Source organism: Aeromicrobium sp. NPDC092404, assembly GCF_040684095.1.
In the GTDB taxonomy this organism is placed as follows: Bacteria; Actinomycetota; Actinomycetes; order Propionibacteriales; family Nocardioidaceae; genus Aeromicrobium.
This window is the reverse complement of the sequence record NZ_JBFBFI010000001.1, coordinates 1,684,811-2,046,829: the sequence shown is the minus strand read 5'-3', so window position 1 is coordinate 2,046,829 and position 362,019 is coordinate 1,684,811. Positions and strand designations below refer to the sequence as shown.

The window sequence follows — 362,019 nt, the reverse complement described above, 5'->3', positions numbered from 1 at the left end:
GCCGTTCAGCCGCCGCCCGCAGGGCGACAGGTTCCAGACCCGACCACCCGTCGATGGTCATGCGGTCCAACGCAGCCTCGATCTGCTCGACAGCACCCACCAACGGGTGCCGGAGCGAAGAAACCGGGGCAACGGACACGACAGACCTCGAGAACGAAACGGTCGCACGCTTGGCCACTCTCGAAGTGCGGCACACCCAAGCTCGATGCACCACGGGCCGGTCTCAGTCGGATCCAGTCAGGTCAAGGGATTGCTGCGAAGACTTCACCCTCAACACGCACCATCCTATCGGAGATCCGAGACAATGTCGAACACCTGTTCGAATACTGAGACGGCGAACAGTCGACCGCCATCTAGCGCCGGCGACGGTCGTAACGCCGCGTGACGCGCACCTGCGCCGCCCACGCAACCCGCTCCGCAAGCCCGAGCGAACGTGCCCCGGGTGCCGTGGGGGCCTGCGCAGCCAGCTCCTCGAACGCCGAGACGATCGCTGCGGCGGAGCGCTCCTGGGCGGGGAGGCGTACGGGGTCGATCTGGTCCGGCGTCGGGACGATGACCGGGTTCGTGTTGATCTCCCACACCTGCAGCCGACCGCGGCTGAAGCCGTAGTCGATCCGCCCGTAGTCGATGCCCGAGACCGCGTAGACCTCGCGCAGCGCGGCCTCGTGCGGGAACGTCTCGACGAACTCGCGCTCCTCCTCGGCGATGGCGGGGGTCACGACCATGGGCTTCTTGACCATCCACCGGCGGCTGACCAGGACGTGCCGGGGGACCAGGCGCTCGCCGATCTTCATGGCCGAGTACTTGCGGAACATGCCGTCCTCGCCGACGGTGTCCGCATGCTCGACGACCAGGAGGTCGCGGTTGAACAGCCGGCGGCGGCGACTGACCCGCTCCCGGATCCGCTGCCTGAGCTCGGCCTCGGAGTGGACGACGGCACCGAGACTGCCGCTGTGCTCGTTGGCCCACCGCAGGAACGCCGGGAAGCGAACCTCGGCGCCGCGATCACGCAGTCGGTACGCCCGGAAGTCGTTGATCCCCATCGCGGCGAGGTCCTGCAGCAGCCCGAGTCGACCGGTCCACGCCGCCGGGTCGTTGAGCGTGACGTAGCTGCCCGGCTGCGCCGCGAGTCGGTCGTGCAGTCGCCGGACGAGAGCCAGCTCGGAGCGGAGCAGACGCTCGAAGTCGGCGAAGACGTGAACGCCCGGCGGGAGGGGGTCGCCGACCCGCACGTCGTCGTACGCCACGGGGTCGATGACCTCGGCCAGGTGCGGCGCCCACCCGTCGATGAACCGTTCCATGCCCCACAGGAACCTGCGCGCGGCATAGAACCGGATCACGCCTGAGTCCCCGGCACCATCGAGAAGTGGGTGTGCACCGCGCGGAGCTCGGGATCGCCGGCCAGGACGATCGTCGCGCGGCCACGGCGTGGCCCGACCACGTCACCCAGCACTCCCTCGGACGACCAGTCGCTGATCGCGACCACGACATCGCCGTCGGCGAACACCGTCGTGCCCTCGAGGTCGAACGCGAAGCCGGTCGTGCGCTCCCACACCCCGTGCCACTGCTCCGCATGCAGCTGGTCGAGCCCGGACCATCGCTCGGCCACCGTGCCGAACCCCTCGGCGTCGGGGTGGAACATCGCCCGCGCTCGTCCGTAGTCCCGTGCGCGTACGGCCGCGGCGAAGTCGCGCAGCCACGCCTCGACCGGCGGCATCGACCCCGCCCTGCTCACCTCGACCACGTGCCCTCGCTTCGTCCAGACCGCCGCGTGTGCGGATCGAGCACAGTATGCCGGTCGCCTCGGGGTGTGGTCGCGGTGTCGTGCGCCACCACGACGGCACGATCTTCCCTAGAGTGTCCCCATGCGCGCCTACCTCGACGACTATGCCGCGGTCGGCGTGATCATCGTGGTCGGCATCGTGCTGGCCGGCGGGATGCTCGGGCTCAACCGCCTCATGCGACCGAGCGTCGCCGCGAGCGAGAAGCTGCTGACGTACGAGTCGGGGGTCGACCCGGTCGGGGCCGGCTGGGCGCAGTCGACGGTCCGCTACTACGTCTATGCGTTCCTCTACGTGATCTTCGCGGTCGACGCGGTGTTCCTGTTCCCGTGGGCCGTGGTGCTCGAGGACATCGGCCGCGCGGCTGCGGTCGAGATGGGCATCTTCATCAGCATCCTCGTCGTCGGGCTCGTGTACGCGTGGCGCAAGGGGGTGCTGTCGTGGACGTCGTAGGCGGTGTGAACCTGCCGATGCCGACCCTCGGTCCGGTCTCTGCGCACGCGCCCAAGCCGGCGCGCTACCTGCTCAACTGGGGCCGCAAGTACTCCTTGTGGGTCTTCAACTTCGGTCTGGCCTGCTGCGCGATCGAGTTCATCGCGACGTCGATGTCGCGGCACGACTTCATCCGCCTCGGCGTCATCCCGTTCGCCCCCGGCCCCCGTCAGGCCGACCTCATGGTGGTCTCGGGCACCGTCACCGACAAGATGGCGCCGGCCATCAAGCGGCTGTACGACCAGATGCCCGAGCCCAAGTACGTCATCAGCTTCGGCTCGTGCGCCAACTCCGGCGGCCCCTACTGGGACTCCTACTGCGTCACCAAGGGCGTCGACCAGATCATCCCCGTCGACGTGTACGTCCCGGGGTGCCCACCGCGGCCCGAGGCGCTGCTCAACGGCATCGTCACGCTGCAGGACAAGATCGGCGGCGAGAACCTCGCGGACCGCTACCAGCGTCCGGCCACCTCCTTGCTGAGCCCGCGGATCACCCCGCCGCAGGCGCAGGAACCGGGGGATCGTGAGTCTTGAGGACAACGGCTTCGGCCCGCGCCACCGCGTCGTCGAGGCCGCCGAGTGGCATGACGCCGTCGCGCAGCTGAAGCGGGACGGCTACACCTACTTCGACTGGCTCTCGGCCGTCGACGAGCACCCCGAGGGCTTCCGGCTCGTGCTGCACGTCGCGCGCGTACGTCCCCTGGACCACCTGCTGCTCGTGACGTACCTCGATCGTGACGCGCCCGCTGTCGCGTCGATCGCGGACGTCTACGGCGGCGCCGCGTGGCACGAGCGGGAGACCCACGAGATGTTCGGGATCGACTTCGGCGTCGCCCTGGAACCGCTCCTGCTGCCCGATGGCTTCGAGGGACATCCGCTGCGCAAGGAGTTCGTGCTGGCGTCGCGGGTCGCGAAGCCGTGGCCCGGCGCCAAGGAGCCCGGCGAGAGCGACGCGGAGTCGACGCACTCGCCCAGCCGGCGACGCATCAAGCCTCCCGGCGTGCCGGAGCCCGAGGAGTGGGGGCCGCAGGCCGGTGGTCGCGATGCCTGAGGTCGTCGACGCGATGCTGCGTTGCCTCGTGGTCGTCGCGGCGTTCATGGTGCTGCCGCTGGTCATCGGCCAGATGGAGCACAAGGCGATGGCGCACATGCAGAGCCGGGTCGGGCCGATGGAGGCCGGTGGCTTCCACGGGTGGGCCCAGCTCGTCGCCGACGGCGTGAAGTTCATCCAGAAGGAGAGCATCACGCCGGCCGCGGCCGATCGCAAGGTCTTCGAGCTCGCCCCTGCGGTGGCGCTGGTGCCCTACCTCGTCGCACTGCTCGCGATCCCGCTCGGGCCGTTCTTCGGGCAGGGCAACCTGATCGGACAGGACCTCGACCTCGGCCTGTTCTTCGTGCTCGCCGCGATGAGCGTGGGTGTGCTGGGCACGCTGATGGGCGGCCTGGGCAGCGGAAACAAGTACTCCTACATCGGCGGCATGCGCGTCGCGGCCCAGCTGATGTCGTACGAGCTGCCGATGGTGCTCGCGGCAGCCAGCGTCGCGATGGCTGCCGGGACGCTCTCGCTCGTCGGCATCGTGCAGCAGTGGGAGCCGTGGTGGCTGCTCACCCAGCTGCCGGGCCTCGTCGTGTTCTTCGTCGCGGGGCTGGCCGAGCTGCAGCGTCCGCCGTTCGACGCCCCGCTCGCCGACGCCGAGCTCGTGATGGGCCCGCTGACGGAGTACGGCGGCATGCGCTTCGCGATGTTCCTGCTCGCCGAGTACGCCGGCATCCTCGTGCTGTCGGCACTGACGACGGTGCTGTTCCTCGGCGGGTGGGCCGGGCCGTTCTCGGACCACGTCGGCTGGCTGTGGACGCTGGTCAAAGTCATGGGGGTGGCCTTCCTGGTGATCTGGGCGCGCGTGGCCTATCCGCGCCTGCGCGAGGACCAGGTCAACGCGTTGGCCTGGAAGGTTCTCGTCCCCGTGGCCCTGGCCCAGGTCACCCTCACGACGGTCTTGGTGGTGGCATGAGCACGTACGGCAAGGGCCTGCTGCAGGGCTTGGCGGTGACGTGGCGCAACCTCACGCGGCGCTCCGTCACGGCGCACTATCCCGACGTCGAGCCCGACCTGCCGCCGCGCAGCCGTGGCGTCATCGCGCTGCAGGAGGAGAACTGCACCTCTTGCATGCTGTGCGCGCGTGAGTGCCCGTCGTGGTGCATCACGATCGACTCGCACAAGGAGACGATCCCCGCGACGACCGAGGGCGGACGCGACCGCAGCCAGAACGTCCTCGACACGTTCGACATCGACTACTCGCTCTGCATGTACTGCAGCATCTGCATCGAGGTCTGTCCCTTCGACGCGCTGCACTGGTCGCCGGAGTTCGCGTACGCCGAGGGCGACATCCTCGACCTGACGCACGACATGAACCGGCTGCGCGAATGGATGTGGACCGTGCCGGCGCCGCAGGCGCTCGATGCCGGCGCCGAGCCGTCCAAGGAGCTTGCCGCGTACGAGGCGAAGAAGGCGCAGGAGGACGCCGGGTGACAGCGACCGAGATCGTCTTCCTGCTTTTCGCCGTGATCGCCGTCGGCTCGGCGCTGCTCGCGATGACGACGACGCAGCTCGTGCACTCCGCGCTGTGGCTCGTCGTGACGTTGGGCGCGGTCGCCGGGTGCTTCGTGCTCATGACTGCCGAGTTCGTCGCGTGGGTCCAGGTCCTGGTCTACGTCGGATCGGTCGTCGTGCTCGTGATCTTCGCGCTCATGCTGACGCGGCAGCAGACGACGGTCTCGGCGGAGGTCACCGGCAACCGATGGACCGCGGCAGTTCTGGGCCTGGTCGCCGCGGCCGGCCTCGGTGCCACTGTCGTGGCCGGCTTCCGCGGCGAGCCCATCGAGGGCAACCGGGTCGGCACGGCCGGCTCCCTCGGCGAGGTGCTGTTCAACGACTGGGTCCTGCCGTTCGAGATCCTCAGCGGTGTGCTGCTCGCCGCCCTCATCGGCGCCATCGTCATCTCCCGGTCGGGAACCGAGCGCTGATGCCCCTGCTCTATCCGCTGGTGCTGTCGGCAGCCCTGTTCGGCATCGGGCTGTACGGGGTGCTCGCCCGCCGCAACGCCGTCATGATGCTGCTCGGCGTCGAGCTCATGCTCAACGCCGTCAACCTCAACCTGGTCGCCTTCGACGCCTGGTTCGCCGACCAGCTGCACACCGGCCAGGTGCTCACGCTGTTCACGATCACGATCGCGGCGGCCGAGATCGGCCTCGGACTGGCGATCGTCCTCGCCCTGTTCCGCGCCGTCCGCACGGTCGACGTCGACGAGGTCGGTGCGAGCTCATGAGGCGCACCTGGTCGTACGTCGTCCTGACCGCCGCGCTCTCCGTGGCGGTCGCTGTGTGGGCCGTCCCGCACCTCGAGGGCGACGCCTCCACGAGGGTGTGGGTCGAGGGCAGCTCGCTGCTGGGGGTCTCGCTCGCGACGCACGTCGACGCGCTCGCCGCGCAGGTGCTGCTGCTCGCCGTCGGGGTCGGGCTGCTGGTGCAGATCTACTCGACGGCCTACCTCGGCCACCACGCGCGCTACCGGTCGTACGCGTTGGTCATCATCTTGTTCCTCTTCGGCATGATCGCGGTCGTCGCGGCCGACGACCTCTTCGTCCTGCTCATCGGGTGGGAGGTCATGGGGCTGTGCTCCTACCTGCTGATCGGGCACGAGTGGCAGACCGCCGCCGCGCGGTCCGGCGCCGCCAAGGCGTTCCTCATGACCCGCGTCGCCGACCTGGGCCTGCTCGTCGGAATCCTGGTGATCGGGCAGACGTACGGGACCTATCGGATCAGCGAGGTCATCACGCAGGAGCCTGACAACGCCACCGCGATCGGCCTGTTGCTGCTGGTCGCCGTCGTCGGCAAGTCCGCGCAGTTCCCGCTCCACACCTGGCTGCCCGACGCGATGCCCGGTCCGACGCCGATCACGGCCCTCATCCACGCGGCCACGATGGTGGCCGCCGGGGTCTACCTCGTCGCCCGGCTCATGCCGATCTTCGAGGCGTCCGAGCTCGTCATGACGCTGCTCGCGATCATCGCCGCGGTCACGATGCTGCTGGGCGCGCTGTTCGCGCTGGCGCAGACCGACCTCAAGCGGGCGCTGGCCTGGTCGACCGTCAGCCAGCTCGCGTTCATGTTCGCGGCGCTCTCGACCGGCGATGCCGACGCCGGCACCGACCACCTGTTGTCGCACGGCGCGTTCAAGGCGCTGCTGTTCCTCGGGTGCGGGTGCCTCATGCATGCCGTCGGCTCGAGCGCCCTGTCGGCGATGGGCGGCCTGCGCCTGCGCATGCCCGTGACCTTCTGGACCATGTCGATCGGTTTCGCCGCCCTCGCGGGAGTCGTCCCGACGGTCGGCTTCTTCACCAAGGACTCGGTGCTGCACGCCCTCGATCACGGTCGTCACGAGGGACCGTTGCCCGAGGGCATCGCTGTGATGCTCCTCGGCGTCGCGCTGCTGACCTCGTTCGTCACCGCGGCCTACGCCACCCGGCTCTGGCTGCTTGCGTTCCTCGCGCCGGCGACGACCGACCGCGCCGGCCTCTCGACAGGCTCGAGGTCCGAGCACCGCGCGATGACGGGGCCGCTCCTGGCCCTGGCGGTTGCGTCGTTCGCCCTGTCGATCGGCCAGCCGTTCCACCTCGGCATGGGGGTGCTCTCGACCCTCGTCGCGGCCGCGGGCGTCGGTGCCGTGCTGATGGTCTGGCGGCGCGGGCACTCGCTCGACCTCGACGCACCGTGGCTGACCTCCGAGCTCGGGCTCGACCGGCCGTACGCCTCATGGATCCCCTCGACCACGCGGTCCTCGGCGCGAGCGGTCGTCGACGTCGATCGAGACGGCATCGATGCGTACTCACACGGCTCCGTCCGCGTCGCCGAGCTGGCGTCGCGGGTGCTGGCGCTGGTGCAGACCGGCAACGTCCAGCGCTATGCGACCGTGATCGCGGCCGGCGTCGTCGTCATCACGGCAGCGGCGGTGATCTGGACGTGATCGCCGCGGCACTCCTCGTCCCGTTCATCGTCGGGCTCGCCCTGCTGTTCCTGCGCAAGCGCGTCTCCGGGCGCACGGCCGCATCGCTCGGTGCAGCCGCGATGGCCGCGTCGCTCGTCCTCTTCGCCCTGGTGTGGGACGGCCGTGACGAGATCGGCGGCGAGATCGACGAGTCCTGGATCGAGCCCCTCGGCGCTCGACTCCACGTCGGCGTCACGGTCGTGTCGTGGCCGTTCCTGCTGATGACCGCCTTCATCGCTCTGCTGTGCTGCGTCTGGCTCATCGCCGAGGACACCGCCCCGGCCCTCGTCGGGCTCGTCCTGATCATCAGTGCCTCGGCGCTCGGCGTGTTCGCCTCGCTCGACCTGCTCCTGTTCTTCGTGTTCTTCGAGCTCGCACTCATCCCGATGTGGTTCGTGATCGCGTGGTGGGGCGACCCGCATGACCCGGTCGGCCGTCGCGTCGCGGCTACCCGGTTCCTCCTGTTCACGGTCACCGGCTCGGCCCTGCTGCTGGTGGGCATCGTGCTCGTCGCGAGCCGCACGGGTTCGCTGAGCATCTTCCAGACCGAGAGCGCCTCGCTGGTCGCCGCGGTCCTGATCGTGCTCGGCTTCGCGGTCAAGACGCCGCTGGTGCCCCTGCACACCTGGCTGCCCGACGCGCACAGCAAGGCGCCGACCGTCGGCTCGGTGCTGCTCGCCGCGGTGTTCCTCAAGCTCGGCACCTACGGGCTGATCATGCTCGGTGCGCTGATGCTCCCTCGCGAGTTCGTCGACGTCGCACCGTACGTCGCGGGTGCCGGCGTCGTCGGCATCGTCTGGTCGGCGCTGGCCTGCTACGCCCAGGACGACCTCAAGCGGATGATCGCCTACTCGAGCATCGGGCACATGGGTTTCGTGGCGCTCGCGATCTCCACGATGACCGACATCGGTCTGGCCGCTGCGGTCTTCGGCTCGATCGCACACGGGCTCGTCACGGGCCTGCTGTTCTTCCTGTCCGGATCGCTGAAGGATCGCTTCGGCACGGCGTCGATGCGAGCGATCGGCCGCGGGCTCTATGCGCGTACGCCGTGGCTCGCCGTCGCGTTCGTGTTCGCCGCTGTCGCGAGCCTCGGACTGCCGGGTCTCGCCGGGTTCTGGGGCGAGCTGTTGTCGCTGCGCGCAGCGTACGAGGTCGGCGTGCTCGACCAGCCCTACGCGTGGACCGCGCTCGGCCTCGCGGTGCTGGGGGTCGCCCTCACCACGGCGTACTTCCTCCGGGCGATCCGCCTGCTCGCCCAGGGCGAGCCGGTGAGCCACGAGGGCGATCGCGACCTCGCGGTGCGGGAGGCGGTCGTCGGCGGCGCGCTGGCGCTGGCGATCGTCGTGCTCGGGCTCGCGCCCGGCCTGATCGTCGGGCTGTACGACGTGCCGGCCACGCTCAACGGTCAGTCGGGGACGACCTACGACGGCACCTACGGGCCGGTGGAGCGATGAACATCCCCGTGGACTGGTCCGTCGTCGGCCCCTCCGTCATCGTCGCGGTCGGGGCGCTGGTCGCGCTGCTCGTGGATGCGTTCTATCCGCGCCGTACGTGGCTGGGATCCGGGCTGCCGGCCAGCGCCGCACTCGTGTGGGCGGGGTTCGAGCTCTTCCGCCTGCACGACGAGATCGTGCCCTTCACGTTCGCGCTGACGTTGATCGTCCTGGCCGGCACGCTGGTCGTCGTGGTGGCCTCGAACGTCATGAACTTCGAGAACGCGATGCCGCCGGGGGAGTACCACTTCCTGCTGCTCAGCGCCGCTGCGGGCGCCGCGATGATGGTGGCCGCCCGTGACCTGGTGACCCTCGTGATCGCCCTCGAGCTGCTGTCGCTGCCGTCGATCGCGCTGGTCGGGCTCCGTCAGGGCGACAGCCGCGCGATCCGTTCGGCGTGGACGTTCTTCCTCGCGTCCGTCGTCTCGACGGCGATCACCTTGATGGGCATCTCGCTGCTCTACGGCGCCGCCGGGACGCTCGACTACGCGGGCCTCGCCGCCGGCCTCGGCGACACCGAGCTGCCCGACGGTGTCGTCGCCGTCGCGGTCGTGCTGACGATCGTGGGCCTGCTGTTCAAGCTGGGCGCCGTGCCGTTCCACGTGTGGATCCCGGACACCTATCTCGGCGCGCCGGTCATGGTCGCCGGCTTCTTGTCGTCGGTGTCCAAGGCCGCCTCGCTCGGTGCGGTCTTGACGCTCCTGCTGGTCGCGCTGCCCACGGCGTACGACACCTGGTCGCCGCTGTTGCTGCTCGTCGCCGCGGTGACGATGACCGTCGGCAACCTCGGCGCGCTGCGGCAGACCAACGCGGTCGCGATGCTGGCGTGGTCCTCGGTCGCCCAGGCGGGGTTCCTGATCGCGCCGGTGGCCGTCGTCACCCGGTCCGGTCCCGATGCACCGGTGCAGTACCTCGCGGTCTACGTGCTGGCCAACCTCGTGGCCTTCGCCGCGCTCGCCGTCGTGCTTCGCCTGCGCGGCAGCACCGAATACAGCGAGCTCAGGGGCCTGGCCCGCACGGACCCGCCGACCGGGGTGCCGCTCGTCATGGCGATGCTGACGCTCGCCGGCTTCCCGCCCGCGGTCATCGGCCTGGTGACGAAGTACGTCGTCATCCGGCCTGTCGTCGAGGCCGACCACGTCTGGCTCGCGGTCGTCATGGCGGTCAACGTGATGCTCGGCCTGGCGTACTACCTGCGGTTCATCGCGGCGCTCGTCGACCGGCCGGCGATCGACGATCCGTACCGGAGCCCGTCACCGCCCGTGTCGATCCGCATCTCGAAGGCGGCCGTGCTGATCGGCACGGCCGGCCTCGTCGCCCTCAGCGCCTGGCCCGACCTGCTGCTCTCGAACCTCCCCTGACCCCGGGCGCGCGGCCCGGTGACGGGGATGGTCAGCGGTAGTTGACGAACTGCACCGCGAAGTCGAGGTCGGCGCCCTTGACCAGCGCGATGACCTCCTGGAGGTCGTCCCGCTTCTTGCTGCTGACGCGGAGCTCGTCGCCCTGGATCTGGACCTTGACGCCCTTGGGGCCCTCGTCGCGGATCAGCTTGGAGACCTTCTTGGCCTGCTCCTGGCTGATGCCCTCGGTGATCGTCGACGTCAGGCGTACCTCCTTGCCCGACTGCCGGGGCTCACCCTCCTCGAGGGTCTTCAGGGAGATGTTGCGCTTGATCAGCTTGTCCTTGAACACGTCAAGCACCGCGAGCGCCCGCTCCTCGGCGTTGGCCTTGATCTCGATGCCGAACTCGCCGCTCCAGTCGATCGAGGCGCCGGTGTTCTTGAAGTCGTAGCGCTGCGAGATCTCCTTGGCCGCCTGGTTGAGCGCGTTGTCGACCTCTTGACGGTCGATCTTGTTGACGATGTCGAAGGACGAGTCGGCCATGAGTGCTCCTGGTGTTGCGCCACGGGGTCTGATTTCTCTCACCCTAATCGGCTGCGATAGTCTTGCTTGTCGTTGCCCCGGCAACACCCCGGCAGGTTGCCCGAGTGGCCAAAGGGATCTGACTGTAAATCAGACGGCTCAGCCTACGCAGGTTCGAACCCTGCACCTGCCACAGCACGACAGCAGCCCCTCATCTGCGAAGGCGCAGGTGAGGGGCTCTTGCATGTCCGGAGCTCCAGTCAGTGAGGATGACGGCGCTGCCTGATCGGTGCGATGACAGGTCACGTTCTCGGGACGGTGGCTCCTGGTGCGATGTCGGCGTCGCGGACGATGCCCTGGATCGTCCCGTTGTTCTCAGTACGACGGTCCAGCAGGGGGTTCAGCAGGCCGCGAAGGACTGAGTAGACGGTCCACCGCTTCGGCGCGATGATCCGCGGTGCGCGTTGCTCGATGCCGTCGGCGACGGCCTTGCCGGCCTGGGCCGGGGTGAGCCTCTGACGCAAGAAGCCAGGGAACGTGCCCTCGAACCGCTGGGCGAGAGAGCTTGCGAATCCCTCCTGCACCATCACGGTGTCGATGAACCCGAAGTAGGCGACGCTCGCGGTGGCGCCGTGCTGGGCCAGCTCTCCCCGCAGGGCCCGGCCGAACTGCTCGACCGCTGCCTTGGTCATCGCGTACGGCGCCAGCAGCACGCCGTTGACGAAGGCGTAGACCGACGCGACAACCACGACCTGCCCTTGGTTCTCGATGATCTGCGGCAGCGCCGCGTGCACGGTGCGGTAGACACCGAGCTGGTTGACGTCGATGACCCTCTCGAAGAGGGCGGGGTCCATCGTGCGAACGGTGGCGAGATCAGGTGCTATACCGGCATTGGCCATCACGATGTCGAGTCGTCCGAACGCGTCGACGGCCTGTCCGACGACGCGCTGCATCGCGGCGCGGTCCGTGACGTCGGCGCCGATCCCGATGGCGCGCTCGCCCAGCTGCTTGGCAGCGAGCACAGTGGCCTCGTGGTCGAGGTCGACCAGCACGACGCTCGCGCCGCGGTCGTGGAGATGCCTGGCTGTGGCGAGACCGATGCCGCGTGCAGCTCCGGTGACCAGGGCGACCTTGTTCTTGACGGAGTACGTGCTCATGAGCTGGCCAGCTTTCTGTGGAGAGATGCGTGACGGGGGCGAGGCCCCGGGTTCAGATGCCTGGCGAGGAACTCGAGCTGGTCGGCAAAGACCTGTTCCTGCCAGGAGCCGTCGTAGACATCGAAGTGGTCGACCGGGTAGTTGCGCACCTCGGTGAAGTGGTCTGCCTTGGCCGCGGCGTCCCACGCGGCCGCGGGAGGTGCGACCGAGTCGTTCTCCCCGACCTGGACGAGCATGGGGGTGCGCAGGCTTGCTGCCTTCCGAGTCGGTCGGTTGAACGCAACCTCCAGTGCAGCCCTCGCGGGACCTCGTTGCGCCAGGTCGGCCCGGCGAGGGCTTGGTAGCCCTCGAGCGCGCCTGGCGCGGTGATCATCGCCGTCGATCCGGGAGCGCCGACGATCGGCACATGGTGGGGCCGGCGACGGAGCAGGACGCGCAAGGCGTCACGCAGCCCGTTGCCGACCAGCGCGAACAGCTTTCCCGGATGTGCACGCCCGATCGCCACGAGCGCCGCAACCCCGTCCATGGCCGGAGTCAGTGACACGATCGCGGCGATGCGACCGTCGGCCACGGCGACGGGGACGACGTGACCGCCCGAGTAGGAGGTGCCCCAGAGCACGATCCGCTCCGGATCGACGCCAGGAAGCCCGCGCGCGGCGGCAATGGCGGCGGTGTAGTCATCACGCTGCCGTCGGAAGGAGACTCTCTGGCGCGGAGTACCCTCCGAAGTGCCGAAGCCTCGGTAGTCGAAGATGAGGACGTCCAGTCCGGCCTCGGCGAATCCCTCGGCGTACGTGAGGAGGCCGGTGTCACGGGTGCCACCGAAGCCGTGGGCCATCACGACGCACGCGCGGGGTGCGTCGGTGCCGGCCTCCGAGGTGGCCGCCAGGTGCCACGTCCCGCAGCGGACACCATGGCTGACGAACGTCATCTCCCGGTAGGGATGCTGTGTGCTCATGGAATGAGCCTGAGGGAGAGGGGCGGGTCACGTCTTGGCCTCCACCGACAGATCTTTGGCCTGCCACGACAACGGCGAGACGCTTGGCGTCACGTACGCGTGAGGTCGGCGCGGTACTGGCGCGGGGTCTTGCCGAACCATCGCAGGCAGGCGCGATTCAGGCTGCTCTGCTCGGCAAAGCCGAGCATCCTGGAGACCTGGCCAAGGTAGAGCCGTGGCTCGGACAGATAGCGCACGGCCTGCCGCTGCCGCTCGACGTCGATGATGTCCTGGCACCGGACGCCTTCGTCGGCCAGCCTGCGTTGGAGAGTCCGCGGATGCATCGCGAGCTGCTCGGCGATCGCCTCGGTGGTGCAGTGGCCGATCGGGAGCAGGGCCCTGGCCAGCGCCGCCACGTTCTCCGACAGTGCCGATTCGACCGGGCGGAGCTCGCTCTCCAGATACTTGGTGGCGATTCGCCGTGTGGTCTCGTCAGCGCTGTCTATCGGCTTGGCGGCCAGGTCTGCGGGCACCTGGAACGCGTACCGCGGCTCGCCGAAACGGATGGGGCAGCCCAGGACGTCAGCGTAGGACTCCGACGGGCCGATCTGGTCGTGCATCAAGGAGACCCGACCGAGGTGGGTGTCCGGGCCGGCCAGAAGTCTCACGATGCGGGCGAAGTTCGCCATGCTCAGCTCGTAGCACTGGCGCAGCCGCGCCAGGCCAGGTTCGATGATCTCGTAGGTGAAGTTGAGGTCTTCGCCCGAGCCGGAAGGCTCGACCTCCAGCTTCAGGGCAGGGGAGTGAATGTGCAGGTAGCGCGCCACTGCGAGGAGGCCGTCGCGGACGGTGCGCTCGTTGCGTGCGATCACCGCTATGGGGCCCAGGACGTCCAGCCCTTGCCAGCGCGAGAGCCGCAGCGCGAAGTCACGGCAGCCCAGCTCCTCGGCGGTCGTCTCCACCAGGTGCGCTGCAGAACGGAAGGAGACGAAGGCATCGGCATCTTGCTCGATGTCGCCCGGCAGGTCGAAACAGGCCAGGAGGATGGCTGGGTCGCCGCCGAGGTTGCGCACCAGGTCGGTGTAGCCCCACAGGTTGGTCGCGCGTATCAAGCTGCTCATGTGCTGTCGCCGCCTTGTCGGGCTAGGCCAAAAACGTGTCGGTCAGGGCCAAGACTACCGACTGTGTGCCGGGTCACGCTCGTTTCATGGACACACACTTCGACGTACTGATCATCGGTGCCGGCCTCTCCGGTGTTGGCACCGCCTGCCAGATCGCGGCCCAGCACCCCGACAGAACCATCGCTGCGTTGGAGCGTCGTGAGCGAATCGGGGGCACCTGGGACCTGTTCCGCTATCCAGGCGTCCGCTCGGACTCCGACATGTTCACCTTCGGCTATGAGTTCCGCCCGTGGACGGGCTACAAGGTCCTCGCCGACGGCGCGTCCATCCGCAGCTACATCGCGGACACGGCGGCCGAGTACGGCGTCGACGAGAAGATCCAGTACGGCCTCAAGATCGTCGGCGCCGACTGGTCGAGCAGCGACAGCCACTGGACCGTCACCGCGCTGCACGAGGCAACCGGTACGACGCGAACCTTCACCTGCGCGTTCATGATCAGCTGCACGGGCTACTACGACTATGACGCCGGCTTCCTGCCCGACTTTCCGGGCGTCGAGAGCTTCCAGGGTGACTACGTCCACCCGCAGCACTGGCCTGAGGATCTCGACTACAGCGGCAAGAAGGTCGTCATCATCGGCAGCGGCGCCACCGCCGTGACCATGGTCCCGACCATGGCCGGCTCCGCGGAGCACGTGACGATGCTGCAGCGCTCCCCGTCGTACGTCTTCTCGCTGCCGTCGCTGGACAAGATCTCGAAGCTTCTCGCCCGGTTCCTGTCCGAGGAGCGCGTGTACAAGCTCGCCCGTTCACGCAATGTCTGGCTGCAGCGAGCGATCTTCGACTCCTGTCGTCGGTGGCCGCGGGCGACGCGGAAGTTCCTGCTGTGGCAGGTCCGCCGCCAGATCGGCCCGCATGTCGACATGGCGCACTTCTCCCCGAAGTACATGCCATGGGACGAGCGTCTGTGCGCCGTACCCGATGGCGACCTGTTCAGATCCCTCGCCGCGGGTGACGCGTCGGTCGTGACCGATCACATCGAGACGTTCACCCCGAAGGGCATCCTGCTGGGGTCCGGTCAGGAGCTGGAGGCGGACGTCGTCGTCACGGCCACCGGCCTGAACGTGCAGATGGTCGGCGGCCTGGAGCTCTCCGTGGACGGGGTGGTCCACAACCTGCGCGACCAGATGACCTACAAGGGCGTGCTGGTCGAGAACCTGCCGAACATGGCGTGGATCTTCGGCTACACCAACGCGCCGTGGACGCTGAAGTCCGACATAGCCGGCAAGTTCTTGGCGCGCCTGCTCCAGCACATGGACGCCAACGGGCACGCCGTGGCCACACCGCGCGACCGTGACGGTGCGGCGCTCGACGAGGGGATCCTCGACCTGTTGCAGTCCGGCTACGTCCAGCGCGCCAAGGACACCTTGCCACGCCAGGGCAGAACGCTTCCGTGGAAGGTCTTGATGGACTACAAGAAGGACTCGAAGGTGTTGCTCGAAGACCCGATCGAAGATCCTGCGTTGGAGTTCGAGACGCCGGCCCGGATCGAGGCCGTCGCTTGAGCGAGCTCGTCCGCGAGCGCTCCCGATCTTGGCCCTGTGGCCCCCTCCCCCTGGTCCCGATGCTCCACGAGGCGAGTGCGACCTCCGACGAAGCCGTCACCGGCTGGGTTCGTGTGGCAGCCTTCGCGGGCGACCAGCAGGTCGCCTGACCTTGTCTCGGCGGGCCGTCGCCCTGCACCGACGGCCCGCCGGCTTCGTCCCCGTGACTCAAGAGCATGACCACGTGCCACCGTCCTCGAGGCCAGACCTGGGCCCGGGGTCCTCACTGCCCGGCCACGTGACGTCCGGACACACCCCGGCGGCCCCGGACAGCCCAATGGGCGCGTCCCCGGAGGAACCGCGCCCACTGCGCTCTCACCCCAAGGGAGAGTCGTGCCCGTCGACTACTTGGTGTTGACGGTGATCTTCGCGATGCCCACCAGGAGCTCCTCGGTGACGGCGTCGGTCTTGAACGTGTCGTTCAGCAGGCCGGCGGCGACCGGGCTGATGAAGACCTTGGTGCCCTCGAGGATGGCCGCGTCGCCCTCGGTCTGCAGCGGCTTCAGGGTCGCGCCGCGGAGCTGGAACAGGAACGCGCTCGTGGCGGCCACCTTGCCGTTGACCGTGACGTCGCCGTAGACCCGCGAGATGCCGGGGTCGACGTTGAAGTTGGTCAGCTCGACCTTGGTGTCGCCCGCGGTCAGGGACAGGCCCGAACCCTCGTGCTGGACCTGGCCGATGACGTACGGCTTGGCGGTTCCGGGCTTGAAGTAGGTGACGTTGCCGCCCGTGATCGGGAAGATCAGCGAGCCGTCCTCGAGCTTCGCACCGTCGACGACGCCGGGCGTGAGCTTGAGCGACGTCAGGGCGTCGGTGAAGCCCTTGTCGAGCAGGATGCCGGTCGTGCCACCCGTGCTGAGGTCGTTGAGGCGGGCGACGGGCTTGGCGATCGACGTCTTGGAGTCCGACGACGAGGAGTCCGAGCTGGTCGATCCGCAAGCCGCGAGCGGCAGGGCAGCGACGGCGACGATGGCGAGGCCGGCGATCTTCTTCTTGCGAGTGCTGATGGTGCTCATGTGATCCACATCCTTGTGTGTATGTATGTATGTTCGTGGGGTCATCTGCTGACACCCGTGGTTCGTCGCGGTGGGGTGCCGATGATTGGTCCAGTCCCGAACCTTCTGTCTGCAGGCGTCGCCACGGGGTGGCCGTTCTCGACTCGTCACCCGTCCTGACCTGCGGGATGACATGCTCGACGGCATGACCCAGACCGAGCGCCCGGACATCGCCGTCATCGGCGGATCCGGGTTCTACACGTTCCTCGACGACCCACGACCGGTCGAGGTCGACACCCCGTACGGCAAGCCGTCCGCCCCGATCTCGATCGGTACGGTCGAGGGTCGGCCGGTCGCGTTCCTCCCACGCCACGGGCCGCACCACGAGTTCCCGGCCCACCGCGTGCCGTACCTCGCCAACATGTGGGCGCTGCGCAGCCTCGGCGTCCGGCAGGTCCTCGCACCGTGCGCCGTCGGGGGGCTCCAGGTCGAGCACGGGCCCGGCACGTTCGTGGTCCCGGACCAGCTCGTCGACCGTACGGTCGGACGGCACCAGACCTATTTCGACTCCGGCGCCTGCCACGTGTCGTTCGCCGACCCGTACTGCCCGAGGTTGCGCACGCATCTGCTCGGCGGTCTCGCCGATCACGATCCGGTGGACGGTGGTGCGATGGTCGTGATCGAGGGGCCGCGGTTCTCGACCCGTGCGGAGTCGAGGTGGTACGCCGAGCAGGGCTGGGCGGTCATCAACATGACCGGTCACCCCGAGGCGGTGCTGGCTCGGGAGATGGCGCTCTGCTACGCCACCGTCGCGCTCGTCACCGATCACGACGCCGGCGTCGACGAGGCGAGCGCGGTCACGATGGAGGACGTGTTCGCGGTGTTCGCCACCCACACCGAGACCCTCAAGGCGGCGCTCACCGAGGTCGTCGCCGGCCTCGGGACGGAGCGGGACTGCGGCTGCTCCCACGCCGTGGACGGCATGGACCTCCCGATCGAGCTCCCATGAGGATCCTGCTCACCGGCGCGGCCGGGTTCATCGGCGGGCACATCAGGAGCCGGGCCGTGGAGCGGGGGCACGAGGTGGTGGCGCTCGACGCCTACCTGCCGCAGGCGCACGGGTCCGGCGGGGCGCACGACTCCACCATCCGTCGCCTCGACCTACGCCACGACCCACTCGACGAGGTGCTCGAGGGGATCGACGCGGTGTGCCACCAGGCCGCGATGGTCGGCAACGGCGTGGACGCCCAGGACCTCCCGGACTATGCCGAGCACAACGACGCCGGCACCGCGAGGTTGCTCGCGGCGATGTCGCGGGCGGGCGTACGGGACCTGGTGCTCGCGTCGTCGATGGTCGTCTACGGGGACGGTCGCTACACCTGTCCGGCTGACGGTGACGTGCCGCCGGCGACGCGCGGGGTCGAGGACCTCGCCTCCGGCCGGTACGATCCGCGCTGCCCGGTCTGCGCCGGCGAGATCGCGTGGCGGGCCATCAGCGAGGACACCCCCTTCCTGCCGCGCACCAGCTATGCCGCGTCCAAGGTCGCGCAGGAGCACTACGCCGGTGCGTGGTGCACGCTCGACGACGCCCGGGCGATCGCGTTGCGCTATCACAACGTCTACGGTCCGGGCATGCCCGCGGACACGCCGTACGCCGGCGTGGCGGCGATCTTTCGCTCGGCGATCGCGCGCGGGGAGGCTCCGAAGGTGTTCGAGGACGGCCTGCAGGTTCGTGACTTCGTGCACGTCAGCGACGTCGCGCGCGTCAACGTGCTCGCGATCGAGCAGGTCGCAATGCACCCGGCCGGTCTGACGCCTTACAACGTCGCGTCGGGCCACCCGTTCACCATCGGCGAGATGGCGGCGACGCTTTCAGCGGCCGCAGGAGGCACGCCGCCAGAGGTGACCGGCGACTATCGCCGGTTCGACGTACGTCACGTGGTGGCCTCGCCGAAGGCGGCGTCCGAGGGACTCGGGTTCACCGCTGAGATCGCCCCCGAGGTCGGGCTCGCCCAGCTGGCGACCGACCCCCTGCGCCCGCGCTGAGCTGATCTGTTCACCACCTCGTCAGCACCAGGTGCTGGACGAGCAAGGCCAGGACGACCTGCGACAACAGGGCCGGGCGATGCCAGCGCTCGGGGAGCAGCGCGGGGATCGCGACGACCCAGATCGTGAATGGCAGCCAGATCCGCTCGACCTCGGCCTTGCTCATGCCGGACAAGGTCGCGACCAAGATCGTCAGGAGAGCCGCGCCGGCAAGCCTGGCCATGACGTCGCCGGCGCGGAAGGCCCGGATCGCCCGCGGGAAGGCGGCCCACACGACCAGCCCCACCGTGAACGTCCACGCGGCCACGTCGGCCCAGACCCAGTAGGAGTAGGCCCGTTCCGAGGCGATCCCGTCGTAGTAGCGGTCGCGCAGGACCGGGTAGGCCTCCCACCACACGAACCCGGCGACCGTGAAGATCGCGGCCACGGCCGCCGAGCCCGCCAACGCCCACGGCAGCGGTCGCCACGTGCCGGCGATGACAAGGACGGCGACGGCGAGGATGCCGAGCAGCACCAGTCCGTACGAGAGGTAGACGCACGTCCCGAGCAGCAGGCCGGCCGCGACGGCGACGGCAGGCCGCCGGTGCACGGCGGCGAGCGCCAGCGCCGCGATCCCCCACGCGGCGACGGCGGCGAAGAGGGCGTCGCCGTTGACGCCCATCCACACGGCCGTCGGGGCGAGCACGAGCCACGGCGTCGCCTGGCGCGCGAGGCGTTCGGAGCCGAGCGTCTTGAGGGTGACCAGCACGGCGACGGCCGCGGTGCTCCCGATCGTGAGGACGATGACGCCGATCCAGAACGGATCGGTGACGCCGAGCCGGTCGAGCAGGACGAAGAACAGGAGAGCGCCGGGCGGGTGTCCGGCCACGTGGGTGTGCCAGTTGTCCGGCGCGTCCATCGGGATGCGGTCGACGAACGTCCGCAACGTCAGGCCGATCGAGTCGACCCGTTGGGCGTCGTAGACGTACTCACCGGGGCGCTCGAAGACCCGGGCGAGCCCGTCAGTCCCCTCGGTCATGGCCAGCGCCATGGTCCAGACCCAGGTGCCGGCGAAGGTGTAGGCCAGCAGGGCTCGCCATGACGCGTGTCCCGCGACTCGAGGCAGGGCGAGCCACAGGGTCAGTCCGACCAGGATCGCGGGCAGGCTCAGCAGGCCGAACCGCGGATCCCAGTCAGCGTGCAACGGCGGCCAGTGCACGCGGACGTCCTCGTCGGTCCAGCGCGGGACGGCCATCGCGGCCGCCACCAGGAGCAGCCCGACGGTCGCGGACGCGACTGCCGCGCGCGTGGACGGCAGGACGGGAGGCACGTCGTCAGCCTAGGTGCGCCCACCGCGGATGTCCGGTCGGAACCTTTCGCAACGATGGCGACCAAGCACGATCGCGCCTAGCGTCGAACCATGGGTATGAGCGTGTGCGAGGTGGTGATCCCCTGCCGGGACGAGGCCGCCGCCCTGCCGATCGTGCTCCGTGACGTTCCGCCGCAGTGGCGGGTCATCGTCGTCGACAACGGCTCGACCGACGGGACCGCGGACGTGGCGCGCTCGCTCGGCGCCGACGTCATCACCGAGACGCGACCCGGATACGGCGCTGCCGTGCACGCGGGGATGCTCGCGGCTGAGGCTGAGTTCGTCGCCGTGATGGACGGCGACGCCTCGATGCGCCTGGCCGACCTCGAACCCATGCTGGACCTCGTACGCTCAGGTGCCGCGACGATGGTCGTCGGCCGGCGGCGCCCCACCGGCCGCGGCGTGTGGCCTTGGCATGCGCGTCTCGGGACGCAGATGCTGGCCACCTGGATCCGCCGCCGCTCCGCGTTCCCGATCCACGACCTCGCGCCCATGCGCGTCTGCCGACGAGCCGACCTGTTGGGGCTCGGCGTCGAGGACCGCCGTTTCGGCTACCCGCTCGAGCTCATGCTGCGCGCCGCCGACGCCGGCTGGACCGTGCAGGAGATCGAGGTCGACTACGACCGCCGGGCCGCCGGGACCAGGTCGAAGGTCTCCGGCTCGGTGCGAGGCACGGCACGCGTCGTGCAGGACTTCGCCAAGGTGCTGCGATGAGCGCCCCGACTGTCCTCGTGGTCGCCAAGGCCCCTGAGCCCGGACTTGTCAAGACGCGCGTCGCCGCCACGGTCGGCGACGAGGCAGCGGCCGAGCTGGCCGCAGCGGCTCTCCTCGACACCCTGGAGACAGTCGCTGCGCTGCGCTGGCCCGTGGTCGTCGCCTTGACCGGTGATCTCGACTCGGCCGTCCGCGCCGACGAGATCACCCGCGCGCTCTCGGGCGTACGGGTGATCCGCCAGCGCGGCAGCGGCCTCGGGGAGCGCTTGGCGCACGCGCACGCCGACGCCGACGACGGGCACGGTGTCGTGCAGGTCGGCATGGACACGCCGCAGCTGAGCGTGCGGGACTACCTCGACGCCGGCGCGGAGGTCCGCCGCGGATCGCGGGTCATGGGCCCGGCGGCTGACGGCGGCTGGTGGCTCCTGGGCCTCCCCGACCCGGCCGAGGCTGCTGTGCTCGCGGACGTCAGCATGTCGGTCGACGACACCGCGGACCAGACCGAGCTGGCCTTGGGTGAGCTCGTGCGGCTCAGAACGACGCGCGACATGGACACGTGGCCCGACGCCGTCGACATCGCCGACGACATACCGCTGTCCCGCGTCGCCACGGCCGTTCGGCAGCTCAGGGCGACAACATGAGCCTCAGCTTCGACGCCGTCTCGGCGTACGACGAGGCGTTCGCCGGCAAGCCGGCTCACGTGGTCGACCACGTCGGCCGCACGCAGCCGTTCGAGGTCGCCCAGTGGTCGTCGGCTCCCGACTGGGTCGACCGCGAGCTGTTCATCGACCCGTGCGATGACGCGACGATCGACATCGGCTGCGGTCCGGGCCGCCTGGTCGCCGAGCTCGCCGCGCGACACGTTCCCGCGATGGGCATCGACGTGTCGAGCGAGGCGATCCGCCAGACTCGCGGTCGCGGTGCACTGGCACTGCGTCGCGACGTCTTCAGCGACATTCCCGGTGAGGGCCGTTGGTCGTACGCCCTGCTGGCGGACGGCAATCTCGGCATCGGCGGTGATCCCGTGCGCCTGCTCCGGCGGCTGCGCGAGGTGCTCAGCCCTGCAGGCACCGTGATCGCCGAGGTGGCTCCCTCGGGCACCGGATTGGTCCGAGAGCATCGCCGGCTGAGGGTCGGCGGTCGGTTGTCGGCCCATTTCGAGTGGGCCGTGGTCGGCCTCGACGCGATCGATGACGTCGCCCGGCGGGCCGGTCTGCGCGTCGTCGCGACCCACGCCGTCGGTGGCAGGCACACTGCACGTATGGAACGTTCATGAGGCTCCCTCGGGTCGAGGACATCGAGAAGCGCCTGCCGCGGCCCGAGGACTTCACTGCCAGGTCACGGGGCCCGGCGACGACGGCCCGCGTGGGCAGCGCGCTGGGCATCGCGTTCGGCATCTGCTTCCTGACCGGCCTGTGGAGCCACGCCCAGTACACGACCCCCGGCTGGCTGCCGATCGGGCCCGATCCGGCCTGGCTCTATCGCGTCACGCAGGGGACCCACGTGGCGACCGGCATCGCCTCCGTCCCGCTGCTGCTGGTCAAGCTGTGGTCGGTCTACCCGCGGTTCTTCATCCGCCCACCCCGAGCGCGCCGCGACCGGCTCGTCGACGTCCTCGAACGTGCCTCGATCGGCGTGCTGGTCGCGGCGGCGATCTTCATGCTCACGAGCGGGCTGCTCAACGTCGTCCAGTGGTATCCGTGGGAGTTCAGCTTCCGGCGGACGCACGAGGCCGTCGCCTGGGTCGCGATCGGGGCGCTCCTCGTGCACATCGCGGTCAAGCTCCCGGTCATCCGCGAGGGTCTGGGCGCCTCGGTCGAGGACGAGGCGACGGTCGACGCCGAGGGGCCGAGCCGCCGCGCTGTGCTGCGCGGCGTGACGGTTGCGTCGGGTGTTGCCCTGGTGCTGACGGTCGGGCAGACCGTGCCGCTGTTGCGCCGGATCTCGGTCTTCGGAGTCCGCGACGGTGACGGGCCCCAGGGCCTGCCGGTCAACCGGACGGCGCGCGCAGCCGGTGCCACCCGGGCTGCCAGCGACCCGGCATTCACCCTCAAACTCAAGGCCGGCGGCCGCATCGTGTCGGTCACCCGCGACGAGCTCGCCAAGCTGCCTCAACGTACGCACAGGCTGCCGATCGCGTGTGTCGAGGGGTGGAGCCGCAATGCGGTGTGGACGGGTGTCTCGGTCCAGGACCTCGTCGCGCTCGTCGGTGCCCCGTCCGGGTCGACGGTCACCGTGCGGTCGATGCAGACCCGCGGTGCGTTCCGCACGTCGGAGCTGCCGGGCAACTTCGTGGACGACCCGCGAACGTTGCTGGCCCTCGAGCTCAACGGCGAACCGCTCAGCCTCGACCACGGCTACCCGTGCCGCATCATCGCGCCCAACCGACCCGGAGTCCTGCAGACGAAATGGGTCCGAGAGCTCGAGGTGCGGACATGAGGGCGGTGCGGCTGCTGCTGGTGCTCGTCGGGGTGGGCTTCGGACTCTGGGGAGTCTGGCTCATGCGGGACTTCACCTCGGATCAGCTGATCTCGATGGGCACCTGGCTCGTCGGCGGCGTGATCCTCCACGACGCCGTCATCGCCCCGGTGACGGTGCTGCTCGGCGTTGTCGCGGCCCGGGTGCTGCCGGGACGGACCTACGCCGTGGCGGCCATCGCGTTCCTCGTCTGGGCGACCCTGACGGTGACGGTCGCCAACGTGCTGTCGGGTCAGGGCGGCAAGCCTGACAACGACACGGTGCTCAACCGGCCGTACGGGCTCAGCTGGCTCATCCTCACGGCCGTCGTCGTGATCGCGGCACTCGGGATGGCCCGCTTCCGGCCCAAGACCCCGCACACGTCGGCTGCCGAGGGCAGCCCGACGAACGGCTGACCAGGATCCCGTCGAGCAGGTGCGCTCGCCACCGGCTGCTAGATTGCGACTGCCAGTCAACTCAGCGATGAGCCAGGGAACCCGGTGTGAATCCGGGACTGACGCGCAGCGGTGAGGGTGACGGGCGGAGCACGAGGCCACTGGACCGAAGGGTCTGGGAAGGCGCGCCGTCCGGTTGATCCCGAGTCCGAAGACCTGCTGGCCGCAGACGTCGCGTCTGTGCCATCCACCCACCAGGCTTCGCGCAAGAGCCTCCGGACTCGGAAGAGAACCCCGTTTGATGTCGACCTCTCGTCGTACGTTCCTGACCCCTGCCCTCGTGTCGCTCGCGGCACTCGTCCTGGCGGCGTGCGGCGGGCCGCCTGAGTCGGACGCGGCTGCCGCGCCCGGCTCAGCCGACTACCCGGTCGAGGCCACGAGCTGCGGGTTCACCTCGACGATCGAGCAGAAGCCGTCTCGGGTCGTCACCATGAACCAGGGCGCGACCGAGCTCGTGCTCGCTCTCGGCGCCGAGGACCAGCTCGTCGGGACGGCCTATCTCGACGACCAGGTGCCCGCGAAGTGGGCGAAGGCGTACGAGTCGGTCCCCGTGCTCTCGAAGGAGTACCCGGACCACGAGACCCTCCTGACGGCGGAGCCCGACTTCGTCTACGGGTCGTACTCGAGCGCGTTCGAGCGGAAGAACGCCGGGACGCCCACCGACCTCCAGGAGCTCGGCATCGGCTCGTACACGTCGCCTTTCGGCTGTGGTGAGAACGAGCCGAGTGTCGACGTGTCGTTCGAGTCCGTGTGGGACGAGGTCGAGGTCGTGGCGGACGTCCTGGGTGTGCCTGACCGAGCAGCGAAGATCCGCTCGGACCAGAGGAGCGCGCTCGCCGCGCTCGCCCAGCAGGACGTGGGCGCCGGCACCACGGTCTTCTGGTTCGACTCCGGCGACAAGGCGGCGTTCGCCGGCACGGGCGAGGGCGGCCCGCAGCTGATCCTCGACGCGGTCGGCGCGACCAACGTCTTCGCCGACGTCGAGGGTGGCTGGGCGGACGTGAGCTGGGAGCGCGTCGTCAAGGCCGACCCCGACGTCATCGTGCTGGCCGACGCCGACTGGTCGTCGGCCGACGACAAGATCGCGCTGCTGAAGAAGGACCCTGCGCTGCGTGACCTGAAGGCGGTACGTGACGAGCAGTTCGTGGTCCTGCCGTTCTCCGAGACGACCCCCGGCGTACGTCTGGCGGACGGCGCGCGTGCCGTCGCTGCCGGGCTCGCCGAGCTCGGGCGCGGCTGATGCACCAGCAGCAGACCGCGGTCGTGAGCCGGGGGACCGCCGGCACCGCGGCTCCGTTCGCGCTCCTGACCCTCCTCCTGCTCGTCACGATGATCGTCGCGCTCGGCATCGGCTCGGTGTCGATCCCGATCAGCACCGTGACCGACGTCGTGCTGCAGCGGCTCGGCGCCGGTGTCGACGCGTCGCTCCTGGACGACCAGATCGTCTGGCAGCTCCGCATGCCCCGGGTCCTCGCCGCCGCGGCCACCGGCGCCGGCCTGGCGATCTGCGGCGCCGTCCTGCAGTCCCTGACCCGCAACGACCTGGCCGACCCCTATCTGCTGGGCATCTCGGGCGGGGCGACGGCGGGTGCGGTCAGCGTCATCGTGCTGGGCGTGAGCGTCGCGGGACTCGTCTCGGCGACGATGATCACCTTGGGTGCGTTCGCCGGAGCGCTCCTGGCGATGGTGCTCGTGCTGGCTCTGGCCACGGGTCGTTCCGGTGCGCTGCCCCCGTCACGCACGGTGCTGGCCGGCGTCGCGATCGGCCAGATCTGCGCCGCGTACACCTCGTTCGTGGTCATCATGAGCGGAGATCACGACGCGGCCCGCCGGGTGCTGAGCTGGACGCTCGGCTCGCTGGCCGGCATCCGGTGGGGATCGTCGCTGTTCCTGTGCTGTGTCGCCGGGCTCGCCGTCGTGCTGATCATGGCGTTCGCATCCGACCTGGATGCCTTCGCGTTCGGCGAGTCCTCGGCCGGATCGCTGGGGGTTTCCATCACGGCAACCCGTTGGACGTTGCTGATCGGCTCGGCACTCCTGACGGCGTCCCTCGTCGCGTTCACCGGCGCGATCGGCTTCGTGGGCCTGGTGGTGCCCCACGTCGTACGGCTGGTGTGGGGTCCGCTCCACCGGCGTCTCCTGCCGCTCAGCGCACTGCTCGGCGCGATCCTGCTCCTCTGGGCCGACACCATCGCCCGGTCGCTGGTGTCCGGCCAGGAGATCCCGATCGGTGTGGTGACCGCGGTGATCGGCGCGCCGGCCTTCGCCTGGCTGCTGCGACGAGAGGGAAGGGACGCATGAGGGTCGTCGTCGAAGGGATCGACTGGGGGGTCGAGGACCTCACGATCCTGCACGACGTGTCCGCGGAGTTCCCTGCCGGCAGCGTCACCGGCTTGATCGGGCCGAACGGGTCGGGCAAGACGTCGTTGCTGCATGTCATGGCCGGCCTCCGCCGGCCCACGCGCGGGCGGGTGGAGGTCGCGGACGAGGCCGTGCACGCCTGGCCGAGCCGCGTACGGGCCAGGCGGATCGCGCTGCTCGAGCAGCATGCCTCGACATCGCTCGACCTGACGGTGCGCCAGGTCGTCGAGCTCGGCCGCATCCCACACCGCGGTCGCTGGCCCGGACGGATCGACGAGGGGAGGTCGCAGATCGAGGCAGCGCTCAAGCAGGGCCGGGTCGACGACCTGGCCGACCGTCGGTGGCAGACCCTCTCGGGGGGCGAGCGCCAGCGGGTGCAGCTGGCCCGGGCCCTGGCTCAAGAGCCCTCGCTGCTGATGCTCGACGAGCCCACCAACCACCTGGACCTGCGGCACCAGATCGACTTCCTCTCGACCGTGCGGGGTCTCGGGATCACCACGATCGCGGCGCTGCACGACCTGGACCTCGCCGCGGCGTTCTGCGACCGGTTGGTCGTCATGCGAGGCGGGCACGTCGTCGGGGCGGGCTCGACCGAGGAGGTGCTCACGAGCGAGCTGGTGCAGGACGTCTACGGCGTACGCACGACGATCGAGCGGCACCCGCGGGCCGATCGGCTGAGCGTGGTGTGGCACGGGTGACCGCCGTCGTTTCGGCTACCGGGCCCGTCCGCGGCGGCGCTACGCGAGCCAGGCCAGCGGTGACGCCGGCATGCCGCTGACCCCGCGGGCGCTCGGCTTGACCCCCAGGATCTGGTCGACACCCATCCGGTTCTCCTCGAACGCCAGCGCACCGCCGGTGAGGTAGAGCCGCCAGACGCGGGCGTTCTCCTCACCGACCAGCTTCACGGCCTTGTCCCAGCCGGCCTCCAGGTTGGCTGCCCAGGCCGCGACGGTCTGCGGGTAGTGCTCGCGCATCGCTTGCACGTCGCGGATCTCGAGGCCGGCGCCGGCGATCAGCCCGAGGGTCTTGGCCAGCGGCTTCATGTGCATGTCGGGCGCGATGTAGGTCTCGATGAAGGGCCCGCCGCCCGGACGGTCGCCCGGTGCGTCGTTGCTCCGTGACATCTGCTGGATCAGGACGCGGCCGCCGGGCTTGAGGTAGCGGTGGATCGAGTCGACGAACACGACGTACTCGGCGTCGCCCACGTGCTCACCCATCTCGATCGAGGCGATGGCGTCGATCTCGTTGTCGCGGACGCCGGACGCCTCGAGGTCGCGGAAGTGGCGAAGGCTCACCTCGACCCGGTCCTGGAGGCCGCGCTCGACCGCCTTGCCCATCACGTAGTCGCGCTGCTCGACCGACAGCGTCACCCCGGTGACGTGGACCCCGTGATGCTCGGCGGCGAACAGCGTCAGCGATCCCCAGCCCGACCCGATGTCGACCATCTTCATGCCGGGCTGCAGCCCGAGCTTGCGGCAGATCAGGTGGAGCTTGGCGACCTGCGCCTCCTCCAGACCCATGTCGGGGGAGCTGTGGAACCCGCTCGAGTACGCCATGTTGGGGTCGAGGATCAGCTCGTAGAACTCGTTCGACAGGTCGTAGTGGTGGGAGATCGCGGCCAGGTCGCGTTCCTTGCTGTGCACCTCACCGGTCAGGTTGGACTCGGCCGCAGGGCGGGGCGGCCGCGGACCGATCGCTCCCAGCCGTACGGCGAGGGCTGCCGCCCGGGCGACCTGCCTGGGCCCGATGCGCGGACGCCCGGCAGCACCGTCGGCCGTACGCGCGTCGCGGACCGCGTCCCACATGGCCCGCAGGGCTTCACCCAGGTCGCCCTCGACGTCGAGGTCGCCCTGGACGTACGCGCGAGCGACGCCGAGCTCACCCGGGCTCCAGAGGACGTGCCGCAGGGCGCGCTTGTTGCGGATGACGACCGTGGGCGCTCCGGGCACGCCGGCCTCGCTGCCGTCCCAGGCGCGCAGCCGGATCGGGAGGGACAGGCCGATGCCGTCCTCGACGAGGCGGAGCAGGGCGGCGGCTTTGGTCATGTGGTCCACATCCTGTGTACGTCGGGTCTTCGGGTGACGTGAATGGTTCGGGGCAGTCGCCGTCGACGATTGGTCCGGTCGAGCACCTGGACGTCACCGTGGGTCGAGCGACTCCTTGGCCTGGTCCAATGTCGCGTGCAGGCGGATGACCTGGTCGAGGCCGGCCATCGTGAACAACCGGTGAACCCGCTCGACCAGCCCGACCAGGTCGAGCGTTCCACCCTGCTTGGCGAGGGCCTTCTGCACGAGGATGAACGCCGACAGGCCCGAGGAGTCGATGAACGAGGTCCGGTGCAGGTCGACGATGAGGTGGTGCTGTCCGGACTCGACCGCCGCCAGCGCTGTCTCGATGAATTCCGGCGCGGTGGAGACGTCGACCTCGCCCGCGACGCCGATGATGCGGTGGGGGCCGTCGTCGACCGACGTCAGCGTCATCGGCGGACGCTCCGGCTCGGCCGGCGCGTCCGAAGGGGTGGGGGCGGGTGGAGGCGGTGCCGACGTCGGCAGCTGTCGCTGGTCGACGACCTGTTGCGCGATGACGGCGAGCTTGACGTTGTGGCTCTGGGAGTGGCGCCGCAGGACGTCGAACGCGCGATCGCTGTCGATGTCGAAGCGCTCCATGAGGATGCCCTGCGCCTGGCCCAGCAGGTTGCGGCTGTCCGCCGCGATCTTGAGGTGGAAGACCTCCTCGCCCGATGCCAGCGCGATGGAGGCGTGGCGGGCGAACGTGGCGGCGACCGCCACGTCGCCGGCCGTGAAGGCCCCGGGCTCACGGCTGTAGAGGTTGAGAGCGCCGTACGTCCGCTCGGCCGTGTGCAGCGGAAGGCTCAGCACCGAGCGGAGGCCCAGCAGCGCGACGCGCTCGGCCCACCGGGGCCAGCGATCATCGGCCAGCGTGTCGTCGATGACGACGTGAGCGGGCTCGTCCCGTCCCCAGAGGGACGGGCCTTCGCGAAGGGACTGCTGGAACTGGTCGGCCCGGCGCACGAGCATCGACGTGGCAGCAGCCGTCTCGACCTTGTTGCGTCTGGTCACCAGGACGCCCGCCTCGTCACACCGGATCGCCGAACGGGCGTAGTCCACGACGAGGTGGACGGTGGCTTCGGGGACCTTCTCCTGGTGGAGCGCGAACGCCATCTGGGCGAACATCTCGGACTTCTCGCTGCTCATGCATCCCCCGCACCGGTCACAGATCGAACGTCGCCACCGTGGGAAGCCCGGACAGAGGGCTCGACACGACGACGACCACCCGTTTGCTCGAGCACGTCGGTCCCATGCTTTCACAACCCACGGACGGTGGCTACGACGACCGCGGGCCCGCAGGGGTTCCGTTACGCTGTGCCGGTGGATCCGATCACCCGGCACAACGTCGTCCTGAGCGGGGTCGAAGGTGGGCCCACCATGCTCTTCGCGCACGGTTTCGGATGTGACCAGAACATGTGGCAGCGGGTCGCGCCGGCCTTCGCGAAGGACTTCCGCGTGGTCACGTTCGACTACGTCGGTGCCGGAGCAGCGGACCTCTCGTCGTACGACCCCGAGCGCTACTCGACGCTGGCCGGGTACGCCGGCGACGTCATCGACATCGTCGAGGCCCTCGGCGTCGGCGACGTGATCTTCGTGGGTCACTCGGTGTCGGCGATGATCGGGGCCCTGGCCTGCATCGAGCGTCCCGACCTGTTCGCGCAGCTGGTCATGGTGGGACCGTCCGCGCGCTACATCGACGACGTCGACTATGTCGGAGGTTTCTCCGAGGCCGACATCGACCAGCTGCTCGAGTCCATGGCGAGCAACTACCTCGGCTGGTCGCGTGCCATGGCCCCCGCGATCGCGGCGAACCCCGACCGTCCGGAGCTCGGTGGCGAGCTGACGGAGAGCTTCTGCCGGACCGACCCCGACATCGCGCGACAGTTCGCCGAGGTGACGTTCCGCTCCGACAACCGCGGCGACCTGCACCGGCTCAAGACGCCGACGCTCGTCATCCAGGTGAGGGACGACATCATCGCTCCGCAGTCCGCCGGCGAGCTGGTGCGCGACGAGGTGCCTGACGTCGCCTACGTCTTGCTGGACACGAGTGGTCACTGTCCTCACCTCACCGCTCCGGACGAGACGATCGCGGCCATCGCGTCGTTCGTGTCCTAGTCGTGCCACGGGACGCGCTGGACCTGTTCGAGAACGCACCCTGCGGCTATGTCGAGCAGGACCCCGACGGCACGATCATCGCCGCGAACGCCCAATTCCTCCGGCTCGTCGCGCGCGGCGCGGACGACGTGGTCGGGAAGTCCCGATTCGCCTCGTTCCTGACCGTGGGCGACCGCATGTTCCACGAGACGCACTTCCGCCCGGCGCTCCAGATGCACGGCGAGGTGCACGAGATCGCCTTCGAGCTCGTTCGCCCCGACGGCAGCACCGTGCCCGTCCTGGTGAGCTCGAACCTCGGTGACTCCGCAGACAGGTCGGTCATCCGCACGATCGTGTTCGAGGCACGCGAGCGCCGTTCGTACGAGCAGGAGCTCCTGGTCGCGCGGCAGGAGGCCGAGCGCGCCGAGGCCAGGTCGAGCGAGCTGGCGCACACGCTGCAACAGACGTTCATCCCGCCCGCCCCGCCGATCATCGACGGTCTCGAGGTCGCGGCCGAGTACCGGCCCGCCGGTGACGGCAGCGAGGTGGGCGGAGACTTCTACGACATCTTCCAGATCGGCGGCAACGAATGGGTCATCGTGTTGGGTGATGTCGTCGGCAAAGGGGTCGAGGCCGCAGCCCTCACGACGTTCGTCACGCACGCGCTCCGTGCGATCGCCATGCAGACCGACGCGCCGTCAGCGATGCTGACCGTGCTCAACCGCGCCCTGACCGGCGCAGGGCGTGACAGGTTCTGCACCGTGGCGGTGCTCCGTCTCCTGCGCGAGGGCGACCGCTGGCTCGGCACCGTGAGTGTCGGCGGGCACCCGCTCCCCATCCTGCGTCACCGTGACGGCTCGGTCCGCGAGGTGGGCACAGCCGGTTCGCTGGTCGGGGCGCTCGACGCGCCGACGTTCGTGGACGACCGGTTCGTGATGGAGCCCGGTGACTCCATCACGATGTTCACCGATGGTGTCACCGAGGCGCGCCACGGGCCCGACTGGTACGGGGACCAGCGCCTGACGCGCATCGTTGCCGAGACGCCCGACAGCCGGGACGTGCCTCGGCGGGTCCTGCTCGACGTCATGCAGTTCCAAGGGCCATCTGCCCGCGACGACATCGCGGTCCTCTCGGCCATCGCCGGGCCGAACGGGCCTGCCCGACGCCTGCGCACCTCCTCCTGAGCAGCTGTCGAGCCGCTACGGTGGTGCCGTGTCAGACCTCGAGCTCGTCCTGGCGGCGTCGACCGGCCTGCTCGCCGTCGCACTGCTCGTGGCGACCTGGAAGCTGGCGCGGTCGCGGGAGCGCATCGCCGAGCTCGAGCGCCGAACCGAGCGGCAGCGCATCGTCCCCACCCCGGCCGACGCCGTCCGCACCGTCGTGGGGACGGCTCTGAAGGTCAAGGATCAAGGCTTCAGCGGGGCGCTGCGCAGCTCGATCGACGACCTCGCCCTGTGGGCCGACGTCGAGCGTCCGGATCTCGTCCGGTTGGCTGCCTCGGACGGCACCGTGACGATCCTGTTCAGCGACATCGAGGGATCCACGGCGCTCAACCACCGGCTCGGAGATCGTGGCTGGGTGCAGCTCCTGTCCAAGCACGACCGGCTCCTCACACGGGCCATCGACGCGCACTCGGGGCACGTCATCAAGACCCAGGGTGACGGGTTCATGGTGGCGTTCGCCGAGGCCTCGGAGGCGGTCGGCGCGGCGTGCGACATCCAGCGCGCCCTCAGCAAGGTCCGGCCCGGGTCACGACTGTCGGGGGTCAAGGTCCGGATCGGGGCGCACCGCGGCTCAGCGGTGCACCGCGACGGCGACCTGTTCGGACGCAACGTGGCGTACGCGGCGCGGGTGGCCGCGCAGGCGGAGGGCGGTGAGGTGCTGGTGAGCGAGGCCGTCCTGGACGCGCTCGACGAGGGCACCATCAGCGTCGCGGAGTCGCGGGAGGCTGACCTCAAGGGCGTTCCGGGGACCCACCAGCTGCACGTGCTCGACTGGCGGTCCCGCGAGCGCGCTTAGGAGGACTCGAGCCGGCTCGCCGCCGTGGAGCGCAGCGTCTCGGCGAATGCGGGATTCATCTGGCTCAGCGTCTCCACAGCTGTCTCCTCCAGCCTCAGGGCGCTGATGTCGGTCGAGGCGACGACCGACGCGCTGCGCAGCCGATGACCGACCAGGGCGATCTCGCCGAAGACGGCTCCGGGTCCGAGGGACCTGAGGACCTCGCCCGACTTGCGGATCTCGACCTCGCCGTCGAGGAGGATGTAGGCGGAGTCGCCGGGCGTGCTCTCCATCATGATCGACCAGCCCTGGGGGACATGGACCTGGACGCCGACGGTGGCGAGCGCCTTGACGAGATCGGCGTCGAAGTCCGTGACGCGGGTCAGGTCCTTCTGGACCTCAGGATCGAGCTTCTGCTTGCGGATCATGGGGCAACCTGTCGGCTGGGGAGTGTGGTCGGACCCACGCTAGCGACAAAACACCGTTCGAGCGCTTCATTTGGTCGTGGAAATCAACGCCCACGTGTGGCGTCAGGATGTCTCCTGGTGCCTAGCCGTGACGTGGCCAGCTGCGGAGCATCGCGTCCAGCGTGCTGAGGATCTTCGTCCAGGACTCCTGCGAGCTGGGCGAGCTGTGGTCGAAGCTCGTGCTGCGCTCGAGGCTGATGAAGCCGTGGAAGATGCTGCCGAGCAGTCGGACTCCGTGCGTCTGGTCGGGCTCGGCCAGGTCGTAGCCGCGCAGGATCGCACGCAGCATGTCGGAGTGTCGCTGTCCGGCCCGGAGACCGGCAGCGTCGCCCGTTACGGGGTGCCGAGCGGCGTCGTAGCGGCCGGGGTGCTCCGTCGCGTAGTCGCGGTAGACGTTGCCCAAGGCCAGCAGCGCATCCCGTCCCGAACGGCCCGCCAGGGCCTCGGCACCCCTGTCACCGAGCTCGTCGAGGGCCACCAACGCGATGCGGGCGCGGAGGTCGTCCGATCCGTTGACGTGCGAGTAGAGGCTGGCGACCTGGACGCCGGCCCTGCGGGCCACCTCCGAGATCGTGACCCGGTCGAAGCCCAGGTCGTCCGCGAGCTGCGCACCGATGAGGGCGACCTTCTCGGTCGTCAGTCCGGCCCGTGGCATCTCGTCAGCTCCTGACTCGGTCGACGAAAGCCGTGACGCGCTCGACCAACGCGGTGACGCGCGTGTCGGGCACCCCGGTCAGCGACTGCTGATGGGGCTTCAAGGGTTGACGGGCGCGCCGGGAGCAGGCGAAGTCGGCGCACATGTAGACGCCGACGGAGTCCCCCGACCTCCCGCGGGAGCCCGCACGGGGCGCCACCATGAGCAGTGACCCGTCGGGAGCGTCCACGGTCTGGCACAGGTCGCACATCGTCTGCCGCTTCGGGGCCGTGGCGACGCTCGGGGCGCGCAGCTCGACGGCGACCAGCTCGTCGAGCGTCGTCGGGCCGATCACGAGATAGGCGCGCCGTGGCGCCTTGGGGTCCACCCAGCCGAGGAAGTCGAGATCATCCGCGTGGGCCGGCGGCCACGCGGCGGGCAAGGACATCGAAGCCGCCTTGCTTCGGGAAGAGTTGATGAACGAGCGCCTCAGCTCGGTCGTGTCGGGGACCTTCATGCTCATCATGTTAGCGACATACCTAAAAGCATTAGGTAGATGGGACCACCTTGCTGCGTCTGGACCCTGCACATGACATGGTGAGGTCGACCCATCCAACGTGGAGGCAGGTTCGAATGACTGGCAAGAAGCCCATTCGATCGGAGAACCTCGTGACACGTGCAGTAGCGCACCTGCGCCTCGCCGACTCCGCATCGGACGAACCCGTGGCCGACGCCGAGCAGCTGCTGACCCGCGTGGGTCGCGGCGACGAGCGGGCCTTCACCGCCGTCTACGACCTCCTCGGAGCGTCGGTCTACGGCCTGGCCCGCCGCGTCGTACGTGATCCGGCCCGGGCGGAGGAGATCACCCAGGAGGTCTTCATCCAGGTCTGGCAGACGGCGCCGCGCTTCGACCACACCCGCGGCAGCGCCAAGGGCTGGGTCCTGACCCTTGCTCACCGGCGGGCTGTCGACGCCGTGCGCCACGACCAGGCCGCGACCAACCGGGAGAACCGGTACGACTGGACCAGCGGACCGGACTTCGACGTCGTCGAGGAGACCGTCAGCACGACGCTCGAGCACGAGCAGGTGCGGCGTTGTCTCGACGGCCTCACCGAGCTGCAGCGCGAGGCCGTCAACCTGGCCTACTACAACGGGCACACGTACGCCGAGGTCGCCGAAGTCCTCGCAACCAACCCGGCCACCATCAAGACCCGCATACGCGACGGGCTCGTCCGCCTGCGTGACTGCATGGGAGTTCCGGCATGACCACCGACCTTCATTCTCTTCTGGCGCCCTACGTGTTGGACGCCCTCGACGCCGAGGAGCGCAACCGGTTCGAGGCGCATCTTTCCCAGTGCCCCGACTGCAGCGCCGAGCTCGGAGGCCTCCAGGCGACCGCGACCCGGCTTGCCGAGGCGCAGAGCCAGACCCCGCCGGCCGAGCTGCGCCAGCGGCTCGTGGCCGCCGTCAGTTCCGTACCCCAGGAAAGGCCCATCGTGACCGCCCTGAGCGGTCGTGGCGGCACGCTGCGGCGGAGGGTCCCGCAGCTCGTCGCCGCGGCCGCCCTCGTGGTGGGTGTCGCGGGGGCCGGCGGGTACCTGGTCGAGCATGACAGGGCCGCGGAGCGTAGTGAGAAGATCGCAGCGATGACCCGAGTCCTCGGAGCTCCGGACGCCGACACGAAGGCGTTGAGCTTCCCCGATGGTGGCACGGTCCGGCTGGTCACGTCCGAGAGCCGCGACGCCGCAGTCGTGGTGGCCGACGAGCTGCCGGACCTCGACGACGGCAAGGTCTACCAGGTGTGGCTGATCGACGGCGCGAAGGCCCAGTCGCAAGGGACGTTCAGCCGATCCGGCGACATGATCATGGAGGACCTGACCAAGGTCGACAAGGTGGCCGTGACGGTCGAGCCCTCCGGAGGATCCGAGAAGCCGACGACAGATCCCATCGTCGACGTGCCGATCTGACCAATCCGGTCACGCCCTGGATGCGAATTCCTCGGCAGGCACAACCGGACCAAGGAGTTGCATGATGGGCAGACGACAGATCGCCGTCATCGGGAGCGGAGTGGCGGGGCTGACCTCCGCCTACCTGCTCCAGCGCGTCGCGGACGTCACGCTGTACGAAGCCGACGACCGGCTCGGTGGCCACGCGCACACGCACGAGGTGCCCGACCCGGACGGCCGCCTGCTCAACGTCGACAGCGGGTTCATCGTGCACAACCGGCAGACGTACCCGAACCTGACCCGCCTGTTCGACGAGCTGGGTGTCGAGACGCAGGAGTCGGAGATGTCGATGTCGATCCGCTGCGACGGCTGCGGGCTCCAGTACGCCGGGGCGCGGAAGCTCGGGGGCCTGTTCCCGACCCCGCGCAACGTGACGAATGGTCGCTATCTCTACCTCCTCAGCGAGGTCGTGCGCTTCCACCGCCGCGCCCGCCGCCACCTGGCCGAGACCGAGTCGAATCAGCTGACCCTGGACGAGTTCTTGGCGGAGGGCCGGTTCAGCGACTACTTCCGCACGCACTTCGTGGTGCCGATGGTGGCCTGCGTGTGGTCCTGCGCCCCGGCCGAGGCCGGTGCCTACCCGGCCCGCTACCTCTTCGAGTTCCTCGCCAACCACGGGATGCTCTCCGTCCGTGGGTCTCACCCGTGGCGCACCGTCACCGGCGGCTCGCACGCGTACGTCCAGAAGGTCGGCAAGCTGCTGACCGCGGTGAACCTCCTGACGCCGGTTCGGTCGGTCACGCGTACGGCCGAGGGGGTCCGCATCATCGACGAGGACGACCAGGCCGCCGACTTCGATGCCGTCGTCATCGCGACGCATCCTGACCAGGCCCTCCGCATGCTGGCCGAGCCCACTCCCGCCGAGTCAGCCATGCTCGGTGCCTGGACGTACTCCAAGAACCCGACGGCGCTGCACACCGATGCGTCGATCCTGCCGTCGGCGCCGCGGGCCCAAGCGGCCTGGAACTACCAGATGCCGGCGTGCGACGCGGCCGGGTCCGAGGTCAACGTCACGTACGACATGACCCGCCTGCAGCGGCTGCCCGGCCGCTCGCGCTACCTCGTCACGCTCAATCGCGACGACTCCGTGGACGCCGATCAGCTGATCGCGGAGATGAGCTACGAGCACCCGATGTTCACCCCCGACTCGGTCGCGACCCGGTCCGAGCTGCCGCGCCTGAACGACGGCGTCGTCGCGTTCGCCGGGGCCTACCACGGCTGGGGATTCCACGAGGACGGCTGCCGCTCGGGCGTCGCCGCAGCCGCGAGCCTGGGCGCCGACTGGTGACGCGGCGCGAGGCACTCGCGAGCTATGACGTCACGATCGGCCACCACCGGCGTGACGGAGTCCCGTACGCGTTCACGAACCGCGCACGGACCTGGCTCGTGGACCTCGACGACGTGCCGGAGCTGCCCAAGGGCCTGAGCCGCCTCTGCTCCTTCGCCGCCCGCGACCACATGGGCGACGGCGCCCGGACCCTCCGCGAGAACATCGACGGCTGGCTGCGCTCCAGCGGGGTCGACCGGCCCGCCTCCGTCCGCATGCTGGCCAGCCCGCGGGTGCTCGGCCAGGTCTTCAACCCCCTCAGCCTGTTCTACTGTCATGACGCGGAGGGGGCTCTGACGCATGTCGTGGCCGAGGTCCGCAACACGTACGGCGGACGGCGCTGCTACCTGCTGGAGCCCTCGGCCGACGGTCGCGCGACGACCGAGAAGACGTTCTACGTCTCGCCGTTCCACGGCGTGGACGGCGACTACGAGCTGCGCGTGCCGGAGCCGGGGGACGAGCTCTCGGTGACCGTCACGCTGCGCCGGCCCGGCCGCCCTGCCTTCGTCGCCACGATGCGGGGCACCCGGAGCGCCGACGCGCGCCTCATAACCGCCCTGCGGCGGCCGTGGGCCAACCTCACGGTCGTCGTCATGATCCGTGTGCACGGGATCCGGCTGTTCCTCAAGGGCCTGCGACCGACTCCGCGACCTGAGCACCAACCTGACGAATCGTTCCACCTCACCCAGTAGGACAACCGGAGGGCACTTCCATGAGCAACATCCCCGCAGACGCCTTCTTCGACACGCTGGCCCTCGCGGCAGCGGCCGTGCTCGTGACCCTCGCGATCACGTACGCGGTGGCCAAGAAGGTCCACCGGCACAACGTCATCGACGTCACGTGGGGGCTGCTGTTCTGCTGCGTCGCCATCGCGAGCTTCATCGTGTCGGCCGGCGAGGGCGACGACACGCGTCGCTGGCTGCTGTTGGCGATGACCCTCGTCTGGGGGTCGCGCCTCGCGTGGCACATGGCGATGCGGAGCCGCGGGCACGGTGAGGATCCCCGGTACGCCCAGCTGCTCGAGGGCCGCGGCGAGCTCGGGGTCGTCATGATGGTCTACGGCCTCCAAGGCGTCATCGCGTTGATCGTTGCGATGCCGCTCGTCGTCGGCTCCCTCACCTCCGAGCCCATGGGTGTGCTCGCGTACGTCGGCGTCCTCGTCTGGCTCGTCGGCATCGTGTTCGAGACCGTGGGCGACCGCCAGATGGCGGCTTACAAGGCCGATCCGGACCGCGGCCCGGTGATGGACTCGGGCCTGTGGCGGTTCACGCGTCATCCCAACTACTTCGGCGACGCGTGCGTCTGGGTCGGCATCTTCCTCATCACCGCGGAGCACTGGCCCGGCGTCCTGACGATCCCCTCCACCGCCCTCATGGTCTACCTGCTGGCGTTCGGCTCGGGCAAGCGCGTCCTGGAGCGTCACATGGCCGAGCGGCCCGGCTACCGCGACTACATGGCGCGTACCTCGGGCTTCTTCCCGCTTCCTCCCCGCCGCTGACCCGTACGCCGTCCAGGGCGGTGCGCGCGCCTCGGGCGGTGACGGTGCGTCGCGTCCCGGGCGGTGGGCTGGCGTCCAGTTCCGGGTGAAAGGTGGACGCTAGGTCACCGCTGGCCGGGCTGGGCCGGTGGAGGGTGTCCCGGGCGGTGACTTGGCGTCCAATTCCGGGCGAGAGGTGGACGCTAGGTCACCGCTGGCCGGGCTGGGTCGGTGCGTCGCGCGCAGGTCACCACACAGTGGAAGGGGCCGCGGACATGCCAATGGGCCGCCTCCCGTGAGGGAGACGGCCCATCGTCAGGCTGCGAGCACTCAGGCAGGCGGCATGAGGACGCTGTCGATCAGGTAGACCGTCGCGTTGGCGGTCTTGACGCCACCACAGATGACGCCGGCCTGGCCGCCAACCTTGATGTTGTCGCCCGAACCGGTGACCTTCAGGTCGGCACCGTTCACCGTCTTGAGGGTTCCGTCGATGTCGTCCGGCGCGATCTGGCCGGGGATGACGTGGTACGTCAGGACGCTCGAGAGGGTCTCGGCACCTTCAGGCGTACCGAGGGTCTTCACGGTCTTGGCGTCCAGCTTGGCGAACGCGGAGTCCACCGGGGCGAAGACCGTGAACTCGTCACCGTTGAGGGTGTCGACCAGGTTGACGTCGGGGTTGAGCTTGCCGGAGACGGCAGCCACGAGCGTCTTGAGCAGCGGGTTGTTGCTCGCTGCGGTGGCGACCGGGTCCTCGGACATGCCGCTGACCGAGCCGGCGCCGTCCGGGACGGCCTTCGCGTAGTCGGCGCAGCCCGGGCCGACCAGGCCGGCTGCGGGATCGTCGGCCGGAGCCGCGGAGGAGCTGGTCTCTTCCTTGGGCTGGTCGCCCGCCGAGTCGTCGCTCGAGCCGCACGCCGCGGTGAACAACGACAACGAGACAGCCGCCGTGACGGCGAGGGTCTTCACAGTTGTACGCATCTTCATCTCTCCTTGTTGGGGTTGGGGTCGTGCTACTCGACGCGGAACTGGACGCTGTGCCAGCCGGTCGTCCCGTTCGGGCGAATGCTCGCCCGCTCGGAGGTCTGGGTGTCGCCGTCCTTGTTGGTCGCGCGGACGGTCAGGGTGTGGTTGCCGGGGGTGGCGTCATCCCACTCCCAGCTCCACTGGCGCCAGGTCTCGATCGTGTCCTCGGTGCCGAGGCTGGCCTGCTGCCACGGACCCTTGTCGACACGGACCTCGACCTTCTCGATGCCGACGGTCTGCGCCCAAGCGACGCCGCCGACCCGGACCTTGTCGGCCGGGAAGGCCTGGAACGAGCGGGGCACGTCGATGCGCGAGGAGAACTTGATCGGTGCCTCGGCGTCGTAGTCCCTGGTCGTCCAGTACGCCTTGAAGTCCGCGAAGCGCGTCACCTCGAGGTCCGTCAGCCACTTGGTCGCCGACACGTATCCGTAGAGGCCTGGCACGACGAGTCGTGCCGGGAAGCCGTGCGCGAGCGGCAAGGGCTCGCCGTTCATCCCGATGGCGACCATCGAGTTGCGGGAGTCGGTGAACGCCTCGAGAGGCGTGCCCGCGGTCCACTGGTCAGCGCTGGTGCTCTTGATGGCGTCGGCGCCGGACTTCACGCCGGCCTGCTCCAGCAGGTCCTTGACCAGGACACCGGTCCAGACGGCGTTGCCGACGTACGGGCCGCCGACCTCGTTGGAGACGCAGGTCAGCGTGATGCGGTGCTCGGTCAGCGGCATGTCGAGCAGGTCGCGGAAGCTGAGGTTGAGCTCCTTGTCGACCATGCCGTGCAGGCGCAGGTTCCAGCCCTCGGCCGGGACGTCGGGGATCCGCAGCGCGGTGTCGACGCGGTAGAAGTCGCGGTTGGGGGTGACGTAGCGGCTGACGCCTTCGACGTCGACCTGCGTGCCGGCAGGCACTGCGGCGACCGGAGTGGTGGCCTTGGGCAGGGTGATGCCGGCGCGGGAGGCGACGGCTGCGGCGGTGCCGTAGATCTTGCCGACGACGCCGCCGATCACGACGAGTGCCGTCACGCCGGCGGCGGCCTTGAGGAAGTCGCGGCGTACGAAGCCGACCGTGCCGGGTCCGGTGGGCCTGGCACGGACCCGTCGGAGGGTGCCCAGCAGGAGGACCAGCGCAGCAAGGCTCACCGCGACGGTCAGGAGCGACGGCACGAGGGTGAGGGCGCGACTGGCGGTCGCGGTCCTGTCGACCGCGGCAGCGGCCACCGCGATGATGCCGATGACAGCGACGCCGGCGATCGCGACCACGGGACGTTTGCGGCCGATGATCCCGGCGACGATCGAGAGAAGGGCGAGCGTGACGACGACGCCGCCGATCAGCACCGGCTTGTCCTTCGTGCCGAACTGGTCGATCGCGAAGTCCTTGAGGGCCGGCGGAGCGAGGTCGACGGCCCGGTTGCCGACCGACTCGATGGGCGACGGCACTCCGTTGAGCAGCGCGGCGGCGGCAGTGCCGACCGCGACACCCGCTGCGGCGGCAAGCCCGCCGGACAGGGCGCCAGCCCACCAGGGGGCTGTGGTGTCGTTCGCTGTCGTGTTCACACCCCTGGTTCGCTGCGCGCGGCGGCCCGGATTGGTCGGGTTCGGACCGAGTCGACGAATATGGCGGAATCGCAGAGCAAACTGCGGCCCCGGAACCACCGTCTCGGTCGGCCGATACGCTGACCAGGTGGTCTATCGCGCCTTCTTCGACGCCGTCTTCAGCTCGATGGATCCCGAGAAGGCCCACGAGCGCGGGTTCGCCGCGATCCGGGCCGGTCGCGCCGGCACCCAGCTGCTCGTCCCCAGGACGTACGCTCCGCGCACCGTGATGGGTATCGAGTTTCCCCACGCGTTCGGGCTCGCGGCCGGCTTCGACAAGAACGCCAAGGGCGTGACCGCCTTGCTGGCGCTGGGGTTCGGCCATGTCGAGATCGGGACCGTGACCGCCCGCGCGCAGCCCGGCAACCCCCGGCCGCGCCTGTTCCGCCTGGTCGAGGACCGCGCGATCATCAACCGGATGGGCTTCAACAACGACGGTGCGGCCGAGGTCGCGTCGCGGCTGCACCGGCTGCGCGGCACCAAGGCCGGCCGCGACGCCGTCATCGGGGTCAACATCGGCAAGACCAAGGCGGTGGCTCCGGAGGACGCCGTCGCCGACTACGTCGAGAGCGCGCGGCTGCTGGCGCCCTACGCGAGCTATCTCGTGGTGAACGTCTCGTCGCCCAACACGCCTGGCCTCCGCGACCTGCAGGCGGTCGACGAGCTCCGCCCCCTGCTGGCCGCGGTCAAGGAGGTCGCCGACCGGGCGCCCAAGGGGTCCGTCCCGCTCCTGGTCAAGATCGCGCCGGACCTGGCGGACGACGACGTCGATGCGGTCGCCGACCTCGCCCTCGAGCTGGGGCTCGCGGGCATCAGCGCGACCAACACGACGATCGCGCGCCCCGAGTCGTTGGCGTCTCCCCGCGAGATGGTCGAGGCGGCGGGAGCCGGCGGCCTGTCCGGTCCCGTCCTGGCTCAGCGCGCCACCGAGGTGCTCGTACGACTGCGGTCGCGGGTGGGTGATCGGCTGGCGATCATCGCCGTCGGGGGAGTCACGACTCCCGACGACGTACGCGCGCGTCTGGCAGCGGGAGCAGACCTCGTCCAGGGCTACACGGGGTTCATCTACGGCGGTCCCACGTGGCCCTCGAAGCTCGCTGCTGCTGCAACCTGAGCACCACCCCGTCCCCGCCGCGAGCGGTGGATCTTCCACCGAATACGCCGCCATTCGGTGGAGAATCAACCGCCCAGTCGGCTACGTGGTCTGAGCCGGGCCCCCGATTTCGTCCCGGGGCGGTTCACCCTGTATCTTTGGCTGTCGGCTTGCCCCTTTAGCTCAGTCGGCAGAGCGTTTCCATGGTAAGGAAAAGGTCTACGGTTCGATTCCGTAAAGGGGCTCTGGACTCGCAGCATCAGGAGTCCTTCGGTCATGAGGCAACTCGTGCCCGGTGCGGCTGGGTAGCTCAGGTGGTCAGAGCACACGACTCATAATCGTGGGGTCGCGGGTTCGAGTCCCGCCCCAGCTACCGCATCACTGCCAGACGTACGACCTTCAGCACCACCGATCAAGAAGAGGCACCCCCGTGGCCAGCAAGAGCTCAGACGTTCGCCCCAAGATCACCTTGGCCTGCACCGAGTGCAAGGAACGCAACTACATCACCAAGAAGAACCGTCGCAACGACCCCGATCGTCTCGACCTCAAAAAGTTCTGCCCGCGCTGCAAGACCCACCAGGTGCACCGCGAGACGCGCTGACCCAGATCATGCGAACGACGGCTCCCCCTGCTCCGGCAGGCGGGAGCCTTCGTCGTGTTGGACGCTGCTAGCGTCGCCGCCATGGACCTCGCCGAGCTGACGACGCTGCGCCTCGGCGGCCCCGCCAAGGCCGTCATCGACGCGACCTCCGAGCAGCAGCTCCTCGACGCCGTGCGCGTGGCGGACGAGGCCGGTGACCCGATCCTGGTCGTGGCCGGCGGGAGCAACCTCGTGGTCGCCGACGAAGGCGTTCCCGGCACGGTCATCCGGGTGTCCACCCGCGGTGTCACGGTCGACTCCGACGCGTGCAGCGGTGCGATGGTGACGGTCGCCGCCGGACAGCCCTGGGACGCGCTCGTCGCCCGCGCCGTCGACGAGGGCTGGGTCGGTATCGAGGCACTCTCGGGCATCCCCGGCTCGACCGGCGCGACGCCCATCCAGAACGTCGGGGCGTACGGCCAGGAGGTCGCCCAGACGATCGCGACCGTCCGTGCCTACGACCGGTTCGAGCGCAAGGTCCGCACGATCCACGCCGTCGACTGCGCCTTCGGCTACCGCACGAGCCGCTTCAAGGCCGAGCCGCAGCGCTGGCTCGTGCTGTCGGTCGCCTTCCAGTTCCGGCTCGGTGAGCTCGGCGCTCCCGTCGCGTACGCCGAGCTCGCCCGTGTCCTCGGCGTCGAGATCGGCCAGCGGGCTCCTGCCGCCGAGGTGCGCGAGGCGGTGCTGGAGCTGCGCCGTGGCAAGGGCATGGTGCTCGACCCCGACGACCACGACACCTGGAGTGCCGGCTCGTTCTTCACCAATCCGCTGCTGACGCCCGACCAGGCTGACTCGCTGCCGGCGGAGGCGCCGCGCTTCGCCCAGCCCGACGGCTCGATCAAGACCAGCGCAGCGTGGCTCATCGACCACGCGGGCTTCGACAAGGGACTGACGCGCGGCCGCGTAAGGCTGTCGTCCAAGCACGTGCTGGCACTGACCAACCGCGGTGGTGCCACCACGGCAGAGCTCCTGGACCTGGCTCGCGAGGTGCGTGACGGCGTGCGCGAGGCGTACGGCATCACGCTCGTCAACGAGCCCGTGCTGGTCGGGTGCGAGCTCTGAGCTAGCGCAGGATCCCGACGATGCTGTCGGAGTAGTAGGGGTCGTCGTAGTACGGATCGTCGTCGAACCCGCCGTTGACACCGATGATGATGATGACCGTCACCACCAGGAGCGCGAGCACCAGCAGGCACGTGCCGACGATGCCCATGATCTTGCCGGCGCTGGCCTCGCCGCGACCGCTGTAGGCGCCGGGGTTGGCGTCGATCTCCTTGACCGCCTTCGCGCCGAGGATCCAGGCGACCGGCGCGAGCAGGATCGGCAGGAAGCAGGTGACGAGCCCCGCGAGGCTCACGATGCCGAAGATCATGGCCGCGGTCGCCTGCCCGTGCTTGGGCGGTGGCGGTGAGAATCCGGGATGGGGCGGGCCGTATCCCGGCGGCGGGTACTGCGGTGGCGGGGGATAGGCACTGCCCCAGTTGGGCGGCTGCTGGCCGTAGGAGCCGGGTGGGGGTTGGTAACCCGGGGGCGGCGGATCGTACGCGTTCCCTGGCTGCTCCTCGGTCATGGGAACACCCTTGCACATCGGACGACCGGCGCCTGAGGCTCTGGCAGGCTCAGAGGAGACCGCCGATGGAGTAGTCCGCATCGGCGTCGAAGACGAAGCCCAGCCCGAGCATCGCGAGGAAGAGCAGAGCCACCGCGCCGATCAGGCACGTGCCGACGATGCCGAGGATCCTGCCGGCGTTGGCCTCGCTGCGTCCCCCGTAGGCACCCTGGCTGGCGTCGATCTCCCTCACGGCCTTGTTGCCGATCGCCCAGGCGACGGGTGCGACGAGCTGGCACGCGGACAGGCCGACGATCCCGAGGACGAGCGCCGTCGTGGACTGCGGATGGGAGGGCTGCGGGACGTAAGGGTAGTGGCGAGGCGGCTGCGGTCCCTGGTCGCTCACGGCCTCACCCTCGCACAGCCGGAGCGCTCAGGTGCCGTATCCCGCGTCGTAGGTGGCGCCGACCACGGTCAGGGTGCCGATCACCACCAGCAGCAGGACGGCGAACCCGAGCAGGGCCGTGCCGATGATGCCGAGGATCATGCCCGCCCTGGCCTCGCCGGCGCGCCGGTAGCGCCCGGGCTCCCGCTCGGCCTCACGCTCCGCCATGGCGCCGTAGTACCAGGCCAGCGGCGAGACGATGACGGGCAGCACCAGGATGAAGAAGCCCGCCACACCGACGATGCCCAGCACCAACGCGGTCGTGGCGCGTGGGTGCGCGGGCAGCCGCGCGGGTCGCGGGGGATACGGGTAGGCGTACGGCTGCTGGTACGTCATGACCCGCACCCTTCCGCTCTCGCCGGACCCGAGGCCCAGTCGTCGATGCTCGTGAGGGTCGCCCTCACGGTGTCTGAAGGAGCGTACGACCTGCGGATCGACATCCGGGCGAGTTCGGCGAGCTCGGCGTCGGTGAAGTTCTGGGCGGCCCGCAGGACGGCGTACTGGCCGGCGAGCCGGGAGCCGAACAACAGGGGGTCGTCGGCGCCGAGCGCCACGTCCACGCCCGCCTCGGTCAACGTCCGGACGGGGACCTCCTCGAGCGTGCTGTAGACCCCGAGCGAGACGTTGGAGGTGGGGCAGACCTCGAGCGCCACGCCGTCGGTGGCGAGTCGGTCGAGCACCGCCGTGCTCTCGGCGGCGCGCACGCCGTGGCCCAGTCGGTCGGGGTGCAGGTGATCGAGGCACTGGGTGATGTGGGCGGGCCCGCGCAGCTCCCCACCGTGCGGGACCAGTGCGAGGCCGGCGCGCTCGGCGATCGCGAACGCCGGGCCGAACGAGGCGGTGTCGCCGCGGCGCTCGTCGTTGGAGAGCCCGAAGCCGATCACCCCGCGGCCGGCGTACTGGGCCGCCAGGCGGGCGAGCGTCCGGGCGTCCATCGGGTGGCGGGTGCGGTTGGCCGCCACGACCAGGCCGAGCCCGATGTCGGCGCGTTCGGAGGCGTCCCGCACCGCGTCGATGACGAGGTCGGTGAACGCCGTGATGCCACCGAACCGGGCACCGTAGCCCGACGGGTCCACCTGGATCTCGGTCCAGACCGATCCGTCGGCCGCGTCGTCCTGAGCCGCCTCGAGGATCAGTCGCCGTACGTCGTCCTCGGTGCGGAGGACGGACCGCGCCACGTCGTAGAGGCGCTGGAAACGGAACCAGCCCTTCTCGTCGGCCGTGCTGAGCTGGGGCGGCCAGTCCTCGCTCAGCGAGGCAGGGAGGCGGATGCCGTCGCGCTCGGCCAGCTCGAGCAGCGTGCCGTGCCGCATCGACCCCGTGAAGTGGAGGTGGAGGTGGGCCTTGGGCAGTGCCGAGATCGGACGACGATCGGTGGGGTCCAAGGGCACAGCAGTCATACTGCCACCGGCGCACCTACTCCCGGTCTGCCGCCTCGGCGGCCTTGCGCACCGCCGCCGCCACCCGCTTGTGGACGTCGGCGTGGAACACGCTCGGCACGATGTAGTTGGCGTTGAGCTCGTCCGCCGAGACGCTGCCGGCGATCGCCTCGGCGGCCGCGAGGAGGATGTCCATCCCGATGCCGTGGCTCTGGGCGTCGAGCAGGCCACGGAAGATGCCGGGGAAGGCCAGCACGTTGTTGATCTGGTTGGGATAGTCCGAGCGTCCCGTGGCGACGACCCGGGCGTGCTCGCGGGCGATCGCCGGGTCGATCTCGGGGTCGGGGTTGGCCAGCGCGAAGACGATCGAGCCGTCCGCCATGGACTCGACGTCCTCAGCCGTCAGGACGTTGGGCGCGCTGACCCCGATGAAGACGTCGGCGCCGGGCAGGACCTCGCGCAGCGTGCCGGTGACCTGATCGGCGTTGGTGTGGTCGGCGATCCACTGCAACGAGTCGTCGAGGCCGTCCCGCCCCTCGTGCACGACGCCGTGCACGTCGCACACCACGACGTGCTCGACGCCGGCGTGCATCAAGACCTTCAGCACCGCCGTCCCGGCTGCGCCGGCGCCGGCCAGCACGACGCGGGCCGAGCCGATGTCCTTGCCCACGACCTGCAGCGCGTTGCGGAGCGCGGCCAGGACGACCACGGCGGTGCCGTGCTGGTCGTCGTGGAAGACCGGGATGTCCAGGCGCTCGCGGAGCCGGGCCTCGATCTCGAAGCAGCGCGGAGCCGAGATGTCCTCGAGGTTGATGCCCGCGAACCCGGGCGAGATCGCGGCGACGGTCTCGACGATCTGGTCGACGTCCTGCGTGTCGAGGCAGATCGGCCACGCGTCGATGTCGGCGAAGCCCTTGAACAGCGCGGCCTTGCCCTCCATGACCGGCATCGCCGCATGGGGGCCGATGTTGCCGAGGCCCAGCACGGCCGACCCGTCGCTCACGACGGCGACACTGTTGCGCTTGACCGTCAGGCGACGGGCGTCCTCCTTGTCGGCCGCGATCGCCATGCAGATGCGAGCGACGCCGGGCGTGTAGATCATCGAGAGGTCGTCGCGGTTGCGCAGCGGGTGCTTGGTCGCGGTCTCGATGACACCGCCGAGGTGCATGAGGAACGTCCGGTCCGAGACCTTCTCGACCTTGACGTCGCTCATGGCCTCCAGCGCCGAGACGATGAGGGCCGCGTGGTCGGTGTCGGACGCCGCGCACGTGAGGTCGATGCGGAGGGCCTCGGCACCCGAGGCGGTGACGTCGAGGGCCGTGACGATGCCACCGGTACGTTCGACCGTCGTCGTCAGCTCACTGACCGCCGATCCGCCTGAGGGCACTTCGAGGCGGATCGTGATCGAGTAGGAGATGCTGGGTGCGGGGGGCATGGACCCATGCTAAAACATGAGGAACCTCTCAGGTTCTCCGCCTATCGGCCTCGGTTCGACGAGGGCAGGCCGCACCACGTACACTTGACGCACCGGTGAGATTTCACCCTAGATCGTCATGCCCGAAGCCGGGTTGGCGTCGAGGCGAAATTGACTGAGGGCACTAGCTCAACTGGCAGAGCATCGGTCTCCAAAACCGAAGGTTGGGGGTTCAAGTCCCTCGTGCCCTGCGAGACATGTCCATGAAGAACAACGAAGGAGTACCGTGAGCGACCGTCACGAGCTGGCCGGCACGTCCGGCAAACGCACGTCGCCGATCACGTTCTACCGTCAGGTGATCGCCGAGCTCCGCAAGGTGGTCTGGCCGACTCGCCCCCAGGTGATCAACTACTTCTGGGTCGTTCTCGTGTTCGTGCTCGTCATGATGGCCATCGTCGCTGGACTCGACTACGGGTTCGGCAAGGCCGCGTTCTGGATCTTCGCGTAGCAACCAAAGGAATTTTGTGACTCAAGGCATCGACCCGCAGACCAGCTCCGAGACCGACGAGGTCGAAGAGCTCGAGCCGTCGACCCCTGCTGCCGAGGACGAGGGCGACACCGCGGAGGCCTCGGCCTCCATCCCGGCGTCCGACGACGACGTCGCGGAAGCGACCGTCCCCGATCCCACGCTGGGCGCCGAGGCCGAGGACGACGTCATGACCGACGACGAGGCTGCGCAGCCCGAGGCGGCCGACGGCGAGGAGCCGGTCGTCGACGCGCTCCAGGAGTTCAAGGACCGCCTGCACAACCAGATCGGCGACTGGTACGTCGTCCACACCTACTCCGGCATGGAGAAGCGGGTGAAGTCCAACCTCGAGAACCGGGTGACGTCGCTCAATGCCGAGGACTACATCTTCGAGGTCGTCGTCCCGACCGAAGAGGTTGCCGAGATCAAGAACGGTCAGCGCAAGCTGGTCAAGCGCACCGTGCTCCCCGGCTACGTCCTGGTTCGCATGGACCTGACCGACGAGTCGTGGGGCGTCGTCCGCCACACTCCCTCCGTCACCGGCTTCGTGGGCAACTCCCACCAGCCCGTGCCCCTCAGTCTTGCCGAGGTCGAGAGCATGCTCGCCCCGGCAGTGGAGGCAGAGGTCGCGACCGCGGCCGACGCCCCCGACCAGCAGCAGGCGAAGGCCTCCAAGGTCGAGTTCACCGACTTCTCGGTCGGCGACTCCGTCATGGTTGTCGACGGCCCGTTCGCCACGCTGCACGCGACGATCACGGAGATCAACGTCGACGCACAGAGGGTCAAGGCCCTCGTGGAGATCTTCGGTCGCGAGACCCCGGTCGAGCTCAGCTTCACGCAGATCCAGAAGGTGTGATCGCGCAGCGATCGCAGAGCCCGAACGAACTACCCGCAACACCCATTTAAAAGGACCCGAGAAATGCCTCCCAAGAAGAAAGTCGCAGCCATCGTCAAGGTGCAGCTGCAGGCCGGTATGGCCAACCCGGCGCCGCCAGTCGGCACCGCGCTCGGCCCCCACGGCGTCAACATCATGGAGTTCTGCAAGGCCTACAACTCGGCCACAGAAGCCATGCGTGGCAACGTCGTCCCGGTCGAGATCACGATCTACGAAGACCGGACGTTCAGCTTCATCACCAAGACGCCGCCCGCGGCCGAGCTGATCAAGAAGGCTGCCGGCCTGCAGAAGGGCTCGCCCGTTCCGCACAAGGACAAGGTCGGCAAGATCTCCAAGGACCAGATCCGCGAGATCGCCACGACCAAGATGCCGGACCTCAACGCGACCGACATCGACGCCGCCATGAAGATCGTCGAGGGCACTGCGCGCTCGATGGGCGTCACGACGGACTGACCGCACCACTCACCCAGCAGTACGTGGCAGGGCCCGCTGGGCCCGTTCAGACCACAACTGGTTCAACAGAAGGAAGACCAGAGATGGCACAGCACAGCAAGGCGTACCGCCAGGTCGCCGAAAAGATCGACAAGGACAACCTCTACACGCCGCTCCAGGCCACGACGCTGGCCAAGGAGTCGGGGAGCAAGAAGTACGACTCGACCGTGGACGTCTCGATCCGTCTCGGCGTCGATCCCCGCAAGGCCGACCAGATGGTGCGCGGCACCGTCAACCTCCCCCACGGCACGGGCAAGACCTCACGGGTCCTGGTCTTCGCCACCGGCGCCAACGCCGAAGCCGCACGTGAGGCCGGAGCCGACTTCGTCGGTGCCGACGAGCTGGTCGACAAGGTCAACGAGGGCTGGCTCGACTTCGACGCCGTCGTCGCGACGCCGGACATGATGGGCAAGGTCGGTCGTCTCGGCCGCGTCCTCGGCCCGCGCAACCTGATGCCCAACCCCAAGACGGGCACCGTCACGACCGACGTGGCCAAGGCCGTGTCGGACATCCAGGGCGGCAAGATCGAGTTCCGCGTCGATCGCCACGCCAACCTGCACTTCGTGATCGGCAAGGCGTCGTTCTCCGCCGAGCAGCTCGCCGAGAACTACGGCGCCGCGCTCGACGAGGTCCTGCGTCTCAAGCCCGCCAGCTCCAAGGGTCGCTACGTCAAGAAGATCACGGTCTCCACGACCAACGGTCCCGGCGTCCCGGTCGACCCGAGCCGCACCAAGTCGTACGCCGTCGACGAGGCCTGAGCCTCCGCACGACTCTCGAGCCGGCCCTATGCTGACGTCACACGTCGGCGTGGGGCCGGTGTCGTTCGTGGGGGTGGGTCCATGGGCGCAGACGTGACGACGAAGAACCCGTTCGCCGCGAGCGCCTGAGCCCGCCCCCGGCTTTCGGACATGCTGTCGGGCTCATATGCTCGTGGCATGACGATCTCACGCAAGCTCTCCTCGATCGCCTCCCTCGTCCTCGTCGCCGGCCTGACGCTGTCGGCCTGCGGCGGCAAGGACGACTCCGGCGACAAGAACGAGTCCACGAACACCGGCGGCGGCGGCAAGACGTCGCTGACCCAGGCCAACTTCTCCCAGGTCCTCGCCCAGTCGCAGGCCAAGGCGAAGTCGGCGCACGTCACCATGACGATCGGTGTCGGCGGCCAGGAGATCGAGGCCGAGGGTGACGTCGCGGTCGGCGAGACCGCCGCCGACAGTGCCCTGTCCATGACGATGGACATGGGCGGCACGCAGCTCGACATGCGCCTGGTCGACGAGATCATGTACATGAACATGGGGGCGATGACCGAGGACAAGTACCTCAAGATCGACCTCAACGACAAGAGCAACCCGTTCGCGAAGCAGTACGGCCAGATCATGGACCAGATGGACCCGGCCAAGCAGATGGACCAGTTCAAGGACGCGGTGACGTCGTTCGAGAAGAAGGGCGAGCCGCAGAAGATCGACGGCGTCGACGCCCAGCCGTACGTCGTCAAGGTCGACACGACCAAGATCAAGGCCTTCAAGGACCTGCCCGCAGCCTCACGGAGCCAGGTCCCGGAGACGATCGTCTACACGATGTACGTCGGCTCGGACGACCTGCTGCGTCGCATGGAGTTCGAGCTCGCGGGCTCGAAGTCGACGATGAACTACTCCAAGTGGGGCGAGCCGGTCGACGTCGAGGCGCCCCCGGCCGACGAGATCTCCGACAAGGACATCAGCCAGCTGGGCCAGGTGCCCACTCCCCAGGCGTGATCGCGGGCCGGCCGGCCGGCGACGATTTGGTCGCCGTCCGGCCGTGCCCTATTCTGGACCTACCGAAGACCGCTGGTCGGTGACTCTCCTGAGTCGCACGAAGCGCCCGGAAGGGCGGCCCGCGCAGGTTGCGAATGTTGGTTCACTCAACGTCCCGTGCCTTGCGCCGGGACGTTTTTTCGTGTCGGGCCCGTGTACGCACATGGGGTCGCAGTCGTCGGATGGACCCATGTGCTGGAAGGAGACCCATGGCAAACCCGGACAAGACAGCCGCCGTTGCCGAGCTCGCAGAAAGCTTCCGCGAGTCGAATGGCGCTGTTCTCACCGAGTACCGCGGTCTCACCGTGAAGCAGCTGCAGGAACTGCGGCGCACTCTCGGTGCGAACGTGAGCTATGCCGTCGCCAAGAACACGCTGACCAAGATCGCCGCCAAGGACGCAGGAGTGGAGATCGACAACGATCTGCTCACCGGTCCGACCGCCATCGCCTTCATCAAGGGCGATGCAGTCGAGGCGGCCAAGGGTCTGCGTGACTTCGCGAAGGCCAACACGCCCCTCATCATCAAGGGAGGCTTCCTCGACGGGAAGATCCTCACCGCTGACGAGATCAACAAGCTGGCCGACCTCGAGTCGCGCGAGGTCCTCCTCGCCAAGCTCGCAGGTGGCATGAAGGCCAGCCTGACGAACGCCGCGTCGCTGTTCAACGCCCCGCTGTCGCAGGCCGCCCGAGTTCTGGGTGCCCTGCAGGCGAAGGCCGAGAGCGACCCGTCGGTTCTGGCAGCCGGCCCCGCGCCTGCCGCCCCTGTCGAGGAGGCCCCCGCGGCCGAGTCGGCGGAAGCAGAAACTCCGGCCGAGGCACCCGCCGACGCCGCCCCTGTCGAAGCGTCTGCCGACGCCGAGACGACCGAGGGCTGAAAGCCCGATTCACATCGGGACCCCCTCGGGGTCTCAATAACGGAAGGACGCCCCCATGGCGAAGCTCAGCACCGGCGATCTGCTGGATGCATTCAAGGAAATGACCCTCATCGAGCTCTCCGAGTTCGTGAAGGAGTTCGAGGACACGTTCGACGTCACCGCGGCCGCTCCGGTTGCCGCGGCTGCCGCTCCTGCTGCCGGTGGCGCTGCCGCCGGTGGTGAGGCTGCTGCTGACCAGGACGAGTTCGACGTCATCCTCGAGGGTGCCGGCGAGAAGAAGATCCAGGTCATCAAGGAAGTCCGTACGATCACGGGCCTCGGTCTCAAGGAGGCCAAGGACCTCGTCGAGGGCGCCCCGAAGCCTGTTCTCGAGAAGGCCAACAAGGAAGCTGCCGACAAGGCCAAGGAGGCCCTCGAGGCCGCCGGCGCCAGCGTCACCGTCAAGTGACTCGTCGCTGACTCCTCGTCAAGAGCGCCCCTCCTTCGGGAGGGGCGCTTTTGTCTGTCCGGCGTGACGTGGCTCACGATTGTCACTCCGAGTTACATGAGGTATGTTTCACCGGATCCTTCCAGTGGTTACTGGCGGGTCACGAAGGGCCACAAGAACGTAACCTCGGATCACATATCTCGTTACACCCTGTGTCCGCGGTCACACCGGCCTAGGATGAGGTAGTTCGGTCGGCAATCGCCGGCAGACCACGGCAAGCAAGGAGGGGCCGACCGTGGGCGTTGAAGTCGTCGTCGAGGGGCTGACCAAGAAGTTCGGCAGCGCACTCATCTGGAAGGACGTCTCGCTGACCCTTCCTGCTGGTGAGATCTCCGTGATGCTCGGCCCGTCCGGAACCGGCAAGTCGGTGTTCCTCAAGACGCTGATCGGTCTGCTCAAGCCCAACGAGGGCCATGTCTTCATCGAGGGCACCGACATCGCGAACTGCTCCGAGAAGGAGCTCTACGAGATCCGCAAGCTGTTCGGTGTGCTGTTCCAGGACGGCGCGATGTTCGGCTCCATGGACCTGTTCGACAACGTGGCGTTCCCGTTGCGCGAGCACACCAAGAAGTCCGAGTCCGAGATCCGCCAGATCGTCATGGACAAGATGGAGCTGACCGGTCTGGTCGGTGCCGAGAACAAGCTGCCCGGTGAGATCTCCGGCGGCATGCGCAAGCGTGCCGGCCTGGCCCGTGCCCTCGTGCTCGATCCCGAGATTCTCCTGATCGACGAGCCCGACTCGGGCCTCGACCCGGTCCGTACGTCCTACATCAACCAGCTGTTCATCGACCTCAACGCGCAGATCGACGCGACGTTCCTGATCGTGACGCACGACGTCAACACGGCGCGCACCGTGCCGGACAACATCGGCCTGCTCTACCACCGGCACCTGGCGATGTTCGGTCCCCGCGAGATGCTGCTGACCTCGTCGGAGCCCGTCGTGGCGCAGTTCCTCAACGCCCAGACCGTCGGTCCCATCGGCATGTCCGAGGAGAAGGACGCCGACGAGCTCGCCGCCGAGCAGGGCATCGAGATGCCGCCGCTGCCGCCCGTCCCCCTGCAGCTCGAGCCGTCCGACGGCCGTCCCCGCCGCGCCCAGCGCGAGCCCGGGGCCTGGTGCCGCGAGAACGGCGTGACCGCCCCTGACGGTTCTTTCGGAGAGAAGATGCCGCTGGCTGCCGGCGGTGCTGCGTGAGCAGTGCCGTTGTTGCCGGCCCCGCGAGGGTTGCCGGCAATCTGTTCGCCTTCATGCTGGACGTCGTGGTGGCGTTGTTCCGCCGCCCGTTCCAGCTCAAGGAGTTCCTCCTGCAGTCGTGGTTCATCGTCAAGGTGACGATCGTCCCGACCGCCTTCGTGTCGATCCCGTTCGGCGCGGTCATCGCCCTCCAGACCGGCGGCCTGATCAAGCAGTTCGGCGCCCAGTCGTTCACGGGTTCGGCCGCGGTCCTGGCCGTGGTGCAGCAGGCCGGCCCCATCGCCACCGCGCTGTTGATCGCCGGCGCAGCCGGCTCGGCGATCGCCGCTGACTTCGGTGCACGTCGCATCCGCGAAGAGCTCGACGCCATGATGGTGCTGGGCATCGACCCGATCCAGCGCCTGGTCGTGCCGCGCGTCCTCGCCTGCATGCTCGTGGCCGTGTTCCTCAACGGTCTGGTCACGGTGGTCGGCGTGGCAGGCGGGTACGTGTTCAACGTCGTGCTCCAGGACGGCACCCCTGGCGCCTACGTGGCGTCCTTCTCTGCCCTGGCGCAGCTCCCGGACCTCTACATCGGCATGGTCAAGGCCGTGATCTTCGGATTCCTCGCAGCCATCGTGGCCACCTACAAGGGCATGAACGCCAAGGGCGGCCCAAAGGGTGTCGGCGACGCCGTCAACGAGGCCGTCGTCATCACCTTCACGTTGCTCTTCATCGTCAACTTCTTCCTGACGGCGATCTACATCCAGCTCGTGCCGCCGAAGGGGATGTGACGATGTCTGACAAGACAGCTCTGTCCACGGTCGCCGCCCTGCCCGGCAAGTTCAACGGCTTCCTCGACGACCTCGGTCGTCAGATGCTCTTCTACGTACGCGTCATCGCCTCGGTCCCGCGCACGATCAAGGACTACGGCAAGGAGATCGTCCGCCTGCTCGCCGAGGTCGCCCTCGGTTCCGGTGCCCTCGCGATCATCGGCGGCACGATCGGCGTGATCTTCGCGATGTGCTTCTTCACGGGCACCGCCGTGGGCATCCAGGGCTATGCCGCGCTCGACCAGCTCGGCACCGCCGCCCTCACCGGATTCATCTCGGCCTACTTCAACACCCGCGAGATCGCGCCCATCGTGGCCGGCATCGCGCTCGCCGCGACCGTCGGCTGCGGCTTCACCGCCCAGCTCGGCGCCATGCGGATCAGCGAAGAGGTCGACGCGCTGGAGGTCATGGCGATCCCCTCGCTGCCGTTCCTGGTCACGACCCGCGTCATCGCCGGACTCGTCGCCGTGGTGCCGCTCTACATCGTGGGTCTGCTGGCCTCCTACTGGGCGACCAGATTGACCGTCACCCAGCTCAACGGGCAAAGTGCGGGCACCTACGACCACTACTTCAACACGTTCTTGCCACCGACTGACGTCTTGTGGTCGTTCGCCAAGGTGTTGATCTTCGCCATCGTGGTGATCCTGATCCACTGCTACTACGGCTACTACGCCAGCGGCGGCCCGGCCGGCGTGGGTGTGGCGGTCGGTCTCGCCGTCCGTACCTCGATCGTCGCGATCAACGTCGTCGACCTGCTCGCCTCCATGGCGATCTGGGGCACCAACGTGACCGTCAGATTGGCGGGCTGACCCATGCCTCGTACTGCTGTGCTCGAACGCTCCAGCTCTCTCAAGATGCTCGGGGCCGCCTTCATCGCCATGATGCTGTTCTTCCTCTGGGTGACGTGGGCGTTCTTCTCCAAGGCGTTCGTCGACTACGACCCCGTGACGCTCAAGACCGACACGACGGGCGTCAACCTGCCGCAGAACGCCGACGTCAAGCTCCGCGGGATGATCGTCGGCGAGGTCCGCAAGGTCGAGCCCGACGGTGACGGGGTCGAGCTGCTGCTGGCGATGAACCCCAAGTTCATCAAGGACGTGCCCAAGGGCGTCACGGCGCAGCTGATCCCCAAGACGCTGTTCGGCGAGAAGTACGTCGCCCTGATCCCGCCCGCCACCGAGAGCGGGGAGTCGCTGCAGGCCGGTGACACGATCTCCAAGGCCGAGGTGCCGATCGAGGTCGAGACACTGCTCAACGACCTCTACCCCTTGCTCGACGCGGTCGATCCGGCCAACCTGTCGTACACCCTCAGCGCGGTCTCGACGGCGCTCGAAGGGCGGGGCAAGCAGCTCGGCGAGACCTTGGTCCAGGCCAACGACTACCTGCAGAAGACCAACCCCGACGTGCCGCAGCTGATCGACGACCTCACCAAGCTGGGCACGGTGTCCGACGGCTACGCCGACGCGATGCCCGAGATCGGCCGCCTGCTGCGCAACACCGTCGTCACCGGCAACACCATCGTCGCCAAGAAGTCGCAGCTGACGGCCTTCTTCGACGAGGCGACAGCCCTGTCCAACACCCTGACCACGTTCACCAAGGACAACGGGGAAAACATCAAGGCCCTCAACCGAGACGGTCGCCCGGTGCTCGAGACCGTCGGCGAGTACTCGACGACGTTCCCGTGCTTCCTGACCGCGCTGCACACGCTCATCCCGCGCCTCGACAACGCCTACCGCGGCGGCCAGCTGCACATCAACCTCGAGATCATCGCGCAGCCGGACGCCTACGCCGCCAACGAGAACCTCTCGGCGACGCAGGAGACGTTCGACGCCGCCACGTCGGGGCCGGCACCCAAGAGCGGCAAGGACATCAGGGCCGACAACGCCGCCGCGCCGAGCTGCCTCGACCTCAACGAGATCAACGCGAGTGCGGCGGGGGAGAAGAAGTTCTCCTCGCAGCAGAACCCGTTCAAGATCCCGGCCGACGTCTACAAGCTGGTCGGCATCAAGAAGCCGCACGCCAAGTTCGGCTCGGCTGCCGACTTCGCCAACCGCCCGGCCGCAGCCGACGTCTCGCTGCAGGACCTCGTCCAGCCGAGCGTCACCGGCGTCGACTCGGCGAGCGAGCGTGCTGAGCTCAACGTCCTGCTCGGCGGCACGCTCGGCATGCAGCCGTCGACCGTCCCCGACATCGGGTCGCTGCTGATCAGCCCCGTGCTCCGTGGAACGGCGGTGGAGCTCCGATGAAGCAGATCGATCGCGAGTCCATGGGCGCGCTGGTCAAGCTCGGGTTCTTCTTCGCCTTTACCGGCATCTCGACCCTGGTCCTCGCGCTGACTCTCGGCAACGGCTCGTTCGGTGACCGCAAGGAGTACAAGGCCGTCTTCAACGACGTGACCGGCATGGCCAAGGGCGACGACGTCCGCATCGCCGGCGTCGCCGTCGGCTCGGTCAAGAAGGTCGAGATCGTCAAGCGCGACAAGGCGCTCGTGACCTTCGGCGTCGACTCCGACGTTCCACTGACCGACAACACCAACGTCACGATCAAGTTCCGCAACCTGGTCGGCCAGCGCTACATGGCGCTGTCGCAGGGTGCCGACGGCGCCAAGACCACCCTCAAGGCCGGCAGCACGATCCCCGAGAGCCGGACCGAGGAGGCGCTCGACCTCAACGTGCTGCTCAACGGCTTCAAGCCGGTCTTCCAGGCGCTGTCGCCGACGGACACCAACAAGTTCGCGTACGAGATCGTCCAGACCCTGCAGGGGGAGAGCGGCAACGTCGAGAACCTGCTGGCCCGGACCTCCTCGTTGACCAACACCCTGGCCGGTCGTGACCAGCTCATCGGAGACGTCGTGACCAACCTGAGCGAGGTGCTCGACACGATCGGCAGCCGCGACCAGGAGCTCACCGAGACGATCGACACCCTGCAGCAGTTCGTGACGGGGCTCAAGGACGATCGCGACGCGATCCTCAACTCGGTCGACTCGATCTCGGACCTGACCGACGAGACCTCGGACCTGCTGGTCCAGGGCCGGCCCGCGCTGACCGAGGACATCAAGCAGCTCAACTCGCTGACCAAGAACCTCAGCTCGAAGAAGAACCTCTCCACGCTCGAGACGTCGATCAAGATCCTGCCCATCAAGCTGCAGAAGATCGGCAACGCGTCGTCCAACGGTGCCGAGTTCAACTTCTACCTGTGCACGGTGCGCGGCAGCGTCACGATTCCTGCGATCCCGGGCATCCTGCCCGAGACCAAGATCAACTTGGCCGGCGAGGAAGGGCTCGCCGCCGGCGGCCCGCGTTGTGAACAGCCGGGGTACCAGCAATGAAGCCATTCCGCGAACGCAATCCGGTCGTCATCGGGGTCATCGGCATCGCCGTCCTCGCCCTCATGATGCTGGGCGCCTTCCGCGCCGATCGCCTGCCGATCATCGGCGGCGGTGACACCTACCACGCCGACTTCGCCGAGATCGGCGCGCTCAAGAAGGGCGACGAGGTGCGGGTCGCCGGCGTCTCGGTGGGCAAGGTCCAGAGCATCGAGCTCAAGGGCAACAAGGCGCGCGTGACGTTCAAGATCGACAAGGGCACCAAGTTCGGCGTCGAGACCGGGGCCGACATCCGGGTCCGTACGCTCCTCGGTGCCGAGTTCCTCGCGCTGACCCCCGAGGGCCCGGGCCAGCTGCCCAAGGGCGCCATCATCCCGGTGTCGCGAACGGTCCCCCCGTACGACGTCGTGCAGGCGTTCTCCGACCTCAGCAGGACGACCGACCAGATCGACGTCCCTGAGCTGTCCAAGGCGCTCGACACCCTCGCCGACATCTCGGCGAGCACGCCGGAGGAGTTCCGCGGCGCGATCAAGGGCGTCTCGAACCTGTCGCGCAACCTCGCGGCCCGCGACGACCAGATCAACACGCTGCTGGTCAACCTCAAGAAGGTCTCCGGTGTCCTCAACTCGCGCAACGACGAGCTCGTCACGCTGTTCAAGGACTCCGACGTGCTGTTCGAGGCCATCAGCTCGCGACGCGACTCGATCCACCGCCTGCTCGTCTCGACGCAGAGCATCTCGACCCAGCTGCGTGGCCTGGTGAAGGACACCCGCTCGAACCTCAAGCCCGCGCTCGACCAGCTCGACGTCGTGACCACGATGCTGCGCAAGAACGAGGCGAGCCTCGACGAGGCCCTGCGGCTCTACCCCGCGTTCCTCCGGGTGTTCTCCAACGCGCTCGGCACCGGTCCTTGGTTCGACACCTACCTCGGTGGCGCCGCCTCGGGCGCCGGCATCCGCAAGCAGATCGAGGACGCACTTCTGGGAGGGGGCAGCTGATGAGTCCATCCGGCATGGCGCAGCGGTTCGCCGGCATCTCCAAGGTGCTCACGGTGTTGGTCGTGCTCGCGCTGCTGGCCGCCGTGGCCCTGGTGCTCAACAACGGCGACGGCAAGCGCTACATCACGATCGACTTCGAGCGGACCAACTCGGTCTACAAGGGTTCGGACGTCAAGGTCCTCGGCGTGCCGGTGGGCAAGGTCGAGGAGCTCACGCCCCGCGGTGACGTGGTGCGGGTCAAGGTCTCCTACTCCGGCGACGTCAAGCTGCCCGACGACGTCAAGGCCGTCGTGGTCTCGCCGTCGATCGTCGGCGACCGGTTCATCCAGCTGGCTCCCGCGTACGACGGCGGCGCCGTCCTGAAGAACAACGCGAGCCTGTCGATCGACCGCACGGCGGTCCCGATCGAGCTCGACCAGGTCTACCAGTCCCTCGACGACCTCTCGGTCGCCCTCGGACCTGAGGGAGCCAACAAGGAGGGCTCGCTCAGCAAGCTGATCGACGGCTCGGCGGACCAGCTCGACGGTCAGGGTCAGCAGCTCAACGAGACGATCAAGAACTTCGGCAAGCTCAGCTCGACGCTGTCCAACAACAAGGACGAGCTGTTCGGCAGCCTCCGCGAGGTCGAGGAGTTCGTCAGCCTGCTCAAGTCCAACGACTCCGTCGTGCGTTCGTTCAACGACAGCACGGCCAAGGTGTCGACCGTCTTGGCCGGTGAGCGCGAGGATCTGGAGGAGACGCTGAAGCAGCTGAGCCTGGCGCTCGTCGAGGTCAACTCGCTGGTCAAGGAGAACCGCGGCAAGCTGCGCAGCAACGTCGACAACATCGCCTCCCTCGCGGCGCTGCTGGCCAAGCACAAGACGGACCTCGAGGAAGTCACCGTCGGTGGTCCGACGGCGCTGACCAACGTCGCACTGGCCTACAACAGCACGGCCGGCTCACTCGACACCCGCGCCGACATCCCCGAGCTGATCGCCGGGACGGTCAAGGATCCTGCGACGTTCGTGTGCAACCTGCTCGGTGAGTCGGTCCAGGACGGGCTCTGCAAGACCCTGAGCGACGTCCTCGGCCAGGTCCCCCTGCCGCGCGCGGCAGTGGCACCTTCGACACCGATGGACACGAGCCGGGTCAACGACTCCGTGGCCGAGATGCTGGCGGTGAAGTGATCATGAATCTCAGACTCCTCCGCGCCGGCGTCATCGGCAGCGCCGCGGCCCTGGTCCTCAGCGGTTGCGGGTTCTCGCCCTACAAGCTCCCGCTGCCCGGCGGCGCCGACGTCGGCGACGACCCCTACACCGTCAAGGTGCACTTCCGTGACGTCCTCGACCTCGTTCCGCAGAGCGCGGTCCGGGTCGACGACATCGCGGTCGGCAAGGTCACCGACATCAAGCTCAACGGCTGGACGGCCGTCGTCACGGTCGAGGTCAACTCCAAGTCCAAGCTGCCCGACAACGCCGAGGCGACGATCCGGCAGACCAGCCTGCTGGGTGAGAAGTTCGTCTCGCTGGCACCGCCCAAGACCGGAGCCCGGGGCCAGCTCGGCAACGGCGACACGATCCCGCTGGAGCGGTCGAGCCGCAACCCCGAGATCGAAGAGGTCCTCGGTGCCGCCTCACTGCTGTTCAACGGCGGCGGGCTCGAGAAGACCAACACGATCGTCAAGGAGCTCAACAACGCCCTAGGCGGCAACGAGCCCGAGGTCAAGGAACTCATCGGCTCGACGACGTCCTTCATCACGCAGCTCGACAACAACAAGGCCGCGTTGCTGACGTCCCTCGAGAAGATCAACCGGCTGGCCATCGCCACGAACGACCAGAAGGCCGCGATCACCGGAGCGCTCGACGACCTGCCCGACGCGTTGCGGGTCGTCAACGGCCAGCGCGACGACCTGGTCAAGCTGCTCGAGTCGCTGTCGCGGCTCAGCGACGTCGCGACCGACGTCATCCGTGACTCGAAGGCCGACACCGTCGCCAACCTGCGCGCCCTGGTGCCGACCCTCACGAACCTCACGAAGGCCGGTGACGACCTCGCGTACGCCGCCAAGGCCTTGCTGACCTACCCGTTCTCCGACGGATTCGTGGGCAATACCTTCGCCAAGGCATCAGGCAAGTGCCAGGACGCGGATCCTGCCAAGGGGCTGCCGGAGATCAAGGAAGGCGTGTGCTTCGGTGACTTCGCCAACCTCGACCTCGGCCTCGACATCAGTGCGACCCAGCTGACCAACCTCCTCGAGGGCTACGCCGCACAGGCCGGGGCCGGGGACATCGTCAAGATCCCCAAGTCCGAGTCCGGCAACGCCGACGTGGCGCAGGGCCTGGTCGACCTGGTCACGGGTCTCGTGCCGGACTCCGGTGCCGAGGGCGAGACCCCGGGCGGGACGGGCGGCGCCGCGACGCCGAAGCCGACCGCGACCCCGACGCCCAGCAGTGGTGGCATCTGCTCGCTGCTCGGCACCTGCCGCACCGCCGTGGCCAACGAGCCGGCCGGCGACCTGGAACGACTTCTCGTGGAATCGGCGGTGGCACGATGATCTCCCGACTCACCAAGATCCAGCTGGTGGTCTTCGCGATCGTCACGGTGCTGGGCGGAGCCTTCGTCGGCGGCCGGTACGCGCAGGTCGACCGACTCGTCGTCGACCGCAGCTTCCCGGTGTCGGCGCAGTTCAAGGACTCCGGCGGCATCTTCGCCGGCGCCCAGGTCACCTACCGTGGCATCCCGGTCGGCAAGGTCGGCAAGCTCGACTTCAAGGACAACGGGGTCGAGGCAACGCTCGACATCGAGAACAGCGCGCCGAAGATCCCGTCCGACGTGCTTGCGGTGGTGGCCAACAAGTCGGCGATCGGCGAGCAGTTCGTCGACCTGCAGCCGCGGACCAACGCGGCGCCCTACCTCCGCAAGGGCTCGGCGATCGCCCTGCGCGACACCCGCATCCCGATCGACACCACGACGCTGCTCGTGGACATCAACAACCTGGTCTCGTCGGTCAACACCGACAGCCTGCGTACCGTCGTCGACGAGCTGGGCCAGGCCTTCGAGGGCACCGGGCAGGACCTGTCCACGATCCTGGACACCTCCTCGGAGTTCATCCAGGCGGCCGACGACAACATCGACGTGACCCGGGCCCTGATCAACAACTCGGCATCGGTTCTGCAGACCCAGATCGACAAGCAGGGCGACCTCAACACGTTCTCCAAGAACCTGGCGCTGCTGTCGGACAGCCTCGTCGATGCCGATCCAGACCTGCGACGCCTGTTCGATCAGGGCAGCAACAGCGCGGCAACGCTCAACGCCGTGGTCGAGGAGAACTCCGCCGACCTCGGCAACGCCATCCGTGACCTCGTCACGGCCAACAAGCCGCTGTCCGAGAACGTCCTGGGGCTCCAGGCGATCCTGATCCTCTACCCGTACCTGATCGAGGGCTCGTTCTCGGTGCTCGACAAGGTGCCGGGCACCGACAACTACAACGCGACATTCGGCGTGGTCGCTCTCGACACGACGGCGACCTGCACCTACGACCAGACGGGCGGCCCGGAGTCGGGCTACCTCGAGCGCCGCGAGGAGGCGATCATCAGCGACCGCTTCCCCGATCCGTTCAACACCGAGGTCGACTGCCTCAAGCGGGACAACCACATCGCTAGGCAGCCGTGCAAGACTGAGTTGAACGGCGAGCGCCCCCTGGAGTGCAAGGCGGATCGCGCGAACCGCGCGGCCGCGGCCTCGAGCTCGTCGGCATCCAACGGAAAGGACTCCTGGAAGTGGCTTCTGCTCGGCCCGGCTCAGAAGTGACCGAAAGGTCCAGCCGCTCCCGAGTCATCGCTCTCCTGGTGGTCGTCACGGCTCTCGGCGTGGTGCTCTCGGTCGTCGGTGGCATCCTGCTCGTCAAGGACCCGTCGGGCGGTGACGGCGACACCAAGGACCGCAACGCGGTCATCTCCCGCGCCAACGACTTCGCGGTGGCGAACAACACCTACGACGTCGTCGAGCTCGAGGACTACCAGCAGCGCCTCAAGGGCCTGTTGACGCCGAAGTACAACGACCAGTTCGTCAAGATCACCGACGCCGTCTTCAAGGCACTCGAGTCCAAGAAGCAGAAGAGCGGGGACGCCAAGGTGCTGGGCACCGCGGTGCAGACCATCGACAAGGACTCCGCCGTGGCGATCGTCGCGGTCGACGCCAAGATCACCAACACCGACGCCGCAGCGGCGGTGCTGCGGCACTTCCGCTGGAAGCTGTCGCTCACCAAGACCAAGGGCGAGTGGCTGGTCGCCGGTTTCGAGAGCGTGGCCGCGTCCGATGCCGTCGCCGAGCCGGTGCCCAGCACGGGCCCGACCGCCACCGAGGGCGGTGCCGAATGAGCGACCCGAACGGCCCCGTCCGCCGCCGTCGCATCGCGGGGGAGAACAAGCCCGCCGCCCCGGCGGCCAAGCCGGTCGTCCCCAAGGTGCCGGCGCGCAAGGCTGCCGCCAAGAAGGCGGCCCTGCAGAAGGCCGCTCCGCCGGCCGCACCTCCCGCCCGGACCGTCGCAAGCCCCAAGACGCGTCCCGCCAAGACGGCCGCGCCCGCGGCTGACGCCGACTCGGGCAGCGGGTCCGACCTCGACCTGCGCCGGCTGCTCCCGGCCATGCTCCTCGCGCTGGTGGCGATCGTCGCCGGCGTGCTGCTGACCGTCATGGGTGTGCAGAACGTACGCGGCGAGGGCGGCAACGAGGCCCTCGAGACCTCGCGCGAGCAGGCGGTGTCGGCAGCGAGCACCGCCGCCACAACGATCTTCTCGTTCAGCTCCGACCAGCTCGACGAGCACGTGTCGGCGTCCAAGGCGCTCATGACCCCTTCGTTCGCCAAGGACTTCGACAAGGTCGCGCCCGCGCTGACCGAGGTGACGGCCAATCGCAGGATCGTGGTCAAGGCCGAGGCCCTCGAGGCCGCGCCGCTGGCCTGCGGCGACGAGTGCTCACCGTCCAAGGTCAACGTGCTGGTGTTCCTCGACCAGGCCCGGCTCGTCGGAGCCGCCAAGCAGCCCACGGTCTTCGCCAACCGCATCTCGGTGTCGATGGTCAAGAGCGACGACGGCTGGCTCGTCGACAACATCAGGGCTCTCTGAGCCTCTCTGGGCGCGCGTCCAGCCGCGGCGAGGCTGCGGACGGCCCGGCGAGTTCGGCTCGAAATGCCGGGAATCGTCCGAAAAGCCAAATAGACTCCCCCAAGCAGCGGGCTTTGTCAAGACCCGCCCTTGCTTCGCTGTGCCCTGCGGGTTACACTGAACTTTCGCGCTCGCTCTGTCTGCCCATGTCCCCTTGACCGGGGTCGATTGGCGTGCGCGCAGCACGATCCACCGAGCCACCCGCCTGCGAGCCCTTGGAAGGACCCCTCTTGGCCGCCTCGCGCACCTCCGCAACTGTTCAGCCCCGCCGCATTTCCTTTGCAAAGATTTCAGAACCGCTCGAGGTCCCAGAGCTGCTTGCTCTGCAGACCGACAGCTTCGCCTGGTTGATCGGCGATGACTCGTGGAAGGCCGGTGTCGAGGAAGCCCTCGCAGGCGGCCGGACCGACGTCTCCACCAAGTCCGGCCTCGAGGAGATCTTCGAGGAGATCTCCCCGATCGAGGACTTCTCCGAGACGATGAGCCTGTCGTTCCGCGATCACCGCTTCGAGCCGCCGAAGTACTCCGTCGAGGACTGCAAGGACCGCGACGTCACCTACGCCGCTCCGCTGTTCGTCACGGCCGAGTTCATGAACAACGAGACCGGCGAGATCAAGAGCCAGACCGTCTTCATGGGCGACTTCCCGCTCATGACGGACAAGGGCACCTTCATCATCAACGGCACCGAGCGTGTCGTCGTGTCGCAGCTGGTCCGCTCGCCGGGTGTCTACTTCGAGCGCGTGCCCGACAAGACGTCCGATAAGGACATCTACACCGCCAAGGTCATCCCGTCGCGTGGCGCATGGCTCGAGTTCGAGATCGACAAGCGCGACCTGGTCGGCGTCCGCCTGGACCGCAAGCGCAAGCAGAGCGTCACGGTCCTGCTCAAGGCGCTCGGCTGGACCGAGGCGCAGATCCTCGAGGAGTTCGGCCAGTACGAGTCGATCCGCCTGACCCTGGAGAAGGACAACACCACGACCCAGGACGAGGCGCTCCTCGACATCTACCGCAAGCTGCGTCCGGGCGAACCGCCCAGCCGCGAGGCCGCGCAGACGTTGCTGGACAACTACTACTTCAACGCCAAGCGCTACGACACGGCCAAGGTCGGTCGCTACAAGATCAACAAGAAGCTCGGCGTCGACGAGGCGTTCGACCAGCAGACGCTGACGATCGACGACATCGTGTCGACGATCAAGTACATCGTCGCGCTGCACGCCGGCGAGACCGAGCTGGCGACGCCGGCCGGCCAGACGATCGTCGAGGCCGACGACATCGACCACTTCGGCAACCGTCGCATGCGCACGGTCGGCGAGCTGATCCAGAACCAGCTGCGCACGGGCCTGGCCCGCATGGAGCGTGTGGTCCGCGAGCGGATGACGACCCAGGACGTCGAGGCCATCACGCCGCAGACCCTGATCAACATCCGCCCGGTCGTCGCGGCGCTGAAGGAGTTCTTCGGCACCTCGCAGCTCAGCCAGTTCATGGACCAGAACAACCCGTTGGCCGGACTGACGCACAAGCGTCGCCTCTCGGCCCTCGGACCTGGCGGCCTGTCCCGTGAGCGCGCCGGCTACGAGGTCCGCGACGTCCACCCGTCGCACTACGGCCGCATGTGCCCGATCGAGACCCCCGAAGGCCCCAACATCGGTCTGATCGGCTCGCTCGCGTCCTACGGACGGATCAACTCGTTCGGCTTCGTCGAGACGCCCTACCGCAAGGTCGTCAAGGGCAAGGTCACCGAGCAGGTCGACTACCTCACCGCGACCGACGAGGACCGCTTCATCATCGCTCAGGCCAACTCGGTCCTGACCGACAAGAGCACGTTCGCCGAGGACATGGTGCTCGTACGTCAGAAGGGTGGCGAGGCCGAGCTGCGTCCCGCCGCCGACGTCGACTACATGGACGTCTCGCCCCGGCAGATGGTGTCGGTCGCCACGGCGCTGATCCCGTTCCTCGAGCACGACGATGCCAACCGCGCCCTCATGGGCTCGAACATGCAGCGTCAGGCCGTCCCGCTGATCCGCAACGACGCCCCGCTCGTCGGCACCGGCATGGAGTTCCGTGCCGCGGTCGACGCCGGTGACGTCACGGTCGCCAAGGTCGCCGGCGTGGTCAACGAGGTGTCCGCGGACGCGATCGAGATCATGCAGGACGACGGCTCGTACTTCACCTACCGTCTGGCGAAGTTCCGCCGCTCCAACCAGGGCACCTGCACCAACCAGCGTCCGCTGGTCGCGCAGGGTCAGCGCGTCGAGGTCGGCACCCCGCTGGCCGACGGCCCGTGCACCGACGAGGGCGAGATGGCCCTCGGGACGAACCTGCTCGTGGCGTTCATGCCGTGGCAGGGTCACAACTACGAGGACGCGATCATCCTCTCGCAGCGAGTCGTCCAGGACGACCTGCTGACCTCGATCCACATCGAGGAGCACGAGGTCGATGCCCGCGACACGAAGCTCGGTCCCGAGGAGATCACCCGCGACATCCCGAACGTCAGCGAAGAGATGCTGGCGGACCTGGACGAGCGCGGCATCATCCGCATCGGTGCCGAGGTCGGCAACGGTGACGTCCTGGTCGGCAAGGTCACGCCCAAGGGCGAGACCGAGCTGACGCCGGAGGAGCGCCTGCTCCGTGCGATCTTCGGTGAGAAGGCGCGCGAAGTGCGCGACACCTCGCTCAAGGTCCCGCACGGCGAGTCGGGCACCGTCATCGGCGTCCGGGTCTTCGACTCGGCCGACGGCGACGAGCTCTCCCCGGGCGTCAACCAGCTCGTCCGTGTCTACGTCGCGCAGAAGCGCAAGATCTCCAACGGCGACAAGCTGGCCGGCCGTCACGGCAACAAGGGCGTCATCTCCAAGATCCTTCCGGTCGAGGACATGCCCTTCCTGGAGGACGGCACGCCCGTCGACATCGTGCTCAACCCGCTCGGTGTCCCCGGTCGTATGAACGTCGGACAGGTGCTGGAGACCCACCTCGGTTGGGTCGCCAAGACCGGCTGGCAGATCCCGGACGACGAGCAGGACGAGTGGGCGCAGACCCTCCGCAAGATCAAGGCGGACAAGGCCGAGCCCTCGACCAACATCGCGACGCCCGTGTTCGACGGTGCCCGCGAGGACGAGATCCAGGGCCTGCTGGCCTCGACGCTCCCCAACCGGGACGGCGAGCGCATGGTCAAGCGCGACGGCAAGGCGGTGCTCTTCGACGGTCGTACCGGCGAGAAGTTCCCCGACCCTGTCTCGGTCGGCTACATGTACCTGCTCAAGCTGCACCACCTCGTCGACGACAAGATCCACGCACGCTCCACGGGTCCCTACTCGATGATCACGCAGCAGCCTCTCGGCGGTAAGGCGCAGTTCGGTGGACAGCGCTTCGGCGAGATGGAGGTGTGGGCCCTCGAGGCCTACGGAGCGGCGTACGCGCTGCAGGAGCTCCTGACCATCAAGTCGGACGACATCCTCGGACGCGTCAAGGTCTACGAAGCGATCGTCAAGGGCGAGAACGTCCCCGAACCCGGCATCCCGGAGTCGTTCAAGGTTCTCGTCAAGGAGATGCAGTCCCTGTGTCTCAACGTTGAGGTGCTCTCCAGTGACGGCTCGGCCGTCGAGATGCGCGACGCGGAAGAGGATCTCTTCCGTGCCGCCGAAGAACTCGGCATCGATCTGTCCCGGCGCGAGCCCTCCAGCGTCGAGGAAGTCTGATCCGCGCGGATCAGACCTCCTCGACCCCAGCAACACTTCTGAAAGGGAAAGAAGACCAACGTGCTTGACGTGAACTTCTTCGATCAAATCCGGATCGGTCTCGCGACCGCCGACGACATCCGCGGATGGTCGTTCGGCGAGGTCAAGAAGCCCGAGACGATCAACTACCGCACGCTCAAGCCCGAGCGTGACGGACTCTTCTGCGAGAAGATCTTCGGTCCCACCCGGGACTGGGAGTGCTACTGCGGCAAGTACAAGCGCGTGCGCTTCAAGGGCATCATCTGTGAGCGCTGCGGCGTCGAGGTGACGCGGTCCAAGGTGCGTCGCGAGCGCATGGGCCACATCGAGCTCGCCGCCCCGGTCACGCACATCTGGTACTTCAAGGGTGTGCCCAGCCGGCTCGGCTACCTGCTCGACCTGGCTCCGAAGGACCTCGAGAAGGTCATCTACTTCGCGGCCTACATGATCACCAAGGTCGACGAGGACGCTCGCCACCAGGACCTGTCGAGCCTCGAGACCAAGATCGACCTCGAGCGCAAGCAGCTCGAGAGCCGTCGTGACAACGAGGTCAACGAGCGCATGCAGAAGCTCGAGGAGGACCTCAAGGCACTCGAGGACGAGGGCGCCAAGGCCGACGCCAAGCGCAAGGTCAAGGACGCCGCCGAGCGTGAGGCCAAGCAGCGTCGCGACCGTACGCAGCGCGAGATCGACCGTCTCGACGAGGTCTGGAACCGGTTCAAGAACCTCAAGGTCCAGGACCTCGAGGGCGACGAGCTGCTCTACCGCGAGATGACGTACCGCTTCGGCAAGTACTTCGAGGGCTACATGGGCGCCTCGGCGATCCAGAAGCGCCTGCAGGACTTCGACCTCGAGGCCGAGGCCGAGTCCCTGCGCGAGATCATCGCGACCGGCAAGGGCCAGAAGAAGACCCGTGCGCTCAAGCGCCTCAAGGTCGTCTCGGCGTTCCTCGGCAGCAGCAACGCGCCCGAGGGCATGGTCCTCGACGCCGTCCCGGTGATCCCGCCGGAGCTGCGCCCGATGGTCCAGCTCGACGGTGGACGCTTCGCGACCAGCGATCTCAACGACCTCTACCGCCGCGTGATCAACCGCAACAACCGGCTCAAGCGACTGCTCGACCTGGGTGCTCCGGAGATCATCGTCAACAACGAGAAGCGCATGCTGCAGGAGGCCGTCGACTCGCTGTTCGACAACGGCCGCCGTGGTCGCCCGGTCACCGGACCGGGCAACCGTCCGCTGAAGTCGATCTCCGACATGCTCAAGGGCAAGCAGGGTCGCTTCCGCCAGAACCTGCTCGGCAAGCGCGTCGACTACTCGGGCCGCTCGGTCATCATCGTGGGCCCGCAGCTCAAGCTGCACCAGTGCGGTCTGCCCAAGCAGATGGCGCTCGAGCTGTTCAAGCCCTTCGTCATGAAGCGGCTCGTCGACCTCAACCACGCGCAGAACATCAAGAGCGCCAAGCGCATGGTCGAGCGGGCTCGCCCGGTCGTGTGGGACGTCCTCGAAGAGGTCATCACCGAGCACCCGGTGCTGCTCAACCGTGCTCCCACGCTGCACCGTCTGGGCATCCAGGCGTTCGAGCCGCAGCTCATCGAGGGCAAGGCCATCCAGATCCACCCGCTCGTCTGCTCGGCCTTCAACGCCGACTTCGACGGTGACCAGATGGCCGTGCACCTGCCGCTGAGCGCGGAGGCGCAGGCCGAGGCTCGCGTCCTGATGCTGTCGACCAACAACATCCTGAAGCCGTCCGACGGCCGGCCGGTCACCATGCCGACCCAGGACATGATCATCGGTCTGTACTTCCTGACGCTCGAGCGCCAGGGGCACATCGGTGAGGGTCGCGCATTCAGCTCGGTCTCCGAGGCGATCATGGCGTTCGAGCGTCACGAGATCACGCTGCAGAGCCACGTCAAGATCCGCATCGGCGGCGAGACCGTCGAGACGACCCTGGGTCGCGCGATCTTCAACGAGGCGCTGCCCGAGGACTACCGCTACGTCAACTACCAGGTGGGCAAGAAGGAGCTCGGAGTGATCGTCAACGATCTCGCCGAGCGCTACTCCAAGGTCGACGTCGCCAACTCCCTCGACAACCTCAAGGACACCGGCTTCCACTGGGGCACCCGCTCCGGCGTGACCATCTCCATCGAGGACGTCGTGACCCCGGGCCGCAAGCCCGAGATCCTCGCGACGTACGAGACGCAGGCCGCCAAGGTCCAGACGCAGTTCGACCGCGGTCTGATCACCGAGGACGAGCGCCGTCAGGAGCTCATCGAGATCTGGACGCAGGCCACTGCCGAGGTCTCGGCCGAGATGGAGAAGGGCTTCCACGAGGACAACCCCATCTACATGATGGTCGACTCCGGTGCCCGCGGAAACATGATGCAGGTCCGTCAGATCGCCGCCATGCGTGGTCTGGTCGCGAACCCGAAGGGCGAGATCATCCCTCGCCCCATCAAGGCCAACTTCCGCGAGGGCCTGTCGGTGGTCGAGTACTTCATCGCCACCCACGGTGCCCGCAAGGGACTTGCCGACACCGCTCTGCGCACGGCCGACTCGGGCTACCTGACGCGTCGACTCGTCGACGTCAGCCAGGACGTCATCATCCGTGAGGACGACTGCGGCACCGAGCGTGGTCTGCCCAAGGTCATCGCGACCAAGCTCGACGACGGCCGCCTGGTCGCCGCCGAGAACGTCGAGACCTCGGCCTACTCGCGCACCGCGGCCACCGACGTGACCGACGCCGAGGGCACGGTCCTCGTGCCGGCCGGCGGCGACCTCGGCGACGTCGAGATCGCGCAGCTCATCGCTGCCGGTGTCGAGCAGATCAAGGTCCGTACGGTCCTGACGTGCGAGGCCAAGGCCGGCACGTGCGCCAAGTGCTACGGCCGATCGCTCGCGACCGGCAAGCTCGTCGACATCGGCGAGGCGGTCGGCACCATCGCCGCCCAGTCGATCGGTGAGCCCGGCACGCAGCTGACGATGCGTACGTTCCACACCGGCGGTGTGGCCGGAGACGACATCACGCACGGCCTGCCGCGCGTCGTGGAGCTCTTCGAGGCGCGTCAGCCCAAGGGTCGTGCGCCGATCACCGAGTCCGCTGGCCGGGTCGAGATCGATGACTCCGACAAGACGCGCAAGCTCGTGGTGACGCCGGACGACGGTTCCGAGGTGCTGGAGTACCCCGTGACCAAGCGTTCGCGCCTGCTCATCGCCGACGGCGACCACGTCGAGGTCGGTCAGCAGCTCACGCACGGCACCCCGGATCCGCAGGAAGTCCTGCGCATCCTCGGTGTCCGCCGGGCGCAGGAGCACCTCGTGGACGAGGTCCAAGAGGTCTACCGCTCGCAGGGCGTGGCGATCCACGACAAGCACATCGAGATCATCGTGCGCCAGATGCTCCGTCGCGTGACGGTCATCGAGCAGGGCGCGTCGAACCTCATCCCGGGTGACCTGGTCGATCGGGCCAAGTTCGAGGAGGAGAACCGTCGCGTGGTCGCCGAGGGTGGCACCCCCGCCTCCGGCCGTCCGGTCCTGATGGGCATCACGAAGGCCTCGCTGGCCGTCGAGTCGTGGCTGTCGGCCGCCTCCTTCCAGGAGACGACCCGCGTCCTGACCGACGCCGCCATCCACGGCAAGTCGGATGCGCTGCGCGGCCTCAAGGAGAACATCATCATCGGCAAGCTCATCCCGGCTGGTACCGGTCTCGACCGTTACAAGAACATCCGGGTCGAGCCGACCGAAGAGGCCCGTCAGGCCGCCTACGCCGTCACCGGCTACGGCGACTACGACTACGGCTTCGGCGCGCCGGACGCAGCTCCGGTGCAGCTCGATGACTTCGACTTCACGTCGTACGAGAAGTAACCCAGCACCACCGACGACAGCCCCCGGCCGACCGGTCGGGGGCTGTCGTGCGTCCTAGACCCCGTTGGCCCGCAGGATCTTCGCGAGCTGTCGACCGGTGGACCTCGCGTGCGCCGGGGTCTCGTAGAAGTGCCGGTGCGTCTCGGACAGCGGACCCTCGTAGCCGCCCTCGGGCCAGTTGCAGATCTCGTCGCGCGCGGCGCAGAACGTGATGGCGCGGTCCCGCCACCGCGCGCCGAGCTCGGGTCCGGCGCCGAACGCGCCGGGACCAGGTGCGGCGTCGCCGTAGCTCCACGCCGTGATCGGGTCGGCGGGGTTGCGGATCGGGTCCGCGATCATCGCGACGAGCGCGACCTGCTTCTCCGGCTCCAGGTCGCTGACCAGCTCGTGCACCACGTGGGCGCCCTGGCTGAACCCGATGATCGCGACACGGCTCTCGGGGCAGCGCTCCGCCAGCTCGTCGAGCCGGGCCCGCGTACGGCCCATGCCGTCCTCGATGTTGCCCCGGTGGAAGTCGCTGGTGGGGGCCACCTCGGCGCGATAGGGGACGCCCTCCAGCCGGACGGTCGCCGGGGACGAACGATGCAGCTCGGCCGACATCGCGCGCACCGAGGCCAAAATCTCGCGTCCGGAGCCTTGGTTGCGGCCCGCGTCCTGGCCGGCGCCCCGCAGGCCCAGCACGACGAGGTCGGCGCACCCCGTGGAGACGAGCACCGGGGGAGTGCCGCGAGAGGGCCGGGGATCGACCGGTCCCGAGCAGGCGGTCAGGGCGAGCACGACAGCCAGTGCCCCGCCAAGAACCGCCCCGCGGCTCACCGGTTGGTGACGCTGTCGTCGCGTCGGCCGGGGGTGGGCTCGCTCGGCGGCTCGGCAGCCGGTTTCGCCGCCTCGACGGGGCGGAAGAGCCAGTTCAGCTTCGGCTCGAAGACCGGCCGGAACGCCGTGGCGACCGGCTTGGTCATGAGGAGGTTGGCGACGACGACGGCGACGAGGGAGCAGCCGACGACGGCCGCTGCCCCGAAGCGGTCGACGCGGTCGAAGACCTCGAACTCGTACTGCAGGTACACGATGATGTAGCCGTGGATCAGGTAGCAGTAGAACGTACGCCCGCCGAGTGCGGTGGTCCACGATCGCCGCCGGGGCACCAGTGACAGCGCTGCGAACGTCAGCACGAACCCGATGACCAGCAGCTCGGCCCGTTGCGTGATGCCCTCCATCGCGGTGGCACTCAGAGGGTTCTCGTCGTAGCGCTGCTTCCAGAGCAGCCAGTCGGTCTCCCAGTTCTTGGAGTAGAGATAGCAGACCGCCAACGCCGAAGCGAGCAGCACCAGGGAGGCCGCGCGCACGCGAGGCGTCGTGAGCCGTTCGAATCGTTCGCGGCTCATGTGCAGGCCGACGACGTAGAACGGCAGGAACCCGAGGATCTTCGGCAGCGCCAGCACGTTGGGGACCTCGATCAGCCCGACGAGGAGCGAGATCACGATCGAGGTCGTGATGGGGTACTTCAGCGCCCGCCAGATCGGCGTGGTGAGCCGCCACACGAACAGGGCTGCCATGAACCAAGCGAGCCACTGCGGCGACAGGATCATGAGGGGATCGGGCTCGCCGGTGTAGTGCCGGCTGATGAGCTGCAGCGTGGTCTCGACGATGAGGTAGGGCACCACGAGGGTGCTGACGATCCGGCGCACCTGGCGCGCGTCACCCATGTAGCGGCGGGCCGTGTAGCCCGAGATCAGGATGAAGAACGGCATGTGGAACGAGTAGATCCACACGTAGACGCCACGGGCCGAGTCCATGTCAGTGAACTGCGTCAGCGAGTGGCCGATCACCACCAGGAGCATGACCCAGTAGCGGGCGTTGTCGAGGTAGGCCACGCGCTCCTTGGCCGGAGACGTGGTGACGGGCAACGGTTCGAGAGCGCTCATTGTGGTTGACTCTATAAGCACCGCCTGAACGTGCACTGTGATCAACCAGGGGAGCTCGAGTGGTCGACCCGTCCCGCACCCAGCGCCTGGGTGCGTACGCCGTCGCGGTCGACGCAGACCGTCTCCTGCTGACCCGGATCTCCCCGATCGGCTACCCCGCCGGCACGTGGACGTTGCCCGGCGGCGGCGTCGACCACGGCGAGTCGCCGCACGACACCGTGCGGCGGGAGCTCTACGAGGAGGCCGGCCTCGAGGCGCTCAGCGCCCGCCTCGTCGACGTCCACCACGTGCACATCGTCGAGGTCGGGCGCGGGGACCAGTACGAGGACTATCACGGCGTTCACCTGCTCTACGCAGTCCAGGTCGACGCCACGATCGAGCCGCACGTCGTGGACGTCGGCGGCACGACGGACGAGGTCCGCTGGGTGCCGATCGACGAGATCGGCTCAGCGACGGGCCCGGTCCTCCCGATGGTCGCCCACGCGCTGGAGCACCTGGATCACTTCGCAGCAGGCGGGTCGTAGAAGAGCACGGTGTAGTTGGCGCGGGCCGACAGCACGTACGTGGCCCGAGCCGTCCCACCGTTCCTGGTCCGCGACGAGTAGGTCGTGCTGACCTGGTTGAGGTCCTCGACGACGTCCTTGGAGATGCGGCCGGTCGGGCTGTTGGTCAGGGCGTACTGCTCCGCCGCCACGTCGGCGTCGACCGCGTGCTTGGCGGTGATCACGACAAAGCTCGGGCGATAGCCGCTGAGCAGGATCGTGGCGCTCGTCGGGGCGGTCCAGCCGTTGAGCAGCTTGCTCGTGGGCGGCGCGTCCTCGTCCATCTTGGGCCAGATGTATCCGGACTTCTCGGGCGAGTCGACGCTCTCGACGTCCTCGAGCGAGTTGGAGTCGCCGGTCAGCTGCCCCTGGCGCGGCTCGCCGATGTAGGACACCGAGAGCATCATCACGGGACGCGTCAGGTCGGACGGGCCGGAGGTCCGGTTGGCGATCTTGCCGGGGTCGACCGTCAGGACGACGCGGAGGTCGCGATCACCGGCGGCCGTGCCGTCGACGGACATGCGGCAGCTCGTGATGCGTCGCTCGAGGGCGCTGCAGTAGGCGCTCAGGTCGTCGGTGACGACGCCGGCGTCGGGCACGAGGGCATCGATCTGCGCGAGCATCCGGCGCACGACCTCGGTCGGCGAGCCGTCGATGCGCATGAGGGAGATCGTGGAGTCCGGCCTGGGCGGGTCCTCGAGGAGCTTGAACGAGTCGTCGCTCGGCCTGGTGTCGGGCGCCGGCGTGGTGGGCGTGGGCGGCGTCTCCTCGCTGGCGTCCTCCTTGGCCTTCGCGCGATCCTCGGCGTCCTTCTGCGCCTGCGCGGCCTTGAGCTCGGGCAGGTAGGCCGCGATCAGCCGGGAGCTGCGGAACCGGATCAGCGGCCCGAGCTGGGTCGCGCCCGGGGGCGCCTGAAGTCCGTACGTGATCGGGCTCTCGGGTCCCGCCTCGTGCTCCTGGACGTCCGGGGCCTGCGTCGTCGTCCGTGTGGTCGTCGGCGTGGGGTCGGCGCCGGATCCCTGGCCGTCGCACGCGGCGAGCAGGCTCACGGCGAGGAGGGGTGCCACCACCCGGAAGCAACGAGACTTCATGCAATCCCCTCGTGGAGGTCCCCGGAGGGACGCGACTGGTCAGGCGTGCCGGGCAATCGCTTGCGACGAGGCCTCGTGCGCCAAGCCCACACGATATCGTTCCCGGCCAAGGGGTCCGACCGTATGGTCCGGGTTCGGAGAGGGGCGCGCGATGGCGGCACGGGTCACGACGACCGATCGCGTGTTCGCCTCCCTCCGCGAGTCGATCCTCGGAGGCGAGTTTCCGGCGGGCTCACTGCACTCCATCTACCGACTGGCCGATCTTCTCGGCGTCTCGCGCACGCCCGTCCGCGAGGCGGTGCTGCGGCTCGCCGACAGCGGGCTGGTCACGATCGAGCGGAACCGCGGCGTGCGCATCCGCGGCGTGTCGGTCGGCGACATCAAGGCGGTGTTCGAGCTGCGGCTCATGATCGAGGTGCCGTCCGCAGCGTACGCCGCGGAGCACGCCGGCGAGGCCGAGCTCGACACGTTGCGGGCCGAGCTCGACTCCATGCGCGCGGCGGCGGAGGGCCTGGACGAGGTGCGGTTCACGGCCCACGACCGTGCCCTGCACCACGCCATCGGCGCGATCCTCGGCAACGCCAAGGCCCTGCAGGAGGTCGCCGCCCTGCGCGACTCGATCCAGACGCGCGGCGCCTCGACGTTGCACCGCTCACGGGGCATGGCGGAGATCCTCGGCGAGCACGTGCCGATCGTCGAGGCCGTCGTGGCCAGGGACCCGGGCGCGGCCGCGGCTCACATGGAGGAGCACCTTGTCAGCACCGCCGCCCTGCTCATGGACCAGGCCGCCTCGTCCGAGGATCCCGCACCCGGCCCCGACTGGGCCGACCACCTGCGCCGGCACCTGTACGCACCGGGTCGCACGGCCGCTCGGAGGGAGTAGCATGCTAGTAGTCCGAGTGCGCCGACCTGCCAGGAGCTGAACCGTGCCGAGCTTCCATCCCACGAATCCCGAGACGGTCTTCACCTACGGTGCGCCGGGCCTGAAGTTCGGCGTGGGCGCCCGGCACGAGCTCAGCCACGACCTCGCGCAGCTCGACGCCGGCCGCGTGCTGATCGTGACGGACCCCGGGGTAGCGGCGACCGGAGCACCTGCCGAGATCGCCGAGTCGCTGCGCGCCGCCTCGATCGAGACCGTGGTGTTCGACCGTTCACGGGTGGAGCCCACGGACGGCAGCCTGGTCGAGGCGATCGACTTCGGCCGCGCGGAGGGTCCGTTCGACGTGATCATCGCCGTCGGCGGCGGCAGCAGCATCGACACCGCCAAGGCGGTCAACCTGCTGCTGACCAACGAGGGCGAGCTGATGGACTACGTCAACGCCCCGGTCGGTCAGGCGCGCCCCCCGAAGAATTCTCTGCTGCCCCTCATCGCCGTCCCCACCACGACCGGCACCGGCAGCGAGAGCACGACCATCTGTGTCCTCGACGTCGTGAGCCAGCACGTGAAGACCGGGATCTCGCACGCCCGGCTCCGCCCGACCCTCGCCGTCGTCGACCCCGAGCTGACGCTGACGCAGCCGGCCGGCGTGACCGCGGCATCCGGTCTCGACATCCTCTGCCACGCCCTCGAGAGCTACACGGCGCGGCCCTACGAGTCGTACGAGCGCAAGCGTGCCGATGAGCGGGTGCCCTACTGCGGGGCGAACCCGATCGCCGACATGTGGTCGGAGAAGGCGTTGACCCTCATGGCCTCGTCGTTCCGCAAGGCCGTGCGCGACGGCGACGACCTCGCGGCGCGGACCGAGGTGGCGATGGCGGCGACGTTCGCGGGGCTCGGTTTCGGCAACGCCGGCGTGCACATCCCGCACGCCAACGCGTACCCGATCGCAGGCCAGGTGCGCGACTTCCAGCCCGAGGGGTACGACGCCGATCACGCCATGGTGCCCCACGGGATGGCGGTGTCGCTGACCGCACCCGCAGCGTTCCGCTACACCTTCGAGGCGTCGCCGGAGCGCCACGTCCGTGCGGCCGAGCTCCTCGCGCCGGGAGCGGATCGGCCCGACGATGCCGCTGAGTTCCTGCCGCAGGTGCTGGCCGGGATCATGCGCGACGTGGGCATCCCGAGCGGCATCGGCGGGGTGGGCTTCGGCGCCGGCGACATCGACGCGCTCGTCGAAGGCACCATGAAGCAGCAGCGCCTGCTGGCGACGGCCCCCCGCGAGGTCACCGAGGACGCTGTCGCGACGATCCTCGACGAGTCGATCGAGCTGTGGTAGCCGTGACGCGCTCCTTCGTCGCGCTCGGGCGCGGCTTCGCCGCTGCACGGCTGTCGGCCTCCGGCCGACCTTTGGTTGCGGGCTTTGGCGCTGCACGGCTGTCGGCCTCCGGCCGATCATGGTGACGTCGGTGGTGACGACCGAGGTCGTCCACGAGCTGCGACGGCTCGGCGTTGCCGACGTCGACGACTCGTCGTTGGCGCGAGCGCTCTACAGCACCGACGCGTCGCTCTACCGGGTCGTCCCGCACGTCGTCGTCCGTCCGCGAAGCGTCGAGGAGGTGCTGGCCACCGTCGAGGCCTGCCGGGTGACCGGGACACCGCTGACGTCGCGGGGTGCCGGCACCTCGATCGCGGGCAATGCCATCGGCACGGGTGTCGTGATCGACTTCACCCGCCACCTCAACCGGGTCCACGACGTCGACGTCGAGGCACGCACGGCCCGGGTCGACCCCGGCACCGTGCACGCCGTCCTGCAGAAGGCCGTCACGCCCTTGGGGCTTCGATTCGGTCCGGACCCGTCGACCCACACGCGGTGCACGATCGGCGGGATGATCGGCAACAACGCGTGCGGCTCGCGTGCCCTGGCGTACGGGCGCACGGCCGACAACGTCGTCGGCCTCGACGTGGTGACGATGTCGGGCGAGCAGCTGACGGTCGGCGCGGGAGCACGTGCCGCGTCACCCACCCTCGACCGGCTCGAGGAGGTCGTGCAGGGCGGGCTGGGCCCGATCAGGACCGAGTTCGGCAGGTTCGGCCGCCAGGTCTCGGGCTACAGCCTGGAGCACCTGCTGCCCGAGCGTGGCTTCGACGTCGCGACCTTCATGGCCGGCACCGAGGGAACGCTGGCGACGATGACCGGGGCGACGGTCCGGCTCGTCGAGGACCCGCCGCACCGGCAGATCCTGGTCCTCGGGTACGCCTCGATGGCCGAGGCCGGCGACGACGTTCCGGCCCTGCTGCCGTTCGGGCCGACGGCGTGCGAGGGCCTCGACTCCCGGATCGTGGACGTCTTCCGGACGCACACCGGCTCGGTGCCGGAGCTGCCGCGCGGCGAGGGATGGCTGTTCGTGGAGATCTCTGGCACCGACCCGGCCGAGGTGGCCGACACCGTGCAGCGCGCGGCGGCCGCCTCCTCGGCAGTGGCCAGCCGGGTCGTGACCGACCCGCGGGAGCAGGCCGTGCTCTGGCGCATCCGCGAGGAGGGGGCGGGGCTCGCGACCCGCACGCTGCCCGGCAAGGCGCTGTCCGGCTGGGAGGACGCTGCGGTGCCGCCCGAGAGGCTCGGCACCTACCTGCGCGAGTTCGACGCGCTGCTGCGCGAGAACGGGCTCGACGGTGTGCCGTACGGCCACTTCGGCGACGGCTGCATCCACGTACGCATCGACTTCCCCCTCGACGCGGTCGGCGGCAAGGAGCTGTTCCGGTCGTTCATGTTCGACGCCGCGACACTCGTCGCCTCGCACGGTGGCTCGTTCTCGGGGGAGCACGGCGACGGCCGGGCCCGCTCGGAGCTGCTGCCGTTGATGTACTCCGCGGACGCCATCGACCTCTTCGCGCAGGTCAAGGCCGTCTTCGACCCCGAGGACCTGCTCAATCCGGGCGTCCTGGTGCGCCCGCGTCCGCTCGACGCCGAGCTCCGGGGCCCCGAGTCGTCGCGAGACCGCCTCGACGGCCGACTGGGGCTGCGGCTCCTGCACGACGACGGCGACTTCGGCAAGGCGGTGCACCGCTGCACGGGCGTCGGCAAGTGCGTCGCCGACAACAGCGGCTCGCACGGGGTCATGTGCCCGTCCTTCCAGGCGACCCGCAACGAGAAGGACTCGACACGCGGTCGCGCGCGGGTGCTGCAGGAGATGATCGACGGCCGGCTCGTGACCGGCGGGTTCCGCTCCTCCGAGGTGCACGAGGCCCTGGACCTCTGCCTGTCCTGCAAGGGCTGCGCCAAGGACTGCCCGACCGGGACCGACATGGCGACCTACAAGTCCGAGGTGCTGCACCAGTCCTACAAGGGCCGGGTGCGGCCTCGCAGCCACTACATCCTCGGCCGGCTGCCGTTCTGGGCCCGCGTGACCTCACCGGTCGCGTGGCTCGCGAACCTCGGCCTGCGCATGCCGGGGATCCGTTCGCTGGCCCGTTGGGCGGCCGGCGTCGACCAGCGCCGCAGCCTCCCCACGTTCGCCCGGGGGACCTTCAGCCGGTGGGCGCGCCGCCGGACGACCGACACCGCCGGCCGGCCGCGCGTGCTGCTGTGGGCCGACTCGTTCACGGACTACTTCTCCACCGACGGCGGCAAGGCGGCCGTGCGGGTCCTGGAGGGTGCCGGCTACCACGTCGAGCTGCTCGACCGGTCGGCGTGCTGCGGCCTGACGTGGATCACGACGGGCCAGCTCGACCGGGCCCGGTCGATCGTCGCGAGCACGGTCGCGCAGCTTCATCCGTACGTCGCCGAGGGCGTGCCGATCGTCGGGCTCGAGCCGTCATGTCTGGCGGTGCTGCGCTCGGACGCCGTGGAGCTTCTCGACGACCCGCGCGCCGTCGACGTGGCGCGAGGGGTCTTCACCCTGTCGGAGCTGTTGCGGCGGACCGACGGCTGGCGTCCGCCTGACCTGACCGGCACGACGCTCGTCGTCCAGCCGCACTGCCACCAGGCGTCGGTCCTGGGGTTCGAGGCGGACCTCGCCGTGATGGAGTCCACCGGGGCCACGATCCAGCGGCTCTCGGGCTGCTGCGGGCTGGCGGGGAACTTCGGCGTCGAGAAGGGCCACTACGAGGTGTCCGTCGCCGTTGCGGAGCAGCAGCTCCTGCCCGCGGTGCGTGACGCCCCGGCCGGTGCGGTCGTTGTCGCTGACGGATTCTCCTGCAGGACCCAGCTGGACGACCTAGCCTCGGTCCAAGCGCTGCACCTCGCCCAACTCCTCACCACCGACGGAAGCTGACGCCATGGACCACATGCTCGAGCTCGGCTCGGCCATGTCGCGGTTCGCGGAGATCGTGGGGAAGGCGTCGGGTGACGAGACGGTGCCGGCCTGCCCGGGCTGGACCGTACGCGACCTGGCCACGCACCTCGGCACGATCCACCGCTGGGCCGCCGCTACGGTCCTGTGCGGGCAGCGCCTGCACGAGCCCGAGGTGCTGGTCACCGAACCCGTCGTCGAGTGGTACGCCGGCACCGCGACGGCCCTGCTCAGCGCCCTCCAGGCCGTCAGCCCCGAGGAGCCCGTCCCCAACTTCTCGTACGTCGGTGAGACCGCGGCGTTCTGGGCCCGCCGGCAGATGCACGAGACGACGGTCCACACGACCGACGCCGCCCAGGCCGTCGGGATCGACGAGGCGGACTGGGGCGTTGCGGCGGCCGTCGCGGCCGACGGCATCGACGAGGTCGTGCAGGTGTTCTTCCCGCGCATGACCGCGCGCAGGCAACGGCCGGACGTCCGCTCGCGGATCCGGCTGATCGCCACTGACGTCCAGCAGTCATGGCTCATCGCCCCGGGAACGGGTGACTTCGGGCCGCCGATCGAGCTGCACCCGTCCCTCGACGCGGACGGCTCGGTGAGCGGCACGGCCGTCGAGCTCTACCTCGGGCTCTGGAAGCGCCTCGGGCCCGAGCGACTCGACTTCGAGGGCGTCGACGGACGCATCCTGTTCGACGGCCCGACCACGCCCTGACCGTCGCTCCGCCCTGACTGGTCGACCGCGGCTCCCACGGTTTGGAAGTTGGTGCAGGCGCCCGGTAGTATTGGCTGCTGTGCCTGAACCATTCAGGCCGATGCACGCATCCTGCCGGATTGCACGGTGGCGAGTGCATCACGACTCATGGCTCACACCAGTCAGAAGAAGGAAGTTTGTAGTGCCCACGATCAACCAGCTGGTCCGCAAGGGCCGCACGCGCAAGGTCGTCAAGACGACGACCCCCGCGCTCAAGGGTTCGCCTCAGCGGCGCGGTGTCTGCACCCGCGTCTACACCACCACTCCGAAGAAGCCGAACTCCGCGCTCCGCAAGGTCGCCCGCGTGAAGCTCTCGAGTGGCACCGAGGTCACTGCATACATCCCGGGCGAGGGTCACAACCTGCAGGAGCACTCGATCGTGCTCGTGCGTGGTGGCCGAGTCAAGGACCTTCCCGGTGTCCGTTACAAGATCGTTCGCGGCGCCCTGGACACGCAGGCCGTCAAGGGCCGCAAGCAGGCCCGCAGCCGCTACGGCGCCAAGAAGGAGAAGAGCTAATGCCTCGTAAGGGTCCGGCAACCAAGCGCCCCGTCGAGACTGACCCCGTCTACGGGAGCCAGCTCGTCACCTCGCTCATCAACAAGGTCCTGGTCGACGGCAAGAAGCAGGTCGCCCAGCGCATCGTCTACACCGCGCTCGAAGGCACCCGCGAGAAGTCCGGCACCGATCCGGTCATCACGCTCAAGCGCGCCCTCGACAACGTCAAGCCGTCGATCGAGGTCAAGAGCCGCCGTGTCGGTGGCGCGACCTACCAGGTCCCGATCGAGGTTCGCGCCTCGCGTCAGAACACCCTGGCCCTGCGCTGGCTCGTGAGCTACGCCGGCGCCCGTCGTGAGAAGACCATGGCCGAGCGCCTCATGAACGAGCTGCTCGACGCCTCGAACGGTCTCGGCGGCGCGGTCAAGAAGCGCGAGGACACGCACAAGATGGCTGAAGCCAACAAGGCCTTCGCCCACTACCGCTGGTAATCCAGCACCACCTTCACCAGTCGCCGTGACCCGGCGACGCTCCGTAACAAAGGGAAAGCGACAAACTCGTGGCAACCGACATCACCACCGACCTCAACCGGGTCCGCAACATCGGCATCATGGCGCACATCGATGCCGGCAAGACCACGACGACCGAACGCATCCTCTTCTACACCGGTATCAACTACAAGATCGGTGAGGTCCACGACGGCGGCGCCACGATGGACTGGATGGAGCAGGAGCAGGAGCGCGGCATCACGATCACGTCGGCCGCGACGACCTGCTGGTGGAAAGACAACCAGATCAACATCATCGACACCCCCGGTCACGTCGACTTCACGGTCGAGGTCGAGCGCAACCTGCGCGTCCTCGACGGTGCGGTCGCGGTGTTCGACGGTGTCGCCGGTGTCGAGCCGCAGTCCGAGACGGTCTGGCGCCAGGCCGACAAGTACGGCGTCCCGCGCATGTGCTTCGTCAACAAGCTCGACCGCACCGGCGCGAGCTTCGACTTCTGCGTCAAGACGATCCGCGAGCGCCTCGGCGCCGTGGCGCTCGTGCTCCAGGTGCCGATCGGCGCCGAGGGCGACTTCATCGGTGTCGTCGACCTGGTCGGCAACCGTGCGCTCGTCTGGCGCGGCGAGACCGCGATCGGCGAGGACTACACCGTCGAGGAGATCCCCGCGGACCTGGTCGACAAGGCCGCCGAGGCCCGCAACGAGATGATCGAGACGCTCGCCGACCACGACGACGAGTTCGCCGAGGCCTACCTCGACGGCGCCGACATCACGCCCGAGCTGCTCAAGCCGGCCATCCGTCGCGCGACGCTGGCCGCCAAGCTCAACCCGGTCCTGTGCGGCACGGCGTTCAAGAACAAGGGCGTCCAGCCCCTGCTCGACGCGGTCATCGACTTCCTGCCGTCGCCGATCGACGTCGGCGCGATCTCCGGTCTCGATCCCCGCGACGAGAGCAAGACCGACACGCGTGAGCCCAACGAGAGCGAGCCGTTCGCGGCGCTGGCGTTCAAGATCGCGTCCGACCCGCACCTCGGCAAGCTGACCTACCTGCGCGTCTACTCCGGTCGCCTCGAGGCCGGCAGCACGGTCATCAACGTGACCAAGGGTCGCAAGGAGCGCATCGGCAAGATCTACCAGATGCACGCCAACAAGCGTGCCGAGATCGCATCCGTGGGCGCCGGCCAGATCGTCGCCGTCATGGGCCTCAAGGACACCACGACCGGTGAGACGCTGGCCGACCCGCAGAAGCAGATCGTCCTCGAGTCGATGACGTTCCCCGCGCCGGTCATCCAGGTCGCGATCGAGCCCAAGACCAAGAGCGACCAGGAGAAGCTCGGCACCGCGATCCAGCGGCTCGCCGAGGAGGACCCGACGTTCCAGGTCCACACCGACGAAGAGACCGGTCAGACGATCATCGCCGGCATGGGCGAGCTGCACCTCGACATCCTCGTCGATCGCATGAAGCGCGAGTTCAACGTCGAGGCCAACGTCGGCAAGCCCCAGGTCGCCTACCGCGAGACCATCAAGCGCAAGGTCGAGAACGTCAGCTACACCCACAAGAAGCAGACGGGTGGCTCCGGCCAGTTCGCCAAGGTCATCATCAGCATCGAGCCCACGGGCCCGATCTCCGGTGGCGAGGGTGGCTACGAGTTCGACAACGCCGTCACGGGTGGTCGTGTCCCGCGCGAGTACATCCCGTCGGTCGACCAAGGTGCGCAGGACGCGATGCAGTTCGGTGTTCTGGCCGGCTACCAGATGGTCGACGTCAAGGTGACCCTCGAGGACGGCGCGTACCACGACGTCGACTCCTCCGAGCTCGCGTTCAAGCTGGCCGGCTCGATGGCTTTCAAGGAAGCCGCGCGCAAGGCCGATCCGGTGATCCTCGAGCCGATGTTCGCGGTCGAGGTCACCACGCCCGAGGACTACATGGGCGATGTGATCGGCGACCTCAACTCTCGCCGTGGCCAGGTTCAGGCCATGGAGGAGGGCATGGGCGGTGTCAAGATCGTCAAGGCACTCGTTCCCCTGTCCGAGATGTTCGGGTACGTCGGCGACCTGAGGTCCAAGACCTCGGGCCGTGCGTCATACTCGATGCAGTTCGACTCCTACGCGGAGGTTCCCAAGAACGTCGCGGAAGAGATCATCAAAAAGGCCCGCGGCGAGTAGCAGCGGTCCATCTCATAAGATGGCCTGAGGCTTCCGTACGGCGGGACCCAACGGCGTTCAACAGCAACCAATTCGAAGAAGGAGCCCCAAGTGGCTAAGGCGAAGTTCGAGCGGACCAAGCCGCACATGAACATCGGCACCATCGGTCACATCGACCACGGCAAGACGACTCTTACCGCGGCGATCACCAAGGTGCTGCACGACAAGTACCCCGATCTGAACGAGGCCTCGGCCTTCGACCAGATCGACAAGGCGCCTGAGGAGAAGCAGCGCGGCATCACGATCTCGATCTCGCACGTCGAGTACCAGACCGAGAACCGTCACTACGCGCACGTCGACTGCCCGGGTCACGCTGACTACGTCAAGAACATGATCACGGGTGCGGCTCAGATGGACGGCGCGATCCTCGTGGTCGCCGCCACCGACGGTCCCATGCCCCAGACGCGCGAGCACGTGCTGCTCGCTCGCCAGGTCGGTGTGCCCGCGATGGTCGTCGCGCTCAACAAGTGCGACATGGTCGACGACGAAGAGATCCTCGAGCTCGTCGAGCTCGAGGTCCGTGAGCTCCTGAGCGATCAGGAGTTCGACGGCGACAACGTCCCCGTCGTCAAGGTCGCCGCTCACCCGGCGCTCCAGGGCGACGCCAAGTGGGGCGAGTCGATCCTCGAGCTCATGCAGGCTGTCGACGACTACATCCCGATGCCCCCGCGCGAGACGGACAAGCCGTTCCTCATGCCCGTCGAGGACGTCTTCACGATCACCGGTCGTGGAACCGTCATCACCGGTCGTATCGAGCGCGGCATCATCAAGGTCAACGAGACCGTCGACATCGTCGGCATCCGTGAGACCAAGCAGACGACGACCGTCACCGGCATCGAGATGTTCCGCAAGCTGCTCGACGAGGGTCAGGCCGGCGAGAACGTCGGACTGCTGCTTCGCGGCACCAAGCGCGAAGACGTCGAGCGCGGCATGGTCATCATCGCGCCCGGTTCCACGACTCCCCACACGGAGTTCGAGGGCCAGGTCTACATCCTGTCCAAGGAGGAGGGTGGCCGTCACACGCCGTTCTTCAACAACTACCGTCCGCAGTTCTACTTCCGCACCACGGACGTCACCGGCGTCGTCACGCTGCCCGAGGGCACCGAGATGGTCATGCCCGGCGACAACACCGAGATGAGCGTTGAGCTGATCCAGCCCATCGCCATGGAGGAAGGCCTCCGCTTCGCCATCCGTGAGGGTGGTCGCACGGTGGGCGCCGGACGCGTCACGAAGATCAACAAGTGAGCTAGCACCACCAGCTCTCTGCGAAGAGCCCCGTCCTGCTTCGGCAGGGCGGGGCTCTTTCGTCGTCCTGGCCGTCCTGACACTGGTTACCGGTGGCGTCCCCTTGGCGGACGTGGCCTCGTTGTTGAGGCAACGTCGCCGTACCCTTATTGGCATGGGACACGACCACGCGCACGGTGCCGGCGCGACGCACCGCGGGCGTCTGGCGCTCGTCCTGGTGCTCTCCGTCGGGGTGATGCTGGTCGAGGCCGTCGTCGCGTGGCTGACCGGCAGCCTCGCGCTGCTGGCGGACGCCGGGCACATGCTGGGCGACTCGTTCGGCATCGTCATGGCCCTGGCGGCGATCACCGTCGCGCAACGCGGCGGGGGACCGGGGTCCCGCCGGACCTTTGGCTACTCACGGACCGAGGTCCTCGCCGCAGGAGTGAACGGACTGGTCCTGCTGGGACTGGCCGGCTGGGTCGCGGTCAGCGCGATCCGGCGCTTCGGTGACAGTCCCGAGCTCGAGGGCGGCCTCATCCTCGTCGCCGGTGCGATCGGCCTCGTCGTCAACCTGCTGGGCCTCCTGCTGCTGCGCGGGGGCGCGCAGGAGAGCATCAACGTCCGCGGTGCCTACCTCGAGGTGCTGGGCGACGCCCTCGGCTCGGTGGCGGTGCTGGTCTCGGCGGGCGTCATCCTGCTGACCGACTGGTATCCGGCCGATGCGATCGCCTCGCTCGTCATCGCGGCGATGATCGTCCCGCGCGCGATCTCCCTGCTCAGGGAGGTGGCCGAGGTACTCCTGGAGTCGACGCCGCGCGGCGTCGACCTGGTCGAGCTGCGGGAGCACATCCTCGCGATGGACGGCGTCGAGGACGTGCACGACCTGCACGTCTGGACCATCACGTCAGGCATGCCGATCATGAGCGCGCACGTCGTGGTCGAGGACTCGGTCACCGGGATGGACGAGGCGCACAGCGTGCTCGACCGGCTGCGCGGCTGCCTGGCGGACCACTTCGACGTCGAGCACTCGACGTTCCAGATCGAGCCTGCCGGTCACCTGGACTCCGAGAGCCACGTGCACCACTAGGGCCTGGCTAGCACCTCGACGGCCTCGATTTGTCTTACGCCCCGCGAGTCTGTCAGAATAGTTCGGTTGCTCCGGCTCGATCGCTGGGGCGCCGACCGTCCGGCCTCTCACGCCGATCATGACGCCGGTGCCGAACCTGAGATCGAGCTTGTCCCGCTGAAGCGGGTCCAACCACCTAACTCGACAAGTGTGTGACGTATGCCCCCATGTGGCCGCGACACGCCCGACCTCGGGGGTCGGCGGGAGGGAGGAGCCTTTCTCCCTCGATCCGGGGTGAGACTGCGAAGCGAACGAACGTAAAGGACAAGCGAGAGCATGGCGGGACAAAAAATCCGTATCCGGCTCAAGGCCTACGACCACGAGGTCATTGACTCGTCGGCGCGCAAGATCGTCGACACGGTGACGCGCACCGGCGCCAAGGTCGCAGGACCGGTGCCGCTGCCCACCGAGAAGAACGTGTTCTGCGTGATCCGTTCGCCGCACAAGTACAAGGACAGCCGCGAGCACTTCGAGATGCGCACGCACAAGCGCCTCATCGACATCATTGACCCGACGCCGAAGACAGTCGACTCGCTCATGCGCCTCGACCTGCCTGCCGGCGTCGACATCGAGATCAAGCTCTGAGGGGGACAGCGACCATGAGCACCAGCAGCACTGCCACCACGCGCGGCCTCCTCGGCCGCAAGCTCGGCATGACCCAGGTCTGGGACGCCGACAACAAGATCGTTCCCGTCACCGTGATCGCCGCCGACACCAACGTCGTCACGCAGATCCGTACGCGTGAGACCGACGGCTACTCCGCCGTCCAGCTCGGCTTCGGCGAGATCGACGGCCGCAAGGTCAACAAGCCGGTCTCCGGCCACTTCGACAAGGCCGGTGTGACTCCTCGCCGCCACCTCGTCGAGATCCGCACCGAGGCCATCTCGGACTTCACGCTGGGCCAGGAGGTCTCCCCGGAGATCTTCGCCGCCGGCGACGTCGTCGACGTCACGGCGACCAGCAAGGGCAAGGGCTTCGCCGGAGTCATGAAGCGTCACGGCTTCCACGGCGTCGGCGCCTCGCACGGTGCGCACCGCAACCACCGCAAGCCCGGCTCGATCGGTGGCTGCGCCACCCCGGGTCGTGTCTTCAAGGGCCTGCGCATGGCCGGCCACATGGGCGCCGAGCAGGTGACGACGCAGAACCTCAAGGTTCACGCCGTCGACGCCGACAAGGGCGTCATCCTCATCAAGGGCGCCGTACCCGGGCCCAAGGGCGCACTCGTCGTCATCCGTTCCGCAGTGAAGGGAGCCTGACCTCATGGCCAAGACCATTGATGCTCAGCTGCCTGTCGACATCTTCGACGTGCAGGTCAACATCCCGCTCATCCACCAGGTCGTCGTGGCGCAGCTCGCCGCGGCTCGCCAGGGCACGCACAGCACCAAGACGCGTGGCGAGGTGTCCGGTGGTGGCAAGAAGCCGTACCGCCAGAAGGGCACCGGTCGCGCTCGTCAGGGCTCGATCCGCGCACCCCAGTACAACGGTGGTGGCACGGTGCACGGCCCGACGCCGCGTTCGTACGACCAGCGCACGCCCAAGAAGATGAAGGCTGCCGCTCTGCGCGGTGCCCTCTCGGACCGGGCTCGTTCGGGTCGTCTGCACGTCGTCGACAGCATCGTCTCCGGCGACACGCCGTCGACCAAGCTGGCCCTGGCCACGCTGCGCGAGCTGACCCCGCGTCCCCGCGTGCTGCTCGTCGTGGACCGTGACGACACGATCACGTCGCTCAGCCTGCGCAACATCGGCGAGACCGTCATCCTGACGTTCGACCAGCTCAACACCTACGACGTCCTGCTCAGCGACGACATCGTGTTCACCCAGGCAGCGTTCGACGCCTTCGTGGCCGCGCGTTCCGCCGAGGGCACCAAGACGATCGCCCTGAGCGCGGCAGCGACCGAGGTCGACGCCCGCGACGCCAAGCCGGCCAAGAAGGCGCCCACCAAGAAGGCCCCGGCCAAGAAGGCAGCAGCCACCGAGGCCGTCGCCGACGAGGACAAGCCGGCCAAGAAGACCGCCGCCAAGAAGGCGCCTGCGAAGGCTGCTGACGAGGCGCCGGCCAAGAAGGCCACCGCCAAGAAGGCGGCCGCCGACGAGGACAAGCCGGCCAAGAAGGCTGCCGCCAAGAAGGCCCCCGCGGCCAAGAAGGCGCCGGCCAAGAAGACCGCTGCCAAGAAGGCTGCACCCGGAGGCGATGACAAGTGAGCACGATCCACAAGGACCACCGCGACATCCTGATCGCGCCGGTCGTCAGCGAGAAGAGCTACGGCCTGCTCGATGACAACAAGTACACCTTCGTGGTGCACCCCGACGCCAACAAGACGGAGATCAAGATCGCCGTCGAGAAGATCTTCGGCGTCAAGGTCACCGCAGTGAACACGCTCAACCGCAAGGGCAAGACCCGCCGCACGCGTTCGGGTCTCGGCAAGCGCAAGGACACGAAGCGAGCCATCGTGAGTGTCGCCGCAGGCCAGAGCATCGACATCTTCGCAGGCCCGAGCGCCTGAGACGAGGACTGAAGACATATGGCAATTCGCAAGTACAAGCCGACAACCCCGGGCCGTCGTGGCTCGAGCGTTGCCGACTTCGCCGAGATCACCCGCACGACGCCTGAGAAGTCGCTGACGGAGCCGCTGCCCAAGAAGGGCGGCCGCAACAACCAGGGACGCATCACGACGCGTCACCAGGGTGGCGGTCACAAGCGCGCCTACCGCATCATCGACTTCCGTCGCTACGACAAGGACGGCGTGCCGGCCAAGGTCGCTCACATCGAGTACGACCCCAACCGCACCGCTCGCATCGCGTTGCTGCACTACGCCGACGGCGAGAAGCGCTACATCATCGCGCCCGAGGGCCTGAAGCAGGGCATGACGGTCGAGTCCGGCGTCGGTTCCGACATCAAGGTCGGCAACAACCTGCCCCTGCGCAACATCCCCGTGGGCACGCTGATCAACGGCATCGAGCTGCGTCCGGGCGGTGGCGCCAAGATGGGCCGCTCCGCCGGCACCAAGGTCCAGCTCGTCGCCAAGGAGGGCAACAAGGCGCAGCTGCGTCTGCCCTCCGGCGAGATGCGCTACGTCGACGTGCGCTGCCGCGCCACGATCGGCGAGGTCGGCAACGCCGAGCAGTCCAACATCAACTGGGGCAAGGCCGGCCGCAACCGCTGGAAGGGCAAGCGCCCGACCGTCCGCGGTGTCGCCATGAACCCGGTCGACCACCCGCACGGTGGTGGTGAGGGCAAGACGTCCGGTGGACGTCACCCGGTCTCCCCGTGGGGCAAGCCGGAAGGCCGTACGCGCAAGCGCAAGGCCAGCGACCAGATGATCGTCCGCCGCCGCAAGTCCGGCCGCTGAGAGGGATTGGTTAACAGATGCCACGCAGTTTGAAGAAGGGCCCGTTCGTTGACGGGCACCTCGAGAAGAAGGTCGACGCGCAGAACGCCGCCGACACTCACACCGTGATCAAGACCTGGTCGCGTCGCTCGATGATCCTGCCGTCCTTCATCGGACACACGATCGCCGTGCACGACGGCCGCAAGCACGTGCCCGTGTTCATCACGGACTCGATGGTGGGTCACAAGCTGGGCGAGTTCGCCCCGACCCGCACGTTCCGCGGTCACGAGAAGGACGACCGGAAGGCGAAGAGGCGATGAGTGCAGCTACCCGTGAGAGCGTCAGCGCTCGACGTGAGCGTCTGCTGGGCGACGAGCCCGGCGCGTTCGCCGTCGCTCGCTTCGTTCGCGTCACCGCGCAGAAGTCGCGCCGCATCGCGGACCTGATCCGCGGCGACTCCGTCGAGAACGCCTTGGCCACCCTGCAGTTCGCGCCGCAGGCCGTCGCCGAGAACTTCTACAAGCTCGTCGACAGCGCCGCGGCCAACGCCGAGACGACTGAAGGCCTCGACCGCGCCGACCTGGTCATCACCACGGTCCTGGTCGACGAGGGCCCGACGATGAAGCGCTGGCGCCCGCGCGCCAAGGGTGCGGCCAACCGCATCCTCAAGCGCAGCAGCCACCTGACCGTGGTCGTGCAGCCCCGCGAGGTCGTCCAGGCCAAGCTGGACGCGGCCAACATCAAGAACTCCAAGAAGAAGGGCGGGAACCGATAGTGGGACAGAAGATCAACCCGCACGGGTTCCGACTGGGCATCTCGACGGATCACAAGAGTCGTTGGTACGCCGACAAGCTCTACAAGAGCTACGTCGGCGAGGACGTCAAGATCCGCAAGATGCTCACCAAGGGCATGGACCGCGCCGGCATCAGCCGTGTCGAGATCGAGCGCACGCGTGACCGCGTACGCGTCGACATCCACACCGCTCGCCCCGGCATCGTCATCGGCCGCCGTGGCGCCGAGGCCGACCGCATCCGCGGCGACCTCGAGAAGCTCACGGGCAAGCAGGTGCAGCTGAACATCCTCGAGGTCAAGAACCCCGAGATGGACGCGCAGCTGGTCGCCCAGGGCGTTGCCGAGCAGCTCTCGGGTCGCGTGCAGTTCCGTCGCGCGATGCGCAAGGCCATGCAGACGACGATGCGCAGCGGTGCCAAGGGCATCCGCATCCAGTGCTCGGGTCGTCTCGGCGGCGCCGAGATGTCCCGCTCGGAGTTCTACCGCGAGGGCCGCGTGCCCCTGCACACGCTCCGCGCTGACGTCGACTACGGCTTCTACGAGGCCAAGACGACCTTCGGCCGCATCGGCGTGAAGGTCTGGATCTACAAGGGCGAGGTCGCGGGCACCCGCGCCGAGCGCGAGGCCGAGGCGGCCAAGCGTGCCGCCGCTCCCGGCAGCCGTCGTCCCGCCCGTGGTGGCGCAGCCGGTGGCGCCCGTCGCCCCGAGCGTCCCGCTCGCGACGACGCCGCTCCGGCGGCCGACGCTGCTGCTGCAGCACCGTCCACCGCCGAAACCGTTGCCGCGCCCGCCGCTGCAGCACCTGAAGGAGGGGAAAGCTGATGTTGATGCCCCGCAGGGTCAAGTACCGCAAGCAGCACCACCCCACGCGCCGCGGCGCGGCCAAGGGTGGCACCGAGCTCGCGTTCGGTGACTATGGCATCCAGTGCGTCACCGCCGCGTACGTGACCAACCGTCAGATCGAGTCCGCTCGTATCGCGATGACGCGTCACATCAAGCGTGGCGGCAAGGTCTGGATCAACATCTACCCGGACCGCCCGCTGACCAAGAAGCCGGCCGAGACCCGCATGGGTTCCGGCAAGGGTTCGCCGGAGTGGTGGGTCGCCAACGTCAAGCCCGGACGCGTCATGTTCGAGCTGTCGGGCGTCTCCGAAGACGTGGCCCGCGAGGCGATGCGCCGCGCGATCCACAAGCTCCCCATGAAGGCCCGATTCATCACCCGAGAGACAGGTGAGCTGTGATGGCGCAGCACACAACCGCAGCAGAGCTGCGCAGCGTCGCTTCCGACGACCTGGCGGCCAAGCTGTCAGAGGCCAAGGAAGAGCTGTTCAACCTGCGCTTCCAGAACGCCACCGGTCAGCTCGACAACACCGCCCGGCTTCGGGCAGTGCGCAAGGACATCGCCCGGATCTACACCGTCATGCGTGAGCGCGAGCTCGGCATCGTCGAGGAGGTCCAGGCATGACCGACAAGAAGACGAAGGACGAGGCAGTGACCGAACGTACAGCGCGCAAGACCTTCGAGGGGCTCGTTGTCAGCGACAAGATGGACAAGACCGTCGTGGTCAACGTCGAAGAGCGCGTCAAGCACGCGCGCTACGGCAAGGTCCTGCGTCGCAACATCAAGTTCAAGGCTCACGACGAGGCGAACGACGCCGGCATCGGTGACCGTGTCCTGATCATGGAGACACGTCCACTGTCCGCCACCAAGCGTTGGCGCATCGTGGAGATCCTCGAGAAGGCCAAGTAGGAGACGACAGATGATTCAGCAGGAGTCGCGACTCAAGGTCGCCGACAACACCGGTGCCAAGGAGATCCTTTGCATCCGTGTCCTCGGTGGCTCAGGTCGGCGCTACGCGGGCATCGGCGACACGATCGTCGCCACTGTCAAGGACGCCATCCCCGGCGGAAACGTCAAGAAGGGTGATGTCGTCAAGGCTGTCGTCGTGCGCACCGTCAAGGAGCGCCGTCGTCCGGATGGTTCGTACATCAAGTTCGACGAGAACGCAGCCGTGATCCTCAAGGCCGATGGCGACCCGCGCGGTACGCGCATCTTCGGTCCCGTAGGCCGTGAACTTCGCGATAAGAAGTTCATGCGCATCATTTCGCTCGCACCGGAGGTGCTCTGAGATGGCCCGCAAAGGCACCATCAGCATTCGCAAGGGTGACCAGGTCAAGGTCATCGCTGGCAAGGACAAGGGCGTGACCGGCTCGGTGATCGAAGTGATCGCCGACCAGAACCGCGTCATCGTCGAGGGCGTCAACCGCGTCAAGCGTCACACCAAGCCTTCGCAGGCCGGTGGCGCAGGCTCGGGCGGCATCATCACCAGCGAGGCTCCGATCCACATCTCCAACGTGATGCTGCTGACCGACAAGACGCCGACTCGCGTCGGCTACCGCCGGGACGACGTCACCAAGAGCCGCCCCGACGGATCCACCTACACCGCGCAGCGCAGCGTGCGCATCGCGAAGAAGACCGGAAAGGAGATCTGAATATGGCCACCACCACCGCACCGCGGCTCAAGACGCGCTACCGCGAAGAGATCCTTCCGGCGCTTCGTGAGCAGTTCGACTACCAGAACGTCATGCAGGTTCCCGGCCTCACCAAGATCGTCGTCAACATGGGCGTCGGCGAGGCTGCCCGCGACGGCAAGCTGATCGAGGGCGCGCTCCGCGACCTCACCGCCATCACGGGACAGAAGCCGCAGGTCACCAAGGCCCGCAAGTCCATCGCGCAGTTCAAGCTGCGTGAGGGCATGCCGATCGGCGCGCACGTCACGCTGCGCGGCGACCGCATGTGGGAGTTCCTCGATCGTCTGCTGACGCTCGCGCTGCCCCGCATCCGTGACTTCCGCGGGCTCTCGCCCCGGCAGTTCGACGGTCGCGGCAACTACACGTTCGGTCTGACCGAGCAGGTCATGTTCCACGAGATCGATCAGGACAAGATCGACCGGTCGCGCGGCATGGACATCACGATCGTCACCACCGCCACCAACGACGACGAGGGTCGCGCGCTGCTCACGCTGCTCGGCTTCCCCTACAAGGAGAACTGACATGGCGAAGACTGGACTCAAGGTCAAGGCCGCCCGCAAGCCCAAGTTCGCGGTACGCGGCTACACCCGTTGCCAGCGCTGTGGCCGACCCCGGTCGGTCTACAAGAAGTTCGGCCTCTGCCGCATCTGCCTTCGCGAGATGGCACACCGCGGCGAGCTGCCGGGCATCACCAAGAGCTCCTGGTAACCACTCACCTCTGACAGCCGCAGGTCCGTCGCTCGACGGAAACCGCGGCAGGAACGGAACACACGAACTATGACAATGACCGATCCGATCGCCGACATGCTGACGCGTGTCCGCAACGGCAATCAGGCGTACCACGACAGCGTGTCGATGCCGTACTCCAAGCTCAAGGCCGGCGTAGCCGAGATCCTGAAGCAGGAGGGCTACATCACCGCGATCGACGTCGCCGACCCCAAGGAGGGCGAGGTGAGCAAGACGCTCACGATCACTCTCAAGTACGGGCCGCACCGCGAGCGTTCCATCGCCGGCATCCGCCGCATCAGCAAGCCGGGTCTGCGCGTCTACGCGAAGTCGACCGGCCTGCCCAAGGTGCTCGGTGGACTCGGCGTCGCGATCATCTCGACGAGCCAGGGTCTGCTCACGGACCGCCAGGCCAACCAGAAGGGCGTAGGCGGAGAAGTCCTCGCCTACGTCTGGTGAGAGGGGTCTGAACACATGTCACGCATTGGCAAGATTCCCGTCACGATCCCGGCCGGTGTCGAGGTCACGATCGAGGGCCAGGACGTCCGCGTCAAGGGCCCCAAGGGCGAGCTGTCGCACACCGTCTCGGAGCCCATCACGGTCACCAAGTCCGACGACGGCAGCCTCGCGGTCGAGCGTCCCAACGACGAGCGACGCAGCAAGGCGCTCCACGGCCTCTCGCGCACCCTGATCGCCAACATGGTCACCGGTGTCACCGAGGGCTACGAGAAGAAGCTCGAGATCGTCGGCGTCGGTTACCGCGTCCAGGCCAAGGGCCCGGCTGCGCTCGAGTTCGCGCTCGGCTTCAGCCACCCCGTCCCGGTCGAGGCTCCCGAGGGCATCACGTTCTCGGTCGAGTCGCCCACCAAGTTCGCCGTGCACGGCATCGACAAGCAGGCCGTCGGTGAGGTCGCAGCGAACATCCGCAAGATCCGCAAGCCCGAGCCCTACAAGGGCAAGGGTGTCCGCTACGCCGGCGAGCACGTCCGTCGCAAGGTCGGAAAGGCTGGTAAGTAGTCATGGCTATCTCGATCAGGCACAACAAGAGCACGAAGGGCCGTACGGCATCACGCCTGCGCCGCCAGATCCGTGGTCGCAAGAAGATCCAGGGATCCGAAGAGCGTCCGCGCCTGGTCATCACGCGCTCGAGCAAGCACATGGTCGCGCAGGTCGTCAACGACCTCGAGGGCCGCACGCTGGTCTCGGCGTCGACGATGGAGGCCGACCTGCGCTCGTCGAGCGACGACAAGACCGCCAAGGCCCGCAAGGTCGGCGCACTCGTCGCCGACCGCGCCAAGGCTGCCGGCATCGAAACCGTCGTGTTCGACCGCGCGGGCAACAAGTACGCAGGACGCGTCGCGGCACTCGCCGACGGCGCCCGTGAAGCAGGACTGGAGTTCTGATGAGCACGCAGCAGCGCCGCGGAGGCGGCGGCGGCCGCGGTCGTGGAAACGACCGTGGAGCCGAGAAGTCCAACTACATCGAGAAGGTCGTCACGATCAACCGTGTCGCCAAGGTCGTCAAGGGTGGTCGTCGCTTCAGCTTCACCGCCCTGGTGATCGTCGGCGACGGTGACGGTCAGGTCGGCATCGGCTACGGCAAGGCCAAGGAAGTCCCGACCGCGATCGCCAAGGGCGTCGAAGAGGCCAAGAAGTCCTTCTTCCGCGTCCCGCGCATCCAGGGCACGATCCCGCACCCGGTGCAGGGCGAGAAGGCGGCCGGTGTCGTCTTCCTGCGTCCCGCATCGCCCGGTACCGGCGTCATCGCCGGTGGCCCGGTGCGCGCCGTGCTCGAGGCTGCGGGCGTCCACGACGTCCTGTCGAAGTCGCTCGGCTCGTCCAACGCGATCAACATCGTCCACGCGACCGTGGCGGCCCTCAAGCTGCTCGAGTCGCCGGAGATGGTGGCCTCGCGTCGCGGCCTGACGGTCGAGGAGGTCGCTCCGGCGGCGCTCCTGCGGGCCGGCAAGGAAGGCATCGCCGAGGCCAAGGCCAAGGCAGACGCCGGAGTTGGTGCATGATGGCGAAGATCCAGGTCACCCAGGTCAAGTCCGGCATCGGCCGCAAGCCCAATCACCGTCAGACCCTGCGCACGCTCGGTCTGAAGCGCATCGGCGACGTCGTCGTCAAGGAAGATCGTCCCGAGATCCGCGGCATGGCTGCGTCCATCTCGCATCTCGTGGACGTCAAGGAGGTTGACTGACATGGCGCTCAAGCTGCATCACCTGCGCCCCGCCCCGGGAGCCAAGACTGCCAAGACCCGCGTGGGTCGCGGTGAGGGCTCGAAGGGCAAGACTGCCGGTCGTGGCACCAAGGGAACCCAGGCTCGTTACCAGGTTCCCGCGGGCTTCGAGGGCGGACAGGTTCCCATCCACATGCGACTGCCCAAGCTGAAGGGGTTCAAGAACCCGTTCCGCGAGGAGTACCAGGTCGTCAACCTCGATCGTCTCGAGGAGCTCTACCCCAAGGGTGGTGACGTCGACGTCGCGTCGCTCGTCGCCAACGGCGCGGTCCGCAAGGGTCGCCCGGTCAAGGTCCTCGGGCAGGGCGAGATCACGGTCAAGCTCCAGGTCACGGCGAACAAGTTCTCCGGGTCTGCCAAGAGCAAGATCGAAGCAGCCGGCGGCAGCGTCACCGTTCTCGGTTGATGCTGTCCGGGGCAGGACGTCACGTCCTGCCCCGGCTGCTGGGGTGACTGTTAGAGTCACTCTGCGGGCGAGAGCCCGCTTTTGTCCGTCATACCGAAGCACTCCGGTGCACGAGGAGGATCTCGGTGCTCAGCGCCTTCGTCCACGCGTTCAGGACGCCCGACCTGCGGAAGAAGATCCTCTTCGTCCTGTTCGTCATCGTGCTGTTCCGGTTGGGCTCGACCATGCCGGCCCCCGGGATCGACGTCGCCAACGTGCGCCAGTGCGTCGACAACGCGGCCACCGGTGAGAACAGCAGCCTGTTCGCCCTCATCAACGTCTTCTCCGGCGGAGCCCTGCTCCAGCTGACGGTCTTCGCGCTGGGCATCATGCCCTACATCACCGCGAGCATCATCCTGCAGCTGCTCGTCGTCGTGATCCCCCGTCTGGAGGCCCTCAAGAAGGAGGGTCAGGCCGGACAGACCAAGATCACGCAGTACACCCGCTACCTGACGCTGGGCCTCGCGATCCTGCAGGCGACCGGCATCGTGGCGCTCGCACGCAGTGGCAACCTCTTCGGCGGCTCCTGCAACCTCGACCTGCTCTACCGCCAGGACAGCATCCTGTCCTTCCTTCTGATCGTCCTCACGATGGTCGCGGGCACTGCGGTCATCATGTGGCTCGGTGAGCTCATCACCGACCGCGGCATCGGCAACGGCATGTCCATCCTGATCTTCACGCAGGTCGTCGCCACGTTCCCCGGCGCGATGTGGCTCATCAAAGAGCAGAAGGGCTGGACGACGTTCAGCATCGTGGTGCTGATCGGCCTCGTGATCGTCGCGGCGGTCATCTTCATCGAGCAGGCGCAGCGCCGCATCCCGGTGCAGTACGCCAAGCGCATGGTCGGCCGACGCATGTTCGGCGGCTCCTCGACGTACATCCCGCTCAAGGTCAACCAAGCCGGTATCATCCCGGTCATCTTCGCCTCGAGCCTCATGTACCTCCCGGCGCTGATGGCGCAGTTCAACTCGAGCGCCTCGTGGGCCGTGTGGGTCAACGACAACTTCGTCCGCGGTGACCACCCGCTCTACATGCTGTCGTTCTTCCTCCTGATCGTGTTCTTCACGTACTTCTACGTGTCGATCACGTTCAACCCCGAAGAGGTCGCCGACAACATGAAGAAGTACGGCGGCTTCATCCCGGGCATCCGCGCGGGCCGACCGACCCAGGACTACCTCGCGTACGTCCTGAGCCGCATCACGGCACCCGGCGCGCTCTACCTCGGCCTGATCGCCCTGATCCCGATGATCGCGATCGCGGTCCTCAACGCGAGCCAGAACTTCCCGTTCGGCGGCACGACGATCCTCATCATCGTGGGCGTCGGGCTCGACACGGTCAAGCAGATCGAGAGCCAGCTGCAGCAGCGCAACTACGAAGGGTTCCTCAAGTAATGCGGCTGCTGATCATGGGTCCCCCCGGCGCCGGCAAGGGAACCCAGGCCGTGGCGCTCGCGAAGCGCATCGGTGGCGCCCACATCTCCACCGGCGACATCTTCCGCGCCAACGTGCAGCAGCAGACCGAGCTCGGCAAGGCCGCGCAGCGCTTCATGGACGCCGGCGAGTACGTCCCCGACGAGGTCACCAACGCGATGGTCGAGGACCGGCTCGCGCAGGACGATGCCCGTGAGGCGTTCATCCTCGACGGCTACCCGCGCACGGTCGACCAGGTCCACACCCTCGATCGCATCCTCGACGGCTTCGGCACGAAGCTCGACGGCGTGCTCGAGCTCGTCGTGGATCCCGAGGAGCTGATCCAGCGGCTGCTCAAGCGCGCCGAGACCAGCGGCCGTGCCGACGACACCGAAGAGGTCATCCGGCACCGCCAGGAGGTCTACACCGCCGAGACGGCTCCGCTGCTCGAGGTCTACGGCTCCCGCGGGCTCGTCATCGAGGTCGACGGCATGGGCGAGGTCGACGAGGTCACCCGAAGGATCGACGCCGCCCTGCCCTCGTGAGGGCGAGCTTCTAGCGATGTTCGAACGCGGCATCGAGATCAAGACGCCGGCTCAGATCGAGTCGATGCGCGAGGCTGGGCTCGTCGTGGCATCGACGCTCGAGCTGCTTCGTCGCTCCGCGGTCGCAGGGATCACCACGGCAGAGCTGGACTCGATCGCCCACGACCACATCCGGTCGCAGGGCGCGACGTCCAACTTCCTCGGCTACCACGGCTTCACCGGAGTGATCTGCACGTCGGTCAACGACCAGGTGGTGCACGGCATCCCGGGCACCCGAGTGCTGCGAGACGGCGACATCATCTCGATCGACTGCGGCGCGATCGTCGACGGCTGGCACGGCGACGCCGCCACGACCGTCGCGATCGGCGACGTGCCCGCTGAGGTCGCCGACCTGATGCGCGTGACGGAGCAGGCGTTGTGGCGCGGCATCGCGGCCGCCCGCCTCGGCGGCCGGGTCTCCGACATCAGCCACGCGGTCGAGGCGACCGTCGATGCTGCCGGCGACTTCGGCATCGTCGAGGGCTACACCGGTCACGGCATCGGCTCCGCGATGCACCAGCCGCCCAACGTCCCGAACTACGGCAAGGCCGGTCGCGGACCCAAGCTCGTCAAGGGACTGGCGCTGGCGGTGGAGCCGATGGTGACCCTCGGCTCGCCCGAGACGCGTACGCTCGCGGACGACTGGACCGTCGTCACGACCGACGGGTCATGGGCCGCGCACTACGAGCACACCTTCACGATCACCGATGCCGGGTTGTGGGTGCTCACCGCGGCCGACGGCGGCCAGTCCCGGCTGGCCGAGCTGGGTGTGCCCTACGGGGGACACTGAACGCATGAGGCTGATGGTCGCGGTGGGCGCCATGCTCCTCGTCGCGGCCTGCGGCACGTCAGAACCGCCGTCTGATCATCCTGCGAGACCGTCGAGCACGCCCGCCACCACCACCCTGGCACCGACCCTCTCGTCTGCGGAGGCTGCGGTCGACGCGCTCATGCGGGCTCTCGACGCCGGCGACTGCGCGGCGGCCAGGCGCCTCGTCCTGTCGCCGGCGGAGCTTACGTGTGACCTCGTGACGCAGTCCGAGGACTCGTTCGCCGCCGAGGGCATCGACCTCGACGAGGTCGTCTATCGGGCCGGCGCGGTGCACGGGTCGAGCAGCACGGTGCGCATCACCTGGGGCAACGGCTACCCGACCGAGTCGTACGACGTGCAGAAGGTCGGCGGCCGCTGGAAGGTCGTGTTCGACTCCGCCGCCTGAGGACAGGGGTCTCGCGGCCGTGCGGTCGGACGCTATGCGAGCCGGGCCGCGCCGCCCACGGCGGCGTTGACGTCCTCCAGCTCGACCCTGATCGCAACGCATGCCCTGCACACGCCCAGATGGGCGCGGACCTGGACCTCACGATGGCCCCGCAGCGTCCGGCGCACGAGAGCGGGGAGGTCGGCCCGGGCCTCGCGGCACGACCGGCTCGGCTGCGCCGTGTCGCTGGCGAGGTGCTGCTTGAGGTAGGCCTCGCGCAGGGCAGCGCGGGCGCGGTAGGCCAACGCCGAGACACCATTGGGTGACAGGTCGAGGGCATCTGCCAGCTCCTGCGGCTTGCGGCGCTCGACCTCGATCTGCCACAGGACGGTCCGCCACCGCTCGGGCAGCGACATGTACGCAGCGCGGACCGCGGCGGTCTCGAACCCGTCGAGCTGTCCTGCACGCGGCCCGATCAACGAGTCGACGGCGGCGTCGTCGGAGGAGGGCACGAGGCGTCGCCGCGCCTTGGATCGACGTGCGGAGTCGTGCCGGATGGTCGTGAAGAGATAGGCCCGGAAGGAGGTCAGGGGTCCCTTGCCCCGCTGCAGGAGCTCGAGCACCTGGGCGAAGGACTCCGAGACGACGTCGTCGGCCTCCTCGTGCATGCCGAGGTGACGCGCCAGGCGATGGGCCGCGAAGGAGTGTCGGTCGTAGAGCGCCGCATAGGCGTCATCGACGCCGCTCCGCGCGAGGTCGACGAGGTCGGCGTCACCGAGCTCCGAGAGGTCTGGCCGATCCCCGTCGTCAGATGGTCGTGCGGTCATGTGCGTCCCCTGGGAGTGAGCAGCAGGAGATCCCTGTCGAGATCGTCCACCCCCCGGTGCGCCGTGTGTCACGGCTTGGAGGTGAGACGGCTCGCGAAGCGGTTCATGACGCGCGACAGTGACACTTTGTTCGGTGTGGCGGCCGACCGGGCTCAGGAAGCGCGTCGAGCGGCTGTCAGGACGACGACCGTGGTGTAGCCGGGTGCCGAGACCGTGACCCGTACCGAGATCAACGATCCGACGTCGCCGCTGCTGATCCGGCGGGTGCTTCCCGTAAACCCCTTGAGCACCTGGCCGTCCCGCAACCACTGGTAGCGACGGGTCGCCGCCGACGGCACGTGCACACCCGGATCCAGGGTCACGACCTGACCGGCCCTCAGGGTCCCCGTGATGCGGGGCTGCGTGGTGAACCGGATACGTCCGTACGCCACCGCTGCCGTGCCGGTCGAGACGGCCGACGCGCTGGTGTAGCCGGCCTGGCGTGCCGTGACCCGGACATAGATCGTCTTGCCTCGTTGGGCAGCCTTCGGGATGAACGTGCGGCCCGTCGCGCCCGCCACGGCGACACCACCGGCGTACCACTGATAGGTGTGCTCGGCGGGCGCCGACCAGGTGCCCGGCGCCGCCACCAGTGCCGAGCCGACCCGCGGGGTGCCGGCGATGGTCGGTCGGGTCTGCACGCTGAGCACGCCTCGGGCCACGGAGGCGCTCGGTGCAGAGGCGGCGCGAGCGGTCTCGTAGCCGGCTCGGCTGGCGACCACCTCGACCGACACCGAGCGGCCGACGTCCTGCCCACGAGGTGTGAACGTACGGTCGTCGGCTCCGGGGACCACCTGTCCGTCGACCGACCAAGCGTACGCATAGCTGAGCCCGGGCTTGGACCACGCGCCGACCCTTGCGGTCAGCGGGGAGCCGACCTGGGGGCTGCCGACGACGTATGGTCGCTCGGTGTTGGCCAGCAGTCCGGGAAGAGTGGCGGGCGCGGGTGCGGAGACGGAGGTCACCGGCTGGTAGCCGCTGCGGCTTGCTGTGACGGCGAAGGCGAGCTGCTGGCCCGCGAGCTCGGGGCCCGGTGAGAACGTGCGACCGGTCGCGCCGGCGATCTTCGCGCCGTCAGCCAGCCACTGGTAGGTGTAGACGTTGCCGGTCGGGCTCCACCGGCCTGCTGTCGTCGCGGTGACGGGCTCGTCCACGCGAGGGGTGCCGCCGACCGCCGGCAGGGACACGCTGCTGATGCTGCCGGGGCCGACCGTGGTCGACGGGGAGGTCGCGGAGACGGTGGGATAGCTCGCACGGGTGGCGGTCACCCTGATCGCCAGCGGCTTGCCGAGCTGGGCGGTGGTGGGGGTGAAGGTGCGGGCGGTCGCGCCGGAGATCTTGGTCCCGTCGGACAGCCACTGGTAGGCGTACGTGTTGCCGGTGGGGCTCCAGGTGCCGCCTGACGCCGTGAGCGGCTCGCCCACCTTGACCGTGCCCTTGATCGCCGGTCGCGTCGTGTTGGTGATCGAGGGGTCCTTGAAGTGGATGAAGCCGTCGGGCCACCCGGAGCCGGACTTGGTGATCTTGCGCCAGTCGAAGGCGCCGCTCCAGTTGGACTCTGACACCCAGATCTCGCTCGACGACACCACCTTCTCGACGTACGCGACGTGGTGGCCGGTCCGGCCCCACCACGCGACTGATCCCACGGTCGGCGTGGAGTTCGTGATCGAGGACATCGCGAAGCCCCAGTCCTCGGCGTTGCCGACACCTGCCTTGGGGCGGACGTTGGGCATCCCGTTCGTGGTGACCAGGCGGTAGGCGACGTAGTTGGTGCAGTTGGTGCCGGTGTACATCCGCCAGTAGCTCGTCGACTTGTGGGTCGCGTAGCCGAAGTGTGAGTAGCCCTTGTCGCTGCAGCCGGAGTAGCCCGTGCAGATCAGCGAGGAGCCCGCCTGGGCGGGGCTGATCGGGGCCAGAACGGCAGCGCAAAATAGCACGGCGAGGAGGACCCGAGAGCGCGACACGCGGTTACCCTACGTGACTGGTGTGACTGGTGGGAATGAATTGAACTGAATTACAACAGTGGTACTTGCTGCGGTCGGGCCTAGCGGTGGAGCTCCATCGTGCAGCACTTCACGCTGCCGCCCGACTTGAGGAACTCGCCGAGATCGACGGGCACGGGTGTGTATCCCCGCGACGTGAGGGTGGCCGCGAGACCCTTGGCCGCCGACGGCAGCACGACGTGGTGCCCGTCGCTCACGGCGTTGAGTCCCAGCACCAAGGCGTCGGCCTCGGAGCAGATGACGGCATCGGGGAACAGCTCGCGCAGCGTGCGCTGGCTGTGCCTGCTGAACGCGCCGGGGTAGTAGGCGATGTCGGCGGGCGCGTCGCCGTTGCCGTCGTCCAGCACCGCGATCGCGACGTCGAGGTGATAGAACCGCGGGTCCACGAGCTCGAGCGAGACCACGGGACGGTCGAGGGCCTCTGCTGCCTCGATGTGTGCCGCGAGGGACGTCCGGAAACCGGTGCCGGCCAGGATCATCGAGCCGAGGGCCAGGAAGTCGCCCTCGCCCTCGTTGGTGTGGCCGGGCTCGGCGACGCTGACACCCGAAAGGCGCAGCCACGTCGCGTACGCGTGGCCCTCGGCGGAGCGCTCGGGGAAGCGGAACCTGGCGCCGTACGCCCGGCCGCCCACCACGAGCCCACCGTTCGCTGCGAACACCATGTCCGGCTGCCCGACCATCGGCTCGATGAGGTCGACCCGGTGTCCCAGGCTGAGGTAGGTGTTGCGCAGGACCTCCCACTGCAGGTGGGCGCGCTTGGCGTTGACCGGGTTGGTCGGGTCCATCCACGGGTTGATCGCGTAGGTGACCTCGAAATGGGTGGGCTCGCACATCAGGTAGTGGCGAGTTCTCGACGCGCGGACGTACGGAGCGGTGGTGCGGACAGCGGTACGGGTGTCGAGAACGGTCAACGTGAGCCTCCAGAGATCTGACCTGCGCAATGAATCAATGCTAGGGCTGGTCGCCGTGGCGCAACGAATCAGAAACCGACGATTCGCCCAGCGATTTCTTGCGCGTATACGCATTTTGCGAAGGATTCTTGCAATACTGGCTCGATGGACGATCTGGACCGCCGGCTCATCGGCTGCCTGCTCGAGGACGGCCGGGCCGGCTATGCCGCGATCGGAGACCGCATCGGTCTGTCGGCGCCCGCCGTCAAGCGCCGGATGGACCGGCTGCTGGCCGATGGGGTCATCAGCGGATTCACCGCGGTGCTCGATCCGGACCTGGTGGGCTGGAGCACCGAGGCCTACGTCGAGGTGCACTGCAAGGGCACGATCTCGCCTGACGAGCTCCGCGCCGCCTTCAGCCGGGTGCCCGAGGTGCATGCCGCGGCAACCGTGACCGGTGCAGCCGACGCGATCCTGCACATCGTGGCCAAGGACGTGCGTGACCTCGAGCGTGCGCTCGAGCGGGTCCGCGTCGAGACCGACAACATCGACCACACCGAGACCGCGATCGTGCTGTCCCGCCTCATCGAGCGGTACGGTCCGGGGCAGAGCGAGTTCAGCCCACCCGGCTGAGCCGGTCGCGGTCCCCGCGATTTGAGTCTGCCGCCTGTGTGAGCGTAGAATCGGGAGTCGGCCTTTTCAGGTCCGCATTCCCATGTCGTGGTCACCGCTCAGGCGGCTGCGCTGAGGTGCGCCGGAACGGGTCGATCGGCCAGACAAGCGACACAAAGAAGAGGTTATGGCGAAAAAAGAAGGCGTCATCGAGATGGAAGGCGCCGTCGTAGAGGCACTTCCCAACGCGATGTTCCGCGTGGAGCTGGCCAACGGCCACAAGGTTCTCGCGCACATCAGCGGCAAGATGCGCCAGCACTACATCCGCATCCTCCCCGAGGACCGCGTTGTGGTGGAGCTCTCGCCGTACGACCTCTCCCGCGGCCGCATCGTCTACCGCTACAAGTAAATCCACCACGTTCAGATCCCAAAGAGAGAATCTCGATGAAGGTCAACCCGAGCGTGAAGAAGATCTGTGACAAGTGCAAGGTGATCCGTCGCCACGGCAACGTCATGGTGATCTGCGAGAACCCGCGTCACAAGCAGCGCCAGGGCTGAGCAGAGTTCTTCACACAGCAACACGAAACATCTGATCGCTCCCGTCACAGCACGATCGTGGCGGGTCACCTCCGGAAGCGAAGGCCGGAGCCCGACTCAGGATCGTCCAAGATCCTGGAGGCAGTCGGGATGCATCAGGTGGCCATACCTCGCCGAATGGAAGGAACTGCCTAGATGGCACGCCTCGTAGGAGTCGACCTCCCGCGCGAAAAGCGCATCGAGATCGCACTCACGTATGTATTCGGGATCGGCCGCACCCGCGCCGCCGAGACCCTCGCAGCAACCGGCATCAGCCCGGACAAGCGCGTCCACGAGCTCGACGACACCGACCTCGTCGCTCTGCGCGATCACATCGAAGCGAACTACCAGACCGAGGGCGACCTGCGTCGTACGGTCACCGGTGACATTCGCCGCAAGATGGAGATCGGCAGCTACCAGGGCCGTCGCCACCGTGCGCACCTGCCCGTTCGTGGCCAGCGCACCAAGACCAACGCGCGTACCCGCAAGGGCCCCAAGCGCACCGTCGCCGGAAAGAAGAAGTGATAGCGCATGCCTCCTAAGACAGCTGGCAAGAAGGTTCGCCGCAAGGAGAAGAAGAACGTCGTTCAGGGCGAAGCCCACATCAAGAGCACGTTCAACAACACCCACGTCACCATCACGGACCCCTCGGGCGCCGTGATCGCATGGGCCTCCGGCGGAACCGTCGGATTCAAGGGCTCGCGCAAGTCGACGCCGTTCGCAGCCGGCATGGCTGCCGAGTCGGCCGGTCGTCAGGCGATGGAGCACGGGATGAAGAAGGTCGACGTCTTCGTGAAGGGCCCCGGTTCGGGCCGCGAGACGGCGATCCGGTCGCTGAGCGGAGTCGGCCTCGAGGTCGGCACCATCTCCGACGTGACCCCCAGCCCGCACAACGGCTGCCGTCCTCCCAAGCACCGTCGTCTCTGACGACTGCCCACGACTTACACAGTTTCCTAGGAGCTATCAACCATGGCCCGTTACACCGGACCTCTCACCAAGAAGTCGCGCCGTCTCGGCATCGACCTCGTCGGTGGTGACGCTGCATTCGAAAAGCGTCCTTACCCCCCCGGCCAGCACGGCCGCGCGCGCGTCAAGGAGTCGGAGTACCGCAACCAGCTGCTCGAGAAGCAGAAGGCGCGCTACACCTACGGCGTGCTCGAGAAGCAGTTCCGCAAGTACTACGAGCTCGCCTCGCGTCGCCCCGGCAAGACCGGCGACAACCTGCTGCAGATCCTCGAGTCGCGCCTCGACAACGTCGTCTACCGTGCCGGCTTCGCCCGCACGCGTCGTCACGCCCGCCAGCTCGTCAACCACGGACACTTCGTGGTCAACGGCGTCAAGACCGACATCCCGTCGTTCCAGGTGAGCAAGCACGACATCATCGACGTCAAGACCAAGTCGCTGGAGACCACGCCGTTCATCGTCGCGCGTGAGACCCACGACCGCGACACCGTCCCGGCCTGGCTCGACGTCGCGCCCGAGCGCGGTCGCATCCTCGTGCACAGCCAGCCGGTGCGCGAGCAGATCACGGTCCCGATCAACGAACAGCTGATCGTGGAGTTCTACTCCAAGATCTGATCTGGCCCACTCTCACCAGAGAAAAACAACCCGGACCTTCAAATAGAGGTTGGTCCGGAAAGGAAGAAACAATGCTCATCGCCCAGCGCCCCGCCCTGTCCGAAGAGGTCGTCGACGAGTTCCGTTCGCGGTTCGTCATCGAGCCCCTCGAGCCTGGCTTCGGCTACACCCTCGGCAACTCGCTGCGTCGTACGCTGCTGTCGTCGATCCCGGGTGCGTCCGTCACCTCGATCAAGATCGACGGTGTCCTGCACGAGTTCTCGACCGTCCCCGGCGTGACCGAGGACGTCACCGAGATCATCCTCAACCTGAAGGAGCTCGTGGTCTCCTCGGAGAACGACGAGCCCGTCGTCATGTACCTCCGCAAGGAGGGTGAGGGCGTCGTGACCGCCGCCGACATCCAGCCCCCGGCCGGTGTCGAGGTCCACAACCCCGACCTGCACATCGCGACGCTCAACGCCAAGGGCAAGATCGAGATCGAGCTCGTCGTCGAGCGTGGCCGCGGGTACGTGTCGGCCGTGCAGAACAAGTCCGGTGACGAAGAGATCGGCCGCATGCCGGTCGACTCGATCTACTCGCCGGTGCTCAAGGTGACCTACAAGGTCGAGGCGACCCGAGTCGAGCAGCGTACGGACTTCGACAAGCTCGTCATCGACGTCGAGACCAAGAAGTCGATCCTGCCGCGTGACGCGATCGCGTCGGCCGGTTCGACCCTGGTGGAGCTGTTCGGTCTGGCTCGTGAGCTCAACGTCGAGGCCGAGGGCATCGACATCGGTCCGTCGCCGGTCGACGAGCAGCTCGCTGCCGACCTGGCTCTGCCGATCGAGGACCTCAACTTCACGGTGCGCTCCTACAACTGCCTCAAGCGTGAGGGCGTCCACACCGTGGGCGAGCTCATCACCCGCTCGGAGCAGGACCTGCTCGACATCCGCAACTTCGGTTCGAAGTCGATCGACGAGGTCAAGGCCAAGCTCACCGAGATGGGTCTCGCGCTCAAGGACAGCCCGGCCGGTTTCGACCCGTCCGCGGCCATCGACGCGTACGACGACGACGCCAGCTTCGCCGAGGACGAGCAGTACTGACGTACTGCTCGATCTCGACGGCTCAGCCCGATTGATTTTGGAGAATAGACAATGCCCACCCCCACGAAGGGTCCCCGCCTCGGCGGTAGCCCGGCCCACCAGCGCCTGATCCTCGCCAACCTCGCTCAGAACCTGTTCGAGCACGGCAAGATCACGACGACGGAGGCCAAGGCCCGCCGCCTGCGCCCCTACGCAGAGGCGCTCATCACGAAGGCCAAGACGGACACGGTGGCCAACCGCCGCCAGGTCGTCAAGGTCATCCGTGACAAGAGCATCCTGCACACGCTGTTCACCGAGATCGGTCCCGCCATGGCGACCCGTCCCGGCGGCTACACGCGCATCACGAAGGTCGCGCCGCGCAAGGGCGACAACGCCCCCATGGCCGTCATCGAGATCGTCGAGGCCAAGCAGTTCGGCGCGCAGAACCAGACGCCCAAGAAGGCCAAGGCCACCGAGGCTGCGCCTGTCGAGGAGCCGGCTGTCGAGGAGACCGAGGTCGTCGAGACCGAGGACCTGGGGACCGACGTGCCGGTCGACGCCACCGACGATGCCGCTGTGGCGGCAGAGACGGTTGCCGAGGCGACCGACACCGAGGCGCCGGCCGCCGAGGAGGCTCCTGCAGAGGAGACCACCGAGGACGACGCCAAGTAGTCATCAGCTCGTCAGGAGACCCGTCACCGCAAGGTGGCGGGTCTTCTGCGTTCTGGCCAATCGTGGGCCCGAGGGCTGATAAATTTGCCTCCGGCGCAGCGACTGGCTGCGCTCTTTTCTTTGCGGGGGAGCACCACGCGTGTCGACGTATCGCCGGTCCTTGACCATCCTTGCCACGGCAGCCCTGACCCTCTCGGGGCTCGCTGTGACAGCCTCGGCCGAGGAGCCGGAGGCTCCTGCCACGAGTGCGGGCAGGACGTCAGCGCCTGAGGCTCAGCCAGACGCAGTCGCGCGCGGACTCATCGTGCAGACCTCGACGCCAGGCGTCTCGGACGGTGTGCTCGAGACGACCGATGATGCCCTCGGTGGCGAAGCCAACGTGGTGGACGATGCGAAGCTCACCGGCAAGATCTCCACGATCCGCTTCGACGAAGAGGTCGGCGCCGAGCTCGCGACGGAAGCGGCGTCCGATCTCGAACGACGGGCGGACGTGGTGTGGGCGGTCCCGGACACCTTGCGGCAGCGTCAGTACAAGCCGCCCGGATACCCGAACTACAACAGTGGTCACCAGTGGAACCTCTGGGACGTGGTGCCGCCCAAGCCGGCCGGCGGCTACACGATCAAGGCGCCTGGGTTGTGGCGCAAGACCTCCGGTTCCAGCGAAGTCCGGGTGGCTGTGCTCGACACCGGAGTCACTGGCCACGCGGCGCTCGCTGGCCAGCAGGTCCCGGGTTACGACATGGTGGGACCGGACGATCCCAAGGCTGCCGTGAAGACCTACTTCACGGCCAACGACGGCGACGGCCGCGACCCGGACCCGGCGGATCCAGGAGACTGGGTGACCAGCGGCCAGTGCTACCGCAACTCCCGTCCCGCGCACAGCTCGTGGCACGGCACGTTCGTTGCCGGCCAGATCGCTTCGAACGGTGAGTACGGGATCCGAGGCATTGCACGTGACTCCAAGGTGCAGGCCGTCCGCGTCCTGGGACGTTGTGGCGGTTGGGACTCCGACATCCTCGCGGGAATCACGTGGTCCAGCGGGGGCAGTGTTGCCGGCGTGCCGGACAACCAGTACCCGTCGCAGATCGTCAACCTTTCGCTCGGCTACACCTACAGCAGGGGCGCTGACCGCGATCGTGCGTGCAAGTCCTATGCGGCAGCGGCGGCCGCAGGCCGGGCGCGAGGCGCGATCTTCGTTGCTGCGGCTGGCAACGACGGTGCGAACGCCAATCTCGCCGTACCGGCCTCCTGCCCGGGTTACATCTCGGTGGGAGCCTTGGGACGCCAAGGGTTCAGCGCGACCTATTCGAACGTGGGGTCGTCCGTCGACCTCTCCGCGCCCGGAGGCGACACGCTCGTTGGTGGAGAGAGAGAACTGATCCCGTCACTCGGCGATCAGCACCGTTCCAAGCCGGGCGTCGATGGCACCCTCGCCTACGAGGGCACGAGCATGGCGGCGCCCCAGGTATCAGCTGGCGCAGCGCTCATCTTGTCCGTGCTCTCGCAACCTGACCCGAACGCCGGCCCCGTGACGGTCTCTCCCGCCAAGCTCGAGGCGGCAGTCCTCGCCTCGACCACTCGTTTCCGGGCCAAGTCGGCCACCTACGCGAAGAAGAAGGTCGTGATCGGCGGGCGGACGTACACGTTCGACCTCAACTGCTCCGGACACACGTGGTGTGGACGTGGGATGTTCGACCTGAGCCGCGTTCACGTGCCGCAGACCGAGGCCCAATGGGGTGTCGCCCGGCACGTCGTCCACGAGCCGTTCAGCGCGTATGCGGGGTCTTGGCAGGGCAACCCGGAACTTCGCTTCCAGTGGTTCCGCATCAGCGCGGACTTCTCCGAGATGCATCCCGTCGGCACAGACTCCCGGTTCTACTACCCGACCCCGGAAGACGCCGGCGCCATGCTCCAGCTGAAGATCACCCCGAAGTCGGGCCTGTACTCGGAAGTCAGCCAGTGGACCGACCGGACAGGCATCATCAGGATGGGGCCGACGGTCTCCATGACGCTCCCGACGGGGCCCGTCGTCTACGGGACGCCGTTCACGACGTCGGTTGTCGTGAGCGGTCTGGAGGGCGGCGGCCCGCTCGCGGATCAGGTCGAGGACGCTCCGGTCGCCGTGCAAGCCGACGACGTGACCCTGACCGAGTGGACCGACCTGGTCGATGGCAAGGCAGAGCTCACGATCCCCGGGGAGGCGTGGAAGGTGGGATCCCACCGCATCCGGACCACCTACGACGGCAAGTACGACTCGGTGAATCACCGCGTGATCACGTTGGCCTCCGCTTCCCCGTTCCAGGTCGTCACGGTCGTCAAGGCCAACGCGACTGTCGGCACGTCCTTGATCTCGGCGATCAAGCGGACGTCGAACGCGAAGCTCTCGCTCACGGTCTCCGTGCCGGGGGTCCCGCAACCCTCGGGCGCGCTCAAGATCTATGACGGCTCGCGGGTGATCGCGAACTCCTACCTGTACGGCAGCAGCAACGGCAAGAAGACCATCACCCTTCCTCGATTGGCGAAGGGCAAGCACCAGATACGGGTCCGGTACGCGGGCAACGCGAACATCAACGCCAAGTACTCCGCGTACGAGACGATCGTCTCTAAGTAGCCCGGCGGACCTCGAGGATCCGGAAGCCCTTCTCGCTCGCGACGCGGTCGGTCGGCCAGCCCTGGTCGATCAGCCAGCGTTGCAGCGAGTCGGCGCCGAGGTTCTTGCCGACCACCAGCCGAGCGACGCCATCGGGAGCGAGGCGGGGGAGCCAGCGCAGGAGGAGGTCGTGGAGGGCCTGCTTGCCGATGCGAATCGGCGGGTTGGACCAGATCTCGTCGAACACGAGCTCGCCTGGCACGTCGTCGGGCAGCGCGGTGTGCACGGTCAGGTCGAGACGGCCGGCGTTGAGCGCTGTGAGCTCCAGGGCGCGCTCGTTGGGGTCGATCGCCCAGACCGTTGCACCAGTGGTGGCCAACGCGCACGCGATCGGCCCCCAGCCGCAGCCGAGGTCGAGCATCGTGCCGCCTTCGGGCGGGGTCGAGCTGCGCAGCAGGACCGCGGTCGCCTTGTCGAGCCCGTCGTGCGAGAAGACGCCGGCGGACGTCGTGAACGTCAGGTCTCGGCCCCAGATCCGTGCGGCGACGTCCTGCCGCCGGTCAGGGGTCGACGGGCTGGCGTCGAAATAGTGGTCCGGCACCGGCCCATTGTCTCAGCAGGTCTCGTGGACGTAGCCCTCAGCGCCGCGCGGGACGACGTCGCGGTCGCGCAGCATGATCGAGATCTCGCCGGACCGCGCAGAGCAGGCCCGGGCGTACGCGCTGCGGCCGTTGTCGGTGTACTCGATCTCGATGACGTTCCGCCCGTACGCCTTGGTGTACGCGCCGCACTCCCGGTAGACCTCGCACTCCTCGACCACGGCGAAGTCGAAACCGAGCTTCCGGCCGGCCAGCTCGGCGGTGTTCTTCTGCGCGATCGCGAGGCCGGCGTAGTGCGCCTGGCTGACGAGCCGCTTCGCGAACGCCTCGGCGTGCGACTGGCGGATGAAGCCGCGCGATCGGGTCCACGAGTCGAGGTTGTCGGGCTCGGTCGCCTGGTAGCCGTCGGCCGCGCAGCGGTTGAACCAGGCACGCACGACCTTGCCGAGCTTCTCCCGCTTGGCCGGTGTCCGGATGTCCAGCAGGATCTCGTCGGGCCAGCCGGTGTCGTGCACGAGCCGGCCCGTCCTCGGGCTGCGCAGGAGCAGGTCGGGGTGGCGCTTGATCCACCAGGCGTACGAGCCGGGCTGGGTCTGGAACGCGTTGACGTAGCAGATCGAGAACGTGCCCTCGGCCGGCGCGGACGTGCGGTCACGCACGACGACCTGGACGTCGGCCGCAGGCGGGTACGCCCCGCCGAGCTGGTAGTCGGCGACACCCGCGACCGGAGGTGCTGACGGCGCCACCGTCGCCAGCACGGTGACGAGAGCTGCGACGAACCCGCTCACGGGCACCGCCTCTGGCCGGTGGGCGAGCTGACGTCGACGTCGTTGTCGGGCACAGACTCATTGTCTCAGCCCGCGAAAGTTCTTCGCCGACGGTTCAACGCAACGGCCGCTTGGCCGGTACTCCCTTTGTCACCGGCACCGGGCCGTGACAGATCACGGAGGAAATCATGCGCCACCGTTTACGTTCACTCGTCGCCGCAGGTGCGGCCGTAGCGCTCGGCCTGGGAGCATCCGTGGGGCTGGCCGGCACGGCTTCTGCCGCCAGCTCCAACCGCGCCCTCGGCCTCTCGAGCAACGGCAAGACCTTGAGTGTCGTCAACCTCGACACCGCCAAGCGCACGGCCGGCCTCGGCAACGTCACCGGGCTCTCCGGCGACGCCAAGCTCGTCGGGATCGACTTCCGCGTGCAGGACCGCCGGTTCTACGGCGTCGGCAACGCGGGCGGCGTCTACGTCATCAACTCCTACACGGGCAAGGCCACCAAGGTCTCCCAGCTGAGCGTCGAGCTGGACTGGAACATGGACTTCGCCGTCGACTTCAACCCGGCAGCCGACCGGCTGCGGGTCATCAGCTCCGGCGGGCAGAACCTCCGGCACGACGTCAACACCGACACCACGACGACCGACACCCCCCTGGCCTACAACCCCGCGGGTGCCACGCCGGCGGTGACGGCCGTGGCGTACACGAACAACGACCTCGACGCGGCGAACACCGCGACGACGTTGTTCGACATCGACACGACGACGGACTTCCTTGCGGTGCAGTCCCCGGCCAACGCCGGGACGCTCGTGAACGAGGGCAAGCTCGGCTTCGACGCAGCCCCCGCCGCGGGGTTCGACATCCGGACGACGGTCGTCAACGGGCGCGCGGTCGCGAACAGCGGCTGGGCGGCGCTGCGACCCGCCGGTGGCGGCGCGTCGGCGCTCTACCGGATCGATCTGTCGAGCGGAAAGGCCACCAAGGTGGGATCGTTCATCTACGACGTCGCCGACCTGGCCGTCACCCAACCCTGAGGCCTGCCGCTCGCGGGCCCGCCACAGGCAAGCCCAGGAGCGACGGTGCCCTTGCGCATGACCCACCGGGCCGGTGGCGACGACGACAACCCCATGTCGCCGGACGCCCTGGCCCGGGCGGGCTATGCGCAGCACGGCGGGGAGCTCTACCGGTTCGCCCTGAGCCGCCTCGCCGACCAGGGTCTTGCCCAGGATGCCGTGCAGGAGACGATCGTCCGCGCGTGGCGGTCCGGCGACCGGTTCGACCCGGCGCGGGGCTCGCTGCGCACCTGGTTGTTCGCGATCCTGCGCAACGTCATCATCGACCAGGCCACGGCACGGACGCGCTCGTCCGAGCCTGCTGCCCTGACCAGCACGGAAGAGGAGCACGCGGTGGATCACTCGTCGGCAGTTGCCGACTCGGACCTCATCACCCGTGCGCTGGGTGTGCTCAGTGACGACCACCGGACCGCGATCGTGGAGACCTACCTGCGCGATCGGCCGTACGACGAGGTGGCGGCCGAGCTGGACGTCTCGGTGAGTACGCTGCGGAGCCGGGTCTTCTACGGGCTCAAGCAACTCAGGCAGACGATGGCGATGATGGTGGTCGAGTCATGACGGACCGGCACGACGAGCTGCGGCACAGCCTGGGCGCCTACGTGCTCGGGCAGCTCGACGTCGACGCGCGCCAGGAGATCGAGGAGCACCTGGCGACGTGCGCTGCCTGCCGCGCCGAGCGGGACGAGCTGGCCCCGCTCGCCGGCCTCCTGCGGACCGTCGACCTCGACGCGCTCGAAGCGGGTCTGGCGCCCCCGCCCGAGCTGGACCGGATGATCGCTGCCGCGCTGCCCGGTCCGACCAGGCGCCGCGCTCGTCGCTGGGCACCCGCGTTGGCCGGGGCGGCTGTCGGTGTCGCAGCGACGGTGGGCGTGATGCTCGTGCTCCCGGAGGACGAGCCCCCGCCGGCACCCCCGGTGATCGCCGTCAAGTCCGTCGAGGCCGTGCAGGGCGTCAGCGCGACCGCGGGCCTCGTCGATCACACCTGGGGAGTGGAGATCAAGCTCGAGGCCGACGGACTGCCCGCGGGCGAGACGTACGAGATGTGGGTCGTCGGCAACGACGGCACGAAGCACCTGGCGGGCGAGTTCGTCGGCGTCGAGGACAAGAAGATCGTCTGCGACATGAGCTCGTCGGTGCTGCTCCGGGACGCCGCTCGGTTCGCGGTGGTCGACACGCAGGGCAAGGAGGTCATCGCCGCCGACCTGGACTCCTGACGGCGCCCGACGGCCCGTCAGATCGCGTGACGCTTGCGCAGGGTCGCGGGGGCAGCGATGTGCCAGGCGTCCCCGACGAGCTCGAACAGCTCGTCGGGCTGGGCCAGCTCGAGGTTCACCAGCACGTAGTTGTAGCCGTCGTAGTGCGGGGTCGTGAAGTACGCCGGGTCGTCCCCGCCGACCAGTGCCACCTTGTCGACGGCGGAGCACTTGATCGCGAGGCCGCCTTCGGCGTCCGAGCGGAGCCGCGCCATGAGCTTGCCGGCGACCTTGAGTGCGGGCGTCCCGTACGACGTGGACTCGGCGACCTCAGGCAGCGTCACGGCGTACGCCACGACGTCGTCCCAGGTCACCACCACCTCAGTGTGCCAGTGGTCGGCGCAGATCGTGGGCTTCGGGTGAACGAGGCCGGGGGCTCACTCGTCCCTGCGGCGGCGCGCCTCCGCTGCGCGCGCGGCCAGCCCGTGCTCGTCCGGGAAGACGACCTCCTCGAGCACGAGGCCGTGCGGTGGCATGACCATGACGCGGGCGTCACGGGTGGCGCTCACCAGCACCTGCTCGGACCACTCGGGCGCGTGGCGCCCTTCGCCGACGGCGACCAATAGACCCATGAGGGACCGCACCATCGAGTGGCAGAACGCGTCCGCACGAACCGTCGTCTCCAGGAGGTCACCCGTACGTGTGGTGCCGAGCTCCAGGAGGGTGCGCGTCGTGGTCGCTCCGTCGCGGCGCTTGCAGAAGGCGGCGAAGTCGTGGAGCCCGAGCAGCCGCTCACCGGCGGCGTTCATGGCCTCGACGTCGAGTCGGCGCTGCCAGCGGACCACCGAGGTCCGGGTGAGCGGGTCGGGACCGGACGGGCCGTCGAACATCCGGTACGCATAGCGGCGCTCGAGTGCGGCGAAGCGCGCGTCGAAGCCCTCGGGTGCGACGCTCAGCGAGCGAAGGGTGATGTCGTCGGGCAGCAACCGTCGCAGGCGTCGCTCGAGGTGGCCCGGGTCGACGTCGTCGAGGTCGACGTGGGCCACCTGCCCGCGGGCGTGCACGCCGGCGTCGGTGCGGCCGGCGCAGGTCAGGGGCGCCGACCGGGGCAGCCGCAGGATCAGCGCGATCGCGGCCTCGATCTCGCCCTGCACCGTGCGCAGTCCGGGCTGGGTCGCCCACCCCCGGAATCCGGTCCCGTCGTAGGACAGGTCGAGTCGCAGTCGCACCCCGTCACGCTACCGGTCTGGTCAGCGCCACGCGTAGAAGGACCAGGCGCCCAACGCCGTGCCGGCCGTGCCCAGCGCCAGGTAGATGCCCCACCACATCGCCGTCTGCGTGGGCCGGCTGTTGGTGCCGTTGCCCGTGGTCCACATCGTGCCGCCGGAGAGGACGATGGCGATCAGTCCGGGCAGCGCCATGAGCTCGAACACGATGCCGCAGACGATCCAGCCCACCACGTTGCCGTCCGGGCCTGCGAATCCGTACTCGAGGAAGTTCCAGCCCAGCGAGCCGAACAAGATGGTCCACATCGGCACCAGCAGGTTGGGCGCCTGGAGGCTGATCGCGACGGCAGAGCCCGCGAACGTCGCCAGGATCATCACCGGGATCGCGACCCCGATGAATCCCGCGCCGCCGGGGCAGGGCTGCGCGCTGACGTACGGCCCGCCGTCGGCACACGAGCCACCCACGTCCATCACGGCCCGCATGCTGAGGAACGCCCAGGTCAGCGTCAGGGCGAGGATCACGACGCAGACCAGCAGCACCGACAACCTCCGCACGGGCAGCGCGGTCTGCGTGTCGCTCATGCGCTCACTCTGGCAGAACCAGACGTCTTCTGACCGCGATATGCAGGGAGCGGCTGAGCGCTACTTCCAGCGCTCCTGCGCCGGGACGAAGTCGAGCCGCCGGTCGCCGGTGTAGATCTGCTTGGGCCGGGCGATCTTCTGCTCCTTGTCGTCGACGAGCTCGAGCCACTGGGCGAGCCATCCCGACGTGCGCGGGATGGCGAACAGGACCGTGAACATCTCGGGCGGGAACTGCAGCGCCTCGTAGATCAGGCCGGAGTAGAAGTCGACGTTGGGGTAGAGCTTGCGCGAGATGAAGTAGTCGTCCTCGAGCGCGATGCGCTCGAGCTCCTGGGCGACCTCGAGCAGCGGGTTGACGCCGGTGACCTCGAAGACGTCGTCGACGGCCTTCTTGATGATCGTGGCGCGCGGGTCGAAGTTCTTGTAGACGCGGTGGCCGAAGCCCATGAGCTTCTCGTCGCCGTTCTTGACGCCCTCGATGAACGCGGGGATCTTGTCGGGCGTGCCGATGCGCTTGAGCATCTTCAGGACCGCCTCGTTGGCGCCGCCGTGCAGTGGTCCGTAGAGGGCCGCGACGCCGGCGCTGACCGCCGAGTAGGGGTCGACCTGGCTCGATCCGACGGACCGGACGGCGTTGGTGGAGCAGTTCTGCTCGTGGTCGGCGTGCAGGATGAACAACACCTCGAGGGCCTTGGCGAGCCGCGGGTCGGGGTCGTACTTCTGCTCGCTCATCTTGAACAGCATCGACAGGAAGTTCTCGGTGTAGGACAGCTCGTTGTCCGGGTAGACGTACGGCTTGCCCTGGGCGTGGCGGAACGACCAGGCGCCGAGCGTCGGCATCTTGGCGATCAGCCGGACGATCTGGTCGTGCCGGATGTCGGGGTCCTTGATGTTGCGGGCCTCGGGATAGAACGTCGACAGTGCGCCGACGCTCGACAGCAGCATGCCCATGGGATGCGCGTCGTAGCGGAAGCCCTGCAGCTGGGACTTGAGGTTCTCGTGCAGGAAGGTGTGGAACGTGATCTCGTGCACCCACTGCTCGTGCTGCTCCTTGGTGGGCAGCTCGCCGTGGATCAGCAGGTAGGCGACCTCGAGGTACGTCGACTTCTCGGCGAGCTGCTCGATGGGGTAGCCGCGGTACTCGAGGATGCCCTTGTCGCCGTCGATGTAGGTGACGGCGCTGCGGGTCGAGGCGGTGTTGGTGAAGCCCGGGTCGTAGACCGCGAGCCCCGGCTCGTCCTCGGACTTGCCGATCTTGCCGAAGTCACTCGCACGGACGGTTCCGTCGGTGATCGGGAGCTCGTACTCCTCGCCCGTCCGGTTGTCGCGGACGGTCAATGTCTGGTTTTCGGTCACGATGGGTCTCCTGTGACGGCGGGGAAATGCCCTGCTGCGAGGTGGTGCAGCCATCGACCAACTTAGTGCGACTCCGGCATTCGCACGATCCGGGGTCTCAGGTGTGAGACGGCACAGCCTCCCGTTTTGACCCGAGTGGCTGCCGCCGGTTAACCTTGTGTGTCGTGTCTCCGTCGGCCTGACCCGCGGAAACGACCACCGAAGTTTCGGATCCACCCGCCACACCACCAAGAACGAGAAGGTCACGCCGTGCGCACGTTCAGCCCCAAGCCGTCTGACATCACCCGTCAGTGGCACGTCATCGACGCCGAGGACATCGTCCTGGGTCGTCTCGCCGTCCAGGCTGCGACGCTGCTCCGCGGCAAGCACAAGCCGACCTACGCACCGCACGTCGACGGCGGCGACTTCGTCATCATCGTCAACGCCGAGAAGGTCGCCCTGTCGGGCAACAAGCGCACCGACAAGCTGGCCTACCGCCACAGCGGCTACCCGGGCGGACTCAAGTCCATCGCCTACGGTGACCTGCTCGACAAGGATGCCCGCAAGGCGATCGAGAAGTCGGTCCGCGGCATGCTCCCCAAGAACCGTCTGGGTGATCAGCTGATCACGAAGCTCAAGGTCTACTCCGGCCCCGAGCACCCGCACCACGCCCAGAAGCCCCAGCCGTTCGAGATCACGCAGATCTCCCAGTAAAGAAGAGAAGCAGGCGCATCGTGGCTGAGACCACCACCGAAGAGACCGAGTTCGAGACCAACGCCGAAGGTGTGGCATACACCTCCGAGACCGCTGGCTCCGCTGTCACCTCCGACAAGCCCGCGACCATCGCTCCGGGTGCCGCGACCGGCCGTCGCAAGGAAGCCATCGCGCGCGTCCGCATCGTCCCGGGCACCGGCGTGTGGACCGTCAACGGCAAGCCGCTCGAGGAGTACCTCCCCAACAAGCTGCACCAGCAGATTGCCAAGGAAGCCTTCGCCGAGACCGGTCTGCAGGACCGCTTCGACGTCATCGCCCGGGTCACCGGCGGCGGCATGACCGGCCAGGCCGGCGCGCTGCGCCTCGGTGTGGCCCGTTCGCTCAACCAGATCGACGAAGAGGTCAACCGCCCGGTCCTGAAGAAGGCCGGACTGCTGACGCGCGACTCGCGCATCAAGGAGCGCAAGAAGGCCGGCCTCAAGAAGGCCCGTAAGGCTCCGCAGTACAGCAAGCGCTGATCCAGCCGTGGGCCGGATCTTTGGCACAGATGGCGTTCGCGGGCTCGCGAACCGCGATCTGACCGCAGAGCTGGCGGTCGACCTCGCGGTCGCCGCAGCCCACATCCTCGGCGAGGTCGGTGCCTTTGCCGACCAGCGTCCGACCGCAGTCGTGGCCCGCGATCCCCGCGCCTCAGGAGAGTTCCTCGAGGCAGCGGTGGTCGCGGGTCTCGCGTCTGCGGGGGTCGACGTGCACCGCCTCGGCGTCGTGCCCACGCCGGGCGCGGCGTTCCTGACGTCCTACCTGCAGGCCGACATGGGCGTCATGATCTCGGCCAGCCACAACCCCATGCCCGACAACGGCATCAAGTTCCTGGCCCGCGGCGGGCTCAAGCTCGACGACGACCTCGAGCTGCAGATCGAGCAGCGGCTCGAGGAGCCGTGGGACCGGCCGACCGGTTCCGGCGTCGGACGCATCGGCGACAGCCGCGCCGGAGTCGCCGCCTACGTCAAGCACCTCGTCGGCTCGGCTCCCGGACCGCTCGACGGCCTGACGATCGTGCTCGACTGCGCCAACGGCGCGGCGTACGAGGTCGGGCCCCAGGTGTTCGAGCAGCTCGGCGCCACGGTCATCTCGATCCATGCCGAGCCCGACGGCCTCAACATCAACCTCGACTGTGGCTCGACGCACCTCGACGACCTGCAGAAGGCCGTGATCCGTCACGGCGCTGACGCCGGCTTCGCCTTCGACGGCGACGCCGACCGTTGCCTCGCCGTCGATCATGCCGGTGCTGTCGTCGACGGCGACCAGATCCTGGCGATCCTCGGGATCGCCGCCCGCGACGCGGGCCGTCTGCGCGACGACACGGTCGTCGCGACCGTCATGAGCAACCTCGGCTTCGTCCAAGCCCTGCAGGCGGCCGGCATCACGGTCATCCAGACCGCCGTCGGGGACCGCTACGTCCTCGAGGCCATGCGATCGGGCGGGTTCAGCCTGGGCGGCGAGCAGTCGGGCCACGTCATCATGGCCGACTACGCCACGACCGGCGACGGCGTGCTGACAGCCGTGCACCTCGCCTCCCGCATCCGCGAGACCGGCACATCGCTCGAAGAGCTCGCGTCGGTCATGACGCGGCTGCCCCAGGTGCTGATCAACGTGCCTGACGTCGACAAGGCCCGTGCGGACTCCGACCCGGTGCTGCAGGGCGAGGTCGCGATCGCCGCCGCGCGACTGGGCTCCAGCGGCCGGGTGCTGCTGCGCCAGTCCGGCACCGAGCCGCTGGTCCGGGTCATGGTCGAGGCAGCGACCCACGACGAGGCCTCCGAGGTCGCCGAGCGCCTCGCCGGCGTCGTGCGCTCCACGCTCGCCCTCTGAGTTTCTCCGATTTGCAGGACGAGCCGCGGGTTGCGCCGGTAGTTTTTCGGACAACCTCTCAAGGAGCATCCATGCGATCCGTGCGTCTCATCTGTGCCGCTGTCATGACCGTTGCCACCCTCGTCGCCGTCGGGGCGACGACGCAGTCGGCGAGTGCGGCCGGTGTGAGCCTGCACTTCTCGCGGCCGAGTGCGATCGCGAACGAGACGATCCAGATGGACGGGACGTTGCCGACAGCCGCCGTACGTACGGTTCGCCTGCAGTACCGGACCGGGACGTCAGGATCGTGGACCACCAGGCTGACGGAGAAGAGCACCTCGAACGGCTTCTTCTTCTTCGTGGTCAAGAACACCAAGACCCGCTACTGGCGGATCAGCGTCCCCGCGGGTGCCGGCCAACCGGCGGTCGTGACCACCCCGAAGCGTCTCGCAGTGGTCCCGCAGAAGGTGGAGTACTTCGAGGCGACGAACGAGTGCGACAGCAACACGAACAGCGTGGTCACGGTGTGGGCCGACTTCTATCCGGCGCGCCCGGGACGGCGCGTCGACTTCGCGACACCGGCGGGTCCCAGGACCGGCTTCCAGGACGCCAAGGGCATCGCGACGGTGCAGGTCTTGACCGGCGCCTCAGGCTTGGTGGGGGTGCAGGCGACCGCGGCGGCGGACGACGGAGCCGCGGCCAAGGCATCAGTCGTCAGACAGCTGTCCCTTCCCCAGTGCGACCCGGTCTGACGAGAGCCGCCTATCGCTCGGACCAGACTCCGAGCTGATTGCCGCTGGGGGTCGCGGAAGTGGAACCGGCGGCCGATAGGTCCAGACTTTTTTGGGCAATCCGGAGACGCCCTGTCTGTTGGTGCAGTAGTTTTTCGAACGCTTCTCAGACACTTCAACAGGGAGAGAGACCCATGCGTTCCATTCGAATGATCGTCGCGGCGATGCTCGCGACGGCCGGCCTGGTCGCGGTCGGCGCCACCACCCAGGCTGGCAGCGCCGCCACCACGACCAAGGACCTCAGCGCCAGCTACGTCAACGTCATGAAGTACGAGACCTTCCGCCTCAAGGGCCGGGTCTCGACCTTCAACGCGCGACCGGTCTGGCTGCAGTACCGCGACGGCAAGACCGGCTCCTGGAAGACCAAGACCAAGGCCACGAGCTCGGCGAACGGCAACTTCTCGTTCTTCCCGTCGACCTACAAGACCCGCTACTTCCGTTACTACGCCCCGCCGAGCGGTGGCAAGAAGTCGATCATCGGCAACGCCAAGAAGATCACGGTGGTCAGCCAGAAGGTCTCGGTCCAGATCATCCGCCAGACCCAGTGCCACTTCGCCGACAACCCGACGTCGGACGTGACGTTCGTATACACGTTCTACCCGGCCCGTGCCGGCCGGAACGTGGACTTCGCCTCGTCGGCGGTCGACCTGAGTGACTTCACCGACTCGCGCGGCCGGGTCGCGTTCCGGTTCAACCCGGGCAAGACCAACGGGACGTACCAGGCCGCCGCCACGGCGAAGGCCTACGAGGGTGCCGCACCGCTGGCGTCCGGCGTGTCGCAGTACTCCATCACGCAGTGCCAGATCATCTTCTTCCCCTGAGCTGAGGAGCCTGCGGCTCGCGCGTCGCTCAGATCTTGCGGAGGCGGACCCACTCGACCGAGTGGTCGGGTCCCTTCCGCAGGACGAGCGACGCGCGTCCGCGGGTGGTCTGGATGTTCTCGCGCAGGTTGGGCTGGTTGATCGTGTCCCACAGCTCACCGGCACGAGCCTCGGCCTCGGCGTCCGTGAGGGCGCTGTAGCGGTGGAAGTACGACGCGGGGTCCGCGAACGCGGTCTTGCGCAGCGTGAGGAACCGGTCGACGTACCAGCGGCGCAGGTCTCGCCCGGACGCGTCGACGTAGATCGAGAAGTCGAAGAAGTCGCTGACGGCGAGGCCCGGGCTGCCGTCGCCTCGTGGCCGTGCGGGCGCCAGAACGTTGAGGCCCTCGACGATCACGATGTCGGGCGCCTTGAGCGTCACGACCTCCTCCGTGCGGTCGTAGGTGAGGTGGGAGTAGACGGGCGCCGACACGACCTCCACGCCGGACTTCACCTCCATGACGAACCGGAGCAGGGCCTTGCGGTCGTACGACTCGGGGAATCCCTTGCGCTCCAGCAGCCCGCGACGTTCGAGCTCGGCGTTGGGGAACAGGAAGCCGTCCGTGGTGACCAGGTCGACGACGGGATGGTCGGGGGAGTGCGACAGCAGCTCCTTGAGCAGGCGTGCCGTGGTCGACTTGCCGACGGCGACCGAGCCGGCGATGCCGATCACGAACGGGGTGCGCTGCGTCTGCGGCGCGTGGAGGAACGCCTCGGTCGCCTGGTAGAGCGCTCCGGCGAGGCGCACGCGCATGCTGATGAGCTGCGTCATCGGGAGGTAGACCTGCCGGACCTCCTCGAGGTCCAGCTCGTCGCCGAGGCCGCGTACGCGCTCGATCTCGGCCGGCTGGAGCGGCTGCGGGGCGTCGCCCGCGAGCTCGGCCCAGGCGGCGCGCTCGAGCTCGACATACGGTGACTGGTCGCGCGTCATGCGGCCATTCTCCTGCCTGCCCCCGATTGCGGCAGCACGCGGTCCCCTCACCGGCTCTCCCGCATGGTCAGAGGGCCGGTCAGCGCCGGTACCCTTGAACCCATGTGTGGAATCGTCGGATATGTCGGACAGCGCTCGGCGCTCGACGTCGTCATGGGTGGCCTCCGCCGCCTCGAGTACCGCGGATACGACTCCGGTGGTGTCGCGCTGGTCCACGAGGACACGATCGTCTCGGCCAAGAAGGCCGGCAAGCTCGTCAACCTCGACGCCGAGCTCGAGGCCAACCCCTTGCCGGTCGCGCACACCGGCATCGGTCACACGCGGTGGGCGACGCACGGCGCGCCCAACGACCGCAACGCGCACCCGCACCTCGACCAGACCGGCCGGATCGCGGTCGTGCACAACGGCATCATCGAGAACTTCGCGGCGCTGCGCGCCGGGCTCGAGGCGGCCGGCCACGAGCTGATCTCCGAGACCGACACCGAGTGCGTCGCGCACCTGCTGCACGACGAGCTGCAGCACACCGACGACCTGTCCGAGGCCGTACGTGCCGTGTGCCGCCGGCTCGAGGGCGCCTTCACCCTCGTGATCTGTGACGCGGCGCAGCCCGACGTCGTCGTCGGCGCCCGCCGCAACTCACCCCTCGTGGTGGGTCGCGGCGAGGGCGAGAACTTCCTCGGCTCGGACGTCGCGGCGTTCATCGAGTTCACGCGGGACGCGATCGAGCTCGGCCAGGACCAGGTCGTGACGATCACGCCCGACGACATCGTCGTGACCGACTTCGACGGCCATCCCGCCGAGACCAAGGAGTACCACGTCGACTGGGACGTGTCGGCTGCCGAAAAGGGCGGCTACGACTGGTTCATGCTCAAGGAGATCGCCGAGCAGCCGCAGGCCGTCGCCGACACCCTGCTCGGCCGCCACTCCGCCGACGGGCGCCTGCAGCTCGACGAGATGCGGCTGTCCGACAGCGAGCTGCGTGACGTCGACCGCATCATCATCGTCGCGTGCGGCACCGCGGCCTACGCCGGGCTCGTCGCGAAGTACGCGATCGAGCACTGGACCCGCATCCCCTGCGAGGTCGAGCTCGCCTCGGAGTTCCGCTACCGCGACCCCATCATCGACCGCTCGACGCTCGTCGTGTCGATCAGCCAGTCCGGCGAGACGATGGACACCTTGATGGCGGTCCGGTACGCCCGTCAGCAGAAGGCCCGCGTCCTGTCGATCTGCAACACCAACGGCTCGACGATCCCGCGTGAGTCCGATGCCGTGATCTACACCCACGCCGGCCCGGAGATCGCGGTCGCCTCGACCAAGGGGTTCTTGGCGCAGATCGTGGCCTGCTACCTCCTCGCGCTCTACCTCGCGCAGGTCAAGGGCACCAAGTTCGGCGACGAGATCAGCGGCATCATCGACGACATCGAGAAGATCCCGGCGGCGATCCAGCGGTTGCTCGACGAGGGCGACCAGATGCGCAAGCTTGCAGCCGATCTCGCGGAGTCCCGCTCGATCCTGTTCCTGGGCCGGCACGCGGGCTATCCCGTCGCGCTCGAGGGCGCGCTCAAGCTCAAGGAGCTTGCCTACATCCACGCCGAGGGCTTCGCCGCCGGTGAGCTCAAGCACGGCCCGATCGCCGTGATCGAGGAGGGCCTGCCGGTGTTCGTCGTCGTGCCGCCCAAGGGTCGCGACCAGCTCCAGGAGAAGACCGTCAGCTCGATCCAGGAGATCCGGGCCCGTGGCGCCCGGACGATCGTCCTGGCCGAGGACGGTGACGAGGACGTCGTCCCCTACGCCGACCACTTGATCCGGTTGCCCAAGGTCCCGACGCTGCTGCAACCGCTCGTCGCGGTCGTGCCGCTGCAGATCTTCGCGTGCGAGTTCGCATCAGTGCTGGGGCACGACGTCGACCAGCCCCGCAACCTGGCCAAGTCCGTCACGGTCGAGTGACGAGATGACGATCGTGGGCATCGGGGTGGACGTGGTGGATCTCGCCCGGTTCGCCGCGACGCTCGAACGTACGCCCACGATGCGCAGCAGGCTGTTCACCGAGGCCGAGGCACACCTGCCGGTGGAGTCCCTCGCCGGCCGGTTCGCTGCCAAGGAGGCGCTCGCCAAGGCGATGGGCGCCCCTTCGGGGCTGTCCTGGCAGGACTTCGAGGTCGTCAACGACGCCCGGGGCGCGCCGAAGTTCGCGCTGCACGGCGCCGCTCCCGAGCGGCTCAAGGCGCTCGGCATCGTGACCGTGCACCTCTCGATCTCGCACGACACCACCGTCGCGACGGCGTTCGTGGTGGCTGAATGCTGAGTGCGCACGCCGTCGGCGACATCCGCGCCGCCGAGGAGGCCCTGGCGGCCACCCTCCCTGACGGTGAGCTCATGCGGCGCGCGGCGCGCGGACTGGCCGACCACCTCGACCTGATCCCGGCCGGCGACGTGGTGCTGTGCCTGATCGGGCCCGGCAACAACGGCGGCGACGCGTTGTACGCCGCCGTGCACCTGCTCGACCGGGGCGTGCGCGTGGACCTCTGCCTGCTCGAGGAGGCCAAGGTCCATGCCGGCGGGCTGGCTGCCGCGACGGCGGCCGGCGCGCAGGTCGTCAGAGCGCCGGGTGCGCAGCGCTGGTGCCTCGACGCGATCTTCGGCATCGGCGCGCGTCCCGGCCTGAGCGGCAAGGCCGCCGAGTGGGCCGGCTGGATCGACGAGCGTCGACCATACGTCTGGGCCGTCGACGTGCCGTCGGGCGTGGACGTAGACGGAGCGACCGTGCCGTCGGCGGCCGTACGCGCTGATGCCACCGTGACCTTCGGGACGCACAAGGCCGCCCTGCTGGCCGATCCGGCCGCTGCCCTGGCCGGGACGGTGACGCTGGTCGACATCGGCCTCGACCCCCATCTGCCGGCACCGTTGATCGAGGTCGTCGAGGCATCGGACGGTCACCTCCTGGACGACGTCCTGCCTGTTGCGACCTCGCACAAGTACGCCCGCGGCGTCCTGGGCATCGCCGCAGGCTCCGAGCAGTACGCCGGCGCGGCACACCTGTGCGTCGCCGGTGCCCAGGCCGGCCTCGCAGGGATGATCCGGTTCGTCGGCAGCGCAGAGCTCAGCCGGCGGGTCGTCGACCGGGCGCCTGAGGTCGTGGCCGGTCGCGGGCGTGTCCAGGCGTGGGTCGTCGGTCCGGGCAGCGGTGACGACGCCGCGTCACAGCTCGCCGTGGCGCTCGAGGACCAGGTGCCGGTCGTGGTCGACGCGAGCGCTCTGCAGCACCTCCCGCAGACGTTCGACGTGCCCGCGCTCCTGACGCCGCACGCCGGTGAGCTCGCCGAGATGCTCGGCACGGGACGCGAGAGCGTCGAGGCCGACCCGTTGGGTCACGCCACCGCGGCGGCGCAGCGCTGGAACGCCACGGTGCTGCTCAAGGGTCGGCGCACCGTCGTGGCCCGGGCCGGCGCCCCCTCGCGGGTCAACCGCAGTGGCTCGGCCTGGTTGGGCACGGCCGGGGCCGGCGACGTGCTGGCGGGCTTCGCCGGGTCGCTGATGGCCGCCGGGCTCGATCCCCTGGACGCCGGCTCAGTCGCGGCCTACCTGCACGGCGTCGCCTCCGTGCGGGCCAACCCGGACGGTCCGGTCGTGGCCACCGACGTGGCGCACGAGCTGCCGGCCACGGTCGCCGCGTTCGTGCAGGGGAGCCTCGCATGACGCCACAGGTCGAGGCGCGCATCGACCTCGAGGCGTTCCGGGCGAACCTCGCGGCTCTGCGGGAGTGCGCCCCGCAGTCGGCGCTCATGACCGTGGTGAAGGCCGACGCCTACGGCCACGGCGCTGCGCGGATGGCGCGGGCCGCACGGCAGTCGGGCTCGGACTGGCTCGGCGTCGCCACCGTGGCGGAGGCCCTGGCCCTGCGGTCGACGGGTGACACGGGCAACCTGCTCTGCTGGCTGGCCGCTCCCGGGGCGGACTTCGCGGCGGCGGTCGATGCCGGTGTCGAGGTCACCGCCTCGTCGGCCGCCCAGCTCGGCGAGATCCTTGCCGCGGCGACGTCGCAGCGCCCCAAGGTGCAGCTCAAGGTCGACACCGGCCTGTCGCGCAACGGCGCCTTCGGCGAGCAGTGGACCGAGCTGGTGGCCGCAGCGGCCGCCGCCCAGAGGGCCGGCACCGTCGAGGTCACCGGGGTGTGGTCGCACTTCGCGTGCGCCGACCAGGTGGAGCACCCGGCCAATGACGCCCAGGAGGCGGCCTTCCTGCAGGCCGTCGAGGAGCTCCGGGCAGCCGGGATCGAGCCGGCGCTGCGGCACCTCAGCAACTCCGCAGCGACGCTCACGCGGCCGTCGGCCCACCTCGACCTCGTCAGGGTCGGCATCGCGGCCTACGGCATCCGCCCCGACCCGCAGATGACCTACCCGACCGCCCTGACCCCGGTCATGACGCTGCGCGGCCGCCTCGCCGCGGTCAAGCGCGTGCCGGCCGGCACCAGCGTCTCGTACGGCCACACCTGGACGACCGACCGCGAGACGACGCTCGGGCTGGTCCCGATCGGCTACGGCGAAGGGATCCTGCGCACCGCGTCCAACCGCGCGGAGCTGGGCTTCGGCGGTCGCCGGGTGCCCCAGGTCGGGGTCGTCTGCATGGACCAGCTCGTCGTCGACCTCGGTGACCTGGCGGCAACGCGCGGTGACGCCGTGACGGTCTTCGGTCCCGGCGGCGACGGGGAGCCGACGGCCGAGGACTGGGGCATCGCGGCCGGGACGATCGCCTACGAGGTCGTGACGCGCCTGGGTGGCCGCATCGAGCGTACGTACGTGGGGGAGAACGCATGAGCCGGACGGCGAAGGTGGCCACGACGGCCGGCGCGTTCGTCGCCGCCGGGGTCGTCGCGTCGGTGCTCAACGGCCGGCAGCGCCACCAGCGTCGGTTGCGGCGGGGCGAGGACGTCGTGTTCGGGTCGGTCCACAGCGATCCCGTGCAGGTCACGGCGAGCGACGGCGTCCAGCTCAACGTGGAGGTCGACGAGGCCGAGTCGAGGACGCCGACGGTGGTGTTCGTGCACGGCTGGGTCGAGTCGATCGACGTGTGGCACTACCAACGGCTCGCGCTGCGCGGCAAGGTCCGCATGGTGTTCGTCGACCTGCGTTCCCACGGCGCGTCGGGCCGCTCGACCCGCACGCGTTCGACGCTGGCGCAGCTCGCCGACGACCTGCGCAGCGTCATCGCGGCCCAGGTGCCGAGAGGCCCGATCGTCCTCGTGGGGCACTCGATGGGCGGCATGGCGATCATGGAGCTCGCCGCGGCAGAGCCCCAGCAGTTCAGCCGTCGGGTCAAGGGTGTCGTGCTGCTCAGCACCAGCTCAGGCAGGCTGATGCGCAGCAGTCCTGCCCTGCGCTACCTGGTCCCGTTGCTGCGCGTGGCGTCGCCCGTGCTGGACTGGGGGCGTACGTTCAACAGCTATTCGATCGTTCGGCGCTGGGGACTCGGCCCGAACGCCCAGGAGCGACACGTCGACATGACCAACGAGCTGATCCTCGCGTCACCGACCCACGTCCTGATGGACTTCTACCCCCTGTTCGTCACGCTCGACACGACGGCCGGTCTCGAGGTCATCGGCCGCAGCCGGACCGTGGTGGTGGGCGGCACAGCAGACCTGATCACGCCGATCAAGCACAGCCGCCGGCTCGCCCAGGCGATCCCGGGCGCCACGCTCGTCGCACTCGAGGACGCCGGGCACATGGTCATGTTCGAGGAGCACCAGCGGGTCACCCGGGTCATCGAGGACGTCCTGGAGGCGACGGCATGACTGAGCGCCAGCGAAGGAATCATGTGGCAGCAGTCATGCCGTCGTCCTCATATCGTGGGCTTCTTGAGGAGGCGACGGCATGACCGCGCTCAACGTCATCCACGCCGGGCCGGAGCACGCGCCGCAGATCGTCGACATCATCCACCGCTCGTTCGGCGCCCGCCCGAGGCTGGACCCCCCGTCGACCGCGTCCGAGGAGACGGTCGAGTCCGTCGCGGAGGTCCTGGCCACGGCAGGAGGGCTGCTGGTCGAGCGTCGCGGCCTGCCGATGGGCGCGATGCTGTTCGACGAGTCGCGGCCGGGGCAGCTGGGTCTCAAGCGGGTCTGCGTCGACCCCGACATCCAGGCGCGCGGTGTGGCGTCGGCGATGGTCGGTGTCGCCGAGGACACGGCCGAGGAGCGCGGCAAGGACGGCATCTGGCTCGACGTGCGCGAGGAGCTGCCCGAGACCGTGCAGTTCTGGTCACGGCGGCTCTACTACCCCGTCGGCCGCGACCGGCAGTTCATCGAGTTCGGCAAGACCCTCTGGCTGGCGCGCGAGGTCCCGACACCCGAGGAGATGCACGCGCTGGCCGCCCGGCTCTCGACCTTGCTGCGCCCCGGCGACCTGCTGGTCCTGTCCGGCGACCTCGGCGCCGGCAAGACGACGTTCACCCAAGGCCTCGGCGAGGCGCTGAGCGTACGCGGTCCGATCACGTCCCCGACGTTCGTCATCGCCCGGACGCATCCCTCGCTCGCAGAGGGCCCGCCACTGGTGCACGTCGACGCCTACCGGCTCGGCAGTGCGGCCGAGCTCGACGACATCGACCTCGACGCCACCACCGAGGAGGCCGTCACGGTCGTCGAGTGGGGCGAGGGCATGGCCGAGCAGCTGGCAGACAGCTGGCTGCACGTACGCATCGAGGTGCGCGGGCCCCGTCCGATCGACCCGCTCGGCACGCCTCACGACGGCGACCCGGTCGACGAGGCCGAGCCGCGCGTCGTCACGGTCAAGCCGCACGGCTCTCGCTGGGTGGGCGTACCGCTCCGCTCGACGCTCCTGTCCTGACCCGTCACCGTTAGGGTTCACTCGTGCTGCTGCTTGCCTTCGACACCGCCACTCCGGCCATCACCGTCGCCGTCCACGACGGCGAGCGCGTCGTCGGCGAGGCCGCCGGAGCCGGTGCCATGGCGCACGGCGAGCTGCTCGCCCCGGCGATCCGCGACGCCGTGGCGCAGGCCGGCGCCACGATGGCCGACCTCACCGACGTCGCCGTAGGCGTGGGTCCCGGACCGTTCACCGGTCTCCGGGTCGGTGTCGTCACCGCGCTGACGCTCGGCGCCACGCTCGGGCTGACGACCCACGGGGTGTGCACGCTCGACATCATCGCTGCCGACACCCAGGTCGAGGGGGAGTTCCTGGTCGCCACGGACGCCCGGCGCAAGGAGGTCTACTGGGCGCGCTACGGCGGGGGACACGTACGCCTCGACGGTCCACATGTCGACTTTCCCGCCGATGTCGCCAACCGGCACGCCGACCTGCCGACGTACGGCCGCGGCGGCGAGCTCTACGACGGTGTCCTGCGCGCGGCGGGGGACGCCAGTGATCCGCGCGCGGCGGCACTCGCCAGGATCGTCGTCGCCGGCACGGCTCAGGTGCTGCCGCTCGAGCCGCTCTACCTCCGGCGACCCGACGCGATCCCCTCAGCGGCCACCAAGCGCGCATGATCCGCGAGGCGCTGCCGACCGAGGTCATGGCGGTCACCGCGATCGACCTCGCGTGCTTCGGCCGCCAGGCCTGGTCCGTGGCCGCGGTCCAGGCCATGCTCGATGACGACCGCCGCACCGTGCTGCACGACGACCTGGAGGCGTACGCCGTGATCGCGGTCGCCGGTGACGTCGCCGACCTCGAACGCATCGCCGTGATGCCGTCGCGGCGTCGCCGGGGGGTGGCTCGCGGGCTGCTGGACGCGCTCACCGTCGCGGCCGGAGCCCAGGGCGCGACCCGCATGCTTCTCGAGGTCGCCGCCGACAACGACGCAGCGCTCGCCTTCTACGAGTCGTACGGGTTCACGACGATCAGCACGCGCGTCGGCTACTACCCCGGCGGCGTCGACGCCGTCGTCATGCAGCTCGACCTCGAGGAGGCCCGATGAGGAAGAACGTCAGCTCACCGTCACCGTTCGAGGACGTCGTGGGCTACTCCCGCGCGGTCCGGGTCGGCAACCACGCGTGGGTCGCCGGCACCACCGCCACCGTCAAGGGCGAGGTGGTCGGTATCGGCGACGCCTACGAGCAGGCGCGGATCGCCTTCGGGATCGCTCTGGCGGCCCTGGCCACGGCGGGCATGGAGACGCAGCACGTCGTCCGGACCCGGATGTACGTGACCGACATCGCCGACTTCGACGCGGTCGGCCGGGCGCACAAGGAGATCTTCGACGTCGTGCGGCCCGTCGCCACGATGGTGCAGGTCGTGGCCCTCGCGCGCCCCGAGCACCTCGTCGAGGTCGAGATCGACGCACACGTTGCGTCCTCCGGCTGGCGTGGAAGGCTGGGAGCATGACCGAGACCCCAGAAGGCTTCGACGCCAACCTCGACGACGGTGACCACGGCCCGGACCAGGAGTCGATCTTCGACGACCCGGACGAGACGCTCGACGCGGGCTACTCCCCGCCGGAGAGCTACCGGGGCGAGGGGTTCGGCACGACAGCCGACGAGGCACTCCAGGGCGAGTCGCTCGACGAGCGCCTGCGCCAGGAGGTCCCCGAGCCGGATCCCTACGCCGACACGGACGAGGTCCTCGACGACGGCGAGGTCGGCACCGAGCGCGCTGGCCGTCTGGTCGACCCGGATGGTGGCATCGGCGAGGACACCGAGAAGGACCTCGTCGGCGACGACGTCGGCATCGACGGCGCCGCTGCGAGCGCCGAGGAGGCTGCCGTCCACATCGTCGAGGACTGAGCGGGCGAGGGCGTGAGCCTGCTCTCGATGATCGCCCCGGTGCACACGTGTCCACTAGGCTGACCCGATGCGCGACTTCACGTACCCTCCGGTGATCCTGACCGCCAAGACGCTGTTCAAGGCCCTCGGCATGAAGTTCCAGACCTCCGGCACGGAGCACATCCCGCGCACCGGCGGCGCCATCTTGGCGGCCAACCACATCGGCTACGTCGACTTCATCTTCGACGGCCTCGCGGCCCAGCCGAGCGGGCGGCTCGTGCGCTTCATGGCCAAGAAGGAAGCGTTCGACCACCGGATCTCCGGGCCGATCATGCGCTCCCTGCACCACATCTCGGTGGACCGCGAGAACGGCCTGGCGTCATACGACGAGGCGGTCGAGCTGGCCCGCAGCGGCGAGATCGTCGGGATCTTCCCCGAGGCCACGATCAGCCGCTCGTTCGAGATCAAGGAGCTCAAGACCGGCGCCGTGCGCATGGCCGCCGAGGCCGGGGTGCCGCTGATCCCGATGGTGACGTGGGGGACCCAGCTGCTCAAGACCAAGGACCACCCGTCGGACCTCACGGGGCGCGGGAAGACCATCGGCCTGCACGTGGGCGAGCCGCTCGAGGTCACGGGCGAGGACCCCGTCGCCGAGACGGCGCTGCTGCGCGAGGCCATGACGGCGCTGCTGGACAAGGCGATCGCCGACTACCCGCTCAGCCCGGAGGGCCAGTGGTGGGCGCCTGCCCGTCACGGCGGCACCGCACCGACGCCGGAGCAGGCCAAGGAGCTGGACGAGGAAGAGCTCCAGGCCCGCGCGGCCCGTCGCGCCGCCAAGCAGGCGGAGTAACAGCTCCGCTGAGCGTGACGATCTGCAGGCCCGCATCGGCGTGTCGCCTGCCAATCGTCACGCTCAGCGGAGGTCAGTCGCCGACGCTGCCGTCGGCCATCTCGCGCAGCAAGTCGAGGTGACCGTTGTGGCGAGCGGTCTCCTCGATCAGGTGCAGCAGGATCCAGCGGGCGGTCAGAGGCGTGCTGCGCCGGTGCTCACCTTTCATCGTCATGTCGAGGTCGACGGACTCGAACGCCGCGCGGGTGCGTGCGGCCTCCTCCTCGTACAGCCGGATGACGTCGTCCAGCGGCAGCTCGAGGCCTTCGCGCAGCTCGGCGTCGGGGTCCTCGTCGGACCACGGCCCGTCGTCCTCCCCACCGAACAGGTCGGCGTTGACCCATGACCGCTCGACCCAGCGCAGGTGGTTGAGCAGCGCCGCCGGGGTCGTCAGCGGAGACGTCTCGATCGGCGCGTGCCGCGCCTTGTCCTCATCGAGCCCCTGCACCTTGAACACCGCGGTCTCCTGGACGTAGCGCAGCATCGTGAGGAGCAGCGTGCGCTCGTCCCACGGTCCGTCGGGTCCCGGGTCGTCAGATCTCGTCATGGCTCCGAGCCTGTCACAATGGATGGCGTGACCGAACCGTTGGTGCTGGGCATCGAGTCGTCCTGCGACGAGACTGGCGTCGGCATCGTGCGAGGCACGGAGCTGCTGGCGCACGCGCTCTCGTCGAGCATGGAGCAGCACGTACGCTTCGGCGGCGTCGTCCCCGAGGTCGCCAGCCGGGCCCACCTCGAGGCCATGGTGCCGACGCTCGAGCAGGCGTACGCCGAGTCGGGCGTTCGCGTGCAGGACGTCGACGCGATCGCGGTCACGAGCGGACCGGGGCTGACCGGGGCGCTGCTGGTCGGCGTGGCGGCCGCCAAGGCGCTGGCCCTGGCCCACGACAAGCCGCTCTACGGGGTCAACCACCTCGCTGCGCACGTGGCGGTCGACCAGCTCGAGCACGGCCGGTTCGACGAGCGCGTCGTCGCCCTGCTGGTCAGCGGGGGGCACACCGAGATCCTGCTCGTCGACGACATCGTCACCGGCATCACCCTGCTCGGTCAGACGATCGACGACGCAGCGGGCGAGGCGTTCGACAAGGTCGCCCGGTTGCTCGGACTGCCCTACCCCGGCGGCCCGCACATCGACCGGGTCGCTCGCGACGGCGATCCGTCGACGATCGCGTTCCCCCGGGCCCTGACCGGCCGCGACCTCGACAAGCACCGCTACGACTTCTCGTTCTCCGGCCTCAAGAGCGCCGTCGCCCGCCACGTGCAGCACGAGGACCGCATGGGCCGTACGTTCGAGGTCGCCGACATCGCCGCGTCGTTCCAGGACTCGGTGTGCGACGTCCTGACCAAGAAGGCCATCGACGCCTGCCTCGACCACGACGTCAGGACCCTGATCATCGGGGGAGGGGTGGCCGCCAACGGCCGGCTCCGCCAGTTCGCCGAGGAGCGCGCCGCCGCGGCGGGCATCCGGATCCGCGTCCCCCGCATGGGTCTGTGCACCGACAACGGTGCCATGGTCGCCGCGCTGGGCGCCGAGGTCGTCCGCCGTGGACTTCCGCCGTCACCGCTCGACCTGCCCGCTGACTCCAGCCTGCCGGTCACCGAGGTCGTGGCTGCATAGGTGGAGGAGCAACGCCACGACCGAGCCGTCCGGGGACGCCGCATCGCTGCGGTCGTCCTCGTGGTCATGGTCGGCCTCTCCGCCGTCGGCTGGACCGTGAGCCGCGACCGGTCCAGCCCTGCTTCGTCGGACGCCCCGACCCCGAAGCCCTCACGCACGCCGACCGCGCCGCCCGAGCCCGCGGGATGGGTACCGACCGCCGACGAGTCGGCGAAGGCGAAGGCTCTCGCCGACGACCTGAGCCTCGCCGAGCTGGCCGGGCAGCTGATCGTCGCGCGCAGCCTCTCCGAGGAGGCGTCGCTGGCGCTGGTCCGCGACAAGCACTTCGCCGGAGTCATGGTGACCAGCCCGCAGATCCTGGACGTGACGACGGACGACCCGTTGAGCCAGGTCAAGGCGTTCAACCGGCGGCTCCACGAGGCCGGTGACGAGCGCGGCGTGCCGGTCATGGTGCCGATCGACCAGGAGGGCGGACTGGTGGCCCGGCTGGCCGAGCCCCTGACCACGTTCCCGACGTTCATGTCGGCCGGCTCCGCGATCGCGGGCGACCCCCGCATCGGGGCGCGCGCCGTGACCGGGGCGGCTCGCGCCTCCGGCGCCGAGCTGCGGGCCGCCGGCTACAACACGGTCTTCGCGCCGTCTGGGGACATCACGGTCGGCCCGGCCGACCCGATCATCGGCAGCCGCTCGGCCGGCGCTGACCCGGAGATCGTCGCCAGGGCCGTCGTCGCCGCGGTCGACGGCTACTCCGAGGCCGGCATCATCTCGGCGGTCAAGCACTTCCCGGGGCACAACGTCGACGAGGACAGCCACCGTGGCCTCCCGGTCCTCGCCAGCGACCGTGATCGCCTGCGCCGCCACGACCTCAGGCCGTTCGAGGCGGCGATCGAGCGGTCGGCGCCGGGCATCATGACGGGGCACCTCGAGGTCCCGGCGATCGACAAGGGCGTGCCGGCCTCGCTCTCGAGCAAGGTCGTGACCAAGGGCCTGCGACGCAACCTCGGGCACGAGGGCCTCATCGTCAGCGACTCGCTCGGCATGGGTCCGATCATGTCGCGCCACCCCGGGGGCGATGCCGCGGTCGAGGCGCTCAAGGCCGGCAGCGACCTGGCGCTGATGCCCGCGGACAACGACAAGGCGTACGACGCCGTCCTCGATGCACTCGAGTCGGGCGAGATCCCTGAGCGGCAGGCTCGCGAGTCCGCCACCCGGGTGATCGCCTACCTGCTGCACAGCGACGGGTCGAAGCGGTTGCCGGGTGCGCCCGGCAGCCACGTCAAGGAGGCCGAGGCCCTGTCCTCCGCGGCGTTGACGGTCGTCGCCGCGCCCTGCCCGGTGCAGAAGGTCCGGGCGGTACGCCCGACAGGGCCCGGCAAGGCGGTCGCGAGCTTCCGCGCCGCTGCCGAGGACGAGGGCCTGTCGCTCGGCTCGGGTCCGTCCCTCGCGTTCACCGGGCCGGGGACCGGCGGAGCCGTGGCCGACATCGTGGTGTCGACCGACACTCCGTACGCACTGGCGCAGAGCACCGCAGCGACCAAGATCGCGCTCTACGGCGACGGCGTCCCCGCGATGCGGGCTCTCGTGAAGCGCCTGATGGGTGAGGGCCGGGCTCCGGGCGACCTGCCGATCAAGGGCACGGGCCTCAAGAAGGTCAAGGCCTGTTGAGCGCGCGGCGCCGGAACCGCACGACCTGACCCGGGCCGGCCTGCGCCAGCCGGTCGGTGTGCCGGTCGAGCACGACCGCGATGACCGGGTATCCACCGGTGACCGGGTGGTCCGGGCCGAAGATGATCGGCTGGCCGTCGGCCGACACCTGGATGCTGCCGCGGATGCACGGCTCGCTCGGCAGCTCGCCGGTGCGGGACCGCTGGAGCACAGGGCCGGTCAGGCGTACGCCGACCCGGTTCGACGCCGGGCTGACCTGCCACGGTGACTCGAGGAGCAGCCGCACCGCGGCAGGGGTGAACCAGTCGTCCCGTGGACCCAGCACCACGTCGAGCGTCAGCTCACCCGTGCGCCCGATCGGTGGGACGTCCTCGAGGTCGGGTGGACGGCTCGCCGGACCGACCTCGAGGCGGTCGCCCTCGTGCAGTGGTGCCGGTCCGAGGCCGGCCAGGGTGTCGGTCGAGCGCGAGCCCAGCTCGGAGCGAGGCGCGAACCCACCGGCCACGCCGACGTACGCCCGCAGGCCCGCCGTCGGGGTTCCCAGCGCGAGGCGCTGGCCGGCGCGCAGCGGGATCGCGCGCCCGTACGCCGCAGGGTCGCCGTCCACCGTGATCGGTCCCGCACCACCGGTCACCGCGATCATGACGGATGACGCGGCGCGCAGGAGCAGCCCGCCACCGAGCACCTCGAGGGCCGCGGCCGCCGGGTCGTTGCCGAGCACGAGGTTGAGCTGCCGCAGCGCGGCCCGGTCGAACGCGCCGGAAGCGCTCACCCCGACGTGCCCGAGTCCCGGCCGGCCGCTGTCCTCGACCAGCGCCAGCAGGCCCGGCGACTCGACGACCAGCGTCATGCGACGACGAACGTGACGGTCGTGCCGGCGGTCAGCAGTGCCGGTGGCTCGCGGGTGCTGTCCCACATCGTGACGTCGGTGCGGCCGATGAGCTGCCACCCACCGGGCGACTCGCGGGGGTAGACCCCGCTGAACTCACCGGCGAGCCCGACGGCACCGGCCGGCACCCGACTCCTCGGCGAGTCCCGTCGCGGCACGCGGAGCCGTGGGTCCCCGCCCACGAGGTAGGAGAACCCCGGGGCGAAGCCGCCGAACGCGACGGTCCACGGCGTCGCGGCATGTGCCTCGACGACCTCGGCAGGACGCAGCCCGGTCAAGCGGGCGACCTCGTCGAGGTCATCCCCGTCGTAGGCGACCGGGATCTCGATCCCCGCGTCCTCGGGGCGGGTGGAGGACTCGGCCGGCGCGCTGCGGCCGACGAGCGAGCGCAGCGCGGCCGGGTCGCCGCGCAGCAGCACGCTCCGGGCCCCCAGCACCGCCTCGGCCTCGTCGTGCAGGGCGGTGAACCACCGCTGCGCCTCGTCGAGGGACTCGCAGTCGAGCAGCAGGGCCGTGTCGCCGTACGGCTTGAGGTTCACGGCCCGACGCTCATCAGCTCGGCGCCGGCGGCCTCGAGGGCGACGCGCACGGCGCGGGCGAGCTCGACCGCCCCGGGGCTGTCGCTGTGGACGCAGACCGACGAGACGCTGTCCATCAGGCGGACGGCCTGCGCCGCGACCGCGACCGGGTCGTCGATGACCGCGCCGGGCTCGCCGCGCGGGACGAGGCGGCCGTCCGAGGTGTACGCGCGATCGGCGAAGCCCTCACGGACGATCGGGATGCCGGACGCCTCGGCGATCGACAACGAGACCGACCCGGGCAGCCCGAGCAGCGGCAGCGGTGCGGCGAGACCCTGCAGGGCGTCGACCACGGCCTGCGCCTGGACGTCGTCGTCGACGATGGCGTTGTAGAGCGCGCCGTGCGGCTTGACGTACGAGACCGTCCCGCCGACGGATCGCGCGATCTCGTCCAGCAGGAGGATCTGGCTCAGCAGCTCGCCGGTGAGCTCGTCGGGCGGCATCTCGAGGTGGAGCCGGCCGAAGTTGTCGCGGTCCGGATAGCCCACCTGTGCGCCGATGGACGTCCCCCTCGAGACGGCCGCCTCGCAGGTCGCACGCATCAGGTCGGCGTCGCCGGCGTACGCGCCGCAGCACACGTTGGCGCTCGTCACGAGGGCGAGGAGCGCGAGGTCCTCGCCGGACTCCCACCGGGGCCACGACTCCCCGAGATCGGCGTTGAGGTCGATCCGCATGCCCTCAGGGTAGGCCCGAGATTCAGATCCCGGTGCACCACGCCGTGGCCGGCGACGATGCGCGGGAATCCAAACTCGGGGGCTAGAGACGCTCGACGAGGAAGGCGCGGCCCTGGCCGAGGACCCGCGTCATGATCATCGTCGCGGTGTTGGGTCCCTTGAGCTTGAGCCGACGGACCAGCTCCTCGGGGACGACGTCCACGCCGCGCTTCTTGACCGTCAACGTCCCGACACGGCGGACCTGCAGCGCGGCCCTGAGCGGCTTCTCGCGGAACGGCAGCTCGTCGACGATCCGGAACCCTCGGGCCAGCGGGGTCGCGTGGACGGCGTCCGAGGAGACGTACGCGATGTGCGGGTCCGGGAGCCAGCCGCCGATCGTCGCGGCGAGCTCGCTGACGAGACCCGAGCGGATGACGGCGTCGTCCGGCTCGTAGAGGTGGGCTCCGACGTCGGCCACCGCCACGGGTGCCCCGGTCGAGACCAGCTGCGCGCCGGACGGCAGGACGGTCGCGCGCCGGACCGCGGTCGCGAACGGCGCACCCCACAGGCACGCCTCGACGAGGTTGCCGCCGTCGCTGACCCACTCGGCCTCGACGCCGGCCGGCACCGCGTCGTGGGCGAGCCCCGGCATCAGCTTGGCGACGGCCCGGCCGGCCAGCAGCTGCCGCACCCAGTCCCATGGCGGTTGGAGGTCGGCGGTCGAGAACGTACGCCCTCGGCCGTCCCGACGCGCAGGATCGACGAAGGCGACCTCGTCGGCCGCGATCTCGACGTCGCGGACGTCGGCGCAGGCGACGTCGCCCTCCAGCCCGAGGGCTCGCAGGTTGGCCGCGGCGATCGCGACGCGCACGGGGTCGAGCTCGACGCCCCGCACCCTCAGGCCGGCGCGGGCCAGGGCGACGAGGTCGCCGCCGATGCCGCAGCCGAGATCCACGACGGCGTCGGCGCCGGTCGCCGCGAGTCGCTCGGCACGGTGCCTGGCGACGGACCCGCGGGTGGACTGCTCGAGCGCGTCGTGGGTGAAGTACATCCGTTCGGCGTCGTCGCCGAACTTGCTCCTCGCCTTGCCCCGGAGGTGGTTCTGCGTCACAGCAGCTGCGACGAGGGCTGGAGCGTACGTCTTGCGCAGCCGGGTGCCCAGGGCCAGGTCGGACTCGACACCGGCTCGATCGGCCACCTCGGCCAGCAGGTGCTGGCCCGCGGGAGCCAGCAGCTGGTCGAAGGTGGCCAGGTCCATGAGGCGACCCTAGCGACGAGCGAAGCGAGAAGAGCACGCCGGACGAGATCTGCGGGCAGACCCGGCCACAGCGACGAGCGAAGCGAGGAGAGCGGCCTCGGGCGGAGCTCTGCGCGCAGACCCGGCCATAGCGAGGGCGAAGCCCGAGAGCGGGCCCCGGCGGAGCTCTGCAAGCACCAGACCACAGCGACGAGCGAAGCGAGGAGAGCGGCCTCGGGCGGAGCTCTGCGCAATCCTGACCACAGCGACGAGCGAAGCGAGGAGAGCGGGCCCCGGACGAAGTCCGGAAGCGAGCACGAAGCGAAGCGAGTGCGGGCCCGCTAGCACTCACTAGACCCGAGTGCTAGATTTCGTATTGGCACTCTCGCCATGAGAGTGCCAAGCATCGGTGAGTACGACCCCCGCGACGGCGTGCCCACCAGCGTCCATGTTCCACCGCCTGAAAGGGGAGGTCGACACGTGTCGGTCACCATCAAGCCGCTCGAGGATCGCCTGGTCATCCAGGCTGTCGAAGCCGAGCAGACCACTGCATCAGGTCTGGTCATCCCGGACACTGCCAAGGAGAAGCCCCAGGAGGGCAACGTCATCGCCGTAGGACCCGGCCGGGTCGACGACAACGGCAACCGCGTTCCTCTTGACGTCGCCGTCGGCGACAAGGTCATCTTCAGCAAGTACGGCGGCACCGAGGTCAAGTACGACGGCCAGGAGTACCTCATCCTGTCCGCGCGCGACGTCCTCGCTGTCGTTTCGTGATCTGACGCCCCGGCGCCCCTCCGCGGGCGCCGGGGCCTCTCACGTCCCTCCTCCGTCGCACCCATAGATCTCGAAAGAAGCTGACAATGCCCAAGATCCTCGAATTCGACGAGAACGCCCGCCGCTCGCTCGAGCGCGGCGTCGACAAGCTCGCCGACACCGTCAAGGTCACCCTCGGCCCCAAGGGCCGCTACGTCGTCCTCGACAAGAAGTGGGGCGCTCCCACGATCACCAACGACGGCGTGACCGTCGCCCGGGAGGTCGAGCTCGACGACCCGTTCGAGAACCTCGGCGCCCAGCTGGCCAAGGAAGTCGCCACCAAGACCAACGACGTCGCCGGTGACGGCACGACCACCGCCACCGTCCTCGCCCAGGCCATGGTCCACGAGGGACTGCGCGCCGTCGCCGCCGGTGCCAACCCGGTCGGCCTCAAGAAGGGCATCGAGGCGGCCGTCGAGGCCGTCGTCGCCCGCCTGCACGAGGTCGCGCGCGATGTCGACGACATCAAGGACATGACCGACGTCGCGACCGTCTCGTCGCGCGACGGCGTCATCGGCCAGCTCATCGCCGAGGCCTTCGACAAGGTCGGCAAGGACGGCGTCATCACGGTCGAGGAGTCCAACACGATGGGCACCGAGCTCGAGTTCACCGAGGGCATGCAGTTCGACAAGGGCTACCTGTCGCCCTACTTCGTGACCGACACCGAGCGCATGGAGACCGTCCTCGACGATCCCTACATCCTCGTCAACCAGGGCAAGATCTCCGCGGTCAGCGACCTCCTGCCCATCCTGGAGAAGGTCGTCCAGGCCGGCAAGCCGCTGTTCATCATCGCCGAGGACGTCGACGGCGAGGCGCTGTCGACGATCGTCGTCAACAAGATCCGCGGCACGTTCACCTCGGCAGCCGTCAAGGCTCCCGCCTTTGGCGACCGCCGCAAGGCCATGCTGCAGGACATCGCGACCCTCACCGGCGCGCAGGTCGTGACGCCCGACGTCGGCCTCAAGCTCGACCAGATCGGGCTCGAGGTCCTCGGCACGGCTCGCCGCGTCGTCATCACCAAGGACGACACGACGATCATCGACGGCGGCGGCGACGCGGCCGAGGTCGACGGCCGGGTCAGCCAGATCAAGGCCGAGATCGAGAACACCGACTCCGACTGGGACCGCGAGAAGCTCCAGGAGCGCCTCGCGAAGCTCGCCGGCGGCGTCTGCGTCATCAAGGTCGGCGCGGCCACCGAGGTCGAGCTCAAGGAGAAGAAGCACCGCATCGAGGACGCCGTCTCGGCGACCCGCGCGGCGATCGAGGAGGGCATCGTCGCCGGTGGCGGCTCCGCTCTCGTCCACGCCGTCTCGGTCCTCGAGGGCAACCTCGGCCTGACCGGTGACGAGGCAGTCGGTGTCCGCATCGTCCGCATCGGCGCCGACGCCCCGCTCGAGTGGATCGCCCGCAACGGCGGCGTCTCCGGCGAGGTCGTCGTCAACAAGGTCCGCGAGAGCGGCGAGGGCTACAACGCGGCGACCGAGGAGTACGGCGACCTGGTCGCGCAGGGCGTCCTCGACCCGGTCAAGGTCACGCGCTCCGCGCTGGCCAACGCCGCGTCGATCACGGCCATGCTCCTCACGACCGAGACCTTGGTCGTCGAGAAGCCGGCCGACGACGAGGCTGACGCCCACGCGGGTCACAACCACTGACCCGTACCCGGCACTGAGAGCGGGTCCCACCTTCGGGTGGGGCCCGCTTTCGCGTTCCGGCTAGGTTCGACCTCGTGAGCACACCGCGGCACGACTTCGACGACGTCCGTTCCGAGCTCGGCCTCCCCCCTGCTGCCGAGACCGACCGCTTCCCTCCTGAGGTCGTCGCCGAGGCCGAGACGATCGCGGCAGCGCGCCGTGGTGACGTCGAGGACGCCACTGCCACCCCGTTCGTGACGATCGACCCGCCCGGGGCCCGTGACCTGGACCAGGCGATGTTCCTCGAGCGTGCGGGCGACGGCTTCAGGGTCCACTACGCGATCGCCGACCTCGGGGTCGCGATCCCACCGAACGGTGCGGTCGACGCCGAGGCGCGGCAACGGGGCCAGACGATCTACCTGCCCGACGGCCGGGTGCCGCTGCACCCGCCGGCCATCTCCGAGGACGCACTGAGCCTGCTCCCAGGGGTCGTGCGCGGGGCGGCACTGTGGACGATCGACGTCGCGGCAGACGGCAGCACGAGCAACGTGTCCGTACGGCGTGCGCTCGTGAAGTCCGTCGAGCAGCTCGACTACGAGGGTGTCCAGGCTTCGTTCGACGCCGGTTCGCCCCACCCGTCGGTCGAGCCCCTGGGTGACCTCGGTCGGCTGCGCCGGCAGGTGCGGGTCGATCGTGGCGCGCTCGAGCTCGCGCTGCCCGAGCAGGAGGTCGAGCGCGTCGAGGATGGCTCGTCGGCCTCAGGACGAGGCTGGCGCGTCGTGATGCGCACCCGCACCGAGGTCGACGGCTGGAACGCCGAGGTGTCGCTGCTGACCGGCATGGCGGCTGCGCAGCTGATGCTCGAGGCGAAGGTCGGCCTCCTGCGTACCCTTCCGGCAGCGGACCGCCGCGCCGAGTCCGAGTTCCTGCGCACGGCGCGGGCGCTGCAGGTGCCGGTTCCCGACGGGGCCACGCCGGCCCAGGTCCTGGTCGGCCTCGACCCGGCACTCCCGGCGTCCATCGCCCTGATGACCGAGGCGACGCGCCTGCTCAGGGGAGCGGGCTACGAGGCGTTCGACGGCGGGGTCCCTGCCCAGGTCGACCATGCGGGGGTGGGTGGCCCCTACGCCCACGTGACGGCCCCGTTGCGGCGGCTGGCCGATCGCTTCGGCACGGAGGTGTGCCTGGCGATCTGCGAGGGCCGCGCCGCGCCGGACTGGGTGCGGGAGGCGTTGCCTTCGCTGCCCGAGATCATGCAGGCCTCGGACCGGCGGGCGTCCAAGGCGGACCGGACGTGCATCGACCAGACCGAGGTCTGGACGTTGGCCGGGCGCATCGGCGAGACCTTCGAGGCGATCGTGATGCATGCCGACCGCGAGGGTGGCGAGATCATGCTGCGCGAGCCGCCGGTCATCGCGCGGTGCCGGGGCGCGGGACTCCGCGAAGGCGCGCGGATCGCGGTGCGCCTGGCGGACGTCGACGAGGCCAAGCGTGAGGTGGAGTTCACACCGACCGCGGTATGAGGGGAGCGAGCGCTTAGGTTAGGCTCCCCTTATGAAACGCTTTCCTCTCGCGGCTGCAGTCGCGACCGCCCTGATCGCCCTCACCGCTTGCGGCTCCTCGTCATCCGACGGTGACGCCGGCAGCGGCCCGTGGACGTTCACCGACGACCGCGGCACGAAGATCTCGGTCGACGGCACGCCCCGGCGCATCGTGGTGCAGTCCTCCATCGCCGCCGCGCTGACCGACCTCGGTCTGGGTGACCAGATCGTCGGCACCTTCGGCCCGCTCAAGCTGTCCGACGGCTCGGTCGATCCGCAGGCAGCCGGGCTCGACCCCGAGGACGTCACCGACGTCACCGGCGGTGGCGAGTACGGGACGCTCGACCTCGAGAAGCTCGCGGCGCTCAAGCCGGACCTCGTCGTGACCAACATGTACGTCAAGCCGGAGCTCTGGTACCTCAACGACGCCACCGCGAAGCAGGTCGAGAAGCTCGCGCCGACCCTCGCGATCAACTTCCAGGGGCTCGACCTGGTCGAGACCCTCGACGCGGTCGAGAAGGTCGCCGCGAGGCTCGGGGCCGATCTGCAGGACGACGACGCCGTCGAGGGACGCAAGGCGTTCGAGGCGGCGAGCAAGCGGCTGTCGGCCGTCGGCGACGAGCTCGAGGGCAAGACCGTCCTGCCGGTGTCCGCGACCGCCGACCTGTTCTATGCGGGAGACCCCAAGCAGTTCCCGGACATCGCGTACTACCAGTCGATCGGCCTGCCCATCGCGCCCGTGAAGCCCAAGAAGGGCTCCTACTGGGACGAGCTGAGCTGGGAGAAGTCGGACAAGTACGACGCCGACATCATCCTGTGGGACGACCGGCTCGGTGCCGGCGGCCTCAAGTCCCTCAAGGCCCAGCCGGTGTTCGGCACGATCACCGGCGCCAAGAACGACGCGTACGTCCCGTGGGCGGCGGTCACCCCGCCCGGCTACGCGGCGTACGCCCGCATCATCGACACCCTCGTCGACAACCTGAAGGAGCAGCTGTGAAGAAGCTCGGGGCGGCCCTGGCCGCCGCATCGATGATCGCGCTCGCTGCGTGCGGCTCATCGGCATCCGACGACGCGGGCTCCGGCCCGTGGAAGTTCAAGGACGACCTCGGTACCGCGATCTCGCTCGACCAGGCACCCGATCGGCTCATCGTGCAGTCGTCGGTCGCTGCGGCGCTGACGGACCTCGGGCTCGGGGACAAGATCGTCGGCACGTTCGGGCCGCTCAAGAACGCCGAGGGCAAGCCGGACTCGCAGGTCGCCGGCCTCGACATCACCAAGGCGACCGATGTCACCGGGGGTGGCGAGTACGGCACGCTCGACCTCGAGAAGGCCGCGAGCCTCAAGCCCGACCTCGTCGTCACGAGCGCCTACCTCGAGAGCGATCTCTGGTACGTCAACGACGCGACCGCCAAGAAGCTCAAGCAGCTCGCCCCGATCATGGTCGTGAGCTTCGACGGCAAGACCCTGCCGGAGATGCTGGACTCGACCGAGCGTGCCGCCACGGCCCTGGGCGCCGACGTCGACTCCGACGCGGTGCAGAACGCGCACGACGAGTTCGCCGCCGCCGCCGACCGCGTCGAGCAGGCCGGCTCGGACCTCGGCAGCAAGAAGATCGTCGTCGGCTCGCCCGCCAAGGACGTCTTCTACGTGTCCAACCCCCAGGTCAGTCCCGACCTGAAGTACTGGCGCGACCAGCTCGGGCTGCCGATCACGGTGCCGAGCAAGCCCGACGAGGGCGGCTACTTCCAGACGCTGAGCTGGGAGAAGGCGGACCTGCATCCCGCCGACGTCTTCCTGTACGACGACCGGGTCGGCAAGGCCGGCCTGGCGATTCTCGACGACCAGCCGGTGTTCCAGACGCTCGCAGCGGCAAAGGACAAGGCCTACATCCCGTGGACGTCGGTCGCGCCGCCGAGCTACCAGGCGTACGCGGACATCATGAACCGTCTGGCCACCGAGCTCGAGAAGTACGCGGGCTGAGGGCTAGGAGGAACGGCGCTGGTCGAGGCCGCTCAGGACGATCTCGAGCTTGCGGTCGTACCAGCCTCGGCCGCGCCAGACCTCTTCGGTGTCGTACGCCTTCAGGACCGGGACGCGGGGTCCGTCGGCATGGCTCTTCTCGATGGCCTTGAGGCGCCGCATCTCGGCAGAGGCCGTGAGAGCGAGGGTGATGATGAACTCCACGGCGACGGCGGCGTCCTCGAGCAGGAAGCCGTTGGCCTGGAGGGACTCGATGTACCTCTCGATGCGGTCCTCGACGGCGCGCGGCGACTTGGGCGCGCCGAGGGCGGCGGTGTCGAGTCCGGGGTGGTCGTCGCACATCTGCCAGATGGTCTCGCCGATGCTCTTGAGGAGCTCGTCCCACGGCAGGTCGGCGGACGGCCACGTCGCAGCGAGGATCGCCTTGTCGAGGGCGCGGAGCAGCAGGTCGTCGCGGTCCTCGACGTAGCGGTAGAGACCGGAGTGAGCCACCCCGAGCCGGCGGGCGACCGAGGGCATGCTGAACGTGGCGATTCCGTCGTCGAGCGCAGCCTGTGCGATGACATCGACGGTGAGCGCCCTCGGGCGTCCTGGCTTGCGGTCCATCGCGCCATCATACTCCGGGTACGGTCCACATGTCGGGTCTTCTGTGATGCCCGTCGCAGCCTCCAACCGGAGGCGCTTCCGGCCTTCACCAGGGCGGTAGGATGGGGCAATGGTGAACACCGGCATTCCTGACAAGTTTGCGCCCCTCGGCCTGACCTACGACGACGTCCTCCTGCTGCCCGGGTTCTCCGACCTCAACCCCAGCGAGATCGACACGACGTCGCGGCTCACCCGCGAGATCAGTCTCAGGATCCCGCTGGTCAGCGCCGCGATGGACACCGTCACGGAGTCGCGGATGGCGATCGCCATGGCGCGTCAGGGCGGCATCGGCGTCCTGCACCGCAACCTCTCCCTGGAGGACCAGGCCTACCAGGTCGACCTGGTCAAGCGCACCCAGACCGGCATCATCTCCAACCCCGTGACGATCGGCCCGGACGCGACGCTCGAGGAGCTCGACCGCATCTGCGGCGAGTACCGCGTCTCCGGCCTCCCGGTCGTCGACACCGACAACCGGCTGCTCGGCATCATCACCAACCGCGACCTGCGCTTCACGCCGGTGGCGGAGTGGGCCTCGACCAAGGTCGACGAGGTCATGACCCCGATGCCGCTGATCACCGGCCCCGAGGGCATCTCCCGCGAGGACGCGACGCTCCTGCTGCGCAAGCACAAGCGGGAGCGTCTGCCGCTGATCGACGACGCGGGACGTCTTGCCGGGCTCATCACGGTCAAGGACTTCGTCAAGTCCGAGCAGTTCCCGCACGCCTCGAAGGATGCCGACGGTCGCCTCATGGTCGGTGCGGCGATCGGCTACTTCGGCGACGCCTGGGAGCGCGCCACGACGTTGATCGACGCGGGTGTCGACGTGCTCGTGGCCGACACGGCCCACGGGCACGTGCGGCTCCTCCTCGACATCGTCAAGCGGCTCAAGACGGACCCGGCGACGCGTCACGTGCAGGTCATCGGCGGCAACGTCGCGACCCGCGAGGGCGCCCAGGCCTTCGTCGACGCCGGCTCCGATGCGGTCAAGGTCGGCTTCGGGCCGGGCTCGATCTGCACGACCCGCGTCGTGACGGGCTGCGGCGTCCCCCAGGTCACCGCTGTCTACGAGGCCTCGCTGGCCGCCAAGCCCGCCGGTGTCCCGGTCATCGCCGACGGCGGCCTGCAGCAGTCGGGCGACATCGCCAAGGCCCTGGTCGCCGGTGCCGAGACCGTCATGATCGGGTCGATGCTCGCCGGCGTCGAGGAGTCACCCGGCGAGGTCGTCTTCGTCAACGGCAAGCAGTTCAAGGCCTACCGCGGGATGGGGTCGCTGGGGGCGATGAGCAGCCGGGGCAAGAAGTCCTACTCCAAGGACCGCTACTTCCAGGCCGAGATCACGAGCGACGACCACATCGTCCCCGAGGGCGTCGAGGGCCAGGTCGCCTATCGCGGCCCGCTGTCGGCCGTCGCGCACCAGCTGGTCGGCGGGCTCAACCAGTCGATGTTCTACGTCGGCGCGCGCACGATCCCGGAGCTGCAGGACAAGGGCCGGTTCGTGCGCATCACGTCGGCCTCCCTCAAGGAGAGCCACCCGCACGACATCCAGATGACCGCAGAGGCACCCAACTACAGCTCCCGCTGACCACCGCTAGCCTCGTGACGTGACCATCCGCAAGAACGTCGCCGTCTTCATCGATGCCGAGAACCTGTTCAAGGGCTACGGCAAGCTCGACATCCCCGACGTGTCGATGGAGGACATCCTCAACCAGATCGACCGGGCCGCCTCGCAGGAGGCCGGCGCCAACGGCATCGCGGTCGCGCGGGCGTACGCGGACTGGAACGCCCTCGGGCTCGAGGACTACCGGCGCGACGTCGAGCGCAGCCGGGTCGAGACCGTCCAGGTGTTCTCGGTCGGCAAGGCCGAGAAGAACGCCGCCGACATCGTGCTCGTCGTCGACTGCCTGCGCGTCGCCGCCGACCTCGACCACATCGAGGTCTTCGTGCTGGTCTCGGCCGACGGTGACTTCGTGCCACTCGTGCGACGCCTCCACGAGCTCGACAAGTACGTCGTCGGCGCGACGCTGTCGAACCACCCGGTCAACTCGGTGCTCGAGAAGGAGGTCGACCAGTACGTCGCCCTCAAGGTCACGCCCGTCCCACCCGCGGCGGCACTGAAGCCCGTGTTCTCCTCGGGGGACCCCGCCACGGGGTCGGCGCCGGCACGCCCGTCGGCGAGGAAGACGACGCAGAAGAAGGCCGAGACCCCCCAGCGCCAGGAACCGGCCGAGAAGCCCGCCAAGGCCGTCGCCGCGAAGGAGCCGGCCAGGGAGCCGGCTGCCGAGCCTGCGAAGAAGACGGCGAAGAAGGCGGCGAAGCGACAGGAGCCGGCGCCCGACAGGTCCGCGGCGCGTACCGGCGGAAAGCCGGAGTGGCACACGATCGCCAAGCAGATCCCGGTCGTCCACAAAGGCCGGGCGTCCTCGCCCGACGACTACAAGGCGATCATGAAGAAGGTGCTGACCGAGCCCAAGGTCCGCAGCTACCTCGACCAGCTCGCCAACCACGGCGGCACGCTGCCGATCCTCGCCATGGCGATCAAGGCGGCGGCGCCCCAGGTCAGCCCATCAGACGCCAAGGTCAGCACGTTGTCGCGCGCGTTGCGGTTCGCGCTCGCCGGTACGCCCTACGCCTTGGCCCGCGAGAGCGACGACGTCCAGCCCGTCCTCGTGCGCCGGGCGACCAAGCCGGCCGGCATGCTCCCTGATCTGTCGCTCGACGACATCCAGCGGGGCGTCCAGTAGCCCGACGAGTCCCCCTCCGGCACTAGGCTGTACCGCATGGCAGACATCGAGATCGGCACGGCCAAGCGCGGCAGGCGTGCGTACTCCTTCGACGACATCGCGATCGTCCCGAGCCGGCGCACCCGTGACCCCGAAGAGGTCTCGACCGCGTGGCAGATCGACGCCTACCGCTTCGAGCTGCCGGTCATCGCGGCGCCGATGGACTCCGTCATGAGCCCGGAGACCGCGATCGCGCTGGGCAAGCACGGCGGGCTCGGCGTGCTGGATCTCGAAGGGCTCTGGACCCGCTACGAGGACCCCGAGAAGCTCCTCGAGGAGGTCGCCGGCATCGACGGCCCCTTGGCGACCAAGCGGCTCCAGGAGATCTACGCCGAGCCGATCAAGGCCGAGCTGATCACGGCCCGCCTCGAGCAGATGCGGTCGTCGGGCGTCACGGTCGCCGGCGCGCTGTCGCCGCAACGGACCAAGCAGTTCGCCGACGCCGTGGTGGATGCCGGCGTCGACCTGTTCGTCATCCGCGGCACGACGGTGTCGGCCGAGCACGTCTCGGGCCAGACCGAGCCGCTCAACCTCAAGGAGTTCATCTACGAGCTCGACGTGCCGGTCATCGTGGGCGGCTGCGCGACCTACCAAGCGGCGCTGCACCTGATGCGCACCGGAGCGGCCGGCGTGCTCGTCGGCTTCGGTGGCGGCGCGGCCCACACGACCCGCTCGGTGCTGGGCATCTCGGTGCCGATGGCCTCGGCCGTCGCCGACGTCGCCGCAGCGCGACGTGACTACCTCGACGAGTCCGGCGGGCGCTACGTCCACGTCATCGCCGACGGCTCGATCGGCCGCAGCGGCGACATCGCCAAGGCCATCGCCTGCGGCTCCGACGCCGTCATGATCGGTTCACCGTTCGCTCGCGCCCTCGAGGCGCCGGGACGTGGCTTCCACTGGGGCGCCGAGGCGTGGCACCCCGACCTCCCGCGCGGCGCCCGCGTCGAGATGGGCACGGTGGGCGACCTCGAGTCGGTGCTGTTCGGCCCGTCGTCGGTGCCCGACGGCACGATGAACCTCATCGGCGCGCTGCGCCGCGCGATGGCGACGACCGGCTACACCGATCTCAAGGAGTTCCAGAGGGTCGAGGTCGTCGTCGGTTGACCCCCACCGACGTCCAGCTCGTACGGGTGCCGTTCGAGCATCCCGATGCCGTGGCGCTGCGCGACGAGCACGTCGCGTGGGGCAACCAGCTCTATGCCTCCGACCCGGCGGCGGTGCACCGGTCGGGATCAGAGGGCATGGACCCGGCGTCCGTGGTCGTCACCGTCGTGGCGTACGACGCCCAGGACCCGGTCGGCCACGCCTGTCTCCGCGAGCTGGACGGCGAGCTCGAGATCAAGCGCATGTACGTCGTGCCGCGCCGCCGTGGCGCCGGCATCGCCGACTCGCTGCTCGCGGCGATGGAGGACGCCGCCCGGGAGCGGGGGGCCCACCGCGTCATCATCCACACCGGCGACCGGCAGCTCGCCGCCCTGAAGTTCTACGAGCGGCACGGCTACACCCCGATCCCGGTCTACCCGCCCTATCAGGACGTGACCTACTCGCTCTGCTTCGAGAAGCTCCTGTGATCCGCGTCCGGTCGATCCACCTCTACCCGGTCAAGGCGACCGGGCCGGTCGACGTCGACTCCGCTCGCGTGGAGCTCGAAGGTCTGCGTCACGACCGCCGCTGGGCGGTGGTCGATCCCGACGGCGTCAGGCTCAGCGCGTCGACCCACGACCGGCTGCTCAGTGCCACCGCGACCCCTGACGCCGGCGGGGCGCTGACCTTGACCGGCCCCGGCCTGGCGCCGCTCCAGGTCGCGGTGCCGGTCAACGGTCCGCACATCGCGGTCGACGTCTCCCGGCTCCCCACGATGGTCGACGCGGGTGACGAGGCGGCCGCCTGGTTCGGTCGCCTGCTGGGCGAACCGGCACGGCTGGTGTGGCAGGACGACCCGACCCGTCGGCCCATCTCGATGGAGCACGGGGGACTGGGTGCCGAGCCACTCAACCTGGCCGACACCGGGCCGCTGCTGCTCACCACCACGTCGTCGCTGTCCCAGCTCGAGGCCTGGATCGCCGAGGACCACGAGCCGCAGACCATGGTCATGCGGCGGTTCCGGCCCAATGTCGTGGTCGACGGCTCCGAGGTCCCGTTCGCCGAGGACGGATGGCGCGGCATCCGCATCGGCGACGTGCCCTACCGGTTCGCCGAGCACTGCGACCGGTGTGTCGTCACCACGATCGACCCCCTGACGCTGGCGCACGGCAAGGAACCGATCCGTACGCTCGCGCGCCACCGCAAGTGGGACGGCAAGACCTGGTTCGGCATTCGCATCGTCCCGCTCGCGACAGGCACGATCGCGGTCGACGACGAGGTCACGGTGGCCTAGGCGCCGATCAGATCACACCGGGTCCGCTGTCCTACCGTTCCAGGGTGATCTAGCATGGTGAGGCTTGCCTTATCAGAAGGCCGGCCCCGATCACCTGAAGGACACCTCAGCCATGAAGACCCTTGCCACGCTCGGCGTGATGACCCTGGCCGCCTTGAGCCTGACCGCCTGCGCGGACGACGCCGCGAGCTCGGACGGTGGCCTCACCGTGAATGCCTCGGACTCGTCGTGCAAGGTCTCGGCGACCAAGCTCAAGGCCGGCCCGTCGACGTTCAAGGTCACCAACACCGGCAGCAAGGTCACCGAGTTCTACGTCTACGCCGAGGGCGACCGCATCATGGGCGAGGTCGAGAACGTCGGCCCCGGACTGTCCCGCAACCTCGTCGTCGACCTGCCCAAGGGCACCTACGAAGGCGCCTGCAAGCCCGGCATGGTCGGCGACGGCATCCGCCAGAAGCTGACTGTCACGGGCGAGGCCGCCAAGAAGCTGTCGGACTCCGAGGAGCTCAAGGCTGCTGCGACCTCGTACGAGCGCTACGTCAACTCGCAGACGGTGGCGCTGATCGCCAAGACCGAGGAGTTCGTCGCCGCGGTCAAGGACGGCGACGTCGAGGAGGCCAAGCGCCTGTTCCCGATCGCCCGTACGTACTGGGAGCGCATCGAGCCCGTCGCCGAGAAGTTCGGCGACCTCGACCCGCTGACCGACGGCCGCGAGCCCGACGCCAAGGCCGAAGGCCGCGACTTCACCGGCTGGCACCGCATCGAGAAGCAGCTGTGGGTCGAGGGCGACACGAAGGGCATGAACCCCTACGCCGACGACCTGCTCGCCAACGTCAAGAAGATCGTGGCGCTGGGCAAGGACGCCCCGCTGACCGCGCTCGAGCTCGCCCAGGGCTCGAAGGCGCTGCTCGACGAGGTCGCGACCGGCAAGATCACCGGCGAGGAGGACATCTTCAGCCACACCGACCTGTGGGACTTCAAGGCCAACATCCAGGGCTCGGAGGCGGCGATCGCCTCCCTGCGACCCGTCCTGGAGAAGCAGGACCCGGCACTCGTCAAGGAGCTCGACACCAAGTTCGACGCGCTCAACACCGAGCTCGACCAGTACCAGGACGAGAACGGCGACTGGACGTTCTACGACAAGCTGACCAGGGACCAGGTCAAGCGCCTGTCCGACCTGGTCGCGTCCGTCAGCGAGCCGATCAGCCGCGTCGCCGCCGTGGTCGCGAAGTCTGCCTGACCTGACCTGATGTCCGACTCGAACGACGCCTCGTCCGGCCTCTCCCGTCGCAAGCTGATCGGGGCGGCCGGGCTGGGCGCGCTCGCAGCCGGCGCCGGAGCCGGTGGCGGCTACGCCGTGGGGCGCCAGGACGAGCCGAGCATCGCCGGTGTCCCGGACCCCGATGCGATGCCGATCCCGTTCGAGGGCGTGCACCAGGCCGGCATCGTCACGCCGGCGCAGGACCGGCTCTACTTCGTGGCCCTCGACCTGACGACCGAGGAACGCGGCGACCTGATCTCGTTGCTCGAGGACTGGACTGCCGCGGCGCGGCAGATGACCCAGGGCAACGACGTCGGTGAGTTCGGCGCGGTGTCGGGCTCGCCGTACGCGCCGCCGGAGGACACCGGCGAGGCCCTGGGCCTGCCGCCGTCCGGGCTGACGATCACGGTCGGGTTCGGCCGAGGCATGTTCGTCGATGCCGAGGGCAAGGCCCGCTTCGGGCTCGACGGCAAGCTGCCGGACCGGCTCAAGGAGCTGCCGGCGTTCTCCGGCGACGAGCTCGACCCGGCGCTGTGCGACGGCGACCTGGCGATCCAGGCCTGCGCCAACGACCCGCAGGTCGCGGTGCACGCGGTCCGCAACCTCGTGCGCATCGCGTTCGGCCGGGCATCGGTCCGCTACTCGCAGATGGGCTTCGGCCGTACGTCCTCGACGTCGACGGCGCAGGTCACGGCGCGCAACCTGTTCGGCTTCAAGGACGGCACGGCCAACATCAAGGTCGAGGACGAGAAGGACGTCGAGAGGTTCGTGTGGGTCCACGAGGACGACGGTCCCGACTGGCTCGTCGGCGGGTCCTACCTCGTCTCCCGCAAGATCAACATGCGGATCGAGATCTGGGACCGCGAGCCGCTCGAGGGCCAGGAGAACATCATCGGCCGCACCAAGGGGTCCGGTGGTCCGCGGTCCGGCGGCGACGAGTTCGAGAAGCTCGACTTCACGCAGAAGGACGATCGCGGTGCTCCGGTCATCGACATGAAGTCCCATGTCCGCCTGGCTCACCCCGACTTCAACAAGGGTGCCAAGCTCCTGCGCCGTGGCTACAACTTCGTCGACGGTTCCGACGGCCTGGGCCAGCTCTCCGCGGGGCTGTTCTTCCTCGCCTACCAACGAGACCCCGAGACGCAGTTCGTCCAGATCCAGCGTTCGCTCGCCGGTCTGCAGAAGGATCTGCTCAACGAGTACATCGTGCACGTCGGCTCCGGGTTGTTCGCGTGCCCGCCCGGCGTCGGCCGCAAGGGGTTCTGGGGCGAGGCCCTGTTCGCCTGAGTCCGTGAGCCGGTGACTCTCGTTACTTGCCGGTAGTCATGTGACACGGCGAATGTCATACTCTGGGTATGACCGCGCTCGACTCACCTGTCACCACCGCGTCGCCCGTGCCTCCGGCACGTGCCGCCGAGCTGACCCGCCTCATCCGGACCACGTCGGACGAGCACCGCACGACCCATTCGCCTCTCACCGGGGACCCGATCGCCGACATCCCGGTGTCGAGCATCGCCGACGTAGACGACGCGTTCGCCGCCGCCCGCACGGCCCAGGAGGCGTGGGCCCGGACCTCGCTGCGCTCCCGCAAGAAGGCCCTGCTCCGCCTCCACGACCTGGTGCTCGAGCACCAGGAGGAGCTCCTCGACCTGATCCAGATCGAGTCGGGCAAGAGCCGCGCGCACGCCTTCGACGAGGTCGCGCACCTCGCGCTGACGGCTCGCTTCTATGCCCGCCGACTGGCCAAGCAGGTCGGGACGCGCCGCCGCAACGGCGCCCTGCCCGGACTGACCTCGATCACGGTCAACCAGGTCCCCAAGGGCGTCGTGGGCATCATCAGCCCGTGGAACTACCCGCTCACGATGGCGATCTCCGACGGCATCCCGGCGATCGCAGCCGGCAACGCCGTGGTGCACAAGCCCGACAGCCAGAGTCCGTTGATCGCTCTCGCGGGCGTCGAGCTCATGCGCAAGGCCGGCATCCCCGACGACGTGTGGCAGGTGGTGAGTGGCGCCGGCTCAGTCGTGGGCACCGCGATCATCGAGCGCGCCGACTACGTCTGCTTCACGGGGTCGACCGCCACCGGCAAGCTCATCGCCCAGCAGGCCGCCGCGCGGCTCATCAGCTGCTCCCTCGAGCTCGGCGGCAAGAACCCGATGATCGTCCTGCCCAGCGCCGACATCGAGAAGGCCGCGGCGGGTGCCGTCCAGGCGTGCTTCTCGTCGGCGGGCCAGCTCTGCGTCTCGATCGAGCGCCTGTACGTCCCGGAGTCGCGCTACGAGGAGTTCAAGGCCGCCTTCGTCTCCCGCGTCGAGCACCTGGCCCTGGGTGCGGCGCTGGACTGGGACGCGGACATCGGCTCGTTGGTCTCGCAGGCACAGCTCGACACGGTGACGGACCACGTCAAGGACGCTGTCGCGCACGGCGCGACGGTCCTGGTCGGCGGCAAGCCGCGACCCGACATCGGCCCCTACTTCTTCGAGCCGACGGTGCTCGAGGGGGTGACCGAGATCGCCGAGTGCTTCGCCGGCGAGACGTTCGGACCGCTCGTGTCGCTGTATCCCTACCGCACGATCGACGAGGCCGTCGCACTCGCCAACCAGGGGGAGTACGGCCTCAACGCCAGCATCTGGGGCAAGCCGCGTGAGGCTCGCGCGATCGCCCCGCGCATCAAGGCCGGCACGATCAACATCAACGAGGGCTTCTCGGCCACGTTCGGCAGCGTCGACGCCCCGATGGGCGGCATGCGCCAGTCGGGCCTCGGTCGGCGGCAGGGCGCAGAAGGCATCCTGCGCTACACCGAGCCCCAGGCCGTCGGCGTGCAGCGCGGTCTCCCGATGGCCGGGCCGGCGTTCCTGCAGGCCCGCACCTACGCCAAGCTGCTCACCGCCGGACTGCGGATCCTGAGGAGGACCCCACGTGCCTGACCACGAGAAGGCGTACGACTACGACGTCATCGTCATCGGATCGGGATTCGGCGGGAGCGTCTCGGCGCTGCGGCTGACCGAGAAGGGCTACAAGGTCGCCGTGCTCGAGGCGGGCAAGCGCTACGAGGACAAGGACTTCGCCAAGAGCTCCTGGCGCCTGCGCAAGTTCCTGTGGATGCCGCAGCTCGGCTGCTACGGCATCCAGCGCATCGACAAGCTCAAGGACGTGCTGATCCTGTCGGGCGCGGGCGTCGGTGGCGGCTCGCTGGTCTACGCCAACACGCTCTACGAGCCGCTCGACCCGTTCTACAAGGACCCCGCGTGGGGGCACATCACGGACTGGAAGTCCGAGCTCGCGCCCTACTACGACCAGGCCAAGCGCATGCTGGGCGTCGAGATCTATCCCATCGAGACCGCCGCGGACCGGATCATCAAGAAGGTCGCCGAGGACATGGGCGTGGGTGGCACGTTCCACCACACCCCGGTCGGCGTCTTCTTCGGCGCCGAGCCGGGCGAGACCGTCGCCGACCCCTACTTCGGGGGCGCCGGCCCGGACCGCGCAGGCTGCCTGCACTGCGGCGAGTGCATGACGGGCTGCCGTCACAACGCCAAGAACACCCTGGTCAAGAACTACCTCTACCTGGCCGAGAAGGGCGGAGCCGAGGTGCACCCGCTCACCACGGTCACGTCGGTCACCCCGTTGGCGGGTGGCGGCTACGAGATCGAGACGCGGCGCACGAACCGGCGCTTCCGACCGCGCAAGAAGATCACCGCCGAGCAGGTCATCTTCTCGGCCAGCACGATGGGCACGCAGAAGCTGCTGCACCGCATGCGCGACCGGGGGGCGCTGCCGGAGGTGTCCCAACGGCTGGGGCTGCTGACGCGTACCAACTCCGAGGCGCTGCTCGGTGCCATCGCCGATCGTCGCGACGTCGACTACAGCCACGGCGCCGCCATCACGTCGTCGTTCCACCCCGACGAGCACACGCACGTCGAGCCGGTGCGCTACGGCAAGGGCTCCAACGCCATGTCGCTGCTGCAGACCGTGCTGACCGACGGCAGCACCAGCACCCCGCGCTGGCGGGTGTGGCTCAAGGAGATGTGGCGGCAGAAGGCCAGCATCTTCAAGCTGTACGACCTGCGGCACTGGTCCGAGCGCGCCGTCATCGCGCTGGTCATGCAGACGCACGACAACTCGATCACGACCTACACCAAGCGCGGCCTCACGGGGCGTCGCAAGCTGTCGTCCAAGCAGGGGCACGGCGCGCCCAACCCGTCGTTCATCCCGCCGGCGCATGAGGCGGTGCAGCTGATGGCCGACCACATGGAGGGCACGCCCGGTGGCACGATCGGCGAGCCGTTCAACGTGCCGCTCACGGCCCACTTCATGGGCGGCTGTGCGATCGGTGACTCGCCCGAGACCGGTGTCATCGACCCCTACCAGCGCCTCTTCGGCCACGAGGGCCTGCACGTCGTCGACGGCTCGGCGATCAGCGCCAATCTCGGCGTCAACCCGTCGCTGACCATCACGGCGCAGGCCGAGCGCGCGTTGTCGTACTGGCCCAACAAGGGTGAGGCGGACGTACGCCCGGCCGTCGGCGAGCCCTATCGCAAGCTCCAGCCCGTCCCGCCGAAGAATCCCGCCGTCCCGGCGGATGCGCCCGCAGCGCTGCGGCTCCCCATCGTCGGAGTCTCGTAACCCCGTCCTCGAGCGGGGCGGTGACCTGGCGTCCACTTCGAGCTGCGCACTGGACGCCAAGTCACCGCTCACAGGCCGGGGAACGACAGAGCCCCCGCCGGGGCGGGGGCTGCGTCGCACTCAGGGTGGGAGCCCCGGAATGCACAGAGCCCGACCGGGAGGGAGCTCACGGGTCGGGCCCTGTTGTGCCACGAGGAGCAGCACATGATCTAACGGGAGGGAGTGTTGTTAGATCCACCCTGTAAAACGACCGTGGTGACAGCGGGTTACGCACGTTCTGAACTTTATTTTTCGGCCGATAGGATGGCACCTGTGACCCCTGATCATGACCTGGTTCTCGTCGTCGATTTCGGGGCGCAATATGCCCAGCTGATTGCCCGCCGGGTGCGTGAGGCGCGGGTCTACTCCGAGATCGTCCCGCACACCATGCCGATCGACGAGATGCTCGCCAAGCAGCCCGCCGCGATCATCCTGTCCGGAGGGCCGTCCTCGGTCTACGAGACCGGCGCTCCGCACCTCGACGCCACCTTGTTCGAGGCGGCAGTCCCGGTGTTCGGCATCTGCTACGGCTTCCAGGCGATGGCGCAGGTCCTGGGCGGCAACGTCGCGCACACCGGGCAGCGGGAGTACGGTCGCACGGCCGTCAGCGTCGTCGAGCCCGGCATCCTGCTCGCGGGCGTCCCGACAGCCCTGACCTCGTGGATGTCGCACGGCGACGAGGTCGTCGCCGCCCCCGACGGATTCCTCGTCAACGCCAACTCGCCGCGCGCCACCGTGGCCGCGTTCGAGCACACCGAGCGCCGCCTCGCCGGCGTCCAGTGGCACCCCGAGGTGCTGCACAGCGAGCACGGGCAGCGCATCCTCGAGGCGTTCCTGGTCGACATCGCGGGCTGCCGCCAGACCTGGACCAGCAGCAACATCGTCGACGAGCAGGTCGAGCTCATCCGCGAGCAGGTCGGCGACGCCAGGGTCATCTCGGCCTTGTCGGGCGGTGTCGACTCCGCCGTGTCGACCGCGCTGGTGCAGCGCGCGATCGGGGACCAGCTGACCGCCGTGTTCGTCGACCACGGCCTGCTTCGCGAGGGCGAGGCCGAGCAGGTCGAGAAGGACTACGTCGAGGCCACGGGTGTCGATCTCAAGGTCGTCGATGCCCGCGAGCAGTTCCTCGGCTTCCTCGCCGGTGTCTCCGACCCCGAGGAGAAGCGCAAGATCATCGGCCGCGAGTTCATCCGCGTCTTCGAGGCGGCCGAGCGCGAGGTGCTCGCGACCCCCGGGACGCCGGTGAAGTTCCTGGTCCAGGGCACGCTCTACCCCGACGTCGTCGAGTCCGGGGGCGGCACGGGTGCCTCCAACATCAAGAGCCACCACAACGTCGGCGGCCTGCCGGACGACCTCGTGTTCAGCCTGATCGAGCCGCTTCGCACCCTGTTCAAGGACGAGGTGCGCGACGTGGGCCGCCAGCTCGGCATCCCCGAGGCGATCGTCGGCCGCCACCCGTTCCCCGGGCCGGGCCTGGCGATCCGCATCGTCGGTGCGGTGGACGCCGACCGCCTGCGCATCCTGCGCCGGGCCGACGCCATCGTGCGCGAGGAGACGACAGCGGCCGGCCTCGACGCCGAGATCTGGCAGTTCCCGGTCGTGCTGCTGGCCGACGTGCGTTCGGTCGGCGTGCAGGGCGACGGTCGTACGTACGGGCACCCGATCGTGCTGCGCCCGGTCTCGAGCGAGGACGCGATGACGGCCGACTGGAGCCGCCTGCCGTACGACGTGCTCGAGCGCATCTCGACCCGCATCACCAACGAGGTCGACGAGGTCAACCGGGTCGTCCTCGACATCACGAGCAAGCCCCCGGGAACGATCGAGTGGGAGTAGCCGGGCTGTCTTGTTAGGGTCGTCTGAGTCGATCGAAGGGGAACACCAGTGAGTCAGACCGCCTCCCAGCGGCCCAAGCAGGTGTTCGTGGTCCTGTTCGTGATCGCCGTTCTCGCCGTGGTGGCGTTCGCCGGCTGGCGGCTGATGGGCGACGACGGTCCCGACGGCTCGCGTGCGTCCGGCACCGACTCGAGCAGCAGCACGGCGCCGACGGGTGCTCCGACGAGCGAGCCGACCACGACCAAGCCGACGCCCAAGGTCTCGTGCGAGGGCCCCGACACCCAGTTCAACATCGAGGGCGTCGAGCAGGACAGCCTGCTGCCCGACTGCGGCACGACCCCGGTCACGCCGCAGGAGCAGAAGAAGTCCGGCCTCGGCCTGGCCTGCGGCGGTTCCTACCCGGTGATCCTCTACAAGACCACGACGACCGACGCCAAGACCTCGATCTGCGGCAAGGACGCCTCAGGGGAGTCGTTCCGGTTCGTCACCCAGCCCGACGGCGGCGAGCCGATCGACCTGCGTGGCACCTACGATCCCGGGCTCGACGCGTTCGTGGCCAAGAAGGACGGCACGCGGTATGCCGTCCAGGGCTACGACGGCACGCTGCTGATCACCAAGGACGGCTCCACCACGCGGCAGAAGTCGTCCGACTGGATCTCGCTCGACAACGAGTCCGACTACGACTGACGTCAGTCGTCGAACGACGCCTGCGTCCGCCGGACGAGGTCGTCGACGACGGCGGTGAGGTCCGGCGACCGACCGGCGACCGCCCGCTGGCGGTCCGCGCCGGTCCCGTCGACCAGCAGGCGGCGGATGCCGTCCTCGACCAGGGAGGTCGTGCCGTGGTCGTCGAGCACGGGGCGCAGGTGCTCCAGCAGGGTCGACAGCGCCTTCTCGGCCGGGACGACGGCCCGCGTGACGGGATCGAGCAGGGAGTCGGCCAGGCCGTGCCGGCGGGCCCGCCACCGGGCCGCACGGAGCAGCTCGACCCGCCAGCCCTCCGCGACGCTCCCGCGGGCACGTTCACGGGCGAGTGTCTCGACGAGCGCTCGCGCGAGCTCGGCGACGAGCACGGTGTCGTCGAGGTTCGTGCAGACGTCGGCCACCCGGATCTCGACGGTGGGATAGCTGCGGGCCACACGAGCGTCGAAGTAGACCATCGCCTCGTCGAGCGCGGCTCCCGACCCGACCAGTTCCCGGACCGCGTCCCGGTATCCCGCGAGGTCGCCGAACGGCTCGACCGGGCCGGCGCTCGGCCAGGCGTCCCACAGCTGTCCGCGCCAGCTGGCGTAGCCGGTGTCGACACCCTCGGCGTACGGGGAGTTGGCCGAGACGGCCATCAGGAGCGGAAGCCACGGGCGTACGTCGTCGATGATCCCGATGACCTCGTGCTGCTCGACGCTGACGTGCACGTGCGTGGCGCACACGAGACCTTGCCGGCGGATCTCGCCGAAGCGGTCCAGCATCGTGTGATACCGCTCCTTCGGCGTGACGATGCCGTGTGGATCGGCGAGCACCGGGGTGGCCACCGCGGCGACGGTCGCGCCGACGGCGTCCGCGGACCCGGCCGCGCGCCGGCGCTGCTCGATCAGGTCAGCCTTGAGGGCTGCGAGGTCGGACTGCGGCCGGCTCGCCGTCTCGATCTGCTGCAGGAACAGCTCCTGGTCGAGCCCTTCCTCGGCCTCTCGGCTCGAGTGGACGACGTCGTCGGAGACGGGAGCGAGCTGCCGGGTCCGAGGATCGATGAGGAACATCTCCTCCTCGACGCCGACCTGGCGCAGCGTCATGCGTCTTCTGAGTCGTCCAGGAGTCCTTCAGCGCGGGCCTCCCGGACGAGACGGCGTACGTTCTCGATCGCGCCGCAGTCGGCATCGATCTGCCGGTTGCGCTCGGCGGCGAACTTCTCGCCGAGCGCCGTCCGCGTCGGCTCACCGACGTCCTCGCGAGCGGGATTGAGGATCGTCAGCTCCTCCTCGGTCAGGTGGTGGTTGACGAGCTCGGCGAGCTTCTCGAGGGCGTCGTCGAACTTCTGGGTGTCGGTGCCCGAGCACTCGAGCAGCGCGAGCAAGGCCTCGTTGCCCTCGGCGTGCTCCTCGGCACCGTGCTCGATCTCCTCGGCATCCGCGGAGGTCTTGCGGCGCAGCTCGGGATAGACGAACCGTTCCTCCGCCTCGGCGTGCGCGACGTGCAGGGCGGAGAACGCCGCCCGTACGCTCTCGCGATCGCTCTCGATGTTGCGGAGGTCGCGGAGAAGCGCCTCGAACCTCCGGTGGTCCTCGATGATGAGGTCGACGACATCGCCCTTCTCGGGCCGGCCCAGGTCAATCGTGGTCATGCCCGGAACCTACCCCTGCGGCGCACGGCCAATCCCCGGGCGGGACTCAGGACGCGCCGGGGTAGTGCGACTCCTTGAGGGCGCGAGCAAGATGTGCGGCGTTGGCCACAGCGGCCTGCATCGCCGACGCGACGGGCTCCGGTGTCTCGTCGAGGTCGCGATAGTCCGTCGTCTGCATGGCCTCGCCGTTCCAGTACGTCCCGCCCTGGGCCGGGATCGTGAAGCCGACGTCGTTCAGACCCTGGTAGAGGTCGGCGGTCACCTTGTGGGCGCCGTCCTCGTTGCCGACCACTCCGACGACCGCGATCTTGCCGTAGAGGACGGGGTTGCCGTCGTCGTCCTCGCTCGACAGCTCGGCATCGAGCCGTTCGAGCACCCGCTGGGCGACGCTCGACATGTGCCCCATCCACGTCGGCGACACGAAGACGAGGATGTCCGCGTCGAGCACCTGGTCCCGCAGGGCGGGCCAGTCGTCGCCGTCACCCATGTCCGCCTCGACGCCCGGCATGATGTTGTGGTCGACCGCCCTGATGACGGTTCCGGTGGCCCCGTGCTCGGCAAGGGCATCGAGGAACTGGTGCGCCATCAGGTCGCCGCTGGACGCGTCGGGACTCGGCTTGAGCGTGCAGTTGATGGCAAGGGCTGTGAGGGGCTCGGACGGCATGGTTCTCCTGGGTCGGCGGGCCGTGTGCGTACCCGCTGCCCGGGCGGCGAAACCGGCGCCCCTGCCTCGTTGTTTGTACGCGGTGGGGCTTGGGTAGGGACACGAAGATGTACCCGACCCCCGAGGAGACCGCTCCGTGAGCGTCAACACGCGCATCGTCAACGCCACCCCCGACGCCGTGTGGGCGGTGCTGGCCGACGGCTGGCTCTACCCGTTGTGGGTCGTCGGCGCCACCCGCATGCGAGACGTCGACGAGAACTGGCCTGAGAAAGGCAGCCGCCTCTACCACTCGGTCGGCGTCTGGCCGCTCGTGATCAACGACCACACCGAGGTCCTCGACGTCGTTCCCGGCCGTTCGATCAAGCTGCGGGCCCGAGGCTGGCCCATCGGCGAGGCTGAGGTCGAGATGCGGCTGAGCGACGTCGGGGCGCAGACGGAGGTCACGATCGTGGAGGACGCGGTCGCTGGTCCCGGCGTGCTCGTGCCCGAGCCGATCAAGGGGCTGTCGCTGAAGTGGCGCAACACCGAGGCGCTGCGCCGCCTCGCATTCCTCGCGGAAGGCCGGCACGAGGCCGGCAGGACCACCCAACGAACGACCAAGGAGAACTGATGCGCGCATTGACCTTCCAGGGACGACGCAAGGTCTCGGTCGAGACCGTGCCCGACCCGGTCATCGAACAGCCCAACGACGCCATCATCAAGGTGACGTCGACCGCGATCTGCGGCTCCGACCTCCACCTCTACGAGGTGCTCGGCCCCTTCCTCGACCCGGGCGACGTGCTGGGTCACGAGACGATGGGTGTCGTCGAGGAGGTCGGCCCGGAGGCGGGCGACCTCAAGGTCGGCGACCGCGTCGTGATCCCGTTCAACATCTCGTGCGGACACTGCTGGATGTGCTCGCGCGGCCTGTTCGCCCAGTGCGAGACCACGCAGAACACCAAGACCGGCAAGGGCGCGTCGTTGTTCGGCTACACCGAGCTCTACGGCTCGGTGCCGGGTGGCCAGGCGGAGTACCTGCGGGTCCCGCAGGCGCAGTTCGGGCCCATCAAGGTCCCCGACGGTGCGCCTGACGAGCGCTACCTCTACCTGTCGGACATCCTGCCGACCGCGTGGCAGGCGTACGAGTTCGCGGACGTCCCCGAAGGCGGCACGTGTGCGGTGTTCGGGCTCGGCCCGGTCGGTCAGCTCACGGCGCGCATCGCCCTCAATGCCGGACGGCGGGTGATCGGCGTCGATCGAGTTCCCGAGCGCCTGGACCTCGCCCGCTCGTACGGGGTGGAGGTCGTCGACATGGGCTCGGTCGACAGCGTGCCCGAGGCGATCCTCGACCTGACCGACGGGCGGGGAGCGGACGGCACGGTCGACGCGGTCGGCATGGAGGCCCACGGCTCCCCGTTCGCCAAGGCCGCGATCACCGCGGTGGGGCTCCTGCCGGACGCCGTCGCCAACCCGCTCGCCGACAAGATGGCGATCGACCGGATGGCGGCCCTGGTCGACTCGATCAAGTCCGTCCGCCGTGGCGGCACGGTCTCGGTCAGCGGCGTCTACGGCGGCGAGATCGACCCGATGCCGATGATGGAGATGTTCGACCGCGGCATCACGATGCGGCTGGGCCAGTGCCACGTCAAGCGCTGGACCGACGACATCCAGAAGCTGTTGGACCAGGACGCCGACGTCCTGGGCGTCGAGTCGCTGGCGACGCACCACGTCCCGCTCGAGGACGCCGCCGGCGCGTACGAGATGTTCCAGAAGAAGCAGGACGGCTGCATCAAGGTGGTGCTCAAGCCGTGACCTCGGACCCCCGGGTCCTCGTCGTCACCGGAGCGTCGAGCGGCATCGGCCGGGCCGTCGCGCTGCAGTCGGCCGAGGCGGGCGATCACGTCGTCCTCGTCGCGCGTGGCGAACCTCCCTTGCAGCAGGTGGCCCGGGAGTGCGAGGCGGCCGGTGCGGCGTCGGCGCTCGTGCTGCCGACGGATGTCGGCGACGACGCCGAGGTCGAGAAGCTCATGACCGCCGTGACCTCGCAGCACGGCCGGATCGACGCGGTCGTGCACTGCGCCGGCGTCGTGGCGTACGGGCGCACCGAGGAGGTCCCGGTCGACGTCTTCGACGGCGTGCTGCGCACCAACCTGACCGGTTCGGTCAACATCGCCCGGCACGCGATCCCCGTCCTGCGACGGCAGCGGGCCGGCTCGCTCGTGCTGTTCGGCTCCGTGATCGGCCACATCGGCGTGCCGGGCATGAGTGCGTACGTCCTGAGCAAGTGGGGGGTCCGGGCGCTGGCGCGGCAGCTGCAGCTGGAGAATCGTGACCTCGACGACGTGACGATCGCCTACGTCGCTCCCGGGGGTGTCGACACCCCGATCTACGAGCAAGCCGCGAACTACGACGGATTCGCCGGCCGCCCTCCGCCGCCCGTCCTGTCGCCTGAGCGGGTCGCCCGCATCACGCTGCGCCGGCTCGACCGGCACCGCGCCCGTACGCAGGTCGGGATCGCCAACGACCTCATGCGGTTCGGGTTCAACGCCGTGCCGTGGGCCTTCGACATGCTGGTCGGGCCGCTGTTCAGGTTCGGGGCCATCGACCGCACGACCCACGTGGAGCCGACGCAGGGCAACGTCCTGGAGTCCAACTTCGCCGGCAACCTGCTGCACGGTGCGCAGGGCAACGCGTTGGTCGGCATCGGCCGCAACGTGATCGCGCGGGTCACCGGCAAGGACAAGACCGGATGAGTCGTGCGTACGACGCGGTGGTCATCGGTGCCGGACCCAACGGGCTCGTCGCGGCGAACCACCTGATCGACGCCGGCTGGTCGGTCCTCGTCCTCGAGGCTCAGCCCGAGGTCGGGGGAGCGGTGCGGAGTGCCGAGGACGTCCAGCCCGGCTTCGTGCACGACACCTTCAGTGCGTTCTACCCCTTGGCCGAAGGATCGCCGACGATCCGGTCGTTCCACCTCGAGGACCACGGACTGACGTGGGAGCACGCGCCGGCGGTCTTCGGGCATCCGACCAAGGACGGCCAGTGGGCGATGCTGCACCGCGACCGCGACCTCACGGCCCGGCAGATGGACGAGCAGCACCCCGGTGACGGTGATGCGTGGCTCGAGCTCTGCGGCCAGTGGGACCGCATCGGCGACCACATGGTCGGCGCGCTGCTGTCGCCGTTTCCTCCGGTCAAGCACGGGATCGGGGCGCTCGCGAAGCTGCGCAGCGTGGGCGGCCTGGACTTCGTGCGCTCGATGCTGACCCCCGCGGCCGAGCTGGGCCGCGTGAGGTTCGGCGGCCGGTCGCCGCGGCTGATCATCGCGGGCAACGCGGCCCACGCCGACATCCCGCTGCATGCCCCCGGCTCGGGCCTGATGGGCCTCCTGCTGGTCATGCTCGGTCAGACCGTGGGGTTCCCGGTGCCGCAGGGCGGCGCCGGCGAGCTCACCAAGGCCCTGGCCCGCCGCTTCCAGTCGTTGGGCGGCGAGATCCAGTGCTCGTCCGAGGTCACCCGCATCGAGGTCGCCGGCCGCCGGGCCGTCGCCGTACGCACGAGGGACGGCGAACGCTTCGGGGCCACCCGGGCCGTGCTCGCCAACGTCGCTGCTCCGCACCTCTACGGCGGACTCGTGTCCGAGGCTGATCTACCGGCCAGCACCACGAAGGCGATGCGGTCGTTCGAGCTCGATCCCGGCACGGTCAAGGTCGACTGGGCCGTCGACGGGGGCGTCCCATGGGCTTCGCCGCCGCCTGCGGCACCCGGCACGTTCCACATCGCCGACTCGGTCGAGCAGATGACCGAGGCGTTGACCCAGGTGTCCAACCACTCGATCCCCGCAGCCCCGTTCATGCTGGCGGGCCAGATGACGACGACGGACCCCACGCGCTCGCCTCCCGGCACCGAAGCGCTGTGGGCCTACACGCACGTCCCGCAGGCCGCGGTCGGCGACGCGGGCGACGGCAGCATCCGCGGTGTGTGGGACCGCGACGACTGCGAGCGGTTCGCCGATCGCATGCAGGCGCGCATCGAGGAGCTGGCGCCCGGGTTCGGGTCGCGGGTCCTGGCCCGGCGGGTGCTGGGGCCGCGCGAGATGGAGGAGCGCGACGCCAACCTGATCGGCGGATCGATCAATGGCGGCACGGCGCAGCTGCACCAGGAGCTGATCTTCCGGCCGGTGCCGGGACTCGGTCGCGCCGAGACCCCCGTCCGCGGCCTCTACCTCGCCTCGGCCTCTGCCCATCCCGGCGGCGGCGTGCACGGTGCGTGCGGCATGAACGCGGCGCGCGCGGCCATCGCCCACACCCGCGTACGGGAGCTGACGCCGGCCGCGCTCAGGCGCTGACGGCAGCGCGGCCCGGAGCGTCGAACGCGACGTCGTCGAGCCGGACGGTCGGCTGACGGTACTGCTGCTCCAGCTGCTCCTGCGTGCGTCGATTGAGGCCGGGATCGATCGACGCGACGGCCTCGTCGACCAGCACGACGCGGAGGTCGCGGGCGTACGCGTCGGCGGCCGTCGTGGCGATGCACGACTCGGTCGAGACGCCGACCAGGGCGATCGACTCGACCCCCCGGCTGCGGAGCAGATCCTCGAGGTCGGTGCGGAAGAACGCGCTGTCCCGGGTCTTGACGACGCGCAGGGCGCCTTCGGTGCGCAGCCCGGGAACGGGATCGACACCGGGCGTCCCCTCGATGACCATGCCGCTGTCGTCCTCGCGCATGTTGAGCGCCCAGGTCGACCGGTCCGGCCGGTGCTCGGTGCGCACCTCGACGACGGGTGCGCCGGCGGCGGTCGCCCGCTCGAACAGCGTGTTGCAGGCGGCGACGAGGTCGTCGCGGCAACGCTCGAGCTCGCCGTCGTTGAAGTAGTCGACCTGCATGTCGACGATCACCAGCGCCTGCGCGGTGTGCTCGGTCATCGCTTCTCCTTCCTCCGAGCGCGAACTACCCGGAGGCGCCAGCATCAACCGTTGCGGAGCCGCTCGAGCTCGGCCTCTGCGTCGTCGAGGGCCTCCTGGGCCGACCGCTCGGCCTCCTCGGCCCGGTCGGCCACGGTGTCGGCCTTGTCGAGGGCGCGCTCCGTGTCGGCGATCTCGCGCTCGATGGCCTTGGCCCGCTTGCGGAGGTCGGCGAGCTCCTCCTGCAGCTCCTCGCGCTCCTCGACGAGCGACTCGAGCTCGTCGGCTGCCGCCTTGGCCTTGCGGCGCGCCTTGGCCACCGTCGCCTCGGCCGCCTCGATGCGCTTGCGCTCGAGCTGTGTCGGACCGGTCTTGGCGGGCTTCTTCCTCGTCCGCGGTCGGGCTCCCTCGGGCGGGATCGCGACGACCTCCGAGAGGTCGACCGGCTCGAACGGGTTGGCGGCGAACGTGGCGACCAGCAGGCCGTCCTGCACGGCGTTCGCTGCGTCCGGGTCGGTCATGGCGGCTCGCAGGGTCTCCTCGACGCCGGCGGCGGCCTGGTCGCTGAAGCTCCCGCCGGAGGCCTCGACCAGCTCGGCGGCCTCGTCGAGCGCCTGCCGGGTCAGGTCGCGTCTCGCCCGGTCGAGCAGGCGGGTGCGCGAGCCGTCGGAGTCCGACTGGGCGTCGCGCAGCTGCTCGCCGAGCTCGACGACCTCCTCGACGAGCTCCGCCCGCTCCCGTGCAAGGGCGTTGACCGCCCAGGCGCCGGCGCTGGGCTTGCGCAGCGTCTTGACCTGTCCGGCCAGCTCCTTGTCGCCCGCGCCGGCGGCCGCCTCCTTGCGTGCGGCGATGAACTCCGACAACGGCCGACCGTAGAGCTCCTGGGCGATCGAGCGCAGTCCGGCCATGCACCCAGCCTAGGACGGCGGCGCGTTTGTCGCCGGGACGTGCGGGTACGCCCGGGTCATGACGTCTTTGTGGCTCGATCGGACCGACCTGCCCGCCAGTGACCCGTTGCCGGTCGATGAGCATCTCGACGACATCGTGGTCGGGGCCGGTCTCACCGGGCTCACCACCGCCCTGCTCCTGGCCCGTGCTGGTCGACGGGTCGCGGTCATCGAGGCTCGCCACGTCGGCGCGGTCACCACCGGCAACACCACGGCCAAGCTCTCGCTGCTGCAGGGCACCAAGCTGTCCACGATCCTGCAGAAGCAGTCGCACAACGTCGCGCAGGCGTACGTCGACGGCAACCTCGAGGGGCAGAAGTGGCTGGTCAGGTTCTGCGCCGACCATGACGTCCCCGTGCAGACGCGAGACGCCATCACGTACGCCGCACAGCCCCAGCAGGTCGCGACCGTGCGCAAGGAGCACGACGCCGCTCGCTCGCTGGGGCTCGACGTGCAGTGGCACGACTCGCTCGACCTGCCGTTCCCCAACCACGGCGGCGTGATGCTGGCCGAGCAGTACCAGTTCGACCCGTTGGACGTGCTGATCGCCTTGGCCCGTCAGGTGCGCGAGCACGGCGGCACGATCCACGAGGGGCACCGCGTCGTGAGTGCCTCGAAGACCGGCCGGCCCACGCTGCACCTCGACGGCGGCGCCCAGGTCAGCGCCGACGAGGTCGTGCTCGCGACCGGCACCCCGATCCTGGACCGCGGGCTCTACTTCGCCAAGCTCGAGCCGATGCGGTCGTACGCCCTCGCGTTCGACTTCGCCACCACGCCCATGCCGATGGCCCTGTCGGCAGGGACGCCCTCCCGCTCGGTGCGCGACATCCCGCGCACGGACGGCGCGACGAAGCTCATGGTGGGCGGCAACGGGCACACCGTCGGGAGAGCCGACTCCGAGGCCCAGCTGGTCGACGAGCTGCGCGAGTGGACGGCGACGTACTACCCCGGTGCCGTGGAGACGCACGTGTGGTCGGCGCAGGACTACCAGTCGCACGACGGCATCCCCTATGTCGGATACCTCCCGCGCGGCGGCGGCAAGTTCCACGTCGCGACCGGCTTCGACAAGTGGGGCATGTCGAACGCTGTCGCGGCGGCGCGCAACCTCACCTCCAGCCTGCTTGGCGAGCCGGTGTCCTGGTCCAAGCCGATGTCACGCAGGATCACCCGACCGGCCGGCGCAGCCAAGATCGCCGAGCTCAACCTCGCGGTGGGCGTGCACCTCGCCAAGGGCCTGGTGTCGGCCGAGCTCAAGGAGGCACCGGACACCCCGCCCGAGGGTGAGGGTCGCGTCGGTCGCGACGGGGTGCTGCCGACCGGAGTCTCGACCGTCGACGGGCGTACCTGCGCCGTCCGCGCCGTGTGCACGCACCTGGGCGGCATCTTGTCGTGGAACGACCAGGAGAAGAGCTGGGACTGCCCGCTGCACGGGTCGAGGTTCTCTCCCGACGGCGAGGTCCTCGAGGGGCCTGCGACGCGGGCGTTGCATCAGGCCGGCGACTAGGGCCGGTCGCGCGGCGGCAGGACCTTGTGGGTGCCGTCGCACCAGGGTTGGTCGGCGGACTTGCCGCACCGGCACACCGCGCTGACGGGTCGCCAGGTCTCGTGGGTGACGCCGTCCGCGTCCTCGACGACGTGCTTGCCGCGCAGCAGCAAGGGGCCTCCGGGGCAGATGACGACGTCCGGATGGTCGAAACCGTGCTCCGTCATTCCTCCACGCCCCACTCGTCGAGCATGCGTCGGGTGTAGCGGTCCTCGAGGTCGAGGCACGTGAAGGCGCCGAGCAGGACGTCGTCGACGAGCTGAGGCTCTTCGGCGACGAGGCTGCCGCAGATCGTCCGCACGGCGAGCTGCTCGTGCACCGCGTCGGCCTCGATGTGCTCCTCGTAGTAGTCGATGATCTCGCGCGGGAACTCGAGCCGTTCCAGGCCTTGCACCATGCGGCGCGACGGCAGCGAGCTCGTGGCCTCGAAGGCCGCGAGATGTCCGAGCGAGGCGGCGCGAAGCCGACGATGCAGCCCGAACAGCGACATCGCGTTGTTGACCTCCAGCACCTCGACCGGCACGTCATCGATGTAGGCATACGGATCCGCGCGCAGGCCCGAGGCCTCGAGTCCCACGGCGAACAGGTGCGCGTGGAGTCGGTTGGGGTCTCCGTCGCCGTACTCGTCGTACTGCAGCTCCATCAGCGCGGCCTTGGGAGCCGTGGGCAGCCGTGGCACGACCCACGCGGTCGGGTCGGACTCCTTGAGGTGGTAGATCGTGCGGTGCCTCAGCAGCTCGAGCACCTGCTCGCGGTCGGCCTTGCGCTGGACGAAGGCAGCCAGCGACGGGCCGTCGTGGTCGGCGATGAACGCGAACAGCGCCTCCGCGAACGGCTCGCCGAGGACGGTCTGCGGCAGGCGTGCCCTGAGCTCGCTCTCGAAGTCGCGCTCGAGGGCGCGGCGCAGCTCGAGGATGCCGGGATGCCACTCCATCTCGTCGTCGACGTCCTCGAAACCCGAGTAATGAAGCTCGTACATCGCCCAGAGCGCGATGTGGATGTCGTCGGCGTCGCTCGCGGGAACCGGCAGCAGGCTGTCGAGGTCGCCGGTGTCGGACCGCAGCGCCTCGAACAGCGCCTCGCTGATCTCGCCGCGTGCCTTAGGAAGCAGCATCTGCGTCCCCCTCCTCGTCAAGTGCCTGCCACTCACCTCGGCAGTCGAGAAATCCTCGCGGCGCGGTGTCGGAGGCCGGCGCGCCGGCATCCGGCCGGCCGGGGCGCTGGGTCACCAGTGATTGAATCGTCATCTCCCGGCCGGGATACCCCCGCGCGGCGGCGGCGAAACCCGGAGTGGTCACGCGGCAGGCGGGGCCATCGCGTCTCGCTCCGGACCGGTGGCAGCTGGGGACTCCGGGGTGGAATCGTCTGCGATGCCGGGAGTACACATGTTCACAGCGTTACCCACAGCATGTGCATATGGTTCTTTGGGACTAGGCGGGTAGCCACTTGTGACCCGGATCACGTCGCGAGATCCGCGGGTGGGAATGCCGTCTCAGGTCTGGAACGCGTCAGGGATGCCGTCGCCGTCCTCGTCGCGGCGCTCGATCTCCTCGATCCGGCAGTAGTGCCGGTTGCGGGCCCGCAGGAGCACCGCCGCCGCGCAGGCTGAGGCCAGTGAGCCCAGCAGGATGCCGACCTTCGCGTGCTCGTCGGCCTGCGACCCGGCGCCGTACGCGAGCTCGGCGATCAGCAGGGAGACCGTGAACCCGACTCCCGCCAGCATCGCCAGGCCCACCACGTCGACCCACGCGAGGTCGTCGTCGAGGTCGGCGCGGGTGAACCTCGCCGCGAGCCAGGTCGCGACGAAGATGCCGATCGTCTTGCCCGCGAAGAGCCCCACGACGATGCCGATGGTGATCCGGTCGGACAGCGCACCGGTGAAGCCGTCCCACCCGCCGATCGCCACCCCGGCCGAGAAGAACGCGAAGACCGGCACCGCGACGGCCGACGAGATCGGGCGGAATCGGTGCTCGAAGTGCTCGGCGAGCCCGGGTCCGTCCTGTCCGTCCCGGCGCAGGACCGGCACGGCGAAGCCCAGGAGGACTCCGGCGACCGTGGCGTGTACGCCCGATGCGTGGACGAGGCCCCAGGTCAGGGCGGCCAAGGGGAGCAGCAGCCACCAGGCGCGAACGCGCCGCTGCACCAGGAGGGTGAACAGCCCGAGCGGCACGAGGGCGGCCAGGAGCCACACCGGGTCGAGGTCGGCGGTGTAGAAAAGCGCAATGATGGTGATCGCCAGCAGGTCGTCCACGATCGCGAGGGTCAGCAGGAACGTCCGCAGGCCGGAGGGCAGGTGCGTGCTGATGACGGCCAGCACCGCGAGGGCGAACGCGATGTCGGTCGCGGTGGGAATCGCCCACCCGCGCAGGGCGCCGCCGGCATTGATCGCGACGAACAGCACGGCCGGGGCGGCCATGCCGCCCACTGCTGCGATGACGGGTATCGCTGCCCGTCTCGGGTCGCGCAGGTCGCCGGCCACGAACTCGCGCTTGAGCTCGAGACCCGCGAGGAAGAAGAAGATCGCCAGCAGGCCGTCGGCTGCCCACGTGCCGAGCGTCAGATCGAGGTGCAGGGCGTGGGGCCCCACGACGGTGTCGCGCAGCTCGGCATAGGCGTCGCCGGCATTGGCTGCCACGAGCGCGACCACGGCGGCGCCGATCAGCAGCACTCCGCCGATCGTCTCCTGCCGGAGGATGTCGGCGATGCGCGAGGCCTCGGGCCACGATCCTCGGCCGAACAGACGAGGCGAACGGGTCGGCATGGGGTGCTCCTCGGGGTCGACGGCAACATGCCGACCAGACTTCCCGGCGCACCTGCCCCCAACCCTACCGGTCGAGGTCCGGGCGACGAGTAGCCTGCGGGCATGCCAGATGTCGCGATCGCCGCGCCCAACGAGGCTGCCGCCGACGCCGGTGAGCAGGTCGCTCGCAGTGGCGGCAACGCCGTCGACGCCGCGCTCGCCGCCGCACTCGTGACGATGGTCAACGAGATCGGCATCGTGTCGCTCAGCTCCGGGGGGTTCATCACGGTCCAGCCGCAGGACGGCAGCGCCCCGCAGACGGTCGACGGCTGGATGGAGATGCCGGGGCGTGGCCGTGACCTCGGCGGTGGGACGTGGGACATCCACACGGACTACGGCGACGGCGTGATCGCGACGATCGGGCCCGGATCGGTCGCGACCCACGGCTCGGTGGCCGCGTTCGGCGCGGCGCACGAACGCTGGGGTCGGGTCCCGTGGCGGGAGATCGTGGCGCCGTCGATCGAGGTCGCTCGTGGCGGGTTCCGGCTCGGCTCCGCGTCGCGCTACTACCTCGAGCACGTCCACGACCTGGTGTTCGGCTGGGACGATCAGAGTCGGTCGGCCGTCCACGACGAGGACGGGCTGGTCACGACGGGGCGCATCGTCGTGCCCGACCTCGCCGGCTCGTTGGAGCTGATCGCCGAGGAGGGCCCGAGCGCACTCCACACGGGTGACCTGGCCAGGCTCATCAGCGACGACGTGCTGGCTCGTGGCGGCATACTCGGTCCCGAGGACCTCGCGGCCTACCGCCCGGTCGTGCGGCCTTCGCTGCTGAGCACGGTCGGCGACTGGACCTTCGGCACCAACCCGCCGCCGTCCGTCGGCGGGGTGTGCGTGACGGCGATGCTGCGCATGCTGGACGGCAGGCCGTACGGGGAGTGGGCCGAGGCGGACGTCGAGCACCTCGTACGCGTGCAGCGAGCCGTGCTGGGCCACCGCCTGCGGGTCCTGGACCACACCGACGACCTCGAGCGAGATGCTGCCGAGTTCCTCGCACTCGTCGACCAGGACCATCTCGCGGTGCTCGAGTCCGGATCGACCGCTCACGTGTCGGCGACCGACAGTGACGGCGGGGCGTGCTCGGTGACGGTGTCATCGGGCTACAGCTCCGGGATGATCGCCAAGGGCACCGGCATCTGGCTCAACAACTGTCTCGGGGAGCAGGAGCTCAACGCCCGGGGACTTCACGGGTTGCCGCCGGGAACCCGCCTGTTGTCGAACATGGCGCCGACGGTCGGGCACCACGTCGACGGCTCCGCGATCGCGATCGGCTCGCCGGGCGCCGACCGCATCACGACGGCGATCGTGCAGGCGCTGGCGGGGTTCGTCAACGGCCGGCTCGGCCTGCAGCAGGCGATCAGCCACCCCCGGGTCCATGTGCACCGCGCCGGTCGGCCGGACGAGGTCGTCAAGACCGAGACCGACCTGACGATGTACTACGGCGGCGTGGCGGCGACGCTGCGCCGGCACGACGGGCACCTCGTGGCGGCCGCTGACCCGCGCCGTGACGGTGCCGTGCGTCTCGTTCGCGCCGACCCACAACACGGGACGGATGCGCTTTGATGGAGAGGTGACCCCGGCGCCCATCGTGATCGCGCACCGCGGTGTCCCCGGCGAGCGGCTCGAGCACACCCGGCCGTCGTACCTGCTGGCGATCGAGCAGGGCGCCGACTACATCGAGCCGGACGTGGTCAGCACCAAGGACGGCGTCCTCGTCGTCCGTCACGAGAACGAGATCGGCGGGACGACCGACGTCGCCGACCGGCGGGAGTTCCTCGACCGCAAGATGACGAAGTTCATCGACGGCGTCCCGCACACGGGCTGGTTCACGGAGGACTTCACGCTCGAGGAGATCAAGACGCTGCGCGTCCGCGAGCGGTTGCCGGCCCTGCGACCGCAGAACATCTCGCTCGAGCACGTCGAGCAGATCCTGACCTTCGTCGAGGTGCTCGACATCGCCGCAGAGGCGAGCGTGGGCCGTGCCGAGCCGATCGGCGTCTACGTCGAGACCAAGCACCCCACGTACTTCGCCGCGATCGGCCTGGACCTCAACGACCTGCTGGTCGCCGACCTCCAGCGGCGAGGCGCCAACCACGAGCGGTCCAAGGTCATGATCCAGTCGATGGAGACCGGCAACCTCCGCCGGCTGCTCGGTCGCACGCCGCTTCCCCTGATCCAGCTGATGGACCGGCGGGGCGCGCCGTACGACCTCATCGAGGCGCGCGACCCTCGGACGTACGCCGACCTGACGGCCCCCCGCGAGCTGGCCACGATCGCGACGTACGCCGACGGCATCGGGCCCAACAAGAGCCAGGTCATCGCCCGCGACAAGAAGTACCGGCTGGCCGGCCAGACCGCGCTGATCCGGAACGCCCACGACGTCGGGCTCCTGGTTCACATCTGGACGATGCGCAACGAGAACAACTTCCTGCCGACGAACCTGCGGACCAGCACCATCAAGGCCGCCCACGGCGATGCCGTGGGCGAGTACCTCGCGTTCTTCGACGCCGGCGTGGACGGCGTCTTCTCCGACTTCACGCAGACGGCTGTGCAGGCTCGCTCGTTGTGGTCGGAGCGTCAGTAGCCTGCGCCCACACGGTCTGCTGTCCGGCGGGTTGACGACGCGGGATCAGGATCCACGCGACGACGTACGCCACGATCAGGGAACCGAATCCGAGGACGGTGCCGACGGCGACGAGGATGCGGATGATGTTGGCGTCGATGCCGGTGTAGTCCGCGACTCCGCCGCACACACCTCCGATCCACTTGTCGTCACGGCTGCGGGTGAGCTTCTTCATCTTCATGTCCTTCCGGGAGATCAGTGAGGGGGTCGAGATCGGAGTCGGTGACGGTCGGCGCCGGCTTGGCCGGCCGGGTCTGCCAGACCGTCGCGGCGACGCCGAGGAGACCGAGGAGGATCAGCACCCCGGACGCGGAGAGGCCGAGCTGACGGGGAGTCAGGAGATCCTGCTTCCACACCGACCAGTTGCCGACGACGGCGAGGAAGAACAGCCCGAAGGCGAGCCCTTCCCAGCGGAAGGAGTGCCTGCTCATCTGCGGATCACCTCGATGTTTCCGAGTCGTTGGTGGAGGTCGAGCCTGAGGGCTGGGCCCGGGGCGGCGGCGCCGTAGGTGAGCTGGGTGTCGGTGCCGTCGGTCTTGCGGTCGAAGACGCGGATCTCGCCGGCGTCGATGTCGGACGTGACCCGGACGTTGAGCCCGTCAGGGACGATGACCCTGGTCTGCCCGATGCCGGTCTCGATCTCGATCGTCCGGCCGAGCAGGGCCTCGGGGTTGGCGACGTCGGTGAGGTCGAGCTCGATCAGGCCGATGCCGTGGCGGTAGTTCGGATCGACCTGGACGGCGGTCGTGGGAGTCGGCGACTGGGTGCCGATCTGGCCGCCGGGGACCAGCGAGCCGATGGTGAGCGTGAGGGCCAGGATGGCGCCGATGCCGATCAGCGGCCCGCCGTTGCCGATCAGCGTGCTGACCAGGAGGCCGACGGCGACGACGCCGAGCGCGACGGCGACGTACGCCGTCCAGTGGGGTCCGTCGTTGTAGGCGTCGTAGATGCCCGTCGCCGCGGCAGCGATGGCGGTCACCGAGAGGGTCAGCAGGGTGAGGGTCCACGAGCGGTCTGGCTGGGACTTGGCGAGCTTGCCCCGCGTCACGAGGCCGGCCTTGGCCGCGGTGAGCTCCGGGCCACGAGCTGACTCGTCAGCCGGGTCCTCAGCGGTAGGCGCGTACTCCGCAGCGAGGGCCGTCTCGGCCTGGCGCCGGCGCCGGGGGCGCACCACGAACAGGTAGTAGGCGAGCCCGAACGGCACCAGGATCCACGGTGCGCCGTCCCAGAACCAGCCACCGTCCCCGACGACGGCCAGAGCTGCCAGCACGATGGCGCCGACGAGGCCCGCGACGCGCACCTGCTCCTCGTTCTTGTCGAGGCGGAACCAGTCGGCCGCGACGCTCTTGGCCTCGCCCTCGGCCGGCAGCAGGAACCAGGCGGCGGCGTAGATGATGACGCCGGCGAAGCCCACGATCGTCAGGACCGCGATGACGACGCGGACGATGACCGGGTCGATGTTGAGGTACTTCGCGGCGCCGGCGCAGACACCGCCGAGCATGCGGTCGTTCCTCGACCGCTTCATGTCGGTGATCGACCGAAGCCGGTGCGGGTCGAACTCGCCCTCCGGTGGGATGGTGCGGGTGTCTTCTGCGTTCATGCCTCCATCGTGTCCGAGGCCGGGCGGCGCGACCATCGGGTACGACCCTGAAAGCCACCCGGGACCGGTCAGGGTGGGGGAGGGGCGTTCCTGATGGCGCGCGCGCACGCGTACGTGTGACGATCATGGGGTGACCGAGTACCGCCGTGCCTACCGACCAGCCGACCGCCGGCTCGTCGGCGGTGTGGCGACCGGTGTGGCCGAGCACTTCGGCGTGCCGGTCCTCTACGTCCGGCTGGCGTTCATCGTGGCGACGTGGTTCCACGGCATGGGGGTCATCGCCTACCTGCTGCTGTGGCGGTTCCTGCCGCTGCGCCAGCCCGACCTGTCGCCGGGGCTCGAGTCGGCGACCCGGCGCGGGCTCCGCACGAGCGGCCGGCCCGGCGCCTTCGAGGTGTTCCAGACCGTCGCGCTCGGCGCGGTCGGCATCGGCGTGATGTTCATGATCCAGGCCAGCGGGCGGGGCATCGCCGGTGGACTGTTCGCCCCGCTGCTGATCGGCGTCATCGGCCTCGCGGTGATCTGGCGCCAGTTCGACGACGCCGCGTGGGGGCGCTGGATGCGCCAGACCCGCGGATTCGGGTTCGCCCTGCGGATCGCGGCGGGTGCCGTGCTCGTCGTGACGGCGGCGATCTACTTCCTCAGCCAGGAGCGGGGCTGGGGCGCGATCGTCGACCTCGCCTCCGCCGTCGCGGTCGCCGCCCTCGGCCTGCTGCTGATCCTCGGTCCGTGGATCACCAAGCTGCTCGGCGACCTCTCAGAGGAGCGGCGCGAGCGCGTACGTTCGCAGGAACGCGCCGACGTCGCCGCGCACCTCCACGACTCCGTCCTCCAGACGCTGGCCCTCCTGCAGAAGAACTCCGGAGACTCCGCCGTCGTGGCGACCCTGGCCCGGCGCCAGGAACGCGAGCTGCGCGCCTGGCTGTACGGCAACGACGAGAAGCCCGGCGACTCGCTCGTCGCGGCGCTCCGGGCCTCGGCCGCCGATGTCGAGGACGCGCACCGGGTCCCGGTCGAGGTCATCGCCGTCGGTGACGCGCCGCTCGATCCGGACGTCGAGGCAGTCGCCAAGGCGGCCCGGGAGGCCATGATCAATGCCGCCAAGCACGCCCGCGTCGACCGGATCGACGTCTACGCCGAGGCCGACGGCCGCACCGTCGAGGTGTTCGTCCGCGATCGTGGCGTGGGGTTCGACACCGAGTCGATCGCCGAGGACCGCATGGGTGTGCGAGGCTCGATCATCGGCCGGGTCGAGCGCCACGGCGGGACCGCGACGATCCGCAGCGGACCTGGGGAGGGCACCGAGGTCGCCCTCAAGGTCCCGGTTCGACGCGGCGACACAAACCAGGCAGAGACCGCGACACCACGAGCTACGACAGAAGAAGTGAGCCCATGACCACACTCCGCGTCGCCATCGTCGACGACCACGCGATGTTCCGCACCGGGGTGCGGGCCGAGATCGACGGGCCCGTCGACATCGTCGCCGAGGCCGAGGACGTCGACAGTGCGGTCAAGGTCATAGCCGAGACCGAGCCCGACGTCGTGCTGCTCGACGTCCACATGCCCGGGGGTGGCGGCCTGGAGGTCATCCGCCGGCTCCACCTGCGCCATCCCGACACCAAGTTCCTGGCGCTGTCGGTCAGCGACGCGGCCGAGGACGTCATCGGCATCATCCGCGCCGGCGCTCGCGGCTACGTCACCAAGAACATCTCGGGCCCCGAGCTGCTCGACGCGATCGGCCGGGTCGCGGCCGGCGACGCGGTGTTCTCGCCGCGGCTCGCGGGCTTCGTGCTGGATGCGTTCGCCGGAACGATCGAGGTCGCCCAGGTGGACGAGGAGATCGACCGGCTGACCGAGCGCGAGCGGGAGGTCATGCGCCTGATCGCCCGCGGGTATGCGTACAAGGAGGTCGCCAAGGAGCTGTTCATCTCGATCAAGACCGTCGAGACCCACGTCTCCAGCGTCCTGCGCAAGCTCCAGCTCTCGAGCCGCCACGAGCTCACCCGCTGGGCCAACGACCGCCGTCTGATCTGACGCGTCAGGGATGCAGGCCGGCACCCTTGAACGTCTTGTCGACGGCGTTCTTGGGACCGTGCACGGCGATGCCGACGAGGTCGAGGTCGTCACGGCGGACCGCGCGGACGGCGGCGCGGTTGTCCCGGTCATTCCCGGTCGCGAACATCTCGCTGGTGTAGACGGCCGTTGGGAGCTCGCGTGCCACGGCCTTGGCGTGTGCAGCGCGCAGCTGCTCCGCGTCGCCGGCGAGCACGACGATCGGCTGGCGGATCATCGGCAGGTACTCCGTGCCGTCGGCGTCCTCGTACGCGTCACCGATGAGGTCCTTGTCGGTCGCGATGCCGCTGACGAGGAACCCTGTGACGTTGAGCGCCTGCCAGCTCGCGAGGTCGTGGCGCAGCAGCACCGCGATCTTGGTGTCGAATCGGATGGGTTCAGGGGTCTCGGCCATGGCCCCAGCGTCGCGGGGACCGCTGGCCGCAGTCTTGTACATTCCTGACATGACTGCCGGTGAGCGCGTCAGCGCCTGGCGCCCGGCCGTGCCCGGCGTCGGCGAGGTGCTGCATGCGCACTTCACCGCACACGCCTACCCCGCGCACACCCACGCCTTCTGGACCGTGCTGCTCGTCGACACCGGCGGTGTCTCGTACGAGCTGGAGCGCATCCCGCACGACGCGCCGCCGCGTTCGCTGACGTTGCTGCCGCCCCACGTGCCGCACGACGGCAGGGCAGCCGTGGCGACCGGCTTCGACAAGCGCGTCGTCTATCTCGACGAGCGCTGGCTGCCGCTCGAGCTCACGGGCGCTGCCGTGCGATCGCCGACGCTGCGTGACGACCAGCTCGTCCGCGCGGTCGGCCGACTCCACCAGGTGCTGGCCTCGCCCGGCGACGAGCTCGAGGCGGAGTCGCAGCTCGCGGTGGTGAGCGAGCGGATGGCGCAGCACCTCGACCGCTCGATGGAGCCTCGGCGTCGCCGCGCGGAGCCCGCTCTGGCCCGCCGCGTGCGGGACCTGCTGGACCATGACCTCACCGACGTCCCGACGCTGGAGTCGCTGGCGGCGGAGCTCGACGCCCATCCGACCCAGCTCATCCGGGCCTTCGGCCGTGAGTACGGCCTGCCGCCGCACCGCTACGTCACCGGCCGGCGGGTCGACCGGGCTCGCGGCCTGCTGCTCGACCGGGTTCCCCCGGCGGAGGTGGCGGCGGTCGTGGGCTTCTACGACCAGGCGCACCTGACGCGGCACTTCCGCGCGACGCTGGGCGTGACTCCGGGCGCCTACGCCCGACAGGCCGCCTAGGCGCCAAGGTGCTGGCCAGCTCGCCGGTCGGCCACACCCTCGCCAACGCGGTGCCACTCAGCGTGGAGCTCGCGCGCTAGCGACGTTCATGCGCCCGTCATCCGGCGGGTCTAGCCTGTGGGAATGAACGAGCCACACCTGATCGTGCTGTTCGGTGCCACCGGCGACCTGGCCCGCCGCAAGCTGCTGCCGGGCATCATGCACCTGCTCGAGTCGGACCTGGTGTCGGAGTCCCGCATCATCGGCGTCTCGCTGGACGAGCTCGACGACGAGGGATTCCGCACGTTCGCGGAGAAGGCGTGCCGGGAGTTCGCGACGCGTCCGCTCAACGACGAGCAGTGGACCGAGTTCGCCGCCAAGCTGTCGTACGTCAACGTCAAGGCAGGTCCCGAGGCGTTGGCGGCGGCAGCCGCCACGCTCGAGGCCGAGCTCGGGGGCACGCCGCGGCGCCTGCACTACCTGAGCGTCCCGCCCAAGGCCGCCCTCGACGTCGTGCACACCCTCGACGCCGCCAACCTGGTCGAGCGCTCCCGCATCATCATGGAGAAGCCGTTCGGCACCGACCTCGCCAGCGCCAGGTCGCTCAACGCCGAGCTGCACGAGGTGTTCGCGGAGGAGCAGATCTTCCGCATCGACCACTTCCTCGGCAAGGAGGCAGCGCTCAACATCCTCGCCTTCCGCTTCGCCAACGGCCTGTTCGAGCCGATCTGGAACCGCAACTTCATCGACCACGTCCAGATCGACGTGCCCGAGACGCTGTCCGTCGAGGGCCGCTCCGCGTTCTACGAGGGCACCGGCGCGTTCAAGGACATGGTCGTGACCCACCTCTTCCAGGTCATGGCGTTCATGGCGATGGAACCGCCGACGTCGCTCGACTCGGACTCGATCGGCGAGGAGAAGAACAAGGTCTTCCGTCAGATGCTGCCGCTCGACCCGCACCACGTCGTGCGCGGGCAGTACCAGGGCTACCGCGACGAGGACGGGGTCGCGGCGGACTCCGAGACCGACACGTTCGTCGCCCTCAAGGCCGAGATCGACAACTGGCGGTGGGCCGGCGTGCCGTTCTACCTGCGTACGGGCAAGAAGCTCGCCGAGGGGGCGCGGATCATCTCGATCGCGTTCCGCGAGCCGCCCAAGTCGATGTTCCCGACGGGATCGGGGGTCGGCCTGGCCGGGCCTGACCACCTGACGTTCGACCTGGCCGACTCGTCCAAGATGTCGCTGTCGTTCTACGGAAAGCGCCCCGGTCCGGGCATGCGGCTCGACAAGCTGAGCATGCAGTTCGCGATGCAGGAGACCGAGCGGGCCGGTGAGGTGCTCGAGGCGTACGAGCGGCTCATCTACGACGCGATGCGGGGCGAGCGCACGCTCTTCACGACCGCCGAGGGCATCGAGCGGCTGTGGGAGATCTCCGAGCCGTTGCTCAACGACCAGCCACCGGTGCGGCCCTATGCGGGCGGCACGTGGGGGCCCAACGCGGTGCACCAGCTCATCGCGCCCCGCGCGTGGCGGCTGCCGTTCGAGCGCACGTGGCGCCGGCCCAACACGATGGCCGAGTGACGTCAGTCCTTCTTGTCGAGCTTGTCCATGGTGTCGTGTCCGGGCAGCCGCGGCGGGGCCTGGCGCGTGCGGTCGCTGCTGCCGTAGCCGCTGAGTGCCAGGACCATCAGGCCGACGCCGGCGATGAACAGCAGGGCGACCAGGATCGCGAACTGGTTGTGTGACATGTCCACACGGCCACGGTAGCCCGGCCGGCTGAGAGCTTGCTCAGTGCGTCCAGCCCTGCTCGAGGAGCCGGGTCGCCTCGTCCAGCGAGAGGCCCTGCGTCCGCGCGAGCCGGGCGTACGTCCGAGCGGCTGCTGCGGCCTCGGCATCGCCGAGGCGCCGGGCGGCGACGAGCGTGCCGCGCCGGCCGTGCGTCTCGATCACGCCGTCGGCCTCCAGCGCCCGGTAGGCCTTGGCGACCGTGTTGGCGGCGAGCCCGAGGTCGGTGGCGAGCTGGCGGACGGTCGGGAGCCGGTGCCCGGGCGCCAGGGTGCCCGCCGCGGCGCCCTCGGCGATCTGGCGGCGCACCTGCTCGTACGGCGGCTCGTGGCCTGCCGGGTCGACCGTCACGATGTCCATGCCGGTCAGCGTTCCAGGTGGACGACCGGGAAGGGCCGGCCGGCGGCGTCGAGGGGGTCGCGGCGGGTCTCGTGGAACCCTTGCGAGAGGTAGAAGCCCAGCCCCACGGTGTTGCCCGCGTAGACCTCGACGCTGTGCGGGCCGGAGCCACCGTCGACGTACGCGAGGAGGGCCGGGCCGAGCCCGCGGCCCTGGGCCTCCGGTGCGACGTAGAGGAGCTCCACGTGCTCGTCGCGGGCGCCGACGAAGCCGTGCAGCTCGTCGCCCGACTCGGCCACCCAGACGTCCATCGAGGGCAGCAGCAGGTCGCGCAGGTGCGGCTTCAGCTCGACGAGCTCGTGGTCCGCCATGAAGGCGTGGCTCGATCGTGCTGACCGCTCCCAGAGGTCGGTGAGCACGTCGAAGTCAGCCTCTCCTGCCGCCCGTATGCTGACCGCGCCGTCCATGGCACGCGAGTCTACGGCCGGTGACCCTCCGGCGCGGGCGATGTCGGCTCCGGCAACTAGGCTGGGAGGCACGATGACCTTGCCGTTCCCTGTGCCCACCGCCGCCCCGGAGGCGTCCGCCGAGAAGCGGCGTCCCCGCTCGGAGACCCTGCTCGAAGGCCTCAACGAGGCTCAGCAGGCCGCCGTGTCCCACCCCGGCGGGCCCTTGCTCGTGGTGGCCGGCGCCGGTTCGGGCAAGACCCGGGTGCTCACCCGGCGCATCGCGTGGCTCATCGCCGCACGTGGGGCCCACCCCGGCTCAATCCTGGCCATCACGTTCACCAACAAGGCCGCCGCCGAGATGCGCGAGCGCGTGGCCGACCTCGTCGGTCCCCGGGCCCGCATGATGTGGGTCTCGACGTTCCACTCGGCGTGCGTACGCATCCTGCGCCGTGAGGCGAGCAAGTTCGGGTTCACCTCGTCGTTCACGATCTACGACGCGGCCGACCAGCGCCGGCTCATGACGCTCGTGTGCCGCGACATGGACCTCGATCCCAAGCGGATCAACCCGCGCGCCGTGCTCAACTGGATCTCCAACCTCAAGAACGAGCTGGTCGACCACGAGTCGGCGGCCGGGCGGGCCGACAATCCCACCGAGGAGATCTACGCCGAGGCCTACAAGACCTACCAGGCGCGTCTCCAGGCCGCCAACGCGATGGACTTCGACGACCTCATCATGAACACGGTCCACCTGTTCCAGGCCTGGCCCGACGTCCGTGAGACGTACCGGCGCCGCTTCCGGCACATCCTGGTCGACGAGTACCAGGACACCAACCACGCCCAGTACCAGCTCATCAAGGAGCTGACCGACGCCGAGTCCGACCTGCTCGTCGTCGGCGACTCGGACCAGTCGATCTACGCGTTCCGCGGTGCCAACATCCGCAACATCCTCGAGTTCGAGGACGACTTCCCCAACGCCGCGACGATCCTCCTGGAGCAGAACTACCGCTCGACCCAGACGATCCTGTCGGCCGCCAACGCCGTCATCAGCCGCAACGAGGGCCGCAAGGACAAGCAGCTGTGGTCCGCCGAGGGCGACGGCGAGAAGATCGTCGGCTATGTCGGCGACGACGAGCGCGACGAGGCGCAGTTCATCGCCGACGAGATCGACCGGCTGACCGACGACGACGCCGCTGCCGCCAAGGACGTCGCGATCTTCTACCGCACCAATGCCCAGAGCCGGGTGTTCGAGGAGGTCTTCATCCGCGTCGGCCTGCCCTATCGCGTGGTCGGCGGCGTACGGTTCTACGAGCGCAAGGAGATCAAGGACGCCCTCGCCTACGTCCGGGTGCTCGTCAACCCGCGCGACGCGGTGTCCCTGCGACGCATCATCAACGAGCCCAAGCGCGGCATCGGTGAGCGCGCCGAGGCGTCGATCCAGCGACTCGCGACCGCCGAGGACATCAGCTTCTGGGAGGCGCTGACCCGCGCCGAGGAGGCGACCGACCTCGCCACCCGCTCCCTCAACGCGATCCAGGCGTTCACGTCGACGATGTCCGAGCTCATGGCCATGGCCGAGTCCGGTGCTCCCGCCGACGCGGTGCTCGAGGCGGCGCTGACCCGCAGCGGCTACCTCTCGACCCTCGAGGCGAGCACCGACCCGCAGGACGAGACGCGCGTCGAGAATCTCGCCGAGCTCGTCGCCGTGGCTCGCGAGTTCGTCGTCGGTGCCAGCACGGTCTCCGACGGACTGCTGCAGGAGCAGGGGGTCGAGGTCGTCGACGAGGAGCCGTCCGAGGCCGTCGACGCGATCTCCGACGAGCCGGACCTGGCGGCCGGGTCGCTGGGGGCGTTCCTCGAGCAGGTGGCACTCGTCGCCGACGCCGATCAGATCCCCGACGAGGGCGACGGCGTCGTGACCTTGATGACGCTGCACACCGCCAAGGGCCTGGAGTTCCCCGTCGTGTTCCTCACGGGGCTCGAGGACGGCGTCTTCCCGCACATGCGGTCCCTGGCCGACACCAAGGAGCTCGAGGAGGAGCGCCGGCTGGCCTACGTCGGCATCACCCGCGCGCGTACCCGCCTCTACGTCACCCGTGCGGCGACCCGGTCGGCGTGGGGTGCGCCGTCCTACAACCCGCCCTCGCGCTTCCTCGACGAGCTGCCTGAGTCGCTGGTCGACTGGCGCCGGCTCGCCTCGCCGCCGACGCAGTGGACCCCGAGCTCGCCCTCGGCCACGGCCCAGTCGTCGTTCCGGTCCTCCAACGTCGCTGCCCGGTCCAAGAGGGCCACGCGTGAGGTCGTGTCGCTCACGGCGGGCGACCGGGTCAGCCACGACAGCTTCGGCCTGGGCACGGTCGTGGCCGTCGAGGGACAGGGCGAGAAGTCCGTCGCCTCGGTCGACTTCGGCTCGCAGGGCGTCAAGCGCCTCCTCCTCCGCTACGCCCCCGTCGAGAAGCTCTAGCCCCCAAGTTTTGTGACCCAACTCGTCACGTTTGTGAGGGAGGTGACGAGTTTCGTCACGATGTGTGGAACCAGCGGCGCCAGGAGTCGCTCATGACGGGACCCGGGCCCACGTAGCCCGCGAGGGTCAGCGCCGCATGCACACGCTGCACGATCATGGACGGCGCCCTCATGTCCTCGATCGTCACCACGATGACCCGCCAGCCGTTCGCCTCGAGGCGTTCTCGTCGGAGGTGGTCCTTCTGGCGCTGCCGCGCATCGCGCTCGTGATGCCATCCGTCGTACTCCACCACGACCCGCCACTGCCTGAACACCAGGTCGCCGCGGGCCAGGAACCCACCGAAGACATCGGTGATGGTGCCGTTGATCTCGGGCTCGGGGAGGCGGGCGAACCTTAGCATCAGGCGGAGATCGGTCTCCATCACCGAGTCGACGCGTTCCCGCACGTGGGAGGCGACCCGGCGAGCGCGCCGGACGCCGTTCAGGTGGGAGCTCATCGCGTACGCCATCAAGGTGTCCGGCGTCGTCAGCCGGAGTCGCACCAGCCAGTCGCCGGCGCGGACGAGGTCGACGTGACCGAGACGCGTCGCGCAGTCCACGAAGGTGCGGTCGGGTCCGAGCACGCGAAGGCCTTGGTCGAGCCGAGGGCGCAGGGGCCCTTGCCGGCGGTGCAGCACGACGCCTTCCAGTCGCGTCTGGGTGACGGAGTTGGTCGAGAAGTGCAGCGGCAGCTCCGGTCCCATCGTCACCCCGAACCAGCGCAGGGCGGTCACGTGACTCAGGCAGGCGTCGGTGGGCAGGACGAGGAGCGCGGCGCGGACGAGCAGGGAGAACGTGACGGTCTGGTCGACGGTGCAGTACGCGCCTCGGAAGAGCCTGCGGAACCGGCCGCCCGCGAGCGCGTCTTTGGAGACTCCCGCCTCCCGGGCCTGAGAGGTCGTGAAGGGGCCGTCGCGCAGGTGCGACGGGACGTCGATGGGCCGTGGCATGCCGACATCGTCGGCCAGGTTCCTGCGGTCACGGACGACGAGGACGCGTCGCTGGGGACAACCCGGGCCGCAACGTCGGCTGTGGATCCCGGATCGTGACGAATCTCGTCACCGACGAGCCAAGCGTGACGACTTCCGTCACAAAACTTGGGGGAGGGTCAGGGGTTGACGCCGTGCTGGCGCAGGACCGGCTCGGGGTCGACCGCGGAGCCGCCACCGGGGTGGATCTCGAGGTGCAGGTGCGGTCCGGTCACGTTGCCGGTGGAGCCGGTGTAGCCGATGACCTCGTTGGGCTGGACGGCCTGGCCGACCTTGACCGAGATGCGGCTCTGGTGGCAGTACCAGATGTCGGTGCCGTCCTGGAGCTGGATGACCGTGCGGTTGCCGTAGGCACCCTCGTAGCCGGCCGACTTCACGACACCGGCGGCGACCGAGACGATGGTCGAGCCCGAGGGGCCGGCGAAGTCGACGCCGGTGTGGACCGTGGACCACAGGCCGCTGCGCTGACCGAAGCGTGCCGTGATGCGGTAGCCGGTGACCGGGACGACCCACTGGTTCTTCTTCAGCAGCGCCGACTGGGCCGAGACCTTCTTCTTGAGGTCTTCCTGGGCGATCAGGGCCTGCTGAGCCTGCAGCTTGATCTGCTTGGTCGTCAGCTCGCGGTCGAAGCTGCGGCTGATGTCGACCTTGCCGTTAGCGGCCGCGTCGTCAGGACCGGTGTAGCTCTGCGAGATGGTCTGGTACTTGTCGGTGGCGAGCGAGTCGCCGTCCGACCGGTTGCCGAGGACCATGGAACCAAAAGCAGCCAGGACCAGGATGAATGCACCGGCCATGGCTGGGGTAGGTCTGAAGCTGCGCTTCCGGGTCTTGCGTCGCTGTGCGGTCCGCTTGCCGGTCGTTCGCTGAGGGGTCTCCTGGCGTACGTCCAGTCGGCGTTTAGGCGCAGACGAAGTCACGCAAAAAACCTCCGGAGAAGTGACGACAGGACTCGGGAAGCCTAGCCGACCCGGCGGGTGGTGTGAAACCGAATTGGCGCCGAGAACAACTAATTGCTCCTATTTCGCCTCAGATGTGGATGAAAATGTGACGACCTTCACGCTTGTGGGACGATCGCTGACATGCTAAGACAGCGTGTCGTTCTCGGGTCCACGAGGGACGCCGAGCCGGCCAAGAACGCTGCCCGGCGACTGCGCGACGAGGGTCAGGAAGTCGTCTACGTCGGCGGGGACCAGACGCCCGAGCAGCTCGTACGGACGACCGTCGCGGAGGACGCGACGGTGCTGGTCGTCGACGGCGACGCCGCCGCGTTGGCCCGCATCGCCGAGCTGTGCGCGCAGCTGGGCGCCGACGACGTCGTCGTCACGCCTCTCGCCGCAGGTCCTGACGAGCCTCGATCTCGGTGACGAACGCGCGCACGGTGTCGGCGACCACCTGAGGCTGCGACTGCACGATCCAGTGTCCCGCCACGACGTCGACCCGGCGCACGTCGGGCGCGAACTCCTCGATGTCGGCGTAGACCGCCGGTGAGAGGAACGAGTCCTTGGTCGGCACGACGAGCTGCACCGGGACAGCCGTCGTGCCACGCCGGAAGCTCAGCCCGTTGGCGCGGTAGAGGTTGACGCCGTTGCGGAAGTCCGCCTCGAACGTGTCGCCCCAGTGCTGGCCGTCGACCTTCTGGCTGCGCGCCAGGGTGGCACGGAGCCGGCGTCCGAAGCGGCGGGCGACGAGCTCGGGCAGGCCGGGGGCCTGGAACGCGACGACGTACCAGGACTGGACGGCCTGTCGGCCGACCGTGGCGAGCCGTCCGCGCGCCAGTCCCGTGCGGAAGAAGTTGCCGAACAGGTCGAGGCCGGGCCCGCTGATCGAGGTGTAGGACGCGATGCGACCGGTGATCCGGGCGTCGGAGGCTTCGCGCATCACGGCGCCCCACCCCTGGATGGAGCCCCAGTCGTGGCCGACGAGGTGCACCGGTCCGCCGTCGGGACGTACGTGGTCGATGACGGCCGCGAGGTCGCCGACCAGCTTGCTCATCCGGTAGCCCGAGCGTGAGGAGGGAGCCGAGGAGTCGCCTGCGCCACGGACGTCGTACGTCACGACGCGATGGTCCGCGGCGAGCAGCGGGACGACCCGGTCCCAGACCCGCTGGGAGTCGGGGAAGCCGTGGACCAGGACCACGACGGGGCCGTCGTCAGCGCCCTCGATGCGGACACTGAGGCGGACGTCGGACGACGTGATGGTCTCGATGGTCATGACATGGTTCTCCCGGGGCACTGTGTGTGACGAAGCCAACGCGCGTGAACGCACGGTTACGGGCTAGAGTCGCAAAGGCTCAATTGGTGTCGGCCACCGGCCGGCTGCTGAGCGTATCGGACGTCAACAGAGGACGGACTCCACCGTGGACTTGATGGAATACCAGGCGAAGGAGCTCTTCGCCAAGCACGATGTACCGGTCACCCTGGGCATCGTCGCCAACACACCGGACGAGGCGAGGGCCGCAGCTGAGCAGCTGGGCGTCGTCGTCGTCAAGGCGCAGGTCAAGGCCGGCGGTCGCGGCAAGGCCGGCGGCGTCAAGCTCGCCAAGACCCCGGACGAGGCCTTCGAGCACGCGTCGAACATCCTGGGGATGGAGATCAAGGGCCTGACGGTCAACCGGGTGCTCATCGCGCCGGCCGCCAGCATCCAGGAGGAGTACTACTTCTCCTTCCTGCTCGATCGCGCCAACCGCAGCTATCTCTGCATCGCGAGCGTCGAGGGTGGTGTCGAGATCGAAGAGGTCGCCAAGACCAACCCTGACGCCGTCCGGCAGATCGCGATCGACGCCGGCACGGGCGTCGACGAGGCCAAGGCCCGCGAGATCGTGGCCGACGCGAAGTTCCCCGCGGAGCTGACCGACCAGGCCGTGCAGATGATCCAGGCGCTGTGGAAGGTGTTCGTCGAGGAGGACGCGACGCTCGTCGAGGTCAACCCGCTCGCCCGCCTCGAGGGCGACATCCTCGAGGCGCTCGACGGCAAGGTGTCGCTGGACGACAACGCCGACTTCCGCCACGAGGACCACGCCGCGTTCGAGGACAAGGCCGCGGCGGACCCGCTCGAGGCGAAGGCCAAGGAGAAGGGCCTCAACTACGTCAAGCTCGACGGCGAGGTCGGCATCATCGGCAACGGCGCCGGGCTCGTCATGAGCACGCTCGACGTCGTCGCGTACGCCGGTGAGAAGCACGGGAACGTCAAGCCGGCGAACTTCCTCGACATCGGCGGCGGCGCCTCGGCGCAGGTCATGGCCGACGGCCTCGACGTGATCCTCAACGACGAGCAGGTCAAGAGCGTGTTCGTCAACGTCTTCGGTGGCATCACGTCGTGCGACGCCGTCGCCAACGGCATCGTCGGCGCGCTGGACATCCTCGGCGACGAGGCCACCAAGCAGATCGTCGTACGCCTCGACGGCAACAACGTCGAAGAGGGTCGCCGAATCCTCGACGAGAAGAACCATCCACTCGTGACGCTCGTCGACACGATGGACGGCGCGGCTGACCGCGCTGCCGAGCTCGCGAACGCAGGAGCCTGACATGTCGATCTTCCTCAACAAGGACTCCAAGGTCATCGTCCAGGGCATCACCGGCGGTGAGGGCACGAAGCACACCGCGCTGATGCTGAAGGCCGGCACGAACGTCGTCGGTGGCGTCAACGCCCGCAAGGCCGGCACCACGGTCGAGCACACGGACGCCGAAGGCAACGCCGTCGAGCTGCCGGTGTTCGGCACGGTCGCCGAGGCCATCGAGAAGACGGGCGCCGACGTGTCGGTCGCCTTCGTCCCGCCGGCGTTCACCAAGGACGCCGTCATCGAGGCCATCGACGCCGAGATCGGCCTGCTGGTGATCATCACCGAGGGTGTCCCGGTGCAGGACAGTGCCGAGTTCTGGGCCTATGCCCAGGGCAAGAAGACGCGCATCATCGGCCCCAACTGCCCCGGCATCATCACGCCGGGCGAGGCGCTCGCCGGCATCACGCCGGCGACGATCTCCGGCTCGGGCCCGATCGGTCTCGTGTCGAAGTCGGGCACGCTGACCTACCAGATGATGTTCGAGCTGCGCGACCACGGTTTCACCACCGCGATCGGCATCGGCGGCGACCCGATCATCGGGACGACGCACATCGACGCGCTCGAGGCGTTCGAGGCCGACCCCGACACCAAGGCGATCGTCATGATCGGCGAGATCGGCGGCGACGCGGAGGAGAAGGCTGCGGCCTACATCCAGGCGCACGTCACCAAGCCCGTCGTCGGCTACGTCGCCGGGTTCACCGCTCCTGAGGGCAAGACGATGGGCCACGCCGGCGCCATCGTCGCCGACGGTGCGGGCACCGCGCAGGGCAAGAAGGAGGCCCTCGAGGCCGCCGGCGTCAAGGTCGGCAAGACGCCGTCCGAGACCGCCGAGCTGATGCGCGAGATCCTGAAGAACCTGTAGCACCGCACGAGTCGAAGCCCCCTTCCGTCATCGACGGGAGGGGGCTTCCTCGTGCCTAGCGCGCGTACTTGAGGCGGGTGGCGGCGCGGAGGGCCATCGCCTCGAACGCCTTCTGCGAGATGTCGTAGCGACCGGCGGGGGTGAACGTCACCTGGGCGACGTAGGCGCCGCGGCGGACCAGGCCCATCCGGTAGTGCGCCCGATCGCCCTTGGTGATCTCGACGCTGACGCGCCAGACGTCGCCGGAGTACTGCGAGTTCTTGAACGACTCGTGCTGGTCGATCTCGGCCGACAGGTTCTTGTCGGAGCAGGCGTCGAGCCGCTTGCTGACCTTCTTGACGTATGCCTTGGCCTTGCCCGCCGACGAGAAGCGGCCCACGGTCTCCGCGACGCCGAACTGCCGGGGCAGCGTCGTGGCCTGGTAGAGCACGTAGATGCGCGAGCCCGCCTGCTTCACGTCCTTGCCGGTGAAGCTCGCGTTGTCGCACTGCGTCGCGGCGGGGTTGGGCTTCGTCGGGACGGGTGCGCCGGCCCAGACCTTGTCGACGTTGCGGATCGGCGGCAGGTCGACGATGCCGAGGAATGAGGGTGCCTCGGACGTGGACGGGGGATCGGTGCGCTTGACCGTGATGCGGTCGGTGCACGCGCCGTTGCTGTCCTTGCAGACCTTCGCGACGGAGTCGTTGAGCGTTCGGGCGAAGACCTGGATCGGCGGACCGGCGGCGCCGTCGGCCTCGTGCACCAGCGTGCTGGTGACCGTGCCGGAGTGGCTGAAGCCGACGGTGAAGGTCCGCTCGGGTGACCGGTGCGACCGCAGGCGCAGGATCTGGAAGTCGCCGAAGTTGCGCTGCACGGTGTAGGCCGCAACGAGCTGCACGCGGGGATGCTCGCAGTCGGAGTACCACTGCACCAACCGCTCGTACGACTTCGAGGCGGTGGTGGCGCTGCGCGACACCTCGATGGCCTGGGCGACGCGCTCGTTGCCGGTGCCGATGCCGGTGCCGCTGAACGTCCGGACGAAGACCTTGAGCGGGTTCTTGTCGGCGTAGCGCTTGGTGGGACAGGTCGCGTAGGGGGTCGTGTTGTCGACGTTCTCGTCGGTGCCGTCGACCTTCCATGTGCTCTCGGGATCGAGGGCGCTGACCTGGTTGGAGGACAGCAGGTTGCCCTTGTCGATCTTCTCGGAGTCGAGGAGCACGTCGGGGCGCTCGGCGCCGATCTTCTGGCGCTGGGGGAGAGCGCTGCTGGTGGCCAGGGCGTCACCCTCGGTGGCGACGAACCCGCCGCCGAGGATCGCGACGACGGCCGCCGCGACGAGCAGCACGGTGTTGCGCTGGCGACCGCGCTTGGCGGCCGTGCGGATCGTTGCCGCGGGCGGCACCTCGAGCGACTCGGTCGCTGCTGCGAGCGCGTGCATCCGTCGCTCGATCGTGTCGATGCCCTGCCGGAGTGCCGCCTCGAGGCTGGCCAGGGCGGTCGTGACGTTCTCGATGCCCTCCTCGGCCGGGACGCCGACCTCGCGGGAGGCCTCCTCGAGGTCGGTGTTGCCGAGCGTCATCAGGACGATCAGGCGGCGGTCGTCGACGCCGAGCTCGGCGAGCGCCTCGAGGAGCTGGGTGTCGCTGTCCTCCTCGTGCCTGCGTCGCAGCGGGTGGGTGGAGCGGCTGAGCGCCGTGAGCTTCCACGCCTCGTTGCGGACCCAGCCGAGAGGGTGGTGGTTGCGGATCTTGGTCCAGTCGCGCCAGGCCCGGCGATAGGCGTCGACGGTGGCCTCGAACGCGACCTGACGGTCGCCACAGACGGCGTACGTGACCTGCACCGCGTCGGAGAACGTCGATGCGTAGAAGCTGTTGAACTCGTCGACGCGAGTCATCCTCAGCCTCCTCCTGACGTTCGGCGTGCCTGGGTGCGACGACGCAACTTTACAGGGAGGATGAACTGGTGCCCGCGCCCGTCGAGACCTCCTACCTGCGGCCGGCCTTCCTCACTGCGTTCCTTGCGGCAATCCTGTCCTTGGCCCTCTCCGGGGCGTTCGTGCTCGTCGCGCAGGGATCAGCCGATCCGCCGCTGGCCTCGTTCGTCCGGGCCACGGTCCGTACGTGGCTCGTGTCCCTCGGGTCGGGCATCGATGCCGGGGCGGTGACGTTCGGCCTCGTGCCGGTCGGAGCCACGCTCGTGTGCGTGGCCCTGGTGGCCCGTACGGCCGCATGGGTCGTGGCGGACCCGGTCGACGAGGTGGCCGCGTTCGTCGCGGCGACGGCCGGGGCGTACGGCGTCATCGCCGGCATCGCGTCCGCCGCCTCGGCCTCCGGCGGGGTGCAGACCTCGGTCGTCCGCGCTGCGTTCGGGGCGTTCGTCGTGGGTGGCATCGGGGCAGCGTGGGGTCTCGCCCGGCGACACGGTCAGGGTGATCGGCTCTGGTTCACGGCCTCCGACGACATCCGCCGGGCGACCCGCGCCGCGGTCCCCGGCGTGCTGACGGTGCTGGGCGCCGCGGGCGTCGTGGTGATCGTCCAGCTGCTGCGTCACCTGGCACGAGCCGGCGACATCTGGGCGCAGCTCGATCCCGGCACCGGTGGCGGTCTCGCCCTCGCCGTCGCCTGCCTGCTCGCGGTGCCCACGCTCGTGCTGTGGGCCGCCTCGGCCCTGATCGGGCCGGGATTCATGCTGGGCACCGACACCTCGGTCGACCTCACCGGATCGCAGCTGGGCAACGTCCCGGGGTTCCCGCTCCTGGCCGCGCTGCCGCCCCCGGGGGAGTTCCCGGGCTGGGTGTTCGTGCTGGCGCTGGTGCCGCTGCTGGCCGGCATGGCCTCGGGCTGGCGCGTCCAGCTCGGCGCCCGCGAAGGCTTGCTGGCGCGAGTGGCGCTCGGCGCCGCCTCGGGTGGCATCGCGGGATTCCTCCTGGGGATCCTGGTCGGCCTCTCCGGCGGGGCGGTCGGCCCCGGGCGGATGGCCGACGCCGGACCCCCGGCGCTCCTGCCCCTGCTGATCGCGGTGCCCGTCATGGCGGTGGGCGGCGCGCTCGGCGCGGTGCTCAAGCACTATCGTGGAGATCGTGCCCCGCAGCCCTCGGACGCCAGCGCGCCTGGTCGTCCTCGTCTCTGGCGGCGGCACCAATCTCCAGGCGCTGATCGACGCGTCGACGAGTCCTGACTACGGCGCCGAGGTCGTGGCTGTCGGCGCCGACCGCGACGGCATCGAGGGCCTGGCCCGCGCCGAGCGGCACGGCATCCCCACGTTCGTGCTGCCCACCTCGGCGTACGCCGATCGGCCCGCCTGGGACGCCGCGCTCGCCGAGGCCGTGGCGGCGTACGAGCCCGACCTCGTGGTGCTCGCAGGTTTCATGAAGCTCACCGGTCCGGCGTTCCTCGCCCGGTTCGGCGGCCGCACCCTCAACACCCACCCTGCGCTGTCGCCGGCCTTCCCCGGCATGCACGGTCCGCGTGACGCCTTGGCGTACGGCGTCAAGGTCACCGGCGCCACGCTGTTCGTCGTCGACGAGGGCGTCGACACCGGGCCCATCGTGGCCCAGGTCGCCGTGCCCGTGCTCGACGGCGACGACGAGGCGACGCTCCACGAACGCATCAAGACCAGCGAGCGCGCGATGCTCGTCGACTGGGTCGGCAGGCTCTCGCGCGAAGACTTCCACCTCGATGACCGGGCCGTCGTGCTCGGAGGAGACTCACATGGCTGACATCCGTCCACTCAAGCGCGCCCTCGTCTCGGTCTACGACAAGACCGGGCTCGAGGAGCTCGCCCGCGACCTGCACGCCGCCGGCGTCTCGATCGTGTCGACCGGCTCGACCGCGAAGACCATCGAGTCCGCGGGCGTCCCGGTGACACCGGTCGAGGAGCTCACAGGCTTCCCGGAGTGCCTCGACGGCCGGGTCAAGACGCTGCACCCGCGCGTCCACGCCGGCATCCTGGCCGACCTGCGGCTCGACGACCACGTGCAGCAGCTCACCGAGCTCGAGATCGAGCCGTTCGACCTGGTCATCGTGAACCTCTACCCCTTCAGCGAGACCGTCGCCTCGGGTGCGACGCCCGACGAGTGCGTCGAGCAGATCGACATCGGCGGGCCCTCGATGGTCCGTGCTGCGGCCAAGAACCATCCCAGTGTCGCGGTCGTCGTGAGCCCCACGGCGTACGAAAGCGTCCGAGCGGCGCTCACTGCGGGCGGGTTCACGTTCGACCAGCGCAAGCAGCTCGCCGCGCAGGCGTTCGCCCACACCGCGGCGTACGACGTCGCGGTGGCGTCGTGGTTCGCCAGCTCCTACGCGGCTCCGGCGGACGCGGTGTTCCCGGACTTCCTCGGTGGCACCTGGGACCGCTCGGCGGTGCTTCGCTACGGCGAGAACCCGCACCAGCCCGCCGCGCTCTACACCTCCGGTCGCGGAGGCCTGGCCAACGCCGAGCAGCTGCACGGCAAGGAGATGTCCTACAACAACTACGTCGACACCGACGCGGCCCGCCGCGCCGCCGGCGACTTCGCCGAGCCCGCCGTGGCCATCATCAAGCACGCCAACCCGTGCGGCATCGCCGTGGGCGGCGACGTCGCCGAGGCGCACGCCCGGGCGCACGCGTGCGATCCCGTCTCGGCCTTCGGCGGCGTCATCGCGGCGAACCGGCCCGTGTCGGTCGCGATGGCCGAGCAGGTCGCCGAGGTCTTCACCGAGGTCATCGTCGCCCCTGACTACGAGCCGGGTGCCCTCGAGGTGCTGCAGGGCAAGAAGAACATCCGCATCCTCAAGGTCGACGCGGACGCCGGTCACTCACCGGTGGAGCTGCGGCCGGTCAGCGGTGGTGTGCTGCTGCAGCAGGTCGACCGGGTCGACGCGGAGGGCGACGACCCGTCGGCCTGGACGCTCGTCGCCGGCGAACCGGCCGACGAGCGAACGCTCGCCGATCTCGCCTTCGCCTGGACTGCGGTGCGCGCCGTGAAATCCAACGCGATCCTGCTGGCCAAGGACGGCGCGTCCGTCGGCGTCGGCATGGGACAGGTCAACCGGGTCGACTCGTGCAAGCTCGCCGTCGAGCGTGCGGGTGCCGAGCGGGCGACCGGTTCGGTCGCCGCGTCCGACGCCTTCTTCCCGTTCCCCGACGGTCCGGAGATCCTCATCGCCGCAGGCGTCCGGGCGATCGTGCAGCCCGGCGGGTCGATCCGCGACGACGCCGTCATCGAGGCCGCTCAGGCCGCCGGCGTCACGATGTACGTCACGGGGACGCGGCACTTCTTCCACTGACCGCGGGGTCAGTGCAGCCCGAGGCCGTCGAGCACCTGCGCGCCCGGCAGCTGGGCGAGCGCTGACCCGGGGAGCGCCAGCTTGGACCGCCGCAGGCCGCTGCCGAGCAGCACCCAGGGCTGCTCGGTGACGGCCCGGTCGACGAGGATCGGCCAGCCGTCGGGGAGGCCGACCGGCGTGATGCCGCCGTGCTCCATGCCGGTCTCGCCGACGGCCCAGTCCTGCGGTGCGAACGAGCACTTGCGGCTGTCGAGGGTGCGACGGACGAGACCGTTCACGTCGGCCCGGGTGCTGGACAGCACCACGCAGGCTGCCGGCCGGTGCTCGCCCCCGCGCTTGCCCAGCACGACGACGCAGTTGGCCGACATCTCCGGCTCGAGATCGAAGCGCTCGGTCAGCGCGGCGGTGTCGGCGAGATCGGGGTCGATCGCCACGGTGTGCGCGTCGGCCGCGACGGACGGCATGGTCGCGAGGGCGGCGGCGACCGCAGGAGCGAGCAGGTCGTCCTGCGCCGGCTCGAGCCGCAGACCTGCGAGTCGCACCGTCACTGCTGTGCCCGGCGGAGGCCGGCGAGCGTACGGTCGACGCTCTCCGGACCCATCGTGTGGGCGGCGACCAGGCCGCGGATCGCCGAGACCAGCAGCTCGGCCTCGGCCTGCTCGGTGTACGCATCCGACTGACGGCGCATGGCGGTGCCGACGATGAGAGCCGCGATCGAGGCGGCCAGAGCTGCCGGCTCCTGCACCCCGATACGCTCGAGCACGGTGCGGGCCAGGGCCTCGAACGCGTGCATCGACCGGGTGGCGTTGTCGCGGAGGCCGGGGTTGCGGGCGGCGGCGAGGAAGATCGCCAGCTCCAGGCCGGCCACCTCCGGTCCGCGCGCGGCGAAGACCCGCGTGATGAACGCCGAGACGTCGTCGATGCTGGCGCCGGCTCCTCCGTCGATCGCGGCGAGCGACTCGATGTCGCGCGACCACTGGTCGATGTGCGTGCCGAGGGCCTCGCGGATCAGCTCGTCGATCGACTCGAAGTAGTAGGTCGTGGTGGCCGGTGGCAGCCCGGCCCGCGCGGCGACCGCGCGATGCGTGATGGCCCGCGAGCCGCCCTCGGCGAACAGCTCGATGGCAGCAGCCAGGAGCTCGTCGCGGCGCAGCCGACTACGCTCCTGCGTGAGCTGGGCACGGGTGGTCATGCTCGAAGTCTAGGTGCCGGTGACCGGTGGGTCCCGGATCGGCGCGGGCGTGCGAGACTCGTGCCGTGAGCGCGCAGATTCTCGACGGCAAGGCGGTTGCGGCCGCGATGAAGGACGAGCTCCGGGTCCGTGTGGACGCGCTCCGTGAGCGTGGCGTCACGGCCGGTCTCGGCACGATCCTCGTCGGCACCGATCCCGGCAGCCAGTGGTACGTCGCGGGCAAGCACCGCGACTGCGCACAGGTCGGGATCGAGTCGTTGCGCATCGACCTGCCCGAGACGGCGACGCAGGCCGAGGTCGAGGCCGCTGTCGACCAGCTCAACGCCGACCCGACCTGCACGGGCTACATCGTGCAGCTGCCCCTGCCCAAGGATCTGGACGAGAACGCCGTCATCGGCCGCATCGACCCGGCCAAGGACGCCGACGGCCTGCACCCCACCAACCTCGGCTGGCTCGTGCTGGGCAAGGAGGCGCCGCTGCCGTGCACGCCCCGCGGCATCATCGAGCTCCTGCGCCGCCACGACGTCCCCATCGCCGGGCAGCACGTCGTCGTGGTGGGCCGCGGCATCACGGTCGGCCGTCCGATGGGCCTGCTGCTGACCCGCCGCAGCGAGAACGCCACCGTGACCCTGTGCCACACCGGCACCCGTGACCTGGCCTCAGAGGTACGTCGCGCGGACATCGTCATCGCCGGAGCCGGCGTCCCGGGCATCATCACGGCCGACATGGTCAAGCCCGGCGCGGCGCTGCTGGACGTGGGGGTGAGCCGCGACGAGAACGGCATCGTCGGCGACGTCGACCCCAAGGCGTACGAGGTGGCCGGCTGGATCTCGCCCAACCCCGGCGGGGTCGGTCCGATGACGCGCGCGATGCTGCTGGCCAACGTCGTGGAGACCGCGGAGCGGCTCAACCCGTGATGGGCCCGCGGAGCCGCGGCTCACAGCTCTACCTGCTGCACCTGCTCGCGGTGCTGGCCGGGCTCGTGCTCGTCGCCGTCGGGTCGTGGCGCATCGGCGTGATCGTGATCGGCGCGGCCTTCGTCGTCGGTGCGCTGGGTCGCCTGGTCGTGCCGATCGACCACACGGGCATGCTCCGGGTGCGCGGCAAGGCCTTCGACGTCTTCTGGATGTCGACCCTGGGGGTCGCCCTCGTCGTCCTCGCCGCCGTCATCCCCGGCCAGCCCGGCTGACCACGCCGAGAATCGGACGAATCCCGCTCATTCTCGTGGTGAGAGTGGGCGGGATTCGTCCGAATCTTGCGGGCTCAGATGAGGCCGAGCTCCTTGACCGCGTCGTGCTCCTCGATGAGCTCGGCGGCGGTGGCGTCCATGCGGCCGCGCGAGAACTCGTCGATCTCGAGGCCCTGGACGATCTCCCAGTCGCCGTCCTTCGTCGTGACGGGGAACGAGTAGATCAGGCCCTCGGGCACGTCGTACGATCCGTCGGACACGACGGCCATCGAGGCCCAGTCGCCCTCGGGCGTGCCGTGCAGCCAGTCGCGGGCGGCATCGATCGTGGCCGACGCCGCGGAGGCCGCCGAGGACGAGCCACGCGCCTCGATGATCGCGGCTCCGCGCTTGGCGACGGTCGGGATGAAGTCGTTCTCGATCCAGCCCTGGTCGTTGACGGTCTCGGCGGCGTTCTTGCCGGCGATCTCGGCGTGGAAGATGTCGGGGTACTGCGTGGCCGAGTGGTTGCCCCAGATCGTCATCTTCTTGATGTCGGTGATCGATGCGCCGGTCTTGGCCGCGAGCTGCGAGATGGCCCGGTTGTGGTCGAGGCGGGTCAGGGCACTGAAGCGCTCCTTGGGGATGTCAGGAGCGTTGGACATCGCGATCAGGGCGTTCGTGTTGGCCGGGTTGCCGGTGACACCGATGCGTACGTCGTCAGCGGCGACGGCGTTGAGCGCCTTGCCCTGGGCCGTGAAGATCGCGCCATTGGCCTCGAGCAGGTCGCCGCGCTCCATGCCGGGGCCGCGGGGGCGGGCGCCGACGAGCAGGGCGAGGTTGACGCCGTCGAAGATCGTCTCGGCGTCGTCGCCGATCTCGACGCCGGCGAGCGTCGGGAAGGCGCAGTCGTCGAGCTCCATGACGACGCCCTCGAGCGCCTTGAGCGCGGGCGTGATCTCGAGCAGCTGGAGCTGGATCGGGGTGTCGGGGCCGAGCAGGGATCCGCTGGCGAGGCGGAAGAGGAGGCTGTAGCCGATCTGGCCGGCGGCGCCGGTGACGGCGACCTTGACGGGGGTAGTGCTCACGAGAGGTGCTCCTTGAGGCTGGGGTTCCGTTCGAAACTAGCGCACGTGTGCCGGAGGCGGCCCACCCGACCCTGCGTTCACGAGACGTTCACAGGCCCTTTCTTGAACCATTCCAGAAAAGGTGGTTGCATGGCTGGGTGCCCACTCTGACCGACCCCGTCGCGCAGCTGCGCGACGCCGGTCTGCGGGTGACCCGGCCGCGCCTGGCCGTCATCGAGGCCCTGGCACACCACCCGCACGCCGACGTCGACGCGATCGCCGACGCGGCCCGGGCCGATCTCGGCACGGTCTCGATCCAGGCGGTGTACGACGTGCTCAAGGCGCTCACCGCTGCCGATCTCGTACGCCGTATCGAGCCGGCCGGCTCGCCCGCGAGGTTCGAGCTGCGGGTCGGCGACAACCACCACCACGTCGTCTGCCGCTCGTGCGGCTCGATCGCCGACGTGGACTGCGCGGTCGGTGCAGCGCCCTGCCTCCACATCCCCGATTCCCACGGCTTCGTCGTCGACGAGGCCGAGGTCACGTTCTGGGGCCTGTGCCCCGAGTGCTCCACCACCCCTGTTCGATAGCTTCCCGGAAGGATGCCCATGACCGAGACCCACAGCCCGCACGCCGACGGCAGCGAGAGCGAGAACCCGGCGATCGACTCGCCGACCCCCAAGGACGGCCGCCCGCGTACCAACCAGGACTGGTGGCCCAACCAGCTCGATCTCAGCCCGCTTCACCAGCACTCCCCGTCGTCGAGCCCGCTGGACGGCGACTTCGACTACGCAGAGGCGCTCAAGACGCTCGACGTCGAGGCGCTCAAGGCCGACGTCACCGAGGTCATGACCAGCTCGCAGGACTGGTGGCCGGCCGACTACGGCCACTACGGCCCGCTGTTCATCCGCTTGAGCTGGCACGCCGCCGGCACCTACCGCATCGCCGACGGCCGTGGCGGAGCCGGCGACGGCAGCCAGCGCTTCGCGCCGCTCAACAGCTGGCCCGACAACGCCAACCTCGACAAGGCCCGCCGACTGTTGTGGCCGGTCAAGAAGAAGTACGGCAACCAGATCTCGTGGGCCGACCTCCTGGTCCTCGCCGGCAACGTCGCCCTGGAGTCGATGGGGTTCAAGACGTTCGGCTTCGCCTTCGGCCGCGAGGACGTCTTCGAGCCCGAGGAGATCATCTGGGGGCCGGAGGACACCTGGCTCGGTGACGAGCGCTACGGCGACGAGCGGGAGCTCAGCGGTCCGCTCGCTGCGGTCCAGATGGGTCTGATCTACGTCAACCCGGAGGGCCCGAACGGCGAGCCCGACCCGATGGCCGCCGCTCGCGACATCCGCCACACGTTCGCCCGCATGGCGATGAACGACGAGGAGACCGTCGCGCTGATCGCCGGAGGTCACTCGTTCGGCAAGACGCACGGCGCCGGTCCCGCTGATCACGTCGGCCCCGAGCCCGAGGCGGCTCCGCTGGAGGACCAGGGTCTCGGCTGGAAGAGCACCTACAAGTCCGGCAAGGGCGAGGACGCGATCACCAGCGGCCTCGAGGTGACCTGGACCAGCACGCCGACGAAGTTCAGCATGGGCTTCTTCCAGAACCTCTTCGGCCACGAGTGGGAGCTCACCAAGAGCCCCGCGGGCGCGCACCAGTGGACCGCCGTCGGCGCCGAGGCAGACCAGCCCGACCCGTTCGATGCGTCCAAGAAGCGCGTGCCCACGATGCTCACGACCGACCTCGCGCTGCGTGAGGACCCGGTCTACGGCGAGATCTCGCGTCGCTTCCTCGACAACCCGGAGCAGTTCGCCGAGGCGTTCGCCAAGGCCTGGTACAAGCTCCTGCACCGTGACATGGGTCCGATCTCCCGTTACCTGGGCCCATGGGTCCCGGAGCCGCAGCTGTGGCAGGACCCCGTCCCGGCCGTCGACCACGAGCTCGTCGACGCCGACGACGTCACGTCGCTCAAGCGCACGCTGCTCGACTCCGGCCTGACCGTCCAGCAGCTCGTGTCGACGGCGTGGGCCTCGGCCGCGAGCTTCCGCGACACCGACAAGCGCGGCGGTGCCAACGGAGCACGCATCCGCCTGGAGCCGCAGCGCAGCTGGGAGGTCAACGAGCCGTCCGAGCTCGCTGCCGTCCTGTCGACACTCGAGCAGGTCCAGCAGGACTTCAACGCAGCGCAGGGCGGCGGCAAGCGGATCTCGCTGGCCGACCTGATCGTGCTGGGCGGTGCCGCCGGTGTTGAACAGGCTGCTCGTGAGGCCGGTGTCGAGGTAGAGGTGCCGTTCACCCCGGGTCGCACCGATGCCTCCCAGGACCTGACCGACGTCGAGTCGTTCGCGGTGCTGGAGCCGCGGGCCGACGGCTTCCGGAACTACCTGCGGTCCGGCGAGAAGCTGTCGCCGGAGACGCTGCTGCTCGACCGCGCCAACATGCTGTCGCTGACGGCTCCGGAGATGACGGCCCTCGTCGGCGGCCTCCGGGTCATCGGCGCCAACCACGGTGGCGCGCAGCACGGCGTCTTCACCGACCGGCCGGGCGCCCTGACGAACGACTTCTTCGTCAACCTGCTCGACATGAGCCTGGAGTGGAAGGCGTCCGTCGACGCGGAGAACGTCTTCGAGGGCCGGGACCGGTCCACGGGTGACGTCGTCCGTACGGCCACGGCTGTCGACCTCGTCTTCGGCGCCAACTCGCAGCTGCGGGCCCTGGCCGAGGTCTACGGGGCCGACGACTCCAAGGAGAAGTTCGTCCGGGACTTCGTGGCGGCCTGGGTCAAGGTCAGCGAGCTCGACCGCTTCGACCTGAAGTAATCAGCGTGCTGCAAAAGACGGCCGGTCCCCTAGGGGTCGGCCGTCTTTTGCCGCTGAGCGGGGGAGGATCTCCCTGCTTTCGCGCTGCCGGGACGACACACGGATGGACATCAGTCACACCCGTGCGAGCCGCACCCTAGTCGGAGTCCTCGCCGACGATCAGGGCGTGCGTGACGCCGGCGATGGCCGCGCCGATGACCGGAGCGAGGATGAAGACCCAGATCTGCTGCAGGGGCTCGGCGCCGGCGAACCACGCCACACCGAGGGACCGGGCCGGGTTGACCGAGGTGCCGTCGACCGGGATCGAGATCAGGTGGATCAGCGTCAGCGCCAGCCCGATGGCGATGCCGGAGAAGCCGACGGCGGCTCGCTTGGCCGTGACGCCGAAGATGACGTAGAGGAAGAACGCCGTCAGCACGATCTCGGTGATGACGACCGCCAGCAGGCTGTAGCCGCCGGGGGAGCGGTCACCGTAGCCGTTGGTGCCGAACCCGCCGGCCGAGGCGTCGAAGCCGTCGGCCCCGGAGGCGATGACGTAGAGGACGCCGCCGGCGACCGAGGCGCCCACGACCTGCGCCAGGAAGTAGAGGGGCGCGTCCTTCCAGGCGAAGCGCCCGGCGGTGGCGAGGCCGACCGTGACAGCTGGGTTGAAGTGCCCGCCGGAGATCGGGCCGAAGGCGTACGCAGCGGTCAGGACCGTGAGCCCGAAAGCCAGCGCGATGCCGAGCGTGCCGACACCACCCTCGTTTCCGGCCAGCACTGCCGTGCCGACGCCGCCGAGGACGAGCCAGAACGTGCCGAGCGCCTCGGCGCCCAGCTTGTGCGATGTGGTGGGTGCTGCCATCGTGGGCCTCCTGGGGCGGTGAGTGACCTGCCTCACAGCGTAAGGCTGTCGCAGCCGCCACTGGGGGACGCTGAGCGCTCCGGTGTCGGTGAGATATCTTGATGTCAAACAATCTTTGATCCACACGTAGGAGTCGTCGCACTCATGGCCAAGATCATCTACACCCACACCGACGAGGCGCCGTTGCTGGCCACCTACTCGTTCCTCCCCGTCATCGAGGCCTACGCCTCGACGGCCGGCGTCGAGGTCGAGACCCGCGACATCTCGCTCGCGGGCCGCATCATCGCCCTCTTCGGCGACCGCCTGACCCCCGAGCAGCAGATCGGCGACGCCCTCGCCGAGCTCGGGGACCTGGCCAAGACGCCAGAGGCCAACATCATCAAGCTGCCCAACATCAGCGCCTCGATCCCGCAGCTCAAGGCCGCGATCGCCGAGCTGCAGAGCCAGGGCTACGCGCTGCCGGACTATCCCGACGACCCGCAGTCGGACGAGGACAAGGATGTCCGCGCCCGCTACGACAAGGTCAAGGGCAGCGCGGTCAACCCGGTGCTGCGTGAGGGCAACTCCGACCGCCGCGCCCCGGCGTCGGTCAAGAACTTCGCCAAGGCGCACCCGCACTCGATGGGCGCCTGGAGCAGCGACTCGAAGACCAACGTCGCGACGATGGGCGCCGACGACTTCCGGTCCAACGAGAAGTCGGTCGTCATCGAGTCCGACGGCACGATCAGCATCCAGCACGTCGCCGCCGACGGCACCACGACGGTGCTCAAGGACGCGTTCCCCGTGCTCGCAGGCGAGATCGTCGACGGCACGGTCATGCGTGCGGCGGCCCTCGACGAGTTCCTGAAGGCGCAGGTCGCGCGCGCCAAGGACGAAGGCGTGCTGTTCTCGGTGCACCTCAAGGCCACGATGATGAAGGTCTCGGACCCGATCATCTTCGGCCACGTCGTCAAGGCCTTCTTCCCCCAGGTGTTCGAGCAGTACGGTGCCGACCTCGAGGCCGCCGGTCTGAGCCCCAGCAACGGGCTGGGCGGCATCCTGTCCGGTCTGGACGCGCTGCCCAACGGTGCCGAGATCAAGGCAGCGTTCGAGCAGGGCCTCGCCGACGGGCCCGCCCTGGCGATGGTCGACTCCGACAAGGGCATCACCAACCTGCACGTGCCGAGCGACGTCATCGTCGACGCCTCGATGCCGGCGATGATCCGCACCTCGGGCCACATGTGGGGCCCCGAGGGCAACGAGGCCGACACGCTCGCCGTGATCCCCGACAGCTCGTACGCCGGCGTCTACCAGACCGTCATCGACGACTGCCGCGCCAACGGCGCGTTCGACCCCACGACGATGGGCTCCGTCCCGAACGTCGGGCTGATGGCGCAGGCCGCCGAGGAGTACGGCAGCCACGACAAGACGTTCGAGGTCGAGACCGCAGGCACGATCCAGGTGGTCGGCCAGGACGGCGACGTGCTGATCGAGCACCAGGTCGAGGTCGGGGACATCTGGCGGGCCTGCCAGACCAAGGACGTGCCGGTCCGCGACTGGGTCAAGCTGGCCGTGACGCGTGCCCGGGCCTCGGAGACTCCCGCGGTGTTCTGGCTCGACGCGAGCCGTGCGCACGACGCCAACCTGATCGCCAAGGTCGAGGCCTACCTGCCCGAGCACGACACCGACGGCCTGCAGATCGAGATCATGTCGCCGCAGGAGGCGACGGCGTTCTCGATCGAGCGCATCCGTCGCGGTGAGGACACGATCTCGGTCACCGGCAACGTGCTCCGCGACTACAACACCGACCTGTTCCCGATCCTCGAGCTGGGCACCAGCGCCAAGATGCTCTCGATCGTCCCGCTGATCAACGGGGGCGGGCTGTTCGAGACCGGTGCCGGTGGATCGGCGCCCAAGCACGTCCAGCAGCTCGTCAAGGAGAACCACCTGCGTTGGGACAGCCTGGGTGAGTTCCTCGCGCTGGCCTCGAGCTTCGAGCACATGGCGACGACGACGGGCAACGCCCGGGCGCAGATCCTGGCCGACACCCTCGACCGGGCCACCGGCACGTTCCTCAACGAGAACAAGTCGCCCAGCCGCAAGGTCGGCGAGATCGACAACCGCGGCAGCCACTTCTACCTCGCGCTCTACTGGGCGCAGGAGCTCGCGGCGCAGACCGAGGACGCCGACCTCGCGGCGGCGTTCGCCGAGGTCGCGGGATCCCTGGCCACCAACGAGCAGAAGATCAACGACGAGCTGCTCGCGGTGCAGGGCTCTCCGGCCGACATCGGTGGCTACTTCCGTCCCGATGACGCCAAGGCCACGCAGGTCATGCGCCCGTCGGGCACGTTCACCGAGGTCCTGGGCCTCCTGACCTGAGCCGCAGGCGGGGGCCGGCCGTGCCAAGTGTGCGGCTAGCCCCCTCCTGTGGCCGGCGGCGGCCGGACACACTGGTCGTATGGAGGTAGCAGCGGTGTCACAGGAGCCAGACGTACGGGTGCTCGTCGTCGACGACCAGGAGCCCTATCTGCGGGCGATGCGTGCCGTCGTGGATGCCACGAACGGGTTCACGGTCGTCGGCACCGCGGCGACCGGCCAGGAGTCGCTCGACGTCGCCCGCGACCTGGTCCCGGAGCTCGTGCTGATGGACGTCAACCTGCCGGGCATCGACGGGATCGAGGCGTCGCGCCGGATCCTCTCCGAGGGCACCGGGACCGTCGTGGTCCTGCTCTCGACCTACGACCGCGACGACGTCGACCTGGCCGGCTCCGGGGCGGCGGCCTACGTGCCCAAGGGCGCCTTCGGGCCGGACCGCCTGATCGAGGCCTGGACCTCAGCGCACGGGGACGGCTGACACCTCGGCCTCACGGGGCAGCCGGATGACGACACCATCCGGGGCGTCCTCGAGGGTGCCGCGCAAGGCCTCCACACGGTCGACCATCGACTGGTGCACCTCGGCGCCCAGGTCGGCACGGACAAGCTCGATCCGGAGCAGGTCACCCGGCTCGACCGTCAGCGTCACGGATGCGGCGCCGCCGTCGGCGATCGCGCGGGTGCAGCAGAAGTAGGCAGCGGCCTCGACCCGATCGGGCCAGCGGGCCGCCGAGACTGCCGGGTCGATCGTCAACGTCGATGCGCCGCCGTCGCGGGAGACGTAGGAGGCGAGGGCGGGCGCCAGTCCGCTGCGAGTGAGCAACGTCGGGTGCAGGCCCTTGGTCAGGTCGCGCAGGGACTCCAGCGCCGTGGTGGCGTCGGTGACGAACCCGCCGACCTGCTCGGGATCCGGGCCGGCGTCCCGGGTCGCCGCCAGTGCCGAGCGCAGGGCGTGGAGCCGCGAGAGCACCTCGTCCGCGATCGCGACCTCCAGCCGGCGCCGCTCGGAGTCGCTGGCGCGGATGAGTCGTCCCCGCGATGCCTTCAGCTCCTCGGTCTGCCGGTAGAGCTGCTGGACGTGCTCGCCGAGTGTCACCTCGAGGCGTACGTTGCGGAACGCCACGGCGGCCTGGTCGGCGATGTCGCTCAGCAGGCGCTCCTCCTGCCTGCGCAGGTTGCGGCCGGCCGGAAGTCGCACCCGGATCGCGCCGACCTCGCCTGCCCGGTCGGCGATCGAGGTCTCGAGCCAGTGGTCCGTCTGCCCGTGGCGGGTCTGCCGCGGGCTCCACGACGCGGTGCGGGAAGCACCGTCGGGCAGGTCGAGCCGCACGGTCGCCTCCAGTGCCGAGCCGGCCAGACCGGCCGCCTCGGCGACCGCCGGCAGCAGCTCGTGCGGAGCCGGGCTCTCCCCGGCGCGACGGATGAGCTCAGCCAAGGCGTCGTACGGCTGGGCGCGACGACCGTACGCCAGGCGGTCGGCCAGCCGCATGATCCAGTGCCGCAAGGGCTGGAAGGCCAGGGCCACGATGGTCGTGATCACCAGCGACAGGCCGAAGCTCTCCGCCTCCCCGTCGAGCCGGTCGCCGACCGAGACGACCGCGGCGACGTACGCGCCGGTCACGAACGCGGTCGCGCAGGCCAGGGCGACCCCGCGGCTGATGATGATGTCGAGGTCGTAGAGCCGGAACCGCAGCACCGAGATCGCGACGCTGCCGATCAGGGCGACGTACGAGAGGTAGAGCGGGATGCTCGTGACGGGTGACTGCCGACCGGTCACGCTCTGCGCGGACAGGATCGTGACGAGGGCCAGGCCCACGAAGATCGCCGCGGTCACCACCCACCGCAGCTGCTGCCGAGCCTCTCCCTGAGAGCGACGCAGTCGGACGACCATGCTCGCGACCGCGACGAGCAGCGCCGCGGCGATGAGCAGGATGCCGACCGAGCTCAGCACCTGGGCAGCTGACACGCCGGTGGTCGCGTCGGCCCTGCTGACGATCTGGCGCGGCGGTGTGAGCAGCAGGCCGACGAGCGACAGCGCATAGCCGAGGCACGAGGCCCACGCGACCGGCCGCCACCTCCGGGAGAGGACCTGGCCGTCAGGGACGGTGAGGAACACGAGACCGAGGACCGTGAGCGCGAACGGGCCGCCCAGCGCCAAGGAGACCGTCGCCGAGACCTCGCCGGCAGACCGGGAGCCCGGCCCGGCTTCGTCGATGACCCAGTGGCTGTAGGACTCCAGGACCAGCGACACCGAGGTGGTCACGCCGACGACGGTCAGGAGCCAGCCGATCAGGTGCCGGCGATAGGTCATCACGATGACCGCGCCCAGGACCGAGCACCCGAATCCGGCGAGGTCGACGAACGGCCAACCATGCAGCCCCAACGTCTCGGACGACCACAGCGAGCCGTACGCGGAGACGATCAAGGTGTCGCCGATGACGGCCAGCGTCGAGACCAGGGCGAGGACCCAGGCGATCGTCCTCGTCACGATGAACCGTCCCGGCGCACCCGAGCCGTGACGACGGTGCCGGTCGGCGACGACTGGATCGCGAGGGTGCCGCCGACCGCATCCAGCCGGTCGCGCATGTTGACCAGCCCGGACCCGCCGGGCGTCCCGTCGACGTCGAAGCCCGCGCCGTTGTCGCTCACCGTCGCGGTGAGCCCTCCGTCGTCGTCTCGCAGTGCCACGTCGATGTGCGAGGCGCCGGCGTGCTTGAGCGCGTTCTGGATGGCCTCGAGGCAGCAGAAGTAGACCGCGAGCTCGACCTCGGCGTCGAGGCGGGACGACGTGGCGTCCCGCACCTCGACGGGGGTCGGGGCCGAGGAGGTGGCCGAGGTCAGGGCCGGGCCGATGCCGCGCTCGCTGAGCGCACCTGGATAGATTCCGCGCGAGAGGTCGACGAGCGTCTCGATCGCGACGTCCGTGGCCTCGACCTGCTCGGCCAGGACCCGCGCGGCGGCCTCGGGCGAGGACTCGCTCAGGGTCTGCGCGAGCCGCAGGTTGACCGCCAGCGCGACCAGGTGCTGCTGCGCGCCGTCGTGGATGTCCCGCTCGAGCCGGCGCCGCTCGGCGTCCTGCGCCTCGACGACGCGCCCTCGAGAGGACCGCAGCTCCTCCGACCGGACCGAGAGCTCCTCGAGCCGGGCCGCGAGCTCGGCCCGCAGGCGGGCTCCTTGCAGCACGTGGCCGGCCTGGCCGGCGAGGCCGTCGAACAACCTGCGCTCGACCGGCGTCAAGGGCTGGAACGGGCGCTCCTGGATCCGGAGCGCACCGAGCGTCTCACCCGCCAGCCGTACGAGCAGGGTGCGCTGGCCCTCTGGCGTCCCCTCGGCGTTCGCCGTGTAGGGCCCTTCGGCTGCGCCTTCTGGCCAGGTGGCGGCGAGGACGGGGGCGTCCCCGACCAGCAGCCAGACCTGGGCCCAGACGGCACCGGTGCCCTCGGCGAGCACCCGGGCCATCGTGAGCGGCACCTGCTCGTCGTGGGACTGGGTGACCGACGCGGAGAAGCGGCTCAGGACGTCGTACGGCAGCTCGCGCTCACCAGCGACGACGCGGTGCGCCAGCCGCTGAAGGACGGACTGCACGGGCCCGAGCCCGAGCGCGACGACCAGCGTCGCCAGGATCGACAGGCGGGTGTCGGGCGACGACGTCCGGCCGATCAGGGCACCTCCGCCGAGCACCGTCACGACGTAGACGACGCCGACGAACACCAGCAGCCCGGCGACGACGAGTGCCGTCCCGACACGGTCGGGGTTGAGCCGTCGCTGGGTCACGAGCGCAGTCATGGCGCGAGTCTGCTCCGGATCGCTCTCTGGAGGGCAGGGCGTTGACCGCACCGGGGGGTGGGGTCAGCCGCACGGTCGGCAGGCGAGGCGGCGTCAGGACGTCGCTTCGACATACGCCAGCACCGCCATGACCCGGCGATTGAGCTCACCCTCCTCGACGAGGCGCAGCTTCTGGAAGACCGAGCTGATGTGCTTCTCGACGGCCCGTTCGCTCATGTAGAGGGTCTTGGCGATCGTCGCGTTGTTGCGGCCGGTCGCCATGCACTCGAGGACGGCGCGCTCCTTCTCCGTCAGGCCGAGCAGCGGCGACTCCTGCTCGCTGGCCTTGCGCGCCATGAGCCCCTCGACGACCTTGGGGTCGAGCGCCGAGCCACCGCGGGACACCTCGTGCAGGGCACGCACCAGCTCGTCGAGCTGCGTGATCCGCTCCTTGAGCAAATAGCCGAGGCCCGCCACGCCGTCCTCGAGCAGCTCGAAGGCGTAGTCCTCCTCGACGTACTGGGACAGGACCACGACGCCCGTGGCGGGGTACTGCACGCGGATCTGCTTGGCCGCGACGATGCCCTCCGTGGTGTGGGTCGGTGGCATCCGGATGTCGGTGAGCACCGCATCGGGCTGGTGGATCGCGACGGCCTTGAGCAGGGCGGCCGGGTCGTCGACGATCTCGACCAGCTCGATGTCGTCGACCTGGCCGAGCAGCGCGGAGACGCCCTCGCGAACGAGGTAGTTGTCGTCTGCGAAGACGACGCGCAGAACCATGATCGGGAGACTATCGCAGCGCGGCAGGGTCGGAGGCCGTCCTGCGCAGATCGGTCGAGGCGAGTGACGCGACCAGGTTCTGCAGGGCAGCGGGGTCCTCCTGCTGGGCGAGCCGGTCCTGTCGTCGGGCTGCCGCGGGTATGCGGGTCGCGGCGCGGATTGCTGCGTCGCGGAGTCGCGGGCGCAGGCGGCCCCGCAGGTCACTCAGGGCGGCGAGCCGGTCAGCGGAGTCCTGCACGGCACGCACCGCCGGCCGGCGCCGCGCGGCGTACGCAGCCAGGGCCGCATCCCGGTCGGGGGTGCGGATGAGCTCCTGGGCCAGCACGGCCGCGTCGACCAGGGCGCTGTTGGCGCCCTGCCCGAGGGTCGGCGCCATGGCGTGTGCCGCGTCGCCGAGCAGGACGAGCGCGCCGTCGTGCCACCGCTCGGCGTCCACCCGGACGACGTCGTTGACCAGGAGCTGGTCGAACGTCGTGACGCCCGACCATGCCTCGGCGCCCACCGGGACTGCGTCGGACCAGAGCCGGCGAATCGTGTCCAGGTCGCGATCGGCAACGGCGGCCGCGACTGCGGGGGCGTTCGCCGCAGCGTAGAAGTAGGTCGAGCCGTCGCCAAGCGGTGCACCGCCGAACAGCCCCAACGGGGTCCAGAACTCGCCACGGAACGCGTCCAGCTCGGTGTCGACGATCGCGCGCAGGTACGTCGTGCCGGCCGGCGTGGCGCGGGCCCCGAAGGAACCGTGACGGCGGACGACCGAGCCGACTCCGTCGGCCGCGACCACGAGATCGGAGGCGAGCACCTCGACGCCGTGAGCGCTCTCGACGGTGACGGTCCCGGATCGCGATGCCTCGATGACCGTGGTGCCGAACCGGACGTCGATGTTGGGAGCGTCGGTCACGGCTCGAACCAGGATGGCGTGGAGGGTGCTGCGTCGCATCGTGAGCACGTGGTCCAGCCCGGGCGCGTGGGCCGGCACGGTGCTGGACGCGATGATGCCGCCGTCGGCACGGCGGAGCGAGATGTGGTCGAGGGCGAAGCCGGACTGCTCGAGCTCGGGACCGAGGCCGAGGCCGGACAGGACGGCCAGGCCGTTGGGCTGCAGCAGGATGCCGGCACCGACGGGCGTGGAGGTCTCGACCTTCTCGACGAGCGTGACCGTGGCACCGGCCTTCTCGAGCACGAGGGCGGTGGCGAGGCCACCGATGCCGGCACCGACGACGATGACGGCTGGGGACGGGGTGTGCTGGTTCATGTCTCGAACGTACGGCCGAGGACGGGTGGCGCGGGAGGTTGCTGGCCGCACACCCCGGTGCGGCTGACCGCCCCCGGCCCCCACACACGCCGACGCGGCCGGCCCCGTGAGGGACCGGCCGCGCCGACTGCTGTGCTGTCGTCCTCAGACGAGGACCTTCTCACCTTCCTCCAGCAGCTCCTGGTCCTGCTGGGTGAGCGTGCTCTCGGAGTAGCCACCTTCCAGATCGATCGACGGCAGGAGGCGATCCAGCCACGTCGGCAGCCACCAGGCGCGGTCGCCCAGCAGGCTCATCGCGGCCGGCACGAGGACCATCCGGACCAGTGTCACGTCGAGCAGGACCGCGACGGCCAGGCCGACACCGAACATCTTCGCCGTGACATCGGGCATCAGGATGAAGGACGCGAACACGCTGATCATGATGAGCGCGGCGCTGGTGATGACGCGTCCCGTGCTGGCGACGCCTTCCACCAGGGCCTTCTTGGCGTTGCCGTGACGCATGAACTGCTCACGCACCCGGCTCAGCAGGAAGACCTCGTAGTCCATCGAGAGGCCGAACAAGATCGCGAACATCAGCATCGGCGCGAGCGGCATGATCGGGACCGAGCCCTCGACACCGATCAGGTTCGCCGCCCAGCCCCACTGGAACACCGCGACGATGACGCCGTACGAGGCCCCGACGCTCAACAGGTTGAGCGCAGCTGCCTTGAGGGGCACGAGCACCGAGCGGAACACCAGCATCAGGACCAGGAACGACAGGCCGATCACGGCACCGAGAAACAACGGCATGCGGTCCTGCAGGCGGTTGGAGACGTCTTCCGACATCGCCGTTCCGCCGGTGACCATCGACTCGACCTTGCTGTCACCGAGTGCGTCGGGCAGGACGCTGTCGCGCAGACGGTGCAGCGTGTCCGAGGTCTCCGCGTCCTGAGGCGCGCTCGTCGGCGTGACGCCGATGATCGCGATGTCCTTGCCCTCGTTGAACGACGGCTGCTCGACAGAGGCGACGCCCTTGTCGGCGGCCAGCGCGTCAGCGACCCGGTCGACAGCTGCATCGGCGTCGGGAGCGTCGTGCGTCTCGAGGACGACCTGGAACGGACCGTTGGTGCCGGGACCGTACGCATCGGCGACGATGTCGTACGCCTTGCGGGTCGTCGTGCCCGAGCCGTCGTTGCTCGCATCGGTGAAGCCGAGGCGCATCGAGAACACCGGAGCAGCGAGCACCGCGAGGATCACCGTGGCGACGACTCCGTAGCGGACCGGGTGCTCGACGACCTTGGCCGCCCAGCGGGCCGATCCCGAGCTGGGATCGTTGGCGGGACGCTGCTTGATGAACGGGATCTTCGCGGCGTTGACCTTCGTCTTGACGATGCCGAGGATCGCGGGCAGCAGGGTGATCGCCGCCAGCATCGTGATCAGGACCATCAAGGCAGAGGCCCAGCCCATGACCGACATCATCGGGACACCGCTGACCTGGAGGCCGGCGATGGCGACGATGACCGTGAGGCCGGCGAAGACCACCGACAGCCCTGCGGACGAGTTGGCCTGGCCGATCGCCTCGGGGACCGTCATGCCGTCGTCGAGGTTCTGACGGTGGCGCGACAGGATGAACAGCGCGTAGTCGATGCCGACGCCGAGCCCGAGCATCATGCCGACGATGTTGGCGATCTCCGGAACGGCGATCAGGCCGGACAGGTAGCCGAGCGAGCTGGTGCCGATCAGGAGACCGAACAGCGCGGTGATGAGCGGGATGCTCAGCGCGACGAGCGAGCCGAAGGCGACAGCCAGGACCACGATGGCCACGAGGATGCCGACCTTCTCGCTGCTCGGCCCGGCTGCTTCGCCCTTGGCGTAGCCGAGGCCGTTGTCGTACTCGACCTGGACGCCCGCGTCGACGGCGTGCTCGGCAGCCTTCGCGGCGGCCGTGTACTCCTTCTTGCCGATCTCGTTCTCGTCGAACGCGACCGTGGCGAAGGCGGTCTTGCCGTCCTCGCTGAGGGTGGGACCGCGGGGGTCGTACGGACTGGAGACCGACACGACCTTCTCGCCGTCCGCCAGCTCCTGGACGGTCTGCTCGATCGCGGCCTTGGTGGCCGGGTCCTCGAGCCCCTTGTCGGAGTGGAAGATGACGTTGGAGGTGTAGACGGTCTCCTGGGGGAACCGGTCGGCGACGGCGTCGGCAGCGCGCTGCGACTCCGCACCGGGGATCGTGAAGCTCTCGTCCGGCGAGCCGCCGGCCGTGGAGTTGAGCATGAAGACCGAGACGCCGACGACGATCCACGCCGCCAGGATCCGCCACGGGTGGCGTCCGGAGAAGTGTCCGAGTCGGTAGAGGATGCGGGACATGGTGGAGCCTTTCGTAGGAACCGTGAGCTCCGAACCGGGCGGCTGGTGCTCTGACTCCTCGAAGGTATGAAGATCCGTGGGTGCGGCGGCAGTGCGTTGTCCGTCCGCGCGGAGGGGTCGAGCGCCGGGTTTCCACGAGTCCCACTCGGGGGTGTCCCGCCACCCCGGTGGGGGCTAGCCCCCGGTCAGGCCGACCGCTGCTGCGCGAGGTGCGGCAGGACCAGCTCGTCCCACAGGTCGACCTGGTTGTGCCGGAAGAAGCCGAAGTGGCCCACGCGCTCGACGCCGAGCTGTTGAGGGGTGTGGCGCACGCGCGTCGTGTCGACGGCTGTGTAGAGCCCGTCGAGGGTCCCGATGCTGGTGGCCGACATCAGCTCGTCGTCGGTGAACGACAGGGACGCCATCGGCAGGTCCACCGCGGTGAACCGTTCGCGCATCTCCGGCAGCTCGCCGAGGAGGTAGTCCGGGTGCATGCACCACCGCGCCCACTGCCGCATCACGTTGGGCGGCAGATCGCCCAGCATGCGCAGGCGCTTGCCGGGGAAGTAGCCGGTCACGGCGATCGCCGTCGGCGCGATGACCTTCCAGAGCAACGGCGCCTTGCGACGCGTTCCAGCGGTGTTGTGGCGCCAGTAGCCCGTACCGGCCGCGACGCTGACGGCCCGGTCGGCCTTGGTGTGGTCGGCGAACGGGAGGACCTGGCCACCGAGGCTGTGACCGAGCCAGGTCACGGGGCGGCCCGCGGCGCGGTCGTGGGCGTGCTCGAGCGCGTCCCGGGCGTCGAGCGCCCACCGCACGAGATCGTTCCCGACCTCGCGCAGGGGCCTGTCGGCCGACTCGCCGTAGCCGCGGTAGTCGAACGTCATGACCGCGAAGCCCCGGTCACGGAGCCAGGACGCGAACGTCGAGTAGTACGACGCCGTCGTCGCCATCGCGGGCACGATCAGCACGACACCGCGGGCGTCGCCCACCGGCTCGAACCAGCGTCCCCTGAGCTCGTGGCCGTCGTCGGCGAAGAAGGTGATGGTCTCCCAGACCTGCTGTTCTATAACGTTTGTCATAGCCGCGACGCTAGGCTATGACAACTGTCATAGTCAAGCGTATGATGGACTCATGCCCATGGACCCCCGTACGAAGATGGTCGCCGGCGCGGCGCAGCTGATCGGTGAGCGGGGCGTCGGCGCCACGAGCGTCCGGGAGCTCGCGAAGTTCACCGGGGCGCCGCTCGGATCGACCTACCACTACTTCCCCGGCGGCAAGGACCAGCTCGTGCAGGAGGCCGTGGTGTGGGTCTCCGGCCGCGTCGAGAAGATCCTGGCCCGCGCGGGCGAGGGGGGAGCACTCGCGGCACTCGACGCGTTCATCGCGAGCTGGCGGGAGTTCCTCATCACGAGCGACTACGAGGCGAGCTGCCCGGTCCTGGCCGTCGCGACGGAGGACACGGCCACCGCCGGGCCCGCGAGCGAGGTCTTCAAGACCTGGCAGGGCCTCCTCGTGCCGGTGCTGCAGCGCGACGGCATCGCAGCCGAGCGGGCCGAGCGACTGGCCTGGCTCGTCGTGGGCAGCCTCGAGGGCGCGGTCGTGATGGCGCGCAGCCAGCGCAGCCCCGTGCCGCTGGAGGCCGTCGCCGAGGAGCTGCGCGGGCTGATCCGCGCCGCCGTCAAGCCCTGAGCCGCTTCTCGACCGCCGTCCAGCCGCGCGCCCGCGCCTTGAGGCGTATGTCGCCGAGCATCGCGGTGAGCTCGGCCGCCGTCCGCTCGATCGCTGCGGCAGGCTCGGCGCCGACGTCCTGCAGCAGCTCGACCACGACCTCGCCGTCGTCGCGCTGCGCCCAGCCGCCGACGATGCGGCCGTTGACCCAGACCGTGGGGCCGGCGTTGCCGTTGAGGTCGAACAGCTGCTGACGGTGCGGGCCGAGGACGAAGTCGCGGTGCTTCCAGCCCATCGTCGTGGGGTCGAGGGCGGGCAGCAGTGCGACCCACGGCTCGAGCGGCTCGACCATCTCGGCGTCGTCGGCCAGCACGATCCCGGGACGGCCGTCGAGATCGACCTCGACGGTGTCGAGGGACGCGACGGCAGCACGGGTCCGGGTCTTGGTCCACCCCGCCCACCACTGCAGGTCGTCCAGGGTCGCCGGGCCGTATGCGTGCAACCACCGGCGGGCGAGCTCACCGATGGCCGCGTCACGGTCCGGCAGCTCGCCGAGGTCGCACCAGGCCGCCATCGTGCTCCAGCGGAACTGGGTGGAGGTCCAGCCGCCGCGCGGCCGGGTCCGCACGACCTTGCCCTCGGCCGACAGCAGGGTCATGAGCCGGCTGGCGACCGTGGGCGTCGCGACCGTGGCGCCGCTGCCCAGCTGCACCCGTGTGGCCAGAAGGGAGTCGGCCTGGGCCAGCTCGGCGCTGGTCACCTCACCAGCGGCTCGGATCGCCGTCATCGCCGCTTCTTCGGCGCGCGCGACCCACGCGCCGAGATCACCAGCGATGCCGGCCGCGGCCAACGACTTGAGCAAGAGGCGGCGCTGCTCGACGGCCACGACGTCGCCGGCGCCGACCAGGCAGGTCCCCGCCGTCTCGCGAGGCACCGCGAAGACCGTGCGGCGCATCGCCAGCACGCGCACGAGGTCACGGTCGTCGTAGAGCGCCCGCTCGACGTCCGCCGGGGTCGAGCCCCGGGTGCGGGCCAGCGCCGACAGGACCGTCGTCGCCGGGTCGGTGCCGTGCAGGGCCACCACGGCCCGCGCTGCATCGGTCACCGAGGCAGCTCGGTGGCCGTCGGCGAGCGCGTGCCGCCGGCCCAGTCGGGCGCGGCGCTCGGCTTCTGAGATCGCGTGCATGGTGGACAGCGTGGCACCCGCCACCCACACACCGGACGTGAGCCGACGCACACGGCCGCGATTCGTGGAACAACCGACGCCGCTGGGAGACTTGTACCCGTGGTGACCACCGTCGAGAGCTCTCCCCAGACGATCCTGAGCACCCGTCACCTGACGTGGGCGCTGCTGGCGCTCGCCCTCGGCGGATTCGCCATCGGGACCACCGAGTTCATGACGATGGGCCTGCTCGAGGAGATCGCCGACGGGATCGACCGGTCCAACGCCACGACCGGCCACATCATCACGGCGTACGCGCTCGGGGTCGTCGTCGGCGCCCCGGTCATCGTCTCCCTCGGCGCACGGCTGCCCAAGCGGGAGCTGGCGATCGGCCTGATCCTGGCGCTGGGCGTCGGCAACGCGATCACGGCGATGGCCAGCGGATACCTCCCGGTCATGATCGCCCGGTTCGTCGCCGGCCTCCCGCACGGGGCCTACTTCGGCGTCGCCTCCCTGCTGGCAGCATCACTGGTGCGTCCGGAGTTCAAGGGTCGCGCCGTCAGCTCCGTGATGCTCGGCCTCTCCGTCGCGACGGTCGTCGGCGTGCCGGCCAGCACCGTCCTCGGACAGCATCTCGGCTGGCGGAGCGCGTACTGGGTCGTCCTGGCGCTGGCCATCGCCACCGCCCTGATGATCTTCGCCTTCGTTCCGCACTCCCCGGCCAACCGCGACGCCTCCGTGCGGGGTGAGCTCTCGGCGCTCAAGCGGCCGCAGGTCCTGTTCGCGGTCTCGGCAGGCATGATCGGGTTCGGCGGGTTGTTCGCGATGTACAGCTACATCGCCCCCTTGGTCACCAAGGTCGCCGACCAGTCGTCGGCCTGGATCCCATGGTTTCTGCTGGTGTTCGGCATCGGCTCAGTGCTGGGGTCGTGGCTCGCCGGCATCCTGGCGGACTGGGACGTCGAGCGCTCGGTGCTTCTCGGCTTCGCAGGTACCGTCGTCGCCCTCGTCGCGTTCTTCTTCGCCGCCCCGCACGTCGCGCCGGCGATGATCCTGGTGTTCACGGTCGCCGTCATCAGCTCGGTCGTCGCGATCAACCTGCAGGTCCGGTTGATGCACGCCGCCGGCGAGGCCCAGATGCTGGGCGCGGCGTTGAACCACTCCGCACTCAACCTCGCGAACGGCCTCGGTGCGTGGCTCGGCTCGGTCGCGATCGCCGCCGGGTACGGCTATCGGGCGTCCAGCCTCGTCGGTGCCGGACTGGCCGTCGCCGGGCTCGCGATCTTCGCGTCGGGCATCGCGGTCCAGCGCCGTACCGTCAGGCCCTGACCGGAACGACTCCGGCCTGCGGCCGCAGCCACACCTGGTCGCCCTCGTGCAGGCCCAGCGCCGTCGCCTCGGCCCGGGTCACCACGACCTGGACGGGATCGGGGTGGAGCCTGTCGTCGGGCGTCACCTCCAGCCGGATCTCGAAGCCGACGCGCGTCCAGCGGGTGATCCGCCCCGACGCCGTCGCCGCCTGCTCGTAGCGCGAGATCTCGATGTCGTGGGGCCGGATGAGGTGGTCGCCGAGGCGCGTCACCGGGCCCAGGAACGAGAGCACAAAGTCGCTGGCCGGCCGGTCGTACAGGTCGTCGGGGGAGCCGATCTGCTCGATGCGTCCCTCGTTGATCACGACGATGCTGTCGGAGACCTCGAGGGCCTCCTCCTGGTCGTGCGTCACGAACACCGTCGTCACGTGCATCTCGTCGTGCAGGCGTCGCAGCCAGTCGCGCAGCTCCTTGCGGACCTTGGCGTCGAGCGCGCCGAACGGCTCGTCGAGCAGCAGCACGTTGGGCTCGATCGCCAGGGCACGAGCGAGCGCCATCCGCTGACGCTGGCCGCCGGACAGCTGCGACGGCAGCCGGTGCGAGAACTGCTCGAGGTGCACGAGCTCGAGCAGCTCGGCGACCCGCTTCTTGACCTCGTCCTTCGGTCGCTTGCGGATCTCGAGGCCGAACGCGACGTTCTTCTCGACCGTCATGTGCTTGAACGCCGCGTAGTGCTGGAACACGAAGCCGACGTTGCGCTTCTGGGCGGGAACGTGTGTCGTGTCGACGCCCTCGATCTCGATCGTGCCGCTGTCGGTCGACTCCAGGCCGGCGATGATGCGCAGGAGCGTCGACTTGCCGCCACCGCTCGGCCCGAGCAGGGCCGTGAGCTGGCCGCTCGGGATGCTCAGGTCGATGTCCTGGAGCGCGACGAAGTCGCCGAAGAGCTTGTTGACGCCGCGGATCTCAATCCCCATCAGTGTCGTCCTTGGGTCGGAGGATGGTCACGACGACGAGGGCCGCGACCGCGATCAGAGCGAGCAGGAAGCTCGTGGCGTACGCCGAGCCCTGCTCGAAGTCCTGGTACTTCTGCTCGACGACCAGTGTGGCGGTCTGGGTCTGCTGCGCGACGTTGCCCGAGACGATCTTGACCGCGCCGAACTCGCCGAGGGCACGAGCGAGGCTGAGCACGACGCCGTAGACGAGGGCCCACTTGATCGAGGGCAGCGTGATGCGCCGGAACGTCTGCAGCGGGCCGGCGCCGAGGCTCGTGGCGGCCTGCTCCTGCTCGGTGCCGATCTCGTGCAGGACCGGCACGATCTCGCGGATCACGAGCGGCAGGCTGACGAACGCCGTGGCCATGATGATGCCGGGCGTCGCGAACGCGACCTGCAGCCCGACGTTCTCGAGCGCGGGCCCGAACGTCCCGTTGGTGCCGCCGTAGGCGAGCAGGAGGGCAAGGCCGACGACGACGGGCGAGACCGAGAGCGGCAGGTCGATCAGTGCTGACAGCACGCTGCGACCGGGGAACTCGTAGCGCACCAGCAGCAGCGAGATGCCGACGCCGAAGATCGTGTTGATGGCGACGGCCCAGAGCGCGACCACGACCGTGAGCTGCAGGGCGTCGGTCACCACCGGGTCCGACAGGGCGGTCTGCAGGTTGTCGAGCCCGCCCTCGAAGGTCTTCTGGACGACGAGCGCAACGGGCCAGATGACGAGCAGGAACAGGTAGCCGACCACCAGCAGGCGACGGGCATACGTACCGGCGGTGCGCGGCGGCCTCACGCGGCTAGCCACGGCGCGCCACCCAGGCCGACAGGACCTGCAGGAGGACGATCGCGGCCAGCGCGACGAGCAGCAGGATCGTGGCGACCGAGGCTGCCGCGGCCTCGTTGCCGTTCTCGATGTAGGTCAGGATGCGGACCGAGGCGACCTCGGTCTTGAGGGGCAGGTTGCCCGACAGCAGGACGAGCGAGCCGTACTCGCTGATGCCGCGGGCGAACGACAGGGCCGCGCCGGCGGTGATGGCCGGTGCGAGGCTCGGCAGGATGATGCGGCGCAGCGTCGTGAAGCGGCTTGCGCCCAGTGATGCCGCGGCCTCCTCGACGTCGCGGTCGAGCTCCATCAGCACGGGCTGGACGGTGCGCACCACGAACGGCAGCGTGACGAACAGGAGGGCGAGGAAGACCGACCGCTCGGTGTTGGCGACGTTGACCCCGAGGGGGCTGTCCGGGCCATAGAGGCTGAGCAGCACGAGCCCGGCGACGATCGTCGGCAGCGCGAACGGGATGTCGATGACGACCTCGAGCAGTCGCTTGCCGGGGAACTCGTCGCGCACCAGCACCCACGCGATGAGCGTGCCCATGACGACGTTGATGCCCGTCACGATGAGCGCCTGCGTGACGGTGAGCCGCAGCGCTGCGGCGGTCTGGGGGTTGGTCAGGGTCTCGCGGAACGTCTGCCATCCGCCGTCGATCGACTGGATCACGACCAGCGAGAGGGGGATGAGCACCAGGAGGCTGAACCAGGTCAACGCGACCCCCAGGCCGAGGCCTGAGGATCGCGTCAGGGACGTGCTGCTCCGGGAGCGGCGCGAGCGCGCCGCTCCCGGAGCAAGGGGTGCGTCAATCGTCACGACTTGCCGGAGTCCGCAAGCAGCTTGGTGATGATCCCGTTGTTCTCGTCGAAGAACTTCTTGTTGACCGCTTCCCAACCGCCGAGATCGCCGTCGATCGTGAACAGCTTGGACGGTGTCGGGAACGGGTCGTCCTCGTCGTTGGCGCCCTTGACGGAGCCGACGGTGACGCCCTCGACGCTGTCGAGCGGACGGAAGCCCTTGGAGACGTACTGCTCCTGACCTTCCTTGGTGAGCACGAAGTCGAGGAACGCCTTGGCCTTGGGGTCGGCCTTGGTCGTCACGGCGGCCGGGTTCTCGATCTTCAGCGTGTCGTCCGGGACGATGTAGTCGATCTCCTCGCCGTTCTGGCGGGCCAGGATCGCCTCGTTCTCGTACGAGATCAGCACGTCGCCCGTGCCGCCCTGGAACGCCGTCGTGGCGTCGCGGCCGCTGCCGGGCAGCGCCTTGACGTTGCCGAACAGCTTCGCGAGGAAGTCCGAGGCGGCCTTCTCGTCTCCGCCGCCGGCGATGACGTGCTGCCAGGCAGCGAGGATGTTCCAGCGTGCAGCGCCTGACGAGCCGGGGTTGGGGGTCACGATCCCGACGCCGGGCTTGACCAGGTCGTCCCAGCCCTGGATGTTCTTGGGATTGCCCTTGCGCACCACGAGCACCACGACCGAGTCGGTGACGATGCCCTTGTTGGGGCCGGTGTTCCAGTCCTTGTCGACCAGGCCGGCATCGACCAGGCGGGTGACGTCGGGGGTCAGCGAGAAGTGGACGTAGTCGGCCTTCAGGCCGCCCGCGACGGCGCGGCTCTGGTCGCCGGACGCTCCGTAGGACTCCTTCCAGGTCGTGCCTTTGCCCTCGTCGGTCTTGGCGAACGCCTGCTGCGCGGCGTTGTTGCCGGCCTTGGGAACCGCGAACCCGACCAGTGACAAGGTCGCGCCGTCCGAACCGGCGTCGGCGCCTCCGCCGCAAGCGGCCAGCAGCGCAGCGCTCGTCAGGAGTGCGACCGATGTGGCCAACCGCTTCGGGGTGAAGATCTTCATGTTCCTGCCTCTGGTCCAGGGCGCGCCACCGTGCGTGCTCCGGGCTTCAAACTAGGTGGGCGGCAGGAAGGCTGGGCCAAATCTCAGGATTCGAGACGCGTGCCTGCATGTCGAGATGATGCAGGTCACACCCGGGTCAGTCCGTCGACGGAACCGGCTCTGCCGTGATGGCGGGGGCGCCGCCATGCCCGGCATGGGACGGCTTGGCGAAGAACAGCACCAGGACGAAGCCGATCGCGAACGCGATGACCGGGATCAGCAGCGACTGCGCCATCGAGTCCGCGAACGGGCCGCGAACCTCCGCGGGCATCGTCGTGCCGGAGGCCTGGAGGGAGTCGGCCGAGGCTCCGAGACCGTTGGCGGTGAGGCGAGCCTGGATCAGTGCGGCGACCGCGGCGCTGCCGAGGACGGCGCCGATCTGGCGGGTCGTGTTGTAGACCCCGGCACCGGACCCTGCCGAGCTGATCGGCAGGTTGCGGGTCGCGGTGGCTCCTAGGGGAGCCCACATGCAGGCGTTGGAGACGCCGAACAGCGCCATGGGCAGGAGCAGCTGCCAGACCGGTGTGCCCGGCTCGATGAGCAGCGCGAGCCAGGACATCGCCACCACCGCCGTGCCGAAGCCGACCAGCGTGATGCTGCGCGGGTGGACCCGGTCGACGAGCTTGCCGACGAACGGCGACAGGACCATCAGCACGACCGCCATGGGCGCCATCAGGAGCGCTGCCTCGGTGGGGCTCCAGCCGCGGGCGCCTTGGGCATAGAACTGGAACGGCAGCGACATTGCCGTGATCGCGAGCGAGACCATCGCGATGCCGCCGTTGCCGAGCGAGAAGTTGCGGTCGCGGAAGAGGCCCAGCGGGACCAGCGGCTCCTTGCGGATCCGGCCCTGCCACCAGATGAAGGTCGCGAACACCAAGATGCCCAGGGCGATGAGCAGCGGGACGCTGATGAACCCGGTGATCTGGCCCCAGTGATACTTCTCGCCCTCCTGGATGCCGAAGACGACCAGGAAGACGCCGATGCCGCTCAGGGCGACGCCGAGCCAGTCGAAGCTGTGCGTGTGGGTCGGCAGCGTGGGGACGAGTCGCCAGGCGAGGACGAAGCCGATGATGCCGACCGGGATGTTGATGAAGAAGATCCACTCCCAGCCGAGGCCGTCGACCAGGACGCCGCCCAGGATGGGCCCGACGAGAGTCGCGACACCCGCGGTCGCGCCCCACAAGGCCATGGCACTGCCGCGCTTGGCCGCGGGGAACGTGCGGGTGATGACCGCCATCGTCTGCGGCGTGATGAGCGAGGCACCGATGCCCTGGACGACGCGCGCCAGGATCAGCATCTCGATGCTGCCGGTCAACCCGCACCACAACGAGGCGAGCGTGAAGATCGTCAGGCCGACGAGGTAGAGGTTCTTGGGGCCGAAGCGGTCACCCAGCCGTCCGGTCACGAGGAGCGGCACGGCGTAGGCGAGCAGGTAGGCACTCGTCACCCAGATGACGCTGTTGACGTCGGCGTCGAGGTCGCTCGAGATCGCGGGGGTCGCGACCGACACGATCGTGTTGTCGACGAGGATCATGAAGAACCCGATCACCATGGCCCACAGGGCCGGCCAGGGCCGGTAGTCGTCGGGCAGGTCGGTCGTCGCGCCGGAGGTGGTTGCCATATGCACCATTCTGTCCCTCGCCGCAGACACCGGCAGAACCAGGGTTCAGCGCAGCAGCTCGTATCCGTGGAGGTCGTCGAACGAGCCGTCTCCGAGGCGTTCTGCCGCGCGTTGGGTGCCGAAGAGCGAGTAACCAGCGGCCACCGCCACGGCGTTGCTGGCCGGGTTGTCCGCCGCGGCGTAGAGCACGAGCCGGCGCCGGTCGAGGCCCTTGGGGTCGAGCGCATGCCGTACGACCATCCGCGTCGCCTCGGTCATGACGCCCCTGCCGCGCGCCGCCGGGTGCATCCAGTAGCCGATCTCCGCCGAGGTGGGATCGATGCCCGCCATGTCCATCACCGCGATGTTGCCGAGCAGCTCGTCGGTCTCCCGGTCCGCGATGGCCCAGGAGGCCTTCGCTCCGGTCGCCGCCTGCCAGACGCAGTCGGCGACGTAGCTGCGGGCGACTGTGGGCGTGTACGGATGGGGCAGGCCGGACAGGAAGTGGCGGGACACCGGGTCGGTGCAGGCCTCGACGATGCGCGGCACGTCGGCGTCGGTGAACGGGCGGAGGCGGACCCGGTCGGACTCCAGCACGGCCGACTCGGCCCATGGCGCGGTCGGCAGGGGGCTGTCGCCGAAGCGGAAGGATCCGGTCCAGGCATCGATGACCCGGCCACGCTCGTGCAGCATCCCGGGCACCAGTCCGTGGAGGGTGAACCCGGCCCGGTGGGCGACCCGCAGGGAGGCCACGTTGCCGACGTGCGCCCGCCAGTGGACGATCTCGATGCCGCCCTCAGCGAGGGCCCAGTCGACGGCAAGGCGTACGGCCCGGCTCATGGCACCTCGACCGCGGGCCCACGGGTGCAGGGCGAACCCGATGTCGGCGATGGGCGTCTGCCGGATGTCGATGTTGCCGGCGAAGCGGCCGTCCAGCTCGATCGCCCACCCACGGTGCGTCCCGTCGTCCCAGCCGCGCGGCAGGACCGTCATGGCGTACAGCTCACCCATCTCACGGGTGTTGGGGATGGGGATCGCCGTCCAGCGCTGCATCTCGGGGTCGTTGCCCATCTCGACCATCGCGTCCAGGTCGCCAGGGGTGTGCGCCCGGAGCGTCACCACCCCGTCGCTGAGCACCGGGACGTTGAGCGGCCACCTCATGCTGCCCGCCTCACGGGGCCAGTGAGCGGAACGGGTCAGCCGGGTAGACGCCGAGGATCTTGACCTCCGTCGTGAAGAACGTCAGCTCCTCGAGAGCCCGCGCGAGCGCCGGGTCGTCGGGGTGGCCGTCGACCTCGGCGAGGAACTGGGTCGCGGTGAACCAGCCGTCGACCATGTAGCTCTCGAGCTTGGTCATGTTGACGCCGTTGGTCGCGAAGCCGCCCAGCGCCTTGTAGAGCGCGGCGGGCAGGTTGCGGACGTTGAAGATGAAGCTCGTGACGGTCGGCCCGTTGCCGGCCGGTGCTCGTCGCGGCTCGCGGGACAGCACGACGAAGCGGGTCGTGTTGTGGTCCTCGTCCTCGATGTCGGAGGCCAGGACGTCGAGTCCGTAGATCTCGGCGGCCAGGGGCGGGGAGATCGCGGCCTGGCTCGGGTCCGCGGCGTCGGCGATCTCGCGCGCCGCACCCGCCGTGTCACCGGAGATGATTGGCGTCAGCCCGTACTGCTTGATGATCTTGCGGCACTGCCCGAGGGCGTGCACGTGGCTGTGGACCGTCTTGATCGTGTCGAGGCTCGCGCCGGGAACGCCGAGCAGGCTGAACTGGATGCGCAGGAAGTGCTCGCCGATGATGTGTAGCCCGGACGTGGGCAGGAAGTGGTGGATGTCGGCGACGCGCCCCGCGATCGAGTTGTCGATGGGGATCATCGCGAGCTCGGCGTCGCCTGCGGCGACCGCGGCGAACACGTCCTCGAACGACGCGCAGGGCAGGGCCTTCCAGTCGGGGTAGTGCTCCTTGGCGACGATGTGGGAGTTCGCGCCGGGCTCACCCTGGTACGCGATGCGGGACTTGGTGCTCACACAGAGCAGTGTCCCAGACCCGGCGGCCGCACCGGCTACTCCACCAGGTGGGCGCCGTCGGCCGACCGCACGACGAACGTCTCCGGGTCGCGCCACTGGTGCGCCGCGTAGCGGGCCGCGACCCGTTCGCGGACCGCCGCCACGCGGTCGGCCGGGACCAGGGCGATCGCACTGCCGCCGAAGCCCCCGCCGGTCATGCGGGCGCCGAGCGCGCCGGCCTCGAGCGCCGCCTCGACCGCGACGTCGAGCTCGGGGCAGCTGACCTGGAAGTCGTCGCGGAGCGAGGTGTGCGACGCCGTGAAGATCGTGCCGAGCTGCGTCCACGCCCTGCGGCTGATCGCGTTGACGGCACCCTTGACGCGGGCCGTCTCGGTCAGCACGTGCCGGGTGCGCGCCTTCAGCGTCTCGTCGGTCAGCGCGACCGTGGCGTCGAGCGTGGCCTCGGCGAGCCAGGTGACGCCCAGCTCCTCGGCGGCCCGCTCGCACTCGGTGCGCCGCGCGGCGTACTCGCCATCGGCCAGCGAGTGGTGCGCGCGGGTGTTGATGGCCACGAGGGACAACCCGTCAGCCTCCCAGGACACCGGCACGAGGTCGGTCGTCGGCGGGGACTGGGCGGTGTCCATCAGCACGGCGTGGCCGGCCCGCCCGTAGAGCACGGCGAGCTGGTCCATCAAGCCGACCGGCGCCCCGACGAAGTCGTGCTCGGCGCGCTGGGCCAGCAGGGCGAGATCGGTGCGGTCCAGGCCGAAGCCGAACAGCTCGTCGAGGGCCGACGCGATGCCGCAGGTGAGGGCGGCCGACGACGACATGCCGGCCCCGGACGGGATCCGCGACTCCACGACGATGTCGGCGCCGCCGAATCGGTGCCCGGACGACATCAGGCTCCACACGATCCCGGCGGCGTACACGGCCCAGCCGTCGACGTCGCCGGGCTGCACGCCGGTGCCGAAGGTGACCTTGGAGGAGTCCGGGAGGTCGGACCACAGGTTCACTGTCTCGTCCTCGCGGATGCGCACCTTGATCGTCAAGGACCGGTCGATCGCCATGGGCAGGACCGGGCCGCCGTTGTAGTCGAGGTGCTCACCGATCAGGTTCACTCGTCCGGGCACGTCCCACCGGCGTACGTCAGTCACGCCCCGACCCTACGACGTGCGTCGTGGCTGGCAGAATGCCGTCCATGCCCGCTGAACGTCGCCCCCGAGTGCTGTCCGGCGCCCAGCCGACCGCCGACTCGTACCACCTCGGCAACTACTTCGGCGCGTTCAAGCAGTGGGTCGCGCTCCAGGACGACTTCGAGGCGTTCTACTTCATCCCCGACCTGCACGCGATCACGGTCGAGTACGACCCTGCAGCCCTCCGGGAGCGGACCTACATCGCGGCGGCGCAGCTGCTCGCCGCGGGCGTCGACCCGCAGCGCAGTGCGCTGTTCGCCCAGAGCCACGTGCCCGAGCACGCCCAGCTGGCCTGGGTGCTGAGCGGCATCACGGGCTTCGGCGAGGCCGGCCGGATGACCCAGTTCAAGGACAAGACCGTCAAGGGCGGCTCCGAGTCCGCGAGTGTCGGCCTGTTCACCTACCCGATCCTCATGGCTGCCGACATCTTGATCTACCAGGCCGACAAGGTGCCGGTCGGCGAGGACCAGCGCCAGCACGTCGAGCTGACCCGCAACCTCGCGCAACGGTTCAACCACCGCTTCGGCGAGACGTTCCGGGTGCCCGAGTCGCACATCGTCAAGGGCGTCTCGAAGATCTACGACCTGCAGGAGCCGACCAACAAGATGAGCAAGTCGCAGTCGTCGCCCAACGGTGTCATCGACCTGCTCGACGAGCCCAAGCGGGCGGCCAAGAAGATCCGGTCGGCGATCACCGACTCCGGCAGCGACATCCGGTTCGACCAGGCCCAGAAGCCGGGCATCTCCAACCTCCTCACGATCTACTCGGCGTTGACCGGCCGGCCGATCGACGAGATCGTCACGCAGTACGAGGGTCAGCAGTACGGCGCGTTCAAGGTCGCCCTCTCGGAGATCGTCGCCGACTTCGTCGAGCCGTTCGGGGCGCGCACCCGCGAGCTCCTGAGCGACCGGGCCGAGCTCGACCGCATCCTCGCCAAGGGCGCCGAGCGCGCCCGCGAGGTCGCGAGCGTGACGCTCGACCTGGTCTACGACCGCTCCGGTTTCGTGCGGCCCTCATGAGCCGGCGCACGATCGGGATCGCGATCCCGGTGCCCGAGCCGTACGGGAGCCGGCTGCGCACGATGCGCGCGAGCTTCGGGGACCCGATGGCCGAGACCGTGCCGAGCCACGTGACGCTGATCCCGCCGCTCGACTACGACGTCGAGCAGCTCGACGAGGTCTACGCGGCCCTCGAGCGGGCCTCGGTGTCGATCCCGCCGTTCGCGATGCGCCTGCGGGGGACCGGGACGTTCCGTCCGGTGTCGCCGGTCGTGTTCGTCGCGGTGAGCCAGGGCATCTCCTACACCGAGATGCTCGCCAAGGCCCTGCGCCGCGCGCTCGACGCGCCGGAGCCCGACTTCCCGTTCCATCCCCACGTCACGATCGCCCACAACCTCGACGACGCCGGCCTCGATCGGGCCTACGACGAGCTGAGCTCGTTCGAGTGCCAGTTCTCGGTCGACGAGTTCGCGCTCTACCACCACGACGACACGGTCGGCTGGGTCCCGCAGCACACCTTCGCCCTGGGCGCCGGCACGTCGGTCTAGCGCTGGCGCACCAGGCCGAGGTCGTCGGAGACCAACGTCGTCAGGTGCTTCAGCAGCTCGGACTTGAACGCCCGCGCGGCCAGCGGCAGCGCCTCGGTGCTGCGGTGCGCCAGCGCGATGACGCGCTCCAGCGAGGGGCTGTCGAGCTGGGTGGCCCGCAGCTGGGGGCGGGTCGTCAGCACCATGCTGGGCACGACGGCGTGCCCGAGGCCGGCCTGCACGAACCGCAGCACGGCGCTCATCTCGCCACCCTCGACCGAGAGCCGTGGCTCGAAGCCCGCGTCGGCGCAGGCCCCCAGGGTGACCTCCCGCAGGTCGTAGCCCTCTCGGAACATCACGAGCGGCAGGTCCTCGAGGTCGCGGATCTGCATGCGCTCGGGCACGTCGGCGTCCGCAGGGCTCGCGAGCACCAGGCGCTCGCGCAGGATGGGCGTCGTCTGGATGTCGGGGTCGGCGTTGTGCAGCGGCACGATCAGCAGGGCGACGTCGAGGCGGCCGTCGGCGAGCTCGCGGGTCAGCACCCGGGAGCCGGCCTCCTGCACCTCGAGCTCGATGTCGGGGTACGACGCGTGGAACTCCCTGAGGGCCTCGGGCAGCAACCCTTCGCACAAGGAGGGCGTGGCTCCCATGCGTACGCGACCGCGGCGCAGCGTCGCGACCTCGCGGACCGTGCGCTCGGCGCTCTCGGTGTCGATCAGGATCCGCTGGGCGTGGGGGAGGAGGGCCTCGCCGGCGCTGGTCAGCTCGATCGCGCCGCGGTTGCGGACGAACAGCGGCGTGCCGAGCGAGTTCTCGAGGACCCGGATCTGCTTGGACAGGCTGGGTTGCGAGACGCCGGTGAGCTCGGCGGCACGGGTGAAGTGCCGCGTCCGCGCGACGGCGACGAAGTACGCCAGCTGCTGGATCTGCACGCCGGCCACGATAGTCGACGGCTATGAAACACGACCTCACAATGACTTGGCGGATGGGTGGGCCCGCCTTACTGTGTGACGGTGGCCACACTGCGAACCTCCGCCTCGTCTCCGCACGCCGGCGGCCGCGCTGCGATCGCCGCCCGCACCCTGCGCACCGACCGGTGGTGGATCCCGCCGCTCGCGACCGCCGTCGGCCTGCTCGCCTGGATCGCCTACGCAACGGTCCGCGTGTTCCAGCAGAAGGACTACTTCGTCGGTGACTACAACTACCTGACGCCGTTCTACTCGCCGTGCATCTCCAACGGGTGCGTCGAGCAGTCCGCTCACTTCGGGACGTTCCTGCCTGACGTCTGGTGGCTGCCCTACGCGGCGCTGACCCTGCCGTTCCTGCTGCTGTTCCGGTTCACCTGCTACTACTACCGCAAGGCCTACTACCGGGCGTTCTGGTTCTCGCCGCCGGCCTGCGCGGTCGCCGAGCCGCACGCGACCTACTCCGGCGAGACCCGCTTCCCGCTGATCGGCCAGAACCTGCACCGCTACTTCTTCTACGCGGCCGTGCTGATCTCGCTGATCAACACGTACGACGCGATCTATGCGTTGTGGAACCACGACGGCGAATTCGGGCTGGGTCTGGGCAACCTCGTGCTGCTCGGCAACGTCATCGCCCTCTGGGCCTACACGGCATCGTGCCACTCGTGCCGCAGCATCATCGGCGGCCGGCTCAACCACTTCTCCCAGCACCCCGTCCGCTACAAGCTCTGGGGCTGGGTCTCGCGGCTCAACGGCAAGCACATGCAGCTGGCCTGGCTGACGCTCGGCACCCTCGCCGTCACCGACTTCTACATCATGGCCGTCTCGGCCGGTTGGTTCTCCGACCCTCGCATCATCAACTGACAAGGATCGCAATGACGGAGATCGAGCGACTGGCGTACGACGTCATCGTCATCGGCGCCGGAGGTGCCGGCCTCAGGGCGGCGATCGAGGCGCGGGAGCAGGGCAAGAAGACCGCGATCATCAGCAAGTCACTGTTCGGCAAGGCCCACACCGTGATGGCCGAGGGCGGGTGTGCCGCGTCGATGGGCAACGTCAACGACAAGGACAACTGGATGGTGCACTTCGGTGACACCATGCGAGGCGGCAAGTTCCTCAACAACTGGCGCATGGCCGAGCTGCACGCCAAGGAGGCGCCCGACCGGGTCTGGGAGCTCGAGAGCTACGGCGCGCTGTTCGACCGTACGCCCGACGGCCGGATCAGCCAGCGCAACTTCGGCGGGCACACCTACCCCCGGCTCGCGCACGTCGGCGACCGCACCGGCCTCGAGCTGATCCGCACGCTGCAGCAGAAGATCGTGTCGCTGCAGCAGGAGGACCTGGCCGAGACCGGCGACTACGAGGCCCGCATCAAGGTCTTCGCCGAGTGCACCGTCACGGACCTGACCAAGGACGGCGACGCGATCTCGGGGGCGTTGGCCTACTGGCGTGAGTCCGGCCGCCACCTCGTCTTCGAGGCGCCTGCGGTCATCCTGGCGACCGGTGGCATCGGCAAGTCCTACAAGGTCACCAGCAACTCGTGGGAGTACACGGGTGACGGCCACGCGCTGGCACTGCGGGCCGGCGCCTCCTTGATCAACATGGAGTTCCTGCAGTTCCACCCCACCGGCATGGTGTGGCCGCCCTCGGTCAAGGGCATCCTGGTCACCGAGTCCGTACGCGGTGACGGTGGCGTGCTGACCAACTCCGAGGGCAAGCGCTTCATGTTCGACTACATCCCGGACGTGTTCAAGGCGCAGTACGCGACGACCGAGGAGGAGGCCGACCGGTGGTACACCGACGCCGACAACAACCGACGTCCGCCCGAGCTGCTGCCGCGCGACGAGGTGGCCCGTGCCATCAACTCCGAGGTCAAGGCCGGCAGGGGCACCCCGCACGGCGGCGTCTACCTCGACGTCTCGAGCCGGCTCAAGCCCGAGGTCATCATCAAGAAGCTGCCGTCGATGCACCACCAGTTCAAGGAGCTGGCCGACGTCGACATCACCAAGGAGCCGATGGAGGTGGGCCCGACCTGCCACTACGTCATGGGTGGCGTCGAGGTCGACCCCGACACGGGTGCGGCCTCCGTCGCCGGGCTGTTCGCCGCGGGGGAGTGCTCCGGCGGCATGCACGGCTCGAACCGGCTGGGCGGCAACTCGCTGTCGGACCTGCTGGTGTTCGGCCGTCGCGCGGGCGCGGGAGCTGCCGCCTACATCAACTCGTTGGGTGACCGGCGACCCGCGATCAGCGACGACGACGTGCAGGTCGCCGCCCGGCGTTCGGTCGCCGCGTTCGGTGACGGCGGGCAGGAGGGGTCCGAGAACCCGTACACCCTGCACCAGGAGCTCCAGCAGACCATGAACGACCTCGTCGGCATCATCCGCAAGGAGGACGAGATCCAGGAGGCGCTCGACCGGCTCGAAGGACTCAAGGCCCGCGGCGAGCAGGTCGTGGTCGAGGGGCACCGCCAGTTCAACCCCGGCTGGCACCTCGCGCTCGACCTGCGCAACATGCTGCTGGTCAGCGAGTGCGTGGCCAAGGCCGCGATCCTGCGCACCGAGAGCCGCGGCGGTCACACCCGGGACGACTATCCCGCGATGGACGCCGAGTGGCGGCACGTCCTGCTGGTCTGCACGCTGGCCGACGACGGCACGATCGACGTCGACCGCAAGGAGCAGCTGCCCGTGCGCGACGACCTGCTCGACCTCTTCGAGAGCGACGAGCTCGGCAAGTACTTCACCACCCAAGAGCTCGGCGGAAGGATCTAGATGGGCAACCAGGAGCACTTCCGCGTATGGCGTGGGGACGACGAGGGCGGGGACTTCGCCGACTACGACGTCGAGGTCAACGAGGGCGAGGTCGTCCTCGACATCATCCATCGCATCCAGGCCACGCAGGCCCCCGACCTCGCGGTCCGGTGGAACTGCAAGGCCGGCAAGTGCGGGTCGTGCAGCGCCGAGATCAACGGGCGGCCGCGGCTGCTGTGCATGACCCGCATGTCGACGCTGCCGCCGGGCGAGCCGATCGTCGTGACCCCCATGCGTACGTTCCCGGTCGTCCGCGACCTGGTGACCGACGTGTCGTTCAACTACGACAAGGCGCGCGAGGTGCGGGCCTTCGTGCCGCCCGAGGGCGTGGCGCCGGGCGACTACCGGATGCAGCAGGTCGACGTCGAGCGATCGCAGGAGTTCCGCAAGTGCATCGAGTGCTTCTTGTGCCAGGACACGTGCCACGTGCTGCGCGACCACGAGGAGAACAAGCCGGCCTTCGCCGGCCCGCGGTTCCTCATGCGTGTCGCCGAGCTCGACATGCATCCACTCGACGCCGCCGAGGAGCAGGGCGTCAACCGCAAGGCGGCGGCGCAGGACGAGCACGGACTGGGGTTCTGCAACATCACCAAGTGCTGCACCGACGTCTGCCCCGAGCACATCAAGATCACCGACAACGCGTTGATCCCGCTCAAGGAGCGCGTCGTCGACCTGAAGTTCGACCCCATGATCCGCCGCCGGAAGCGGTCGAAGCGCGCCTGACCCCGCAGGGCATGGTGCCCGTGCAGTTCATAGCCACAGGCTATGAACCCTTACCTCACTATGCCTTTGCGGAAGCGCGCACACCGTCCTAGGCTGGCGAGTTGTGGCGACTACCCAACTGAGCAAGCGACCGTCGGCCCGTAGGTCCACCGTCGCGCAGAAGTATGCGATGGCGGTGTCGGGGCTCATCATGCTCGGCTACCTGCTGGTCCACATGTACGGCAACCTGAAGTTCTTCCAGGGCCAGGAGAAGTTCGACTCCTACCTGCACGACACCCTGCCGCACATGTTCTATCCCTACCTCCCCGAGGGCGGCGCGCTCTGGATCATCCGCGTCCTGCTCCTGGTCGCGGTCGTGGTGCACGCCCTCGCGGCGGTCACGCTGTGGCGGCGCAACAAGAAGGCGGCCGGCTACGTCGGGGGCAAGCGCTACCAGACCAAGCAGAACCGCACGGGCATCCAGCGCAGCTACGCCTCGTTCACGATGCGCTGGGGCGGGGTCACGCTGGCGCTGTTCATCATCGGCCACGTCGCCCAGATGATGCCCAACTGGCTCTCGCCCGGTGGTGCGTCCGACAGCAAGTACGAACGGACCGTCAACGGCTTCGAGATATGGTGGGTCGTCCTGCTCTACACGATCGGGCTGCTGGCGCTCGGCGCCCACCTGTGGCACGGCTTCTGGAGCGCGCTCACGACGCTCGGCCGCAACTACAGCCCCACGCGTCGCGACTCCACGTGGACCACCATCTCGATCGGGCTGGCGTCGCTGCTGACGGCCGGCTTCCTGTCCGTCCCCTTCGCCATCTTCTTCTTCGGAGCAGGATCATGACCACGAACGTCTCTGAGCAGTTCCACGCCGTCGGCGAGGAGATCCACGACACCAAGGCGCCGTCGGGCCCGATCGAGCGCCGCTGGGACGAGCGCAAGTTCAGCACCAAGCTCGTCAACCCGGCCAACCGCCGCAAGCTCAGCGTCATCGTCGTCGGCACCGGCCTCGCCGGCGCCTCGGCGGCCGCCACGCTCGGCGAGGCCGGCTACCGCGTCAAGAGCTTCTGCTACCAGGACAGCCCGCGGCGCGCCCACTCGATCGCCGCGCAGGGCGGCATCAATGCGGCCAAGAACTACCGCAACGACGGCGACAGCATCTACCGGCTGTTCTACGACACGGTCAAGGGCGGCGACTTCCGCGCCCGCGAGTCCAACGTCTACCGCCTCGCGCAGGTCTCGGTGAACATCATCGACCAGTGCGTCGCCCAGGGCGTGCCGTTCGCTCGTGAGTACGGCGGACTGCTCGACAACCGCTCGTTCGGCGGCGTGCAGGTCTCGCGCACGTTCTACGCCCGCGGCCAGACCGGCCAGCAGCTCCTGATCGGCGCCTACCAGGCCCTCGAGCGGCAGATCGCCGCCGGCACGGTCGAGATGAACACGCGCCACGAGATGCTCGAGCTCATCATGGTCGACGACCGGGCGCGGGGCATCATCGTCCGCGACATGGTGACCGGTGAGATCGAGACGCACACCGCCGACGCCGTCGTGCTGGCGACCGGTGGCTACGGCAACGTCTTCTTCCTCTCGACCAACGCGATGGGCAGCAACGTGACCGCGACGTGGCGCGCGCACCGCAAGGGCGCCTACTTCGCGAATCCCTGCTACACGCAGATCCACCCCACCTGCATCCCGGTCAGCGGCGACTACCAGTCCAAGCTGACGTTGATGTCGGAGTCGCTGCGCAACGACGGCCGCATCTGGGTGCCCAAGAAGGCCGGTGACGACCGCCCGCCCGCCGACATCCCCGAGGACGAGCGCGACTACTACCTCGAGCGCATCTACCCGGCGTTCGGCAACCTCGTGCCGCGTGACATCGCCTCGCGGGCCGCGAAGTACCAGTGCGACGCCGGCAAGGGCGTGGGTCCCGGAGGCCTGGGTGTCTACCTCGACTTCGCCGACGCCATGGCGCGCCTCGGCCGCGAGCAGGTCGAGGCCAAGTACGGCAACCTCTTCGACATGTATGCGCAGATCACCGGCGAGAACCCGTACGAGCAGCCGATGCGCATCTATCCCGCGGTGCACTACACGATGGGCGGCCTCTGGGTCGACTACGACCTGCAGAGCAACCTGACCGGCCTGTTCGTCGCCGGCGAGGCCAACTTCTCCGAGCACGGCGCCAACCGCCTCGGCGCCTCGGCGCTGATGCAGGGGCTGGCCGACGGCTACTTCGTCCTGCCGTACACGATCGCCAACTACCTGGCCGACGGCCCCTACGAGAAGATCGACGACTCGCACCCCGAGGTCGTCGCGGCCAGGACCGCGGTCGAGGAGCGGGTCGCGAAGTTCCTGTCGATCAACGGCACCCGCACCGTGGACTCGTTCCACAAGGAGCTGGGCCAGATCATGTGGGACTACTGCGGCATGGAGCGGACCGAGGAGGGCCTGATCAAGGCCATCAGCATGATCCGCGACCTCAAGGACGAGTTCTGGTCCAACGTCAAGGTCACCGGCGTCAACGAGGAGCTCAACCAGACCCTCGAGCGCGCCGGCCGCGTCGCCGACTTCTTCGAGCTCGGCGAGCTCATGTGCATCGACGCGCTCAACCGGCGCGAGTCGTGCGGCGGCCACTTCCGTGCGGAGAGCCAGACCGAGGACGGCGAGGCGCTGCGGCACGACGAGGAGTTCGCCTACGTCTCGGCGTGGGAGTTCGGCGACCAGCCGACGCTGCACAAGGAACCGCTGGAGTACGAGTACGTCGAGATGAAGTCCAGGAGCTACAAGTGAACATCACCGTCAGGGTGTGGCGTCAGAAGAACGCCGACGACAAGGGCCGGATGGTCACGTACGGCGTCGAGAACGTCAGTCAGGACATGTCGTTCCTCGAGATGCTGGACGTCCTCAACGAGCAGCTCACGCTGTCCGGCGACGACCCCATCGCGTTCGACCACGACTGTCGTGAGGGCATCTGCGGCATGTGCGGCGTCGTCATCAACGGCATCGCGCACGGCCCCGAGGTGACCACGACGTGCCAGCTGCACATGCGCAGCTTCGAGGACGGCGCCGTCATCGACGTCGAGCCGTGGCGTGCGGGCGCCTTCCCGGTCGTCAAGGACCTCGTCGTCGACCGCGGGTCGTTCGACCGCATCATCCAGGCCGGCGGCTACATCAGCGCGCCGACCGGATCGGCTCCCGACGCGCACGCCGTGCCGGTGCCCAAGGACGACGCCGACCACGCGTTCGACGCCGCCACCTGCATCGGCTGCGGCGCCTGCGTCGCGGCCTGCCCCAACGGCTCGGGCATGCTGTTCACCGCCGCCAAGATCACTCACCTCGGACTGCTCCCGCAGGGACAGCCCGAGCGCGAGTCGCGGGTCATCGGCATGGTCGAGCAGCACGACCACGAGGGCTTCGGCAGCTGCACCAACATCGGCGAGTGCACGTCGGCGTGCCCCAAGGGCATCCCGCTCGACACGATCGCGCAGCTCAACCGCGACCTGCTCGGCGCTCTGGCCCACGGCAAGGGCTAGCCGCGCCGCCTTGCGTCGTGGGAGCCGAGGCCTCGAGCCCTCGGTCCCCACGACGAATGCGTGCGCTCGAAATGTGATTAGCATAGGTAATGAGGTATGCTAATGACATGCCCACTGACTCGCACCAGCTCGCTCGGTCGGTGGCCCGGCTCAACCGTCGCCTCCGGCAGGAGCGCCAGACGGACCTGACCCCGACGCAGCTCTCCGTCCTCGGCTCGATCCTCAAGCTCGGGCCCGCGACGCCCAGCGCGATCGCCGCCCACGAGCGGGTCCAGCCGCCCTCCATCACCCGTACGATCACCTGCCTCGTCGACGAGGGCCTGGCGATCCGCGAGCCGCACCCCGACGACGGCCGCCAGGTGCTGATCTCGGTCTCCGACAAGGGCGACGCCGTGCTCGCCGAGGAGCGCGACCGCCGCGACGAGTGGCTCGCCCAACGCCTGGCCAAGCTCACGACCGCGGAGCGCAAGACACTGAGGGAGGCGACCGCACTGCTGGAACGGTTGGCTGCGAGTTGACCACCCCACAAGACCGCTCGCGCGGTTCCGGACCGAGCCGTCCCAGGGGCCCACGCTTTCGCGGGGACCCCGGATGAGCCCCACCTTCCGGGCGCTGTCGATCCGCAACTACCGGATCTACGCGATGGGCGCCTTCGTCTCCAACATCGGCACGTGGATGCAGCGCGTCGCGCAGGACTGGCTGATCCTGCAGCTGACCCAGAGCGGCACGGCGCTCGGCATCACCACCGGGCTGCAGCTGCTGCCCGCGCTGCTCTTCTCGCCGATCGCCGGCGTCGTCGCCGACCGGGTCCCCAAGCGTACGGTCCTGAGGTTCACCCAGGCGGCCATGGCGATCCCCGCAGCGCTGCTCGGTGTGCTCGCCGTCACGGACGTCGTCCAGGCTTGGCACGTCTACGTCCTGGCCTTCGTGTTCGGCATCGGCTCGGCGTTCGACGCCCCGGCCCGCCAGTCGTTCGTCGTCGAGATGGTCGGCAAGGACGACCTGGCCAACGCCGTGGGCCTCAACTCGGCGTCGTTCAACTCCGCGCGCATGATCGGCCCGGCCGTCGCCGGGCTCCTGATCGCAGCCCTCGGGTCGGGCGTGGCCGCCACGGGCTGGGTCATCCTGGCCAACGCCGTCAGCTACGTCGCGGTGTTCGTCTCGCTGCAGCTGCTCGACGGCAGCCGCCTGCGACCGGCACCGGTCACCGGCACGCGCAAGGGCGCGGTCCGGGACGGGGTGCGCTACGTGCGCTCGCGCCCCGACCTCGTACTGATCCTCTGCTGCGTGTTCTTCGTCGGGACGTTCGGCATGAACTTCCAGATGACGAGCGCGCTCATGGCGACGGAGGTGTTCGGCAAGGGCGCCGGCGAGTACGGGATCCTCGCCTCGATCATGGCGGTCGGCTCCCTGGCCGGCGCGCTCCTCGCCGCGCGCAGGGCGCGCCCCCGGCTGGCCTTCGTGGTCCTCGCGGGCGCGGCGTTCGCCGTGGTCGAGATCATCGCCGGACTGATGCCCGGCTACGTCTCGTTCGCCGCGGTCCTGCCGCTGCTCGGCCTGTGCGCCCTCACGATGATCACGTCGGCCAACGCGATGATGCAGATGACGACCAGCGCCATGATGCGCGGCCGGGTCGCGGCGCTCTACCTCATGATCTTCCTCGGCGGCACGCCGCTCGGTGCCCCGCTGGTCGGCTTGGTGGGTGAGGAGCTCGGCCCGCGGTGGATGCTGATCGGCGGCGGCGCGATGTCGTTGCTGGGCATCACGCTCGGCACGCTCTGGTACCTCCACAAGCAGGACATCCACCGTCCCGAGCTGCAGACCGTGGCCCGCGACATGCGCTGGGCGCCACGACGGCCCGTCAGGACAGCCCGTACGCCCTAGGGTGTCCGCCATGACCCGTCTCCGCGCCGGTGCCGTGGCGGAGCGTCGCTGGTTGTCGGCCACAGGCTCCTGAGCACCTCGGCGCGTGCCGCCGAGGCAGCGTCACGCTTCGGAGGCGATGGCGGCCTTGAGCTGGCTCAGCTTCTCCGCGGTGATCCGACCGTCGGCGTGCAACGCCTCGAGGTGGGCGATCCGGGCCTCCTTGGACTGCCCGGCGACGTCAGTGCTGGCATCGGAGACGAACGCTTCCTGGATCATGGACTGCAGCTGGGTGACGTCGACGACGTCCGAGGCCTTGGTGCGCTGACGCCACGCGGCCTCGACGGCGGCCACGTCGACGCCTGAGGCGGAACCGCCTCGCGCACGGACGATCGCGATGCGCAGCATGGCCCAACCCAGCGAGATGACGACGGCGAGCGTGAAGAAGCCGACCGTGAACAGCACCGGGTGGTCGAGCGCGTCCCAGATGTCCATCTTCCGACAGTAGTGCCGGGCCACGGTGAAATCAGCGATATCCTGAGCAGATGCCCTTGTCCGAAGCGCTCGCGCGATCCATCGACGTGGTCACGCCCGACCTCATCGAGGTCCGGCGCGAGCTGCACGCCTACCCCGAGCTCTCGTGGCACGAGGAGCGGACGACCGACGTGGTCGCGACGTGGATGGACAAGAGCGGCATCTCCTACGAGCGGTTCGACGGCACGGGGCTCATGGCCGAGATCGGCCCCGACGGCGGACCGATCGTGGCGCTGCGCGCCGATCTCGACGGGTTGCCGGTCGTCGACACCTCCCAGGACCCGTGGAAGTCCAGCGTCCCGGGCGTCTCGCACTCCTGCGGGCACGACGTGCACGTCGCGGCCCTCCTCGGTGCCGCCGTCGCACTGGCGCAGGCCGACGCGGCCGAGAAGCTCCCTGTGCGGGTGCGCCTGATCTTCCAGCCCGCCGAGGAGGTCATGCCCGGCGGCGCGCTCAAGCTGCTGGCCGGCGGCGCCCTGCGCGGCGTCTCACGCATCTTCGCGCTGCACTGCGACCCGTCCCTCGACGTCGGCCACGTCGGCCTGCGCGAGGGCCCGATCACCGGTGCCTCCGACCACATCCACGTGCAGCTCAGCGGTCGCGGTGGCCACACCTCACGCCCGCACCTGACCGAGGACCTCACCTACGCCCTGGGCAGCCTCCTGACGCAGCTGCCGTCGGTCCTGTCCCGGCGCTTCGACCCGCGCGCCGGCGCCAGCATGGTGTGGGGCCAGATCCACTCCGGCAACGCCGCCAACGTGATCCCGTCGACCGGCGAGCTCAGCGGCACGCTCCGCATGCTCGACGCGGCGGCGTGGCACCAGGCCGAGCACCTCGTGCGCGGCCTGATCAGCGACATCATCCAGCCGTTCGGCGTCAGTGCGGACGTCACCTACACCCGCGGCGTGCCGCCGGTCGTGAACGACTTCAGCGCCACCGAGGTCATGCGCCGGGCCGTCACCCAGGCGATCGGCCCCAGCGGCGTGGCCTCCACGGCGCAGAGCCTCGGGGGCGAGGACTTCGCCTGGTACGTCGAGGCGGTTCCCGGTGCGATGGGCCGCCTCGGCACGCGCACGCCCGACGGTCCGACGTACGACCTGCACCAGGGCAATCTGCGGGTCGACGAGCGCGCCATCGCGATCGGCGCCAAGGTGCTCGCCTGCGCCGCGATCTCCTGACTCCGGCGGACTCCGCGAGCCTGATGACAAAACGATTACGACTGCGCTGAATATCGCCGAGCACCTGCCCAAGGACCCACTGGACAACTAGGGTCTGAGGACGTGCCGGGCACCCGGCTCCGTATCGAGGAGGAATTTTGCGTCGATTGACGAAGGCCACCGCTATCGCGGGTGTGGCCGCACTGGTGCTCGCTGCAGCGGGCTGTGGCAAGGACAGCGACGGGGACAAGGGCTCGGACTCCGGCGCCAAGGGTGACTGCGTCGAGAAGACCGACACCAAGGTCGGCATGGCGTTCGACGTCGGCGGACGTGGCGACCAGTCGTTCAACGACTCGGCCGCCAAGGGCCTCGACAAGGCCGAGTGCGACCTCGGGTTCGAGGTCAAGACCGCCGAGGCGCAGGACGGCGAGGCCGAGTCGGCCCGTGAAGGCCGCCTGCAGCAGCTCGTCGACGCCGGCTACAACCCCGTCATCGCCGTCGGCTTCGCCTACTCCGCATCCGTCGGCAAGGTCGCCAAGGCCAACCCCAAGGTCAACTTCGCGATCGTCGACGACGCCGTCGAGGGCAAGAACATCGCCAACCTGCTGTTCGCCGAGGAGCAGGGCTCGTTCCTGGTCGGCGCCGCAGCGGCGCTCAAGAGCGAGGCCGACAACATCGGCTTCGTCGGTGGCGTCGAGGTGCCGCTGATCAAGAAGTTCGAGGCCGGCTTCGAGGCCGGTGCCAAGGCGGTCAACCCGGACATCAAGATCCAGGCCCGCTACCTCACGCAGCCGCCGGACTTCAGCGGCTTCGGTGACCCGGCCAAGGGCAAGACGGCGGCCGAGGGCATGTACGACGCCGGCGCCGACATCGTCTACCAGGCGGCCGGCGGATCCGGTGGTGGTGTCTTCGAGGCTGCAGCAGCTGCCAAGAAGAAGGCCATCGGCGTCGACTCCGACCAGGCCCTCACGGCCGATCCCTCGGTCAAGGACGTGATCATGACCTCGATGCTCAAGAACATCGACGTCGCGGTCTTCGCCTACCTCGAGGCCGTCTCCAAGGACAACGTCCCGACCGGCCCGACGGTCTACGACCTCAAGGTCGATGGCGTCGGCTACTCCACCACGGGTGGTCAGGTCGACGACATCAAGGAGAAGCTGGACGAGTACAAGCAGCAGATCATCGACGGAACCATCACGGTCCCGAGCGAGTAGTCACGCTGTCAGACGTGGCCCGGGCCCCCGCTGTAGCGTGGGGCCCGGGCCGCCGTCGTCCGGTCTGAAAACGGTTGAGATGAGGGGCACTGTGAACACGACCAGCACGAGCGAAGACGTGGTCGTCCGACTTCGCGACATCGGCAAGACGTTCCCGGGGGTCGTGGCCAACCACGACGTCAACATCGACATCAAGCGCGGCACGGTCCACGCGATCGTCGGGGAGAACGGCGCCGGCAAGTCGACGCTGATGAAGATCCTGTACGGAGTGCAGAAGCCCGACTCCGGGACGATCGAGGTCAACGGCACGCAGGTCGCGCTGTCGTCGCCGGCCGACGCGATCGGTGCCGGGATCGGCATGGTCTTCCAGCACTTCATGCTCGCCGACAACCTCAGCGTCCTCGAGAACGTCGTCCTCGGCGCCGAGAAGCTGCACGGCATCGGTGACGCCGCCCGCACCAAGATCATCGAGATCTCCGACGCGTACGGGCTGGACATCGAGCCCGACCGCCTCGTCGAGGACCTCGGCGTCGGTGCCCGCCAGCGGGTCGAGATCCTCAAGGTGCTCTATCGCGGCGCCTCGATCATCATCCTCGACGAGCCGACCGCAGTGCTCGTGCCGCAAGAGGTCGACGAGCTGTTCGGCAATCTGCGTGAGCTCAAGTCCGAGGGCCTCGCAGTCATCTTCATCTCCCACAAGCTCGACGAGGTCCTGTCGGTCGCCGACGAGGTCACCGTGATCCGGCGCGGCGCCACGGTCGACACCGTCCCCGCCTCCTCGGTCAGCTCCAAGCAGCTCGCCGAGATGATGGTCGGCTCCGAGCTCCCCGACCCGAGCACCGAGACGTCGACCGTGACCGACAAGGTCATCCTGGAGATCCGCGACCTCACGCTCCCCGCTCCCGGCGGCGGGCGTGACCTGCTGCAGGACGTCGACCTCGTGATCCACTCCGGCGAGATCCTCGGCATCGCCGGCGTCGAGGGCAACGGCCAGTCCGAGCTCGTCGAGGCCGTCATGGGCATGCGCCCCTGCAACGTCGGCTCGGTCTCGCTCGGCGGCCAGGACCTGGTGGGCCGATCGACGCGCGAGCGGCGCGAGGCCGGCATGGGCTACATCCCCGAGGACCGTCACCGCCACGGGCTCCTGCTCGACGCGCCGCTCTGGGAGAACCGCATCCTCGGTCACCAGACGCGCGAGCCCAACGTCAACGGCCCGCTGATCGATCGCAGCGGTGCCCGCAAGGACACGCAGCGCATCGTCGACCAGTACGACGTACGCACGCCGGGCATCGACACGCTGGCCCGCGCGCTGTCGGGCGGCAACCAGCAAAAGCTCATCGTCGGCCGTGAGATGGCCGACGACCCGATCCTCCTGATCGCCTCGCACCCGACCCGCGGCGTCGACGTCGGCGCCCAGGCGGCGATCTGGAACCACATCAAGCGCGCCCGCCGCGAAGGCCTCGCGGTGCTGCTGATCTCCGCGGACCTCGACGAGCTGATCGGTCTGTCCGACACGATCCGCGTCATCCTGCGCGGGCGGCTCGGCGAGACCTTCGACCCGGCGACGGTGACCCCGGCGATGCTCGGGTCGGCCATGACAGGAGCGGACGCATGACGAGGAATCCCAGGACCCTCAAGATCGCGCTGGCGGTCGGCGCGCCGCTGCTGGCGCTCGTCGCAGCCTTCCTCATCACGAGCCTGGTGCTGATCCTTGCCGGCGACGACGTGGGTGGCGTGTGGGGGCAGATCCTCAGCCTGCCGACCGACCGCGGCTACATCAACATCCTCAACGCCGCGACGGTCTACTACCTGTCGGCCATCGCCGTGGCGATCGGCTTCCGGATGAACCTGTTCAACATCGGCGTCGACGGCCAGTACCGCATCGCGGCCTTCACGGCCGCGGTGGTCGCCGGCGAGGGTTGGCTGCCCGGCTACTTCAACACCGCGCTCGCGATGCTCGCCGCAGTGCTGGTCGGCGCCGCCTGGGCCGGCATCGCCGGCCTGCTGCGGGTCACCCGCGGCGTCAGCGAGGTCATCTCGACCATCATGCTCAACGCGATCGCCACCGCCCTCGTGGCCTACCTGCTCCGGAAGGCGGCGGTCAAGGACACCGGGAGCAACATCACGGCGACCAAGGAGGTCCCCGAAGGCAGCCGGATCGGCGGGATCAAGCTGTTCGGTGACGTGCCGGCGACGGTTTACGGGCTGATCTTCCTCGCCGTCGCGGTGGGCTTCCTCTACTGGTTCGTGATCAACAAGACGACGTTCGGCTTCGACCTGCGGGCGACCGGCTCCTCGGAGACCGCCGCGGTCGCGAGCGGCATCAACGTCAAGCGGATGATCGTGATCTCGATGCTGCTGTCAGGAGGTGTTGCCGGCCTCGTCGGCATGCCGCTGCTGTTCGGCAACGACTACGCGTACGGCTCGACGTTCCAGTCCGGCCTCGGCTTCGCCGGCATCGCCATCGCGCTGCTCGGTCGCAACCATCCCGTCGGGATCGCGCTCGGCGCCCTGTTGTTCGCGTTCCTCGACGAGCAGTCCAACCCGTTGCAGATCTTGCTCGAGATCTCGCCTGACATCGTCAAGATCACGCAGGGCACGATCGTGCTGACGGTCGTCATCGCGTACGAGGTGGTGCGTCGCTACGGAGTCCGGCTCGAGCAGCGCCGGGTGGCGAGCGCCCTGGACGACGAGCCCGCGACGGAAGGAGTCAAGGCATGAGCGAGCGCCAGCGAGCGAATCATGAGGCAGGGATCATGCCGGCGCCTGCGTATCGTGGGCTTTTGTCGGAGGTGACGGCATGAGCGTCGTGGCGGATGCGGTGGCTCCGGCCAAGGCCGCGGCCAAGAAGCTGACGTTCGGCTGGATCATGATCTGGCTGGCGGTCGGGCTGGTGCTGTTCTCGGCCCTGCGGATCGTCACGGGTGCGGACGACCTGGACTCCTCGGGCACCTTGCGCGCGACCCTCGTCGCCGCGGTGCCGATCGGCCTGGCCGGCCTGGGCGGCCTGTGGTCCGAGCGGGCCGGCGTGGTCAACATCGGCCTCGAGGGCATGATGATCCTCGGCACGTTCGGGGCGGGCTACTTCGCGTACTTCGGCCTGTTCGGGTTCGACGGGCCGTGGGCGGGCGTGCTGGGCGCGATCGCCTTCGGTGCGATCGGCGGCTTGTTGCACGCGGTCGCCACCGTGCTCTTCGGCGTCGACCACATCGTGTCAGGCGTCGCGATCAACATCATCGCGCTGGGTGCCGTGCAGTACCTCGCGGCGCTGGCCTTCACGGGCGAGCCCGGTGGCGGGCAGACCCAGTCGCCGACGCTCAAGACCCCGCCGACGGTGACCCTGGACTTCCTGGGCGATCCGCTCCTCGACCTGGAGAAGAAGCACTGGTTCGTGGTGTCCGACCTGGCCTCGATCGCCCGCGCGCTGGTCACCAACCTGTCGTTGCTGACGCTCCTGTGCCTGCTGCTGTTCGTGCTGACGTGGTGGCTCCTGTGGCGCACGTCGTTCGGCCTCCGGCTGCGCTCCTGCGGCGAGAGCCCGGCGGCAGCCGAGTCCCTCGGCATCAACGTGATCCGCTACAAGTTCACCGCCGTCGTGATCTCCGGCGGCTTCGCCGGGCTCGCCGGCGGGTTCCTCGCCCTCGTGGCGTCCAGCACGTTCCGCGAGGGACAGACCGGTGGTCGCGGCTACATCGGCCTCGCCGCCATGATCTTCGGCAACTGGCGTCCGGGCGGACTGCTGGCCGGAGCCGGCCTGTTCGGCTACACCGACACGCTGCGCCTGCGCGGCGGCGGAGAGACGATCCACGGCCTGCTGCTCCTGGTCGGGGTCGGCATCATCTTGTTCGGCATCTGGCAGTACCGCAAGACCCGCCAGGTCTCCTCGCTGATCGGCGCCCTGCTGGGTGTCGGGGTCGCGGCCTGGTACTTCTCGACCGACTCGATCCCCGAGGACCTCACGGGCATGACGCCCTACCTCACGACGCTGCTCGTCCTCGCGTTGTTCTCGCAACGACTGCGGATGCCCGCGGCGGACGGCCAGCCCTATCGACGAGGGAGCGCCGGCTAGTGGCCCTCGGAATCTCCGGACCCGACGACCCCATCGACTGGGAGTCGCTGGCGAAGTACGCGACCGAGGTCATGGGCCGGGCCTATGCGCCCTACTCCGATTTCAAGGTCGGGGTCGCAGGGCTCGTCGACGACGGCCGGGTCGTGCTGGGCTGCAACGTGGAGAACGCCGCCTACGGCGTCGGCCTGTGCGCCGAGTGCGGCATGGTCTCGGCGCTGCACGCGACCGGCGGCGGCCGGCTGATCGCCGTCGCGTGCGTCGACGCCAACGGTGCGCCGCTCATGCCGTGCGGCCGGTGCCGCCAGCTCCTGTGGGAGAACGGCGGACCGGACATGCAGCTCATGACGCCGAGCGGGGTCAAGACCATGACCGAGGTGCTGCCCGACGCCTTCGGGGCCGACGACCTGGACCACCGTTGACCCGCTACGCGGTCCAGCTCGATCCCGGCAACCCTGACTTCCTGCGCGATCCCTACCCGGTGCTCTCGGCGCTGCGCGCCACCGGTCCCGTGCTGTGGCACGAGCCGATGGGCGTGTGGCTGGCCACGACGCACGACGCCGTCAGCCAGGTGCTGCGCAACCGCGCGTTCGGCCGCATCTGGTCGAACTGGGAACCGGCCGACCAGATGGAGCCGTTCAACGCCCTCCACCGCAACCAGATGATGGAGAACGAGCCACCTGCCCACACACGCCTCCGCAAGCTGGTGTCAAGCGCCTTCGGTCGCGGGCACGTCGAGCGCATGCGGCCGCGCATCGAGGAGCTCGCGGCGACGATGGTGGACGATCTCGGGGACCGGTTCGACGTGCTGGGGGCGTATGCCGAGCCGATGCCGGTCTTCGTCATCGCCGACCTGCTGGGCGTGCCGCGCGACGACCACGTGCTGCTTCGTGCCTGGTCGCAGGCGATCGTGCACATGTACGAGACCGACGTCGACGCTGCGACCCGGGCCAAGGCCATCGAGGCAAGCACGGCTTTCTCCGACTACGTGCGCATGGTCGTCGCCGAGCGACGGACGAACCTCGGGGACGACTTGATCAGCGACCTGATCGAGGCCCGCGACGAGGGCAGCAAGCTGACCGACGACGAGCTCGTCGCGTCGGTCGTGCTGCTGCTCAACGCCGGCCACGAGGCGTCGGTCAATGTGTTCGGCAACGGCATCCATGCCTTGCTGAGCGACCCCGTCCAGCTGTCGCGGGTGACCTCCGGCGATGTGCCCGTCGAGGTCGCCCTGGAGGAGCTGATCCGGTTCGATGCGCCACTGCAGCTGTTCGAACGTACGGCCACCGCGGACGTCGAGGTGTGCGGCGAGACCATCAAGGCAGGACAGAAGATCGCCTGCCTGATGGGCTCGGCCAACCGCGACGCCAGTGCGTTCCGGGATGCCGACACGCTCGACGTCGGCCGCGACCCCAACCCCCATGTGGGCTTCGGCATGGGCCTGCACTTCTGCCTGGGCGCGCCGCTGGCCCGGCTCGAGCTCCAGATCAGCCTGAAGACATTGCTCGACCGCTTCCCCCGCCTCACGCTGGCGGAGGAGGCGCCGCGCCGCCCGACCTGGGTGCTGCGCGGCTTCGAGCGCATCGAGGTCCAAGGAGGACCGGCATGACCGAACCGTTCGACGCCGTCGAGGTCATCGCGGCCAAGCGCGACAAGCACGAGCTCGACGACGCGCAGATCGACTGGGTCGTCGACGCCTACACCCGCGGGGTCGTGGCCGACGAGCAGATGTCGGCGCTCGCCATGGCGATCCTGCTGAACGGCATGAACCGCCGCGAGATCAGCCGGTGGACCGGCGCGATGATCGCCAGCGGCGAGCGCATGGACTTCTCGTCGCTGTCGTGGCGCACGGCCGACAAGCACTCGACGGGTGGTGTCGGCGACAAGATCACGCTGCCACTCGCACCGCTGGTCGCCGCCTGCGGCGTCGCGGTGCCGCAGCTGTCGGGCCGCGGCCTGGGGCACACCGGCGGCACGCTCGACAAGCTCGAGGCGATTCCCGGGTGGCGCGCGGCACTCACCAACGACGAGATGATGGCGCAGCTCGAGGACGTCGGCGCGGTCATCTGCGCCGCCGGACCGGGCCTGGCCCCGGCCGACAAGAAGCTGTACGCCCTGCGGGACGTGACCGGCACGGTCGAGGCGATCCCGTTGATCGCCAGCTCGATCATGAGCAAGAAGATCGCCGAGGGCACCGGCGCGCTGGTGCTCGACGTCAAGGTCGGGTCCGGAGCCTTCATGAAGACCGAGGAGCAGGCACGGGAATTGGCCGAGACCATGGTGGCTCTCGGCAACGACGCCGGCGTCACGACGGTGGCCCTGCTGACCGACATGTCCACGCCGCTCGGGCGCACGGCGGGCAACGCCGTCGAGGTCGCCGAGTCGGTGGAGGTGCTCGCCGGTGGCGGACCGGCCGACGTCGTCGAGCTGACGGTGGAGCTGGCCCGCGAGATGCTGGCGGCCGCAGGCAAGGACGACGTCGACCCGGCCGACGTCCTGGCGTCGGGCGCGGCCATGGACGTGTGGAAGCGAATGATCTCCGCGCAGGGCGGTGACCCGGACGCCGACCTCCCCACGCCCAAGGAGACGCATGTCATCACGGCCCCCGAGGCCGGCACCCTGACGCGCCTGGACGCCCTGAGCGTGGGCGTCGCGGCCTGGCGGCTGGGCGCGGGCCGGTCCAGGCCGGGTGAGCAGGTGCAGGCGGCGGCCGGCGTCGTGATGCATGCCAAACCAGGCGACGAGGTCACCGCTGGCCAGCCCTTGATGACGCTGCAGACCGACACCCCGGAGCGGTTCGAGCGTGCGGTTGCAGCGCTTGACGGGGGGTACGACATCGGCGTGGGACATCCAGACACGGTGTCCGTCGTGATCGATCGCATTCGTTAGGTTGAGACATGCGCATCTTGAACAACAGCACGGAGATCGCGGCGGCCGCCGGGCAGGAGCTCGGGGTGAGCGAGTGGGTCGCGATCACGCAGGAGCGGATCGACCTCTTCGCCGACGCGACGGGTGACCGCCAGTGGATCCATGTCGACCCCGAGCGCGCGGCCGACGGGCCGTTCGGTGCCACCGTGGCCCACGGCTACCTGACGCTGTCGATGCTGCCGTTCCTGGGCGCCCAGGTCTACGCCTTCGCCGGCGACGTCGCCCGGGTCAACTACGGCCTCAACAAGGTGCGCTTCGTCTCGCCGGTCCTCGTCGGGTCCAAGGTGCGCGACCGGGTCGAGCTCCTCGAGGTCGAGGAGCTCGAGAAGGGGCAGCGGGCGACGTTGCAGCACACCGTGGAGATCAAGGGCAACGACAAGCCGGCCTGCGTGGCGGAGACCGTCGTGCTCCTGATGGCGTCATGACACGATGACCCAGTGAGCGCCACTTCCGAACAGATCGCCAAGGCCCCCAAGGTCGCCCTGCACGAGCACCTCGACGGCGGGGTTCGTCCCGCCACGATCGTCGAGATCGCCGACGAGATCGGCCACGACCTGCCGGCCGGCGACGCCGAGTCGCTCGGCGCGTGGTTCGAGGAGGCGTCGAGCTCCGGCTCGCTCGAGCGCTATCTCGAGACGTTCATCCACACCGTCGCGGTTATGCAGCGTCCCGAGGACCTGGCCCGCGTCGCCCGCGAGGCCGTCGTCGACCTCGCCACCGACGGGTGCGTCTACGCCGAGCTGCGGTGGGCTCCCGAGCAGCACCTCTCGGCCGGCCTGTCGCTGACCGAGACCGTCGAGGCCGTGCAGGAGGGCATCGTCAAGGGCCGGGAGGAGGCCGCAGGACTGGGTCACCCGATCGTCGTGGGCCAGCTGCTGACCGCGATGCGGCACGCCAAGCGCGGCCTGGAGGTCGCCGAGGTCGCCGTCGAGTACCGCGACCGGGGCGTCGCCGGCTTCGACATCGCCGGGGCGGAGGACGGCTTCCCGCCGATCCTGCACCTCGAGGCGTTCGAGTACCTCCGCCGCGAGAACGCGCACTTCACGATCCACGCGGGCGAGGCGTTCGGGCTGCCGTCGATCTGGCAGGCGATCCAGCGGTGCGGTGCCGAGCGGCTCGGTCACGGCGTGCGCATCGTGGACGACATCGACTTCGACGCGCCGGGCGGCCCCGTGCTGGGCCGTCTCGCCGCCTACATCCGCGACCGTCGCATCCCGCTCGAGATGTGCCCGTCCTCCAACCTGCAGACCAACGCCGTGCCGGGCATGCAGTCGATCGCCGACCACCCGATCGGCAAGCTCAAAGACCTCGGTTTCCGCGTCACGGTCAATTGCGACAACCGACTCATGAGCGGCACGTCGATGAGCCGTGAGTTCCAGCTGCTGGTCGAGGCCTTCGGCTACGAGCTCGGCGACCTGCGCTGGTTCACGATCAACGCCATGAAGAGCGCGTTCCTGCCGTTCGACCAGCGGCTCGCGATCATCAACGACGTGATCAAGCCGGCGTACGCCGCCCTCTGACCCCTCACCCACCCCGCGATGCGTGACGTATCGATGGGGTCAGGCGACGGTCCAGGCGTCGGGGCCGTCGAGCAGGTCCTGCAGCGACGGTGTCTCGCCGGCGAGGGCGGCCTGCTCACGGCTGAGGTCGTCGTACGTCGGGCGCTCCACCTGGCGGAAGACGCCGATCGGTGCACGGTGGACGATGCCACTGTCGGTGATGCGGGACAGCGCGAACGCGGTCGTGGCGTCGGGTGCGTGCGCGTCGTGGACCAGCACGTCGTCGGCGTTCGCATCGTCGACCTCGACGACCTCGACACCGCCGCCGGCCGAGCGGACGACGCCGAGCCGGCCGTCGGCGCCGAACCGGATCGGCTCGCCGTGCACGAGCGGGATGATCGCGTCGTCACGCGTCTCCGGGTCCTTGATCGCGTCGAACGCGCCATCGTTGAAGATCGGGCAGTTCTGGTAGATCTCGACGAGCGAGGTGCCCCGGTGCCGCGCTGCCGCCGACAGGACCGCGGTCAGGTGCTTGCGGTCCGAGTCGATCGTGCGGGCCACGAACGTCGCCTCGGCGCCGAGGGCGAGCGACAGGGGGTTCAGCGGGGCGTCGATCGAGCCGTACGGCGTGGACTTAGTGACCTTGCCGGGCTCCGACGTGGGGGAGTACTGGCCCTTGGTGAGCCCGTAGATCCGGTTGTTGAACAGCAGGATCGTCATGTTGACGTTGCGGCGGAGCGCGTGGATCAGGTGGTTGCCGCCGATCGACAGGGCGTCGCCGTCTCCTGTCACGACCCAGACGCTGAGGTCGGACCGCGTCGTCGCGATGCCGGTCGCGATCGCCGGTGCCCGGCCGTGGATCGAGTGCATGCCATACGTGTCGAGGTAGTAGGGGAACCGGGCCGCGCACCCGATTCCGGAGATGAAGACGATGTTCTCGCGGCGCAGGCCGAGGTCGGGCATGAAGCCCTGCACGGCGGCGAGGATCGCGTAGTCACCGCAGCCAGGACACCAGCGGACCTCTTGGTCCGACGCGAACTCCTTGCGGGACTGGGGCTCGTCGGCCGTGGGCACGCCCTCGAGCCCGAGGCCCGGCATGCCGAGATCGGTCGTCATGTCACTCACCCTCCTTGATGCACAGCTCGATGAAGTGCTGGCCGAGCTCGGCGGCGCCGAACGGCATGCCGCGCACGGCGTTGTAGCCCTCGGCGTCGACGAGATACTTCGCCCGCAGCAGGCCGCGGAGCTGACCGAGGTTCATCTCCGGCACGATGACCCGGTCGTACGCCGCCAGGACCTCGCCGAGATTGGCCGGGAACGGGTTGAGGTGGCGCAGGTGGGCCTGGGCGATGCGATGCCCCGCGACGCGTGCCCTGCGGCAGCCGGCGCCGATGGGGCCGTACGTCGATCCCCAGCCGATCACCAGGATCTTGGCACGACCGTCGGGGTCGTCGACCTCGACCTCGGGGATCGTCGCCGCGATGCCGTCGACCTTCGCCTGTCGGAGGCGCACCATGTGGTCGTGGTTGGCCGGGTCGTAGGAGATGTCGCCGGTGCCGTCGGCCTTCTCGAGACCACCGATGCGGTGCTCCAGGCCGGCCACACCGGGCGGCGCCCAAGGTCGGGCGAGGGTCTCGGGGTCGCGGGCGTAGGGGAGGAAGGCCGCGTCGGGATCGGCGGTCGCGAACGCCGGGTCGATCCGGGCCAGCGAGTCGACGTCGGGCAGGCTCCACGGCTCGGAACCGTTGGCGAGGTAGCCGTCGGACAGCAGGATCACCGGCGTCCGGTAGGTCACCGCGATCCGGGCCGCCTCGACGGCCGCGTCGAAGCAGTCGGCGGGCGACTGCGCCGCGATCACCGGGACGGGGGCCTCGCCGTTGCGGCCGTTCATGGCCTGCAGCAGGTCGGACTGCTCGGTCTTGGTCGGCAGTCCGGTCGACGGACCGCCGCGCTGCACGTCGACGATGACGAGGGGGACCTCGAGCATCACCGCGAGGCCGATCGTCTCGCCCTTGAGCGCCAGACCGGGACCCGAGGTCGTCGTGACGCCGAGGGCACCGGCGAAGCTCGCCCCCAGGGCTGCGCCGACCCCGGCGATCTCGTCCTCGGCCTGGAACGTCGTCACGCCGAACGCCTTGTGCTTCGAGAGCTCGTGCAGGATGTCGGAGGCCGGGGTGATGGGGTAGGCGCCGAGGAACACCGGCAGGCCGGACAGCTGGCCGGCGGCGACGATGCCGTACGACAGCGCGGTGTTGCCGGTGATGTTGCGATAGCGGCCGGTGGGGATGACGGCGGGCTTGATGACGTACGAGACGGCAAACGACTCGGTCGTCTCGCCGAAGTTGTAGCCCGCGCGCAGCGCCGCGACGTTGGCATCGCGGATCGCGGGCGAGCCGGCGAACTTCTTGTCCAGGAAGGCCGTGCTGCCCTCGATCGGCCGGCCGAACATCCAGCTGACGAGGCCGAGGGCGAACATGTTCTTGGCGCGCGAGGCGTCCTTGCGCGAGAGCCCGAACTCCTCCACGGCGCCGACGGTCAGGCCGGTCAGGTCGATCGCGTGCAGCTGGTAGTCGCCGAGCGAGCCGTCCTCGAGGGGGTTGGTCTCGTAGCCGACGCGCTTGAGGTTGCGCGAGGTGAACTCGTGGGCGTCGACGATCGCGATGCCGCCGGCCTGCAAGTCGCCGATGTTGGCCTTGAGGGCCGCCGGGTTCATCGCGACGAGCACGTCAGGATGGTCGCCGGGCGTCAGGATGTCGTAGTCCGCGAAGTGGATCTGGAACGACGAGACGCCGGGCAGCGTCCCTGCCGGCGCGCGGATCTCGGCCGGGAAGTTCGGCAGCGTCGAGAGGTCGTTGCCGAAGTCGGCGGTCTCCTGCGTGAACCGGTCACCCGTCAGCTGCATGCCGTCGCCGGAGTCACCGGCGAATCGGATGACGACACGGGTGAGCTCTTCGGTCGACTTGGTCGTCATCGCCACCTGCCTCTGTGTGCTCTACCCCACACCGTACCCACTCACGAGGAAGGAATCGGACGTTGGGGTGCCCAAAACGAGAACGTGTTCTTGTTTTGGGCGCCTCACCCGGCCCCTCGGCGGGGGTTCAGCGCTGGCTGAGCACCTCAGCGGGTGAGAAGCGCAGGGCGCGTCGCGTCGGCACGACGATCGAGGCGTACGCGATCGCCGTCACGAGGACCACGGTCCCCGGCACCACCCACCAGGGTCCGTCCGGCAGCGGCCGCTCGAGGAACCCGACCCCGAGCAGGGCCAAGGGCACGGCCGACACCGCCAGGCCCGCCGCCACGGCCGCCGTGGCCACCAGGCCGGCCTCGCGCCGCATCATGGCCAGCACCTGCTTGGGGGTCATCCCGTTGAGCCGCAGCGTGGCGATCTCGTGACGTCGCTGCACTGTCGTCGCGACGAGCTTGTTGGCGATGCCCAGCAGCAGGTAGCCCATCAGGACCGCCAGCGTCGCGACGTTGATCCAGACCTCGGCCGGGACAGAGCGCTGCTGGCCCTTGGCTTCGGTGCTCTGCACCAGCCCCGGTCGCGTCGCCAGGACGTCGTCGATCGCAGCACGCGTCCGGGCCGTGCCGTCGGTGCGCACCTCGAGTCTCTGGTCGACCAGGCCGGTGACGTGGCCGGACGCGAGGTCGCGCGAGACCACGAGCGGTCCGAAGCCGAGGCCTCGGCCATAGATCGCGACGACCCGCGCCTTCACGCGTGCACCGTCACCGAGGGTGAGGGCGACGGAGGAGCCGATTCGTGCGTTGCGGTCGCGCGCCACGTCCTCGCCCAGGGCGACGGTGTGCCCCGAGAGGTCCTCGAGGCTGCCGTCCTGCACCTCGAGGTCGCGGATGCCCGGCGCGGCCGGGTCGAGGACCTGGACGGCCAGCGCCTCGACCTCCTCGGAGCCGAGGACCCGGCTGCTCCACACGGCCGTGGTCGCCCCGACCGGCGCCGCGGCACGCACGCCGGGGATGCGACGAATCGCTTCGACAGTGCCGTCGGGCACGCCCCCCAACGCCGGTGCCGCGATCATCACGTCGGACCGGGTGCCGGCCGTCACCTCCCGATCCTGGGCGCTCATGACAGTCGTCTGCGCGTACGCATAGGTCAGCGTGAACACGACGGCCATCGTCAGGGTCGTGACGGCGCCGGCGACCCGGAGCGGGTAGCCGTGCGTGTTGGACACCGCGAGCCACCATGGCGCCGACACCCCGGTCGGCAGCCGGCGAGCCAGCACGGCGCTGAAGCGGCTCACGAGCATCGGGCCCGACAGCGCCAGACCGATCGCGGCCAGGATGCCGGCCATCGAGGTCGTGGCGGCGCCGAGGGCCGACCGGCTCAGCAGCGGCGTGACCGAGAGCGTGAGAGCAGCGACGATCAACAGCAGCCCGCTGCGGTGACGGATCAACGACGGCGTCCGCGGCTCGCTGCGGGCTTCCGCGACGGCCTCGGTCGCCGCCATGCGTGAGGTGCGCCAGACCGACGCGCGCGTGGACACCTGGACGACGCCCAGCATCAGCGCGAGGGCGGCGACGGCGGGCAGGGGACTGATCGTGAGGGGCAGCCCGGCCGGGATGATGCCCAGGTCGACGAGGAACGCGTGGAACCGCTGGGCCAGGAGGTGTCCGAGTGCGAGACCGGGAACCGCCGCGACAGCGGCGACGACCGTCGCCTCGGTCGACACGAGTCGGCGCACCTGGCGTGGGGTCGCCCCGACCGCGCGCAGAAGCGCCAGCTCCTGGCGCTGACCGCGGATGGAGGTCGAGAGCGCGCCGGCCACGATGAAGCCGATGACGCACGCGATGACCCCCGCGAGCGAGGCCGCAAGCACGACCAGCATCGAACGGGACGCGGCGGAGCCGGGCAGCTCCGCGTCGCCGCGGGACGCGCCGGTGCTGACGACGAGCCCGCTGCCGGCCAGCTCGTCCTCGACGGCTCTCGTCGTCGCCTGCTCGCTGCCGGCCTCGACGCTCAAGGCGACGGCGTCGACCGTCTCGGCGCGGGGGCCGGACACCCGACCGGCGAGCCGCTGGGCGACGTCGTCCGCGAAGAGGACCCCGGCGTCGTCGGACCGCACGACGGCCGAGAGCCGGTACGTTCGCTGCTGCCCGGCCGCGACGACGGTGACGGAGTCGCCGACGGTCACCCCGGCCCTCGAGGCAGCCGATCGGCTGATGACGACCTCGTCGCCTGACGGCGCACGGCCGTCGACAGTGGAATCGTCCACCAGTCCCAGCGTCGACCACGGGTGCCCGGCGGTCCGTGGGTCACCGGAGGCGATGCGTCCGTCGGCGCTGACGACGGCTGCGGGGAAGCCGATGTCGCCGGTCGCCGAGACGACTCCCGGAACCTGGGCCAGACGGTCGACGACGTCAGCCGGAACCGTCCCGCGCTCGGGCAGGGCCAAGGGCAGGTCGGGCCCGTCGACGCTCTGCCGGGCCGACACGACGAGGTCGGCGTCGGCGAAGCGGTCGGCGGTGACGTGCGACCGCAGCCCCGACTCGGCGAGGATGCCGGTCGCGGTGATCATGGCCGCTCCGCCGAGGACGGCGCAGGCGACCGCGACGAGTGAGCTGACGCGGCGGCGCACCATCCGCAGGGCGAGCTGGAACATGTCAGGCCTCCGTCAGCGCGACGAGACGAGCGGCGAGGTCGGCCGCCGAGGGCCGGCGCACGGTGTCGACGATCCGGCCATCGGCCATGACCAGCGTCTGGTGGGCCTGCGCCGCGGCGCTCGGGTCGTGGGTCACCATGACGACGGTCTGGTGCAGCTCCTCGACCAGCTCACGGAGCAGGGTCAGGACGTCGTGCGCGCTCTGCAGGTCGAGGGCTCCGGTCGGCTCGTCGGCGAACACGACGGCGGGCTGCGCGACCAGGGCTCGTGCGATCGCTGCGCGCTGCTGCTGGCCGCCGGACAGCTCCGCCGGCCGATGGGCGAGGCGATCGGCCAGCCCGACGCGCGCGACCAGGCTGGCAAGCCATGCCGGGTCGGGTCGACGTCCGGCCAGGCGCAGCGGCAGCGTGATGTTGTCCATGACACTGAGCGACGGCACGAGGTTGTACGCCTGGAAGACGAAGCCGATCCGGTCCCGGCGCAGCTCGGTCCGACGGTTCTCGTCGAGCCCGCCGATCTCGTCACCGGCGATGCAGATCCGGCCCGTGGTCGGGGTGTCCAGCCCTGCGGCGCAGTGCATCAGCGTGCTCTTGCCAGAGCCGGAGGGACCCATCACGGCGAGGAACGTGCCGGGCTCGACGTCCAGCGTCACGTCGTCGAGCGCCAGCACGCCGCCCGGGTAGGACTTGCTGACGTGCTCCAGCGCGATCGCCGGGGCGAGGGTCGTGGTCGCGACGCTCATGAGCGGCGACCGAGGCGGCGTGCGACGAGGAGCCCGATGCAGAGCAGCGCCGTGAGGCCCAGTGCCACGTTGGCGAGGATCGGGACACTGCTGAACGAGGTGATCGTGTTGCCCATGAGGCTCACGACCAGCACGATCCACAGGATCGTGGTGACAGCGCTGGGGGAATCGGTGTCGGTGCTCGGGAGGTGCTGCGAGTCGCTCATGATGGAGCCTTTCGTCGAGAGATGATGTCCTCTACGACGCTAGGTTTCGCGGGCCCCGCGAACGATCCCGTCAGCTGCCCAGTCGAGGTACAGCAGGCTGTACCTCCCGCCCGTCACCGACGCCGCTCGACGTCCTCGAGATAGCGCAGCACCGCGGCCACGCGGCGGTCCGTCCGGTCGGCCGGGGACAGGTCGAGCTTGGCGAAGATGCTGCGAATGTGCTTGTGCACGGCACCCTCGGTGACGACCAGGCGCTCCGCGACCGCGGCGTTGCCCAGGCCCTCGGCCATGAGCGCGAGGACGTCGAGCTCGCGAGGACTCAGCCGCTCCAGCCGGTCGTCCTGGCGGGTCCGGGACATCAGCTGCGTCACGACCTCGGGATCGATGGCCGTGCCGCCGGCCACCACGCGGTCGAGCGCTGCCAGGAACTCGTCGACCCGGCCGACCCGCTCCTTGAGCAGGTAGCCCAGTCCGGCGGAGCCGCCGGCAAGGAGCTCGGTGGCGAAGGCCTGCTCGACGTACGCCGACAGCACCAGCACGGCGAGCTCCGGCTGTCGACGGCGGGCCTCGACCGCGGCGACGATGCCCTCGTCGGTGTGGGTCGGCGGCATCCGTACGTCGACGATCGCGGCGTCGGGGCGGTGCTCGTCCAGCGCGGCCAGGAACGTCGTGGCGTCGTCGGTCGTCGCGACGACGTCGATCGACTCCGCGCGCAGCAGGAGCGCGAGGCCTTCGCGCAGCAACGGGTCATCCTCGGCGATCACGATCCGCATGGGAGCTCCACCTCCAGGACTGTCGGGCCGCCCTGGGGGCTGGTCAGGGCGAGGCTGCCGTCGTGCGCCTCGACGCGACGCCGCATCCCGGAGATGCCGGATCCGGACGACTCGCCGGCGCCACCGACACCGTCGTCGAAGACGCGGACACGAAGCCGCGGACCGTGGGTCCGCACCGTGACCTGGGCGTGGGCGGCCCCGCTGTGGCGGGAAATGTTGGTGAGTGCCTCCGAGACCACGAAGTAGGCCGTCGCCTCCACCGATGCCGCACACCGTTGGGGCACGTCGACATCGACTTGGCACGGCACCGCTGACGTCGCGGCCAGGCCCGACAGCGCGCCGGCGAGACCGCGGTCGGCCAGGACCGGGGGCAGGATGACGCGGGAGATGCCGCGGAGCTCGGTCAAGGCCCGTTCGGCCGCGGTCTGGGCCTGCTCGAGCAGCTCGTCGGCACCGGCCGGGTCGCGCGTGATCGCCCGCCGGGCTGCGCCGATGAGCACCGTCACGGCGACGAGCGGGTTCTGGGTGCTGTCGTGCAGCGCGCGTTCGATGCGACGCAGCTCCGCTGCGTGGGCGTCGAGTGCGGCGGCACGCGTCGCGGTGAGCTGGGCGACCCGCAGCGGCAGGTCGGTCTCGTCGCCGGGGGCCAGCAGCCGGCGGCCCCGCTGGGTCTGCAGCAGCGCCAGGGTCGGGGTGAGCCAGACGGTCGCCGCGGTCCAGCCGAGACCCAGCACGAACACCGCGGCTGCCTCGGCCCAGCTGTCGACGATCCAGAACCACAGCGACGCCGTCGCCTCGCCGGGCACGAGCCACCAGTAGGCCGGCAGGATCAGGTCCCGGAACGCCAGGAGGGGCAGGAGCGCGCCCACGACTCCGAGCAGGACGCCGAACGTCGCGTGACCCACGAGCCAGCGTGCCTCGCGGCGGGTGAGAGGGTCGGCGACCGCCTCTCGCAGGCGTACTGGCCCGGCCTCCAGGCGCACCAGGCCGGGCTCCCAGCGGTCGAGGCGGACCCGCTCGCGGTCGGCGAGGGCATGGAGGGCGCGCAGCACGAGCGGCACCAGGAGCAGGCCCACACCGACGACCCCGAGGATCGCTGCGGCCAGCATCGCGATCGCGACGACCAGGGCCAGGAGGCCGGTGCCGGCGCCACCGACGAGCTGCCGGACCGCGCGCCACGCCGTGTCGACGGCGGCCCGCAGCGACGTGCCGAGTGACGACTGGGTCGTGGCCATGGCACCTTCCGTGATGAGCTGCTCGACGAGTCTAGGGCCTGGCTGTCGTGTCAGACCGCCGTGTCGGTGGGTGTGACGCTCAGCAGCACGACGACCTCGCGGTGCCGCAGCAAGAACGCACTCTCGTCGAGCTTCTTGCGCCGCAGCCAGCCGGTCACCTCGTCGTTGTTCTTGCTCGCGTTGCACGAGCCGCACGCCGGCACGACGTTGCCGAGCGTGTAGCGGCCGCCGCGGGACAGCGGCAGCACGCAGTCGCGTTGCAGGGCGCGATCGGTGGCGCCGCAATACGCACAGCCCGCCCAGGCCTCGCGGATGGCGGCCCACTGGACCGGCGTGAGGTCGTTGTCGGCGCGGGCCATCCGCCCCGCGCGACGGCGCGTCGCACGGGCGCGACGACTTCGGCTCACGACCACGGCTCCACGCTAGGCGGTCGGGGGCGGCGGCAGCGGCAGGACGCCGTCGGCCCTCGAGCGTGTCGACGCGACCCGCCCGAGGACCGACTCGCTGCTACGCGGCGACGGCGGTGGTGACCTCGGCAGCCGGCTCGAGCGCCAGCGCCAGGATCTCGGCGACGTCGGCCACCGGTCGCACGTCGAGCTCGGCGAGCACGTCCTCCGGCACGTCGACCAGGTCCACCTCGTTGCGCGCCGGGATGAACACCGTCTTGAGCCCGGCCCGCTGGGCGGCCATGAGCTTCTGCTTGACCCCACCGATCGGCAGGACGCGGCCGTTCAGGGTCACCTCGCCGGTCATGCCGACGTCGGCCCGCACGTTGCGCCCGAGGGCCAGCGACGTCAACGCCGTCACCATCGTGACGCCTGCGGACGGCCCGTCCTTGGGCACCGCGCCAGCCGGCACGTGCAGGTGGATCGCCCGCTCGAGCGTCGCCGGGTCGATGCCGATCGCCGCGGCGTGTGAGCGTACGTAGGACAGCGCGATCTGCGCCGACTCCCTCATGACGTCGCCCAGCTGGCCCGTGATCGCGAGGCTTCGGTCACCGTCGTACGCGCTGGCTTCGATGAACAGCACGTCGCCGCCGAGGCCCGTCACCGCGAGCCCGGTCGAGACGCCCGGCACCGCCGTGCGCTCCTCGGACTCAGGAGTGAACCGGGGCCTTCCGATGTAGTCGGTGAGGGTCTTCTCGTCGACCACGACCGGCTTGACGACCTCGGGGTCGGTCAGCTTGGTCGTGACCTTGCGGAACACCTTGGCGAGCAGCCGCTCCATCTGGCGCACGCCGGCCTCCCGGGTGTACGACGCGGCGATCTGGCGCAGCGCCTCGTCCGTGACCTCGACCTCGTCGGCCGTGAGCGCGGCACGCTCGAGCTGCCGCGGTGCGAGGTACGTTCGGGCGATCGCGACCTTGTCGTCCTCGGTGTAGCCGTCGAGCTGCACGAGCTCCATGCGGTCGAGCAGGGCCTGCGGGATCTGCTCGACGACGTTGGCGGTCGCCAGGAACAGCACGTCGGACAGGTCGAGGTCGAGATCGAGGTAGTGGTCGCGGAACGTGTGGTTCTGCGCCGGGTCGAGCACCTCGAGCAACGCTGCCGCAGGGTCCCCGCGGTAGTCGGCGCCGACCTTGTCGATCTCGTCGAGCAGCACGACCGGGTTCATCGAGCCGGCCTCGCCGATCGCACGGACCAGCCGGCCCGGCAGCGCGCCGACGTACGTCCGACGGTGCCCGCGGATCTCCGCCTCGTCGCGGACGCCACCGAGGGCGACGCGCACGAAGTTGCGCCCGAGCGCTCGTGCGACGCTCTCGCCGAGGGAGGTCTTGCCGACCCCGGGCGGGCCGACCAGCGCCATGACGGCGCCCGAGCCGCGACCGCCGACGACCTCGAGGCCACGCTCGCTGCGCCGGGCCCGGACCGCGAGGTACTCCACGATGCGGTCCTTCACGTCGTCGAGGCCGTGGTGATCGGCGTCGAGCACCTCGCGGGCGCCCTTGATGTCGGTGTTGTCATCGGTCTTGACGCCCCACGGCAGCTCGAGCACCGTGTCGAGCCACGTGCGGATGTAGCCGGACTCGGGGTTCTGGTCGCTCCCGCGCTCGAGCTTGGCAACCTCGCGCAGGGCGGCCTTGCGGACGTCCTCGGGCAGGTCGGCCTCCTCGACGCGCGCGCGGTAGTCCTGCGTGCCCTCGGGCTCGTCGTCACCCAGCTCCTTGCGGATCGCGGCGAGCTGCTGGCGCAGCACGAACTCGCGCTGGTTCTTGTCGATGCTCTCCTGCACCGACTCCGAGATCTTCTCGTTGACCTCGCTCTCGGCGAGGTAGGCACGGGCCCACTCGATCAGCAGGGTGAGGCGCAGCTCGACCTCTGGAGTCTCGAGGAGCTGACGCTTCTGCTCGAGGTCGAGGTACGACGCGTAGCCCGCGGTGTCGGCGAGCGCGCTGGGGTCGGTCAGGCGCTGCACGGAGTCGATGACCTGCCACGCGTTGCGCTTCTGCAGGATCGTCACGAGGAGCCCCTTGTAGTCGCCCGCGAGCTCACGGACGTGCTCGGTGACCGGCTCGTCCTCGATCAGCTCGGCCTCGACCCACAGGGCCGCGCCCGGGCCGGTCACGCCGCCCTGGAGGTGGGCGCGCTGCACGGCCTGGATCACGGCGCCCGGTCCGCCGCCGGGGAGGCGGCCGACCTGCTGGATCGTCGCGATCACGCCGTGCGTGGCGTAGCGGTCCTCGAGCCTCGGGGCGACCAGGAGCCGGTCGTCGTTGCTCGTTCGGGCGGCATCGACGGCCGCGCGCGCGGCGTCGTCGAGCTCGATGGGGACGACCATGCCGGGCAGGACGACGACGTCCTCGAGGGCCAGCACGGGGAACTTCTGCAGTGCGCTCACGGTCTCTCCTCAGAGTTGAGTCTGATGGGCTCAACCGCGAAGGCGGAGCCGGCATTCCGCTTGGCAGCACGTGTTCGCTGTGGGCGGACTCAAACTTTTCCGGCTCCCGACGTATCGGACGCGGACAACCGGGTAGTGGCCGGGAAACAGCGACATGGAGGAGGGGGTCATGAAGGCGATGGTCTATCGCGGGCCTTACAAGGTGCGCGTCGAGGAGAAGGCCGAGCCGCGGATCGAGCACCCGAACGATGCGATCGTGCGGGTCACGCTCGCCGCGATCTGCGGCTCGGACCTGCACCTGTACCACGGCATGATGCCCGACACCCGGGTCGGCCACACGTTCGGCCACGAGTTCATCGGGGTCGTGGAGCAGATCGGCCCGTCGGTCCAGAACCTCAAGGTCGGCGATCGGGTCATGGTGCCGTTCAACGTCTACTGCGGGTCCTGCTACTTCTGCGCGCGCGGGCTTTACTCCAACTGCCACAACGTCAATCCCAACGCCACGGCCGTGGGCGGCATCTATGGCTACTCGCACACCTGCGGCGGCTACGACGGCGGACAGGCCGAGCTCGTCCGCGTCCCGTTCGCCGACGTCGGGCCGGCCGTCATTCCCGAGTGGATGGACGACGAGGACGCACTGCTGTGCACCGACGCCTTGGCGACCGGCTACTTCGGCGCCCAGCTGGGCGACATCGTCGAGGGCGACACCGTCGTCGTCTTCGGCGCCGGGCCGGTCGGGCTGTACGCGGCCAAGACGGCGTGGTTCATGGGTGCCGGCCGGGTCATCGTGGTCGACCACCTCGACTACCGGTTGGCGAAGGCCCGCGAGTTCGCGCACGCCGAGACGGTCAACTTCGCGGAGCACCGGGACATCATCGTCGAGATGAAGCGCACGACGGGCTTCCTGGGTGCCGACGTCGCGATCGACGCCGTCGGCGCCGAGGCCGACGGCAACTTCCTGCAGCACGTCACGGCCGCGAAGCTCAAGCTGCAGGGCGGATCTCCGATCGCGCTCAACTGGGCGATCGACTCGGTGCGCAAGGGCGGGACGGTCTCGGTCGTCGGCGCGTACGGCCCGATGTTCAGCGCCGTGAAGTTCGGCGACGCCCTCAACAAGGGCTTGACCCTCAACATGAACCAGTGCCCGGTCAAGCGGCAGTGGCCGCGCCTGTTCGAGCACATCCAGGAGGGCCACATCAAGCCCAACGACATCGTGACGCACCGCATCCCGTTGGAGCACGTCGCCGAGGGGTATCACATCTTCTCGGCCAAGCTCGACGGCGTCATCAAGCCGCTCATCGTCCCGAGCGCGAGCTGAGAGGAGCTCCCATGCCGTACTCCGCCGAGAAGCCCATCACCCCGCCGCCCAGCGAGGAGCTGCGTCAGCGGATCCCCGGCTGGGGCTCCGACCTCGACCCGAAGGACCGGCCCTCGTTCCCGCAGGAGCGGCTCGACCCCGGCACGACCGGGGCGCACTGGGACGTCCCCGAGCAGCAGGAGGGAGTCGACCGTCGCGAGCGCTCGATCGAGCATCCGCGGGTGACCCCGGCGTTCGGGACGTCCGTACCGCTGCGCGGAGTGTCCGGGGCGATCCGGCGACTGGCCTACGTGAGTTTCAGCGAGGCGCGCGCCGCGCACTGGCTGCTGCTGCTGGCCGGCGATCGCGTGGACGTCGCCGAGAGCCACGCACGTGCGCTGCTGAGCGGCCGCCCGACCGCGCCAGGCACGGCGTCGGGTCTGAGGAGCGAGCTCACGCACCACGGGTGGTCGTCACGGCGCGGGCACGGCCGTGCCGACGTCAAGCACCAGTGGCTCGACCCGGTGGTCGTCGCCGGCCCACTGCTGCTGGCCGGCGTGGCGGCGACCAGGGTCGTACGCCGCCTCGGGCGGAACCGATCGTGAGAGACGGGTGAGCCCGGCCCGGGGGCCGGGCTCACCCACCTGTCAGTACGTGAGGGATCCGGCGACGCCGACGTAGATCTCGGCGCCGGCCTTGAGCCCGCTCCGGGGCGACAGGAGCGTGACGTGCAGGCCCACGACCTGCGCGCCGATCGAGGTCGTCGTCTGCTCGTTGACCACGACCTTCACGACGTTGGGCACGTTGACCACGGTGTTGGGCTGCGCGGACACCGTGATCGGCTTGCCGCCGATCACCAGGTTGACGATGTCGGACGACGCGGTGTTGACGCGTTGCCCGGGCCCGGTCTTCTGCGACCGCGCCGTGACCTTGACGGCCTTGGCCTTGATGAGGCCGTTCAGCACGTTCACCCCGGCGATCTCGTTGGAGTGCGTGACATCGGCCGTCGTCGGGGTGCTGACGGAGTTGGCCGACGACTGGATCGCGCCGATGACGAGGACGAGGGGCACGTTGACCGCCGCGGTCTTGTTGTAGAGCGTGTATCCGTGCGTGCTGCCCGGGGGCGTCGCGGCCAGCGCGCTCGGGCCGGAGATGACCTTGACGCTGCTGCCGACGTTGACGCTGGCGTAGGTGCCGTAGGCGTAGCCCCCGACCTGGGTCGACGTGGTCTCGCTGGGTGACAGCGTCGAGGTGGTCGGGTTGATGATGATCGTGGTCCCGACGGGCGAGCCCTCGTAGGCCTTGAGCAGCGTGACCTTGAGCGCCGAGCCCGTCACGGTGACCTTGCCGCCGACGATGTCGACCTTCTTCTCGTTGAGGATGACCGAGGCGACGCCCGGCAGGTTGACGCCGAAGTTGTTGTCGACGTTCAGCGGGATGTTCTTGCCCTTGATGGCGACGCCGACGAGCTCGGTGTCGCTGTCGCCGCTGAGCACCGTGCCGGTGCGCTTGGCGTTGGTCACGGTCGTGAGCGCGTTGACCTTGATCAGCCCGTTTAGCACCGACAGGCCCGCCGTCTTGGCCGAGGAGGTCTGGGTGATGTCGGTGCCGACCTTCTCGACCTTCGTCTCGGTCTCGACCGCGCCGGCCTTCAGCAGCGTGCCCACGTTGGCCGACGCGACGCTGTTGGCGTTCTGGTTGGGGTACGTCGTGCCGTTGATGCTCGACGACGCGGTCGCGTCGGACTCGACGGTGCTGCCGAGGACGCGGACGTACGTGCCACCTGCGGCTCCGTAGTAGGCGTACGGGGTGTTCGGGTCGGGCTCGGCACCCTGGGCCGGCAGTGTGGTGAAGGCGACGGCCAGCACGGTGGCGGCCGACGCCAGAAGGGCGATGGGACGGCGAGACATGGGGACCTCCGGGAGAATTCAGTCCCCCGACCTGGTCCGCGAGGACCGCGGCCATATCGAACAACGAGGGGTCGGTCGTTTCGTGACGGTCTGTTCGACATCTTTGTCCGGAAAGTCGGCGAAGTGCGCCTTTCGCCAGGTCAACGCGGCCCCGCCTCGCGATACGTTGAGGGATGCCCGAGTCGATCGACGATCACGTCGTCCGCCGGTTGCGCACGTGGCCCGAGCGCGGCGACGCACGCGTTCCCGTCCCGGACCCCGAGGCCCTGCTGGCGTACTTCGACGCGCAGCTGCAGAGCCGTCACCTCGACCTCGCGATCCGGTGGCTCCAGGCGCAGGGTGAGGCGTTCTACACGATCGGCTCGGCGGGGCACGAGAGCAATGCCGCGGTGGCCATGGCGCTCCGCCCGACCGACCCGGCGCTGCTGCACTACCGCTCCGGCGGCTTCTACGCGGCGCGGGCCGCCCAGGTGAGCGGGTCGACCGCGATCGACGATGTGCTCAACGGTGCCCTCGCCTCGACGAGCGACCCGATCTCGGGCGGACGCCACAAGGTCTTCGGGCATCCGGGCCTCAACGTCATCCCCCAGACGTCGACGATCGGCTCGCACCTGCCGCGTGCATTCGGGCTCGCCTTCGCCATGGGCCGGGCGCCGAGGTCCGCGGTCGTGCCGCCGTGGCCGCTGGACTCGGTCGTCGTCTGCAGTTTCGGCGATGCGTCGGCCAACCACTCGACCGCGGTCGGAGCGCTCAACGCCTCGGCCTACTGTGCGCACCAGGGTGCACCGCTGCCGATCCTCTACGTCTGCGAGGACAACGGCATCGGCATCAGCACCCGTTCGCCGGCCGGATGGGTCGAGCGCGCGCTGACCTCCTGGCCGGGCCTCCAGTACGCCGCCGCCGACGGCACCCGTCCCGTCGAGCTGCTGGCGACGGCGGCGCGGCTCGTGGACCGGGTCAGGGCGGAACGACGACCGGCGATCCTGCACCTGCGCACCGTCCGCTTCATGGGGCACGCCGGATCGGACGCCGAGATCGCCTATCGGTCGACCCGCGAGATCGAGGACGACTACGCCCGGGACCCCGTCCTGGCCACCGCCGGCGCGCTGATCGATGCGGGTGTGCTGACGGGGGACGAGGCCTTCGCGCGGTACGAGGACGCGCGGGCGCGCGTGATGCAGCGGGCCAAGGCGCTGGCCGGCGCCCGGCGGCTCCACGAGGCGGCGGTCATCGCGGAGCCGATCACGGCGCGTCGGAGCCGCCAGGACGTGGTTGCCGATCCGGCTCGGCGACAGGCGACGTTCGCTGGTCGGCTGCCGGAGGACGACGGGCCGATGACCCTGGCCCAGAGCATCAACGCCGCGCTCAAGGACGCCCTCGCGGCGCATCCCGAGGCGCTGGTGTTCGGTGAGGACGTGGGGCGCAAGGGCGGCGTCTACGGCGTGACCCGCGGGCTGCGCAAGGCGCACGGCGCCGCGCGGGTGTTCGACACGTTGCTCGACGAGCAGACGATCCTCGGCACCGCACTCGGCTCAGCCCTCGCCGGCTTCCTGCCGATCCCCGAGATCCAGTACCTCGCCTATCTCCACAACGCCGAGGACCAGCTCCGCGGCGAGGCGGCGACGCTGCGCTTCTTCTCCGCCGGCCAGTACGAGAACGGCATGGTCGTGCGGGTCGCCGGCCTGGCCTACCAGAAGGGCTTCGGCGGGCACTTCCACAACGACAACTCGGTCGCCGTGCTGCGTGACATCCCGGGCCTCGTGCTCGCGGTCCCGAGCCATCCCGACAGTGCGCCGCAGCTCCTGCGGGAGTGCCTGGCGCTGGCCGGGGAGGGCCGGGTCTGTGTCTACCTCGAGCCCATCGCCCTCTACCACCAGCGCGACCTTCAGGACGGTGACGCCGCGTGGACGGCCGGCTACGCCGCGCCGGCGCCGTGGCCGGCCGAGGCCGGTTCGGAGCTCGGTCGCGTGCGTACGCACGGGGACGGGCGGGACGTCCTGCTCGTGACGTTCGGCAACGGCGTCCGGATGAGTCTCCGGGCAGCTGCCCAGCTGGCCGAGGGCGGCATCGGTTGCACGGTGCTCGACCTGCAGTGGCTCTCGCCGCTGCCGCACGAGGAGCTGCTGCGGACGGCGGCGGGGTTCGAGCGGGTCGTGGTCGTCGACGAGACCAGGCAGAGCGGGGGTGTCTCGGAGTCGGTCATCACGGCCCTGGTCGACGGCGGGCACACCGGCCGTCTGGTCCGGGTGACCAGCGCCGACAGCTTCATCCCGCTGGGCCCGGCGGCCGACCACGTGCTGCTGTCGGAGGAGCTCATCACCGAGGTCGTGCGCCGGATCGCCGGCTAGGCGTGCCGGCCGACCCGCCAGGCCGGCCGGCACGCACGGTCTCAGACCGCGACGGGCAGCAGCTCGCCGGCCTGCGCGGCGTCGCGGTGGTCCCTGGAGTGCTGCGAGCTGATCAGCACCAGGCTCAGCACCGCCCCGGTGATCGCGAGTCCCGTGCCGACCAGGAAGGCCGACTGGAAGCTCTCGGTCAGGCGCGCCGGGAGCGCGCCCGTCGTGTCACCGAAGGCGCTGTTGGACACCGCGACGAGGATCGCGAGGCCGAGCGCGCCACCGACCTGCTGCGACGTGTTGATCAGGCCCGAGGCCAGTCCCGCGTCGTCTGGCTCGACGCCCGACACCGAGGCGATCGTCAGGGGGACGAACGCGAAGCCGAGCCCCAGCGCGGCCAGCAGGGAGGGGCCGAGCAGGTCGCCGAGGAACGTGCCGTCGGGGGAGACCCGCGAGAACCAGAACAGTCCGGCAGCCACCAGCAGCATGCCGCCGGCCAGCACGGGCTTGAACCCGATGCGCGTCGTCAGCACCGAGGCGAACCCGGCCGAGACGATGATGCCGCCGGCCAGCGGGAGGTAGGCGAGCCCTGCTTTGAGCGCGGAGTAGCCGAGCACCTGCTGCATGTAGAGCGACACGAAGAAGAACATCGAGAACAGCGACATCGCGACGAACACGCCGGTCAGGTTCGCGCCGGTCAGCGTGCGGTTGCGGAAGATCCGGAACGGCAGCAGCGGCTGCTTCCACACCCGCTCGATCGCGATGAACGCGGCGATCAGGGCGGCGGACAGGATGGCCAGGCTGATGGTCCTGGTCGAGCCCCAGCCGGAGTCGTTGGCGTCGACGATCGTGTAGACGAGCAGCGAGACGCCGGCCGTCACCGTGATGGCGCCGAAGACGTCGAACGAGCTCGCGCTCTCGTCTCGGCTCTCGCCGAGCACCCGCATCGCGCCGTACGCGGCGAGCGCCGTGATCGGGACGTTGACGAACAGCACCCACTCCCAGCCGAGCGACTCCGTGAGGATGCCGCCCAGCAGCACGCCGACGGCACCGCCGGAACCGGCGACCGCGCCCCAGACACCGAGTGCCTTGTTGCGCTCGGCGCCCTCGGCGAACGTCGTGGTGAGGATCGCGAGGGCAGCCGGCGACAGCAGTGCAGCACCGAGGCCCTGGACGACGCGGGCGGCGATGAGCTGGCCCTCGGTCTGGCTGAACCCACCGAGCAGCGAGGCGACGCAGAACAGCAGCAGTCCGACGACGAACATGCGGCGCCGACCCATGAGGTCGGCGATGCGACCGCCCAGCAGGAGGAACCCGCCGAACACCAGGACGTACGAGTTGACGACCCAGGACAAGCTGTCCTGGTCGAGCTGGAGCTCCCGGCCGATGGAAGGCAGGGCGACGTTGACGATCGAGGCGTCGAGGACGACGACGAACTGGGCCGCCGCCAGCAAAGCGAGGATCAAGCCCTTGCGCTCGGTTGAGACCGTGGACATGTGTGATTCTCCTGGGGAGATGGGGAGTTGTAAGAAGCGGAACCTGAGGTCCGCTTCCGCAACGATATGGAGTTGCGGTTCCGTTTGTCAACCCGTACGTTTGAGGTATGTCGATGACCGAGGAACGGCCCCTGCGCGCCGACGCGCGCCGCAATCGCGAGGCGATCCTCAAGGCCGCCCGGCACATCTTCGCCAAGCACGGGTCGCAGGCGCAGATCGATGACGTGGCCAAGCGCGCCAAGGTCGGGGTGGGCACGGTCTACCGCCACTTCCCGACCAAGGAGGCGCTGTTCGAGGCGCTGGCCAGGGACAAGTTCGAGCGGCTGGCGGGTCTCGCCGACACGGCGATGGGGATCGAGGACCCGTGGGAGGGGATCGTCTTCTTCCTCAAGGAGGCTGCCGCCCTGCAGGCGGCCGATCGCACGCTGTCCGAGGTCTTCCGCGACCACGGTGACTTCATGGTCGACACCGCCCAGTCCTGTGGCCTCTCCGAGCTGGGCGACCGGCTCGTGCAGCGCGCCCAGGACGCCGGGGTGCTGAGGGACGACATCCGGGGGACCGATCTCGGCCTGATCTCCTGCTCGCTCGCCGGCGTGCCGCCGGTGTGGTCGTGGGAGCGCATGCTCGACATCGCCCTGGACGGGCTGCGGCCGGCCGACCGGCTGACCGACCTCGCGGGCTGAGTCAGCGTCCGGCCAGCAGCCTTCGGGCCTCACCGGGGGTCATCGGCTCGCAGCCGTGCGCGACGGCCTCGGCCACGACGCGCGGCTCGTCCTTGAGCAGGCGCCAGCCACGGCGCACCAGGACCCACGGAGACTTGCGGCCCTCGCGCAGGTCGCGGGCGAGGCGCAGCAGGAACGTGAGGACGCGGTGGCGGCGCAGGCAGATCGCGGCATCGAGGATCCCGGCCTCGCGGCAGGCGTCGACGATGACGGGAGCGAACAGGCCCTCGGCGATGAACCGGCCGTCGGGCGCGGTCAGTGTCTGCGTGCCGGTGCGCCGGCTCGCCGCGATGTCGTAGACCGGCACCTCGACGGAGCCGGAGGCGCACAGCTCCGCGATCGTGCCCACCGCGTCGACCGAGCTCCATGAGGCCGGGTCGTCCCAGTCGACGATCCCGAGGCTGGAGCGCGGCATGTCCGGCTCGTCGACGTCGCGGTAGAAGTCGTCGAGCCGCAGGACCGGCCACCCGAGACGTTCGGCCAGGTGGGACTTGCCGGAGCCCGAGGGCCCGGCGAGGATCACGACACCCACAGGTCGGTCACACCCCGATGGGGTGCCACACCGTCTTGGTCTCGACGAGCGCCTCGAGGCGGGCGAGCGACGGCTCGGCCAACCAGTCGACGGACGCGGTCCAGGGACGCACGACCCGCTTGAGGTTCTCGGCGGCCGCGACCTCGAGGGACGCGGCGAGCTCGGGGTCGTCGACCCCGGCCAGGTCGAGCGCGTTGACGTCCATGTGCGACGCGAGCCACGGCGCGATCTCGGCCGGCCGGCCCGTCAGGATGTTGACGACACCGCCCGGCAGGTCGGAGGTCGCCATGCACTCCGACAAGGTTACGGCGGGCACGGGGAACCGCTCGCTCGCGATCACCACGACGGTGTTGCCGGTGACGATCGCCGGCGCGACGACCGACACGAGGCCGAGCAGCGGACCGCTCGGCGCGACCGTGGCGACGACGCCCGTGGGCTCCGGCGTCGACAGGTTGAAGAACGGGCCCGACACCGGGTTGCCGTTGCCCAGCACCTGGGCGTACTTGTCGGCCCAGCCGGCGTACCAGACGACGCGATCGATCGCGGCGTCCACATAGGTGGTGGCCTTCTTGTCGCTGAGTCCCTCGGCGGCCCGGAGCTGTTCGATGAACTGGTCGCGGCGCCCCTCCATGACCTCGGCGAGGCGGTAGACGACCTGGCCGCGGTTGTAAGGCGTACGGGTCGACCATCCGCCGAACGCCTTGCGGGCCGCGAGCACCGCGTCGCGCGCGTCCTTGCGCGAGGCCAGGGCCATGTTGCCGAGGAAGCCGCCCTTGGCGTCGACCGCCTCGAACGTCCGACCGGACTCCGAGCGGGGGAACGCCCCGCCGATGTAGAGCTTGTGCGTCTTGCGCACGTCGAGACGGGTCATGCCACAGCCTCCTCGGAGAAGCAACGGTAAGGAGGCAGTGGCATGAGTGCCTGATGGTGCCCTCGCTGGCGCTCGGTCATACAGAAGCTCCCTGCAGGTAGGCGGCGAGGCCGTGGCGCCCGCCCTCGCGGCCGTAGCCCGACTCCTTGTAGCCGCCGAACGGGGCGGCCGGGTCGAACTTGTTGAACGTGTTGGCCCAGACGACGCCGGCGCGCAGCTGGTTGGCCATCGACAGGATCCGCGAGCCCTTCTCGGTCCAGACTCCGGCCGACAACCCGTACGGCGTGTTGTTGGCCTTCTCGACGGCCTCGGCCGGCGTGCGGAAGGTCAGGACCGACAGGACCGGCCCGAAGATCTCCTCACGGGCGATCCGATGGGCCTGCGTCACGCCGGTGAAGATCGTGGGGGCGAACCAGAACCCGCTGTCGGGGATGTCGCACGGAGCGGACCAGCGCTCGGCGCCCTCGGCGTCGCCGACGTCCGACAGCTCGTTGATGCGGGCGAGCTGCTCGGCGGAGTTGATCGCTCCGATGTCGGTGTTCTTGTCGAGCGGGTCGCCGAGTCTCAACGTGGACATGCGGCGCTTGAGCTTGTCGATGACCTCGTCGTAGACGCTCTCCTGCACGAGGAGCCGGGAGCCGGCGCAGCACACGTGACCCTGGTTGAAGAAGATGCCGCCGACGATGCCTTCGACCGCCTGGTCGAGCGGGGCGTCGTCGAACACGATGTTGGCGGCCTTGCCGCCGAGCTCGAGGGTCACCTTCTTGGACGTGCCGGCGACCGAGCGCGCGATGGCCTTGCCGACGGCGGTCGAGCCCGTGAAGGCGACCTTGTCGACGTCCGGGTGCTCGACGAGCGCCTGGCCGGTCGCGCCGGCGCCGGTGATGATGTTGACGACACCGGGCGGCAGCTCGGCCTGCTGGCAGACCTCGGCGAACAGCAGGGCCGTCAGGGGCGTCGTCTCGGCGGGCTTGAGCACGACGGTGTTGCCGGCGGCGAGCGCCGGCGCGATCTTCCACGCCAGCATCATGATCGGGAAGTTCCACGGGATGACCTGGCCGGCGACGCCGAGGGCCTGCGGGGCCGGTCCGAGTCCGGCGTGGTCGAGCTTGTCGGCCCACCCGGCGTAGTAGAAGAACCACTGCGAGACCAGGGGAAGGTCGACGTCGCGCGACTCCTTGATCGGCTTGCCGTTGTCGAGCGACTCGAGCACCGCGAACTCGCGGCTGCGCTCGGCCATGATGCGCGCGATGCGGTAGAGGTACTTCGCCCGCTCGCTGCCCGGCATCGTGGACCAGACCTTGTCGTAGGCGCGGCGTGCCGCCTCGACGGCCCGGTCGACGTCGTCGGTGGTCGCCTCGGTGACCTCGGCGAGGACCTCCTCGGACGACGGGCTGATCGACTTGAAGGAGCCGCCCGTGCCGTCGACGAAGTCGCCGCCGATGAACAGGCCGTAGGAGCTCTTGATGTCGACGATGGCGCGGGACTCCGGCGCCGGGGCGTATTCGAACTTCTTACCCATTCGTGTCCTCGCTTCGCTCCGGGCACGAATGGGGCCCGAAGATGTCAGTCAGCCGGCGTGCCGGCCTGCGGTTGTTCATCGGTCAGTCCAACGTCACGTAGTCGGGGCCCGAGTAGTGGCCGGTGGCCATCTTCTGGCGCTGCAGCAACAGGTCGTTCAACAGGCTCGAGGCCCCGAAGCGGAACCAGTCGGGGTCGAGCCAGTCCTCGCCGGCGATCTCGTTGACCATCACGAGGTACTTGATCGCGTCCTTGGACGTACGGATGCCGCCGGCGGGCTTCACACCGACCTGACGCCCGGTCTCGGCGCGGAAGTCGCGGACGGCCTCGAGCATCACGAGGGTCACCGGCAGCGTCGCCGCGGGCTGCACCTTGCCGGTGCTGGTCTTGATGAAGTCGGCCCCGGCCATCATCGCGAGCCACGACGCCTTGCGGACGTTGTCGTACGTCTGCAGCTCGCCGGTCTCGAAGATGACCTTCAGGTGGGCGTGCGAGCCGTCGGGCCGGGCGCAGGCCTCCTTGGTGGCGACGATCTCGTCGAACACGAGGTCGTAGTCGCCGGTCAGGAACGCGCCACGGTCGATGACCATGTCGATCTCGTCGGCGCCGGCCTCGACGGCGTCGCGGGTGTCGGCGAGCTTGATGTCGAGGGCCGCCCGCCCCGACGGGAAGGCCGTGGCGACGCTGGCCACGTGGAGGCCCGACGTGCCGAGGGTTTCCTTGGCGATCTTGACCATGTCGGGGTAGACGCACACGGCCGCGGCCGCGGGACAGGTCGGGTCGGTGGGATCGGGGCGCATCGCCTTGTTGGCGAGCGCGCGGACCTTGCCCGGGGTGTCGGCGCCCTCGAGCGTCGTGAGATCGACCATCGAGATCGCGAGGTCGATGGCCCACGCCTTCGACGTGGTCTTGATCGAGCGGGTCCCCAGCCCGGCGGCTCGAGCCTCGAGCCCGACCTGGTCGACGCCCGGCAGCCCGCCGAGGGTCTTGCGCAGGGACGCGGTGGCGCCAGTCACGAAGGACCTCCTGGATCGGCGCGGCCACGTCGTCGGGGCCGCATCGATCCAGATTAGGCCCTTCGACCCGGGACCACGAAACTCCTGAGCGGGCTGCTGCTCCCATACGCCCGAGGTTCATCGTTTTGTCACCTTCAGGCCTTTGGAAACCGGTTGACAGGCCCGTGGTCTCGGGATGTTCTGTAGCCCTCACTTCTTCCTGAGACTTTCTCAGGACCTGCATCGGGGGATGGACCACGTGGTTCCTCGCCGATCCGTTCTCGGAGAGGAACATCTGTGAAAGCCCTGTCCCGTCGCGTCCTCGCGGTGGCCACTGCCACCGTGCTCGGCGTCCCGCTCCTGGCCACCGCACCTGCCCAGGCCGACGACCCCGTCGTCCTGAACCTGATCGGGATCAACGACTTCCACGGCCGCATCGACGCCAACACCGTCAAGTTCGCGGGCACGGTCGAGCAGCTCCGCCAGGACGGCGGCGACGCCAACTCGCTGCTGATCTCGGCCGGCGACAACGTCAGCGCCTCGCTGTTCGCCTCGTCGGTCCAGAAGGACAAGCCGACGATCGACGTGCTGAACGCGCTGCAGCTCGACGCCTCCGCCGCGGGCAACCACGAGTTCGACCAGGGCGCGGACGACCTCACCGGTCGCCTGTCCGAGCTCGCCAACTTCCCGTTCCTGTCGGCCAACACGTTCAAGGCCGACAACAGCCCGCTGCTCGACAAGTACAAGATCTTCACGATCGACGGCGTCGACGTCGCGGTCGTCGGTGCCGTCACCCAGGAGACCCCCTCCCTCGTGAGCCCCGGTGGCATCCAGGGCCTGACGTTCCAGGACCCGACCGACGCGATCAACGACACGGTCGACGAGCTCGAGGCGTTGGCCGACCCGCCGGACGTCATCGTCGCGAGCATCCACGAGGGCGCCGACGGCTCCAAGACCCTGGAGCAGAACGTCGCAGCCTCTCCGGTGTTCAAGAAGATCGTCGAGCAGACGGACCCCGCGGTCGATGCGATCTTCATGGGCCACACCCACCAGGCCTATGCCTATGACGCCCCGATCCCGGGCGCCGGCGGCAAGACCCGCCCGATCCTGCAGACCGGCAACTACGGCACCAACGTCGGCCAGATCAAGCTGACGTTCGACAAGGACTCCGGCGACGTCACGGGGTACACCAAGAAGAACCAGGCCCGCACCACGACGGCCGACGGGGTCCTGGTCGACACCTACCCGCGCGTCGCCGCGGTCAAGCCGATCGTCGACAACGCCATCGCGTTCGCTGCCGAGAAGGGCAACGCCCCGGTCGCCGAGCAGACCGCCGACATCACCCGAGCCGGTGGTCCGGCGGACGACCGCGCCAGCGAGTCGAGCCTCGGCAACCTCGTTGCCGACGCGTTCCTGGCTCAGGTCAAGAAGACCCCGGCCGGTGCCGACATCGGCCTGAACAACTCCGGTGGTCTGCGGGCCGACCTGCTCTACAAGGGCACCACGGGGACCAACCAGGACGGAGTCCTGACCTACGCCGAGGCGCTCTCGGTGCTGACGTTCGCCAACCAGCTGAGCTCGGTGACCGTGACGGGCTCGACGCTCAAGAAGGTGCTCGAGCAGCAGTGGCAGACGACGCTGCCGCCCAACCCCCCACCGACGCGGCCCTACCTGCAGCTCGGCATGTCCAAGAACATGTCCTACACGTTCGACCCGAGCCGTCCCCAGGGCGACCGGATCACCTCGATCACCATCAACGGTGCGCTGGTCAAGCCGAGCGACACCTTCAAGGCCGCACTGCCCACGTTCCTGACGACGGGCGGCGACAACTTCCGCGCCTTCACCGAGGGAACGGCCGTCGACACGGGACTGGTCGACTACCAGGCCTTCGTCGACTACCTCACCGAGTCCAGCCCGGTGTCGCCGAGCCCGCTCAAGCACGCGGTCCAGACGACCGGCGTCAAGAAGCAGTACCGCGTCGGGGGCAACGTGTCGTTCACGCTGTCCAAGCTCGACCTGACCTCGCTCGGCAGCCCGGCCAACACCTCGGTGTCGTCCAAGCTGTTCTACGGTGACGGCAAGAGCGTCAGCCTCGGCTCGAAGTCGGTCACGGGTGGCACCAGCGCCCCGATCGCGTTCACGCTGCCGGCGGGCGAGAGCGGCGCCATGCGCGTCGAGTCGACGGCCTTCCCGAGCGGCTCCAAGGTGGTCGTCCCGCTGGACGTCACGGGCGCGACCGTCACGGGGTCGCCCGCCGAGGGCACGTACGGCGACGACGTCGAGGTCGGCGTCGACGTCACCGGTCCCGAGGAGACGCCGACCGGCACCGTCACGCTCAAGGACGGCGACCAGGTCGTCGGCACCGGCGCCCTGGCGAACGGCAAGGCCACCATCACGGTCGACACCGAGGACATCGGCGCCGGCGTGAACGACCTGACCGTCGCCTACGCGGGCGACAGCAGCTACTCGGCTGCGAACGGCACGGTCAAGGTCACGGTCGCGAAGGCCGGCACGACGGCCTCGGCCGAGGCCCCGGACCCGGTCGCGATCTCGTCCGACGCAGAGATCAAGACCGCGGTCGCGTCCGCCACCGGCACGACGCCGACCGGCACGGTGACGGTCTCCGATGGCGACACCGCGCTCGGCTCGCAGGAGCTCGGCGAGGGCAAGGCGACGGTCACGACCGACGTCTCCGGCCTGAGCATCGGCTCGCACACCCTGACGGTGGCCTACTCCGGCGACGCCAACCACGAGGCCTCGACGTCCACCGTCGTGGTCAAGGTGTTCAAGGGCACGACCGAGCTCGACGTCACCGTCGACCCCTCGCCGTACGGCACCTCGGCGGTCCTCGAGGTCAAGGGCGACCCGGGTGCCTCCGGGCTGGTCCACGTGGGCGAGGGTGACCAGTCCGTCGGTGTCGGGTTCATGCGTGACGGCGTCGCGAAGGTGCTCCTGGACAAGACGCTCGCCGTCGGCACGCACCAGCTCGACGTCTACTACGGCGGCAGCTCGACGTTCGACGCGACGCAGACGACTGCCGAGCTCGAGGTCACCAAGGCCGCGACGACGATCACGATGACCAAGGTCTACCCGACCTCGATCATCAAGAACCGCACGAAGCCGTTCGTCTACGTCAGCGTCAAGGCTGCCGGGGTCACGGTCGACGGCGGAACCGTGACGCTGCGCCAGAGCGGCCGGTCCTACACCGGCACCGTCGTGGGCGGCAAGGTCCGGATCAAGCTCGGCGTGTTCGCCACGTCGGGCACGGGCAAGACGATCCCGATGAGCTACTCCGGCAACGAGAGCTTCCTGCCCTCGAGGTCGAGCTTCACGGTCAAGGTCCTGTCCCGCTAGTCCCGCGCGCCTCCCGGGGACGTTCACGCGTCCCCGGGAGGCGAGCGCCCATCGCCACCACCTCCGAGGGGAAGCACACACATGCACAGCTCCACCATCGCGCGATGGGCGTCCGCCCTGGCCGTCGGCGCGGCAACACTCGTCGCCGTACCTGCATCGGCGTCCGTCGCCGGCGACGGCATCGTGATCAACGAGCTCTACGTCAACGGCGGCAGCGCCAACGCGCCCTACAACGCCAAGTTCGTCGAGCTCTACAACCCCACCGACGAGGCGGTCGACCTCAGCACCTGGTCGCTGCAGTACCGCCCCCCGACCAACAGCGCCGACTTCCCGGCGGCGACCAAGTACGACCTCGAGGGCATCATCCAGCCCGGCAAGACGTTCCTCGTCGGCGGCTCGGGCAACGGCCAGACCGGCGCTGCGCTGCCGACCCCGGACCAGGTCACGACCTTCAGTCCCGGCAACGGTGGCGGCAGCCTCGCGCTGGTCAGCTCGACCGACCTGCTGCCGGCCGCGGTGGTCGGCGACGTCAAGGGCTCGCTGTCCAGCGCCAACGGCGTCGTGGACTTCATCGGCTGGGGCAACGCCAACACCTACGAGACCGCGGCCGCCGCAGCTCCCACGGCGACGAGCGACCCGCGCTCGCTCAACCGCTCGGCGTACGCCGACAGCGACAACAACAGTGCCGACTTCACCCGCTCCACGACCGTCAGCCCGCTGGCGTGCGGTCCGACGTGCGCGTTGCCGACGCCCACCCCGTACGACGGTCCCATCGCGGGCATCCAGGGCACCGACGCCGTGAGCCCCGTACGCCGTGCGGTCGCGACGACCCGCGGCGTCGTCACCGCCGTCTACCGCACGGGCGGCTTCAGCGGTGCCTACATCCAGACGCCCGGCACGGGCGGTGCGATCGACCTGGACCAGCACGACGCCTCCGACGGCCTGTTCGTCTTCGGCTCGAGCTTCGCCAACGGGGTCGACAAGGGTGACTACGTCGAGGTCGTCGGGAAGGTCGTCGAGTTCGGTGGCATGACCGAGCTCAACGCCACGTCGTTCAGCAAGCTGCCCGACGAGCACGAGGCGGTCGTTCCCGCGCAGGTCACGTTCCCGCTCTCGGCGGCCGAGAAGGAGTCGCTCGAGGGGATGCTGCTGGCACCCCAGGGCCAGTTCACGATCACCAACAACTACACGACCAACCAGTACGCCGAGATCGGGCTCGCGCCGGGCGACGAGCCGTTCGACACCCCGACCAACGTCGTGGCGCCGGGCGCCCCGGCCAAGGCCCTCGCGGCCAAGAACGCGGCCGACCTCGTGACGCTGGACGACGGCTCGTCGCTCAACTTCCTCAGCGCCGCCAACCAGTCGGTTGCCCTGCCCTGGCTCACCCCGACCAACGAGGTGCGGGTCGGCCAGCACGTGGCGTTCGACGACCCGGTCGTGCTCGACCACCGCAACAACGCGTGGCGGTTGCAGCCGACGCAGCAGCTGCTCGCGGGCGGCGACGAGCCGGTCGTGTTCGGCCCCTCGACGCGTGCAGCGGCGCCCAAGGACGTCGGCGGTGCCGTCAAGGTCGGCACGTTCAACGTGCTCAACTACTTCACGACGACCGCCGAGGCGTACGACGCCGGTGCGGGCAACGTCTGCACCTACTACACCGATCGCGCCGGCAACAAGATCACGGCGAACGAGTGCGGCAACCCGTCGGCCGGCACCGGCAACGGTCCCCGCGGCGCGGCGAACGCGGTCAACCTCGGCCGTCAGCAGGCCAAGATCGTCAAGGCGATCAACGCGCTCGACGCCGACGTCGTGTCGCTGGAGGAGATCGAGAACTCGCTCAAGTTCGGCATCGACCGCGACACCGCGCTGTCCTCCCTCGTCGACGCGCTCAACGCCGACGCCGGAGAGACCCGGTGGGCATTCGTGGAGTCCCCGGCGCAGCTGCCGGACCTGGCCGGCCAGGACCTGATCCGCACGGCGTTCATCTACCAGCCCGACGTCGTCGACGTGGTCGGTGAGTCGCGGATCCTCGACGTGCCGGCGTTCGACAACGCGCGTGAGCCCCTGGCACAGGCCTTCAAGCTGGCGGACGGCTCGGCGGACTCGACGTTCGCGGTCATCGTCAACCACTTCAAGTCCAAGGGCTCGGGCAGCGGCGTCGACGCCGACACGGGCGACGGCCAGGGTGCGTCGAACCCGGCGCGGGTGGCGCAGGCCAACGCGCTGGTCGACTTCGCCGAGGAGTTCGGGACCGCTGCAGGCACCGACAAGGTGTTCCTGACCGGCGACTTCAACTCGTACAACGAGGAGGACCCGGTCAAGGTCATCGAGGACGCCGGCTACGTCAACGTCCCCGCCGAGCTGACCGACAAGGAGACCTACCAGTTCGACGGTGCGGTCGGGTCGCTCGACCACGTGTTCGCCTCTCCCGAGGCGTTCGCCAACGTGACCGGTGCCGACATCTGGAACATCAACTCCTACGAGTCCTTGGCCCGGGAGTACAGCCGGCACAACTACAACGTGACGGACTTCTACCAGGTCAACCCCTACCGGGCCAGCGACCACGACCCGGAGATCGTCGGGTTCGATCCCGGCCCGGTGGCCACGACGGTCACGGCCGACGCGCCCCACAGCGTCCGGGCCGGTGCCGACATCGAGGTGGCCGTGGCCGTGACGTCGTCCAACGAGACGCCCGCCACCGGCGCCGTGACGGTGTCCGAGGGTGGCACCGAGCTCGACGAGGCGGCGCTCGAGGACGGCCGGGCGACGCTCGACGCCGGCGCGCTCGGCCTCGGCACGCACGTCCTGAAGATTGCTTACGCCGGCGACCGCAACCACCAGCCGTCGACGACGACGGTGACGGTGACGGTGCTCCGCAGCGACGCGGACATCAGCGCAACCGTGGACCCGTCGACGTACGGGACCTCGGCGGTCGTCACGGTGACGGGCGGACCGCAGGCATCGGGCCTCGTGTTCGTCGGCAACGGCGACACCGTGATCGGCAGCGGCATGATGACCGGGGGGAGCGCCACCATCTCGCTCGACACGTCGCTCCCACCGGGTGACTACGAGCTCGACGTCTACTACGCGGGCGACCAGTCGTACGAGCCGGCGCAGACGACGGCCGACCTGACCGTCGGCAAGGCGGCCACCACGACGAAGCGGATCGGCACGATCGCCCGCGTCGTCAAGGGCAAGACGTGGGCCAAGGTCCCGTTCGTGGTGTCCAGCACGGCCTACACGCCGAGCGGCGGGACCGTGAAGGTCTATCAGGGCACCAAGCTGCTGGGCACCGGGACCGTGTCGAACGGCAAGGTCACGGTCTCGTTGGCGAGGTTCGCCACCGCCGGCCGCAAGACCTTGGTGGCGAAGTACTCCGGTGACGCCTTCGGTGGCACGTCGTCGGTCACCTTCACGTTGGTCGTCGCCAGCAAGTAGGAACCGCCCGGCTCTCGCGCGCCCGCGCCGTCTCATCCAGGTGAGCGGCGCGGGCGCCTGCCTTGGCACGCCCGCGTGGTGTGGGATGAGTCCATGACCGCCACACTGCTCGCCGCCGGCACGGTCCTGATGGGCCTGTCGGCCGGACTCTTCGCGACCTTCTCGTACGTCGTCATGCCCGGGCTGCGTCGCGCCCCGGACGCCGCGTTCGTCGACACGATGCGCGGCATCAACGTCGCCATCCTCAACCCGGTGTTCGCGCTGACGTACGGCGGCAGCTTCCTCGTGACGGTGGTCGCGCTGGTGCTCGGCTGGGACGAGGCATCACGACCGTGGGTCGTCGCGGGGTTGGCGCTCCATGCCGTCGGCGCGTACGTCATCACCTTCGCGGTCAACGTGCCGATGAACGACGCCCTCGAGGCCGGCACGGACGACGCGGCAACGCTGCGAACGGCGTTCGAGGGCCGGTGGACCAGGTGGAACCATGCCAGGTCGGTGCTCATCACGGCCGGGTTCGCGTGCCTGGTCGTCGCTCTGCTGCAGACGTGACCTCAGGCCGTCGGGGTGGGCTTGCGATGGCGCTTGATGGCGACCACGAGCACGATCACGAAGGCTGCGATGCCGCTTGCCAGGCCGAGGAGGCCTCCGGCGACGGCCGGCAGGACGTACCGCCCGATGCGGGGGTTGTCGGCATAGCCGTATGCCTGCGCGCCACCGTCGCACTCCACGAGGTGGACGGAGCCGGGTGCGCCCTTGACGATCCCCACCCGTTTCCACGTGGTGCCGTCGTCGGTGATGGTGACCTTCGACGCCGTGCCGGAGCTGATCGACGACTCCTGCGTCTGTGTGTCGGTGGCGGTGCAGCTCGCCGGGGCGTCCTGGGGTGCGAACCAGATCGCGACGTCGCGCTCACTGATCGTGACGGTCGTGGACCTGTCGTCCTCGAACGGTGTCACCGAGTAGCCGGCGATGGCCCGCGCGATCCACACGACGAGCACGACGACGGTGGCGGCGGCCACGACAGCCAGGACGGCCGCCACGGCGTACCAGCCCCTGCCGGGTCGCTTCGCCGGTGCGGCAGGTGTCGTCATGCGGGTGAGCCTAGCGGCGGGGTGCGGTCGCTGGCGGTGGATTCCGGCTGGTCGGACGTCATCCGGTGACGGCCGCCCCCTCAGATGCCCAGTGCCTCCGCCAGGTCGGCCTTGATGTCGGCGATCGTCTCGTCGGCGGCAGACCGGGACGCCTCGATCGAGTCGGTGACCGGCACCACGACCTCGATGTAGCACTTGAGCTTGGGCTCGGTGCCCGACGGACGGGCGATGATGCGGGCGTCGCCCTCGAGACCGAGCCGGACGCCGTCCGTGGGCGGAAGGCCGTGATAGCCGTCCGCGAGGTCGTCGACCGACGTCACGTCCAGCCCACCCAACGACGTCGGGGGAGAGGTCCGCAGCGTCTGCATCGCGCGGGAGATGATCGACAGGTCCTCGACCCGCACGGACAGCTGGGCCGTGGCGTGCAGCCCGTGCTCGCGGTAGATCTCGTCGAGCCGGTCGATCAAGGTGCGTCCCTCGGCCTTGAGCGTCGCGGCGAGCTCCAGCACCGTGATGATCGCCGAGACGCCGTCCTTGTCGCGAGCGATGTCCGGCGCGACGCTGTAGCCGAGAGCCTCCTCGTAGCCGAACACGAGTGTCGGGATCTTGCCGAGCCACTTGAACCCGGTCAGCGTCTGCTCCCACGGCTGCCCATGCGCCGCGGCCTGGCGACCGAGCAGGTCGGACGAGACGATCGATGCCGCGTACGTGCCCTGCACGCCCTTGCGCAGCAGGAAGTCGCCGAGCAGCGCGCCGACCTGGTCGCCCGTCAGCATCCGGTACGCCTCGCCGTCCCGGACGCCCACGGCGCAGCGGTCGGCGTCGGGGTCGTTGGCCACGATGATGTCGGCGCCGACCTCCGACGACAGCTTCAGCGCGAGGTCCATCGCGCCAGGCTCCTCGGGGTTGGGGAAGGCCACGGTCGGGAAGTCGGGGTCGGGCTCGGCCTGGTCGCGCACGACGTGCAGCGGCGGGAAGCCGGCCCGGTCGACCGCGTCGACCAGCGTGTCCCGGCCGACCCCGTGCATCGGGGTGTAGACCGCGACGATGTCGCGCGGCCCGTCCGACGGCAACGCCACGACCGCCCGGACGTACGCCTCGGCGACCTCCGGGCCCAGCAGCTCGTACGCATCACTGCGCGGCATCTCGTCGACCCGGCCGACGCTGTCGATCGCTGCCGAGATGTCGGCGTCGGCGGGAGGCACGATCTGGCTCGAGTCCTCGAGGTAGACCTTGTAGCCGTTGTCCTGCGGTGGGTTGTGCGACGCGGTGACCATGACGCCGGCGCTGCAGCCGAGGTGCCGGATCGCGAAGGCCAGGACCGGCGTCGGCAGGTGCGTCGGCAGGAGGAACGCGTGCACGCCGGCGCCCTCCATGATCTCGGCGGTGTCGCGGGCGAAGACGTCGGAGTTGTGCCGGGCGTCGTACCCGACGACGACCGACGGCGAGGAGCCGTGCTCGAGCAGGTACGCGGCCAGGCCGGCCGCGGCCTGCGCGACGATGACCCGGTTCATCCGGTTGGGCCCGGCGCCGAGTGCGCCGCGCAGGCCGGCCGTGCCGAACTGCAGCCGCTCGCGGAACCGGTCCTCCAGCTCGGCGGTGTCGCCGGCGTCGATGAGGGTCCGCAGCTCGGCACGGGTCGCCTCGTCGGGGTCCTGGTCCAGCCACTCCTCGGCGCGGGCGAGCAGGTCGTCGGTCATGGTCTTCCCTTCAGAAGGCGGGTGGTAGCTCGAGCTGGGTGACGAGGGGGCCGCCGACGTAGGCGTTCTCGGCCGCGTCACCCGCAGCGGGTGTCACGACGTCCGCATACGCCTCGGCGTCGTCCTGCGGGTCGTACCCCAAAGCGCGGCCCGGACCCAGGTCCCACCACGATCGGGTGTTGGCGGAGATCCCGTACAGCACGTGGAAGCCCGGCACGGTGGTCCGGACGGCGGCGTCGGTCATGCGCACGGCGTCGCCGGGGGACAGCCACGTCGACAGCTCGCGGACGCTGGTCGGCTGCTCGTGGAAGGAGCCGATACGCATGGCGACAGCATCGATCCCGCGGCGATCGGCGTACAGGCTCAGCAGCGCCTCGGCCGAGGCCTTGGCGACGCCGTAGTGGGTGTCCGGCCGCGGTCTCGCCGCGACGGTCAGCACCTCCCCGCTCGGCGTGTGCCCGACGGCGTGGTTGCTGCTCGCGTACGCCATCCGGGTGACGCCGTGGGCGAGCATCGCCTCCAGGAGCCGGCCGGTGGTGTGGACGTGGGACTCCAGGCTCTCGGGCAGGGATGCCTCGTCGGGGTTGCCGGCCAGGTGGACGACGGCGTCCACCCCGGCCACGGCCTCGAAGGCGACGGCAGGGTCCAGGCAGTCGCCGGTGACCCAGCCGAGGGCCGGTTCGGGCCCGTCGACCAGGTCCAGCGCGCGGATCTCGTGCCCGAGCGAAGGCAGTCCTCGAAGGAGGGTGCTGCCGATCGAGCCGGCGGCACCCGTCACGAGGACCCGCATCAGATCCTCGGCAGCACGTCGCCGAGCAGGCGGCCCATCCGCGTCGCCGCGGCCTTGCCGGCCTCGAGAACCTCTTCGTGGTTGAGCGGCTCGCCGGTCATCCCGGCCGCCGCGTTGGTGACCAGCGAGATGCCGAGGATCTCCATCCCCGCAGCCCGGGCAGCGATGGCCTCGAGCGTCGTCGACATGCCGACCAGGTCGCCGCCGATCGCGCGGACCATCCCGATCTCCGCGGGCGTCTCGTAGTGAGGGCCGGGCAGCTGGACGTACACGCCCTCGTCGAGGCTCGGGTCCGCCTCCTTGCACAACGCCCGGAGCCGGGACGAGTACAGGTCGGTGAGGTCGACGAAGGTCGCGCCCTCGAGGGGCGACGTCGCGGTCATGTTGATGTGGTCGCTGATCAGCACCGGCGTGCCCGGCGCCCAGTCGGGGTTGAGGCCGCCGCAGCCGTTCGTGAGCACGAGGGTCTTGACGCCGGCGGCGGCTGCCGTGCGTACGCCGTGGACCACCGCGGCGACGCCCTTGCCCTCGTAGAAGTGGGTGCGGCCCAGGAAGATCAGCAGACGGCGGTCACCGAGCCTCACCGAACGCACCGTGCCACCGTGCCCGGCGACCGCAGGAGCGCTGAACCCGGGCAGCTCGGCGAGGGGGACCTCGTGGTCTGCCGCGCCGAGCGCGTCGGCGGCCGGGAGCCAGCCGGAGCCCATCACGAGGGCGATGTCGTGGTCGACCCCTCCGGTACGTTCGCGCAGTGCGTCGGCGGCCTGCTGAGCCAGTTCCTGAGTAGTCACCTGCCGTACATTACGACAGTCGTGCGGCCGCCGACCGGTGGCGACGCGCTCGTCGGGAATGGGAGACTGGTCCGGTGACCCATGTGACGATCGTCGGCGGCGGACCGGGTGGATACGAAGCGGCCCTGGTGGCCTCGCGGCTCGGTGCGGAGGTCACGCTCGTCGAGCGCGACGGCCTCGGTGGCTCGACGGTCCTGACCGACTGCGTGCCCAGCAAGACGCTGATCGCGACCTCTGACCTGCTGACCGAGGTCGGCACCTCCGCCGAGCTCGGCGTACAGGTCCCCAAGGCCGTCCGCGCCGACCTCGCGGCGGTCAACGCCCGCGTCCTGGGCCTCGCGCAGGCGCAGTCCGACGACATCGCGGAGCGCCTCGCGGCGAGCAGCATCACGATGATCGACGGCACCGCGACGATCGAGAGCGCCGGTGCCGTCGTCGCCAGCACCGCGGACGGCGACGTGCGGGTCGAGACCGACGCGATCCTGCTCGCCACGGGCGCCCACCCGAGGGTCAGCGCGGATGCGCAGCCCGACGGCGAGCGCATCCTGACGTGGGAGCAGGTCTACAACCTGCAGGAGCTGCCCGAGCACATGATCGTCGTCGGCTCCGGCGTCACGGGTGCGGAGTTCGCCAGTGCCTACAACGGGTTGGGCGCCGCGGTGACCCTCGTGTCGAGCCGCGACCGGGTGCTGCCCGGCGAGGACATCGACGCCGCCAACGTCATCGAGGCGGTCTTCACCAGGCGGGGCATGACGGTCATGGGCAACTCGCGCATGGCGTCCGTCGAGCGCACGGGTGACGGTGTCCGGGTGACCCTGACCGACGGACGCACGGTCGACGGCTCGCACTGCCTGTTGGCGATCGGCTCGATCCCCAACACCGAGGGACTGGGCCTCGACGCCGTCGGGGTCGAGCTCAGCGACCAGGGCTTCATCGAGGTCGACCGGGTCTCGCGCACCAACGTCCGCGGCATCTACGCGGCCGGCGACGTCACCGGCGTCCTGATGCTGGCCTCGGTCGCCGCCCAGCAGGGCCGGATCGCGATGTCCCACCTGCTCGGCGACGCGGTCCACCCGCTCGACCTCGGCAAGGTCGCGAGCAACGTGTTCACGTCACCGGAGATCGCCACGGTCGGGCTGTCGCAGCAGCAGGTCGACGAGTCGGACCTGCAGATCGACGTGGCGATGCTGCCGCTGGCCTCCAACGCCCGCGCCAAGATGCAGGGCGTGCACGACGGCTTCGTCAAGATCTTCGCCCGACGGGGGATGGGCGTCGTCGTCGGCGGCGTCGTCGTCGCCCCGCGCGCCAGCGAGCTGATCCATGCGCTGTCACTGGCGGTGTCCGCCTCGCTGACGGTCGACCAGGTTGCCGACGCCTTCACGGTCTATCCGTCGCTGTCGGGGTCGGTCGCCGAAGCCGCGCGGCGCCTGCACCGCCTCGGCTGAGGTCGCGCGCGGCCCCTGCAACCGCAGGAATGACACGGTTGTAGTTCGGCCGATCGCCGATTTCCGCTGGAACTTCGGGCAAAAATGTGAGCATAATCGGTCGGATCACCTCATCTGTCACATGAGTCACACCCGTTACACAGGATCGGACTTCCCCCATGCTTTCCTGGCGTACGGCTCGGCGTCTTCCGGGCCTCACCGTTGCGGCGCTGCTGGTAGCGGGCGCGCTCGCGCCGTCAGCCGTGCAGGCTGCCGGCACCGACGTCACTGGCGGGACGCCGGGTCGCGCGGCGGCACCCACGCCCCCTCCGGTCAAGGTGGTCAAGCACGAGATCCCGGCCCAGGCGGCGCCCGAGGCGGGCAAGCCGCTCGCCGAGCACGAGCCCGGTGAGCCCGAGCACTCGCACGCCGATCACGTCGTCGCCCGGCTGACGGATCGCCGGCTCAAGCCGTTCGCGATGCTCGGCGTGACCTGGAAGGGCGGGCTCGAGTCCGAGGACACCGTCGTCGAGGCACGCTGGCGCAGTGACGGCCGATGGTCGGCGTGGACCGAGCTGCACATCGAGCTGGCCCCGGAAGAGGGCGGGCTGCCGGGGACCGAGCCGCAGTGGGTCGAATCCGCCGACGGCGCCGAGGTGCGCGTCCTCTCGGCGCGGGACGCCCGGCCGACCGGGCTCTCGCTGACGACTGTTGAGGCGAGCGAGCCGGACGAGTCGGCGGCCGCTGCCGGCACCGTGGTGGCACCCGCAGTGACCGTGAGCAAGCCGGCCATCATCCTGCGGTCGACGTGGGGCGCCGACAGCTCGAGCTCGTGCAGCAGCCCGATCTACGGAAGTACGACGCGGGGCGCGGTGATCCACCACACCGCGGGCAGCAACACGTACACCAAGGCGCAGTCGGCAGGCATCGTGCGGGCGACGCAGGCGTATCACATGAAGGGCCGGGACTGGTGCGACATCGGCTACAACTTCCTGGTCGACAAGTACGGACAGATCTTCGAGGGCCGGGCGGGCGGCATCACCAAGCCGGTCCGCGCCGCGCACTCCGGCAACGACAAGGTCAACCAGGAGACGATGGGCGTCTCGCTGATGGGCACCTTCACGAGCACCGAGCCCTCGGCGGAGATGAAGACCGCCGTCGTCAACCTCGTCTCGTGGCGGTTCGCGCAGTACAACCTGCCCGCCAAGGGCACGTACTCCCTCGGCGGGAAGACGCTCAACCGCATCGCCGGCCACCGCAACGTCGTGAGCACCGCGTGTCCCGGAGCCATGGCGTACGCCTGGCTGTCGGCGAGCGGCGGGCTGCGGGACCGGGTCGCCGGTCGCCTCGCCGGGACCTCGACGGCCATCACCGCGCAGGTCGGCGGCCGCGCGGTCAGCAACGTCACGGCGACGGGATTCGACCTGACGTGGAGCTCCTACCCGGGTGCGACGCGCTACCAGGTGCACGTGTCCACGTCGTCGAGCCGACCCACCACGTGCGGCACGTCCTGCAAGACGGTCACGGCGCCGACATCGGGCTCGCCGCGCCTCGCGGTCCGCGACCTGACGGCCGGGAAGACCTACTACGCCTGGGTCCGCGCCATCAGCTCGGCCGGCAAGGCGATCACGGTCTGGCAGACCACCCCCAAGACCGTCAAGCTCGCGACGGCGCCCACGGGTGACACCGTCACGGTGCCGAGCTCCCGGACGATCCCGGTCACCGGCCACGGCTACGGACACGGGATCGGGATGAGCCAGCACGGTGCGCAGGGCGCGGCCAAGCAGGGCGTCACCTACAGCAAGATCCTGTCGCACTACTACCCCGGCACGGCGCTGGGGACCAAGGCCGGCTCCATCAGGGTGCTGATCTCCCAGGACACCTCCGACTCCGTCGTCGTCGCCGGGCGGACCGGGCTCACGTTCCGCAACGTCGCGGCCAACACGAAGGTCGCCCTGCCCACCACGGCGGGCGGCAAGACCATCACGCGCTGGCAGATCGTGCAGCTCGGCAGCAACAAGACCCGCTCGACGCTGCAGTACCGGACCGACGGCGGCTACCTCACGTTCCGCAACATGGTCTGGGTGGGCGACGGCCAGTTCGAGGGTCCCTCGACGGCCTCGACGATCTCCTTGATCCTGCCCGACGGCTCGGCGGCGAAGTACCGCGGAGCGCTCCGCTCGGCGGTGCCCTATGCGGGCTCGTGGAAGCGGGACACCGTCGACGTCGTGTCGATCGAGAGCTACGTGCGGGGTGTCATCGCCGCCGAGATGCCGTCGAGCTGGATGCCGGAGGCGCTCAAGGCCCAAGCCGTGGCCGCACGCACGTACGGCGTCCGCAGCATCACGTCGTCGCGCTACTACGACATCTGCAGCACCACCTCGTGCCAGGTCTACCGCGGTGCGAGCAGCGAGACCACCGCCACCAACGCGGCCGTGAGCGGGACGGCCGGCCGGATCCTCACGTACGAGGGCAAGCCGGCGTTCACGCAGTTCTCGTCGTCGTCCGGTGGCTACACCGCGCCGGGCAGCCAGCCGTACCTCAAGGCCGTCATCGACACGTGGGACGACTTCTCGGGCAACCCTCATCACACGTGGACGGCGAGCGTCACCGCCTCGAGGATCGAGAAGGCATACCCGGCGATCGGCACGCTCAAGCAGCTGAAGGTGCTCACCCGGAACGGCCACGGCAGCTGGGGCGGACGGGTCAGCACGATCAGCCTCGTCGGGTCGACCAAGACCGTCACGATCACGGGCAACCAGGCGCGAACGGCGTTCGGGCTCAAGTCGTCCTGGTTCAGGTTTTAGCGCCGACACCTTCGCGGGTTATCGTCGAGCGCATGCGTCCGTTCATCTCGGGATCGATCGCAGCGCTCGTGCTGTCCGCCCTGATCTCCGCCCCTTCCCACGCCGAGTCCTCGGCTGACCTCGCGACGACCCCGGCCGCCGCGGCGGAGCCGGTCGACGTCGGCACGACCACGGTGCCCGCCGTCAGCGACGCGGTCGCCGAGGCTGCCGAGAGGGCCGACGACGACGCGGCGGACCTCGTGGCCCAGCTGCCGGCGAGGCGGACGGGTGACTTCGGGCTCGTGGGCGTGACGTGGGAGCGCGGGTTCGAGGCCAAGGGCATGACCGTCCAGGTCCGGTTGCGCACTGACGGCTCGTGGTCGGACTGGGAGGAGCTGCACGTCGAGAGCGACGAGGGCGAGGGCGGCCGTGACGGCACCGAGCCCCTGTGGGCCGGCTCCGCCGACGGGGTCGCCGTACGCGTGACGAGCCCTACGGGCGAGCGACCCAAGGGGCTTTCCGTCGCCACGATCGATCCGGGCACGACCGCGTCGAGCGCGTCGACCGTCGGAGCCGACTCGGGCGTCAGCACCGCGTTCCACTCCGCCGCCGGCGACGGCGCCGTCACGCAGGTCGCCGACGGCTCGCCGGCGTACACCGGGAAGCCGTCGATCATCTCGCGCTCGGGCTGGGGCGCGCGGAAGAACACCTACTGCGACTCGCCGCGCGCCGGCAACGAGACCCGCGGCATCGTGGTGCACCACACGGCCGGCACCAACTCCTACTCCAAGTCGCAGTCACCCGGGATCGTCCGGGCCGTGCAGGCGTATCACATGAAGGGCCGTGACTGGTGCGACATCGGATACAACTTCCTGGTCGACAAGTACGGCCAGATCTTCGAGGGCCGCAACGGCGGGACGAGCGTCCCGGTGCGCGGTGCCCACGCCGGCGTGAAGTCGGTCAACACCTACACGATGGGTGTCTCGATGATGGGCACGTTCTCGTCGTCGGAGCCCAGCTCGGCGACCAAGTCCGCGATGGTCAGGCTCATCGGGTGGCGCCTCGGCACGACGTTCCACCCGGCGACCGGGACCTACAAGATCGGTGACCGCGCCTTCCACCGCATCGCCGGCCACCGCAACGTCGTGAGCACGGCCTGCCCGGGTGCCGCGGCCTACGCCTGGCTGTCCAAGAGCGGCGGGCTGCGCGACCGGGTGTCGGCGTACGTGTCGGGCTACACCAGCTCGATCAAGACCCGGGCGACGTTCCTCGGCTCCGCCACGACCGGCCCGGTGTTCATCGGCGAGACGATCTTCACCGGCGGGCGCAAGGCGCGGCTGCAGAAGCTCGACCTCTACGCGTCGACGGCCGGCACGTTCTCGGTCGCCAACTACTTCCGCACCGGCTACAACGCGTTGAAGGCGCAGTCGGGCATCCTCGGCATGCCGGCGTCGGAGGCCGAGTCGACTGCCGTCGCCGGCGTGCAGGTGCAGCGGTTCGCCCGCGGCAGCATCCACCGCGTCTTCCGCAACGGTCGCTACGCCTCGTACGCCGTGTGGCAGGGCATCGACGCGAAGTACCGTGAGCTCGGCGAGGCCGCCGGCGAGCTGGGCCGACCGACGAAGACCGAGGCGTCGATCTCCGGCGGCCGCTTCAGGGCGTACTTCGAGCACGGCTACATCACCCGCTCGTCGACCGGCGTCATCACGGTGACGATGACCTGAGGCTGTCACGGGGCTGACGGCGTGTCTGGGATACTCGACCGCATGACCGCTCTCCTCAAGTCGGTGGCGATCTCGGCTGCCGCCAACGCCGCGGCGTTGGCACTGGCGGCCTGGATCTTCGACCGGTTCACGATCGAGCTCTGGTGGTTCGTCCTCGCGGTCGTGCTGTTCACGGCGCTGACCGTCGTGCTGCGCGGCGTCGTGGTCAGCACCGTCAACCGCTTCGCCCGCGGCTACACGATCGCCGGCGGGCTGGCGCTGACCTGGCTGGGTCTGCTGCTGACCGACCTGGTGTTCCCGGCGAGCGGGTTCGGCATCGAGGGAGTCGGCACGTGGATCGGCGTCATCCTCATCGTCTGGGCAGCCGGCATCGCCTTCGGCGAGGTCGACTCCGCCCCGCCGCCCAAGCGGGCCTGAGCCGGCCCGCCTCGGCGGGTCCTACTCGCCCGCGGCGTCCTTGATCTCGGCGATGACCTCGCCGGACGTCACCGTGGCACCGACCTCGATGGCCAGGCCGGTCACCACGCCGTCCTTGTGCGCGTTGATCGGCTGCTCCATCTTCATGGCCTCGACGACGACGATCTGGTCACCCGCGGCGACGGTCTGACCCTCCTCGACGGTGACCTTGACGACGGTGCCCTGCATCGGCGCGGTGAGCGAGTCGCCGCCCGCCGCTGCGCCGGCAGCCTTGCCGCCCTTGCGCTTGGGCTTCTTGGCACCGCCGGCGGCGGGTGCGGCCGATGCGCCGAGGCCGCCGGGCAGCACGACCTCGACGCGCTTGCCGCCCACCTCGACCGTCACGCGCTCGCGCTCGGTGGGCTCGTCCGCGTCGGCGCTGTCGCCGGCGTACGGCTCGAGCTGGTTGTCGTAGTCGGTCTCGATCCACGTCGTGTAGACGTCGAAGCTGCCGTCAGCCGCGGTGAACGCAGGATCGTCGATCACGGAGCGGTGGAACGGGATCACGGTCGGCATGCCGTCCACGACGAACTCGTCGAGCGCGCGGCGCGACCGCTCCAGCGCCTGCTCGCGGGTGGTGCCGGACACGATGAGCTTGGCGACCAGGGAGTCGAACGAGCCGGGGATCGTCTCGCCCTCCTCGTAGCCGCCGTCAAGGCGTACGCCGGGCCCCGACGGGGGCGCCCACTTGGTCAGGGTGCCGGGGGCGGGCAGGAAGCCGCGGCCGCCGTCCTCGGCGTTGATGCGGTACTCGATCGAGTGGCCGCGGATCTCGGGATCGTCGTAGCCGAGCTCCTCGCCGGCGGCGATGCGGAACATCTCGCGGACGAGGTCGAGGCCCGTGACCTCCTCGGAGACCGGGTGCTCCACCTGCAGGCGGGTGTTGACCTCGAGGAAGCTGATGGTGCCGTCGCGGGCCACGAGGAACTCGCACGTCCCGGCGCCGACGTAGCCGGCCTCTCGCAGGATCGCCTTGGACGAGGCGTAGAGGCGCTCGACCTGGTCGTCGGTGAGGAACGGTGCGGGCGCCTCCTCGACGAGCTTTTGGTGGCGACGCTGCAGCGAGCAGTCGCGGGTCGAGACCACGACGACGTTGCCGTGCGAGTCGGCCAGGCACTGGGTCTCGACGTGGCGCGGCTTGTCGAGGAACTTCTCGACGAGGCAATCGCCTCGTCCGAACGCGCTGACGGCCTCGCGCACGGCTGACTCGAAGAGCTCGGGGATCTCCTCGATCGTGCGGGCGACCTTGAGGCCGCGGCCGCCGCCGCCGAAGACCGCCTTGATCGCGACCGGCAGGCCGTTGGCCTTGGCGAACTCGACGACCTCGTCAGCGTCCTTGACCGCGTCCTTGGTGCCGGGTGCGAGCGGTGCATTGGCCTTTTGGGCGATCTGCTTGGCCTTGGCCTTGTCGCCGAGGCTCTCGATCGCCGCGGGCGGCGGGCCGATCCAGATGAGCCCGGCGTCGATGACAGCCTGGGCGAAGTCGGCGTTCTCGGCGAGGAAGCCGTAGCCGGGGTGCACGCTGTCCGCGCCGGAGCGCTCGGCAACGGCGATGATCTTCTCGATCGACAGGTAGGAGTCGCCGGGCGTCGACCCCTCGAGCGAGTAGGCCTCGTCGGCCAGGCGGACGAACACCGCGTCACGATCGGGCTCTGCGTAGACCGCGACGCTGCCGATGCCGGCGTCCTTGCACGCGCGGATCACGCGCACGGCGATCTCTCCGCGGTTGGCGATCAGGACCTTGGCCAAAGGCTTGCTCACTGAATGTTCTCCTCGATCCGACACGGTTGCCTGCCGCAGTCTAGGGCGTTCGCCCGCCATCGGCGCTATGAGGTTGGTTACGCCGGACGCTGCTCGTCGGTGCCATCTGGTTAACGTTGGTTAACGGTTGTTAACATGCTGCCATGACCTTCGCCCTCTCCCGTGAGCACGAAACGTTCCGCCGCAGCGTCCGCGAGTTCGCCGAGGCCGAGGTCGCACCTCACGTCGCGAAGTGGGACAAGGACCATCACTTCCCGGTGGATCTGGTCAAGCAGATGGGCGACCTCGGGCTCTTCGGCCTCACGGCCCCCGAGGAGTTCGGTGGGGCCGACGGCGACTTCACCAGCCTCTGCGTCGCGATCGAGGAGCTGGGGCGGGTCGACCAGTCCATCGGGATCACGCTCGAGGCGGCGGTGGGCCTTGGCATCAATCCCATCCTGACCTTCGGCACGCAGGAGCAGAAGGAGCGCTGGCTGCCTGACCTCGTCGGCGGCCAGACGCTCGCGGGCTTCGGGCTGACCGAGCCCGGTGCCGGCTCCGACGCCAGCGCGACCAAGACCAAGGCCGAGCTCGACGGCGACGAGTGGGTCGTCAACGGCGCGAAGCAGTTCATCACCAACTCGGGCAGCGAGATCACCTCGCTCGTGACCGTCACGGCGCGCACCGGCACGCGCGAGAACGGGACGCCGGAGCTCTCCACGATCATCCTGCCCTCCGGCACGCCGGGCTTCATCGTCGAGCCGGCGTACGACAAGCTCGGCTGGCACATCTCCGACACTCACCCGCTGTCCTTCGTCGACGCCCGCGTGCCCGCCGACCACCTGCTCGGCGCCCGGGGGCGCGGCTACGCCCAGTTCCTGGCAACGCTCGACGACGGCCGGGTCGCGATCGCCGCCCTCGCGGTGGGCTGCATCCAGGCGTGCCTCGACCTCTGCGTGCAGTACGCCGGCGAGCGCACGACGTTCGGCGTGCCCATCGGCACGAAGCAGGGCGTCGCCTTCCAGATCTCCGACCTCGCCGTCATGGCCCAGGCGGGCCGCGCCCTGACCTATCAGGCAGCCGCGCTCAAGGACGCGGGCGCACCGGCCAAGGAGTTCAAGCAGGCCGCCGCCATCGCCAAGCTCTACACGTCCGAGTCCGCGGTGACGGCCACCCGCATTGCGACGCAGGTCTTCGGTGGCTATGGCTTCATGGAGGAGTATCCCGTCGCCCGGTTCTACCGCGACGCCAAGATCCTCGAGATCGGTGAGGGCACGTCCGAGGTGCAGCGCATGCTCATCGCGCGGGGACTCGGCCTGCCGGTCGAGTGACGAGCGCCTAGGCTCTCCCGCGTGGGAGAGGTCTTCGCGGGGCGCTACGAGCTCGTCGACGTGCTCGATGCCGGCGGCATGGGCACGGTGTGGCGGGTGTGGGACCTGCGCGACCGTACGTACCGGGCGGCCAAGATGCTGAGCCAGTCAGATGGCGCGTCCCTCCTGCGATTCGTGCGGGAGACCGCCACGCGGATCGAGCACCCCCACGTCGTCGCGCCGACCGGTTGGTCGGCCGAGGACGACCGGGTGCTGTTCGCGATGCCGCTGGTCGCCGGCGGGTCGATCGCAACCCTCGTGGCGGACTACGGCCCGCTGCCTGCTGCGTTCGTGCAGGCGATCACCATGCAGCTGCTGGACGCCCTCGCCGCCGTGCACGACGCCGGGATCGTGCACCGCGACGTCAAGCCGGCCAACCTGTTGCTGGACCCGACCGGGACCGGTGAGCCGCACCTGCGGCTCTCCGACTTCGGCATCGCCGTTGCCCTCGACGAACCGCGACTGACCCGGGCGAGCGACATCGTCCACACGCCGGGCTATGCGGCCCCGGAAGTGCAGCGCGGCGCCGACCCCGATCCGCGGCAGGACCTCTACTCCGTCGGCATGGTGCTCCAGGAGCTGCTGACGGGGGCTCGGCCCGGTGGTCCACCGGTCGTGCTGGACGGCCCCCTCGCGATGTTCCAGCGACGACTGAGCGACCCGGACCCGGCAGCACGACACCCGTCCGCCGCTGCGGCGCGGGCCGAGCTCGCGACCATCCGGGTCGGTGAGCCCGACGGCGAGCCCGTCGAGGTGTTCGACCACCTGCCGGAGCTCCCGGTCGGATGGGGCACGGACGGACCGGCGGGCCCTGCACGTCAGGCTGCGACGCGGCAGCCACTCACGCGACGGACGCGCCTGCGGCTGGTCGCCGGTGGGCTGGCGGCGGCCGGGATCGCGCTGATCGCGGTCGCCGCCGCCCTGCTCGGCTAGTCCGCGACCCGGGACCGGCGCAGCACGACGACCGCTCCGCCGACGAGCAGCGCGCCCAGGAGGCCCAGTCCGACCGGCAGCAGCGGAAGACCACCGTCGTCGTCCTTGGCGCCGGCCTCGTCCTTGCCGGCCTCGTCCGCCGGCGCATCGCCGTCGCCCTGGTCGTCGGACGGCCGCTCGACCAGGCGGGAGTCCGCCTTCGGCACGAGCAGGCCGTCGGTGTCGGCGTACTTCGGCTCGCCCTCGCCCGCGGCTCCGTTCGTCCTGAGCGTCAGGGTGTAGGGCAGGTTGGCCTCGTCGCCGCGCACGTTGTAGGTGACCTGGACGTAGCGCAGGCCGGCCACCGACGCGCCCTGGACGTCCGGGCTGGTGGAGCCCCGGTTGAGGAAGCCGATGGTCTGGCTCTGGGCGCCGGTCCGGAACGTCGGCGTCCCCTGGAGGTTGGCGAGCGGGGCGTCCTCCCAGTCGGCGGGGGTGTTGCCGTAGAACGAGACGGCGCCGCCGTCGCGCACCGGGCCGATGATGCTGACGTCGATGCCGCTGCCGACGCCGCCGGCCTCGATGACGTCACGGGTCAGCCTGGCGTCGAGCTGCGCCTGCACGTTCTGGCCCCAGTCGAGCGGGACCGCGAAGACCTGCGACTCGCCGGGGTTGAGGTCACCGGCGTACGTGCCGTCCGCCACGACCGGCGCGTTCGCGATGCTGGTGCCCGGCACGACGTCCTGCGGGGTCGAGGGCTCGAGGGTCGTCCACTCGGGCTCGGCAGGAGCGGCGGCCTGGTCGCGTCCGGTCCGGTCGGCCAGGGGCGGCTCCTCGTACACGGCGATCTCGATCGGCCGGCCGGCGATCTCGGCACCACCGACACTCGCGTCGAGCGTGGCCACGATCTCCTTCGCGGTGTTGCAGGGGTCCTTCGGATCGGGCTGCCAGGTCATCCCGCTGCCGTAGAGGATCGGGTCGCGCACGCCGATGCCGTTGCCGAACCCCGACGCGGTGCCGCACGAGGCCGGGGACGCGTCGGTCCCGCCGGGGAACAGCTGCATCTTGACGCCGTTGCCCGCGCTGCCGCCGACTCCCTTGAGCGTCACGCCGACATGGATCGTCGACCCGGGGGCCGTGCGTGGGATCCGGTAGGAGACGGACCCCGAGGCCGGGATGCGGTCGAGGTACTGCCCGTTGCCCAGGGTCGGGGCCGACGCGGGATCGGCGGTGCCCTCGACGGGCTCGCCGGTCAGGTCGAACGGACGAGACGCGCGGGTCGAGGAGACCGTGAGGCTGTCAGTGAGCGACTCCGCGTCGTCGGCGTCGTAGTAGGTGCCGTTTCCGGCGTCGGCGATGCAGCGCAGCTGGTTGCGCGCCTTGCCCGACACGTCCAGGCCGACGACGTCGATCTTGAGGTCGATGCCGTCCTCGGACAGGTCCTTCGCGACCTTGCACGGATCGGGGTCGCACGTGGGCTCACCGTCCGAGACCAGCACGATCGTGCGCTGGCCCTCGCCGCCCAGGTCCTTGCCGGCCTGCTGCAGCGCGTAGCCGATGGGAGTCTCGCCGTACGGCTTGTAGGTCGACACGGCCTTGCGCAGCTCGTCGCGGTTGTCGGCGGCGAGGTCGACCACGCGCTGCGAGTCCTTGCACGCACCAGCGTCGTCGCGGGAGAAGACCTCGGCTCCGTACACCCGAAGGCCGACGACCTGATCGTCGGGCAATGACGAGATGACGTCACCGAGGGCCTGCTTGGCGGCGGCGATCTTGGTCTGCCCGCCGGCCGCCTTCTCCTTCATGGAGCCGGACGAGTCGAGCACCAGCATCATGCGGCCGGTCGGGTCGGACTCGGCGGCGGCCGACGGGACGGCCGGGACGAGGGCGAGCAGGACGGTCGAGGCCAGCACGGCGGCCGTGGTGGTGCGAAGCATGGAGTCCCCCGGTAGTTGATGTTTGCAAAAGCAAATGCACGACGACTCTCGTACACGCTTGCGGGATGTGTCAAGATGAACTGTTTTTGCGAACGCAAACCGGAGGCGGATGATGGAGGGACGCGCGGCCCAGGCGGAGATCTACGGCGAGCCGCTGGGGGACATCCTCAACCGGTGCGGCCGCGCCCTGGGGCTCAACCAGTCGCAGCTGGCCCAGGTCCTGGGGATCTCGGCCCCCATGCTCTCGCAGCTCATCAATGCCCGCCGGGTCAAGATCGGCAATCCTGTGGCCGCGCAGCGACTGCAGGTGATGCACGACGCGGTCGACGCCGTCGAACGGGGCGACCTCGACCCGCAGGCGGCGTTGGCCCGCATCGCCCTGGTGCACGGTGGCGGCGACATCCTGACCACGCGCCGCTCGACGCGCGACGAGGCGCTGACCGAGCTGCAGGACCTGTTCCGGCGGGTGGCGAGCGCATCGGACCACCTGGCCGCCGCGGACCGCCTGGCGGACGCGTACCCCGAGATCGCCGAGATGCTGCGGATCTACGGCGCGGGTCGTACCGACGAGGCGCAGGCGCACCTGGCCCGGCTGCGCGGAACCACAGGCTGAACCTGGTCCGAGCACGGCTGGACGGGACCTACAGGTTGGTCATCTTGGCGCAGGGCAGCGGGATGTGCTTGACCTCGTCGCCGAAGTCGACCTGGGCCGACTGGGTGCCCTGGAGGCTGACGATGCGACCGAGCCCGAACGTGTCGTGGGAGACGCGAGCACCGACTTCGTACACCTCGTTCACGACCTCCGGACCGGCCTGGAAGGGACTGGATGCGTGGTAGCGGCGTCGCCGCGGTGAAGTTGCCATCGTCCGTCCAGTCTCCCACTGTTTCGGGGCACTGGCCAACGCTTTCATGCCTTGGGCAGCGTCCAGAGGTCCGGCCAGGCGATCCCGAGGTCGCCCACGAGCTCGCGCAGGAGCGGGAGCGAGAGGCCCACGACGTTGTGGTGATCGCCCTCGATCGCGGTGATGAACGCACCTCCGAGGCCGTCGATCGTGAAGGCCCCGGCGACCTGCAGCGGCTCGCCCGTGGCGACGTACGCATCGATCTCGGCGTCGGTGATGTCGGCGAAGTGCACGATCGTCGACGCGGTCTCGACGAACTCCTCGTCGCCCCGGCGCACGCAGTGACCGGTGTGCAGGACGCCGCTGCTGCCGCGCATCCGGCGCCACCGGCCGGCGGCCTCGACGGGCCCTGCCGGCTTGCCGAAGATCTCGCCCTCGAACGCGAGGACCGAGTCGCAGCCGATGACCAGGGCGTCAGCTGCGACCTGCTCGGCGACCGTGCGGCACTTCATCTGTGCCAGCGCGGCGGCCAGGTTGGCGGCGTCGGTCGAGGTGATGCGCTCCTCGTCGACACCGGAGACGATCACCTCCGGCTCGATCCCGGCGGCGCGCAGGGTCGCGAGCCGGGCGGGTGAGGCCGAGGCGAGGACGATCCTCATCGCAGTGCTCCCTCGTCGTAGCGGTTGCGGACGACCTCGAGCGCCGGCTCGGCGAGCAGGTCGTCGATCAGCGCGCTGCTGCCGCCCACCCCGGTCCACGTGCCGTCGATGCTGGTCGTCACGAACCAGGCGTGGTCGGCGGGCCACATCAGGTTGGGACTGTTGATGTCGCGGGGCACCCCGGCGCCGAACGAGGCCGCGCCCCACTGGCCGGCCTCGGTGATCGGCCCGGCGAACAGGAAGTGCGGCTCGCCGAGGATGTCCAGCGTGGGCCCGTCCATCACACTCTGGGGGAACGCCGGCGGCACGGGAGGCCGCGGCTTCTCCTTGGTGAAGAGCCGTCCGGGCCAGCGGACCGGGCCGGCGAACGCCGTCAGGAACTGGGCCGAGTCGCCGCCGTGGATGTCGCCGTAGCCGTTCCACAGCGCGAAGAAGCAGTCGGCGGGGGTCGTCGTGTGCCTGGCCAGGACACCGGTCAAGGCCGACAGCAGGTCGTCGTCGAGATGGCCCTCGTAGCGGTCGCCGTGGCCGGGATTCATCTCGCTGTGCAGCACCCGCGCGTACGCCTCGAAGCCGGACGGTCCGAGATGCGCGCGCAGGACGGGCGAGGCGTCGTCGTCGACGAACCAGTCGGCGGGCGACAGGTCCGCCAGCGGCCGCAGGGGCATCGTCAGCCGCCGTACGCGGAGCGGTGCCACTGGCCCGGGCCGACCCGGTGCGGCGTGCGAGCCATCCGGGCCGGATGTCCCCACTGGGAGCGTGCCTTGGGCTTGCTCCCTGCAGCGGCATGGGCCGCCGCGGCGTTGCGGGCGGCGACGACCGCCACGAGCGCCGCCAGCTCCTCCGCGGTCAGGTCGCCCTTGACGACGCGGAGGATCGGCCGGTGCGCGGCCTCGACGGTCTCCGCCGTGGGCTCCGGGCTCTCGTCGGTCACAGCGGGATGTTCCCGTGCTTCTTGGGCGGCAGCGTCTCGCGCTTGGTCTTGAGCAGTCGCAGCGCCTTGACGACCTCGGCGCGGGTCTGGGCCGGCTCGATGACCGCGTCGACGTAGCCCCGCTCCGCCGCGAGATAGGGGTTGCAGAGCGTGTCCTCGTACTCGGTCATCAGCTCGGCACGCTTGGCCTCGGGATCGTCGGCTGCCGCGATCTCCTTGCGGTAGAGGATGCCGACGGCTCCCGACGCGCCGACGACGGCGATCTGGGCGGACGGCCAGGCGATGTTGATGTCGGCGCCCAGGTGCTTGGACCCCATGACGTCGTAGGCGCCGCCGTACGCCTTGCGGGTGATGACGGTGACGAGCGGGACGGTCGCCTCGGCGTACGCGTAGATGAGCTTGGCGCCGCGGCGGATGATGCCGTCCCACTCCTGGCCGGTGCCGGGCAGGAAGCCGGGCACGTCGACGAAGGTCAGCACCGGGATGTTGAACGCGTCGCACGTGCGCACGAAGCGGGCGGCCTTCTCGGACGCGTCGATGTCGAGGCAGCCGGCCAGCTGCATCGGCTGGTTGGCGACGACGCCGACGCTGCGGCCCTCGACGCGGCCGTAGCCGATGATGATGTTGGGCGCGAACAGCGGCATGACCTCGAGGAAGTCGCCGTCGTCGAGGACCGACTCGATGACGGTGTGCATGTCGTACGGCTGGTTGGCCGAGTCGGGGATCAGCGTGTTGAGCGCGAGATCGGTGTCGGTCGGCTCGAGGTCGGCCACCTCGTCGTACGGCTCGGGCTCCTCCATGTTGTTCTGCGGCAGGTAGGAGATGAGCGCCTTGACGTACTCGAGCGCGTCCTCCTCGTCGGCGCCCATGTAGTGCGCGTTGCCGGACTTCGTGTTGTGCGTGCGCGCGCCGCCGAGGTCCTCCATCGTGACGTCCTCGCCGGTGACCGTCTTGATGATGTCGGGGCCGGTGATGAACATGTTGGAGGTCTTGTCGACCATCACGACGAAGTCGGTGACCGCGGGGGAGTAGACGTGACCGCCGGCATTGGTGCCCATGATCAGGGAGATCTGGGGGATGACGCCCGACGCGTGCACGTTGCGCTTGAAGATCTCGCCGTACAGACCGAGCGAGACGACACCCTCCTGGATGCGCGCACCGGCACCCTCGTTGATGCCGATGATGGGGCAGCCGGACTTGATCGCCAGGTCCATGACCTTGGTGATCTTCTCGCCGTACACCTGGCCGAGGCTGCCGCCGAAGATCGAGAAGTCCTGGCTGAACACGCACACCTGACGGCCGTCGATCGTGCCGTAGCCGGTGATCACGCCGTCGCCCAGCGGGCGGTTCTCCTGCAGCCCGAACGCGGTGCTGCGGTGCCGGGCCAGGGCGTCGAGCTCGACGAACGAGCCCTCGTCGAGGAGGTCCTCGATGCGCTGGCGGGCGGATCCGCGGCCCTTCTTGGCCTGCTTCTCGGCAGCGCGCTCGGCCATCTCGACCGTGGCTTCTTGCTGGCGTCGCTGGAAGTCCGCGAGCTTGCCGGCGGTCGTGTGGAGCTCGGGGTGGGCTTCGATCTCTTGTTCGGTCACGGGGGTCAGCGTAACGATCAGAGGCCGGGACCGGTATGTGAGTCTGTTCTCATGCCCTACAGCGACCTCGACCGACCGCCGCTCGACGCCAACGCCCTGCGATCGGCGCTGACCGGGCCCGACCGGTTCTGGACCGACGTCGTGGTGACCGCGCAGACCGGCAGCACCAACGCGGACGTCGCCGCGGCGGCCCGCGCCGGGGCGCCGGAGGGGACCGTGCACACGACCGACCAGCAGACAGCGGGCCGCGGCCGGCTCGACCGTGCCTGGGAGTCACCAGCAGGCTCCGGCATGATCGTCTCGGTGCTGCTGCGCCCCGATGCGGTGCCTGCCAACCGATGGGTGTGGCTGCCGCTCCTGGTCGGCCTGGCCGTCGACGCGACCGTGCACGAGTGTGGGGTCGAGTCGGGGCTCAAGTGGCCCAACGACGTGCTTGTCGACGGCCGCAAGATCGCCGGCATCCTGCTCGAGCGGGTCGACACGCCGCTGGGCTCGGCGGCGATCATCGGGGTCGGGCTCAACGTCTCGCTGCGTCGCGAGGAGCTGCCGGTCGACACTGCGACCTCACTGCTGCTCGAGGGCGCGACCGAGACCGACCGCACGATCGTCCTGCGCGGCTTCCTGCGCAACCTCGAGGCGCTCTACCGCGCGTGGGCCGCGGCCGGCGGCGATCCCGGGTCGGGCATCCGCGAGTCGTACGTCCGCCGGTGCGTCACCCTGGGCACGCGGGTCCGCGTGAGCCTCCCCGACGGCGGCGCGCTCGAGGGCGAGGCGACCGGCATCGACGATCTCGGCCGGCTGCTCGTCGACGGCCAGGCCATCAGCGCCGGTGATATCACCCATGTCCGGCCGGCGACATGAGAAAATGAACCCATGACCCTCCCCCGCAAGCTGATGATCGACGGCGAGCAGATCGTCGCCACGACCCGCACCCACGTCAAGGTGCTCATCATCCCCTTCCTCGTCCTGCTGGCGCTGTCGGGCATCGGGGGGTTCCTCATCAACCAGGTCGGCGACTCCGGTGACGGCATCCCGCGCTGGATCGTCGTCGCGGTCATGCTCGTGCTGATCCTGCTGGGCTCGGTCATCCCGTTCATCAAGTGGTTCACCTGGACCTACACCCTGACCAACAAGCGCATCGTGGAGCAGAAGGGCATCCTGACCCGCACGGGCCGGATCATCCCCTTGAGCCGCGTCAACGACGTGGCGTTCGAGAAGAACCTCAACGACCGCATCCTCGGCTGCGGCACGCTGATCATCCACGACGCCAGCGAGCAGGCCGGCCTCCAGCTCAAGGACATCCCCAACATCGAGGCGTTCCACCGCACCGTGTCCAACCTCGTGTTCGAGAAGCACGACAAGACGGCGAGTGATGAGTCGGTCTGAGCTCCGCGACGAGCTGGCGCGCCTGATCCTGGGCGGCGAGCTGACCCTCACCAGTGCGGAGGTCGCCGACAAGGGCGGACTGAGCCTCGAGGACGGGCAGCGCCTGTGGCGGGCGCTCGGCTTCCCCGACACCGGTGACGCCATCGCGTACGGCGAGACCGACGTGTCGGCGATCGCGACGGTCGCGGCGTCGATCGAGTCGGGCGTGCTCGACGAGGAGACGGTCTTCCGCATCACCCGTGCGCTGGGCACCACGATGTCCCGGCTGGCCGACTGGCAGGTCTCGACCCTCGTCGACCAGGTCGAGCTCGACGTCCAGGGCGGCAAGGCCAAGAGCCGCCTCGGCGCGGCGGTCACCCTGGCCACCGGAGCAGCGCCCGGGTTCGAGCAGCTGATGATCTACGCGTGGCGGCGCCACCTCGCCGCCGCGGCGGCGCGCATCGAGGCGCTGGGCGCGGCCGACGAGGAGCTGTTGTCGACGGTCCTGACGGTCGGCTTCGCCGACCTCTCGCGCTTCACGTCCTTGGCGAACGAGCTGGACGACTCGACCCTCGGTGCCCTGGTCGAGAACTTCGAGACCCGGTGCACCGACATCGTCACCGCGCACGGCGGTCGGGTCGTCAAGACGCTCGGCGACGCCGTCCTGTTCGTGATCGGGGACGCGCCGGAGGGCACGCGAACGGCGCTCGACCTGGTCTCTCAGATCTCGTCGCGCGACGACATGCCCGACATCCGGGTGGGCCTGGCCACCGGGTCGGCGATCAGCAGGCTCGGCGACGTCTTCGGCCCACCCGTCAACCTCGCGGCGCGCCTCTCGCACGTCGCCCGCAGCAACCGCGTGCTCGTCGACGAGGCCACCGCGGCGACCCTCGGCGACGAGTTCGACACGCGGACGCTGCCGCCCCGGCCGCTGCGCGGGTTTGGCAACGTCTCGCCCATCACGGTGACCGAGCGTCGCGGCTTCCGGTCCCGATAGGCTGACGCCGTGCCTTCTCCCCAGCTCGCGATCGTCGGCGGTGGCCAGCTGGCCCGGATGATGCAGCAGGCCGCGATCGGCCTCGGTGTCCGCATCCGCCTGCTGGCCGAGGCGCCCGACGTCTCGGCGGCGCAGGTCGTGCCCGATCACGTGGTGGGCGACTACACCGATCTCGAGACCCTGCGTACCGTCGTCGCCGACGCGCCGGTCGTCACGTTCGACCACGAGCACGTGCCGCCCGAGCACCTCCAGGCGCTCCAGGCCGAGGGACACGCGTGCCGGCCCGGCCCCCACGCCCTGCTGTACGCCCAGGACAAGGCCGAGATGCGCACCCGACTCGAGGCGCTCGGCGCACCGTGCCCCCGCAACGCGACCGTCTCGTCGGCCGACGACCTCGTCGCGTTCGGCTTCCCTGCGGTCCTCAAGACGACCCGCGGCGGCTACGACGGCAAGGGCGTGTGGGTCGTGCGGTCGGCCGCCGACGCGCAGGAGGCCTTCGCCTCGGGGCGACCGCTGCTGGCCGAGGAGCTGGTCGACTTCCGCCGTGAGCTGGCCGCGCTCGTCGCCCGGTCGCCCTCCGGGGAGGTGCTGGCCTACCCCGTCGTCGAGTCCCGGCAGGCCGACGGCGTGTGCGCCGAGGTCATCGCCCCGGCGCCCGACCTCGACCCCGAGCTGGCGGCCGAGGCCAGAGCCCTGGCCGAGCGCATCGCGACCGAGCTCGACGTGACCGGGATCCTCGCCGTCGAGCTGTTCGAGACCGCCGACGGCCGCCTGCTGGTCAACGAGCTCGCGATGCGACCCCACAACACCGGCCACTGGTCGATCGACGGCGCCGTCACGAGCCAGTTCGAGAACCACCTGCGCGCCGTCCTCGACCTGCCGCTCGGCGCGACAGACCCGCGGGCGCCGTGGTCGGTCATGGTCAACATCCTCGGTGGCGCCGTCGAGGACCTCGAGGCGCAGCGCGCTGTGGTGCTCGGCGCCGAGCCCGACGTCAAGATCCACCTCTACGGCAAGTCCGTCAAGGCCGGCCGCAAGGTCGGGCACGTGACGGCGTACGGACCCGATCTCGACGACGTGCTCGCCCGGGCGCGCCGTTCCGCCGCACTGCTCACCGATGGAGTGACCCATGACTGATTCGCCCCGTGTCGGCATCGTGATGGGATCGGACTCCGACTGGCCCACCATGGAGGCCGCGGCGACGGCGCTGACCGAGTTCGGCATCGCGTACGAGGCCGACGTCGTCTCGGCCCACCGCATGCCCGACGAGATGCTGGCCTACGGACGTGACGCGCACGGTCGCGGCCTCGAGGTCATCATCGCCGGGGCCGGGGGAGCGGCCCACCTGCCGGGCATGCTCGCCGCCGTGACGCCCCTGCCGGTCATCGGCGTGCCGGTCGCGCTCAAGCACCTCGACGGCATGGACTCGCTGCTCTCGATCGTGCAGATGCCCGCCGGGGTCCCGGTGGCGACGGTCTCGATCGGCAACGCCCGCAACGCCGGCCTGCTCGCGGTCCGCATCCTCGCGGCGGGCGACGGGGAGCTGACCGACAGGATGCTCGCGTTCCAGGCCGAGCTCGTTGACATCGCCCGGGCCAAGGGCGACCGGATCCGCAATCCCGGCAGCGGCGCGGGGTTCCGCTGACCGTCAGGTCGTGTAGAGCCTCTCGGCGTACTGCTCGCCGTAGTAGGCCTCGATCTCCTCGAGGGGGTCGTCGGGCCGCTCGAGGGACTTGGCGATGCGGGCGCGGCTCGGCACCGCCTCGGGGTGCCAGGTCTCGGGGTCCCACAACGCGGAGCGCAGGAAGGCCTTGGAGCAGTGGAAGAAGATCTGCTCCACCGCGACCTCGAGGATGACCGCCGGACGGTGTCCCTTCACGACCATCCGGTCGGCGTAGGGCGCATCGGCCAGGAGCGTGGCGCGGCCGTTGACGCGCAGCGTGTCGCCACGTCCGGGGATGAGGAAGATCAGGCCGACGTGCGGGTTCTGCAGGATGTTGGCGAACCCGTCGGCGCGCCGGTTGCCGGGACGCTCCGGGATCGCGAGCGTCGTGTCGTCGAGGACGAGCGCGAATCCCGCAGGGTCGCCCTTGGGCGAGACGTCGCACGTGCCGTCGGCGTCGGAGGTCGCGACGAGGCAGAGGGGCGAGGCCGCGATCCAAGCACGGTGCTCGGGCAGGAAGGCATCGGAGTCCTTGTCGAGGGTGCGCTGCAGCGGCACGCCCAGCAGGTCCTGCAGCTGGCTGGGGCTGGTGATCTCGGTGCGCATGTCGCGAATCTACCCGCGGACGTACGACGTCAGGGCCGTGAGTGTCGGCGTCGCCGGGGACGAGGCGAACCCGAAGTGCACGGGCGGCTCGACCGGGCACAGCGCGCCGAGCTCCTCGCCCTCCCAGGTGGCTCGCGCGTCGACCAGGCGGCGGACGTCCTTGGCGGCGTACCACTCGGTCCGGCCGTTTCCCGCTGATCCGTGCGTGCGCACGCCTGGCATGACCAGGCCGGCAACCGGGCTGCACATCTTGGCCCAAGTCTCGGTACGACGGAGGCCCGGTGGCACCAGGCCGAGCAGGGGAGCGACCCAGAGACGCGGGCCGGGGGTGAAGCGCAGCTGGAGCGATCTGGTGTGGACGGACCACTCGTCGCCCTGCTCGACCGACACCGGCTCGACGCGCACGTCGTCGAACGCGTAGACCGATGACACGAAGTCGGCGACGGCCTGGCGCGCGGCCAGCAACGTCCGTCGTCCCGAGGCGTCCTCGACCATCACGTCGGCGAACGGGCCGAACGGGCTCTCGTCCCAGACGCCCACGACGAGGCGCACGCCGGATGACGTCCCGAGCCCGGCGATGTGCCCGGTGAAGGAGCTGGTCATGTCGCCAGTGTGTCCGATGCCACGAAAGGATTGGTCGGAGGCGGCTCGAGGGGACGATACGATTAGTTGGTCGTCCTACTATCGGGAGTCCACACGTGTCCGACCTGTTCGTGCTGTCCGAGGAGCACCAAGCCATCCGCGAGGCGGTCCGCGCGGTTGCCGGGGCGAAGATCGCGCCGTTCGCGGCGGACGTCGACGAGCACGCCCGCTGGCCGCGCGAGGCCGCCGAGGCTCTGCTGGCTGCCGACTTCCACGCGCCGCACGTGCCGGAGGAGTACGGCGGCGCCGGTGCCGACGCCCTCGCGACGGTGCTGGTGATCGAGGAGGTCGCGCGTGTCGACGTGTCCGCCTCGTTGATCCCCGCGGTCAACAAGCTCGGCTCGCTCCCGCTGATGATCGCCGGCGACGAGCAGCTCAAGAAGAACTACCTCTCCCGCCTGGCCCATGGCGAGGGATTCTCCTACTGCCTGTCCGAGCCCGAGGCCGGCAGCGATGCCGCCAACCAGAAGACCCGCGCCGTGCGCAGCGGCGACGACTGGGTGCTCAACGGCGTCAAGCGCTGGATCTCCAACGCCGGCGAGTCCGAGTTCTACACCGTGCTGGCGGTCACCGACCCCGACCAGCGGACGAAGGGGATCTCGGCCTTCGTCGTCGAGAAGTCTGACGAAGGCGTGTCGTTCGGCGCGCCGGAGCGCAAGCTCGGCATCAAGGGCTCTCCGACGTGCGAGGTCTACCTCGACGACGTCCGCATCCCTGCCGACCGGATGATCGGTGCCGAGGGCACGGGATTCGCCACTGCGATGAAGACCCTCGACCACACCCGCGTCACGATCGCCGCCCAGGCCGTCGGTGTCGCGCAGGGCGCGCTCGACTACGCGCTCGGGTACGTCCAGGAGCGCAAGCAGTTCGGGCACCCGGTCAGCGACTTCCAGGGCCTGCAGTTCATGCTCGCCGACATGGGCATGAAGATCGAGGCGGCACGGCAGCTGACGTACGCCGCGGCCGGCCGGTCGGAGCGCGGCGACAAGGACCTGACCTTCTTCGGGGCCGCGGCCAAGGCGTTCGCCTCGGACACCGCGATGCAGGTCACGACCGATGCGGTGCAGCTGCTCGGCGGCTACGGGTTCACCCGCGACTACCCGCTCGAGCGGATGATGCGCGACGCCAAGATCACCCAGATCTACGAGGGCACCAACCAGGTGCAGCGCGTCGTCATGGCCCGCCAGCTCCTCGCCGGGGTGCAGAGCACGCTCTGACGGTGCCGGCAACGGCCGCCGGCGCAGCTAGGGGCGCGTCCTAGGCTCGGCTCGTGAGCCTGTTGCCGTTCGAGCTGCCGCAGTCGTTCCTCGCGATCGCCGACCGCGACGAGCAGTGGGCGGCCTGGGTCGACAGCGTGCCGCGCATCGTGCACGACCTGATCGCCGAGTGGGACCTGGCGGTCGACGGCGAGCCGATGCACGGCTGGACGTCGCTCGTCGTGCCCGTACGAGCACAGGGTCGGCCCGCCGTGCTCAAGGTCGCCTGGCCGCACGAGGAGTGCCAGCACGAGATCCTCGCGCTGCAGCACTGGCACGGTCGGGGTGCGGCGCTGATGCTCAGGGCCGATCCGCGCCGCAACGCGATGCTGCTCGAACGGCTCTCGACCCGGGACCTGATGCACGTCGACGACCTCGAGGCGTGCGAGATCATCGGCGGTCTCTACGCCCGGTTGCACGTCCCGGCGCCACCGCAGCTGGTGCCGCTTAGCTCCTACATCCGGCGCCACACCGCCGACCTCGAGCGGCTGCCCAGGGACGCGGCGGTTCCGCGCCGAATCGTCGAGCAGGCCGTGCATCTCGGGCGAAGCCTCGTCGACGACCCCGCGACCGACGGCACGCTGATCCACGGCGACCTGCACCACCAGAACGTCCTGGGCGGTGGCCGGGAGGCCTGGCTCGCGATCGACCCGCAACCGGTCTCCGGCGATCCTCACTACGAGGTCGACCCGGTGCTGTTCAACCGCTGGGACGAGATCGTCGCGTCTGGCGACATCCGCGCGGCCGTCCGACGCCGGTTCCATGCGGTCGTGGACGCCGCCGGACTGGACGAGGAGCGGGCCCGCGCCTGGGTCGTCGTGCGTGAGGCACACAACGCCATGTGGGCGATCGAGGACGGTGACGACCCGGATCGGGTGACGATGGCCGTCGCGATCGTCAAGGCCGTGCAGGACTAGGCCGCCAGCGACTCGACGACACGGTCGACGTACGCCGTGAAGGCCGTGCCCTTCGGCAGGCGGTCCGGGGTCGCATGGGCGAGCTGCGCGTGCCCGAGATAGGCCGTGTACGCCAGGAGCGCCCGGTCGCGCGCCTCGTCCGAGGTCAGCCCGCGCTCGGCATACAGCGCCTCGAGGGTCGACATGCGCCGCCGAGTGACCCGGGCGAGCACGGGAGCGACGAGGGGATGACTCGCGTGCGGCTGGAGCGCGAGCTCGATCGCGCCCGCTCCGGGCGATGCGACGACGGCGCTCAGCACGATGCGCAGCAGCAGCCGGAGCCGGTCGTCGTCGTCACGCGCGCGGTCGATGGCGGCGATGACGCCATCGGTGTCGCGCCGTTCCCACAGCGCCAGGGCTGCGGAGACCAGGTCGTCGCGGCCTGAGAAGTGCCAGTAGAAGCTGCCCTTGGTCGCGCCGAGCGTCTTCGCGATGGGCTCGACCGCGACCGCGGCCAGGCCGTTGCGCTCCAGCGCGGCGAGCGCGGCCGCGCTCCAGTCGTCAGCAGTGAGCGGCGTGCGCGAGCTCTTGGCAGGAGTCATGACCGTACGCTACCGTATGGACATCCTCCATACGGAGGCGTATGGAGGAGCTGTCATGGTGGTCAACGTGCACGAGCGGCTCGTCCCGGCCTCGGCGTCGCGGGTCGGAGCGTTCCTCGACCGCGTCGGCGGCCCCGACGACCTCTGGTGGCCGGCGCCGGCCTGGCCCGCGATGGTGCTCGAGGCGCCGCTGGCCGCCGGGGTCCTGGGCGGTCACGGGCCCATCCGCTACCGGGTGACCGAGCACGTCCCCGGCCGGTCGGTCGTGTTCACCTTCGACGAGCGGGTGGGACTCCGTGGCACGCATCGCTTCGACGTCGTCCCGCGCGACGAGCGGTCGTGCGTCGTGCGGCACGTGATCGAGGCGCGTACGACCGGGGCCATGCGCCTGGTGTGGCCCCTCGCGATGCGGTGGCTGCACGATGCCCTCGTCGAGGACCTGATGGACCGGGTCGAGACCGAGGCAGGTCACCCACCGGCGCGGCCGGCCCGCTGGTCGTGGTGGGTGCGCCAGGTCCGCCGGGCGACACGCCCGCGTGCCACCGCGGTGCCGGTGCCGTCCACCGCGCTGCTCGCGCAGGCACTGCCCCAGGTCGACGCCTCGGACGCGTTCGCGGTGCCGTTGCCGAAGGGAGCGACCCGCGACCCGCTCGTCTGGGCCGACGCCGTGTTCCACCAACCACCGGTCTGGGTCGCATCCTTGATGGCCGCCCGCCAGGCCGTGGTCCGCCTCGTCGGGATCGACCGGGCGGGCAGCGAGGTCTTCGACCCGGTCGCCCGCACCGACGACGAGGTGCTGCTCGGCATCGACCAGAGCCATCTGGGCTTTCGCGCATCGGTCCTGTGCGAGCCCGAGCGGGTCGTGGTCAGCACCGTCGTCAACCTGCACAACCGGCGCGGGCGGCTCTACTGGGCCGTCGTGCGCCGGCTGCACCCCGCTGTCGTCCGCACCATGCTGCGTCGGGCGGCGGCTCGGGTGCCTCGGGAGACGGCGACCGCTCGCTGACCGCCAGCCGTTGTGGCAGGCTGAATTCATGCCTCTCGTGAGCTACAAGGCGCTGTGCATCGACGCCAACGACGTCTCGGCGGTCCAGGGCTTCTGGGCCAACACGCTCGGCTACGAGCTCGAGGTGCTCGACGACGGGGACGCCGTCCTCCGGGGCGAAGACCCGGGCGAGGAGCTCTGGGTCAACCTCGTGCCCGAGCCGAGGACCGTCAAGCACCGGGTGCACCTCGACGTCCGGGCCGAGTCGCTCGAGCCGTTCGCCGGCCTCGAGCAGGTCACCGGCGACGGCGAGTTCGCGTGGACGACGTTCCTCGACCCCGAGGGCGGCGAGTTCTGCGTGTTCACCTACGACGAGCCGCCGGCCAAGCGGCTCAAGGACGTCGTCGTCGATGCTGCCGACCACCGTGGGATCGCGCAATGGTGGGCCGACGTGATCGGCGGGTCGCTCGGCCACGACGGCGACCACTACTCGCACCTCGACGACGTGCCCGGGTCGCCGCTGGAGTCGTTCGACTTCGTCCCGGTGCCCGAGCCCAAGACGGTCAAGAACCGCATCCACTGGGACGTGACGCTGCTGCCGGGATCGAGCGTCGACGACCTGGTCCGGGTCGGCGCGACGGTGCTCGAACCGGCGACCGCCGAGCGTGAGTGGACCGTCATGGCCGACCCCGAGGGCAACGAGTTCTGCGTCTTCCCGACCGCGTGAGCCTGTCGCCTCGGTGCCGCGTGGTGGAATGAACCCGTGCCCGAACTCGACCTGACCACCGACGTCGTCAGCCTCACCGCCGCACTCGTCGACATCGCTTCGGAGAGCCTGGACGAGCAGGCCATCGCCGATGCCGTCGAGTCGGCCCTGCGGCCGCTGGCCCACCTCGAGGTCGTGCGCGACGGCCACACGATCGTCGCGCGTACGCACCTGGGCAGGGCCGAGCGCGTGGTGATCGCAGGTCATCTCGACACGGTGCCCGCCAACGGCAACTTCCCGTCACGGCTCGAGGGGGACATCCTCCACGGCCTGGGCACCTGCGACATGAAGGGCGGCGTGGCGGTCGCCCTCCTGATGGCCGCGACCGTCCCGGACCCGGTCCGCGACGTCACCTACGTCTTCTACGACGGCGAGGAGATCGCCGCGGAGCACAACGGTCTGGGCCGACTGGCCCGCGAGCGCCCCGAGCTCTTGGCCGGCGACTTCGCGATCCTCATGGAGCCGTCCAACGCCGGCGTCGAGGCGGGTTGCCAGGGCACGATGCGGGTCGACATCCGGACGACGGGCGAACGCGCCCACAGCGCCCGCGCCTGGATGGGCAGCAATGCGATCCACGCCTTGGCGCCGGTGCTGGACGGCCTCAACGCGTACGTCCCCAGGCAGGTCGACATCGACGGCCTGACCTATCGCGAGGGGCTCAACGCGGTCGCGATCAGCGGCGGGGTCTCCGGCAACGTCGTGCCTGACGAGGCGGTCGTGACGGTCAACTTCCGCTTCGCGCCCGACCGCACCGAGGAGCAGGCGCACCAGCACCTGCAGGAGACGTTCGAGGGCTTCGGGTTGACGGTCACCGACTCCGCGCCGGGTGCCATGCCGGGCCTGTCCCACCCGGCCGCAGCGGCCTTCGTGGCGGCCGTCGGCAGCGAGGTGCACCCGAAGTTCGGCTGGACCGACGTCGCGCAGTTCACGATCCTGGGCATACCGGCGGTCAACTACGGACCCGGTGACCCGATCTACGCCCACAAGGCCGACGAGCACGTTCCTGTCGAGCACCTGCATCGGGTGCGCGACCGACTGGAGAGATGGCTGACCACATGACGACTGACAGTCCCCGGCCCGACCACCGCAAGGGTCCGGTGAGGCTCAAGGGCGCGCAGCGACCGACGAGCACGACCGACCAGCGGCTGCTGGACTCGCGCGGCCCGACGGACTGGGTGCACACCGACCCGTGGCGGGTGCTGCGGATCCAGGCCGAGTTCGTCGAGGGCTTCGGAGCGCTGGCCGAGCTCGGTCCGGCGGTGAGCGTCTTCGGCTCCGCCCGCACCCAGCCGGACGACCCGATGTACGAAGCCGGTCGCCAGATCGCCGCGAAGCTGTGCGGCGAGGGCTACGCGGTCATCACGGGGGGTGGCCCCGGCGCGATGGAGGCGGCCAACCGTGGCGCGAGCGAGTGCGGCGGCGTCTCGGTCGGCCTCGGCATCGAGCTCCCGCACGAGCAGGGCATGAACGAGTGGGTCGACCTCGGCATCAACTTCCGCTACTTCTTCGTCCGCAAGACGATGTTCGTCAAGTACGCCCAGGGCTACGTCGTGCTGCCCGGTGGGTTCGGCACGATGGACGAGCTGTTCGAGGCGCTGACCCTGGTGCAGACCCAGAAGATCACGTCGTTCCCGATCGTGCTGTTCGGCACGGAGTACTGGGGCGGCCTGATCGACTGGCTGCGCACCACGATGCTCACCGACGGCAAGATCGGGCAGCCCGACATCGACATGCTGCACCTCACCGACGACGTCGACGAGGCCGTGGCCTGGTTCGTCGCGAAGGACGCCTGACCCACCCCGCGATTCGGAGCCTCAGGCCGAGCGGTTCGCCAGCTCGGCGCGCAAGGCAGCGACCTCGTCCTTCAGCTCGGCGAGTGCGCCGAGGATCTCGGTGTCACCCTCCTCGATCTCGTCGACGATCTCACGGGTGTCGTCGTCGGACTGCCGCTCCAGGGCCTCCACGGCGACCGCGATGAACAGGTTGAGCACGATGTAGGTCGAGGCGAGGATGTAAAGGATGAAAAACCCCCACGCCCAGGGGTGCTCGTCGGTGACGGGTCGCACGACGGCGGCCCAGTCGTCGCCGGTCATGACCTGGAACAGCGACAGCAACGAGGTCGGCAGGTCACCGAAGTGGTCGGGATCGGTCGTGCCGAAGACCTGGGTCGCCATGACGCCGGAGACGTAGACGAGCATCACGAGCAGGGCGCCGATCGACGCCATGCCGGGGATCGTGGCCACGAGCGCGGCGACGACGCGGCGCATCGAACGCACGGCGGACAGCAGGCGCAGGACCCGCAGCACGCGCAGCACGCGCAGGATGCCGAACCCCGCCGACGTCGGGATCAGCGCGATGACGACGACGAACAGGTCGAACAGGCTCCAGCCGTCGCGGAAGAAGCTGCGACCGTATGCGTAGATCCGCAGCCCCAGCTCGACGACGAAGATGCCCACAGTCAGCCAGCCCAGCGCCGTCAGCCAGCCGTTCGACTCCGCCATCAGCCGGGGCGAGGTCTCGAGACCGAGGATGGCCGCGTTGACGAGGATCACCCCGATGATGAACCACTGGAACGGGGTCGAGTCGACGAAGGCGCGTACGCGAAGCCGGCTGTCAGGCATGGGCGGCCTTCCTGTGAGCGGGATCGCCATCGTAGCGACGCGGTGTCTGGCTCGTGCGAGATCGTCGAGGACGGTCAGGCGAGGCCGCGGCGGGCGACGGCGGGGGGCCGGTCGCCCCTGACCGACGCGACGACGTCGAGCACCTGCCGGGTCTCGGCGACGTTGTGGGCACGGAACACGCGGGCACCCTGCCACGCCGACACGGCGGTCGCGGCGAGGGTGCCGGCCAGCCGGTGGTCCTTGTCGACGTCGAGCGTCTCGCCGATGAAGTCCTTGTTGGACAGCGCGACCAGCACGGGCCACCCCGTCGCGACCAGCTCGTCGAGCCGGCGGGTGAGCTCGAGGCTGTGCCGGGTGTTCTTGCCGAAGTCGTGGGTCGGGTCGATCAGGATGCCGTCGCGTCGCACCCCGGCGGACACGGCACGCTCGGCCAAGGAGGTGACGGTCTCGATGACGTCGGCGACCACGTCGTCGTACGCGGAGCGGTGCGGGTCGGTGCGTGGCCCGATGCCGCCGGTGTGGCTGCACACCAGTCCGGCGCCGTGCTGGGCCGCCACCGCCGTGAGCTCGGGGTCGTGGCCCGACCACGTGTCGTTGACCAGGTCGGCACCGAGCCGGCACAGCTCGTCGGCGACCTCGCTGCGCCACGTGTCGACGCTGATCACGAGATCGGGGAACCGCGACCGGGCCTCGGCCACGAAGTCGGCGGTGCGCCTCAGCTCCTCCTCGACGTCGACATCGGGGCCGTAACCGGCCCGCACGCCACCGACGTCCACCAGGTCGGCCCCGTCGCGCACGGCGTCGCCGAGCCTCACCAGGGCCGGCTCGAGATCGAACGTCGACCCGCTGTCGTAGAACGAGTCGGGCGTGCGGTTGATGATCGCCATCAGCACCAGGTCCGTGGGCCCGAACGTGCGGGTGCCCAGGCGCAGAGTGTCCGGGGCAGGTGGCAGAGTCACACTCGTGAGCGTATCGACCGGTGCCGAGGTCGTGGTGCGTTGCCCCTGGGGCGACGACCCGGCCATGATCGCCTATCACGACACCGAGTGGGGCCGTGAGCTGCGCGGCGACCGCGAGCTGTTCGAGCGCATGTCGCTCGAGGCGTTCCAGTCCGGGCTCTCGTGGGCGATCATCCTGCGCAAGCGCGACAACTTCCGCGAGGCGTTCGCCGGCTTCGACCCCGAGGCGGTCGCGGCCTTCGGTGACGCCGACGTGGCCCGGCTGCTCGACGACGCCGGCATCGTGCGCAACCGGCTCAAGATCGAGGCGACCATCAGCAACGCCCGCACCCTGGTCGGACTCGACGAGTCGTTCACCGACCTGCTCTGGTCGTTCGCCCCGCCGCCCGGTCCGGCCCCGACCTCGTTCGCCGACGTCCCGGCGACCACCGCCGAGTCGATCGCGATGGCCAAGACCCTCAAGCGCAAGGGTTTCCGCTTCGTCGGGCCGACGACGGCCTACGCGTTGATGCAGGCGACCGGCATGGTCAACGACCACCTCGCGGACTGCGTCGCCCGGACCAAGCGATAGTCACGGTCCGCAGGCGTGGCTACCGGGAATCGCCCGCCCCGGCGCCTACCATCCGGACATGGCCTCTTCGCGGAAATCTCCCCGTTCCCGCAGGGCAGTCGGTGCTGTCGTCCTGCTGCTCTCGGCTGTCCTCGTCGCTGCGGCAGGCATCCTGATCTCCACGGTGCCAGTGCTCATCGCCGCGACGACGTACGCCGTCGCCACCGGCGTCGTCGCTGCACGGTTGCTGTCCGACGAGCTCGCGGACCGGCGACGCGAGTGGTCGTTCGAGCGCGCCACCATCGTCGACGACAACCGTCGTGCGTCGGTCGCGCGATCGCGTGAGCACATCGTGTTCGCCGAGCAGATGGGGTCGCGGATCAGGCTGCGGGACGCCCAGCTGGCTGAGCTCCGCGACTCGCTCGTGACCGCTGAGATCGACCTCGCCCGGTCTCGCGAACGGGTGTCGGAGGAGAAGGCACGCAGCGCTGCGCTCCAGTCAGATGCCGAGTCGGCGCGGTCCGACCTCGAGTCGGCCCAGCTCGACCTGGCGCGCGCGATGGACGCCCTCGCGGAGAGCGAGAGCGCCGAGCTCGACGCCCGCACCCAGTTGCTCGCCTGGGAGGAGGCCGCCTCCGAGGAGGCGCGCCGCCAGCACGACCGCTCGGCCTGAGCGGTCAAGGCTCAACGGCCGGTGAAGACCGGCTTCTCCTTGGCGAGGAACGCCTGCACCGCGGCCGCGTGATCGGTCGATGCGCCGGTCAGTGCCATCTTCTGGCCCTCGTGCTCGAGCGACGCCGGCAGGTCGTGGGTGGCTGAGAAGGCCAGCGACCGCTTGATGGCACCGAGTGCCAGGGTCGGGCCGTCGGCGAGGGAGCGGGCCAGAGCGGCGACCTCCGCGTCGAACTTCTCGTCGTCGACGACCGTGGTGGCCAGCCCGAGGTCGTACGCCTCGTCGGCCGGGATCGTCCTGGGCTGCATCAGCAGCTGGGTGGCCCGGCCGTGGCCCACCAGGCGGGGGAGGGTCCACGACGAGCCGGTGTCGCACGACAACGCGATGCCGGCGAAGGCGAGGTTGAAACCGGCCGAGCGTCGTACGACGCGGAAGTCTGCCGCGAACGCCAGCGACGCGCCGGCCCCGGCGGCGACGCCGTTGACCGCAGCGATGACCGGCTTGGGCATCGTCGCGATCGCGGTCACGGCCGGGTTGTAGTGCTCGGCGACCGTCGTGCCCAACGACGCGCTCCCGGCCTGCAGGTCGGACACATGCTCCTTGAGGTCCTGACCGACGCAGAAGGCCCGTCCGGTGCCCACCAGGACCACGCAGCGCACGGCGCTGTCGGCCGCCGCGGCGTGCAGCGAGTCGCGCAGCGCGACCTTCGTCGCCAGCGTCAGACTGTTCATCCCGTCGGGCCGGTTGAAGGTCACGGTGCCGACGCCGTCGACCACTTCGTACGTGACAGGTGGTGCGCTCTGGTCGGTCATGGATGCCTCCTGGTGGTACTGCGGTCGAACGTCCGCTGGCCATAGGCGATAATAGGAGGCACGCTTCCCGCCGTCGCGGCGGGAGCTCCAGATCGAGAGGGGAATCGATGGCCGCCATGAAGCCACGGACCGGAGACGGCCCGATGGAGGTCACCAAGGAGGGACGCTGCATCGTCATGCGCGTCCCGCTCGAGGGCGGCGGACGTCTCGTTGTCGAGCTCAACAATGAGGAAGCCGCCACGTTGGGCGACCAGCTCAAAGCGGTCTGATGTACGGGCTGACCGTTCGCTGGTCACTGGCCGACGCACCCAAGGGCACGCTCAAGGCGCTCCGCAGCTACGTCGAGGACGAGTCCTTCGCGAGGTTCGCGGGTCTTGACGGTCTGCGGTTCAAGACCTGGCGCGCCCGCAAGGGCGAGTGGTTCGAGGGCAGCTACGTCTTCGTGTCCGACGAGGCCCGGGCCGCGTTCCAGCACGACTTCGAGAAGAAGGCGGCCGACTCGGCCGGCTCGAAGATCATCGGCAGCCCGCCGGTCACGATCGAGCCCTACGAGGTCGTCGCCGTCGTACGAGGTCCAGCGGGGTTCCGCTCGTCGGCGTCGTTCGAGCACGACAAGCGCGACGACGACTAGTCAGCCGACGAGCTGTGCGGCCAGCAGGCCGTCGCCGAGCGGCAGCAGCACGCTGCGCAGTCGCTCGTCGTTCTTGACGCGCTGGACGACGTCGCGGATCGCGGAGGTCTCGGGATCGCGCTGGGCCGGGTCGGCGACCCGGTCGTGCCACAGGGCGTTGTCGAACACGATGACCCCGCCGGGGCGCACGAGCCGCATGGCCTGGTCGAGGTACTCGCCGTACTCGACCTTGTCGCCGTCGAGGAACACGACGTCGTAGCCGGCGTCCGTGAGCCGGGGCATGACGTCGAGCCCTGCACCGGCGATCAGTCGGAAGCGCTGGGGCGCGAAGCCGGCCTCCGTGAACGTCTCACGGGCCAGCCGCTGGTGCTCGGCCTCGAGGTCGACGGACGTCAGGACGCCGTCGGGCTGCATCCCGCGCAGCAGCCACAGGCCGGACACGCCGGTACCGGTGCCGATCTCGGCCACTGACCTGGCCTGCACGACGGAGGCCAGGAAGGACAGTGCGGCACCGCCGCCCGGGCCGACCGGGATGACCCCGACCTCGTCGGACCGGCGCCGCGCAGCCACGAGATGGTCGTCCTCGCTCAGGTAGTCCTCGGCGTACGCCAGGCTGGCTGCGGTGGTGATGGTCGGCTCCTCGGTCGTGGTGGTCAGGGCCAGACTATCCGCGCCGAAGCCTCAGGCGGCGGAGGCTCAACCGGGCGAGGTGCCAGGAATCTGGGGAACAGTCAGCAGATTCCATGCGTTCTCTCAGGTACGAGGTGAACGATCAACTCATGAAGGCAGACGACGTGACCACGGCAACGCTCAACTGGGACGACATCGTCGCGGAGCACTCCGCGCGGGTCTACCGACTCGCGTACCGCCTGACGGGCAACCGCCAGGACGCCGAGGACCTGACGCAGGACGTCTTCATCCGTGTCTTCCGCTCGCTCGACAGCTACGAGCCGGGCAACTTCCCGGGCTGGCTGCACCGCATCACCACGAACCTGTTCCTCGATCGCGTGCGCCGCAAGTCGCGCCTCCGCATGGACGGTTTCTACGAGGGTGCCGAGGAGAAGCTCCTGAGCTCCGAGGTCCTGCCGGAGTCGGCCGTGCACGACGCCAACTTCGACCCCGACATCGAGATCGCGCTCTCGTCGCTGTCCGACGAGTTCCGCGTCGCCGTCGTGCTGTGCGACATCGAGGGCCTGTCCTACGAGGAGATCTCCGACGTCCTGGGCATCAAGCTCGGCACCGTCCGCTCCCGCATCCACCGCGGGCGCACCCAGCTGCGCGAGGCGCTCGCCCACCGTGCGCCCAGTGAGGGCCGGACTCGATTCGTGGGACCGGTCGGGGTTTGATGGCTCATCTGGGTGCCGATGTCGCGGCGTTCGTGGACGGACAGCTGTCCGAGCCCGCGACGCGCGAGGCGCTGACGCATCTCCAGACCTGCGACGCCTGCGCCAAGGCGGTTCGCCAGCAGCGGCTCCTGAAGTCCCGCATGTCGACCGTCACGGCACCCGAACCACCCCCTGAGCTCATGGCCTCGTTGGCCAAGCTGGCCGCGGCGCCGCCCGCTCCTGAGGGCTGGTGGGTCCGCGTACGACGATCGGTGCCGTTCCGTGCCGGCGTCGTCCTCGTCAGCGCCTCGGTCGCCGTGGTCATGACCGCGTACGCCGTGGGCGGTGGCCAACCCCAGGTCGGCGACGAGGTCGCGCCGCCGTTCAACCGCTACGCCGCGGACTTCCACGGGGCGACGGCCGTGCCGGCCGGTCACGTCATCGCGGAGTCGACGATGGACGAGCTCGACGGCTCCGGCTGGCCCTGCCTCTCGACCCTGGCCGGCGACCTGCACCGCGTCTCCGGCGCGTTCAGCGACGACGGGGCGGTCGTTGCGCTGAGCTATTCCAACGGTGCTGCGAAGCTCAATCTCTTCGAGCAGAACGGATCGCTCGACCGCGACAGCGTGAAGGACTTCGAGCCGACCGAGCTGGGCGGGTCCGACGTCTGGGTGCGTGACGGTGTGCCGATGCTCGTGACGTGGGACGACGACGGGGTCGTCTACACGATCGTGACCGATGCCGACCGCCGGCGGGTCGAGCAGGCGGTGTCACAGCTGCCGCGCGCTACGCGCCGCGAGACTCCGCCCGAGCGGGTGCGCGACGGGCTGGACCGCATGACGACCTGGTTCGACGCGGCCTAGGTCGACTCGGGGTCGTACGGCGGCGTCTCGCCGGGCCGCAGGATGCGCTGCTCGCGGGTCGCCGAGGGCGTCGTGTCGTCGTCGAGGAGGCTCTTGCGGACGATCTCGCGGGGATCGAGGTCGCGGAGGTTGAGGTCCGAGAGGTCGTGCCCCATCTCGCGGCCGAGGTCGTTCTTGGCGTTGTCGGCCATCTGCCGGAGCGTGCGGACGAAGCCACCGGCCTGCTTGGCGATGTCCGGCAGCTTGTCGGGTCCGAACACGAGCAGTGCCACGACGAGGATGACCCCGATCTCGGGCACGCCCATGCCGAACATGTGCGGGCCTAGAGCCGTCCGGCCGGGGCCAGCCCCAGCTGCATGCCCGCGAGGCCACGAGAACGCCCGCTGAGCTGGTCGGCAGCGCCTTGCAGGACCTTGGCGGCCTCGGAGTCCGGATCGGTCTCGACGATCGGGTCGCCGGCGTCACCGCCCTCCCGGAGGCTCTGGTCGAGCGGGACCTGGCCGAGCATCGGCACGTCGTAGCCGAACCGTGAGCTCAGCGTCTCCGCGACCTTGGCGGCACCGCCGGACCCGAAGATCTCCATGCGCTCGCCGCCGGGGACCTGCAGGTAGGACATGTTCTCGATGACGCCCACGACGCGCTGGTGCATCATCGACGCCATCGTGCCGGCCCGCTCCGCCACGTCAGCGGCGGCGGGCTGCGGCGTGGTGACCACGACGACCTCGGCGTTGGGCAGGTGCTGGCCGAGGCTGATCGCCACGTCACCGGTGCCGGGCGGGAGGTCGAGCAGCAGGGCGTCGAGGTCGCCCCAGTAGACGTCGCTGAGCATCTGGACGAGCGCCCGGTCGAGCATGGGTCCGCGCCACGCGACGACCTGGTCCTTGCGGGGCTTGAGCATGCCGATGCTGATGACTTTCATGCCCTTGACCGGGACCGGCATGATCATGTCCTCGACCTGGGTCGGCCGCAGGTCGCCGACGCCGAGCATGTCGGGGATCGAGTGTCCGTAGATGTCGGCGTCGATGATGCCGACCTTGAGGCCACGCTTGGCCATCGCGAGGGCGAGGTTGACGGTGACCGTCGACTTGCCGACTCCGCCCTTGCCGGAGGCGATCGCGAAGACCTTGGTCAACGACCCGGCCTGGGCGAACGGGATCTCCTTCTCGGTTCGCCCGCCGCGGAGCAGCTCCTGCATGCTCTTGCGCTGCTCGTCGGTCATGACGCCCATGTCGACGACGACCGCGTGGGCCGGGGCCACCTCGCCGACGGCGGCGGTGATGTCGCGGTTGAGGGTGTCCTTGAGAGGGCAGCCGGAGACCGTCAGCAGCAGGCGTACGGTGATCTGCGCCTCGTCGATCGTGATGCCGTCGACCATCCCGAGCTCGGTGATGGGTCGCTTGATCTCGGGGTCGTTGACCTTGCCGAGGGCTGCGCGGACTTGCTCTTCGGTGACCACTGCCATGCCTCCATCGTACGGGGGCGCACCTGCGGAGACCGCTGAGTGTGACCTAAGCGGCCGCCGTCACCCCAGGGCGACCGGCAGCAGGCCGCGCGGCGTGCGACCGGCGACCTGGTCGAGGGCCGACGACAGGGTGGGATGGGCGAAGGTGAATCCCGCCTCGCGCAGCACGCGGGAGTCGATCCAGCGGCTCTTGAGCACGAGCTCGGGCTCGGTGCGGATGACGCGTGCGCCGGCCTCCAGCGCCCAGGTGGGGAGCGGCAGCCCTCGGGAGCGACCGAGTGTCGTCCGCACCTGCCGCATCATCTCGGCGTTGGACACGACCTCGGGAGCAGCCAGGTTGACCGGACCGGAGATGTCGCGGTGCTCGTGTGCGTACGTGATGGCCGCGGCGACGTCGTCGACGTGGACCCAGCTGAGCTTCTGGCCGCCGTCGCCCATGGGTCCGCCGAAGCCGAGGCGCGCGAGGTTGATGAAGGGGTTGAGCGCGCCTCCGCCTGCGCCGAGGACGATCGACATCCGCAGGGCGATGCGGCGCACCGGCGTCGGGGCGGTGAACAGCTCCTGCTCCCAGGCGCGGGCGACACCCACGGAGAACCCCACGCCGAGCTCGCCGGTGACCTCGTCCATCGGGCGGTCCCGCGCATCACGATAGATCGTCCCGGTGCTCGCGTTGACCCAGAGCTCCGGGGGCTGAGGCGTCGCTGCGAGCGCACGTCCCAGGGCTGCGGTGGTCTCGGTCCGCGACACGAAGATCGAGTCGGCGTTCCGCTTGGTGTAGCGGCAGCTGACCGATCGGCCCGCGAGGTTGACCAACAGGTCGGCTCCGTCCAGGACCTCCACAAGGCTTGTCGGCGTGTCCCAGGTGGCGTCGTTCGAGGCGGAGCGGCCGATCATGCGGATCTCGGCGCCGTCGGCTGACAACGCGCGAACCAGGTGCTGCCCGATGTAGCCGGACGCACCGGAGATGACGACGGTCTGCAGGCCTGCGGAGGTCATGACTCGATGATAGACCAAGAATTGAACGTGTTCAATAATGCGTGAGGCTCGTGGTTTCCCTTGGCCTGCGGCCGACTGCGAGGATGGCGGGGTGGGACACCTCGACCTGAACACCATCAGCTTCACGCTCTCCGACGGCCGGCCTCTGCTCGACGAGGTCAGCCTGCGGGTCGGCGAGGGCATGAAGGTCGCCCTGATCGGGCCGAACGGCAGCGGCAAGACCACCCTGACGCGCATCGCGACCGGCGATCTCGACCCGCACGAGGGTGCCGTGACGATCTCCGGCGGACTCGGCGTCATGCGGCAGTTCATCGGATCGGTGCGCGACGAGACGACCGTGCGCGACCTGTTGGTCTCGGTCGCCCCGCCGGCGGTGCGCAAGGCCGCCGCCGAGGTCGACCGGACCGAGCTCCTGATGATGGAGCGCGACGACGAGCGCGACCAGATGGCATACGCCCAGGCGTTGGTGGACTGGGGCGATGCGGGCGGGTACGAGCACGAGGCGATGTGGGACATGTGCACCGTCTCGGCCCTCGGGGTGCCGTTCCAGAAGGCGCAGTGGCGCCAGGTCACGACGCTGTCCGGTGGTGAGCAGAAGCGGCTCGTGCTGGAGGCACTCCTCCGGGGACCGGAGCAGGTGCTGCTGCTCGACGAGCCCGACAACTATCTCGACGTGCCGGCGAAGCGCTGGCTCGAGGAGCAGCTCGTCGAGTCGCCCAAGACCGTGCTGTTCGTGAGCCACGACCGCGAGCTGATCGAGCGGGTCGCCCAGCGCATCGCGACCCTCGAGCCCGGCGCCGCGGGCAGCTCCCTGTGGGTGCACCCGGGGCGGTTCTCGACGTACCTGCAGGCGCGCATCGACCGCAACGCCAAGCTCGAGGAACGCCGGCTCCGGTGGGACGAGGAGCGGGCCAAGCTCAAGGCGCTGGTCCTGATGTACCGCCAGAAGGCGGCCTACAACTCCGACATGGCGGCGCGCTACCAGGCCGCCCAGACGCGGCTCGAGCGGTTCGAGCGGGAAGGGCCGCCCGAAGCCGTGCCGATCGCGCAGAACCTGCGGATGCGGCTCGACGGCGGGCGGACGGCGAAGCGGGCCGTCGTGGCCCAGCAGGTCGAGCTCACCGGGCTCATGAAGCCGTTCGACCTCGAGATCTGGTTCGGCGAGCGGGTCGCGGTGCTCGGCAGCAACGGCTCGGGCAAGTCACACTTCCTGCGCCTGCTGGCCGGTGGCGGCTCGCGCCCGGACGTCGAGCACGAGCCGGTCGGCGACGTCATCCCGCCACCCGTCGACCACACCGGCATGGCCAAGCTGGGCTCGCGCGTGCGCCCGGGGTGGTTCGCGCAGACCCACGAGCATCCGTCGCTGCTCGGTCGTACGTTGCTGGAGATCCTGCACCACGGCGACGGGCACCGCAGAGGCATGGGTCACGAGGGGGCGGCCAAGGCACTCGACCGCTACGGCCTGGCCAAGGCCGGGGACCAGCCGTTCGAGCAGCTGTCGGGCGGGCAGCAGGCCCGCTTCCAGATCCTGCTGCTCGAGCTGTCCAACGCCACGCTGCTGCTGCTCGACGAGCCGACCGACAACCTCGACCTGCACTCGGCCGAGGCGCTGGAGCAGGCCCTGTCGACGTTCGAGGGGACCGTCGTGGCGGTCACCCACGACCGGTGGTTCGCCCGTGGCTTCGACCGGTTCCTGGTGTTCGGAGCCGATGGCCGGGTCTACGAGTCGGACGAGCCGGTGTGGGACGAGTCCCGGGTGCAGCGTTCCCGCTGACCCCCACGTTTTGTGACGAACCTCGTCACGTATCGGCTTCGGGTGCCGAGTTCCCTCACAAAACTTGGGGTCAGGTGTCGTCGGCGTCGCGCTCGTCGAGGTCGGCCATCAGGCCGCGGAGCTCGCCGCGGATGAAGTCTCGCGTGGCGACCTCGCCGAGGCCGAGGCGCAGGCTCGCGACCTCGCGGGCGAGGAACTCCATGTCGGCGTTGGCCTGGGCCGTGGCATCGCGGTCCTGCTCCTGCGTGACCCGGTCGCGAGCCTCCTGACGGTTCTGGGCCAGCAGGATGAGCGGAGCGGCGTACGACGCCTGCAGCGACAGGATCAGCGTGAGGAAGATGAACGGGTAGTCGTCCCAACGATTCCGATCGGGTCCGTAGGGCATGTTCCAACCGACCCAGACCGCGACGAACACCGTCATCCAGGCGATGAACCTCGCCGTGCCGAGGAACCGGGCGGTCGACTCGGCAAACCTTCCGAACCGCTCGGGATCGGCGTCGCGGCGCGGACGGAAGCTCCGGCGCACCGACCGGGGCTGGTCGAGGCGGGCGCGATCAGCCATGCGTGACCACCTCCGAGGACGCCGCGGGCTCGGGCTCGGTGTCCTGCTCGCGCCAGCCCTCGGGCAGCAGGTGGTCGAGCACGTCGTCGATGGTCACCGCCCCGAGCAGGTGGGAGTTCTCGTCGACGACCGGCAGCGCGACCATGTTGTAGGCCGCGAGCAGGTTGGCGACGTGCTCGAGGGACGCCTCGGGACGCGGCCAGTCGATGTCGTTGTCGACGATCGCGCTGACCATCGTCGACGGTGGCTCACGCAGCAGTGCCTGGAAGTGGACGATGCCGAGGAACTTGCCCGTCGGCGTCTCCAGCGGCGGACGGCAGACGTAGACCATCGACGCCAGCGCCGGGATCAGGTCGGGGTTGCGGACGCGTGCCAGGGCGTCGGCGATCGTCGCGTCCGGCGGCAGCACGACCGGCTCGGTCGTCATCATGCCGCCGGCGGTGCGCTCCTCGTAGGTCAGGAGCCGGCGCACGTCCTCGGCGTCGTCGGGCTCCATGAGGGCGAGCAGCGCCTCGGCGGTGGCGGGCGGCAGCTCGCCCAGCAGGTCGGCGGCGTCGTCGGGATCCATCTCGGTCAGCACGTCGGAGGCCCGCTCGGGGTCCAGCACCCCGAGGATCTCGACCTGGTCCTTCTCGGGCAGCTCCTCGAGGACGTCGGCGAGCCGCTCGTCGTCGAGCTCGGTCACGACCTCCATGCGGCGCTTGGGCGCCAGGTCGCGCAGGGCGTTGGCGAGGTCGGCTGCCCGCATCTCGTCCATCGTGGCGAGCAGGTGGGTCGCGCCCTGGCCCGCTTCCTCGGTCGTGAGGCCCTTGACCTCGTCCCACTCCAGCACCTGGTGGGGGCCACGCCGACCGAAGCGCTTGCCACCGCCCTGCACCGCGACGGCGCTGACGTACCAGTCACGACGAGGGTCCTGCTCCATCGCGAGGTCGTAGACCGTGCCGGCGGTGCCGTCAGGCATCGTGACGCTGCGGTCGAACAGCTCGTGGATCGCGAGCGTCTCCGTGCGGCGCTGCACGAACTTGCGGACGTTGAGGACGCCGGTGGTGATGATCTGGCCCGAGTCGAGCGAGGTGACGCGCGTGATCGGCAGGAAGACGCGGCGGCGACCGAGCACCTCGACGACGAGGCCCAGCACGCGCGGGCGGTGGCGGTCGGAGCGTACGGCGACCACGACGTCGCGCAGCTTGCCGACCTGGTCGCCCGCGGGGTCGAAGACCGCCTGACCCACGATGCGGGACAGGAAGATGCGTCCGGGCGTTGCGCTCACGCTCGAACTCTACCGGTGCGACGAGCCCGGACCTGCGCATGTGCGGCCCGCGGAGCGGGCCCGCTCGCGGCGTCCGGAGTGCGGGATCGCACCCCCCGGCCTAGCGTGAGGTCCAGTGACGATCGTCTTTGGGGGCCCCATGTCGCTAGATCTGCTCGACCGCCGGCACACCATCGCCAAGCCGGGATTCAACCGGTGGCTGATTCCACCGGCCGCACTCGCGGTCCACCTCTGCATCGGCCAGGCGTACGCCACGAGCGTCTACAAGGCATCGCTCGTCAAGAACTTCGATGCGAGCCTGACGCAGATCGGGATCATCTTCTCGATCGCGATCGTCATGCTCGGCCTCTCGGCTGCGGTCTTCGGCACCTGGGTGGACACGGGTGGTCCTCGCCGCGCGATGTTCACGGCTGCGCTGTTCTGGTCCGGCGGCTTCCTCATCGGCTCGCTCGGCATCGCGACCGATCAGCTGTGGCTGGTCTATCTGGGCTACGGGTTCATCGGTGGCATCGGCCTCGGCATCGGCTACATCTCACCGGTGTCGACCCTCATCAAGTGGTTCCCGGACCGTCCCGGTCTGGCGACCGGCATGGCGATCATGGGCTTCGGCGGCGGCGCCATGATCGCCAGCCCGCTGTCCGCCAAGCTTCTGGGCATCTACGACGACTCGTTCGACACCGCGACCGGAGTCGCATCGGGCTCGGCGGTCGCCAAGCTGTTCGTCACCCTCGGCCTCGTCTACCTCGTGCTGATGCTGTTCGGAGCCTGGTTGATCCGCGTCCCCGCCGAGGGGTGGAAGCCTCAGGGATTCGACCCGTCGACGATCAAGTCCAAGGCGTTGGTGACGACCGAGAACGTGTCCGCGGCCAACGCCATCAAGACGCCGCAGTTCTGGCTGCTGTGGACCGTCCTGTTCTGCAACGTCACGGCCGGCATCGGCATCCTCGAGCAGGCGGCGCCGATGATCCAGGACTTCTTCCGCGAGGGTGAGAAGTCGACCGTCAGTGCGGCCTCGGCCGCCGGCTTCGTCGGGCTGCTCTCGTTGTTCAACCTCTCGGGACGGTTCGCATGGTCGTCGACGTCCGACCTCGTGGGGCGCAAGAACATCTACGTCGGCTACCTGGGCGTCGGGATGGTTCTCTACGCGTTCCTGGCCTTCCAGGGGTCGAGCTCGACGATCCTGTTCGCGCTGGTCGCCGGGGTGATCATCAGCTTCTACGGCGGTGGGTTCGCCACCGTGCCGGCGTACCTGCGCGACCTGTTCGGGACGTTCCAGGTCGGTGCGATCCATGGTCGTCTGTTGACGGCGTGGGCCGCTGCCGGCGTCGCCGGCCCGCTCATCATCAACGGCTTCCTGGACGCGCAGGGTGAGCCGGGGCAGCTCAACGCCGGCGACTACCGGGCGGCGCTGCTGACCATGGTCTGCATCCTGGCGGTCGGCTTCGTGGCGAACCTGCTGATCCGCCCGGTCGCCTCGAAGTTCCACGAGGAGAAGAAGGACGCGACCGAGACGCCCGCGCAGGAGGCAGCCTCGGCCGAGCACGACGTCGCAGTCGACAAGGCCGGTCCGCTGCTCGTCATCGCCTGGATCATCGTCGCGGTCCCGCTCGCCTACGGGATCTACGAGACCGTCGTCAAGGCGGCCGACCTGTTCTGACCGTTCAGATCAGCTCGAGGGTCGCCGGGTCGGGCTGCCCGTCGAAGTGCCGGTCGATCAGCTGGTCGATCAGGGGCGAGCTGGTCACCTGCGCGAACAGTGTCAGCGACGAGTGCAGCTTCTGCGCGTCGACCTGCCCCAGCACGTCGCCCATCGGCACGTCGCCGAGGCCGAGCAGCGCCGCGCAGCACTCGTCGTACCGAGGCCCGAGGAGCGCGTGCGTCGCATAGGCCCGAGCCTCGTCGACCCCGGCCACGGCGTACCGGACGGCCGTCTCGCTGCGGCCGAGGCCGGCGAGCTGCGGGAAGACGAACCACATCCAGTGGCTCGTCTTGCGGCCGGCTCTCAGCTCGGCGAGTGCCCGCTCGTACGTGCCGCCGGTCTGGGCGTCGACGAACCTCCGGAGGTCGTACGGCTCGCTCACGACAGGTGCTTGGGCTGGCGGTCCGTCTTGTGCCCGTCATCGGCGCCGACGTCGTCCTGCTCGACCCCGTCCTCGGCGTTGGCCTCGTCCTCGCTCGGGTGCGGCTCGAGGCGGACCATGACCGACTTGGACGTCGGCTGGTTGCTGCCGGTGGCGGTCGAGTCGAGCGGCACCAGGGGGTTGGTCTCGGGGTAGTAGGCCGCCGCCGAGCCCCGCGGGGTGTCGTAGGGGACGATGCGGAAGCGCTTGGCGACCCGATGCACCTCGTCGTCCTCCCAGTGCGCGACCAGGTCGACCAGGTCGCCCTCGGCGAAGCCCAGGGCAGTGATGTCGTCCGGGTGCACGAAGACGACGCGTCGGCCGTCCTCGATGCCGCGGTAGCGGTCGCTGAGGCCGTAGATCACGGTGTTGAACTGGTCGTGGCTGCGCAGCGTCTGCAGCACGAGATGGCCCTCGGGCACGTGCAGGAGCTCGACCGGGGAGGGCACGAACTCGGCCTTGCCACTCTTGGTCTCGAACGTACGGGTGTCGCGGGGCGGGTGCGGGAGCACGAAGCCGCCCGGGCGGTCGACGTTGTGCGAGTACGCCTCGCAGCCCGGGACGACCCGAGAGATGTGCTCGCGGATGATGTCGTGGTCGATCGCCATGGCCGACCAGTCGATGCCGTGTCGGTGCCCGATCGTCGCCTCCGCGAGCCCGGTGATGATGGCGATCTCGTGGCGGACGTGCGGGCTGGCCGGCGGCAGGACGCCGCGCGAGGCGTGCACCGCCGACATCGAGTCCTCGACGGTGACGTACTGCTCGCCGGCCGGGGTGACGACCTTCTCGGTGCGCCCCATGGTCGGCAGGATCAACGCGGTGTCGCCGCACTCGAGGTGCGAGCGGTTGAGCTTGGTCGACACCTGCACCGTCATGTCGGCGCTGCTCAGGGCCTTGGCGGTGACCTCGGTGTCCGGAGCGGCGACGACGAAGTTGCCGCCGAGTCCCATGAAGAACGACGCCTTGCCGTCGCGGAAGGCCCGGATCGCGTCGACCGTGTCGAGCCCGTGCTCGCGTGGCGGGTCGAAGCCGAACTCATCCTGCAGGGCATCGAGGAAGTGCTCGGGCACGCGCTCCCAGATGCCCATGGTCCGGTCGCCCTGCACGTTGGAGTGCCCGCGCACGGGACAGAGCCCGGCTCCCCGCTTGCCGATGTCGCCGCGGGCGAGGGCGAGGTTGGCGATCTCGCGGATCGTGGCGACGGCGTTGCGGTGCTGGGTCAGGCCCATCGCCCAGCAGTAGATCGTGGCGCCGGAGCCGCGGATCATCTCGGCCGCCGTCGTGATCTGCGAGCGGGTCAGTCCGGTCGCGGACTCGACGAGCTGCCAGTCGACCTCGCGCACGTGCTGGGCCCACTCCTCGAACCCCTGCGTGTGCTTGTCGAGGAAGTCGTGGTCGAGCGCGTCCCACTCCACGAGCAAGGAGCCGATCGCCTGGAACAGGGCGAGGTCGCCGTTGAGCTTGATCGGCAGGTGCAGGTCGGCGATGTCGGTGCCGCGGCCGACGACCCCACGCGGCTTCTGCGGGTTGCGGAAGTTGACCAGCCCGGCCTCGCGCAAGGGGTTGATCGCGATGATCTTCGCGCCGCGACGCTTGGCGATCTCGAGCGCGGACAGCATGCGGGGGTGGTTGGTGCCCGGGTTCTGGCCGGCGATCACGATGCACTCGGCGTCGTAGATGTCGCGGAGGCTGACGCTGCCCTTGCCGATGCCGATCGACTCCGTCAGGGCGGTGCCGCTGGACTCGTGGCACATGTTGGAGCAGTCGGGCATGTTGTTGGTGCCGTAGGCCCGGATGAACAGCTGGTAGAGGAACGCCGCCTCGTTGGACGCGCGGCCGGACGTGTAGAACACCGCCTGGTCGGGGGAGTCGAGGCCGTTGAGGTGGTCCGCCGCGAGACGCAGCGCCTCCTCCCAGCCGATGGGCTCGTAGTGCGTGCCGCCCGGCCGCTTGACCATCGGATGGGTGATGCGGCCCTGCTCGTTCAGCCAGTAGTCGTCGTGGGCCCTGAGGTCGGCGATGCTGTGGCGGGCGAAGAAGGCCGGGTCCGCCCGGGTCTTGGTCGCCTCGTCGGCGACGGCCTTGGCGCCGTTCTCGCAGAACTCCGCCGTGTGCCGGTTCTCCGGGTCCGGGTCGGGCCAGGCGCAGCTCATGCAGTCGAAGCCATCGGCCTGGTTGAGCTTGAGCAGCGTCCTGGCGGTCGTGCGTACGCCCATGTTGGCCAGCGAGCGCTGCAGCGACACCCGTACGCCGGTCACGCCGGCCGCGGCGCGCTTGGGGTCGTGCACCTCGAGCTCGTCCTCGTTGATGGCGTTGTCCGACATGGCTGCCCCTTCTCCGTCAGGTCTTTGCGTATGGCCTACCCGCAAGTCGCGGGCTCAACGCGTCAGATGGGGCGCCGTGTGCGCGATCCTCGTGCTGATCTGGTCGGGCAGCGCCACCTCGTCGGTCGGCACGAGCCGCACCACGACCGACTCGCGCGCCCAGCGGTCGATCGCCCCGTCGCTGTCGCTGAGGTTGAGGCGGCCGGCCTTGAGCGCCGTCGTGACCGGGTCCCAGTGCTCGGACCCCGGCACCACGACCTCGACCCGGGCGGGCGCCTCGGCGACGAGGGCCCGCGTTGACTTGCTGCGCAGGCTCAGCAGCACGGTCTCGTGCCGCTCGATGTCGGGCAGCGGCTGCTCCGTGCCGCCGGCCACGACGCACACGGCGTCACCCACCCACTCGTGCCACACGGGGTGTACGCGACGGCCGTACGAGACCCAGAGCAGCCCGGACTTCTTGGCGAGCTCGGCGACGAGGTCGGTGCGGTTCACACCGTTCAGCGTACGGCGGCGCGGCTGCGGCGCGATGCGCTTGCGGGAGCCGGGGCGGTGACCGGGGCCGTCGTGTCGACCTCGCGAGCGGCGAGGTGGCGCACGAACGTGCCGATCTCCTCGATCGCGGTGCGCGCCTCGGGGACCCAGGCGGCGGCGGCCTGGAAGACGTGGACCTGGCGGTCCCAGACCTGCAGGTCGCACGGCACGCCCGCGGACACCAGGCGGTTGGCCATCAGCTCGGCGTCGGCCATGAGGACCTCACGGGAGCCGATCTGCACCAGCGCCGGCGGCATGTCGGCCAGGGGCATGTCGACGGGGCACACCCGGCTGCCGGAGATGCCGCGACGGCTGTCCATCCGGCCCGACACCTCGTGCAGCTTGGCGAAGGCCCCGATAGGGAACGTCTGGCAGCGGTCGGCGTTGCGGTGACCCTGCTTGTTGGTCGGGTCGAAGTCGAGCAGCGGTGACAGGGCGACGACTCCGGCCGGCTGGCCCCAGTCGTTGTCCATCACGGCGCGGGCGACGCTGAACGCGAGGTAGCCACCGGCCGAGTCGCCGGCGATCGTGATGTCACGTGCGGCGTAGCCCTGGTCGAGCAGCCAGCGGAACGCGTTGACCCCGTCGGCCACCGACTCGGTGATGGGCTCGTAGGGCATCTGGCGATAGCCCACGTTGAGGACGGGCTGCGCCGAGGCGTACGAGATGCGCGACACGAGCCTGCGGTGGGTGTTGAGGCCGCAGGTCAGGAACGCACCGCCGTGGAAGTAGAGGATCGCGCCGGTGTTGCCGCCGTGCAGGTCGGACACGCCCTTGGCCTGCAACCACTCGGCCCCGCAGTCGTTGAGGTCGACGTGGCGCCAGCGGGTGCCTTCGTGGACCGGCAGGAGTCGCGCCGCGGTCTCGATGACGTTGGGCGGGAACACGTCGAACGGGAGCCGGGTCCAGGCGTCGATGATGGGCCGGACGGTGTGCCGGAGGCCGAAGCCCAGGAGCTTGGACTGCAGGCTGGCTCCGCGGAAGAAGCGAGGTTCGGCTGCCAGTGCCAGGTGCGGTGCCATCGGGTTCCCTCCAGAATGGGTGCAACACTCGTTTACCCCGCGAACGCGCATGTCACTCATGGTTCACGAGCTTGTCACCTACAGTGACTTGCGCCACACGTCCCGTCAGCGTACTGCGAGTACGGTGCCATTGCCCGGAGGATTGCCGATGTCGTTCATGCCGCCCACGGATTCGATGTTCTTGCTGGCGGAGAACCGGGATCATCCGATGCACGTCGGGGGCCTGCAGCTCTTCGTCCCGCCGGAGGATGCCGGGCCGGAGTTCGTGCGCGAGATGCTCGAGGCGTTCCGGCAGACCGACAACATCTCGCCGCTGTTCCGCAAGCGTCCGGGCGAGCCCGTCGGCACGCGCTGGAAGTCCGACGAGACGATCGACTACGACCACCACGTGCGCCACTCGGCCGTCCCGAGCCCGGGTCGGATCCGCGAGCTCCTGCAGCTCACCTCGCGCTGGCACGGCTCCCTGCTCGACCGGCACCGGCCCCTGTGGGAGGTCCACGTCGTCGAAGGGCTCAAGGACGGCCGCATCGCGGTCTACACCAAGGTGCACCACGCGATGGTCGACGGCGTCTCGGCCCTGCGCCTGATGCAGCGCTCGCTCAGCGAGGATCCTGACGCCATGGACTGCCTGCCGCCGTGGGCGTTGCCGCCCCGACCGTCGTCGGGCGCCAAGAAGACCTTCGACCCGATGGCCCTCGTGCGTACGGGTGCCGGGGCCGCCGGCGACATCGCCGGGCTCCTGCCGGCCGGGCTCAAGATCGCCAACCAGATCATCCGTGAGGGTGACGTGACGCTGCCGCGGGCACCCAACACGGTGCTCAACGGCACGATCACGGGCGCGCGACGCTTCGCTGCCCAGTCGTGGGAGATCGAGCGCATTCAGCGGGTCGCAAAGTCGTCTGCGACGACGCTCAACGACGTCGTCCTGGCGATGGTGTCCGGTGCGCTGCGGGACTACCTGCTCGAGCAGCATGCGCTGCCCGACGAGCCTATGACGGCGATGGTGCCGGTCTCGCTGTCGCTGCGTGCCGAGTCGGCGGGCAAGGACACCGGCACCGGCAACGCCACCGGGGCGATCATCGTCAACCTCGCCACCGACCGCGACCAGGGCGCGACCCGGCTCGAGGAGATCGCGTACTCCTCGCGCCAGGCCAAGAAGATCCTCGGCGAGCTCACGCCGACCCAGATCCTCGCGTTCTCGGCCCTGCAGATGCTGCCGCTGGCGCTGACCCCGATCCCGGGCTTCGTGAAGTACACCAACCCGCCGTTCAACGTCGTCGTGTCGAACGTCCCGGGGCCCAAGAAGGAGCTGTACTTCAACGGCTCCCGCCTCGACGGCATGTATCCGGTGTCGATCGTGACGGACGGCCTCGCGCTCAACATCACGCTGACGAGCCGCGCCGGCTACCTCGACTTCGGCCTCATCGGCTGCCGCCGCTCCGTCCCGCATCTGCAGCGACTGCTCACCCACCTCGAGACAGCACTGGCCGAGCTCGAGAAAGCCTGGGGCTGAACCCCGCTGGGCGTGACGATCTGCAGGCTCGTACGGGCGTGTCGCCTGCACATCGTCACACTCAGCGTTGAGGCGCCCAGCGGTTGGCGATCAGCTGGTGGCTGGGGGTGTCGTCGAGGGATTCCATGGCCTCGTAGATCCGTTCGTACGACGTCTCGGCGATGCGCCATCCGTCGGCCTCGCGCCGATAGTGGTCACGGTAGTAGCCGGCGCCGCGGATGAGGATCTTGAAATCCGTCGCGATCACTGTGTCCTCGAACCCCCACGACGCCTCGGCGGTGTCACCGTCCACGTCGATCTCGGGGTGGTGGGCGACGTGCATCGTCACGATGCCGTTCGAGAGCTTGTCGCTCATGAACCCGACGATCGCGTCGCGGCCCTGCAGCGCGTCCATCTCGCCGTACACCTTGGTGCCGTAGCGCCCGACGGCGTCGGCCGTGAACGTGTCGCCGAACTCGTCCCACAGCTTGAGGTCGAGGGTGCGGAAGTAGCGGTACTTGAGCCGCCGGATCTCTTCGAGCGCATGCAGGTCCATGCCGGAAGCATCCCAGCGCGAGTTCCCGGAGACAAGAACCTGTTCTAGTTCGCTGCGTCTACAGGACCAGCACGAGCACGCCGGCGATCAACGCGATGTCGCCCGCAACCATGAGCGGTATGCCGTTGCCGGGCGCCACCTCTCCGGGAGCGAGCACGCGGCGGCGCGACGAGACGAGGCGGAGGACACCGAGCACCGAGACGACGGCGCCGACGGCGATCAGGCAGATGGCGAGCACAGTCATGGCGACATCGTGGCACGGCGGCGGCCGGGCTGAGCGGCATACCGGCAGACTGTGCGGGTGAATGCCTTCCTCGCCGTCGTCGCGATCCTCGGTGTCTCGGCATCGGGTCCGCTGATGGCCGGGGCGAGCGCGCCGGCGCTCGCGATCGGGTTCTGGCGCAACGCGCTCGGGGCCTTCGCCGTCGCCCCGTTCGCCGCTCGGACGATCCGTCGCGAGCTGGCCACGCTCGGCCGGTCCGGCTGGTACGCGACGGTGTTCGCCGGCCTGATGCTCGCGCTGCACTTCGCCACGTGGGTCTCGGCGCTCAAGATGACTTCGGTCGCTGCCGCGACGGCGATGGTCAGCATGCAGGTGGTCTTCGTCGTCGTCATCGACCGGCTGCGGGGCGATCGCACCCCGGCAGCGGTGGTCGGAGGCATCTCGATCGCCGTGGTGGGCGTGCTGGTCATCACCGGCGTCGACTTCTCGCTGTCGGCGGAGGCGGTCGCCGGCGACCTGCTCGCGCTCGCCGGCGGTCTGACCGCTGCGCTCTACCTGATGGCCGGGAGCCGCGTGCGCGAGAGCGTCTCGACGACGTCGTACACCGTCGCCTGCTACGGGATCTGTGCCGTGGCGCTGGCGGTGGCCTGCCTGGTCGGCCAGGTGGAGCTGATGGGGTTCTCCGGGCGCACGTGGCTCGCGATCATCGGCGTGACGATCTGCGCGCAGCTGTTGGGCCACTCGGTCCTCAACCACCTGCTGGCGGTCATGAGCCCCGGGCTGATCTCGCTCCTGCTCCTGTTCGAGGTGCCCGGCGCCGCGATCCTCGCCGGCATCTTCCTCGACCAGACGCCACCGATCGGGGTGTACGTCGGTCTGGCGCTGATCCTCGCCGGACTCGTCGTCGTGGTGCTGAGCCGGCCGCCGCCCGAGGCCGTGCTGGCGGACTGAGCCGCGGCCAGCCCCGGGCGGCGCAGGTTAACGACAGGTAACGAAGGTCACCATCCGCACCGGACGACATTCCGATTACCCGTCGGTACAGTCAGCAGGTCACCGCCGGAAACCTGTGAGGAGCCCGAGATGGGTCGTCTTGTCCGCACCGAAGGTCTGACCGAGATCCAGGAAGAGATCCTGAAGACGGTCCGTCAGTTCGTCGAGAAGGAGATCATCCCGGTCGCGACGGAGCTGGAGCACAAGGACGAGTACCCGACCGACATCGTCGAGGGCCTCAAGGAGCTGGGCATCTTCGGGATCATGATCCCCGAGGAGTACGGCGGCCTGGGCGAGTCCCTGCTGACGTACGCGCTGGTGGTCGAGGAGATCGCCCGCGGCTGGATGAGCGTCTCCGGCGTCATCAACACGCACTTCATCCTGGCCTACATGTTGAACCGGCACGGCACGGACGAGCAGAAGCAGAAGTACCTGCCCAGGATGGCCACCGGCGAGGTCCGTGGGGCGTTCTCGATGTCCGAGCCCGCGCTCGGCTCCGACGTGGCGGCGATCAAGACCAAGGCGACCAAGAACGACGACGGCTACGAGATCACCGGCCAGAAGATGTGGCTGACCAACGGCGGCTCGTCCAACCTCGTCGCGGTGCTGTGCAAGACCGACGAGGGCGAGGAGTCGGTCTACAAGAACATGACGACGTTCCTGATCGAGAAGGAGCCCGGCTTCGGCGAGACCGCCCAGGGCGTCACGATCCCGGGCAAGATCGAGAAGATGGGCTACAAGGGCATCGACACGACCGAGATGATCCTGGAGAAGCATCAGATCTCGGCCGACCAGGTCCTCGGCGGCAAGCCCGGCCAGGGCTTCTACCAGATGATGGACGGCGTCGAGGTCGGTCGCGTCAACGTCGGCGCCCGCGCCGTCGGCATCGCCAACCGGGCGTTCGAGCTCGGCATCGCGTACGCCCAGCAGCGCGAGACGTTCGGCAAGCCCATCGCCCAGCACCAGGCGATCCTGTTCCGCCTGGCCGAGATGGCCACGAAGGTCGAGGCGGCGCACGCGATGGTCGTCCGCGCGGCTCGCACCAAGGACTCCGGCGAGCGCAACGACGTCGAGGCCGGCATGGCCAAGATGCTGGCCTCGGAGTACTGCAACGAGGTCGTGCAGGACTCGTTCCGGATCCACGGCGGCTACGGCTACTCCAAGGAGTACGAGATCGAGCGGCTCTACCGAGAGGCGGCATTCATGCTCATCGGCGAGGGCACCTCGGACATCCAGAAGATGATCATCGGCCGTAGCCTGCTCAAGGACTACAAGCTCTGAGTAGGCTCCAAGACATGGCAGAGATCTTCTCGCTCGAGTACCCGCAGTCGCTGGGTGTCTTCGACAAGTACGCCGACGCCCAGAAGGCCGTCGACCACCTCTCGGACCACGAGTTCCCGGTCCAGAACGTGCTGATCGTCGGCACCGAGCTCAAGCAGGTCGAGCGGGTCACCGGCCGGCTCACGTGGGGTCGGGTCCTGATGGCCGGAGCCGGCTCCGGCGTGGGATTCGGGCTGTTCGTCGGGCTGCTGCTCGCCCTGTTCAGCGACGGCAGCTCGTTCGCTGCCGCCGTGCTGGGCGGTCTGCTGCTCGGCCTCGTCTTCGGAGTGACGTCGGCGGCCCTCGGCTATGCCGCGACCCGCGGCAACCGGGACTTCAGCTCGGTGCAGAAGGTCGTGGCGACGAAGTACGAGGTGCTCGTCGAGCACAAGTTCCTCGCCCAGGGCCAGGAGCTGCTGACCAAGATGCCCGGCCGCGACCCGTTCGCCGTCTGAGGCCGCCGTGACCAAGACCAATCCCGGCAACTTCTTCGAGGACTTCCGCGTCGGGCAGATCATCCGCCACGCCACGCCTCGCACCGTCACCGAGGGCGACCGAGCAGCGTACGGATCGCTCTACCCGACCCGGTTCGCGGTGCCGTCGTCCGCGGAGTTCGCGGCCTCCGTCGGGCTCGCCCCAGCCCCGGTCGAGGACCTCGTCGCGTTCCACATCGCGTTCGGCAAGACCGTTCCCGACGTGTCGCTCAACGCCGTCGCCAACCTGGGCTACGCCGAGTGCCGTTTCCATCGCCCGGTCGTGCCAGGCGACACGATCGCGACGCAGTCCGAGGTCATCGGGCTCAAGCAGAACTCCAACGGCCGGACCGGCGTCGTCTACGTACGCTCGACGGCCACCAACCAGCGCGACGAGGTCGTCCTCGACTGGGCGCGCTGGGTCATGGTCCACAAGCGCGATCCCGAAGCCCCGGCGCCCGAGACCGTCGTGCCCGAGCTCGCCGCGGCGGTGGAGGCCGAGGACCTCGTCATCCCGGAGGGCCTCGACTTCACGACGTACGACTTCGAGGCGGCAGGGGAGCCGCACCGCTTCGACGACTACGAGGTCGGCGAGAAGATCGACCACGTGGACGGGGTCACGCTCACCGATCCCGAGCACATGCTCGCCACCCGGCTGTGGCAGAACACCGCCAAGGTGCACTTCAACACCGAGGCGCGCCCCGACGGCAGCCGGCTCGTCTACGGCGGGCACGTCATCTCGCTCGCGCGGGCGTTGTCGTTCAACGGCCTGGCCAACGCGCAGCTGATCGCCGCGATCAACGCCGGTGCCCACGTCGCGCCCGCGCTCGCCGGCGACACGGTCTACGCGTGGTCCGAGGTCCTCGACAAGGCCGAGACCTCGGCGCCGGGGGTCGGCGCCCTGCGCCTGCGCCTCGTGGCGACCAAGGGCCGCGACGAGTCGATGACCCTGCGCGGGGACGACGCGAAGTACGCAGCCGGTGTGCTGCTCGACCTGGACATCTGGGCCCTTGTCCCACGATGACGAGGCCGAGGACCAGCTCTGGCTGGTGCGCCACGGCGAGACGGAGTGGAGCCGCAGCGGCCAGCACACGTCGACGACCGACCTGCCACTGACGGAGAAGGGCGAGGCCGCAGCTCGTACGCTCGTGGGTCCGCTGTCGGGCATCGACTTCGCGCACGTGCTGTCGAGCCCGCGCCGCCGCGCGGTGCACACCGCCGAGCTCGCCGGCTTCGCGGACCCCGAGCTCGACGAGGACCTCGCGGAGTGGGCCTATGGCGACTACGAGGGCCTGACGACGCCGGAGATCCGCAAGACCGTGCCGGGCTGGAGTGTCTGGACCCATCCGTCGCCCGGCGGCGAGACGGCAGAGCAGGTCACGGAGCGGCTCGACCGCGTCGTGGCCCGCGCCCGTGCAGCAGACGGCAAGACCTTGGTGTTCGCGCACGGGCACTCGCTCCGCGCCCTCGCGGCCCGCTGGCTGGGGCTCGACGTCTCGGAGGGCCGGCTGTTCGTGCTCGACACCTCGACGATCTCGGTGCTGGGCATCGACCGCGGCACCCAGGTCGTCCGCCAGTGGAACTGCCCCAGTCCCGACGCCGGAGCCCCGCTCGCGTGACGGGAGGTGGCCGAGTCCTCGGTCGGCTGAGCGTCGCGGTCGTCGCGGCCGTCCTTCTGACCGCGTGCCCGGGTCCGGAGCGATCCTCCAATGGGTCGGGTGCACCTGAGCCCAAGCCGTTCACCGTTCAGGAGCTGGGCGCAGCCGTGCCGGTCCTCGACGAGGTGCCGACAGCCACTCGGGTGTCCTCTGCCTGTGTCGGCGAGCCCGGCTGCCCGAAGAACATCGCGAGCTCCCTGTTCATCCTGGCCGAGCGTCCGGGTGGCAAGATTCCCGACGAGGAACATGTGGTGAAGCCGAGCAATGTCGCCATCTTGGATGCCACAGTCTTCGAGGACCAGGCTTCGGCGCAGGCGAGTCTCAAGAGAGATCGTGAGGACCTCGTCGAGCTGTTCGAGGGTGAGTTCGACTTCGGACCGAGGAGGGCACGCGACACTGGGGCTCTGTTGTCTGGCGGGCGCGGTTCCGGCAGCACCGTGAGTGCACAAATCCAGGGTTGGCGTGGATTCTGCGCATCCCGCGCATTCGTGAAGGTCGGCGACCGTACCCTTGCCGTGTCGAAGCTTCCTCATCAGACCTCGCTCGTTCGCCTTGTGCACGGACGCAACAGGCTCGACGTGACGGTGACCCTGATCTCCGAGAAGCGCGAAGGTGCCGCAGAGGACATGGCGCGCAAGCTGGCGGCCGAGTTCATCCAGAGGCTCGACTAAGTCGAGGACTCCTCCTGCCAGTGGAACTGCCTGCCCTGAGTGCCGATGCGGCGGCATGACATGCTGTCGGCGCTAGTCGTTCCGGGGGAAGGTGGGGCCATGCTGAGACGAATGACGGTGTTCGCGGCGGGGTTGCTGCTGCTCGCCGGTTGTGGCGGGGGCTCGGACGACGGCGATGCCGACAAGCCGACGGCGAAGCCGACTCCGCGGACCTACACGCTGGCCCAGCTGACGGCCGCGATGCCCGAGAAGCCGGACATCCCCGGCGCAAAAAAGGTCGAGCCGCGCTGCCCGGACGAGAAGGACAGCTGCGACCCGTCCAAGAAGATCGTGGCCCAGCGGTCGGTGCACGTCGAGCTCAAGGCGACGCCGTCCGAGCTGTCGCCGGTCGAGCAGGAGGAGGCCGCGAACGCGCCGGGCATCGGCGAGTTCGTCCAGATCTCCGCCGCGCAGTACGGCTCGGAGTCCGATGCCGCTGCAGCGGTCGCGTCGGTCCGAGCTGCGAACGCGAAGGCGGGCGGCACGTACGCCGACAAGCCCAAGAAGCTCGAAGGCGACCAGTACCAGCCGGGCGTCACCGGCACCGGTCGGGTCGACGACCTGTCGATCCGTGGTTGGAAGGGCGTCATCGCTCCCCGACGGATCGTCCTCTCCTCTCCGGAGGGCCTCAAGAGCCGGCCGATCCTCGACGCTGTCGTGAGCATCAGTCGCGGCGCGACGGTCGTGTCTGGATCGGTCGCGGTCTACCGCGGCAAGGGCGACGCCGATGCTGCGGTCGTGCTGATCGAGAAGGTCCTCGAGGACTATCTCGAGCGGCTGGAGTCGTGACCCGAGGCCGCGGCGTGCGGTGGCTCGTCGCGCCGGTCGCGTTGTTGATGCTGGCCGGTTGTGGTGGGGGATCCGCGCCAGACGACGACACGCCCACGACCACACCGGCTCCGCAGACGTACACGCCGAAGCAGCTCGAGGCGGCGCTTCCGGAGGCCGGGGACATCCCCGGCGGCACCAGGATCGGTGTGAGGTGCCCTCAGGACGCGGAGGCGTGCACCACGTACCCGCAAGGAACGGTCGCAGTGACCGCCCACGTCGATCCGGCGTCGCCGGTGGGTGCCGAGCAGGTGCAGGACCCGGCGACCCCGATCGACTTCGTCGCGGTGCAGGCCCGCCGCCAGGCCGACGCGGCAGCCGCGAGCGACGCCATCAAAGACGCGCGTTCGTTCAACGAGCCGTACGAGGGGGAGTTCGACCTGCCGGAGCGCAAGACGGACGACGGCGGCATCATCCGGCCGGCGCGCGGCAAAGGTTCCATCGACGATGTCACGATCGACGGTTGGACTGGGGTGGTGGCCCGGCGCACGGAGACATCGAGCCGGTCCAAGACTGACCAAGGCCTCCTGATCGCCACCATCAGCCTCAGCAGTGGACGTACGTCGGTCACGGCCTTCGTGTCCCTGTCAGCCGCCCAACGCGAACCTGACGCTGCCGTCGACCTCGCCGACGGGCTCGTCCGGGACTACATCGAGCGGCTGGGCTGAACCATCGGGCGAACCCGTAGCCTGACCACGTGAAGATCGACCTCCACACCCACTCCGACCGCTCCGACGGCACCGACAGCCCGGCCGTGCTCGTCGAGAAGGCCAAGGCGGCCGGCCTCGACGTCGTGGCCCTGACCGACCACGACTCGACGGAGGGCTGGAGGGAGGCCGATAAGACGGCGAAGCGGGTCGGCATCACGCTGGTGCACGGCATCGAGATCTCCACGAAGCTCGACGGCCGGAGCGTGCACCTGCTGGGGTATCGGTTCGATCCCCGTCACCGTGCGCTCGTCGCCGAGCTGCGCAAGGTCATCGACGGTCGCAACTCGCGACTGCCGGCGACGCTCGAGCGCCTCCAGGGCCTCGGCATCGACATCACGACGCAGGACGTACGCGCCCGGTCGGCGAACGCTGCGGCGACGGGCCGGCCCCATGTCGCGGACGCGCTGATCGACCTCGGCGTCGTGAAGGACCGCACCGAGGCGTTCGACCGCTACCTCAAGCCCGGCCGGCCGGCGTACGTCGACCGCTACGCCGCCGACCTGCCCACCGCGATTGGCCTGGTGAAGGCCGCCGGCGGCAAGACCGTGCTGGCGCACCCCTGGTCACGCGGCAGCCACCGTGTCCTCACGCGGGACCGCATCGGCGCCCTGGCGGAGCAGGGGCTCGACGGGCTCGAGGTCGACCACAACGACCACGGTGCCGAGGACCGGGCGGCACTGGGGCAGATCGCCCGTGACCTGGGCCTGGTGCGCACGGGGTCGAGCGACTACCACGGCCTCGGCAAGATCGACTTCCCGCTGGGCGGCAACACGACCGACCCCGCACAGTACCGACGCCTGCTCGATCTGTGAGCCGTCACGGCGCGATGTTGAACGTGCGGCGGAAGACGTTGCCGGGATCCCACGTCCGCTTGACCTGACGCAGCCGGTTCAGGGTCGCCTCCGGCCAGAGCGAGGCCAGGTCGTCGGGGCTGTCCGAGCCGAGGAACCCCGCGTACGCCCCGATGCCCTGGTCGCCGATCGTGCGCCACACCGCGCGTGCCGAGGCGATCTCGTCCTCGGTTGCGTCCGGGGTGAGGAACGCCGCGGAGACGACGAGGGCTTCGGCGCTGCGGTGGGCGAACGCCGTCTGGTCGGGGCCGACCCGGCCGAACGCCCCGCCGAGGCTGCGCAGGAACACGACCCGTCCACCCCTGGCGTACGCCGTGGCGATCGCGTCGGCGAGTGGCGTGTCGACGGACTCGACCAGGGTGTTGCCGATGACTGGCAGGATGCCCTCTGGCGGGTGCGCCTCCTCGAGGATCTCGGCGTACGGCCGCTTGCCGACCTCCTCGGCGACGACCGTGCCGATCGCGCGAAGCGGCTGCAGCACCTCGGTGTCGTCGCCGGCCAGGCAGACGTACAGGACCGCGCCCGGCGGGAAGTCGCCGAACCCCGGCATCAGGACCATCGTGGTGCTGAGCTCGTCGGGCGCTGCTCGCATCGCCTCGGCCCACCGGGTGAGCAGCCCCGCGACGTCGTCGAGCGCAAAGCTGATCGTCCCGAAGTGCACCGTCGAGATCCGCTGCGCCTGGAACTCGAAGGCCGTGACCACGCCGAAGTTGCCGGCGCCGCCGCGCACGGCCCAGAACAGGTCGGCGTGCTGCATCGGCGTCGCCCGGACGATCTCGCCCGCGGCCGTGACGACCTCGGTCGCGAGCAGGCTGTCGATCGTCAGGCCGTGCTTGCGGATCATCCAGCCCATCCCGCCGGCCTGCGTCAGGCCGCCGACACCGACCGACGTCGTGTCACCCGAGGTGATCGCGAGACCGTGCTCGGCCAGGCTGGCTGCGGCCGGCCCCCAGGTGGCGCCCCCGCCGATGCGGACGCGGTCGTCGCCCAACAGCTCGACACCGTCGAGCCGGGACAGGTCGATGACGACCCCGCCGTCGAGGTTGCTGTGACCCAGCGGGCTGTGGCCGCCGCAGCGGACGGCGACCGGCAGTCCCTCGGCCTGGGCGTACCGCAGCGATGCGGCGACCTCGTCGGCCGAGGTCGGCCGCAGGACGACGGCGGGCTCGGAGCTGCCGCCGATCGTGGTCCGGGCCGCGTCGTAGTCGGGGTGACTGGGCCGGATGGCGATGTGCTCGATGGTCATGCGCAGGTCCTTCGGGGTCTCTGACGGGTGCGTGGCACGACCCTAGGACCTGAACCAGACTTGAGGTCAACCCTCGAAAGATCAGCCCGTGGCGCCGAACTGCTCGACGCGCACGATGCTGCTCGGCACCCCCGCCTCGCCGAGGCTGCGGCCGACGAAGCTCACGAACCCGGCCGATCCGCAGACGTACGCTCGCTCGATGCCCGTCGACAGCTCGGCGAGCTCGTCGGGATAGATGTGCGCCGCCACGCGATCGCCGTGATTCTCTCGGGTCAGCGCGATGAACGCACCGAACTCCTCGAGCTCCTCGATGTAGGGCAGCCGCTGACGGGTCTGTGCCGACGCGACGATCGTCAGGTGCGACGCCGTGCCCATGCGGCGGGCGTAGCGGAGCATCGAGACGAACGGCACCACGCCGGACCCGCCGGCGACGCACAACGACGGGACCTCCCCGCCCCACACGAACCACCGGCCGATCGGGCCCCGCAGCTCGAGCTCGTCGCCGACCTCGACGACGTCGTGCAGGAAGCCCGACACCTCGCCGCGCGGCAGGCACTCGACCATCAGCTCGATGAGCGGGTCGGCGGGGTCCGAGGCCAGCGAGTACGACCGCTGCGCCGTGTAGCCGTCAGGCGCCCTCAGGCGCACGACGTAGTGCTGGCCGGGCACGTGGTCGTGCCGGTCCGCGACCTCGAGGCGCAGGCGGACGTACGTCTCGCCGAACCGCTCGACCTCGCGAACCGTCCCCGTCGTCCAGGAGCTGGCGATCGCCTCGGTCATGCATCACCCTGGTAGCGCTGCTCCAGCCACGGGTCTCCGCGGTCGTGGTAGCCGTTGCGCTCCCAGAAGCCCTGCTCGTCGTGGTCCATCAGCTCGATGCGGGTGATCCACTTGGCCGACTTCCAGAAGTAGAGGTGCGGCACCAGCAGGCGCACGGGGCCGCCGTGCTCGGTCGGCAGCGGCTTGCCGTCGAACTCCCACACGATCCACGCCTTGCCGCCGGTGATGTCGTCGAGCGGCAGGTTGGTGGTGTAGCCCGTCGTCGAGGTCGCCATGACGTGAGTCGCCTCCGGCCTGGGCCGGGCGACCTCGAGCAGCGCGTCGACGCTCACGCCGGCGAACGTCGTGTCGAACTTGGTCCAGGTCGTGACGCAGTGGATGTCGCCGAAGTAGGACGAGGACGGGAGGGCGTGGATGCCGCGCCAGTCCCACGTCGTCGGCTTCTCCACCAGTCCGTCGACCGTCATGGTCCACGTGTCGACGTCGATCGTCGGAGCCAGCTCGGCAGTCAGCACGGGCCAGCTCGCGCCGGTGTCGTACTGGCCGGGAGGCAGTCGGTCGTCGCCGCCGCGGCGCGCGCCGCCGGTGAACCCTCGGGTGAACTCGGCCATCAGCTGTGCTCCTTCACGAACGGCAACCAGGTGTCGAGGAGTCCTTGCGGGTTCTCGACGGCAGGGGAGTGTGCGGACTCGGGCACGACGTGGATCTGGGTGCCGAGCCGTCGAGCCATCGACTCCTGCACGGCGTGGGGCCAGGCGTCGTCGTCGGCCCCGCGGCCGACCCAGGCCGGCAGGCCGGTGGCTGCGACGTCGTCAATCGCGTCAGGCGCGTCGATCAGCAGCCGGGTCATGGCGCGCAGCGAGGCCGGGGCGTTGGACGTGAACCGGGTGTCGAGGAACTCGGCGATCTCAGGCGGCAGCGACGGGTCCTTGGGCATCGCGCGGCGGATCTGGGCCAGCGGGACGGCGCTGAGTGCCTCGACCAGCGGGGTCAGTGGCGGTCGGCCCGGGGTCTCACCGAGGGCGCCGGGCCCGGAGCAGAGCAGGCTCACGCTGTGCCACGCCGAGGGCTCGTCGATGATCGCCTGCTGGGCGACGAGACCGCCGAAGGAGTGCCCGAGCAGGTGCGAGCGCGCCGCCCCGGTCGCCGCCGCGCGGACCGCGAGGGCGTCGGCGGCGAAGCCCGCGAGCGAGTAGTCGTCGTCGGGACCGCCCGGGGTCTCGTACTGTCCACGCTGGTCGTACGTCGTCGCGTCGAAGCCCGCGGCCGCCAGCAGCGGCAGGAAGGCCGTGAAGTCCTCCTTGGAGCCGGTCCAGCCGGGGATCAGCAGCACGTGACCCACGGCGCCGTCCGTACGGGCCGTGTGTGCCGCGAAACCGCCGCGCGCCGTCTCGAGCGTCACGGACTCGACGCCGGGAGGCAGCACGAGGGACCGCGGAGTGCTCATCGCCCGCGCTTCGCGATCCGCGTCACGAGGCCCGTGGGCAGGTACTGCGCGAGTGTCGCGAGAACCTTGTAGCGGAACGAGGGGATCGAGACGGACTTGCCCTTGTCGAGGTCCTTGAGCGAGGCCTTGACGACCTTGTCGGCCTTGAGCCACATCCACTTCGGCACGCCCGAGACGTCCATCTCGCCGCGCTGGTGGAACTCCGTGCGCACGAAGCCCGGGCACAACGCCTGGACCGAGATGTTGACGTCGGCGTAGTGGATGTCGGCCCACCGCGACAGGTTGAGCAGCCACGCCTTGTGCGCGGAGTAGACGCCCCGCGGCGTGAAGGCGGCGACGCTCGACACGTTGATGATCTGCCCCCCGCCTCGGCCGGCCATGGTCTTGATCGCTGCGTCCATGAGGTGCATCGGGGCCCGCACGAGCAGGTCGAGCTGACGGTCCTCGTCGTGGATGTCGGTGGTGCCGAACCAGCCGGCCAGGGACGCACCCGCGTTGTTGACCAGCAGGTCGACCGGGCGGGTCGTGTCGGTGAGCCGGTTGACGGTCGAGCGGACTCCTTCGGAGGTCGACAGGTCAGCGGTCACGACGTCGACCTCGACACGGTGCTTGCTCCGCAGCTGCGTCGCGAACGCCTCGAGACGGTCGGTCGTCCGGGCGACGATCACGAGGTCGTAGCCGCGCCCCGCGAGCTCCCTGGCGAACGCGTTGCCGATCCCTGCGGTTGCCCCGGTCACCAGCGCGCGACGTGTCATGGGGCAAGCATGCCAAACGCCTCAGCGCGTGGGCAGCGAGGTCAGGCGACGTGATGACACAATGGCGACCGTGACGACGACGATCGCGGTGGCGAACCAGAAGGGCGGGGTCGCCAAGACCACGACCGTGGTGTCTCTTGGCGCGGCGCTGGCCGAGCTCGAGCAACGGGTGCTGCTCGTCGACGTCGACCCGCAGGGCAGCCTCACGTTCTCCCTGGGCATCGACCCGGAGGATCTCGACGTCACGGTCGCGGAGGTCCTGCTCGGCACCAAGCAGGCCGAGGACGCGATCGTCATCACCGACGACGGCATGCACCTCCTGCCGGCCAACATCACGTTGACCCAGGCCGAGGAGAGCCTCGTGGGCCGCACGGGCCGCGAGCAGCGCCTGCGCGTCGCCCTCGACAAGGTGGCCGACGACTACGACTGGATCCTGATCGACTGCCCGCCGACGCTCGGCGTCCTCACGGTCGGCGCCCTGTCGGCGTCGCAGAAGGTGCTCATCCCGCTGCAGGCCGAGACGCTGTCGCACCGCGGCGTTGGCCAGCTGCTCGACACGATCCACGACGTGCGCCAGTTCATCAACTCCTCGCTGGAGATCATGGGCGTGCTGCCCACGATGTACGACGGCCGCACCAAGCATGCCCAGAACGTGCTGGCCGCGATCCGCGAGACGTACGAGCTGCCGATCGTGACGCCGCCGATCCCCAAGACGATCAAGTTCGCCGAGGCGCCGGCGATCGGTCGCTCGGTGCTCGCCACCGCGCGCACCCACAAGGGTGCGGAGGCCTATCGGCAGGTCGCGGCGGGCATGCTCGCCGACAGCAGACGGCGCTAGCGCCCGAGGCCTGCGGCCACGAGGTTGTGGAAGTGGGCGGGCAGGCAGCGTCCCGCGGACTAGGATGGGCACGTGTCCAAGCACCGCGCTCCCCACCGGATGGTCCGCCGTCGCGGACGTGTCGGTGCGATGGGACTGTCGGTGGGCCTCACGATCGCCATCGGCACGGCCTCGGTCGGCATCCTGCCGCAGCTGAAGGCCGACCTGGCGGCCGCTGACACCAGCACGGTGGCCTCAGCCGCACCGGCTGCGATCGAGAAGGCGACGATCGACCCCCTCGTCATCCCGGAGCCGACGCCGGCGCCCAAGCGTCGTGCCGCGGCGGCCAGCGTCACCAAGGTCGCCGCACTGCCGGAGGGCTCCGGCTCCGGACGACGCATCGTGTTCGACCAGAGCGACCAGCGGGTCTGGCTGGTGGGCAACGACGGCAAGGTCAAGCGCACGTATCCCGTCTCGGGCAGCCGCTTCGACAACCTGCAGCCGGGCAGCTACAGCGTGCAGTCCAGGTCTCGGCACGCGACGGCGTTCGACGGCAGCGGCACGATGGAGTACTTCGTACGCTTCGCGACCGGCTTCAGCGAGCCGATCGGGTTCCACTCGGTGCCGCGCTACAACACCGGCGAGCTCGAGCAGACCAAGGCGCAGCTGGGCACCCCGTTGTCAGCGGGGTGCGTACGCCAGTGGATGCCCGACGCGATCGCGCTGTGGGAGTTCGCGCCCATCGGCACCAAGGTCATCGTCACCGCCTGACCCCGGAATGCCGTGAGCCGGCCGAAAGGAGGTCCTTTCGACCGGCTCAGGGGCCGGATCGGGTCAGTCCTGCTTCGCGACCGGGGCGCCGCCGCGCGACCGCGTGCGGCTGCGGTTGCGGCGGGGACGCTGGGCGCCGTCGCCCTGCTTGTCGCCACCTGACGACTGCTGCGCCTTCTGCTCGCCGCCGCGTCCGCCGCGGTCTCCACCACCGCCGCTGCGCCCTCGACCGCCGCCACGGCCGTCGTCCTTCTTGGGCTCGCGCGGCGACGGGTCCTTGATGCGTCCCTTGACGCCGCGGTCGATGCCGAGGTCGTGGAACAGGTGGTCCGACGTCGAGTAGGTCTCCTGCGGCTCGTCGAACGGCAGGCCCAGCTCAGTGTTGATGAGCTTCCACCGGGTGATGTCGGCCCAGTCGACGAACGTCACCGCGATGCCCGAGGCGCCGGCGCGGCCCGTACGACCGATGCGGTGGACGTACGTCTTGTGGTCCTCGGGGCAGTTGTAGTTGATGACGTGCGTGATGCCGGCGACGTCGATGCCGCGGGCGGCCACGTCGGTCGCGACGAGGATGTTGATCTTGCCCTCGCGGAACCGGGTCAGCGCCTTCTCGCGGGCGGGCTGCGCCATGTCGCCGTGCAGCGGCGAGGCCGGGAAGCCGCGGTCGATCAGCTCGTCGGCGACCCGCTGCGCGGTGCGCTTGGTGCGGGTGAAGACCAGCACCTTGCCCACGTCGTCGGCCTGGAGGATGCGGCCGACGATCTCGGGCTTGTCCATCTCGTGCGCCTGCCAGACGAACTGCGCCGTGGCCGGCACCATCTGGTTGTCCGCGCCGGACTCGGCGCGGATGTTCATCGGATGGCGCATGTGCTTGCGGGCCAGTCCGACGATGGCGCCCGGCATGGTGGCCGAGAACAGCATCGTCTGACGGGTCTCGGGCGTCTTGGCCAGGATCGACTCGACGTCGGGCAGGAAGCCCAGGTCGAGCATCTCGTCGGCCTCGTCGAGCACCAGCGACTTGACGTGGGACAGGTCGAGCGCGCCACGGTTGGCGAGGTCGAGCAGACGGCCGGGCGTACCGACGACGATGTCGACGCCGGCCTTGAGCGCGTCGAGCTGCGACTCGTAGGGGACGCCGCCGTAGATCGTCAGGTTGCGGGTGCCGCGACGCTTGGAGGCGATCGCGATGTCGCTGGCGACCTGGATCGCGAGCTCACGCGTGGGAGCGACGATCAGGGCCTGCGGCTTGCCGGCGACGATCTGGTCGTAGTCGGCGTCGTGGGGCGCGACCGTGCGCTGGATCACCGGGATGCCGAACGCCAGCGTCTTGCCGGTTCCGGTGCGCGCCTGGCCGATGAGATCGGTGCCCATGAGCGCGACGGAGAGCGTCATCTCCTGGATCGGGAAAGGATTTTCGATGCCGACGTCAATCAGTGCGTCGGCGATCTCGGGCATGACGCCCAGATCTTTGAACGTAGTCAGGGTCTTCTCGAATTCTTGAGACTCGTGGGATTTCTCGGCCCAGTCTATCGTCTGGCGCCGCCGGCCTTCCCGCTACGCTGCGGAGCATGGCTTCCAAGAACGTTCCGCCGCCCTCGACGTTGGACGATCCGGTCTACCGGACGGGCGTGGTCGAGCTGCTCGGCATCCTCGCGTACGGCGAGATCAGTGCGTGCGAACGGCTCGCCGAGGACGCCAAGATGGCCCCCGACCTCAAGACCAAGGTCGAGATCGCGGCGATGGCGACCGCCGAGTTCGGGCACTTCGAGAAGCTGCGTGACCGGCTTGTCGAGGTGGGTGAGGACCCCTACGAGGCGATGCAGGAGTTCGCGCCGATCTTCGAGCGGTTCCACCGGCAGACCGCGCCGTCGGACTGGCTCGAGGGACTCGTCAAGGCGTACGTCGGCGACGGGCTGGCGGCCGACTTCTACCGGGAGATCGCGGCCTATCTCGACACCGAGACCCGGGCCCTGGTCCTCGACACGTTGAGCGGCACGGGACACTCCGAGTTCGTCGTCGACGCGGTCCGCAGCGCGATCGAGCAGGATCCCCGGGTCGGCGGCCGGCTGGCGCTGTGGGGCCGGCGGCTGATGGGCGAGGCGCTCAGCCAGGCGCAGACCGTCGTCGCCGAGCGCGATGCGCTCAGCACCGTGCTGGTCGGCGGTGTCGACCATCCCGGCATGGACCTGGCCGGCATCGGCCGCATGTTCACGCGACTGACCGAGGCCCACGCCGCCCGCATGGAGCGGCTCGGCCTCGCCGCCTGACCCCGAGCGGTGACTTGGTCGCCCTTCGTCTCGCGCGGCGGTGACCTAGTCGCCCATCGAGGAGGCGGAAAGGCGACTAGCTCACCGCCCCGTGGCGGGAAGCGCGACCAAGTCACCGCTCGGCGGGTGGGTGGACGGGGTCAGGAGCCGGACAGGAGCTGCTCGACGACGGCGGACTTCTCGTCGGCGTAGTCCTGGACGTGCTCCCAGCGCTGCGCCGCCAGACGTTGCTTGGTCGTCAGGTAGAGCTCGAACGCCTCGGGGTCCGTCCGCAGGCGGTCGCGGAACGTGATCATCCGGTCGTGCTCCGGCGAGCCGGCGGTGAACACGTGCAGGTTGACCCTGGGCTCGGCCGGACGGAGCAGACGGTGCTCGTGCCACTCCGGCTCGCGCAGGTGCAGGACGTAGCCGATGCCCTCGAGCGCCGGCACGTATGCCGCTTCGTCGGCGCTGTCAGGCACCAGGAGGTTGATGTCGATGATGGGCTTGGCGGCCAGCCCGGGGACCGAGGTCGACCCGACGTGCTCCACCGCGGTCGCCACCGGACCCAAGGCCGTACGGATGTCGGTCGCGAGGGTCTCGAAGGTCGCGACCCACTGCGGGTCGTACGGCACGAGCTCGATCGACCCGTCGACCCGCGCCGGCGGGACGAGGTACTCGACCATGCGCCGTATGGGCCCTACTTGGCGGCGGCGGTGACGGCTTCGCTCGCGGCGAGGCCGAAGCCGACCTTGCGCCCGAGGTCGGACGTGAAGTCGAGGTAGGCGACCTTGGCGGCCGGGACCGCGACAGTACGGCCCTTGGTGTCGGTCAGCGTGAACACCGCGTCGTCCTTCATCGCGGTGTCGAGCGCCTTGAGCACGTCCTCGGGGCTCGACTCGGTTGCCACTGACAGCTCACGGGCGGCGTGCTGCACGCCGATCTTGACCTCCACGGTCACTCATCTCCTTTGATGTCGTCTTCGTTGCGGGGGAATGCGCCGATGCCGCGCCAGGCGAGGCCGGCGACGAGCTGGACGGCCTCGCTGCGGGTCAGGCTCGAGTCCTGCGACAGCCAGTTGCGCGCACCGACGTGGCCCATGCCGACGAGGCTGACGGCCAGCAGGTGCGAGGACGCGACGGGGAGCCCGGTGTCCTCGCGGATGACCTCGGCGATCGCGGAGGCGGACTCCTCGATGACCCGGTCGACCTGCTCGCGCACGGACGGGTCGCTCGTCAGGTCGGACTCGAACACGAGCCGGAACGCGGCACCCTGGTCGGCCACGTAGTCGTACCAGAGCTCCATCGTGGCGCGCACGCGCTTGCGGTTGTCGGTCGTCGACGCAAGCGCGGTCTTGACGCCCTCGATGACGGTGTCGCACGAGGTCTCGAGCAGCGCGAGGTAGAGGTCGAGCTTGCCCGGGAAGTGCTGGTAGAGCACGGGCTTGGATACTCCGGCGCGCTCGGCGATCTCGTCCATCGACGCGGAGTGGTAGCCCTGCTCGACGAAGACCTCGAGCGCGACCTCCAGCAGCTGGGCGCGTCGCGCCGTGCGGGGCAGGCGACTCGTGCGCGGGCGCAGCGGGGTGGTTTCGGTCACGAGCCCCAGCGTAGTCGGTGCTGCCCGACATCCGGACGCCCACTGGGGGCGTTGCGACCGCGGGGAACAATGGACGGTGGATGCGGTGTTATGCCGACGTCAACACCCGTACAGAGGAGAACCCGTGGTCGCCCCACTCGTGGAACCCGCCGACGAACTGACCATCGACGAGGTGCGCCGCTACAGCCGGCACCTGATCATCCCCGACGTCGGCATGACGGGCCAGAAGCGACTCAAGAACGCCAAGGTCCTCGTGATCGGCGCCGGCGGGCTCGGCAGCCCCGCGCTGCTCTACCTCGCGGCCGCCGGTGTCGGCACGCTGGGCATCATCGACGACGACGTGGTCGACGAGTCCAACCTGCAGCGCCAGATCATCCACGGGCAGTCCGACATCGACAAGCCCAAGGCCGAGTCGGCCGCCGCGTCGGTCGCCGAGACCAACCCGTACGTGAAGACGATCGTGCACAACGAGCGCCTCGACACCGACAACGTGCTCGAGATCTTCAGCCAGTACGACCTCATCGTCGACGGCACCGACAACTTCGCGACGCGCTACCTCGTCAACGACGCGGCCGTGCTGCTCGGCAAGCCGTACGTCTGGGGCTCGATCTACCGGTTCGAGGGCCAGGTCTCGGTGTTCTGGGCGCAGGAGGGTCCGCAGTACCGCGACCTCTACCCCGAGCCGCCGCCGCCGGGCATGGTCCCCTCGTGCGCCGAGGGCGGCGTGCTGGGCGTCCTGTGCGCCTCGATCGGCTCGATCATGGTGACCGAGGCCATCAAGCTCATCACCGGCATCGGCGACCCGCTGATCGGCCGCCTGATGGTCTACGACGCGCTGGAAATGCGCTACTCGACGCTCAACATCCGCCGCGATCCCACGGGCCAGCCGATCACGGCCCTCATGGACGACTACGAGGCGTTCTGCGGCGCGATCAGCGAGGAGGCCGCCGACGCGGCTGCCGACTCGACGATCTCGGTGGCGACGCTGGACGGCTGGCTCAAGGAGCGCAACGACGGCGGGCGCGACTTCGTCCTGGTCGACGTCCGCGAGCCGGGCGAGTACGAGATCAACAAGATCCCGGGCTCGATCCTGATTCCCAAGGGCGAGTTCCTCAACGGCAAGGCCCTCGAGCAGCTGCCCGGCGACAAGCAGATCGTCCTGCACTGCAAGTCCGGCGTACGCTCGGCCGAGGCGCTCGCGGTGCTCAAGGGCGCCGGCTACAAGGACTCCGTGCACGTGGGCGGTGGCGTCGTGGCCTGGGTCAACCAGATCGACCCGAGCCAGCCGTCCTACTGAGCCCCACCCCGCTGGCAGTGACGTTTGCGTCGCGACACGCCGTGTCGCCCCGACCCGAACGTCACTCCCAGCGGGGAAGGTGACCTCATGGATCGTGAGTTCGTCGAACGCGTGCTCGATCTCGTGGAGCGCATCCCGCTCGGCCGGGCCCTGTCGTACGGCGGGATCGCCGAGCACCTCGCCGCCGGCTACGGCCCGCGCTACGTCGGCCGGGTCATGGCGATGGAGGGCCACGCCGTGCCCTGGTGGCGGGTCGTGCGGGCCGACGGTGCCATGGCTCCGCCCCTCATGGCCGAGGCCCAGCTGCACTGGCTCGAGGAGGGCACGCCGGTCCGCAACGGCCGCGTCGACATGAAGCGCGCCCTCTGGGACTTCGCCGACTGAGTGTCACCCCCGTCTGGTGAGATGGAGCCATGCCTGAGTACGTCCTGCAGCGGCCGAGCGCCGCGTCGATCACCCCTCCGGTGCTCGACGAGAGCCAGCAGGCCGTGCTCGACCACTTCGCCTCGGGGCCGGGCGGACCGCTGCAGGTCCTGGCCGGTCCCGGGGCGGGCAAGACCACCGCTCTGGTGGAGCTCGTCGTCGACCGCGTCGAGAACGGCGGGCTGAGCCCCGACGAGATCCTGGTGCTGACGTTCAGCCGCAAGGCCGCGCAGGAGGTGCGGTCCCGGATCGCGCGGCGCCTCGCGCGCACCACGCGCACGACTCCGGCGATGACGTTCCACGCGTTCGCCTACGCGCTGCTTCGCGCCGAGCAGTCCCCGACGGACTTCGCCAACCCCATCAGGCTGCTCAGCGCGCCCGAGAACGACGCCATGATCTCCGAGGTGCTGGCGGGGGTCGACGCCGAGCAGTGGCCCGCCGTGCTGCGGCCGGCGCTGCGCACCCGCGGGCTCGCCTCAGAGCTCCGCTCGCTCATCGCCGCGGCCCGTGCCCTCGGCATGGATGACGCCGACCTGGCCACCGTCGCGAGCAAGGTCGACCGCGACGACTGGCGGTCCGCGGCGCGGTTCTTCGACGAGGTCACGGCGGTGGCCGCGCTCGCCAACACGATCGACCACACCGACCTGATCTTCGCGGTCGTCAACGCCCTCAAGGATCCCGAGGTCCGTGACCGGTGGCGGGCCAAGCTGGCCCTCGTCGTCGTCGACGAATACCAGGACACCGACCCGCTCCAGGTCGAGCTCCTCCAGGCGCTCGCCGGCGACGGGCGCGACCTCGTCGTGGTGGGCGATCCCTACCAGTCGATCTACGGCTTCCGGGGCGCCGACGTGCGCGGCATCGTCGAGTTCCCCGACGCGTTCGCCACCGCTGCCGGTCCGGCGCCACGACTGACCCTCGGCTACACCAACCGCTACGGCGACGACATCGCCGCGGCGGTGCGGTCCATCGTCGACAACAAGGGCGCGCTCGGCGCAGTCGACGGTGCGGCCTACGCCGCCCTGCGCAACCCCACGAGCAAGGTCGCCGACCCGGGCACGGTCGACGTGCGCACCTACTCCACGCCGACCGCCGAGGCCGAGCACATCGCGCTGCTGCTCCGCGAGGCTCACCTGCACGACCACGTCCCGTGGCGTGACATGGCGGTCCTGGTGCGATCGAGCGTCCACCTGACGCGGCTGCAGCGCGCCATGGTGGCGGCCAGCGTCCCGGTCGAGGTGGCCGGCGACGAGCTCCCACTGGCGGTCGAGCCAGCCGTGCGTACGCTGCTCTCGGCCCTGCACGCCGCCGACTCCCTGAGCCGTGACGAGACCCTGACCCCCGACGTCGCCCATGCCCTGCTCACGGGTCCCCTCGGCCATCTCGACGCGGCCGGTGTCAGACGTCTGGGCCGCACGCTCCGGCTCGCCGACGCCGCCGACGGCGAGACGCCGCGCGCCTCGCGCATCCTCATCGCCGAGGCCCTCGGCGACCCGGCGCTGCTCACGACGCTGGAGGTGCAGGGCCCACCGGCTCGTGCGGCCGAGGCCGCGGCCAGGTTGAGCCAGCTGCTCCTCAAGGCGGCCGACCAAATCAGGGCCGGTGAACCGGCCGAGCAGGTGCTCTGGACCGTGTGGGACGGCACCCGGTGGCCCACCCGCCTGCAGGCCGAGGCTGAGGGTGACGGTGACGGCAGCGCCCGGGCCAACCACGACCTCGACGCCGTGTGCGCCCTGTTCGCCGAGGCTGCGCGTGCCGAGGAGCGCGAGGCGCACCGGTCGGTCGCCGAGGTCGCCCGCGCCCTCGAGGCGCAGCAGATCCCGGCGAGCTCGATCGCGCAGAGCGGCGACTCCGGCGACGCCGTCCAGCTCATGACGGCGCACCGGTCCAAGGGGCTCGAGTGGCCGTTGGTCGTGGTCGCCGGTGTGCAGGACGGGGAGTGGCCGGACCTGCGGGCCCGGGGCAGCCTGCTGCAGGGCGACCGGCTCTCGCCCGACGGCGTGCTGCCACCGCCGTCACCCTGGGCCGCGGCGGCCGAGGAACGCCGCCTGTTCTACGTCGCGTGCAGCCGGGCCGGCTCACGCCTCGTCGTCACGGCTGTCGCCAGCGGTTCTGACGAGGGCGACCAGCCCTCGCGCTTCGTGGGTGAGCTGCACGCCCATCTCCAGGGCGCCGCGACCCGCACGCTCCCCGAGGCCGAGCCGCGCCCCCGGCGGTCCCTGTCGTTGCGGGGCGCCATCGCGGAGCTGCGCCGCATCGGTGAGTCCACCGACGACCAGGCCGTACGCACCCGGGTGGCGGCCCAGCTGGCCCGGCTGGCCGAGCACCCTTCCGGTCGCTCCGCCCACCCGGACCGTTGGTGGGGCCTGGCCGAGCGCACCACCAACGACGCCCCGGTGCGCGACCCCGCCGAGGCGCTGAGGCTGTCGGGCAGCCAGATGAACACCCTGACCAAGTGCGCGCTGCAGTGGTTCGCCGGGCACGAGGCCAAGGGCGACCGCGGCACCTCGGCGGCGCAGGGCTTCGGGTCGATCGTGCATGCGCTGGCTGCCGAGGCGGTGCGCAGCGGGGTCGAGCCCGACGTGGCCGAGCTGTCGGCCCACCTCGACGCCGTGTGGGACGCCCTGGGGCTCGCCCCGTGGATCAGCCTGCGCGAGCGCAAGGAGGCCGTCGAGGCGCTCGAGAAGTTCGCCCAGTGGCATCGCACCAACCCGCGCGAGGTGCTCGCCGTGGAGCACCCGTTCGACGTCACGATCGACCTCGACGGCCGCGAGGCCAGGTTCACCGGCTCGATGGACCGGGTCGAGCGCGACGACGAGGGCATCCACGTCGTCGACTTCAAGACCTCGAAGACCCCGATGACCGCCAAGGACGCCGCCGTCAACGCGCAGCTCGGCGTCTACCAGCTGGCCGTCGACGCCGGTGCCCTCGACGAGCTCTCCCCGGGCGACGGCCCGGCCGGTGCCGAGCTCGTCTACCTGCGCACCGGAACCAAGTCGGCCGCGGTCCGCAGCCAGCCGGGAGCGCCCGAAGGCACGACGACTGCCCGCGAGCAGGTCACCGAGGCGGTCCGCCTCATCGATGCCGAGGAGTTCGCGGCGACCGTCGGTGGCGCGTGCGGCTACTGCGCCTTCAAGCGCATCTGCCCTGCGCACGACGAGGGCGCGTCGATCCTGATCGAGGAGAAGTCGTGACCGGCCCTCTCGTGCGCGACGAGCAGCACCTCGTCGACCTCCTCGACCGCCAGTTCTCCCGCGCCCAGCTCGATGCGATCACCCTGGGCCTCGATGCTCCGAGCTCGATCATCGCGGGGGCGGGCTCGGGCAAGACCACCGTCATGGCGGCGCGGGTCGTTTGGCTCGTCGGTCACCTGGGCATCCCGCCCGAGCGCATCCTCGGGCTCACGTTCACCAACAAGGCCGCCGCCGAGCTCGGTCAGCGCATCCGCGCCAGCCTCGAGCTGTTGGGTGTCGACCACGCCGAGGCCGGGTGGGGCGAGGTCACGGCGTCGACCTACCACGCGTTCGCCGGGACCCTCATCGCCGAGCACGGGCTGCGGCTGGGGGTCGAGCCCGATTTGCGGGTCGTCACCGACGCGTCGCGGTTCCAGCGCTTCGCGCGGGCCATCGAGTCGTACGAAGGCGCGCTCGACCTCGTCACGACCTATGTCCCGCGCCTCGTTCCCGACGCGATGAAGCTCGACTCAGAGCTGTCCGAGCACCTCGTCACGCCCGCGGACCTGCGGGCGTACGACGAAGCGATCCTGGCGTGCGCCGACGCAGAGGCGTCCGGCCACAAGGTCGTCACCCAGGCGGCGGCCACCGCGCGCAAGCGGGCGGAGCTGAGCCGCCTGGTCGACGCCTACCGTGCGGCCAAGCACGTCGACGGAGTCATGGACTTCTCCGACCAGATGGCCTGGGGTGCCCAGCTCGCCATGCTCCCGGCCGTGCGCGAGTCCATGCTCGAGAAGTATGACGTCGTCCTGCTCGACGAGTACCAGGACACCTCGGTCGCCCAGCGGGACCTGTTGGTCGGGCTGTTCGCCGGGCTGCCGGTCACTGCTGTCGGCGACCCGGCGCAGGGCATCTACGGGTGGCGCGGCGCCGCCACCGGCAACCTCGAGGACTTCCTCGACGACTTCGCGATCGAGGGCGTGCCCGGCCGGCGACTCACGTTGCGCCAGACCTATCGGTGCCGGCCGGAGATCATCGGCGCCGCCAACCACGTCATCTCCGCGTTCTACGAGGACGCCGCGGTCACAAGGAGCGTGGAGCCCTTGGTGTCCGGCAAGGACCCCGGCGGACGGGTCGAGGTGGCCCTGCACGCGACGGTGTCCGACGAGATCAGCGCCATGGTGCGCCAGATCGAGCAGATCCGTGACGAGGGAGTCGTCCCGCTGCGCAGCGTCGCGATCCTGGTGCGCGTCGCGGCCGAGAACGGCGAGATCGTCAAGGCGCTGCGTGACTCCCACATCCCCTTCGAGATCGTCGGTCTCCAGGGCCTGCTCGCCCAGCCCGAGGTGCAGGACGTCGTGTCGTTGCTCGAGGTCGTGGACGACGTCACGGCCAACCCGGCCACGCTGCGCCTCCTGACCGGGCCGCGCTGGAACGTCGGCCCGCGCGACCTCGCCCTGCTGGGCCGGCGAGCCTCCCAGCTGAGCCGGTCGGTCGGCCACGACGACGCTGCCGAGGCCTCGTTGGCCGCCGACCTGGCGCACGCCGTCGAAGGCACCGACCCGACCGAGATCGTCGCGCTGGCCGATGCGCTGGAGGATCTCGGCGACCTGCCCTATTCCGAGGCCGCCCGCGCCAGGTTCGCCGAGCTGTCCGGCATCATCACGTCGGTGCGCCGGCACAGCAGCGAGCCGCTGATCGACCTGGCCCGGCGCGCTGTGCGGGTCCTCGACCTCGACATCGAGCTCGAGGCCGGCGACGTCGAGGGCGCCGGCGACAACCTCGCGCTGTTCCTCGACGCCGTGGCGACGTACGCCGAGAGTGACCGCTACGCCTCGCTGGCCGGCCTGCTGTCGTACTTCAACGCCGAAGAGGTCTACAACCAGGGCATGGAGGTGTTCACCCCCTCCGAGGCCGAGTCGGTCAAGCTCTTGACGATCCACCGGGCCAAGGGGCTGGAGTGGCACACCGTGTTCGTGCCCTTCATGTCTGCCACTGTGTTCCCCACGGGGCAGGGCCGCGCCAACTGGATCACCACGGCGTCAGCCGTGCCGACCGCGCTGCGCGGCGACCGGTCGAGCCTGCCGCAGATGGCCGACCACCCCGAGGACTGGACCGACGATTCCCGCGGCGTGCACGACGCGCGCAACAAGGAGCTCGGCCACATGGAGGAGCGCCGGCTGGCCTATGTCGCCTACACCCGCGCCGAGGAACGTCTGGTGCTGTCCGGGCACTGGTGGGGACGCACGCAGATCAAGCCGCGAGGCCCGTCGGAGTTCCTCCTCGCCACTCGGCAGTGGCTGATCGACAGCGGCGCGGACGCCACGACCTGGGCGCCCGAGCCAGCTCCCGGTGCCACCAACCCTCACCTCGACACCGTGCAGCGCTCCGACTGGCCGCCGGCCCCGCCGGTGCTGGCGCGCCGCCACGCCCTCGCCACGGCCGTGCGCGAGACGCTGGCCCGACCCGAGCGCCCCGCCTTCGACGTCCCGCTCCTGCCGGCCGACCGGCTCGACGAGCTCTGCGCCGACGTCGACCTGCTGCTGGCCGAGGCCGATGCCATGGCGGCCCAGCAACGCGTCGTGACGCTGCCCGGCTCGGTCTCGACGACCTCGATGCTGGGGCTGGCCGAGGACGAGGAGTCGTTCGCGCGCGAGCTGGCCCGGCCCATGCCGCGTCGCCCGTCGCCGGCCGCACGCTTCGGCACCCGGTTCCACGCCTGGGTCGAGGCGCACTACGGCCAGCAGGTCCTGCTCGACCCTGCCGAGCTCCCCGGCCAGGGCGACGTCGACCTCAACTCCGACGCCGAGCTCGAGGAGGTCATCCGGCTGTTCAGCGAGGGTGAGTACGGGCAGCGCGATCCGCATGCGATCGAAGCCCCGTTCTCCATCGTGCTCGCCGGCCAGCAGGTGATCGGTCGCATCGACGCGGTGTTCGCCGCGACCCTGCCTGACGGCCGCCAGGGTTTCGAGGTCGTCGACTGGAAGACCAATCGCAAGCCCACGGCCGACCCGCTCCAGCTGTCGATCTACCGCTTGGCGTGGGCCGAGCTGCACGGCATCGCCCCTGAGGACGTCACGGGCGCGTTCTACTACGTCCGCCTCGGCCGCACCGTGCGCTACGGCGCGGACCAGCTCCTGGACCGTTCTGCCCTCGAGGCGCTCCTCGGCCTGGGCTAGGCCGTCGCCGCGACCTCCAGCGCCACCGCGACGAGCCGGTCCCGGTCGACGCCCAGGTGGTCCAGGGCGCGTACGGCCGTTCCGGCCTGCTGCTCGGCCACCGCGGCCACGACGTGTGCTCCAACCAGCGCCGATCGCGGCTTGGTGCGGGCCAGGTGCAGCGCCGCGTTGAACGCCTCCTGTGCCGGAGCCGTCGATCGCATGACCTTCGGCCGCGGCGCCGGAGGAGCGGAGCCCGTGCTGCTCGGGTCCACCCCGATCGACGTCAGAGCCGCGTCGTGGACCTCGCGGACGGCGCCCTCGAGCTCACGTCGTCCGATGCCGACCTCGCCCAGGGCGGCAGCTGCGGTCCCGTCCGGCAGGTCGAGGGCGGCCAGCAGGAGGTGCTCGGGGCCGGGCAGGTCGTCCCCGCCGGCCCGGGCCGATCGTTCGGCGGACTCCATCAGGGTCCGCATCGTGCTGATGTCGCGCAGCGCGCGGGCTCGTCTCATCCTCGTCCTCCTCGGGTGCGGCCGGGTCCGGGCCCCAGCTTCTTGTGGGCGGCCTGACCGCTGATGCCCAGAGCCTGGCCGATCCGGGCCCAGGTCCAGCCCTGCTCGAGCGCCGCGGCGACGCCGGCACGCTCCTGCTGGGCCGCCGTCCGGCGCAGGGCGACGACGCGGGCGAAGACAGCCGCGGGGTCGACGTCCTGGTCGGGTGCTGGGTCGTGGTCCATGCCATCAACCTATGTTGATGAGCATGCCGTGTCAACCAAAGTTGATGAGCGGCCGACTACCGTGGGCCCGTGGACTACGCCTTCGATCGCACGCAGCACGACCGTTCCGCTCACCTCCGCAAGGCCGACGCCTGGCGTGGCCCCGACGTCCGCGTGATGGTCATCGGCGGCGAGCACGTCGCCACCGACGGCGGCGCCGGCATCCGGTGGATCGGGATCGACGAGGCGCCGGAGGGCGAGTGGATCTTCCTGGGCACCAAGGACGACGTTCGTCACGCCGCGGTCATGGTCGACCGAGTGCCCGCGGAGCTCGAGCCGGTGAGCCTGCGAGTCCTCGGCCCGACGATCGCCGCCGACGAGGCGTCGCTTGGCGTGCACGCCGTCGGCATCGCCAGGTGGCACCAGAACCATCGGTTCTGCGCGAGCTGCGGTCAGCCGACCGACATCGCCGAGGCCGGTCACGTACGCATCTGCCCGGCCTGCGGCACGCACCACTTCCCGCGTACGGACCCCGCCGTCATCATGCTCATCACCGATGGCGACGACCGGGCGCTCCTGGGCCGGCAGCCGAGCTGGCCCGAAGGGCGCTTCTCGACGCTGGCCGGGTTCGTCGAGCCGGGGGAGTCGCTCGACGACGCCGTTCGGCGTGAGGTCATGGAGGAGGTCGGCATCGAGGTCGGCGAGGTGACCTACGCGGCGAGCCAGCCGTGGCCGTTCCCGTCGAGCCTGATGCTGGGCTTCTTCGGTCAGGCGGAGACGTCAGACATCACGGTCGACCAGGACGAGATCGCCGAGGCGCGGTGGTTCACTCGCGACGAGGTCACCGAGATGACGGCCTCGAGCGATCTGCTCCTGCCTCCGAACGTGTCGATCTCTCGCTGGCTGCTGCAGACCTGGCACGGAGGCACCATCCACGGCCGCTGGGCCTAGGACGCGAGCTGGGCCTTGACCTGCGCGACCGACGGGTTGGTCAGTGCGGTGCCGTCGGCGAACACCAGCGTGGGGACGGTCTGGTTGCCGTTGTTGGCCTGCTCGACGATGAAGGCGGCCTCCGGCTGCTGCTCGATGTCGACCTCGTCGAACTCGATGCCCTCGCGCTTCAGCTGGCCCTTGAGCCGGTGGCAGTACCCGCACCAGGGGGTGGAGTACATCGTGAACGTGCCCGACATGGAGTGTCTCCTTCGACGACTAGTCTTGATCATCTCAACACCGAGACCGATTCGCCCATTCCGCCATGACCAGTGAGGAGCCCGCGTGCCGGACGCCGACGACCTGCTGACCGGCCTGGATCCTGAGCAGCGAGAGGTCGCCCAGGCGCTCCGCGGCCCGGTCAGTGTCATCGCGGGTGCCGGCACCGGCAAGACCCGCGCGATCACCCACCGCATGGCGTACGGCGTGGCGACCGGCGTCTACAAGCCGACCGAGGTCCTCGCCGTCACCTTCACGGCCCGCGCGGCCGGCGAGATGCGCACGCGGTTGCGCCAGCTCGGCGCCGAGGGCGTCCAGGCCAGGACGTTCCACTCGGCTGCGCTGCGTCAGGCCCGTTACTTCTGGCCCCAGGTCTACGGCGGCGAGTTCCCTGAGGTCACGGCTTCCAAGTTCGCCCTCGTCGCCGAGGCGGCCCGGCGGCTGGGCTTGCGCACGGACACCCCGTTGCTGCGCGACCTGTCGGCCGAGATCGAGTGGGCCAAGGTGTCCAACATCCGGCCTGCCGCCTACGCCGCCGCGGCCGGTCCCGCCCGTCGTGAGGTCGCCGACCTCGACCACCCCACGGTCGGCAACATCATGGCGGCCTACGAAGACGTCAAGCGCGACCGCGGCCGCATCGACATGGAGGACATCCTCCTGATCACCGCCGCGATCCTCGCCGACGACGAGCGCATCGCGGCGCAGGTGCGCCAGCAGTACCGCTGGTTCGTGGTCGACGAGTTCCAGGACGTCAACCCGTTGCAGTCGACGTTGCTCGAGCTGTGGCTCGGCGGCCGCAACGACATCTGCGTCGTGGGCGACCCGCGTCAGACGATCTACTCGTTCGCCGGTGCATCGCCCGAGATCCTGGCGTCATTCGGCCGGCGCCACCAGGGTGCGCAGCGCATCGAGCTGGTCCGCAACTACCGGTCCACGCCCCAGATCGTCGCCGCCGCCAACGCAGTCTTCAGCCGCACCAACGGCACCGACGGCGTACGCCTGCAGTCGCAGCAGGAGCCCGGCGACCCGGTGACCTACATCGGCTTCCCCGACGAGCAGGCCGAGGCCGCCGCGGTGGCGAGCGAGATCTCGTTGCTCCACCGCCGGGGCGTGTCCTACAAGGAGATGGCCATCCTGTTCCGCATCAACGCCCAGTCCGAGGCGTTCGAGGAGGCGCTGGGCGAGCACGGCATCCCCTACGTCCTGCGGGGTGTCGAGGGGTTCTTCCGGCGAGCCGAGGTACGCCAGGCGGTGACCTTGCTGCGCGGCGCGGCGCGGGGCGGCGAGGGCGGTGGCGAGCTGGTCCAGGAGGTGCGGGCGATCTTCGCCGCGATGGGCCACACCGACGAGCCGCCGACGGCCGCTGGTGCCGTGCGCGACCGCTGGGAGTCGCTGCACGCGATCGTCTCGATGGCCGCCGAGCTGGTCGAGTCCGATCCTGCTGCCGACCTCACGGCCCTCGTCGCCGACCTCGACCGGCGCGCCGACCAGGCGCACGCCCCGGCTGCTGACGGCGTCACGCTGGCGACCCTGCACTCGGCCAAGGGCCTGGAGTGGGATGCCGTGTTCTGCGTCGGCATGCACGAGGGCATGATGCCGAGCGTCCATGCCGACACGCCTGCGGCGGTCGAGGAGGAGCGCCGGCTGTTCTACGTCGGGCTGACCCGGGCGCGGCACGACCTGATGATCTCGTGGGCGGTGACCCGCAACCGCGGTGGCCGTGGCAACCGCCGGCCCACCCGCTTCCTCGACCCTCTGCTGCCCGCCGACCACGAGGCACGCCAGACTGCGCGACAGCCGCGCGAGCGCAAGGTCGCCAAGTGCCGCGTGTGCAACACGGTCCTAGCGGTCGCCGACCGCAAGCGCGGCCGCTGCGAGGACTGCCCGGCGACCTACGACGAGGAGCTCTACGAGCAGCTCCGCGCCTGGCGCACCGAGCAGGCGACCGAGCAGGGCAAGCCGGCCTACGTGATCTTCACCGACGCCACCTTGCAGTCGATCGCCGAGGTCAAGCCGGCCGACCCCGACGCGCTCGCCAAGGTGCCGGGCATCGGACCGGCCAAGCTCGAGAAGTACGCCGACTCGGTGCTGGAGCTCATCAAGTCACGCTGACTCCGCGTCGGCGGGTCGACCACCACGATCCCCGGGCCGGTGGTGGCGCGTCCCGCCACACCTCGGAGGGCTTGCTCAGGCTTCGGCAAATCCGGGCAGCGACTCCTCGAGGATCGTGCGGAAGGGCGCCGTGGCGCCGAGCTGGCTCAGCACGCCGACACCGCCCAGCCACACCCGGTGGATCAACAGGTACTGCGGCGGCAGGTTGATCTTCATCGCCGTGCCCATGCCCTCCGACGTCAACGCGCTGACCCGCAGCGTCTGCGCGCGCATCCACTCGCGGCTGAACGTGAAGCGTTCGACGCTGGCCGGCTCGACGAACGGTCCGATGTACCGCGCGATCGTGTCGGCGTCGAGGTCGGTCGTCCGTTTCAGGAACCCCTCGTCGCGCAGGCCCTCCAGCACGAGGTCGTACTCTCCGTCGACCGCGTGGCGCAGCAGGCGGCCCACGGGCTCGGGCAGTCCGTCGGGCAGCCGGGCAACGGCGCCGTAGTCGACGACCCCGAGGCGGCCGTCGGGCATGATGCGGAAGTTGCCCGGGTGCGGATCGGCGTGCAGCATCCCCGTGCGGCTCGGGCCGGCGAACAGGAACCTGACGTACGCCTCTCCGTAGCGGTCGCGCTCCTCCTGCGTGCCGTTGGTGATGACCTGCGCGAGCGAGTGGTCGCTCTCCAGCCAGGTCGAGACGAGCGCGTGCTCGGTGTAGGCGAGCACGTCCGCGACGACGATCTCCGGGTCACCGTCGAACTCGGCGGCGAACACGCTCTGCGCACCCGCCTCGAGGGTGTAGTCGAGCTCCTCGGCGACACGGTCCTGCAGCTCCTGGACCAGCGGCTTGACGTCCAGGCCCGGCGCCAGGGTGCCGAACAAGCGGGCCAGCCGCGCAATCTGCTTGAGGTCGGCCGTCAGGGCCTTGGCGGCCCCGGGGTACTGCAGCTTGACCGCCACCTCCTGGCCGTCGGCCCACACCGCACGATGCACCTGGCCGATCGAGGCCGAGGCGGCCGGCTTGTCCTCGAACGAGGTGAACTGCTCGCGCCAGTCGGCGCCGAACTCCTCGGTCATGACGCGGTGGACGGTGTCGGGTGGCATGGGCGGTGCGGCGTCCTGCAGCTTGACGAGCGTCTCGCGATAGGGACCGATGAACTCCTCGGGCAGGGCGGCCTCGAAGATGCTCATGGCCTGGCCGAACTTCATCGCCCCACCCTTGAGCTGCCCGAGCACCGAGAAGATCTGGTCAGCCGTGCGCCGCTGGACCTCGTTGAGCACGACGTTGGCCGGCGCGCCGACCATGCGCTTGCCGAGCCCCAGGGTCGTCCGCCCGGCGAACCCCACCGGCAGCGACGCGAGGCGCGCGGTGCGCAGGAACGCGCTGCCGGTCAGCGGCCGACCAGCAGGAGCACCCTTGCCGGGCGCACCTGGTCGGTCCGGCCCGTCGGGCTGGTCGGGAGTCTTGGGCACCTGGTCAGGATAGTCGCGGGGACCCCATCAGGCGGCGCGGAGCAGGTCACAGGTGCAGGCGTGGTGGAACGCCAGCGGCCAGGCCGCCCGCTCGTCGTGCGCCGGGCCGACCACCAGGCAGCGACCCGTCGTGCGGCCGGGCCGGCCCTCTGCGTGCGCCAGCACCTCGACCGCGATCTCGAGGGCCGCCGCGTGCAGCGTCACGGCGCCGACGGCCGGCGGTGTCATCGTCGCGGTCTGGCGGCCGAGCTGGTGCACCAGGGCGGGCCAGGCGCGGTCCCAGTCGGCACGGTGCAGGTCGTGGCAGGACATGCACGGCGTGAAGCCGGGTCGCACCAGCGGTCCGATCCGCACCCGGTCCTCGTCGATCACGACAGGCAGGTGGTCGAGGCCGAGCCGAACGGACTGCTCGAACACGGTGCGTGCGGGTTCACCGCACGAGACGACGACCAAGAGGTCGGGCTCGTCCGCGCCGAGGTCGGTCACTCCGGAGTCCGTGAGGATCGCCTGCGCGATCTCGGCCAGTCGCCGGCTGCCGGCGTCCGCGTGCACCGACAGCCCGTACGCCTGCCGGTGGCGCAGTCGGGCCGGGTCGTCACCGACGACGTCGGCATGGCGGGCCTCGGCGTCCATGCCACGACGCCGGGCACCGCTCCATCTCGTGGCGTCGAAGACCACGCCGGCGGATCGCAGCTCGGCGAGG

General features: G+C 69.6%; 367 protein-coding genes, 4 tRNA genes, 2 pseudogenes and 1 riboswitch (1 of these 374 running past the window's edge). Of the genes and pseudogenes, 235 read left to right on the top strand and 138 right to left on the bottom strand.

Annotated features, from left to right (window positions below; translation table 11 throughout):
• Nucleotides 1-353: 353 nt before the first annotated feature.
• Together AB0N22_RS10395 and AB0N22_RS10390 are read right to left on the bottom strand one after the other, a co-directional pair.
• Nucleotides 354-1,340 (bottom strand): hypothetical protein, encoded by a 987-nt coding sequence (locus tag AB0N22_RS10395; protein WP_364639133.1) that lies wholly within the window; start codon nt 1,338-1,340, stop codon nt 354-356.
• A complete protein-coding gene (locus AB0N22_RS10390; RefSeq protein WP_364639130.1) occupies nt 1,337-1,735 on the bottom strand; it encodes a nuclear transport factor 2 family protein in 399 nt (132 codons plus the stop codon). Before AB0N22_RS10390 ends, AB0N22_RS10395 begins: the two co-directional genes overlap by 4 nt.
• Nucleotides 1,736-1,865: 130 nt before the next feature.
• Here AB0N22_RS10390 and AB0N22_RS10385 point away from each other — a divergent pair, with 130 nt between their 5' ends.
• The 10 genes and pseudogenes from AB0N22_RS10385 (at nt 1,866) to AB0N22_RS10340 (ending at nt 10,167) form a co-directional block, all read left to right on the top strand.
• A complete protein-coding gene (locus AB0N22_RS10385; protein ID WP_364639127.1) occupies nt 1,866-2,234 on the top strand; it encodes an NADH-quinone oxidoreductase subunit A in 369 nt (122 codons plus the stop codon).
• A 17-nt stretch (nt 2,235-2,251) separates the two neighbouring features.
• Nucleotides 2,252-2,806 (top strand): NADH-quinone oxidoreductase subunit B family protein, encoded by a 555-nt coding sequence (locus tag AB0N22_RS10380; RefSeq protein ID WP_364639281.1) that lies wholly within the window; start codon nt 2,252-2,254, stop codon nt 2,804-2,806.
• The gene (locus AB0N22_RS10375) at nt 2,796-3,323 is read left to right on the top strand and encodes an NADH-quinone oxidoreductase subunit C (RefSeq protein WP_364639124.1); all 528 of its coding nucleotides are present in this window, start codon (nt 2,796-2,798) and stop codon (nt 3,321-3,323) included. The genes AB0N22_RS10380 and AB0N22_RS10375 overlap by 11 nt, the downstream gene beginning before the upstream one ends.
• Nucleotides 3,316-4,284, top strand: a complete 969-nt coding sequence (locus AB0N22_RS10370) for a complex I subunit 1 family protein (RefSeq protein WP_364639121.1) — start codon at nt 3,316-3,318, stop codon at nt 4,282-4,284. The genes AB0N22_RS10375 and AB0N22_RS10370 overlap by 8 nt, the downstream gene beginning before the upstream one ends.
• A gap of 122 nt (nt 4,285-4,406) precedes the next feature.
• Nucleotides 4,407-4,637 (top strand): annotated as a pseudogene (locus AB0N22_RS10365) (4Fe-4S binding protein); the annotation flags it as partial.
• Nucleotides 4,638-4,798: 161 nt separating this feature from the next.
• Complete coding sequence (locus AB0N22_RS10360; protein ID WP_364639118.1) at nt 4,799-5,296, top strand: NADH-quinone oxidoreductase subunit J; 498 nt, start codon at nt 4,799-4,801, stop codon at nt 5,294-5,296.
• Entirely contained in the window at nt 5,296-5,598 is a 303-nt protein-coding gene (nuoK, locus tag AB0N22_RS10355) for an NADH-quinone oxidoreductase subunit NuoK (protein ID WP_364639115.1), read from the top strand. The genes AB0N22_RS10360 and nuoK overlap by 1 nt, the downstream gene beginning before the upstream one ends.
• Nucleotides 5,595-7,292: a proton-conducting transporter membrane subunit gene (locus tag AB0N22_RS10350; RefSeq protein ID WP_364639112.1), complete on the top strand. Its 1,698-nt coding sequence runs from the start codon at nt 5,595-5,597 to the stop codon at nt 7,290-7,292. The genes nuoK and AB0N22_RS10350 overlap by 4 nt, the downstream gene beginning before the upstream one ends.
• Nucleotides 7,289-8,767, top strand: a complete 1,479-nt coding sequence (locus AB0N22_RS10345; protein ID WP_364639109.1) for an NADH-quinone oxidoreductase subunit M — start codon at nt 7,289-7,291, stop codon at nt 8,765-8,767. Before AB0N22_RS10350 ends, AB0N22_RS10345 begins: the two co-directional genes overlap by 4 nt.
• Nucleotides 8,764-10,167 (top strand): NADH-quinone oxidoreductase subunit N, encoded by a 1,404-nt coding sequence (locus AB0N22_RS10340; protein WP_364639106.1) that lies wholly within the window; start codon nt 8,764-8,766, stop codon nt 10,165-10,167. The genes AB0N22_RS10345 and AB0N22_RS10340 overlap by 4 nt, the downstream gene beginning before the upstream one ends.
• A 31-nt stretch (nt 10,168-10,198) precedes the next feature.
• On the opposite strand, the gene AB0N22_RS10335 is transcribed toward AB0N22_RS10340, so the two are convergent.
• Nucleotides 10,199-10,690 (bottom strand): YajQ family cyclic di-GMP-binding protein, encoded by a 492-nt coding sequence (locus tag AB0N22_RS10335; RefSeq protein WP_364639103.1) that lies wholly within the window; start codon nt 10,688-10,690, stop codon nt 10,199-10,201.
• Nucleotides 10,691-10,780: 90 nt separating this feature from the next.
• Between AB0N22_RS10335 and AB0N22_RS10330 the strand changes: the two genes are divergently transcribed.
• Nucleotides 10,781-10,862, top strand: a tRNA-Tyr gene (locus AB0N22_RS10330).
• Between the two features lie 109 nt (nt 10,863-10,971).
• Here AB0N22_RS10330 and AB0N22_RS10325 read toward each other — a convergent pair.
• The 4 genes and pseudogenes from AB0N22_RS10325 to AB0N22_RS10310 all read right to left on the bottom strand — a co-directional run bounded on the left by AB0N22_RS10325 (nt 10,972) and on the right by AB0N22_RS10310 (nt 13,884).
• On the bottom strand, nt 10,972-11,826 hold the full coding sequence (locus AB0N22_RS10325; RefSeq protein WP_364639100.1) for a short-chain dehydrogenase/reductase: 855 nt from the start codon (nt 11,824-11,826) through the stop codon (nt 10,972-10,974).
• On the bottom strand, nt 11,823-12,062 hold the full coding sequence (locus AB0N22_RS10320; protein ID WP_364639284.1) for a hypothetical protein: 240 nt from the start codon (nt 12,060-12,062) through the stop codon (nt 11,823-11,825). Before AB0N22_RS10320 ends, AB0N22_RS10325 begins: the two co-directional genes overlap by 4 nt.
• Before the next feature lie 326 nt (nt 12,063-12,388).
• A pseudogene (locus tag AB0N22_RS10315) lies at nt 12,389-12,664 on the bottom strand (alpha/beta fold hydrolase); the annotation flags it as partial.
• A 209-nt stretch (nt 12,665-12,873) separates the two neighbouring features.
• Nucleotides 12,874-13,884 carry an AraC family transcriptional regulator gene (locus AB0N22_RS10310; protein WP_364639097.1) on the bottom strand — a complete coding sequence of 337 codons (1,011 nt, stop codon included), beginning with the start codon at nt 13,882-13,884 and terminating at the stop codon, nt 12,874-12,876.
• 86 nt (nt 13,885-13,970) lie between these two features.
• Between AB0N22_RS10310 and AB0N22_RS10305 the strand changes: the two genes are divergently transcribed.
• Entirely contained in the window at nt 13,971-15,446 is a 1,476-nt protein-coding gene (locus tag AB0N22_RS10305) for an NAD(P)/FAD-dependent oxidoreductase (protein WP_364639094.1), read from the top strand.
• Between the two features lie 383 nt (nt 15,447-15,829).
• On the opposite strand, the gene AB0N22_RS10300 is transcribed toward AB0N22_RS10305, so the two are convergent.
• Nucleotides 15,830-16,501 (bottom strand): hypothetical protein, encoded by a 672-nt coding sequence (locus AB0N22_RS10300; protein ID WP_364639092.1) that lies wholly within the window; start codon nt 16,499-16,501, stop codon nt 15,830-15,832.
• 184 nt (nt 16,502-16,685) lie between these two features.
• Here AB0N22_RS10300 and AB0N22_RS10295 point away from each other — a divergent pair, with 184 nt between their 5' ends.
• Together AB0N22_RS10295 and AB0N22_RS10290 are read left to right on the top strand one after the other, a co-directional pair.
• Nucleotides 16,686-17,489 carry an S-methyl-5'-thioadenosine phosphorylase gene (locus AB0N22_RS10295; protein ID WP_364639089.1) on the top strand — a complete coding sequence of 268 codons (804 nt, stop codon included), beginning with the start codon at nt 16,686-16,688 and terminating at the stop codon, nt 17,487-17,489.
• Entirely contained in the window at nt 17,486-18,526 is a 1,041-nt protein-coding gene (locus AB0N22_RS10290; protein WP_364639086.1) for an NAD-dependent epimerase/dehydratase family protein, read from the top strand. Before AB0N22_RS10295 ends, AB0N22_RS10290 begins: the two co-directional genes overlap by 4 nt.
• A gap of 10 nt (nt 18,527-18,536) precedes the next feature.
• Here AB0N22_RS10290 and AB0N22_RS10285 read toward each other — a convergent pair whose 3' ends face one another.
• Nucleotides 18,537-19,835, bottom strand: coding sequence for a hypothetical protein (locus tag AB0N22_RS10285; RefSeq protein ID WP_364639083.1), 1,299 nt, complete (start codon nt 19,833-19,835; stop codon nt 18,537-18,539).
• Nucleotides 19,836-19,925: 90 nt separating this feature from the next.
• On the opposite strand from AB0N22_RS10285, the gene AB0N22_RS10280 reads away from it, so the two are divergent.
• The 8 genes from AB0N22_RS10280 (at nt 19,926) to AB0N22_RS10245 (ending at nt 26,559) form a co-directional block, all read left to right on the top strand.
• On the top strand, nt 19,926-20,588 hold the full coding sequence (locus AB0N22_RS10280) for a glycosyltransferase family 2 protein (protein ID WP_364639080.1): 663 nt from the start codon (nt 19,926-19,928) through the stop codon (nt 20,586-20,588).
• Nucleotides 20,585-21,229, top strand: a complete 645-nt coding sequence (locus tag AB0N22_RS10275; RefSeq protein WP_364639077.1) for a DUF2064 domain-containing protein — start codon at nt 20,585-20,587, stop codon at nt 21,227-21,229. Before AB0N22_RS10280 ends, AB0N22_RS10275 begins: the two co-directional genes overlap by 4 nt.
• Nucleotides 21,226-21,864, top strand: a complete 639-nt coding sequence (locus AB0N22_RS10270) for a class I SAM-dependent methyltransferase (protein ID WP_364639074.1) — start codon at nt 21,226-21,228, stop codon at nt 21,862-21,864. Before AB0N22_RS10275 ends, AB0N22_RS10270 begins: the two co-directional genes overlap by 4 nt.
• Complete coding sequence (locus AB0N22_RS10265; RefSeq protein ID WP_364639071.1) at nt 21,861-23,027, top strand: molybdopterin-dependent oxidoreductase; 1,167 nt, start codon at nt 21,861-21,863, stop codon at nt 23,025-23,027. Before AB0N22_RS10270 ends, AB0N22_RS10265 begins: the two co-directional genes overlap by 4 nt.
• Entirely contained in the window at nt 23,024-23,461 is a 438-nt protein-coding gene (locus AB0N22_RS10260; RefSeq protein ID WP_364639068.1) for a hypothetical protein, read from the top strand. The genes AB0N22_RS10265 and AB0N22_RS10260 overlap by 4 nt, the downstream gene beginning before the upstream one ends.
• A gap of 36 nt (nt 23,462-23,497) precedes the next feature.
• A riboswitch (cobalamin riboswitch) is annotated at nt 23,498-23,679 on the top strand.
• A gap of 62 nt (nt 23,680-23,741) precedes the next feature.
• On the top strand, nt 23,742-24,740 hold the full coding sequence (locus AB0N22_RS10255) for an ABC transporter substrate-binding protein (protein ID WP_364639065.1): 999 nt from the start codon (nt 23,742-23,744) through the stop codon (nt 24,738-24,740).
• Nucleotides 24,740-25,801 (top strand): iron chelate uptake ABC transporter family permease subunit, encoded by a 1,062-nt coding sequence (locus tag AB0N22_RS10250; RefSeq protein ID WP_364639062.1) that lies wholly within the window; start codon nt 24,740-24,742, stop codon nt 25,799-25,801. Before AB0N22_RS10255 ends, AB0N22_RS10250 begins: the two co-directional genes overlap by 1 nt.
• On the top strand, nt 25,798-26,559 hold the full coding sequence (locus AB0N22_RS10245; RefSeq protein ID WP_364639059.1) for an ABC transporter ATP-binding protein: 762 nt from the start codon (nt 25,798-25,800) through the stop codon (nt 26,557-26,559). The genes AB0N22_RS10250 and AB0N22_RS10245 overlap by 4 nt, the downstream gene beginning before the upstream one ends.
• Before the next feature lie 39 nt (nt 26,560-26,598).
• Here AB0N22_RS10245 and AB0N22_RS10240 read toward each other — a convergent pair whose 3' ends face one another.
• Together AB0N22_RS10240 and AB0N22_RS10235 are read right to left on the bottom strand one after the other, a co-directional pair.
• A complete protein-coding gene (locus tag AB0N22_RS10240) occupies nt 26,599-27,906 on the bottom strand; it encodes a cyclopropane-fatty-acyl-phospholipid synthase family protein (RefSeq protein WP_364639056.1) in 1,308 nt (435 codons plus the stop codon).
• 93 nt (nt 27,907-27,999) lie between these two features.
• On the bottom strand, nt 28,000-29,076 hold the full coding sequence (locus tag AB0N22_RS10235) for an anti-sigma factor antagonist (RefSeq protein WP_364639053.1): 1,077 nt from the start codon (nt 29,074-29,076) through the stop codon (nt 28,000-28,002).
• Nucleotides 29,077-29,250: 174 nt separating this feature from the next.
• Between AB0N22_RS10235 and AB0N22_RS10230 the strand changes: the two genes are divergently transcribed.
• Genes AB0N22_RS10230 through AB0N22_RS10220 form a run of 3 tightly spaced genes read left to right on the top strand, consistent with a single transcriptional unit; the run spans nt 29,251 to nt 32,043 of the window.
• A complete protein-coding gene (locus AB0N22_RS10230) occupies nt 29,251-30,045 on the top strand; it encodes an alpha/beta hydrolase (RefSeq protein WP_364639050.1) in 795 nt (264 codons plus the stop codon).
• 2 nt (nt 30,046-30,047) lie between these two features.
• Nucleotides 30,048-31,208 (top strand): SpoIIE family protein phosphatase, encoded by a 1,161-nt coding sequence (locus AB0N22_RS10225; protein WP_364639047.1) that lies wholly within the window; start codon nt 30,048-30,050, stop codon nt 31,206-31,208.
• A 28-nt stretch (nt 31,209-31,236) separates the two neighbouring features.
• Nucleotides 31,237-32,043, top strand: coding sequence for an adenylate/guanylate cyclase domain-containing protein (locus tag AB0N22_RS10220; RefSeq protein ID WP_364639044.1), 807 nt, complete (start codon nt 31,237-31,239; stop codon nt 32,041-32,043).
• On the opposite strand, the gene AB0N22_RS10215 is transcribed toward AB0N22_RS10220, so the two are convergent.
• The 3 genes from AB0N22_RS10215 to AB0N22_RS10205 form a co-directional block, all read right to left on the bottom strand.
• Nucleotides 32,040-32,450: a cyclic nucleotide-binding domain-containing protein gene (locus tag AB0N22_RS10215; protein WP_364639041.1), complete on the bottom strand. Its 411-nt coding sequence runs from the start codon at nt 32,448-32,450 to the stop codon at nt 32,040-32,042. The genes AB0N22_RS10220 and AB0N22_RS10215 overlap by 4 nt on opposite strands.
• 121 nt (nt 32,451-32,571) lie before the next feature.
• Nucleotides 32,572-33,144, bottom strand: coding sequence for a TetR/AcrR family transcriptional regulator (locus AB0N22_RS10210; protein WP_364639038.1), 573 nt, complete (start codon nt 33,142-33,144; stop codon nt 32,572-32,574).
• A gap of 4 nt (nt 33,145-33,148) precedes the next feature.
• On the bottom strand, nt 33,149-33,640 hold the full coding sequence (locus AB0N22_RS10205) for an FBP domain-containing protein (RefSeq protein WP_364639035.1): 492 nt from the start codon (nt 33,638-33,640) through the stop codon (nt 33,149-33,151).
• A 152-nt stretch (nt 33,641-33,792) separates the two neighbouring features.
• Here AB0N22_RS10205 and sigK point away from each other — a divergent pair, with 152 nt between their 5' ends.
• The 5 genes from sigK (at nt 33,793) to AB0N22_RS10180 (ending at nt 37,954) form a co-directional block, all read left to right on the top strand.
• Nucleotides 33,793-34,389 (top strand): ECF RNA polymerase sigma factor SigK, encoded by a 597-nt coding sequence (gene sigK / locus AB0N22_RS10200; protein ID WP_364639032.1) that lies wholly within the window; start codon nt 33,793-33,795, stop codon nt 34,387-34,389.
• Entirely contained in the window at nt 34,386-35,090 is a 705-nt protein-coding gene (locus AB0N22_RS10195; protein ID WP_364639029.1) for an anti-sigma factor, read from the top strand. The genes sigK and AB0N22_RS10195 overlap by 4 nt, the downstream gene beginning before the upstream one ends.
• 61 nt (nt 35,091-35,151) lie before the next feature.
• Nucleotides 35,152-36,417 (top strand): FAD-dependent oxidoreductase, encoded by a 1,266-nt coding sequence (locus AB0N22_RS10190; protein ID WP_364639026.1) that lies wholly within the window; start codon nt 35,152-35,154, stop codon nt 36,415-36,417.
• Nucleotides 36,414-37,148: a DUF1365 domain-containing protein gene (locus AB0N22_RS10185; RefSeq protein ID WP_364639023.1), complete on the top strand. Its 735-nt coding sequence runs from the start codon at nt 36,414-36,416 to the stop codon at nt 37,146-37,148. The genes AB0N22_RS10190 and AB0N22_RS10185 overlap by 4 nt, the downstream gene beginning before the upstream one ends.
• A 20-nt stretch (nt 37,149-37,168) precedes the next feature.
• Nucleotides 37,169-37,954 (top strand): DUF1295 domain-containing protein, encoded by a 786-nt coding sequence (locus tag AB0N22_RS10180; protein WP_364639020.1) that lies wholly within the window; start codon nt 37,169-37,171, stop codon nt 37,952-37,954.
• Between the two features lie 309 nt (nt 37,955-38,263).
• On the opposite strand, the gene AB0N22_RS10175 is transcribed toward AB0N22_RS10180, so the two are convergent.
• Complete coding sequence (locus AB0N22_RS10175; protein ID WP_364639017.1) at nt 38,264-38,911, bottom strand: fasciclin domain-containing protein; 648 nt, start codon at nt 38,909-38,911, stop codon at nt 38,264-38,266.
• A 32-nt stretch (nt 38,912-38,943) separates the two neighbouring features.
• A complete protein-coding gene (locus AB0N22_RS10170; protein WP_364639014.1) occupies nt 38,944-40,503 on the bottom strand; it encodes a molybdopterin-dependent oxidoreductase in 1,560 nt (519 codons plus the stop codon).
• Between the two features lie 127 nt (nt 40,504-40,630).
• Here AB0N22_RS10170 and AB0N22_RS10165 point away from each other — a divergent pair, with 127 nt between their 5' ends.
• The 5 genes from AB0N22_RS10165 (at nt 40,631) to AB0N22_RS10145 (ending at nt 43,337) form a co-directional block, all read left to right on the top strand.
• Nucleotides 40,631-41,656, top strand: coding sequence for a quinone-dependent dihydroorotate dehydrogenase (locus AB0N22_RS10165; RefSeq protein WP_364639011.1), 1,026 nt, complete (start codon nt 40,631-40,633; stop codon nt 41,654-41,656).
• A 151-nt stretch (nt 41,657-41,807) separates the two neighbouring features.
• Nucleotides 41,808-41,880 (top strand) — tRNA-Thr (locus AB0N22_RS10160).
• A gap of 54 nt (nt 41,881-41,934) precedes the next feature.
• Nucleotides 41,935-42,008: transfer RNA gene (locus tag AB0N22_RS10155), tRNA-Met, on the top strand.
• 57 nt (nt 42,009-42,065) lie between these two features.
• Nucleotides 42,066-42,236, top strand: a complete 171-nt coding sequence (rpmG, locus tag AB0N22_RS10150; protein WP_055964149.1) for a 50S ribosomal protein L33 — start codon at nt 42,066-42,068, stop codon at nt 42,234-42,236.
• A gap of 54 nt (nt 42,237-42,290) precedes the next feature.
• Complete coding sequence (locus AB0N22_RS10145) at nt 42,291-43,337, top strand: UDP-N-acetylmuramate dehydrogenase (RefSeq protein WP_364639007.1); 1,047 nt, start codon at nt 42,291-42,293, stop codon at nt 43,335-43,337.
• A gap of 1 nt (nt 43,338) precedes the next feature.
• On the opposite strand, the gene AB0N22_RS10140 is transcribed toward AB0N22_RS10145, so the two are convergent.
• The 5 genes from AB0N22_RS10140 to AB0N22_RS10120 are packed head-to-tail and all read right to left on the bottom strand — an operon-like array spanning nt 43,339 to nt 47,080.
• On the bottom strand, nt 43,339-43,842 hold the full coding sequence (locus AB0N22_RS10140) for a DUF4190 domain-containing protein (protein ID WP_364639004.1): 504 nt from the start codon (nt 43,840-43,842) through the stop codon (nt 43,339-43,341).
• A gap of 49 nt (nt 43,843-43,891) precedes the next feature.
• Nucleotides 43,892-44,227, bottom strand: a complete 336-nt coding sequence (locus AB0N22_RS10135; protein WP_364639001.1) for a DUF4190 domain-containing protein — start codon at nt 44,225-44,227, stop codon at nt 43,892-43,894.
• Nucleotides 44,228-44,254: 27 nt separating this feature from the next.
• Nucleotides 44,255-44,602 (bottom strand): hypothetical protein, encoded by a 348-nt coding sequence (locus AB0N22_RS10130; RefSeq protein ID WP_364638998.1) that lies wholly within the window; start codon nt 44,600-44,602, stop codon nt 44,255-44,257.
• Nucleotides 44,599-45,657, bottom strand: a complete 1,059-nt coding sequence (locus AB0N22_RS10125; protein ID WP_364638995.1) for an adenosine deaminase — start codon at nt 45,655-45,657, stop codon at nt 44,599-44,601. The genes AB0N22_RS10130 and AB0N22_RS10125 overlap by 4 nt, the downstream gene beginning before the upstream one ends.
• Before the next feature lie 25 nt (nt 45,658-45,682).
• Nucleotides 45,683-47,080, bottom strand: a complete 1,398-nt coding sequence (locus AB0N22_RS10120) for a malic enzyme-like NAD(P)-binding protein (RefSeq protein WP_364638992.1) — start codon at nt 47,078-47,080, stop codon at nt 45,683-45,685.
• A 157-nt stretch (nt 47,081-47,237) separates the two neighbouring features.
• On the opposite strand from AB0N22_RS10120, the gene AB0N22_RS10115 reads away from it, so the two are divergent.
• From AB0N22_RS10115 to AB0N22_RS10015, 21 genes are all read left to right on the top strand, one after another.
• Nucleotides 47,238-47,310 (top strand) — tRNA-Trp (locus AB0N22_RS10115).
• A 35-nt stretch (nt 47,311-47,345) separates the two neighbouring features.
• Nucleotides 47,346-47,567: a preprotein translocase subunit SecE gene (gene secE, locus AB0N22_RS10110; protein WP_332662203.1), complete on the top strand. Its 222-nt coding sequence runs from the start codon at nt 47,346-47,348 to the stop codon at nt 47,565-47,567.
• 16 nt (nt 47,568-47,583) lie between these two features.
• Nucleotides 47,584-48,441: a transcription termination/antitermination protein NusG gene (gene nusG / locus AB0N22_RS10105; RefSeq protein WP_364638989.1), complete on the top strand. Its 858-nt coding sequence runs from the start codon at nt 47,584-47,586 to the stop codon at nt 48,439-48,441.
• Nucleotides 48,442-48,504: 63 nt separating this feature from the next.
• A complete protein-coding gene (gene rplK, locus AB0N22_RS10100; RefSeq protein WP_056209536.1) occupies nt 48,505-48,933 on the top strand; it encodes a 50S ribosomal protein L11 in 429 nt (142 codons plus the stop codon).
• Between the two features lie 83 nt (nt 48,934-49,016).
• Nucleotides 49,017-49,730 (top strand): 50S ribosomal protein L1, encoded by a 714-nt coding sequence (rplA, locus tag AB0N22_RS10095; RefSeq protein WP_364638986.1) that lies wholly within the window; start codon nt 49,017-49,019, stop codon nt 49,728-49,730.
• Between the two features lie 177 nt (nt 49,731-49,907).
• Nucleotides 49,908-50,726, top strand: a complete 819-nt coding sequence (locus AB0N22_RS10090) for an LppX_LprAFG lipoprotein (protein WP_364638983.1) — start codon at nt 49,908-49,910, stop codon at nt 50,724-50,726.
• A gap of 248 nt (nt 50,727-50,974) precedes the next feature.
• Entirely contained in the window at nt 50,975-51,640 is a 666-nt protein-coding gene (rplJ, locus tag AB0N22_RS10085; protein WP_364638979.1) for a 50S ribosomal protein L10, read from the top strand.
• A 55-nt stretch (nt 51,641-51,695) separates the two neighbouring features.
• Nucleotides 51,696-52,088 (top strand): 50S ribosomal protein L7/L12, encoded by a 393-nt coding sequence (gene rplL, locus AB0N22_RS10080; RefSeq protein WP_159537171.1) that lies wholly within the window; start codon nt 51,696-51,698, stop codon nt 52,086-52,088.
• A 274-nt stretch (nt 52,089-52,362) separates the two neighbouring features.
• Entirely contained in the window at nt 52,363-53,322 is a 960-nt protein-coding gene (locus AB0N22_RS10075) for an ABC transporter ATP-binding protein (RefSeq protein WP_364638975.1), read from the top strand.
• A 53-nt stretch (nt 53,323-53,375) separates the two neighbouring features.
• Nucleotides 53,376-54,095 carry an ABC transporter permease gene (locus AB0N22_RS10070; RefSeq protein WP_364638972.1) on the top strand — a complete coding sequence of 240 codons (720 nt, stop codon included), beginning with the start codon at nt 53,376-53,378 and terminating at the stop codon, nt 54,093-54,095.
• Between the two features lie 2 nt (nt 54,096-54,097).
• Entirely contained in the window at nt 54,098-54,943 is an 846-nt protein-coding gene (locus tag AB0N22_RS10065; protein WP_364638969.1) for an ABC transporter permease, read from the top strand.
• 3 nt (nt 54,944-54,946) lie between these two features.
• Nucleotides 54,947-56,380 (top strand): MCE family protein, encoded by a 1,434-nt coding sequence (locus AB0N22_RS10060; protein WP_364638966.1) that lies wholly within the window; start codon nt 54,947-54,949, stop codon nt 56,378-56,380.
• Nucleotides 56,377-57,462, top strand: a complete 1,086-nt coding sequence (locus tag AB0N22_RS10055) for an MCE family protein (protein WP_364638963.1) — start codon at nt 56,377-56,379, stop codon at nt 57,460-57,462. Before AB0N22_RS10060 ends, AB0N22_RS10055 begins: the two co-directional genes overlap by 4 nt.
• Nucleotides 57,459-58,457, top strand: coding sequence for an MCE family protein (locus AB0N22_RS10050; protein ID WP_364638960.1), 999 nt, complete (start codon nt 57,459-57,461; stop codon nt 58,455-58,457). The genes AB0N22_RS10055 and AB0N22_RS10050 overlap by 4 nt, the downstream gene beginning before the upstream one ends.
• Nucleotides 58,457-59,623, top strand: coding sequence for an MlaD family protein (locus AB0N22_RS10045; protein WP_364638957.1), 1,167 nt, complete (start codon nt 58,457-58,459; stop codon nt 59,621-59,623). The genes AB0N22_RS10050 and AB0N22_RS10045 overlap by 1 nt, the downstream gene beginning before the upstream one ends.
• Nucleotides 59,624-59,625: 2 nt before the next feature.
• Nucleotides 59,626-60,987 carry an MCE family protein gene (locus AB0N22_RS10040; protein ID WP_364638954.1) on the top strand — a complete coding sequence of 454 codons (1,362 nt, stop codon included), beginning with the start codon at nt 59,626-59,628 and terminating at the stop codon, nt 60,985-60,987.
• Complete coding sequence (locus AB0N22_RS10035; RefSeq protein WP_364638951.1) at nt 60,984-62,243, top strand: MlaD family protein; 1,260 nt, start codon at nt 60,984-60,986, stop codon at nt 62,241-62,243. Before AB0N22_RS10040 ends, AB0N22_RS10035 begins: the two co-directional genes overlap by 4 nt.
• Nucleotides 62,240-62,812, top strand: a complete 573-nt coding sequence (locus AB0N22_RS10030; RefSeq protein ID WP_364638948.1) for a hypothetical protein — start codon at nt 62,240-62,242, stop codon at nt 62,810-62,812. Before AB0N22_RS10035 ends, AB0N22_RS10030 begins: the two co-directional genes overlap by 4 nt.
• The gene (locus tag AB0N22_RS10025) at nt 62,809-63,558 is read left to right on the top strand and encodes a hypothetical protein (RefSeq protein WP_364638946.1); all 750 of its coding nucleotides are present in this window, start codon (nt 62,809-62,811) and stop codon (nt 63,556-63,558) included. The genes AB0N22_RS10030 and AB0N22_RS10025 overlap by 4 nt, the downstream gene beginning before the upstream one ends.
• Nucleotides 63,559-63,827: 269 nt before the next feature.
• A complete protein-coding gene (gene rpoB, locus AB0N22_RS10020) occupies nt 63,828-67,292 on the top strand; it encodes a DNA-directed RNA polymerase subunit beta (RefSeq protein ID WP_364638943.1) in 3,465 nt (1,154 codons plus the stop codon).
• 60 nt (nt 67,293-67,352) lie between these two features.
• On the top strand, nt 67,353-71,171 hold the full coding sequence (locus AB0N22_RS10015; protein ID WP_364638941.1) for a DNA-directed RNA polymerase subunit beta': 3,819 nt from the start codon (nt 67,353-67,355) through the stop codon (nt 71,169-71,171).
• 54 nt (nt 71,172-71,225) lie between these two features.
• Here the strand turns inward: AB0N22_RS10015 and AB0N22_RS10010 are convergent, their stop codons facing one another.
• A complete protein-coding gene (locus AB0N22_RS10010; RefSeq protein WP_364638938.1) occupies nt 71,226-71,987 on the bottom strand; it encodes a cutinase family protein in 762 nt (253 codons plus the stop codon).
• Nucleotides 71,984-73,096: an acyltransferase family protein gene (locus AB0N22_RS10005; RefSeq protein ID WP_364638935.1), complete on the bottom strand. Its 1,113-nt coding sequence runs from the start codon at nt 73,094-73,096 to the stop codon at nt 71,984-71,986. The genes AB0N22_RS10010 and AB0N22_RS10005 overlap by 4 nt, the downstream gene beginning before the upstream one ends.
• Nucleotides 73,097-73,155: 59 nt before the next feature.
• Between AB0N22_RS10005 and AB0N22_RS10000 the strand changes: the two genes are divergently transcribed.
• Nucleotides 73,156-73,620 carry an NUDIX domain-containing protein gene (locus tag AB0N22_RS10000; protein ID WP_364638932.1) on the top strand — a complete coding sequence of 155 codons (465 nt, stop codon included), beginning with the start codon at nt 73,156-73,158 and terminating at the stop codon, nt 73,618-73,620.
• Here AB0N22_RS10000 and AB0N22_RS09995 read toward each other — a convergent pair.
• On the bottom strand, nt 73,596-74,729 hold the full coding sequence (locus AB0N22_RS09995) for a hypothetical protein (protein WP_364638930.1): 1,134 nt from the start codon (nt 74,727-74,729) through the stop codon (nt 73,596-73,598). The two genes, AB0N22_RS10000 and AB0N22_RS09995, sit on opposite strands and share 25 nt — an antisense overlap.
• Before the next feature lie 151 nt (nt 74,730-74,880).
• Here AB0N22_RS09995 and AB0N22_RS09990 point away from each other — a divergent pair, with 151 nt between their 5' ends.
• The 34 genes from AB0N22_RS09990 to AB0N22_RS09825 all read left to right on the top strand — a co-directional run bounded on the left by AB0N22_RS09990 (nt 74,881) and on the right by AB0N22_RS09825 (nt 99,485).
• A complete protein-coding gene (locus AB0N22_RS09990; protein WP_364638927.1) occupies nt 74,881-75,612 on the top strand; it encodes a GntR family transcriptional regulator in 732 nt (243 codons plus the stop codon).
• A 43-nt stretch (nt 75,613-75,655) separates the two neighbouring features.
• Nucleotides 75,656-76,945 carry a hydroxyacid-oxoacid transhydrogenase gene (locus tag AB0N22_RS09985; RefSeq protein WP_364638924.1) on the top strand — a complete coding sequence of 430 codons (1,290 nt, stop codon included), beginning with the start codon at nt 75,656-75,658 and terminating at the stop codon, nt 76,943-76,945.
• A 130-nt stretch (nt 76,946-77,075) separates the two neighbouring features.
• Nucleotides 77,076-79,883: an FAD-linked oxidase C-terminal domain-containing protein gene (locus tag AB0N22_RS09980; protein WP_364638921.1), complete on the top strand. Its 2,808-nt coding sequence runs from the start codon at nt 77,076-77,078 to the stop codon at nt 79,881-79,883.
• Nucleotides 79,884-79,887: 4 nt separating this feature from the next.
• A complete protein-coding gene (locus AB0N22_RS09975; RefSeq protein ID WP_364638918.1) occupies nt 79,888-80,613 on the top strand; it encodes a maleylpyruvate isomerase family mycothiol-dependent enzyme in 726 nt (241 codons plus the stop codon).
• A 181-nt stretch (nt 80,614-80,794) separates the two neighbouring features.
• Nucleotides 80,795-81,169: a 30S ribosomal protein S12 gene (gene rpsL / locus AB0N22_RS09970; RefSeq protein WP_364638915.1), complete on the top strand. Its 375-nt coding sequence runs from the start codon at nt 80,795-80,797 to the stop codon at nt 81,167-81,169.
• Nucleotides 81,169-81,639 (top strand): 30S ribosomal protein S7, encoded by a 471-nt coding sequence (gene rpsG, locus AB0N22_RS09965; protein ID WP_056399273.1) that lies wholly within the window; start codon nt 81,169-81,171, stop codon nt 81,637-81,639. The genes rpsL and rpsG overlap by 1 nt, the downstream gene beginning before the upstream one ends.
• 68 nt (nt 81,640-81,707) lie before the next feature.
• Nucleotides 81,708-83,819 (top strand): elongation factor G, encoded by a 2,112-nt coding sequence (gene fusA / locus AB0N22_RS09960; RefSeq protein ID WP_364638911.1) that lies wholly within the window; start codon nt 81,708-81,710, stop codon nt 83,817-83,819.
• Between the two features lie 90 nt (nt 83,820-83,909).
• Complete coding sequence (gene tuf, locus AB0N22_RS09955) at nt 83,910-85,103, top strand: elongation factor Tu (protein ID WP_364638908.1); 1,194 nt, start codon at nt 83,910-83,912, stop codon at nt 85,101-85,103.
• A 154-nt stretch (nt 85,104-85,257) separates the two neighbouring features.
• The gene (locus AB0N22_RS09950) at nt 85,258-86,172 is read left to right on the top strand and encodes a cation diffusion facilitator family transporter (protein WP_364638905.1); all 915 of its coding nucleotides are present in this window, start codon (nt 85,258-85,260) and stop codon (nt 86,170-86,172) included.
• 315 nt (nt 86,173-86,487) lie between these two features.
• Complete coding sequence (rpsJ, locus tag AB0N22_RS09945) at nt 86,488-86,796, top strand: 30S ribosomal protein S10 (protein WP_012923688.1); 309 nt, start codon at nt 86,488-86,490, stop codon at nt 86,794-86,796.
• Nucleotides 86,797-86,810: 14 nt separating this feature from the next.
• Entirely contained in the window at nt 86,811-87,467 is a 657-nt protein-coding gene (gene rplC, locus AB0N22_RS09940) for a 50S ribosomal protein L3 (protein WP_364638902.1), read from the top strand.
• Between the two features lie 4 nt (nt 87,468-87,471).
• Nucleotides 87,472-88,413, top strand: coding sequence for a 50S ribosomal protein L4 (gene rplD, locus AB0N22_RS09935; protein WP_364638899.1), 942 nt, complete (start codon nt 87,472-87,474; stop codon nt 88,411-88,413).
• The gene (rplW, locus tag AB0N22_RS09930) at nt 88,410-88,715 is read left to right on the top strand and encodes a 50S ribosomal protein L23 (protein ID WP_159537239.1); all 306 of its coding nucleotides are present in this window, start codon (nt 88,410-88,412) and stop codon (nt 88,713-88,715) included. The genes rplD and rplW overlap by 4 nt, the downstream gene beginning before the upstream one ends.
• Before the next feature lie 18 nt (nt 88,716-88,733).
• Nucleotides 88,734-89,561, top strand: coding sequence for a 50S ribosomal protein L2 (gene rplB, locus AB0N22_RS09925; RefSeq protein WP_364638896.1), 828 nt, complete (start codon nt 88,734-88,736; stop codon nt 89,559-89,561).
• Between the two features lie 17 nt (nt 89,562-89,578).
• The gene (gene rpsS / locus AB0N22_RS09920; RefSeq protein ID WP_056209436.1) at nt 89,579-89,860 is read left to right on the top strand and encodes a 30S ribosomal protein S19; all 282 of its coding nucleotides are present in this window, start codon (nt 89,579-89,581) and stop codon (nt 89,858-89,860) included.
• Nucleotides 89,857-90,315, top strand: a complete 459-nt coding sequence (gene rplV / locus AB0N22_RS09915) for a 50S ribosomal protein L22 (protein WP_364638893.1) — start codon at nt 89,857-89,859, stop codon at nt 90,313-90,315. The genes rpsS and rplV overlap by 4 nt, the downstream gene beginning before the upstream one ends.
• Nucleotides 90,315-91,154, top strand: a complete 840-nt coding sequence (gene rpsC, locus AB0N22_RS09910) for a 30S ribosomal protein S3 (RefSeq protein WP_364638890.1) — start codon at nt 90,315-90,317, stop codon at nt 91,152-91,154. Before rplV ends, rpsC begins: the two co-directional genes overlap by 1 nt.
• Nucleotides 91,154-91,573: a 50S ribosomal protein L16 gene (gene rplP / locus AB0N22_RS09905; RefSeq protein WP_364638887.1), complete on the top strand. Its 420-nt coding sequence runs from the start codon at nt 91,154-91,156 to the stop codon at nt 91,571-91,573. Before rpsC ends, rplP begins: the two co-directional genes overlap by 1 nt.
• Nucleotides 91,573-91,797: a 50S ribosomal protein L29 gene (rpmC, locus tag AB0N22_RS09900; protein ID WP_056209429.1), complete on the top strand. Its 225-nt coding sequence runs from the start codon at nt 91,573-91,575 to the stop codon at nt 91,795-91,797. The genes rplP and rpmC overlap by 1 nt, the downstream gene beginning before the upstream one ends.
• On the top strand, nt 91,794-92,081 hold the full coding sequence (rpsQ, locus tag AB0N22_RS09895) for a 30S ribosomal protein S17 (protein WP_364638884.1): 288 nt from the start codon (nt 91,794-91,796) through the stop codon (nt 92,079-92,081). The genes rpmC and rpsQ overlap by 4 nt, the downstream gene beginning before the upstream one ends.
• A gap of 10 nt (nt 92,082-92,091) precedes the next feature.
• Entirely contained in the window at nt 92,092-92,460 is a 369-nt protein-coding gene (gene rplN, locus AB0N22_RS09890; RefSeq protein WP_056209423.1) for a 50S ribosomal protein L14, read from the top strand.
• Nucleotide 92,461: 1 nt separating this feature from the next.
• A complete protein-coding gene (gene rplX, locus AB0N22_RS09885; protein WP_364638881.1) occupies nt 92,462-92,824 on the top strand; it encodes a 50S ribosomal protein L24 in 363 nt (120 codons plus the stop codon).
• Between the two features lie 2 nt (nt 92,825-92,826).
• Entirely contained in the window at nt 92,827-93,384 is a 558-nt protein-coding gene (rplE, locus tag AB0N22_RS09880) for a 50S ribosomal protein L5 (protein ID WP_364638878.1), read from the top strand.
• Between the two features lies 1 nt (nt 93,385).
• Nucleotides 93,386-93,571, top strand: coding sequence for a type Z 30S ribosomal protein S14 (locus AB0N22_RS09875; RefSeq protein ID WP_056209415.1), 186 nt, complete (start codon nt 93,386-93,388; stop codon nt 93,569-93,571).
• A gap of 69 nt (nt 93,572-93,640) precedes the next feature.
• On the top strand, nt 93,641-94,048 hold the full coding sequence (gene rpsH, locus AB0N22_RS09870; protein ID WP_364638874.1) for a 30S ribosomal protein S8: 408 nt from the start codon (nt 93,641-93,643) through the stop codon (nt 94,046-94,048).
• 15 nt (nt 94,049-94,063) lie between these two features.
• Complete coding sequence (gene rplF / locus AB0N22_RS09865) at nt 94,064-94,606, top strand: 50S ribosomal protein L6 (protein ID WP_364638872.1); 543 nt, start codon at nt 94,064-94,066, stop codon at nt 94,604-94,606.
• Nucleotides 94,607-94,608: 2 nt separating this feature from the next.
• Complete coding sequence (gene rplR, locus AB0N22_RS09860) at nt 94,609-94,992, top strand: 50S ribosomal protein L18 (RefSeq protein ID WP_364638869.1); 384 nt, start codon at nt 94,609-94,611, stop codon at nt 94,990-94,992.
• Nucleotides 94,992-95,609, top strand: coding sequence for a 30S ribosomal protein S5 (gene rpsE / locus AB0N22_RS09855; RefSeq protein WP_364638866.1), 618 nt, complete (start codon nt 94,992-94,994; stop codon nt 95,607-95,609). Before rplR ends, rpsE begins: the two co-directional genes overlap by 1 nt.
• Nucleotides 95,609-95,791, top strand: coding sequence for a 50S ribosomal protein L30 (gene rpmD / locus AB0N22_RS09850; RefSeq protein ID WP_056209399.1), 183 nt, complete (start codon nt 95,609-95,611; stop codon nt 95,789-95,791). Before rpsE ends, rpmD begins: the two co-directional genes overlap by 1 nt.
• Before the next feature lies 1 nt (nt 95,792).
• Nucleotides 95,793-96,236, top strand: coding sequence for a 50S ribosomal protein L15 (gene rplO / locus AB0N22_RS09845; protein WP_364638863.1), 444 nt, complete (start codon nt 95,793-95,795; stop codon nt 96,234-96,236).
• Between the two features lie 125 nt (nt 96,237-96,361).
• Nucleotides 96,362-97,666, top strand: coding sequence for a preprotein translocase subunit SecY (secY, locus tag AB0N22_RS09840; protein WP_364638860.1), 1,305 nt, complete (start codon nt 96,362-96,364; stop codon nt 97,664-97,666).
• Nucleotides 97,666-98,229, top strand: a complete 564-nt coding sequence (locus tag AB0N22_RS09835) for an adenylate kinase (RefSeq protein ID WP_364638857.1) — start codon at nt 97,666-97,668, stop codon at nt 98,227-98,229. The genes secY and AB0N22_RS09835 overlap by 1 nt, the downstream gene beginning before the upstream one ends.
• 16 nt (nt 98,230-98,245) lie before the next feature.
• The gene (gene map, locus AB0N22_RS09830; protein ID WP_364638855.1) at nt 98,246-99,058 is read left to right on the top strand and encodes a type I methionyl aminopeptidase; all 813 of its coding nucleotides are present in this window, start codon (nt 98,246-98,248) and stop codon (nt 99,056-99,058) included.
• 4 nt (nt 99,059-99,062) lie between these two features.
• On the top strand, nt 99,063-99,485 hold the full coding sequence (locus tag AB0N22_RS09825) for a hypothetical protein (RefSeq protein ID WP_364638852.1): 423 nt from the start codon (nt 99,063-99,065) through the stop codon (nt 99,483-99,485).
• Between the two features lie 32 nt (nt 99,486-99,517).
• On the opposite strand, the gene AB0N22_RS09820 is transcribed toward AB0N22_RS09825, so the two are convergent.
• The 3 genes from AB0N22_RS09820 to ddaH form a co-directional block, all read right to left on the bottom strand.
• Nucleotides 99,518-100,291 carry a sigma-70 family RNA polymerase sigma factor gene (locus AB0N22_RS09820; protein ID WP_364638849.1) on the bottom strand — a complete coding sequence of 258 codons (774 nt, stop codon included), beginning with the start codon at nt 100,289-100,291 and terminating at the stop codon, nt 99,518-99,520.
• Nucleotides 100,292-100,443: 152 nt separating this feature from the next.
• The gene (locus tag AB0N22_RS09815) at nt 100,444-102,294 is read right to left on the bottom strand and encodes a CHAP domain-containing protein (protein WP_364638846.1); all 1,851 of its coding nucleotides are present in this window, start codon (nt 102,292-102,294) and stop codon (nt 100,444-100,446) included.
• Nucleotides 102,295-102,374: 80 nt separating this feature from the next.
• A complete protein-coding gene (gene ddaH / locus AB0N22_RS09810; RefSeq protein WP_364638843.1) occupies nt 102,375-103,244 on the bottom strand; it encodes a dimethylargininase in 870 nt (289 codons plus the stop codon).
• A 144-nt stretch (nt 103,245-103,388) separates the two neighbouring features.
• On the opposite strand from ddaH, the gene AB0N22_RS09805 reads away from it, so the two are divergent.
• The 9 genes from AB0N22_RS09805 to AB0N22_RS09765 all read left to right on the top strand — a co-directional run bounded on the left by AB0N22_RS09805 (nt 103,389) and on the right by AB0N22_RS09765 (nt 110,333).
• Entirely contained in the window at nt 103,389-103,856 is a 468-nt protein-coding gene (locus tag AB0N22_RS09805) for an Lrp/AsnC family transcriptional regulator (protein WP_364638840.1), read from the top strand.
• A gap of 166 nt (nt 103,857-104,022) precedes the next feature.
• Nucleotides 104,023-104,244 (top strand): translation initiation factor IF-1, encoded by a 222-nt coding sequence (gene infA, locus AB0N22_RS09800; protein ID WP_007078610.1) that lies wholly within the window; start codon nt 104,023-104,025, stop codon nt 104,242-104,244.
• Between the two features lie 35 nt (nt 104,245-104,279).
• Nucleotides 104,280-104,393 carry a 50S ribosomal protein L36 gene (gene rpmJ / locus AB0N22_RS09795; RefSeq protein ID WP_007540807.1) on the top strand — a complete coding sequence of 38 codons (114 nt, stop codon included), beginning with the start codon at nt 104,280-104,282 and terminating at the stop codon, nt 104,391-104,393.
• Between the two features lie 174 nt (nt 104,394-104,567).
• Nucleotides 104,568-104,936: a 30S ribosomal protein S13 gene (gene rpsM, locus AB0N22_RS09790; protein ID WP_364638835.1), complete on the top strand. Its 369-nt coding sequence runs from the start codon at nt 104,568-104,570 to the stop codon at nt 104,934-104,936.
• A 6-nt stretch (nt 104,937-104,942) separates the two neighbouring features.
• Entirely contained in the window at nt 104,943-105,338 is a 396-nt protein-coding gene (gene rpsK, locus AB0N22_RS09785) for a 30S ribosomal protein S11 (protein ID WP_118394366.1), read from the top strand.
• A gap of 42 nt (nt 105,339-105,380) precedes the next feature.
• Nucleotides 105,381-105,989 carry a 30S ribosomal protein S4 gene (gene rpsD, locus AB0N22_RS09780; RefSeq protein ID WP_056209369.1) on the top strand — a complete coding sequence of 203 codons (609 nt, stop codon included), beginning with the start codon at nt 105,381-105,383 and terminating at the stop codon, nt 105,987-105,989.
• Nucleotides 105,990-106,060: 71 nt separating this feature from the next.
• Complete coding sequence (locus AB0N22_RS09775) at nt 106,061-107,071, top strand: DNA-directed RNA polymerase subunit alpha (RefSeq protein WP_364638830.1); 1,011 nt, start codon at nt 106,061-106,063, stop codon at nt 107,069-107,071.
• A 51-nt stretch (nt 107,072-107,122) separates the two neighbouring features.
• A complete protein-coding gene (gene rplQ, locus AB0N22_RS09770) occupies nt 107,123-107,722 on the top strand; it encodes a 50S ribosomal protein L17 (RefSeq protein ID WP_364638827.1) in 600 nt (199 codons plus the stop codon).
• 160 nt (nt 107,723-107,882) lie between these two features.
• On the top strand, nt 107,883-110,333 hold the full coding sequence (locus AB0N22_RS09765) for a S8 family serine peptidase (RefSeq protein WP_364638824.1): 2,451 nt from the start codon (nt 107,883-107,885) through the stop codon (nt 110,331-110,333).
• Here AB0N22_RS09765 and AB0N22_RS09760 read toward each other — a convergent pair.
• Both AB0N22_RS09760 and AB0N22_RS09755 read right to left on the bottom strand, forming a co-directional pair.
• Nucleotides 110,326-110,913, bottom strand: a complete 588-nt coding sequence (locus AB0N22_RS09760; RefSeq protein WP_364638821.1) for a methyltransferase — start codon at nt 110,911-110,913, stop codon at nt 110,326-110,328. The genes AB0N22_RS09765 and AB0N22_RS09760 overlap by 8 nt on opposite strands.
• Nucleotides 110,914-110,925: 12 nt before the next feature.
• Nucleotides 110,926-111,699: an endo alpha-1,4 polygalactosaminidase gene (locus AB0N22_RS09755; protein WP_364638818.1), complete on the bottom strand. Its 774-nt coding sequence runs from the start codon at nt 111,697-111,699 to the stop codon at nt 110,926-110,928.
• Nucleotides 111,700-111,866: 167 nt separating this feature from the next.
• Between AB0N22_RS09755 and AB0N22_RS09750 the strand changes: the two genes are divergently transcribed.
• The 3 genes from AB0N22_RS09750 to AB0N22_RS09740 are packed head-to-tail and all read left to right on the top strand — an operon-like array spanning nt 111,867 to nt 113,965.
• Nucleotides 111,867-112,712: a DUF4394 domain-containing protein gene (locus AB0N22_RS09750; RefSeq protein WP_364638816.1), complete on the top strand. Its 846-nt coding sequence runs from the start codon at nt 111,867-111,869 to the stop codon at nt 112,710-112,712.
• Between the two features lie 45 nt (nt 112,713-112,757).
• Entirely contained in the window at nt 112,758-113,309 is a 552-nt protein-coding gene (locus AB0N22_RS09745; protein ID WP_364638813.1) for a sigma-70 family RNA polymerase sigma factor, read from the top strand.
• Nucleotides 113,306-113,965 carry a zf-HC2 domain-containing protein gene (locus AB0N22_RS09740; RefSeq protein ID WP_364638810.1) on the top strand — a complete coding sequence of 220 codons (660 nt, stop codon included), beginning with the start codon at nt 113,306-113,308 and terminating at the stop codon, nt 113,963-113,965. Before AB0N22_RS09745 ends, AB0N22_RS09740 begins: the two co-directional genes overlap by 4 nt.
• A gap of 17 nt (nt 113,966-113,982) precedes the next feature.
• Here AB0N22_RS09740 and AB0N22_RS09735 read toward each other — a convergent pair whose 3' ends face one another.
• From AB0N22_RS09735 to AB0N22_RS09720, 4 genes are read right to left on the bottom strand one after another with little or no spacing between them, the layout of a single operon-like run.
• Nucleotides 113,983-114,321: an MmcQ/YjbR family DNA-binding protein gene (locus AB0N22_RS09735; protein ID WP_364638807.1), complete on the bottom strand. Its 339-nt coding sequence runs from the start codon at nt 114,319-114,321 to the stop codon at nt 113,983-113,985.
• A 60-nt stretch (nt 114,322-114,381) separates the two neighbouring features.
• The gene (truA, locus tag AB0N22_RS09730) at nt 114,382-115,173 is read right to left on the bottom strand and encodes a tRNA pseudouridine(38-40) synthase TruA (protein WP_364638804.1); all 792 of its coding nucleotides are present in this window, start codon (nt 115,171-115,173) and stop codon (nt 114,382-114,384) included.
• A gap of 21 nt (nt 115,174-115,194) precedes the next feature.
• Nucleotides 115,195-115,752, bottom strand: coding sequence for a hypothetical protein (locus tag AB0N22_RS09725; protein ID WP_364638801.1), 558 nt, complete (start codon nt 115,750-115,752; stop codon nt 115,195-115,197).
• A 60-nt stretch (nt 115,753-115,812) separates the two neighbouring features.
• Nucleotides 115,813-117,108: a citrate synthase gene (locus tag AB0N22_RS09720; protein ID WP_364638798.1), complete on the bottom strand. Its 1,296-nt coding sequence runs from the start codon at nt 117,106-117,108 to the stop codon at nt 115,813-115,815.
• Nucleotides 117,109-117,357: 249 nt separating this feature from the next.
• On the opposite strand from AB0N22_RS09720, the gene rplM reads away from it, so the two are divergent.
• From rplM to AB0N22_RS09695, 5 genes are all read left to right on the top strand, one after another.
• Nucleotides 117,358-117,801: a 50S ribosomal protein L13 gene (gene rplM, locus AB0N22_RS09715; protein WP_056209342.1), complete on the top strand. Its 444-nt coding sequence runs from the start codon at nt 117,358-117,360 to the stop codon at nt 117,799-117,801.
• Between the two features lie 71 nt (nt 117,802-117,872).
• Nucleotides 117,873-118,319 carry a 30S ribosomal protein S9 gene (rpsI, locus tag AB0N22_RS09710; protein ID WP_364639278.1) on the top strand — a complete coding sequence of 149 codons (447 nt, stop codon included), beginning with the start codon at nt 117,873-117,875 and terminating at the stop codon, nt 118,317-118,319.
• A gap of 7 nt (nt 118,320-118,326) precedes the next feature.
• Nucleotides 118,327-119,673, top strand: a complete 1,347-nt coding sequence (glmM, locus tag AB0N22_RS09705; protein ID WP_364638795.1) for a phosphoglucosamine mutase — start codon at nt 118,327-118,329, stop codon at nt 119,671-119,673.
• A 71-nt stretch (nt 119,674-119,744) separates the two neighbouring features.
• Nucleotides 119,745-120,404, top strand: a complete 660-nt coding sequence (locus tag AB0N22_RS09700) for a hypothetical protein (protein ID WP_364638792.1) — start codon at nt 119,745-119,747, stop codon at nt 120,402-120,404.
• 173 nt (nt 120,405-120,577) lie between these two features.
• Entirely contained in the window at nt 120,578-121,264 is a 687-nt protein-coding gene (locus tag AB0N22_RS09695; RefSeq protein WP_364638789.1) for a hypothetical protein, read from the top strand.
• A gap of 28 nt (nt 121,265-121,292) precedes the next feature.
• Here AB0N22_RS09695 and coaA read toward each other — a convergent pair whose 3' ends face one another.
• Nucleotides 121,293-122,234, bottom strand: a complete 942-nt coding sequence (coaA, locus tag AB0N22_RS09690; RefSeq protein WP_364638786.1) for a type I pantothenate kinase — start codon at nt 122,232-122,234, stop codon at nt 121,293-121,295.
• Nucleotides 122,235-122,336: 102 nt separating this feature from the next.
• Between coaA and glmS the strand changes: the two genes are divergently transcribed.
• The 11 genes from glmS (at nt 122,337) to AB0N22_RS09635 (ending at nt 131,791) form a co-directional block, all read left to right on the top strand.
• Complete coding sequence (gene glmS / locus AB0N22_RS09685; RefSeq protein ID WP_364638783.1) at nt 122,337-124,181, top strand: glutamine--fructose-6-phosphate transaminase (isomerizing); 1,845 nt, start codon at nt 122,337-122,339, stop codon at nt 124,179-124,181.
• A 4-nt stretch (nt 124,182-124,185) separates the two neighbouring features.
• Nucleotides 124,186-124,539 carry a holo-ACP synthase gene (locus AB0N22_RS09680; protein WP_364638780.1) on the top strand — a complete coding sequence of 118 codons (354 nt, stop codon included), beginning with the start codon at nt 124,186-124,188 and terminating at the stop codon, nt 124,537-124,539.
• Complete coding sequence (locus tag AB0N22_RS09675; protein ID WP_364638777.1) at nt 124,533-125,930, top strand: bifunctional ADP-dependent NAD(P)H-hydrate dehydratase/NAD(P)H-hydrate epimerase; 1,398 nt, start codon at nt 124,533-124,535, stop codon at nt 125,928-125,930. Before AB0N22_RS09680 ends, AB0N22_RS09675 begins: the two co-directional genes overlap by 7 nt.
• On the top strand, nt 125,927-127,048 hold the full coding sequence (gene alr / locus AB0N22_RS09670) for an alanine racemase (protein WP_364638774.1): 1,122 nt from the start codon (nt 125,927-125,929) through the stop codon (nt 127,046-127,048). The genes AB0N22_RS09675 and alr overlap by 4 nt, the downstream gene beginning before the upstream one ends.
• Nucleotides 127,045-128,022, top strand: a complete 978-nt coding sequence (locus AB0N22_RS09665; RefSeq protein ID WP_364638772.1) for an alpha/beta hydrolase — start codon at nt 127,045-127,047, stop codon at nt 128,020-128,022. The genes alr and AB0N22_RS09665 overlap by 4 nt, the downstream gene beginning before the upstream one ends.
• Before the next feature lie 79 nt (nt 128,023-128,101).
• On the top strand, nt 128,102-129,070 hold the full coding sequence (gene tsaE / locus AB0N22_RS09660) for a tRNA (adenosine(37)-N6)-threonylcarbamoyltransferase complex ATPase subunit type 1 TsaE (RefSeq protein WP_364638769.1): 969 nt from the start codon (nt 128,102-128,104) through the stop codon (nt 129,068-129,070).
• A 23-nt stretch (nt 129,071-129,093) separates the two neighbouring features.
• On the top strand, nt 129,094-129,729 hold the full coding sequence (gene tsaB, locus AB0N22_RS09655; protein ID WP_364638766.1) for a tRNA (adenosine(37)-N6)-threonylcarbamoyltransferase complex dimerization subunit type 1 TsaB: 636 nt from the start codon (nt 129,094-129,096) through the stop codon (nt 129,727-129,729).
• The gene (locus AB0N22_RS09650) at nt 129,726-130,157 is read left to right on the top strand and encodes a GNAT family N-acetyltransferase (protein WP_364638763.1); all 432 of its coding nucleotides are present in this window, start codon (nt 129,726-129,728) and stop codon (nt 130,155-130,157) included. Before tsaB ends, AB0N22_RS09650 begins: the two co-directional genes overlap by 4 nt.
• Entirely contained in the window at nt 130,154-130,564 is a 411-nt protein-coding gene (locus AB0N22_RS09645) for a RidA family protein (RefSeq protein ID WP_364638760.1), read from the top strand. The genes AB0N22_RS09650 and AB0N22_RS09645 overlap by 4 nt, the downstream gene beginning before the upstream one ends.
• Nucleotides 130,561-130,962 (top strand): DUF5709 domain-containing protein, encoded by a 402-nt coding sequence (locus AB0N22_RS09640; RefSeq protein ID WP_364638757.1) that lies wholly within the window; start codon nt 130,561-130,563, stop codon nt 130,960-130,962. Before AB0N22_RS09645 ends, AB0N22_RS09640 begins: the two co-directional genes overlap by 4 nt.
• A 67-nt stretch (nt 130,963-131,029) precedes the next feature.
• A complete protein-coding gene (locus tag AB0N22_RS09635) occupies nt 131,030-131,791 on the top strand; it encodes a lysophospholipid acyltransferase family protein (RefSeq protein WP_364638754.1) in 762 nt (253 codons plus the stop codon).
• Nucleotides 131,792-131,864: 73 nt separating this feature from the next.
• On the opposite strand, the gene AB0N22_RS09630 is transcribed toward AB0N22_RS09635, so the two are convergent.
• Nucleotides 131,865-132,377, bottom strand: coding sequence for a DinB family protein (locus AB0N22_RS09630; protein WP_364638751.1), 513 nt, complete (start codon nt 132,375-132,377; stop codon nt 131,865-131,867).
• 27 nt (nt 132,378-132,404) lie between these two features.
• On the opposite strand from AB0N22_RS09630, the gene tsaD reads away from it, so the two are divergent.
• Both tsaD and AB0N22_RS09620 read left to right on the top strand, forming a co-directional pair.
• A complete protein-coding gene (gene tsaD, locus AB0N22_RS09625) occupies nt 132,405-133,448 on the top strand; it encodes a tRNA (adenosine(37)-N6)-threonylcarbamoyltransferase complex transferase subunit TsaD (RefSeq protein WP_364638748.1) in 1,044 nt (347 codons plus the stop codon).
• A complete protein-coding gene (locus AB0N22_RS09620; protein WP_364638745.1) occupies nt 133,449-135,113 on the top strand; it encodes a glycoside hydrolase family 3 N-terminal domain-containing protein in 1,665 nt (554 codons plus the stop codon).
• Here AB0N22_RS09620 and AB0N22_RS09615 read toward each other — a convergent pair.
• The 4 genes from AB0N22_RS09615 to AB0N22_RS09600 form a co-directional block, all read right to left on the bottom strand.
• A complete protein-coding gene (locus AB0N22_RS09615; protein WP_364638742.1) occupies nt 135,100-135,963 on the bottom strand; it encodes a biotin-dependent carboxyltransferase family protein in 864 nt (287 codons plus the stop codon). The genes AB0N22_RS09620 and AB0N22_RS09615 overlap by 14 nt on opposite strands.
• A complete protein-coding gene (locus AB0N22_RS09610) occupies nt 135,960-136,541 on the bottom strand; it encodes an allophanate hydrolase subunit 1 (RefSeq protein ID WP_364638739.1) in 582 nt (193 codons plus the stop codon). Before AB0N22_RS09610 ends, AB0N22_RS09615 begins: the two co-directional genes overlap by 4 nt.
• Nucleotides 136,538-137,254 carry a 5-oxoprolinase subunit PxpA gene (locus tag AB0N22_RS09605; RefSeq protein ID WP_364638736.1) on the bottom strand — a complete coding sequence of 239 codons (717 nt, stop codon included), beginning with the start codon at nt 137,252-137,254 and terminating at the stop codon, nt 136,538-136,540. Before AB0N22_RS09605 ends, AB0N22_RS09610 begins: the two co-directional genes overlap by 4 nt.
• A gap of 82 nt (nt 137,255-137,336) precedes the next feature.
• Nucleotides 137,337-138,491, bottom strand: coding sequence for a class I SAM-dependent methyltransferase (locus AB0N22_RS09600; RefSeq protein WP_364638733.1), 1,155 nt, complete (start codon nt 138,489-138,491; stop codon nt 137,337-137,339).
• A gap of 459 nt (nt 138,492-138,950) precedes the next feature.
• On the opposite strand from AB0N22_RS09600, the gene groES reads away from it, so the two are divergent.
• The 5 genes from groES to AB0N22_RS09575 all read left to right on the top strand — a co-directional run bounded on the left by groES (nt 138,951) and on the right by AB0N22_RS09575 (nt 144,435).
• Nucleotides 138,951-139,244, top strand: a complete 294-nt coding sequence (gene groES / locus AB0N22_RS09595) for a co-chaperone GroES (RefSeq protein ID WP_056209271.1) — start codon at nt 138,951-138,953, stop codon at nt 139,242-139,244.
• An 86-nt stretch (nt 139,245-139,330) separates the two neighbouring features.
• Nucleotides 139,331-140,935 carry a chaperonin GroEL gene (gene groL, locus AB0N22_RS09590; RefSeq protein WP_364638730.1) on the top strand — a complete coding sequence of 535 codons (1,605 nt, stop codon included), beginning with the start codon at nt 139,331-139,333 and terminating at the stop codon, nt 140,933-140,935.
• Nucleotides 140,936-141,009: 74 nt separating this feature from the next.
• Nucleotides 141,010-142,437, top strand: coding sequence for an RNB domain-containing ribonuclease (locus AB0N22_RS09585; RefSeq protein WP_364638727.1), 1,428 nt, complete (start codon nt 141,010-141,012; stop codon nt 142,435-142,437).
• A gap of 31 nt (nt 142,438-142,468) precedes the next feature.
• Nucleotides 142,469-143,452 (top strand): ABC transporter substrate-binding protein, encoded by a 984-nt coding sequence (locus tag AB0N22_RS09580; RefSeq protein ID WP_364638723.1) that lies wholly within the window; start codon nt 142,469-142,471, stop codon nt 143,450-143,452.
• A complete protein-coding gene (locus AB0N22_RS09575) occupies nt 143,449-144,435 on the top strand; it encodes an ABC transporter substrate-binding protein (RefSeq protein WP_364638720.1) in 987 nt (328 codons plus the stop codon). Before AB0N22_RS09580 ends, AB0N22_RS09575 begins: the two co-directional genes overlap by 4 nt.
• Nucleotides 144,436-144,438: 3 nt before the next feature.
• On the opposite strand, the gene AB0N22_RS09570 is transcribed toward AB0N22_RS09575, so the two are convergent.
• Entirely contained in the window at nt 144,439-145,041 is a 603-nt protein-coding gene (locus tag AB0N22_RS09570) for a TetR/AcrR family transcriptional regulator (RefSeq protein WP_364638717.1), read from the bottom strand.
• A 109-nt stretch (nt 145,042-145,150) separates the two neighbouring features.
• On the opposite strand from AB0N22_RS09570, the gene guaB reads away from it, so the two are divergent.
• The 11 genes from guaB (at nt 145,151) to AB0N22_RS09515 (ending at nt 158,683) form a co-directional block, all read left to right on the top strand.
• Nucleotides 145,151-146,662, top strand: a complete 1,512-nt coding sequence (gene guaB, locus AB0N22_RS09565) for an IMP dehydrogenase (RefSeq protein WP_364638714.1) — start codon at nt 145,151-145,153, stop codon at nt 146,660-146,662.
• A 19-nt stretch (nt 146,663-146,681) separates the two neighbouring features.
• A complete protein-coding gene (locus AB0N22_RS09560; protein ID WP_364638711.1) occupies nt 146,682-147,821 on the top strand; it encodes an NYN domain-containing protein in 1,140 nt (379 codons plus the stop codon).
• Between the two features lie 36 nt (nt 147,822-147,857).
• On the top strand, nt 147,858-148,964 hold the full coding sequence (locus tag AB0N22_RS09555; RefSeq protein ID WP_364638708.1) for a GuaB3 family IMP dehydrogenase-related protein: 1,107 nt from the start codon (nt 147,858-147,860) through the stop codon (nt 148,962-148,964).
• Nucleotides 148,961-149,431: a GNAT family N-acetyltransferase gene (locus AB0N22_RS09550; RefSeq protein WP_364638705.1), complete on the top strand. Its 471-nt coding sequence runs from the start codon at nt 148,961-148,963 to the stop codon at nt 149,429-149,431. Before AB0N22_RS09555 ends, AB0N22_RS09550 begins: the two co-directional genes overlap by 4 nt.
• The gene (locus tag AB0N22_RS09545) at nt 149,428-150,237 is read left to right on the top strand and encodes an MOSC N-terminal beta barrel domain-containing protein (RefSeq protein WP_364638702.1); all 810 of its coding nucleotides are present in this window, start codon (nt 149,428-149,430) and stop codon (nt 150,235-150,237) included. The genes AB0N22_RS09550 and AB0N22_RS09545 overlap by 4 nt, the downstream gene beginning before the upstream one ends.
• Nucleotides 150,238-150,301: 64 nt before the next feature.
• Nucleotides 150,302-151,477, top strand: coding sequence for an iron uptake system protein EfeO (gene efeO, locus AB0N22_RS09540; RefSeq protein ID WP_364638699.1), 1,176 nt, complete (start codon nt 150,302-150,304; stop codon nt 151,475-151,477).
• Nucleotides 151,478-151,486: 9 nt separating this feature from the next.
• Nucleotides 151,487-152,785, top strand: a complete 1,299-nt coding sequence (gene efeB / locus AB0N22_RS09535; RefSeq protein ID WP_364638695.1) for an iron uptake transporter deferrochelatase/peroxidase subunit — start codon at nt 151,487-151,489, stop codon at nt 152,783-152,785.
• 68 nt (nt 152,786-152,853) lie between these two features.
• The gene (locus tag AB0N22_RS09530; protein WP_364638692.1) at nt 152,854-154,425 is read left to right on the top strand and encodes a succinic semialdehyde dehydrogenase; all 1,572 of its coding nucleotides are present in this window, start codon (nt 152,854-152,856) and stop codon (nt 154,423-154,425) included.
• Nucleotides 154,418-156,124 carry a GMC family oxidoreductase gene (locus AB0N22_RS09525; protein WP_364638689.1) on the top strand — a complete coding sequence of 569 codons (1,707 nt, stop codon included), beginning with the start codon at nt 154,418-154,420 and terminating at the stop codon, nt 156,122-156,124. Before AB0N22_RS09530 ends, AB0N22_RS09525 begins: the two co-directional genes overlap by 8 nt.
• A gap of 312 nt (nt 156,125-156,436) precedes the next feature.
• Nucleotides 156,437-157,996: a glutamine-hydrolyzing GMP synthase gene (gene guaA, locus AB0N22_RS09520; RefSeq protein WP_364638686.1), complete on the top strand. Its 1,560-nt coding sequence runs from the start codon at nt 156,437-156,439 to the stop codon at nt 157,994-157,996.
• 48 nt (nt 157,997-158,044) lie between these two features.
• Nucleotides 158,045-158,683 (top strand): hypothetical protein, encoded by a 639-nt coding sequence (locus AB0N22_RS09515; protein WP_364638683.1) that lies wholly within the window; start codon nt 158,045-158,047, stop codon nt 158,681-158,683.
• A gap of 2 nt (nt 158,684-158,685) precedes the next feature.
• Here AB0N22_RS09515 and AB0N22_RS09510 read toward each other — a convergent pair whose 3' ends face one another.
• Genes AB0N22_RS09510 through AB0N22_RS09500 form a run of 3 tightly spaced genes read right to left on the bottom strand, consistent with a single transcriptional unit; the run spans nt 158,686 to nt 160,995 of the window.
• Nucleotides 158,686-159,783 (bottom strand): glutamate--cysteine ligase, encoded by a 1,098-nt coding sequence (locus tag AB0N22_RS09510; protein ID WP_364638680.1) that lies wholly within the window; start codon nt 159,781-159,783, stop codon nt 158,686-158,688.
• The gene (locus AB0N22_RS09505; RefSeq protein ID WP_364638677.1) at nt 159,780-160,331 is read right to left on the bottom strand and encodes a hemerythrin domain-containing protein; all 552 of its coding nucleotides are present in this window, start codon (nt 160,329-160,331) and stop codon (nt 159,780-159,782) included. Before AB0N22_RS09505 ends, AB0N22_RS09510 begins: the two co-directional genes overlap by 4 nt.
• Nucleotides 160,332-160,377: 46 nt before the next feature.
• A complete protein-coding gene (locus tag AB0N22_RS09500) occupies nt 160,378-160,995 on the bottom strand; it encodes a flavodoxin family protein (protein WP_364638674.1) in 618 nt (205 codons plus the stop codon).
• Between the two features lie 136 nt (nt 160,996-161,131).
• On the opposite strand from AB0N22_RS09500, the gene AB0N22_RS09495 reads away from it, so the two are divergent.
• Genes AB0N22_RS09495 through AB0N22_RS09480 form a run of 4 tightly spaced genes read left to right on the top strand, consistent with a single transcriptional unit; the run spans nt 161,132 to nt 165,322 of the window.
• Nucleotides 161,132-161,605: an SRPBCC family protein gene (locus AB0N22_RS09495; RefSeq protein WP_364638671.1), complete on the top strand. Its 474-nt coding sequence runs from the start codon at nt 161,132-161,134 to the stop codon at nt 161,603-161,605.
• Nucleotides 161,605-162,786 carry a zinc-dependent alcohol dehydrogenase gene (locus AB0N22_RS09490; protein ID WP_364638667.1) on the top strand — a complete coding sequence of 394 codons (1,182 nt, stop codon included), beginning with the start codon at nt 161,605-161,607 and terminating at the stop codon, nt 162,784-162,786. The genes AB0N22_RS09495 and AB0N22_RS09490 overlap by 1 nt, the downstream gene beginning before the upstream one ends.
• Nucleotides 162,783-163,727, top strand: a complete 945-nt coding sequence (locus AB0N22_RS09485; RefSeq protein ID WP_364638664.1) for an SDR family NAD(P)-dependent oxidoreductase — start codon at nt 162,783-162,785, stop codon at nt 163,725-163,727. The genes AB0N22_RS09490 and AB0N22_RS09485 overlap by 4 nt, the downstream gene beginning before the upstream one ends.
• A complete protein-coding gene (locus tag AB0N22_RS09480) occupies nt 163,724-165,322 on the top strand; it encodes an NAD(P)/FAD-dependent oxidoreductase (protein WP_364638661.1) in 1,599 nt (532 codons plus the stop codon). Before AB0N22_RS09485 ends, AB0N22_RS09480 begins: the two co-directional genes overlap by 4 nt.
• Here AB0N22_RS09480 and AB0N22_RS09475 read toward each other — a convergent pair.
• A complete protein-coding gene (locus AB0N22_RS09475; protein WP_364638658.1) occupies nt 165,312-165,896 on the bottom strand; it encodes an isochorismatase family cysteine hydrolase in 585 nt (194 codons plus the stop codon). The two genes, AB0N22_RS09480 and AB0N22_RS09475, sit on opposite strands and share 11 nt — an antisense overlap.
• 44 nt (nt 165,897-165,940) lie before the next feature.
• Complete coding sequence (locus AB0N22_RS09470; protein WP_364638655.1) at nt 165,941-166,783, bottom strand: hypothetical protein; 843 nt, start codon at nt 166,781-166,783, stop codon at nt 165,941-165,943.
• Nucleotides 166,784-166,841: 58 nt separating this feature from the next.
• On the opposite strand from AB0N22_RS09470, the gene AB0N22_RS09465 reads away from it, so the two are divergent.
• Complete coding sequence (locus AB0N22_RS09465; protein ID WP_364638653.1) at nt 166,842-168,326, top strand: FAD-dependent oxidoreductase; 1,485 nt, start codon at nt 166,842-166,844, stop codon at nt 168,324-168,326.
• Here AB0N22_RS09465 and AB0N22_RS09460 read toward each other — a convergent pair.
• The 3 genes from AB0N22_RS09460 to nhaA all read right to left on the bottom strand — a co-directional run bounded on the left by AB0N22_RS09460 (nt 168,323) and on the right by nhaA (nt 171,126).
• A complete protein-coding gene (locus AB0N22_RS09460) occupies nt 168,323-168,532 on the bottom strand; it encodes a CDGSH iron-sulfur domain-containing protein (RefSeq protein ID WP_364638650.1) in 210 nt (69 codons plus the stop codon). The two genes, AB0N22_RS09465 and AB0N22_RS09460, sit on opposite strands and share 4 nt — an antisense overlap.
• Nucleotides 168,529-169,479 (bottom strand): iron-containing redox enzyme family protein, encoded by a 951-nt coding sequence (locus AB0N22_RS09455; protein WP_364638647.1) that lies wholly within the window; start codon nt 169,477-169,479, stop codon nt 168,529-168,531. Before AB0N22_RS09455 ends, AB0N22_RS09460 begins: the two co-directional genes overlap by 4 nt.
• Nucleotides 169,480-169,857: 378 nt before the next feature.
• Complete coding sequence (gene nhaA, locus AB0N22_RS09450; protein ID WP_364638644.1) at nt 169,858-171,126, bottom strand: Na+/H+ antiporter NhaA; 1,269 nt, start codon at nt 171,124-171,126, stop codon at nt 169,858-169,860.
• A gap of 102 nt (nt 171,127-171,228) precedes the next feature.
• Between nhaA and AB0N22_RS09445 the strand changes: the two genes are divergently transcribed.
• Nucleotides 171,229-172,728 (top strand): gamma-glutamyltransferase, encoded by a 1,500-nt coding sequence (locus tag AB0N22_RS09445; RefSeq protein WP_364638641.1) that lies wholly within the window; start codon nt 171,229-171,231, stop codon nt 172,726-172,728.
• Nucleotides 172,729-172,735: 7 nt separating this feature from the next.
• Complete coding sequence (locus AB0N22_RS09440; protein ID WP_364638638.1) at nt 172,736-173,749, top strand: glycerophosphodiester phosphodiesterase; 1,014 nt, start codon at nt 172,736-172,738, stop codon at nt 173,747-173,749.
• Here AB0N22_RS09440 and AB0N22_RS09435 read toward each other — a convergent pair.
• The 3 genes from AB0N22_RS09435 to AB0N22_RS09425 are packed head-to-tail and all read right to left on the bottom strand — an operon-like array spanning nt 173,700 to nt 175,388.
• Nucleotides 173,700-173,963 (bottom strand): PspC domain-containing protein, encoded by a 264-nt coding sequence (locus AB0N22_RS09435; protein WP_364638635.1) that lies wholly within the window; start codon nt 173,961-173,963, stop codon nt 173,700-173,702. The two genes, AB0N22_RS09440 and AB0N22_RS09435, sit on opposite strands and share 50 nt — an antisense overlap.
• Nucleotides 173,938-174,219, bottom strand: coding sequence for a hypothetical protein (locus AB0N22_RS09430; protein WP_364638632.1), 282 nt, complete (start codon nt 174,217-174,219; stop codon nt 173,938-173,940). The genes AB0N22_RS09435 and AB0N22_RS09430 overlap by 26 nt, the downstream gene beginning before the upstream one ends.
• Nucleotides 174,216-175,388: a PspC domain-containing protein gene (locus AB0N22_RS09425; protein WP_364638629.1), complete on the bottom strand. Its 1,173-nt coding sequence runs from the start codon at nt 175,386-175,388 to the stop codon at nt 174,216-174,218. Before AB0N22_RS09425 ends, AB0N22_RS09430 begins: the two co-directional genes overlap by 4 nt.
• A 130-nt stretch (nt 175,389-175,518) precedes the next feature.
• On the opposite strand from AB0N22_RS09425, the gene AB0N22_RS09420 reads away from it, so the two are divergent.
• Nucleotides 175,519-176,784, top strand: a complete 1,266-nt coding sequence (locus tag AB0N22_RS09420) for a PspC domain-containing protein (RefSeq protein ID WP_364638626.1) — start codon at nt 175,519-175,521, stop codon at nt 176,782-176,784.
• Nucleotides 176,781-177,422: a response regulator transcription factor gene (locus AB0N22_RS09415; RefSeq protein WP_364638623.1), complete on the top strand. Its 642-nt coding sequence runs from the start codon at nt 176,781-176,783 to the stop codon at nt 177,420-177,422. Before AB0N22_RS09420 ends, AB0N22_RS09415 begins: the two co-directional genes overlap by 4 nt.
• A 4-nt stretch (nt 177,423-177,426) precedes the next feature.
• On the opposite strand, the gene AB0N22_RS09410 is transcribed toward AB0N22_RS09415, so the two are convergent.
• Nucleotides 177,427-177,855, bottom strand: a complete 429-nt coding sequence (locus tag AB0N22_RS09410) for a DUF2000 domain-containing protein (RefSeq protein WP_364638620.1) — start codon at nt 177,853-177,855, stop codon at nt 177,427-177,429.
• A 49-nt stretch (nt 177,856-177,904) separates the two neighbouring features.
• On the opposite strand from AB0N22_RS09410, the gene AB0N22_RS09405 reads away from it, so the two are divergent.
• The gene (locus AB0N22_RS09405) at nt 177,905-178,702 is read left to right on the top strand and encodes an AraC family transcriptional regulator (RefSeq protein WP_364638617.1); all 798 of its coding nucleotides are present in this window, start codon (nt 177,905-177,907) and stop codon (nt 178,700-178,702) included.
• Between the two features lie 123 nt (nt 178,703-178,825).
• The gene (gene zwf, locus AB0N22_RS09400) at nt 178,826-180,262 is read left to right on the top strand and encodes a glucose-6-phosphate dehydrogenase (RefSeq protein WP_364638614.1); all 1,437 of its coding nucleotides are present in this window, start codon (nt 178,826-178,828) and stop codon (nt 180,260-180,262) included.
• 2 nt (nt 180,263-180,264) lie between these two features.
• On the opposite strand, the gene AB0N22_RS09395 is transcribed toward zwf, so the two are convergent.
• The 3 genes from AB0N22_RS09395 to AB0N22_RS09385 are packed head-to-tail and all read right to left on the bottom strand — an operon-like array spanning nt 180,265 to nt 181,272.
• On the bottom strand, nt 180,265-180,435 hold the full coding sequence (locus tag AB0N22_RS09395) for a hypothetical protein (RefSeq protein ID WP_364638611.1): 171 nt from the start codon (nt 180,433-180,435) through the stop codon (nt 180,265-180,267).
• Between the two features lie 34 nt (nt 180,436-180,469).
• Nucleotides 180,470-180,826 carry a GntR family transcriptional regulator gene (locus tag AB0N22_RS09390; RefSeq protein WP_364638608.1) on the bottom strand — a complete coding sequence of 119 codons (357 nt, stop codon included), beginning with the start codon at nt 180,824-180,826 and terminating at the stop codon, nt 180,470-180,472.
• Between the two features lie 5 nt (nt 180,827-180,831).
• On the bottom strand, nt 180,832-181,272 hold the full coding sequence (locus AB0N22_RS09385) for a GNAT family N-acetyltransferase (protein WP_364638605.1): 441 nt from the start codon (nt 181,270-181,272) through the stop codon (nt 180,832-180,834).
• Nucleotides 181,273-181,345: 73 nt separating this feature from the next.
• Between AB0N22_RS09385 and pcrA the strand changes: the two genes are divergently transcribed.
• Nucleotides 181,346-183,715, top strand: a complete 2,370-nt coding sequence (gene pcrA, locus AB0N22_RS09380) for a DNA helicase PcrA (protein ID WP_364638602.1) — start codon at nt 181,346-181,348, stop codon at nt 183,713-183,715.
• Between the two features lie 55 nt (nt 183,716-183,770).
• On the opposite strand, the gene AB0N22_RS09375 is transcribed toward pcrA, so the two are convergent.
• Both AB0N22_RS09375 and AB0N22_RS09370 read right to left on the bottom strand, forming a co-directional pair.
• A complete protein-coding gene (locus AB0N22_RS09375; protein WP_364638599.1) occupies nt 183,771-184,703 on the bottom strand; it encodes a DUF559 domain-containing protein in 933 nt (310 codons plus the stop codon).
• A gap of 158 nt (nt 184,704-184,861) precedes the next feature.
• Nucleotides 184,862-185,536: a M23 family metallopeptidase gene (locus tag AB0N22_RS09370; protein WP_364638597.1), complete on the bottom strand. Its 675-nt coding sequence runs from the start codon at nt 185,534-185,536 to the stop codon at nt 184,862-184,864.
• A 285-nt stretch (nt 185,537-185,821) separates the two neighbouring features.
• On the opposite strand from AB0N22_RS09370, the gene AB0N22_RS09365 reads away from it, so the two are divergent.
• Complete coding sequence (locus AB0N22_RS09365; RefSeq protein WP_364638594.1) at nt 185,822-186,106, top strand: hypothetical protein; 285 nt, start codon at nt 185,822-185,824, stop codon at nt 186,104-186,106.
• Here AB0N22_RS09365 and AB0N22_RS09360 read toward each other — a convergent pair.
• Nucleotides 186,063-186,953: an alpha/beta fold hydrolase gene (locus tag AB0N22_RS09360; RefSeq protein WP_364638591.1), complete on the bottom strand. Its 891-nt coding sequence runs from the start codon at nt 186,951-186,953 to the stop codon at nt 186,063-186,065. The genes AB0N22_RS09365 and AB0N22_RS09360 overlap by 44 nt on opposite strands.
• 145 nt (nt 186,954-187,098) lie before the next feature.
• Between AB0N22_RS09360 and sucC the strand changes: the two genes are divergently transcribed.
• A complete protein-coding gene (sucC, locus tag AB0N22_RS09355; RefSeq protein ID WP_364638588.1) occupies nt 187,099-188,265 on the top strand; it encodes an ADP-forming succinate--CoA ligase subunit beta in 1,167 nt (388 codons plus the stop codon).
• Between the two features lies 1 nt (nt 188,266).
• Nucleotides 188,267-189,163 carry a succinate--CoA ligase subunit alpha gene (sucD, locus tag AB0N22_RS09350; protein WP_364638585.1) on the top strand — a complete coding sequence of 299 codons (897 nt, stop codon included), beginning with the start codon at nt 188,267-188,269 and terminating at the stop codon, nt 189,161-189,163.
• Nucleotides 189,164-189,218: 55 nt separating this feature from the next.
• Here the strand turns inward: sucD and AB0N22_RS09345 are convergent, their stop codons facing one another.
• On the bottom strand, nt 189,219-191,036 hold the full coding sequence (locus tag AB0N22_RS09345; RefSeq protein ID WP_364638583.1) for a hypothetical protein: 1,818 nt from the start codon (nt 191,034-191,036) through the stop codon (nt 189,219-189,221).
• 68 nt (nt 191,037-191,104) lie between these two features.
• Here AB0N22_RS09345 and AB0N22_RS09340 point away from each other — a divergent pair, with 68 nt between their 5' ends.
• From AB0N22_RS09340 to purH, 3 genes are read left to right on the top strand one after another with little or no spacing between them, the layout of a single operon-like run.
• Nucleotides 191,105-192,319: a DUF6350 family protein gene (locus tag AB0N22_RS09340; protein ID WP_364638580.1), complete on the top strand. Its 1,215-nt coding sequence runs from the start codon at nt 191,105-191,107 to the stop codon at nt 192,317-192,319.
• Nucleotides 192,222-192,860, top strand: a complete 639-nt coding sequence (gene purN / locus AB0N22_RS09335; RefSeq protein ID WP_364638577.1) for a phosphoribosylglycinamide formyltransferase — start codon at nt 192,222-192,224, stop codon at nt 192,858-192,860. The genes AB0N22_RS09340 and purN overlap by 98 nt, the downstream gene beginning before the upstream one ends.
• A complete protein-coding gene (gene purH / locus AB0N22_RS09330; RefSeq protein ID WP_364638574.1) occupies nt 192,853-194,409 on the top strand; it encodes a bifunctional phosphoribosylaminoimidazolecarboxamide formyltransferase/IMP cyclohydrolase in 1,557 nt (518 codons plus the stop codon). Before purN ends, purH begins: the two co-directional genes overlap by 8 nt.
• A gap of 8 nt (nt 194,410-194,417) precedes the next feature.
• On the opposite strand, the gene AB0N22_RS09325 is transcribed toward purH, so the two are convergent.
• Nucleotides 194,418-194,951, bottom strand: a complete 534-nt coding sequence (locus AB0N22_RS09325; RefSeq protein ID WP_364638571.1) for a YbaK/EbsC family protein — start codon at nt 194,949-194,951, stop codon at nt 194,418-194,420.
• Nucleotides 194,952-194,953: 2 nt separating this feature from the next.
• Nucleotides 194,954-195,601, bottom strand: a complete 648-nt coding sequence (locus AB0N22_RS09320) for a TetR family transcriptional regulator (RefSeq protein WP_364638568.1) — start codon at nt 195,599-195,601, stop codon at nt 194,954-194,956.
• Nucleotides 195,602-195,666: 65 nt separating this feature from the next.
• Here AB0N22_RS09320 and AB0N22_RS09315 point away from each other — a divergent pair, with 65 nt between their 5' ends.
• Nucleotides 195,667-196,518, top strand: coding sequence for a bifunctional methylenetetrahydrofolate dehydrogenase/methenyltetrahydrofolate cyclohydrolase (locus tag AB0N22_RS09315; RefSeq protein ID WP_364638565.1), 852 nt, complete (start codon nt 195,667-195,669; stop codon nt 196,516-196,518).
• The gene (locus AB0N22_RS09310) at nt 196,518-196,790 is read left to right on the top strand and encodes a DUF3017 domain-containing protein (protein WP_364639275.1); all 273 of its coding nucleotides are present in this window, start codon (nt 196,518-196,520) and stop codon (nt 196,788-196,790) included. Before AB0N22_RS09315 ends, AB0N22_RS09310 begins: the two co-directional genes overlap by 1 nt.
• 74 nt (nt 196,791-196,864) lie before the next feature.
• On the opposite strand, the gene AB0N22_RS09305 is transcribed toward AB0N22_RS09310, so the two are convergent.
• Nucleotides 196,865-197,854, bottom strand: coding sequence for a malate dehydrogenase (locus tag AB0N22_RS09305; RefSeq protein ID WP_364638562.1), 990 nt, complete (start codon nt 197,852-197,854; stop codon nt 196,865-196,867).
• 146 nt (nt 197,855-198,000) lie between these two features.
• On the opposite strand from AB0N22_RS09305, the gene AB0N22_RS09300 reads away from it, so the two are divergent.
• Together AB0N22_RS09300 and katG are read left to right on the top strand one after the other, a co-directional pair.
• The gene (locus AB0N22_RS09300) at nt 198,001-198,423 is read left to right on the top strand and encodes a Fur family transcriptional regulator (RefSeq protein ID WP_364639272.1); all 423 of its coding nucleotides are present in this window, start codon (nt 198,001-198,003) and stop codon (nt 198,421-198,423) included.
• 18 nt (nt 198,424-198,441) lie between these two features.
• Nucleotides 198,442-200,649 carry a catalase/peroxidase HPI gene (gene katG / locus AB0N22_RS09295; RefSeq protein WP_364638559.1) on the top strand — a complete coding sequence of 736 codons (2,208 nt, stop codon included), beginning with the start codon at nt 198,442-198,444 and terminating at the stop codon, nt 200,647-200,649.
• Nucleotides 200,650-200,785: 136 nt separating this feature from the next.
• Here the strand turns inward: katG and aqpZ are convergent, their stop codons facing one another.
• Complete coding sequence (gene aqpZ, locus AB0N22_RS09290; protein ID WP_364638556.1) at nt 200,786-201,493, bottom strand: aquaporin Z; 708 nt, start codon at nt 201,491-201,493, stop codon at nt 200,786-200,788.
• 144 nt (nt 201,494-201,637) lie between these two features.
• Between aqpZ and AB0N22_RS09285 the strand changes: the two genes are divergently transcribed.
• Nucleotides 201,638-203,851 (top strand): NADP-dependent isocitrate dehydrogenase, encoded by a 2,214-nt coding sequence (locus tag AB0N22_RS09285; protein ID WP_364638553.1) that lies wholly within the window; start codon nt 201,638-201,640, stop codon nt 203,849-203,851.
• A 79-nt stretch (nt 203,852-203,930) separates the two neighbouring features.
• Nucleotides 203,931-204,326 (top strand): response regulator transcription factor, encoded by a 396-nt coding sequence (locus AB0N22_RS09280; protein ID WP_364638550.1) that lies wholly within the window; start codon nt 203,931-203,933, stop codon nt 204,324-204,326.
• Here the strand turns inward: AB0N22_RS09280 and AB0N22_RS09275 are convergent.
• The 6 genes from AB0N22_RS09275 to AB0N22_RS09250 form a co-directional block, all read right to left on the bottom strand.
• Entirely contained in the window at nt 204,306-206,333 is a 2,028-nt protein-coding gene (locus AB0N22_RS09275) for a hypothetical protein (protein ID WP_364638547.1), read from the bottom strand. The genes AB0N22_RS09280 and AB0N22_RS09275 overlap by 21 nt on opposite strands.
• A complete protein-coding gene (locus AB0N22_RS09270) occupies nt 206,330-207,631 on the bottom strand; it encodes a sensor histidine kinase (protein WP_364638544.1) in 1,302 nt (433 codons plus the stop codon). Before AB0N22_RS09270 ends, AB0N22_RS09275 begins: the two co-directional genes overlap by 4 nt.
• A 93-nt stretch (nt 207,632-207,724) precedes the next feature.
• The gene (locus AB0N22_RS09265) at nt 207,725-208,390 is read right to left on the bottom strand and encodes a response regulator transcription factor (RefSeq protein WP_364638541.1); all 666 of its coding nucleotides are present in this window, start codon (nt 208,388-208,390) and stop codon (nt 207,725-207,727) included.
• A gap of 10 nt (nt 208,391-208,400) precedes the next feature.
• Entirely contained in the window at nt 208,401-209,642 is a 1,242-nt protein-coding gene (locus AB0N22_RS09260) for an FAD-dependent monooxygenase (protein ID WP_364638538.1), read from the bottom strand.
• A gap of 144 nt (nt 209,643-209,786) precedes the next feature.
• Entirely contained in the window at nt 209,787-211,988 is a 2,202-nt protein-coding gene (locus tag AB0N22_RS09255) for an MMPL family transporter (protein WP_364638535.1), read from the bottom strand.
• Between the two features lie 185 nt (nt 211,989-212,173).
• A complete protein-coding gene (locus AB0N22_RS09250) occupies nt 212,174-213,049 on the bottom strand; it encodes an alpha/beta fold hydrolase (RefSeq protein WP_364638533.1) in 876 nt (291 codons plus the stop codon).
• A 52-nt stretch (nt 213,050-213,101) separates the two neighbouring features.
• Here AB0N22_RS09250 and AB0N22_RS09245 point away from each other — a divergent pair, with 52 nt between their 5' ends.
• Entirely contained in the window at nt 213,102-213,659 is a 558-nt protein-coding gene (locus AB0N22_RS09245) for a TetR/AcrR family transcriptional regulator (protein ID WP_364638530.1), read from the top strand.
• Here the strand turns inward: AB0N22_RS09245 and AB0N22_RS09240 are convergent.
• Nucleotides 213,649-214,824 carry a winged helix DNA-binding domain-containing protein gene (locus tag AB0N22_RS09240; RefSeq protein ID WP_364638527.1) on the bottom strand — a complete coding sequence of 392 codons (1,176 nt, stop codon included), beginning with the start codon at nt 214,822-214,824 and terminating at the stop codon, nt 213,649-213,651. The genes AB0N22_RS09245 and AB0N22_RS09240 overlap by 11 nt on opposite strands.
• 99 nt (nt 214,825-214,923) lie before the next feature.
• On the opposite strand from AB0N22_RS09240, the gene AB0N22_RS09235 reads away from it, so the two are divergent.
• Nucleotides 214,924-216,129 (top strand): MFS transporter, encoded by a 1,206-nt coding sequence (locus tag AB0N22_RS09235; protein ID WP_364638524.1) that lies wholly within the window; start codon nt 214,924-214,926, stop codon nt 216,127-216,129.
• On the opposite strand, the gene AB0N22_RS09230 is transcribed toward AB0N22_RS09235, so the two are convergent.
• The 8 genes from AB0N22_RS09230 to galK all read right to left on the bottom strand — a co-directional run bounded on the left by AB0N22_RS09230 (nt 216,119) and on the right by galK (nt 224,568).
• On the bottom strand, nt 216,119-217,087 hold the full coding sequence (locus AB0N22_RS09230; protein ID WP_364638521.1) for a sulfate ABC transporter ATP-binding protein: 969 nt from the start codon (nt 217,085-217,087) through the stop codon (nt 216,119-216,121). The genes AB0N22_RS09235 and AB0N22_RS09230 overlap by 11 nt on opposite strands.
• Nucleotides 217,077-217,895 (bottom strand): sulfate ABC transporter permease subunit, encoded by an 819-nt coding sequence (locus AB0N22_RS09225; RefSeq protein ID WP_364638518.1) that lies wholly within the window; start codon nt 217,893-217,895, stop codon nt 217,077-217,079. Before AB0N22_RS09225 ends, AB0N22_RS09230 begins: the two co-directional genes overlap by 11 nt.
• A 4-nt stretch (nt 217,896-217,899) precedes the next feature.
• Nucleotides 217,900-218,745 carry a sulfate ABC transporter permease subunit CysT gene (gene cysT / locus AB0N22_RS09220; protein ID WP_364638515.1) on the bottom strand — a complete coding sequence of 282 codons (846 nt, stop codon included), beginning with the start codon at nt 218,743-218,745 and terminating at the stop codon, nt 217,900-217,902.
• Nucleotides 218,742-219,776: a sulfate ABC transporter substrate-binding protein gene (locus AB0N22_RS09215; protein WP_364638512.1), complete on the bottom strand. Its 1,035-nt coding sequence runs from the start codon at nt 219,774-219,776 to the stop codon at nt 218,742-218,744. The genes cysT and AB0N22_RS09215 overlap by 4 nt, the downstream gene beginning before the upstream one ends.
• A 136-nt stretch (nt 219,777-219,912) precedes the next feature.
• On the bottom strand, nt 219,913-221,436 hold the full coding sequence (locus tag AB0N22_RS09210) for a DHA2 family efflux MFS transporter permease subunit (protein ID WP_364638509.1): 1,524 nt from the start codon (nt 221,434-221,436) through the stop codon (nt 219,913-219,915).
• Between the two features lie 45 nt (nt 221,437-221,481).
• On the bottom strand, nt 221,482-222,576 hold the full coding sequence (locus AB0N22_RS09205) for a GNAT family N-acetyltransferase (RefSeq protein ID WP_364638507.1): 1,095 nt from the start codon (nt 222,574-222,576) through the stop codon (nt 221,482-221,484).
• A gap of 10 nt (nt 222,577-222,586) precedes the next feature.
• Complete coding sequence (locus AB0N22_RS09200; RefSeq protein WP_364638504.1) at nt 222,587-223,435, bottom strand: prephenate dehydratase; 849 nt, start codon at nt 223,433-223,435, stop codon at nt 222,587-222,589.
• A gap of 35 nt (nt 223,436-223,470) precedes the next feature.
• Nucleotides 223,471-224,568, bottom strand: a complete 1,098-nt coding sequence (gene galK, locus AB0N22_RS09195) for a galactokinase (protein ID WP_364638501.1) — start codon at nt 224,566-224,568, stop codon at nt 223,471-223,473.
• Nucleotides 224,569-224,612: 44 nt separating this feature from the next.
• Here galK and trpS point away from each other — a divergent pair, with 44 nt between their 5' ends.
• Together trpS and AB0N22_RS09185 are read left to right on the top strand one after the other, a co-directional pair.
• Nucleotides 224,613-225,626, top strand: a complete 1,014-nt coding sequence (trpS, locus tag AB0N22_RS09190) for a tryptophan--tRNA ligase (protein WP_364638498.1) — start codon at nt 224,613-224,615, stop codon at nt 225,624-225,626.
• Nucleotides 225,623-226,153: a 2'-5' RNA ligase family protein gene (locus tag AB0N22_RS09185; protein WP_364638495.1), complete on the top strand. Its 531-nt coding sequence runs from the start codon at nt 225,623-225,625 to the stop codon at nt 226,151-226,153. Before trpS ends, AB0N22_RS09185 begins: the two co-directional genes overlap by 4 nt.
• Here the strand turns inward: AB0N22_RS09185 and AB0N22_RS09180 are convergent.
• Entirely contained in the window at nt 226,150-227,064 is a 915-nt protein-coding gene (locus tag AB0N22_RS09180) for a LysR substrate-binding domain-containing protein (protein WP_364638492.1), read from the bottom strand. The genes AB0N22_RS09185 and AB0N22_RS09180 overlap by 4 nt on opposite strands.
• An 81-nt stretch (nt 227,065-227,145) precedes the next feature.
• On the opposite strand from AB0N22_RS09180, the gene AB0N22_RS09175 reads away from it, so the two are divergent.
• The 8 genes from AB0N22_RS09175 (at nt 227,146) to AB0N22_RS09140 (ending at nt 236,026) form a co-directional block, all read left to right on the top strand.
• Nucleotides 227,146-227,961, top strand: coding sequence for a hypothetical protein (locus AB0N22_RS09175; RefSeq protein ID WP_364638489.1), 816 nt, complete (start codon nt 227,146-227,148; stop codon nt 227,959-227,961).
• 11 nt (nt 227,962-227,972) lie between these two features.
• Nucleotides 227,973-229,865 (top strand): fumarate reductase/succinate dehydrogenase flavoprotein subunit, encoded by a 1,893-nt coding sequence (locus AB0N22_RS09170; protein ID WP_364638487.1) that lies wholly within the window; start codon nt 227,973-227,975, stop codon nt 229,863-229,865.
• Complete coding sequence (locus tag AB0N22_RS09165) at nt 229,866-230,627, top strand: succinate dehydrogenase/fumarate reductase iron-sulfur subunit (RefSeq protein WP_364638484.1); 762 nt, start codon at nt 229,866-229,868, stop codon at nt 230,625-230,627.
• A 103-nt stretch (nt 230,628-230,730) separates the two neighbouring features.
• Nucleotides 230,731-231,456: a succinate dehydrogenase cytochrome b subunit gene (locus AB0N22_RS09160; RefSeq protein WP_364638481.1), complete on the top strand. Its 726-nt coding sequence runs from the start codon at nt 230,731-230,733 to the stop codon at nt 231,454-231,456.
• A complete protein-coding gene (locus AB0N22_RS09155) occupies nt 231,453-233,399 on the top strand; it encodes a fumarate reductase/succinate dehydrogenase flavoprotein subunit (RefSeq protein WP_364638478.1) in 1,947 nt (648 codons plus the stop codon). The genes AB0N22_RS09160 and AB0N22_RS09155 overlap by 4 nt, the downstream gene beginning before the upstream one ends.
• Nucleotides 233,396-234,142, top strand: a complete 747-nt coding sequence (locus AB0N22_RS09150; RefSeq protein WP_364638475.1) for a succinate dehydrogenase/fumarate reductase iron-sulfur subunit — start codon at nt 233,396-233,398, stop codon at nt 234,140-234,142. Before AB0N22_RS09155 ends, AB0N22_RS09150 begins: the two co-directional genes overlap by 4 nt.
• Nucleotides 234,143-234,249: 107 nt before the next feature.
• On the top strand, nt 234,250-234,660 hold the full coding sequence (locus AB0N22_RS09145) for a MarR family transcriptional regulator (RefSeq protein WP_364638472.1): 411 nt from the start codon (nt 234,250-234,252) through the stop codon (nt 234,658-234,660).
• Nucleotides 234,661-234,733: 73 nt separating this feature from the next.
• Nucleotides 234,734-236,026: an MFS transporter gene (locus tag AB0N22_RS09140; RefSeq protein ID WP_364638470.1), complete on the top strand. Its 1,293-nt coding sequence runs from the start codon at nt 234,734-234,736 to the stop codon at nt 236,024-236,026.
• Nucleotides 236,027-236,128: 102 nt separating this feature from the next.
• Here the strand turns inward: AB0N22_RS09140 and AB0N22_RS09135 are convergent, their stop codons facing one another.
• Nucleotides 236,129-236,500, bottom strand: a complete 372-nt coding sequence (locus AB0N22_RS09135; protein ID WP_364638467.1) for a hypothetical protein — start codon at nt 236,498-236,500, stop codon at nt 236,129-236,131.
• 50 nt (nt 236,501-236,550) lie between these two features.
• Between AB0N22_RS09135 and AB0N22_RS09130 the strand changes: the two genes are divergently transcribed.
• The 10 genes from AB0N22_RS09130 to AB0N22_RS09085 all read left to right on the top strand — a co-directional run bounded on the left by AB0N22_RS09130 (nt 236,551) and on the right by AB0N22_RS09085 (nt 247,424).
• Entirely contained in the window at nt 236,551-237,717 is a 1,167-nt protein-coding gene (locus AB0N22_RS09130) for an amidohydrolase (protein WP_364638465.1), read from the top strand.
• Nucleotides 237,718-237,854: 137 nt separating this feature from the next.
• Entirely contained in the window at nt 237,855-238,910 is a 1,056-nt protein-coding gene (locus AB0N22_RS09125) for a BMP family ABC transporter substrate-binding protein (protein WP_364638462.1), read from the top strand.
• Between the two features lie 91 nt (nt 238,911-239,001).
• Complete coding sequence (locus AB0N22_RS09120; protein ID WP_364638459.1) at nt 239,002-240,525, top strand: ABC transporter ATP-binding protein; 1,524 nt, start codon at nt 239,002-239,004, stop codon at nt 240,523-240,525.
• A complete protein-coding gene (locus AB0N22_RS09115) occupies nt 240,522-241,631 on the top strand; it encodes an ABC transporter permease (RefSeq protein ID WP_364638457.1) in 1,110 nt (369 codons plus the stop codon). Before AB0N22_RS09120 ends, AB0N22_RS09115 begins: the two co-directional genes overlap by 4 nt.
• A gap of 79 nt (nt 241,632-241,710) precedes the next feature.
• A complete protein-coding gene (locus AB0N22_RS09110) occupies nt 241,711-242,979 on the top strand; it encodes an ABC transporter permease (RefSeq protein WP_364638454.1) in 1,269 nt (422 codons plus the stop codon).
• A gap of 32 nt (nt 242,980-243,011) precedes the next feature.
• Nucleotides 243,012-243,398 (top strand): cytidine deaminase, encoded by a 387-nt coding sequence (locus AB0N22_RS09105; RefSeq protein WP_364639269.1) that lies wholly within the window; start codon nt 243,012-243,014, stop codon nt 243,396-243,398.
• Nucleotides 243,395-244,585 (top strand): cytochrome P450, encoded by a 1,191-nt coding sequence (locus AB0N22_RS09100; RefSeq protein WP_364638451.1) that lies wholly within the window; start codon nt 243,395-243,397, stop codon nt 244,583-244,585. The genes AB0N22_RS09105 and AB0N22_RS09100 overlap by 4 nt, the downstream gene beginning before the upstream one ends.
• Complete coding sequence (locus tag AB0N22_RS09095; RefSeq protein WP_364638448.1) at nt 244,582-245,865, top strand: thymidine phosphorylase; 1,284 nt, start codon at nt 244,582-244,584, stop codon at nt 245,863-245,865. Before AB0N22_RS09100 ends, AB0N22_RS09095 begins: the two co-directional genes overlap by 4 nt.
• An 8-nt stretch (nt 245,866-245,873) precedes the next feature.
• Complete coding sequence (locus tag AB0N22_RS09090; RefSeq protein ID WP_364638445.1) at nt 245,874-246,329, top strand: MaoC family dehydratase; 456 nt, start codon at nt 245,874-245,876, stop codon at nt 246,327-246,329.
• Between the two features lie 12 nt (nt 246,330-246,341).
• Nucleotides 246,342-247,424, top strand: a complete 1,083-nt coding sequence (locus AB0N22_RS09085; protein WP_364638442.1) for an adenosine deaminase — start codon at nt 246,342-246,344, stop codon at nt 247,422-247,424.
• Nucleotides 247,425-247,463: 39 nt separating this feature from the next.
• Here AB0N22_RS09085 and AB0N22_RS09080 read toward each other — a convergent pair whose 3' ends face one another.
• The 9 genes from AB0N22_RS09080 to lon form a co-directional block, all read right to left on the bottom strand.
• The gene (locus AB0N22_RS09080; protein ID WP_364638439.1) at nt 247,464-248,528 is read right to left on the bottom strand and encodes a 2-oxoacid:ferredoxin oxidoreductase subunit beta; all 1,065 of its coding nucleotides are present in this window, start codon (nt 248,526-248,528) and stop codon (nt 247,464-247,466) included.
• The gene (locus AB0N22_RS09075; RefSeq protein ID WP_364638436.1) at nt 248,521-250,374 is read right to left on the bottom strand and encodes a 2-oxoacid:acceptor oxidoreductase subunit alpha; all 1,854 of its coding nucleotides are present in this window, start codon (nt 250,372-250,374) and stop codon (nt 248,521-248,523) included. Before AB0N22_RS09075 ends, AB0N22_RS09080 begins: the two co-directional genes overlap by 8 nt.
• A gap of 127 nt (nt 250,375-250,501) precedes the next feature.
• Complete coding sequence (locus AB0N22_RS09070; RefSeq protein WP_364638434.1) at nt 250,502-253,021, bottom strand: FtsX-like permease family protein; 2,520 nt, start codon at nt 253,019-253,021, stop codon at nt 250,502-250,504.
• Nucleotide 253,022: 1 nt separating this feature from the next.
• A complete protein-coding gene (locus tag AB0N22_RS09065) occupies nt 253,023-253,763 on the bottom strand; it encodes an ABC transporter ATP-binding protein (protein WP_364638432.1) in 741 nt (246 codons plus the stop codon).
• Nucleotides 253,760-253,969, bottom strand: a complete 210-nt coding sequence (locus AB0N22_RS09060; protein WP_364638429.1) for a hypothetical protein — start codon at nt 253,967-253,969, stop codon at nt 253,760-253,762. Before AB0N22_RS09060 ends, AB0N22_RS09065 begins: the two co-directional genes overlap by 4 nt.
• Nucleotides 253,970-254,082: 113 nt before the next feature.
• Nucleotides 254,083-254,742 carry a response regulator transcription factor gene (locus tag AB0N22_RS09055; protein ID WP_364638426.1) on the bottom strand — a complete coding sequence of 220 codons (660 nt, stop codon included), beginning with the start codon at nt 254,740-254,742 and terminating at the stop codon, nt 254,083-254,085.
• Entirely contained in the window at nt 254,730-255,977 is a 1,248-nt protein-coding gene (locus AB0N22_RS09050) for a sensor domain-containing protein (protein ID WP_364638423.1), read from the bottom strand. The genes AB0N22_RS09055 and AB0N22_RS09050 overlap by 13 nt, the downstream gene beginning before the upstream one ends.
• A gap of 50 nt (nt 255,978-256,027) precedes the next feature.
• The gene (locus tag AB0N22_RS09045; protein WP_364638420.1) at nt 256,028-256,390 is read right to left on the bottom strand and encodes an HNH endonuclease; all 363 of its coding nucleotides are present in this window, start codon (nt 256,388-256,390) and stop codon (nt 256,028-256,030) included.
• Between the two features lie 94 nt (nt 256,391-256,484).
• A complete protein-coding gene (lon, locus tag AB0N22_RS09040; RefSeq protein ID WP_364638416.1) occupies nt 256,485-258,815 on the bottom strand; it encodes an endopeptidase La in 2,331 nt (776 codons plus the stop codon).
• Nucleotides 258,816-258,984: 169 nt separating this feature from the next.
• Between lon and AB0N22_RS09035 the strand changes: the two genes are divergently transcribed.
• Together AB0N22_RS09035 and AB0N22_RS09030 are read left to right on the top strand one after the other, a co-directional pair.
• Nucleotides 258,985-260,133 carry a zinc-dependent alcohol dehydrogenase gene (locus AB0N22_RS09035; RefSeq protein WP_364638415.1) on the top strand — a complete coding sequence of 383 codons (1,149 nt, stop codon included), beginning with the start codon at nt 258,985-258,987 and terminating at the stop codon, nt 260,131-260,133.
• 11 nt (nt 260,134-260,144) lie between these two features.
• Nucleotides 260,145-260,717 carry a hypothetical protein gene (locus tag AB0N22_RS09030; RefSeq protein ID WP_364638412.1) on the top strand — a complete coding sequence of 191 codons (573 nt, stop codon included), beginning with the start codon at nt 260,145-260,147 and terminating at the stop codon, nt 260,715-260,717.
• A 42-nt stretch (nt 260,718-260,759) separates the two neighbouring features.
• Here AB0N22_RS09030 and AB0N22_RS09025 read toward each other — a convergent pair whose 3' ends face one another.
• Nucleotides 260,760-262,022: a choice-of-anchor P family protein gene (locus AB0N22_RS09025; protein WP_364638409.1), complete on the bottom strand. Its 1,263-nt coding sequence runs from the start codon at nt 262,020-262,022 to the stop codon at nt 260,760-260,762.
• A gap of 173 nt (nt 262,023-262,195) precedes the next feature.
• On the opposite strand from AB0N22_RS09025, the gene AB0N22_RS09020 reads away from it, so the two are divergent.
• On the top strand, nt 262,196-264,370 hold the full coding sequence (locus AB0N22_RS09020; RefSeq protein ID WP_364638406.1) for a thiamine pyrophosphate-dependent enzyme: 2,175 nt from the start codon (nt 262,196-262,198) through the stop codon (nt 264,368-264,370).
• Nucleotides 264,371-264,411: 41 nt separating this feature from the next.
• Here the strand turns inward: AB0N22_RS09020 and AB0N22_RS09015 are convergent, their stop codons facing one another.
• Nucleotides 264,412-265,854: an MFS transporter gene (locus AB0N22_RS09015; protein WP_364638403.1), complete on the bottom strand. Its 1,443-nt coding sequence runs from the start codon at nt 265,852-265,854 to the stop codon at nt 264,412-264,414.
• Between the two features lie 113 nt (nt 265,855-265,967).
• Here AB0N22_RS09015 and AB0N22_RS09010 point away from each other — a divergent pair, with 113 nt between their 5' ends.
• On the top strand, nt 265,968-266,537 hold the full coding sequence (locus AB0N22_RS09010; protein ID WP_364638400.1) for a helix-turn-helix domain-containing protein: 570 nt from the start codon (nt 265,968-265,970) through the stop codon (nt 266,535-266,537).
• Nucleotide 266,538: 1 nt separating this feature from the next.
• Here the strand turns inward: AB0N22_RS09010 and AB0N22_RS09005 are convergent, their stop codons facing one another.
• The 4 genes from AB0N22_RS09005 to deoC all read right to left on the bottom strand — a co-directional run bounded on the left by AB0N22_RS09005 (nt 266,539) and on the right by deoC (nt 270,516).
• On the bottom strand, nt 266,539-267,108 hold the full coding sequence (locus AB0N22_RS09005; protein WP_364638397.1) for an ATP-binding protein: 570 nt from the start codon (nt 267,106-267,108) through the stop codon (nt 266,539-266,541).
• 7 nt (nt 267,109-267,115) lie between these two features.
• Nucleotides 267,116-267,979, bottom strand: coding sequence for an aldehyde dehydrogenase family protein (locus tag AB0N22_RS09000; RefSeq protein WP_364638395.1), 864 nt, complete (start codon nt 267,977-267,979; stop codon nt 267,116-267,118).
• Between the two features lie 76 nt (nt 267,980-268,055).
• Nucleotides 268,056-269,501 (bottom strand): aldehyde dehydrogenase family protein, encoded by a 1,446-nt coding sequence (locus AB0N22_RS08995; protein WP_364638392.1) that lies wholly within the window; start codon nt 269,499-269,501, stop codon nt 268,056-268,058.
• Nucleotides 269,502-269,583: 82 nt separating this feature from the next.
• Complete coding sequence (gene deoC, locus AB0N22_RS08990) at nt 269,584-270,516, bottom strand: deoxyribose-phosphate aldolase (RefSeq protein ID WP_364638389.1); 933 nt, start codon at nt 270,514-270,516, stop codon at nt 269,584-269,586.
• 276 nt (nt 270,517-270,792) lie between these two features.
• On the opposite strand from deoC, the gene AB0N22_RS08985 reads away from it, so the two are divergent.
• The 3 genes from AB0N22_RS08985 to AB0N22_RS08975 all read left to right on the top strand — a co-directional run bounded on the left by AB0N22_RS08985 (nt 270,793) and on the right by AB0N22_RS08975 (nt 277,833).
• Nucleotides 270,793-273,849, top strand: a complete 3,057-nt coding sequence (locus AB0N22_RS08985; protein ID WP_364638386.1) for an Ig-like domain repeat protein — start codon at nt 270,793-270,795, stop codon at nt 273,847-273,849.
• A gap of 81 nt (nt 273,850-273,930) precedes the next feature.
• Complete coding sequence (locus AB0N22_RS08980; protein WP_364638383.1) at nt 273,931-277,284, top strand: ExeM/NucH family extracellular endonuclease; 3,354 nt, start codon at nt 273,931-273,933, stop codon at nt 277,282-277,284.
• A 93-nt stretch (nt 277,285-277,377) separates the two neighbouring features.
• Entirely contained in the window at nt 277,378-277,833 is a 456-nt protein-coding gene (locus AB0N22_RS08975; protein WP_364638380.1) for an anthrone oxygenase family protein, read from the top strand.
• A gap of 2 nt (nt 277,834-277,835) precedes the next feature.
• Here AB0N22_RS08975 and AB0N22_RS08970 read toward each other — a convergent pair whose 3' ends face one another.
• The 4 genes from AB0N22_RS08970 to AB0N22_RS08955 form a co-directional block, all read right to left on the bottom strand.
• Nucleotides 277,836-278,375: a hypothetical protein gene (locus tag AB0N22_RS08970; protein WP_364638378.1), complete on the bottom strand. Its 540-nt coding sequence runs from the start codon at nt 278,373-278,375 to the stop codon at nt 277,836-277,838.
• Nucleotides 278,376-278,455: 80 nt separating this feature from the next.
• Nucleotides 278,456-280,075 carry a phospho-sugar mutase gene (locus AB0N22_RS08965; RefSeq protein WP_364638375.1) on the bottom strand — a complete coding sequence of 540 codons (1,620 nt, stop codon included), beginning with the start codon at nt 280,073-280,075 and terminating at the stop codon, nt 278,456-278,458.
• A 10-nt stretch (nt 280,076-280,085) separates the two neighbouring features.
• On the bottom strand, nt 280,086-280,865 hold the full coding sequence (locus tag AB0N22_RS08960) for an NAD(P)-dependent oxidoreductase (protein ID WP_364638372.1): 780 nt from the start codon (nt 280,863-280,865) through the stop codon (nt 280,086-280,088).
• Nucleotides 280,865-281,656 (bottom strand): purine-nucleoside phosphorylase, encoded by a 792-nt coding sequence (locus AB0N22_RS08955; protein ID WP_364638369.1) that lies wholly within the window; start codon nt 281,654-281,656, stop codon nt 280,865-280,867. Before AB0N22_RS08955 ends, AB0N22_RS08960 begins: the two co-directional genes overlap by 1 nt.
• A 74-nt stretch (nt 281,657-281,730) precedes the next feature.
• Between AB0N22_RS08955 and AB0N22_RS08950 the strand changes: the two genes are divergently transcribed.
• The 4 genes from AB0N22_RS08950 (at nt 281,731) to AB0N22_RS08935 (ending at nt 288,007) form a co-directional block, all read left to right on the top strand.
• Nucleotides 281,731-283,101 (top strand): NAD(P)H-quinone dehydrogenase, encoded by a 1,371-nt coding sequence (locus tag AB0N22_RS08950; protein WP_364638366.1) that lies wholly within the window; start codon nt 281,731-281,733, stop codon nt 283,099-283,101.
• Between the two features lie 158 nt (nt 283,102-283,259).
• Nucleotides 283,260-285,887 carry a SpoIID/LytB domain-containing protein gene (locus AB0N22_RS08945; RefSeq protein WP_364638363.1) on the top strand — a complete coding sequence of 876 codons (2,628 nt, stop codon included), beginning with the start codon at nt 283,260-283,262 and terminating at the stop codon, nt 285,885-285,887.
• Between the two features lie 32 nt (nt 285,888-285,919).
• On the top strand, nt 285,920-287,590 hold the full coding sequence (locus AB0N22_RS08940) for a peptidoglycan recognition protein (RefSeq protein ID WP_364638360.1): 1,671 nt from the start codon (nt 285,920-285,922) through the stop codon (nt 287,588-287,590).
• Nucleotides 287,591-287,632: 42 nt separating this feature from the next.
• The gene (locus tag AB0N22_RS08935) at nt 287,633-288,007 is read left to right on the top strand and encodes a hypothetical protein (protein ID WP_364638357.1); all 375 of its coding nucleotides are present in this window, start codon (nt 287,633-287,635) and stop codon (nt 288,005-288,007) included.
• Nucleotides 288,008-288,028: 21 nt separating this feature from the next.
• On the opposite strand, the gene AB0N22_RS08930 is transcribed toward AB0N22_RS08935, so the two are convergent.
• Nucleotides 288,029-289,807 (bottom strand): biotin carboxylase N-terminal domain-containing protein, encoded by a 1,779-nt coding sequence (locus AB0N22_RS08930; RefSeq protein WP_364638354.1) that lies wholly within the window; start codon nt 289,805-289,807, stop codon nt 288,029-288,031.
• Between the two features lie 143 nt (nt 289,808-289,950).
• Here AB0N22_RS08930 and AB0N22_RS08925 point away from each other — a divergent pair, with 143 nt between their 5' ends.
• Nucleotides 289,951-291,117 carry an acyl-CoA dehydrogenase family protein gene (locus AB0N22_RS08925; protein WP_364638351.1) on the top strand — a complete coding sequence of 389 codons (1,167 nt, stop codon included), beginning with the start codon at nt 289,951-289,953 and terminating at the stop codon, nt 291,115-291,117.
• 21 nt (nt 291,118-291,138) lie between these two features.
• Nucleotides 291,139-292,089 (top strand): serine/threonine-protein kinase, encoded by a 951-nt coding sequence (locus AB0N22_RS08920; protein ID WP_364638348.1) that lies wholly within the window; start codon nt 291,139-291,141, stop codon nt 292,087-292,089.
• On the opposite strand, the gene AB0N22_RS08915 is transcribed toward AB0N22_RS08920, so the two are convergent.
• A complete protein-coding gene (locus AB0N22_RS08915; RefSeq protein ID WP_364638345.1) occupies nt 292,086-294,002 on the bottom strand; it encodes a VWA domain-containing protein in 1,917 nt (638 codons plus the stop codon). The genes AB0N22_RS08920 and AB0N22_RS08915 overlap by 4 nt on opposite strands.
• A gap of 109 nt (nt 294,003-294,111) precedes the next feature.
• On the opposite strand from AB0N22_RS08915, the gene AB0N22_RS08910 reads away from it, so the two are divergent.
• Nucleotides 294,112-294,615, top strand: a complete 504-nt coding sequence (locus AB0N22_RS08910) for a DNA-binding protein (protein WP_364638343.1) — start codon at nt 294,112-294,114, stop codon at nt 294,613-294,615.
• A 28-nt stretch (nt 294,616-294,643) separates the two neighbouring features.
• On the opposite strand, the gene AB0N22_RS08905 is transcribed toward AB0N22_RS08910, so the two are convergent.
• The 5 genes from AB0N22_RS08905 to AB0N22_RS08885 are packed head-to-tail and all read right to left on the bottom strand — an operon-like array spanning nt 294,644 to nt 298,026.
• Nucleotides 294,644-294,865 carry a hypothetical protein gene (locus AB0N22_RS08905; protein ID WP_364638340.1) on the bottom strand — a complete coding sequence of 74 codons (222 nt, stop codon included), beginning with the start codon at nt 294,863-294,865 and terminating at the stop codon, nt 294,644-294,646.
• A 44-nt stretch (nt 294,866-294,909) separates the two neighbouring features.
• The gene (locus tag AB0N22_RS08900; RefSeq protein WP_364638337.1) at nt 294,910-295,503 is read right to left on the bottom strand and encodes a nucleoside triphosphate pyrophosphatase; all 594 of its coding nucleotides are present in this window, start codon (nt 295,501-295,503) and stop codon (nt 294,910-294,912) included.
• The gene (locus tag AB0N22_RS08895; protein ID WP_364638335.1) at nt 295,500-296,171 is read right to left on the bottom strand and encodes a hypothetical protein; all 672 of its coding nucleotides are present in this window, start codon (nt 296,169-296,171) and stop codon (nt 295,500-295,502) included. The genes AB0N22_RS08900 and AB0N22_RS08895 overlap by 4 nt, the downstream gene beginning before the upstream one ends.
• Nucleotides 296,172-296,173: 2 nt before the next feature.
• A complete protein-coding gene (locus AB0N22_RS08890) occupies nt 296,174-296,437 on the bottom strand; it encodes an acyl-CoA carboxylase epsilon subunit (protein ID WP_364638332.1) in 264 nt (87 codons plus the stop codon).
• Entirely contained in the window at nt 296,434-298,026 is a 1,593-nt protein-coding gene (locus AB0N22_RS08885) for an acyl-CoA carboxylase subunit beta (protein WP_364638329.1), read from the bottom strand. The genes AB0N22_RS08890 and AB0N22_RS08885 overlap by 4 nt, the downstream gene beginning before the upstream one ends.
• Nucleotides 298,027-298,077: 51 nt before the next feature.
• Between AB0N22_RS08885 and AB0N22_RS08880 the strand changes: the two genes are divergently transcribed.
• From AB0N22_RS08880 to purE, 5 genes are read left to right on the top strand one after another with little or no spacing between them, the layout of a single operon-like run.
• Nucleotides 298,078-298,887 (top strand): biotin--[acetyl-CoA-carboxylase] ligase, encoded by an 810-nt coding sequence (locus AB0N22_RS08880; RefSeq protein WP_364638326.1) that lies wholly within the window; start codon nt 298,078-298,080, stop codon nt 298,885-298,887.
• A gap of 12 nt (nt 298,888-298,899) precedes the next feature.
• Nucleotides 298,900-299,412, top strand: coding sequence for a PH domain-containing protein (locus AB0N22_RS08875; protein ID WP_364638324.1), 513 nt, complete (start codon nt 298,900-298,902; stop codon nt 299,410-299,412).
• Nucleotides 299,399-300,388 carry an adenylate/guanylate cyclase domain-containing protein gene (locus AB0N22_RS08870; protein ID WP_364638321.1) on the top strand — a complete coding sequence of 330 codons (990 nt, stop codon included), beginning with the start codon at nt 299,399-299,401 and terminating at the stop codon, nt 300,386-300,388. The genes AB0N22_RS08875 and AB0N22_RS08870 overlap by 14 nt, the downstream gene beginning before the upstream one ends.
• Before the next feature lie 9 nt (nt 300,389-300,397).
• Entirely contained in the window at nt 300,398-301,525 is a 1,128-nt protein-coding gene (locus AB0N22_RS08865; RefSeq protein ID WP_364638318.1) for a 5-(carboxyamino)imidazole ribonucleotide synthase, read from the top strand.
• Nucleotides 301,518-302,033, top strand: a complete 516-nt coding sequence (gene purE, locus AB0N22_RS08860) for a 5-(carboxyamino)imidazole ribonucleotide mutase (protein ID WP_364638316.1) — start codon at nt 301,518-301,520, stop codon at nt 302,031-302,033. Before AB0N22_RS08865 ends, purE begins: the two co-directional genes overlap by 8 nt.
• Before the next feature lie 3 nt (nt 302,034-302,036).
• Here purE and AB0N22_RS08855 read toward each other — a convergent pair whose 3' ends face one another.
• Together AB0N22_RS08855 and AB0N22_RS08850 are read right to left on the bottom strand one after the other, a co-directional pair.
• On the bottom strand, nt 302,037-302,657 hold the full coding sequence (locus AB0N22_RS08855; RefSeq protein WP_364638313.1) for a pyridoxamine 5'-phosphate oxidase family protein: 621 nt from the start codon (nt 302,655-302,657) through the stop codon (nt 302,037-302,039).
• 9 nt (nt 302,658-302,666) lie between these two features.
• Nucleotides 302,667-303,260, bottom strand: coding sequence for a hypothetical protein (locus tag AB0N22_RS08850; RefSeq protein ID WP_364638310.1), 594 nt, complete (start codon nt 303,258-303,260; stop codon nt 302,667-302,669).
• Between the two features lie 95 nt (nt 303,261-303,355).
• On the opposite strand from AB0N22_RS08850, the gene AB0N22_RS08845 reads away from it, so the two are divergent.
• Both AB0N22_RS08845 and AB0N22_RS08840 read left to right on the top strand, forming a co-directional pair.
• Nucleotides 303,356-304,516, top strand: a complete 1,161-nt coding sequence (locus AB0N22_RS08845) for an acyl-CoA dehydrogenase family protein (RefSeq protein ID WP_364638307.1) — start codon at nt 303,356-303,358, stop codon at nt 304,514-304,516.
• 53 nt (nt 304,517-304,569) lie between these two features.
• The gene (locus tag AB0N22_RS08840; protein ID WP_364638304.1) at nt 304,570-305,472 is read left to right on the top strand and encodes an aminoglycoside phosphotransferase family protein; all 903 of its coding nucleotides are present in this window, start codon (nt 304,570-304,572) and stop codon (nt 305,470-305,472) included.
• Here AB0N22_RS08840 and AB0N22_RS08835 read toward each other — a convergent pair.
• A complete protein-coding gene (locus tag AB0N22_RS08835) occupies nt 305,469-306,053 on the bottom strand; it encodes a TetR/AcrR family transcriptional regulator (protein ID WP_364638301.1) in 585 nt (194 codons plus the stop codon). The two genes, AB0N22_RS08840 and AB0N22_RS08835, sit on opposite strands and share 4 nt — an antisense overlap.
• A 55-nt stretch (nt 306,054-306,108) precedes the next feature.
• Between AB0N22_RS08835 and AB0N22_RS08830 the strand changes: the two genes are divergently transcribed.
• Genes AB0N22_RS08830 through AB0N22_RS08815 form a run of 4 tightly spaced genes read left to right on the top strand, consistent with a single transcriptional unit; the run spans nt 306,109 to nt 309,597 of the window.
• Nucleotides 306,109-307,059, top strand: coding sequence for a DUF2867 domain-containing protein (locus AB0N22_RS08830; protein ID WP_364638298.1), 951 nt, complete (start codon nt 306,109-306,111; stop codon nt 307,057-307,059).
• 28 nt (nt 307,060-307,087) lie between these two features.
• Nucleotides 307,088-307,765, top strand: a complete 678-nt coding sequence (locus tag AB0N22_RS08825) for a VOC family protein (RefSeq protein ID WP_364638295.1) — start codon at nt 307,088-307,090, stop codon at nt 307,763-307,765.
• 36 nt (nt 307,766-307,801) lie between these two features.
• Nucleotides 307,802-308,863, top strand: a complete 1,062-nt coding sequence (gene dapE / locus AB0N22_RS08820; protein ID WP_364638292.1) for a succinyl-diaminopimelate desuccinylase — start codon at nt 307,802-307,804, stop codon at nt 308,861-308,863.
• Nucleotides 308,860-309,597: a TIGR00730 family Rossman fold protein gene (locus AB0N22_RS08815; RefSeq protein WP_364638289.1), complete on the top strand. Its 738-nt coding sequence runs from the start codon at nt 308,860-308,862 to the stop codon at nt 309,595-309,597. The genes dapE and AB0N22_RS08815 overlap by 4 nt, the downstream gene beginning before the upstream one ends.
• Before the next feature lie 21 nt (nt 309,598-309,618).
• Here the strand turns inward: AB0N22_RS08815 and AB0N22_RS08810 are convergent, their stop codons facing one another.
• Both AB0N22_RS08810 and folP read right to left on the bottom strand, forming a co-directional pair.
• The gene (locus AB0N22_RS08810; RefSeq protein WP_364638286.1) at nt 309,619-310,425 is read right to left on the bottom strand and encodes an ion transporter; all 807 of its coding nucleotides are present in this window, start codon (nt 310,423-310,425) and stop codon (nt 309,619-309,621) included.
• Between the two features lie 74 nt (nt 310,426-310,499).
• Nucleotides 310,500-311,384, bottom strand: a complete 885-nt coding sequence (folP, locus tag AB0N22_RS08805; RefSeq protein ID WP_364638283.1) for a dihydropteroate synthase — start codon at nt 311,382-311,384, stop codon at nt 310,500-310,502.
• A gap of 4 nt (nt 311,385-311,388) precedes the next feature.
• On the opposite strand from folP, the gene AB0N22_RS08800 reads away from it, so the two are divergent.
• The gene (locus AB0N22_RS08800; protein WP_364638280.1) at nt 311,389-311,955 is read left to right on the top strand and encodes a DNA-3-methyladenine glycosylase I; all 567 of its coding nucleotides are present in this window, start codon (nt 311,389-311,391) and stop codon (nt 311,953-311,955) included.
• 58 nt (nt 311,956-312,013) lie between these two features.
• Nucleotides 312,014-312,607 (top strand): hypothetical protein, encoded by a 594-nt coding sequence (locus AB0N22_RS08795; protein WP_364638277.1) that lies wholly within the window; start codon nt 312,014-312,016, stop codon nt 312,605-312,607.
• Nucleotides 312,608-312,618: 11 nt separating this feature from the next.
• Here the strand turns inward: AB0N22_RS08795 and AB0N22_RS08790 are convergent, their stop codons facing one another.
• A complete protein-coding gene (locus AB0N22_RS08790; protein WP_364638275.1) occupies nt 312,619-313,419 on the bottom strand; it encodes an enoyl-CoA hydratase-related protein in 801 nt (266 codons plus the stop codon).
• Between the two features lie 107 nt (nt 313,420-313,526).
• Between AB0N22_RS08790 and AB0N22_RS08785 the strand changes: the two genes are divergently transcribed.
• Together AB0N22_RS08785 and AB0N22_RS08780 are read left to right on the top strand one after the other, a co-directional pair.
• Complete coding sequence (locus AB0N22_RS08785) at nt 313,527-313,688, top strand: DUF3117 domain-containing protein (protein WP_082530405.1); 162 nt, start codon at nt 313,527-313,529, stop codon at nt 313,686-313,688.
• Nucleotides 313,688-314,050, top strand: a complete 363-nt coding sequence (locus AB0N22_RS08780) for a hypothetical protein (protein ID WP_364638271.1) — start codon at nt 313,688-313,690, stop codon at nt 314,048-314,050. Before AB0N22_RS08785 ends, AB0N22_RS08780 begins: the two co-directional genes overlap by 1 nt.
• On the opposite strand, the gene AB0N22_RS08775 is transcribed toward AB0N22_RS08780, so the two are convergent.
• Complete coding sequence (locus AB0N22_RS08775; RefSeq protein WP_364638268.1) at nt 314,051-314,620, bottom strand: O-methyltransferase; 570 nt, start codon at nt 314,618-314,620, stop codon at nt 314,051-314,053. It abuts the gene before it with no gap.
• A gap of 209 nt (nt 314,621-314,829) precedes the next feature.
• On the opposite strand from AB0N22_RS08775, the gene sigE reads away from it, so the two are divergent.
• Nucleotides 314,830-315,396, top strand: coding sequence for an RNA polymerase sigma factor SigE (gene sigE / locus AB0N22_RS08770; protein ID WP_364638264.1), 567 nt, complete (start codon nt 314,830-314,832; stop codon nt 315,394-315,396).
• Nucleotides 315,396-316,238, top strand: a complete 843-nt coding sequence (locus tag AB0N22_RS08765; RefSeq protein ID WP_364638261.1) for a hypothetical protein — start codon at nt 315,396-315,398, stop codon at nt 316,236-316,238. Before sigE ends, AB0N22_RS08765 begins: the two co-directional genes overlap by 1 nt.
• On the opposite strand, the gene AB0N22_RS08760 is transcribed toward AB0N22_RS08765, so the two are convergent.
• From AB0N22_RS08760 to AB0N22_RS08750, 3 genes are read right to left on the bottom strand one after another with little or no spacing between them, the layout of a single operon-like run.
• Nucleotides 316,235-316,552, bottom strand: a complete 318-nt coding sequence (locus tag AB0N22_RS08760) for a sec-independent translocase (protein WP_364638258.1) — start codon at nt 316,550-316,552, stop codon at nt 316,235-316,237. The two genes, AB0N22_RS08765 and AB0N22_RS08760, sit on opposite strands and share 4 nt — an antisense overlap.
• 8 nt (nt 316,553-316,560) lie before the next feature.
• Nucleotides 316,561-317,700: an Mrp/NBP35 family ATP-binding protein gene (locus AB0N22_RS08755; RefSeq protein ID WP_364638255.1), complete on the bottom strand. Its 1,140-nt coding sequence runs from the start codon at nt 317,698-317,700 to the stop codon at nt 316,561-316,563.
• Between the two features lie 60 nt (nt 317,701-317,760).
• Nucleotides 317,761-318,696, bottom strand: a complete 936-nt coding sequence (locus tag AB0N22_RS08750) for a TIGR01777 family oxidoreductase (protein ID WP_364638252.1) — start codon at nt 318,694-318,696, stop codon at nt 317,761-317,763.
• Nucleotides 318,697-318,787: 91 nt separating this feature from the next.
• On the opposite strand from AB0N22_RS08750, the gene AB0N22_RS08745 reads away from it, so the two are divergent.
• Nucleotides 318,788-320,470 (top strand): ATP-binding cassette domain-containing protein, encoded by a 1,683-nt coding sequence (locus tag AB0N22_RS08745; protein WP_364638249.1) that lies wholly within the window; start codon nt 318,788-318,790, stop codon nt 320,468-320,470.
• Between the two features lie 70 nt (nt 320,471-320,540).
• On the opposite strand, the gene AB0N22_RS08740 is transcribed toward AB0N22_RS08745, so the two are convergent.
• Both AB0N22_RS08740 and AB0N22_RS08735 read right to left on the bottom strand, forming a co-directional pair.
• Nucleotides 320,541-321,032 carry a DUF1003 domain-containing protein gene (locus tag AB0N22_RS08740; protein ID WP_364638246.1) on the bottom strand — a complete coding sequence of 164 codons (492 nt, stop codon included), beginning with the start codon at nt 321,030-321,032 and terminating at the stop codon, nt 320,541-320,543.
• Nucleotides 321,025-322,302: a CBS domain-containing protein gene (locus AB0N22_RS08735; RefSeq protein WP_364638243.1), complete on the bottom strand. Its 1,278-nt coding sequence runs from the start codon at nt 322,300-322,302 to the stop codon at nt 321,025-321,027. The genes AB0N22_RS08740 and AB0N22_RS08735 overlap by 8 nt, the downstream gene beginning before the upstream one ends.
• 139 nt (nt 322,303-322,441) lie before the next feature.
• Here AB0N22_RS08735 and AB0N22_RS08730 point away from each other — a divergent pair, with 139 nt between their 5' ends.
• Nucleotides 322,442-323,959 carry an OFA family MFS transporter gene (locus AB0N22_RS08730; RefSeq protein WP_364638241.1) on the top strand — a complete coding sequence of 506 codons (1,518 nt, stop codon included), beginning with the start codon at nt 322,442-322,444 and terminating at the stop codon, nt 323,957-323,959.
• 4 nt (nt 323,960-323,963) lie between these two features.
• Here the strand turns inward: AB0N22_RS08730 and AB0N22_RS08725 are convergent, their stop codons facing one another.
• The 4 genes from AB0N22_RS08725 to AB0N22_RS08710 are packed head-to-tail and all read right to left on the bottom strand — an operon-like array spanning nt 323,964 to nt 328,299.
• On the bottom strand, nt 323,964-324,383 hold the full coding sequence (locus AB0N22_RS08725; RefSeq protein WP_364638239.1) for a DUF1810 domain-containing protein: 420 nt from the start codon (nt 324,381-324,383) through the stop codon (nt 323,964-323,966).
• Nucleotides 324,380-326,746 carry an FdhF/YdeP family oxidoreductase gene (locus AB0N22_RS08720; protein ID WP_364638236.1) on the bottom strand — a complete coding sequence of 789 codons (2,367 nt, stop codon included), beginning with the start codon at nt 326,744-326,746 and terminating at the stop codon, nt 324,380-324,382. The genes AB0N22_RS08725 and AB0N22_RS08720 overlap by 4 nt, the downstream gene beginning before the upstream one ends.
• A 54-nt stretch (nt 326,747-326,800) precedes the next feature.
• A complete protein-coding gene (locus AB0N22_RS08715; RefSeq protein ID WP_364638233.1) occupies nt 326,801-327,238 on the bottom strand; it encodes a hypothetical protein in 438 nt (145 codons plus the stop codon).
• 5 nt (nt 327,239-327,243) lie between these two features.
• Nucleotides 327,244-328,299, bottom strand: a complete 1,056-nt coding sequence (locus tag AB0N22_RS08710) for an alpha/beta hydrolase (protein ID WP_364638230.1) — start codon at nt 328,297-328,299, stop codon at nt 327,244-327,246.
• A gap of 148 nt (nt 328,300-328,447) precedes the next feature.
• Here AB0N22_RS08710 and AB0N22_RS08705 point away from each other — a divergent pair, with 148 nt between their 5' ends.
• Nucleotides 328,448-329,812: a wax ester/triacylglycerol synthase family O-acyltransferase gene (locus AB0N22_RS08705; RefSeq protein ID WP_364638227.1), complete on the top strand. Its 1,365-nt coding sequence runs from the start codon at nt 328,448-328,450 to the stop codon at nt 329,810-329,812.
• Between the two features lie 61 nt (nt 329,813-329,873).
• Here AB0N22_RS08705 and AB0N22_RS08700 read toward each other — a convergent pair whose 3' ends face one another.
• Both AB0N22_RS08700 and AB0N22_RS08695 read right to left on the bottom strand, forming a co-directional pair.
• On the bottom strand, nt 329,874-330,347 hold the full coding sequence (locus tag AB0N22_RS08700; protein WP_364638224.1) for a nuclear transport factor 2 family protein: 474 nt from the start codon (nt 330,345-330,347) through the stop codon (nt 329,874-329,876).
• Between the two features lie 58 nt (nt 330,348-330,405).
• Complete coding sequence (locus AB0N22_RS08695) at nt 330,406-330,591, bottom strand: hypothetical protein (RefSeq protein WP_364638221.1); 186 nt, start codon at nt 330,589-330,591, stop codon at nt 330,406-330,408.
• 57 nt (nt 330,592-330,648) lie between these two features.
• Between AB0N22_RS08695 and AB0N22_RS08690 the strand changes: the two genes are divergently transcribed.
• From AB0N22_RS08690 to AB0N22_RS08650, 9 genes are all read left to right on the top strand, one after another.
• A complete protein-coding gene (locus tag AB0N22_RS08690) occupies nt 330,649-331,521 on the top strand; it encodes a DMT family transporter (protein WP_364638219.1) in 873 nt (290 codons plus the stop codon).
• Between the two features lie 129 nt (nt 331,522-331,650).
• A complete protein-coding gene (locus AB0N22_RS08685; RefSeq protein WP_364638216.1) occupies nt 331,651-332,841 on the top strand; it encodes an acyl-CoA dehydrogenase family protein in 1,191 nt (396 codons plus the stop codon).
• 14 nt (nt 332,842-332,855) lie between these two features.
• Nucleotides 332,856-333,335 (top strand): general stress protein, encoded by a 480-nt coding sequence (locus AB0N22_RS08680; protein WP_364638213.1) that lies wholly within the window; start codon nt 332,856-332,858, stop codon nt 333,333-333,335.
• 7 nt (nt 333,336-333,342) lie between these two features.
• A complete protein-coding gene (locus tag AB0N22_RS08675; protein WP_364638210.1) occupies nt 333,343-334,377 on the top strand; it encodes a MaoC family dehydratase in 1,035 nt (344 codons plus the stop codon).
• On the top strand, nt 334,364-334,972 hold the full coding sequence (locus tag AB0N22_RS08670) for a histidine phosphatase family protein (RefSeq protein WP_364638207.1): 609 nt from the start codon (nt 334,364-334,366) through the stop codon (nt 334,970-334,972). The genes AB0N22_RS08675 and AB0N22_RS08670 overlap by 14 nt, the downstream gene beginning before the upstream one ends.
• Before the next feature lie 146 nt (nt 334,973-335,118).
• Nucleotides 335,119-335,682 (top strand): hypothetical protein, encoded by a 564-nt coding sequence (locus tag AB0N22_RS08665; protein ID WP_364638205.1) that lies wholly within the window; start codon nt 335,119-335,121, stop codon nt 335,680-335,682.
• Nucleotides 335,683-335,781: 99 nt separating this feature from the next.
• The gene (locus AB0N22_RS08660; protein WP_364638203.1) at nt 335,782-336,510 is read left to right on the top strand and encodes a hypothetical protein; all 729 of its coding nucleotides are present in this window, start codon (nt 335,782-335,784) and stop codon (nt 336,508-336,510) included.
• Nucleotides 336,507-337,217 carry a hypothetical protein gene (locus tag AB0N22_RS08655; RefSeq protein WP_364638200.1) on the top strand — a complete coding sequence of 237 codons (711 nt, stop codon included), beginning with the start codon at nt 336,507-336,509 and terminating at the stop codon, nt 337,215-337,217. Before AB0N22_RS08660 ends, AB0N22_RS08655 begins: the two co-directional genes overlap by 4 nt.
• 29 nt (nt 337,218-337,246) lie before the next feature.
• Nucleotides 337,247-338,071 (top strand): PHP domain-containing protein, encoded by an 825-nt coding sequence (locus AB0N22_RS08650; RefSeq protein WP_364638197.1) that lies wholly within the window; start codon nt 337,247-337,249, stop codon nt 338,069-338,071.
• A gap of 4 nt (nt 338,072-338,075) precedes the next feature.
• Here AB0N22_RS08650 and AB0N22_RS08645 read toward each other — a convergent pair whose 3' ends face one another.
• The 5 genes from AB0N22_RS08645 to AB0N22_RS08625 all read right to left on the bottom strand — a co-directional run bounded on the left by AB0N22_RS08645 (nt 338,076) and on the right by AB0N22_RS08625 (nt 342,338).
• Complete coding sequence (locus AB0N22_RS08645) at nt 338,076-339,356, bottom strand: FAD-binding oxidoreductase (RefSeq protein WP_364638194.1); 1,281 nt, start codon at nt 339,354-339,356, stop codon at nt 338,076-338,078.
• Between the two features lie 81 nt (nt 339,357-339,437).
• Nucleotides 339,438-340,136 (bottom strand): FAD-binding oxidoreductase, encoded by a 699-nt coding sequence (locus AB0N22_RS08640; RefSeq protein WP_364638191.1) that lies wholly within the window; start codon nt 340,134-340,136, stop codon nt 339,438-339,440.
• The gene (locus tag AB0N22_RS08635) at nt 340,133-340,747 is read right to left on the bottom strand and encodes a sulfite oxidase-like oxidoreductase (protein ID WP_364638188.1); all 615 of its coding nucleotides are present in this window, start codon (nt 340,745-340,747) and stop codon (nt 340,133-340,135) included. The genes AB0N22_RS08640 and AB0N22_RS08635 overlap by 4 nt, the downstream gene beginning before the upstream one ends.
• Nucleotides 340,747-341,583, bottom strand: a complete 837-nt coding sequence (locus AB0N22_RS08630; RefSeq protein WP_364638185.1) for an alpha/beta hydrolase — start codon at nt 341,581-341,583, stop codon at nt 340,747-340,749. Before AB0N22_RS08630 ends, AB0N22_RS08635 begins: the two co-directional genes overlap by 1 nt.
• Nucleotides 341,580-342,338: an SDR family oxidoreductase gene (locus AB0N22_RS08625; RefSeq protein ID WP_364638182.1), complete on the bottom strand. Its 759-nt coding sequence runs from the start codon at nt 342,336-342,338 to the stop codon at nt 341,580-341,582. The genes AB0N22_RS08630 and AB0N22_RS08625 overlap by 4 nt, the downstream gene beginning before the upstream one ends.
• A 61-nt stretch (nt 342,339-342,399) precedes the next feature.
• On the opposite strand from AB0N22_RS08625, the gene AB0N22_RS08620 reads away from it, so the two are divergent.
• The gene (locus AB0N22_RS08620; protein WP_364638179.1) at nt 342,400-343,176 is read left to right on the top strand and encodes a ParA family protein; all 777 of its coding nucleotides are present in this window, start codon (nt 342,400-342,402) and stop codon (nt 343,174-343,176) included.
• A gap of 72 nt (nt 343,177-343,248) precedes the next feature.
• Complete coding sequence (locus tag AB0N22_RS08615) at nt 343,249-343,926, top strand: L,D-transpeptidase (RefSeq protein ID WP_364638176.1); 678 nt, start codon at nt 343,249-343,251, stop codon at nt 343,924-343,926.
• A gap of 63 nt (nt 343,927-343,989) precedes the next feature.
• Here AB0N22_RS08615 and AB0N22_RS08610 read toward each other — a convergent pair whose 3' ends face one another.
• A complete protein-coding gene (locus tag AB0N22_RS08610) occupies nt 343,990-345,381 on the bottom strand; it encodes a DEAD/DEAH box helicase (protein ID WP_364638173.1) in 1,392 nt (463 codons plus the stop codon).
• A 113-nt stretch (nt 345,382-345,494) separates the two neighbouring features.
• Between AB0N22_RS08610 and AB0N22_RS08605 the strand changes: the two genes are divergently transcribed.
• Nucleotides 345,495-346,193, top strand: coding sequence for a ferritin-like fold-containing protein (locus AB0N22_RS08605; RefSeq protein ID WP_364638170.1), 699 nt, complete (start codon nt 345,495-345,497; stop codon nt 346,191-346,193).
• Nucleotides 346,194-346,333: 140 nt separating this feature from the next.
• Here the strand turns inward: AB0N22_RS08605 and AB0N22_RS08600 are convergent, their stop codons facing one another.
• Genes AB0N22_RS08600 through AB0N22_RS08590 form a run of 3 tightly spaced genes read right to left on the bottom strand, consistent with a single transcriptional unit; the run spans nt 346,334 to nt 347,771 of the window.
• A complete protein-coding gene (locus tag AB0N22_RS08600) occupies nt 346,334-346,858 on the bottom strand; it encodes a GrpB family protein (protein WP_364638167.1) in 525 nt (174 codons plus the stop codon).
• Between the two features lie 14 nt (nt 346,859-346,872).
• Nucleotides 346,873-347,133 carry a DUF3107 domain-containing protein gene (locus tag AB0N22_RS08595; RefSeq protein WP_364638165.1) on the bottom strand — a complete coding sequence of 87 codons (261 nt, stop codon included), beginning with the start codon at nt 347,131-347,133 and terminating at the stop codon, nt 346,873-346,875.
• Complete coding sequence (locus AB0N22_RS08590; protein ID WP_364638162.1) at nt 347,130-347,771, bottom strand: TetR/AcrR family transcriptional regulator; 642 nt, start codon at nt 347,769-347,771, stop codon at nt 347,130-347,132. Before AB0N22_RS08590 ends, AB0N22_RS08595 begins: the two co-directional genes overlap by 4 nt.
• Before the next feature lie 124 nt (nt 347,772-347,895).
• On the opposite strand from AB0N22_RS08590, the gene moeZ reads away from it, so the two are divergent.
• The 4 genes from moeZ (at nt 347,896) to AB0N22_RS08570 (ending at nt 355,840) form a co-directional block, all read left to right on the top strand.
• Nucleotides 347,896-349,068 (top strand): adenylyltransferase/sulfurtransferase MoeZ, encoded by a 1,173-nt coding sequence (gene moeZ / locus AB0N22_RS08585; protein WP_364638159.1) that lies wholly within the window; start codon nt 347,896-347,898, stop codon nt 349,066-349,068.
• Nucleotides 349,069-349,155: 87 nt separating this feature from the next.
• The gene (locus AB0N22_RS08580; protein WP_364638156.1) at nt 349,156-349,452 is read left to right on the top strand and encodes an MGMT family protein; all 297 of its coding nucleotides are present in this window, start codon (nt 349,156-349,158) and stop codon (nt 349,450-349,452) included.
• Nucleotides 349,453-349,481: 29 nt separating this feature from the next.
• Nucleotides 349,482-352,682: an ATP-dependent DNA helicase gene (locus AB0N22_RS08575; protein ID WP_364638153.1), complete on the top strand. Its 3,201-nt coding sequence runs from the start codon at nt 349,482-349,484 to the stop codon at nt 352,680-352,682.
• Entirely contained in the window at nt 352,679-355,840 is a 3,162-nt protein-coding gene (locus AB0N22_RS08570) for an ATP-dependent DNA helicase (protein ID WP_364638150.1), read from the top strand. The genes AB0N22_RS08575 and AB0N22_RS08570 overlap by 4 nt, the downstream gene beginning before the upstream one ends.
• On the opposite strand, the gene AB0N22_RS08565 is transcribed toward AB0N22_RS08570, so the two are convergent.
• Entirely contained in the window at nt 355,837-356,331 is a 495-nt protein-coding gene (locus AB0N22_RS08565) for a Clp protease N-terminal domain-containing protein (RefSeq protein ID WP_364638147.1), read from the bottom strand. The genes AB0N22_RS08570 and AB0N22_RS08565 overlap by 4 nt on opposite strands.
• Nucleotides 356,328-356,555, bottom strand: a complete 228-nt coding sequence (locus AB0N22_RS08560; protein WP_364638144.1) for a helix-turn-helix domain-containing protein — start codon at nt 356,553-356,555, stop codon at nt 356,328-356,330. Before AB0N22_RS08560 ends, AB0N22_RS08565 begins: the two co-directional genes overlap by 4 nt.
• Nucleotides 356,556-356,624: 69 nt before the next feature.
• Between AB0N22_RS08560 and nudC the strand changes: the two genes are divergently transcribed.
• Nucleotides 356,625-357,485: an NAD(+) diphosphatase gene (gene nudC / locus AB0N22_RS08555; RefSeq protein WP_364638141.1), complete on the top strand. Its 861-nt coding sequence runs from the start codon at nt 356,625-356,627 to the stop codon at nt 357,483-357,485.
• Here the strand turns inward: nudC and AB0N22_RS08550 are convergent.
• Nucleotides 357,482-357,724, bottom strand: coding sequence for a mycoredoxin (locus tag AB0N22_RS08550; protein ID WP_364638138.1), 243 nt, complete (start codon nt 357,722-357,724; stop codon nt 357,482-357,484). The two genes, nudC and AB0N22_RS08550, sit on opposite strands and share 4 nt — an antisense overlap.
• 85 nt (nt 357,725-357,809) lie before the next feature.
• On the opposite strand from AB0N22_RS08550, the gene AB0N22_RS08545 reads away from it, so the two are divergent.
• Nucleotides 357,810-359,855 (top strand): ATP-dependent DNA helicase UvrD2, encoded by a 2,046-nt coding sequence (locus AB0N22_RS08545; RefSeq protein WP_364638135.1) that lies wholly within the window; start codon nt 357,810-357,812, stop codon nt 359,853-359,855.
• A gap of 75 nt (nt 359,856-359,930) precedes the next feature.
• On the opposite strand, the gene AB0N22_RS08540 is transcribed toward AB0N22_RS08545, so the two are convergent.
• Together AB0N22_RS08540 and AB0N22_RS08535 are read right to left on the bottom strand one after the other, a co-directional pair.
• The gene (locus tag AB0N22_RS08540) at nt 359,931-361,316 is read right to left on the bottom strand and encodes an AarF/ABC1/UbiB kinase family protein (protein ID WP_364638132.1); all 1,386 of its coding nucleotides are present in this window, start codon (nt 361,314-361,316) and stop codon (nt 359,931-359,933) included.
• A gap of 27 nt (nt 361,317-361,343) precedes the next feature.
• On the bottom strand, nt 361,344-362,019 hold the 3' portion of the coding sequence (locus AB0N22_RS08535) for a hypothetical protein (RefSeq protein ID WP_364638129.1). It continues 212 nt past the right edge of the window; 676 of the gene's 888 nt are visible here — the last part of the coding sequence; its start codon lies off the right edge, out of view; its stop codon occupies nt 361,344-361,346.

Excerpts from the sequence above, each read along its gene's own strand:
- AB0N22_RS10385 (WP_364639127.1), top strand. The coding sequence starts at position 1,866 with ATGCGCGCCTACCTCGACGACTATGCCGCGGTCGGCGTGATCATCGTG.
- AB0N22_RS10380 (WP_364639281.1), top strand. The coding sequence starts at position 2,252 with ATGCCGACCCTCGGTCCGGTCTCTGCGCACGCGCCCAAGCCGGCGCGC.
- AB0N22_RS10370 (WP_364639121.1), top strand. The coding sequence starts at position 3,316 with ATGCCTGAGGTCGTCGACGCGATGCTGCGTTGCCTCGTGGTCGTCGCG.
- nuoK (WP_364639115.1), top strand. The coding sequence starts at position 5,296 with ATGCCCCTGCTCTATCCGCTGGTGCTGTCGGCAGCCCTGTTCGGCATC.
- AB0N22_RS10350 (WP_364639112.1), top strand. The coding sequence starts at position 5,595 with ATGAGGCGCACCTGGTCGTACGTCGTCCTGACCGCCGCGCTCTCCGTG.
- AB0N22_RS10340 (WP_364639106.1), top strand. The coding sequence starts at position 8,764 with ATGAACATCCCCGTGGACTGGTCCGTCGTCGGCCCCTCCGTCATCGTC.
- AB0N22_RS10335 (WP_364639103.1), bottom strand. The coding sequence starts at position 10,690 with ATGGCCGACTCGTCCTTCGACATCGTCAACAAGATCGACCGTCAAGAG.
- AB0N22_RS10325 (WP_364639100.1), bottom strand. The coding sequence starts at position 11,826 with ATGAGCACGTACTCCGTCAAGAACAAGGTCGCCCTGGTCACCGGAGCT.
- AB0N22_RS10320 (WP_364639284.1), bottom strand. The coding sequence starts at position 12,062 with ATGCTCGTCCAGGTCGGGGAGAACGACTCGGTCGCACCTCCCGCGGCC.
- AB0N22_RS10310 (WP_364639097.1), bottom strand. The coding sequence starts at position 13,884 with ATGAGCAGCTTGATACGCGCGACCAACCTGTGGGGCTACACCGACCTG.
- AB0N22_RS10305 (WP_364639094.1), top strand. The coding sequence starts at position 13,971 with ATGGACACACACTTCGACGTACTGATCATCGGTGCCGGCCTCTCCGGT.
- AB0N22_RS10300 (WP_364639092.1), bottom strand. The coding sequence starts at position 16,501 with ATGAGCACCATCAGCACTCGCAAGAAGAAGATCGCCGGCCTCGCCATC.
- AB0N22_RS10295 (WP_364639089.1), top strand. The coding sequence starts at position 16,686 with ATGACCCAGACCGAGCGCCCGGACATCGCCGTCATCGGCGGATCCGGG.
- AB0N22_RS10290 (WP_364639086.1), top strand. The coding sequence starts at position 17,486 with ATGAGGATCCTGCTCACCGGCGCGGCCGGGTTCATCGGCGGGCACATC.
- AB0N22_RS10280 (WP_364639080.1), top strand. The coding sequence starts at position 19,926 with ATGGGTATGAGCGTGTGCGAGGTGGTGATCCCCTGCCGGGACGAGGCC.
- AB0N22_RS10275 (WP_364639077.1), top strand. The coding sequence starts at position 20,585 with ATGAGCGCCCCGACTGTCCTCGTGGTCGCCAAGGCCCCTGAGCCCGGA.
- AB0N22_RS10270 (WP_364639074.1), top strand. The coding sequence starts at position 21,226 with ATGAGCCTCAGCTTCGACGCCGTCTCGGCGTACGACGAGGCGTTCGCC.
- AB0N22_RS10265 (WP_364639071.1), top strand. The coding sequence starts at position 21,861 with ATGAGGCTCCCTCGGGTCGAGGACATCGAGAAGCGCCTGCCGCGGCCC.
- AB0N22_RS10260 (WP_364639068.1), top strand. The coding sequence starts at position 23,024 with ATGAGGGCGGTGCGGCTGCTGCTGGTGCTCGTCGGGGTGGGCTTCGGA.
- AB0N22_RS10255 (WP_364639065.1), top strand. The coding sequence starts at position 23,742 with ATGTCGACCTCTCGTCGTACGTTCCTGACCCCTGCCCTCGTGTCGCTC.
- AB0N22_RS10250 (WP_364639062.1), top strand. The coding sequence starts at position 24,740 with ATGCACCAGCAGCAGACCGCGGTCGTGAGCCGGGGGACCGCCGGCACC.
- AB0N22_RS10245 (WP_364639059.1), top strand. The coding sequence starts at position 25,798 with ATGAGGGTCGTCGTCGAAGGGATCGACTGGGGGGTCGAGGACCTCACG.
- AB0N22_RS10240 (WP_364639056.1), bottom strand. The coding sequence starts at position 27,906 with ATGACCAAAGCCGCCGCCCTGCTCCGCCTCGTCGAGGACGGCATCGGC.
- AB0N22_RS10235 (WP_364639053.1), bottom strand. The coding sequence starts at position 29,076 with ATGAGCAGCGAGAAGTCCGAGATGTTCGCCCAGATGGCGTTCGCGCTC.
- AB0N22_RS10215 (WP_364639041.1), bottom strand. The coding sequence starts at position 32,450 with ATGATCCGCAAGCAGAAGCTCGATCCTGAGGTCCAGAAGGACCTGACC.
- AB0N22_RS10210 (WP_364639038.1), bottom strand. The coding sequence starts at position 33,144 with ATGCCACGGGCCGGACTGACGACCGAGAAGGTCGCCCTCATCGGTGCG.
- AB0N22_RS10205 (WP_364639035.1), bottom strand. The coding sequence starts at position 33,640 with ATGAAGGTCCCCGACACGACCGAGCTGAGGCGCTCGTTCATCAACTCT.
- AB0N22_RS10195 (WP_364639029.1), top strand. The coding sequence starts at position 34,386 with ATGACCACCGACCTTCATTCTCTTCTGGCGCCCTACGTGTTGGACGCC.
- AB0N22_RS10190 (WP_364639026.1), top strand. The coding sequence starts at position 35,152 with ATGATGGGCAGACGACAGATCGCCGTCATCGGGAGCGGAGTGGCGGGG.
- AB0N22_RS10180 (WP_364639020.1), top strand. The coding sequence starts at position 37,169 with ATGAGCAACATCCCCGCAGACGCCTTCTTCGACACGCTGGCCCTCGCG.
- AB0N22_RS10175 (WP_364639017.1), bottom strand. The coding sequence starts at position 38,911 with ATGCGTACAACTGTGAAGACCCTCGCCGTCACGGCGGCTGTCTCGTTG.
- AB0N22_RS10140 (WP_364639004.1), bottom strand. The coding sequence starts at position 43,842 with ATGACCGAGGAGCAGCCAGGGAACGCGTACGATCCGCCGCCCCCGGGT.
- AB0N22_RS10130 (WP_364638998.1), bottom strand. The coding sequence starts at position 44,602 with ATGACGTACCAGCAGCCGTACGCCTACCCGTATCCCCCGCGACCCGCG.
- AB0N22_RS10120 (WP_364638992.1), bottom strand. The coding sequence starts at position 47,080 with ATGCCCCCCGCACCCAGCATCTCCTACTCGATCACGATCCGCCTCGAA.
- rplK (WP_056209536.1), top strand. The coding sequence starts at position 48,505 with ATGCCTCCCAAGAAGAAAGTCGCAGCCATCGTCAAGGTGCAGCTGCAG.
- rplA (WP_364638986.1), top strand. The coding sequence starts at position 49,017 with ATGGCACAGCACAGCAAGGCGTACCGCCAGGTCGCCGAAAAGATCGAC.
- AB0N22_RS10090 (WP_364638983.1), top strand. The coding sequence starts at position 49,908 with ATGACGATCTCACGCAAGCTCTCCTCGATCGCCTCCCTCGTCCTCGTC.
- rplJ (WP_364638979.1), top strand. The coding sequence starts at position 50,975 with ATGGCAAACCCGGACAAGACAGCCGCCGTTGCCGAGCTCGCAGAAAGC.
- rplL (WP_159537171.1), top strand. The coding sequence starts at position 51,696 with ATGGCGAAGCTCAGCACCGGCGATCTGCTGGATGCATTCAAGGAAATG.
- AB0N22_RS10070 (WP_364638972.1), top strand. The coding sequence starts at position 53,376 with ATGCTGGACGTCGTGGTGGCGTTGTTCCGCCGCCCGTTCCAGCTCAAG.
- AB0N22_RS10065 (WP_364638969.1), top strand. The coding sequence starts at position 54,098 with ATGTCTGACAAGACAGCTCTGTCCACGGTCGCCGCCCTGCCCGGCAAG.
- AB0N22_RS10060 (WP_364638966.1), top strand. The coding sequence starts at position 54,947 with ATGCCTCGTACTGCTGTGCTCGAACGCTCCAGCTCTCTCAAGATGCTC.
- AB0N22_RS10055 (WP_364638963.1), top strand. The coding sequence starts at position 56,377 with ATGAAGCAGATCGATCGCGAGTCCATGGGCGCGCTGGTCAAGCTCGGG.
- AB0N22_RS10050 (WP_364638960.1), top strand. The coding sequence starts at position 57,459 with ATGAAGCCATTCCGCGAACGCAATCCGGTCGTCATCGGGGTCATCGGC.
- AB0N22_RS10045 (WP_364638957.1), top strand. The coding sequence starts at position 58,457 with ATGAGTCCATCCGGCATGGCGCAGCGGTTCGCCGGCATCTCCAAGGTG.
- AB0N22_RS10040 (WP_364638954.1), top strand. The coding sequence starts at position 59,626 with ATGAATCTCAGACTCCTCCGCGCCGGCGTCATCGGCAGCGCCGCGGCC.
- AB0N22_RS10035 (WP_364638951.1), top strand. The coding sequence starts at position 60,984 with ATGATCTCCCGACTCACCAAGATCCAGCTGGTGGTCTTCGCGATCGTC.
- AB0N22_RS10025 (WP_364638946.1), top strand. The coding sequence starts at position 62,809 with ATGAGCGACCCGAACGGCCCCGTCCGCCGCCGTCGCATCGCGGGGGAG.
- AB0N22_RS10005 (WP_364638935.1), bottom strand. The coding sequence starts at position 73,096 with ATGAGCGCTCTCGAACCGTTGCCCGTCACCACGTCTCCGGCCAAGGAG.
- AB0N22_RS09995 (WP_364638930.1), bottom strand. The coding sequence starts at position 74,729 with ATGAAGTCTCGTTGCTTCCGGGTGGTGGCACCCCTCCTCGCCGTGAGC.
- AB0N22_RS09990 (WP_364638927.1), top strand. The coding sequence starts at position 74,881 with ATGGCGGCACGGGTCACGACGACCGATCGCGTGTTCGCCTCCCTCCGC.
- AB0N22_RS09975 (WP_364638918.1), top strand. The coding sequence starts at position 79,888 with ATGGACCACATGCTCGAGCTCGGCTCGGCCATGTCGCGGTTCGCGGAG.
- rpsG (WP_056399273.1), top strand. The coding sequence starts at position 81,169 with ATGCCTCGTAAGGGTCCGGCAACCAAGCGCCCCGTCGAGACTGACCCC.
- AB0N22_RS09950 (WP_364638905.1), top strand. The coding sequence starts at position 85,258 with ATGGGACACGACCACGCGCACGGTGCCGGCGCGACGCACCGCGGGCGT.
- rpsJ (WP_012923688.1), top strand. The coding sequence starts at position 86,488 with ATGGCGGGACAAAAAATCCGTATCCGGCTCAAGGCCTACGACCACGAG.
- rplC (WP_364638902.1), top strand. The coding sequence starts at position 86,811 with ATGAGCACCAGCAGCACTGCCACCACGCGCGGCCTCCTCGGCCGCAAG.
- rplD (WP_364638899.1), top strand. The coding sequence starts at position 87,472 with ATGGCCAAGACCATTGATGCTCAGCTGCCTGTCGACATCTTCGACGTG.
- rplB (WP_364638896.1), top strand. The coding sequence starts at position 88,734 with ATGGCAATTCGCAAGTACAAGCCGACAACCCCGGGCCGTCGTGGCTCG.
- rpsS (WP_056209436.1), top strand. The coding sequence starts at position 89,579 with ATGCCACGCAGTTTGAAGAAGGGCCCGTTCGTTGACGGGCACCTCGAG.
- rplV (WP_364638893.1), top strand. The coding sequence starts at position 89,857 with ATGAGTGCAGCTACCCGTGAGAGCGTCAGCGCTCGACGTGAGCGTCTG.
- rplP (WP_364638887.1), top strand. The coding sequence starts at position 91,154 with ATGTTGATGCCCCGCAGGGTCAAGTACCGCAAGCAGCACCACCCCACG.
- rpmC (WP_056209429.1), top strand. The coding sequence starts at position 91,573 with ATGGCGCAGCACACAACCGCAGCAGAGCTGCGCAGCGTCGCTTCCGAC.
- rpsQ (WP_364638884.1), top strand. The coding sequence starts at position 91,794 with ATGACCGACAAGAAGACGAAGGACGAGGCAGTGACCGAACGTACAGCG.
- rplN (WP_056209423.1), top strand. The coding sequence starts at position 92,092 with ATGATTCAGCAGGAGTCGCGACTCAAGGTCGCCGACAACACCGGTGCC.
- rplX (WP_364638881.1), top strand. The coding sequence starts at position 92,462 with ATGGCCCGCAAAGGCACCATCAGCATTCGCAAGGGTGACCAGGTCAAG.
- rplE (WP_364638878.1), top strand. The coding sequence starts at position 92,827 with ATGGCCACCACCACCGCACCGCGGCTCAAGACGCGCTACCGCGAAGAG.
- AB0N22_RS09875 (WP_056209415.1), top strand. The coding sequence starts at position 93,386 with ATGGCGAAGACTGGACTCAAGGTCAAGGCCGCCCGCAAGCCCAAGTTC.
- rpsH (WP_364638874.1), top strand. The coding sequence starts at position 93,641 with ATGACAATGACCGATCCGATCGCCGACATGCTGACGCGTGTCCGCAAC.
- rplF (WP_364638872.1), top strand. The coding sequence starts at position 94,064 with ATGTCACGCATTGGCAAGATTCCCGTCACGATCCCGGCCGGTGTCGAG.
- rplR (WP_364638869.1), top strand. The coding sequence starts at position 94,609 with ATGGCTATCTCGATCAGGCACAACAAGAGCACGAAGGGCCGTACGGCA.
- rpsE (WP_364638866.1), top strand. The coding sequence starts at position 94,992 with ATGAGCACGCAGCAGCGCCGCGGAGGCGGCGGCGGCCGCGGTCGTGGA.
- rpmD (WP_056209399.1), top strand. The coding sequence starts at position 95,609 with ATGGCGAAGATCCAGGTCACCCAGGTCAAGTCCGGCATCGGCCGCAAG.
- rplO (WP_364638863.1), top strand. The coding sequence starts at position 95,793 with ATGGCGCTCAAGCTGCATCACCTGCGCCCCGCCCCGGGAGCCAAGACT.
- AB0N22_RS09835 (WP_364638857.1), top strand. The coding sequence starts at position 97,666 with ATGCGGCTGCTGATCATGGGTCCCCCCGGCGCCGGCAAGGGAACCCAG.
- map (WP_364638855.1), top strand. The coding sequence starts at position 98,246 with ATGTTCGAACGCGGCATCGAGATCAAGACGCCGGCTCAGATCGAGTCG.
- AB0N22_RS09825 (WP_364638852.1), top strand. The coding sequence starts at position 99,063 with ATGAGGCTGATGGTCGCGGTGGGCGCCATGCTCCTCGTCGCGGCCTGC.
- AB0N22_RS09820 (WP_364638849.1), bottom strand. The coding sequence starts at position 100,291 with ATGACCGCACGACCATCTGACGACGGGGATCGGCCAGACCTCTCGGAG.
- AB0N22_RS09805 (WP_364638840.1), top strand. The coding sequence starts at position 103,389 with ATGGACGATCTGGACCGCCGGCTCATCGGCTGCCTGCTCGAGGACGGC.
- infA (WP_007078610.1), top strand. The coding sequence starts at position 104,023 with ATGGCGAAAAAAGAAGGCGTCATCGAGATGGAAGGCGCCGTCGTAGAG.
- rpmJ (WP_007540807.1), top strand. The coding sequence starts at position 104,280 with ATGAAGGTCAACCCGAGCGTGAAGAAGATCTGTGACAAGTGCAAGGTG.
- rpsM (WP_364638835.1), top strand. The coding sequence starts at position 104,568 with ATGGCACGCCTCGTAGGAGTCGACCTCCCGCGCGAAAAGCGCATCGAG.
- rpsK (WP_118394366.1), top strand. The coding sequence starts at position 104,943 with ATGCCTCCTAAGACAGCTGGCAAGAAGGTTCGCCGCAAGGAGAAGAAG.
- rpsD (WP_056209369.1), top strand. The coding sequence starts at position 105,381 with ATGGCCCGTTACACCGGACCTCTCACCAAGAAGTCGCGCCGTCTCGGC.
- AB0N22_RS09775 (WP_364638830.1), top strand. The coding sequence starts at position 106,061 with ATGCTCATCGCCCAGCGCCCCGCCCTGTCCGAAGAGGTCGTCGACGAG.
- rplQ (WP_364638827.1), top strand. The coding sequence starts at position 107,123 with ATGCCCACCCCCACGAAGGGTCCCCGCCTCGGCGGTAGCCCGGCCCAC.
- AB0N22_RS09750 (WP_364638816.1), top strand. The coding sequence starts at position 111,867 with ATGCGCCACCGTTTACGTTCACTCGTCGCCGCAGGTGCGGCCGTAGCG.
- AB0N22_RS09740 (WP_364638810.1), top strand. The coding sequence starts at position 113,306 with ATGACGGACCGGCACGACGAGCTGCGGCACAGCCTGGGCGCCTACGTG.
- AB0N22_RS09725 (WP_364638801.1), bottom strand. The coding sequence starts at position 115,752 with ATGAGCGACACGCAGACCGCGCTGCCCGTGCGGAGGTTGTCGGTGCTG.
- AB0N22_RS09700 (WP_364638792.1), top strand. The coding sequence starts at position 119,745 with ATGCGATCCGTGCGTCTCATCTGTGCCGCTGTCATGACCGTTGCCACC.
- AB0N22_RS09695 (WP_364638789.1), top strand. The coding sequence starts at position 120,578 with ATGCGTTCCATTCGAATGATCGTCGCGGCGATGCTCGCGACGGCCGGC.
- coaA (WP_364638786.1), bottom strand. The coding sequence starts at position 122,234 with ATGACGCGCGACCAGTCACCGTATGTCGAGCTCGAGCGCGCCGCCTGG.
- glmS (WP_364638783.1), top strand. The coding sequence starts at position 122,337 with ATGTGTGGAATCGTCGGATATGTCGGACAGCGCTCGGCGCTCGACGTC.
- AB0N22_RS09680 (WP_364638780.1), top strand. The coding sequence starts at position 124,186 with ATGACGATCGTGGGCATCGGGGTGGACGTGGTGGATCTCGCCCGGTTC.
- AB0N22_RS09675 (WP_364638777.1), top strand. The coding sequence starts at position 124,533 with ATGCTGAGTGCGCACGCCGTCGGCGACATCCGCGCCGCCGAGGAGGCC.
- alr (WP_364638774.1), top strand. The coding sequence starts at position 125,927 with ATGACGCCACAGGTCGAGGCGCGCATCGACCTCGAGGCGTTCCGGGCG.
- AB0N22_RS09665 (WP_364638772.1), top strand. The coding sequence starts at position 127,045 with ATGAGCCGGACGGCGAAGGTGGCCACGACGGCCGGCGCGTTCGTCGCC.
- tsaE (WP_364638769.1), top strand. The coding sequence starts at position 128,102 with ATGACCGCGCTCAACGTCATCCACGCCGGGCCGGAGCACGCGCCGCAG.
- AB0N22_RS09650 (WP_364638763.1), top strand. The coding sequence starts at position 129,726 with ATGATCCGCGAGGCGCTGCCGACCGAGGTCATGGCGGTCACCGCGATC.
- AB0N22_RS09645 (WP_364638760.1), top strand. The coding sequence starts at position 130,154 with ATGAGGAAGAACGTCAGCTCACCGTCACCGTTCGAGGACGTCGTGGGC.
- AB0N22_RS09640 (WP_364638757.1), top strand. The coding sequence starts at position 130,561 with ATGACCGAGACCCCAGAAGGCTTCGACGCCAACCTCGACGACGGTGAC.
- AB0N22_RS09635 (WP_364638754.1), top strand. The coding sequence starts at position 131,030 with ATGCGCGACTTCACGTACCCTCCGGTGATCCTGACCGCCAAGACGCTG.
- AB0N22_RS09630 (WP_364638751.1), bottom strand. The coding sequence starts at position 132,377 with ATGACGAGATCTGACGACCCGGGACCCGACGGACCGTGGGACGAGCGC.
- AB0N22_RS09615 (WP_364638742.1), bottom strand. The coding sequence starts at position 135,963 with ATGACGCTGGTCGTCGAGTCGCCGGGCCTGCTGGCGCTGGTCGAGGAC.
- AB0N22_RS09605 (WP_364638736.1), bottom strand. The coding sequence starts at position 137,254 with ATGCGGATCGACCTCAACGCCGATCTCGGGGAGTCGTGGCCCCGGTGG.
- AB0N22_RS09600 (WP_364638733.1), bottom strand. The coding sequence starts at position 138,491 with ATGGACCTGGCCACCTTCGACCAGCTGCTGGCTCCCGCGGGCCAGCAC.
- groL (WP_364638730.1), top strand. The coding sequence starts at position 139,331 with ATGCCCAAGATCCTCGAATTCGACGAGAACGCCCGCCGCTCGCTCGAG.
- AB0N22_RS09580 (WP_364638723.1), top strand. The coding sequence starts at position 142,469 with ATGAAACGCTTTCCTCTCGCGGCTGCAGTCGCGACCGCCCTGATCGCC.
- AB0N22_RS09570 (WP_364638717.1), bottom strand. The coding sequence starts at position 145,041 with ATGGACCGCAAGCCAGGACGCCCGAGGGCGCTCACCGTCGATGTCATC.
- guaB (WP_364638714.1), top strand. The coding sequence starts at position 145,151 with ATGGTGAACACCGGCATTCCTGACAAGTTTGCGCCCCTCGGCCTGACC.
- AB0N22_RS09555 (WP_364638708.1), top strand. The coding sequence starts at position 147,858 with ATGGCAGACATCGAGATCGGCACGGCCAAGCGCGGCAGGCGTGCGTAC.
- efeB (WP_364638695.1), top strand. The coding sequence starts at position 151,487 with ATGTCCGACTCGAACGACGCCTCGTCCGGCCTCTCCCGTCGCAAGCTG.
- AB0N22_RS09530 (WP_364638692.1), top strand. The coding sequence starts at position 152,854 with ATGACCGCGCTCGACTCACCTGTCACCACCGCGTCGCCCGTGCCTCCG.
- AB0N22_RS09510 (WP_364638680.1), bottom strand. The coding sequence starts at position 159,783 with ATGACGCTGCGCCAGGTCGGCGTCGAGGAGGAGATGTTCCTCATCGAT.
- AB0N22_RS09505 (WP_364638677.1), bottom strand. The coding sequence starts at position 160,331 with ATGACCACGATTGACCTGGGCCGGCCCGAGAAGGGCGATGTCGTCGAC.
- AB0N22_RS09500 (WP_364638674.1), bottom strand. The coding sequence starts at position 160,995 with ATGCCGTCCGAGCCCCTCACAGCCCTTGCCATCAACTGCACGCTCAAG.
- AB0N22_RS09490 (WP_364638667.1), top strand. The coding sequence starts at position 161,605 with ATGCGCGCATTGACCTTCCAGGGACGACGCAAGGTCTCGGTCGAGACC.
- AB0N22_RS09480 (WP_364638661.1), top strand. The coding sequence starts at position 163,724 with ATGAGTCGTGCGTACGACGCGGTGGTCATCGGTGCCGGACCCAACGGG.
- AB0N22_RS09475 (WP_364638658.1), bottom strand. The coding sequence starts at position 165,896 with ATGACCGAGCACACCGCGCAGGCGCTGGTGATCGTCGACATGCAGGTC.
- AB0N22_RS09470 (WP_364638655.1), bottom strand. The coding sequence starts at position 166,783 with ATGGCCGGACTGCGCTCGATCGCCCAGGAGCTCTACGGTCGGCCGTTG.
- AB0N22_RS09465 (WP_364638653.1), top strand. The coding sequence starts at position 166,842 with ATGACGTCTTTGTGGCTCGATCGGACCGACCTGCCCGCCAGTGACCCG.
- AB0N22_RS09460 (WP_364638650.1), bottom strand. The coding sequence starts at position 168,532 with ATGACGGAGCACGGTTTCGACCATCCGGACGTCGTCATCTGCCCCGGA.
- AB0N22_RS09455 (WP_364638647.1), bottom strand. The coding sequence starts at position 169,479 with ATGCTGCTTCCTAAGGCACGCGGCGAGATCAGCGAGGCGCTGTTCGAG.
- nhaA (WP_364638644.1), bottom strand. The coding sequence starts at position 171,126 with ATGCCGACCCGTTCGCCTCGTCTGTTCGGCCGAGGATCGTGGCCCGAG.
- AB0N22_RS09445 (WP_364638641.1), top strand. The coding sequence starts at position 171,229 with ATGCCAGATGTCGCGATCGCCGCGCCCAACGAGGCTGCCGCCGACGCC.
- AB0N22_RS09435 (WP_364638635.1), bottom strand. The coding sequence starts at position 173,963 with ATGAAGAAGCTCACCCGCAGCCGTGACGACAAGTGGATCGGAGGTGTG.
- AB0N22_RS09430 (WP_364638632.1), bottom strand. The coding sequence starts at position 174,219 with ATGAGCAGGCACTCCTTCCGCTGGGAAGGGCTCGCCTTCGGGCTGTTC.
- AB0N22_RS09425 (WP_364638629.1), bottom strand. The coding sequence starts at position 175,388 with ATGAACGCAGAAGACACCCGCACCATCCCACCGGAGGGCGAGTTCGAC.
- AB0N22_RS09415 (WP_364638623.1), top strand. The coding sequence starts at position 176,781 with ATGACCACACTCCGCGTCGCCATCGTCGACGACCACGCGATGTTCCGC.
- AB0N22_RS09410 (WP_364638620.1), bottom strand. The coding sequence starts at position 177,855 with ATGGCCGAGACCCCTGAACCCATCCGATTCGACACCAAGATCGCGGTG.
- AB0N22_RS09405 (WP_364638617.1), top strand. The coding sequence starts at position 177,905 with ATGACTGCCGGTGAGCGCGTCAGCGCCTGGCGCCCGGCCGTGCCCGGC.
- zwf (WP_364638614.1), top strand. The coding sequence starts at position 178,826 with ATGAACGAGCCACACCTGATCGTGCTGTTCGGTGCCACCGGCGACCTG.
- AB0N22_RS09390 (WP_364638608.1), bottom strand. The coding sequence starts at position 180,826 with ATGGACATCGTGACGGTCGACCCGGCAGGCCACGAGCCGCCGTACGAG.
- AB0N22_RS09385 (WP_364638605.1), bottom strand. The coding sequence starts at position 181,272 with ATGGACGGCGCGGTCAGCATACGGGCGGCAGGAGAGGCTGACTTCGAC.
- pcrA (WP_364638602.1), top strand. The coding sequence starts at position 181,346 with ATGACCTTGCCGTTCCCTGTGCCCACCGCCGCCCCGGAGGCGTCCGCC.
- AB0N22_RS09375 (WP_364638599.1), bottom strand. The coding sequence starts at position 184,703 with ATGCCACGGCCCATCGACGTCCCGTCGCACCTGCGCGACGGCCCCTTC.
- AB0N22_RS09370 (WP_364638597.1), bottom strand. The coding sequence starts at position 185,536 with ATGGCCGGTGCATTCATCCTGGTCCTGGCTGCTTTTGGTTCCATGGTC.
- AB0N22_RS09365 (WP_364638594.1), top strand. The coding sequence starts at position 185,822 with ATGCTAAGACAGCGTGTCGTTCTCGGGTCCACGAGGGACGCCGAGCCG.
- AB0N22_RS09360 (WP_364638591.1), bottom strand. The coding sequence starts at position 186,953 with ATGACCATCGAGACCATCACGTCGTCCGACGTCCGCCTCAGTGTCCGC.
- sucD (WP_364638585.1), top strand. The coding sequence starts at position 188,267 with ATGTCGATCTTCCTCAACAAGGACTCCAAGGTCATCGTCCAGGGCATC.
- AB0N22_RS09345 (WP_364638583.1), bottom strand. The coding sequence starts at position 191,036 with ATGACTCGCGTCGACGAGTTCAACAGCTTCTACGCATCGACGTTCTCC.
- purH (WP_364638574.1), top strand. The coding sequence starts at position 192,853 with ATGGCTGACATCCGTCCACTCAAGCGCGCCCTCGTCTCGGTCTACGAC.
- AB0N22_RS09320 (WP_364638568.1), bottom strand. The coding sequence starts at position 195,601 with ATGACCACCCGTGCCCAGCTCACGCAGGAGCGTAGTCGGCTGCGCCGC.
- AB0N22_RS09310 (WP_364639275.1), top strand. The coding sequence starts at position 196,518 with ATGGGCCCGCGGAGCCGCGGCTCACAGCTCTACCTGCTGCACCTGCTC.
- katG (WP_364638559.1), top strand. The coding sequence starts at position 198,442 with ATGACCGAGACCCACAGCCCGCACGCCGACGGCAGCGAGAGCGAGAAC.
- aqpZ (WP_364638556.1), bottom strand. The coding sequence starts at position 201,493 with ATGGCAGCACCCACCACATCGCACAAGCTGGGCGCCGAGGCGCTCGGC.
- AB0N22_RS09285 (WP_364638553.1), top strand. The coding sequence starts at position 201,638 with ATGGCCAAGATCATCTACACCCACACCGACGAGGCGCCGTTGCTGGCC.
- AB0N22_RS09280 (WP_364638550.1), top strand. The coding sequence starts at position 203,931 with ATGGAGGTAGCAGCGGTGTCACAGGAGCCAGACGTACGGGTGCTCGTC.
- AB0N22_RS09270 (WP_364638544.1), bottom strand. The coding sequence starts at position 207,631 with ATGACTGCGCTCGTGACCCAGCGACGGCTCAACCCCGACCGTGTCGGG.
- AB0N22_RS09265 (WP_364638541.1), bottom strand. The coding sequence starts at position 208,390 with ATGGTTCTGCGCGTCGTCTTCGCAGACGACAACTACCTCGTTCGCGAG.
- AB0N22_RS09260 (WP_364638538.1), bottom strand. The coding sequence starts at position 209,642 with ATGAACCAGCACACCCCGTCCCCAGCCGTCATCGTCGTCGGTGCCGGC.
- AB0N22_RS09255 (WP_364638535.1), bottom strand. The coding sequence starts at position 211,988 with ATGTCCCGCATCCTCTACCGACTCGGACACTTCTCCGGACGCCACCCG.
- AB0N22_RS09250 (WP_364638533.1), bottom strand. The coding sequence starts at position 213,049 with ATGACAAACGTTATAGAACAGCAGGTCTGGGAGACCATCACCTTCTTC.
- AB0N22_RS09245 (WP_364638530.1), top strand. The coding sequence starts at position 213,102 with ATGCCCATGGACCCCCGTACGAAGATGGTCGCCGGCGCGGCGCAGCTG.
- AB0N22_RS09240 (WP_364638527.1), bottom strand. The coding sequence starts at position 214,824 with ATGCACGCGATCTCAGAAGCCGAGCGCCGCGCCCGACTGGGCCGGCGG.
- AB0N22_RS09230 (WP_364638521.1), bottom strand. The coding sequence starts at position 217,087 with ATGGGGATTGAGATCCGCGGCGTCAACAAGCTCTTCGGCGACTTCGTC.
- AB0N22_RS09215 (WP_364638512.1), bottom strand. The coding sequence starts at position 219,776 with ATGAAGATCTTCACCCCGAAGCGGTTGGCCACATCGGTCGCACTCCTG.
- AB0N22_RS09210 (WP_364638509.1), bottom strand. The coding sequence starts at position 221,436 with ATGGCAACCACCTCCGGCGCGACGACCGACCTGCCCGACGACTACCGG.
- AB0N22_RS09205 (WP_364638507.1), bottom strand. The coding sequence starts at position 222,576 with ATGAGGTGGCCGCTCAACGTCCCGGTGCTCAGCGACGGGGTGGTGACG.
- trpS (WP_364638498.1), top strand. The coding sequence starts at position 224,613 with ATGCCCGCTGAACGTCGCCCCCGAGTGCTGTCCGGCGCCCAGCCGACC.
- AB0N22_RS09185 (WP_364638495.1), top strand. The coding sequence starts at position 225,623 with ATGAGCCGGCGCACGATCGGGATCGCGATCCCGGTGCCCGAGCCGTAC.
- AB0N22_RS09170 (WP_364638487.1), top strand. The coding sequence starts at position 227,973 with ATGACGGAGATCGAGCGACTGGCGTACGACGTCATCGTCATCGGCGCC.
- AB0N22_RS09165 (WP_364638484.1), top strand. The coding sequence starts at position 229,866 with ATGGGCAACCAGGAGCACTTCCGCGTATGGCGTGGGGACGACGAGGGC.
- AB0N22_RS09155 (WP_364638478.1), top strand. The coding sequence starts at position 231,453 with ATGACCACGAACGTCTCTGAGCAGTTCCACGCCGTCGGCGAGGAGATC.
- AB0N22_RS09145 (WP_364638472.1), top strand. The coding sequence starts at position 234,250 with ATGCCCACTGACTCGCACCAGCTCGCTCGGTCGGTGGCCCGGCTCAAC.
- AB0N22_RS09140 (WP_364638470.1), top strand. The coding sequence starts at position 234,734 with ATGAGCCCCACCTTCCGGGCGCTGTCGATCCGCAACTACCGGATCTAC.
- AB0N22_RS09135 (WP_364638467.1), bottom strand. The coding sequence starts at position 236,500 with ATGGACATCTGGGACGCGCTCGACCACCCGGTGCTGTTCACGGTCGGC.
- AB0N22_RS09130 (WP_364638465.1), top strand. The coding sequence starts at position 236,551 with ATGCCCTTGTCCGAAGCGCTCGCGCGATCCATCGACGTGGTCACGCCC.
- AB0N22_RS09115 (WP_364638457.1), top strand. The coding sequence starts at position 240,522 with ATGACGAGGAATCCCAGGACCCTCAAGATCGCGCTGGCGGTCGGCGCG.
- AB0N22_RS09110 (WP_364638454.1), top strand. The coding sequence starts at position 241,711 with ATGAGCGTCGTGGCGGATGCGGTGGCTCCGGCCAAGGCCGCGGCCAAG.
- AB0N22_RS09095 (WP_364638448.1), top strand. The coding sequence starts at position 244,582 with ATGACCGAACCGTTCGACGCCGTCGAGGTCATCGCGGCCAAGCGCGAC.
- AB0N22_RS09090 (WP_364638445.1), top strand. The coding sequence starts at position 245,874 with ATGCGCATCTTGAACAACAGCACGGAGATCGCGGCGGCCGCCGGGCAG.
- AB0N22_RS09075 (WP_364638436.1), bottom strand. The coding sequence starts at position 250,374 with ATGACGACCAAGTCGACCGAAGAGCTCACCCGTGTCGTCATCCGATTC.
- AB0N22_RS09070 (WP_364638434.1), bottom strand. The coding sequence starts at position 253,021 with ATGTTCCAGCTCGCCCTGCGGATGGTGCGCCGCCGCGTCAGCTCACTC.
- AB0N22_RS09065 (WP_364638432.1), bottom strand. The coding sequence starts at position 253,763 with ATGAGCGTCGCGACCACGACCCTCGCCCCGGCGATCGCGCTGGAGCAC.
- AB0N22_RS09060 (WP_364638429.1), bottom strand. The coding sequence starts at position 253,969 with ATGAGCGACTCGCAGCACCTCCCGAGCACCGACACCGATTCCCCCAGC.
- AB0N22_RS09055 (WP_364638426.1), bottom strand. The coding sequence starts at position 254,742 with ATGCGGATCGTGATCGCCGAGGATGACCCGTTGCTGCGCGAAGGCCTC.
- AB0N22_RS09050 (WP_364638423.1), bottom strand. The coding sequence starts at position 255,977 with ATGGCCACGACCCAGTCGTCACTCGGCACGTCGCTGCGGGCCGCCGTC.
- AB0N22_RS09035 (WP_364638415.1), top strand. The coding sequence starts at position 258,985 with ATGAAGGCGATGGTCTATCGCGGGCCTTACAAGGTGCGCGTCGAGGAG.
- AB0N22_RS09030 (WP_364638412.1), top strand. The coding sequence starts at position 260,145 with ATGCCGTACTCCGCCGAGAAGCCCATCACCCCGCCGCCCAGCGAGGAG.
- AB0N22_RS09025 (WP_364638409.1), bottom strand. The coding sequence starts at position 262,022 with ATGTCTCGCCGTCCCATCGCCCTTCTGGCGTCGGCCGCCACCGTGCTG.
- AB0N22_RS09020 (WP_364638406.1), top strand. The coding sequence starts at position 262,196 with ATGCCCGAGTCGATCGACGATCACGTCGTCCGCCGGTTGCGCACGTGG.
- AB0N22_RS09015 (WP_364638403.1), bottom strand. The coding sequence starts at position 265,854 with ATGTCCACGGTCTCAACCGAGCGCAAGGGCTTGATCCTCGCTTTGCTG.
- AB0N22_RS09010 (WP_364638400.1), top strand. The coding sequence starts at position 265,968 with ATGACCGAGGAACGGCCCCTGCGCGCCGACGCGCGCCGCAATCGCGAG.
- AB0N22_RS09000 (WP_364638395.1), bottom strand. The coding sequence starts at position 267,979 with ATGACCCGTCTCGACGTGCGCAAGACGCACAAGCTCTACATCGGCGGG.
- AB0N22_RS08995 (WP_364638392.1), bottom strand. The coding sequence starts at position 269,501 with ATGGGTAAGAAGTTCGAATACGCCCCGGCGCCGGAGTCCCGCGCCATC.
- AB0N22_RS08980 (WP_364638383.1), top strand. The coding sequence starts at position 273,931 with ATGCACAGCTCCACCATCGCGCGATGGGCGTCCGCCCTGGCCGTCGGC.
- AB0N22_RS08975 (WP_364638380.1), top strand. The coding sequence starts at position 277,378 with ATGACCGCCACACTGCTCGCCGCCGGCACGGTCCTGATGGGCCTGTCG.
- AB0N22_RS08970 (WP_364638378.1), bottom strand. The coding sequence starts at position 278,375 with ATGACGACACCTGCCGCACCGGCGAAGCGACCCGGCAGGGGCTGGTAC.
- AB0N22_RS08965 (WP_364638375.1), bottom strand. The coding sequence starts at position 280,075 with ATGACCGACGACCTGCTCGCCCGCGCCGAGGAGTGGCTGGACCAGGAC.
- AB0N22_RS08960 (WP_364638372.1), bottom strand. The coding sequence starts at position 280,865 with ATGCGGGTCCTCGTGACGGGTGCCGCCGGCTCGATCGGCAGCACCCTC.
- AB0N22_RS08945 (WP_364638363.1), top strand. The coding sequence starts at position 283,260 with ATGCTTTCCTGGCGTACGGCTCGGCGTCTTCCGGGCCTCACCGTTGCG.
- AB0N22_RS08940 (WP_364638360.1), top strand. The coding sequence starts at position 285,920 with ATGCGTCCGTTCATCTCGGGATCGATCGCAGCGCTCGTGCTGTCCGCC.
- AB0N22_RS08935 (WP_364638357.1), top strand. The coding sequence starts at position 287,633 with ATGACCGCTCTCCTCAAGTCGGTGGCGATCTCGGCTGCCGCCAACGCC.
- AB0N22_RS08925 (WP_364638351.1), top strand. The coding sequence starts at position 289,951 with ATGACCTTCGCCCTCTCCCGTGAGCACGAAACGTTCCGCCGCAGCGTC.
- AB0N22_RS08915 (WP_364638345.1), bottom strand. The coding sequence starts at position 294,002 with ATGCTTCGCACCACCACGGCCGCCGTGCTGGCCTCGACCGTCCTGCTC.
- AB0N22_RS08910 (WP_364638343.1), top strand. The coding sequence starts at position 294,112 with ATGATGGAGGGACGCGCGGCCCAGGCGGAGATCTACGGCGAGCCGCTG.
- AB0N22_RS08905 (WP_364638340.1), bottom strand. The coding sequence starts at position 294,865 with ATGGCAACTTCACCGCGGCGACGCCGCTACCACGCATCCAGTCCCTTC.
- AB0N22_RS08900 (WP_364638337.1), bottom strand. The coding sequence starts at position 295,503 with ATGAGGATCGTCCTCGCCTCGGCCTCACCCGCCCGGCTCGCGACCCTG.
- AB0N22_RS08895 (WP_364638335.1), bottom strand. The coding sequence starts at position 296,171 with ATGCCCCTGCGGCCGCTGGCGGACCTGTCGCCCGCCGACTGGTTCGTC.
- AB0N22_RS08880 (WP_364638326.1), top strand. The coding sequence starts at position 298,078 with ATGCCCTACAGCGACCTCGACCGACCGCCGCTCGACGCCAACGCCCTG.
- AB0N22_RS08875 (WP_364638324.1), top strand. The coding sequence starts at position 298,900 with ATGACCCTCCCCCGCAAGCTGATGATCGACGGCGAGCAGATCGTCGCC.
- AB0N22_RS08870 (WP_364638321.1), top strand. The coding sequence starts at position 299,399 with ATGAGTCGGTCTGAGCTCCGCGACGAGCTGGCGCGCCTGATCCTGGGC.
- purE (WP_364638316.1), top strand. The coding sequence starts at position 301,518 with ATGACTGATTCGCCCCGTGTCGGCATCGTGATGGGATCGGACTCCGAC.
- AB0N22_RS08855 (WP_364638313.1), bottom strand. The coding sequence starts at position 302,657 with ATGCGCACCGAGATCACCAGCCCCAGCCAGCTGCAGGACCTGCTGGGC.
- AB0N22_RS08850 (WP_364638310.1), bottom strand. The coding sequence starts at position 303,260 with ATGACCAGCTCCTTCACCGGGCACATCGCCGGGCTCGGGACGTCATCC.
- AB0N22_RS08835 (WP_364638301.1), bottom strand. The coding sequence starts at position 306,053 with ATGACTCCTGCCAAGAGCTCGCGCACGCCGCTCACTGCTGACGACTGG.
- AB0N22_RS08830 (WP_364638298.1), top strand. The coding sequence starts at position 306,109 with ATGGTGGTCAACGTGCACGAGCGGCTCGTCCCGGCCTCGGCGTCGCGG.
- AB0N22_RS08825 (WP_364638295.1), top strand. The coding sequence starts at position 307,088 with ATGCCTCTCGTGAGCTACAAGGCGCTGTGCATCGACGCCAACGACGTC.
- AB0N22_RS08815 (WP_364638289.1), top strand. The coding sequence starts at position 308,860 with ATGACGACTGACAGTCCCCGGCCCGACCACCGCAAGGGTCCGGTGAGG.
- AB0N22_RS08810 (WP_364638286.1), bottom strand. The coding sequence starts at position 310,425 with ATGCCTGACAGCCGGCTTCGCGTACGCGCCTTCGTCGACTCGACCCCG.
- AB0N22_RS08795 (WP_364638277.1), top strand. The coding sequence starts at position 312,014 with ATGGCCTCTTCGCGGAAATCTCCCCGTTCCCGCAGGGCAGTCGGTGCT.
- AB0N22_RS08790 (WP_364638275.1), bottom strand. The coding sequence starts at position 313,419 with ATGACCGACCAGAGCGCACCACCTGTCACGTACGAAGTGGTCGACGGC.
- AB0N22_RS08785 (WP_082530405.1), top strand. The coding sequence starts at position 313,527 with ATGGCCGCCATGAAGCCACGGACCGGAGACGGCCCGATGGAGGTCACC.
- AB0N22_RS08780 (WP_364638271.1), top strand. The coding sequence starts at position 313,688 with ATGTACGGGCTGACCGTTCGCTGGTCACTGGCCGACGCACCCAAGGGC.
- sigE (WP_364638264.1), top strand. The coding sequence starts at position 314,830 with ATGAAGGCAGACGACGTGACCACGGCAACGCTCAACTGGGACGACATC.
- AB0N22_RS08765 (WP_364638261.1), top strand. The coding sequence starts at position 315,396 with ATGGCTCATCTGGGTGCCGATGTCGCGGCGTTCGTGGACGGACAGCTG.
- AB0N22_RS08760 (WP_364638258.1), bottom strand. The coding sequence starts at position 316,552 with ATGTTCGGCATGGGCGTGCCCGAGATCGGGGTCATCCTCGTCGTGGCA.
- AB0N22_RS08755 (WP_364638255.1), bottom strand. The coding sequence starts at position 317,700 with ATGGCAGTGGTCACCGAAGAGCAAGTCCGCGCAGCCCTCGGCAAGGTC.
- AB0N22_RS08750 (WP_364638252.1), bottom strand. The coding sequence starts at position 318,696 with ATGACCTCCGCAGGCCTGCAGACCGTCGTCATCTCCGGTGCGTCCGGC.
- AB0N22_RS08740 (WP_364638246.1), bottom strand. The coding sequence starts at position 321,032 with ATGGCTGATCGCGCCCGCCTCGACCAGCCCCGGTCGGTGCGCCGGAGC.
- AB0N22_RS08730 (WP_364638241.1), top strand. The coding sequence starts at position 322,442 with ATGTCGCTAGATCTGCTCGACCGCCGGCACACCATCGCCAAGCCGGGA.
- AB0N22_RS08720 (WP_364638236.1), bottom strand. The coding sequence starts at position 326,746 with ATGTCGGACAACGCCATCAACGAGGACGAGCTCGAGGTGCACGACCCC.
- AB0N22_RS08710 (WP_364638230.1), bottom strand. The coding sequence starts at position 328,299 with ATGGCACCGCACCTGGCACTGGCAGCCGAACCTCGCTTCTTCCGCGGA.
- AB0N22_RS08705 (WP_364638227.1), top strand. The coding sequence starts at position 328,448 with ATGTCGTTCATGCCGCCCACGGATTCGATGTTCTTGCTGGCGGAGAAC.
- AB0N22_RS08700 (WP_364638224.1), bottom strand. The coding sequence starts at position 330,347 with ATGGACCTGCATGCGCTCGAAGAGATCCGGCGGCTCAAGTACCGCTAC.
- AB0N22_RS08695 (WP_364638221.1), bottom strand. The coding sequence starts at position 330,591 with ATGACTGTGCTCGCCATCTGCCTGATCGCCGTCGGCGCCGTCGTCTCG.
- AB0N22_RS08685 (WP_364638216.1), top strand. The coding sequence starts at position 331,651 with ATGGGTCGTCTTGTCCGCACCGAAGGTCTGACCGAGATCCAGGAAGAG.
- AB0N22_RS08680 (WP_364638213.1), top strand. The coding sequence starts at position 332,856 with ATGGCAGAGATCTTCTCGCTCGAGTACCCGCAGTCGCTGGGTGTCTTC.
- AB0N22_RS08660 (WP_364638203.1), top strand. The coding sequence starts at position 335,782 with ATGCTGAGACGAATGACGGTGTTCGCGGCGGGGTTGCTGCTGCTCGCC.
- AB0N22_RS08645 (WP_364638194.1), bottom strand. The coding sequence starts at position 339,356 with ATGACCATCGAGCACATCGCCATCCGGCCCAGTCACCCCGACTACGAC.
- AB0N22_RS08640 (WP_364638191.1), bottom strand. The coding sequence starts at position 340,136 with ATGACCGAGGCGATCGCCAGCTCCTGGACGACGGGGACGGTTCGCGAG.
- AB0N22_RS08635 (WP_364638188.1), bottom strand. The coding sequence starts at position 340,747 with ATGGCCGAGTTCACCCGAGGGTTCACCGGCGGCGCGCGCCGCGGCGGC.
- AB0N22_RS08630 (WP_364638185.1), bottom strand. The coding sequence starts at position 341,583 with ATGAGCACTCCGCGGTCCCTCGTGCTGCCTCCCGGCGTCGAGTCCGTG.
- AB0N22_RS08625 (WP_364638182.1), bottom strand. The coding sequence starts at position 342,338 with ATGACACGTCGCGCGCTGGTGACCGGGGCAACCGCAGGGATCGGCAAC.
- AB0N22_RS08620 (WP_364638179.1), top strand. The coding sequence starts at position 342,400 with ATGGCGACCGTGACGACGACGATCGCGGTGGCGAACCAGAAGGGCGGG.
- AB0N22_RS08610 (WP_364638173.1), bottom strand. The coding sequence starts at position 345,381 with ATGCCCGAGATCGCCGACGCACTGATTGACGTCGGCATCGAAAATCCT.
- AB0N22_RS08605 (WP_364638170.1), top strand. The coding sequence starts at position 345,495 with ATGGCTTCCAAGAACGTTCCGCCGCCCTCGACGTTGGACGATCCGGTC.
- AB0N22_RS08600 (WP_364638167.1), bottom strand. The coding sequence starts at position 346,858 with ATGGTCGAGTACCTCGTCCCGCCGGCGCGGGTCGACGGGTCGATCGAG.
- AB0N22_RS08580 (WP_364638156.1), top strand. The coding sequence starts at position 349,156 with ATGGATCGTGAGTTCGTCGAACGCGTGCTCGATCTCGTGGAGCGCATC.
- AB0N22_RS08575 (WP_364638153.1), top strand. The coding sequence starts at position 349,482 with ATGCCTGAGTACGTCCTGCAGCGGCCGAGCGCCGCGTCGATCACCCCT.
- AB0N22_RS08565 (WP_364638147.1), bottom strand. The coding sequence starts at position 356,331 with ATGAGACGAGCCCGCGCGCTGCGCGACATCAGCACGATGCGGACCCTG.
- AB0N22_RS08560 (WP_364638144.1), bottom strand. The coding sequence starts at position 356,555 with ATGGACCACGACCCAGCACCCGACCAGGACGTCGACCCCGCGGCTGTC.
- AB0N22_RS08550 (WP_364638138.1), bottom strand. The coding sequence starts at position 357,724 with ATGTCGGGCACGTTCACGATGTACTCCACCCCCTGGTGCGGGTACTGC.